The following is a 459762-nucleotide window of genomic DNA, read 5'->3' on the forward strand; positions in this document are numbered from 1 at the left end:
GCAACGGCAACACCTCGCCACGCAAGTAGTTGCGGGCGAAGTCGGTGTCACGGTTGGAAGGGTCTTCGACCCACTTCAGCCGCCAGGCTTGGGCGTACGCGGCCAACTGTGCTCGCGAGATCGCCAGCAATGGGCGGACCAAGGCGCCCTGCCCCAACCGCCGCTTGTCGGGCATGGCGGCCAACCCGCGCAAACCGGCGCCACGCAACAGGCGAAACAGCAGGGTTTCAGCCTGATCCTCGCGGTGCTGGCCGGTGAACAGCAGCTCTCCCGGGCCCAGCACCTGAGCCAATGCCGAGTAGCGGGCGTTACGTGCAGCCTGCTCAAGGCTGGCACCCGGCTCGACCTGAACGCGGATCACGGTAAGCTCGACACCCAAGTCGTTGCAGACACGCTGGCAGTGCTCCGGCCAGTCATTGGCGACAGGTTGCAAACCGTGGTGGACATGGATGGCGCGCAGTGGTGGAGCGCAGTGACTGCGGGCGTAATCGGCCAACAGGTGCAGAAGGACTGTGGAGTCGAGGCCGCCAGAGAAGGCGACGTGCCAGGCGGGGGCGTTCAGCCAGGGGGTGAGGTTGATCATGTAGGCCTCACACGGTTTGAAATCGCCGGGGCCACTACAGGCCTTGATCGCCGGCAAACCGACGATCAAGGCTTCCAGAGCCCCGGGTCTATCAGAGACCGTAGCTCATCAGACGCTCATAACGGCGCGCCAGCAGCGCGTCGTTGTCGAGCTTGCCGAGCATGTCCAGCTGCTGGATCAGGTCGGCACGGATGCTTTCGGACATCTTCACCGGGTCACGGTGGGCGCCGCCCAGCGGTTCCTCGATGACCTTGTCGACGATGTTCAGGCTCTTCAGGCGTTCTGCGGTGACACCCATGGCCTCGGCCGCGTCGGCTGCGCGGTCGGCGGTCTTCCACAGAATCGAGGCGCAACCTTCCGGCGAGATGACCGAGTAGGTGGAGTACTGCAGCATGTTCAGCTGGTCGCACACACCGATGGCCAACGCGCCACCGGAACCGCCCTCACCAATCACCGTGGCGATGATCGGGGTTTTCAGGCGCGCCATGACACGCAGGTTCCAGGCGATGGCTTCGCTCTGGTTGCGCTCTTCGGCGTCGATACCTGGGTAGGCACCCGGGGTGTCGATGAAGGTGAGAATCGGCATCTTGAAGCGTTCGGCCATCTCCATCAGGCGGCAGGCCTTGCGGTAGCCTTCCGGACGCGGCATACCGAAATTGCGGCGCACCTTCTCGCGCACTTCGCGGCCTTTCTGGTGACCGATGACCATCACCGGCTTGCCATCCAGACGTGCGGTACCACCGACGATGGCAGCGTCATCGGCGAAGTGGCGGTCACCGTGCAGCTCTTCGAACTCGGTGAAGATGTGCTCGAGGTAGTCCAGGGTATAAGGACGACGCGGGTGACGGGCCAGACGGGCGATCTGCCAGCTGGTCAGGTTGCCGAAAATGCTTTCGGTCAGGGTGTTGCTCTTGTCTTGCAGACGGGCAATTTCATCGCTGATGTTCAGCGAATTGTCGTTACCCACCAGGCGCAACCCTTCGATCTTGGCTTGCAGGTCGGCAATCGGCTGTTCGAAATCGAGGAAGTTCGGGTTCATAGTCATCCGTCTTGGGTCTACGGCCAGGCGGCCGGCCGGTTGATCCGTTTGGCGCCCTACCTTAAGGGATCAGGCGCATTCAGGTCGAGATTAAATTAGGTCGGTTCAACGATATTGCAGGAAGACGTTCTCACGCCCGAACTGGTCACGCAGCGCTTGAATCAAGCCATCGGCCGGGTCGATCGCCCACTCGTCGGCGAACTGCAGCATAGCCTTGGCATCGCTGCCGGTGTACTCGAGGGTAATGGGGCAACCACCGCGATGGCGGGTGATCAGTTCACCCAGCCACTTCAGCCGGTCGCCCTTGAGCGCGTCATGGGCCACCTTCAGGCGCAGGCTTTCGGCCAGTTTGGTGCGTGCGTCCTCCATGGTCATCACTTGCTTGACCCGCAAACGCAGGCCACCGGAGAAGTCGTCGTTGCTGACTTCTCCTTCCACCACCACCATGGCATCGGCCTGCAGCAACGACTGGGCCGCCATGAAGGCGTCGGCGAACAACGAGGCCTCGATACGCCCTGAACGGTCATCCAGGGTCACGAAGCCCATCTTGTCGCCCTTCTTGTTCTTCATCACCCGCAAAGCAACGATCATGCCGGCGATGGTCTGGGGCTCGCGCGACGGCTTGAGGTCGATGATGCGTTGACGGGCAAAGCGACGAATTTCGCTTTCGTACTCATCGATCGGATGGCCTGTCAGGTACAGGCCGAGGGTGTCCTTCTCGCCCTTTAGGCGTTCCTTGAGCGTCAGCTCACGCACCTTGCGGTGATTGGCGTAGACGTCGGAGTCTTCCTCGACGAACAACCCGCCGAACAGGTCGACGTGACCGCTGTCGGCGGTACGGGCCGTTTGCTCGGCAGACTTGATGGCTTCCTCCAGCGCGGCCAGCAAGGTCGCGCGGTTGCGATCGATGTTGGCCTGGTAGGCCTTGATCTCGTCGTGGAAGTACGGACCGAGGCGATCGAGCGCACCACTGCGGATCAGCGCATCCAGGGTCCGCTTGTTGACACGCTTGAGGTCGACGCGTTCACAGAAATCGAACAAGTCCCTGAAGGGACCGCCCTGGGCGCGCGCCTCGACGATGGCCTCCACCGGCCCCTCGCCCACGCCTTTGATCGCCCCCAGGCCGTAGACGATGCGACCGTCATCGTTCACGGTGAACTTGAAGTCGGAGTTGTTCACGTCCGGCGCATCGAGGCGCAGCTTCATGCTGCGCACTTCCTCGATCAGCACCACCACCTTGTCGGTGTTGTGCATATCCGCCGACAGGACCGCAGCCATGAACGGCGCAGGATAATGCGTCTTGAGCCAAGCGGTCTGGTAGGACACCAGGCCGTAGGCGGCGGAGTGGGATTTGTTGAAGCCGTAACCTGCGAACTTCTCTACAAGGTCAAAGATGTTACCCGCAAGATCAGCATCGATACCGTTATTGGCACAACCTTCGATGAAGCCGCCGCGCTGCTTGGCCATTTCTTCGGGCTTTTTCTTACCCATGGCTCGACGCAGCATGTCCGCACCACCGAGGGTGTAGCCCGCCATGACCTGAGCGATCTGCATCACCTGTTCCTGGTACAGGATGATGCCGTATGTCGGCGCCAGTACCGGCTGCAGGCCCTCGTACTGGTAGTCCGGGTGCGGGTAGGCCAGCTCGGCGCGACCGTGCTTGCGGTTGATGAAGTCATCCACCATGCCCGATTGCAGCGGGCCCGGTCGGAACAGGGCCACCAGTGCGATCAAATCTTCCAGGCAGTCGGGCTTGAGCTTCTTGATCAGCTCCTTCATGCCACGGGATTCGAGCTGGAAAACCGCCGTGGTTTCGGCCTTCTGCAACAGCTCGTAGGTCTTGCGGTCATCCAGAGGGATGAAGTCGATGTTGACGTCCGGCAGGTTCTTCTTGGCCTGCTCGCGGTTGATGGTCTCCATTGCCCATTTGATGATGGTCAGGGTACGCAGGCCGAGGAAGTCGAACTTCACCAGGCCGGCAGCTTCGACGTCGTCCTTGTCGAACTGGGTAACCAGGCCGCCGCCTTCTTCATCACAGGCGATCGGCGAAAAATCAGTGAGTTTGGTGGGCGCGATAACCACACCACCGGCGTGCTTACCAGTGCCGCGGGTGACCCCCTCCAGCTTCAGGGCCATGTCCCAGATCTCACGGGCATCCTCGTCGCCCTTGAGGAAGTCACGCAGGATTTCTTCCTGCTCGTAGGCCTTCTCCAGCGTCATGCCCACTTCGAACGGGATCATCTTCGACAAGCGATCCGCCAGACCGTAGGACTTGCCCTGGACCCGCGCCACGTCGCGCACCACCGCCTTGGCCGCCATGGTACCGAAGGTGATGATCTGGCTCACCGCGTTGCGCCCATAGGCTTCGGCCACATAGTCGATCACCCGGTCACGGCCATCCATGCAGAAGTCGACGTCGAAGTCGGGCATGGAAATACGTTCAGGGTTGAGGAAACGCTCGAACAGCAGGTCGTAGGCCAGCGGGTCGAGGTCGGTAATCTTCAGTACATAGGCCACCAGCGAGCCAGCACCCGAACCCCGGCCCGGGCCGACCGGCACGCCATTGTTCTTGGCCCACTTGATGAAGTCCATAACGATCAGGAAGTAACCGGGGAAGCCCATCTGGATGATGATATCCAGCTCGAATTTCAGGCGGTCCAGGTAAACCTGACGCTTCTCTTCATAGTTGGGCGTGGTCTCTTTCGGCCAGAGCACCGCCAGGCGCTCTTCCAGGCCTTCATGGGAGACGTGGCGCAGGTAGTCGTCGATGCCCATGCCGTTGGGGGTCGGGAAGTCCGGCAAGAAGTACTTGCCCAGCTGTACCTGGATATTGCAACGCTTGGCGATCTCGACGGTGTTGGCGACGGCATCCGGCAGGTCGCTGAACAGCTCGACCATTTCCTCTGCGCTCTTGAGGTACTGCTGGTCGCTGTAATTGCGGGGACGACGTGGGTCATCCAGGGTCCAGCCCTCGCCGATGCAGACGCGGGTCTCGTGGGCGTCGAAGTCGGACTGCTTGATGAAACGCACGTCGTTGGTCGCCACCAGCGGCGCCCCGAGCTTGTCGGCCAGGGCCACGGCGGCATGCACGTACTCCTCGTCACCTGCGCGGTTGGTGCGCTGCACTTCGACGTAGAAACGCTCGGGGAACATGCCCATCCAGTCGCGCAGCAGGGCCTCGGCTTCTTCATTCCGACCAGCCATCAGGGCCATACCGATGTCGCCCTCCTTGCCAGCGGACAGGGCGATCACGCCCTCACTGGCCGGGGCGATCCAGTCGCGCTGGAGAATCACCAGGCCGTTACGTTGGCCTTCGGTCCAACCCCGCGAGATCAACTCCGTCAGGTTGCGGTAACCCTTGGGGTTCATGGCCAGGAAGCAGATGCGCGACAGCGGCGCCTCGGGATCGGCTCCGGCCAGCCACAGGTCGGCGCCGCAGATCGGCTTGATCCCGGCGCCCATGGCAGTCTTGTAGAACTTGACCAGCGAGCACATGTTGCTCTGGTCAGTGATCGCCACCGCGGGCATGTTCATCCCGGCCAGCGCCTTGGCCAGCGGCTTGATCCGCACCAGGCCGTCGACCAGCGAGAATTCGGAGTGTACGCGCAGGTGAACGAAGGGAACCGACATGGATGATCCTGTAGCAGAGCTTGACGACAAGGGCGGGATTGTAACGTAAATGAGAGGGAAACGATTGGGGCCGCTGTGCGGCCCCAATGTGTTAGATCAGTGAGTCAGTGAGGCCTTCACGGGCTTCCCAGGCCGCGCGAACCGGCGCGAAGGAACGCCGGTGGATGGGCGTAGGCCCAAGGCGCGCAAGTGCCTCCAGGTGCACCGGCGTCGGATAGCCCTTGTGCCCGCCAATTCCGTAACCGGGATAGATCAGCTCGAAAGCGCTCATCTCGCGATCGCGCGTGACCTTGGCCAGGATCGACGCCGCGGCGATGGCCGGCACCTGGCTATCGCCCTTCACTACCGGCGCGGCGGGCACGGCCAGCCTGGGGCAACGGTTGCCATCGATCAGCGCGAGCTTGGGCGTGACGCTCAAGCCTTCGACCGCACGCTGCATGGCGAGCATGGTGGCCTGAAGAATGTTCAACCGGTCGATTTCTTCGACTTCGGCACGGGCAATACAGAAACTCAGGGCTTTTTCGCAGATCTCATCGAACAGCGCTTCGCGCTTGGCCTCGGTAAGCTTCTTGGAATCGTTCAGACCCAGAATCGGGCGTTGCGGGTCGAGAATCACCGCAGCGGTGACGACCGCGCCACACAGCGGCCCACGTCCCACTTCGTCGACACCCGCCACCAAGTCTTCGACCAGGTTGAAATCCAATCCAATCTGCATGTCAGCGGTCCTTGAGCAAAGCCAGCACCGCGTCGGCGGCCTGGTTGGAAGCGTCGCGGCGCAGGGTGCGGTGAATCTCGTCGAAACCTTCGGTCTGTCGGCTGCCATCGGCGACCAACGGCACCAAGGCCTGGGCCAGGGCTTCACACGTCGCGGCATCCTGCAGGAGTTCCGGCACCAGTTCGCGCTGGGCCAGCAGGTTGGGCAACGATACGTAGGGGCTCTTCACCAGGCGCTTGAGGATCCAGAAGGTCAAAGGCGCCAGGCGGTAGGCCACAACCATGGGCCGCTTGTACAGAAGTGCTTCAAGGGTGGCTGTGCCCGACGCGATCAGCACCGCATCGCAGGCCGCCAGCGCCACATGCGACTGGCCGTCCAGCAGCATCAGCGGCAGGTCACGGCCCTCCAGCATCTGTTCGATCTGGGCACGGCGCGCGGGATTGGCGCACGGCAGGACGAAACGCACCCCCGGGATGCGGTCGCGTAGAAGCTGGGCAGTATCGAGGAACAATGCCCCCAAGCGCCCCACTTCGCCTCCACGGCTCCCCGGCATCAAGGCGACCAGCGGACCATCGGCCAGGCCGAGGGAAGCGCGCGCGGCCTGTCGATCGGCCTCGAGCGGGATGGTATCTGCCAACGGATGACCGACGAAACGCACCGGCACGCCCTGCTCTTCGTAGAACCGCGCCTCAAAGGGCAGCAGGGTCAGCATCAGGTCGCAGCCTTCGCGGATCTTCAGCACACGCTTCTGCCGCCAGGCCCAGACCGAAGGGCTGACGTAGTGCACGGTCTTGATACCCGCCTGACGCAGCTTCAACTCGATGTTGAGCGTGAAGTCAGGCGCGTCGATACCGATGAATACGTCGGGCTTCTGCGCAATCAGGGTCTGGATCAGTTCCTTGCGCCGCTTGAGCAGCTCGCGCAGGCGGCCAAGCACCTCGACCAACCCCATGACCGCCAGGCGTTCCATGGGGAAGTAAGACTGCAGGCCTTCGGCCTCCATCAGCGGACCGCCGACACCGATGAAGCGGACGTCAGGATGGCGCGCCTTGAGCGCGCGCATCAGGCCAGAACCGAGAATGTCGCCGCTGGCCTCACCCGCGACCAACGCTACACAGAGCTGCGCCATGTCAGCGAGTGATGCCGCGAGCGGAGTTCAGGATCGACTGGCGGAACAGCTCGACCTCAGGGTGTTGCCCCGCCAGTTCTTCCAGTTCCTTGACCGCTTCTTCAACGGTAAGGCCCTGGCGGTAAACGACCTTGTAGGCACGGCGCAGGGCGTGGATGACCTCGTCACTGAAGCCGCGCCGACGCATGCCCTCGAAGTTCATGCTGCGGGCTTCGGCGGGGCTGCCGAACACCGTGACGAAGGCAGGGACGTCCTTGCCAATCGCCGTACCCATGCCGGAAAACGCGTGCGCCCCGATGTGGCAGTACTGATGCACCAAGGTGTAGCCCGACAGGATCGCCCAGTCGCCCACATGCACATGGCCAGCCAACGCGGTGTTGTTGACCAGGATGCAATGGTTGCCGATGACGCTGTCGTGACCAATGTGGGCATAGGCCATGATCAGGTTGTGGTCGCCGAGCGTGGTTTCCGAACGGTCCTGCACGGTACCGCGGTGGATGGTCACGCCTTCACGGATCACGTTGTGATCACCGATCACCAGTCGCGTCGGCTCGCCCTTGTACTTGAGGTCCGGGGTGTCTTCGCCGATCGAGGAAAACTGGTAGATACGGTTGTGCTTGCCGATACGGGTTGGTCCTTTGACCACCACGTGCGGACCAATGACAGTACCCTCCCCGATTTCGACATCGGGGCCTACGATCGACCAAGGGCCGACTTCGACACCGTCGGCCAACTTGGCCGACGGGTCGATGATCGCCCGAGGATCAATCGAACTCATAGGGAACGTTCCGCGCAGGTGATCTCTGCCGAGCAGACCGGCTTGCCGTCGACCAGCGCACGGCATTCGAACTTCCAGATCATGCTCTTGCGGCTGAGGAACTTGGCCTCCAGCACCAGTTGATCACCCGGCAATACCGGCTGACGGAAACGCAATTTGTCGGAACCGACGAAATAGTACAGCGTGCCATCGGCCGGCTTGGCGTCGAGCATCTTGAAACCGAGAATGCCGGCCGCCTGGGCCATGGCCTCGATGATCAAAACGCCCGGCATGATGGGGTGCGCCGGGAAATGGCCATTGAAAAACGGCTCGTTGATGCTGACATTCTTGTAGGCACGAATGCTCTGGGCCTCGAAGTCCAAATCCGTCACTCGGTCCACCAGCAGGAACGGGTAACGGTGAGGCAGGTATTCGCGAATCTCGTTGATGTCCATCATTTCGGGGGGAAGCCTGTAATAAGAATAGGGAGCGCAGGTGCTGACCACACGCTCCTTTTGCAAATCCAAAGAGGAGCCAGCTAGCGACTGTTCACGCTCGCTCAGGAAATGGTATCAGCCTTCTGATGCCGGCTGATCACCTGAGGTCACGGTATCGACACGTTTTTCCAACTGCTGGAGACGCTTGGACATGTCGTCCAGCTGGCGAATACGCGCCGCACTCTTGCGCCAGTCAGCCAACGGCTGCATGGCCGTGCCGGAAGAATAGGCGCCCGGTTCAGTGATCGAACGGGTGACCATGGTCATTCCAGACACGAATACGTTGTCGCAGACATCGATATGGCCAACCATGCCGACGCCACCGGCGATGGTGCAGTGCTTGCCAATACGCGTGCTGCCGGAAATCCCGACACAGGCCGCCATGGCCGTGTGTTCGCCGATCTGCACGTTGTGGGCGATCTGGATCTGATTGTCGAGCTTGACGCCATCGGCGATGCGCGTATCGGACAGCGCACCACGGTCGACCGCGGTATTGACGCCAATTTCCACGTCATCACCAATGGTGACGCCGCCAATCTGGGCAATCTTGCGCCAGACACCCTTCTCGTTGGCAAAGCCGAAGCCTTCACCTCCGATCACCGCGCCTGACTGAATGACCACACGCTTGCCAATGGTCACATCGTGGTACAGGGTGACGCGCGGCGCCAACCAGCCGCCCTCGCCCACCACGCTGCGCGCACCAATCACACAGTGCGCACCGATGCTCACATTGGCACCAATACGCGCACCGCTCTCGATGACCACGAATGGCCCGATGCTGGCACTGGCATCCACCTGGGCATCCTCTGCCACCACGGCGCTGGGATGAATACCCGCCTCAGCCTTGGGCTTGGGATCGAACAGGTGGGAAATGCGCGCGTAGGCAAGGTACGGGTCGGCCACGATCAGGGCGTTACCGGCAAAGCCTTCGGCGTCCGCGGCCTTCAGCAATACCGCCGCTGCCTGGCTGTTATCCAGGTATTTGCGGTACTGCGGATTGGCAAGGAAGCTCAATTGACCAGGTCCGGCCTCCTGCAAGGTGGCCAGTCCGGTAATTTGCAGCGCCTCGGGCCCCTTGAGGGTCGCCCCGAGCGCTTCGGCCAACTGGCCGAGCGTCATGGTCACGGTCATATCAACGGGCTTGGTTCATGCGCTCGATGACTTGGCGGGTGATGTCGTACTGAGGTTTGACATCGATGACCGCACCGCGCTCCAGAACCAGGTCGTAACCGCCCTTCTTGATCACTTCCTCGACGGCACCATCGAGCTTCGGCTTGAGCTGCTTGAGCATGTCGCGGTCAGCAACGGCCTTGGCTTCGTTCAGTTCTTTGGACTGGAACTGGAAGTCACGGGCTTTCTGCTTGAATTCGAGCTCCAGGCGCTCACGCTCCTGCTGCTGCATTTTGTCGCCGCCTTTGATCAGGCGGTCCTGGATACCTTTGGCGCTGCTTTCCAGGGACTTGAGCTTGGTCAGTTGCGGGCCGAACTTCTTCTCGGCATCAACCGCGTACTTCTTGGCGGCATCGGATTCGAGCAGGGCCATCTGATAGTTCAGCACGGCAACCTTCATTTCGGCGAAAGCCGGGGTGGCGACCAGCGCCGCGGCCACTACGGCCAGTTGAGTCAACTTACGCACGATGCACTCCTGGATAAACCGTTGTCGTTAAGCAAGGGCCGACCTTAGAAGGTCTGGCCCAGAGAGAATTGGAACACCTGGGTATCGGCGTCGTCCGGCTTCTTGACCGGCATTGCCAGGCTGAAGCTCAACGGGCCCAGGGCAGTGATCCAGGTGACACCCAGGCCGACCGAGCTGGCCATGCCGGAGAAGCCAACCTTCTCGCAGTCAGGCTTGCTGCCGCAGTTGGTATCGAACACGTTACCCACGTCCCAGAACACGGAGGTGCGCAGCGAACGCTGGTCCTTCACGAATGGCAGCGGGAACAGCAACTCGACACCACCCTGGACCAACACGTTGCCACCGAACGGCAGCGGGTCCTGGTCCGGGTCTTTCACGGTGCCCGGGTTGGTACCGTCGCTCGGGGTACTGCGCGGACCCAGGCTGCTGTCCTTGAAGCCACGTACGGAGTTGAAACCACCCGCGTAGTAGTTTTCATAGAATGGCAGGCCGGAAGTACCACCGAAACCATCACCATAGCCCAATTCAGTGTGCAGGCGCAGGGTGTAGTCGTTGGTGATCGGCTTGAACAGCTGGCCGCGGTAGTCGAGCTTGTAGAACGACAGGTCGCTGCCAGGAACAGTCGTCTCGAAGGTCAGGCTCTGGGAGTGACCACGGGTCGCCAGCACGCCTTTGTTCAGGGTCGACTCGGACCAACCGACCGAGGCCTTGAAGTTCAGGAAGTTGTCGCCTTCCTGCTCGAGGAAATCGAAGATCTCGTCGACGGTGTAACGGCCAGTCTTGATCTTGTCCTGCTGCACGGTCAGGCCGTAGGTCAGGCGCGAAGTTTCGCTGATCGGGTAGCCGAGGCTGACACCGGCACCCAGGCTGTCGACCGCATAGCTGGCCACGTCGACGTCGAGGTCATCGTAGTCGGTGCTGCGATAGAAGGCGTTGTAGCCCAGGCTGACGCCGTCGGCAGTGAAGTAGGGGTCCACGAAGCCGAAGTTGTAGCGGGTCTGGTATTCCGAACGGGTCAGGCCGATGGACACCTTGTTACCGGTACCCAGGAAGTTGGTCTGGCTGATCGAGCCTCCCAGGATCAGGCCGGCGCTCTGGGCAAAACCGACGCTGGCGGTGATCGAGCCGGAGGCCTGTTCCTCGACGCTGTAGTTGACGTCGACCTGGTCATCGGTGCCTGGCACCGGTGGGGTCTCGACGTTGACTTCCTTGAAGAAGCCCAGACGTTCCAGGCGGGTCTTGGACTGGTCGATCAGGTAGGTCGACGCCCAGCCACCTTCCATTTGGCGCATCTCGCGACGCAGCACTTCGTCTTCGGTCTTGGTGTTGCCGCGGTAGTTGATGCGGTTGACGTAGGCACGCTTGCCCGGGTCGACCACGAACATGATGTCCACGGTGTGGTCTTCGTCGTGCGGCTGAGGCACGCCGTTGACGTTGGCGAAAGTGTAGCCCTCGTTACCCAGGCGGCGGGTGATCAGGTCGGAGGTGGTGGTCATGACCTTGCGCGAGAACACCTGGCCCGGCTGCACCAGCAGCAGCGACTTGACCTGGTCTTCCGGCACCTTCAGGTCACCCGACAGCTTCACGTCACGGACGGTGTACTTCTCGCCCTCGTTGACGTTGACCGTGATGTAGACGTGCTTCTTGTCCGGGGTGATGGACACCTGGGTGGAGGCGATGTCCATGTTGATGTAGCCGCGGTCCAGGTAGTAGGAACGCAGGCGTTCCAAGTCACCGGAGAGCTTCTCGCGGGCATACTTGTCGTCGTTCTTGAAGAACGACAGCCAGTTGGTGGTCTTGAGCTCGAACAGCTGCGCCAGCTCTTCATCGTCGAACACGGTGTTGCCGACGATGTTGATGTGCTGGATGGCCGCCACGGTGCCTTCGTTGATCTTGATCTTCAACGCCACACGGTTGCGCGGCTGCGGCACCACCTCGGCGTCGACCTCGGCCGAGTAGCGGCCCTGGGCCACGTACTGGCGCTGCAGTTCGTTACGCACGCCTTCGAGGGTGGCTCGCTGGAAGATCTCGCCTTCGGCCAGGCCCGACTGCTTCAGGCCCTTCATCAGGTCTTCGGTGCTGATCGCCTTGTTGCCTTCGATCTCGATGCTCGACACCGAGGGGCGCTCGACCACGTTGATGATCAGGACATTGCCGTCGCGGTTCAGCTGGATGTCCTGGAAGAAACCGGTCTTGAACAGCGAGCGGGTGGATTCCACCAGGCGTCGGTCATCGGCCTGATCGCCCACGTTCAGGGGCAAGGCGCCAAAGACGCTGCCGGCGGACACCCGCTGCAGGCCGTTGACACGAATATCGGAGATGGTGAAGGACTCGGCGTGAACTTCAGCGATCATCAGTGCGGAGAGGACCGCAGTTAGCAGCAGACGTTTCATGAAGTCCTTTTATTCCAACTGGCAATAAACCACCCGCCGTATGAAAACGGCAGGTTCGCAATTGAGCGAATCTTTTATAGTCGACCCAGATCGTTGATCAGGGCGAGCAACATCACCCCAATGACCAAACTGATACCGATCTGGACCCCCCAACCTTGCACCCGATCCGACAGCGGACGACCGCGCGCCCACTCGACCAGGTAAAACAGCAAATGCCCCCCATCCAGTACCGGGATGGGCAGCAGGTTAAGAACCCCCAGGCTTATGCTCAGGTAGGCCAGGAAATTCAGGAAATCCCCCACGCCGGACTGGGCCGAAGCGCCCGCCACTTTAGCAATGGTTATCGGTCCGCTCAAGTTTTTTACCGAGAGCTCCCCGAACAGCATTTTCTTTAGCGATTCGAGGGTTAGCACACTCATGTTCCAGGTGCGCGACAAGCCCTCGCCCACTGCCTCGAGCGGGCCATAGCTGACTTCGCGCAGCATGCTGGCGGGCCATTCGGCGCCCTTGACTCCTGCCCCCAGGTAGCCGCCGGAGGCTTTGCCTTCGCCGCGCCGGGCCAGCGTCACCGGGACGTCCAGCGGCGCGCCATCACGCTCCACACGCAGCACCACCCTGGCTTCGGGGCGTGCGCGCACGGTGTCGACCACGTGCTGCCAGTCGCTCACCGTCACGCCATCGACGGCCAACAATTTGTCACCACTTTTGAGCCCGGCCGCTGCGGCCGGCCCCTTTGGATCGATTTCAGCCAGAACCGGCGAAATGGCCGGACGCCATGGACGCAAGCCCAGGGACTGGATCGGGTCCGGCTCGTCGGCGCCCTTGAGCCAACCCGCGAGCGTGATCTGGTACTGACGCTCGACCGTGGCTCCTTCGTCGCGCACGCCGACTTGCAGGGTGCCGCTCTCGCCCAGGCGCCGAACCAGCTGCAGGTTGACTGCCGACCAGCCACTGGTCGGTTTTCCGTCGATGGATACGATTTCCTGACCAGCGACCAAGCCCGCCGAAGCCGCCAGGCTACCGGACTCGACCGCACCGATGACCGGACGGATCTGCTGGGTGCCGAGCATGGCCAGCAGCCAGAAGAAGAAAATGGCCAGCAGGAAGTTGGCGATCGGCCCCGCCGCCACGATGGCAATACGCTGACGGACGGATTTGCGATTGAACGACTGCTCGATCAGCGCTGGCGGCACTTCACCCTCGCGTTCGTCGAGCATCTTGACGTAGCCGCCCAGCGGGATCGCCGCCACCACGAACTCGGTGCCATGGCGGTCATGCCAGCGAATCAACGGTGTGCCGAACCCCACGGAGAAGCGCAGCACCTTGACGCCACAGCGTCGGGCCACCCAGAAGTGGCCGAACTCGTGGAAAGTGACCAATACACCCAAGGCCACCAGGGTGCCGATAATCATGTAGAGCGCAGTCATATCCATCTCCGAATGACGTTCAGCGGAACCTGGAGCAAGGCCTGCATCAGCGGCCGTGGCGCCTCAACCACTCACGGGACAGTTCCCGGGCGCGCTGGTCGGCAGCGAACACCGCATCCAGCGACGGCAGCGAGACCACTGGCTCCTGGTCAAGCACCTGTTCGATCATACTCGCGATTTCTGGAAAGCGGATGCGCCGCTGGAGAAATGCCTCGACCGCCACTTCGTTGGCCGCATTGAGCACGGCAGGCGCACTGTTGCCCGCCTCGGCAGCCTGCCGCGCCAGGCGCAAGCAAGGGAAGCGTTGTTCGTCGGGCGCCTGGAAATCCAGACGAGCGATGGCGAACAAGTCCAGCGGGGCTACCCCGGAGTCGATCCGCTCGGGCCAGGCCAGGGCGTTTGCTATGGGCGTGCGCATGTCTGGATTGCCCAGCTGGGCCAGCACCGAACCGTCGACATAATCCACCAACGAGTGGATCACGCTCTGCGGGTGAACCACCACTTCGACCTTGGCCGGCGCTGCATCGAACAACCAGCATGCTTCGATCAGCTCCAGGCCCTTGTTCATCATGCTGGCCGAGTCCACGGAAATCTTGCGCCCCATGGACCAGTTAGGGTGGGCACAGGCCTGCTCCGGCGTGACATTGGCCAGGGCCGCCTGGGGCGTCTCGCGGAATGGGCCGCCCGACGCCGTCAGGAGGATGCGCCGCACCCCGACCTGAACCAGCCCACGACCGTAGTCGCCGGGCAGGCACTGGAAAATGGCATTGTGTTCACTGTCGATGGGCAACAGCACAGCGCCACTGCGCCGCACCGCATCCATGAACAGTGCGCCGGACATCACCAAGGCTTCCTTGTTGGCCAGCAACACCTTCTTGCCTGCCTCGACGGCAGCCAAGGTCGGACGCAACCCAGCGGCGCCGACGATAGCGGCCATCACCGCATCGACTTCCTGCGCCGCCGCGACCTGACACAGCCCCGCCTCGCCCTCGAGCACTTCGGTGGCACAGCGCGCGGCAGCCAGGCCCTCGCGCAGACGCGCAGCACTTTCTGCATCCGGCACCACTGCATAGACCGGATCATGGCGAACGCACAGTGCCAGCAACTCGTCGATACGCGAATAACCGCTGAGCGCGAACACCCGATAGCGCTCGGGATGGCGAGCGATCACATCCAGCGTGCTAAGGCCAATGGACCCGGTAGCGCCGAGTACGGTAATGCGTTGCAGCGTACTCACATCACACCCCATTCAGCCGCCCACAGCAGCACCGCGAAGATCGGGATCGCCGCCGTCAGGCTGTCGATGCGATCGAGCACGCCGCCGTGACCTGGCAGCAGGTTGCTGCTGTCCTTGATGCCCGAGCGGCGCTTGAACATGCTCTCGGTCAGGTCACCCACTACCGAGGACATGACCACTACCGCAGCGCCCAGCAGCCCCAGGACGATCTGGCCGAAGCTCCAGTCCCGGCTGATACCCACCACCAGGGTGATGAGCAGGCACAGGGCCAGACCGCCATAGACGCCTTCCCAGCTCTTGCCTGGGCTGACCTGCGCAGCCAGCTTGCGCTTGCCGAAAGCACGCCCGGAGAAATAAGCCCCGATATCGGCCGCCCAGACCAGCACCATGACCGACAGGATCAACCAGTTGCCCAACGGCCAATGCTTGAGCAAGACCAGCCCTTGCCAGGCCGGCAGCAGCACCAGCAAGCCGATCAGCAATCGGCAGGCGGCGCTGGCCCAAAGCTCGCTGCTGCGTGGGTAGGTGAGCACCAGCCAGGTGGCCAGCCCCCACCAGATCACCGCCGCACCCAGCACCCAGGGCGCAAGGTCGGGCATCAGGTAGAGCAGCATCAGCGCCCCGGCAACCACGGCGGCGTAGGCAATACGCAGCGGCTGGGCCATCAGCCCGGCCAGGCGCGCCCACTCCCAGGCACCAAGGGTGACCACGAAGCCGATGAACAGGGCGAAATCCCCGCCGTTGAGCAGGAAAAAGCCGCCCAGCGCGACCGGCAGCAGGATCAGCGCAGTAATGATGCGTTGTTTAAGCATTAAGCACGAGCTCCAGCCTCGACCTGCTCGCTGGTCTTACCGAAGCGGCGCTGGCGCGAAGCGAAATCGGCCAACGCGTTGCGCATGGCCTCGTGTTTGAAGTCCGGCCAATAGAGGTCGGAGAAATACAGCTCGGCATAAGCCAGCTGCCAAAGCAGGAAGTTGCTGATGCGGTGCTCGCCGCCGGTGCGAATGCACAGGTCGGGCAAAGGCAGCTCCCCCGTCGCCAGGCAAGTCTGCAACAAGTCAGGCGTGATGTCCTCCGGACGCAGGTGGCCGGCCTGGACTTCACGGGCCAGGCGCTGGGCGGCCTGGGCGATATCCCATTGACCGCCATAATTGGCGGCGATCTGCAGGATGAAGCGGTTGTTGCCCGCAGTCAGCGCCTCGGCTTCACGCATGGCCGCCTGCAGCTCAGGATGGAAACGCGAGCGATCACCGATGATGCGCAAGCTGATGTTGTTCTCGTTCAGCCGCTTGGCCTCACGACGCAGGGCCGAGAAGAACAACTCCATCAGCGCCCCTACCTCATCGGCCGGACGCTGCCAGTTCTCGCTGGAGAACGCGAACAGGGTCAGCACCTCGACCCCGGACTGCGCGCACACTTCGATGACCGCACGAACGGCGTCGACGCCCGCCTTGTGCCCGGCAACGCCGGGCAACAGACGCTTCTTCGCCCAGCGATTGTTGCCATCCATGATGATCGCGACGTGACGCGGCACCGAAGACAGTGCCGCCAGCTTGGTCTTTTCCATTAAAAAACCTCGGCCTTAGACGGCCATAAGGTCCTTTTCCTTGGCTTTGAACGCAGCGTCGATTTCGGCGACGAACTTGTCGGTCAGCTTCTGGATCTCGTCCGCAGCGCGGCGTTCTTCGTCTTCGCTGATTTCCTTGTCCTTGGTCAGCTTCTTCAGGTCGGCGAGTGCGTCACGACGAACGTTACGTACCGCCACCTTGGCATCTTCGGCGACGCCGCTGGCCTGCTTGGTGTAACCCTTGCGGGTTTCCTCGGTCAGGGCAGGCATCGGAACACGGATGGTGGTGCCGGCGCTGGAGGGGTTCAGGCCCAGGTCGGAGGTCAGGATCGCCTTCTCGATGGCGGCGCTGAGGTTCTTGTCGTGGGCGACGATCTTCAGGGTACGGGCGTCTTCGACGGTGATCGCGGCCACCTGGTTCAGCGGCATCTCGCTGCCCCACGCAGGGACCTTGACGCTGTCCAGAATGCTTGGGTGGGCGCGACCGGTGCGGATCGCCGCCAGGTTGCGACCCAGGGCCTCGATGGACTTGGTCATGCGCTCCTGAGCGTCTTTCTTGATGTCGTTGATCATGCTTCGCCTTCCTCGATCAAAGTACCTTCAGCGCCACCCACCACGATATTCAGCAGGGCGCCAGGCTTGTTCATGTTGAATACCCGCAATGGCATCTTGTGGTCGCGGCACAGGCAGATTGCGGTCAGATCCATAACGCCGAGCTTGCGATCCAGAACCTCGTCGTAGGTCAGGTGATCGAACTTCTCGGCATGCGGATCCTTGAATGGATCGGCAGTGTACACACCATCGACCTTGGTCGCCTTCAGCACAACGTCGGCATCGATTTCGATGGCGCGCAGGCAGGCTGCGGAGTCGGTGGTGAAGAACGGATTGCCGGTACCGGCGGAGAAAATTACCACATCCCCGGAGTTGAGGTGGCGAATAGCTTTGCGACGATCGTAATGATCGGTGACACCGACCATGGAAATGGCCGACATGACCAGGGCCGGGATGTTCGAACGCTCCAAGGCGTCGCGCATGGCCAGGGCGTTCATCACGGTGGCCAGCATACCCATGTGGTCACCGGTGACGCGATCCATGCCGGCTGCACTGAGCGCGGCGCCGCGGAACAGGTTACCACCGCCGATCACCAGGCCAACCTGGACGCCGATACCGACCAATTGGCCGACTTCCAGGGCCATGCGATCCAGCACCTTCGGGTCGATCCCGAAGTCTTCCGAGCCCATCAGGGCCTCGCCGCTAAGTTTGAGCAAAATGCGTTTATAGCGAGGTTGGCGACCACTCACCTGCTGAGCCATTGCGAGTCTCTCCTGCGGCGTACTGTAGAAAATTCCGTGCGGGCTGTTTGCAGCCTGCTAACTGTAGCGTGGCACCGTTTTGGTGCCAGCAGAGACCGGTTCGATAAACCCGTCTCCGTTTTGACAAAGAGGCTGCGCGCGTGAGCGGGCAGCCTCTTTGGGGCGACAGACGAGTCTGTCTTACTGCTTGGCGGCAGCGACCTGAGCGGCAACTTCTTCAGCGAAGTTGTCGACTGGCTTCTCGATGCCTTCGCCGACTTTGAAGTAGGTGAAGGAAACGATTTCAGCACCGGCTTTCTTGGCCAGCTCGCCAACTTTGACTTCTGGGTTCATGACGAAAGCTTGCTCGACCAGCGAAGCTTCGGCCAGGAACTTCGAGATACGACCCTTGATCATGTTCTCGACGATGTTTTCTGGCTTGCCAGCGATCTTGTCAGCGTTCAGCTGCAGGAAGACGCCCTTCTCACGCTCGATGGCTTCAGGGGAAACTTCCGAAGGCAGCAGGAACTCTGGGTTCGAAGCTGCGACGTGCATGGCGATGTTCTTGGCCAGTTCAACGTCACCGCCTTTCAGAACAACGGCTGCGCCGATCTTGTTACCGTGCAGGTAAGCACCGACAACGTCACCTTCAACGCGCACCAGGCGACGGATGTTGACGTTTTCGCCGCACTTGGCAACCAGGGCTTCACGAGCTGATTCGCGCGAAGCGATCAGCGGAGCGGCGTCGGTCAGCTTCTGAGCGAAAGCTTCTTCGATGCTTTCAGCAACGAAGGCCTTGAAGTCATCTTGCAGGGCCAGGAAGTCGGTCTGCGAGTTCACTTCCAGCAGGACAGCGGCCTTGCCGTCGGTCTTGACGGCGATGGCGCCTTCGGCGGCAACGTTGCCAGCCTTCTTGGCGGCCTTGATGGCGCCCGAGGCACGCATGTCGTCAATGGCTTTCTCGATGTCGCCGCCGGCCTTTTCCAGGGCCTTTTTGCAATCCATCATGCCTTCGCCGGTACGCTCGCGCAGTTCTTTGACCAGCGCTGCAGTAATTGCTGCCATTTCAAAATCCTCTTGGAAAGTTTTTCAACCATTCCACCCGCTTGTGACGGGCGTTCAATTCTGCAAATCCACTGCTTTTATCGTCAGCGACCCATGATGCGGGGCCGTTGCTGACAGCAGGATTTCAAGGTGGCAAAAAGGGGGCCAAGCCCCCTTTTTGCGTGCCAAGTCAGACGCTAAGCGTCAATTACTCAGCAGCAGGTGCAGCCGCTTCTTCAGCGTAGACTTCGGTGCCGCCAGCAACGTTGTTGCGGCCGCGGATGACGGCGTCAGCCATCGAAGTCATGTACAGCTCGATGGCGCGAATGGCGTCGTCGTTACCTGGGATGACGAAATCAACACCTTCCGGGCTGCTGTTGGTATCGACAACGCCGATGACCGGGATGCCCAGCTTGTTGGCTTCGGTGATAGCAATGCGCTCGTGCTCAACGTCGATCACGAACAGGGCATCAGGCAGGCCGCCCATGTCCTTGATACCGCCCAGGCTGCGATCCAGCTTTTCCAGATCACGGGTGCGCATCAGGGCTTCTTTCTTGGTCAGCTTGGCGAAGGTGCCATCTTCGGCCTGGGTTTCCAGGTCGCGCAGACGCTTGATCGAAGCACGGATGGTTTTGTAGTTGGTCAGCATGCCGCCCAACCAACGGTGGTCAACGTATGGCGAACCGCAACGAGCAGCTTGCTCGGCGACGATCTTGCCGGCGGAACGCTTGGTGCCGACGAACAGGATCTTGTTCTTGCCCTGGGCCAGGCGCTCTACGAACGACAGAGCGTCGTTGAACATCGGCAGGGTTTTTTCCAGGTTGATGATGTGAATCTTGTTACGCGCGCCGAAAATGAACTTGCCCATTTTCGGGTTCCAGTAACGGGTCTGGTGGCCGAAGTGCACACCGGCCTTCAGCATATCGCGCATATTGACTTGGGACATGATAGTTCCTTGATAAGTCGGGTTGGGCCTCCACGTATCCCAATGACCAACCCGCGATTCCGAAGAGTCGGGGCACCCAGGCCATCGTGTCGACACGTGTGTGGGGTTTAGTACTCTCGGGGTCGTCCCCGAAAGCGGCGCATTTTATACCACAGACCGCAGGCGAACGGAACCCGAATAAGGTCTCGTCCGTCAGCGTTTTTTGCAGCACCCTGGCTTTCAGGCCAGAATGCCCTCTATAGACAGCAGGACGACCGCCTTTATCCCGACCGATTGCCGCCCTGCTCTGGTAGAATCCGGCCTTTCCCGTTTGTTCGCGCCATCGATGGCGCCGTAGAGAGCCTGCAATGACCGTCACCATCAAGACCGCAGAAGACATCGAGAAGATGCGCATCGCCGGCCGCCTGGCCGCCGAAGTGCTCGAAATGATCGAAGAGCACGTCAAGCCCGGTGTCACCACCGAGGAGCTGGACCGCCTGTGCCACGACTACATCGTCAACGTCCAGCAGGCCATCCCGGCCCCGCTCAACTACAAGGGCTACCCCAAGTCGATCTGCACCTCGATCAACCACGTCGTCTGCCATGGCATTCCCAACGACAAGCCGCTCAAGGACGGTGACACCATCAACATCGACGTGACCGTCATCAAGGATGGCTACCACGGCGATACCAGCCGCATGTTCCACGTCGGCACCGTCGCCCCCTGGGCCGAGCGCCTGTCCAAGGTGACGCAAGAGTGCATGTACAAGGCCATCGAGCTGGTCAAGCCGGGCTGCCGCCTGGGTGACATCGGCGAGGTCATCCAGAAGCACGCCGAGAAGAACGGCTTTTCGGTGGTGCGCGAGTTCTGCGGCCACGGCATCGGCAAGGTGTTCCACGAAGAGCCGCAGATCCTGCACTACGGCAAGGCCGGCACCGGCATGGAGCTCAAGGAAGGCATGACCTTCACCATCGAGCCGATGATCAACCAGGGCAAGGCCGACACCAAGGTATTGGGCGACGGCTGGACCGCCATCACCAAGGACCGCAAGCTCTCGGCCCAGTGGGAACACACCCTGGTGGTCACCGCCACCGGCTACGAGATCTTCACCCTGCGCAAGGACGATACCATCCCGCGCACCTCGGCTTGAGCCCACACTAGGCAAACACTCAGACAGGAACGCGACGCGATGCCCCAGGTGGATCCCGAGCTGTTCGACCGCGGCCAGTTCCAAGCGGAACTGGCCCTCAAGGCGAGCCCTATCGCCGCCTTCAAGAAAGCCATCCGCCAGGCGGGCGAGGTGCTTGACCGGCGTTTTCGCAGCGGCCGCGAAATCCGCCGACTGATCGAGGATCGCGCCTGGCTCGTCGACAACATCCTGCAACAAGCCTGGAACCAGTTCGATTGGGGCGACCAAAGCGGGATCGCCCTGGTTGCAGTGGGTGGGTATGGACGCGGTGAACTGCACCCCTATTCGGACATCGACCTGCTGATTCTGCTGGGTGCCGCCGAACACGAACAGTACCGCGACGCCATCGAGCGCTTCCTCACCCTGTTGTGGGACATCGGCCTGGAAGTTGGCCAGAGCGTTCGTACCGTCGACGAATGCGCAGAACAAGCCCGCGCCGACCTGACGGTAATCACCAACCTGATGGAAAGCCGCACCATTGCCGGCCCGGAGAGCCTGCGTCAGCGCATGCTGGACGTCACCAGCACCGCACACATGTGGCCGAGCAAGGAGTTCTTCCTGGCCAAGCGCGCCGAACTCAAGGCCCGCCACCACAAGTACAACGACACCGAGTACAACCTCGAACCCAATGTCAAAGGTTCTCCCGGCGGCCTGCGCGACATCCAGACCGTGCTGTGGGTGGCTCGACGCCAGTACGGCACGCTGAACCTGCATGCCCTGGCCGGCGAAGGCTTCCTGCTGGAAAGCGAGAACGAGCTGCTGGCGTCCTCCCAGGACTTCCTGTGGAGGGTGCGCTACGCCCTGCACATGCTGGCCGGTCGCGCCGAGGACCGCCTGCTGTTCGACCACCAGCGCAGCATCGCCGCGCTACTGGGCTACAGCGACGAGAACCCCAAGCGGGCCATCGAGCAGTTCATGCAGCAGTACTACCGCGTGGTCATGAGCATCAGCCAGTTGTGCGACCTGATCATCCAGCATTTCGAGGAAGTGATCCTCGCCGATGACGACAGCGGCGCCACGCAACCTCTGAATGCGCGCTTCCGCCTGCACGACGGCTATATCGAAGCGGTCAATGCGAACGTGTTCAAACGCACGCCCTTCGCCATGCTGGAAATCTTCGTGCTGATGGCCCAGCACCCGGAAATCAAGGGTGTACGCGCCGACACCGTGCGCCTGCTGCGCGAGCACCGTCACCTGATCGACGAAACGTTCCGCCACGACATCCGCAACACCAGCCTGTTCATCGAACTGTTCAAGTGCGAAATCGGCATCCACCGCAACCTGCGGCGCATGAACCGCTACGGCATTCTTGGCCGCTATCTGCCGGAGTTCGGCCTGATCGTGGGGCAGATGCAGCATGACCTGTTCCATATCTATACGGTCGATGCCCACACGCTCAACCTCATCAAGCACCTGCGCAAGCTGCAGTACACGCCAGTGTCCGAAAAATTCCCGCTGGCCAGCAAGCTCATGGGACGACTGCCCAAGCCCGAACTCATCTACCTGGCCGGCCTTTACCATGACATCGGTAAAGGCCGCCAGGGCGACCACTCCGAACTGGGCGCGGTGGACGCCAAGGCCTTCTGCGAGCGCCACCAACTCCCAGCCTGGGATAGCCGCCTGATCGCCTGGCTGGTGCTGAACCACCTGGTGATGTCCACCACCGCCCAGCGCAAGGACCTGTCCGACCCGCAGGTGATCAATGACTTCGCCCTGCATGTCGGCGATGAAACCCGCCTGGACTACCTCTACGTGCTGACCGTGGCCGACATCAACGCCACCAACCCCAGCCTGTGGAACTCTTGGCGCGCCAGCCTGCTGCGCCAGCTCTACACCGAGACCAAGCGTGCCCTGCGCAGGGGCCTGGAAAACCCGCTGGATCGCGAAGAACAGATTCGCCAGACCCAGACCGCAGCACTGGACATCCTGGTGCGCGAAGGCACCGACCCGGACGATGTCGAGCAGCTCTGGTCGCAGCTGGGCGATGACTATTTCTTGCGCCATACCGCCGCCGACGTGGCCTGGCACAGTGATGCGATCCTGCAGCAGCCGGCGGACGGCGGGCCACTGGTGTTGATCAAGGAAACCACCCAGCGCGAGTTCGAGGGCGGGACGCAGATCTTCATCTATGCCCCTGACCAACACGACTTCTTCGCCGTGACCGTGGCGGCCATGTCCCAGCTCAACCTGAACATCCACGATGCCCGGATCATCACCTCGAGCAGCCAGTTCACCCTCGACACCTACATCGTGCTCGACAACGACGGCGGGTCGATCGGCGACAACCCGCAGCGGGTCAAGCAGATCCGCGATGGCCTGACCGAAGCGCTGCGCAACCCCGAGGACTACCCGACCATCATCCAGCGCCGGGTGCCGCGCCAGCTCAAGCACTTCACCTTCGCGCCGCAGGTAACCATCCACAACGATGCGCAGCGCCCGGTGACCATCCTGGAAATCACCGCTCCCGACCGCCCCGGCCTGCTGGCGCGGATCGGACGGATCTTCCTGGAGTTCGACCTGTCGCTGCAGAACGCCAAGATCGCCACCCTCGGCGAACGGGTCGAGGACGTGTTCTTCATCACCGACGCCGACAACCAGCCGCTGTCCGACCCACAACTGTGCAGCCGCCTGCAGGAAGCGATCGTCCAGCAGTTGCAGGCTGGCCAGGCCAGCGATGCCAGCCCCACCCGCGTGACCTTTTAACGATTGACGAGACCTTGCGCCGATGAATCATGCCTTGACCCAGCTGCAGCCCTACCCGTTCGAGAAACTCCGTGCCCTGCTGGGCAGCGTGAAACCGGCCGCGGACAAACGCGCCATCGCCCTGTCCATTGGCGAGCCGAAGCACGAGTCGCCGGCCTTCGTCGCCAAGGCCATGGCCGACAACCTCGACAAACTGGCGGTGTACCCGAGCACCATCGGCCTGCCGGCATTGCGCCAGGCCATCGGCCAGTGGTGCGAGCGCCGCTTTGGCGTGCCAACCGGCTGGCTGGACGCCGACCGCCACATCCTGCCGGTGAACGGCACCCGTGAGGCACTGTTCGCCTTCACCCAGGCCGTGGTCAACCGCGCCGACGATGGCCTGGTGGTCAGCCCCAACCCGTTCTACCAGATCTACGAAGGCGCGGCCCTGCTGGCCGGGGCCACGCCGCACTACTTGCCCTGCCTGGAAGCCAACGGATTCAACCCCGACTTCGACGCAGTGCCGGTCGAGGTCTGGAAGCGCTGCCAAATCCTCTTCCTGTGCTCCCCGGGCAACCCGACAGGTGCCCTGGTACCAATGGACACCCTGAAGAAACTGATCGCCCTGGCCGACGAGCATGACTTCGTGATTGCCGCCGACGAGTGCTACAGCGAGCTGTACTTCGACGAGGACGCCCCGCCACCTGGCCTGCTGACCGCTTGCGCCGAGCTTGGCCGTTGCGACTTCAAGCGCTGCGTGGTGTTCCACAGCCTGTCCAAGCGCTCCAACCTGCCAGGACTGCGCTCGGGCTTCGTGGCCGGTGACGCCTCGATCATCAAGCCGTTTTTGCTGTACCGCACCTACCACGGCTGCGCGATGCCGGTTCAGACCCAGCTGGCCAGCATCGCAGCCTGGCAGGACGAAGCCCATGTGCGCGACAACCGCGACCAGTACCGCGCCAAGTACGACGCCGTGCTGGACATCCTGCAACCGGTGCTGGACGTGCAGCGCCCGGATGGCAGTTTCTACCTGTGGGCCAAGGTCCCGGGCAGCGACGCCGACTTCACCCGCGACCTGTTCGAGGCCCAGCATGTGACCGTGGTACCAGGCTCATACCTTTCGCGTGAAGTTAACGGCGTGAATCCAGGGGCTGGTCGAGTGCGCATGGCCCTGGTTGCGCCGCTGGCCGAGTGTATCGAAGCGGCGGAGCGGATTCGCCAGTTCCTGCAAAGCCGCTGAAGACGACGGGCCGCCACGCGGCCCTCCGACAGACAGATCCGCTACTTGACCTGCCCCAGGTTGGCTTCACTCAGATCCAGCTCGCCCAGCACTTGGCGCACGACCTCATCGCCCACCAAGTGCTGGCGGTGCAGGTTGTACAGCTCAAGACGCTGGGCCCGCAGCGCACGCAAGCGCAGTCGCCGCTCCAGCAAGTCCATCTGCTCGGCCAGTGCCCGCGCTTCGGCGGTGTCGTTGTAGCTTTCCAGCTCGTCCCGGTATTCGGCCATCAACCGCGCCTTCAGCTCGGTGGCCAAGGTCGCCTGCGCCGCATCCTGGGGTGCGCTTGCATCGATCACTTCTTCTGCCTCCAAGGCATGAATGGCCGCCTCCGCGGTGCGCCGCCAGGCTTCCTGCACTTCCTGGTGCAAACGCTCATCCGGACTTCTGGTAACGCCCCGCAGCAGGAACGGCAAGGCGACGCACGCGCTGATCAACGACAACAGGATCACCCCCGCGGCGATGAAAATCAGCAGATCACGCTCGGGAAACGCCTTGCCCGCCCCTATCAGCAGCGGGATCGACATCACACCGGCCAGCGTCACGGCACCGCGCACGCCGCCCAGAGTCAACAGCCAGCAAGAGCGCGCGGTGGGCATCAGCACCAGGTCCGGTTTACCGCGCCAGCGCCGCACCACACCGATCGCTCGCCAGATGCTCTGTACCCACACGAAACGCAGCAGTATCAACGCAGCGAAGATCGCCAGCACATCGAGACAGCGCCAGGCCAGGGTCGGCCAGACAGTGGTCTCATGGCTGACCACCGCCTTGATGATGTCCGGCAACTGCAGGCCCAGCAGCAGGAAGATCAGGCCATTGAAGGCGAACTCCAGCAACGACCAGACACTGCGGTTCAACAGCCGTGTGCTGGTCTGGCGGGGCAGCAGGTCGAGCCAGCTCTGCATCATGCCGGCAGCCACGGCGGAAAGAATGCCAGAAACGCCCAGGCGCTCGGCCAATACGTAGGCCGCGAACGGCAGCAGCAGCATGAACACGACATGGGTGGCCGGGTCGTCCCAGCCCCGGGCGATCATCCACGCACGCAGGCGGCCGATCAGCCAACTAAGCGCGACCCCCACCGCCAAGCCACCGATGGCAACGAGGACGAAACTCATGCCCGCGTCGGCAAGCGAGAATGCCCCTGTGATCGCCGCTGCCAGGGCGAACTTGAAGGTCACCAGGCCCGAGGCATCGTTCAACAGCGCCTCGCCCTGCAGCATGTGCATGAGCGGGGTTGGCAGGCGGTCCTGGGTGATGGCCGACACAGCCACGGCGTCGGTGGGCGAAAGCACGGCTGCCAACGCGAACGCTACCGGCAGCGGGATAGTAGGCAACAGCCAGTGGATGAAATATCCGGCGCCGACCACGGTGAACAGCACCAGGCCCACCGCCAGGGCCACCACTGGTCCGCGAATACGCCACAGCTCACGCTTGGGAATGCGCCAGCCATCGGCGAACAGCAACGGTGGCAGGAACAGGAACAGAAACAGTTCTGGGTCCAGGGCCACATGCAGGCCCAGGGTCGGCCATGCCAGCAAGGCGCCAGCGGCGATCTGCACCAATGGCAGCGGTAGCGGAATGACTCGCCCGACCAGTTTCGACACGCTTACCAGCGTCAGCAGGATGAGGACGGTGTAGGCGGACTGCATCCGTGAAAGCTTCCTTTGTGAACCAAAAACGACATCAGGGCGAAACATCGCCATTGAAACAATATGTTAGCGGGGATAGGTAAATCGAGACCGCTGCACGATAGTCGCAGGTGGCAAATGTATATGTAACATGATGATACTGGGGTCATGGCTGGCAGGTGTGCGCCTTAAGATCTTGGCGCCCAAGAGATAGAGCGCCCGAAATTTCAAGGCAGGCACCTGGCAATCTCCGAGGTGCTGCAGGACACAAGGCATGCACACCCGTGGCGCTCAAAGAATCGTTCCCGCATAATCCCGCGACTGACATTCGGAAAACGGAGAGATTGGGGGCACCTTTGAACCCCAATGTACGCGATGACTTACACGCTCTACGGCATCAAAGCCTGTGACACCATGAAAAAAGCCCGCACATGGCTCGAAGAACACGCCATCGGCTACGAATTCCACGACTACAAGACTCAAGGCATCGACCGCGACAGCCTGAACCGCTGGTGCGATGAACACGGCTGGGAAGTCATCCTCAACCGTGCCGGCACCACCTTCCGCAAGCTCGACGACGCCAGCAAGGCCGATCTCGACCAGGCCAAGGCCGTGGAGCTGATGCTGGCCCAGCCGTCGATGATCAAGCGCCCGGTGCTCGACCTCGGCGCACGCACGCTGGTTGGCTTCAAGCCTGACCTGTACGGCGCTGCGCTGGCCTGAGCCCATCCCCTATTTCGCACGAGGTAATCACATGTCCAATAACCTGTTCAGCCTGGCCTTCGGTGTCGGCTCCCAGAACCGCCAGGGCGCCTGGCTCGAAGTCTTCTACGCACAACCCCTGCTCAACCCGAGTGCCGAGCTGGTCGCCGCCGTTGCGCCGATCCTCGGTTACCAAGGTGGCAACCAGGCCATCGCCTTCAGCAACGCCCAGGCCGCGCAACTGGCCGAAGCCCTCAAAGGCGTCGATGCCGCCCAGGCCGCCCTGCTGACCCGCCTGGCCGAAAGCCACAAGCCACTGGTCGCCACCCTGCTGGCCGAAGACGCCGCACTGACCTCGACCCCAGAGGCCTACCTGAAGCTGCACCTGCTGTCGCACCGTCTGGTCAAGCCGCACGGCGTAAGCCTGGCCGGCATCTTCCCGCTGCTGCCGAACGTCGCCTGGACCAACCAGGGCGCCGTTGACCTGGCCGAGCTGGCTGAGCTGCAACTGGAAGCACGCCTGAAGGGCGAGCTGCTGGAAGTGTTCTCGGTGGACAAGTTCCCGAAGATGACCGACTACGTGGTTCCGGCTGGCGTGCGTATCGCCGATACCGCCCGTGTACGTCTGGGCGCCTACATCGGCGAAGGCACCACCATCATGCACGAAGGCTTCGTCAACTTTAACGCCGGCACCGAAGGCCCGGGCATGATCGAAGGCCGCGTCTCGGCTGGTGTGTTCGTCGGCAAGGGCTCGGACCTGGGTGGCGGCTGCTCGACCATGGGTACCCTGTCCGGTGGCGGCAACATCGTCATCAAGGTCGGCGAAGGCTGCCTGATCGGCGCCAACGCCGGCATCGGTATCCCGCTGGGCGATCGCAACACCGTGGAAGCCGGTCTGTACATCACTGCCGGCACCAAGGTGAACCTGCTCGACGAAAACAACGAGCTGGTCAAAGTGGTCAAGGCCCGCGACCTGGCCGGTCAGACCGACCTGCTGTTCCGCCGCAACTCGCTGAACGGCGCCGTCGAGTGCAAGACCCACAAGTCGGCCATCGAGCTGAATGAGGCGCTGCACGCCCATAACTGAGAACCCTGCACGGTTTGAAGTGATAAGATCGGGTCTGGCGTAATGCCAGACCCGATTTTCATTCCAGGCCTTGCGAACATGTTCCAGCCCTCCCCCTGGCGTGCCGATTTCCCCGCCATCGCCGCCCTGCAACGGCAGCACCAGACCTACCTGGACAGCGCCGCCACCACCCAGAAACCCCAGGCGCTGCTCGATGCCCTGAGCCATTACTACGGTCATGGTGCAGCCAATGTGCATCGCGCCCAGCACCTTCCCGGCGCCCTGGCGACCCAAGCGTTCGAAACCAGCCGGGACAAGGTCGCCGCCTGGCTCAACGCCGCCGATGCCCAGCAGATCGTGTTCACTCACGGAGCCACTTCGGCACTGAACCTGTTGGCCTATGGGCTTGAGCACCGTTTCGAGGCCGGTGACGAAATCGCTGTCAGCGCCCTGGAACACCACGCCAACCTGTTGCCGTGGCAACAACTGGCGCGACGGCGCAATCTGCGCCTGGTGGTGTTGCCGCTGGACGCACACGGACGCATCGACCTTGACCCGGCCCTGCAACTGATCGGGCCGCGCACCCGGGTCCTGGCGGTCAGCCAGTTGTCCAACGTACTGGGTACCTGGCAGCCGCTACCTGCCTTGCTCGCCCACGCCCGTGCCCAAGGCGCGATCACGGTGGTCGACGGCGCCCAAGGGGTGGTCCATGGCCGCCACGACGTGCAGCAACTGGGCTGCGACTTCTACGTGTTCTCCAGTCACAAGCTATACGGGCCGGACGGCGTTGGCGTGCTCTACGGCCGGCGCCAGGCCCTTGACCTGCTGCATCACTGGCAATTCGGTGGCGAGATGGTGCAAATGGCCGATTATCAGAGCGCCAGTTTCCGGCCAGCGCCGCTGGGGTTCGAGGCAGGAACACCGCCCATTGCCGGCGTGATTGGCTTGGGCGCAACCCTTGATTACCTCGCCAGCCTCGACGTCCATGCCGTCGAGAACCACGAAGCGAGCCTGCACCAGCACCTGCTGCGAGGCCTGGCGGACCGCGACGGTATTCGTGTACTCGGCACACCTCAGGCGGCCTTGGCCAGTTTCGTCATCGAAGGCGTGCACAACGCCGATATCGCCCATCTGCTGACCGAGCAAGGCATCGCCGTGCGCGCCGGCCATCATTGCGCAATGCCGCTGCTCAAGGGTTTGGGGCTGGAGGGGGCGATTCGGGTGTCGTTGGGGATCTACAACGACAGCGACGACCTGCAACGGTTCTTCGCTGCGCTGGACCAAGGCCTGGAGTTGCTGCGATGAACTTGTCAGAGCAGGCGCGCCAGGCGCGGGAGAGCTTCGAACAAGCGCGCGGCTGGGAGCAGCGGGCACGACTGCTGATGCAGTGGGGCGAACGGCTGGAACCGCTGGAGGACACGCAGAAGACCGAGAGCAATCGGGTGCATGGCTGTGAGAGCCTGGTGTGGCTGGTGGCCACTCAGGTCGACGGCCAATGGCAGTTCAAGGCGGCCAGCGATGCGCGCTTATTGCGCGGGTTGCTGGCGCTGCTGCTGGTTCGGGTGCAAGGCTTGGCCACCAGCGAACTGAGCAGGCTGGATCTGCAAGGCTGGTTCACCCAACTGGGCCTTGAGCGCCAATTGTCGCCGTCGCGCAGCAACGGGCTGCATGCGGTGTTGCAGCGGATGGCGCAGTTGACGCTGGATCAGCGCTGAAGCGATCGCGCAAGCTGGCCTTTACGGGGTCGGCTTGCGGCTACTGGGCCTTGACCCGCTCCGAAGGCCGCCGCGCGCCTGCCACCAGCTTCTCTATTGCCTTGCTCGCCGCCACCATGCCGAACGTCGCGGTCACCATCATCACCGCGCCGAAGCCCCCGGCGCAATCCAGGCGCACGCCTTCACCGACGAAGCTCTTCTGCAGGCACACGCTGCCGTCGCCCTTCGAATAGCGCAGTTGCTCGCTGGAAAACACGCACGGTACGCCATAGTTGCGGCTCACGTTGCGCGAGAAGTTGTAGTCGCGGCGCAGGGTCGAGCGTACCCGTGACGCCAGTGGGTCATTGAAGGTCTTGTTGAGGTCGCCGACCTGGATCTGGGTCGGATCGATCTGCCCACCGGCGCCCCCGGTGGTGACGATGGCAATCTTCCGCCGCCGGCACCAGGCGATCAGCGCGGCCTTGGCCATCACACTGTCGATGCAGTCGATGACGCAGTCCATCTGCTCGGTGATGTATTCGGCCATGGTATCGCGGGTGACGAAGTCGGCCACCGCATGCACCGTGCAGGCAGGGTTGATCGCCCGCAGGCGCTCAGCCATGACGTCGACCTTGGGCCGCCCCACCTGCCCCTCCAGCGCATGCGCCTGACGGTTGGTGTTGCTGACGCACACATCGTCGAGGTCGAACAGGGTGATTTCGCCCACGCCACTGCGGGCCAGGGCCTCGGCCGCCCACGAGCCAACCCCGCCGATGCCGACGACCGCCACATGGGCCTGGCTCAGTCGTTGCAGGCCTTCGTCGCCGTACAGCCGGGCTACGCCGGCAAAGCGTGGATCTTCTGTGCTCATGTTGGTACCCCGAAAAAACCGGCGCGCATTATAGGCCAAGAGCGCTTGTGGCCTCCATCGTTAGGAAAGTACCTACCAACCCTGCTTTAATGTCCTATCCCTTCGACAGAATTGAACGAACATGTCTTCACGCAAATTCGGCCTCAATCTGGTGGTGGTGCTGGCCATTGCCGCGCTGTTCACCGGGTTCTGGGCGCTTATCAACCGACCGGTCACCGCACCAGCCTGGCCGGAACAGATCTCTGGTTTGTCGTACTCGCCCTTCCGTCTTGGCGAGAGTCCGCAAAAGGGCCAATACCCCAGCGACGATGAGATACGCCAGGACCTGGAGCAGATGAGCAAGCTGACCGACAGCATCCGCATCTACACCGTCGAGGGCACCCAGGCCGACATTCCCCGCCTGGCCGAAGAACTTGGCCTGCGCGTGACCTTGGGAATCTGGATCAGCCCGGACCTTGAGCGTAACGAACGCGAAATCGCCACGGCCATCGAACTGGCCAACAAATCCCGCAGCGTGGTGCGGGTGGTCGTCGGCAACGAGGCGCTGTTCCGCGAAGAGGTCACGCCCGAGGCGCTCATCCAGTACCTGGACCGCGTGCGCGCCGCGGTGAAGGTGCCGGTCACCACCAGTGAACAATGGCACATCTGGAAGGAACACCCCGAGCTCGCCAAGCATGTCGACCTGATTGCCGCACACATCCTGCCCTACTGGGAATTCGTGCCGATGAAGGACTCGGTCGAGTTCGTGCTCGACCGCGCCCGTGAGCTCAAGCAGCAGTTCCCGCGCAAGCCATTGCTGCTGTCGGAGGTGGGCTGGCCGAGCAACGGTCGCATGCGCGGCGGTGCCGACGCCACTCAGGCTGACCAGGCCATCTACCTGCGCACACTGGTCAATACCCTGAACCGGCGAGGCTACAACTACTTCGTCATCGAAGCCTACGACCAACCCTGGAAGGCCAGCGACGAAGGATCCGTGGGTGCTTACTGGGGCGTATTCAATGCCGAGCGACAGCAGAAGTTCAACTTCGACGGGCCGGTGGTGGCGATCCCGCAATGGCGGGCTCTGGCGGTGGCCTCGGTGGTGCTGGCGATGATCGCGCTCACCGTACTGCTGATCGATGGCTCGGCCCTGCGCCAGCGCGGGCGCACCTTCCTGACCTTCATCACCTTCCTGTGCGGGTCGGTGCTGGTGTGGATCGCCTACGACTACAGCCAGCAGTACAGCACCTGGTTCAGCCTGACCGTGGGCGTGTTGCTGGCGCTCGGCGCACTGGGGGTATTCATCGTCCTGTTGACCGAAGCCCACGAGCTGGCCGAAGCCGTGTGGATTCACAAACGGCGTCGCGAGTTTCTGCCAGTACAGGCCGATACCGCCTATCGGCCGAAGGTGTCGGTGCATGTGCCGTGCTACAACGAGCCACCGGACATGGTCAAGCAGACCCTCGATGCCCTCGCGGCGCTCGATTACCCGGATTACGAAGTGCTGGTGATCGACAACAACACCAAGGACCCTGCCGTGTGGGAGCCCCTCAAGGCCCACTGCGAGAAACTGGGCGAGCGCTTCAAGTTCTTCCACGTCGCCCCGCTGGCCGGCTTCAAGGGTGGCGCGCTCAACTACCTGATTCCGCACACGGCCAAGGACGCCGAAGTGATCGCGGTCATCGATTCGGACTACTGCGTGGACCGCAACTGGCTCAAGCACATGGTGCCGCACTTCGCCGACCCGAAGATCGCCGTGGTGCAGTCGCCCCAGGACTACCGCGACCAGCACGAGAGTGCCTTCAAGAAACTGTGCTACAGCGAGTACAAGGGCTTTTTCCACATTGGCATGGTCACCCGCAACGACCGTGACGCGATTATCCAGCACGGCACCATGACCATGACCCGGCGCAGTGTGCTGGAGGAGCTGGGTTGGGCCGAATGGTGCATCTGCGAGGATGCCGAACTGGGCCTGCGCGTGTTCGAGAAGGGCCTGTCCGCGGCGTACGCCCACAACAGTTACGGCAAAGGGCTGATGCCCGACACCTTCATCGACTTCAAGAAGCAGCGTTTCCGCTGGGCCTACGGCGCCATCCAGATCATCAAGCACCACGCCGGCGCTTTGTTGCGCGGCAAGGGCAGCGAATTGACCCGTGGCCAGCGCTACCACTTCCTGGCCGGGTGGCTGCCGTGGATCGCAGACGGCATGAACATCTTCTTCACGGTCGGCGCGCTGCTGTGGTCGGCGGCGATGATCATCGTGCCGCACCGGGTCGACCCGCCGCTGATGATTTTCGCCATTCCGCCGCTGGCGCTGTTCTTCTTCAAGGTCGGCAAGATCATCTTCCTCTATCGCCGGGCGGTCGGGGTCAACCTCAAGGACGCATTCGCCGCGGCCCTGGCAGGGCTGGCACTGTCGCATACCATCGCCAAGGCAGTGCTGTACGGTTTTTTCACCAGCAGCATGCCGTTCTTCCGCACACCGAAGAATGCTGACAGCCATGGACTGATGGTGGCGATTTCCGAGGCGCGGGAAGAGCTGTTCATCATGTTGCTGCTGTGGGGCGCGGCGGCCGGGATCTACCTGGTGCAAGGGCTGCCGAGTTCGGACATGCGCTTCTGGGTGGCGATGTTGCTGGTGCAGTCGCTGCCGTATCTGGCGGCGCTGGTGATGGCATTCCTTTCGTCGCTGCCCAAGCCTGCGGACAAGCTGGCAGAGCCACAGGAGGCCTGAGCTTGCGGGGCCGCACTGCGGCCCCAATGCCCCGTGCCGACACACCTTGTTTGATATAAGATAACGCCCCTCGTTTTCTCGCCTTGCCTTGCCCCGGAGTCCCCCATGACGGCCCCAGCCGAGCTCTCGCCTACCCTTCAACTGGCCTGCGACCTGATCCGTCGCCCCTCGGTCACCCCCGTCGACGCTGACTGCCAGGCGCAGATGATGAATCGTCTGGGCGCCGTCGGCTTCCAGCTCGAGCCGATGCGCATCGAGGACGTCGACAACTTCTGGGCCACCCACGGTACCCAGGACGGTCCGGTGCTGTGCTTCGCCGGCCACACCGATGTGGTCCCCACCGGCCCGGTACAGCAATGGCAGCATGAGCCCTTCGAGGCCCTGATCGATGCCGATGGCATGCTCTGCGGACGCGGCGCCGCCGACATGAAAGGCAGCCTGGCCTCCATGGTGGTGGCCAGCGAGCGCTTCGTGCGCGACTACCCCGACCACCGTGGCAAGGTCGCCTTCCTGATCACCAGCGACGAAGAAGGCCCGGCCCATCACGGCACCAAGGCCGTTGTGGAGCGCCTGAAGGCGCGCAACGAGCGCCTGGACTGGTGCATCGTCGGCGAACCGTCGAGCACCACCCTGCTCGGCGACGTGGTCAAGAATGGCCGTCGTGGCTCGCTCGGCGCCAAGCTGACCGTGCGCGGTAAGCAGGGCCATGTGGCCTACCCACACCTGGCACGCAACCCGATCCACCTGGCGGCACCTGCCCTGGCGGAACTGGCCGCCGAGCATTGGGACGAGGGCAACGCATTCTTCCCACCTACCAGCTTCCAGATTTCCAACCTCAACTCCGGCACTGGCGCCACCAACGTCGTGCCGGGCGAGCTGACCGCCCTGTTCAACTTCCGCTTCTCCACCGAATCGACCGTCGAAGGCCTGCAAGCGCGGGTCTCGGCCATCCTCGACAAGCACGAGCTGGACTGGACGATCGACTGGGCGTTGTCTGGCCTGCCCTTCCTCACCGAGCCAGGCGACCTGCTCGATGCCGTGTCGGCCAGCATCAAAGACGTTACCGGCCGCGAAACCCAGCCGTCCACCAGCGGCGGCACCTCGGACGGTCGCTTCATCGCCACCATGGGTACCCAGGTGGTCGAACTGGGCCCGGTGAATGCCACCATCCACCAGGTGGACGAGCGGATCCTGGCCAGCGACCTCGACCTGCTGACCGAGATCTACTACCAGACCCTCGTCCGGTTGCTCGCCTGATGCTTGCCTGCCCTCTCTGCCAGGCGGCCCTGACGCGGCTCGACAATGGCGTCGTGTGCCCTGCGGGGCACCGTTTCGATCGCGCGCGCCAGGGTTACCTCAACCTGCTGCCGGTGCAGCACAAGAACAGCCGCGACCCCGGCGACAACCAGGCCATGGTCGAGGCGCGCCGCGACTTCCTCGAAGCCGGGCACTACGCCCCGGTGGCCCGGCGCCTGGCCGAGCTGGCCGCCGAGCGCCAACCCGGTGCCTGGCTGGACATCGGCTGCGGCGAAGGCTATTACACCGCGCAGATCGCCCAGGCACTGCCATCGGCCGACGGCTATGCCCTGGACATCTCCCGCGAGGCCGTCAAGCGCGCCTGCCGCCGTGAGCCGTCGGTCACCTGGATGGTCGCCAGCATGGCCCGTGTGCCGCTGGCGGACGCCAGCTGCCAGTTCATCGCCAGCGTGTTCAGCCCGCTGGAGTGGGCCGAGGCCAAGCGCCTGCTAGGCCCAGGCGGCGGCCTGATGCGGGTCGGTCCAACCAGCGGTCACCTGATGGAGCTGCGGGAAGTGCTCTACGATGAAGTACGCCCTTACGCCGACGACAAGCATCTGGCCCTGGTACCGGAAGGCATGGTTCACGCCCATAACGAGGTCCTTGAATTCCGCCTGAGCCTGGTCGAACCCAAGGCCCGCGCCGACCTGCTGGCCATGACCCCGCATGGCTGGCGTGCCAGCGCCGAAAGACGAGCGCGGGTGATCGAACAGCCCGAGCCGTTCGAGGTGACGGTTTCCATGCGATATGACTATTTCGTGCGCCAAGACTGAGCACATCCGGAGCCCCCATGCGCCAACCTGATATCGAGATCTACCTCAAGGACGCCGACGTCGACCACCAGCGAATTGCCCAATGGCTCGCCGAGGCGATCGGCTCTTGCAGTGAGTGGCAACAGAAAGGCCAGACCTTCAAATGCAAGGCCGGTAACATTCCAGTCACTTGGTTACCCAAGGCTGTAGGGAAATGGAACAGCCTTTACCTGGAAAGCGACCAGACGCCATGGGAGGATGACGTCGCCTGCGCCCGCGCCGCATTCGCCGCGCTGGGCGTGGAAGTGCGCTGTGCGCCAGGTGGCTGGGTCGAGGAAGACGGTGAAGAAGATGCCGACCGCTGGGTCCGCATCAGCGCCGACGGTGAAGAAGAAATCACCTGGCGTACCTGAGCGTTTACCTAGTAGGAGCCGACTGGCCGACGACGCAGACGCCGAAGCACCCGATCCCAGCTTCGTGGGTGATCGCCGGCTAGCCGACTCCTACAACCCGGGGCTCAGAGCCCGACTACGTCCTCGGCCTGCAGGCCTTTCTGGCCCTGCACGCAGGCGTATTCCACCCGCTGACCTTCGACCAGGGTACGATGCCCCTCACCGCGGATCGCCCGATAGTGGACGAAGACATCCGCACCACCTTCGCGCTGAATGAAGCCATAGCCCTTGGCATCGTTGAACCACTTTACATTCCCAGTCTCACGAGACGACATCTGAACTACTCCGGATTTTTATTGTGAAGATCGCCTTGTAGGCACAGGGTCACGGACCTGTGCCGACGCCGCTTGCCGAAATATCCTGCAAGTGGCAGGCCGAGTATATGACACAGAACAAAAAAATTTCATGACTGCCCTGCCAATTACCGTATTTTGCTGAACTTGCGCATATACGGCAGACTAACTGGCTGGAAATTCATTGAAATTCACACCCAAGGCTCACACCCCATGACCCGTTCTCCCCTGCGCCGCCTGATCTTCGGTGCCCTGCGCCGCGTGCTTTACCTGTGGGTGCGCTCCGAGACCATCAACCAGTCGTCCTTGACCCTCAAGCTCGACCGCAGTCGCCCGGTGTTCTACGCCCTGCCTTCGCCATCGCTCACCGACCTGGCCGTGGTCGACCGCGAATGCACCAAAGCAGGGCTGCCACGCCCGGTACTGCCCGTGGCCGTGGGCACCCTGCACGAACCTGCCGCCTTCTTCTACCTCACGCCCGACCCGGACTGGCTGGGGCGCCACGACAAGCGTGGCGCCCCACCGACACTGGAGCGCCTGGTGGCGGCCGTGAGCCAACATGCCGAGGAGGATGCCCAGATCATCCCGGTCAGCGTCTTCTGGGGGCAGACGCCTGCCAGCGAATCCAGCCCCTGGAAATTGCTGTTCGCCGACAGTTGGGCTGTCACCGGCCGCCTGCGCCGACTGCTGACCATCCTCATTCTGGGCCGCAAGACCCGTGTGCAGTTCTCCGCCCCCATTCACCTGCGCGAACTGGTACAGCACAACAAAGGGCACGAGCGAACCGTGCGCATGGCCCAACGCTTGATGCGCGTGCACTTTCGCAACCTCAAGACCGCGGTCATCGGCCCCGATCTGTCGCACCGACGCAACCTGGTCAAAGGCCTGGTTCACGACCCCCTGGTGCGCCAGGCGATCACTGACGAAGCCGAACGACAGAATATCCCGTATGCCAAGGCCGAGGCCCAGGCGCTGCGCTATGGCAATGAGATCGCCTCGGACTACACCTACACCGCCATCCGCTTCCTGGAAGTGGTGCTCAGCTGGTTCTGGAACAAGATCTACGACGGCATCAAGGTCAACCATATCGAGCAGGTGCAGGGCATCGCCCCCGGCCACGAGGTGATCTACGTCCCTTGCCACCGCAGCCATATCGACTACCTGCTGCTGTCCTACCTGTTGTTCCGCAACGGCCTGACGCCGCCTCACATCGCCGCCGGGATCAACCTCAACATGCCGGTCATCGGCGGCTTGCTGCGCCGTGGCGGGGCGTTCTTCATGCGCCGCACCTTCAAGGGCAACCCGCTGTACACGGCGGTTTTCAACGAGTACCTGCACACCCTGTTCACCAAGGGCTTCCCGGTGGAGTACTTCGTCGAGGGTGGCAGGTCGCGCACCGGTCGGATGCTGCAGCCACGCACGGGGATGCTGGCCATCACCCTGCGCAGCTTCCTGCGCTCGTCGCGTACGCCAATCGTTTTCGTGCCGGTGTACATCGGTTACGAGCGCGTGCTCGAAGGCCGCACCTACCTGGGCGAGCTGAGGGGGGCGAGCAAGAAGAAAGAGTCGATCTTCGACATCTTCAAGGTCCTGGGGGCGCTGAAGCAGCGCTTTGGTCAGGTCTACGTCAACTTCGGCGAGCCGATCCGCCTGGCAGGCTTCCTCGACCAGCAGCAACCCGGCTGGCGCGACCAGCAGCTGGCCCCACAATTTCGCCCAACCTGGCTCAACGAAGCCACCACACGCCTGGGTGAGACCGTGGCCCGGCACCTGAACGAGGCGGCGGCGGTCAACCCGGTCAACCTGGTGGCGCTGGCGCTGCTGTCCACCAGCCGCCTCGCCTTGGACGAACGGGCGCTGAGCCGTGTCCTCGACCTGTACCTGGCCCTGCTGCGTCAGGTGCCCTACTCGCCTCATACCACGTTGCCCGAGGGCGATGGCTTGGCACTGATCGAACACGTCAGGCGCATGGACCTGCTGTCCGAGCAGAAGGATGCCCTGGGCCGAATCCTCTACCTGGATGAAGCCAACGCGGTACTGATGACCTATTACCGCAACAACGTCCTGCACATCTTCGCCCTGCCAGCACTGCTGGCGAGCTTCTTCCTCAGCAGCTCGCGCATGAGCCGCGAGCTGCTTGGTCAGTACGTGCATGCGCTGTATCCGTACCTGCAGGCCGAACTGTTCCTGCGCTGGACGCCAGAGCAACTGGATGAGGTGATCGACCAATGGCTTGCAGCGCTGGTGGCACAGGGCCTGCTGCGCCAGGAGAACGACCTGTACATGCGCCCGGCACCGAGCTCGCGTCAATTCGTCCTGCTGACCCTGCTCGCCCGAACCATCACCCAGACCCTGCAGCGCTTCTACATGGCCACCTCGCTGCTGCTCAACAGCGGGCAGAACACCCTGAGTGCTGAAGAACTGGAAGACCTCAGCGTGATGATGGCCCAGCGACTGTCGATCCTGCATGGCCTGAACGCCCCGGAGTTCTTCGACAAGACCCTGTTCCGCCATTTCATCCAGACGCTGGTCGAGCAGAATGTGCTGCGCCCCGATGGCAACGGCAAGCTGGGCTACCACGACAAACTGGGCGAGCTAGCCGAGGGCGTGGCCAAGCGAGTGCTGTCGGCGGAGTTGCGCTTGTCGATACGGCAGGTGGCCCTGCACCGTGACGATCCCTTGGAAACTTCGCAGCCCTGAAGGCTTCGCGGGGAGTGAAAATCCGCTACAGTCCCTGGGGTTGGCCACAAGCCAGCTCCAAGGACACCGGAGATTCCATGAAAAAACTCTTTATGCTGTGTTGCGCATCCCTGCTCGCAGCCTGCTCCAGCCACACCCCGTCCAACCAGGCCAGCCTGGAGGGCGAAGTCTTCTACTTGCAGCGCATGGCCCTGCCACCGACAGCCACCTTGAGCGTGAGCCTGCAGGACGTTTCTTTGATGGACGCGCCAGCGGTCACCCTGGCCAGCCAGGCCGGGCCGGTCAAAGGCAACGTGCCGCTGCCGTTCCGTCTCAGCTATGACCCGGCCCACGTCAAGCCCGGCCACCGTTACGCGGTCAGCGCCCGCATCGAACTGAACGGCAAACTGTTGTTCATCAACACCGAACACCACGGCGTTAAACTCGATGGCAGTGACCAGCAGCCGGTACGCATCAAGGTCGATCCGGTTCGCTGAGCCTGTACATTTTCGTTGATAAGGAAATACTCATGATTCGCGCCTCCCTGCGCTTCACTACCCTGTGCGCCGGCCTGCTGCTGTCGGCCAGCGCCCTGGCCCTGTCGCTCGGCGACCTGAGCCAGAAAGACGCCACTGGCGGTCTGAAAGATGCCCTGACCCAGGGCGCCCAACTCGCCGTCAAGCAACTGAGCACCCCAGGCGGGTTCAGCAACAACCCGGATGTGCGCATCGAACTGCCGGGCAACCTGGGCAAGGCTGCCAAGGCGATGAAAATGTTCGGCAAGGGTGAACAGGTCGAAGCCCTGGAAAACAGCATGAACAAAGCCGCTGAAGCTGCCGTGCCGCAAGCCCAGGCGATTCTGGTCGATGCGGTGAAGAACATGAGCGTGACGGACGCCAAGGGCATCCTCAGCGGGGGTGACGATTCGGCGACCCAGTACCTGAACAAGAGCAGCCGCGAACAGATTCGCGCCAAGTTCCTGCCGATCGTCAAGCAGGCGACCGACAAGGTTGGCCTGGCCCAGCAGTACAACAACTTCGCCGGCCAAGCCGTGGCGTTGGGCGTGGTCGATGCCAAGAGCGCAAGCATCGAGAACTACGTGACCGAGAAGGCACTGGATGGCCTGTTCGAAATGATTGGCAAGCAAGAGCAGAGCATTCGCCAGAACCCGGCCGAGGCCGCTACCAGCCTGGCCAAGAAGGTGTTCGGCGCCCTCTGAGGCCTGATCGCGCAAGTCGGCCCCTACAACCGCGTGCGTAGGTGCCGGCTTGCCGGCGAAAGGAGGGCAACGCCCTCCTCACGCTCCTCAGCCCTTCTTCACCCTGAACCAAGCCGCATACAACGCCGGCAGGAACAGCAGCGTCAAAACGGTCGCAACGATCAACCCCCCCATGATCGCCACCGCCATCGGTCCGTAGAACACGCTGCGCGACAGCGGAATCATTGCCAGTACCGCCGCCAACGCAGTCAGCACGATGGGCCGGAACCGTCGTACCGTGGCCTCGATGATCGCTTGCCAACGCTCCATACCCGCCGCGATGTCCTGTTCGATCTGGTCCACCAGGATTACCGAGTTGCGCATGATCATCCCTGCCAGGGCAATGGTGCCGAGCATGGCGACGAAGCCAAACGGCTGGCGGAACACCAACAGGAACAAGGTCACGCCAATCAGCCCCAACGGCGCGGTGAGGAATACCATCACCGTGCGCGAGAAGCTGCGTAACTGGATCATCAGCAAGCTCAACACCACCACGATGAACAACGGCATGCCGGCGTTCACCGACTTCTGACCGCGCTCGGAGTCCTCCACCGTACCGCCAACCTCCAGCAAATAGCCGTCCGGCAGCTTGGCCCTGATGTCTTTCAAGGTCGGCTCGATCTGCCGCACCAGCGTTGCCGGTTGTTCGTTGTCGTAGATGTCCGCACGCACGGTGACGGTCGGCAGGCGGTTGCGGTGCCAGATGATGCCTTCCTCGAAACCATACTCCAGGGTCGCGACCTGCGAGAGCGCAACGCTCTGGCCGTTGTCGGTGGGTAACGCCAGGCTGCCGAGGTTGCCCAACTGGCTGCGTTCCTGCGGGGTACCGCGCAGCAGGATCTCGATCAGCTCGTTGTCTTCGCGGTACTGGCTCACCGAAGTGCCGGTGAGCGAGCTCTGCAGGAAGCTCGACAGATGCGAGGTGCTCACGCCCAGGGCTCGCGCACGATCCTGATCGATTTCCAGGAACACCGCCTTGCTCGGCTCCTCCCAGTCCAGGTGCACGTTCACCACATGAGGGTTCTCACGCACTTTTTCGGCCACCTCGCGGGCCAGGGCGCGGGCCTTCTCGATGTGCTCGCCGGTGACCCTGAACTGCACCGGATAGCCCACGGGCGGACCATTTTCCAGGCGCGTGACACGGGCGCGCAGGTCGGGGAACTGCTGGTCCATGGTGGCGATCAGCCAACTGCGCAGGCGCTCGCGGTCCTCCATCGACTTGGCCAGCACCACGAACTGGGCAAAGCTGGCGGCGGGCAACTGCTGGTCCAGTGGCAGGTAGAAGCGTGGCGAGCCGGTGCCCACGTATGCCACGTAGTTGTCGATGCCGTCCTGCTGCCTGAGCAGCGCTTCCAGTTGCTTGACCCGCTCGGCGGTATTGCTCAACGACGCGCCTTCGGCCAGCTTCAGGTCGACCATGAGCTCGGGACGACCCGAGGCTGGGAAGAACTGCTGGGGAACGAAGCGGAACAGCAGGATGCTGCCGACGAAAGCGGCGATGGTCAGCAGGATCACCGTCTTGCGACGCCGCACGCACCACTCCACCACGCGCCGTACCCGTTGGTAGAAAGGTGTGGCGTAGGGGTCTGGCGCGTGGCCGTCCTTGCCGTGCCGTGCGGCATGCAGTTTGGCCAGGTCTGGCAGCAGCCGTTCACCCAGGTAGGGCACGAACACCACGGCCGCCACCCATGAGGTCAGCAGGGCAATGGTCACCACCTGGAAGATCGAACGGGTATATTCGCCGGTGCTGGAGGCCGCCGTGGCAATCGGCAGGAAACCTGCAGCGGTGATCAGGGTCCCGGTGAGCATCGGGAATGCCGTGCTGCTCCAGGCGTAACTGGCCGCCTTGAGCCGGTCATAGCCCTGCTCCATCTTGATCGCCATCATCTCCACGGCAATGATGGCGTCATCGACCAGCAGGCCCAGGGCCAGCACCAGTGCGCCGAGCGAGATCTTGTGCAGGCCGATGCCGAAGTAGTGCATCGCGGCGAAGGTCATTGCCAACACCAGTGGAATGGCCAGGGCCACCACCAGGCCGGTGCGCAGGCCCAGGGAGAAGAAACTTACCAGCAGCACGATGGCCAGGGCTTCCACCAGCACCTGCACGAACTCGCCGACCCCAGCCTTTACCGCCGCCGGTTGGTCCGAAACCTTGCGCAGCTCCATGCCGGCCGGCAGGCCTCGAGCCAGGCGCTCGAATTCGCCCTCAAGCGCCTTGCCCAACACCAGGATATCGCCCCCGTCCTTCATCGATACCGCCAGGCCAATGGCATCCTCGCCCATGAAGCGCATGCGCGGCGCGGGCGGGTCGTTGAAGCCACGGTGCACATCGGCGACATCACCGATACGGAAGGTGCGATCCCCCACTCGAATAGGGAACTGACGAATCTGGTCGACACTGTCGAAACGCCCGCTCACCCGCAGTTGCAAGCGCTCGCTAGGGGTTTCGAAGAAGCCAGCCGTGCTGACCGCGTTCTGCTCGCGCAGAGCTTGCTGCACGGCCTCCAGCGGCACACCGAGGGTCGCCAGCTTGAGGTTGGACAGTTCGATCCAGATTTTCTCGTCCTGCAGGCCGATCAACTCGACCTTGCCCACATCCTTCACCCGCTGCAGCTGGATCTGGATACGGTCGGCGTAATCCTTGAGCACGGCGTAATCAAAGCCTTTGCCGGTGAGCGCGTAGATATTGCCGAAGGTCGTGCCGAATTCATCGTTGAAGAACGGCCCTTGAATTTCGGGCGGCAAGGTGTGGCGGATGTCCGCGACTTTCTTGCGGATCTGGTACCACAGCTCGGGGATGTCCTTGGAGTGCAACGCGTCACGGGCCATGAAGGTCACCTGGGACTCGCCAGGGCGGGAGAACGAGACGATCCGCTCGTACTCACCGGTTTCCATGAGCTTTTTCTCGATGCGCTCGGTGACCTGCCGCGATACTTCCTCGGCCGTGGCGCCGGGCCAGAGGGTGCGGATGACCATGGCCTTGAAGGTGAACGGTGGGTCCTCGCTCTGCCCCAGCTTGGTGTAGGACATGGCACCAATGGCGGCCAACAATATCATCAGGAACAGCACGATCTGGCGGTTACGCAGCGCCCATGCGGAAAGGTTGAAACCCATCGGGACTTACTCCTTGGCCGTCAGGTTCACCACACGGTTGGTGCGATCCACAGGCCGCACCTCCTGCCCTTCGCGCAGCACATGGCCGCCGGCGGCGACCACCCAGTCGCCAGGGTTGAGGCCTTCGAGCACTGGCACAGTGTCACTGCCATAAGCCCCAAGACGCACGGCAGCCCGTTCCAGTCGGCTGTCCTGGGTAACCCGCCAGACATAGGCCTGGCCGTTCTCTGCCGTCACTGCCGAGAGGGGCACCGACAACGGGATCAGACCGTCGTGGGCGATGAACACCCGGGCACTCTGACCCAGCTCGGCCGGTGTTTGCGAGGAGGCGAACGCAATACGTGCCGCGAAGGTACGCGAGCGCGGATCGGCGGCGGGTGACAACTCACGAATGCGTCCTTCGAACCGTTGATTGGGGTGCGACCACAGCTCGATGCTCACGCTTTGCCCCACGCTGAAGCGGGCAAACTGTTGCTCCGGCAGGCCGATGGCCACTTCACGCTCACCGTCGGCGGCGAGGGTGAACACCGTCTGGCCGGCTGCTACCACCTGGCCAACCTCAACTTGGCGTTTGGCGATCACTCCTGCCTGTGGCGCGCGCAGTACCGCGTACTCGGCCTGGTTACCCGCCACCTCGAACTGGGCCTTGGCCTGCTTGAGCCGCGCCAGACCAGCCCGATAGAGGTTTTCGGCATTGTCGTACTGGGAATGGCTGACCATCTGCCGGTCCAGCAGCTTCTGGTAACGATCACGTTCGGCTCGGACCAGCGACAGGTTGGCCTCGGCTGCCGCCAACTGGGCACGGTTGGCTTCCAGTTGCAGGCGCACGTCCTGTGGGTCGAGTTCGGCCAGCGGCTGGTCGGCCTTGACCCGCTGCCCTTCCTCGACCAAACGTTTGCTGACCTTGCCGCCGATACGAAACGCCAGCTCGGGCTCCAGGCGTGCACGCACTTCGCCGGGGAAGCTGTCGGCAGCGGCTTGCGCGGGTTGCGGTTGCACCACCAGAGCCGGACGAGGCGCGGCTGGTGAAGCGGCTTCCTGGCCACACGCCGCCAACAACAACGCGGCGACGGCGGGCAAGGCGAGGGACAAGGCATGACGCAACATGATGAATCCTTTCGCGAAGTGCACATCGAATATTTATACTGACGAGTATATTAAATCAGGCCACCCGCGCCGGGAAGCGGGTGCTGGAAAGAAAATCAACATTAACGATTGGTCTGACCTTGCAGCCGGATGCCGTCCGAACCGGTAAGATGGTCGACTTTTCCACCAGATGCGGACTCCAATGCCCAACGACGCAACCATTGGCCCGGGCCGGCCGAAGGACCTGGCCAAGCGCGAGGCCATCCTCGAAGCGGCCAAGTCGCTGTTCCTCAGCCTTGGCTATGCCAACACCAGCATGGATGCGGTCGCTGCGGCGGCAGGTGTTTCAAAACTCACGGTCTACAGCCACTTCCAGGACAAGCAGACGCTGTTCTGCTCTGCGGTAATGGCCACCTGCCAGATCCAACTGCCCGACCTGCTGTTCGAGTACCCTGAAGGTGTGCCCGTGGAAGAGGTGCTACTGAACATTGCCCGTGGCTTCCAGGCACTGATCAGCAGTGACGAAGCGGTCAAGCTCAGCCGCCTGATCATGGCCCAGGGCAGCCTGGACCCGAGTTTCGGCGAGTATTTCTACGAAGCCGGCCCCAAGCGTGTGCTGGCGGGGATGGAAGCGCTGCTGCGCGGCGCGCATGAGCGCGGGCTGCTGCGCATCGACAGCCCGCTGCGGGCGGCGGAGCACTTCTTCTGCCTGGTGAAAGGCGCACCGGATTATCGGCTGCTGCTGGGGTGTGCGGGGCCGCTGGAAGGTGAAGAGGCCGAGGCTCACGTGCGGGAGGTGGTGGGGGTGTTCTTGCGGGCGTTCCACCCCTGAAACATCAGCCATCTGGCATGCGCCCCCGTAGGAGTGGCCTTATGTCGCGATAGGGCCGCAAAGCGGCCCCGACAATACTTGCGACACCGCTGAAATCCCGGGGCTGCCTTGCAGCCCTATCGCGACACAAGGCCGCTCCGACACAGACCACGCTCGCCAATAAGCCTGAGCCTGTTCAACCAATACGTCTACCTAGCATTTTTGCCAGTAGTCAGCCAAGTACTCTCCCGGCAAGCTCGTATCTAATCCACGACTATGAGCGCGCCCACCATGCCAACGCCAGCACTGAAACTATTTTACAAAGGCAACAGACTCGCAACTTTGTCTTGCGGCAATGCGCATCACACAATCATCAGCGACAACAGTCAAAATCTATGCGAAACCTTCAGTCAAGCATCTAAAGCACGGCTACTTGCGATCGACTTATCCAATTCAACTGTTGCCGTTCAATCGGAAACCACAGGCCCGGTTTCCTACACCCCATTTGGTCATGACAATCTCCCTTTTGATAGCCCCCTATTATCCCGATTCAACGGCGTTTATTGGATCCCAGAGCTGAGAGGCTATTTACTAGGTAATGGCCAACGTCTACTGAGCACTTACTTTATGCGCTTCCTCAGCGCTGACGTCTTGTCACCGTTTGGGAGGGGAGGACTTAACACGTACAGCTACTGCGGAAACGACCCAATCAATAACTCAGATCCTTCGGGGCATTTTTTCCTCAAAACCTGGAGAATGAGACGAGCAGGGATACTTCCGAAACAACTTCATAAAAAATTAGACTACATGCAAGAAAGCCGAAACAACTTAGAACTTCCAAAAAACAAGACAAACAGCCTCAGCGAACGCCAGTATCAGGCAGCCAGAAAAATGGCAGAACGCGAGCTTGCAAATAGCGAAGCCATGATGAATGAACTTAACGCCAAACAGGCCCAGCAACGGAAATTTCTCGACGGCACACCCAACCTAAGTAAAGACGACAAAATAGCACTGGATGCAATGCTATACAAAACAGCACAGCCAGTTATAGAAAAACTTAACAAAGCCTTCTCGATCAACAAGTTACTCTCAGATGTAAGACACTTCAATCTATTCAATTACCATGGAAAAACACGCTATTACTTGCCCGGAGATCACAGACAATATTAGAAGCCCTAATTAAAAGTCCAGCACCGCCTGCAAGCATCAACCCTACCGGAGAAACGGTAGGGTTTCAGCCTTTCAGGCCTTCAACGCCTTCTTCGGATAAATATCATACCGGCTCGACTTGCCCTCAAGGCTATGGCTCGGCTTCGGCCCCTCGATGATTGGCGCCTTGCGCGGTCGCTTCACCACCACCCGGTGGCTGGCCAGCGCAAGGGCCGCTTCCAACAATGCCGGCGCATCCAGATCGTCACCCACCAACGGCCGGAACACGCGCATTTCCTTCTTCACCAGCGCGCTCTTGTCCCGGTGCGGGAACATCGGGTCGAGGTAGATTACTTGTGGCGGCTCGCCCTCCCAGGCGCGCATGTGCTCGATGGCATTACCGGTCAGCAAGCGCATGCGCCCGACAATCGGCCCCACTTCTTCATCCGCGCGAGCCCGTGCCAGGCCATCCTCCAGCAATGCGGCAATCAGCGGCTGGCGCTCAATCAGCGTCATCTGGCAACCCAGGCTGGCCAGCACGAACGCATCCTTGCCCAGGCCCGCCGTGCAGTCGAGCACCTGCGGGCGCACCCCCTGGGCAATGCCCACGGCCTTGGCGATCATTTGCCCGTTGCCACCGCCGAACAGGCGCCGGTGCGCGGCCTGGCCTTCCACGAAATCCACCCGCACCGGCCCTGGCGCCTGCGCGCCCAACTGCTGGATCTGCAAGCCATCGGCGCCCACCTGCACGGCAAAGCCTGCGCCATCGTCAGACAGCGGCAGCCCCAGGCGCTCGGCCCACGCCACGGCCTGCTCCGCATATTCAACCGACATCGCTTCGACCCTGATCCCCGCACCTTGCTCTTGCATCGTCCACACCTAAAAAATCAAACCAAGCCCTTAATGAATCGGCACCTTCGGCCGATACAGGCAATATCCCGCTATTCTGCCAGAGCACAACGCGCGCGACTGCCATGTCAGATACTCTTCCCATCGGCTTGACCTACCTGTCGCCTGTCGGCAACTACGGTCGGCAGAATACCCAGGCACTCGGAGGCGTCAGCCACCTGTGGCAGGACTTCTTCGCCCGCGCGATGGCCGAGCAGCAGGCCGAAGAGCCCGACAGCGTCAGCCAGGCGTTGGTGCAGTACGACAAAGACAGCGGTGAGCCGATTGGCGGGGCCAAGGCCCTGGCGCTGATCGAAACCCAGCGCGCCTGCCCGGTGCAGGACACCATCGTCGCGCCGCCCGAGCCGCTGTTCCTGCCCAAGGCGGAGCTCGAGGCCCATTTGCTGGAGCCGGCTCCGGAGCCTTTCAGCGTCGCCGAAATGATCCAGCAGCAGCGCCAGCTCGACGTCAGCAACAACTGGCTGCGCCCTATCGTCATGAGCCAGGGCCATCCTCTCCCAGCGCCAGGCCCTGCGCCCTCGCCGCGCCCGCTGCACCTGCCGATCGCCGAATTCGAGATGGACCTGCTCGACCCTGCGCCTACGCCGTACGACGATGCGACCATGGCCCAGCAGCAGAACGACCTGGAATTCGATATCCACTGGGCGCGCCCGGTGGTGCTGAACAACGTTCGCGCCCAGGCCTGAAATCAACGGCAGATCTGCCAGCGCCCCATATCGAGATGAAAGTGGTTGTGGTGGGCAGCGTTGTAGTCTGGCCCGAGCACCGTGTTGAAACTGTCACACGCCGCTTGTCGCACCAGACCCAGGAACGCCCTCTTCTGCCCGCCCGCCTGCCAGTCTCGCGCCAGCAGGATGCGCTGGCCGTCCTGTAGGCGAAAACCGCTGATATCCAGGGCATTGGCCGTCGCATGCTGGCTCAGGCGGCCCTGTTCGCGGTTGTAGACATTGCGGCAAGCGAAGCTGCCAAGGTGCTCCACTCGAACCACCGACTGGCCGAACACCCGCTGCGCAGCCGGTTGCAGCCCATGGCGCTCGAACAGCGCGTAAGCCACCGCCAACGGGCAGCTGGCAAGGAAACTACTGCTCAGGTGGGCTTGCCCTTGCTCGATGCGCCACACGTTCTGTAGCGGGCATTTGGCCGACGCCGGGCTGTCGGCTTGCGCCCGGTAGCGCAAGCCAGAGATCTCCAGCGCTTGGCGGCATAAGCGGGGGTCGTTGCGCAGGCGTGACAACTTATAGGCTGTCAGCAGGTTCGGCGGTTGACGCACATCCAGCGCAGCCCAGGGGTTCCAGGCATCAGGCAGGCGCCAGCCGTACTGCCAGGCGAGGCCCGCCGCCAACAGCAGCAAGCCGCACAGCAGCCCCAATGCGCGCATGGCGCCTCAGCGGCGGAACAGGTCGTTGAGCTGGGCGAACGACAAGGCCTGCTCGCCGTAGCTGAAAGTGCCTTGCTCGCGAATCTCCAGCGCTGCGCGCTGCAATGCGCCCAGCGCCGCGCGGGCCAGTGACGAGCCAACGCTGATGCGACGCACGCCCAAGTCCTGCAGCTGATTGACGCTCAGCGGCACACCCGCCAGCCCCATCAGCACATTGACTGGCTTCGGCGCCACCGCCTGTACCACGGCACGCACTTCATCGACAGTGCGCAGTCCCGGCGCATAGAGCACATCGGCTCCCGCCTCGGCAAAGGCCTGCAGGCGCCGGACGGTGTCATCCAGATCCAGGCGCCCGTGCAGCAGGTTTTCCGCCCGGGCGCACAGGGTGAAGGGGAATGGCAGGCTGCGGGCAGCCTGCACCGCGGCGCGCACCCGCGCCACAGCCAGCTCGAAGTCGTAGATCGGCGCATCGGCATGGCCAGTGGCATCCTCGATCGAACCACCGACCAAACCTGTTTCGGCGGCACGCAGGATAGTCTGGGCACACTGCTCGGGCAGATCGCCGAAGCCGTTTTCCAAGTCGGCGGCCACCGGCAAAGGCGTCGCATCGACGATCACACCGGCGTTGTCCAGCGTCTCATCCAGGCTCAAGGCGCCTTCGGCATCCGGTCGCCCCAGGCTGAAGGCCAGGCCCGCACTGGTAGTGGCCAATGCCTCGAAGCCAAGGCTGGCCAGCAGCTTGGCGGATCCAGCATCCCACGGGTTAGGGATGACGAAGGCGCCGTCACGCTCGTGCAGTGCCTTGAAGGCCTCGGCTCGTAGGGTCTGTACATCCATGGTCATAACCTCCGGGGTCGGCGAGTGATCAGAGTAGCCCCAGTTGTTCGACCTCGGGGGCGCGCGGCAATTCCGGCAAGGCGGGCAGGCCGGGCAGGCGCGCCATCAGCCGTTGGTGAAACCGTTGCGCCAGCGCCGCGGCCAAGCGATTGTCGGAGGTGTGCAGGAACACATAAGGCATGCGCCCTTGCTCGATCCACACCGCGACCTTGTCCACCCAAGGGGTAAGGAACGTTTCGTTGGCCTCAAGCTGGGGATGGCCGATGAAACGCACCTGCGGGTGCTGGCTGAAGGCAGCAGGGCGTGGCGGCACCTTGGGCTTTTTCGACTGCGCGTGCAGTACGGCAGGGTCCCGGGAGTTGCAGCTGAACAGCGCACGGGGATCGAGGCAGATGCGCTCGACACTACGTTCGTGCAACAGCCGGTTGAGCAGCCGTTCCTCCTCGCCCTTGGCGAAGAACGCCAGGTTGCGCACCTCGACAGCTACCGGTACGCCAATCTCGTCGAGGAAATAGCACAGCTCGCCCAACCGCGCGGGGCTGAACTGGGCTGGTAACTGCAGCCAGTACGGCGATACGCGCTGGCCCAGCGGAGCCATCAGGCGGGTGAAATCCAAGGCAGGCTCGAGCTGGTCACGCAGGTCACCCTCGTGGCTGATATCCCTGGGAAACTTGGCGGTGAAACGAAAGTGCTCAGGCATGACCTGCGCCCAGCGGGCAAGGGTGCTGGGCGCAGGGCGAGCATAGAACGTGGTGTTGCCTTCGACGGCGTTGAACACTTGGCTGTAGTAGCCAAGCATTTCAGCGCTGCTGGCATCGGCGGGATACAGGTAGTCGCGCCAGGCGTTTTCGCTCCAGGACGGACAACCGAGAAAATAAGGCAGGGGTGAGGGCGTCATCCCTCAAATGTACAGGTCGAGCCCAAGTACTTCCATGTCCCAATCGGTAAAACCGGCGGTGCTGAGGTAACTGGCCAGCGCAGTGGCGGTTCGGCGGTCTCGGGCACGGGGGAAGATCAGGTCTTGTTGACGGGCGGGCAAGCCGCCATTGCGTCGAGGTGCGGCCGCCTGCTCGTCAACGGCCTCCTCGATCACTTCGGCATCGTCGACAGATTCATCGCGTACCGGAGCCTTGCGCGGTGCACGCTTGATCGGATAGGACTGCGATGAGAAACCGTCGATACGCATGGAGTGAGCACTCAGGACCAGTGATGGCAATTTAGCAGCATCAGGGATCCATCGCTAATGCTCGAGTGATAACTGGACCACAGTTCGCACAAAAGGTTTATCGACAACCGCGATAACCGACGAACGACCGTCAACGTGCCTTTGGCGTAGCCACATTATCGCGCAAGTAGACCGGTTGCGCCTGCTCGGCGGCGATGGCCTCGCCACGCGCCCAGGCGTAACCGGCAAGGCTGAGAATATCCAATGCATGGGGCAATGCGCCTGCGTCGCTGGCGCTGACCGGTACGGCCAGGCGCTCGGCGTAGCCCCACCCGGTACCTGCGCCGAACCATTCGCCACGGCTCCCCTCAGGCAAGCTCACGCGCTCTGGCGGCAGTACCGCTTCCTGGCCAACCAGGCGCATTTCGCCGGCCTCGGCCTGGTAGCAACCCCAGTACACTTCGTCCATGCGCGCATCGATGGCGGCTGCCACTTGCTGCACACGGCGCTCGCGCAGAGCGCCCTGGGCCAATGCGGCCAGGTTGGAGACCGGCAATACCGGGCGCTCCAGGGCGAATGCAAGGCCCTGCACGACGCCAATGGCGATGCGCACACCGGTGAAGGCACCTGGACCGCGACCGAAGGCGATGGCATCCAGAGCATTGAGCGCAACGCCTGACTCAGCCAGCAACTGCTTGATCATCGGCAGCAGTTTCTGCGCGTGCATGCGGGGGATGACTTCATAGTGGCTGGTGACCTTGCCGTCATGCAGCAATGCAACGGAACAGGCTTCGGTGGCGGTATCCAGGGCCAGCAAGGTGGTCATCGAACAGGTTTCCAGGCAACGGGGAAAAAGAGCGGCAGTATAAACGACAACGGCCCGCAAGCGGGCCGTCGTGACGCACGGTGATGGATCAGCTCAGGGCTGCCAGCACCTTGGCGGTGATCGACTCGACCGAACCAACGCCTTCGATGTGGCTGTACTTCGGCTTGCCGTTGTGGGCGGCCGACAGCTTCTGGTAGAAGTCCACCAGCGGCTTGGTCTGGCTGTGGTAGACCGACAGGCGGTGACGCACGGTTTCTTCCTTGTCGTCGTCGCGCTGGATCAGGTCTTCGCCAGTGACGTCGTCTTTGCCTTCCACTTTCGGCGGGTTGTACTGAATGTGGTAGGTGCGGCCCGAAGCCAGGTGCACGCGGCGACCGGCCATGCGGCCAACGATTTCTTCGTCGTCCACGGCGATTTCAACCACGGCGTCGATATCGACACCGGCGGCAACCATGGCTTCAGCCTGCGGGATGGTGCGCGGGAAACCGTCGAACAGGCAGCCCTTGGCGCAATCAGGCTGGGCGATGCGCTCCTTGACCAGGCTGATGATCAGCTCGTCGGAGACCAGCTGGCCGGCATCCATGACTTTCTTGAGCTCCAGGCCCAGCGGGGTACCGGCCTTGACGGCGGCACGCAGCATGTCACCGGTGGAGATCTGTGGAATACCGAACTTCTCGGTGATGAACTTTGCCTGAGTACCTTTACCGGCCCCGGGAGCTCCCAGCAGAATTACGCGCATCTTGTGCTCCTCATATTTTTCTATGCAATTCAATGGATTCGGCGACCAGGGCCAAGTCCGGAAAATCGGGTATTGACCAGAAATCGGTCAAAAGGCTGCTCAAGATACACAGCGCCCGGCAGCCAGACAAGCGTCCCAAAGTTTCAGGATTGCGCCATGTACGACCTGCCCAAGAGGCGGTTGCGCTCGGCGCAACCACCCTCCTCACCCGGCCATGCCCCCTTGGCGTAACCCGGGCATGACGGCCGCTTGCAGACCTCAACCGGTGTTGCGCAAGCCCGCGGCGATACCCGCCACAGTCACTAGCAAGGCCTGCTCCAACGGGCTGTCCAGAGCGGCTTCACGGCTGCGCGATCGGGCCAGCAACTCCGCCTGAAGGCGGTGCAGCGGGTCCAGGTAGGTATTGCGCAGGCTGATGAATTCCAGGGTCTCGGGGCTGTGTGCCAGTAGCACCGGTTGCCCGGTCAAACCCAGTACGACCCGGCATGACTGCGACAATAGGTCGCGCAGGTGCGCACCTAAAGGAAGCAGGTGCGGTTGCACTAGACGTTCGTCGTAGGCCTCGGCAATTTGCGCGTCGGCCTTGGCCAACACCATCTCCAGCATGTCGATACGGGTGCGGAAGAACGGCCATTGCTCGCGCATCTGCGCCAGCAGCGGGCCCTGGCCACGGCTCAAGGCATTGGTCAGCGCGGTCTCCCACCCCAGCCAGGCAGGCAGCATCAGGCGGGTCTGGGTCCAACCGAAGATCCACGGAATGGCGCGCAAGCTCTCTATACCGCCGGCGCGGCGCTTGGCCGGGCGACTGCCCAGCGGCAGGCGCCCCAGCTCCTGCTCTGGCGTCGACTGACGGAAATATTCGACGAAATCGGGGTTCTCTCGCACCACCCCGCGATAAGCCTTGAGGCCATCGGCCGCCAACTGGTCCATCACCTCGCGCCATGCCGGCTCAGGGGGCGGAGGCGGCAACAAGGTGGCCTCCAGCACGGCGGCCAGGTAAAGGTTGAGGTTCTGCTCGGCGATGCCTGGCAAACCGAACTTGAAACGGATCATCTCGCCTTGTTCAGTGGTGCGGAACCGCCCCGCCACCGAGCCTGGCGGCTGCGACAGAATCGCCGCGTGGGCCGGGCCACCGCCACGGCCTACGGTGCCACCGCGGCCATGGAACAACAACAGTTCCACCTGATGCTCTTGGCAGATACGCACCAGGTTCTCCTGAGCGCGATACTGAGCCCAGGCCGCTGCGGTAGTGCCCGCGTCCTTGGCCGAGTCGGAATAGCCGATCATCACTTCCTGCGGGCCGCGCAGGCTGGCGCGATAGCCCGGCAGGCCCAGCAGCCGCTCCATCACCGGGCCGGCGTTATCCAGGTCGGCGAGGGTCTCGAACAGCGGCACCACACGCATCGGTCGGGTCAGGCCAGCTTCCTTGAGCAGCAATTGCACGGCCAGCACATCCGAGGCGGCTCCCGCCATGGAGATGACATAGGAACCCAAGGAAGCTGCGGGCGCCGCCGCGACTTCCCGACACGTGGCCAATACCTCGGCGGTGTCGGCCTGGGGCTTGAAATGCGCCGGCAGCAGCGGCCGGCGGTTTTTCAGTTCGGTCTGGAGGAACTCGATCCGCCGGTCTTCATCCCACTCGGCGTAACTGCCCAGACCCAGGTAGTCGGTGATTTCCGACAGCGCATCGCGATGCCGGGCAGCATCCTGGCGCACGTCCAGGCGGCCGAGGAACAGGCCGAAGGTCACTGCCCGACGCAGGCTGTCGAGCAGCGGACCGTCGGCGATCACACCCATGCCGCACGCATGCAGGGACTGGTAGCACAGTTCCAGCGGTGCGATCAGGTCGCGGTTGTCCACCAGCACTTCGGCAGGCATCGGCTGCGGGCTGGCCAGCGAGGCCTGGGCCCAGGCTCGGGTCGCCCGCAGGCGGTCGCGCAACTGCTTGAGCAAGGCCCGGTATGGCTCGGCGCTGTCGCCGACCTGTTCACGCAGTGCAGCGCTGGCCTGCTGCATGGAAAGTTCGGCGGCCAAGGTATCGATGTCGCGCAGGAACAGGTCGGCGGCCATCCAGCGAGCCAGTAGCAAGACTTCCCGGGTAACGCTGGCCGTGACGTTGGGGTTGCCATCCCGGTCGCCGCCCATCCAGGACGCGAAACGGATCGGCGCCGCCTCCAGTGGCAAGTGCAAGCCCGTGGCCTCGAACAGCGCTTTATCGACTTTGCGCAAGTGGTTGGGAATGGCCTGCCACAGGGAGTGTTCGATCACCGCGAAGCCCCATTTGGCTTCATCCACCGGCGTAGGCCGGCTGCGGCGTATTTCTTCGGTGTGCCAGGCCTCAGCGATCAACCTGCGCAAGCGCTCGCGTACCTGTTGACGCTCAGCCGGGATAAGGTCCCGATGGTCCTGGGCGGCCAATTGCCCGGCGATGGCATCGTACTTCTGAATCAGCGTACGCCTGGCAACCTCGGTCGGGTGAGCGGTGAGCACCAGTTGGATATCCAGCTTGGCCAGTTGCCGGGCCAGCGCATCGTTGCTGTGCCCTGCCTGCTTGAGGCGCGCCAGCAGTTCTGGCAATACGCGCGACTCGAACGGCTCTGGCTGGTCAGCGTCACGGCGTCGAATCAGTTGATATTGCTCGGCCATGTTGGCCAGGTTGAGGAACTGGTTGAACGCTCGGGCGACAGGCAGCAGGTCTTCGTCGGCCAAGTCCGCCAGGGTCGAGCTCAACTTCTCCCCAGCGCTGCGGCGATCGGCCTTGGCGCTGTGGCGGATGTCCTCGATCTTCTGCAAGAACGCTTCGCCGTGCTGCTGACGAATGGTCTCGCCAAGCAGCTCACCCAACAGATGGACATCTTCACGCAAGCGCACATCGATATCAGTCATTGGCCCTCTCTTTGGCGCGGCTCGCCCGCGCGCTCGCCCAGGTAACAGCACAGGCACCAAGAGTGCCCACAGCCGAGCTGCCATGGCAAGCCGCGATCGGGCAAAGCAAACTAAAGTTAGAGCAAAGCGTCCGATGCAATGCCGTCCTTCAAGGCATAGAAAGAGGTGATCATGAAAATCCGTGAACTCGTCCAGCACTGGGAACAGAATGCAGCAGGCGCCCTGAGCCCAACGCCCCACATACTGCACTTGGACCTTGAGTCCGAAGCGCGTCTGGCTGCGCTGATCGACATGTACCCCAAACGCTCGGCCGAGGAACTGCTCGGCGAGCTGGTCGCCGCCGCACTCGAGGAGCTGGAGGCCAGCCTCCCCTATGTGAAGGGCCAGCGGGTCATTTCCACCGACGAACAAGGCGACCCGCTGTACGAAGACGTAGGCCCGACCCCACGCTTCCTCGCACTGTCCCGCCATCATCTTCACGCACTCAGCGACTTGGCCAAAAACGGCAAGAACTGACCTTCCGGGCCCTGGCCTCTCCCTGCCCTCCTCTCTCGCCGGCAAGCCGGCTCCTGCAGTTGCATTGCCTCGCCTGCAGGAGCGGGCCAGGTGATTTTTTCTGAACTATTCGAAAAACGCCCAAGTCACAGCCATTAGCCACCACGCTAAAACCCTGCACACTTGCGGTTGTGCACTGTGAGGCGCCAGCACGCGGTCGTGTCAGGGAACAAGCGATGGACTGCTACGGACAACGTCGTAAACAGGAGTGATCCAATGGAACTGACTATGAAGCGCCGCACCTGCTCCCCCTCATCCACCCCTGTGCGTGGAATCAAGCTGGCCGCGCTAGCCCTTGGCGGTAGCCTGATCCTGGCCGGATGCGCCGGTAAACCGCCCACCGAGCAGTACGCCGTCACCCAGTCCGCGGTGAATTCGGCGGTCAGCGCCGGGGGCACCGAGTTCGCCGCAGTTGAAATGAAAGCCGCCCAGGACAAATTCAAGCAGGCGGAAATTGCCATGCACGACAAAAAGTACGACGAGGCCAAGCGCCTGGCCGAGCAGGCCGAGTGGGACGCTCGCGTGGCCGAACGCAAGGCCCAGGCCGCCAAGGCCCAGAAAGCCGTACAGGATGCCCGCCAGGGCGCTCAGGACGTGCGTGAGGAAGGCCTGCGCAGTGCTCAATGAGCCTGCCTACGCCAATCCCAGCCTTCGCAACTGATCAAAGGAAGAACACTATGCGCAATGCCATCATGATTCCCACCCTGCTGGCCCTGAGCGTCGGCCTCGCCGCGTGCGCCCACGACCCGAACCCGAACCTGGAGTCGGCCCGCACCAACTTCTCCTCTTTGCAAAGCGACCCTCAGTCGAGCAAAGTGGCGGCCCTGGAAACCAAGGACGCCCAGGACTGGCTGAACAAGGCCGACAAGGCGTTCATGGAGCGTGAAGACAGCAAGAAGGTCGACCAGTTGGCCTACCTGACCAACCAGCGTGTGGAGGTGGCCAAACAGACCATCGCCTTGCGCTCGGCCGAAAACGAGCTGAAGAATGCCGCCGCGCAACGTGCCCAGGCCAAGCTCGATGCCCGTGACGCGCAGATCGCCAAGCTCCAGGAAAGCCTCAACGCCAAGCAAACCGACCGTGGCACGTTGGTGACCTTCGGCGACGTGCTGTTCGACTTCAACAAGGCTGAGCTCAAGAGCAGTGCCTACCCGAACGTCACCAAACTGGCCCAGTTCCTTCAGGAGAATCCGGAGCGCAAGGTGATCGTCGAGGGTTACACCGACAGCGTCGGTTCGGCCAGCTACAACCAGAGCCTGTCGGAACGGCGCGCCAATGCCGTGCGCATGGCACTGGTGCGCGCTGGCGTCGATCCGGCGCGCATCGTTGCCCAAGGGTATGGCAAGGAGTACCCGGTTGCGGACAACGCCAGCAACTCCGGGCGTGCACAGAACCGTCGGGTAGAGGTCACCATCTCCAACGACAACCAGCCGGTGGCGCCGCGGGCGGTGAGCCAGGTGCAGTAAGCTTCAATGACGTGATCGCGGGGGCCGCTTTGCGGCCCTTTCGCGACGCAAGGCTCCCACATCGCCTGCACAATCATTCGCTTGCGGCGACTGCCCTGTTTCGCGACAGCTTGCGCAGCAGCTTGACCCTTGAACCGCTCCTTTCACTGCGCTTGCTGCGGCGTCTCCTCGCCCATGCAGCGTACCGCCCGCTTGCGGTTGTCCACCAACACGCCGGTCAGGCCTTTCTGCTGCGTATCGAACAGCACCAGCACCCCATCGACGCACTGGGCCACTTGAGGTGCCGGGTCCAGGGAAACCTTGTAGTCCTCCCCTGGAACGGTCTTGAGCATGGTGTAGTCCTGCAACAACAACGCGTCCTCGGGCTTGGCGAAATGCAGGTAACCGTAATACCAGAGGGCCCCCACCGTCACGATGATGCTGCCGACGCCGGTCAGGATCAGCGGGATGGCGTTGCGTTCTTCACTCATTGCTTGTTCTTCTCGTCAGGGTAATTGGGTATTTCGGCCAGCCGCCGCAGACCGTTGAAACGGCTGGGGTCGTCGAGGAAACGCAGCATCACCTGGCGCCAGACCGGGTCGGCGAAGGTCTGCACATGGCCACCACGGGTCAACTGCAAGACCCGCGGTGGCGGCGCGTGCTGGTACAGGCGAATACCATTGTCCATCGGCACCAGGTTGTCATCGATACTGTGGAAGAACAGCTTCGGCGGTCTGCTCAGTTGCTCGACCGAGCGAATCGCACTGTCGCCGTCCGGCACTAGCCAGGACAGTGGCACCTGCAGCGGCCAGGTCATCCATGAAGTGCTCAAGGCGTAGCGGCCGACGGCGCGATAACTGGCCGGCACGCCGTCGAACACCAGCGCGCTGAAGCGCTGCTGCTGCTCGGGGTGGGCCGCCAGGTAATGGATCGCCATCGCTCCGCCGAGGCTCTGGCCCAGCAATACCAATGGCTTGTTCTTCACCTCGGGAGCCTGGTCCAGCCACGCCATCGCGGCAGCGATGTCCAGGTAGACCTCCGGCAACGACGGCTTGCCTTCGGATAAGCCGTAACCGCGATAGTCAATCATCAGTACCTGGTAGCCCTGCTCCGGCAGCCAGTAGCTGCCACCCAGGTGTCCCGGCAGGTTGCCACCATTGCCGTGCAGGTGCAGCACCGTGCCCTTGAGCTGGACACCGGCCTTGGCCGGCAGCCACCAACCGTGCAGACGGACACCATCCGAGGTCATCAGACTGACATCGCGGTAGTCGAGCTTGGCTCGCGCCGGTGTGAACGCCTGCCCTGGTTCAGGGTAGAACAGCAGGCTGCTGCAGCCACCCAGCCCCAGCAGCACGCTCAGGGCCAGCAGGCGCCAGCATTCAGAGAATGTTCGCGTAGTCGGCTTCAATACGGTCCAGGCTCAGGTGGTTGAGGAAGTTGGAGAAGCACATCCAGGCCGACAGCGCACTCAGGTCCCGGAACTGCTCCGGCAGGTATTTGGGGGGCTCCACCAGGCCTTCTTCGACCAGTTGGCGCAGGGTGCGCATGTCTTCCAGGGTGGTCTTGCCGCAGAACAGCAGTGGAATCTGCTCCAGCTTGCCCTTCTTCACGGCCAACTGAATGTAGTTGTAAACCATGATGAAGCCCTTGAGGTAGGACAAGTCCTTGGTGAATGGCAAGCCATTGGGCACCGAACCGCGGAATACCCGGCTGGCATTGCTGTAGCACTGCGCCATTTCGAAACCTTGCTCGCGGAAGAACGCGAAGACCTGCAAGAAGTCCGCCCCCTCCTCGACCATATGGATGGCCCGGGTGCGGTTGGTCAGCTTGCGCAACCGGCTGGGGTAGGACGCGAAGGCGATCACCTCCATGAGGATGGCCAACCCCTCCTGGGTCACCGTCGACGAGGGCGGGCCCTTGGCCAGGAAGGTGCAGATCGGCTGGTTGAGACCGTTCAGCGTGGTGCCCACATGCACCAGTCCCTCGTGAACTTCCAGCGCGCGCACATCGCGGCTGTTGAACATGGCGTCGGCGCGGACCTTGATGTAGTCGGCTCCCGCCGCGGCATCGGCGACGATACCGTCGGACTCGAATACGCGAATGGTTTCCTCTGCCTCGCCGAACACCTTGTTCAGGCGGTGCTGGAGGATGTCCACGGCCTCCTTGGCGGTAAGGTTCTTCGGTTCGTCCTTGAGGTCGCCACGGCCGTCGATGTTGTTCAGGTAGTCCGAGAGCATCAGGCCCAGATCGGCCAAGGTTGGGTCACCCGCGTGGAAGGCGTCGGAAGCGGCGCCGTAGAGCTCCTGCGAGATCAGACCGAAATCCTCGGTGCCACGCGCTTCGAGCATGCGCACCACCATGCGGTACTCCTTGCACATGCGCCGCATGATCTGCCCAACCGGGTTGAATTGGCCCAACTGGCGGGTGATATCTCGCTCGATGCTCTGGAACTCGGCCTTGACCGCGCTGGAATCGAACGACAGAGGGCGGGACTGGTAATAGGCACGGTCGACGGCCGGCGGCTCCTTGCCCTTGGCCTTGAGAAAGCCTTGGCGGATGCTGTCGTCCCACTTCACCGCGTCCAGGACCCGGATCGGGGTCTGTGCCGCGACGATGCGGTCGGACAGGGCGCGGATGGTTTGCTGGTATTCGTCCACCGGGGACTCCTTATTGGAACTGAGTGCCAAGCCTTTGCATTGCCTGTACCGGCCTCTTCGCGGCTAAATCCACCACAGGTACTGCAATCCCTGTAGGAGTGGCTTTAGCCGCGAAGCAGCCAACACGGTTATTTGCCGGCCCGCTGGAACCGCGCCACCTCGACGAAAAGGTCGGAGTTGGCCGGGTCGTCCAGGTAGGCCAATACCCGCGCCGACGGGCTGTCGATCAATATGCCCTCACCATTGTCCTCAGGCACCTCGGTGCTGCGCCCACTCAGCTCCTTCTTCTCGACCGCCTGCTGCACCTGCTCGACGTCCAGGTTGTAAAGCACCAGCTCCTTGCCATCGACGATGTCGAAACCGCCGATCAGGAAATTGCCGCCCAGGCGCTTGGGAACCCCGGCCGACAGGTACCAGCGGTTGCCGTGGCGCGACACAGTGAACACATATTCTTCGGGTTTCTTGCCCTTCGCAGTGGCAACCGCCTTGTAGGCATCGGCACCACTGCGGCTGATCACCAGCTTCAGCGGCTCGCCCCACGCGTCCTTGCTGCTCCATTTGCCGAGCAAGGCCTTGGGCGCCGCCTGGTTGCTCGGCAGCGGCTCATGGAAGGTCACCAGACAACCGCCCAGCAGCAGGAATGACAACGTCAACAACACCACACGCCAGGCTTTCATCAAGTTCTCCTTGAAAGTTCGGTCTCAGCTCAGCCCGATGCCAACACCAGGTGCAAGTATCGGGTAAGCATAGCGAGCATCTGCCCATCGGCCTGCGTGTCAGCGTCCTTGAGCAGGCCCTGATATTCCATCTGCTCGATTATCGCCGTCAACATATGGGCGTCCTGTTCCGGTTGCCGCGAGCCGACCACTTGCAGCAGCTGGCGGGTGCCATGCAGCAGGATCTGCTCGTGGGCACAGACCAGCTCGGCCAGACGCGGGCACAGCAATGCCTCCTGACGGAAGGCCTGCTCGGCCATGAGGAAGTCTCGGCGGTTGAGCAACTGGCGCGACACATAGTCGGCGGTCATGCGCGCCACCTCGTCGGCCAGCCGTGCCCGCGACTCCAGGCTGCCATCACCCTGCGCCACCAACTGGCGCAGCAGCACTTCAGTATTGGCCCACAACTTGGCCATATAGGCGGCACTTCGCTCGACGTACTGGGCGAAGGTATCGGTGAGCAGGTCCTCGATATCCTTGAAGTAATAGGTGGTAGCCGATAGCGGCACACCCGCCTCGGCGGCTACCGCCCGGTGGCGCACACCACGGACACCATCACGCACGACGATCCGCATGGCGGCGTCGAGGATCAGCTGGCGGCGTTGCTCGCTGCCTTGGCGGGCAGTCTTGCGGCCTTGGTATTGCACGCTTTCGGCGACGGCGGTGGCGATGCCGGCGGCGCCCTGGTGAGGCATTGCGGGTGTCACGGGGGGTACCTCATGAACAGTGTTTCGTCAGTGCCGGACGCTTCGCGGCTGCGGATGCGAAGCGGCCGGCACCACCAATACGGATGTACAGGCAAGAAAAAGCCGCCTCGAAAGGCGGCTCGTTCAATTGACTCAGGCCTGCGGACGCATGTGCGGGAACAGGATCACGTCACGGATAGACGGCGAGTTGGTCAGCAACATCACCAGGCGGTCGATACCGATACCTTCGCCCGCGGTCGGCGGCATGCCGTATTCGAGGGCGCGGACGAAGTCGGCATCGTAGTGCATGGCTTCGTCGTCACCGGCATCCTTCTCGGCCACCTGGGCCAGGAAGCGTTCGGCCTGGTCTTCGGCATCATTGAGCTCGGAGTAGGCATTGGCGATTTCGCGGCCACCGATGAACAGCTCGAAGCGGTCGGTAACCGCCGGGTTCTGGTCGTTGCGACGGGCCAGCGGCGAGACCTCGAACGGGTACTCGGTGATGAAGTGGGGCTGCTCCAGCTTGTGCTCGACCAGCTCTTCGAAAATCATCACCTGCAGTTTGCCCAGGCCTTCGTGGCCCAGCACCTTGGCACCGGCCTTCTTGGCGATTTCACGGGCGCGGTCGACGTCCTGCAGGTCGGCAGCGGTGAGTTCCGGGTTGTACTTGAGGATCGAGTCGAACACCGACAGGCGGGCGAACGGCTCGCCAAAGTGGAATACCTTGTCGCCGTACGGCACATCGGTGGAACCCAGGACCAGCTGCGCCAGCTCGCGGAACAGTTCCTCGGTGAGGTCCATGTTGTCGCGGTAGTCGGCGTAGGCCTGGTAGAACTCGAGCATGGTGAACTCGGGGTTGTGACGAGTCGACACACCTTCGTTACGGAAGTTGCGGTTGATCTCGAAGACTTTCTCGAAGCCACCGACCACCAGGCGCTTGAGGTACAGCTCGGGCGCGATACGCAGGAACATGGCCATGTCCAGCGCGTTGTGGTGGGTTTCGAACGGCTTGGCCGCAGCGCCGCCCGGAATGGTCTGCAGCATCGGCGTTTCGACTTCGAGGAAGTCGCGCTCGATGAGGAACTTGCGGATATGCGAGATCACCTGCGAACGAACGCGGAAGGTGTGGCGGGTTTCTTCGTTGACCATCAGGTCGACGTAGCGCTGGCGGTAGCGCTGCTCGGTGTCGGTCAAGCCGTGGTGCTTGTCCGGCAGCGGGCGCAGCGACTTGGTCAGCAGGCGCACATCGGTCATTTCCACGTACAGGTCGCCCTTGCCAGAACGGGCCAGGGTGCCTTCGGCGCTGATGATGTCGCCCAGGTCCCAGGTCTTGACCGCCGCCAGGGTTTCTTCCGGCAGGGTCTTGCGGTTGACGTAGACCTGGATGCGGCCAGTCATGTCCTGGATGACCATGAACGAGCCACGGTTGAGCATGATGCGGCCTGCCACCTTGACCGGAATCGCTGCAGCTTCCAGCTCTTCCTTGGTCTTGTCCGCGTACTGTTTCTGCAGGTCGTTGCAGTAGCTGTCGCGGCGGAAGTCGTTGGGGAAGGCATTGCCTTTGGCGCGCTCGGCGGCAAGTTTTTCCTTGCGCAGCGCGATCAGGGCGTTTTCTTCCTGTTGCAGGTCTTGCGGTTGGGTGTTGAGGTCGCTCATGTCGTCATTCTTTCCATCAGGTGTTCGTTGCCCCTGTCGGGCAGGGCACGCGATACGGGCCGATGGCCTCGTATCGCGGCGGTGGTATGCGGTTTACAGGCCCTGCTTGAGGCTTGCTTCCAGGTACTGGTCGAGGTCGCCGTCCAGGACCTTCTGGCAGTCGCTACGCTCGACGCCGGTACGCAGGTCCTTGATGCGCGAGTCATCCAGCACGTAGGAGCGGATCTGGTGGCCCCAGCCGATGTCCGACTTGCTGTCTTCCAGCGCCTGCGAAGCGGCATTGCGCTTCTGCATTTCCAGCTCGTACAGCTTGGCCCGCAGCATTTTCATGGCGGTGTCCTTGTTGGCGTGCTGGGAGCGTTCGTTCTGGCAGGCCACCACGGTGTTGGTCGGCACGTGAGTGATACGCACCGCCGAGTCGGTGGTGTTGACGTGCTGACCACCGGCACCGGAGGAGCGGTAGGTGTCGATACGCAGGTCGGCCGGGTTGATTTCGATCTCGACCTTGTCGTCGATCTCGGGCGAGACGAATACCGCCGAGAACGAGGTGTGGCGACGGGCACCGGAGTCGAACGGGCTCTTGCGCACCAGGCGGTGCACGCCGATCTCGGTACGCAGCCAGCCAAAGGCGTACTCGCCCTTGATGTGCACCGTAGCGCCCTTGATGCCGGCGACCTCACCTTCGGAAAGCTCGATGATGGTGGCATCGAAACCACGCTTGTCGGCCCAGCGCAGGTACATGCGCAGCAGGATGTTGGCCCAGTCCTGCGCCTCGGTGCCGCCAGAGCCGGCCTGGATGTCCAGGTAGGCGTTGTTCATGTCCATCTCGCCGCTGAACATGCGACGGAACTCAAGCTGGGCCAGGATTTCTTCCAGGCCTTGCAGCTCGGTCACGACGTCGCTGACGGCGCCTTCGTCATTTTCTTCGACGGCCATGTCCAGCAGGTCCTTGCAGTCGGTCAAGCCGTTGGACATCTTGTCCAGGGTCTCGACGACCTGCGCCAGCATGGCACGCTCACGGCCCAGCGCCTGGGCGTACTCAGGCTTGTTCCAGACGTTGGGGTCTTCCAGCTCGCGGTTGACTTCGATCAGGCGGTCATGCTTGTGATCGTAGTCAAAGATACCCCCGAATGGACTGGGAACGCTCGGTGAGGTCCTTGATGGTGTTCAGAATCGGTTGGATTTCCATGGGCGGGCAGCTCTCGTGCGAATTCGGTGAAAAGCCCGCGAGTATAACCCAGTCTGGAGCCTGGCGGCAGACCCGCCGGGCGGTAGAAAATGGTGTCGGCCCAGGGGACGTAAAGCGCTTGCACGGTCTTATCGCCAGCAAGCCCGGTGCGACCACGGCAGGCACCCGCTTGCCGGCGATGCGGCCCTGTCAGGCGATACCAACCTGATTGCGACCGCTGTTCTTGGCCAGGTACAACCCCTTGTCCGCCGCCGAGATCAATTGCCGGCAATGACTGCCGATACTCGGCGTCTGCGTTGCCAGGCCAATGCTCACGGTCAGCACCGAGTCGGCGTGGGGGGCACTGTGCGGGATATTCAGCCCGAGGATGGTCTGGCGTAGCTTCTCCGCCACCAGCCGGGCGCCTCCCGGCGACGTGTTGGGCAACACCAGGGCAAACTCTTCGCCACCATAGCGCGCCGGCAGGTCGGAGGGACGCGAGCAGCAGTCCCGGATGGCATCGGCGACCTGACGCAGGGTCTCATCGCCTGCCAAATGGCCAAAGCTGTCGTTGTAGGCCTTGAAGTAGTCGACGTCGATCATCAGCAGCGACAGTTGCTGCTGTTCACGCATGGCCCGACGCCACTCCAGTTCCAGGTACTCATCGAAGTGACGGCGGTTGGACAAGCCGGTAAGGCCGTCGGAGTTCATCAGCCGCTGCAGCATCAGGTTGGTGTCGAGCAGTTGCTGTTGGCTCACGCGCAAGGCGCGGTAGGCTTCGTCTCGTTGCAACAGGGTCAGGTATGAACGCGAGTGGTAGCGAATACGTGCTACCAGCTCGATGGTATCCGGCAGCTTGACCAGGTAATCGTTGGCTCCAGCAGCGAACGCCGCGCTCTTGACCAGCGGGTCTTCCTTGGTCGACAGCACGATGATCGGGATGTCCTGGGTCGCTGCATTGCTACGGTATTCGCGCACCAGGGTCAGCCCGTCCAGGCCAGGCATGATCAGGTCCTGAAGAATCACCGTAGGCTTGATGAGCACTGCCTGGGCCACGGCCTGGTGCGGATCGGCACAGAAGTGGAAGTCGATGTTCTCTTCGTGGGCCAGGCCACGACGCACCGCCTCGCCGATCATGGCCTGGTCGTCGACCAACAGGACCATTGCCGAGTTTTCGTTGGTGGTCGTGAAACCGTCGATCGGTAGATCATTCATCCGTAATCATCCAGTCACTGCCGGCCAGGCGGCGTGATGCAATACATATCGTCATTTTGCAAAGATTTCCATCAGTCGCCCGGCGATTCGCTCCAGCGGGCGTATTTCCACCGCAGCATCAATGGCCGCAGCAGCCTTGGGCATGCCATACACCGCGCTGCTGGACTGATCCTGCGCGATGGTCAAAAAGCCTTGCTGGCGCATCAGTTTCAGGCCATGGGCACCGTCGCGGCCCATGCCGGTGAGCAGCACGCCTACCGCGTCACCGCTCCAGAAACGTGCAACGCTCTCGAAGAACACATCGATCGAAGGCCGATAGATTTCGTTGACCGGTTCGGCAGTGTAGGCCAACTGGCCATTTTGCAGCAGACGTATGTGGTGGTTGGTTCCCGCCAGCAGCACCTGCCCAGGTTGCGGCGGCTCGCCTTCACGGGCCAGGCGCACAGGGAGTCCACTGGCGGTGCTGAGCCACTCGGCCATGCCGGCCGCAAACACCTGGTCGACGTGCTGGACCAGCACGATGGCGGCGGGAAACTCTGGCGGCAGGCCCTTGAGCAGCACTTCGAGCGCTGCTGGCCCTCCGGCCGAAGAGCCGATGGCCACCAGTCCGCGGCGCTGTGATGCCGATCGCAGCGGGGCCGATACCGACTTCGCCGCACTGGTGCGTTGCTGGCCGATCAACCAGCCGATATTGAGGATCTTGCGCAGCAGCGGTGCCGCCGCCTCGCGGGCATCTCCCGCCCCCAGGGCCGGGGTATCGACCACATCCAGCGCACCATGGCCCATGGCCTCGAACACCCGGTGCACGTTCTGCTTGCGGTCGACGGTGACGATCACGATGGCGCATGGGGTCTCGGCCATGATCCGCCGTGTGGCCTCGACACCGTCCATCACCGGCATGATCAGGTCCATCAGGATCAGGTCCGGCAGTTCCTCGCTGCAACGGCGCACGGCTTCGGCGCCGTCGCCGGCCACCCAGATCACCTGGTGTGCAGGCTCGAAGGCCAGGGCCCGGCGCAGGGCCTCAACGGCAAGTGGCATGTCGTTAACGATGGCGATCTTCATCCTTGAGCACCCCCAATCAGCTCCACCACGGCATCCAGCAACGCATCGTCATGGAAGCTGGCTTTAGCCAAATAGTAGTCGGCGCCAGCATCCAGGCCACGCCTGCGATCTTCTTCACGATCCTTGTACGACACCACCATCACGGGCAAGGTTTGCAGGCGTTGGTCACGGCGCACCAGGGTGACGAGTTCGATACCGTCCATGCGCGGCATGTCGATATCGGTGATCAGCAGGTCGAAGTCCTCGCCACGCAGCGCGTTCCAGCCGTCCATGCCATCGACCGCCACGGCTACCTCGTAGCCGCGCGTGCTCAGCAACTTGCGTTGCAGCTCGCGCACCGTCAGCGAATCGTCGACCACCAGGATGCGTTTGCGATCCGCACCACGCGCGCCGTGGGCGCTGCGTTCGATGCGCTCCAGGCGGCCGGTGCTGAGCAGCTTCTCGACCGAGCGCAGCAGGTCTTCGACGTCGACGATTAGCACCACTGAGCCATCATCGAGCAGCGCACCGGCGGATATGTCCTGGATCTTGCCCAGCCGCGGGTCGAGCGGCATCACCACCAGCACGCGCTCGCCAATCAAACGCTCCACGGCCACGCCATAAAGCTGTTCGCGCTCGCGGATCACCACCACCCGCAGGCTGCTTTCATCGCCCTGCCCCGCTGGACGGTTGAGCAACTGGGTGGCGGCGACCAGGCCTACATGGCGGCCTTCGTGCCAGAAGTGCTGGCGGCCCTCGACCTGCACGATCTCCTCGGCAGCCACCTCCAGGGTGCGCTCGATGTGAGCCAACGGGAAGGCATATGCCTCACCGCCTACCTCGACCACCAGGCTGCGCACCACCGACAGCGTCAGCGGCACTTCCAGTTGAAAACGACAGCCTTGCCCGGCCACCTGGGTCAGTTCGATGGCACCGCGCAGGTCGCGCACCATGTGCTGCACCGCATCCAGGCCGACACCACGCCCGGACACCTCGGTCACCTTGTCGCGCAGGCTGAAGCCCGGCAGGAAGAGGAAGGTCAGCAACTCCGCCTCGCTCATTCGCGACAGCGTTTCGGCAGGCGACAATCCGCGCTCGGCGATGCTGCGGCGCAGTCGCTCCAGGTCGATACCGGCACCGTCGTCACTGAGCTCAAGCATCAACTGACCCGCCTGGTGGGAAGCGCGCAAGCGGATCACGCCCTCGGCCGGCTTGCCCGCCAGCACCCGCCGCTCGGGCAGCTCGATGCCATGGTCGACCGCATTGCGCAGCAGGTGAGTCAGTGGCGCCTCGAGCTTTTCCAGCACGTCGCGATCGACCTGGGTCTTCTCGCCCTCGATCTGCAGGCGCACCTGTTTGCCCAGCGAGCGACCAAGGTCGCGCACCATGCGGCTCTGGCCGGTCAGGACATCGGCGAACGGCCGCATACGGCAGGCCAGGGCGGTGTCGTACAACAATTGGGCGCGCTGGCTGGCCTGCCAGCCGAACTCGTCGAGGTCGGCGGCCTGCTGCTGCAGGATCTCCTGGGTTTCCGCCAGCAGGCGCTGGGTCTGAGCCAGGGCTTCGAGCACTTCCAGACGCTGACCGCTGCCTTCGAGCTGGGTTTTCAGGCCATCGAGCGCGCGCATGCCTTGGCCATGCATGCGTTTGAGACGCTGCAAGGTGGCCAGGTACGGCTTGAGTCGCTGGGTCTCGACCAGTGACTTGCTGGAAAGATCGAGCAGGCTGTTGAGGCGGTCGGCGGTCACGCGTAATACCCGCTCACTGCCCTCGCTGCCTCGCTTGCCCGCCTTGCGCGGCGTCGGTTCGAGGTCAGCCTCTGGCTCTGCCGGGACAGGCCCGATCACTGGCGGTTGCACGGGCCTCTCAGGTTCTGGAACCTCGACTGCGAAGGGCGCGGCGGCTGTGGCGGGATCCAGCAGGCTCGCCATCTGCGCCAGGAAAGCTGGGACAGCCGCCTCACCGGCCGGGTCTCCCGGCGTGGCGATGTGCATCAGCAAGTCGGTGCCGCGCAACAGGGCGTCGATATGCTCGGCGCGCAGCAACAACCGCCCTTCCTGGGCTGCCACGAGGCAGTCCTCCATGACGTGGGCGACGCTGACGCCGGCATCGATGCCAACGATTCGCGCGGCGCCTTTCAGCGAATGGGCCGCACGCATGCAGGCTTCCAACTGGTCAGCCTGGTTCGGATTGCGCTCCAGGGCCATCAACCCAACGCTGAGCACCTGGGTCTGGGCCTCGGCTTCGAGGCTGAACAGTTCGAGCAGCGAGGCGTCACGCAATTGTTCTGGGGTCATGACAGGCTCCGCTGCACGGCAGACAATAATTGGTGATCGTCCAGCACGCGCACGCTGCGTCCACGCCACTGCAACACGCCTGCGGTGAACGGTGCGCCTTCGTGTTCGCCATCCAGCAAGGCTGGGTCGAGCCGGTGAATACCGTCGATTTCATCCACCGCCATCACCACCGGCCCACCTAAGGCAGCCAGGATCAACAACCGTGGCATGGCCCGAACGCCGCGGGCGTCGCCTTGCACGGCCTCCACCTCGAGCAAGTCGGCCAGCGACAGGCAGGGCACCAAGGCACCGCGCACATTGGCCACGCCCTGCAGCACTCGCGAACGTTGATGAGGCAGCGAATGCACGGGCTGAACCGGGGCGATTTCAGCAAGACTGGCGGTGGCCAGCGCCATCCACTCCTCGCCCAGCCGGAACAGCAGCATCGAGCGGCCCACACACGCTTCCACCGGCACGGCCGCTTGCACCACGTCGTCCTGCAACAGCGCGTAGCGGTCCAGCAAGCGCGTGGCGGCCGCTGCGTAGATTTCACAATTGCGGCAGTGTATGTGCCGATCCAGCAGCGGACACTGCTTGTCACCGTGCACGCCGATGCGGTTCCAGCAGTCATCTATGCGATCGTCATCGTGAGCGATCAATTCCATCGCGCTATCGACCTTCATCGTTCAGACTCCCGCCCTACACGCGCCGCACGCTCCTGCAGACGTCGCGCGCCCGCCTCATCCCCTTGGGCTGCCAATAAGGCCGCCAGTTGCACCAGGGCCTCTGGATGCTGGGGGTCGAGGTAGAGTGCCTTGCGATAGTGGGTCAGCGCCTGCGAGGCGTCACCGTCGGTGTCGCTCAGCAACCCCAACCAGTAATACACCTGCGCCTTAGGGGCGAATTGCCGCAGGTAGCGCTGGCAGCTGGCCCGGGCCTGTGCGCTGTCACCGGCATTGGCCTGGCGCGCGATGCTGGCCAACAGCTCGCTCTCGCTCTCTCGCGGCTCAGGCGAAGGCTGCGCCGGTGGGAAGGTACGTAACGGGCGAGGCTTGGCCGTCGACATCGGTGCCGGCGGCGGCAGCGGCGAACGTGGCGTGAATGGCGGGGGCATCGCACGCCGGGGCCGAACCTCAGGCGTTGGCGCATGGCTGTCCTGGCGAACATAGGCGAACGACTGGGCAATACCCAATGGGCGCATGCCCAAGCGTGCCAGCAGACTGCCCTCGGCGGGGCCGATGAACAAAACCCCCTGGGCATGGATCAGGCGTTTGAGCATCTCGAACACCCGCTGCTGGGTCGCCACATCGAAGTAGATGAGCAAGTTGCGGCAGAACACGAAGTCGTAAAGGCCATCACGGCTCGACAGCGCCGGGTCGAGCACATTGCCTACCTGCAGGCTCACTTGTGAGCACACCCTTTGATCCAGCTGGTGGCCATCCTCGATCTCACGGAAATGCCGCTCACGAAACGCCAGTTCACTGCCCCGGAACGAGTTGCGTCCGTAGATGGCTTGCTGGGCCTTGGTCACCGAATTGGGGCTGATGTCGATGCCGTCGATGTGAAACGAAGCGGGACTCAAGCCTGCATCGAGCAATGCCATGGCCGCCGAATACGGCTCCTCGCCGGTCGAACAGGGCAGGCTGAGCAGGCGTAGGGGGCGCTCGCCGGCGAGCTCTGCCAGGCGCCTCTGGGCCAACCTGACCAGGGCGGTGAACGACTCCGGGTAGCGGAAAAACCAGGTTTCCGGAACGATCACAGCCTCGATGAGCGCTTGCTGTTCGTCGGTCGATTGCTGCAGACGCAACCAGTAATCGTCCAGATCGGCCGCGTCCAGGGCCATGCACCGCTGACGCAGGGCGCGCTCGATCATGGCCTCGCCCACCGACTCCACATCAAGGCCGATGCGTTCCTGCAAAAATCGGAAATATCGATGCAGGTTCATGTCGGCACCTGCAGGGGCTGGGTCGGGAACAACAGCATCCGCACGCTATCGGTCAACAGGTCGTCCACCTCGATGCGTTGCAACATGCCCTCGGCATCCTGAAGCACAGGCCCCAGGTAACGCGCATCAGGGTTATCCAGGCCATAAGGTTGGAAGGCTTCGGGGTGGCAGCGCAGGGTGTCGGTGGCTTGCTCGAGCACCAGGCCGAGCTGCTGGTCTTGGCGGTAGCGTACCAACACCAGTCGGGTGCTGGTGCGCTGCACGGCGGGCCTACCGAAACTCAGGGCCGAAAGGTCGATCACCGGCACCATCACGCCTCGATGGGCAAGGACGCCTGCGACCCACGTCGGCGCCTGGGCGATCGGCTTCAGCGGGCGACGCGGCAACACTTCGATGACTTCCCGGACATCCAGGGCGAAGCGCTGCTCGCCTATACGAAACTGCAGGTACAGCACGCCCTTGGCATCGGCCGCCACTACCGTGTGGGGATGAAGGTCACTCATCGCCGTCAGACTTTGAAGCGCGACACACCGCCGCGCAGCCCCGCAGCCACCTGGCTCAGTTCGTCGATGGCGAAACTGGCCTGGCGCAAGGATTCCACCGTCTGGGTGCTGGCATCACTGAGCTGGGCCAGCGCCTGGTTGATCTGCTCGGCACCGGTGGCCTGGGCCTGCATGCCTTCGTTAACCATCAACACGCGCGGCGCCAATGCTTGTACCTGGTGGATGATCTGGCTGAGCTGCTCGCCCACCTGCTGCACCTCGAACATGCCGCGGCGCACTTCCTCGGAGAACTTGTCCATACCCATGACGCCAGCCGACACCGCTGACTGGATTTCCCGCACCATCTGCTCGATGTCGTAGGTAGCCACGGCGGTCTGGTCGGCCAACCGGCGCACCTCGGTGGCAACCACAGAGAAGCCTCGGCCGTACTCACCGGCTTTTTCCGCCTCAATGGCGGCATTGAGCGACAGCAGGTTGGTCTGGTCGGCCACCTTGACGATGGTCACCACGACCTGGGTGATGTTGCTGGCTTTCTCGTTGAGGATCGCCAGCTTGGCATTGACCAGGTCGGCAGCGCCCATCACCTGGTGCATGGTCTCTTCCATTCGCGCCAGGCCCTGCTGACCGGAACCGGCGAGGCTGGAAGCCTGATCGGCAGCGCTGGTAACCTCGGTCATGGTGCGGACCAGATCGCGAGAGGTGGCGGCGATCTCACGCGATGTAGCGCCAATTTCGGTGGTGGTGGCGGCGGTTTCGGTGGCGGTGGCCTGCTGCTGCTTGGAGGTGGCGGCGATCTCGGTCACCGAGGTGGTGACCTGCACCGATGAGCGCTGCGCCTGGGCGACCAGGTTGGCGAGGGCCTCGGCCATCTCGTTGAAGCCACTTTCGATGGCGCCGAACTCATCCTTGCGGTCCAGGCTCAAGCGCATGCTCAGGTCACCCGAGCGCAGTTTGTCGAGGGCATGGACGATACGCTGCATCGGTGCGGTAATGGCCCGCATCAGCAGCAAACCACAGATGCCTGCCGCGACGATCGCCAGCAGCAGTGAGACCAACATGCTGCCCTTGGCGGTGCTTACCGCGCTGACGATTTCCTGGGTGGCTGTACCGGCGGACTCACGATTGTGTTCGATGACGGTGTTCAGATGCTTGCGGCCTTCCAGCCAGGCGGGGGTAAGCACCTCGACGATCAGTCGCTCGGCTTCGGCGTAATTGCGCTGACGGTACGCCTCAAGCACCTGGTTTACAGTCTTGAGGTAGTTTTCTTCCATCTGGATGAAGGTGTCGAACCGGGCCTGATCGTCGGCGCCCTGGATGGTGCCTTGGTAGTTGGCCATCTGTTGCTTGAGCCGATCCTCGAAGCTCTTGAACAACTCCATGTCGGCCGCAGTGATTTCACGCCGCTTGGACAGGCCTACCAATTGTTGGCTGGTGACGTAACTGTCGACCCACGCACTGCGAATCATCGAACTGTAGTAAAGCCCGGGGATGCTGTCGGTCCCCACCGCCTCCTCGGCACTTTCGATCGCCACCAGCCGCGAGTAGGCGGCCACGATCATCAGCAGCATGATGGCGATGATCACGGCGAAACTTGCCAGGATCCGTTGGCGCAAGGTCCAGTTCTTCACATTCAGCCCTCAGGAATTCACAACGAGCGGGAAAAATCGCCGAAGTATAGCCCAGGCTTCCTCTGCAATTGCGGCTGAAATTCGTTGTTTCAGGCATCCTTGCCCGACAATATGGCGTTTTGCCTGATCATGGCGTCGACGCCAACCTGACCTGGGTCTCCAGCTCCTGCCGCAGGGCTGGGTCCAGGCGCAACTGGCGGGCCAGTTCATCCAGGTAGGCACGCTCCATGAAGTTTTCCTGATCGACCATCATCACGCTGGCCAGGTACATCTCAGCGGCCATTTCCGGCGTCTGCGCGGCACGGGCGACTTCCGCCGGGTCCAGTGGCTTGTTCAGCTCGGCGTGCAACCAGTGCTGCAGCTCCTGGTCGCTGTCCAGGCGGGTGAACTCACCCTCGATCAAGGCACGCTCGCGATCATCGATGTGGCCGTCGGACTTGGCCGCTGCCACCAACGCCTGCAGCACCGCCTGGCTGTGCTGCTCGGCTTGGGACGCAGGCAGGCGGTCGAGGGTCTGAGGCTCTGCGCCCGCCCCCAGGCCCTGGCGTGCCTGCCAGTTGCCGTAGGCCTTGTAGGCCAGCACACCGAGCGCCGCCAGGCCACCGTAGGTCAGAACCTTGCCGCCATACTTGCGCGCCTTCTTGTTGCCCAGCAGCAGCCCCATCGCCCCGGCAGCCAAGGCGCCGCCGCCGGCGCCGGAAAGCAGGCCGCCCAGGCCACCGGCACCTGCCGCAGGCTTGCCCGCGCCGCCTGCGGTGGTTTGCTTGTTCAGCAGTTCCTGGCCAGATTTGAGCAATTGGTCGAGCAGGCCTCGGGTGTTCATGTGCACGTCTCCACGGCGCGTAAAGTCACGGCCAGAGTAAGGCTTACCGCCATGAACACCACCTGTGGATTTGCTTCCAGATGTTGCGTTGCCGGCACAAAACCCAACTAGACTCGACTTCGCCGACAACCTGCACAACCGCACTACGCTTATAACAATGGCTTCACAGCTTTCTTGATGACTGCCCCGACCAAGATCTCCAAGAAGAGGGAACACCATGTCAGTGCACAAGACCGCATTGCTCGGCGCCGTGAGCGGCGCGCTAGTGGCCAGCGCCAGCTTGCAGGCCGCCGATTTGCCCAAGGCCCTGGGCGCCGGCGAAGGACGACTGGATATCGTCGCCTGGCCGGGCTACATCGAGCGTGGGGAAAGCGACAAGGCCTATGACTGGGTCACAGGCTTCGAAAAGGAAACCGGCTGCAAGGTCAGCGTCAAGACCGCCGCGACTTCCGACGAAATGGTCAGCCTGATGACCAAGGGCGGCTACGACCTGGTCACCGCTTCGGGCGACGCTTCGCTCCGCCTGATCGCTGGCAAGCGGGTGCAGCCCATCAATACCGCGCTGATTCCCAACTGGAAGCACATTGACCCGCGCCTGCAGAACGGTGACTGGTACGTGGTCGACAAGCAGGTTTACGGCACCCCGTACCAGTGGGGGCCGAACGTGCTGCTGTACAACACCAACGTATTCAAGCAACCGCCCACCAGTTGGAGCGTGGTGTTCGCCCCGCAAGACCTGCCCGATGGCAAGCCCAACAAAGGCCGGGTGCAAGCCTATGACGGGCCGATCTACATCGCCGATGCCGCGCTGTACCTGAAGTCGGCCAAGCCTGAGCTGGGCATCAAGGACCCCTACGAGCTCACCGAAACGCAGTACAAGGCCGTGCTCGAGCTGCTGCGTCAGCAACAGCCGCTGGTCCATCGCTACTGGCATGACGCAACCGTGCAGATGAGCGATGTGAAGAACGAAGGCGTGGTCGCCTCCAGTTCCTGGGGCTACATGGTCAACGGCCTGAAAGCCGAAAACCAGCCGGTGGCCTCGACCATACCGAAGGAGGGTGCAACGGGCTGGGCCGATACCACCATGCTGCACAGCGAGGCCAAGCACCCCAACTGCGCCTACAAGTGGATGGACTGGTCGTTGCAGCCGAAGGTGCAAGGTGATGTGGCGGCCTGGTTCGGCTCGTTGCCGGCCGTTCCGGCGGCCTGTACCGCCAGCGAGCTGCTGGGTGCCGAAGGGTGCAAGACCAACGGCTTCGACAACTTCGACAAGATTGCCTTCTGGAAAACCCCACAGGCCCAAGGAGGCAAGTTCGTACCGTACAGCCGCTGGACCCAGGATTACATTGCGATCATGGGCGGACGCTGAAGCCGGTTGAAACCCGACCTGGCTTCCTCACGGGCAAGCCGCTCCTACAGAGTACCGCGCAGTAGCTGTGGGGGCGGGTTAGCCCGCGAAGGGGCCAGAGCAGGAATAAGAACGTTTCCTGGAGCCCACACATGCCCCTAGCCGTCCAGTTCACCCAGGTTTCCCGCACCTTCGGCGAGGTCAAGGCTGTCGACCAGGTCAGCATCGACATCGAAGACGGCGAGTTCTTCTCCATGCTCGGGCCCTCAGGCTCGGGCAAGACCACCTGCCTGCGCCTGATAGCGGGCTTCGAACATCCCAGCAGCGGCTCGATCCGTATTCACGGCGTCGAAGCCACGGGCGTGCCGCCCTACCAGCGCGACGTCAACACCGTGTTCCAGGACTACGCACTGTTTCCGCACATGAACGTGCGCGACAACATCGCCTATGGCCTCAAGGTAAAAGGCGTGGCCAAGGCCGAGCGCCATGCCCGCGCCGACGAGGCTTTGGCGATGGTCGCCCTTTCTGGCTATGGCGAGCGCAAACCGGCGCAGCTTTCTGGTGGCCAGCGTCAGCGTGTGGCCCTGGCCCGCGCACTGGTCAATCGCCCGCGGGTCCTGCTGCTGGACGAACCCCTCGGCGCCCTGGACCTGAAGTTGCGCGAACAGATGCAAGGCGAGCTCAAGAAGCTGCAGCGCCAGCTGGGCATCACCTTCGTTTTCGTTACCCACGACCAGACCGAGGCGCTGTCGATGTCCGACCGCGTGGCGGTGTTCAACCGGGGTCGCATCGAACAAGTCGACACCCCACGCAACCTGTACATGAAACCGGCTACCACCTTCGTCGCCGAGTTCGTCGGCACGTCCAACGTCCTGCGGGGCGAACTGGCGAAGCAGCTCAATGGCAGCGCCACGCCGTTCTCCATTCGTCCGGAGCACATCCGCCTCGGTGACGCGGCCACTACGGGAACCGAGGTCCAGGTCAGTGGCTTGCTGCGCGACATCCAGTACCAGGGCAGCGCCACCCGCTACGAAGTCCAGCTCGACAGTGGCCAGTTGTTGGCGGTGAGTCATGCCAACGATCGCTGGCAGGACCAGGCTCAGCCCTGGCAACCGGGACAGCGAGTGCAGGCGCGCTGGCCACGCGAGGCCATGACGGCCCTGCGCGAAACCCTCCTCGACTCACCTGAACGAGCCCTGCCGAAATGAACCCGGCCGCGGCGTCCCCAGGCCTGCTGCGCAGGTTTTCCAACCTGCTGTACCGACGGCCAAACCTGTACCTGGCGCTGCTGCTGATCCCGCCACTCACCTGGTTCGGCGCGATTTACCTGGGTTCGCTGCTGAACCTGCTCTGGCAAGGTTTCTATACCTTCGACGACTTCACCATGGCGGTAACCCCGGACCTGACCCTGGGCAACTTCGCCGCCCTGTTCAATCCGTCGAACTTCGACATCATCCTGCGCACCTTGAGCATGGCCGTGGCGGTATCGCTGGCCAGCGCCGTGCTGGCCTTCCCTATCGCCTACTACATGGCGCGCTACACCACCGGCAGGACCAAGGCGTTTTTCTACATCGCGGTGATGATGCCGATGTGGGCCAGCTACATCGTCAAGACCTACGCCTGGACCCTGCTGCTGGCCAAGGGCGGCGTCGCCCAGTGGTTCGTCCAGCAGTTGCACCTCGAAGGCCTCTTGCAACTGGTGTTGGCGGTGCCGGGAGTGGGTGGCAGCACCTTGTCCACCTCGCACCTGGGGCGCTTTTTGGTGTTCGTTTACATCTGGCTGCCGTTCATGATCCTGCCCATTCAGGCGGCCCTGGAACGCTTGCCGCCATCGCTCCTGCAGGCCTCGGCCGACCTTGGGGCTACGCCGGGGCAAACCTTCGTGCAGGTTGTTCTGCCGCTTTCCATACCCGGTATCGCCGCAGGCTCGATCTTTACCTTCAGCCTCACCCTCGGCGATTTCATCGTCCCGCAGCTGATCGGCCCGCCCGGGTACTTCATCGGCAGCATGGTCTACGCCCAGCAAGGGGCGATCGGCAACATGCCCATGGCGGCCGCCTTTACTCTGGTGCCCATCGTGCTGATCGCAGTCTACCTAGCCATCGTCAAACGCCTGGGAGCCTTCGATGCACTCTGAAAGTGCTTCGCTGGGGCTGCGCCTGGCTGCGTGGGGCGGGCTGCTTTTCCTGCATTTTCCGATCGTGATCATCATCCTCTACGCCTTCAACACAGAGGACGCAGCCTTTAGCTTCCCACCCCAGGGATTCACCCTGAACTGGTTCACCGTAGCCTTCGCGCGCCCGGACGTGCTCGAGGCCATCATGCTGTCGGTGAAAGTCGCCAGCCTCGCCACGCTGATAGCCCTGGTACTGGGCACCCTGGCCTCGGCGGCGCTATATCGACGCAGCTTCTTTGGCAAGGAGAGCATCTCGCTGATGCTGATCCTACCCATCGCCTTGCCCGGCATCATCACCGGCATTGCCTTGCTGTCAGCCTTCAAGACCTTGGGCATCGAGCCTGGTGTGCTCACCATCGTGGTCGGCCACGCGACCTTTTGCGTGGTGATCGTCTACAACAACGTCATCGCCCGCCTGCGGCGCACCTCCCAGAGCCTGATCGAGGCCTCGATGGACCTGGGTGCCGACGGCTGGCAGACCTTCCGCTACATCATCCTGCCCAACCTGGGCTCGGCCCTGCTGGCCGGTGGCATGCTGGCGTTCGCCTTGTCGTTCGACGAGATCATCGTCACCACCTTCACCGCAGGCCATGAACGCACGCTGCCGATCTGGCTGCTCAATCAGTTGAGCCGTCCCCGCGATGTGCCGGTCACCAATGTCGTCGCTCTACTGGTGATGCTGGTGACCATGTTGCCGATCCTCGGCGCCTATTACCTGACCCGCGGCGGCGAAAGCGTTGCGGGCGGCGGCAAATGACCCTGGAGGTGTCTTCCATGCAAACCCAAATGCTCATCAATGGCCGCCTGGTGACCGGCGAGGGGCCAACCTGGACCGTGCTCAACCCGGCCCTGGGCAGTGCCCTGGCGCAAATCAACGAAGCCACCGAGGCACAGGTCGACCAGGCCGTGTGCGCAGCGGACCAGGCGTTCGACAGCTGGTCCCAATCCAGCCCCAAGGACCGCTCCCTTGCCCTGCTGGCGCTGGCCGACACCCTTGAAAATCACGGCGAGGAACTGGCCCGGCTAGAGTCGCAGAACTGCGGCAAGCCTTTCACGGCGGCGCTGAACGACGAGATCCCGGCCATCGCCGATGTGTTCCGCTACTTCGCCGGTGCTGCGCGCTGCCTGGGCGGCTCTGCGGCTGGCGAATACTTGCCCGGGCACACCTCGATGATTCGCCGTGACCCACTGGGCGTGGTTGCCTCGATCGCCCCCTGGAACTACCCGCTGATGATGCTGGCCTGGAAGATCGCGCCAGCGTTGGCGGCGGGCAATACCGTGGTGATCAAGCCCTCGGAGCTGACCCCGCTGACCGCGCTGCGCCTGGGTGAACTGGCGCAGAGCCTGCTGCCGCCGGGGGTACTCAACATCCTCTTCGGCCGCGGCCAGACGGTCGGCAACCCGCTGGTCACCCACCCCAAGGTGCGCATGGTGTCACTGACCGGCTCCATCCCCACCGGTGCGCACATCATCGGCGCCACCGCCGACAGCGTGAAGCGCATGCACATGGAACTGGGCGGCAAGGCGCCGGTGCTGGTGTTCGACGATGCCGACCTGGATGCAGCCATCGATGGCATCCGCACCTTCGGCTTCTACAACGCCGGCCAGGACTGCACCGCCGCCTGTCGCCTGTATGTGCAGGATGGCATCTACGAGCAATTCGTCGAACGACTGGGCAAGGCGGTGGCCAGCCTCAAACCCGGCCTGCAGGACGCTGAAGATACCGAGCTTGGCCCGTTGATCAGCGCCCAGCACCGCGACAAGGTCGCAGGCCTAGTGCAACGCGCCGTCGCCCAGCCGCATATCCGCCTGGTCACCGGGGGCAAGGCCTTGCCGGGTGATGGTTTCTTCTTCGAGCCGACCGTGCTGGCCGATGCCCTTCAGGATGACGAGATCGTGCGCCATGAAGTGTTCGGTCCGGTGGTTTCGGTTACCCGTTTCACTGACGAAACCCAAGCGCTGGCATGGGCCAACGACTCGGAGTACGGCCTGGCCTCATCGGTATGGACCCGCGACACGGGCCGGGCACACCGTTTGGCCGCCCGTTTGCAGTATGGCTGCACTTGGGTCAACACCCATTTCATGCTGGTCAGCGAAATGCCCCATGGCGGCCAGAAGCATTCAGGGTATGGCAAGGACCTGTCGATGTACGGGCTGGAGGACTACACCTGTGTGCGGCATGTGATGATCAAACATTGAGGTTGCCGGCTGGGGTATTCCTTTAGAGGTCTAGCGCCAATAATAAGATCGAGCGCACCGCGGGCTGCGCTCGCTCCTACGATCGTTCCGGGCCAATTAATCTGTGGGATTTGTGCGCGAACGTCTTGGCGCATGACGCGATATCGCATCGTACCCACAAGGCGTTCGCGTGCGCCTGTAGGAGCGAGCGCAGCTCGCGATGCGCCGCCCGCGCGGCGCTCGATTTCAGCCCCACCCCACCGCTGTCGCCATACGCCCTAATCCCGCAAATCCGATTCGTGAATTGGGTTGGCTCGGCTGGTTGCCCTTTGATACTGCGCCGGCCAGGTGGCCTTGTTGCCGCCCAGGTCATCATCGGCATGCAGCGGCCAGTAAGGATCGCGAAGGAGTTCCCGGGCCAGGAAGATCACGTCGGCCTGGCCAGTGCGCAGAATGTGCTCGGCCTGGGCCGGTTCGGTGATCATACCGACGGTGCCCGTGGCAATCTCCGCCTCCTTGCGCACGCGCTCAGCGAAGCGCGTCTGATAGCCGGGGCCGGTAGGAATCTCGGCGTTGACCGAGGTGCCACCGGAGGAAACATCGATCAGGTCGACACCCAGCACCCGCAAGCGGCGCGCCAGTTCGACGGTTTCATCCGGGTTCCAGCCATCCTCGACCCAGTCGGTTGCCGAGACGCGCACGAACAGCGGCAGTTCTGCCGGCCAGACCCTGCGAACGGCCTCCACCACCTGGAGGGTCAGGCGGATGCGGTTCTCGAAGCAGCTTCCGTACTCGTCACGGCGCTGGTTACTCAATGGTGAGAGGAACTGATGCAGGAGATACCCATGGGCCGCGTGGACTTCGACGACCTTGAAGCCCGCTTTCAGCGCTCGCTCGGTCGAGGCGACGAAGGCATCGATCACGCTCTGAATCTCGTCCTTGCTCAACTCGCGCGGTGGCGTGTGCTGCGGGTCGAAGGCGATCTTCGAGGGGCCCACCGGCTGCCAGCCACCGTCTTCGATCTTCACACTGCCCTGCTTGCCCAACCAGGGCCGATACGTACTGGCCTTGCGCCCAGCGTGGGCCAGCTGGATGCCCGGCACGGCGCCCTGGGCGGTAATGAAACGGGTAATGCGCTGCAAGGGCGCAATCTGATCGTCGTTCCACAGGCCGAGGTCTTCGGCAGTGATCCGACCATCGGCGGTCACCGCGACGGCCTCGCTGATGACCAAGCCGGCGCCACCCACGGCTCGGCTCCCCAGGTGAACGAGATGCCAATCGTTGGCCAGGCCATCGATCGCAGAATACTGGCACATCGGCGAGACCGCGATGCGGTTGGGCAGCGTCAACTGACGCAGGGTGTAAGGCTCGAGCAGCAGGCTCATGAGGGCACCTCCCAAGGACTCCAATGGTGATCCAGTCCGGACACTCAAGTGCACATCCCTGGCCCGGTGCCGGTCATTAATCAGACTAGACCAGATTGGAGGGCAACAGATTTTCGGTGGCTATGAAACCGAGCGCCGCCCGCGCGGCGCATCGCGAGCAAGGCTCGCTCCTACCGCTGCTTCGGGCCAGTCATGCCTGCACGATTTGCGCGCGATCGCCTTGGTGCACGGCCCAATGACCGCACGCGTCTGCAGGAGCGAGCCTTGCTCGCGATGCGCCGCGCGAGCGGCGCTCGATTCACACCCCCAAACCCTCCAGACAGGCGCGTGGATGCCGTCATGCAGATCTGCCGTCTGAAGGAGCGCTCAGCGCGGCTCCATGTGGGCGATCATCAACTGCACGCTTTCATTACCGCGAAACTCGTTCACATCCAGCTTGTAGGCCAATTCCACCCAACGCACGGTGGGGTTTGGCCAGACCTCGCGGTCGATCCCGAAGGCAATGCCATCCAACTTCACGGCACCACATTCGCTCTTGAGCACCACCTTCAGGTGCCGCTCGCCGACCACCCGTTGCTCGACCAGTTGGAACACGCCATGGAACAGCGGTTCGGGGAAGTGCTGCCCCCAAGGGCCGGCGTTGCGCAGGGCCTTGGCCAGGTCGAGGTGGAACTCTTCGACCGCAAGGGTGCCATCGGACAACAGGCGGCCGGTCAGGTCCTCCTCGCGCAACTGGCGACGGACTTCCTCGTCGAACGCCTCGGCGAATGCCGGGAAGTTGGCCTCCGGCAAGGAAAGCCCGGCGGCCATGGCATGTCCACCAAACTTGCTGATCAGCTGCGGATGCCGGGCTGCCACGGCATCCAACGCATCGCGAATATGAAAGCCCGGCACAGAGCGCGCCGAGCCCTTGAGCATGCCCTCCCCCGCATCGGCAAACGCGATGGTAGGACGGTGGTAGCGCTCTTTCAGGCGCGAAGCAAGAATCCCGATCACCCCCTGGTGCCAGTCGGCGTCGAACAGGCACAGGCCATAGGGCATGGACTCGACCGGCAGGTCCTTGAGCTGGGCCAGGGCTTCGCGTTGCATGCCCTGCTCGATGGACTTGCGGTCCTGGTTCAGGTCATCCAGCTGCTGGGCCATGTCCATCGCCAGGGCGGCGTCCTCGCACAGCAGGCATTCGATACCCAGGCTCATGTCATCCAGTCGCCCGGCCGCGTTCAGCCGTGGGCCGAGAATGAAGCCGAGGTCGGTCGAGGTGATACGCCGATGATCACGCCGCGCCACTTCCAGGATGGCCTTGAGGCCAGGACGAGCGCGGCCTGCACGGATGCGTTCGAGGCCCTGGTGCACCAGGATGCGGTTGTTGGCATCCAGGGGCACCACGTCCGCCACACTGCCAAGGGACACCAGGTCGAGCAACTCGCCGATATTCGGTTGGGCTTGGGTCTGGTAGCGCCCCAGGCTGCGTAGGCGCGCACGTAAGGCCATCAGTACGTAGAAGATGACCCCGACGCCGGCCAGCGCCTTGCTTGGGAACTCACAGCCCGGCTGGTTGGGGTTGACGATGGCGTCGGCATCCGGCAATTGCTCGCCCGGCAGGTGGTGGTCGGTCACCAGCACCTTGAGCCCCGCGGCCTTTGCAGCAGCCACACCGTCCACGCTGGAGATCCCGTTGTCGACCGTGACCAGCAATTGCGGCTGGCGTTGCAACGCGACCTGGACAATCTCCGGGGTCAGGCCGTAGCCGTACTCGAAACGATTGGGCACCAGGTAGTCGACATGGGCCGCACCCAGCAAGCGCAGGCCGAGCACGCCCACCGTACTGGCCGTCGCACCGTCGGCATCGAAGTCGCCGACGATGAGGATTCGCTGGCGCTGGTCGATCGCCTCCACCAACAGGTCGACCGCCGCCTCGATCCCCTTGAGTTGCTGGTACGGCAATAGGCGCCCCAGGCTTTTGTCCAGCTCAGCCTCGGATTGCACGCCACGGGCGGCGTACAAGCGCGTCAACAACGGGGGTAGGTTACCCAGAAATGGCAGGGTCGGCGGCAGTGGGCGAGGTTCGATACGCATAATGGCTTCGGCAGTCAGGGTCTATGAAGGTCAGCCACGCTCACCGAGCAGCCATTGCAACTGCACTTCGTGCTGGCCACGGTCGTCGGTGACGAAGACCGTCCCTTCGCTGATCATCACGTCCCACTTGATGGTGCGGGGCATGTCGGTGGCCAGGGTTTCCAGCACCTCTTGCGGCACAGCGGCAATGCTGAGGTTCTTCAGGCCCTTGACCGCACCCACCACCTTGCCTTCCCAAACCCGCAGGCTGCCGTAGGCCAGCAGGCTGGTGCGCTCGGTGCGGCGCGAGCACCAGGTCAGGCGCTCGGCGTCCGGCTGGCCGACTTCGATCCAGTGCAGGATGCGATCATCCAGGCTTTTTTCCCACAGCGCCGCTTCATCCACATCGGACAGTCCACGACCGAACGACAGGTTTTCGTTGTACCAGAGGGCATAAGCCAGCAAACGCACGGCCATTCGCTCTTCGGTTTCCGAAGGGTGACGGGCAATGGTCTGCCTGACGTTTTCGTACACGCCACGGTCAAGATCGGTCAGATTCAGTTCGAATTTGTAGGTGGTGGACGGCTGGGCCATGGTCGACGGGCTTCTTGCGCAAAGAAAAGTGGCACAGTCTAACCGATACGCGACGTCGTTGCCGCGCAGCAGTTTCTGCCGCCAGCGACCTATGATAAAACCACCGCTCTGCCCAGTCGCCACGGATGCCACATGCCTACGCCCAGCAAACCCCTCGCAGGTCTGAAAGTCATCGAACTCGGCACCCTCATCGCCGGCCCGTTCGCCTCGCGCATCTGCGCCGAATTCGGCGCCGAGGTGATCAAGGTCGAGTCCCCCGACGGCGGCGACCCACTGCGCAAGTGGCGTAAACTCTACGAAGGCACCTCGCTGTGGTGGTTCGTCCAGGCCCGCAACAAGCAGTCGCTGACCCTTAACCTCAAACACCCGGAAGGCCGCGAAGTCCTCAAGCGGCTATTGGCCGAAGCCGACATTCTCATCGAGAACTTCCGTCCAGGGGTGCTGGAAAAACTTGGCCTGGGCTGGGATGTGCTGCAGGCTCTGAATCCGAAACTGGTGATGGTGCGCCTGTCCGGCTTCGGCCAGACCGGCCCGATGAAAGATCAGCCCGGTTTCGGTGCGGTTGGCGAGTCGATGGGCGGGCTGCGTTACATCACCGGTTTCGAAGACCGCCCGCCGGTGCGCACCGGGATTTCCATCGGTGACTCGATCGCCGCCCTGTGGGGCGTGATCGGGGCATTGATGGCTCTGCGCCATCGGGAAGTCAATGGCGGCCAGGGCCAGGTCGTCGACGTGGCGTTGTACGAGGCGATTTTCGCCATGATGGAAAGCATGGTCCCGGAGTTCGATGTGTTCGGTTTTATCCGCGAACGCACCGGCAACATCATGCCAGGCATCACCCCCTCCTCCATCCACACCACCGCCGACGGCAAGCATGTGCAGATCGGCGCCAACGGTGATGCGATCTTCAAACGCTTCATGCACGCCGTCGGCCGCGACGACCTGGCCAACGACCCAAGCCTGGCCACCAATGATGGCCGCGACCTGCGGCGCGACGAGCTATATGGGGTGATCGACCGCTGGGCCAACAGCCTGACGCTGGAGCAAGTCATGCAGGTACTCACCAGCGCCGAGGTACCGGCAAGCCGGATCTACTCGGCCGAGGACATGTTCAACGATCCACAGTACCTGGCGCGCGAAATGTTCCTCCAGGCTCGCCTGCCTGACGGCAAGCCGTTCAAGATGCCTGGCATCGTGCCAAAGCTGTCGGAAACACCCGGTTCTGCCGAGTGGGTTGGCCCAGCACTGGGAGAACATACCGACGCCGTGCTTGAGCGCTTGGGATATGACGCTGCCGCCATCGCCAACCTGCGCCAGAGTGGCGCAGTCTGATACTGCCGCGCCCGCCCATGCCAGCACCTGGCCTGCTACGTCGGCTGACCGGCCTGCTTGGCCTGCTGGCTACCCTGGCCACTGGGCCGGCGCTGGCCAAGGAACGCGTGCTGTGGCTGGTGCGAGACCTGCCGCCGTTCACCATTTTCGAAGGGACAGAGAAAGGCCAGGGTGTCATCGACCAACTGCTGCCGCTGTTGATCTCGCAGATGCCGGAGTATGAACATGACATCGTGCGGGTTAACCGCGCCCGCGGGATTCAGATGCTCCAGGACCCGCGCAGCCTCACGTGCGACCCGACACTACTGTGGACGCCAGAGCGGGAAAAGTTCGTGCATTTCTCCATTCCATCCCTGGGCGTGCTGAGCGGTGGGCTGCTGGTCCGCAAGCAAGACCGCGACGTGGTCGAACCATTTTTGGATGACCAGCAGGTGGATCTCAAGCGCTTGCTCACCGACACACGGCTTAAACTAGGCATTGTCGCCGAGCGCAGCTACAGCGCCCAGATCGACGCGATACTGCGTCAGTTGCCCGACGAAGCCTTCAGCCGCCATTACGGCAACGAGGCTACCGCCAGTCTTCTGCAGATGCAGCAGAAAGGGCGACTGAAGCTGATGCTGGGGTATCGGCACGAGGTCAACTACCTGACAGGGCAACAAGGGGGCTCGGCGGATGACTACCTCTTCTACCCTATCTTGGGTGTGAACCGCTTCCAGTTCCTTCACGTAGGCTGCTCGGACACACCGATGGGGCGCCAAGTGGTCGAGCATATCGACCAGTTGCTACCGGCGCTTCGTCAGGACACGCTGCCGCTCTATTACTCGCACTGGCTCGATCCCGAGCAACGTGAGAGTTATCTGGAACAGAGCCGCCACTTTTTCCACACCCCATGAAAAAGAAACCCCGGAGCGCTGGGGAAGACGCCCGGGGTCAATCGAAAGCCCTCATGGGCTTCCCGTGACAGCCCCGCCATCACCGGAGCGAAGTTCTGGCTGGCTGCCCTACTGTGTCTGATACCCCCTTCATGCAAAGGTTCCCTGGCTTGCAGGCCGTTGCTGCAGTGCCGCTATCACACAGGGCTGCAAGCGACCCTCTGCGATCTGCAGGTCGCGGTGCAGGCCATCCACCAAGTCGATCAACAAGCGTTGTTCCTGCAACTGGCGCACACTGACGGTGCGCCTGAGCGTCAGGCTACCAAGACTGTCGTACACGCTCAGCAAGCGATTACCGCTGGCCTGCGCTTCACCGAGTTGGGTTTTATAAGGGGAAAGTGCGTCATTGAGCAGCTTGCAGATTCTTTCCATCCGGATCACTCGCTGGGTGGTGGGACATGAAGGAACTGACCTTCGAATACGGTGCAAAGTTCGCCATGAAGCATTCGCTTCAATGAGCATGCGTAGGTGAGATGACAGTTTGAATACGCTGCAAAGCCTGTTGCCAGCGCGGCATTGGCAGCGGCCAAGGCAGCTCGGCCAACACCCAAAGACCGCGCCGCCGGGCTTCGTTGGCGAGGTTCAGGCAGCCCTCGTTCGCCTGGCCGACGAACAGCAAAGCGCGCAAGCAGCGCTTGTTTGCGATCTGCTCCAGCAGGGCCATGCCGCTCTCAGGCGCAATGGCATGGTCGAGGACCAGCACATCGGCGACCTGCTCGCATGCCAGGCACGCATACAGGTCATCGAGCGTTGGAATGACGCGCACATTGAAAACGCCCACGGCATTACAGGCCTGATGCAGGAGGATCTGGTGAGAGGGGCGTGGCTGGTGGAGCAAGACGTGGGGCTGATGCATGAACCGCTCCTGATGGGAGGACCGGTCACTCTAGGCGGGGCACCAAACGCCTTATATAGGAGATATCTGAAAGGGGTTTCGGAAAATTCGTCAGCGATAAGTGCGCGCCGCAACCTATCGCCAGCAAGCAGGCGCCTGCAGTACGTCGCAGGCGCCTGTTTGTCAGGTTGCCGGGATTACAGCGGCTTGCCGCGGTTGCCGTGCTGGCTGACGAAGGCCTGGACCGCCTTGAGGTCGTTGGCCAGTACCGTGCAACGTTCCTCACGGCTGAACAGGTCGCTCAGGTGAGCCGGCAGTTCCAGCGCCTTGCCAACGCCCGCCTTTTCCACCGCTTCCGGGAACTTGACCGGGTGCGCGGTACCCAGCACCACCATCGGGGTGTCGAGACTGCGACGGCACTCACGGGCGGCCTTGACGCCAATGGCGGTGTGCGGATCGAGCACCTCACCCGTAGTGGCGAACACCTCGGCGATGGTCTGGCAGGTCTGCTCGTCGTTCACTGCCAGCGAATCGAACAGCTTGCGCGCTTCGGTCCAGCGGTCTTGCTCGACGCTGAAACCACCCCCTTGCTTGAAGTTCGCCATCAACTCGGCGATCGCTGCTCCGTTGCGACCGTGCAGGTCGAAAAGCAGGCGCTCGAAGTTGGAAGAAACCATGATGTCCATCGACGGCGACAGGGTCGCGTGCAGGGTTTCCTTGACGTACTGGTTGCCGCTCATGAAGCGGTGCAGGATGTCGTTACGGTTGGTGGCCACCACCAGCTGGCTGATCGGCAAGCCCATGTTGCGGGCCAGGTAGCCTGCGAAGATATCGCCGAAGTTGCCGGTCGGTACCGAGAATGCCACCGAGCGAGCCGGGCCACCCAGCTGCAGTGCTGCGTGGAAGTAGTAGACGATCTGGGCCATGATGCGCGCCCAGTTGATCGAGTTGACCGCGACCAGACGGGTGCCTTTGAGGAACGACTGGTCGGCGAAGCTGGCCTTGACCATCTCCTGGCAGTCGTCGAAGTTGCCTTCGATGGCGATGTTGTGGATGTTGTCGCCGAAGATGGTGGTCATCTGACGACGCTGGACTTCCGAAACACGCTGGTGCGGGTGCAGGATGAAGATGTCGACGTTGTCGCAGCGACGGCAGCCTTCGATAGCGGCGGAGCCGGTGTCACCACTGGTGGCGCCGATGATCACCACACGCTCGCCGCGCTTGGCCAGTACGTGGTCCAGCAGACGACCGAGCAATTGCAGGGCGAAATCCTTGAACGCCAGGGTCGGGCCGTGGAACAGCTCCATCACCCACTCATTGGTGTTGAGCTGACGCAGCGGCGCTACCGCGGCGTGGGCGAACTCGCCGTAGGTTTCCTCGAGGATCTTCTTGAAATCGGCATCGGCGATGCTGCCGTCGACGAACGGACGCATCACGCGGAATGCCAATTCGTGGTACGGCAGGCCAGACCAGGAGGCGATTTCTTCCTGGGTGAAGCGCGGCAGGTTTTCCGGTACGTACAGGCCGCCATCGCTGGCAAGGCCCGCCAGCAGGACGTCTTCGAAGTTCAGGGCCGGTGCCTGGCCGCGGGTGCTGATATAGCGCATGGGTACAAACCTTCGGTGCTGGGGCCCGGGCCGCGCTGGCGGCCCGACGGCAGTATTTGTTAGTTGAGCTGTTCGACGCGGATGCGCACGACCTTGCCGACCACGTCCTGCAAGGCCTCCAGGGCGACGATGGCGTCGTTGATGCGCTGCTCGACCACACCGTGGGTCAGCAGAATCATCGGTACCAGGCCGTCCTGCTCCTCGGCTTCCTTCTGCATGATCGACTCAATGTTGATGCCGCGTTCGGAAAGAATGCTGGCAACCTGGGCCAGTACGCCCGGGTGGTCCTTGGCCTGGATACGCAGGTAGTAGGCGCTTTCACAGGCTTCGATCGGCAGGATCGGGTGAGCCGACAGCGAGTCTGGCTGGAAGGCCAGGTGCGGCACGCGGTTCTCCGGGTCGGAAGTCATCGCGCGGACCACGTCGACCAGGTCGGCCACCACCGACGATGCGGTCGGTTCCATGCCGGCGCCAGCGCCGTAGTACAGGGTCGACCCTGCAGCGTCGCCGTTGACCATCACGGCGTTCATCACACCGTTGACGTTGGCGATCAGCCGGTCTGCCGGAATCAGCGTCGGGTGCACGCGCAGTTCGATGCCCGCTGGCGTGCTGCGAGCAACGCCCAGGTGCTTGATGCGATAACCAAGGGCCTCTGCGTAGTTCACATCAGCGGTGGTCAGCTGGGTGATGCCCTCGGTATAGGCCTTGTCGAACTGCAGCGGGATACCGAAGGCAATGGACGCCAGAATGGTCAGTTTGTGCGCAGCATCGATGCCTTCGACGTCGAAGGTCGGGTCGGCTTCGGCATAGCCCAGCGCCTGGGCTTCGGCCAGCACGTCGGGGAAGGCACGGCCCTTCTCGCGCATCTCGGTGAGGATGAAGTTGCCGGTGCCGTTGATGATGCCGGCCAGCCAGTTGATACGGTTGGCCGAGAGGCCTTCGCGAATGGCCTTGATCACCGGGATGCCGCCGGCCACCGCCGCTTCGAAGGCAACGATGACGCCTTTCTCGCGGGCCTTGGCGAAGATTTCGTTGCCATGCACGGCAATCAGCGCCTTGTTGGCGGTGACCACGTGCTTGCCATTCTCGATGGCCTTGAGCACCAGGTCGCGGGCAACGGTGTAGCCACCGATCAGCTCGATGACGATGTCGATCTCCGGGTTGCTCGCAACGTCGAACACATCAGCGGTAATGGGGGTACCGGTAATCTGGCAGTTCGGGTTCTGCGAGCGCATGGCGATCTGTGCCACTTCAATACCGCGCCCGGCACGGCGGGCAATCTCCTCGGCGTTGCGCTGAAGTACATTGAAGGTTCCGCCACCGACGGTCCCCAACCCACAGATGCCTACTTTGACCGGTTTCACTGTGAACTCCCCATTGAACGGCCGGCACCTGCGCCGACCGTGAAACATGCCGTCACCCCATGACGACGGCGTACTGAATGAATTACTTGGCGGCCTGCTGCTGGCCGGCCAGGGCCAGCTTGGCCACTTGCGGCGCGGGCTGGTAGCCCGGAATCACCTGGCCGTTTTCCAGGACGATCGCCGGTGTGCCATTGACACCGATCGACTGCCCCAGCTGGAACTGCTTGCTGACCGGGTTGGTGCACTTGGCGGCCTTGATTTCCTTGCCATCGATCATCTTGTCCAGGGCCGCGCGGCGATCACTGGAGCACCACACCGCCTGCAACTGTTCATCGCCCGGCGAGCCGAGGCCCTGACGCGGGAAGGCGACATAGCGCACTTCGATACCGCGACGGTTCAGCTCAGGCACTTCGGCGTGAAGCTTGTGGCAATACGGGCAGGTGGTGTCGGTGAACACGGTGATGTGCGACTTGGTTTCGCCCTTGGCAGGATAAACCACCATCTCGGCGGCTGGAATGCCGTTGATGAGCTTGGCGATACCAAGGCGTTCGGCCTTTTCGGTCAGGTTGACCGGCTTGCCATCCTGGATCTGGAACAGGTAGCCCTGCATGACGAACTGGCCGTCGGCACTGGCATACAGCACGCGACCACCCTGCAGTTTGACCTCGTACAGGCCACTGACCGGGCTGCTGGCCACGCTTTCCACTGGAACTTCCAGCTCGAGGTTCTGCAACGACTTGCGAATAGCCTGCTCCGCGCCGCTATTGGCATCGGTGGCCGCGGCGACGGCAAAGGTACTGGCCAGCGCCAGGGCGGCGGCGGCGAACATCTGGGTCAAGCGCATGGGAACTCCTGAAGGCGAACCGGGGCCGGGGGACGTTGTACGCGCAAAAACGCGGCAACCAAGCGGCCCTTGGTGCTAAACCGCTCAAGCCTACCACATCAGACGGGTGCTGAATGGGTCTACGGGTACCGGTCGGCGGAACATGAAAATGATTCATCCACGGGGGTGATGCTGGGCGTGCAGTTGCTGCAGGCGCGCCTTGGCAACATGGGTGTAGATCTGCGTGGTCGACAGGTCACTGTGGCCCAGCAGCATCTGCACGACACGTAAGTCGGCGCCATGGTTCAGCAGATGCGTGGCGAAGGCGTGGCGCAAAGTGTGGGGCGAAAGAGGTTTGTCGATGCCGGCAACCCGGGCATGGTGCTTGATGCGGTGCCAGAACGTCTGCCGGGTCATCTGCTCGCCGCGCAAGCTGGGAAACAGCACGTCGCTGGGGCGGCCATTGAGCAGTTCGCTGCGGCCTTGACGCAGGTAACGCTCCAGCCAGACCACCGCCTCCTCGCCCATGGGCACCAGACGCTCCTTGCTGCCTTTGCCCATTACCCGCAGAACACCCTGGCGCAGATTGACCTGATCGAGCGTCAGGCTGACCAGTTCGGTTACCCGCAAGCCACAGGCATACAGCACTTCGAGCATGGCCCGGTCGCGCTCACCGATGGCTTCGCCAAGGTCCGGCGCAAGGAGCAGTGCCTCGACGTCGGCCTCGGACAACGATTTGGGCAACGGACGACCTAACTGGGGCATCTCTACCAGCAGGGTCGGGTCGACCCCCACCCGCCTTTCTCGCAGCAGATAACGAAAGAAGCCACGCAGCCCAGACAAAAATCGCGCGGTGGAACGCGGCTTGTAGCCTTGGTCGAACCGCCATGCCAAATGATCGAGGATCAGGTCGCGGCCGGCGTCGGGCAGACTTACGCCACGCTCCTGCAGCCAGCCGTTGAACAAGGCCAGGTCACTGCGATAGGAAACGCGGGTGTTGTCGGACAGGCCTTTTTCAAGCCACAGAGCGTCGAGGAATTGGTCGATCAGTGGGTGGTCTAGAGCGGGCATGAAAACTCGGTGGCGAAGAACGAAATGACGCTTAGTCTTTCATAACAACGCAGGCATAGGGAGCCCGCATGAGCGAACAGCAAATCCTTCTGAGCTTCGGTGGCATCGGAGCGGCCGCCCTCGCCTGCCAATGGCTGGCCTGGCGCCTGAAATTGCCGGCCATTCTCTTTCTTCTGTTGTGCGGCATTCTCGCAGGCCCGGTGTTGGGCTGGCTCGACCCGCAGGCATTGTTCGGATCGTTGCTGATGCCGCTGGTCTCGCTGGCGGTGGCCCTGATTCTGTTCGAGGGCAGCCTGACCTTGCACCTGTCACAGTGGCGAGAGATCGGCAGCGTGGTGCACCGGTTGGTGACGCTCGGCGCGCTGACCACATGGGCAGTGATCGCTGTCGCGACCCATTGGCTGCTGGGTTTCGACTGGCCTCTGGCGATTCTGTTCGGGGCCCTGACCCTGGTCACCGGCCCCACGGTCATCGTGCCCATGCTCAGGGTCGTACGGCCTAACACCACCATCGCCAACATCCTGCGCTGGGAAGGTATCGTCATCGACCCGATTGGTGCACTGCTGGCAGTGGTGGTGTACAGCTTCATCATTGCCAGCGCAGAGGGTAACGGTCTGAGCCAGAGCCTGGTGACCTTCGCCGGGGTGATCTTCTGCGGTTGTGCACTCGGCGCCGCCGGAGGCTGGCTGTTGGGCCAGATCATGCGCGCCCAGTGGCTGCCGGAATACCTGCACAACCTGGCATCGCTGGCGGCCGTGCTGGGCATCTTCATTGCCGCCAACCAGATCGTTCACGAGTCGGGGCTGCTGGCAGTGACGGTGATGGGCATGTGGCTGGCCAACATGCCGGGCGTGGATGTCCGGCAGATCCTGCACTTCAAGGAAAACCTCAGCGTACTGCTGATTTCCGGACTGTTCATTCTGCTGGCTGCGCGCCTGGACCTGCATGCGCTACTGGCCCTCGGCCCTGCCGTATGGGCCCTGCTGCTGGTCATACAATTGCTGGCACGCCCGTTGAACGTGCTCGTCTCCACCCTGGGCTCACCACTGAACTGGCGCGAACGCGCACTCCTGGCCTGGATTGCCCCGCGAGGCATCGTCGCCGCAGCGGTTTCGGCGATTTTTGCCATCCGCCTGCACGAAGCCGGGCACCAGGATGCCTTGCTGCTGGTACCGCTGACATTCGCTGTGATCATCGGCACGGTGGTGCTGCAAAGCGCCACAGCCAGGCCCCTGGCGCGCCTGCTCAAGGTTGCCGAGCCGGCACCGAGCGGCTTCCTCATCGTCGGCGCCAACGAGCCGGCGCGCGCCATCGGCAAAGCCCTGCAACAGTTGGGTTGCCGGGTACTGCTGACCGATTCGAGTTGGGAGAACATCCGTGCTGCACGCATGGACGGGCTGCCCACCTATTTCGGCAACCCGGCCTCGCAACATGCCGACGCGCACCTGGACCTGGTCGGTCTCGGCCATCTCCTTGGCCTGTCGCCGGCTGGCGAGATCAACACCCTGGCCTGTGCGCGCTTTCGCCATGATTTCGGCCATAGCCGCCTGTTCGTGCTCGCCAGCGGACTGGAAAAACAGCGAAGCGACAAACATCGGGCCGCCGAGGAGCATCGCGGGCATTTACTGGGTGCGAGCCCAATGACCTACCTGCAACTGGCCAACCGCCTGCATCAGGGCGCAGAGCTCTACAGCACCCACCTTACCCAAGGATTCGACTGGGAAGACTATCAGGCGCTGCATGGGGAGCGTGCGCACCTGCTGTTCGCCCGTGACGACCATGGTTGGGTCCATGTGGCCAGCCCGGACAACTCGCTCGCGCCGCAACCAGGGTGGACCTTGGTGGCGTTGATCGAGCCTGCTCCGGCCCAATGAACTCAGGCCTCTGGCAACACTGGCACCGGACGTTTGTCCTCATCGATGGCGACGAAGCTGAACACGCCATGGATTGCGCGCTCACGGCCATCGAGGTACATGTTCTCGACGAATACATCGACCTGCACCTGCAGGCTGGTATTGCCGACCTTGATCACCGTCCCGACCAGCTCGACGATCGAGCCAGCTGGAATCGGGTGCTTGAAATCGATCCGATCAGTGGAAACGGTCACCAACGGCAAGCGACAGAAACGCGTGGCGGCAATGAACGACACTTCGTCCATCCAGGCCAGCGCAGTGCCGCCGAACAGGGTGTTGTGGTGGTTGGTGGTATTGGGGAAAACGGCTTTGGTCACGCGGGTCACCGACAGTTCGGTGCGGCGCAGGATTTCCTGGTCTCGGGTCGTCATGGCTGATACATCGCAAGGGTTTCAAAACGCAAAAAAGCAGCCCGAAGGCTGCTTTTTTGTTCTCGCTGGGTGGCCTTGGCCACCCGGAAAACTGCACTCAGGACAGTTTTTCTTTGATGCGAGCGGCTTTGCCGGACAGGTCGCGCAGGTAGTACAGCTTGGCTTTACGCACGTCACCACGACGTTTCACGGCCAGGCTGTCGATCTGTGGGCTGTAGGTCTGGAAGGTACGCTCTACGCCAACGCCGCTGGAGATCTTGCGCACGGTGAAGGCGCTGTTCAGACCGCGGTTACGCTTGGCGATAACGACGCCTTCGAACGCCTGCAGACGGGAACGCTCACCTTCCTTCACTTTAACCTGGACGACAATGGTGTCGCCTGGTGCGAAGGTTGGGATTTCCTTGTTCATCTGCTCGGCTTCGAGCTGCTGAATGATCTTGTTGGTCATGCTGTGCTCCTAAGATGGATAACTCGATCCACCATCGATACGTTAACTATCGTCCCGCTCGCGGAGATATTCCTCGAGCAGCTTCTTCTCTTCTCCAGAAAGCGAGCGACTTTCCAGAAGATCGGCGCGTCGTTCGAAGGTCCTACCAAGGGACTGCTTCATCCGCCAACGCCGGATATGTGCATGGTTGCCACTTAGCAACACGTCGGGAACACGCTGATCCGCATACACCTCAGGTCGGGTGTAGTGCGGGCAATCGAGCAGACCGTCGGTGAAGGAGTCTTCCTCCGCCGAGTCCACATGCCCTAAAGCTCCGGGCAGCAGTCGTGTAACCGCATCGATCAGTACCATGGCCGGCAGCTCGCCACCGGAAAGCACATAGTCACCAATCGACCACTCCTCATCGACATGAGCCTCGATAAAACGCTCGTCAATGCCTTCATAACGACCGGCGATCAGGATCAACGATTCCTGTTCGGCCAGGCCTTTGACCGCTTGCTGAGTCAGCTTGCGGCCTTGCGGCGAAAGGTAGATCACCTTTGCCGATGCTCCGGTCGCTTGCCTGGCGCTAACCAAGGCGTCTTCCAGAGGCTTGATTTTCATCACCATGCCCGGACCACCGCCAAACGGCCGATCATCCACCGTGTGGTGACGATCTGTGGTGTAGTCCCGCGGGTTCCAGCAAGTCACCTGAAGCAACCCCTGTTTCACCGCGCGGCTGGTAATGCCGTACTCCGTGATGGCCGAAAACATCTCGGGGAACAACGTGATGACGTCTACGCGAAGGTTACCCATCGATTAGAAGTCCGCGTCCCACTCGACCCGCATCACGCCTGCTTCGAGGTCGACGTTGAGCACGCATTGCGCCGTATAGGGCAACAAACGCTCGCGATCATCCAGGCTGCCTGCGCAGGGCTTGACCACCATTACATCGTTCGCACCGGTCTCCAACAGGTGATCGACCTTGCCGAACAGCTGTTCGTCCTGGTTGATGACCTTCAGACCCACCAACTGGTACCAGTAGTACTCGTCAGCAGCCAGGTTGGGCAAAAGGCTCCGCGGAATGCAGATTTCGTAACCGCTCAGAAGACGGGCTTCATCGCGATCATCGAGGCCTTTCAGTTTCACGACCAGGCCCTTTTGGGAGCCACGACCGTTGACCAGTTCGACCTGCTTTACAGTGCCTTCGTGCCGAAGCGTCCAGCGCCGATAATCCAACAGGTTTTCAATCGGATCGGTAAAGGAGTACACCTTCACCTCGCCGCGAACGCCGTGAACCGAAAAAATCTTGCCAACGACGATGAGGTCGTCAGCCTTTTCTGGCGTCGCGTTCATATTACTTAGGCAGCGGCCTTGGCAGCGTCCTTCAGCAGCTGAGCAACACGCTCAGACGGCTGCGCGCCCTGGCTCAGCCAGTAGTTGACGCGTTCCTGGTTGACCGACAGCTTGACTTCAGCGCCCGAAGCGATCGGGTTGAAGAAGCCAACGCGCTCAACGAAACGGCCGTCACGGGCGTTACGCGAGTTGGTCACGGTCAGGTGGTAGAAAGGGCGCTTCTTGGAGCCGCCACGGGCAAGACGGATGGTTACCATGTGAACATCGTTCCTATAGTCGGTGCTGCAAATCTGAATGCCAAATGGGCACACGGGTGCCCAAAAGGCCGCATATTCTCAGGGAATACACGGACATTTGCAAATGCCTTTTTCGGCAAGGCCTCACCTCACCGTCCAGATCTGCCGGTTGAGCCGCGAATTTCACGGCCATTATCCCGCCGCAGCGGGGTTCTGGACGCCTGCCTTGTCAAAGGCGAGCGTCCGAATAGGTTTTACAGTTTCGGCATGCCGCCGCCTGGCAGCATTCCACCAAGGCCGCGCATCATCTTGGCCATGCCGCCCTTGGCGGAGAATTTCTTCATCATCTTCTGCATTTGCTTGTGCTGCTTGATCAGCCGGCCGACATCCTGCACCTGAGTGCCGGAACCCAGCGCGATACGGCGCTTGCGCGAGCCGCTGATCAGCTCCGGATCACGGCGCTCGGCCGGCGTCATGGAGTTGATGATCGCTTCCATCTGCTTGAACTGCTTCTCGGCCGCGCCCTGGGCGTTGCCCATCTGCGCCATGTTGACACCACCGATGCTCGGCAGCTTGTCCATGAGGCCGCCCAGGCCGCCCATGTTCTTCATCTGCTGCAGCTGGTCGCGGAAGTCTTCAAGGTCGAAGCCTTTGCCCTTCTTGAGCTTCTTGGCCAGCTTGTCGGCCTTGGCCTTGTCGATGTTCTGCTCGGCCTGCTCGATCAGGCTGAGCACATCGCCCATGCCGAGGATGCGCGAAGCGACGCGGTCTGGGTGGAATGGCTCGAGGGCCTCGGTCTTCTCGCCCATGCCGATGAACTTGATCGGCTTGCCGGTGATGGCACGGACCGACAGTGCGGCACCGCCACGGGCATCACCGTCGACCTTGGTCAGCACCACGCCAGTCAGCGGCAGGGCTTCGCCAAAGGCCTTGGCGGTATTGGCCGCGTCCTGACCGGTCATGGCATCGACCACGAACAGGGTCTCGATCGGCTTGACCGCAGCGTGCAGCGCCTTGATCTCGTCCATCATGTCGGCGTCGATGTGCAGACGGCCGGCGGTGTCGACGATGACTACGTCGATGAACTTGAGCTTGGCCTCGCGGATCGCCGCTTCGGCGATGGCGACCGGCTTCTGGCTGATGTCGGACGGGAAGAAGGTCACGCCGATGTCGTTGGCCAGGGTCTCCAGCTGCTTGATCGCCGCCGGGCGGTAAACGTCGGCCGAGACCACCATCACGCTCTTTTTCTTGCGTTCCTTGAGGAAGCGCGCCAGCTTGCCGGCGGTGGTGGTCTTACCCGCACCCTGCAGACCGGCCATCAGCACCACGGCAGGTGGCGCGGCATTGAGCGCGAGGTCTTCGTTGGCCGCGCCCATCAGGCTTTCCAGCTCGGCCTGGACGATCTTGACGAACGCCTGGCCTGGGGTCAGGCTGCGCGACACCTCGGTGCCGACCGCACGCTCCTTGACGCTGTTGACGAAATCCTTGACCACCGGCAGGGCAACGTCGGCCTCGAGAAGGGCCATGCGCACTTCGCGCAACGTGTCCTTGATGTTGTCTTCGGTCAGCTTGGCCTTGCCGGTAACATGGCGCAGCGTCTGTGACAGGCGGTCGGTCAGGTTTTCGAACATGGTGATCCTTTCAGGCCCAGTAAAAGCCGAGGTTTGTCAGGCGTCCTGGGGGGGAAACGCACACACCCCGGACACAGCAAGGCGGCGATTATAGCGAAGTGCGGCGGCGGCGCACACCTTGGCGCTGACCCTCTGGATATTCGGTGCTGCAGCCGATCCTTTCGCGGGCAAACCTGCACCCACAGGACAGATGTGCCAGCGAAACGGCCGACCGGGTCGGCCCAGTCTTCCTTGCGCAACGCGTTCTATGCCAAACTCCGTCTCTTTAAGGCTCGCCAACCAGGACTTATGTTCTCCTCACCCAGCCTCATCCCCAACCTGATCGCCGCCGGCCTTTATATAGCAGCGACCATTTATCAGAGCTTGCACCTGGCGCAGGGCCGCAAAGCCGACAAGCGGCTGCTCGGTTTGCTCGGTGCTCTCGCCGTGGCTGCCCAGGGCGGCGCCCTGTACTTCCAACTGATCACACCGTTGGGCTTGAGCCTCGACTTCTTCAGCGCCGCCAGCCTGATCGCCGTGGCCGTGATTGCCCTGACCCTGCTGGCGTGCCTGCGCATTCCGGTAGAGAACCTGCTGGTGTTGCTGTTCCCGCTAGGCGCAGTCACCGCATTGCTGGCCCAGTTCGCCCCTCCCGGCACCGTGCCGTTGATCGACGAGGAACCGGGCATCCTGGCGCATATCCTGCTGTCGATCCTGGCCTACGGCCTTTTCACCATCGCGGTGTTCCAGTCCTTGCTGCTCCTGCTGCAGGACCGCCAGCTCAAGCACAAGCATCCGTCCGGGCTGATCCGCAACTTCCCGCCACTGCAAACCATGGAAAGCCTGCTGTTCGGCTTCCTCTGGGCAGGCTGGGGGCTGCTGTCGCTGTCGCTGATCTCGGGCTGGCTGTTCCTCGAGAACCTGTTTGCCCAACACCTGGTGCACAAGACCTTGCTGGCCTGCGTCGCCTGGGTGGTGTTCAGCGTGCTGCTGTGGGGCCGTACCCGCCTGGGCTGGCGTGGCCACAAGGCGATCCGCTGGACCCTGGCCGGTTTCTGCCTGCTGATGCTGGCCTACTTCGGCAGCAAGCTGGTTCGCGAATTCATCCTGCACATCTGACGACTGCCCATGGACTCCCTGCCGTACGCCCCGCTACTCGGCACCTTGGCACTGGCGCTACTGTGGTCGGCGCTGTTCACCGCCGTGGAGACCGCCCGCGTGCTGCTCAACGGCACGCTGCGCCAGGGCGATGATGGCCATTCCGCCCTGCCGGGCCAAGCCCTGGTGCTGTGCGCCAGCCTGGGCAAGTTGCTGGTGCTGGGCTTGGCGTGCCTGATGGGCCAACGCTACAACGGCGAGCACGGTTTCTGGTTGGCCGGCCTGGCAGCGTCCGCGGCACTGCTGGTGTTCGCCGAATTCCTGCCCCGGCGGCTCGCCAGACGCAACCCACAAGCCTTTGCCACCCTCGGTACCAGCCTGCTCAAGCTCCCGCTCACCTTGCTGCAGCCGCTCGCCTTGCTGCTCGATGGTTGCGCCAAACTCATCCTGCGCCCATTCCGTGTGCAACCCACCGCCGTGGCCCTCCACCCTCAGGAAAGCCAGGACTTCGATGAGGACGAACTGCCGGAAACATCCCACGGCTTGCTCGATGGCCTGCAATCGCTGGACAAGATCACTGTCAACGACATTCTGGTGCCGCGCAACGAGGTGGACGGCATCAACCTCGACGACCCGATCGAACGCATCATCGAACAACTGATCGTCAGCCGTCACACCCGCCTGCCGGTCTACCACAGCGATATCAACCAGGTTGAGGCCATCCTCAACACCAAGCTGATCAGCCACCTGCTACCCAAGGCCGAACTGACCCTGGAGAAACTGCACAGCGCCTGCTACGAGCCGTACTTCGTTCCAGAAAGCACGCCGCTGCAGCTGCAATTGCTGAACTTCCACAAGCAGCAACGACGCCTGGGCGTGGTGGTGGACGAGTATGGTGAAGTGCTGGGCATCGTCACCCTCGAAGACATTCTCGAAGAGATCGTCGGCGAATTCGAGGACGAACACAGCCTGGACAACCCCCACGTACACCCCCAGGCCGATGGTCGGTTCGTCATCGAAGGCGCGGCCTCGTTGCGAGAAATCAACCGCAGCCTGGGCTGGCACCTACCCTGCGACGGCGGCCCGAAGACCCTCAACGGGCTGGTGACCGAAGCCCTGGAAAGCATCCCGGAAAGCGCCGTTTGCCTGAAGATCGGCCGCTATCGCCTGGAGATCCTCGAAACAGAGGACAATTGCGCCAGCAAGGTACTGGTGTGGACCGTGACCCGATAGCTATACTCGGGTCACGCTTACCCAGCCCCGCCGTCACGCCTGCTACCCGCACCCGGCGCCATACGGCCAGTCCGCTTCACTGACACGCCCCGCGGTCCTGCTTCAACACCCCGAACAGTGCCCGCTCCCGCCCCTATCCCCCTTGGGCTGCCGTCAGTCGAGCGATCACAACAATACGCTTCCGGCGTCCGCGAGACCGTGCCTGCCTGTCGTTTCGAGTGCGCGCGATCGTGGGCCAAGCCCATGGAGCAAGACCAGACTGTTAGGGACCTACTTAATGACAACCAGCAGCACTTACGCCGAAGCGCCAGCCGCCCCGGTCAATTCCCCGGCTCGGGTCGCCACCGCCAGTTTCATTGGCACCGCCATCGAGTTCTACGATTTCTATGTCTACGCCACCGCCGCCGCGCTGGTGATCGGCCCGGTGTTCTTCCCGTCCGGCTCCGGCACCGCACAGATGCTGGCGGCGTTTCTGACCTTCGGTATCGCGTTCCTCGCCCGCCCGCTGGGTTCGGCACTGTTCGGCCACTTCGGTGACCGCATCGGACGCAAGTCGACCCTGGTGGCCTCGCTGCTGCTGATGGGCGTGTCCACGACACTGATTGGCGTACTGCCGGGCTATGACAGCATCGGCGTCTGGGCCCCGATCCTGCTGTGCCTGCTGCGCTTTGGCCAGGGCCTTGGCCTGGGCGGGGAATGGGGTGGCGCAGCACTGCTGGCCACCGAGAACGCACCAGAGGGCAAACGCGCTTGGTTCGGCATGTTCCCGCAACTGGGCCCCTCGATCGGTTTTCTCGCGGCCAATGGCTTGTTCCTGACACTGGCGCTGGTGCTCAGCGACGAGCAATTCCGTGACTGGGGTTGGCGCATCCCCTTCCTGCTTAGCGCTGCACTGGTGCTGGTCGGCCTGTATGTACGCCTGAAACTGGAGGAAAGCCCAGTGTTCGCCAAGGCCGTCGCCCGTCATGAGCGGGTCAAGATGCCAGTGGTGGATCTGTTCGCCAGGTACTGGTTGCCAACCCTGCTGGGCGCCGCGGCCATGGTGGTGTGCTATGCGCTGTTCTACATCTCCACGGTGTTCTCGCTCAGCTACGGCGTTTCGACCCTGGGCTACAGCCGCGAGAGCTTCCTTGGCATGCTGTGCTTCGCCGTGGTCTTCATGGCCCTGGCCACGCCGCTGTCGGCCTGGCTCAGCGACCGTTACGGGCGCAAACCGGTACTGATCGTCGGCGGCCTGCTGGCGGTGGCGTCGGGCTTTGCCATGGAACCGCTGCTGACCTCGGGCTCGACCACCGGCGTGGCGTTGTTCCTGGCCATCGAGCTGTTCCTGATGGGCGTGACGTTCGCCCCGATGGGCGCATTGCTGCCAGAGCTGTTCCCGACTCACGTGCGTTACACCGGCGCGTCGGCGGCGTACAACCTGGGCGGTATCGTTGGCGCCTCGGCGGCACCGTTCTTCGCCCAGAAACTGGTGAGCATGGGCGGGTTGAGCTGGGTGGGTGGGTACGTGTCGGTGGCGGCGGTGATCAGCTTGATTGCCGTGCTGTGCCTGAAAGAGACACGCGATACTGCGCTTTGAACATCACGGCCTTCACAGCCTGATCGCCGGCAAGCCAGCGCCTACACGTCAAGGCTGTACCTGTAGGAGCCGGCTTGCTGACGATGGGCCGCAAAGCGGCCCCTTCAGGATCAGAACTCGACCTGAACCGCCTGCGCAGCGCGGGTCGCCTTGGCACGGGCCGCTTCGATCGACTCGTCACGCGCCAGGCATACGCCCATGCGGCGCTGGCCGTTGATTTCCGGCTTGCCGAACAGGCGGATCGCGGTGTCTGGCTCGCTCAGCGCGGCGCCTAGGTTGGCGAAGCTGGTCTGCTGCGACTTCCCTTCAGGCAGGATCACCGCCGAGGCCGACGGGCCAAACTGACGCACCACCGGAATCGGCAGGCCCAGGATGGCGCGGGCATGCAGGGCGAACTGCGAAAGGTCCTGGGAAATCAGGGTCACCAGGCCAGTGTCGTGCGGGCGTGGCGACACTTCGCTGAACCACACCTGGTCGCCTTTGACGAACAGCTCAACGCCGAACAGGCCGCGGCCGCCCAGTGCATCGGTGACGGCCTTGGCCACACGCTGCGACTCGGCCAGCGCCTTCGGGCTCATCACCTGAGGCTGCCAGGATTCCTGGTAGTCACCCTTCTCCTGACGATGCCCCACCGGTTCGAGGTAAGTGGTGCCACCGACGTGGCGCACGGTCAGCAGGGTGATTTCGTAATCAAAGTCGATGAAGCCTTCAATAATGACCCGGCCCTTGCCGGCACGTCCGCCTTCCTGGGCGTAATCCCAGGCCTTCTGCAGGTCGGCATCGCTACGCAGCAGGCTTTGGCCCTTGCCCGACGAGCTCATGACCGGCTTGACCACGCAAGGGTAGCCCAAGTCGGCGACGGCCTTGGCGTAGTCTTCAAAGGTATCGGCGAAATGGTAGGGCGAGGTCGGCAGGTCGAGCTCTTCGGCGGCCAGGCGGCGGATGCCTTCACGGTTCATGGTCAGCTGCGTGGCGCGGGCGGTGGGCACCACATTGAAACCTTCGTTTTCCAGCTCGACCAGGGTCGCGGTGGCGATGGCTTCGATCTCCGGAACGATGTAGTGCGGCTTCTCGGCCTCGATCACCGCACGCAGGGCAACGCCGTCGAGCATGTTGACCACGTGGCTGCGGTGCGCCACCTGCATGGCCGGTGCATTGGCATAACGGTCCACGGCGATCACTTCGACGCCCAGGCGCTGCAGCTCGATCACCACTTCCTTGCCCAACTCGCCGCAGCCGCAGAGCAGTACTCGGGTCGCGGTGGGCGACAATGGGGTTCCGATACAGGTCATTTCAGGTCCTCGAAGGCGTCCGGGGCCGCGCCAGGCTGTGCGCTGCCCGCTGAAAAAAGGACCGCTATTCTACACCATCAACCAGCCACGGCGGCCCGTCGGGCACGAAATGCCATGGCCAGCCACACCGCGGTGACTCCAGCAAACTTGGAAGCCATCGCGGTACCGATGACCACTGGGGTCATTGCCCCGATCATGCCGAAGAAGATGAAGGTATCGACCGGGATGCTCAGCGCCGAGCTCAACCACAGTCGATCACGCAGCGGCCTGCGAGTGATGCTGAACACCAGCCAGTCGATCAGTTCGGAGACGAAGAACGCGGTGGCGCTGGCCAACGCGATGGCCGGTTCCGACGTGACGTACGACAGCACCAGCGCCACCAGCATGGCAACCAGGGCGCCGTGGCCGAAACGGGTCTGCACCATGTCGCGCAGGATGAATACCAGCCCACCCCAGGCGGACCAGATAACGTCCAGGTGCGGTGCACTGGAGAAGGCGTAGTTGATCAGCACTACGCTGCTGATGTAGGCGATGAGATAGAACATGGTGGGGGAGATCTTAGGGCAAGCCTGACAGATTAGCGCCGCCTTCTTCGCGGGTAAACCCGCTGCCACAGGCACGCCGCCCCTTCAAAGGCAACACCCCCATCACTGCCCCATGATCAGGCCAGAAGCCACCGCCCGCTCATGGCAAAGCTTCAACACCGCCCGGCGCTCGTCATTGCTCATGCGCCCCCAACGGCCAATTTCCGCCACGGTGCGCTGGCAGCCGGTGCAGATATCCTGTTCATCCAACGCACAGATGCTCACGCACGGCGAGGCAACCGGGCGCTCGGTCGCTACCACTTCACTCATCGTCGATCACCAGCTCCCGCGCATAACGCTCGGCATTGTGTACATAGTGGGCAGCGCTGGCTTCAAGCATGCGCTTCTGCTGCTCGGTGAGCTCACGTACCACCTTGCCCGGCGAGCCCATCACCAACGAACCGTCGGGAATTTCCTTGCCTTCGGGTATCAGCGCATTGGCGCCGATGATGCAATGCTTGCCGATGCGTGCCCCATTGAGAATCACCGCATTGATACCGACCAGGCTGTAATCGCCGACCGTGCAGCCGTGCAGCATCGCGTTGTGCCCGACAGTCACACCCTTGCCCAGGCTCAACGGAATGCCCTTGTCAGTGTGCATCACGGTGCCGTCCTGGACATTGCTGTCCTCGCCAATGTCGATCAACTCGTTATCGCCCCGAAGCACCGCGCCAAACCATACGCTGGCACGGGCCTGCAGACGCACTTTGCCGATCAGCGTGGCATTAGGCGCAGCCCAGCTGGTGGGATGACTCTCGACCCGCAGGTCGCCGAGGCGGTATTTCATGTTGGCTCCTCATGGCTCAAGGCAGATGGCGGGTGTATCCCGCTCAGTTTTCGATGTAGCGCTCGGGGGGCTCATGCAAGCTGATACCGGCATCGAACAACAGGTTGACCAGCTCGACGATCATGATCGCGGACAATCCCCAGATCTTGTACTCGCCGTAGCGGTAGCTGGGCACGTACCAGCTTCGGCCCTGGTAATCGATGCGATGGGTATGGTCGCGAGGGTCCTGGCGGAAGAAAGCCAGCGGCACGGTGAATACTGCCGCGATCTCGGCATCATTGGCGCGGTATTCGACGTAATCCGGGATCAAACCGACGAATGGCGTTACTTTCAGGCCATGCAACGAGATCAGCGGACTGAGCGGTCCAATCACCTCGACCAGCCCAGGCGGCAGGCCGATTTCTTCTTCGGCCTCACGCAACGCGGTGAACACCAGGTCAGGGTCATCCGGGTCGCGACGCCCGCCAGGGAAGGCGACTTCGCCACCGTGGGTCGACAACCCCTTGGCACGCAAGGTCAGGACCAGCTCGGGTTCTTCGCTACGGGTAATGGGCAAAAGCACCGCCGCTTCTGGGAACCGTCGGTCGGTTTCCAATGATGCAGGTTCATGGTTGCTCATTCGGCGAAGAAGCTCGTCCAGCATTGCGCACTCTCGTTTCCAAGGCCTTCGAGCATGATGCACCAAAGCCGCGAAGCACCCAAGCCCCGTGAGCTTGCGAGCACCCCGCCTGGCGCGCCAAGATAGGTCGATCACAAGGGAAGAACAGCATGAAATTCTGCAGCGCGTGCGGCCAACCGGTCATTCAGCGGGTACCCGATGGCGACAGCCGCCAGCGGTATGTCTGCGAACATTGCCAGACCATTCATTACCAGAACCCCAACATCGTCGCCGGTGTACTGCCTACCTGGGGTAGCCAGGTGCTACTATGCCGGCGCGCCATTGAACCGCGCCGTGGCTTCTGGACCTTGCCCGGCGGCTTCATGGAGAACGGCGAGACCCTCGACCAGGCCGCCCGTCGCGAAACCGTCGAGGAAGCCTGTGCCCAGGTCGGTTCGATGAGTCTCTACCAATTGTTCGACCTGCCGCACATCAACCAGGTGCATGTGTTCTTCCGCGCCGAACTGCTCGACCTCGACTTCGATGTGGGCATAGAGAGCCTTGAAGTGCGACTGTTCGAAGAAGACGAGATCCCGTGGGACGAGCTGGCTTTCCGCACCGTCACTCGCACACTAGAATGCTATTATCGCGACCGCATCGGGCAGGCCTTCCCCGTTGGCCATGAATACCTGCCACCGATGAACGTCACGTCTACCACTTAAGTTTTCAGGGATACCGCTTCATGCGCTGGTTGTTCGCCCTTTTCTGCCTTTGCATTACGTCGGTGACCCAGGCGGCCTACACCGAGGTCATCATCCGCAAGCCGCAACCGCCCGCGCAGGCGCCTTCGCCCTCCCAGACCGCCATGCAACCGCTGATCGACAAGGTGCTGGTGATCAAGTCCGAGCGCCGCCTACAGCTGATCAGCCGTGGCGAACCGCTCAAGACCTACCGCATTTCGCTGGGCAAGCAGCCCAAGGGCCCCAAGGAACGCGAAGGGGACAAGAAGACCCCCGAGGGGCTGTACTGGCTCGACTGGCGCAAGCAAAGCGACCGCTTCAACCTGGCCATGCACATCTCCTACCCCAACATCAGCGACGCCGCCCGCGCCACCCGCGAGGGCATCAGTGCCGGCAGCATGATCATGATCCATGGCACGCCGATCAACGACGAGTACCCGGAGTGGTACTTCCACACCCTGGACTGGACCGATGGCTGCATCGCCATGCGCAACAACGACATGCGCGAAGTCTGGGACCTGGTCAAGGACGGAACACTGATCGAGATTCGCCCCTAAGGTCCTACATTTCAATTTGAGCTGTAGGAAGCTTCGCACGGTATTTCCACTCCGTGCCTACGCCCGCCTAGGCACGGGATCGCATCCAGGCCCTGCGCTGCATTTTTAGAATCCCCGCATACCGGTACCTGAACGGTACTGACCTTGCGGGGTTGTTCGATGCAGTACCCATCACGCCACTTTCTCATCCTCATCTTTGCCTGGCTGATCGCCGGCGCACTGACCATGGCCCAGGCCCTGGCCGACGACCCCGCCAGCCAGCAACTGCGCGATCAGCAGCGCGCGTTGCGACAGCTGGAACACCAGCAACGTCTGCAACGCTGGCAACGCCCCTGGACGCCTGACAGCACCGAAGTCACCTCCCCCGACCAGCCGAGTGACGGCCACTGCTGGAAAACCTCCGGCGTACGGCTGGCCGGCAGCCAGCTACTGGCGCCGCAACTGCTGGAAACCACGGTACGACCACTGGTCCCCGCATGCATGGGCATCGCCAGCATCAACCGGTTGCTCAAAGCCATCACCCAGCTCTATGTCCAGGCCGGCTACCCCACCAGTCGCGCTTACCTGCAACAAGCCCCCCACGATGGCGAACCGCTCGCCATCGTCGTCATCGAAGGCTTCGTCGAGTCCATCGAATTCGCCGGGGCCGAACTGCCACTGTCGCTGCGCGGCGCATTTCCAGACGTCCTGGGGCGCCCCCTGTACCTTCCCGATCTGGAACAAGGGCTGGACCAACTCAACCGCTTGCGTGCCTACGAACTGGGTATCGACCTATTGCCTGGTCAGATTCCCGGTGGGACCCGCGTACACGTCGTGCCGCACAAAGTGGCTTCACGCTGGCATCTGGACAGCCACTTCGACAACCGCGGCAGCGCGCTCACCGGCCGCCACCGCCTGAGCCTAAGCCTTGGCCTGGACAGCCCGCTGGGCCTGAATGACGACCTGCGCCTGTCACGGGTCTCGACCGTCGTCGATGCGCCGGGCCAGAGCCAGGGCATCAACCTGCACTACAGCATTCCCTACGGTCCATGGACCTTCGCCCTCAACGCCAGCGAACTGCGCTATGGCGCGCCCATTCCCCATAGTCCGCACACCACCAGTGGTCGCAGCAGCTATCAAGGGCTGAACCTCGAGCGCACGCTCTGGCGCGACCAGCGCGGCATGCTCAGTGTCAGCGGCCGACTGAACCGCAAGCAGCTGATCAACCGGAGCAACAACGCGGTACTGGCCTTCCAGAGCCCCACCCTCACGACGCTCGAAGCGGGCGTCAACCTGCTCTGGCTCGACCATGGTTTGTGGAACGCCTACCTGGGCATGAGCCAAGGCGTGGACTGGTTCGGCGCGGACCGATCGGCTCTGCGCGCCGATGCGCCTCGCCCGGATTTTCGCAAGTACAGCGCCAGCCTGTTCCATTTGCGCCAAGGCCCCGCGCACCGGCCATGGCGCTGGCACAGCGAGCTGGCCCTGCAATGGAGCGACGACGTGCTACCCGCCGTCGAACAACGCCTGCTCAGCGATGACTCGGCCGTGCGCGGATTCCGCCAGGCCACCCACGCCGGCGCCAATGCGGCCCTGTGGCGCAACACCCTGAGCCAGGTGCTGCCAATGGACTGGACCGGGCCGGTGCAGGTGCGCCCCTACCTCGGCCTGGACCTTGGCTGGGTGCAGCTTGCCGGGGATTCCCCCAGGCACCGCCTGGCGGGAGCAGCGGTGGGCATGGAACTGAGCCTGCCCAGCAGCCGCCTGCGCCTGGACTACCAACATGCCCTGTATGCCAGCGATTTGCCCCGTTCCTCCGGTCTGGAGCGCGGCTTCTGGGTGCTGGAGTGGTCCCTGAACATCTGATTCACCCACAAAAAGAGAACGAGAACATGCAAACACTCTCGCCGTTGAAATCCCCCCGTCCCGATACCTTGCGCTGGGCCATTTTCCTCGCCGTGCTGAGCCCCGGCACCGCTATGGCCCAAGGTGGCCTGCAAGCGGCACCAGGCCCAGGCGGCACACCCGTGATCAACAGCGGCCACGGCGTACCGGTCATCGACATCGTCGCCCCCAACGCCAATGGCCTGTCGCACAACCAGTTTCTCGACTACAACGTGGGTAGACCCGGTTTAGTGCTCAACAACGCCTTGCAAGCCGGCCAGTCGCAGCTGGCCGGTGCCCTGGCCGCCAATCCGCAGTTCCAGGGGCAGGCAGCCTCCACCATTCTCAACGAGGTCGTCAGCCGCAACGCATCGTTGATCGAAGGGCCGCAGGAAATCTTCGGCCGCCCGGCCGATTACATTCTGGCCAACCCCAACGGCATCACCCTCAACGGCGGCAGTTTCATCAACACCACCCGTGCAGGCTTCGTGGTCGGCACGCCCGAGATGCAAGCCGAGCAACTCCAGTACCTCGACACGCTCAGTGCCAGCGGCAGCTTGCAGGTGCTCGAAGGTGGGCAGAGCAACAGCGAAGGCGCGCTCGACCTGATCGCACCCCGCCTGAACAGCACGGGGCTGCTGCAGGCCAAGCAGGATCTGAACATCACCGTAGGCCGCCATCGGATCGACCACGGCAGTGGCCAGATCGTCGAGCACCTGCCTGCGCTGCCCTCGACCATCGACGCCAGCCTGTTCGGCGCCATGCGTGCCGGACGCATTCGTGTGGTGAGTACCGCCGAGGGCGCTGGAGTGCGCATGGGGGCGATGGAGGTCGAAGGCCGCGAGGGTATCGACATCCGCTCCGCTGGCGGGTTGCAGGTGAAGGGCGATGCCGAAAATCATGCCAAGCTGCGCAGCGAACAAGGCGCGCTGACGCTCAGCGCTGCCGACGACCTGAGCCTGAGCGCCGTCGACGGCCACGCCAGGCGCGTCGAGCTCAAGGCCGACAAGAAGCTGACCCTGGATGCCGAAACCCGGGAAACCATCGAGCGAAATCGCGACAAGTGGAACAAGAAGTTCCTGTTCGTCACCCGGGAAACCTACAACCGTGAGCGCACCACCACCAACAAGGCGCAGCACGGCACAACCCTGCACGGTCGCGACGGCATGGCCTTGCAGTCCGGGGACGACATGCAAATGGTGGCGGCCAACCTCAGCACCCCCAGCGACCTTGAGCTGAACAGTGGCGGCAATCTGAACATCGAAGCCGGTATCGACAGCCTGCGTATCCAGGAAAAGGTGCGCCATCGCAAGGACCTGTGGCGCGGAGACCGTGACTCGGACCTACTCGCCGAGAAGGCCAATGCCAGCGCCCTCGATGCCGGACGCATGACGGTCAAGGTTGCCGATACCCTCTGGGTCAACGGCAGCACCCTGCACAGCGGCGGCGACCAGACCATCAAGGCAAGGACCGTCGAGGTGCGGACCACAGCCTTGAAAGAACACGGCACCCAGCGCAATTACCGGGGCGATCTGGTATCCGGCACCTTCTTCGGCGACCGCAAAGGCAAGGACAGCCAAGGCCAGACCGTGGTCGGCAGCAGCATCACCAGCGACGGCGCCATGCAGGTGGTCGCCGATCAAGTCAGCCTCAAGGGCAGCCGTGTCATGGCCGAGGGCGATGCCGTGCTCTACAGCGAAAAAGGCCACCTGGCCATCGAAGCCGATCAGGGCAGCAGCACGTCCACCCAGCGCGATAGCAGCAGCAAGTTGTTCGATCTGCTCGGCAACAAGCACGAGAGCAAAACGCAAAGAGCCCAGGTGTTGATCAGTGACGTGTCGTCCACCACCAACCTGCGCCTGGCCAGCGCCGACGCATTGCGTGTGCGGGGCGCCAGGGTGGAGGCCGGCAAGCACCTGCAAGTCGAAGCAAAGGGCGACCTGCTGGTCGACAGTGCACAGTCCCGGGACCTCATCCAAACCTCGTCCCAGCAGCGCAGCTTCAGCGCCGATGCCAGGCAAACCCATGCGGCCCAGGACGGCAAGCCTGAATCGCGCCAGTACGCGGCCAGCGTGGGCTATGAAGTCGCCACGACGACCGGTGAACGCGTCGAGACCCGCCAGGTTGCCAGCGAACTCAAGGGCGCCTCGGTAACCCTCGACAGCGGCGCTCATCTGCAGGTCAATGGTTCGAAGGTTCAGGCCAGCGCGGGTGACCTAGGCCTGCACGGCAAACAGTTGACCCTGGGCGTCACACGCAACGACACGCAAGAAACCACCCGTACTCAGCAGAGCGGTGGCGGCCTGACCGTGACCGGCGGCATCGACCGGCTCGGCAGTGCGTTCGATGGCCACCACGACACCCACACGGTCACCGCGCTCGACAGCAAAGTGCAACGCAGCGAACTCCAGGCCAGCGGCGACGTGAAGATCGACACGGGCGAACTGGCCAACGAAGCGGCACGCGTCGAGGCCGGTAAAACCCTGCAGGTCGTCGCCACGCACATCGACAACCGCGCCCCGGAAAACATCGAACAGCGTGAGGAAGTCACCGACAACTGGCGTGGCAGCCTGGGGGCCAGCGTGGAGTACCGTGATCTCACCCGCCCGATCGAGCGCCTGATACTGGGCGAGGAGGCTCAGCGCTTCCAGCAAGCTTCGCCCGAAGATGCCATGGCAGCGCCCAGCGTGGGTGCCGACCTGACGCTGGAGCACATCAAGCGCCTGGAAAACCAGCGCCGTGGCTATGCCCAGGTCAGCGAGTTGTCCGGCAGCGCGGTGACCAGCAAGGCTGACATCATCGAAGACCAAGGCACCGCGTGGCGAGCCAACGCCGGCGCCTTGCAGATCGACGCCGACCGGCATCACCTGCGGGCAGCCGAAAACACTCAGCAGACCACTGTGCAGCGGCTGGCCTATGGCGGCGACCTGCGCGTGGACAGCACCACCGGCAGCGACCTGAACATGCGTGCCTCTGGCAAAGGCGGTTCACTGGACAAGCTGGAAGTCGCCAACACAGCGGTGCCCGGCAGCCTCTATGGCCAACAAGGCATCCAGGTACAGTTGGGTAGCGACGGCCGCTACGAAGGCACACGCTTCGATGGCGGTGACGGCCATGTCCTCGTTCGCAGTGGCGGCGACCTGGCCCTGACCCAGGCGACCAACCACAGCAAACAGTCGTCGCGCCAGCTTGATGGCAACGCCTGGGCCAAGGGCGGCAACCGCCCGGACAGCACCGGAGGCGAGACCCGCGGCTACCTCGACCACGTCCAGAAAAACAGCGAGCAAACCAAGGCACAGGTCGCACAGGTCGATGCCAAAGGCGAAGTACGCCTGAGCAGCGCGGGCGACCTGTTGCTCGAAGGCACCCGCATCGGCGACCGCACCGCCAAGGTAGGCGATACCTATCTGGACAGCGGCGGCCGTTTGCAGGTCAAGGCCGCCAGCGATACCCAACAGGCCAGTGGCGCCAACCTGGGCGGCGGCATGGAACTGGCGGCCAAGACGGGCGCTACACAGAGCGGCGCCCTCGGTGGCCACTTCAGCAACGGCAGGGTGGACGAGAACGCCAGCCAGGCGGTCGATGCGCAGATCGCCAGCGGCGGAAAACTGAGCGTGACCAGCCGCGCCCGCGACAACCTCGCTGCGCACTTGCAAGGGCTGCAGGTTTCCGCCGAACAGATTGCGCTGAACGCAAGCAACGGCGGCCTGCGGATCGAAGCGTCGAAGGATATCGAGCGCCGCAACAACCTGGACATCACTGCAGGTGCCGGTTTCAGCATGGCCACGGGCGCGACCGATACCCGCGGCCTGCATGGCCGCGTCAAGGTCGACCTGGACAAGCGCGACAACCAGACCTGGAACGCCAATACCCTGCGCGCCGGGCACATCAGCCTGGCAAGCCTCGGCGACACACAGCTGGAAGGCACCAGCCTGGAAGCCGAGCGCATCACCGGCGATGTCGGCGGTGACCTGAAGCTGGCCAGTCTCAAGGACCGCGTCGATACCCTGACAATCAATGCCGATGCGCGATTGAGCCAGGAAAAGAACCCGCAGGGCTACGTCAATGCCGCCAGTTCGCTGGCCGGGCCATTGGGAGGGAACGTCGCGAAGAAAGCCGGCCCGGCCTTGAGCAAGGCGGAACCCGGCTTCTCGCCAACCTTCAGTCTCGACCTCACCCACGCGCAGCGTGACAGCGTCGCTCACCCGACAGCGCTCAAAGGCAGCGAAGGTATCGACCTGAACGTCGCAGGCGAAGCGCAGTTGATGGGCGCGCGGTTGCAGTCGGCCAAAGGCGATGTCGCACTGCGTGCCCAAGCCGTAACCCGTGAAACCCTGAGCGGCAGCGATTATCGCCGTGACGTGTCGATCGACGCCTCCAACTCGCCAGTCGACCTGGGTACCGCCGTGGCCCAGCTGACCAAAGGCAAGGGGGCGGCCGATGGCGAGAATGCGCTCGACCTGGGCTTGCTGCGCACCAGCGGCTACAACCGCAACCAGGCGTGGGCATCGAGCGTACAGGGCAAGCGTGATTGACTGGACCGGGCGGGTGGGGCGTCGTCGCCCTGCCCGCCTACCACCTCAAGCGACGCTGACCTGAAGTCGCCTGTGCCTCCATCCATTGCGCGCCACGCAGCACGGGCGTCAAGGCGGCATCGGGCTGCATCTGGAATCGGACCTGCGCCGTTCGCTGCATCAGGTCGGCATCCAGGTTCACCTGGTGCTGCCCCTGCAGCGCCAGGTGTCCCAGCAGATGCCAGCCCGCCCGGCAATCCAGCTCGATCGAGCCTTGCCCCAACGCCAATGACCAGGGTGCGCTCACCGCCACATCCACTGCCTGCAGGCGCCCAGCCGAACCCTGGCAGTTCAGCCCCGAGCCTTGCGCCGTCAGCGTGCCTTGCCATTGCCCCGCCAGGCGATAGTCCGCCTGCGCAGTCGCTTGCGCACCTGTCGCCTGCACCTGCAAGCGCCAGCGCCATGGCCAACCTTCGGCACGTAACTGCCAGGCCTGGCCTTGGTAACCCAGCTCGCCGATTGCTACCAGACGCCATGGTTGCAAGGTCCATCGCAACGGACCGACCGCCCCCCAATGTTGCGCCTGTCCGTGCCACAGCGTTCCGCTGACGCCGCCAAGCGCGGCCCCCGAGGCGCGCGCCACCCAACTGGCGGGTAATTCCACCAGCACGGTCAGCCCGAACACCAGTGCCATCCACAACAATCCGCGTCGGCTCATGGCTGCACCAACAGGTCGAACCGCAAGCGCCCGGCGTCCTGCTCCAGCCCCCACTGCAGCGGCTGCACGCCCTCTGCCTGGAGAGTCTGCAACCAGCCCTGAAGATGCTGCGCATCTGCGACCTGGCCGCGCACCTGCCAGCGCTCGCCTTGCGGCTCGACCTGGCTGATGTCGATGCGCGCCACCAGGGCCGACTGATGCAAACGCTCAAGGCTCAACGCCGGCCCTCCAGGCAAACGGCCAGCCGTTTGCGCCAGTTCGCGCCATTGCCCCAGCTCACGCCAAAGGCTCAGCCCTTCACGGGTAACCAGCACCGCCACCAGCAGCCCGATCAGGCACCCTGCGAGCACGCCCCGCTTGCGCTGCAACCCGTACAGGTTCATACCGCATCCCCCAGGTCGAAGGTCACTTGCCACTGCAGCGCCGGCGTCCCGCCTTGAACCTCGACTCGCGCACCGGCCGTCTCGGCCATTTCACGCCAGGGCGGCGCAACGCCATCACCCTCCAGGCGCAGGTACCAACGCTGGCCGTCGAAGCGCAGCGCTTGCAGCCGCCACTGGGGGTGCTCACGCAGCCAACCCTGCAGACATGCTTGCAGCTCGTCGAGCTGGCGTAAGCGCAGCTGCTGCTGTACCTGGCCTTCCCGCAGGCGCTTGAGCGCCTGGGCAGCCTGGCGAGGGCTGGCATGCTCGCCGGCAACCGCCGCCACCTCGGCACGCCAGACCTGGGCTTGGTGCCACTGCTGGGTCAGGCACACCCCGCCCCACGTACACGCTAACAGCAGGCAGGCGACCAGCAGACCGCGCTGTTGCCGCGACACGCCAGGCAACTTGCATGCCCCACCGCGCTGCTCGAACACACGAGGCAATTGCGCCAGCGACGCCAAGGGCGTCGGCCATGGGCCTTCCATGAATTGTCTGCGCAGGCTTGACCAAGGGTGTTCTGGCAGCTCGCCCAGTCCATCGGGCCAGGCCAGCCACAGCTCGTTCGCCTCGGCCGTCATGCCCTTGAACAGCGTCAGGCCCGACGATCTTCGCCACTGCCAGGCAGCACCTGGTTCAGGCATCGGCATCAACTGGAACTCGGCCCAACAGTGCTCGGCCTGCAGCCCCCACTCGGCACACTGCTCGCGCCAGCCCGCCAGGGCCTGGCGCGCCACCACCAACAACTGCAGTTGCCCGGGTGGGGCGCAGAGGCGCGCGCACACGACATCCTCCGGGTGCTCAAGCAAGCGATCTTCCAGAAGCATCGGCCACTCCTCGCGCTTGAGCCGCGGCGGTGCCGCCACTTGGAACTGGCTGCAATGCTGCGCGGGGATGATCAGCACAACCTGAACATCCTCCTGCACCGGCGGCTTACCTACCCCTTCTGTTGTCGCGCCCCTCGTGTCGATCAGCATCCAGTCCCAGACGATGCCCGGCCGCAGCAACAAGCGGGGCCGATTCGCTGTCCGTCGACGCCACTCAAGCATCATGACCGCCCCCAAGGGAGAACGAAGGTGCAGACATAGGGTGCTCCATCACGCTGCAGTTCCAAGCGCACGCCGCGACCTGGGTGCGCCGGTTGATCGGAAGGCCAGGCCAGCCAACGGCCACCCTGGTGGTAAAGAATGTTCATCGCGCTGACCCGCTCCAGTTGCTCACGCAATACCCAATGGGGCGCGCCAGCGGCGTACAGGTCGGCAGAGCTTTCCAGTAACACGCGCTGTTGGCGGACATCGAAACGCAGACGCTGGCGCTGAAGCCGTGAACCCCCTTCGGCTTCTGGTATGGCGGCAGCAGCCACCCACAGCAGTTGCTGGCGGTCGGGCTGCCAATCGAGCCACCGGCTGGCCAGTGGCAGACGTTGTTCATGGACACGGCGCAGCACCGGGCTGTCGAAACGCCGCTCCAGGGCCAGGCAAAAGTCCAGCACACTGGTTTCCTGGGTCGTCGACTGCAGCCGTTCGCGCACCTTCAGCCAGCCATTGACCAGCGCCGAAAGCATGACGCCCAGTAGCGCGGTCAGGGCCAGTGCGACCAACAGTTCGATCAGGGTCAGGCCCGCCTGGCGCCGCTTCATTGGGTCACTCCCATGGTCGCTTTCATAGCCTGATCTCCGCCAAGCCAGCGCCTACAGAACAGCTGATCGCGGGCATCAGGGGCGCTCCAGAAATACGCTGAACTGGCCCAGCGCAAGGCGCTGGTCGCGGTCGGCGTAAAGCTGCAACTCACCCCGGCGCAAGTCGCGCACACCGGTGCCACGCAACTGCAATTGCCAATGACAGGCTTGCCCGCCCTGGCTCAGCACGCCGCCAACCTGGTTAGCGGTCGGCCAAAACTGCTCGACGGTGAAGCGCGCTTGCAGCTCCCGGGCGCAGAGCAGTCCCAGGCGGTGGTGTTGCACGCTATCCTGAACGGCCAGGCGCTGGCGCAAGACCTGGCTGGTGATGACCGCCAGCACGGCGGCAATCGCCAGGGCGACGGTGACTTCCAGCAAGGTGAAGCCCTGTTGCCTGTGCTTCATGGCGCCGCCGCTACCCGCAAACGGCCATCGCGGCTCCAGTCCCAGCGCTGGCTGCCCTCGGCCCAATGCCAGCGCACACTGCCCGGCTGCGCCCAGCCTTGGGCCGTGAACAGCACGCGAGGTTGCGCGCTGGCCGGCCAGTCAGGGCGCAAGCCCTTGGGCCAAGGGTCGAAGGTGACCGGTTCGACGACCCAACGTGCCCCCTCCCTGCGGACGAACTGTGGATGCTGGCCGGTCCAGCGCAACCCGCGCAGTTGTCCGGTGTGGCGTGCCAACGCAGCCTGTGCGCGGGTCTCGACGGCCAGGCGCTGCAACGCCTGGTCGACATTCGCCCCACCGCTCTCGAGTGAGGCGACGGCAAGCCCGGTCATCAACCCGGCGATGGCCAGTACCACCAGCAGCTCAAGCAAGCTGAAACCGCGCTGGTCCGTCATGGGCTACAGCTCCCAGTTGCCCAGGTCGGCATCCTGCCCTTCACCGCCGGCCATGCCGTCGGCCCCCAGCGAATACACATCGACCCGACCATGCTCGCCCGGCATGCGGTACTGGTAAGGCGTGCCCCAAGGGTCCTGCGGTAAGCGACGCACGTAACCATCGCTGCGCCAGGCCCGTGGCAGCGGCTCCTGCGCAGGCTTTTTCACCAGAGCGGCCAAGCCCTGCTCGTTGCTGGGAAAGCGCAGGTTGTCCAGGCGATACATGTCCAGGGCCTGTTCCAGGGTGGCCAGGTCGGCCATGACCTTCTGGCGCATGGCCTTGTCCTGGTTGCCCAGTACGCTGGGCGCGACCACGGCGATCAACAGGCCGATGATGAAGATCACCACCATGATTTCCATCAGGGTGAAACCGCTCTGGCGGGTGCGTCGTTGCTGCATGTCGGTACTCCTTGTGTTCACAGTTGCAGGCCCTGGTTCAGTTGCATGATCGGCAGCAGGACCGCCAGCACGATGAACAGCACCACCGCGCCCATCACCAGGATCATCAGGGGTTCGAAAAGCGCCATGGCCGTATCCACCTGGCGGGCGAAGCCCCGCTCCTGGTCGTCGGCCACGCGTTCGAGCATGTCGGACAGGGTGCCGCTGGCTTCGCCGCTGCCCACCATGTTCACCAGCAGCGGCGGGAATTGCTGACTGGCGTCCAGGGCGCGATGCAGGCTGGTGCCGCCCTGCACTTGCAGGCGCACCTGCTCCATGGCCAGGCGGATACGCCGGTTGCCGACGGTTTCGGTGGCCACCTGCAAGGCTTCGAGCAATGCCACGCCACTGCCGCTGAGAATCGCCAGGCTGCGCGCCAGCCGCGCGCTTTCCAGCACCTGCAGCAGGGTGCCGATGCGCGGGAGGCGCAGCAGCAGCTCATCGCGGCGCAGGCACCAGTACGGCTTGCGCAGCAGCCAGCCAGAGAGGCCCGTGAGCAGCAGTGCCAATGCCAGCAACCAGGGACCGGCCTGCACCAAGCCCTGGCTCAGCCCGATCAACAGCGAGGTGATCAGGGGCAGGCCTTGCCCGGCATGGGCGAACTGCTCGGTGAGTTTGGGCACCACGAACGTCATGAGCCCGACCACCACCGCCAGCGACACGCCCATCAGCACGACGGGGTAGATCAGCGCGGTGCGCGCCTTGTGCTGTTGCCTTTGGACTTGCTCCAGATGATCTGCCAGACGTGTGAGCACCTGGGCCAGGCGCCCGGAACGCTCGCCGGCCTCGACCAGCGCACAATAGAGCCCAGAGAATGGCGCCCCTTGACGGGCAAGGCTGCGAGCCAACCCCAGGCCCTCGGCCAGCGAGCCTCGCAAGGCCACCAGCACGCTGTGCAACTGCGGTTCGCGCAGTTGGCGCTCAAGCGTGGCCAGGGCATCGACCAACGGGATACCAGCGCCTGTGAGCGTGGCCAGTTGACGGGTCAGCTCACACAACTGCGCACGGCTCAGCCGCTGTCGACGAGACGTGCGCCCCCCGCCCTTGGCACCGGACAATCGACGGGCGAACAGCCCTTGCTCGCGCAGTAGCTGGCGGGCATGGCGCTCACTGTCGGCTTGCAGGCTAGCCGTGTGGGTTTTGCCGGTTAGATCGACGGCATGATAGCGGTAGGTCGGCATGGCTCAGCCCTGCACCACGCGCAGCACTTCGGCCAGGCTAGTCTGGCCGCTTGCCAGGCAATCGCTGGCCATGGCCAGCAGGCTCTGGCGTCGTGGGGCGAGGTAATCGTGCATGGCGACTTCACTGGCACCGTCATACAGCAAGCCGATCAGGCCTGCATCCAGTTCGACGAACTCGTACAGGCCAATGCGTCCGACATAGCCGCTACCCTGGCAATCCGCACAGCCTACCGGGTGGTAGCTGTTGCCCAGCGTCGCCAGTTCCGGCCACATCTCGCGTTCGGCCACTTGCAGAGGATGCGCCACCGCACAATGGCATAGCCGGCGCACCAGGCGCTGGGCCAGCACGCCACGCAGGCATGAAGCGATCAGGAACGGCTCGATGCCCATGTCGCGCAAGCGCGTCACGGCACCTACCGCACTGTTGGTGTGCAGGGTCGACAGCACCAAGTGGCCGGTGAGGCTGGCCTGAACGGCGATCTGCGCGGTTTCCTGGTCGCGGATTTCCCCCAGCATGATCACGTCCGGATCCTGACGCAGGATGGCCCGAAGGCCATTGGCGAAGGTCAGCCCGGCTCGTGGGTTGATAGCGGTCTGGCCGATGCCGGTAATGGCGTACTCCACCGGGTCCTCGACGGTAAGGATATTGCGGCTGCCATCGTTGAGGCCATTGAGGCTGGCATACAGGGTGGTGGTCTTGCCTGAACCGGTCGGCCCGGTGGACAGCACGATGCCATTGGGCCGCGCCAGACAGGCGCGCAGGCCTTGCAGCACGGCGGCCGGCATACCCAGGTTGTCCAGCGCCAGCAGGCTGGCCTGCTTGTCGAGTACACGCATCACCACCCGCTCGCCATGGATGCCAGGCAGGGTCGAGACACGCACATCCACTTCACGCCCGGCAGCGCGCAAGGTGATGCGCCCGTCCTGCGGCTGGCGCTTCTCGGCGATGTCCAGGCGCGCCATGACCTTGATCCGCGATACCAGCATCGCTGACAGCGCCCGAGGTGGGCGCAGCACCTCGCGCAAGTGGCCATCGACCCGCAGGCGCACCACCAGGCTCTGCTCGAAGGTTTCGATGTGGATGTCCGAAGCGCGCAGGCGCAAGGCCTGGCCGAACAGCCCGTTGATCAGGCGAATGACCGGGGCTTCGTCGTCACTTTCGAGCAAGTCCTCGATGCGCGGCATGTCGCTGATCAGGCTGTCCAGGTCGACCTGCTCGCCTATGCCTTCTATCAATGCTTCGTTGGCCCCTTCGCCCGCCTGGTACAGCTGGCCAAGGCGCGCATCGAAAGCATCTGGCGCCAGGTATTGGAGTGCACTGGGCTGGCCGTGGACGCGCAGCAGTTCCTGCAACTGGCAGCTGTCGGCCCCGTGGCGCAGCCAGAGTTGCCAGCCACTTTCGGCAGGCGCGATGGCGAGCCCCGCGTGACGCGCCAGGCGGTAGGGCAGCATCACCAGTCACCGCCTTCGAGGCGTGCCCGGCTGGCGGGGAACGCCTGCATCAACGGCGTAGCGCTCTGAGCGCCGGCAAGGCCGGGCAGGTTCAGCGGCGTGGTCTGCTGCAAGGTGCGGTATTTGTCTTCGCTCAAGCCAGCCAGGCTGGGGCCGTCGCGCAGGATGCGCGGGCGGATGAACACCATCAGGTTCTGCTTGGTGTTCTTGCTGGCATCGGAGCGGAACAACCGGCCAAGGCCCGGGATGTCCCCCAGAAATGGCACGCGTTGGTCACTGGTGCTCAGCTCATCGCTGATCAGGCCGCCCAGGATCACCAGGCCGTTGTCCTCGACCATCACCTTGGTCTTGATCTCACGCTTGTTGGTGATCACATCGCTGGCGGTGGTGGAGTCGGCGATGGACGAAACCTCCTGGACGATATCCAGGCGCACGCTGTTGTCGATGTTGATCTGCGGTTTGATCCGCAGCTTCACCCCGACTTCCTTGCGCTCGATGGTCTGGTAGGGGTTGGCGTTGTTCTGGGTGACGGAGCCGGTGACGAACGGCACTTCCTGACCGACCAGGATCGACGCTTCGGCGTTGTCCAGGGTCAGCAGGGTCGGTGTAGACAGCAGGTTGAAGCCGCTCTTGCCTTTGAGGGCGTTGATCAGCATGGCGAAATTGAAGCCACCGCCGATATGGCCGATGCCCGCCGTGGCCCCCGTGGTGGCCGACAGCAGATCGCCAAGTGCCTCGTTGTCGCCACTGGCCGCCGCGCCGGCAATGTTGGCAATGTTCACCCCGTTGCTGCCGAAGTTGACGATACCGGCGCCGAACTTTTCATCCGCGAACAGCCATTGCACACCCAGTTCCTGGGCGCGGCTGTCGGAAACCTCGGCGATGATCGCCTCGACGACCACCTGGGCGCGACGGATGTCCAACTGCTCGACGATCGTGCGATAGGCCGCCAACGCGCTGTCGGGCCCCACCATCACCACCGCGTTGGTACCTTCTTCGTACTCCAGGCGGATGCCCAGGTCGTTGGCCGGTGCCAAGCGCTTGTCCTTGCCCTCCTCTTCGCCTTCGCCGGGCACCGCGCCGTCCTGACTCAGCCCGCGCAACACCTTCACCACCTCGCCGGCGTTGGCATGGCGCAGGTAGATCACCTGGGTATTGCTGCTGTGCTGGTTGTCACTGGGGCGGTCGAGCTGCTTGAGCAGGGCACGCACACGGTCTGTGCTGCCGCGTACCAGAAGCGCATTGCTGCGAGGGTCGGCGACCACTTGGGTACTGTCGCCACCCTGCTCCCGGGCCAACAGACGAGTCAGCAACGGCGCGGTGTCGGTAGCGCTGGCATGCTGCAGGGGCATGACCTGCAACGGTTCGTCGCTGACCTGGTCGAGCTGACGTAGCAGGCTGTCGATGCGTTCTAGATTGCTGCGCCAGTCCGTGACCACCAGCAGGTTAGCCGCCGGATAAGGCGTAATGACCCCGACCCGAGGGTCGATCAGCGGCTTGAGGATGCCGAGCATCTGCTCGCTGGCGGCGTTGCGTACATTGAATACCCGCGTGGCCACACCATCGCTGCCTTCACCTGGTTGGCCGGCGGACTCCACCGGCACCGGCTCCAGGCGCGCAGCCTGGTCGGGTACGATCTTCACACTGCCATTGGGCAGGTCGACGGCGGCGTACCCCTGTGCGCGCAACTGCGCCAGGAAGATATCGTAGATGGCATCGGCATCGTGACGGTCGACGGTGCGGACCGTGACCTTGCCCTTGACCCGTGGATCGACGATGAAGGTAGTGCCGGTGATACGCGACACGCTGTCGATGAACTCGCCCAATTCGGTATCGACGAAATTCACCTCATACCGCGGTGTGCCATCCTCCTCGAACACCTCGGGTTCCTCGGCCCACGCAAGCGTCAGCGCCAGGCTCATCGTCGCGGCAACGCAGTATCTAACGAGCATCTTTCATCCTTGCCGCTTGAAGCCGGCCACGGCGGGGCGTGGCGGCCAGGGCAGGCGTTCACGCCGCCCCTGGTTGTCGAAAATCAGGCCATCGGCGTCGATGTCCTGCAACACGATCCCCGGCGCCAGGCGCTGGCCTCGCCCGAGCGTGCGCACCTGCTGGCCGAAGCGCAGCACCACCACACTGGCGGACAGTGGCTGGGCCTTGAGGCCACCGAGGTACTGCAGCGGCAGACGCGTGATGGCGATGGCACCGTCGTTGCCTGACGCCGACCAGTGACCGACCATCAGCCCAGGCAGCGGTGTGTCGCCGGCGGCAGGCGGGCTGGCCGGTTGCGGCGAGCGCCCCAGTTGCAGCAGGCATTGGGCGGCGAGCCAGGCGGCCAGCGTCAGGCAACTGCCGGTCACTAGCCTGGCGCCCAGGCTCACGAGGCCACCTGCCGTGGGTGCCAGCCGGGGTGTCCCTGCACATAACGCACTTCAGGCAACTGAAGCGGCGCCAGCTGCCAGCCTGTCGGCTGGTCCGCCAGCCAGGCCTCGACCCGCTGCCACAGTGGTTCGCCGGCCTGGGCGTCGAACTGCAAGCCGAAGGTGCGACACACCCCCTGGACCGGATCCAGGCCGGTGATGCGCTTGCCCTGCGGGCTGTAGCTGACGCGCCATGGCTGGCCCTGCCAGCGCGGCAGGTCCTGGCTGTTGTCCAGCAGCAATGGGTCGCCGAACAGTTGCTCGGCGGCGTTTTCCAGCACGTGTTCGACCTGGCGCGCTGGCGCTTCGACCACCGGGGCCGGATAGCTGCCGGTGAGGCTGATCAGATGCTCACGGGTGATGGCATCGCCCATTGCCACGGGGTAGTCGTAGCGCAGACCGGGCAACAGCACTGGCATGCTGCCGTCATCCGCCAAGGCCTGGTGCAGCAGTTGGTCCCAACTGCCAGCGCGGGTATCGCGGCGCCATAGCGCTTGCGGCGCGCGGGCCAACGGTTGGTCAAGCCAGGCCGCATGACCTGCGCGCTGCTGGCGCAACTGGCCTTGCAACTGGCCTGCGCGCCGTTGCGCCGCGGGTGAAAGCTGGTACGCGAACGCAGGGAAAAAATGCGCATCGAACTGCCATTGTCCAGCTACCTGCTGGCAACGCAGCCGAAATGCCCCACTGCCACGACAACCGGCGAAGAGCACCGGCACCTGGCGACCGCTGGCCTGGGTCACCGGCACGGGTGCGGGCCACAGGTCCTGACCTCGGGCGCACAACACGACGTCAACTTCCTTGACACGCTCGGCCAGCCACAAACCCGGCCCGGTACCGACATCGGCCAGGGCCACCACCAGGTCGGCCTCGCGTCGGGCCTGTTCGAAGGCCGGGCTCAGCGAGTGGTACCACTGCTTCAATGAGGCTTTCTGGTCCTGGGCGTAGGGGTCGGTGACGCCTACCACGGCGATGCGTACACCGCCGCGTTCGAACAGGTGCAGCGCCTCCAGCCCCAAGGCCTGGCGTTGCTCGCCAGCAAGCCCGGCGCCGAGGGTAACGGAGGAAGACTGACGATACAGGCCGGCGCAACGCTGCGGCCAGAGCACGCGCTCATCGCTGCTGACCCGCACCTCACTGCCCAGCAGTTGACTGCCTTGCAGGCCGCTCTCGCCCTGGGTCAGGTAGGCCAGGCCACTGCCATTCCAGCCCTGGCCGTTTTCCAGGGTCAGGCTATTCCCCGAACCGGCTTGCGCGCGCAACTGCTCAAGCAAGGCGCCCAGCACCGCGTAGCCTCCCAACTGAGCGGCTGACGCCTGGCTGGCATCGAGCAGTGGTGCAAGTTGCGGGTGAGCGACGCTGGCACTGGCGCCAGTCATCCAGGGTGCGCGGCCCAGATGGCTGACTGGCCCCAACCGCGTGGCCGGCACCACGGCCGGGCCCGGCTGGCGTGCATCGAGGGTATCGGCTATGTACAACAAATCGAGGCTGGCGTCCTCGCGACGCGAGCCGGGCAGTGCGGAACAGGCGCCGAGTAGCGGTGCCAGTGCACCGATCCCCATCCAGCTGATTACTTCACGCCTGTGCATGCTGCCTGCCGTCCCTATCCACGTTCCTGTTGGGCCCTGGATGTTGCGGCGTTCGCGTGACAGTTTAATGGCAGAAATCCGACAGCAATTCCAAATTGATCTTTGTGAACGCTCGGTAAGAACGGGTAGTTTTAAAAACCCCTTAACATTTCTGCCAATCAATCATCACACTTGCGCTCTAAAGTCGCGCTTTCCTCCAACTCAGCCAATTTAAGGACACCCTGATGAGTCGAGAAAGCGGCGATAACCTGGATCGCAACCTGAGCGGTAACCTGCCGATGGCCAGCGTCATGGATGCTTACCTGAGCCGTCGCAGCGTGATGCGCGGCAGCCTCGGCGCGGCCATTGCCATGATCGCCGGGGCCGGCCTGACGGGCTGCTTCGACAGTGGTGGCGGCTCGGACGACGATGCAGCCTCCAAGCCTCCGGTTACCGACCCGCAGCCGCCCGCACTGGCACTGGGCTTCCAGTCCATTCCAGGTTCGCGCACCGACGCCTGCGTCGTCGCCGCCGGTTACAGCGCCTACGTGCTAGCCCCCTGGGGCACGCCGCTCAACAGCAATGGCAATCCGTGGAAGTCCGACGGCAGCAACACCTCGACCGACCAGGCCAACGCCATGGGCATGCACCATGACGGCATGCACTTCTTCCCCATCAACGGCAGCTCCGAAGATGGCCTGCTGGCGATCAACTTCGAATACATCGACACCGCCGCCCTGCACCCCGCCGGCCCGACCACCGATGGCAGCGGCAACCGCCCAGTGGAAGAGGTGCGCAAGGAGATCAACGCCCACGGCGCTGGCGTGGTGCGCCTGCAGAAAGTCAGTGGCCGCTGGCAGGTGGTCGACAACGACCCGCTCAACCGCCGCTTCACCACCGCCTCGCAAATGGACATCGCAGGCCCCCTGCGCGGCACCGACCATGTGAAGACCAAGTTCTCGCCGGACGGCACCCAGTGCCGAGGCACCAACAACAATTGCGGCAACGGCTACACCCCATGGGGCACCTACCTCACCTGTGAAGAGAACTGGCCCGGCATCTTCGTCAACAAGGGCACTCGCCCGGCCGACCAGGCGCGCATCGGCGTGGGTACGTCCAACGGACAGTACAAATGGGAAACCGCAGCGGGCGACGCCAGCGAGGTGGACGATGAGTTCGCCCGCTTCGACGTCACCGTCAAAGGCGCCAGCGCCACCGACGACTACCGCAACGAAGCCAGCACCTACGGCTACATCGTCGAGATCGACCCGTACGACAGCTCCACCCAGGCCACCAAGCGCACGGCCCTGGGACGCTTGCGCCATGAAGGGTGCTGCCCTGGCCTGCCGGTGGCCGGCAAGCCGCTGGTCTGGTACATGGGTGACGACTCCAACAACGAATACGTGTACAAGTTCGTGTCCGATGCCGTGTGGTATGCCGCCGACGCCACCCCGGCCAATCGCCTGGCCACCGGTGCCAAGTACATGGACCAGGGCAAGCTCTACGTGGCGCGCTTCAATGCCGACGGCACCGGCGTCTGGCTGCTGCTCGACGTCACCACCGCCACCACGGGCGGCAGCACCCTGGGGGCGCTGTATGGCGACCTGCCGGGCATCCTCCTCAACACCCGTGGCGCGGGCGATGCCGTGGGCGCCACGCCGATGGACCGCCCGGAGTGGACCACGGTCAACCCGCTCAATGGCGATGTCTACCTGACCCTGACCAACAACAGCGCGCGCACCGCCGACAAGGTCGACGCGGCCAACCCGCGCGGCCCGAACCGCCATGGCCATATCATCCGCTGGCACGACAGCGACGATCATTTGAGCTTCACCTGGGACATCTTCGTGTTCGGCGCCAACGCCGCAGGTACCGCTGACATCAACCGCTCGGGCCTGACCGAACTCAACCAGTTCGCAAGCCCCGACGGCATGAGCTTCGATAGCCGTGGCGTGCTGTGGTTCGAGACCGACAATGGTGAGTCGACCGTGACCGACTACACCAACGACCAATTGCTGGCGGTGATCCCCACCAACCTGGTCGATGCCAGCGGCAAGCAGGTCCCAGTCAATGCCCAGAACCAGGTGGACCTGCGCCGCTTCTTCGTCGGTCCGAATGGTTGCGAAGTGACGGGGATCGCCTTCACTCCGGACAACAAGACAATGTTCGTGAACATTCAGCACCCCGAGAACTGGCCGTACACCGACAGGGCTACCGATGCCACGCCAGCAGGCAGCACGGTGCGGCCACGCGCCTCGACGGTGGTGATCCAGCGCGATGATGGCGGGGAAATCGGCACCGCCTGACGTACTCGGCGGCGGGGTCGGCACTGAGGCCGGCCCCATGGCTCACCAGGCCATCGGCGCGCGACTCCGCACTCGCACCTGCTGCGCCGGTACCCGCGCATGCCACTGCACCACTCCCAGCGCCTCCAGCTGAAACTCGCTGCGCATCACCCGCCCCTGCTCCTCGAACGACAACTGCAACAGGAAATGCCCGCTGTTGAGCAGCAAGCCTTCACTGAGTGTCTCGAAGGTCTGGTCATCCACCGCGCCAAGCGCCTGGCGCAACGCTGCGGCATCCGCATAGCCGGACGTTGGTCGGCCACTGACGATGCGACTTAGCAGCGAGCGCGGGTAATGTCCCTCGTACAGCGCATCGAGCAACGGCAGATGCTCCAACCCCAAGGCATTGGCGTTGAGGCGCCAGCCCGTGGTCTGTGGCAAGGCGCAGAGCATCGGCAATTGGCCCTGACGTGAAGCATCGGGCTCCAGCAACAGGTTCAACTCGCTGGTGTCGAGCATGGGTTGGTTCGCTGCCAGGCGTGGCGGTTGCTGGCGCAGGTACTGGGCACTCTCGGCGCCCTGCAGGCGGGCGTCACTGTCGCTGTCGAGCCAGTCGGCCAAGGCATCGACCAGGCGTTCGGCCGCCATGTCGTCCCCCAGCAGGAAGCGCAACTGGCGCTCGGCCCGTTCGCCGTCTGCCCCAAGCAGCGCGTTGACGTTGAAACAGGTGTGCTGGTCGCTGACGCGCAGTTGCGCCTTGCCGGCGCCGAAATCATACGTCAGTGGTTGTCCGCGCAATGCCTGCCAGAACAGCGGGCTTTGACGCCAGGCTGGGTCGCGCAATGCCTGTTCGGCATAGGCCAACCCCGCCTGCTCCATGGCTCGCACCTGCACACGCTGATGCAACAGGCGAACCTCGTCGACCTGGCGTCGGCCATCCTCCACCATCCAGGCCATGCCTGCAGCGAGCATCGCCAGCACCACCATCACCATCAGCAGCGCTGCCCCCCGCTGTCGCCTGCCACCCATCCCTCACCGCCTTGCTGGTCACTGAAAGCGCCAGTCAACACCCAGGGTGTTGCAGTCAGATGGCAATCAAGGGGCGGTCATGTTCATGTCATCTGCACCGGGCAGGATTACCTTTCCTTTTCATGACCTTACAGGAGTGGTCGCACATGGGTGGCATTGGAATCTGGCAACTGGTCATCGTTCTGCTGATCGTGTTTCTGTTGTTCGGCACCAAACGCCTCAAAGGCCTGGGCAGCGACGTCGGCGAGGCGATCCAGGGCTTTCGCAAATCCATGGGCGGCGATGGGGATGCCAACGCCAACCCGCAGCCGCCACAGCCCGCGCCGCTGACGACTCAGCAAGCACAGTCGGATCGACAGGCCTGATGTTCGAGGTTGGTTTCAGCGAACTGCTGCTGGTAGGTGTCATCGCCTTGCTGGTACTGGGCCCGGAACGTTTGCCGGTGGCGGCACGTACCCTGGGGCGTGGCCTCGGCCAGGCACGCCGGGCCATGAACGCACTGCGCACGCAGATGGAGCGCGAGATCGACATGCCGAACCTGGACAGCGCACCGTTGCAACGTCTTGAGCAGGATATACGCCGAGGCATCAGCCTCAACACGGCGCCGGCCAACGATGCAGACACCGCCAGCCTACCGAAGGAGAATGCTTCATGAGCGTTGCCATGGACCCGGCAACGGGGATGCCGCTGACCGAACATCTGCGCGAACTGCGCAAGCGCCTGGTGCGCTGCCTGCTGGTGATCGCCGTGGTATTCGCCGGCCTGTTTCCCTTCGCCCAAACTCTCTACACGCTGATCTCCGAGCCGCTGCGGCGCTTTCTACCCGAAGGCGCGAGCATGATCGCCACCAGCGTGACCTCACCGTTCCTGACGCCGTTCAAGCTGACGGCCCTGTGCGCGCTGTTCGTCGCCATGCCGCTGCTGCTGCACCAGGCCTGGGGCTTTTTGGCCCCTGGCCTGTACCGCCGCGAACGGCGAATTGCCCTGCCGCTGCTGGTGTCGAGCATCGTGCTGTTCTATGCCGGCATGGCGTTCGCGTTCTTCTTGGTGTTTCCGATGATGTTCGGCTTTTTTGCCAGCGTGACACCTGAAGGCGTGGCGATGATGACCGACATCAGTCAGTACCTGGACTTCATCATGGCGTTGTTCCTGGCGTTCGGTTTGGCGTTCGAGATTCCGGTGGCGACGTTCATCGTGATCTGGACGGGGCTGGCCGATGTGGCCAGGTTACGGCGCAGCCGACCCTACGTGATCGTCGGCTGTTTTGTGGTGGGGATGATTCTGACGCCGCCTGACGTGTTTTCGCAGACGATGTTGGCGGTACCGATGTGGGTGCTGTTCGAACTGGGGCTGGTGGCGAGCACGCTGGTCGGCGCGCACCCGCCCCCTGGAATGCAGGCCGATGCGACCGGTGAGGAAAACCTCTCCCTCAGGTAAGGCTGCTCGGTTCATCCGGGTAATCCAGGCCACCAGACTGGGCGTTCCATTCTGTACGGAAAGACGCCCATGCCCATTGAAACCAACGTCAACAGCCCAACCCTGGAAAGCACCTATGAGCTGGGCCGACTCGATGCCTTGGCCTGGCACACCGACAAAGCGCTCTTCGTCACGCTGCTGATGTCAGTGTTTGGTACCGACCTGCCAGTCGCTACCTATTTGAAACTGCGGGCAGCCTTGCATGAGGGCAACATCGCCAACCCGAGCTATCGGATCGATGCCCAGGAAAGCACCCTTGCCCGCTATGACGGCGCCAGCCGTACGATTGTCGTAGCGATTTCCGCGATCGCGCAGGCACGCGACGAAGCCTTCATGAGTGTCAATCTGTTCAACGCCATGACCAGGGCGTTCGGCGAATACCTGCGCAGCGTGATACGCCGAGACATCGACGAACGTGCACAGGAACGCTCACCTGAGTCCCAGGCCGAGACAGCGCACGACGTCGGCACCGATTACGCCGCCATGATGTTCTTCTACGGTGCCAGCGCAACCGACCACACCGTGTACGCCAACTACGCGGGTGAAGACTTGCGCCTGACGATGCCTACCCTGGAGCCGCTCCCTCAAACCGCAGCGTTCGTCGCAGGTAACGGCCACGACAAGGCTGGCTCTTTCGGTCACGAGGCCTTGGAAAGGGGCTTGGCATCCGTGGGGTTCACTGACGAAGAACGTCGGAGCATCTACTTCGGCAACTGGTTGCGCGATCACTCACAGTTGCTGGACCCCAAAATCGTGCGTAAACCGGACGAACCGAAGAACTTTCCGTCAACATTGTCGCGAGCCGCGCTGACCAAGCTGGTCGACTTGTTGGCACTCAAGGAATTTCACGACCTGCAGGACACCCCAGCCGGCCGCCGCGCCTACACCGTGGATGAGGAAAAGCTTGGGGTATACCGGCCTTCCGAGCATATCGACAATCCGCTGAACCCGGCCAGCGACAGCATCGACCCTCAGGCCATCGATCCGGACTTCGAGCCGTTGGTAAAGGCTGACGACCCACTGCTGCGGGTCCATCCGGCGCGCTCCATTTCGAACTACGTCGACCATGCCGCCCGCTACATGTACAACAAGCTGATCGACGCCATGAACGCGGGTAACACGATCGAGGGCCGACGCTATTTCGGCGAAGCGCTGCATGTGCTCGAAGACTATTTCTCTCACTCCAACTTCGTCGAACTGTGCCTGCGCAAAAAGGGCCATGAGGTTCTGCCCTGGACCACGGAAACAGACTGCAAGCATGGCTTGCCGATCGTCACGGGCATGTTTGGTGGTCTGGACGTGATCGCCAGCATCGCCGAGCCGCTGGGCCAGATCTTTTTCGAGACGAAAGCGCTCGATTTCAAACGCACCAAACCGGGGGACCGCAGTGACGCAGAGCAGGCCCTGCTGATCCTGCTGGCCGAACATCCTACCGATGTGCCGCTCTCCTGGCTGAAAACCTACCTGGAATTGCGCGACAAGGCAGCGGCGGCGCCCTTGTTCGGCTTATTCGAAGCCGGACGGTGGATCACTCAACTGCCGCTGACGCTGCTGCAAAATGCAATCAACTCCACGATGCAGGGCATGCTGAACTGGGTTGCGGACAGCGTCGACGAATACCAGACGTTGTCCGGGCATAACCCCAATGAGAAGCCTGGCTTGCACCCGACACATTCACAACTGGCCAAGGATCACGACACCCACCCGTTTCATGAACTGGCAGCCTATCTGGCCACTTACGCGGTAGAGCAGGTGGGCCGCTCGATGTATGAATTCTGGCAGGGCAACACCGAGCGAGACCCGGCTAGCGTGGCCATGAATTTCATTCTGCACCCTGATGCCGACAATTGGCATGAGGACATCGTGGCGGCATGGGAGGCGAAAGACCCGGATGGATCGCGGAACAAGATTCAAGCGGGCAGCCGCCTGGAAGACCTGGTGCAACTGCAGGCGCAACTCGAGAGAGAGGAAAAGGACAGGGTGAGAGTGCTGGGAGAGCAGTACCGCAACGCACCCAACACCGTCTCGGAAATTATCAGCAGCGCTTTCCCGTTCGGTTAAGCGCTCAAAACTGTTCGAGCCGCCAGACCTCGTAGGCTGGCGTCTCGTAAGGGTGACTCTGCTTGAGCGCGGCGACGACCTGAGCGATCAGGTCGTCGTCCACGACCAGCTCCACCTTCCACTCCTCCACCACTTCGACCTGGCCGGTTTGCCCCAGGAACGGCTGGCTACCGTCCAATGGGCGGAACTGGCCCTGGCCAAGTGTTTGCCAGGCGCAGTGGTCGTAGTCGCCAATGCGTCCGCCACCCTCGGCGAACACGGCGGCCTTGACCACTTCGAGGTGGCTGGCGGGGACGAAGAAGGCGAGCTTGTACACCCTTAGTTCACCCAAACGCGCGCATTGCGGAACATGCGCATCAGGGGTGCGTCTTCCTGCCACTCATCCGGGCGCCAGGAGTTCTGCACAGCACGGAACACGCGCTCCGGGTGCGGCATCATGATGGTCACACGGCCATCGCGGCTGGTGAGGCCGGTGATACCACGCGGCGAGCCGTTCGGGTTGGCCGGATAGGCTTCGGTGACCTTGCCATGGTTGTCGACGTAGCGCAGTGCCACGCAACCGGACACATCGGCTTCGAGCAGTGCCTCTTCGCTGGCGAACTCGGCATGGCCTTCACCGTGGGCGATGGCGATTGGCATGCGCGAACCGGCCATGCCCTGCAGGAAGATCGAGTTGGACTTCTGCACCTCGACCATGGCCACGCGCGCCTCGAACTGCTCCGAGCGGTTGCGCACGAAGTGCGGCCAGTATTCGGTGCCCGGAATCAGCTCGTGCAGGTTGGACATCATCTGGCAACCGTTGCACACGCCCAGGGCGAAGCTGTCGGTACGCTCGAAGAAGGCCTGGAAGGCATCGCGGGCACGGGCGTTGAACAGTGCCGATTTGGCCCAGCCCTCACCGGCACCCAACACGTCACCGTAGGAGAAGCCACCACAGGCCACCAGGCCTTTGAAATCGGCGAAATCGACACGGCCGGCGAGGATGTCGCTCATGTGCACGTCGATGGCGGCAAAGCCTGCGCGATCGAACGCGGCAGCCATCTCGACCTGGCCGTTGACGCCCTGCTCACGCAGGATCGCCACTTGTGGACGTACGCCTTTCTTGATGTACGGCGCGGCGATGTCGTCATTGACGTCATAGCCCAGCTTGGCCGACAGGCCTGGGTTGTCTTCTTCGAGCAGCAGGTCGAATTCCTGATCGGCACCGTCGGCGTTGTCGCGCAGGCGCTGGATCTGGTAACTGGTCTCGGCCCACTGGCGCTGCAGCATGCGGCGCTCGTCGTCGAACAGCACTTCGCCATTGAGGCTGATGGAGACGTCACCGTTGTTGACCGGCTTGCCGATCACCGACACACAGCCTTCGCCCAGGCCGGCGGCGCTGAATTGGGCCAGCACGTCCGGAGTGGCATCCTGGCGAACCTGGATCACCGCGCCCAACTCTTCGTTGAAGAGGATGGCCGGTACGTCCTTGCGGTTGTCGGTCAGCGTGTCGAGCTGCAGGTCGAGACCGCAGTGGCCGGCAAAGGCCATTTCCAGCACGGTGGTCAGCAGGCCGCCGTCGGAACGGTCGTGGTAAGCCAGCAGGTGACCATCGGCGTTCAGGCCCTGGATCACGGCGAAGAAGGCCTTGAGGTCTTCGGCGTCGTCGACGTCCGGTGCCTGGGCACCGATCTGGCCGTAGGTCTGGGCCAGGATCGAGGCGCCCATGCGGTTCTTGCCGCGGCCCAGGTCGACCAGGATCAGGTCGGTCTCGCCCTTGTCCATGCGCAGTTGCGGGGTCAGGGTCTTGCGCACGTCGGTAACCGGGGCGAAGCCGCTGACGATCAGCGACATCGGCGCGGTGACGCTCTTCTCGACGCCGTCATCGCTCCACTTGGTCTTCATCGACATGGAGTCCTTGCCGACCGGAATGGTCAGGCCCAGCTCCGGGCAGAGCTCCATGCCGACAGCCTTGACGGTGTCGTACAGGCGAGCGTCTTCACCCGGGTGACCGGCGGCGGACATCCAGTTGGCCGACAGCTTGATGTCGGAAAGCTTGGCGATTGGCGCCGCTGCCAGGTTGGTCAGGGTCTCGCCGATCGCCATGCGGCCGGAGGCTGGGGCGTCCAGCAGAGCCAGCGGGGTACGCTCGCCCATGGCCATGGCCTCACCGGTGTAGACATCGAAGCTGGTGGCGGTGACGGCGCAGTCGGCCACTGGCACCTGCCACGGGCCGACCATCTGGTCGCGTGCCACCAGGCCGGTGATGGTGCGGTCGCCAATGGTGATCAGGAAGCTCTTGCTGGCAACCGCCGGGTGATGCAGGACACGTTCGACGGCCTGGTCCAGGTCCAGCTCGCTCGGGTCGAAATCATCGCCCAGCTCGGCTTCGCGGGTGACCGAACGGTGCATGCGCGGCGGCTTGCCCAACAGCACGTCCAGCGGCATGTCCACCGGCGTGTTGCCGAAATGGCTGTCGGTGACGGTCAGGTGCTGCTCTTCGGTGGCTTCACCCACTACCGCGAACGGGCAGCGCTCGCGTTCGCAGATGGCTTGGAAGCGCTCGAAGTCTTCGGCGCTGACAGCCAGCACGTAGCGTTCCTGCGACTCGTTGCTCCAGATTTCGTGCGGGGCCATGCCCGGCTCGTCGTTGGGCACGTTGCGCAGCTCGAAGCGACCACCGCGGCCACCGTCGTTGACCAGTTCGGGGAAGGCGTTGGAGATACCACCTGCACCCACGTCGTGGATGAAGGCGATGGGGTTCTTGTCGCCCAGCTGCCAGCAGCGGTCGATGACCTCCTGGCAACGGCGCTCCATTTCCGGGTTTTCGCGCTGTACCGAGGCGAAGTCCAGGTCAGCGGAGCTGGCACCGGTAGCGACCGACGAGGCAGCGCCGCCGCCCAGGCCGATCAGCATGGCCGGGCCACCGAGCACGATCAGCTTGGCACCGACGGTGATCTCGCCCTTCTGCACGTGGTCTTCACGGATGTTGCCCATGCCGCCTGCGAGCATGATCGGCTTGTGGTAGCCGCGGACTTCTTCACCACGCGGGGTGTTGATGGCCTGCTCGAAGGTACGGAAATAGCCAGTCAGGGCCGGGCGACCGAATTCGTTGTTGAACGCAGCGCCGCCCAGCGGGCCTTCGACCATGATGTCGAGGGCGTCGACGATGCGGCCTGGCTTGCCGTATGGCTTTTCCCATGGCTGTTCGAAGCCCGGGATGCGCAGGTTGGAAACGGTGAAGCCGGTCAGGCCAGCCTTGGGTTTGGCGCCGCGACCGGTAGCACCTTCGTCGCGGATTTCGCCACCGGAGCCGGTGGAGGCGCCGGAGAACGGGGCGATGGCGGTCGGGTGGTTGTGGGTCTCGACCTTCATCAGGATGTGCACCGGCTCCTGTACCGCACCGTACTGGCGGGTCTCAGGGTTCGGGAAGAAGCGACCGGCGACGTTACCGACGATTACCGAGGCGTTGTCCTTGTACGCGGACAGCACGCCTTCGCTGTGCATCTGGTAGGTGTTCTTGATCATGCCGAACAGGCTCTTTTCCTGAGCCTGGCCGTCGATGTCCCAACTGGCGTTGAAGATCTTGTGGCGGCAGTGCTCGGAGTTGGCCTGGGCGAACATCATCAGTTCGATGTCGTTCGGGTTGCGCTTGAGGCCCTGGAAGGCGTTGACCAAGTAGTCGATTTCGTCTTCGGCCAGGGCCAGGCCCAGGTCGACGTTGGCCTGGGCCAGGGCCGCGCGGCCGCCAGCCAGGATGTCGACCGAGGTCATTGGCTTGGGCTGGGCGTGACTGAACAGGTCGGCTGCCTGTTCCAGCTGACCCAGGACGCGCTGGGTCATGCGGTCGTGCAGCTCGGCGGCGATGACTTCGGCGTCGGCGTCGCTCAGGTTGCCCGCGACGTAGTAGGCGATGCCACGCTCCAGGCGCTGGATCGACTGCAGGCCGCAGTTATGGGCGATGTCACTGGCCTTGCTGGCCCAGGGCGAAATGGTGCCCAGACGCGGGACGACCAGGAACAGGCGGCCGCTTGGCTCCTGTACCGGGACGCTCGGGCCGTACTTGAGCAGACGGCCCAGCACCTGCTGCTGGTCGGCGGTCAGCTCGCCGTCGACGTCGGCGAAATGGGCGAATTCGGCATACAAACCAGTAACAGCGGGGACTTTCTGGCTCAGTTGCTCGAGTAATTTACCGTGGCGAAAGGCAGAAAGGGCAGGAGCGCCGCGCAGGATCAACATCGTCGGGACAGCCTCAGGAAGGGGTGTGCTTAGAGGCCGTGCATTCTAGCCTAATTCGATAACTTTCGGCACCCGCTCTACGCCACGGCTGCCGGGCGGTGGAACCGGACTTTCGGGTCAGAAATTTAGAGTGATTGGATTGAGAGGCGCAGGGCCTGGGGGATCGAACGCCGCCTGCACGGCGCATCGCGAGCAAGGCTCGCTCCTACGCTTGTTTCGAGCCAGTAATGCCAGTGACGAACGCGCGCGAATCCCACAGGCATAACTGCAGGAGCGAGCCTTGCTCGCGATGCGCCGTGCAGGCGGCGCTCGATCTCCCATCCCCACTCCCCCTAAAGCCGGCCACCTTAGGCACAGGCGCAGCACATAACCCGCTACCAGACAAGCTAACCGTTGTCGAGATATGGCGGGGCCGGTCCTTTGCGTATACTGCAACCTATGTTCGCCCACACTGCTTTGCGCCAGCGCTGCGCCAGATGGCTCATCGCAACCGGACTCTTTCTGATGCTCGGTGCCTGTGTTGAAAAACCCAGCACCCTGGAGCGCGTGAAGGAGGATGGTGTGCTGCGCGTGATTACCCGCAACAGCCCGGCCACCTACTTCCAGGATCGTAACGGCGAAACCGGCTTCGAATACGAGCTGGTCAAGCATTTCGCCGATGATCTCGGCGTGAAGCTGGAGATCGAGACCGCCGACAACCTCGACGAACTGTTCGACCAATTGAACAAACCCTCCGGTCCGGTGCTCGCAGCGGCGGGCCTTGTCAGCAGTGAACGGCGCCAGACCCAGGCCCGGTTCTCCCACCCCTATCTGGAAGTGACCCCACAGGTCATCTACCGCAACGGCCGCCCACGCCCCACCGACCCCAAGGGGCTGGTCGGCAAGAAAATCATGGTGCTCAAGGGCAGCAGCCACGCCGACCAGCTGGCCGCGCTAAAAAAACAGTACCCGTCCCTGCAATATGAAGAGTCGGACGCCGTCGAGGTGGTCGACCTGCTGCGCATGGTGGATGAAGGCCAGATCGACCTGACTCTGGTCGATTCCAATGAGCTGGCCATGAACCAGGTCTATTTCCCCAACGTGCGGGTGGCCTTCGACCTGGGCGATACCCGCGACCAGCGCTGGGCGGTGGCTCCGGGTGACGACAACAGCCTGCTCAACGAGGTCAACGAGTTCCTCGACAAGGCGCAGAAGAATGGCACCTTGCAGCGCCTGAAAGATCGCTACTACGGCCATGTCGACGTACTGGGCTATGTCGGTGCATACACCTTCGCCCAGCATCTGCAACAACGCCTGCCCAAGTACGAGAAACATTTCAAAAGCTACGCCAAGGTCGAGAAGGTCGATTGGCGCCTCCTGGCCGCCATTGGCTACCAGGAATCGATGTGGCAGCCGGAAGTCACCTCCAAGACCGGCGTACGCGGCCTGATGATGCTGACCCAGCGCACCGCCCAGGCCATGGGCGTATCCAACCGGCTGGATCCGAAGCAAAGCATCCAGGGCGGTGCCAAGTACTTCATGAAAATCAAGGCAGAGCTCGATGACAGTATTCAGGAGCCGGACCGCACTTGGTTCGCCCTGGCAGCATACAACGTCGGCACTGGCCATCTGGAAGATGCCCGCACCCTGGCCAAGCGCGAGAAGCTGAACCCGAACAAGTGGTTGGACGTGAAGAAAATGCTGCCGCGCCTGTCGCAGAAGCAGTGGTACCGGCAGACCAAGTACGGCTATGCCCGCGGTGGCGAACCGGTGCATTTCGTGGCCAACATTCGTCGTTACTACGACATCCTCACCTGGGTGACCCAGCCGCAGCTCGAGGGCCAGGTGGCCGAGGGCAGCCTGCATGTGCCCGGGGTCAACAAGGACAAACCAGCGGATCAATCGCCGCCGATGTGAACCTTCACGGCCTGACCGCCGGCAAACCGGCTCCTACAGGCTGTGCACAGCCCCTGGGCAGCGCTAGGCTGAGTGAAAAGTCTTGGGATGAAGCTCAGGCAAGGCGAAAACAGCCGAGGAAGCGGCGTTTACGGGTTGTGAATGAGCCTACCGAGGCTGTTTTCAACGCAGCATCACCGCGTATCAAGGCTTTTCGTACAGGGCCTAGGCCTTGGCCCGGCGAGCCTTGAAAAACTCACTCAGGAGCTGCCCACACTCTTCGGCCAGCACCCCGCCTTCGAACATCACCCGGTGGTTGAGAAACCCCTGGCTGAAGAACTGTCCCTGGCTCTGCACGATACCCGCCTTGGGCTCCAGCGCGCCATACACCACCCGCGCCACCCGCGAATGCACGATCAGCCCCGCGCACATGCTGCAAGGTTCGAGCGTCACGTACAGGGTGCTGCCAGGCAGGCGATAATTGCAGGCTGACTTGGCTGCCGCCCGAATAGCCACCATTTCGGCGTGGGCACTGGGGTCGCTGTCGATGATCGGCCGGTTGAAGCCCTGGCCGATCACCTGCCCATGCTGCACCAGCACCGCGCCCACCGGCACCTCGCCCATCGACGCGCCCTCGGCAGCCAGGGCCAGTGCCAGGCGCATGAATTCCTGATCGCGGCTGCGATCGATGATCTGCGCACGCATCAGACCACCGCAATCGCGGCCATCAGGCCGGTTTCCATGTGGTCGATGACATGGCAATGGAACATCCATGTGCCTGGGTTATCGGCCACCAGCGCGACTTGTGCCCGCTCGTTCTTGCCCAGCAGGTAGGTGTCGGTGAACCAAGGCTCGACGATGTCGCGGCGGTTGGAAGCGATTACCTTGAAACTCATGCCGTGCAGGTGAATCGGGTGCTGGTACTGGGTCATGTTCTTCAACTCGAAGATGTAGCTCTTGCCCTTCTGCAGCGTAGCGATGGGGCGGTCGGCGCAGGTCTTGTCGGTAATGTCCCAGGCCTGGCCGTTGATCTGCCACAGGCTAGGCGGCTTGCCGTTCTCGGTGTTGACCGACACTTTACCAACCCATTCGAAATTGAAGTTCAGCTTCTGGGCATTCTCCAGGTCCGGTTCGGCGATCGGGTTGGCCGGCAAAGCCGGCGGCCAATCGCTGGGCGCATCAGTGCTGGCCACGGAGCGCAGGGTGCCCAGGCGCACGAAGCCATCGCGCAGGGAAATCTCCTCTCCCACCTCTGGAATGCGGATGGCCAGGCAAATACGCATGCCAGGGCCAAGCCAGTATTCGTCTTCCAGCGGGCGCGGCGTGACGGGATTACCGTCCAAGGCATAGATCTTCGCCTCGCAGTTGCCCTTGAGGTTGAGCCGGTAGGTCCAGGTGTTGTCCAGGTTCAGCAGGCGCACGCGCACCACTTGGCCGGCAGGCAGTTCGGTGACCGAGTCCGGCTGGCCATTGATGGTGATCAGCCGCCCAGCCGTGCCGTTGCGCGCCGCCTCGCGTGGAATGCTGAAGGGCAGCCAGGCGCCCTGCTCGTCCACGTGCCAGTTCTTCAGGCTCAGCGTGCGCTCGTGGCGGAATCCGGTGGGCTCGCGCTCCTCGACGATCAATGGTCCGACCAGGCCACGCCCCAGCTCCTCGGAACTGCTGACATGAGGGTGATACCAGTAGCTGCCGGCGTCCGGCACACGGAATTTATAGTCGAAATACTCGCCTGGTTTGACCGGCAACTGTGAGACGTATGGCACACCGTCCATTTCCAGCGGCAGACGGATACCATGCCAGTGGATGGTGGTTTCCACCGGCAAGTGGTTGATGAAGCGCACCCGCAGCCAGGTGCCCTGTCGCACCCGCAATTCGGTGCCTGGGGCCGACGGACCGAAAGCCCAGGCCTCGGTCTTGAAGCCAGGCACCAGCTCCACATCCAAGGGGGCGGCGATCAACTCGTAGTCGTGCCCGGCGTTCTCGTCTTCGACCTTGCCCAGCCAGTACCGCGCCGCCCCTCCGGCGCCCAGGCCTACCACAACCAGGCCTGTCAGGCCTTTGAGCATTTGTCGACGGGTGAAGGACATCGGTGCGGGTACCTCGTGTTCGGCGCAATCAGTCTGCCAGCAGCCGCTGGCGATGAAGGGCGAATACGATACACCTGCAAATGGGAAATATTAAGTGAAGGATTGTATCGCTGGTTTCGAGCCTCTTCGGGCGGTGGAATCGAGTTGGAGGCGGGTTTGCACCCGCTGTCCTCTCACGCTACCGTACAGCATTGCGTGCAAGTATCGGGCTTTGGTGGTCAATGCAACCTTACCCCGCCGTGCCGCCTCTATCGGCTTGCTGTTCGCCAGGCCAGCACCTTGCCTCGGGCTTCCTACAGATCCGCAGTCGCGACACCCTTGCCCCTGGCTAACACGTGCCGTCGCCGGGTGTGCAGAGGACTTTCACCTCCAAGTCACCCGCTTGGCCACCACTACCAAGCGGGTTGCACTGATGCGCAACGCGCCGAGCCTGGCGCATTAACGACAAGGGCGCCTTGCGGCGCCCCTGTGGCTCAACTCATTCCCACTCGATGGTGGCTGGCGGCTTGCTCGACACGTCGTAGGTAACGCGCGAGATACCGTCGATTTCGTTGATGATACGGCCGCTGACGGTCTCCAGCAGCTCGTATGGCAGGTGCGCCCAACGAGCGGTCATGAAGTCCACGGTCTCGACGGCACGCAGGGCCACGACCCAGGCGTAGCGACGACCGTCGCCAACGACACCCACCGACTTGACCGGCTGGAACACCACGAACGCCTGGCTGGTCTTGTGGTACCAGTCTGCCTTGCGCAGTTCTTCGATGAAGATGTGGTCGGCGCGACGCAGCAGGTCGGCGTATTCCTTCTTCACTTCACCCAGGATACGCACGCCCAGGCCTGGGCCCGGGAACGGGTGGCGGTAGACCATGTCGTACGGCAGGCCCAGCTCCAGGCCGATCTTGCGCACTTCGTCCTTGAACAGTTCACGCAGTGGCTCGACCAGCTTGAGGTTCATTTCCTCCGGCAGGCCACCGACGTTGTGGTGCGACTTGATCACGTGAGCCTTGCCGCTCTTGGCGCCAGCCGACTCGATCACGTCCGGGTAGATGGTGCCTTGGGCGAGGAACTGAATGTTCTCCAGCTTGCTGGCTTCGGCATCGAACACGTCGATGAAGGTGCGGCCGATGATCTTGCGCTTCTTCTCTGGGTCGGCTTCGCCGGCCAGATTGTCGAGGAACTGTTTTTCAGCGTCGGCGCGGATGACCTTGACGCCCATGTTTTCCTTGAACATGGCCATGACCTGGTCGCCTTCGTGCAAGCGCAACAGACCGTTGTCGACGAACACGCAGGTCAGCTGGTCGCCGATGGCGCGGTGCAGCAGCGCGGCGACCACGGAGGAATCGACGCCGCCGGACAGACCCAGCAGGACGTTGGCCGAACCGACTTGCTCGCGAACCTGGGCAATGGCGTCTTCGACGATGTTGGACGGGGTCCACAGGGCTTCACAGCCGCAGATGTCCTGAACGAAACGGGACAGGATGCGACCGCCTTGCTTGGTGTGGGTCACTTCCGGGTGGAACTGCACGCCGTAGTAGCCCAGGGCATCGTCGTACATGCCGGCGATCGGGCAGCTCGGGGTGCTGGCCAGCACGTGGAAGTTGCCCGGCATCTGGGTAACCTTGTCGCCGTGGCTCATCCACACGTCCAGGCCCAGTACACCGTCGTCATCGACGTGGTCTTCGATGCCATCGAGCAGGCGGCTCTTGCCTACTACATCAACGCGGGCATAGCCGAACTCACGCAGGTCGGAACCTTCGACCTTGCCGCCCATCTGCTCGGCCATGGTTTGCATGCCATAGCAGATACCCAGCACCGGGACCTTCAGGTCGAATACCGCTTGTGGAGCGCGGGGGCTGTTGGCTTCGTGGACCGACTCGGGGCCGCCGGCGAGGATGATGCCGCGCGGGTTGAATTCGCGGATCGCTTCATCGGCCATGTCGAACGGATGCAGCTCGCAGTACACGCCGATTTCGCGCACGCGGCGGGCGATCAGCTGGGTGTACTGGGAACCGAAATCGAGGATCAGGATGCGGTGAGCGTGAATGTCGAGGGCCATGACTCAATCTCGTCAGTGGAAATCGGAAACGACGCGGGGCTGTCATGACAGCCCCGCTTTCTGTTGTAGCTGGAAGCCTCAACCTACGCGGTAGTTAGGGGCTTCTTTGGTGATCTGCACGTCATGCACGTGGGACTCGGCCATGCCGGCACCGGTGATGCGCACGAACTCCGGCTTGGTACGCATCTCTTCGATGGTCGCGCTGCCGGTGTAGCCCATGGACGAACGCAGGCCGCCCATCAGCTGGTGGATGATCGCAGCCAGGGCGCCTTTGTAAGGGACGCGGCCTTCGATGCCTTCCGGAACCAGCTTCTCGGCACCGGCCGAAGAGTCCTGGAAGTAACGGTCCGAGGAGCCTTGCGCCTGTGCCATCGCACCCAGCGAGCCCATGCCGCGGTAAGCCTTGTAGGAACGGCCCTGGAACAGCTCGACTTCACCCGGTGCTTCTTCGGTACCGGCGAACATCGAACCCATCATCACGCACGAGGCGCCAGCAACGATGGCCTTGGACAGGTCACCGGAGAAGCGAATGCCACCGTCGGCGATCAGCGGGACACCCGTGCCTTCCAGTGCAGCGGCAACGTTGGCGATGGCGCTGATCTGCGGCACGCCGACACCGGCGACGATACGGGTGGTGCAGATGGAACCTGGGCCGATACCGACTTTGACCGCGTCGGCGCCGGCTTCAGCCAGGGCCTTGGCAGCAGCGCCGGTGGCGATGTTGCCGCCGATCACCTGCACGTGCGGGTAGTTTTCCTTGACCCAGCGAACGCGGTCGATGACACCCTTGGAGTGACCGTGGGCAGTGTCGACGACGACGACGTCAACGCCAGCGGCAACCAGGGCGGCAACGCGCTCGCCGGTGTCCTTGCCGGTACCGACGGCGGCGCCAACGCGCAGACGACCCTGGTCGTCCTTGCTGGCCAGCGGGTAGGCCTTGGCCTTTTCGATGTCCTTGACGGTCATCATGCCCTTGAGGTTGAACTTGTCGTCGACGATCAGGACTTTTTCCAGACGGTGCTTGTGCAGCAACTCGCGGACTTCGTTCTTGTCGGCGCCTTCGCGAACGGTGACCAGACGCTCTTTTGGCGTCATCACGTCGCGGACCTTGGCGTCCAGACGGCTTTCGAAGCGCACGTCACGGGAGGTCACGATACCGACCAGGTCACCGTTCGCCAGCACCGGAACGCCGGAGATGTTGTTCAGGCGGGTCAGGTCGAACAGGTCGCGCACGGTGGCGTCGGCGTCGATGGTGATCGGGTCCTTGACCACGCCAGCCTCGAACTTCTTGACCTTGCGGACTTCGCCGGCCTGCTGTTCGATGGTCATGTTCTTGTGGATGATGCCGATGCCGCCTTCCTGGGCCATGGCGATGGCCAGGCGCGCTTCGGTCACGGTATCCATGGCAGCGGAAACCAGCGGAATGTTCAGCTCGATGCCACGGGTCAAACGGGTCTTGAGACTGACTTCATTGGGCAGTACCTCGGAATAACCAGGTACAAGGAGGATATCGTCGAAGGTCAGGGCTTCTTGGCTGATACGCAGCATCGCGGGGGCTCCCGGGCGGGAAAAATGGAAGCGCGCCATTATACTCATCCACGGCGCGCCGCTCAATGCAAAAAAGGGGCCTTCGGTCAGGCGCGTGGCACTTTTACCTGTACCACCGCCACCGGCTGGTCGAGCCAGTCGGCGAAGCTGTCAAGGAAGGCTTGGGTGAATCCGGCCTCGCCCCAGTTGTTGAAGATGAATCCCAGGTTGGAAAAGGCACATGGCTGGAGGAAGAGAAAGCCATTGATGTCATCTTCGAAACCACACAGCGGGCAGGTGAAGTTATCGCTGACGCCGGGCATCCACTCCTCCAGGCTTTCGAACAGCGGCTCGCCCACTTCGCGGCGGCACTCCGGACAGCCGGCCTCTTCGAGAAAACCTTCGGTCGGGGTATAGATGCAGCGCTTGAGCACCACTTCCAGCCCGTTGACCTGCTCGCCGAAAGGCAGTTTCTCGGGATGCAGCGCGACCTTGCGCGCGCCTTCGGACAGGGCATGGCCCATGCGGTTGCCGGTTCGACCACAGGTGGTCAGGTGCTCCTCGACGATCTTCTCGCGCACCAGCCAGCGCAGGATGGCCCTGGCACGGGCTTCGTGCACGGGCACGGTGGAAAGTTTCGGAACGATGATGCTTTGGGTGTTCATCAAGCAAGCGAGCCTACGGACTGCGGTAATGAGGCAATTCTAACGCTCACGCACTCAGGTAGCGACCGATCAGGGCCAGGCCGCTGGCCAGGACCAGCCAGGTGACCAGGCGCACGAAGGCTTCGCGGGACAGCTTCGTGGTCAGCCGGCGCCCGGACCACAGGCCTATGAACATCACCGGCAGCAGGGAGACTGCCAGCAGTAGCAGGCTCGCATCGGCATAGACACCGGCGATCAGGAACAGCGACAAGCGCACCACCGTGCTGCAACTGATCAGCGCGCTCTGGGTTGCCCTGACCTGCTCTTTCGCGTCCAGCCGTGCGCTCAGGTAAATGGCATACAGGAAACCACCACTGCCGAACAACGCCCCGAACAGGCCGCCGACCGTTCCCATCGGCACCGCCCACCAGCCGGCCAGCCTGGCCGGTCGCACCTTCACAGCCAGGCCATAGATCGCGTAGGCGGTGACGAACAGCCCCATCAGTAACAGCAGCAGGTCGGACTTGAGCCCCAGCAGGAACACCACGCCCAACGTGCAGCCCACCGCCATGCATGGCAGCAGGCGCAGCAGCTCATCGCGCACCACATCACGGCGTGACGGCAGCAGGTTGCCGAATGCGGCGACGAAGTCGAGCAACACCAACAGCGGGATGATGCGGGACAGCGGCATGAAGTGGATCAGCACCGGGCCGGCCACCAATGCCGTGCCGAAGCCAGCGATACCGAAGACGATGTAGGCAACGCCAATGGCGAGGAGAATGGGTAGCCAGTCGAGAGGGCTAAGTGACAGCTGGGTCAGCATCTTGCTTGATTCCTGTGGAGTCCTTGGTGTGTCCGTCACCGGATTGCGCCGAGGCGGACAGGGGCATGCCTTTAGGGTTATAGCGCGTGGGTAATCGAGCGCCGCCCGCGCGGCGCATCGCGAGCAAGGCTCGCTCCTACCGTTGTTTCGGGCCAATAATGCCTGTCGAAGGCGCGCGCGACCGCCCGGTATCTCGCAGGAAAAACAAGCGTAGGCGGCGCTCGATCGCGACAGCATCATAATTCTCCCGCCATGCACTTGGCGCCCCCCACCCTCCCCCTTATCATGCCCACCATGATCAAAGACCCCTTCGAACGACTCGGCCTGGACCGCGAGGTCCTCACCGTCAGCCAGCTCAACGGCCGCGCCCGGGTGCTGCTGGAAGATGTATTCCGCAGTGTCTGGGTGGAAGGCGAAATTTCCAACCTCGCCCGCCCGGCCTCCGGCCACATGTACTTCACCCTCAAGGACAGCGGGGCGCAGGTGCGCTGCGCGCTGTTCCGGCAGAATGCCGCGCGCGTGCGCCAGGCCCTGCGCGATGGCCTGGCGGTACGCGTACGCGGCAAGGTCTCGCTGTTCGAAGGGCGTGGCGACTATCAGCTGATTCTCGACACCGTCGAGCCCGCTGGCGACGGCGCCTTGCGCCTGGCATTCGAGGCCTTGAAGGAAAAGCTCGGCGCCGAAGGCCTGTTCAGCGCCGAACGCAAGAAGCCGCTGCCGGCCCATCCGCAACGCATCGGCATCATCACCTCGCCCACCGGCGCGGTGATCCGCGACATCATCAGTGTGTTCCGCCGCCGCGCACCACAGGTCGAGCTGAACCTGATCCCCACTGCGGTGCAAGGACGTGAAGCCATCGGCCAGATCGTCCGGGCCCTGCGACTGGCCGATAGCCGTGGCTTCGATGCATTGATCCTGGCCCGTGGCGGCGGCTCGCTGGAGGACCTCTGGTGCTTCAACGAAGAAGCCGTGGCCCGCGCGGTGGCCGCCTGTGCCACGCCAATCGTCAGTGCGGTAGGCCATGAAACCGATGTATCGATCAGTGATTTCGTCGCCGACGTGCGGGCTCCGACACCTTCGGCGGCCGCTGAACTGCTGGCCCCGGACAACAGTGGCCTGCAACAGCGCCTGGACGGTTTGCAGCGGCGCTTGCTGCTGCGCATGCAAAACCGCCTGACCCATGACCGTCTGCGCCTGGAGTCCCTGACCCGTCGCCTGCGCCACCCTGGCGAACGCCTGCGCCAGCAAGCCCAGCGCCTGGACGACCTGGACATGCGCCTGCGCCGAGCGTTCATGCTAGACCTGAACCAGCGCCGCGAACGCCTGGCACGCCTGGACACCCGCCTGGCCGCGCAGCATCCGGGCCGCGCCCTGAAACTGCTGGGCCAGCGCCTGGACAGCCTCGCCGAACGCCTGCCAAGGGCCATGCGCGAAGTGCTCAAGGACCGCCGTCAGCGCTTCCAGGCGCAACTGCAGACGTTGCAGGTGGTCAGCCCACTGGCGACCCTGGCCCGCGGTTACAGCATCCTGCTCGACGAACGCGGCAAGGCCATCCGCAGTGCCGATCAGACCTACAACGGCCAGCGCCTGACCGCCCGCCTCAACGAGGGCGAACTGCAGGTGCGGGTCGAAGACAACCACCTGACCCCGGTCACCCTCCCCCTACTGGACTGACTCATGCCTCGCCTGATCGCGCCCCTGCTCGCCCTTTCCCTGCTGCTGCTTGCCGGCGGCGCCCAGGCCAGCTACATCACCCGCACCTTGAACAAGCCGGTGCCCGGTGGCGTCGCAGTCATCGACCTGGGCCCCTCGGCAACCGCACCCAGCGCACGTTTCGATGGCAAACCGGTGCTGGTGGTCAAGGAACAGGACAACTGGCTGGCCATCGTCGGCATTCCGCTGACCCAGAAGCCGGGCACCGCCGTCCTCAACCAGGGCGGTCGCAACCTGCGCTTCACCGTCGGCAGCAAGAAGTACCCCGAGCAGCACATCACCCTGAAGAACAAGCGCCAGGTCAACCCCAACCCCGCCGACCTGAAACGCATCGACCGCGAACTGGCCGAACAGATCAACGCCTACCGCAGCTTCAGCCCGGCCCTGCCGAGCAACCTGATCCTCGACAAGCCGGTCAACGGCCCGCTGTCGAGCAAGTTCGGCGTGCGTCGTTTCTTCAATGGCGAAGAACGCAACCCGCACGCAGGCCTGGACTTCGCGGTACCTGCCGGCACGCCGATCAAGACGCCCGCCAACGGCAAGGTGATTCTGGTGGGCGACTACTTCTTCAACGGCCGCACCGTTTTCGTCGACCACGGCCAAGGCTTCATTAGCATGTTCTGCCACCTGTCGAAGATCGACGTACAACCAGGCCAGACGCTGCGCAGAGGTGATGTGATCGGGCGAGTAGGTTCGACCGGGCGGGCTACCGGGCCACATATGCACTGGAATGTCAGCCTGAACGATGCCCGGGTGGATCCGGCGATTTTCATCGGTGCGTTCCAGCCCTGATATCGACGGCGCTTTTTTCGCGGGTAATCCCGCTCCCACGGGGGTATCACACCTGTAGGAGCGGGTTTACCCGCGAACGGGGCCGCCTAATTGAACCCCTCTTCACCTTGTTGCGCCATTGAAAAATACCGCGCAAGAAATCCAAATACACAGACAAATATCAGCGATAAAATCTCGTCACTGCGCTTTTTTTAAGCATTCCTCTCAATTTTTTCTGAACACTTGCCATCCCCCACCCCACTGGTTAGGGTTGAAGGCATGAAAACCTTCAGCACCCTCATTCTGCTCCGACAACATCGCAGCCTCTGCCTGGTCAGCGCCCGACTACCAGGTTGAATCGCGTCGCCTCGCCTCTTCATCTCGTTATCGCTCGGCAGGCCCGATCTCGGCCGCACACAAAAGGATTGCTTCCATGACCATGCTCAAAGACCCTTCGAAGAAATACCGCGCCTTCCCGACTATCGACCTGCCCGACCGTACCTGGCCGTCGAAAACCATCACCCAGGCGCCGATCTGGTGCAGCTCCGACCTGCGTGATGGCAACCAGTCGCTGATCGAGCCGATGGACTCGGAGAAGAAACTGCGCTTCTGGAAGACCCTGGTGCAGGTTGGCGTGAAAGAAATCGAGGCATCGTTCCCGTCCGCTTCGCAAACCGATTTCGACTTCGTGCGCATGCTGATCGAAGAAGGCCACATTCCCGACGACACCACCATCCAGGTGTTGACCCAGGCCCGCGAAGACCTGATCGCCCGCACCTTCGAGTCGCTGCGCGGCGCGAAAAAGGCCATCGTCCACCTGTACAACGCCACCAGCCCGTCGTTCCGCCGCATTGTCTTCAACCAGGACAAGCAAGGCGTGAAGGACATCGCGGTGAACGCAGCCAAGCTGTTCGTCAAATATGCCGCCCAGCAGCCGGAAACCCAGTGGACCTTCCAATACTCGCCTGAAACGTTCAGCGCGACCGAGCTGGAGTTCGCCAAGGAAGTCTGCGACGCAGTCATCGACGTGTGGAACCCGACCCCTGAGCACAAGATCATCCTCAACCTGCCGGCCACCGTGGAAGTTGCCACGCCGAACATCTACGCCGACCAGATCGAGTGGTTCTGCCGCAACATCAACCGCCGTGACAGCGTGATCATCAGCTTGCACTGCCATAATGACCGCGGCACCGGCATCGCCGCCACCGAGCTGGGCCTGATGGCCGGTGCCGACCGCGCCGAAGGCTGCCTGTTCGGCAACGGCGAGCGTACCGGCAACGTCGACCTGGTGACCCTGGCGTTGAACCTCTACACCCAGGGCATCGACCCTGGGCTGGACTTCTCCGACATCGACGGCGTGCGCAAGGTGGTCGAAGAGTGCAACCAGCTGCCGGTACACCCACGCCACCCGTACGTTGGCGACCTGGTCCACACCGCATTCTCCGGCTCGCATCAGGACGCCATCCGCAAGGGCTTCGCCAAGCAGAAGGAAGGCGAGCTGTGGGAAGTGCCGTACCTGCCGATCGACCCGGCCGACATCGGCCGCAGCTACGAGGCGGTGATCCGCGTCAACAGCCAGTCGGGCAAAGGTGGCATCACCTACCTGCTCGAGCAGGAATACGGCATCAGCCTGCCACGCCGCATGCAGATCGAATTCAGCCAGGTGGTTCAAGGAGAAACCGACCGTCTGGGCCTGGAGATGACCGCCCAGCAGATCTACAGCCTGCTGCACAAGGAATACCTCCAGGCCAACAGCCCTTATGCGCTGGTCAGCCATCGTCTGCAGGAAGAGAACGGCCACAGCGCCGTGGAAGTGGAAGTCGCCGGTGAAGGCGAGACCACCCTGCACTGGCGCGGCAAGGGCAATGGCGCCCTGGAAGCCCTGGTAGCCGGCCTGCCGGTTGCAGTGGAAATCATGGACTACAACGAGCACGCCATCGGCGCGGGCACCAACGCCAAGGCGGCGGCCTACATCGAGCTGCGCGTGGCCGGTGGCCGTCCGGTGCACGGCGTGGGTATCGATGAGAACATCACCACCGCCAGCTTCAAGGCCCTGTTCAGCGCGCTGAACCGCTCGCTGAGCCAGCAGGAAGCCAAGGCCGCCTGAGCCTTACCCTGATGGACAAGAAAGCCCGCATCATTGGATGCGGGTTTTTTTTGCGTTCGCCACAGCATTTTTAGCGTCGATGCAATCGAGCGCCGCCCGCGCGGCGCATCGCGAGCTGCGCTCGCTCCTACGTTTGTCTCGGGCCAGTAACGCCTGTGAAAGGCGCTCGCGATGTGCCGCGCGGGCGGCGCTGGATCTCACAGGCGCCACCCAACCCACGCCAGGCAAAAAAAAGGGGCGCCGACCAAGCGCCCCATAAGCCGTAAAGCACACAACAAATTCAGTTGGCATCCAACAGCGCAATCGCCTCGGCACTGCATGCCTCGATCCGCGCCCAGTCGCCATTCTTGATCCAGCTGCTGTCGAGCATCCACGTACCGCCCACGCACATCACGTTGGGCAGGGCCATGTAGTTACGCACGTTGGCCGGGTTCACGCCGCCAGTCGGGCAGAAACGAATATCGCCGAACGGGCCAGCAAAGGCCTTGATTGCCGCCACGCCACCGCTGATTTCCGCCGGGAACAGCTTGAAGCGGCGGTAACCCAGGGCATAGCCCATCATGATTTCAGACGGTGTGCTGATACCTGGCAGCAGCGGGATCTCACTGTCCACGCCCGCTTCGAGAATGTCCTGGGTGATGCCAGGGGTAACGACGAACTGCGCACCTGCAGCTTCGACGGCAGCGAACATGCTGCGATCGAGCACGGTACCGGCGCCGACGCACAACTCCGGGCGCTGCTCACGCAGCACTTGGATGGCCTTCAGACCGTGCTGCGAGCGCAGGGTCACTTCCAGGGTACGGATGCCGCCAGCGGCCAGAGCGTCGGCCAGAGGCAGGATGTCTTCCTCACGGGCGATGGTGATCACCGGCAGGATGCGCGCCGCTTTGCAGATGGCATCGATCCGTGCAGCTTTCTCGGCCATCGAGAGCTTGGGCTGTGGGCGTTCGAGGGTGGTCATGACAGTGGATCCTTGGCTCATGGGCACCAGTAGATGTCCAGGGGGTCGTGAAGAAAAGCGCGAATCGGCATTTCGGAAAGGTCGTTGCCCGCCAGGGCGGCGCGCAGGGTAGCGAGTTTGCCCTCGCCTTGCACGGACAGCGCGATGAATGCGGCGCTGGCGAGCAGTGAACGGGTCATGGTCAGGCGTTGGCGCGGCACGCTCGGCGCCAGCATCGGCAGGATGCGGCGCGGGCTTGAAAGGTTCAGGCCTTCGCGCAACAACGGGCTACCTGGGAACAGCGAAGCGGTATGGCCATCATCGCCCATGCCCAGCACCAGCACGTCGATGGGTGGCAGTTCGGCCATCAGCTGGTCAGCCAGCTCGGACGCAGCTTCGAGGTTGACCGCACTCTGGTACAGGCCGACAAAACGCGCCTTGGCCGCAGGCCCCTTGAGCAGGTGCCGGGCCAACAGGCCCGCATTGCTGTCGGCATGTTCCACCGGCACCCAACGCTCATCGGCCAGGCTCACCGTCACCTTCGACCAATCCAGCGATTGCACCGCCAGTTGCTCGAGGAAGGGTACCGGGCTGCGCCCCCCCGACAGCACCACGCAGGCGTGGCCCTTGACGGCGATGGCAGCGCGCAAGCGGTCGGCGACATCCTCGGCCAGGGTGGTCGCCAGGGCCTTGGCGTCGGCTAATTGATGGGCCTTGATCGCCGCCGGCAGATTCAGTTCAGATATCGCCATACCATGCCCTCCCATCGCGGGTAATCAATGCAATCGAGCTCATCGGCCCCCAGGACCCCGCCGCGTATGGTTTGGGCGCGTCCCCGGCGTTGCGCCAGCCTGCGATCAGCTGGTCACACCACTTCCAGGCGTACTCGATCTCGTCCTTGCGCACGAACAGGTTCTGGTTGCCGCGCATCACTTCGAGCAACAAGCGCTCATAGGCATCCGGGATTCGTGTACTGCGCCAGGTGTCGGAAAAATTCAGCTGCAGAGGGCCACTGCGCAGTTGCATGCCCTTGTCCAGGCCCTGCTCCTTGGTCATTACCCGCAGGGAAATGCCTTCATCCGGTTGCAGGCGAATGATCAGCTTGTTACCGATCTGCAAACGCTGTTCCGGAGCGAAGATGTAATGCGGCGTCTCCTTGAAGTGGATGACGATCTGCGAGAGCTTCTGCGGCATGCGCTTGCCGGTACGCAGGTAGAACGGCACGCCCGACCAGCGCCAGTTGCGGATGTCGGCACGCAGAGCGACGAAGGTCTCGGTATCGCTCTGGGCGTTGGCGTTATCCTCTTCAAGGTACCCTGGCACCGGTTTACCGTCGCTGTAGCCGGCAATGTACTGGCCACGCACCACGGCAGTGCTCAGACGCTCGCCGGTGATCGGTGCCAGTGCCTTGAGCACCTTGACCTTCTCATCGCGGATGCTGTCGGCAGACAGGTCGCTGGGCGGGTCCATGGCGATCAGGCACAGCAGCTGCAGCAGGTGGTTCTGGATCATGTCACGCAGCTGGCCGGCCTTGTCGAAGTAACCCCAACGGCCTTCGATGCCAACCTTCTCGGCCACGGTGATTTCCACGTGGGAGATGGAATTCTGGTTCCACTGGGTTTCGAACAGGCTGTTGGCAAAACGCAGGGCAATCAGGTTCTGCACCGTCTCTTTGCCCAGGTAATGGTCGATGCGGTAGACCCGGCTTTCGGGGAAGAACCTGGCCACGGCGTCATTGACCCGGCGCGACGACTCCAGGTCATGGCCGATGGGCTTTTCCAGCACCACGCGGGTACGTGCGGCGAGCCCAACCTTGTCGAGGTTCTCGCAGATCGCCCCGTAAACCGCCGCCGCGGTGGCGAAATAGGCGATCAACGGCAGCTCGTCCGGCAGTTGCTCGGCCAGGGCCTGGTAGCCCTCAGGCTGCAGGAAGTCCAGGTGCTGATAGCTCAGGCGCCCAAGGAAACGCCCAAGCGCGGCCGGCTCGATGTCGGCCTCCGTCACGTGCCGACGCAGATGGGCTTCGATGGTACCCAGATGCTCCTGCGCACTCCCAGGCTCACGGGCCAGCGCCAGCAAGCGGGTATCCGGGTGCAGCAGGTTGGCACGGTCTAGTTGGTAAAGCGCAGGAAACAGCTTGCGCAATGCCAGGTCGCCCAGGGCGCCAAACAAGGCAAATGTGCAAGGTTCGACACTGATCGCAGCCATGATGTTGGTTCTTTCCTAAAGTTGGTCTAGGAATACCGCTTTCACATACGGTTTTCAAGGGATAATGTAGTAAAAAACACAACATTATCGGTAAGCGTAACAGACAAGTGGTGCGCCAACCGCACCGACAGTACGATAGACGACCGTGCAAAAAGCCTGCTGCCCAGGCAGCCGGCTGTCTTCCCGACCCAAGGACATACCATGGACCGCGTGCGAAACCTCCTGGAGCAGATCCAGGGACGCCTCGACGAGCTGAACAAGGCCGAACGCAAAGTCGCCGAAGTCATCCTGCTCAACCCGCAACAAGCCACCCGCTTCAGCATTGCCGCGCTGGCCCAAGCGGCCAAGGTCAGCGAGCCGACCGTCAACCGCTTCTGCCGCTCGTTCGGCGTCAGCGGCTACCCCGAGCTCAAGCTGCAACTGGCGCAGAGCCTGGCCAGTGGCGCAGCCTATGTCAGCCGCGCCGTGGAGGCCGACGACGATCCGGCGGCCTACACGCAGAAGATCTTCGGCAGCGCCATCGCCTCCCTGGACAGCGCCTGCCAGCAGCTCGACCCGCAGCAGGTCAGCCGCGCCGTGGACATGATGATCCAGGCCCGGCAGATCCACTTCTTCGGCCTCGGCGCCTCAGCCCCGGTGGCGCTTGATGCGCAACACAAGTTCTTCCGCTTCAACCTCGCCGTGTCGGCCCATGCCGACGTGCTGATGCAACGCATGCTGGCCTCGGTTGCCCACACCGGCGACCTGTTCGTGATCATTTCCTACACCGGGCGCACCCGCGAACTGGTCGAGGTGGCACGCCTGGCGCGGGAAAACGGCGCTTCGGTGCTGGGCCTGACCGCCGCAGGCTCCCCGCTGGCCAACGCCTGCAGCCTGAGCCTGCACATCCCGCTGCCCGAGGACACCGACATCTACATGCCGATGACCTCGCGGATCATCCAGCTGACAGTGCTCGACGTCCTGGCCACCGGCATGACCCTGCGCCGTGGCGTGGACTTCCAGCCGCACCTGCGCAAGATCAAGGAAAGCCTGAACGCCAGCCGCTACCCCATCGAGGACGACGAACTCAGCTGAGCCGGTGCGCCTGCAGACGCAGGTGGGCGCGTTGCCCCGGCGCCAGGCTCAGGCCCTCGCCGCTGCCGCTGGCAGCCTCGACACAGACGAACCCCTGGCATTCTCGCCCGCTCACACCCATTAGCGGCCGGTTGCCGGGGTGCCAGACCACCGTGTCGTCGCTGTCGCCAGTGTCGATGCACAATTCACGCTGCCAGGCCGGGTCCTGCAACTGCACACGAGGGGTACCCGGAAACACCTTCTGGCAACCGCCCTTGAGCTTGAGCGCGCCGTCTTCGCGGCAAACCTGACGGTTCAGGCGGTCGTAGCCCTCGATGTCTTCAAGCCCAGACAGCGCTATCTCGGACACGTCGCTAATACGCCAGTAAGCCAGCAGCGCATGACTCAGCTGGCAGGGTTCGCTGTCCTGATGCTCGGTGCTCAGGCTCAGTTCCATGCGACTGCCCAGCTTGGCATGCAAGTCGACCTGCCAGTCGCACAGGTCAAGACGCCACTTGAGCGTAACCCCCTCTTCGTCCTCTCGGCTGTCTACCAGCTTCCAGTCGAGCAGGCGCGCCCAACCATGGGCAGGCCACAGGTCCTCACTGGGGTGACGGCCGTACCAAGGCCAACACACCGGCACACCACCGCGGATGGCCCCCACTTGCGGCCACTGTTCGGCACACCACAGCCATGGCCGCTCGCCAGCCGGCTGGAAATGCAACAGCTGCGCCCCCTGGCGACTGAACACCGCCTGGCAGCGGGGGTGATCGATGATCAGCACATCGCGCTGCTGGTAACGCTCCCACTCGAAGGTCGGCCTGGGCCGTTGCGAGGAAAAGAAGCGATGTAGCGGATGTTCAGGCATGGTTCCAAGCTCTTGTTGTTTGAGATAGCGCTGTCTTTCCGTATCCCCAACATCCACTGCAAGCCAGTGGATGCCGGGTAACGGGATTGGATTGGCGTAAATTTACAACAAGTACCCTCAGAATGACGACTGAATCTTCAAGCCAGCGACCAGCGCGTTGTCCACCTCGTCGACACCGCCCGGGCTCTTGATGTACTGAAGGTTGGGGCGCACCGTCAGCCAATTGGTCACATGGAAACCGTAGTAGAGCTCGGCGTTGTATTCGGTGCGCTGCAGCGGCACGAAGCCGGGGTTGTCGTAATCACTGATACCGCTCTGGGCATTGAGCAGCTCGGCGCGTTTTTTCACATCATCGTTGACATGGATACGGGCGACGCCGAAGCCGATGTCATCCTTGGGCCGGGCATCGAAGGCGCCTTTGTAGACCATCCCGACCTGCTGGTAGTTGTCGACCACGTTGGTGGCCTTGTCGTGAACCGTGAAGTTGGCGAACAGGCTCAGACCACGGTTGACATCGCCACCATGGGCGGTGACCTGCTGCTGCGCCACCACCCACCAACCGTGCTTGCTGGAATGCGACTTGAAGGCCTCGCCGGTCAGCGCCTGCGGGTTGCCGTTGACGTCGTCGTACACGTCGTCCGCCTTGGCCGTGCTGTAGTAGTAACCCAGGCGGTACTCGCCCGGCAGCCCATTGACCTGGGGCGACCAGACCATCTCTACCGGCAGGATCGCGCCCTTGGTACCACTGCCGCTGAGTTTGAAGCCATTGCCGGTTTCCAGGTTGGAAGGGTTCTGCTCGAAGGCCCCCACCTGCACGAAGAATTCCGGAGTGATGTTGTACTTGACCCGCAGCGCCCACTGGCTGACTGGCCAGTTGTACCAGATGCCGCCCACCCAGTTGCCCACCTGCGAGCCACAGAACGCCAGGTTCTGGAAGTCGCACGGGAAGCTGTTGAAGTCCTCCCCCTCGCCAAAGCGGCCGAATTTCACATCCAGGGCACCGTCGAAGTACTTCTGCTTGATCCACATCTGGGTCAGCCGCCAGGTCTGGCCGCGCCCCCAGACTTCCTGCACCGAACTGAACTGTCCGGCACGCGGGTCGCTGATCCGGTCGTTGGACAGGTTACGACCGCTACGCTCGGTGATCGCCAGCTTGAACTCGGTGTCGTTCCAGCCAAAGATCTTTTCCAGGTCCAGGTGCGCACCGAGGGCGAACTGGTCGCTGTAACGGGCCGTCTTGTCGTCGTTGTAGCCTCCGTTGAGGTTGCCAGCCACCTCACCGACGTAATCGAGGGTGAAGTCGTAACCCTTTTCCAGCAGTTCGGTACGCGTGCCACCCCAGTCGCCGGTCATCCACTTCGACTCGCTGGAAAATGCCTCGGCAGCTTGCGCCCCGCCGCTGCCGAGCATGGCCAATGGCGCCAGCAAGGCCAGCGAGCCTAATGTCTTGATGCGATTGCGCTGTTCCATCCTTTTGCGTCCTCTTTGTTCTTATTTGATGGTGTAGACGTTTCAACGTCCCTTGAAGCGGGCCACGTTGTCCTTTACTGCAGCGCTGCTGGCGGCAGGGTCCAGGCGCTCGCCGGTGGCGGCGTCGAACAGCAGCACCCTGGCCGGGTCGAACTGCAGGTTGAGGTTGTCACCGACCCGGCACGCCACATCCGGCGCCAGTCGGCAGCAGACCTTGGTCTGGTTGAGGGTGACGAACACCAGCAGGTCCGGCCCGGTGGGCTCGGTAACTTCGACCTCGGCGCGAATCCCTGGCAAGCCATTGCCCTCGCCGGCTCCCAGCGAGATCTGCTCCGGGCGGATACCAAGGATGATCTCGCGCCCATCGAGCATATCGCTGGCCGCCCCCAGCGGCAGCTCGCACCGTGCCTGGCCACTGTCGAGCAAGGCCAGCAGGCGGCCCTCCTGCTTCGTCAGACGCACAGGGATGAAATTCATTGGCGGCGAACCGATGAAACTGGCCACGAACTGGTTGGCGGGGTCGTTATAGATCTGCTGTGGCGTGCCGAACTGTTGAATGATGCCGTCCTTCATCACCGCTACCTTGTCGCCCAGGGTCATGGCCTCGATCTGGTCGTGGGTCACGTACACCGTGGTGGTGCGCAGGCGTTGGTGCATGAGTTTCATCTCGGTGCGCATCTCTACCCGCAGCTTGGCATCGAGGTTCGATAACGGCTCGTCGAACAGGTAGATCTTCGGCCGCCGCGCCAGGGCCCGGCCCATGGCTACCCGCTGCTGCTGACCGCCGGACAGCTGGGCCGGCTTGCGGGCGAGCAAGTGCTCGATCTGCAGCAACTTGGACACCCGCGCCACCTCCTCATCGATGGCGGCCTGCGGCATCTTGCGAATCTTCAGGCCGAACTCGATGTTCTCGCGCACGCTCATGGTCGGATACAGGGCATAGGACTGGAACACCATGGCGATATCGCGATCCTTCGGACTCATGCCGCTGACATCCTGGTCGTCGATCAGGATCGCGCCCCCGGTGATCTGCTCAAGACCCGCGATGCAGTTCATCAAGGTCGATTTGCCACAGCCCGAAGGGCCCACCAGGATCAGGAACTCACCGTCCTTGATCGACAGCTGAATGTCCTTGAGGGTGTCCGGCAAACCGCTGCCGTAGGTCTTGTTGACGTTGCGAAGTTCAAGCGTTGCCATGACTTACCCCTTGACGGCGCCGGCGGTCAGCCCGCGGACGAAATACTTGCCTGCCACCACATAGACCAGCAGGGTTGGCAGGCCGGCGATCATCGCCGCCGCCATGTCGACGTTGTATTCCTTGGCCCCGGTGCTGGTGTTGACCAGGTTGTTCAGGGCCACGGTGATCGGTTGCGAATCGCCACTGGAGAACACCACCCCGAACAGGAAGTCGTTCCAGATCTGAGTGAACTGCCAGATCAGGCAGACCATGATGATCGGCGTCGACATCGGCAGGATGATGCGGCGGAAGATGGTGAAGAACCCCGCGCCATCAAGACGCGCCGCCTTGACCAGCGCATCCGGGACGCTTACGTAGAAGTTGCGGAAGAACAACGTGGTGAAGGCCAGGCCATACACCACGTGCACCAGCACCAAGCCACTGGTGGTACTGGCCAGGCCGAGCTTGCCGAGGGTGAACGAAGCTGGCAGCAAGACGGTCTGGAACGGCAGGAAGCAGCCGAACAGCAACAACCCGAAGAACAGCTGCGAACCACGGAAGCGCCACATCGACAGCACGTAACCGTTCAGCGCACCGATGGCCGTGGAGATCACCACGGCCGGGACGGTGATCAGGATCGAGTTCCAGAAGTAACCGCTTACCGTGCTCCAGGCCTTGACCCAGCCGATGCCGGTGAACACCGCCGGCCAGCTCAACAGGTTGCCGCTGCCGATGTCTTCCGGGGTCTTGAAACTGGTCAGCACCATCACCACCAGTGGTACCAGGTACAGCAGCACGGCCATCAGCAGCACTGCATGGATGGCGAGACGACCAAGGCTCATCGCCGGTTTGTCCAAAGGGCTATGCATGGCGCTTGCTCCTGAGCTCGGAGTACAGGTACGGCACCAGGATCGCGAGAATCGCCCCGAGCATCAGGATGGCGCTGGCCGACCCCATGCCCATCTGACCGCGACTGAAGGTGAAGGAATACATGAACATGGCCGGCAAGTCGGAGGAGTAACCCGGCCCGCCCGCAGTCATCGCCGCCACCAGGTCAAAGCTCTTGATGGCGATGTGCGAGAGGATCATCAACGCGCTGAAGAACACCGGGCGCAGGCTTGGCAGCACCACGGTCCAGTAGATGCGCGGCAGACTGGCCCCGTCGATCTGGGCGGCACGGATGATCGACTGGTCGACACCCCGAAGCCCGGCAAGAAACATCGCCATGATGAACCCCGAAGCCTGCCAGACAGCGGCGATGACCAGGCAGTACACCACCCGATCGGGGTCGATCAGCCAATCCAGGCGAAAACCCTCCCATCCCCAGTCACGCAGCAGCTTGTCCAACCCCATGCCAGGGTTGAGCAACCACTTCCAGGCGGTGCCGGTGACGATCATCGACAGCGCCATCGGGTACAGGTAGATGGTGCGGATGAAGCCCTCGCGACGGATGCGCTGATCGAGCAGCACCGCCAGCAGGACGCCAATGGCCAGGGTGATGGCGATGAACAGCCCGCCGAACACCAGCAGGTTCTTGCTGGCTACCCACCAGCGGTCGTTGTCGAACAGACGGGCGTATTGCGCCAGGCCTGCCCATTTGTACGTCGGCAGGAAGGTGGACGTGGTGAACGAGAGGACGAAGGTCCACAGGATATAGCCATAGAAGCCCACCAGGACGATGAACATGCTCGGCGCCAGCACCAGTTTCGGTAGCCAGCGCTGTAGAGCGTCCAGGGGCGAGGCCCGCAGTCGGGCGGTTGTCGTAGTCATGATTGAAACCCCGATTCAGGAATGGGACGTCCTGGTGTAGGAGTGACCTGTGGAAGCGGGCCTATCTGCGAACAAAGGCCAAGCCCTTGACCTGCAATCGCGGTGTACGCTTCGCGGGTGAGCCCGCTCCCACAGGGACCGTGCCGGATCTACGGCTGTGACATCGGCTACTGGGCAGCCTGGATCGCCGCTGCCAGCTTCTTCGCCGCATCGGCCGGGTCGGCCTTGGGGTCGTTGATGTAGTTGGTCACCACATCGAAGAACGCGCCCTGCACGGCCAGGGTCGTGGCCATGTTGTGCGCCATGCTCGGTTGCAGACCGCCGTTGCCAGCATCGGCAAGGAAGTCCTTGGCAGAGGCCTGGGCGCAGGCATCGAAGCCGTACTGCCCCATCTGCGCGAGCATGTCGTTGCGTACCGGAATCGACCCCTTGTTGGTGCTGAAGAGTTTCTGGAAGTCCTTGCCGAGCACGATCCGGGCAATATCCTGCTGGCCTGCTGCGGTGCCCTCATCCTTCTGCTTGAACACCACCAACGAGTCGATGTTGTACAGGAAGGCCTTTTCGGTACCGGGGAATGGCACGCACTGGTAGTCCTTGCCGGCGGTTTTCTTCGCCAGGGTCCACTCGCTCTTGGCCCAGTCGCCCATGATCTGCATGCCTGCCTTGCCGTTGATGACCTTGGCCGCTTCGAGGTTCCAGTCCTGGCCCTTGCCGTCAGGGTCCATGTAGGTGGCGAGTTTCTTCAGCTCGGTCAGGGTCTTGACCATTCCAGGCCCGGTCAGGGCGTCCTTGTCGAGTTCGACCAGTGCCTTCTTGTAGCCGTCGACGCCCATGACCGAGAGCGCCACGCTCTCGAACACGGTGCTGTCCTGCCAGGGTTGGCCGCCATGGGCGAGCGCAATGAAGCCAGCAGCCTTGAGCTTGTCGGCAGCGGCGTAGAATTCCTCGAGCGTTGCCGGTGCCTTGTCGATGCCGGCTTTCTTGAACACCTCAGGGTTGATCCACAGCCAGTTGGTGCGGTGAATATTCACCGGCACCGCCACGTAGTCACCGTCGTACTTCACGGTGGCAGCGACTTTCTTGTCGAGCAGGGTGTCCCATTTTTCCTGCTCGGCGACAGGCTTGAGCACATCGGCGTCGAGCAGACCGGTGGCGGCCCAATCCTGGATGTCGGGGCCCTTGATCTGGGCCACGGCGGGCGGGTTGCCGGCCACTGCGCGACTCTTGAGCACGGTCATGGCCGTGGCACCACCACCGCCTGCGACGGCGCCATCCTTCCAGGTGAAGCCATCTTTCTCGACCTGGGCCTTGAGCACATCGGCTGCGGCTTTTTCTCCACCCGACGTCCACCAGTGCACCACCTCGACATTGCCTTTGGAATCGGCAGCAAGGGCGCTTAATGGGAGGAGCGAAGCGAGGGAGATCGCGGCAGCGAGGCGGAGCGTGGAATACATGAGAGCACCTTTTCTTGTTGTTATGCCGGGCAAGACTGTCGCTTGCATGGCATGAGTCTAATCAGCGCACGGACCACGCCAGGTAACGAAGCGATGTGCGAATGTCATCGTTTGGTTACATTCACTGTCCACTGCGCGCACAACCGCCTAGGAGCACCCGTGGAGGGCCGCCACCGACCGCCCAGTCAATCGGCCCCACGCGGCAGGTACAACGTCACCCTCAACCCACCCTCGCGCAGGTTGAGCAGACTCACCTCTCCCCCATGGCTATGGGCGATGTTGCGCGCAATCCCCAGGCCCAATCCGTACCCTTGCTGCTGCCCGGCCAAGCGGAAGTGGGGCTCGAACACCTGCTCCAGGCGCTGCTCCGGCACCCCGGGGCCCTGGTCATCCACTTGCAGGACAAACCCCTCGGCACTGTCGAGGATGCGCAAATGCGCCCGCTCGCCGTACTTGATGGCATTGTCGATCAGGTTGCCGATACACCGGCGCAAGGCAAGCGGCTTGCCCGGATACGCCGCCAGGGCGCGCCCCTCGAGCGTGATCCTGCCATCGCCCAGGTATGGCTCGGCAAGGATTTCCAACACCTGGTTGAGGTCGATCGGCTCGATGTTCTCGTGAATGTCGGTGTCCTTCACGCATTGCAACGCACCCTTGACCAGCAACTCCAGCTCATCCAGGTCCTGGCTGAACTTGGCTTGCAGGCGCTCGTCCTCCAACAGTTCGACCCGCAGACGCAAGCGAGTGATGGGCGTTCGCAGGTCATGGGAAATGGCGCTGAACAGCTGGGAGCGCTCCGTGAGGTAGCGGCTGATGCGCTCGCGCATGTTGTTGAAGGCGCGGCCCACTTCGGCCACCTCGCTGCCACCACCTTCGACCACGGGCGCCACATCGGCCCCCAGCGACATCTCCCGCGCCGCCCGGGCCAGACGCTTGAGCGGCCAGCTCTGCCAGTGCACCAACAGACCGATGAACAGCAACAGCAATGCAGTGGTCAGCACGATGAAACCGATCTGCTGGCGTGGCAGGCGCTCGGCCTCCAGGCTGGTATAGGGCTCGGGCAGCAGCGACGCGATGTACAGCCACTCGCCCTCGCCCAGACGGATCTGCGTCACCAGCACAGGCGGGTTGAGCGGTTCCAGGGTCAGCGAATAGTGCGCCCAGGAGCGCGGCAGCTCGTCGAGCTTCAGGCCGCTATTGAAGATACGCAGGTCATCGGGGCTGACGAACTCGACGGAGATCTCCATCTGCGGCCCGAGCCGTTCGTGCAGCACTTGCTGAAACACCTCGATCACTGCCTGCTTACGCGGCGTGATGGGCAGCACCGGCATCTCCAGTGGCTTGTCGTTGAGCGAGACGAAGAAGCGCGTGCCACCCATGCTGCGCAACTGGTCCAGGACCATCGGCCGGAAAGCCACCGGCAACGAGCGGAAATAGCTGACACTGGCACTCATGGAATGGGCAAGGCTGGCGGCGCTGGCACGCAGCCCCTGCAACTGGCTGGCCCGCAACTGAGCCACCCAGATCACGCTCGACAGGCCCTGGGCGACCAGCACCACCAACAGGGTCAGCAGCAGCATGCGCCCCAGCAACGAGCGAGGCAGCAGGCGCCAGCGCCGCTCAGGACGTGCAGTGGACATTGGCGGCCAGCAGGTAACCACTGCCGCGCACAGTACGGATCAACCGCGGCGGCTTGTCGGTATCACGCAAGCGTTGACGCAGGCGGCTCACGCCCATGTCGACGATGCGATCCAGGGGCATCGGCTCGCGGCCACGGGTGGCGTTGCCAATGGTGTCGCGGTCGAGAATCTGCTGGGGGTGATCGAGAAACAGCTTGAGCAAGGCGAAGTCGGCGCCGGACAGGGTCACTTCCTCGCCATCGCGGTGGAACAGGCGGTGACTGACCGTGTCCAGACGCCAGTCGTCGAAGGCCAGCACCACCCCGTTGGGCGTGGCCTGGCCAAACTCGGCACGACGCAATAGCGCCTTGACGCGCGCCTGAAGTTCACGGGGGCTGAACGGCTTGCCCAGGTAATCGTCGGCCCCCAGTTCCAGGCCGATCACCCGGTCGGCTTCGTCGGAGCTGGCGGTGAGCATGATGATCGGCACCCGCGATTGACGAGGGTGCTGGCGAATCCAGCGGCACAGGCTGAAACCGTCTTCGTCGGGCAGCATGACATCCAGGATCACCAGGTCGCAGGGGGTGTTTTCCAGTGCCCGGCGAAATCCCTGACCATCGGCTTCGGCATGCACCTGGAAACCGGCACGGCTCAAGTAGGTTTGCAACAGTTCACGGATCTCCTGGTCATCGTCGACCATGAGGATCGATTTTCCGGCAGTGCTCAAGGTATCCCGCCCTCTCGTTGTCGCAGGTCTTGGTCGCCTGCTGCATGGGCCGCTTCGCGCCCCAATCGCCGGCAAGCCGGCTCCTCTCTGCCAATCGGGGGCGCAACAGCGCCCCTTTTCTGGAAACTCAGTGATCCAGCGCCTGCCCTAACGCCACCCCGGCGCCCAGCAAGCCGGAAAACTCAGCCGTCACCAACCACACCGGGACGCCAGCGAAGTAACCGCTCATGCAGCCCTTGTCAGCGAAGCTCGTGGCAAAACCGCTGCTCAGGAACAACTCGGCAAAACGCGGAATCACACCGCCGACAATATAGACTCCGCCCCGCGCGCCCAAGGTAAGAACATTGTTACCGGCCACCCGTCCGAGGAACCGGCAGAACTGCTCGATCACCTCCAGCGCCCGTGGCTCACCGGCCAGCGCGGCGTCGGTGACCTCGGCAGGGGTCTTGTGTCGCGGGGCTTGGCCATCCAGCGCGCAAATGGCTTGATACAAGCGCACCAGCCCCCCCCCACTGAGCACGGTCTCGGCGCTCACATGGCCAATCTGGCTGTGGATCTGCTGATGGATAGCCGCTTCACGGGCATTGCCCACCGGCAGGTCAACATGCCCGCCCTCGCCCGGCAAAGCCAGCCAACGCTGATCCTCCAGGCGCAACAAGCTACCGACTCCCAGACCCGTTCCCGGGCCGATGACCAGCGCGGGTCGCGAGAGGTCTGGCGTCCCTGGACAAACCTCGCGGAACTCGCCTTCACGCAGGCGGGTCATCCCCAGGGCCATGGCGGAAAAGTCATTGAGCAGCAGCAACCGTTCGACCTGCAACGTCTGGCAGAAGGCGCTACGGCTCAGGCGCCAGTGGTTGTTGGTGAAGCGAAACTCGTCGCCACTCACAGGCCCTGCCACTGCCAGGCACACGGCCTCAAGGCCGCCGCGGGCGATACCCTGCTCGGCCAGGTAAGCCTCGATGGCCTGTTCGGGGCTGGTGTAGTCCGCTGTCGCCAGTACCTTCACGGCCTTGAGCTGGTTGTCGCGCCACAGGGCAAAACGTGCATTGGTGCCACCGATGTCGCCGACCAGCAATGCCTTCATTTGAGGTTCTCCAGAGCCGAGGTAAAGGCGCTTGCCCCCTTCTCGGCCGGGCTGAACGCCATACGCATGAAGCCGAACAGCTCGCGCCCGCAGCCCAGGTCGTTGCCCTGGGGCGCTGGCGGCAGATCGCGGCTGGCCAGTTCCTCATTGGAAACCATCACCCGCAGCGTGCCTTCGACACCATCGACGCGCACGATATCACCATCGCGCACCCGTGCCAGCGGGCCACCGTCAAAGGCTTCGGGACAAACGTGGATCGCTGCCGGGATCTTGCCCGAAGCACCGGACATGCGCCCGTCGGTCACCAGTGCCACCTTGTAGCCGCGGTCTTGCAGCACCCCGAGGAACGGCGTCAGCTTGTGCAGCTCTGGCATGCCATTGCAACGTGGCCCCTGGAAGCGCACCACGGCAACGAAATCGCGCTCCAGCTCGCCGGCCTTGAAGGCATCGGCCAGGGATTGCTGGTCGTGGAACACCCGGGCCGGAGCCTCGACGACCTGATGTTCAGCCGCCACGGCAGACACCTTCATCACACCACGGCCGAGGTTGCCCTCCATCACCCGCAGGCCACCTTCGGCCGAAAACGGCCGCGCCACCGGACGCAGGATGCTTTCGTCCAGGCTTTGAGTCGGGCCTTCGCGCCATACCAACTTGCCATCCTCCAGGAACGGCTCCTGCGTATAACGGCGCAGGCCGTGGCCAGCCACGGTGTTGACGTCCTCGTGCAGCAGCCCGGCATCGAGCAGCTCGCGGATCAGGAACGACATGCCGCCCGCCGCCTGGAAGTGGTTGATGTCAGCCTTGCCGTTCGGATAGACGTGAGACAAGGTCGGCACCACCTCGGACAGGTCGGCCATGTCCTGCCACGTCAGCTGAATGCCCGCCGCCTGGGCAATGGCAGGAATGTGCAGGGTGTGATTGGTGGAGCCACCGGTGGCATGCAAGGCGACGATGGAATTGACCAGCGCTTTCTCATCGACGATTTCGCCCAAGGGCATGAAGTTGCCGCTGGCCTTGGTCATCCGGGTGACCTGCTGGGCGGCCTCGGCAGTCAGCGCCTCGCGCAGTGGGGTGTAAGGGTTTACGAACGAGGCTCCCGGCAGGTGCAGGCCCATCACTTCCATGACCAGCTGGTTGGTGTTGGCGGTGCCGTAGAAGGTGCAGGTCCCGGGGCTGTGGTAGGACTTCATTTCCGATTCCAGCAGCTGCTCGCGGGTGGCCTTGCCCTCGGCGTAACGCTGGCGCACATCGGCCTTCTCCTTGTTGGAGATACCCGAGGGCATGGGGCCACCTGGCACGAAGATGGTCGGCAGATGCCCGAAGCGCAGTGCCCCCATCATCAATCCGGGCACGATCTTGTCGCAGATACCCAGCATCAATGCGGCGTCGAACATGTTGTGCGACAGGGCGACCGCTGTGGACATGGCGATCACTTCGCGGCTGGCAATGGCCAACTCCATGCCCGGCTCACCCTGGGTCACGCCATCGCACATGGCAGGTACGCCACCTGCGAACTGGCCGACCGAGCCGACCTCACGAAGGGCTCGCTTGATCTGGTCGGGGAAGTGCAGATAGGGCTGATGCGCCGAGAGCATGTCGTTGTAGGCCGAGACGATGGCGACGTTGGCCGCGTTCATCATTCGCAGGCTTTGCTTGTCCTGAGCGCCGCAACCGGCCACACCGTGGGCGAAGTTAGCGCACTGCAGGCTGGCACGCATGGGTCCGTCGGTCGCCGCCCCTCGAATCAGCTGCAAGTAGCGTTCACGGGTGGCACGGCTGCGCTCGACCAGCCGTTGGGTAACCTCAAGGATGCGCGGATGCATGTACTGGACTCCAGACTAACGGTAAGGGCGGTTTACCGGGGCATTTCCCCTTCAAACGATTGCCACCTAGGCTCATGGAAACAGGGCCTGACGCATCGACAAAGGGGCTTTCCCAACCACTCGTTGTATATTTAAACAAAATACTGCCATCAAAAAGGCTTGTTTTCTATCTACCAGTGAATAATCTTGTAATTCCAACAACAAAACCGTTTCAGTGAAGCTCCTTTTTGCCACAAGCTTCACTCGGACTGCCAGAGGTAATGCCATGACCCTTCGTATCGCGATCAATGGATTCGGCCGCATCGGGCGCAATGTCCTGCGCGCACTGTATACCCAAGGCTACCGCCAGGACTTGCAGGTCGTCGCCATCAACGACCTGGGTGACAGCGCGATGAACGCCCATCTGCTCAAATACGACAGCGTGCATGGCACCTTCGACGCCATCGTCGAGGCAGACCATGAGAGCATCACGGTCAACGGCGACCGCATCGCCGTCAGTGCCATCCGCAACCCGGCCGAACTGCCCTGGAAAGCCGAAGCGATCGACGTGGTATTCGAATGCACCGGCCTGTTCACCGAACGGGCCAAGGCGGCTGCCCACCTGGCCGCGGGAGCCGGCAAGGTGATTGTCTCGGCACCGGCCAAGGGCGCCGATGCCACCGTGGTCTATGGCGTCAACCACGACATCCTGCGCGCCTCGCACCAGATCATCTCCAATGCCTCGTGCACCACCAACTGCCTGGCGCCGATCGCCCAGGTGCTGCACCGTGAGTTCGGCATCGAGCAAGGGCTGATGACCACCATCCACGCCTACACCAATGACCAGGTGCTGACCGATGTGTACCACAGCGACCCGTACCGGGCACGCTCGGCCACCCAGTCGATGATTCCGAGCAAGACCGGCGCGGCCGAAGCGGTCGGCCTGGTACTCCCGGAACTGGCCGGCAAGCTCACCGGCATGGCCGTGCGAGTGCCGGTGATCAACGTGTCGCTGGTCGACCTCACCGTCAACCTCAAGCGCGAGGTCAGCAGCGACGAGGTCAACCAACTGTTCCTGGAGGCGAGCCGGCATTCCAAGGTGCTGGGCTACAACGCCCTGCCGCTGGTGTCGTGCGACTTCAACCATAACCCGCTGTCGTCGATCTTCGACGCCAACCACACCCGCGCCAACGGACGCATGCTCAAGGTACTGGCCTGGTACGACAACGAGTGGGGGTTCTCCAACCGCATGCTGGATAACTGCCTGGCTTTGTGCAGCGCGCGCTGATCCCTCGGCCGTGTCGCCGGCAAGCCTGCTCCCAGTGGGAGCAGGCAGGCTTGTCTCGCGAGAGGCCTCTACAGCAACTCATTTAACTGCACTGCCGACAATCTTTACCTTTTACTAACACTTTCGGGCTTGACCCTGCGAGCGGATGATAAGCATTATCATTAACTTTTCATCGGCCAGGTCCCACCGTGAGTCAGTCCCGGTTCAACTCCGTCTTCCTCGTTCAGCGCCTTAGCTTGCTGCGCACCCTGCAGCGCATGGTGGGCAACCCCAGCACCGCCGAGGACTTGCTGCAGGAAACCTACCTGCGGGTTTCCCGTGCTCTGAGCGAGCGTCCCATCGAACACCTGGAACCGTTCGTTTTCCAGACCGCGCGCAACCTGGCACTGGACCACCTGCGCACGCGCCGGATGCAGTCGCGTACCCTGGTCGATGACGTGCCCGAAGAGGTCTTGCACAACGTCGCCGCACCGACCAGCAGCAGCGAAGACGCCGCCCACGCCGAACAGATACTCAAACGCCTGAGCGTGAGCCTTGGCCAGCTTACCCCTCGCCAGCAACGCATCTTCATTCTCAGCCGCCTGCAGGGCGCCAGCTACCTGGAAATCGCCGAGCAACTGAACGTCTCGGCCAGCACGGTACAGAAGGAACTGAAGCTGATCATGGCCATCTGCATGGGTGTGGCCGACCGCCTCAAGTAAGCCGACCGCCCGCCTGATTGGCACGGCCAGGCCCTTGCCATGCCTGACCCAAGCCTTGATCATTCGTGGAAAATCATTTCAAGGATTACCCGTGACCGACAGCCCCGTCACTCACTCGTCACCTGCCGGGCCCGACGCCCGTGCCCGTGCCATGGACGAGGCGCTGGACTGGCTCATCCGCCTGCAATGCGCTGACCAAGACGATACCCGTGCCTTCGAGGCATGGCTGAGCGCCGCGCCGGAAAACGCCGAGGCCTATGTCGAAGCAGAGGCGCTGTGGAATGGTGCCGCTTTGCGCAAGGCGGCGCTGCAACTGAACCAGGAGCAGCGCCGCTCCTTGCATGGGCGCCTGCGACGTCACTGGAAACCCTTGGCCACCGCTGCCGTCCTGATGGTGGGTCTGTTCGCCTTCGGCAACCTGCCGATACGCCTGCAAGCCGATCATCTGACCGTGGTTGGCGAACGTCAGCGGCTGGCATTGGACGGTGGCGCCAAGGTGCTGCTCAACACCCATTCAGCCTTGGCAAGCGACCAGCGCGACGGCCGGTCGATCGCGCGGCTGCTACAAGGCGAGGCTTACTTCCAGGTACCCGGCGGCGCCCAACTGCCGCTGGAAGTGCAGGCAGGCCCACTACGCGCCCAGGTGCGGGACACCGATTTCGCCGTACGCTACCTCGATGGCGAAGCCCAGGTGCGCGTCCAGCGTGGCGATGTGGACTTGCTGGCTGCCAGCGACCAGCGTATCCGCCTCAATGCTGGCGACAGCATCAGTGTCGGCCCCAAGGGGTTCGGCCAGCGCCAACGTCCAGACATGGACAAGGACCTGGCCTGGGTCGACGGCCGCCTGGTGTTCGAAAACTGCCCACTGAGCCAGGTGCTGGCGGAGGTCCGGCGCTACTACCCCGGTTGGATCATCAACCGCAACAGCCAGCTGGACGATGTAGCCGTCACTGGCAACTACCGCCTCGATCAGCCATTGGAAACCTTGCGTGCCCTGGCTCATATCACGTCGGCCCAGTTGCATGAGTACCCGGCCCTGGTCATTCTCAACTAGAAATCCTGCCCTGGCCCCATCGCCGCAATCCGTCGCCAAGCCGAATCACCGACGGCCAGATTATTTTTACGCGATCGCAGCACCCCGCCCGTCACGTTATAGCCAATGCAACTGATTCTTGTTTAAAAACAAGAACAGACATCACCTATAACAGTTCGCGCGTCAGGGAGCGCTTTCGATGTCCACAGCCCCAGCTCGTCCGTCCACCCTTCCCCGCCGTACCGGGCAATTGTCCCTACTGACCCTGGCCCTGCTTGCCAGCGGCGCCTGCTGCTTGCCGGCGCTGGCCGCCGAGCCGACCCAAGCCAGTAGCCCGCGCATGGGCGACTACCGCTTCGACATTGCCCAGCAACCGCTGGTGGCGGCGATCAATGCGTTCAGCCAGGTCACCGGGTGGCAGGTCGGGTTCAGCGCGCCGCTGGCCGAGGGGATCGCCTCCCCAGGCGTGCAAGGCTCTCTGCCGCCAGATGCTGCGCTCAAGCAGTTGTTGCATGGCACCGGCCTGGGCTTTCGCAAGATCGGCAACGGCAACGTGGTGCTCGAGCGCCAGTCGGCCGGTAAGGCCATCGCCCTGCAGCAGTTGACCGTCAGCGCCACCCGCAGCGCCCAGGAAGTCAGCCAGGTGCCCAGCACCGTGACCGTGCAGAACCGTGAACAGCTGGACCGCCAAAACGTCAACAACATCCAGGACCTGGTGCGCTACGAGCCAGGTGTTTCGGTGGCTGGCACCGGCCAGCGCAGTGGCCTGAACGGCTACAACATCCGCGGCATCGACGGTGAACGCATCCTCACCCAGGTCGATGGCGTGTCCATTCCCGACAGTTTCTTCTATGGCCCCTACGCTCAGACCCAGCGCAATTATGTAGACCCAGAGATCGTCAAGCGGGTGGAGATTCTGCGTGGCCCAGCCTCAGTGCTGTACGGCAGCAACGCCATCGGTGGCGCGGTAAGCTACTTCACCCTCGACCCGGACGACATCATCAAGCCCGGCAAGGACGCCGGTGTGCGCCTGAAGACCGGCTACAGCTCGGCCGACGACAGCTGGCTGACCTCCGCCACGGTGGCCGGTCGCCAGGGCGATTTCGACGCTCTGCTGCACCTGAGCCAGCGCAATGGCCACGAGACCGAGTCCTACGGCAGCCACGGCGGCACCGGCCTGGACCGCACCGAAGCCAACCCGCAGGATGCGCGTACCACCAACGTGCTGGCCAAACTGGGCTGGGACTATGCCGACGATGCACGCCTGGGCTTCACCTACGAGCGTTACAAGGATGACCGCGACCAGAGTATCCTCAGCGCCGTGGGCGGACCGTTCATTCCGGGCTTCGGCGGCATGAACGCCTATCGCATGCGTCAGGGTAACGACACCATCACCCGGGAACGCTTCGGCATCGATCACCAGTTCGGTCTCGACAGCCTGGTCGCCGACCATGTGAAGTGGAGCCTGAACTACCAGATCGCCAAGACCGACCAGCGCACCGACGAACTGTACGCGGCATCGGGCCGTGAAGTTATGCGCGAACGCCAGACCACTTACAAGGACCGCCAGTGGGTGTTCGATGCGCAGCTGGACAAGGCCTTCAGCCTCGGCCAGACCGACCACGTGCTGACATACGGCACCACCGTGAAACACGAAAAGGTCACCGGCTCGCGCAGCGGCACCGGCACCTGCCTCAACATCGGAGGCTCCTGCACCTTCGTCGGCCAGGACAGTTCGCGTGACGGCCAGGTGTTGGTCAGCGATTTCCCGGACCCAACCGTCAACACCTACAGCCTGTTCGCCCAGGATGAGATCCGCTGGAACAACTGGACGTTCATGCCCGGCGCTCGCTATGACTACACCCGCATGGAGCCCAAGTTCACCGAAGCGTACCTGCGCGGCCTGCAAGGCTCCGGCACCTCGGCACCTACCGATAGCGACGACTCGGACAAGAAGTGGCACCGCGTGTCGCCCAAGTTCGGCATCACCTATGCCTTCAATGACAACTACACCTGGTACGGCCAATACGCCGAAGGCTTCCGCACACCGACCGCCAAGTCCATGTATGGCCGCTTCGAAAACCAGACCCTGGGCTACAGCGTCAAGGGCAACCCTGGGCTTGAGCCGGAAAAAAGCAAGAGCTACGAGACCGGCCTGCGCGGCAACTTCGATGCCGGTCACTTCGATGTGGCGGTGTTCTACAACAAGTACCGCGACTTCATCGATGAGGACGCCGTGCAAAGCGCCAACCTGGAGCAGACCTTCCAGGCCAACAACATCAGGCATGCCACCATCAAGGGCGCCGAATTCAAGGGCCGCTTGAACCTGGAGCACTTCGGCGCGCCGCAGGGCCTGTACACCCAGACGTCGATCGCCTATGCCTATGGTCGCAACGACGACACCGGCCAACCGCTGAATACCGTCAACCCGCTGACCGGTGTGTTCGGACTGGGTTACGAGCAGCCGAATTTCGGCGGCCTGCTGAGCTGGACGCTGGTCAAGCGCAAGACTCGCGTGGACGACACCGCCTTCTATGCTCCGGACGGTTCGAGCACGAAATTCCGCACACCAGGCTACGGTGTCCTGGACCTGACCGGCTTCTACAAAGTGACCGACGACGTCACCCTCAACGCCGGCTTGTATAACCTCACCGACAAGAAGTACTGGCAGTGGGATTCGGTACGCAGCTACGACGGCCAGGGCGAAGCGGCGGTGACCCAGCCGGCCAACCTCGATCGCCTCACCATGCCGGGGCGTAACTTCGCCATCAATGTGGTCTGGGACATCTGATCACCCGTTTTGGTTACCCTATCGCACGGCACCTGCAAGAACCCGCTTGCCGGCGATAGGGCCATCACTGACAAAAACGTTTACGCTCCAATGCACGCTGCTTCGTTATGTCATTAGAAGCCCAAATTTCCCAAGGATTGCCCATGACCACCGAACGCCCAGCCCTGCGCTCCAAGCGACTGAACCAAGTAACCCAGGCCCCCCACTCCGATCTGGACGCCCTGGTCCAATCCCACGCACCGTTCGATACCCGCGAAAGCTTCGCCCGCTTCGTCGCTGCCCAGTACCTGTTCCAGTCCGAACTGCAGGCGCTGTACAACGATCCGAAACTGATCGCCATCGTCCCGGACCTCGCCGCGCGTTGCCGCGCCGAGCAGGCCAGGCTGGACCTCGCTGACCTCGATACGCCGGTGCCAGCGCCAGCGCCCGGCGCACTGCGAAACCCCAGCCTGGGTGAAGCCATGGGCTGGATCTTCGTCTCCGAAGGCTCCAAACTGGGCGCCGCGTTTCTGATCAAGCGCGCCGTGGCGCTGGGGTTGTCCGACCATTTCGGCGCACGTCACCTGGGTGAGCCGGTCGGCGGTCGCGCCGAAGGCTGGAAGCAATTCACGCGTATACTCGATGGCCTGGAGCTGTCGGCCGAGGAAGATGCTGCTGTCGAACGCGGTGCTGTCGCGGCATTCGAACGCTTCACCGAACTGCTTAAGCACGCCTACGCCGCCGATGCTGCGCTGGCCTGATACGCTCTACCCGGCCACCCTTGCGGTGGCCAACCGTTTTTCGCAGTGAGACCATGACACGACCTGCCCGCTCGAAACTGTCCCGCTTGCTCTACGCCACCCTGGCTTATGTCAGCCTGGGCATCGGCCTGGTCGCGATCGTCATTCCCGGTCTGCCAACCACCGAATTCATTCTCCTGGCCGCCTGGGCCGCCACCCGCAGTTCCCCGCGCCTCTCGGCCTGGCTGGAGAATCATGGGGTGTTCGGGCCGATTCTGCGCAACTGGCGCAATGGCAAGGTGATCCAGCGTCGCGCCAAGATCAGCGCCACCTTCAGCATGCTGGTGTGTGCGGCCTTGATGCTGATTTTTCTCGAACACCGCTGGCCGGTGTTCCTGGCCATTACCGGCATGACGCTCGGCAACCTGTGGATCTGGTCACGCCCCGAGCGAGCAGCAGCGCTCGACACTGAAGCATCACAGGCTCAGCAACCCTGAATACAGGGCATACGCCGCCAACCCCGCCCCCACCAGCACGGCAGTGAAAATCAGCTTTTCCCAGGTGGTGAACAAGACCTCCCCCTGCTCTCGCTTGGCGCGGGCGAACAGGATCACCCCCGGGGCATACAGCAGCGCCGACAGCAGCAAATACTTGAGCCCACCGGCATACAGCAGCCAGATCGCATAGAGCAGCGCCACCATCGCCACCAGCAGGTCCTTGCGCCGCACTGCGCCCTGGCCGGAATAGGTTTCACCACGCAGCGCCAGCAACACCGCATAAGCCGCCGACCACAGGTACGGCACCAGGATCATGGACGATGCCAGGTAGATCAGGCTGGTATACGTACCGGCCGAGAACAGGGTAATCAGCAGGAAGCCCTGGATCATGCAGTTGGTCAGCCAAAGCGCGTTTGCGGGCACGTGGTTGGCGTTTTCCTTCGCCAGGAATCGCGGCATGGTCTTGTCCCGCGCCGTGGCGTAGAGAATCTCGGCGCACAACAAGGCCCAGGACAACAAGGCCCCAAGCAGCGAGATCGCCAGGCCGATACTGATCAGCAATGCCCCCCACGGCCCGACGATATGCTCGAGAACCGATGCCAGCGACGGGTTCTGTAGGCCGGCGAGTTCTGGTTGGGTCATTACCCCCAGAGACAGCACGTTCACCAACACCAACAGCGCCAGTACGCCGAGAAAGCCGATCACCGTGGCCTTGCCGACATCCGAACGGCGCTGCGCACGACCGGAGTACACGCTGGCGCCTTCGATACCGATGAACACGAACACCGTCACCAGCATCATGTTGCGCACCTGGTTCAGCACGTTGCCGAACTGCGGGTTGCTCAAGCCCCAGATATCGCGGGTAAAGATGTCGGCGCGAAAAGCGAAGGCGGCGATCACGATGAAGATCAGCAACGGCACCACCTTGGCCACCGTGGTCACCTGGTTGATGAATGCCGCTTCCTTGATGCCACGCAGTACCAGGAAGTGCACCGCCCACAGCAACAGCGAGGCGCAACCGATGGCCACCGGCGTGTTGCCCTCGCCGAACACGGGGAAATAGAAGCCCAGGGTGCTGAACAGCAGGACGAAGTAGCCGACGTTGCCCAGCCAGGCACTGATCCAGTAACCCCAGGCCGAGGAGAAACCCATGTACTCGCCAAAGCCCGCCTTGGCGTAGGCGTACACCCCAGAGTCAAGCTCCGGCTTGCGGTTGGCCAGCGTCTGGAACACGAAGGCCAACGCCAGCATGCCCACGGCAGTGATGGCCCAACCGATGAGCACGGCACCGACATCGGCGCGGGCCGCCATGTTCTGCGGCAGCGAGAAGATGCCGCCACCAATCATCGAACCGACCACCAACGCGATCAATGCGCCAAGGCGCAGCTTTTGTCCCGGTTCGCTCATGGGCCTCCTTCTTGTGCGCTGTCATTCATTTGAAACAGCTACACACTCATATAACAAAGCCGGTTTATATGAGCGCAAGCCATTAAAGCTATAGCACTCAGAACTGCGTTGTCTATGCCAAGCCTGCGGAAAAAACCGCCATTGAGAGGTCGCCAGAAAAGAAAGTGATAGCACTCGAAATTATCGTGAAAAATTTGCGAAAGCGGCAAAAGCGGCTAGTTTCAGACTTCGCAGGCTGAACAGAGCGTTTGCTCTAGAAAGACATGGAGGTGCCAGCGCACGAGGCCTGCAGCAGAGCTGTCGGCACGCTCCAGGAGCTACGTGAAGGAATTTTCCCACTTCACGTCGTCATCAGCTGACCCACGTCAGCTAATGATCCAGGCGTCAGATTTACTCTGACGTCAACTTTCTCCTGGTAGGAGTTGTTAAATGTCTGATTCGTCCGGAAAACTAAAACTTGGTGCGTTAGTTGCACTTGTCGTCGGCTCGATGATTGGCGGCGGCATCTTCTCGCTGCCGCAAAACATGGCGGCCAGCGCCGGTGTCGGTGCCGTGTTGATCGGCTGGGCCATCACCGCCGTGGGGATGCTGACCCTGGCCTTCGTGTTCCAGACCCTGGCCAACCGCAAGCCTGACCTGGATGGCGGGGTGTACGCCTACGCCAAGGCGGGCTTTGGCGACTACATGGGCTTCTCCTCGGCCTGGGGTTACTGGATCAGTGCCTGGCTGGGCAACGTCGGCTACTTCGTCCTGCTGTTCAGTACCTTGGGGTACTTCTTCCCGATCTTCGGCGAAGGCAATACGCCTGCCGCCATCGTCGGCGCGTCGGTCCTGCTCTGGGCAGTACACTTCCTGGTACTGCGCGGCATCAAGGAAGCGGCGTTCATCAACCTGGTGACCACGGTGGCCAAGGTCGTGCCGCTGGTGCTGTTCGCCCTGATCTGCCTGTTCGCCTTCAGGCTCGATATCTTCACCGCCGACATCTGGGCCCTGGGCACGCCAGAGCTTGGCAGCGTGATGAATCAGGTGCGCAACATGATGCTGGTCACCGTCTGGGTGTTCATCGGCATCGAAGGCGCAAGCATCTTCTCGTCTCGTGCGGAAAAACGCTCGGACGTCGGCAAGGCCACTGTCATCGGTTTCATCACGGTGCTGCTGTTCCTGGTGTTGGTCAATGTGCTGTCGCTGGGCGTGATGACCCAACCAGAGCTGGCCAAGCTGCAAAACCCATCGATGGCTGCGGTGCTCGAGCATGTGGTCGGCCACTGGGGTGCCGTGCTGATCAGCGTCGGGCTGGTCATCTCCTTGCTCGGTGCCCTGCTGTCGTGGGTACTGCTGTGCGCCGAAATCATGTTCGCCGCCGCCAAAGACCACACCATGCCGGAGTTCCTGCGCCGCGAGAACGCCAAGCAGGTGCCGGCCAATGCCCTGTGGCTGACCAACGCCATGGTGCAGATCTTCCTGGTAATCACGCTGTTCTCGAGCAGTACCTACCTGTCGCTGATCTACCTCGCCACCTCGATGATCCTGGTGCCTTACCTGTGGTCGGCGGCCTATGCCTTCCTGCTGGCCCTGCGTAGCGAAACCTATGAACAGGCCCTGGCCGAACGCAAGAAAGACCTGATCATCGGCGCCATCGCGCTGCTGTATGCCATCTGGCTGCTGTATGCCGGCGGTGTGAAATACCTGCTGCTCTCGGCGCTGCTGTATGCCCCGGGCGTGATCCTGTTCGCCAAGGCCAAGCGTGAAGTTGGCCGACCTGTCTTCACCAACGTGGAAAAGCTGATCTTCGCCGCCGTGGTCATCGGTGCTCTGGTGGCAGCCTATGGCCTGTACGACGGCTTCCTGACGCTTTGATCCACGTCTTCGTTCAATTGGAGGAATGAAACCATGTCCGCTGAAAAACAGAAGTACGGTGTCCACTCCGAAGCCGGCAAACTGCGCAAAGTGATGGTGTGCTCGCCCGGCCTGGCGCACCAGCGTCTGACGCCAAGCAACTGTGACGAGCTGCTGTTCGATGACGTGATCTGGGTCGAACAGGCCAAGCGTGACCATTTCGACTTCGTCACCAAGATGCGCGAGCGCGGTGTGGATGTACTGGAAATGCACAACCTGCTGACCGACACCGTGCAGCAGCCAGAGGCCCTCAAGTGGATCCTCGACCGCAAGATCACTCCAGACACTGTCGGTGTGGGGCTGACCAACGAAGTACGCCACTGGCTCGAAGGGCTTGAACCTCGGCGCCTGGCGGAGTACCTGATCGGCGGCGTGGCCGGCCAGGACCTGCCGGATACCGAAGGTGCCGAAGTGGTCAAGATGTACAACGAATACCTGGGCCACTCCAGCTTCATCCTGCCGCCACTGCCCAACACCCAGTTCACCCGCGACACCACTTGCTGGATCTACGGCGGCGTGACGCTGAACCCGATGTACTGGCCGGCGCGACGCCAGGAAACCCTGCTGACCACCGCCATCTACAAATTCCACAAGGCGTTCACCGGTGCCGACTTCCAGGTCTGGTACGGCGATCCGGACAAGGACCATGGCCAGTCTACCCTCGAAGGCGGTGACGTGATGCCGATTGGTAAGGGCATCGTGCTGATCGGCATGGGCGAGCGCACTTCGCGCCAGGCCATCGGCCAGCTGGCACAGAGCCTGTTCGCCAAGGGCGCAGTCAAGGAAGTGATCGTCGCCGGCCTGCCGAAATCCCGCGCCGCCATGCACCTGGACACCGTCTTCAGCTTCTGCGACCGCGACCTGGTCACAGTCTTCCCGGAAGTGGTGAAAGAGATCGTGCCGTTCATCATCCGCCCGGACGAAAGCAAGCCATACGGCATGGACGTGCGTCGCGAGAACAAGTCGTTCATCGAGGTGGTCGGCGAGCACCTGGGCGTCAAGCTGCGTGTGGTCGAGACCGGCGGCAACAGCTTCGCCGCCGAGCGCGAGCAGTGGGATGACGGCAACAACGTGGTGGCGATCGAGCCCGGCGTGGTCATCGGCTACGACCGCAACACCTACACCAACACCCTGCTGCGCAAGGCCGGGATCGAGGTCATCACCATCAGCGCCGGCGAACTGGGCCGTGGCCGCGGCGGTGGCCACTGCATGACCTGCCCGATCGTACGCGACCCCATCGACTACTAACGTCCATCACGCCCGGCCATCCCCACAAGGTGGTGGCCGGAACATCACCGAACTCAAGGAGAAACTGTCATGGCGTTCAATATCCACAACCGCAACCTGCTCAGCCTGGAACACCACACCACCCGCGAGCTGAAGTACCTGCTGGACCTGTCCCGCGACCTCAAGCGCGCCAAGTACACCGGCACCGAGCAGCAGCACTTGAAGGGCAACAATATCGCCCTGATCTTCGAAAAGACCTCGACCCGTACCCGCTGCGCCTTCGAAGTCGCCGCCTACGACCAGGGCGCCAACGTCACCTACATCGACCCCAATTCGTCGCAGATCGGCCACAAGGAAAGCATGAAGGACACCGCCCGCGTGCTTGGGCGCATGTATGACGCCATCGAGTACCGGGGCTTCAAGCAGGAGATCGTCGAAGAACTGGCCAAGTTCGCGGGCGTTCCGGTCTTCAACGGCCTGACCGACGAATACCACCCGACCCAGATGATCGCCGACGTGCTGACCATGCGCGAGCACAGCGACAAACCGCTGCACGACATCAGCTACGCCTACCTGGGCGATGCCCGCAACAACATGGGCAACTCGCTGCTGCTGATCGGTGCCAAGCTCGGCATGGACGTACGCATCGCGGCGCCCAAGGCCCTGTGGCCCCACGACGACTTGGTCGAACGCTGCCACAAGTACGCCGAAGAAAGCGGTGCTCGCATCACCCTCACCGAAGACCCGAAAGCCGCGGTCAAGGGCGTGGACTTCGTGCACACCGACGTCTGGGTGTCGATGGGTGAACCTGTCGAAGCCTGGGGCGAGCGTATCAAGCAGTTGCTGCCCTACCAGGTGAACAAGGAACTGATGAAGTCCACCGGCAACCCACGGACCAAGTTCATGCACTGCCTGCCGGCGTTCCACAACTCCGAGACCAAGGTTGGCAAGCAGATCGCCGAACAGTACCCACACCTGGCCAACGGTATCGAAGTGACCGAGGACGTGTTCGAGTCGCCAGCATGCATCGCCTTCGAACAGGCAGAAAACCGCATGCACACCATCAAGGCGATTCTGGTGTCGACCCTGGCTGATCTCTAACCGCAATCCCTGTGGGCGCTGGTTCACCCGCGAAAGCGTCAGTCCCGGATTCGCCACGGATGCTGCTCACGCATTCACGGGTAAACCGGTGCCCACAGGGGGCGGTGTCCAGCCCCTGAGCTTCACTCACCTCTTTACATGAAAGGACATTCCCCATGCGTATCGTTGTTGCATTGGGCGGCAACGCCCTGCTACGCCGCGGCGAGCCCATGACCGCTGACAACCAGCGCGCCAATATCCGTACCGCCACCGAACAGATCGCCAAGATTCACCCCGGCAACGAATTGGTCATTGCCCATGGCAACGGCCCGCAAGTCGGCCTGCTGTCACTCCAGGGGCTGGCCTACAAACCCGATGAAGCCTACCCACTGGATGTGCTGGGCGCCGAAACCGAAGGCATGATCGGCTACATGATCGAACAGGAACTGGGCAACCTGCTGGCCTTCGAAGTGCCTTTCGCCACCCTGCTCACCCAGGTGGAAGTCGACGCCAACGACCCGGCCTTCAAGGACCCGACCAAGTTCATCGGCCCGGTCTACAGCAAGGAAGAAGCCGAACGCCTGGCCAAGGAAAAGGGCTGGGTGGTAAAGGCCGACGGCGACAAGTACCGCCGTGTGGTGGCCAGCCCGAAACCCAAGCGCATTTTCGAGATTCGTCCGATCAAGTGGCTGCTGGAAAAGAACAGCATCGTGATCTGCGCCGGCGGTGGCGGCATCCCCACCATGTACGATGAAAATCGCAAGCTCAAAGGCATCGAAGCTGTCATCGACAAGGACCTGTGCTCGTCGCTGCTGGCCGAACAGTTGGATGCCGACCTTCTGATAATCGCCACGGATGTGGATGCGGCGTACATTGACTGGGGCAAGCCGACGCAGAAAGCCATTGCCCAGGCGCATCCCGACGAACTCGAACGCCTGGGCTTCGCTGCCGGCTCGATGGGACCGAAAGTCCAGGCCGCCTGTGATTTCGCCCGTCATACCGGCAAAGTGGCAGTGATCAGCTCGCTGGAGAACATCGAAGACATCGTCAAAGGCACCGCCGGCACGCGGGTGAGCACTGCCACGCCGGGAATCAGCTACCGTTGATGGCAGTCGGCGGGTGCTACGGTGCCCGCCGTTATCAACCTTCCAGAGGATTTCGCCATGGCTCAGTTCAAGCCAGGTCATGTACATATCGAGCGCGACGCACTGAACAAGAATGACCACAGCTACGACCTCAACATCGAGTACGAAGCATCGCAAGACCCACGGGAAGGCCGGGGCATCCAGTTCCGCATGCATGGCAGCATCGAGGGCAAGGATGTCGATGAAAAGTTCTTCCTGGCCAAAGACCAAGTGCTGCCCAGCTTTCTCATGGTACTGAGCCGTAAAGCGCAGGCACACCTTCCCCCACCGAAGAAATTCGAGACGCTCTCTTCGCCCCACAAGATCTACGACGCGATGTTCGAAGACATTCGCATCAAGCTGGACGTGAAATCGGGCGACCCGATCAAGCCAGAACACCTGGAATGACCGCAAGCCGCGCAGGAGCCCGCTTACCGGCGACGCCGCCGGTACAGCCAATGCACGACAGCCAATCCCACAGGTGCTCCGCCGCTTCAGATAATGCGGAATACCTGTGGCAGCTGGCCCGTCGTGGCGATTGGGCTTAATCCCCCTCCCAAGGCATACTACCGCCCTCCACGGCCACAAGCTCTGCCCCCCATGCGCATCCACGTCAGCTTCATCGACCGCGTCGGCATCACCCAGGAAGTCCTGGCCCTGCTCGGTGCCCGCAACCTCAACCTGGACGCCGTGGAGATGGTCCCGCCGAACGTCTACATCGACGCGCCGACCCTCAGCCCTGCTGTACTGGAAGAGCTGCACGACGCGCTGTTCGAAGTCCGTGGCGTGCAGTCGGTGGAGGTCGTCGACATCCTCCCCGGCCAACGCCGCCACCTGCAACTCGATGCCCTGCTGGCGGCAATGAGCGACCCGGTGCTGGCTGTCGACAGCGCCGGCAAGGTGTTGCTGGCCAACCCCGCCCTGATCGCCCTGTGCGGGCGCGAATCGGCTGGCCGCTCAGTGGGGGAGCTGTTCGGGGATCCGGGGCTGCTTCAGGCCCTGCTGGACAATAACTTCCACTTGCCGATGCGCGAAATGCAGCTCAACGGCCAGAGCCTGCTGCTGGACGCCACGCCGATCACCAATGCCGGCGGCCTGTTGACCCTGTACCCACCCACCCGCATGGGTGAGCGGCTTTCGGCCCTGCACCACGACCATGCCGAAGGCTTCGATGCTCTGCTCGGCGAGTCCCCGGTGATCCGCACCCTCAAGGCCCGAGCCTTGCGCGTGGCAACCCTGGACGCACCGTTGCTGATCCACGGTGAGACCGGTACCGGCAAGGAACTGGTGGCCCGCGCCTGTCACGCGATCAGCAGTCGCCATGCGGCGCCCTTCCTGGCCCTGAACTGCGCTGCGCTACCCGAGAGCCTGGCCGAAAGCGAACTGTTCGGTTACGCCCCGGGCGCCTTCACCGGGGCCCAGCGCGGCGGCAAACCGGGGCTGATGGAACTGGCCAACCAAGGCACGGTGTTCCTCGATGAAATTGGCGAGATGTCACCCTACCTACAGGCCAAGCTGCTACGGTTTCTCAGCGATGGCAGCTTCCGCCGGGTCGGCGGTGACCGCGAGGTGAAGGTCGATGTACGCATCATCAGCGCTACTCACCGCGACCTGGAACGCATGGTGGCCGAAGGCAGCTTCCGCGAAGACTTGTTCTACCGGCTGAACGTGCTGAACCTGCAGGTGCCTCCCCTGCGCGAACGTGGCCAGGACATCCTGATGCTCGCCCACTTCTTCATGCAGCAGGCCTGCACCCAGATCCAGCGCCCGCCATGCCGCCTGGCGCCCGCCACCCATTCGGCGCTGCTGGCCAACCCTTGGCCAGGCAACGTGCGCCAACTACAGAACGTGATCTTTCGCGCCGCCGCCATTTGCGAGGGTAACCTGGTAGACATTGGCGATCTGGACATCGCCGGTACCTCGGTGGCGCGGGGGCAGGATGGCGACGTGGCCAGCCTTGAGCAGGCGGTGGGAGATTTCGAGCGCGAACTGTTGCAGCGCTTGTACGCAAGCTACCCCTCCACCCGGCAACTGGCAGGGCGACTACAAACCTCGCATACCGCAATTGCCCAGCGCTTGCGCAAGTACGGCATACCCAGCAAAGCCTGAACCTGGCCTGGGCGTTGCGACTCTTCCGTATCGAAATCAATACACCGTATCGAAACCAATACACCCTCCTGCAAATGCCACTACGCAAGGGTTTGATCCGCCAACCCTTTTGCTACCCGCGCCTTCTGTAGCGTTTTCATTCCACCGAAATGTCAGAAACATTTCTGTAATCACGCAAGTCTTTGATTTAAATGAGTTTTTAAATACTGGCCGCATATTTGCTAAGGGAATTCCAACCCCAAGAGCGCGGAGCCACCGCGCCCAACGCCCTGCTTCCCGAGGAATTCCCATGAGCGAGTTGCGTTTCACCGAAGATCACGAATGGCTGCGCGTCGAAGCCGATGGCAGCGTCACCGTGGGCATCACTGCCTACGCTCAGAACGCCCTTGGCGATGTGGTCTACGTGCAACTGCCGGAGCTGCAGTCGTACGACAAAGGCGCCGAAGCGTCCACCGTCGAATCGGTCAAGGCTGCCAGCGGCGTGTACATGCCCCTGAGCGGTGAAGTGGTCGCCGTCAACGAAGGCCTCAACGACAGCCCCGAGCGGGTCAACGAAGATCCGCTGGGCGAGGGCTGGTTCTTCCGCTTCGTCCCCGCCGACATGAGCGAAGTGGCTGCCCTGCTCGACCAGGACGCCTACGACCGTCTGATCAAAGCCAACGACGACGCCTGAGGAACCGACCATGACCATCAACCTCGGCACCGCCAACGAATTCATCGCCCGTCACATCGGCCCCCGCGCCGCCGACGAGCAAGCCATGCTCGCCAGCCTTGGCTTCGACTCGCTGGAAGCGATGACCGCCGCCGTCATCCCCGACAGCATCAAGGGCACCAGCGTGCTGGGCAGCGAAGACGGCCAGAGTGAAGCCGACGCCCTCGCCGCACTGAAAGCCATCGCCGGCAAGAACCAGCTGTTCAAGAGCTATATCGGCCAGGGTTACTACAACACCCACACGCCGGCACCGATCCTGCGCAACCTGCTGGAGAACCCGGCCTGGTACACCGCCTACACCCCTTACCAGCCAGAAATCTCCCAGGGCCGCCTGGAAGCGCTGCTGAACTTCCAGACCCTGATCAGCGACCTCACCGGCCTGCCGATCGCCAACGCCTCCCTGCTCGACGAAGCCACCGCCGCTGCCGAGGCCATGACCTTCTGCAAACGCCTGTCGAAGAACAAGGCCAGCCATGCCTTCTTCGCCTCCCGCCATTGCCACCCGCAAACCCTGGACGTGCTGCGCACCCGTGCCGAGCCACTGGGCATCGAGATCGTGGTTGGCGACGAACGTGAACTGACCGATGTCAGTGCCTTCTTCGGCGCCCTACTGCAGTACCCGGCCAGCAACGGTGAAGTGTTCGACTACCGGGAACTGGTCCAGCGCTTGCACGCCGCCAACGCGCTGGTTGCCGTTGCTGCCGACCTGCTGGCCCTGACCCTGCTGACCCCGCCTGGCGAGTTCGACGCCGACGTCGCCATCGGCAGCGCCCAGCGCTTCGGTGTGCCGCTGGGCTTCGGTGGCCCGCACGCGGCCTACTTCGCCACCCGTGACGCGTTCAAACGTGACATGCCGGGCCGCCTGGTGGGCGTATCGATCGACCGCTTCGGCAAGACTGCCCTGCGCCTGGCCATGCAAACCCGCGAGCAGCACATCCGCCGCGAGAAGGCCACCAGCAACATCTGCACCGCTCAGGTACTGCTGGCCAACATCGCCAGCATGTACGCCGTTTACCACGGTCCGGAAGGCCTCAAGCGCATCGCCGAGCGCACCCATGCGCTGACCGCGATCCTGGCTGCCGGCCTGAAGAGCCTGGGCATCGAGGTGCTGGGCGAGACCGCCTTCGACACCCTGACCCTGGCCACCGGTGCTGCCACTGCCAACCTGCATGAAAAAGCCCGCGCCCAGCGCATCAACCTGCGCCAGATCGACGCCGGCCACCTGGGCCTGTCCCTTGACGAAACCAGCACCCAGGCTGACGTCGAAGCCCTCTGGCAACTGCTGGCTGGCGACAAGGTCCAGCCTGACTTCGCCGCCCTCGCCGCCAGCACCGGCTCGCGCCTGCCGGCTGCGCTGCAGCGTCAATCGGCGATTCTTCAACACCCGGTGTTCAATCGCTACCACAGCGAAACCGAATTGATGCGCTACCTGCGTCGCCTGGCCGACAAAGACCTGGCGCTGGACCGCAGCATGATCCCGCTGGGCTCGTGCACCATGAAGCTCAATGCCGCCAGTGAAATGATCCCGGTCACCTGGGCCGAGTTCGGCAACCTGCACCCGTTCGCCCCCGCCGAGCAAAGCCAGGGCTACCTGCAGATGACCACCGAGCTGGAAGCCATGCTGTGCGCCGCCACTGGCTACGACGCCGTGTCGCTGCAACCTAACGCCGGTTCCCAGGGCGAGTACGCAGGCCTGCTGGCCATCCGCGCCTATCACCGCAGCCGTGGCGAAGGCCACCGCGACATCTGCCTGATCCCTTCGTCGGCCCACGGTACCAACCCTGCGACCGCCCACATGGCCGGCATGCGCGTGGTGGTCACCGCCTGCGATGCCCGCGGTAACGTCGATGTCGAAGACCTTCGCGCCAAGGCCATCGAGCACCGCGAGCGCCTCGCCGCGATCATGATCACCTACCCGTCGACCCACGGCGTGTTCGAGGAAGCGATTGGCGAAATCTGCGCGATCATCCACGACAACGGCGGCCAGGTGTACATCGACGGTGCCAACATGAACGCCATGGTCGGCCTGTGCGCCCCAGGTAAGTTCGGCGGCGACGTTTCGCACCTGAACCTGCACAAGACCTTCTGCATTCCCCACGGCGGTGGCGGCCCGGGCGTCGGCCCGATCGGCGTCAAGTCGCACCTGGCACCGTTCCTGCCAGGCCATGCCGCGCTCGAGAACACCGAAGGGGCGGTATGCGCCGCGCCGTTCGGCAGCGCCAGCATCCTGCCGATCACCTGGATGTACATCCGCATGATGGGCGGTGCCGGTCTCAAGCGTGCTTCGCAGATGGCCATTCTCAATGCCAACTACATCGCCCGCCGCCTGGAAGAGCACTATCCTGTTCTGTACACCGGCGGCAATGGCCTGGTCGCCCACGAGTGCATCCTCGACTTGCGCCCGCTCAAGGACACCAGTGGCATCAGTGTCGACGACGTGGCCAAGCGCCTGATCGACTTCGGCTTCCACGCGCCGACCATGTCCTTCCCGGTGGCTGGCACGCTGATGATCGAACCGACCGAAAGTGAATCCAAGGAAGAACTGGATCGCTTCTGTGATGCGATGATCCAGATCCGCGAGGAAATCCGCGCGGTGGAAAACGGCAGCCTGGACAAGGACGACAACCCGCTGAAGAACGCCCCGCACACGGCGGCTGAGCTGGTGGGCGAGTGGGCTCACGGCTATAGCCGCGAGCAAGCGGTCTACCCGCTGCCGAGCCTGGTGGAGGCCAAGTACTGGCCGCCCGTAGGCCGGGTCGACAACGTGTTCGGCGACCGTAACCTGGTCTGCGCGTGCCCGTCGATCGAGAGCTACCAGGACGCCTGAGGCGGCCTGTGGCACTCAGGGGTCGCGTCGCGGCCCCATCGCGACACAAGGCCGCTCCGACAAAGAGCGGGGAGCGGCCTTGTGTCGCGGTCGGGCGGCACACCAGTCGCACAATCTTCAGGAGGAACCACCATGTCATTGAGCGTCTTCGACCTGTTCAAGATCGGCATAGGCCCCTCCAGCTCCCACACGGTCGGCCCGATGCGCGCCGCCGCGCGCTTTGCCGAAGGGCTGCGCCGCGACGACCTGTTGAGCCACACTGTCAGCGTCAAGGCCGAGTTGTATGGCTCGCTAGGCGCCACCGGCAAGGGCCACGGCAGTGACAAAGCGGTATTGCTCGGCCTTGAAGGCGAGCACCCCGATACCGTCGATACCGAATCCATCCCCGCCCGCCTGCAAGCGATCCGCGACAGCGGTCAACTGCGCCTGCTGGGCGAGCACGACATCGCGTTCATCGAAAAACAGCACCTTGCGATGATCCGTAAACCGTTGGCATATCACCCCAACGGCATGATCTTCCGCGCCTTCGATGCAGCCGGATTGCAAATCCGCAGCAGGGAGTACTACTCGGTGGGCGGCGGTTTCGTCGTCGATGAGGACGCGGCAGGCCACGACCGCATCGTCGAGGACCGCACGGTCCTCACCTACCCTTTCAAGACCGCCAAGGCGCTGCTCGGTCATTGCGTCGCACAGCAGATGCCGGTGAGCCAGGTCATGCTCGCCAACGAGTCCGCCTGGCGCCCGGAAGCCGAGACCCGTGCGGGGCTGCTGCGCATCTGGCAAGTGATGCAGGACTGCGTCGCGGCCGGCTGCCGCCATGAGGGCATCCTGCCCGGCGGGCTGAAGGTCAAGCGCCGGGCCCCGGCGCTGTACCGTCAACTGAGCAGCAACCCGGAAGCCAGCCTGCGCGATGCGCTGTCGGTGCTCGACTGGGTCAACCTCTATGCCCTGGCGGTGAACGAAGAAAACGCCTACGGCGGGCGAGTGGTCACTGCGCCGACCAACGGCGCAGCAGGCATCGTCCCAGCGGTGCTGCATTACTACATGCGCTTCATCCCCGGTGCCAGCGAGGACGGCGTGGTGCGCTTCCTGCTCACCGCCGCTGCCATCGGCATCCTCTACAAGGAGAACGCCTCGATCTCGGGCGCCGAGGTTGGCTGCCAGGGCGAGGTCGGGGTCGCCTGCTCGATGGCGGCCGGTGCCTTGTGCGAGGTGATGGGCGGCACCCCGCAGCAAGTGGAGAACGCCGCCGAGATTGGCATGGAACACAACCTGGGTCTGACCTGCGATCCCATTGGCGGTCTGGTCCAGGTGCCTTGCATCGAACGCAACGCCATGGGCTCGGTGAAGGCCATCAACGCGGTGCGCATGGCTTTACGCGGAGACGGGCAGCACTACGTGTCACTCGACAAGGTCATCCGCACCATGCGCCAGACCGGCGCCGACATGAAAAGCAAGTACAAGGAGACCGCCCGAGGCGGTCTGGCCGTCAACATCATCGAATGTTGACCCGACAAACAACTAAGGAGTCATCGATGTCCGAAACACTGCTCAAGACCCCGCTGCACGCTCTGCACCTCGAATTGGGCGCGCGCATGGTGCCGTTCGCCGGCTATGACATGCCAGTGCAGTACCCACTGGGCGTGCTCAAGGAGCACCTGCACACCCGCGAGCAGGCCGGCCTGTTCGATGTTTCGCACATGGGCCAGATCATCCTGCGCGGCAGCGATGCGGCCAAAGCCCTGGAAACCCTGGTGCCCGTGGACATCGTCGACCTGCCAGTAGGCATGCAGCGCTATGCCATGTTCACCAACGCCCAAGGTGGCATCCTCGATGACCTGATGGTCGCCAACCTGGGCAACGATGTGCTGTTCCTGGTGGTCAACGCTGCCTGCAAGGACCAGGACCTGGCTCACCTGCAAGCGCACATCGGTAACCGCTGCGAGGTGCAACCGCTGTTCGAGGAACGTGCCCTGCTGGCCCTGCAAGGCCCGGCCGCCGTCGAGGTGCTGAAACGCCTGGCGCCGGAAGTGGCCGACATGACCTTCATGCAGTTGCGCTCGGTCAAGCTGCTGGGTGAAGACTGCTACGTCAGCCGCTCGGGCTATACCGGTGAAGACGGTTATGAAATCTCGGTGCCAGTCAACGCTGCCGAAGCCTTGGCCCGCCGCCTGCTGACCGAGCCGCAGGTGCAGCCTATCGGCCTGGGTGCGCGGGACTCGCTGCGCCTGGAAGCCGGGCTGTGCCTGTACGGCCACGACATGGACACCGAGACCACGCCGGTCGAAGCCAGCCTGCTATGGGCCATCTCCAAGGTCCGCCGCGCCGACGGTGCACGCGCAGGTGGTTTCCCCGGTGCCGAACGGGTTTATGCCCAACAGCAGCAAGGCGTGGCACGCAAGCGGGTCGGCTTGCTTCCCCAGGAACGCACTCCGGTACGTGAAGGGGCGGAGATTGTCGACGCCAACGGCAAGACTGTCGGCAAGGTATGCAGCGGCGGCTTTGGTCCGACACTCGGTGCACCGGTGGCCATGGGTTATGTCGATAACGAACACAGCGCTATCGATACGCCTCTGTTTGCCGTTGTCCGCGGCAAGCAGGTTGCCCTGAAAGTCAGCAAAATGCCTTTTGTTCCGCAACGTTACTATCGCGGTTGAAAGCCCTGGGGAGAGGTTCGACATATTCGTTTTCGAACCTGTCCAATAACTTTTGAACATGGCGCCAGGCCAGGCGCCATGCCGTTTCCGACAATTTGGTCGGTTATCGGCAAATCGCTGATTTCCTACAGTGCGAAGGGCTTGTTTTTCTCTCGGGAGTTGGCGTAGAGTCACAGCACTGTGTTTGCATGGGTCGCAACAGTTCGTGACCTGGGCCAGTAGCCGCAATTTGCTACAACCCGTTCGACGTCTCTTACTTTCCTGCAACCCAGCCCAGTACTCTTTCACCCCGAATTATGTGAAAGAAACTGTCATTAAAAATTTAAGCTTCATAGGAAATAAGACAATGGCTGAGCGTCAGAACGGTACCGTCAAGTGGTTCAATGACGAGAAAGGTTACGGCTTCATCACCCCAGAAAGCGGTCCGGATCTGTTCGTACACTTCCGCGCTATCGAAGGCAACGGCTTCAAGAGCCTGAAAGAAGGCCAAAAGGTCACCTTCGAAGCCGTGCAAGGCCAGAAAGGCATGCAGGCTGACAAGGTTCAGGTCGCCGGCTAAGCCGAACCCGACTTCGAAGAAAAGCCCCTGCCAAGTGCAGGGGCTTTTTTTTGCCCGTAGAATACCGGCTTCGCCATTCGGAGCTGCAACGCATGTCCAAGCCTCTGCTCACACCCCAGGGAGATTTCCCACCCGCAGGCCTCGGCCGGCGCCTGGCGGCGATGTTCTATGACTTTCTGTTGTGTACGGCCCTGCTGATCGTCACCGCAGGCGCCTACAAGATGATCCAGATGAGCATCATCGGTGAAGCCCGCATGCGTGAACTGACCGATGCCGGCGCACTGGATGGAGACCCGCTGCTGTCGACGATTCTGCTGTTCGCGCTGTTCGGCTTCTTCGCCAAGTTCTGGACCCATGGCGGGCAAACCCTGGGCATGCAGGTGTGGGGCGTGCGGGTACAGAACGCCGATGGCAGCGCCATTAGCCTGTGGCAGGCGCTGTTGCGCTTCGTGGTGTCGATCGCTTCGTGGCTGTGTCTGGGGATGGGGTTCTTCTGGGCGCTGATCGACAAGCGCAAGCGCGGCTGGCATGACATCTATTCCGAGACACAGTTGGTGCGGGTGCCGAAGCAGAAGAATTGATCGGTAGCGTTCGGGTGTAGGCCGTGAAGGATAGGGTGTCCGATAGGTCGAGCGCCGCCCGCGCGGCGCATCGCGAGCAAGGCTCGCTCCTACGGTTATTTCGGGCCAGCTACACCTGTGGGATTTGCGCGCGACCGCTTTGGTGCAAGGCACAGTATCGCGGGCGTCTGTAGGAGCGAGCCTTGCTCGCGATGCGCCGCGCGGGCGGCGCTCGATCCGGCACACACCGCAACACTCACGGCATGCACCACTGACCTCAACCAGCTCTGCGCAACAGCCACAAACCGGCCACCGCACAGATACCGGCGGGGATCACCACCGCCAGCAGCGGCGGGAAGCCGAACACCTGGCTCGAAGGGCCAAGCAGGTCCTGGCCAATGCGGAACACGAAGCCCACCAGCACACCGGTAAATACCCGCTGTCCCAGGGTCACAGAGCGCAGTGGGCCGAAGATGAAGGAAATCGCCATCAGCACCAGCGCCGCGGTCACCGCCGGCTGCAGCACCTTGGTCCAAAACGCCAGCCAGTAACGCGCGTTGTTCAGGCCCTGGTCGGACAGGTAATGGATGTAGTCCCACAGCCCGGTGATCGACAGCGATTCAGGCGCCAGCACCACGGTGTTGAGCAGTTGCGGCGTGACCGAGACATCCCAACGCTCCTGCGGCGCCTTCACCACTTCAGTGTGGTCGCCACGGAAATACGTGGTGCTGACGTCGCTGAGCACCCAGTGATCCTGGTTGTATTGCGCACGGCGGGCGAAGCTCGACGTGATGATCTTGCGCTCGTTGTCGAAGCGGTAACGGGTCACGCCCAGCAGCAGGCCGTTGGGCTGCACGGCGTTGATGTGCACGAACTCGTCACTCTGACGGTGCCACATGCCGCGCTTGGAACTTTGTGCCTCTCCCCCGCCTTGGGCCAGGGAACGGTCGGCCTGGGCCTTGTTTTCGGTGACCGGCGCCACGTACTCGCCAATCAGGAGGCCCACCAGCATCAGCACCAGCATCGGCTTCATCACCGCCCAGACGATACGGCCGATGGAAACGCCAGCGGCGCGCATGATGGTCAGCTCACTACTGCTGGCCAGGCTGCCCAGGCCGACCAGGCAGCCGATCAGCGCGGCCATCGGCAGCATTTCGTACAGACGACGCGGTGCGGTCAGCAGGACGAAGTTACCTGCCTCCATCACCGTGTAGGTGTCGCTCAGGTCGCCCATCTCGTCGATGAAGGCAAACAGCGAGGCCAGGCCGAGGATGATCCCCAGCACCGCCAGAATGGCCAGCAGCACGCTCTGGCCGATATAGCGATCGAGCTTAGCCATGGGCCACCTCCGCACGACGGGCAGCGCGCTTGAGGCGCAGCGGTTCCCAATACATCAGGCCCAGGCCGATGAGCAGGAACAGTCCATGCACCCACCAGATACCCAGGCCAATCGGCAACTTGCCCTTCTCAAGGGCGCCACGTACGGAAATCAGCATCGTCAGGTAGGCCATGTACAGAAGAATCGCCGGCAGCAGCTTGAGGAAGCGGCCCTGGCGTGGGTTGACCTTGGCCAGCGGCACTGCCAGCACGGTCACGATGAACACCAGGATCGGCAGCGACAGACGCCATTGCAGCTCGGCGCGCTCACGCAGGCCTTTCTGACCGATCAGTTGGGAGGTCGGGATCGCTTCGCGCTCGGTCACTTCCTCGCTGACTTCAGGCTTGGGTAGCAATACGCCGTAGGTGTCGTACTTGATGGCACGGTAGTCAGCCTGGCCAGGGTTGCCGTCATAGCGATAGCCATTTTCCAGGATCAGGTAGCGGTTGCCGTCGGCCTGCACTTCCTGGTGACCTTTCTCGGCGACCAGCACCGAAGGAGCGCGGTCCTTGGTCTTGTCCTGGTTGAAGCGTTTCTCGGAGATGAACACGCCACCCAAGTTGATGCGGTCGTCCGAAAGCTGCTCGGTGTAGGTCACCCGCGAGCCATCACGCAAGGTCTGGAAACGCCCCGGCACCAGGGTGTCGAATTCGGTCAGCGCGTCCTGCTGGCTGATGATTTGCTGCACCTGGGCAACGCCCAGCGGCGCAAGGCTCAGGCTCAGCCACGCGACCAGCAATGCCACCAGCGCCGCCGGGGCCATGGTCAGGCCCAGCAGGCGCTGCTGGCTCATGCCGGTGGCCGACAGCACGGTCATCTCGCTTTCCAGGTATAACCGGCCATAGGCCAGCAGGATGCCGAGGAACAGGCCCAGTGGGAGAATCAGCTGCAGGAAACCCGGCAGGCGGAAACCCATGATCAGGAACAGTACACTCGGGTCGAGCACGCCTTGGGCGGCCTGGGCCAGGTACTTGATGAAGCGCCCGCTCATGATGATCACCAGCAGCACAGCGCTGACGGCGCTCAAGGTCACCAGGACCTCGCGGGACAGATAACGAAAGACGATCAAACCAGACACTCCTGGGTTGTCAGGGGCGGACTGCCAAACAATGGCGCCAGACTATGACGTAGTACAGCCAGACCAATGCTGGTTCGCCAAAGGCGAACCTCCATAAAAGTGCGCGCATTATCCTGTGATTGACCGCGCCTGTCACTTGGCCGCGCATGAAGCCGCACGTCGGGGTTGTCAGCACGCTTGTCGCAGGCTCAAACTGGCAGCTTTTCCACTGGCACGCGACCACGCGGCCAAGCCTGCCCGGCGCACGCGAACATTCAGCGCCTACGGTAAAGATCATTCGGGGACCCTGACATGGAACTGGTTGTAAAAAGCGTAGCTGCTGCATCTGTGAAAACCGCAACGCTGGTCGTACCAGTAGGCGAAGGTCGTAAGCTCGGCGCTGTCGCCAAGGCCGTCGACCAAGCCTCCGACGGCGCCATTGCTGCCCTGCTCAAGCGTGGCGACCTGGCCGGCAAGCCTGGCCAGACCCTGCTCCTGAACAGCCTGCCAGGGCTCAAGGCCGAACGCGTGCTGCTGGTTGGCAGCGGCAAGGAAGAAGCCCTTGGCGATCGCGCCTGGCGCAAGCTGGTAGCCAGCGTGGCCGGCGTGTTGAAAAACCTGGGCGGCGGAGATGCCGTACTGGCCCTGGACGACATCGCTGTCAGCAACCGCGACGCTCACTACGGCAAGTACCGCCTGCTGGCCGAAACCCTGCTCGACGGCGAGTACGTGTTCGATCGCTTCAAGAGCCAGAAGGCTGAGCCGCGGGCCCTGAAGAAAGTCACCCTGCTGACCGACAAGGCCGGCCAGACCGAAGCCGAGCGCGCCGTAAAGCACGCCAGCGCCATCGCCACCGGCATGGCCTTCACCCGCGACCTGGGCAACTTGCCGCCGAACGTCTGCCATCCAAGCTACCTGGCGGACCAAGCCAAGGAGCTGGGCAAGGCACACAAGTCGCTGAAAGTCGAAGTGCTGGACGAGAAGAAGATCAAGGACCTGGGCATGGGCGCCTTCTATGCCGTGGGCCAGGGCAGCGACCAGCCTCCACGGCTGATCGTGATGAACTACCAGGGCGGCAAGAAAAGCGAGAAACCCTTCGTGCTGGTCGGCAAGGGCATCACCTTCGACACCGGCGGCATCAGCCTCAAGCCTGGCGCCGGCATGGATGAAATGAAGTTCGACATGTGCGGTTCGGCAAGTGTGTTCGGCACCCTGCGCGCAGTGCTGGAACTGCAACTGCCGATCAACCTGGTGTGCCTGCTGGCCTGTGCCGAGAACATGCCTAGCGGCGGCGCGACTCGCCCGGGCGACATCGTCACCACCATGAGCGGCCAGACCGTGGAAATCCTCAACACCGACGCCGAAGGCCGCCTGGTGCTGTGCGACACCCTGACCTACGCCGAGCGCTTCAAGCCTCAGGCCGTGATCGATATCGCCACCCTGACCGGCGCCTGCATCGTCGCCCTGGGCAGCCACACCTCGGGACTGATGGGCAACAACGACGAGCTGATCGATCAATTGCTCGACGCCGGCAAGCGCGCCGACGACCGCGCCTGGCAGCTGCCACTGTTCGATGAATACCAGGAACAACTGGACAGCCCGTTCGCCGACATGGGCAACATCGGCGGCCCAAAAGCCGGCACCATCACCGCAGGGTGCTTCCTGTCGCGCTTCGCCAAGGCCTACAACTGGGCGCACCTGGACATCGCCGGCACCGCCTGGATCAGCGGCGGCAAGGACAAAGGCGCCACGGGTCGCCCGGTTCCATTGCTGACGCAGTACCTGCTGGACCGCGCCGGCGCCTGAAACCGTGAAACCGGTGGCGCCCAGTGCGCCACCGGCCGGTAGACCAAACCATGAGCAAAGTCGATTTCTACATCCTGCCCACCGACGCCTTGTCGGCACGCTTGGATTTCGCCTGCAAGCTGTGCGAGAAGGCCTGGCGGCTCGGCCATCGCGTCTACCTGCATTGCCAGGACGCCGAACAACGCGACGAGCTGGACCTGCGCCTGTGGCGTTTCAAGGGCGAGGCTTTCGTGCCTCACGACCGGGCCGAAGCGCATGCCGATGCCCAAGTGGCCTTGGGCCTGGCTGACGATGCAGGCGACCACCGCGACCTGCTGATCAACCTCGGCGCCTCGGTGCCAGGGTTCGTCGACCAGTTCGAACGGGTTGCCGAGATCGTCGTCGAGGAGCCTGGCATCCGCCAGTCAGCGCGCGAACGATTCCGTTTCTACCGCGAACGGGGCTATGCTCTGCAAGACCACCGCTTACAGCGACTTTGACGACGATGGACAAGCCTTCCGCCCCACCCGATTCCGCCCATCTGCTCGACGACCTGGAGTCGATTCGCCAGCTGCTGGGAGATGCCAATCTGCAACCGCCTCTGCTGACCGAGACGGTGGAACAGATTCCGCTGTTGCTTGATGTACCGGCAGGCAACCCGCCGGTCGAACCCGAGCCTGTGCCTGCAGCCACCGCGGATGACCCGCAGACCCGCCGCCAGGACACGCTGCTGCACCTGGAAAGCGAGTTGCGCGCAGCCGCGCAACAGATCATGCAGGACGTGATCAACGACTTTACCCCGCATATCGAGACCGAAATCAAGCGCCGGCTGGATGCGCGCATGGAACGCCTGATCAAGCGCTCCGAGTAAGGTCCACGTCTCGCGGCGCCCCTTCGCGGGTAAGCCCTCTCCCACCGGCAGGCGCCTGCGCGGTCCCGATGGGAGCGGGTTTACCTGCGAAGCAGGCATCGCCGCGCCAACAGATGACAGAGGCGTGTCGCTTGCGGCCCCCACCTTGGTTATACTTCCCGGCTTTCCCGAATAAATGCCATAGGGTCCCGCCGCGCATGGATAAGACCTACCAGCCGCACGCCATCGAAACTTCCTGGTACAACACCTGGGAGTCCGAGAACTATTTCGCCCCGCAAGGTGCAGGCGAGTCCTACACCATCATGATCCCGCCGCCGAACGTGACGGGCAGCCTGCACATGGGCCACGGCTTCAACAACGCGATCATGGACGCCCTGATCCGTTTCCGCCGTATGCAAGGCCGCAACACCCTGTGGCAGCCAGGTACCGACCACGCCGGTATCGCCACCCAGATGCTGGTCGAGCGCCAGCTCGAGGCCAAGGGCCAGAACCGTCATGACCTGGGCCGTGAAGCCTTCCTCGAGAAAGTCTGGGAATGGAAAGAGCAGTCCGGCGGCAACATCAGCCGTCAGATCCGCCGCCTGGGCTCGTCCGTGGACTGGAGCCGCGAGCGCTTCACCATGGATGACGGCCTGTCCGAAGCGGTCAAGGAAGCCTTCGTACGCCTGCACGAAGACGGCCTGATCTATCGCGGCAAGCGCCTGGTCAACTGGGACACCAAGCTGCACACCGCCATCTCCGACCTGGAAGTCGAAAACCACGACGAGAAAGGCCACCTGTGGAACCTGCGCTACCCGCTGGCCGACGGCGCCAAAACCGCTGAAGGCAAGGACCACCTGGTCGTTGCCACCACCCGTCCGGAAACCCTGCTGGGCGACGTGGCGGTTGCCGTCAACCCGAACGACGAGCGCTATCAGGCGCTGATCGGCAAGTTCGTCGAACTGCCGTTGGTCGGTCGTCGCATTCCGATCATCGCCGACGACTACTGCGACCCGGAATTCGGCACCGGCTGCGTGAAGATCACCCCGGCCCACGACTTCAACGACTACGAAGTCGGCAAGCGCCACAACCTGCCGCTGCTCAACATCTTCGACAAGAACGCCATGGTGCTGGCAAGCGCCCAGGCCTTCAACCTCGACGGCTCCGTCAACGAGCAGATCGACACCCGCCTGCCTGCCCAGTACGCCAACCTGGACCGTTTCGTCGCGCGTAAGCAGATCGTCGCCGACCTGGACGCCCAAGGCCTGCTGGTGAGCATCGATGACCATGCCCTGAAAGTGCCGAAAGGCGACCGTTCGGGCACCGTCATCGAGCCATGGCTGACCGACCAGTGGTACGTTTCCACCAAGCCGCTGGCAGAACCTGCCATCGCCGCGGTCGAAGATGGCCGTATCCAGTTCGTGCCCAAGCAGTACGAGAACATGTACTTCTCGTGGATGCGCGATATCCAGGACTGGTGCATCAGCCGCCAGCTGTGGTGGGGCCACCGCATCCCAGCCTGGTACGACGAGACTGGCCAGGTCTACGTCGGCCGCAACGAAGAAGAAGTCCGTGCCAAGCACAACCTCGGCGCCGACGTGGTGCTGCGCCAGGACGACGACGTGCTCGACACCTGGTTCAGCTCGGGCCTGTGGACCTTCTCCACCCTGGGCTGGCCGGAGCAGACCGAGTTCCTGAAGACCTTCCACTCCACGGACGTGCTGGTCACCGGCTTCGACATCATCTTCTTCTGGGTTGCGCGCATGATCATGCTGACCATGCACCTGATCAAGAACGAAGACGGCACCCCGCAGGTACCGTTCAAGACCGTCTACGTGCACGGTTTAGTGCGTGACGGCCAGGGCCAGAAGATGTCCAAGTCCAAGGGCAACGTACTGGACCCGCTGGACATCGTCGACGGCATCACCCTCGACGCCCTGCTGGAAAAACGCACCAGCGGCATGATGCAACCCAAGCTGGCCGAGAAAATCGCCAAGCAGACCAAGGCCGAGTTCCCGGAAGGCATCGCCAGCTACGGTACCGACGCCCTGCGTTTCACCTTCTGCTCGCTGGCTTCCACCGGTCGTGACATCAAGTTCGACATGGGCCGCGTCGAGGGCTACCGCAACTTCTGCAACAAAATCTGGAACGCCGCCCGCTACGTGCTGGACAAAGGCGAGGACTGCGGCCAGAACGGCGAAGCCGTCGAGCTGTCGCTGGCCGACCGCTGGATCATCTCGCAGCTGCAGCGCACCGAAGCCGAAGTGACTCGCCAACTCGAGCAGTTCCGTTTCGACCTGGCCAGCCAAGCCCTGTACGAGTTCATCTGGAACCAGTACTGCGACTGGTACCTGGAGCTGTCCAAGCCCGTGCTGTGGGACGAGAACGCCCCGGTCGAGCGTGCCCGTGGCACTCGCCGTACTCTGGTTCGCGTGCTGGAAGTGGCCCTGCGCCTGGCCCACCCGTTCATGCCGTTCATCACCGAAGAGATCTGGCAGCGCATCGCGCCGCTGGCAGGCATCCAAGGCAAGACCATCATGCTGCAACCCTGGCCGGTGGCGAACGAAGAACGCATCGACGTCGCCGCCGAAGGCGATATCGAGTGGCTGCAACAGCTGATGGTCGGCCTGCGCAACATCCGCGCCGAGATGAACATCGGTCCTGGCAAGCCGCTGCCGCTGTTCCTCAAGAACGCCAATGCCGACGATCAACGTCGCCTGCAGGAAAACGAAGCACTGCTGAAGAAGCTGGCCAAGGTCGAGTCGTTCACCGTTCTCGGTGAGCAGGACGAAGCCCCGCTGTCGGCCACCGCGCTGGTGGGTGACCTGCAGGTGCTGGTACCGATGGCCGGCCTGATCGACAAGGACGCCGAACTGGCTCGCCTGAACAAGGAGATCCAGCGTCTACAAGGCGAAGTGGCCCGTGTGGGTGGCAAGCTGTCCAATGCCGCCTTCGTCGACAAGGCACCGCCTGCAGTGATCGAGAAGGAGCGCGCCAAGCTGGCCGAGTCCGAGCAGGCCCTGGCCAACTTCACCGAGCAGCATGCGCGGATTGCAGCGCTGTAACCTGACATTGCTGATCTGACCGGCGAGGGCTTCGCCCTCGTTCGCGGCCAAGGCCGCTCCCACAGGAATGAGGCTGCCTTGAAGTAGCACCACTATCCTGTGGGAGCGGCCTTGGCCGTGAATGGGCCGCACAGCGGCCCTCTGGCCAGCGCAAGCAACACCGGACCCGAGCATGACCCCGAACAAACCCACCCTGCACCCGCGCAACCGCCACCAGGGCCGCTATGACTTCCCCAGCCTGATCAAGGCCCACCCTGACCTGGCCCGTTTCACCATCACCAACCCCTACGGCAAACCCAGCATCGACTTCGCCAACCCCGAAGCCGTGCGGGTGTTTAACCGCGCCCTGCTCAAGGCACAGTACGGCATCCAGCACTGGGATATCCCTGCCGACTACCTGTGCCCGCCGATTCCAGGCCGCGCCGACTACATCCACGTCGCCGCCGACCTGCTGGCCGAGGATAATGCCGGCGACATCCCCAAGGGCGCCCAGGTGCGCGCACTGGACATCGGCGTCGGCGCCAACTGCATCTACCCCCTGCTGGGCCACAGCGACTATCGCTGGCGCTTCCTGGGTTCGGACATCGACCCCGTGGCCCTGGCCTCGGCCAAGGCCATCGTCCAGGCCAATGGCCTGAGCAAGGCAATCGCCCTGCGTCAGCAGGCCAACCGCAAGCGCATCCTCAGCGGCCTGCTGCAAGAGGACGAACGCTTCGACCTGACCCTGTGCAACCCACCTTTTCACGCTTCACGCGACGAAGCCACCCGTGGCAGCCAGCGCAAATGGAAGAACCTGGGCAAGCAGGATCCCCAGCGTAGGTTGCCTGTGCTGAACTTCGGCGGACAGAACAACGAGCTATGGTGCGAGGGCGGCGAGATCCGCTTCGTCACCCAGCTGGTCGAGGAAAGCGCGCAATACGCCGAGCGAGTGCTGTGGTTCACCAGCCTGGTGTCCAAGGCCAGCAACCTGCCTGGCATCGAGGCCGCCCTGAAGAAGGTCGGAACCAAGGCCGTGCGTATCGTCGAGATGGGCCAGGGACAGAAGCAGAGCCGCATGGTCGCCTGGAGCTTCCAGGATGACGCAGCGCGCCAGGCCTGGCATGCGCGGCGTAAATCGCAGGCATGAAAAAACCGCGCCCGGACAAGCCGGGCGCGGTTTCATCAAGACATCGACAATTACTTGTTGATGGCGTCGGTCAGGGCTTTGGCCGGAACGAACTTGACGACTTTCTTGGCAGCGATTTCGATGGCAGCGCCAGTCGAAGGGTTGCGGCCAGTGCGGGCAGGACGCTCGGAGACTTTCAGCTTGCCGATGCCTGGCAGGGTGATCTCAGCGCCGTTTTCCAGTTGGTCAGCAACGATCTGGCCCAGTTGCTCCAGAGCGTTTTTAGCGGTGGCTTTTGGCGCGGCGATCGATTCGGCGATGTCGGCAATCAGTTGGTCTTTGGTCAATGCCATGATGGTGTTCCTTCCCTAAAAAATTCAGAGGTTATGCAGCGTGCTACGTCGTTATCGGGCCAGCCCCTGAATACTGGAGGGCCGCGCCAATCGCGTATGTAGATTCGAAAATCGGCGTTTGGTTCGACACGACGCCAGCAACTGCCAGCAATGCGCCACTTCAGGGGGCGCAAGACCGCGCAAAGCTACCACAGGAATGGATAAATATCCGCTGCCAACTTTGATTTTGTGCTGGTTTTTCGGGGGTTTAGCCCGAAAACGCACAAAATTGAACAAAAAACGAACAACAGGCATTTACGCCAACATCTGGCCACTGCATCACCGGTTCACTCAGGTAAACTTGGCGACTTTGCAGCGCGGCCATGCACCGCCCAACCCCATTCGAGAATTCCATGCCAATCCGTCATTGCATCGTTCACCTGATCGACAAGAAGCCCGATGGCAGCCCCGCCGTGCTCCATGCACGTGATAGCGAGCTTGGCGCATCGGACGCCATCGAAAACCTGCTGGCCGACCTCAACGACAGCTACAACGCCAAGCAAGGCAAAGCCTGGGGCTTCTTCCACGGCGAGTCCGGCGCCTATCCGCTCAGCGGCTGGTTGAAGCAGTACCTCGATGGCGAGAAAGACTTCACCGCCTTCAGCCGGGTGGCAGTCGAACACCTGCAAAAACTGATGGAAGAATCCAACCTCTCCACTGGAGGGCACATCCTCTTCGCCCACTACCAGCAAGGCATGACCGAGTACCTGGCCATCGCCCTGCTGCACCACAGTGAAGGCGTGGCGGTGAACGCCGAGCTGGATGTCACCCCTTCACGCCACCTGGACCTGGGCCAACTGCACCTTGCCGCCCGCATCAACCTGTCCGAGTGGAAGAACAACCAGAATTCCAAACAGTACATCTCGTTCATCAAGGGCAAGAATGGGAAGAAGGTTTCGGATTACTTCCGTGATTTCATCGGCTGCCAGGAAGGGGTCGACGGCCCAGGGGAAACCCGCACCCTGCTCAAGGCATTCAGCGATTTCGTCGAGAGCGAAGACCTGCCTGAGGAATCCGCACGCGAGAAGACCCAGACGCTGGTCGAGTACGCCACCACGCAAACCAAGCTCGGCGAACCTGTCACACTGGAAGAGCTGTCCAGCCTGATCGACGAGGACCGCCCCAAGGCGTTCTACGATCACATTCGCAACAAGGACTACGGGCTCTCGCCGGAGATTCCGGCCGATAAGCGCACCCTCAATCAGTTCCGCCGCTTCACGGGTCGCGCCGAGGGGCTGTCGATCAGCTTCGAGGCGCATTTGCTGGGAGACAAGGTGGAGTATGACGAGGCGGCCGGAACCTTGATCATCAAGGGCCTGCCAACGCAGCTGGTCGATCAGCTCAAGCGACGCAAGGACTGACAGGGCCGGGCCAGTCAAGGGCCCCAACTTCTCAGGCGATACCGGCGCCATAGGAGGCTACCAACGCCTCCTTCGCCGACTTGCGCAGTTTCTTCACCAGCCGCTCCTGGCGCAGCGCCTCGCCTTTGTCCGGCCACTGTTCGACGTAGACCAGCGCCTGGGCCGGGCTGGTCTTGAAATAGCGGGCGCCCTGCCCCTTCTGATGCGCGATGAACCGCCGCTGCGGGTCATCACTGATGCCGCAGTACAAAGAGCCATTGGCGGCGCGTACCAGGTAGACGTACCAGGGTTTGCCGGTGGTGTTTTCGACGACTTCGCTCACGAGGCTTCGCACTGAGGATAAAGCCGACAGCTTACCCGCTCAGCGCGCTTGCTGGAACGCACGCAGCCCTTTGAACGCTTGTTGACGTACCTTGTTCTGTAGCATGGGTGACCAGCCCAGCAGCACACCTGGCAGACCCAACGCCTGACGCGACCAGCGCCACAGGTCGAAGCTGTCGTCATGCTGGCAGATCAGCCCATCACGAATCACGAAGCGGGCCTGGATATCGTTGATCACGACGCGCCCGGTCTGACTGAACAGGTAGGTAGCCACCCAGTGCGCGCAGCCGCTGTCATGGTTGGCCTGGACCTGGTCGAAGGTCAGCGAAAAGTCTTTGGCGCGGGTGGTGAGCATGCGCCACATGTCACCTGCGTCGTCGCCACGCAGCATGCCGAACACCGGGTCGCTGAAGACGATATCGTCGCTGTAGCACGCCACCATGGCCTCGGCGTCCAGGCGCTGGAAGGCCTGGTAGAAGCGGTTGATCAGGTCACGGTTGGCGTCGCTCATGGGCTCAGGTCCATCTTGGAGGGGGCGAAGGCTGCACGATAATCCGCCAGCGCCTGCAACGCCATGCCCATTTGCGCCATGAATACCCATCGCCAGCAACCACCGCTGCCAGCGCCAACTTGCCGGCCACAGGCGCAGTGCAGCCGCCCACCTCACACTTTTTCGCAGGTTACCTGCACATGCTCAGCCCGACCCGCCCCAAGCCCGAACACGAGGGCACCGATACCCAGAACGGCGAAGATCCAACCCACAGCCGCCCAGCCTCCCGTCAAGTCATGGACCACCCCCACGGCGAAAGGCCCCATGGAGGCCAGCGTGTAGCCGACCCCCTGGGCCATGCTGGACAGGTTGGCAGCTACGTGCGCATCCCCAGAGCGCAGTACGATCAAGGTCAGTGCCAGGGCGAAGGTGCCGCCCTGGCCCAGCCCCAACACCACCGCCCACCCCCAGAGGCCGGAAAGCGGCGCATACAGGCAACCGAACAAGCCGGCCAGGGTGAGCAGCATGACAATCAAGATCGCCAGGCGCTGGTCTTTGCCCCTGGTCGCCAGCCAAGGTGCACTGAGCGAACTGACCAGCTGCAGGATCACCGAACCGGACAACACCAACCCCGCCTCTGTCGGGCTCAAGCCGCGCCCGATCAGAATCGACGGCAACCAGCCGAAGACGATATACGCCAACGACGACTGCAACCCCATGTACAGCGTGACCTGCCAGGCCAGCGGATCACGCCACAGCCCACGCACGCGATAGGCGACCTTGTGCAGGCCATGTCCTTGGCGCGCCTGGGGCAACCACACCAGCATCGCCAACAATGCCGGCACCAACCAGAACCCGAGCCCCATTGCCCAGCTACCGTCGAAGCGCGTGGCCAAAGGTACCGTGGCACCCGCCGCCATCGCAGCACCGAGGCATAGCGCCATGGTATAGACACCGGTCAGCGTGCCGGCATGCCGCGGGAAGTCTCGCTTGACGATGCCCGGTAGCAGAACACCGATGATGCCGATGCTCGCACCGGCCATCAGGCTGCCCAGGAAGACACCCGCAACCCCCAGGGTGCTGCGCACCAGAATGCCCAGGGCCAGGGTGAACAGGATACCGAGAATCACGCGCTCGCCACCAAAACGACGCGCCAGAATCGGTGCCAGGGGTGCGAACAGGCCAAGACAGAGGACTGGCAACGTGGTCAGCAGCCCGGCCTCGGAGCCCGTCAAGCCCAGGCCTGCAGAGACCTGCCCCAGCACAGGCGCCATGCTCGACAACGCGGGACGCAGGTTCAGCGCCACCAGTACCAGCCCGAGCAACAGCAGCCACGGGCGCGCCAGCGCCACCGGTTGCTGTTGTACTTGCGCGTCGTTGGCTTCAGCGTCGATCAGCAGTTCATCGAACTCCCGCTCGCCGTCGGAAGTATTTCGGGTCATTGGTTCGGCCATGGCCTTCTCGATATCAGGATTCAATGAGGGTTCGGCTCAGGCGCTTGGCCCGCTCAGGATCACGCTGCTCGACGGCCTGGAGAATCTCTCCGTGCAGATCGAAGGTCACCTGGGAGCGCGGCACCGTGCTCATGTTGCGTTGCAGCGCAGCCGCCACCACACCGGAGAAATAGCGATACAGCTCGCTCAGCGACGGGTTGTGCGCGGCATCCACCAGCCGCTGGTGAAACACCAGGTCGCAGTTCACATAGGCATCGATGTCGCCGTGAAAGTGCTTACCGCTGTCTTCCAATGCCTCACGCAGCCCCTGCACATCCGCTTCGGTACGGCGCAAGGCTGCCAGGCCGATGGCTTCGGTCTCCAGGATGTGCCGCGTTTCGCGGGCTTGTTCAGGCGTGCAGCGCGACATGGCCAGCACGGCCTGCAATGGGTCCTGGGCCGTGCGCAGGTAGCTGCCATCGCCCTGGCGGATTTCCACCAGGCCACTGAATGCCAGGACGCGCATGGCTTCACGCACGGTGTTGCGGCTGATGCCCAGCTCCAGGGCGAGCTCGGGCTCGGTCGGCAAGCGCTGGCCGACCTGCCAGTCACCCTGGAGGATCCGCTCACGCATGCGCTCGACCGCCAGCTCGACCAGCGAGCGCTTGGACAATTCACTGCTCATGTTACTCAACCAATCATCCGATGAATTTTCGAAAGCTTAAAGCAAGGCGCCAGCAACAGCAAACCACCTGGCATTTTTGCCAGTTGTGGTCAGCCCGCGTTGTTGCAACGCTTGGCGCGTTGCGCTGGAGGACATGTACCGATGCCGTTTCACCGATGGCCCCTGCTTCTGTGCCTGCTTTTGGCCGGCTGCGACCTGTCGCCAAAGGCCGCTCAACCCAAGACGCTGATCGTTGGCCTGGACGGTGTCCAGTTGCAGCGTTACGAGCAACTGGGAGAAGACACCAACCTCAAGCGGCGTCTGCACTACGGCAAGGCGTATAGCGGAGGCATCACTGGCCGTGCGAGCGAGCAGGCAACCCTCAGCGGCCCAGGGTGGATGACACTGCTGACCGGCGTCTGGGCGAGCAAGCACGGCGTGGTGTCCAACGAGCCGTCACTGAGGCTCGACCCGGCCTACCCAAGCCTGTTCCGACGGCTCAGACAGGCCCTGCCCCACGCCTACCTTTCCAGCATTGTGAACTGGTCGCCCATCAACACCGCGTTCCTGCTGGAAGATGCCCAGGGCAACGATGTGCGCGAAAGCGGGTTGACCGACGAGCAAGTTATCGAGCGTACCCTGGCAATCCTCGACAGCACTCCGGCGGATTTCACTTTCATCCAGCTGGATGAGCCTGACCAGGTCGGTCACGACCACGGCTTCGGCGCCCGCTACCAGCAAGCCCTGCAGAATGCGGACAGCCGTCTGGGCCGCCTGCTGGACAAACTGGACGAGCGACGCCACAAGCATCCGCTGGAAGATTGGCTGGTGGTCGTCAGCACCGACCATGGCCGGGACTATTGGGGCACGGGTCACGGCGGCGTGAGCGAGCAGGAAAAGACTGTGTTCATCGCCAGCAACAAACCGCTGAACGTAGAACTGACCGAGCCCAGCACTGCGCAAGACCACCCCGGGCCGAACAATCTGTACAGCTTTGCCGCTCAAACGTCGGTGGTGCCCACGGTGCTGCGGCACATGGGGCTCGACGTGCTACCCGACTGGAAACTCGATGGCACGCCGTTGCTGGGCGACACGGGAGTGCGCAAGGCAAGGGTAAGGGAAAGTGAGTCCAAGCTGCTGTGGAACAGTTCATCACAGCAGATGGTTGTCATCTACCGCAATGGCCAATTGGCCGCTCACGTACAGGCGAGCGTTCAGCAATGGATCGACCCGCAAGGCATGCGCCAGGCCAACGACTACGTCCTGGTGCTGGATGGAATACCGGTGGCTGTGCGCAACAAGCCGACCATTGCCCCTTGAAAGCAAACGCCGGCAAGCCGGCTCCCACAGAAACCGTACCGACCTTGGAGATCAGCACAGTGCCTGCGGGAGCTGGCTTGCCGGCGAGTGGACTACCGGCTCAATTCAGCGCATCGAGCAACGCCTGGTTCATTTCCGGCGTGCCGATGGTGATGCGCAGGAACTGGGCAATGCGCGCCTGCTTGAAATGACGCACGATCACGCCCTGCTCACGCAGCCGCGCCGCCAACTGCGCCGCATCCTGCTGCGGGTGGCGGGCGAAGATGAAGTTGGCGGCCGACGGCAGCACTTCGAAGCCCTTGGCCGTAAGTTGTTCGACCAGTGCCTGGCGGCTGTCGATCACCTTGCGGCAGGTTTCCTCGAAGTAAGCCCGGTCCTCGAAGGCCGCAGCCGCGCCAACGATGGCCATGCGGTCGAGGGGATAGGAGTTGAAACTGTTCTTGATCCGCTCCAAGGCCTCGATCAGGTCCGGGTGCCCCACAGCCAGGCCCACGCGCAAACCGGCCAACGAGCGCGACTTCGACAGGGTCTGGGTCACCAGCAGGTTGTCGTAGCGGTCCACCAGCTTGATCGCGGTTTCGCCACCGAAATCGATGTAGGCCTCATCGACCACGACCACCGAATCACGGTTGGCCTGCAGCAGTTGCTCGACCTGCTCAAGCGGCATCAGGCAGCCGGTCGGCGCATTGGGGTTGGGGAAGATGATGCCGGCATTGGGCTTGGCATAGTCCGCGACGCGAATCTGGAACTGCTCATTCAGCGGCACCTGTTCGAACGCGATGCCGTACAGGCCGCAGTACACGGGGTAGAAGCTGTAGCTGACATCCGGGAACAGCAACGGCGCGCCGTGCTGGAACAGGCCGTGGAAAATGTGCGCCAGCACCTCGTCCGAGCCGTTGCCGACGAACACCTGCTGCGGCGTCACGGCGTAGTAATCGGCGACCGCCTGCTTGAGCCGGTCACTGTTCGGATCCGGGTACAGACGCAAGTTGTCGCTGAGTTCACCGCGCATGGCTTCCAGTGCCTTGGGCGACGGACCGTAGGGGTTCTCGTTGGTGTTCAGCTTGACCAGTCTGGCCAGCTTAGGCTGCTCGCCCGGGACGTAAGGCACCAGGTCCTTGACGAAGGGGCTCCAGAATCGACTCATGCTCAGTTCCCCTTGTCTTGGGTCAGGATACGGTATTCAGCGCTGCGGGCGTGGGCGGTCAGCGACTCGCCACGGGCCAGGACCGAGGCGGTTCGCCCCAGCTCGGATGCGCCCTGCTCGGAGCAGAAGATGATCGACGAACGCTTCTGGAAGTCATAAACGCCCAGCGGCGAGGAAAAGCGGGCGGTGCCGGAGGTGGGCAACACGTGGTTGGGGCCGGCGCAGTAATCGCCCAGCGCTTCGCTGGTGTGACGACCCATGAAGATCGCGCCAGCGTGGCGGATCTGTGGCAGCCATGCCTGGGGGTCGGCGACCGACAGTTCCAGGTGCTCTGGGGCGATGCGGTTGGCCACTTCGATGGCCTGCTGCATGTCGCGCACCTGGACCAAGGCACCGCGGCCATTGATCGACTTCTCGATGATCTCGGCGCGCTCCATGGTCGGCATCAGCTTGTCGATGCTGGCGGCAACACGATCGAGGAAGGCGGCATCCGGGCTGACCAGGATGGCCTGGGCGTCTTCGTCGTGCTCGGCCTGGGAGAACAGGTCCATGGCGATCCAGTCCGGGTCGGTCTGGCCGTCGCACACCACGAGAATCTCCGACGGGCCGGCGATCATGTCGATGCCCACCTGGCCGAACACATGACGCTTGGCGGTGGCCACGTAGATGTTGCCCGGACCGACGATCTTGTCCACCTGCGGCACGCTTTCGGTGCCATAGGCCAGGGCCGCGACCGCCTGGGCCCCCCCGACGGTGAAGACCCGGTCGACACCCGCGATGCACGCGGCTGCCAGGACCAGCTCATTGACCTCGCCACGCGGGGTCGGTACCACCATCACCACCTCGCCCACGCCTGCGACCTTGGCCGGGATGGCGTTCATCAGCACCGAGGATGGATAGGACGCCTTGCCTCCGGGTACATACAGGCCGGCGCGGTCCAGCGGGGTCACTTTCTGGCCAAGCACCGTGCCATCGGCCTCCGTGTACTGCCAGGAGTCCTGTTTCTGCCGTTCATGGTAAAGGCGCACGCGGCTGGCGGCCTTCTCCAGGGCTTCGCGCTGGGCGGGAGTAATGCGGGTCAACGCCAGTTCGAGGCGTTCACGGCCGAGAATCAGGTCGTCGATGCGCTTGGCATCCACACCATCGAAGCGCTGGGTGAACTCCACCAGCGCCGCATCGCCGCGTTCGCGCACGGCCTTGATGATGTCGAGCACACGCTGGTTGACCGCATCATCGGACACGCTTTCCCAGCTCAGCAGATGATCCAGATGTCGGGCGAAATCCGGATCAGCAGCGTTGAGACGGGCAATTGCAGTGGACACGGTCATGGCGAGGGCCTCGATTGTTAGCGAATGCTCAGGCGCCCTAGGCTACCAGTCCATCCGCGCGGGCACCCGAGAAAAATGGCTATGACGCGGATAGACGGGCGCGACAGCGGAGGTCGCGCGCAGAAGTCAGCCGCGGTGTCGCGATTCGACGGCTTGGCGCAGGGTGTCGATCAAGCTCTGGATGCGGGCGTGCTGCATCTTCATGGAGGCTTTGTTGACGACCAGGCGCGAGCTGATCGTGGCGATCAGTTCCTGAGGCTCCAGGCCGTTGGCCCGCAGGGTGTTACCGGTGTCGACCACGTCGATGATCTTGTCGGCCAGGTTGATCAGCGGTGCCAGCTCCATGGAGCCGTACAGCTTGATGATGTCGACCTGACGGCCCTGTTCGGCGTAGTAACGCTTGGCTACGTTGACGAACTTGGTGGCCACACGCAGGCGCCCCTTGGGCTCCGGCGCACCGACGACACCCGCGGTCATCAGCTTGCAGCGGGCAATCTGCAGGTCCAGCGGCTCGTACAGGCCCTGGCCGCCGTACTCCATCAGCACGTCCTTGCCGGCCACGCCCAGGTCGGCGGCGCCATGCTCGACATAGGTCGGCACGTCGGTGGCACGCACGATCAGCAGGCGCACATCGTCCTGCGTGGTGGGAATGATCAGCTTGCGGCTCTTGTCCGGATTCTCGGTCGGCACGATACCGGCCTCGGCCAGCAACGGCAGGGTATCGTCGAGAATACGGCCTTTGGAAAGCGCGATGGTCAGCATTGGAACGTCGGTCCTTAAGCGGCTACTGCCGGCCGGGCGTGTTTCGCCCGACCGCATTCAATTCGAATGGCGCGTCCCTGCGCCAGCGGGCGACTAGCCCGGTACGCGGCGGATTTTCGCGCCGAGCATCTGCAGTTTTTCTTCGATGCACTCGTAACCACGGTCGATGTGGTAGATGCGGTCGATCAGGGTATCGCCTTCGGCGACCAGCGCCGACAGCACCAGGCTGGCCGATGCACGCAGGTCGGTGGCCATGACCGGGGCGCCCTTGAGTACAGGTACACCGGTGACGATGGCGGTGTTGCCTTCGACCTGGATCTGCGCGCCCATGCGGTGCATTTCGTACACGTGCATGAAGCGGTTCTCGAAGATCGTCTCGATCACGGCGCCGGTGCCCTCGGCAATGGCATTGAGCGAGATGAACTGCGCCTGCATGTCGGTCGGGAACGCTGGGTACGGCGCGGTACGCAGGTTCACGGCTTTCGGCCGCTTGCCGTGCATGTCCAGCTCGATCCAGTCTTCACCGGTGGTGATGTCGGCGCCGGCTTCCTTGAGCTTTTCCAGCACCGCTTCAAGGATGGTCGGATCGGTGTCCTTGACCTTGACGCGACCACCGGTCACGGCAGCAGCGACCAGGTAGGTACCGGTTTCGATACGGTCGGGCATGACGCGGTAGTTGGCCGAACCCAGGCGCTCGACGCCATCGATGGTGATGGTATCGGTACCGGCGCCCTGGATCTTGCCGCCCATGGCATTGATGAAGTTGGCCAGGTCGACCACCTCAGGCTCACGCGCGGCGTTCTGCAGCACGCTGCGGCCCTTGGCCAGGGCAGCGGCCATCATGATGTTTTCGGTACCGGTCACGCTGACGGTATCGAAGAAGAAGTGTGCGCCACGCAGGCCGCCTTCTGGCGCCTTGGCCTTGATATAGCCGCCTTCGACTTCGATTTTCGCGCCCATGGCCTCCAGGCCACGGATGTGCAGGTCCACCGGACGCGAACCGATGGCGCAACCGCCCGGCAGGGCGACTTCGGCCTCACCGAAGCGGGCGACCATCGGGCCAAGCACGAGGATCGACGCCCGCATGGTCTTGACCAGCTCGTAGGGCGCTACCAGGGTCTTGATGGTGCGTGGATCGATCTCGACCGACAGCTTTTCGTCGATCACAGGCTCGATGCCCATGCGACCGAACAGCTCGATCATGGTGGTGATGTCGTGCAGGTGTGGCAGGTTGCCCACGGTCACCGGGCCATCGGCCAGCAGGGTGGCCGACAGAATCGGCAGGGCCGCGTTCTTCGCGCCCGAAATGCGGATCTCGCCGTCGAGACGAGCGCCGCCAGTAATAATCAGTTTGTCCATTGGAATCTCGCCGCCAAGTTGGCTCAGGTGCGCTCAGCCCAGGCTGCGCTGCTGAAAAATTTCATGGTTACCGCATGGATGCTGCCATTGGCGATCCAGGGATTCAGGTGAGCATAGATCGCCTGCTGACGCTTGACCGGGCTCAGGCCAGCCAACTCATCGCTGATCACGTTCAACTGGAAGTTGCAGCCTTCGCCTTCAACTTCGACCCGGGATCCCGGCAATTTCTCTTCAAGGAAGCTTTTAACTTCTACGGCCTGCATGCTCAACCTCAATCGGCGCCCGATGCGCGCGGGTCGGCCATCATACAAAAAAGCCCCTCGCCTGCGAAGCCCATAAAGGGCATGTGCTGACCGAGGGGCCCACCTTCACCGACGAGCGTTCAGCTCGCCAGCACCTCATCCAGATCGTAGACGCCGGCAATTTCGCGCATGTCGTCGGGCATGCCGCGCACTTCCCAGCGTTTGCCGCCGGCCTGGGCATCGCGCATGAAGCCCAGCAGCAGCGACAGACCGACACTGGAAGACTTGCTGACCGCCGTGCAATCCAACACCACGTGCGTTTCGCGACATGCCGCGATCAGCGCCTGGCCCTGCTTGCGCAAAGCCGGGCCGCTGCGGTAATCCAGCACCCCAGCCAGGCGCAGAACGCCAGGCTCGGCCATGCTCACGCCGGTCTCGCTCATTTCACTTCCTTGTCAGGAGAGTTGTCGGCGGCCTCCTTGGCCTTGGCCACTTCACCGGCCCAGCCATTGATGGTCTTGTCCAGGTCGTTGCCGTTGCGCTGCATGGCGTCGGCGAACTGGTCGCGGAACAGCTTGCCGATGTTGATGCCGTTGACGATAACGTTACGTACTTTCCACTCGCCGCCAAGGTTCTCCAGGGTGTACTGCACGGGGTACACGGCACCGTTGTTGCCGGTGACCTTCATGCCGACGCTGGCGCGCTTGCCATCATCAGGCTTGGCCGGGTCGACGGTGATGCCTTGGTTGTTGTACTCAAGCAGTGCATTGCCATAGAACTGCATCAGGCTGCGCTTGAAGTTCTCCTGGAAGCGCTGCATTTGCTCCGGCGTGGCCTTGCGCGAATACTTGACGGTCATGATGCTTTTGGAGATGCCGTCAGCGTCCACCACCGGGCCCAGGATGCGGTTGAGCGCATCGTAGAAGGCATTCGGGTTGGTCTTGTACTGTTCTTTGTTGGCCTTGAGGTCGCTCAATAGCTCGGTGGTAGTGCCTTGAACCACGTCACGCGGCGACTGCGCAGCGAAGGTCAGCAGGGGGAAGGCCGCCAGCAGGACCAGCAGGCCACGTCGCAGAATCGAAATCATGGAAACTCCTTAATTAGCCGGTTGCGCTTCTTTCGGTTCCTTGCCAACGGAGTTGAGCAGGAACTTGCCAATCAGATCTTCGAGCACCAGTGCGGACTGGGTGTCATGGATGGTGGCGCCATCCTTGAGCACGTCTTCCTCACCGCCCACGCTGATGCCGATGTACTTCTCGCCAAGCAGACCAGCGGTCAGGATCGACGCAGTGGAGTCGACAGGCAGGTTGTCGACATTCTTGTCCAGCTGCAGCGTCACCCGACCGGTGTAGGAATCACGGTCCAGGTCGATGGCGGTGACCTTGCCGATGGTTACCCCGGCCATGGTCACCTTAGCTCTGACAGTCAAACCGGCGATATTGTCGAAGTAGGCATAAACTTTATAGGTATCGCTGCTCGGGCTGGCCGACAACCCGCTGACACGCAGGGCCAGCAGCAGCAGCGCCAGGATCCCGGCCAGAAGGAACAGGCCGACACCGATTTCCAGGGTGCGGTTTTGCATCAGAAATCTCCAAACATCAAGGCGGTCAGAATAAAGTCCAGACCCAGGACAGCCAGCGAGGCATAGACCACGGTCTTGGTGGTGGCACGGCTGATCCCTTCTGAGGTGGGCTCACAGTCGTACCCCTGGAATACGGCGATCCAGGTGACGACGAAGGCGAACACCAGGCTCTTGATCAGCCCGTTGAGCACGTCGTCGGTAAAGGAAACACTGTTCTGCATGTTGGCCCAGAACGAGCCCTCGTAGACACCCAGCCAGTCGACGGCGACCCAGGACCCACCCCAGATACCGACCACGCTGAAGATCAACGCCAGCATCGGCAACGAGATGAAGCCGGCCCACAGGCGCGGCGCGACGATGTACTTGAGCGGGTCGACACCGATCATTTCCAGGCTCGACAGTTGCTCGGTGGACTTCATGTTGCCGATTTCGGCGGTCAGCGCCGAGCCTGCGCGACCGGCGAACAGCAGCGCAGTCACCACCGGGCCGAGCTCACGCAGCAAGGTCAGCGCGACCATCTGCCCCACCGCCTGCTCGGAACCGTACTTGGTCAGGATGCTGTAGCCCTGCAGCGCCAGCACCATGCCGATGAACACACCGGAAACGACGATGATCGCCAGCGACAGCACGCCGACCAAATACAACTGCTTGGTCAGCAGCTGGAAGCCGCCACCGATACCCCCACGCCCTACCAGTGCGTGGAACAGGAACAGGCAGGAACGCCCCAGCACCGCCAGCACGTCGATCGCCGAGCGACCGAACAGACGGATACGTTCGAGTAAGGATTTTCTGCGCATCAACGCGCCCCCAGCAGATCGGCGCGGTAGTCAGGCGCGGGAAAGTGGAATGGCACCGGACCGTCCGGGTCACCCTTCATGAACTGGCGGATGCGTGGATTGTCGGAGCCCATCAGTTCGTCCGGAGTGCCCTGCCCCAGTACCTGCCCATCACCGACCACATAGATGTAGTCAGCGATGCTGGCGGTTTCGGCCAGATCGTGGGAAACGACGATGCTGGTGATACCCAGCGCATCGTTGAGCAGGCGGATCAGCCGCACCAATACGCCCATGGCGATTGGGTCCTGGCCGACGAAGGGCTCGTCGTACATCAGGATCTGCGGATCCAGCGCAATCGCGCGGGCCAGCGCCACGCGGCGCTTCATGCCACCCGACAGTTCGTCCGGCATCAGGTCGATGGCGCCGCGCAGGCCGACGGCCTGAAGCTTCATCAACACGATGTCACGAATCATTTCGTCGGACAGCTGGGTATGCACACGCAGCGGGAATGCGACATTCTCGAACACGTCGAGGTCGGTGAACAAGGCGCCGCTCTGGAACAGCACCCCCATTTGCTTGCGCGCATCGAACAGGTCGCTTCGGGACAGCGTAGGCAGGTTCTGCCCGGCCACCCAGACTTCTCCACTGGAAGGACGCAACTGCGCGCCCATCAGGCGCAGCAATGTGGTCTTGCCGCAACCCGATGGCCCCATGATGCCGGTGACCTTGCCGCGCGGAATGCGTATGTCGACATTGCTGAAAATGCTGCGCGAACCGCGCTTGAAGGTGACGCCCTTCAACTCGACCGCGTAGGCGCTATCCACACTCATCTAGACTCCTTGCTAGTGCAACCTCGTCCTAATGGACGCCGGCCTCCTTCTTGAAGGCACAAGCGCCCCTGGCGGGCCGAATAGCGGGAAACTATATCACCGCTGACAGGGCTGCCCCAAGGCCATGCCTTGACTCGTTCAGCCCAGGGACAGACTTTCATGACATTCGATAGGACGATGGAAAGGATGAGGGTTTCTTCCATTGCGGCTATAATCGCCGCCTTTTCATCAGGCATTGCTTTCCGAACATGAGCCAATCCAGCGAGCTGATCCAATCCGCCCAGCGCACCCTGCGCCTTGAACTCGAAGCCGTCCAGAGCCTGATGGCCCGCATCGACGCCAATTTCGTCAAGGCTTGCGAACTGATCCTGGCGAGCAAGGGCCGGGTCGTCGTGGTCGGCATGGGCAAGTCGGGGCACATCGGCAACAAGATCGCCGCCACCTTGGCCAGCACCGGCACGCCGGCATTTTTCGTGCACCCTGCCGAAGCCAGCCATGGCGACATGGGCATGATCACCCGCGACGATGTCATTCTCGCCCTGTCCAACTCCGGCAGCACCGCCGAAATCATTACCCTGCTGCCGTTGATCAAGCGCCTGGGCATCCAGATGATCAGCCTCACCGGTAACCCGGACTCGCCCCTGGCGCAGGCCGCCGAGGTCAACCTCGACGCCAGCGTCGCCCAGGAAGCCTGCCCGCTGAACCTGGCGCCCACATCCTCGACCACCGCCGCACTGGTGCTGGGCGATGCCTTGGCCATCGCGCTGCTCGAAGCCCGCGGTTTCACCGCCGAGGATTTCGCCTTCTCGCACCCCGGTGGCGCCTTGGGCCGTCGCCTGCTGCTGAAAGTCGAGAACGTGATGCACTCGGGCGATGACCTGCCGAAGGTCCAGCGTGGCACCCTGCTCAAGGACGCGCTGCTGGAAATGTCGCGCAAAGGCCTGGGCATGACCGTGATCCTCGAGCCGGATGGCAAGCTGGCCGGGATCTTCACCGACGGCGACCTGCGCCGCAGCCTGGATCGCAACATCGACGTGCACACCACCCTGATCGACCAGGTGATGACCGTGCATGGCAAGACCGCTCGCGCCGAAATGCTGGCCGCCGAAGCCCTGAAAATCATGGAAGACCACAAGATCAGTGCATTGGTGGTAGTCGACCAGAACGACCGCCCGACCGGCGCCCTGAACATGCACGACCTGCTGCGCGCCGGGGTCATGTAAGGAGAGCATGGACATGAACCAAGACCTCATGCAACGCGGCAAGGCCATCAAGCTGGCCGTCTTCGACGTCGACGGCGTCCTCACCGACGGCCGCCTGTACTTCCTCGAAGACGGCAGTGAGTTCAAGACCTTCAACACCCTCGATGGCCAGGGCATCAAGATGCTCATGGCCACGGGCGTGACCACGGCCATCATCAGCGGACGCAAGACGCCAGTGGTCGAGCGTCGGGCCAGGAACCTGGGCATCCCGCATCTGTACCAAGGCCGGGAAGACAAACTGGTGGTGCTCGACGGCCTGCTCGCCGAACTGGGCCTAAGCTATGAACAGGTCGCCTACCTGGGCGACGACCTGCCCGACCTCCCCGTGATTCGCCGGGTGGGCCTGGGCATGGCGGTGGCCAGCGCCGCACCGTTCGTTCGCCAGCACGCCCATGGCGTGACCCAGGCACGCGGCGGCGAAGGCGCCGCCCGCGAGTTCTGTGAACTGATCATGCAGGCCCAGGGCACCCTGGACGCTGCCAACGCAAATTACCTGTAGAGCCGCCCATGTTCAGCAAGAAAGCCCGCACCATCGCGCTGCTCGCGGTCATTGCCGCCCTGCTGGTGGCAATCAGCTACTGGAACGTCAGCCCGGAGAGTTTCCTCGACAAGCCTGCGGCCCAGGTGGACGAGAGCGCGATCGACTACTATGCGATCAATGCCCATAGCCTGCAGTTTCTGCCCGACGGCAAGCTGCAGTACGAAATGACCGCCGACAAGGTCGAGCACCTGACCGCCAGCGAAGTCACCCTGGTGACCAAGCCTGACCTGCACCTGTACCGCGGCACCGAGTTCCCCTGGCACGTGCAGAGTGCGCGCGCCGAGGTCAACCCGGATGGCACCGAGGTCGAACTGATCGACCAGGTTCGCGTTGCCCGTACCGACGAGAAGCAGCGCGAAACCATCATTACCAGCTCACGCATGACCGTGTTCCCGCAGAAGCAATATGCGCAGACCGAGCAAGCCGTTAGAATCGACGGCGCCGGTGGCACAACTACGGGCAAAGGAATGAAAGCGTATTTGAAAGAAGGCAGGATGGACCTGCTCTCTAACGTAAGAGGACAGTATGAGGCTCGTTAAAACCCTCCCCCTTTTGCTCAGCCTGAGCGCAGCACTGGGAAGCGCGAGCGCCTTCGCCCTGCCGAACGACCGTGACCAGCCGATCCGCATCCAGGCCGACAACGCTCACCTGGACGACAAGCAAGGCGTGGCGACCTACACCGGCGATGTGATCATCACCCAAGGTTCGATGATGATCAAAGGCAACACCGTGACCATCACTCGCGCCCAGTCGGGCGACATCGACGTGGTGACTTCGGTTGGCAACCTGGCCTACTTCGAGCAGCAGCAGAGCGCCGCCAAGCCCGACAAGATGAAAGGCTGGGCCGTGACCATTCAGTACCAGGCGCAGAAAGACATGGTGATCCTCACCGACCGCGCCAAGGTCGAGAACGAAGGCAACACCACCGAAGGCGAGAAGATCGTCTACAACACCAAGACCCAGGTTGCGACCGCGGGCCGAGGTGGCAACGTGACTGCACCGCGTCAGCGTATCGACATGGTGATCCAGCCGAAGAAGAAGGCCGAGTAAATGGCAACCCTCAAAGCCCAGCACCTGGCCAAGAGCTACAAGGGGCGGCAAGTCGTACGCGACGTCAGCCTGTCGATCGACAGCGGCCAGATCGTCGGCCTGCTCGGCCCCAACGGCGCCGGCAAGACCACGTGCTTCTACATGATCGTAGGCCTGGTCCAGGCCGACCAGGGCCGCGTGCTCATCGACAACCTCGATGTCAGCCACCAGCCGATGCACGGTCGCGCCCGCGCCGGTATCGGTTACCTGCCCCAGGAGGCCTCGATCTTCCGCAAGCTGTCGGTGGCCGACAACATCATGGCGATTCTCGAGACCCGCAAGGACCTGGACCGCGATGGCCGTCGCAAGGAGCTGGAAAGCCTGCTGCAGGAATTCCACATCAGCCACATCCGCGACAACCTCGGCATGAGCCTGTCCGGCGGCGAGCGTCGCCGCGTGGAAATCGCCCGGGCCCTGGCGACCGCGCCGAAGTTCATCCTGCTGGACGAACCTTTCGCCGGTGTCGACCCGATTTCCGTAGGCGACATCAAGCAGATCATCCACCACCTCAAGGCCAAGGGCATCGGTGTACTGATCACCGACCACAACGTCCGCGAGACCCTGGACATCTGCGAAACCGCGTACATCGTCAACGATGGTCGACTGATCGCCGAGGGCGATGCCGAGACCATCCTGGCCAACGATCTGGTCAAGGAAGTTTACCTGGGTCACGAGTTCCGACTCTGACCCCGGCGCGCCTGGAGCACTGGCAATCCCGCCTCATCGAGGCTTAAGTTGTTACAGCGCTCTAGGCAAACGCTACAATTTAAGGCATAAAACTTGCTTGATTTGGCGCTCCGGCGCCCTCGTGTAGTGGATGGCGCATGCGCGCCGGCGAACAAGGTATTTAGCCCCAGCCATGAAACCATCGCTCGTCCTAAAAATGGGCCAGCAACTGACGATGACACCGCAGTTGCAACAGGCCATCCGCCTGCTTCAGCTCTCTACCCTGGACCTCCAGCAGGAAATCCAGGAAGCGCTGGAGTCCAATCCGATGCTCGAACGTCAGGAAGACGGCGACGACTTCGACAACAGCGACCCGATGGCGGACAACGCCGAGAACAAACCGGTCGCCGAAGTTCAGGACAACAGTTTCCAGGAAAGCGCACCAAGCGCCGAGAACCTGGAAGACGGTGAGTGGAACGAGCGCATTCCCAACGAGCTTCCCGTCGACACCGCGTGGGAAGATATCTACCAGACCAGTGCCAGCAGCCTGCCCAGCAACGATGATGACGAGTGGGACTTCACCACCCGCACCTCCGCGGGCGAGAGCCTGCAGAGCCACCTGCTGTGGCAACTGAACCTGGCGCCGATGTCCGACACCGACCGCCTGATCGCCGTGACCCTGATCGACAGCATCAACGACCAGGGCTACCTCGAGGATACCCTCGAAGAAATCTGCGAGGGCTTCGACCCCGAGCTGGACATCGAGCTGGACGAGGTCGAAGCCGTCCTGCACCGCATCCAGCAATTCGAGCCTGCCGGGGTGGGCGCTCGCAATCTTGGCGAGTGCCTGCTGCTGCAACTGCGCCAACTGCCCGCCAGCACGCCGTGGATGAGCGAAGCCAAGCGCCTGGTGGTCGATTTCATCGACCTGCTCGGCAGCCGCGACTACAGCCAGCTGATGCGCCGCATGAAGCTCAAGGAAGACGAACTGCGCCAGGTCATCGAACTGGTACAGAGCCTCAACCCACGACCGGGCTCGCAGATCGAATCCAGTGAGCCGGAGTATGTGGTCCCCGACGTGATCGTGCGCAAGGACAACGACCGCTGGCTGGTCGAGCTGAACCAGGAGGCGATCCCACGGCTGCGGGTCAATCCGCAGTATGCCGGTTTCGTCCGCCGTGCCGACACCAGCGCCGACAACACCTTCATGCGCAATCAGCTGCAAGAGGCGCGTTGGTTCATCAAGAGCCTGCAAAGCCGCAATGAGACCCTGATGAAGGTCGCCACCCAGATCGTCGAACACCAGCGCGGTTTCCTCGACCACGGCGACGAAGCGATGAAGCCGTTGGTCCTGCACGACATCGCCGAAGCGGTGGGCATGCACGAGTCGACCATTTCCCGGGTAACCACCCAGAAATACATGCACACGCCGCGCGGCATCTACGAACTGAAATACTTTTTCTCCAGCCATGTGAGCACCTCCGAAGGCGGAGAATGCTCGTCTACGGCGATCCGCGCGATCATCAAGAAACTGGTTGCGGCGGAAAATCAGAAAAAGCCATTGAGTGACAGCAAGATCGCTGGTTTACTGGAGGCACAAGGCATTCAGGTAGCCCGTCGCACCGTCGCCAAGTACCGCGAGTCCCTCGGCATCGCGCCGTCGAGCGAGCGCAAGCGACTGATGTAGCCCCTGAATGTGCCACAGCGTTTGCGGGGCAGGTGCAATACCTGCCTCTTTATGCACGGGCAACAAAGGAGAAGCTGTATGCAAGTCAACATCAGTGGACACCATGTAGAAGTCACCTCCCCTCTGCGCGAATACGTAGAGCAAAAGCTTAAGCGCGTGGAGGGTCACTTCGACAAGATCACCAACGTGCAGGTCATCCTGAAAGTCGAGAAGCTGCAACAGAAGGTCGAAGCGACCCTGCAGATTCCTGGTGGCGAAGTGGTCGCAAACGCGGAACACGAAGACATGTATGCAGCGATCGACGCCATGGCCGACAAGCTCGACCGCCAACTGAAAAAACACAAGGAAAAACAGCAAAGCCTGCTGCAAGGTGCAGCCGCCCGCTGATCCCCCTCATCCATGATCCGACTTGAAACCATCCTGACCCCCGGCCGTTCCCTCGTGAACGTGCCGGGAGGCAGTAAAAAGCGCGCCCTCGAGAAGGTCGCCACACTGATTGCCGAACAAGTTCCAGAACTGGAGATGCAAGACGTCTTCGAAAAACTGGTCGGTCGTGAAAAGCTCGGCTCGACCGGTTTCGGCAACGGTATTGCCATCCCCCACTGCCGACTCGAAGGCTGCACGGCACCTGTCAGCGCACTGCTGCATCTGGATGCCCCTATCGACTACGACGCCATTGATGGCGCACCGGTAGACCTGCTGTTCGTCCTGCTGGTCCCCGAAGCGGCCACCGATGCCCACCTTGAACTGCTGCGCCAGATCGCCAGCATGCTCGATCGCAAGGAGGTCCGCGATCGCCTGCGTGCCGCCGACAGCAGCGAGGCCCTGTTCCAGGTAGTCCTGGACGTACAGAACGAGCACTGAACATGCGCCTGATCATCGTCAGCGGCCGCTCCGGTTCGGGCAAGAGTACCGCCCTTGATGTGCTGGAAGACAACGGCTACTACTGCATCGACAACCTCCCCGCCGGGCTGCTGCCGCAGTTGGCGGAGAACGCGCTGATCAACACCGAGTTGCAGCAGCCCAAGGTTGCTGTCTCCATCGATGCCCGCAACCTGCCCAGCCACCTGACGCGGTTTCCCGAGTTGCTCGAAGAAGCTCGTGGCAGGCACATCCAGTGCGATGTCCTGTTTCTGGACGCTGATGAAGAAACGCTGCTCAAACGCTTCTCGGAGACCCGGCGACGCCATCCGCTGACCAATGCCAACCGTTCGCTGGCCGAGGCGATCCGTGTCGAAAGCGAGCTGCTAGGGCCGATTTCCGATCTGGCCGACCTCAAGATCGACACCACCAACCTCAACCTGTACCAACTACGCGACTCGATCAAGCTGCGCCTGCTCAACCAGCCTGAACCTGGAACGGCATTCCTGGTCGAATCGTTCGGTTTCAAGCGCGGCATGCCGGTCGACGCCGACCTGGTGTTCGATGTGCGCTGCCTGCCTAATCCTTACTGGAAGCCAGAGCTGCGCGAACATTCCGGCCTCGATCAACCGGTTATCGACTACCTGGCTGCCCAGCCGGATGTCGAAGAGATGTTCAACGATATCTCCAGCTACCTGCTCAAGTGGTTACCCCGCTTCGCCGCCAGCAACCGCGCCTACGTCACCATTGCCATTGGTTGCACCGGTGGCCACCACCGCTCTGTGTACCTGACCGAACGTCTCGGCCAGTTGCTGCAGCAATCTTTGAAAAACGTCCAGGTCCGCCACCGCGACCTATAGCCCACAGGATCCGCACCACGATGCCCGCCCGCGAAATAACCATCATCAACAAGCTGGGTCTGCATGCCCGGGCGGCAGCCAAGTTCGTCGGCGTGGCCGGTCGATTCCCCTGCCAGGTCAGGGTCGGCCGAGCTCCGGACAAGATGGTGGACGGCAAGAGCATCATGGCCGTGATGATGCTGGCGGCGGGCAAAGGCACCCAGGTGCATCTGCTCACCGAGGGCGAGCAGGATGATGAAGCCATGGAAGCGCTGGTAGCGCTGATCAACAACTATTTCGACGAAGGCGAGTAATCGCCGGGGCTCGACACAGTGTCTCCGCGATTGTGAGATCGAGCGCCTGCGCGACGCCTCGCGAGCAAAGCTCGCTCCTACCCCGATCGCGAGGGTCTGTAGGAGCGAGCCTTGCTCGCTATACGCCGCACAGGCGCAAGATCAGATACCACCGGCAGTCAGTTTTTCAGGATCCAGCAGCGCTTCGAGCTGATCACGCGACAAGTCGGTGTGCTCCAGCGCCACGTCGATGATCGGGCGACCCTGCTTGTACGCGGTCTTGGCGATCTCGGCGGCCTTGAGGTAGCCAATGATCGGGTTCAGTGCGGTCACCAGGATCGGATTGCGCGCCAAGGCCTCCTTGAGCTTGCCTTCATTGACCTTGAAGCTGGCAATGGCCTTGTCGGCCAGCAGGCGGCTGGCATTGGCCATCAGCTCGATGCTCTCCAGCAGGTTGCGGGCAATCACCGGCAACATGACGTTCAGCTCGAAGTTGCCCGACTGACCGGCCACGGCGATGGTCGCGTCGTTGCCGATCACCTGCGCGGCAACCATGGCGGTGGCTTCTGGAATCACCGGGTTGACCTTGCCCGGCATGATCGACGACCCAGGCTGCAGTGCTTGCAGCTCGATCTCCCCCAGACCGGCCAACGGTCCGGAGTTCATCCAGCGCAGGTCATTGGCGATTTTCATCAACGCAACGGCGGTGGTCTTGAGCTGGCCTGAAAGCGCTACTGCGGTGTCCTGCGAGCCGATCAGCGCGAACAGGTTCTGCCCAGGCGTGAACGGAACCTGGCTCAGGTCACTCAAGTGGTGGGCGAAGCAGGCCGCGAACCGTGGGTGGGCGTTGATTCCGGTACCGACGGCCGTGCCCCCCTGGGCCAGGGCCTGCAAGCTGGGCAACGTCGCCTCGATATGGCCCCGCGCGCCGCTGATCTGAGCCGCCCAGCCATCGAGCACCTGGCTCATGCGCACCGGCATGGCATCCATAAGGTGGGTACGACCGGTCTTGACGAACTGATGGACTTGCAGCGACTTCGCTTCGATCACCTGCACCAAATGGTCCAGCGCAGGCAGCAGTTGGCCATGCAAGGCCAAGGCGGCACTGACATGGAGGGTGGTCGGGATGATGTCGTTGCTGCTCTGGCCGCAATTGACGTGATCGTTGGCATTGACCGGCGCTCCGAGCACACGGCTGGCCAAGGTGGCGATCACCTCGTTGGCGTTCATATTGGAGCTGGTACCCGAGCCGGTCTGGTAGACATCTACCGGGAAGTGCTGGATGAAGTCACCGGCCAACAACTGCTCGACTGCCGTGACGATGGCCTGGCCCTGCGCGACGCTCAGTTGCTCGAGCTCGATATTGGCCTTGGCCGCCGCAGCCTTTGCCAGCAGCAATGCACGGATGAACTGGGCGGACATGCGCTGACCGCTGATCGGGAAATTGTCGACCGCGCGTTGGGTCTGGGCACCGTACAGGGCCTGGGCCGGCACCTGGAGTTCGCCCATGCTGTCACGCTCGATACGGGTATCACTCATCTTCAAATCCTTGCATCAGTTCATCGGGAGAAATCGAAGGCAGCAGCACGCAGTTCGCCAATTGTAGGGCGTAGGGCTGCCAGCGTTGGTTCTGTTCGCGGCGATCGAGGTTGCGCAGGTCCAACAGCGGGCGCCAGGCCTGGTCCAGGCACAGGCAGCGCCAATGCCAGGGCAGCATGCGATCACAGGCGGTATCCCGCAGGAGACGGAAGGAGGTCAACGCCACCGTCCAGGCCGACGTTTCGGTACAGCACACCAGATAACGGCCTTCGGCCAGGTAGTGCTCTATCAGGCGCGGCTCGTCGGGCTCGAGGGCGCAACGGATGCGTCGGCTGAGCCAACGCCAGTTTTCCAGGTAGGGCAGTTCGCGCAGGACGGGTTTCATGAACATCATCGCCGAGTTACTGGATAATGATATTCATTATTAATTGATAAGCAATGTCACTTCAAGCAGGGAATGACTAAACAAGAAACCCGGCATAGGGCCGGGTTACTGTGCCGCTTGCACAGCCTGTTCACGGATCAACCCGCGAACAGGCCGATGCAGGTGAAAGATCAGCTACCTGCCACAGTCATCCGCTCGATCAACACCGACCCTGTATGAATGTTGCTGCGGGTTTCGAGATCGCTGCCAATCGCGACAATCTGCTGGAACATGTCCTTCATGTTGCCGGCAATGGTTACTTCCTGCACCGCGTGCTGGATCTCGCCATTCTCGACCCAGAAACCGGCTGCGCCGCGGGAATAATCGCCAGTCACCATGTTCAGCCCATGGCCCATCAGCTCGGTGACCAGCAGGCCACGGCCCATGCGGCGGATCAACGCGGCCTGGTCCTCGACACCATGGGTCACGTACAGGTTATGCACGCCTCCAGCGTTGGCCGTGCTCGGCAGGCCCAGTTTGCGACCAGAATAGGTGCCCAGCAGGTACGACACCAGCTCGCCTTTTTCGACGAACGGCTTGGCATAGGTGGCCAGGCCATCGCCGTCGAACGCGGCACTGCCCAAGGCCCGGGGAATGTGCGGACGCTCGTCGAGGGTCAGCCAGGTAGGGAACAGGCGCTGCCCCAAGGCACCGTCGAGGAACGATGACTTGCGGTACAGGTTGCCCCCGGAAATGGCCGAAAGGAAGCTGCCGAACAGGCCACCGGCCAGCTCCGCAGAAAACAGTACCGGCACCTCGCACGTGGGTACCGGTCGCGCACCAAGGCGGCTGGCGGCTCGCTTGGCCGCACGCTGGCCGATACTACGTGGGTCGGCCAGCAGGTTGCCCTGGCGATTCACGTCGTACCAGTAGTCCCGCTGCATCTGACCGTCACCCTCGGCAATCATCACGCAGCTCAGACTGTGCCGAGTGGACGCGTAACCACCGATGAAACCATGGCTGTTGCCGTACACGCGGCAGCCTTGGTGCGTGTTGAGGGTAGTGCCATCGGCATTGAGAATGCGGGGATCGGCCTCGAATGCCGCGGCTTCGCAGGTCAACGCCATCTCAATGGCTTGCTCCGGCTCGATGTCCCAGTCATGGTAGAGGTCCAGGTCCGGGATCTCACGCGCCATCAGCGCCGCGTCGGCCAGGCCCGCGCACTCGTCCTCGGAGGTGTGCCTGGCGATTGCCAAGGCGGCTGCCACTGTCTCGCGGATCGCATCCTGGCCGCTTGCCGAGGTACTGGCCGAGCCTTTGCGCTGGCCGACATAAAGGGTGATACCGAAGCCTTGGTCGCGGTTGAACTCGACCGTCTCCACCTCACGCTGGCGCACGCTGGTGGACAACCCCTGCTCCAGCGATACGGCCACCTCGCAGGCACTGGCACCCTGCCGCTTGGCCTCGGCGATGATCGCTTCGACCTGCTCCTGCAATGCCGGCAGGTTCTTGGGGCCTACGCTCTGGACTGCACTCATGGTTATCTCCACTCAAATTCTGCGTTCGGCAAGGGTCATTCTACGACCGGGCCGGACAAGCGGCCCCCGACTGGTTATCATGGCGGCGATTTCTAGCGGACTGCCACCATGGTTGATTCATACGACGACGCCTTCGACGGCGAAAAAAGCAAAACCCAGATCAAGCGCGAGCTGCATGCATTGGTCGAACTCGGCGAGCGCCTAACCACGCTCAAGGCCGATACACTGGCGCGCCTGCCGTTGACCGACGAGTTGCGCAAGGCCCTGGCCGAAGCCAGCAAGCACACGGCGCACGGCGCACGTAAACGCCACATGTCGTTCGTCGGCAAGCTGATGCGCGTGCAGGACCTGGACGCCATCCACGCCTTGCTCGAACAGATCGACAGCTCGACCCGCCAGTACAACGAGCGATTCCACAACCTTGAGCGCTGGCGCGATCGTTTGATCGACGGTAACGACGAAGACCTCGAGCGCTTCGTCAACGAATACCCCGATACCGACCGTCAGCAACTGCGCTCGCTGATCCGTCATGCCCAGCACGAAAAGGCGCGGAACAAGCCGCCGGCCGCTGCACGCAAGGTGTTCAAGTACATCCGCGACCTCGACGAGATCCAGCGCGGCCTGCGTTGAGTCCGACGCACCGCTCCCAGGGCATCTACTGTGCGAGCCCATGGGAGCGGCCTTGCAGCGCGAAAGGACCGCGATGCGGTCCCACGATCCTTCACGCGCCCGTACCACCTACGGTAATCGCATCCAGCTTCAAGGTCGGCTGGCCAACCCCCACCGGAACCGACTGCCCATCCTTGCCACAGGTGCCCACACCGCTATCCAGGGCCAGGTCGTTACCTACCATCGACACTCGGCTCATCGCCTCAGGGCCGTTGCCAATCAGGGTTGCGCCTTTGACCGGTGCGGTGATCTTGCCGTCTTCGATCAGGTAAGCCTCGCTGGTCGAGAACACGAACTTGCCGCTGGTGATGTCCACCTGCCCACCGCCGAGGTTGGCGCAATAGATGCCCTTTTTCACCGACGCGATGATCTCCTGCGGGTCGCTCTCGCCAGCACGCATGTAAGTGTTGGTCATGCGCGGCATCGGCAGGTGCGCATAGGATTCCCGGCGCCCGTTGCCGGTCACCGCCATGCCCATCAGGCGCGCGTTGAGCTTGTCTTGCATATAGCCCTTGAGCACACCGTTCTCGATCAGCGTGGTGCATTCGGTTGGCGTGCCTTCGTCATCCACGCTCAGAGACCCCCGGCGACCTTCAAGGGTGCCATCGTCGACGATGGTGCACAGGCTCGACGCGACTTTCTCGCCGAGACGACCGCTGAAGGCCGAACTGCCCTTGCGGTTGAAGTCGCCTTCCAGGCCATGGCCGACCGCTTCATGCAACAGCACGCCAGACCAACCGGAACCCAGTACCACCGGCAAGGTGCCCGCCGGGGCGGGAATCGCCTCCAGGTTCACCAGCGCCTGGCGCAATGCCTCGCGGGCATAGCCCATGACCCGCTCCTCGGTGAAGAAGCGATAGTCGGTACGCCCACCACCGCCCTGCCCGCCGCGTTCGCGACGGCCGTTCTGCTCGACGATGACACTGACGTTGAAGCGCACCAGCGGACGCACGTCAGCCGCCAGGCTACCGTCCGCTGCGGCGATCAGAATCCGCTCCCAGACGCCGGCCATGCTCACGCTGACCTGCTGGATACGCGGGTCCAGGGCGCGGGTGGCGGCGTCGACACGCTTGAGCAGGTCGACCTTTTCTGCGCGCGTCAGCACATCCAACGGATTGTCCGGTGAATACAGTGCCGGCACAGCCTGGCTGCGGAAGGCCTGTACCTTGCCGTGCTGCCCGGCGCGGGAAATCGAACGGGCGGCACGGGCCGCCGAGTTCAGGGCTTCAAGGTTGATCGCATTGCTGTAGGCAAAGCCGGTTTTCTCACCGGACTGGGCGCGCACGCCCACCCCTTGGTCGAGGTTGAAGCTGCCTTCCTTGACGATGCCGTCCTCCAGTGCCCAGGTTTCCGAAATCTGACCTTGGAAATACAGGTCGGCGGCGTCGATACCGGGGCCTGCCAACTCGCCAAGGACAGACTGCAGGCTGTCCAGGCTCAGGCCGCCCGGTGCCAGGAGCTGCTCGCTGACGGTGGATAACATCTGGCTCATAGTCACTCCGAGGTGTGCGCAGGCCGCAAGGCGTCCTGCGAGAAAAAGCGCCGGTGCAACGCAACCGGCATGCGCGCCCGAATGGACGCTTGTTCATCAATATCGCGCTCGGCCAGCAGGACTGCCTCGCCTCGCGCCTGTTCGGCGACGATCCTCCCCCAAGGGTCGACGATCGCCGCCTGGCCATGGGTTTCCCGTGGCCCTGGATGGATGCCGCCCTGTGCGGCGGCCAGCACGTAGCACTGGGTCTCGATGGCCCGTGCACGAATCAGCACTTCCCAATGGGCTGCCCCGGTGACTGCGGTGAAGGCAGCCGGCGCCGTGATCAGCTCCGCGCCGGCAGCGCGTAAAGCGCTGTACAGCTCGGGAAAGCGCAAGTCATAGCATACGCTCAGCCCCACACGGCCGACCGGGGTATCGGCCACCACCACCCGAGCCCCGTGCGCATAGTCGTCAGACTCGCGGTAACGGCCTCGGTTGTCGGCCACGTCGACATCGAACAGGTGTAGCTTGTCGTAACGCGCCACCACCTCACCCTGCTCATCGACCAACAGCGAGCAGGCATGCGCCTTGGCATCGGGTTGACCGGCGGGAGGCAACGGCAAGGTACCGGCGACTATCCATAACTTGAGGTCGCGGGCGGTACGTTTCAACCATGGCAGGATCGGCCCGTCACCCAGAGCCTCCGCCCGTCCGATGGCCGCCGCATCCTTGCGCCCCATGGCCGCGAAGTTTTCCGGCAGGACAGCGAGCCTGGCGCCACCGAAGGCTGCCTGCTCAAGCAGTGCGCCAGCACGTTGCAGGTTGGCCAGTACATCGTCCTGGCTGACCATCTGGATCACCGCTGCCTTCATGGGCACTCCCGACGCTATTTGTTGAAGGGTTTCACAAATGTGATTCTAGGCTCTTTCCACGGCCCCTCGACGCGGTAGTGCACGCTGGCAAAACGCGACACGCGGTCACCGATCAACCGATCGACCAGGAACAACGCCCCGCCAACCGCTGGCGCACCGACAATCAGGGCGGCCAAGGGCAGGTTGTTGGTCACTGGCAACGTCACTTGCAAGTTGGCATCGACACGGTCACGAACCATGTCCAGCGTACCGTCGAGCTCGAAGTTGCTCGACGGCCCGGTCACCGTGATCGGCTCGCGAGTTACATAGACACCATCACTTGCCACCAACAAGCCTTTGACCCGGTCATAGGCCAAGCCTTTGTCGAACAGATCGGAGAAGTCCAGGCGCAAGCGACGGCCGATGGAGTTGAAGTTGAGCAGGCCGAACACGCGCAGGGCCTGGGCACTGCCTTCCACCTCGACGAACTGGCCGGTGCGCAATGCCGCGTCCATGCTCCCCGAGAAACGCTTGAGGCCAACCCAGGCCGGTGAGCCAGGCCAACGGCCATCGACATCCAGGCGGAAATCGCGGCTGGTGACCGTAGGCGCGAAGCCCCAGGCCTTGAGGACATCAGCCAGGTTCTTGCCATCGAGGCGACCTTTGTACCAGCTGCTGCTGGCCCCCGGCAGGCCTTCCCAGCCACCACTGCCATCAATGCGCAGCCCTTTGAAATCGAGGTCGATATCACTGGCCGACACCCCACGGGCGGTCGGGCGCAGCTTGACCGCCGCATTGCCGTAGAAGTCATCACCCCGGTAGAGCTTGTCGATGGTCAGGTCCAGCGCCGGGACCTTGCGAGGGTCGAAGGTGGCCAAGGGGTCGGGTCCATCTTCGGCCTGGACCTGAGCCGGGTCGGCCGCGGGCAGACGTAAGGTCTGCAGGCGGACGGTCATGGGCGCGGCCTTGGCATCCGGAACCCTTGCGTTACCGATGACTTCCTTGCTGTCCAGACGCAGATCCCATGCTGGGCCGCCGCGAGCCAGGCGAACCACGGCCTGGTTCAAGTCCATGCCGAACGCCTTGAGCTGGCCGATGCTCAGGTCGACGCTCTGCAGGTTCTGCCGGGCATTGCCGCTCGGGTCATCGCCAGCCAGTCGGTTCATCTGTTCCTGCCAGGGCGCCAGGTCCAGGGACTCCAGGCGTCCGCGCACACGCAAACCCGGGCTGGCCGGTACCTGCGCGTCGCCCGTGCCGAGCAGCAACTCACCGCGCCCTTGGGTCAGCTTGTCGGCAGGCGCGGCGTAGGCAAAACGCGCAAGGTCCGCGTAGCCTGCATCGAAGCGACGCTCTGCGCCTTGCAGGCCCATGCTGAAACGGCTGTCACGGGTTTCGGACGCGGCCTTGCCGAACGGTGCCGGCAGGTCTATCGCCAGCCCTTTGAGCGACGAGTTGACACTCAGGCTGTTGTCGCGGCTGCCCAGATTGACCTGCAGTCGGTAAGGCACATCACCCGAAGCAGGCAGCGCCTGCTTGAACTGCAACCAGTCAGTCAGGGACTTGAGCGCCACCTGGCCAGTGGCATTGATCCGGGTCTGCATCTGCCCTGGCTTGCCTTCGGCGACGATCTGCGCGGACACCGGTTTGCCGAATGCTTGCAGGCTGATGTCCTTGCCGCTCAGGCCCTTGTCCAGGTCAAAACTGAAGTCGCCCTTCAATTGGCTCAGGTCAAGGCTCGGCGGTGCCACCTTGAGTTGCGCATCGGCGGTAGCGAAGTCCACCTGCACGTTGGGCCGATCACCGCGGACCAAGGGGATGTCGAGCTTGACCTTGCCCTTGAGCGGCCCCTCTCCTTCCCAGCCGGCGAATATCTCACCTGTGCCGATCGGCGCTTCCTTGAGGATCTTCAAGCCATCGCCAAGGCTGCCGTCGAAATTGCCATCCAGGTACAGATGGCTATGCTGGTCGCCGTCGACATGGGGAATATCGACACTGACGTCGCTCACCTTCGTATCGAGCAATGTACCCTGACTGGCCTTGATGCGAATGCCGCTGTCCTCTATCAGCACATCCCCGGCGACCTGCTGCACCTGCGGCCAACCCGGCTGGAAGTCCAGCGCCGCATCGCGGACCTTGAAGAACAGGCTGATGCTTCGCGCCTCGGGCGCTGCCCCATGGTTGAGCGACCCTTGGTACTGGAAATAACCTTCGTCCACGGTCCCCTTGACGATGGCGGTGCGCAGCCACTCGTCCAGGGCCGGACTAAGCACTTCGGGCAGGTACTTCGCGGTATAGCGGCCGTCGCCTTCGGTCAGGCCGACACGCAGGTCCATGTAGTCTTCGCGCCCTTCCTCGAACAGCAGTCGAATGAGGAAATCGCCGGCAATCTTGCCCTCCTCGCCCAACACCTTGAGGTAGGGAGCGATGAGGGTGAAGCCCTCCTTGTCGAGGCTCCAGGTAAGGCGGGCATTGGCCTTCTGGTAGTGCCAGGGTTTGGCGAAGATCGGATACAGATGCAGCATGAATGCATCGGTATCCAGTCGCAGTTCACCGTGCCCCAAGTTACCGCTGATACTGCCGCTGACGTTTCCGGCGGCAGGAGCACCGTGGTACGCGTCGAAACCTACCTTTTCAAGATTGGCGGCGAACTGCAGCCGCTCGTCGCCCTCGACCTTTGGCCGGATATCGAGGCGTACGTTGCGCAGTGCGCCGGTGACCTTCAGCGCGTCGACCACGGTCATCAGTTTTTCAGGCAGTGGCGCCAGGGCATCGACCAGCGGGGTGAGCGGAGTCAGGTCGAGCCGATCGGCCTGCACCTGCCAGCTCTCCTGTGCGGGCTCTTCGCCATCGCGATGACGCACTTGCAGATGCGACTCCCATCGCGTCTTGCCAATGCTGGCAGCCAACGAATCGACCACCACATCGAAGCCCTGCTCCTGGCGCTGGAACCAGGCAGTCAGCGCCAGGTTATCCAACGTGGCAGATTTGCGCCCGGCATAGGCACCCGTGAGCTTGGGTGCATTGAGCCGTACAACTGCCTGTTGCAACTGACCCTGGCTCCAGTCGATCCACAATTCGCCACCCGAGCGCAGGGTGTGTGCTTGCCACTGGCCCAGCAGGCGCGGCGGCAACCAACGCGCCCAATCACTCTGCGGCAGGCTCAGGTAAGCCTGGACCTGCCCGTCACGCCATTGGTTGGCCGAAGCCCGGCTGCGCAGGTTCACCGCCAAGGGCTGGCCATCCGGGAGGGTCGCGCGCAGGTCCAGAGCCTGACGCGAAGCACCGGCCTTCAGGCCAAGACTCACATAGGTCAGGGTCAGCGGGTCACGTTGCCAGGGGTGCAGGGTAACCTGGCTGTCGAACACATCGATGCGCCCCAGCTGGCGCATGCGCTGGAGAATCTCGGCAGGATCGATTGCGGCGTCGTCTTTTTTCGGCAGACCTTCCAGCGCCCAGCTGCCCTGGGCGTCCTCACGCAGGATCAACTGCAAGCCACCCAGCTGAATACGCGCCAGCTGCACTTCACGGCTGGTCAGGCTGGCCCAGAGGTCAGGCACCAGCTTGACCTCATCCAGGCGCAATGCCGCCGAGCCTTCGCCCACTTGTAGATCGCGCACGCGCAATACAGGTGCCAGGCCGCTCCAACGCCCCTCGAGCGCACCGATGTGCACCGGCAGGCCCAAGGTTTGCTCCGCCTTGGCTTCTACATCGGCGCGGTATTCGGCAACCAGCGGTACCAGTTGCCGCCCCGCGCTCACGTACAGTGCCACCAGCACCGCAAGCAGAGCACACAAGCCCAGCCCCCAGCGGGTCAAGGCGACAAGAACGCGGGTCAGACGTCCCATGGCCATGGCCCTCCAAGTCGTTTATCCATGATGGCCCCTGGCAGCGGTTTTGCCAGCTCGACCTGCATGGGGTGGGGTTCGAAACGCGTCAGAGCAGCACCACGTCGTATTGCTCCTGCGAATACATCGACTCGACCTGGAAGCGAATGGTTCGACCAATGAACGCTTCCAGCTCGGCCACGTTGCCGGATTCTTCATCGAGCAGACGGTCGACCACCTTCTGGTTGGCCAGCACACGGTAACCTTCGGCCTGGTAGGCACGGGCCTCACGCAGGATTTCACGGAAAATTTCGTAACAGATCGTCTCTGGGGTTTTCAGCTTGCCCCGCCCCTGGCAGGCGATGCAGGGCTCGCACAGCACCTGCTCAAGGCTTTCCCGCGTGCGCTTGCGGGTCATCTGCACCAGTCCCAGCTCGGTGATGCCGATGATGTTGGTCTTGGCATGGTCGCGCTCGAGCTGTTTTTCCAGGGTACGCAGTACCTGGCGCTGGTGCTCTTCATCCTCCATGTCGATGAAGTCGATGATGATGATCCCGCCGATATTGCGCAGGCGCAGTTGCCGGGCAATGGCGGTTGCCGCTTCGAGATTGGTCTTGAAGATGGTCTCTTCGAGGTTGCGATGACCGACGAAGGCGCCAGTGTTGACGTCGATGGTGGTCATCGCCTCGGCCGGGTCGACCACCAGGTAACCACCGGACTTGAGCGGCACCTTGCGCTCCAGCGCTCGCTGGATCTCATCCTCGACGCCATACAGGTCGAAGATCGGTCGCTCGCCCGGGTAGTGCTCAAGGCGGTCGGCAATCTCTGGCATGAGTTCGGCGACGAACTGCGTGGTTTTTTGGAACGTTTCCCGCGAGTCGATACGGATTTTCTCGATCTTCGGGTTGACCAGGTCGCGCAAGGTACGCAGGGCCAGGCCCAGGTCTTCGTAGATGACCGTTGGCGCACCGCAAGTCTGTATCTGGCTGCCGATCTGCTCCCACAGCCGGCGCAGGTAACGGATGTCCTGGAGTATTTCCTCGGCGCGCGCGCCTTCGGCGGCTGTGCGCAGGATGAAGCCCCCGGCGTCCTTGATGTTCTCGCTTGCCATGCAGTCGCTGACCACCTGCTTGAGGCGGTCACGCTCGGCTTCGTCCTCGATCTTCAGGGAGATACCGACGTGACTGCTGCGGGGCATGTACACCAGGTAGCGCGAGGGAATAGACAACTGGGTCGTCAGGCGCGCGCCCTTGGTGCCGATGGGGTCTTTGGTCACCTGCACCACCAACGCCTGCCCTTCATGCACCAGGGCGGTGATGCTCTCGACCGCCGAACCTTCGCGCTGAGAAATTTCAGAAGCATGGATGAACGCGGCCCGTTCCAGGCCGATGTCGACGAACGCCGCCTGCATGCCTGGCAGCACGCGCACTACCTTGCCTTTGTAGATATTGCCAACGATGCCTCGGCGCTGCGTGCGCTCAACGTGCACTTCCTGCAGCACGCCGTTCTCCACCACTGCCACACGTGATTCCATCGGGGTGATGTTGATCAGGATCTCTTCACTCATGGCAGGCTCTCGTCAAAGGTCTTGGCTAATGATGGATGTCGTACGCAGGGCTGGCTACTGTGGGTGTGTTACCTCTGGCAAAAGCCCTGGCACCTGCCAACTGGCAATGCCGAATTGCGCAAGCAGATCGGAAGTCTCGGCGAGCGGCAGGCCAACGACCGAGGAGTAACTGCCGACCAAGGCGGTGACGAACACCGCGCCCAGTCCCTGTATGGCATACCCACCGGCCTTGTCCAGGGGTTCGCCGCTGGCCCAGTAGCGTTCGGCCTCATCACCGGTAATCGGGCGAAAACGCACGCTGCTCGAAACGCACAGACTGAGGCAGCGCTGGCCATCGCTCACGGCGATGCCAGTCAGGACCTGGTGTTCGCGCCCCGACAGGTCGGCCAGCATGGCCAAGGCATGTTCGCGGTTTTCCGGTTTGCCGAGAATACGACCATCGAGCACCACCGCAGTGTCTGCGCCAAGGGTTACAGCCGGGCCGTCGACTCTGGCGAAACCGGCCTTGGCCTTGGCCTGGGCCAGGCGCTCGACATAGGCCTCGGCGCTTTCGTGAGGGAGTGGGGTTTCATCGACAGGTGCGCTGACCGTGGTGAACGGCACGCCGATCTGGGTCAGCAGTTCACGACGGCGTGGCGAGCCCGAGGCAAGGTAAAGCGGAGTCATGCGGACATCTCCCTGTCAGTCGCGGCATCGCCGTCAGTTTATGTGCAATCGGCGGCGCAAGTCGCGCAGGGCGAAGCTGACCCAAGGCCATAGCAAGGCACTGATCACCGCCGACCACACCAACGCCAGGGTCGGCAGGCGGTTGCCGGTGAGCGCGCTGAGCCATAGCTGGATCAATTGGGCGATACCGAAGATCACCAGAATCACAAGGCTCTGCTGCCACATGGGGAACATGCGCAGGCGTTGCTGCAGGGACAATACCAGGAAGGTGATCAGGGTCAGGATGAGGGCGTTTTGCCCCAGCAAGGTACCATAGAGCACATCCTCGGCCAGGCCGAGCAGGAAAGCCGTGGTCATGCCGACCTTGTTCGGCACCATGAGGGTCCAGAACGACACCAGCAGTGCCAGCCACATGGGCCGGAACACTTCCAGGAACTGAGGCATCGGCGAGACGCTCAGCAGCAGACCGATGACGAATGTCAGCCAGATCACCCACCCGTTGTTACGGCGCGAAGCTGCCATCATGGTCTCCGGTGTTGAGCCGGCGCGGCAGGCGCGGCGGCTGGGGTAGCGGGCGCGGCCGTCGGGGTCGGCGCTGGCGTGGCCGGTACGGCGGGAGCAGTGCCGGCAGGGGCGGCGCCGTTGGCCGGGGCAGCGTGATCGGCGGGTGCAGCTGGCTGGCCACTGGCCGGGGCGCCCTTGCGGTCGGCTTCTTCCTGGGCGATGGCGGCGTCGGTGGCACGCTGCTCCGGGCTGCGTCGATCGCTGAACACCAGCAGCATATAGCGGCTGCGGTTAAGGGCGGCGGTTGGAATCGCGCGCACGATGGCGAACGGCTGGCCCGAGTCATGGATCACTTCGTTGACCGTGGCCACCGGGTAGCCGGCCGGGAAGCGCTGCCCCATACCGGAACTGACCAGCAAGTCGCCTTCCTTGATGTCGGCAGTGTCTGCCACGTGGCGCAACTCCAGGCGCTCGGGGTTACCCGTGCCGCTGGCGATGGCGCGCAGGCCGTTGCGGTTGACCTGCACCGGAATGCTATGGGTGGTGTCGGTCAGCAGCAGCACCCGTGAGGTGTAGGGCATCAGTTCGACCACCTGGCCCATCAGGCCACGGGCATCGAGTACCGGCTGGCCAAGAAACACACCATCACGCTCGCCCTTGTTGATCAGGATGCGATGGGTGAACGGGTTGGGGTCGACACCGATCAGCTCGGCCACCTCGACCTTTTCATTGACCAGGGCCGAGGAGTTCAGCAGCTCACGCAGGCGCACGTTCTGCTCGGTGAGGGCCGCCAGCTTTTGCAGGCGCCCCTGCAACAGCAGGGCCTCGGTCTTGAGCTTTTCGTTTTCCGCGATCAGTTCGGTGCGGCTGCCGAACTGGCCGGCCACGCCTTGCCACAGGCGCTGCGGCAGGTCAGTGACCCAGTAGGATTCCATCAGCACCAGGCCCATCTGGCTGCGGACTGGCTTGAGCACGTCGAAACGTGCGTCGACCACCATCAGCGCGACGGACAGCACTACGAGTACCAGTAGGCGAACGCCCAACGAGGGGCCCTTGGAGAAAAGCGGTTTAATGGGCCGTTCCTCGTGGACGACTCAGGAGGTCATTGGACATGGGACAACGCACCAGCCTGGTTGCGGGTTGACGGAAACGACGCCCGGATGGACGCCTGCCCAGCGCATACAGGTAGCACTGCTCGTGCTACCTGTAAACCGGGCGCTCAGAAGCAGCGGGTGGGAATCACTCGCTGGAGAGCAGGTCCATCGCGTGCTTGTCCATCATCTCCAGGGCGCGACCGCCGCCACGGGCAACGCAGGTCAGCGGGTCCTCGGCGACGATCACCGGCAAGCCGGTTTCCTGTGCCAGCAGCTTGTCGAGGTCACGCAGCAGTGCGCCACCACCAGTCAGCACCAGGCCGCGCTCGGCGATGTCGGAAGCCAGCTCGGGCGGCGACTGCTCCAGGGCGCTCTTGACGGCCTGGACGATGGTCGCCAGCGACTCTTGCAGGGCCTCGAGCACTTCGTTGGAGTTCAGGGTGAAGGCACGCGGTACGCCTTCGGCCAGGTTGCGGCCACGGACGTCGACTTCACGCACTTCGCCACCCGGGTAGGCGGTACCGATTTCCTGCTTGATGCGCTCGGCGGTGGACTCACCGATCAGGCTGCCGTAGTTGCGGCGCACATAGGTGACGATGGCTTCGTCGAAGCGGTCGCCGCCCACACGCACGGACTCGGCATAGACCACGCCGTTCAGCGAGATCAGCGCGATTTCGGTGGTACCGCCACCGATATCGACGACCATCGAACCACGGGCTTCCTCGACCGGCAGGCCGGCACCGATGGCGGCAGCCATCGGCTCTTCGATCAGGAACACCTCACGTGCACCGGCACCCAGGGCCGACTCGCGAATGGCGCGGCGCTCTACCTGGGTCGACTTGCACGGCACGCAGATCAGCACGCGTGGGCTGGGCTGCAGGAAGCTGTTCTCGTGAACCTTGTTGATGAAGTACTGCAACATTTTTTCACAAACGCTGAAGTCGGCGATGACGCCGTCCTTCATCGGACGAATGGCAGCAATGTTGCCAGGCGTACGGCCCAGCATGCGTTTGGCTTCGGTACCGACGGCGACGACGCTTTTCTGGTTGCCGTGGGTACGGATGGCAACAACCGAGGGCTCATTCAGGACGATACCGCGCTCACGCACGTAAATAAGGGTGTTGGCAGTACCCAGGTCGATGGAGAGATCGCTGGAAAACATGCCACGCAGTTTCTTGAACATGGGAAAGTGACCCTGGGGAAAGCGTGGGTAAAAAAGTGCGGCAAACTCTAACAATGGCAGGGATTTTGGGCAAGGAGCCAATATGTTAAATTGGCAGTTTTTCCGAGCAAGCCAGCAGATGATCGCGGCCGTATGACCGCCAAAATGCCGACATGTTCCTCACCACGGACCTCATTCCGTTCTTAGTTTTTCTGGAGATCCCCATGGCGCTTCAACGCTGCGACGTGGAAAAGATCGCCCATCTGGCCCGTCTGGGGCTGAATGAAGGCGAACTGCCACGCATTACCGATGCCTTGAACAGTATTCTCGGGCTGGTCGACCAGATGCAAGCGGTCGATACCAGCGGCATCGAACCCTTGGCCCACCCACTGGAAGCCAGCCAACGCCTGCGCCCTGACCAAGTCACCGAGCGCAATCAGCGCGACGCCTATCAGGCCATCGCACCGGCGACCGAAAGCGGTCTGTACCTGGTTCCAAAAGTCATCGAGTAAGGGAAAGAGCCTGCCATGCATCAATTGACCCTGGCCGAGATCGCCCGCGGACTCGCCGACAAGTCGTTTTCCTCCGAAGAGCTGACCGGCGCCCTGTTGGCGCGCATCAAGCAGCTCGACCCGCAGATCAACAGCTTCATCAGCGTCACCGAGGACCTGGCCCTGACCCAGGCCCGTGCTGCCGACGCCCGTCGCGCCGCCGGCGAGAACGGCGCCCTGCTCGGCGCACCGATCGCCCACAAGGACCTGTTCTGCACCAACGGCATCCGCACCAGCTGCGGCTCGAAGATGCTCGACAACTTCAAGGCGCCCTACGACGCCACCGTGGTCGCCAAACTGGCCGAAGCCGGCATGGTCACCCTGGGCAAGACCAACATGGACGAATTCGCCATGGGCTCGGCCAACGAGTCCAGCCACTACGGCCCGGTGAAAAATCCATGGAACCTTGAACACGTTCCCGGCGGCTCGTCCGGCGGTTCCGCCGCAGCGGTGGCCGCACGCCTGCTGCCGGCCACTACCGGCACCGACACCGGCGGCTCGATCCGTCAGCCAGCGGCGCTGACCAACCTCACCGGCCTGAAACCGACCTATGGCCGTGTTTCGCGCTGGGGCATGATCGCCTACGCCTCGAGCCTCGACCAGGGCGGCCCACTGGCCCGCACCGCCGAGGACTGCGCTCTGCTGCTGCAAGGCATGGCCGGCTTCGACGCCAAGGACTCCACCAGCATCGAAGAGCCGGTGCCGGACTACAGCGCCAACCTGAACGCCTCGCTGCAAGGTCTGCGCATCGGCCTGCCGAAGGAATACTTCGGTGCCGGCCTCGACCCGCGCATCGCCGACCTGGTCCAGGCCAGCGTCAAGGAGCTGGAAAAGCTCGGCGCGGTGGTCAAGGAAATCAGCCTGCCGAACATGCAGCACGCCATCCCGGCGTACTACGTGATCGCGCCGGCCGAAGCCTCCTCCAACCTGTCGCGTTTCGATGGCGTGCGCTTCGGCTACCGCTGCGAGAACCCGAAAGACCTGACCGACCTGTACAAGCGTTCCCGTGGCGAAGGCTTCGGCGCCGAAGTCCAGCGCCGCATCATGGTCGGCACCTACGCCCTATCGGCCGGCTACTACGACGCCTACTACGTCAAGGCGCAGCAGATCCGTCGCCTGATCAAGAATGACTTCATGGCCGCGTTCAACGACGTCGACCTGATCCTCGGCCCGACCACGCCGAACCCGGCCTGGAAGCTCGGCGCCAAGAGCAACGACCCGGTCGCCGCCTACCTTGAGGACGTCTACACCATCACCGCCAACCTGGCGGGCCTGCCGGGCTTGTCGATGCCGGCCGGTTTCGTCGATGGCCTGCCGGTCGGCGTACAACTGCTGGCTCCCTATTTCCAGGAAGGCCGCCTGCTCAACGTCGCGCACCGCTACCAGCAAGTCACCGACTGGCACACCCGCGCCCCCAACGGCTTCTGAGGAACTGACACATGCAATGGGAAGTTGTGATCGGGCTGGAGATTCATACCCAGCTGGCCACCCAGTCGAAGATTTTCTCCGGCAGCGCCACCACCTTCGGTTCCGAGCCGAACACCCAGGCCAGCCTGGTTGACCTGGGGATGCCCGGCGTACTGCCGGTGCTCAACCAGGAAGCCGTGCGCATGGCCTGCATGTTCGGCCTGGCGATCGACGCCGAGATCGGCAAGCGCAACGTGTTCGCGCGCAAGAACTACTTCTACCCCGACCTGCCCAAGGGTTATCAGATCAGCCAGATGGACCTGCCGATCGTCGGCAAGGGGCACCTGGACATCGCCCTGGAAGACGGCACCATCAAGCGTATCGGCATTACCCGTGCGCACCTGGAAGAAGACGCCGGCAAGAGCCTGCACGAAGATTTCAGCGGCTCCACCGGCATCGACCTGAACCGCGCCGGCACACCGCTGCTGGAAATCGTCTCCGAGCCAGACATGCGCAGCGCCAAGGAAGCCGTCGCCTACGTCAAGGCGATCCATGCTCTGGTGCGCTACTTGGGCATCTGCGACGGCAACATGGCCGAAGGTTCGCTGCGCTGCGACTGCAACGTGTCGGTGCGCCCGAAAGGTCAGACCGAGTTCGGCACCCGCTGCGAGATCAAGAACGTCAACTCGTTCCGCTTCATCGAACGCGCGATCAACAGCGAGATCCAGCGCCAGATCGACCTGATCGAGGACGGCGGCAAGGTGGTCCAGGAAACTCGCCTGTACGACCCGAACAAGGACGAGACCCGCTCCATGCGCAGCAAGGAGGAAGCCAACGACTACCGTTACTTCCCCGACCCAGACCTGCTGCCAGTGGTCATCGAGGACAGTTTCCTGGAAACCGTTCGCGCCGGCCTGCCGGAACTGCCACAGCAAAAGGTCGAGCGCTTCCAGAGCCAATACGGCCTGTCTGCGTACGATGCCAACGTGCTGGCCTCCAGCCGTGAGCAAGCCGACTACTTCGAAGAAGTGGCACGCGTTGGTGGCGATGCCAAGCTGGCCGCCAACTGGGTCATGGTCGAGCTGGGCAGCCTGCTGAACAAGCTTGGCGTGGAAATCGACCAGTCCCCGGTCAGCGCCGCGCAACTGGGTGGCATGCTGCTGCGTATTCGCGACAACACCATCAGCGGCAAGATCGCCAAGACTGTGTTCGAAGCGATGGCCGCCGGTGAAGGCGATGCCGATGCCATCATCGAGAGCAAAGGCCTCAAGCAGGTCACCGACACCGGCGCTATCGACAAGATGCTCGACGAGATGCTGGCAGCCAATGCCGAGCAGGTCGAACAGTACCGCGCCGCCGACGAGGCCAAGCGCGGCAAGATGTTCGGCTTCTTCGTCGGCCAGGCGATGAAGGCGTCCAAGGGCAAGGCCAACCCTGGGCAAGTGAACCAATTGCTCAAAGCCAAGCTCGAAGGGTGATTGTTTTCCCCCTGTAGCCTGCGAGGGCCTGGCCCTCGTTCGCAGGTAAACCCGCTCCCACAGGACCGCGCCACGCTCAAGGGCAGCGCGCCCCTGGGGAGCGGCCCCACCGGCGAATGCAGCACCGGAGCATCCGACTTGCTAAAACGATCCCTCGGCACCCTCGCTCTCTTCTCCGTCCTGGCCGGCTGCGCCAGCCACGACATTGACCCCAGCGGTTACGATAAGACCGGCACCGCCTCCTATTACGGCGCTCGCCACCACGGCAAGCGCACCGCCAGCGGCGAACCTTTCAACCAGCATGGCCTCACCGCCGCCCACCGTAGCCTGCCCTTCGGCAGCCGCGTTCTGGTCACCAACCTGGCCAACCAACGCAGTGTGGTTGTGCGAATCAACGACCGTGGCCCGCACACGCGCGGCCGCCTGATCGACCTTTCACGTGCCGCCGCAGAAAAAATCGGCATGCTCCGTAGCGGAACGGCGCGAGTCCGGGTACAAGGTCTGAGCGACTGACTCGACTGGAGCCTCGACCATTTTCGACCTGGCCACCCTCCCCACCTTCAGCCTGCTGCAACTGGGCCTGGCCCTGCTATTGCTGATCGGCGGTGCCGAACTGATGGTGCGCGCCGCCCTGCGCCTGGCCCAACGCCTGCATGTGCGGCCGCTGATCATCGGCTTGAGCCTGGTGGCTTTCGGCAGCACCGCACCGCAACTGACGGTGAGCCTGCAAGCTGCCTATCAGGGCGCCCCGGACGTCGCCGTGGGCAGCGTGATCGGCAGCAACATTTTCAACGTGCTGGTCATTCTTGGCCTGGCGGCACTGATCATCCCCTTGCGGGTATCACGCCAACTGGTGCGCCTGGACATTCCGCTGATGATCGCCGCCAGCGCCTTGGTCTACGCGCTTGCAGCCAATGGTTACCTAGGCCGCCTGGAAGGGGGCCTGTTGCTCTTCGGCCTGGCGGGCTACCTGGCCATGCTCTGGCACCAGTCCCGCCACTATGCCCGCACCTACCCCGCGCCCAGCGTGGCCACGATCAGCACCCGGCGCTTCTGGTTTACCGTGACGCTGCAGATCCTATTGGGCCTGGGCCTACTGAGCCTGGCCGGCCACTTGATGCTGGAAGCTGCCGTCGAAGTCGCCACCGACCTGGGACTGTCCGAACGCATCATCGGGCTCACCGTGGTGGCCGTGTGCACCTCCCTGCCAGAACTGGCCACCGCAATGATCGCCGCCTTGCGCGGCGAACGGGAAATCGCCGTGGGCACGGTCGTCGGCAGCAATCTGTTCAACCTGCTCGCGGTGCTCGGCCTGACCGCGACGATTGCCCCCGAGCCGCTTTCGATCTCGCCCAACGCCCTGGCCTTCGACCTGCCCGTGATGCTGGGCGTCGCAGCCCTGAGTCTGCCGGTGTTCTATTCCGGCTACCGGATCACCCGCGCCGAGGGCCTGGTGTTCCTGTGCCTGTACCTGGCCTATGGCCTGCACGTGGTGGCGTTCACCACAGGCATGCCACTGGCCGGCCGCCTGGAACGGCTGATGCTGTTCTATGTCTTGCCGGTGCTGGGCGTGGTGCTGCTGTACACCACGTTGCGCGCCTGGCGTCGCCAACACTAAGGAAAACAACATGGCCGAACACAACACCGGCGAACAGATTCGCCGCCAGGTGATGGGGGATGCATTCGTCGACCGCGCCCTGAACAACGCCACCGACTTTACCCAACCGCTGCAGGACTTCGTCAACCAACACGCCTGGGGCAGTGTCTGGGCTCGCGACGGGTTGCCGTTGAAGACCCGCAGCCTGATCACCCTGGCGACCCTGACGGCACTCAAGTGCCCGCAAGAGCTCAAGGGGCATGTGCGCGGGGCCTTGAACAATGGCTGTACGGTGGAGGAGATCCGCGAGGCGTTGCTGCATTGCGCAGTGTATGCCGGAGTACCCGCGGCGATCGATGCCTTCAGGGCAGCCCAGGAAGTAATCGACACCCACCAGGGTTGAACGATGTATCGCCGTCACGCCGGCTCCCAACGTGCAGGAGCCGACGTGCCGGCGATAACGCCAGACCGTCTTACTTGGCTTGGCGCGCCTTCTTCATCTTGAAGGCCACCCACAACACAGCGATCCACGCCGGAATCAACAACACCGAGATACGAATCGGCGGGGTCAGGTACATCACCACCAGAATCAGCACGATGAACGCCAGGCACAGGTAGTTGGTCACCGGGTGACCCCAGCTGCGGTAGAACGGGTTGATACCCGCCGCCAGCTTGGCTTTACGGAACTTCAGGTGGGTAATGCTGATGCTGGCCCAGTTGATCACCAAGGCCGACACCGCCAGGGCCATCAACAGACCGAAGGCTTCACCTGGCATCAGGTAGTTGATCAGCACGCACATGCCGGTGGCGAACGCCGACACACCCAGCGCCGTCAGCGGCACGCCACGACGGCTGACCTTGAGCAACTGCCGCGGCGCATCACCCTGGCTGGCCAGGCCGAACAGCATGCGGCTGTTGGCGTACACACAGCTGTTGTAGACCGACAGTGCAGCCGTCAGCACCACGATATTGAGGATGGTCGCGACCAGATCGCTGTCCAGCTCGTGGAAGATCATCACGAACGGGCTGCCGCCCTGCACGACCTTCTGCCACGGGTACAGCGACAGCAACACTGCCAGTGCACCGATGTAGAAAATCAGGATGCGGTACACCACCTGGTTGGTCGCCTTGGGGATGCTCTGGCGTGGGTTGTCTGCTTCGGCGGCGGTAATACCCACCAGCTCCAGGCCACCGAAGGAGAACATGATCACCGCCAAGGCCATGATCAAGCCAGTCACGCCGTTGGGGAAGAAACCACCGTACTGCCACAGGTTGGCCACGCTGGCGTCCGGCCCGCCGTGGCCACTGCTCAACAGCCAGGCACCAAAGCCGATCATGCTGACGATGGCTACCACCTTGACCAGCGCGAACCAGAACTCCAGCTCACCATAGACCTTAACCTGGGTCAGGTTGATGGCGTTGATCGCCACGAAGAAGATCGCCGCCGTGGCCCAGGTGGGAAAATCCGGCCACCAGTACTGCACGTAGATGCCCACGGCCGTCAGCTCGGCCATGCCTACCAGCACGTACACCACCCAGTAGTTCCAGCCCGATACGAAACCTGCGAACTCGCTCCAGTACTGGTGGGCGAAATGGCTGAAGCTGCCGGCGACCGGCTCTTCGACCACCATCTCGCCGAGCTGGCGCATGATGAAGAAGGCCATGAGGCCGGCAATGGCGTAGCCCAGCAGCACGGACGGGCCGGCCAGCTGGATGGTTTGGGCAATGCCCAGGAACAGCCCGGTGCCGATGGCCCCGCCCAGCGCGATCAACTGGATATGGCGATTCTTCAGCCCGCGCTGTAACCGCTCGGGCGTGCTCTGGTCTTGCATGAAGTGTCCTTTAGTCAGGAGGCCGTGTTGTTGGAGTTGTTTGCAGTCAAGGATCTAGATCCATCCGCCCCACTGCAAGATGAAAATGCCAATGTTGGTGGTAATCGCCGCCATTAGTGTGGTGATCACGATGATAGAAGCCGCCAGCTCATGATTGCCGTTGGCCGCCCGGGCCATGACATAACTGGCCGCAGCGGTCGGGCTGCCGATGTACAGGAACAGGATGCCCAGCTCGGCCCCACGGAACCCGCACAACCAGGCACCCAGGGTGCCGATCAACGGCAGCCAGAGCATCTTCACCAGGCTGGCGTCGATCGCCAGCCTGCCGCTGTCACGCAGGGCCGCCAGCGACAGGGTACCGCCGATACAGATGAGCGCCAGCGGCAGGGTCATCTGCGCCAGGTAATCACCCGAAGTCAAAAGCCAGTTAGGCAGCGGTACTTGCCCGTACGCCATGGGAGTGGCCACCAGCACGCTGATGATCAACGGGTTGCTGAAGATGCTCTTGCAAATGCTCCAGGGGTCGGACTTCAGGTCGGGGCTGTACACCGCCAGCACCACCGCCGACAGCGAGTTGTACATGAGGATGACCAGCCCCGCGAGCACCGCCCCCAGCGAGATGCCGTAGTCACCGTAGAGACTGGCCGCCAGGGCCAGGCCAATGACCCCGTTGTTGCCACGAAATGCCCCTTGGGTATAGATGCCCCGGTCGGCCAGCGGGCTACGCCAGATCGCCATGCCCCAGGCCAAGGCGAAACCGACCAGCGTGGCGACGATGAAATAGAGGATGACTCCAGGTTTGACTGCCGAAGCCAGGTCGGCGTGGTAGATACCCAGGAACAGCAACGCCGGCATGCAGACGTTGAACACCAACTGCGAGGCGACGCGATTGAAGTTGTCGTCGATCAGGTGAATGCGTTTGAGCAACACGCCCATGAACAACATGGCGAACACCGGGGCCGTGATGTTCAGCGTCTGGATAAGAAGGGCGAGCATGCGCAAGCGATCCTGATGGGAGTTGCCGTTAGGTGGCTAATGATACGCCAACGCGTCAGGAAATGCGGGGATCGTGGAGGACTATCGCGGACGTTTCTGCCTTTGCTGGCCTCCTCGCGGGCAAACCCGCTTCACAGGGATGTGCACCCCGTGGGCGTGGGTTTACCCGCGAAAGGGCCGGTGCAGGCAGCAGGAGGTCAACGGCGGACCGGGCGCTTCTGCAATTTGCGCTGCAAGGTCCGGCGGTGCATGCCCAGCGCCCGCGCAGTGGCGGAGATATTGCCTTCGTGTTCGTTGAGCACGCGCTGAATGTGTTCCCACTGCAAGCGGTCGACCGACATCGGGTTTTCCGGCACCAAGGTATCGAGGTCGGTATGTTCCGAGAGCAGCGCCGCCAGCACATCGTCCGCGTCGGCTGGCTTGCACAGGTAGTTGCAGGCACCGCGCTTGACCGCCTCGACCGCCGTGGCAATGCTCGAGTAACCGGTCAGGATCACCACACGCATTTCCGGGTCCAGCTCCAGAAGCTTGGGCAGCAGCACCAGACCGGAATCGCCTTCCATCTTCAGGTCCAACGTGGCGTAGTCCGGCAAGTCCTGCTGGGCCAGAATCAGCCCTTCTTCAGCGGAACTGGCCGTGCTGACACGGAACCCCCGACGGCTCATGGCACGGGCCATGACCCGAGTGAAGGTGGCATCGTCATCCACCAGCAACAGGTGGGGCAATTCTTCGCCTTCGACCTGGTTTTCTTCGCTCATCTTTCATCTCCTCGCTTGCCATAGGGCAGGCGCAGTTCGGTCAGGGTGCCACCCTGTTCATGACTATAGAGTTTCACCGAACCGCCCGCACGGGTCACGCTGGCCTTGCTCAAGAACAGGCCCAGGCCGAAGCCTTTGCCCTTGGTGGTGATAAAGGGTTTGCCGATGGCCTCGGCAATGGCCGGCGGCACGCCCGGGCCATGGTCACGGATGCTGATGACGATGTCCTGGGCGTCCCAGTCCAAGCGCACTTCCAAGTCATCCGGACAGGCATCGGCGGCATTGTTCAACAGGTTCAGCAGGGCCTGGGTCAAATCCGGCGGCGGGGTCAGGCGAGGCACCTGGCCGTCTCGCAGGCGCTGGAACCGGTAGCTGGCTTCCGGGCGCATCAGGTGCCAGCGGTTGAGCGCCTCGTCGAGCCAGGCGGTAACGTCCTGCTCGACCACCGCCATGCGTCGGTTGGCCTCGGCTGCCCGCACCAGTTGCTGCAGGGTTTCCTTGCACAGTTTGACCTGGTCCTGAAGGATCTGCAGATCTTCCTGCAGCATCGGGTCCGAATGGTCCTGGCGCATTTCATTGAGCAGGACGCTCATGGTCGCCAGCGGCGTGCCCAACTCATGGGCCGCGCCTGCCGCCTGGGTGGCCACGGCCAGCAACTGCTCGTCGCGCAGGCTTTCTTCCCGCCGCTCGGAACGCAGTTGCTCCTGGCGACGCAGCTCTTCGGCCATGCGGGCGGCGAAGAAGGTGATCACCGCTGCCGCCAGCGCGATGCTCAGCCACATGCCGTACACCTGCATCTTGTCCCGCGCCATCGGCAACCCTTCGAGCGGGTAGAACTGCACCAGCAACAGGCTGTAGGCCGTCAGCGCGATGCCAGAGAGAATCAGCGAGTAGAGCCATGGCAGGGTCACTGCGGCAATCGCCAACGGCACCAGGTAATACGACACGAACGGGTTGGTCGAGCCGCCCGAGTAATAAAGCAACGCACTGTGAATCAGCAGGTCACAGGCCAGTTGCAAGGCGTATTCCAGCTCGGTGACTGGCAGCGACAGGCGCAGGCGCAACGCGGTGAACGCGCACAGGATGGATGAGAGTGCCAACGTCGCCGCCAGCGAGAACCAGGGCAGCGGCAGCAGTTCGGTCCAGTAGGCGACGCCCACCGAGCCGGCCTGGGCAGCCAGGACCAGCACGCGAATGACGGTCAGGCGCCAGAGGTTCTGACGGGTAGCGGATAGCGGTTGTACGGCGGCGAGCATGAGCTCTCCTGATGAGTGCTCCAGGAAAATCGGCTGGAGTATACCGAAGCCAGGCGCTTCGCTGCAGCGATGCGGCAAAGCGCCACACTTTGTCACAGGTTCATGATGGCACTTTTGAACCCACTACACTGTTCCCGGTCTGATGGGCCATGCGTGGAAAGGAACGCCCAAGCCCACGCCTTTTATTGCCAAGGAGTCCTACATGCAAATTTCCCGTCGCGGCGCCGCCCTGGTCATGTCTTGCGGCCTGCTCGCCAGCTTGCCTGCACTGGCCGCCGATGAGCCACGCTACAACCAGGTGTCGCTGCGCGCCGAAGTCAGCAAGGAAGTCCCACGCGACTTGATGGTGGTGACCCTTTACAGCGAAGCGCAGAACACCGACCCAGGCAAGCTGGCCAAGCAGATCACCGAAACCCTGAACACGTCCATCCAGCAGGCCCGTCAGGTCAAGGACGTGAAGATCAGCCAGGGCAGCCGCAACAGCTACCCGGTATACGACAGCAAAGGCCAGAAGATCACCGGCTGGCGCGAACGTGCCGAGCTGCGCCTTGAGAGCGCCGACTTCCCGGCCTTGTCGCAGCTGACCGCCGACTTGCTGCAGAACATGAAAATGGGCGGCATGGACTTCTCCATCGCCGCAGCCACCCGCAAGGCCAGCGAGGATGCCCTGCTCAAGGACGCCGTCGAGGCCTTCAAGGCACGCGCCCAACTGGCCACCGAGGCCCTGGGTGGCAAGGGCTACAAGGTGGTCAGCCTGAACCTCAACAGTAGCGGCTACCCACGCCCGTACCTGCGTAGCGCGCCCATGGCGATGAAAGCCATGGGTGCCGACGAAGCGGCCCCGGCGCCGGACATCGAGGCCGGCACCAGTGAAGTCAGCATGAACGCCGATGGCCTGATCGAAGTGCAAATGCCCTGACCCATCCCTTGAGGGGCGCCATGCGCCCCTCTCGCGGCACAAAGCCGCACACGCAGCGCTCTAACTTAGTAATTTCAGACATTTCCTACGCACGAAAACGGTGCGTCCTACGTATCATCCCGCCTCGAAATAATCAGCAAAATGCCATCTTTCGGCCTGCGCAAACGTTCAACTTGCGTGAAAGTTACATGAATGCGACATCCATGTACGGTCGTACTACTTTTCTGGCGCCAACTATCCTCCTGACTGTTGCATTGGGAATACCCCCTGCATAAGTATCCGCAGGTCGGCTCACGAGGCCACCTCAACTGAAAAAAATGACAACAATGAGGCCACCATGCTCAAACACGCAGTCATTCCGTTCCTGGTCGGCGCAGGCTTGCTAGCCGGCGCCCCCTTCGCCCAAGCCGCATCCAACCTGGTGTTCTGCTCCGAGGGCAGTCCAGCCGGCTTCGACCCTGGGCAGTACACCACGGGAACCGACTTCGACGCCTCGGCTGAAACCGTGTTCAACCGCCTGACCCAGTTCGAACGCGGCGGTACCGCGGTCATCCCGGGGCTCGCGACCAAGTGGGAAGTGTCTGACGACGGCAAGACCTATACCTTCCATCTGCGTGAAGGGGTCAAGTTCCACACCACCGACTACTTCAAGCCAACCCGGGCGTTCAACGCCGACGACGTGCTGTTCACCTTCAACCGCATGCTCGACAAGAACCACCCCTTCCGTAAAGCCTACCCCACCGAATTCCCCTACTTCACCGACATGGGCATGGACAAGAACATCGCCAAGGTGGAGAAACTCGACGATCACACCGTGCGTTTCACCCTCAATGAGGTCGATGCCGCGTTCATTCAGAACCTGGCCATGAGCTTCGCCTCCATTCAGTCGGCCGAGTACGCCGACCAGTTGCTCAAGCAAGGCAAGGCCGCCGACATCAACCAGAAGCCCATCGGCACGGGCCCGTTCGTGTTCAGCAAGTACCAGAAGGACGCGCAGATCCGATTCAAGGGCAACAAGGACTACTGGAAGCCTGAGGACGTGAAGATCGACAACTTGATCTTCGCCATCACCACCGATGCCTCGGTGCGCATGCAGAAACTGAAGAAGAACGAGTGTCAGGTCACCCTGTTCCCGCGCCCGGCGGACATCGAGCCGCTCAAAGAGGACAAGAACCTGCAGATGCCACAGCAGGCCGGTTTCAACCTGGGCTATATCGCCTACAACGTGATGGACAAGGTCAAGGGCAGCAACGAACCCAACCCGCTGTCCCAGCTCAAGGTCCGCGAAGCGCTGGATATGGCCGTAGACAAGAAGAAGATCATCGAATCGGTCTACCAGGGCGCCGGCCAGCTTGCCGTCAACGCCATGCCGCCGACCCAGTGGTCCTACGACGACAGCATCAAGGACGCCGCCTACGACCCGGAGAAAGCCAAGCAACTGCTCAAGGAAGCGGGTATCAAGGAAGGCACCGAGATCACCCTGTGGGCGATGCCGGTTCAACGTCCCTACAACCCCAACGCCAAGTTGATGGCCGAAATGCTGCAGTCCGACTGGGGCAAGATTGGTATCAAGGCCAAGATCGTCAGCTACGAATGGGGTGAGTACATCAAGCGTTCCAAGGGCGGCGAGCAGGGTGCGATGCTGATTGGCTGGAGCGGCGACAACGGTGACCCGGACAACTGGCTCGGTACCCTCTACGGTTGCGATGCCATTGACGGCAACAACTTCTCCAAGTGGTGCTACAAGCCCTATGACGACCTGATCAAGCAGGCCAAGGCCACCTCCGACCAGGGCAAACGCACCGAGCTGTACCAGAAGGCGCAACACATCCTCAAGGAACAGGTACCCATCACACCTATCGCGCACTCCACCGTGTATCAGCCAATGAGCGCCAAGGTGAAGGACTTCAAGATCAGTCCGTTCGCGTTGAACTCGTTCTACGGCGTCAGCGTAGACAAGTAGCACCGCAACCTTCGCCCCTTCCCCTACATGCAGCCCACCCCGACGCTACCCGCGTCGGGTTTGGGTCCCTGTTGCCGCAATTCGTACCCCGAGGCGGCGAGAACAGCTGGAAAAGGAATTGCCATGCGCCACGTTACCCGTCTTTCGACCCTGCTTGCCCTCAGCCTGCTGGCCCAGGCCTCTGCCCTCCAGGCCAAGAGCCTGGTGTTCTGCTCGGAGGGCAGTCCGGCAGGGTTCGACACAGCCCAGTACACCAGCGCCACCGACAATGACGCCGCCGAGCCGATCTACAACCGACTGGTCGAGTTCGAGCGCGGCGGCACAGCGGTACAACCCGCCCTGGCTACCCGATGGGAAGTATCCGATGACGGCCTGCGCTACACCTTCCACCTGCGCGAAGGGGTCAAGTTCCACGCCAACAAGGTTTTCACCCCAAGCCGCGACTTCAATGCCGAGGATGTGCTGTTCACTTTCAACCGCATGCTCGACAAGCAGCACCCGTTCCGTAAGGCCTACCCCACTGAGTTCCCCTACTTCGTCAGCATGGGCCTGGACAAGAACATCGCCCGTGTCGAGAAAACCGACCCGCACACCGTGGTGTTCACCCTCAACCGCGTCGATGCCGCGTTCATCCAGAACCTGGCCATGAGCTTCGCCTCGATACTGTCCGCCGAGTACGCCCAACAACTGCTGGCCAGCGGCCGCCCCAGCGACATCAACCAGCAACCGATCGGCACTGGCCCCTTCGTATTCCAGCGCTACCAGAAAGACGCGCAGATCCGCTTCAAGGGCAACAAAGACTACTGGGCAGCGAATGAGGTCAAGATCGACAACCTGGTGTTCTCGATCAACGTCGACCCTTCGGTGCGCATTCAGAAGCTGCGCCGCAATGAATGCCAGGTCACCCTGCACCCGCGCCCGGCAGACCTGCCAGCGCTCAGGGGAGACGACCGGTTGCAGGTGCTCCGGCAACCTGGCTTCAACCTCGGCTACATCGCCTACAACACCCAACATCCACCGTTCGACCGGCTGGAAGTCCGCCAGGCCATGGACATGGCGGTGAACAAACAGGCGATTCTCCAGGCGGTGTATCAGGACTCCGGCCAACAGGCGGTCAACGCCATGCCGCCCACTCAATGGTCCTATGACCAAACCATCAAGGATGCCCCGTTCGACCCGGCCAAAGCCAAGGCCCTGCTGCAACAGGCCGGTGTCAAGGAAGGCACCGAAGTCACCCTGTGGGCCATGCCGGTGCAACGCCCCTACAACCCCAACGCCAAGCTCATGGCCGAGATGCTGCAGGCCGACTGGAGCAAGCTCGGCTTCAAGGTGCGCATCGTCAGCTACGAGTGGGGCGAGTACCTCAAGCGCATGAAGAGCGGTGAACACGATATCGCCCTGATCGGCTGGACCGGTGACAACGGCGACCCGGACAACTGGCTGGGCACCCTCTACAACTGTGATGCCATCGGCAGCAACAACTACTCGCTGTGGTGCGACCCGCAGTACGACAGCCTGGTGAAGAAAGCCAAGCAAGTCACCGACCGCGCCGAACGCACGGCGCTTTACCAACAGGCCCAGCAGCGCCTCAAGCAGCAGGTGCCGATCACGCCGGTGGCGCATTCCACCGTCAACCAGCCGATCAGCGCCAAGGTCGCCGACTTTCGGGTCAGCCCGTTTGGCCGCAACGACTTCTCGGGTGTGAGCATCGACTGACCTGCAACCGATACCGGTCCTATCGCCGGCAAGCCAGCGCCTGCACGGGCTGTGGCTGCTGGAGCCGGCTTGCCGGCGAGAAGGCCGGTACAGACGAAGAACATGCCCGGCGATCCCGTGGCAACCCTGGCAACACCGCAGCAAACACCCCAGCCCACGAGGCCTGGTGAGAACTAAAAGAAAAGAAAGGGAGCTTTACTTTGAAACGTTTCACGATAACCGCGCTGGCCTTATCCATCGGCACCTTCTGCGCCATGGCACAGGCCGAAACCCAGAGCCAGGACTACGTTCCGTTCAGCCTGAAAAGCACCAGCGAGCAGGACGATGCCAAAGGCTTCATCGACGGCCAGAGCCTATCCGGCAGCACCCGTAACTGGTACGCCCGCGAGCGCGCCACCCGCGCTCCGCTGTGGAAGTATTACAAGAGCGATGGCACCCGCCACGACACCCACAGCCGGGACAACTGGCTGCAAGGCACCATCCTCAACTACAGCTCGGGCTTCACCCAGGGCACCGTGGGCTTCGCCGTGGAAGCGGCCGGCTACAACGCCATCGCCCTGGAACAGGGCCGCGCGGCAGTCGCCGGCCCCAACAACCGTACCCTGACCCACAGCGATGGCGACCCCATCGGCCAGTGGAGCAAGATGGGCCTGGCCAACGTCAAGGCACGCGTGTCCAACACCACCCTCACCGTGGGCCGCCAATCCGTCGACACACCGATGATCGCCTTCATCGGTAACCGTGCCCTGCCATCGAGCTTCCAGGGTGCATTCCTGCACAGCGCCGAGTTCGACAACCTTTCGTTCGATCTCGGCACCTTCGACCGGGTCTCCCCGCGTACCGAGCAGAGCCTGAGCAAATTCCGCAGCGAGTACAGCGCCACCGGTGTCGAAACCGACCGTGCCAGCACCGCCGGGGTCAACTACCAGCCGCTCAAGAGCCTGACTACCAGCCTGTACGCCACCAAGGTCGATGATTTCTGGAACCAGTACTACTTCGGTGCCAACCACGTGCTGGGCGACAGCGCGGTGCTTAGCCTGACCACCGGCCTGAACTACTACAAGACCGTGGACGAAGGCAGCAAGAAGATGGGTGACATCGACAACGACACCTACAGCCTGTCGCTTGGCCTGACTCACCAGGCCCACACCCTCGCCGCCTCGTGGCAGCAGGTGAACGGCAACGAGTACTTCGACTACCTGCACGAGACCAACGGCATCTACCTGGCCAACTCGCTGCTGTCGGACTTCAACGGCCCGAACGAGAAATCCCTGCAGATTTCCTACGTACTGAACATGGCGCCCTACGGCGTGCCTGGCCTGAAGTTCAACCTGTACAACGCCCGAGGCTGGGGCATCGACGGTACTCACTACCGCGGCACCGCCTACGACGTGAATGGACTGGATGGCGAGACCCATTACGAGTGGGGGATCGGCACCAGCTACGCGGTACAGAGCGGGCCACTGAAAGACACCAGCATCCGCGCCACCTACACCGCGCACCGGGCCAGCAAGGCCCAGGGTGATGGCAGCCTGGACGAACTGCGTATCGTCACCACCATTCCGTTCAACATTCTGTAACCGCTGACGCCACGGCCCGCTCCACCTCGGGCCGTGGCGGCTACGCTGGAAACAATGCAAGCAGGGAGTTTCCATGAAATCGTTACCGCTCCGCGCTGCCCTCGCAGCGGTCATCCTGGGCAGTGCCACGCACCTGGCGGCCAAGCCGCTGGTGGTATGCACCGAAGCCAGCCCGGAAGGCTTCGACATCGTCCAGTACACCACGGCGGTCACCGCCGACGCCGCGGCCGAGACCGTATTCAACCGTCTGGTCGACTTCAAGCCCGGCACCACTGATATCCAGCCCGCCCTGGCCGAGCGTTGGGACGTCTCGCCAGACGGCCTGACCTATACCTTCCACCTGCGCGAAGGCGTCAAGTTCCACACCACCGACTACTTCACGCCTACCCGCGATTTCAACGCCGACGACGTGCTGTGGAGCCTGAACCGCCAGCTCGACCCGAACCACCCGTGGCACGCCAAGAGCAGCGTCGGCTACCCATACTTCGAAAGCATGGCCTTCAAGGAACTGCTCAAGTCGGTGGAAAAGACCGACGATCGCACCGTGGTGATCACACTCACTCGACCGGAGGCACCGTTCCTGCGTGACATGGCCATGGCCTTCACCTCGATCTACTCCGCCGAATACGGCGACCAGTTGCTCAAGGCGGGAAAGACCGGCGACCTCAACAGCAAGCCCATCGGCACCGGTCCCTTCGTCTTCCAGCGCTACAACAAGGACGCCCAGGTCCGCTACAAAGCCAACCCGGACTATTTCCGCGGCAAGCCACCGGCCGACTCGCTGATCTTCGCCATCGCCACCGACAGCAACGTGCGCCTGCAGAAACTGCGCGCCAACGAATGCCAGGTGGCGTTGTACCCCAAGCCAGACGATGTGCCGTCGATCAAGGCGGACCCCAAGCTGAAGGTCGACGAGATCGAAGCACTGGTCACCGGTTACATCTCGATGAATACCGAGCACAAGTACCTGAGCGATGTGCGCGTGCGCAAAGCCATCAACATGGCCTTCGACCGCCAGACCCATGTTGACCAGCTATTCGGCAAGGGCAACGCACTGGTCGGCGTGAACCCCTACCCACCGACCATGATCGGCTACAACACCGACAACAAGAACCCGCCTCGCGACTTGGCCAAGGCCCGCGAGTTGCTCAAGCAAGCGGGTGTACCCGAAGGCACCGTGATCACCCTGTTCACCCGCAATGGCGGCGGCCCGACCAACCCCAACCCACGGCTGTCCGCCGAGATGCTGCAGGCCGACCTCAAGCAGATCGGCCTCAAGCTGGATATCCGCGTGATGGAATGGGCCGAGATGCTGCGCAGGGCGAAGAACGGTGAAGCCGACCTGGTGTCCACCGGGTGGGCCGGCGACAACGGCGACCCGGACAACTTCCTCAGTCCCCTGCTCAGCTGCGATGCCGCCAAAAGCGGCGAGAACTACGCGCGCTGGTGCAACCCCAGATTCCAGGAGCTGATCACCCGCGCCCGCGAAGTGATCGACAACGACCAACGCGCAAGGCTCTATGCCGAGGCTTTGAAGGTGTACGATGACGATCAACCCTGGATCAGCATGGCCCATCCGAAGATGTTCACCGCCATGCGTGACAACGTGGAGGGTTACGTGATCAACCCTCTGACCAACAACAACTTCGCCACCACCAAGGTGAAGTAGAACAACAACGACCGCCGGGACCCCACACGGGCACCGGCGGCACTGCCCTGACCGGCTGATGAGGTACCTCCGACAATGTTGAGTTTTATTGCCCGGCGTCTAGGCCTGCTGATTCCGACCTTCTTCGGTATCACCTTGCTGACCTTCGCGCTCATACGCCTGATCCCCGGCGACCCGGTGGAAGTCATGATGGGCGAGCGCAGGGTCGACCCTGAAATGCACGCCCAGGCCATGGAACGCCTGGGCCTGAACAAGCCCCTGCCGGTCCAGTACCTGGACTACGTCGGCAAACTCGCCCAGGGAGACCTGGGCGAGTCGCTGCGCACCCGCGAAAGTGTCTGGACCGAGTTTCTCACTCTGTTCCCGGCCACCCTCGAACTGGCCTTCGCCGCCCTGGTGTTCGCCGGAGTCGTCGGCCTGCTGGCCGGGGTGATCGCCGCGCTCAAGCGCGGTTCGCTGTTCGACCACGGGGTGATGGGCATTTCCCTGGCCGGCTATTCCATGCCGATCTTCTGGTGGGGCCTGATCCTGATCATGTTCTTCTCCGTGAGCCTGGGCTGGACCCCTGTGTCGGGGCGCATCGACCTGCTCTATGACATCGAGCCGAAGACCGGCTTCATGCTCATCGACACATTGCTCAGCGACGAAGAAGGCGCCTTCAAGGATGCCGTGATGCACCTGATCCTGCCAGCCATCGTGCTGGGCACCATCCCGCTGGCGGTGATCGCCCGCATGACCCGCTCGTCGATGCTCGAAGTGCTGCGCGAGGACTACATCCGTACCGCCCGCGCCAAAGGCCTGTCACCGGCCCGCGTGGTCTTCGTGCACGGTCTGCGTAACGCGTTGATCCCTGTCCTGACGGTGTTCGGCCTGCAGGTCGGCACCTTGCTGGCCGGTGCGGTGCTCACCGAAACCATCTTCTCCTGGCCGGGCATCGGCAAGTGGCTGATCGAAGCCATCGGCGCCCGTGACTACCCCGTGGTCCAGAATGGCATCCTGTTGATTGCCTGCCTGGTGATTCTGGTCAACTTCGTCGTGGACATCCTCTACGGCCTGGCCAACCCACGCATCCGTCATCAGCGCTGAGGTCTTCGCCATGACTAGCCCGATTCCAAAATCCGTCACGCCGGCCAGCCCGGTGGACCAAAGCCTGCTCTACCCGTCACCGTACAAAGAGTTCTGGCAGGCCTTTTCACGCAACAAAGGTGCAGTGCTGGGCCTGGCCTTCATGTGCCTGGTGGTGTTTTGCGCTGTGTTCGCCCCATGGGTCGCGCCGCACGACCCCAGCGAGCAGTACCGCGACTTCCTGCTGACCCCTCCGGTGTGGCTCGAAGGCGGTACCTGGCAGTTCATCCTCGGCACCGACGAACTGGGCCGCGACTTGCTCTCGCGGTTGATCCAGGGCGCTCGGCTGTCGCTGCTGATCGGCCTGTCGTCGGTGGTGATGTCGCTGATCCCCGGTATCCTGCTCGGCCTGCTGGCCGGGTTCTTCCCGCAGATCCTCGGCCCTTCGATCATGCGCCTGATGGACGTGATGCTGGCCCTGCCCTCGCTGCTGCTGGCCGTGGCCATCGTCGCCATCCTCGGCCCAGGCCTGATCAACACGGTGATCGCCATCGCCATCGTGTCACTGCCGTCCTACGTGCGCCTGACCCGCGCGGCGGTAATGGGCGAGTTGAACCGCGACTACGTCACCGCCGCGCGCCTGGCCGGTGCCGGCCTGCCGCGCTTGATGTTCGTCACCGTGCTACCCAACTGCATGGCGCCGCTGATCGTGCAGGCGACCCTGAGTTTCTCCTCGGCGATTCTCGACGCCGCGGCCCTGGGCTTCCTCGGCTTGGGCGTGCAACCGCCCACCCCGGAATGGGGCACCATGCTGGCTTCGGCACGTGACTACATCGAGCGCGCCTGGTGGGTGGTGAGCCTGCCCGGCCTGACCATTCTGCTCAGTGTGCTGGCAATCAACCTGATGGGCGACGGCCTGCGCGATGCGCTGGACCCGAAACTCAAGAACGCCGCCTGAGGAGAACGCCATGTCACTGTTGCAGATCAACAACCTGAACGTGCGCTTCGGCGACACCAATGCAGTACCCGTGGTGGACGGCCTGGACCTGGCGGTAGATGCCGGCGAGATCCTGGCCATCGTCGGCGAGTCCGGCTCGGGCAAGTCGGTGACCATGATGGCCCTGATGGGCCTGATCGACGCCCCCGGGCGTATCACTGCCGACGCCCTCACCTTCGACGGCACCGACATGCTCAAGCTCAGCGGCCGCCAGCGGCGCAAGGTGGTGGGCAAGGACATCGCCATGGTCTTCCAGGACCCGATGACCGCGCTCAACCCCAGCTACACCGTGGGCTACCAGATCGAGGAGGTGCTGCGCCAACACCTGGGCCTCAAGGGCAAGGCCGCTCGCCAGCGTGCCCTGGAATTGCTCAAGAAGGTCGAGATTCCGGCTGCCGAAAGCCGCCTGGACGCCTACCCGCACCAGTTGTCCGGCGGCATGAGCCAACGGGTGGCGATCGCCATGGCGATCGCCGGCGAGCCCAAGCTGCTGATCGCCGACGAGCCGACCACCGCCCTGGACGTGACCATCCAGGCGCAGATCATGGAACTGCTGGTCAACTTGCAGAAAGAGCGCAACATGGCGCTCATCCTGATCACCCACGACCTGGCCGTGGTGGCCGAAACCGCCAAGCGCGTGTGCGTGATGTACGCCGGGCAAGCCGTGGAAGTGGGCCAGGTACCAGAGCTGTTCGACGTACCCGCCCACCCTTACAGCGAAGCCCTGTTGGCGGCCATCCCCGAGCACAGTCTCGGTGCCGAACGCCTGTCCACGCTACCCGGCATCGTACCCGGTCGTTACGACCGCCCAGCCGGCTGCCTGCTGTCGCCGCGCTGCCCGTACGTGCAGGAAAACTGCCGGCGCCAGCGCCCACCCCTTGATCCCCAGGCGCATAGCCTGGTGCGTTGCTTCTATCCGCTGAACCAGGAGGTGGCGTGATGGCCGTCGTTCTTTCCGCTCGGGAGCTGACCCGGCATTACGAAGTATCGCGTGGTCTGTTCAAAGGCCATGCCCTGGTACGCGCCCTCAATGGCGTGTCGTTCGAGCTAGAGGCTGGCAAGACCCTGGCCGTGGTCGGCGAATCCGGCTGTGGCAAGTCGACCCTGGCCCGCGCCCTGACACTCATCGAAGAGCCCTCCTCCGGTTCGCTGCAAATCGCCGGCACCGAGGTCAAGGGCGCCAGCAAGGCTGAACGCAAGCAGCTGCGCCGCGATGTGCAGATGGTCTTCCAGAGCCCTTACGCGTCGCTCAACCCCCGGCAGAAAATCGGCGATCAACTGGCAGAACCGCTGTTGATCAACACCTCGCTGAGCAAGGCCGAGCGGCGCGAAAAAGTGCAGAAGATGATGGAACAGGTAGGCCTGCGTCCCGAGCATTACCAGCGCTACCCACACATGTTCTCCGGCGGCCAGCGCCAGCGGATTGCGTTGGCCCGGGCGATGATGCTGCAACCGAAGGTGCTGGTGGCGGACGAGCCAACCTCAGCGCTGGACGTGTCGATCCAGGCCCAGGTCCTTAACCTGTTCATGGACCTGCAAAGGGAGTTCAACACCGCCTACGTGTTCATTTCGCATAACCTGGCAGTAGTGCGCCATGTAGCGGATCAGGTGCTGGTGATGTACCTGGGCCGGCCGGCAGAGATGGGGCCGAAGGAGGATATCTACGAAAAGCCGCTGCATCCCTACACCCAGGCGTTGCTGTCGGCGACTCCGGCGATCCACCCGGACCCGCTGAAGCCGAAGATCCGCATTGCCGGCGAACTGCCCAACCCGCTGAACCCGCCAGAGGGCTGCGCGTTCCACAAGCGCTGCCCCTACGCGACCGAGCGGTGTGCCAACGAGGTACCGGCCTTCAGGCAGGTGGCCTCCCGGCAGGTGGCTTGCCATTATGCGGAGCAGTTTCTCTAGGCCCAGATAGCGCCCCTCGCCGGCAAGCCGGCTCCTACAGGCGCTGTAGGGGCCGGATTGTCGGCAATGGCCGTCTCAATGCATGAAGAACCAGATCAGAATGATCACTGGAATCGGCACCCCAATCATCCACAGCAGTATCGAGCGCATGGCTTTTCTCCTGTTCGGCGGTGAACAAACCGGTGCACGCGCCATGCCAGCGCCCGCGAAAACCCATAGCTATCCGAATCAACGGCTTACGCTGCCTGCCGCTTGATAGAACCGTGCAATATGCCGGACCCACGCCCTTGCACCTGGGTGTTCTGCAATGCACTATCCATTCATGACCGCCCTCACCCTCCCCGACGGCCCAGACCAGACCCCACGCACGGCTGACACGGTGCTGCGCTATCACCTGTGCTGGAAGCACCGCGACCTGGATGGCGTCATCGCGCTCTACCACCCTGACATCCAGTACCACGACTTTTTCCAGAATCGCGTGCTCGGCTACCACGAGCTGCGCGACTACGTGCGCGCCTGCCTGCCCCATGAGGCTGGCGAAGACATCGTCCATAGCGACCGCATCCGCGTGGACGGCTGCACCGCGTTCATCCAGTACCAGGTGACGGTCCAGGGCGGCGACGGCCTGGTGGCGTTCCAGTCCAGCGAGGCAATTACCGTCAAGGACGACCTGATCTGGCGAGTCAACGAATATGCCACCCTCGTGCGCCAGAATGGCCACAGCCCTGCCAGCGGCGGTTTGCGTCCTGCCACCAGCCGCTTGGGCCTGTCACCACGCCAACTGTCGACCATGGCTCAGGACCTTGAGCACTATTTCCAGCGCCAACGCCCCTACCTTGACCCGGAGCTGAATCTGCAACAGGTCGCCGACGCCAGCGGCTACAGCCGCAACCAGATCTCCTACCTGCTCAACCAGGTGCTCGGGCAGAGCTTCTATCGCTACGTCAACCAGGCCCGCCTGCAACACTTGATGGCGATCCTTGACCACGGCAGCGCCGACACGCCGATAGACGACCTGGCCTTCAATGCCGGCTTCAACTCACTTTCGGCGTTCTACAAAGCGTTTCGCGAACACACCGGCCTGACGCCCAAGGCGTACCTGAAGCAAAATTCCCTGCGTGCACGCACGTAAGACAGCCATCGTCGAACGCTACTAGGATCGCCCACAGACATTGATGGATGTGGAGCCGAACCCGATGCAACCCCTGCGCACGCTCAGCCTGTGGATGGACCAGCTCGACGAGCCACTGTGCGCGCGCCCCGCTCTGCGCGAAGACCTGGACGTCGATGTGTGCATCATCGGTGCGGGCTATACCGGCCTGTGGACCGCCTACTACCTCAAGCGGCAGGCGCCGCAACTGAGCATTGCTGTAATCGAAGCCAACATCGCCGGCTTCGGTGCCTCGGGGCGCAATGGCGGCTGGCTGATGGGCAACCTGCTGGGCGAGGACCGGTTGCTCGCCACGCTGTCACCGCAAACGCGCCGCGCCAGCATCGACCTGCTGCACGGCATTCCCGATGAAGTGCAAAGCGTGCTGCAACGCGAGGCCATCGACTGCGATTACCGTAAAGGTGGCGTCCTGTATTGCGCTGCGCGCTACCCCGAGCAGGAGCGCAACCTGCGCGCCTACCTTGATGACCTGTATCGCCAGGGCATGACCGAGGACGACTATCGCTGGCTGCGCCCCGAGCAGTTGGATGCCCAACTGCGGGTCAGCAATGCCTATGGCGCCATCTACAGTCCGCACACCGCGACGATCCAGCCGGCCAAGCTGGTGCGCGGCCTGGCCCGTGCAGTGGAAGCGCTGGGCGTGCCGATCTACGAGAACACCCCGGCCATCGACTGGCAGCCCGGTGCAGTTCGCTCGCCCCTGGCGCATATTCGCTGCCACTGGGTAGTGCCTGCCGTGGAGGGTTACGCCGCCAGCCTGCCCCCGCTGGGCAAGCACCAACTGCCGGTACAGAGCCTGCTGGTGGCTACCGAGCCTCTGCCGGAATCGACCTGGGAACGGATCGGCCTGTCCCAGGGCCAAGCCTTCAGCGAGAGCAGCCGCCAGGTCACCTACGGCCAACGCACCGCCGACAACCGCCTGGTGTTCGGCGCCCGCGGCGGCTATCGCTTCGGCGGCCGTCTGCGCGAGAACTTCAACCTGAACGATCAAGAGATCGAGCTGCGTCGCTACCTGTTCAGCGAGCTGTTCCCGCAGCTGGGACACGTACGGATCACCCATTCGTGGGGCGGCAACCTGGGCATGGCCCGGCGCTTCCGCCCGCACATGCTCTGCGACCGCCAGCGCGGTATCGCCCTTTCCGGTGGCTATGGCGGTGAAGGCGTCGGGGCCACCAACCTGGGCGGCCGCACGCTGGCGGCGCTGATTCTCAACCAGCACAACGAACTGACCGCACAGCCCTGGGTGCTGGACAACCGGCCCGTGTCGAGCCTGGCCAGCTGGCCGCCCGAGCCGTGCCGCTGGCTGGGCTACAACGCGATCATCCAAAGCTTCGTCCACGAGGACCGGACCCTCGCCAACCCCGCCAGCGCGCCCTGGAGGCGGCGCCTGGCCAGCTCGCTTGCGGACTTCATGGAAGGCTTCATGCACTGATTACCTTCACCCTACACAGGATCCACCGGTCATGAGCATCACCCAGTTCAAACACACCGAAAGCGCCGTGCTCGACACCTCCAGCCCGGTTGCGGTGCCACTTGGCGAACCCGTAGCAGTGACCTCGGTCACCTGCGTCGAGCGCAGCGATGGTGTCGAAACCGGCATCTGGGAGTGCACACCCGGCCGCTGGCGACGGCAGATCGTGCAACAGGAGTTCTGCCATTTCATCAAAGGCCGCTGCACCTTCACCCCCGATGGTGGCGAGCCCCTGTCCATAGAAGCCGGAGATGCCCTGATGCTACCGGCCAACAGCACAGGTACCTGGGACATCCAGGAAACCGTGCGAAAAACCTACGTCCTGATTTTCTGATCCGCTGATCGCCTGCCTTCGATAACAACAGACAAAGCAAGGTACTCCAGACATGCGCACACTCCTCGTCGCCCCCCTGATGCTGGCCGCCAGCGTGGTCAGCGCCGCTGACACGGTGAAGATCTACAACTGGTCCAGCTACGTGGCCCCTGACACGCTCAAGAACTTCCAGCAAGCTACGGGCATCGTTCCAACCTACGATGTCTACGACAGCAACGAGACCCTCGACGGCAAGCTAATGACGGGTAACTCCGGCTACGACGTGGTGTTTCCCTCCAACCACTTCATGGCCCGGCAGATCCAGGGCAAGGCCCTGAAGAAGCTGGACAAGTCGCAGTTGCCCAACTGGCACAACCTCAACCCGGTGCTGCTCAAGGCGCTGGAGGTGAACGATCCCGGCAACCAGTACGGCTTCCCGTACCTGTGGGGCAGTACCGGCATTGGCTACAACATCGACAAGGTCAAGGCAGTGCTTGGCGACAATGCGCCCGTGGACTCCTGGGACCTGATCTTCAAGCCCGAAAACATCAGCAAGCTCAAGCGTTGCGGCGTCGCGGTGCTGGACAACGGCCCCGAGCTGCTTCCGATCGCCTTGCACTACCTCGGCCTGCCGCACCACAGTCAGGACCCAAAGGACTACGACAAGGCCAAGGCGCTGTTGATGAAGGTGCGCCCGTACATCAGTTACTTCCACTCCTCGAAGTACACCGGCGACCTGGCCAATGGCGATATCTGCGTGGTGGTGGGTTTCTCGGGGGATGTACTGCAAGCGAAGAACCGCGCCGAGGAGGCGAAGAACGGAGTGAAGGTGGGCTACTCGATTCCCAAGGAAGGCGCGCCGATGTGGTTCGACATGGTCGCCATGCCAGCCGATGCACCCGATGAGAAAGCCGGGTATGCCTACATGAACTACCTGTTGCAGCCGGAAGTGATGGCCAATATCAGCAACCATGTGCAGTACGCCAACGGCAACCTCAAGGCAGACGGGTTGGTAGAGCCGGCGATGAAGGGTAATACGATGATTTACCCGAGCGAGGACGTGATGGGCAAGCTCTATGCGCTAGAGGCGATGCCAGCCAAGATCGACCGCATTCGGACGCGGATCTGGACCAGCATCAAGGCCGGTAACTGAGCCCCTGTGCAGTTTTCACTGGCCTCAATGCCGGCAAGCCGGCTCCCACCGACTGTTGCACAGCCCTATGGACTGGCGCTGTACCTGTGGGAGCCGGCTTGCCGGTGATAGGGCCAGATCAGACACCACACGGTGCTGATCCTACCCCGAGGATCAGTGGTGTTCGCGGGTAGCGCGGAACTTGATGTCCGGCCAGCGCTCTTCCATCAACGACAGGTTGACCCGGGTCGGTGCCAGGTAGGTCAGGTGGCCGCCACCGTCGATGGCCAGGTTCTCCATGGCCTTGTTCTGGAATTCCTCGAGCTTCTTCTTGTCGTCGCAGCTGATCCAGCGCGCCGACCAGACAGTGATGGGCTCGTAGGCGCACTCGACCTTGTACTCTTCCTTCAGGCGGCTGGCGACCACGTCGAACTGCAGCACACCCACGGCGCCGAGAATGATGTCGTTGCTGCGCTCGGGGAAGAACACCTGGGTCGCGCCCTCTTCGGCCAACTGCTGCAGGCCCTGGCGCAATTGCTTGGACTTGAGCGGGTCCTTCAGGCGCACGCGACGGAACAGTTCCGGCGCAAAGTGCGGAATACCCGTAAAGCCCAATGCCTCGCCTTCGGTGAAGGTGTCACCGATCTGGATGGTGCCGTGGTTGTGCAGGCCGATGATGTCGCCGGCATAGGCCTCTTCCAGTTGCTCACGCTCGGAGGAGAAGAAGGTCAGCGCATCGCCTACGCGCAGGTCCTTGTTGATACGCACGTGGCGCATCTTCATGCCCTTCTCGTACTTGCCCGAGCAAATGCGCATGAAGGCGATACGGTCGCGGTGTTTCGGGTCCATGTTCGCCTGGATCTTGAACACGAAACCGGTGAACTTCTCTTCAACTGGCTCGACGGTCCGCTCGTGGGCCACACGACCCAAGGGTCGCGGCGCCCAGTCGACGACAGCGTCGAGCACATGGTCGACCCCAAAGTTGCCCAGCGCGGTACCGAAGAACACTGGGGTCAGCTGACCGTTGATGAATTCTTCCTGGTTGAACTCGTGGCAGGCGCCCTGCACCAGCTCCAACTGCTCGACGAACGACTCGTACTGGTCGCCCAGGTGGGCACGGGCCTCGTCGGAATCCAGCTTCTGGATGATCTTCGCTTCGGTACGCTCGTGGCCATGGCCCGGGGTGTACACCACGATGTAGTCGCCGGTCAGGTGGTAGACGCCCTTGAAGTCCCGGTAGCAACCGATCGGCCAGGTGATTGGCGCAGCCTTGATCTTCAGGACGGCTTCGATCTCGTCGAGCAGTTCGATCGGGTCGCGGATGTCACGGTCGAGTTTGTTGATGAAGCTGACGATCGGTGTGTCACGCAGGCGGCAGACGTCCATCAGGGCGATGGTACGTGGCTCGACGCCCTTACCGCCGTCGAGCACCATCAGCGCCGAGTCCACCGCGGTCAGGGTGCGGTAGGTATCTTCCGAGAAGTCTTCGTGGCCGGGGGTGTCGAGCAGGTTGATCATGTGCTCGCGGTATGGGAACTGCATCACCGAGGTGGTGATGGAGATACCGCGCTGCTTCTCCATTTCCATCCAGTCGGAGGTGGCGTGGCGGTCGGACTTGCGCGACTTCACGGTGCCCGCAACGGAAATCGCCTTGCCCATCAGCAAGAGCTTCTCGGTGATGGTGGTCTTACCGGCGTCGGGGTGGGAAATGATTGCGAAAGTGCGGCGCTTCGCGACTTCGGCGGCCTGGTTGGTCATGGGAAATCGCCTGACTGGAGATCAAAAAAAGGGCCGAGATTATACCCGAATCCATAGCCATACCCAAACAGTGGCCGCCGAAACCGACCTCAATGGTCGTCGAGCAGTTCTTCGCCGATGTGCGTGATCTGAAGCTGCAGGTCAAGCGCGTGGCCGTCGCCCGCCCGGGCATAAGCGAACCAATGCCCGCCAACGTCCTCCCGACCTGTGGCACCCAACTCGAGGTTGGTGGTTCGTGTCCAGATCCGCACGGGTAGCGACTCACCCGCTCGCGGCGCCTGATCCAAGCTGCTGAAGCCCCCGTCTTGGTTCTGCGCCATCAGTTTCCAAAGGCGGTCGTCGCTGACCGGGGTGTCGTACAGGCAGCCGTAGCCGTTGCCATTACGGTCCAGGTGGCGGGTCCTTGCGTTGAAATCACGCCCCGTGCGACGGCTCCAGGATTGAATGTCGTAGTAACGACGCCCCCTGGCTTCATCCACCATGCAGCGGAACCAGAAGTAATGAGGCTCACCGACCGTCAGCGAGGTCAGGATCAGCCAATCGTCTGCGACGCGGGCTACCTGCACGCCCTTCTCCACCACTTTTGCGCAATCCAGATAGCCCTCCAAGCCCGCAGTGGTGGAGGTGACATGGGCGATAAAGGAGCGATCGTAGTCATGTTCAAGCATATGAAACTACCTCAAGTGTTTTTTTCCAGGGTCGCAAGGAGGGCGCTTCCAACCTCCTGCGAGCCCCGTATTCAGCGGCCTTGGCGTTTCGATAGGCAGGAGGAAACAATCAACCTGAAAAAATCCGCGCTGGCCAAATGCCGGCTCAGATGGGAACCTTTGGCCCCCTGGAGACGTCCACAATCCTGTTACCCCCTCGGCAACGTCCATTGGGTCAGGGCTGGTTTCACCGGCATTTCGAGCCTGACGGGGCTTGGCTAAATGGCGTGTCGCGTCCGCGTCGAGACCGCACGCTGCTACTCGCGACCACACTGCCTGCCGCCAGGAATGGCCGGCCGCCACGGGAGTGTGTTCGCCGACTACACAAGGAGTCCGCCTGTGGCTGCACGCTACGGAAAAGGGCTGTTGGGATGGGCCACCGTGCTCGTCATCCTGGCCCTGCTGGTCCATTGGATCGGCATCGACACGATCGCGCGTTATCGCGACGATCTTGGGTTCTACCTGCAAGCGCACCTGGTATTGGTGCTGGCTTCGATGGCGGCGGCGCTGGCCGTGGGCATCCCTGCCGGCATTGCCTTGAGTCGACCGCACCGGGTCGACAAAGCCGAGCGCTTCATGCAGTTCTTCAACGTTGGCAACACCATTCCCCCCCTGGCCGTCCTGGCCATCGCGCTCAGTGTCCTGGGCATCGGCGCAGGTCCTGCGATCTTCGCGCTGTTCCTCGCCTCTCTCCTGCCCATCGTGCGCAATACCTACGAGGGTCTGAAGAACGTCCCCGCCTCGCTCAAGGAAGCCGCCACCGGCATTGGCATGACCCCGCGCCAGCAACTGTGGCAGGTGGAACTGCCCAATGCCGTGCCGATCATCGTCGGCGGTGTGCGCGTAGCCCTGGCCCTGAACGTTGGAACGGCGCCGCTGGCGTTCCTGATCGGTGCCAACAGTCTGGGCAGCCTGATCTTCCCCGGCATCGCCTTGAACAACCAGCCACAACTGCTATTGGGCGCTGCCTGCACGGCACTGCTGGCATTGGCGTTGGACGCGGCGGTGAGTTTCGCCAGCAGACGCTGGCTGGAACCTGGCCTGGCCCGATAACGAGAGGGAACCCATGAAAAAGACAATCGCCTTGTTGCTGGGCGCGGCCCTGCTGTTCGCAGGATTTGCCCAGGCAGCGGACAAACCGCTGATTCGTATCGGTGCTCGCGTATTCACCGAACAGACCGTGCTGGCCGAGATCACCGCCCAGTATCTGCGCGCCCATGGCTATCAGGTGCGTGTCACCGGCGGGCTAGGCAGCAGCCTGGCACGCCAGGCTCAGGAAACCGGCCAACTCGACCTGATGTGGGAATACACCGGTGTCTCGCTGGTGTCGTACAACCATATCGACGAGCGCATGCCCAGTGCCGAAGCCACCTACGCCAAGGTCAAAGAACTGGATGCCGGGAAGGGCCTGATCTGGCTGACACCCTCCAAGTTCAGCAACACCTACGCCCTGGCCTTGCCACGCAAGGTTGCCGAAGCGTACCCGCAAGTGACCAGCATCTCGGCACTCAACGATGTGCTGCGCGCGCAGCCCGATGGCAACCTTCTGGTGGCCCTGGATACCGAGTTCGCCAACCGCCCGGATGGCCTGGTCGGCCTCAAGGAAATGTACGACCTGCAAGTGGGCAGGGCGAACATTCGGCAAATGGACGCGGGCCTGGTCTACACCGCCCTGCGCAACAACCAAGTATTCGCCGGCTTGGTCTACACCACCGATGGCCGCCTGAGCGCATTCGACCTGAAGCTTCTCGAAGACGACAAGCATTACTTCCCCGACTACACAGCCGCACCGGTGGTTCGCAAAGCGGTGCTCGACGCCAACCCGGAACTGGCCAGCCTGCTCAAGCCACTGGCCGAACAGCTTGACGACGAAACCATGCGCCAGCTCAACGCCAAGGTCGATGTCGAGCACCAGAACCCGAGTGCCGTCGCCGCAGCCTTCCTGCAGGCGCATCCACTTAAGGAGGTGCAGCCATGAGCCTGCTCGATACGTTCGCCCACCTCGACTGGGCCCTGGTCCTGCAACTGACCTGGCAGCACATCATGCTGGTCAGTGTCGCCGTGGGCCTTGCGATCATCGTCGGCGTGCCGCTGGGCGTCCTGATGACCCGCTTCCCGGCTGTTGCCGGCCCGCTGCAGGCAAGCGCTACGGTCATGCTGACAATCCCTTCGATCGCCCTGTTCGGCTTGTTGCTGCCGTTCTACTCCAAATTCGGCCAAGGGCTTGGGCCGATGCCTGCGATCACCGCGGTGTTCCTCTATTCACTGCTGCCGATCCTGCGCAACACCTACCTGGCACTGACCAACGTCGAACCTGGTATCCGCGAGGCCGCGCGTGGCATCGGCATGACCTTCGGCCAGCGCCTGCGCATGGTCGAGCTGCCCATTGCAGTGCCGGTGATCCTCGCCGGTGTACGCACCGCCGTGGTCATGAACATCGGTGTCATGACCATTGCCGCCACCATCGGTGCCGGCGGCCTTGGGGTGTTGATCCTCACCTCCATCAGTCGTAGCGACATGTCGATGCTGCTGGTCGGCGCCGTGCTGGTCAGCCTGCTGGCGATCATCGCTGACCTGCTCCTGCAAACCCTGCAACGTGCCCTGACTCCAGAAGGACTGCGCTCATGATCGAACTCAAGAACCTCAGCAAGACCTTCAACGTGAACGGCAAGGACGTCAAAGCCGTCGACTCGGTCAGCCTCACCGTCAACGAAGGCGAGATCTGCGTGTTTCTTGGCCCTTCCGGCTGCGGCAAGAGCACCACGCTGAAGATGATCAACCGCCTGATCACCCCGACCTCCGGCCAGGTGTTCATCAATGGCGAAGACACCAGCGGGCTGGACGAAGTGACCTTGCGTCGGCGTATCGGCTATGTGATCCAGCAGATTGGCCTGTTCCCCAACATGACCATCGAGGAAAACATCACCGTGGTCCCGCGCCTGCTCGGCTGGGACAAGCAAAAGTGCCACGAGCGCGCCCGCGAGCTGATGCACATGATCAAGCTCGAACCCAAGCAGTACCTGCAGCGCTACCCACGTGAGCTTTCCGGTGGCCAGCAGCAGCGTATCGGCGTGATCCGCGCCCTGGCCGCCGAGGCGCCCGTGCTGTTGATGGATGAGCCGTTCGGCGCGGTCGACCCAATCAACCGCGAAATGATCCAGAACGAGTTCTTCGAGATGCAGCGAGCACTGAACAAGACCGTGATCATGGTCAGTCACGACATCGACGAAGCCATCAAGCTGGGCGACAAGATCGCCATCTTCCGTGCCGGCAAGCTGTTGCAGCTGGATCACCCGGATACCTTGCTGGCCCATCCGGTGGATGATTTCGTCAGCAATTTCGTCGGCCAGGACAGCACCTTGAAACGCCTGTTGCTGGTGCGCGCCGAAGATGCGGCGGACAACGCGCCGTCGGTGAGTCCGCAGACATCGGTGAGCGATGCGCTGGAGCTGCTCGACGAGCATGACCGTCGCTATGTGGTGGTCACCGATGCAGCGAACAAGGCGCTGGGGTACGTACGTCGGCGCGACATGCACCGCCAGCAAGGAACCTGTGCGGACTTCCTGCGCCCGTTCAACGCCACGGCGTCGCATGATGAGAACCTGCGCATCCTGTTGTCACGGATGTACGAGTTCAATCGGGCGTGGTTACCGGTGCTGGATGCCGAGCAGGTGTTCCTCGGCGAGGTGACGCAGGAGTCGATTGCGGCCTATTTGAGTTCGGGCAGGTCGCGCGGGGCGAAGACCAGCATCGTATCGCCTGCCGAGGCCGTGGCATCCTGATCTGAATTGCTGTGCGAACCCGCCCCACAGGGACAGCACCGTCACTGTGGGCGCGGGTTCACCGGCAAAGCAGCCGACGCGGTATCAGAACCCTACACTGGCCTGCACATAGAAGGTACGCGGCTCACCCACATAAATGCCGGCGTTGTTATCGCTGGAGCGGGTGTAGTACTGCTTGTCGAAGAGGTTCTTCACCCCTGCCGCCAGCTTCAGGTTGGCCATTTGCGGCCCGAAGTCATATCCACCACGGGCATGCCAGGTCACGTAACCGGGAATGTCACCGTACTGCCCGTCAGCACTTGGCTCGGTGATGTAGTCGCCGTTGAAGCTACCATCGGCGTTGATCCCGGTACCCGGCGCGCGCTGCTTGGACTGGGCATAGGCATCCAGATTCCAGGTCCAACGATCGACCTCGTAGCGCAGGCCGGCAGTGGCCACCTGGCGCGAATAGAATGGCAGGTCGCGGCCCTTGAAGCCGGGAATCTCCCCCTCGTAGGTCGCGCGGGTGTAGGTGAAGCCCGCATTGGCCGACAGCCCTTGCAGGCGCGGGTCCAGACCGGCCAGGTCATAGCGAACCGACGCTTCGATACCTTGGTGCTTGGTGGCGCCGAGGTTGGTCCACCCCACATCGTTGCTGATGTACTGCAGCTCATCGTCGAAGTCGATGTAGAACGCGGTCAGCTCCCCGGCGAAAGCACCATTGTCATAGCGCGTACCGATCTCGTAGGTCTTGGCCTTCTCCGGCTCCAGGCCGTTGGCGGTGCTATTGCCCGTGCCGCCCTGACCCAGCTGGAAGTACTGCAGGCTGCCGAACGACGTCTCGTAGTTGGCGAACAGTTTCCAGGCATCGGAAAGGTGGTACATCACGCTCAGCGCTGGCAGTGGCTCATTGCTGGTAATGCTGCGGTTCTTCTCCGGCACCGGCTTGCCATTGGCACCAAGCACCGGGCGATCACGCCAGTCGGTGTTGATGTGTTCGAAACGGATACCCGGCGTGATGGTCCAGTTGCCGACGTCGATCTTGTCGTCGATGTAGTAGGCGCTGGCCTCGGTGCCACCGCTACGGTCCTGGAACACATGGCCATCGGAGCCTGGGATCGGCGTAGGCACATTGTCGACCAGCCCCAGACGCGTGGACTGCTCGCGCATGGCCTCTTTCAGGTAGCGGTAGCCCACGCTGACTTCCTGGGTGGTGGGCCCGGCGAAGAAGATCCGGGACACACGCGGTTCGATGGCGAAGGTGTGATAATTGCGCGGGTAGGAAGACAAGGTCTTCATGTCGCGCGAGGCAATCGAGCTGCCACGGAAACTGTCGGTGTAGTACGTCAACACCTCGAATTGAGTGGCATCGTCGAGCTGGCGCAGCCATTTGAACGAAACGTCCTTGCGACGGCCGGCGAAGTAGTCGTAGTCGCGCACCGACTGGAACGGGTTCTGATCGTACTGGGCCTGGGTCAGGCCTCCGGGCATGTCGGCACGGCCATCGTAGTAGTGAAAGTTCAGCCAGAACTCATCGCTGTCGGTTGGCGCCCAGTGGGTCTTGAGAATGACGTCGTCGATGTCGTTGCCGTTGTTGCTTTCCCGATAGCCGTTGCCGTTGACACCGGTGTACAGCAGCGCGACGCCCATGCCGTTGTCCGCAGTGCCGCCAACGAACGCCGACTCGGTGTGTTTCCAGCCGCCATGCTGCGAGGTCTCAAGCGTGGTGGACAACTGCGCCGAAGCCTTCTCGGGGATCGCCCGGGTCACGAAGTTGATCACCCCACCGACGTTCTGCGGCCCATAACGCACAGAGCCTGCGCCACGGACCACGTCGATGCTGTCGAGGTTGCCCGAGGAGATAGGCGCCATGGACAGCTGTGGCTGGCCGTAGGGCGCGAAGGCCGCTGGAATGCCGTCGATGAGCACGGTCGAACGCGGCGACAGGCGCGAGGTCAGGCCACGCACGCCAACGTTGAGCGAAAGGTCGCTGCCGCCGGTGCCGTTGGAGTCCTGCACCTGAACCCCCGGAATGCCCCGCAGCACGTCACGCACGTTCATCGCGCCTTTCTCCACCATCGCCTCGCGGCGCACCACCGTCCGTGCGCCGGGGTGGTTCTGTACCACAGCCTGCTCGGCATCGCCCAACCAGTCACCCACAACCTTCACATCGGTCGGTGCCAGCTCCAGGCTGCCGGAGGTCAAGCTGCCAGCGGCCTGGGCCGGTTTCACCACCACAGTGCCCTGGGACATCTCATAGGTCAGGCCGCTGCCTTGCAGCAGTTGCTGCAGCGCCTGTTCCGGCGCCAGTTGGCCCGATACCGCCGGGGCCTGCTTGCCGGCTACCAGCTCAGGGCTGAAGAACAGCTGCAGGTTGGTTTGCTGGCCCAGTTGGCTCAAGGCAGACGCTAACGGTTGGGCCTGGATCTGAATTGCGGCAGCGGCCTGCTCGGCATGGCTGTCGAAGGCCACGGCACTGACCGCAAGGGCCAGCGCCAGCGCGCGGAAACGAGGGAATGGCTTGTTGTTGTTCACGTCTTCGAAGCATCCTGAAAGTCGGGATAAACGCCAACCGCATGCAAATGTAAATGCTTGGCAGTTGCAGCTGGCGGGGAAGACGAACGACGGGGAAAAAACCTGAATTTATTTTGCGACTATTTCGCGTGAACCGTCTTGGTGGGTCCTGATGGCCACCGGCAGGATACTTGGCAAAGCGCGCAACAGTGCGTCGGTATCGTCGGTGCTGAAAGTGCTGGACAAGCGCAGCCCGGCGACCTTGCCAGGTGCGACTCGCAGCGGTTGAGCCCGGTAACGCTTCACTTCCGCCACCACTTCCTCCAGGGTGGCGTTCTCGAACACCAGTTTGCCCTGGCGCCAGGCGGTCAACGCAGCCGCATTGATCGCGTAGGGCTCGGCCACCTTGCCCTGCGCATCGATGGAAGCGCCCTGCCCGGGGCTCAACTGCGCCAGCGATGCATCGCGGCCCTGCACACGCACCGAGCCCTGCTCGACCGCCACACGGGTCAGCGACGGGTCCAGGCGTACATCAAAACGGGTACCGGTCACGGTAACGCTGCCCTGGGCGGTGTCGACGACGAATGGCCGGCTGCTGTCGTGGGCAACCGTGAACATTGCCTCGCCGGCTTCGAGCACGATGTGCCTGCGACCCGTGCTGTATGCCACTTGCAGCCGCGTCGCGCTGTTGAGCGCAAGTAGCGAACCATCTGGCAGTTCGACCTGACGGCGCTCACCGAAGGCTGTCTGCAAGGTGTCCTGATGGTTCAGCCGCTGGTACTGCCAACCGCTCCAGCCCAGGCCCAGCGCGGCGACGGCAACACCGGCAGCCAGCGCCTGGCGCAGCACGCCCCGCCGCGGCAAATGGCGCACCGGCTCCGGTTCACATAATGCCTGCAGTCGCTGTGGGGGGATGCGCTCGGCTGCGCACCAAAGCAGCGCCAACGCGTCATATTCTGCACGGTGGCTGGGATGTGCTTCGAGCCAATCGTGCAACCGAGCCTGCAACGCACTGTCGCGCGGCGCATCGTGGACGCGAGCGAACCATTCGGCTGCCTGCTCGCGGACGGTACCGGCACCGTGCTGTTTCATCGCAAAGGTCTCCTGACTCATCGGGTGGACACATCCAGGTGCTCACGCAGATGCCGGAGCGTGCGGATCATATACTTTTCGACCATGTTCTTGGTCAAACCCATGCGCTCGGCGATTTCCGCCTGGGTCAGGCCTTCGAGCTTCTGCCAGATGAATACCCGCCGACAGTTCAGGGGCAATTCGGCCAGGGCGCGCTCGACGCTGTCGGCCAGTTCCAGGGCATGTACATAGGCTTCAGGGTCGTCGCTGGCGGTGGCACCTTCCTCGAAGGTTTCCTGCTCCAGTTGCTGACGCCGGTCTTCGCGGCGAAAACCGTCCACGGCAATGTTGCGGGCAGTTTGATGAAGATAAGCGCGAGGCTGATCGACCTGCTCACGCGTGTTCTCAAGAACCCGCACAAAGGCATCGTGGGTGAGATCCTCGGCCTGCTGACGACTGCGCAACTTGCGCGTCCAGGTGCCGATCAGCTCGTGGTAGTGGTCGAGGAAGCCTTTGTGTCCGGACACGGTCTGGGTCGTCAGGGAGGCGGATAAGGGTGCGAATAGTAATGTTTCTCATCAAACTCAGCAAATCCGCCAGTCGGTAACAAAAAATTTATGGGTGATGTCATGTACGGGAGTGCTTGAGAATGTGGCCATAAATATGAACACCTCTGGCCCCTTCGCGGGTAAACCCGCGCCGACCTAAATTGTGAAAACCCTGTAGGAGCGGGCTTACCCGCGAAGGGGCCTACACGCTCCATTCCACAATTTTTTACGCTTGAAACAGTGCCGGGAACATCAGGCGGTCATGCGAGTCGGTTATTCAACGGGTAGGGCGTCGATCCACGACGATCGCACCCGGATTGCCTGTTGATTCTGCATTCTTCACGCCCTAAAGTGCGCGCCGAACGTCCATGCTGGAAACGATCCATCCGGCTCAAGTACTGAGTAGGCGAACCAAAGTGGGGATACGGAGGACGTTCAGTTTGCAGCCACTTAATCTTTCAGTTTGCCCATGGAGTCCCTGAGCATGTCGATCCAGGTCGAAGACTATTTCGCGCGTGAAACCTTCCAGAAGATGAAGGCGTTCGCCGACAAGCAGGAAACCCCGTTCGTACTCATCGACACCCAGATGATCAGCCAGGCCTACGACGACCTGCGCGCCGGTTTCGAATTCGCCAAGGTCTACTACGCGGTCAAGGCCAACCCGGCGGTCGAGATCATCGATCTTTTGAAAGAGAAAGGTTCGAGCTTCGACATCGCCTCGATCTACGAACTGGACAAAGTGATGGGCCGCGGTGTCAGCGCCGACCGCATCAGCTACGGCAATACCATCAAGAAGTCCAAGGACATCCGCTACTTCTACGAGAAGGGTGTGCGCCTGTACGCCACCGACTCGGAAGCCGACCTGCGCAACATCGCAAAGGCCGCACCGGGTTCGAAGGTCTACGTGCGGATCCTCACCGAAGGCTCCACCACTGCCGACTGGCCGCTGTCCCGTAAGTTCGGCTGCCAGACCGACATGGCCATGGACCTGCTGATCCTCGCCCGCGACCTGGGCCTGGTGCCCTACGGTATCTCCTTCCACGTTGGTTCGCAGCAGCGCGACATCAGCGTCTGGGACGCTGCTATCGCCAAGGTCAAAGTGATCTTCGAGCGCCTGAAGGAAGAAGACGGCATCGAACTGAAACTGATCAACATGGGTGGCGGCTTCCCGGCCAATTACATCACCCGTACCAACAGTCTCGAAACCTACGCCGAAGAAATCATTCGCTTCCTGAAGGAAGACTTCGGTGATGACCTGCCGGAAATCATCCTCGAGCCGGGCCGTTCGCTGATCGCCAACGCCGGTATCCTGGTCAGTGAAGTGGTCCTGGTTGCGCGCAAGTCGCGCACCGCCGTCGAGCGCTGGATCTACACCGATGTGGGCAAGTTCTCCGGCCTGATCGAAACCATGGACGAGTCCATCAAGTTCCCAATCTGGACCGAGAAGAAGGGCGAAACCGAAGAAGTCGTGATCGCAGGCCCGACCTGCGACAGCGCCGACATCATGTACGAGCACTACAAGTACGGCCTGCCGCTGAACCTGGCGATCGGCGACCGTCTGTACTGGCTGTCGACCGGGGCCTACACCACCAGCTACAGCGCAGTGGAATTCAACGGCTTCCCACCGCTGAAGGCTTACTACCTGTAAACCAGAACGGGGCCGCAAGGCCCCGTTTTCGCAGGCGCACCACGTGGTGGTTCATCGACGCCTATACAGTGAAACATTGCTGAAATTGGGGACATTGACGTCCCGTACAGCCATCTCGAACGTCAGCACGTTAGGTTTGCCAACCCCCACGTAGTGGTCATCCCAAGGCTTTCGATTGGCCACGCTGACCATTGCCAAGCCTGGCGCAGCCAACGTCACGCCTTGATAGACCTGGATCTGCGGCTGTTCGATCTTCGTGCCGTCGACCCGCACCCGCCAACTCACCGGCTCATCGCTTTTGGCGTAGTAACCAATGTAGCTTTGCCCACTCAGGTCCCAGATGTCGTAATGCGCATAGCCTTCGCCCGATTCGACGGCGCGTACCTGATAGCCGTGTCGATCTCCTTCGAAATACCCGAACCAAAAGCGTTGCGGGCTTTTGACCTCGCTACTGGAACTGACGGTCAACCACTGGCAGCGCCGCTCCCGAGGCGTCCCCTCCATCGAGTCCAGCCACCCTTCGTAGCCTGGGGTGACTGAGGTGAAGGTGGCAATAAACGAACGGTCCTGAACGTACTTCATGCTTAACCTCGCGATTGAATCGAGAGGCGCGACTTTCAGCCTGCTCGCTCAATCAACGAAGTCGGTCAGACTTCCTCGCGCAGCTGTATTTCCAGGGCATAGCCGTCTGCTACAGCCGCCATTGAAGGGCCTGCCGAGCGCAAGGTGTTCAGGCTGCTACGCAAGAACGGCACGTTACCTTGGGCGCGGGCAAGTTCGATCCATCTCAGTGCTTCCTGGTTTTCACCTCGTTCGAACAGCACCAATGCCAAGCTGAACATGCCCCGGAAATCCCCCGCCTCGGCTGAACGCCGATACCAGCGCACCGCCCGAACAGGGCTGGGCGCAGTGGCAATACCGTGTTCCAGATAACGGCCAAGCAGGTTCATCGACTTGGCATGGCCAAGGTGCGCGGCCTTCTCGTAACAGGCCAGAGCCTGGGCCTGGTTGACCGCTACTCCGCGCCCGGTGGCCAGCAGGTTACCCAGGTTGTAAAGCCCCCAGTCGAGCCCGGCATCGGCAGCGTGCGCATAATGGATGGCAGCCTTGACAAGGTTCACCTCGCCGCCCCAGCCATGTTCCAGGCAGCGTCCAAGCATGTTGTGCGCCATGGCATTGCCCGCCTGCGCAGCGATGCCGAACCAACGTCGAGCCAACAGGGCATCCTGTTCGATGCCTCGCCCGTCGAGCAGTATCTGCCCCAGTAACAACTGGGCCTGGACCACGCCCTGCCCCGCTGCCGCGAGAATCGCCTGGGCGGCCTTGCCAGGGCTGTCTTCGAGCATGGCCTGCAAGCCCGCGACATCCACCACGTCCTCACGACGCAATTGGTAGGACACGGTTCAGACCTCGGCCCAGCGGCGCAACAAGTTGTGGTAGGTGCCGGTCAGTTGCAGCAAGGCAGGATGCTCCGGCACATCGGTGGTCAATTGCTGGATGGCATTGTCCATCTCGTACAGCAATGTACGTTGCCCGTCGTCGCGCACCAGACTCTGGGTCCAGAAAAATGCCGCATAGCGTGCGCCACGGGTCACCGGGTTGACCTTGTGCAAGCTGGTGCCGGGGTACAGCACCAGGTCACCGGCCGCCAGCTTGACCTGCTGCACGCCGTAGGTGTCCTGGATGACCAACTCACCGCCGTCGTAGCTGTCGGGGTCGCTGAGGAACAGGGTCGATGACAGATCGGTACGCACTCGCTCGGGGCTGCCCTTGGGCTGGCGCAGTGCATTGTCGATATGGAAACCGAAGTTGCCCCCTTCGCGGTAACAGTTGATCAGGGGCGGGAAGACCTTGTGCGGCAACGCCGCCGACATGAAACGCGGGTTCTTCCACAAGCGGTCGATCAATGCGCAACCCAATTCCTTGGCCAGTGGGTGCCCTTCGGGCAACTGCAGGTTGTGCTTGGCCTTGGCCGACTGATACCCCGCCGTGATCTTGCCATCAGCCCAGTCGGCCTGCTCAAGGGCCTCGCGGATGCGAGTGAGCTCGTCGGCGTCGAACAGGCCGGGAATGTGAAGCAGCATGGCAACGCACCATCAGGAAGTGTAAAGGCTCAATGATATTGATTACCTTTTACGCTGTACAAGCCCCGTCCGCCGCTTAAGACGTTTCAGCGCGTGCAAACCGTAAAGACAAATTGTAAAGAATGTAAATTCATAGCGAATGGTAACGACTCTCAATTGTGAGTCACAATTGCTTACATTAAGATCCGCAGCCTTAACACCTTGGGGAAGGTTCTTTGCAATGCGTCACTACGTGCCATCTACCGTAAGTTCACCGCGCCTTATCGTTTCGGCCATCGGCGTCGCCCTCAGCGCGTCCTCTGCCTATGCCGCCGAGCCCTCCGCCAGTAACGCCATCACCCTCGATGCCACCAGCATCGAGGGCAAGGTTGAACAGGCCAGCACCGATTACAAAGTCGAAAAGGCCTCCTCGCAGAAGTACACCGCTCCCCTGGTGGACACGCCCCGTTCAGTCACCGTGATTCCACAGCAAGTGATCAAGGACACCAATGCCCTGAACCTGCAGGATGCTCTGCGGACCGTGCCAGGCATTACCTTCGGTGCCGGCGAGGGCGGCAATCCCCAGGGCGATCGCCCGTTCATTCGCGGTTTCGATGCCCAAGGCGACACCTACCTCGACGGCGTACGAGACACCGGCGCACAAACCCGCGAGATCTTCGCCGTGGAGTCGGTGGAAGTTGCCAAAGGCCCGAACTCGGCGATCGGTGGCCGCGGAGCTGCCGGCGGCACCATCAACCTGGTAAGCAAGCGGGCGCACTTGGGCAACTCGCTCGACGCCGCGTGGACCTGGGGCAGCGACCAGACCCAGCGCTACACCCTCGATGGCAACTACCAGTTCAGCGATACCGTTGCCGGCCGCCTGAACCTGATGACTCACGAAAGCAACGTAGCCGGGCGCGACAAGGTCAACTACGACCGCTGGGGTATCGCACCGTCCTTGGCCTTTGGCCTGGGCACGCCGACCCGCGTCAACCTTGACTACTACCACCTGGAAAGCGACGACCTGCCAGACTCGGGTATCCCGTACACGATCCCGACCGGCGGTAGCGGCGACCGCACCTCGGCCCACCCAAGCAAGCCGAATGACGGTGGCGACAGCGACAACTTCTACGGCTTGACCAATCGCGATTTCCGCAAAAGCCGTGTCGACATTGCCACCTTCGCCATCGAGCACGACCTGACAGACGCGCTGACCATCAAGAACACCCTGCGTCATGGCAACAGCATGCAGGACTACATCCTGACTCAGCCCGACGATAGCCAGGGCAACGTCAATAACGGCGAAGTCTGGCGTCGGGCCAATACCCGCGTCGGCAATACCACGACCACCACCAACCAGACGGACCTGTTCGGCGAGTTCTATGTGGCGGGCTTCAAGAACAACTTCTCGACGGGTATCGAACTCAGCCGCGAAGAATCGAAACGGTCTTCCTACAATGTCGCCACACTGGATGGCACCACCAAGGTCAACAACAAGAACGTGTGCAATGGCATCGGTGCCCCGTACAACTGCACCTCGCTGGGCAACCCGACGCCGGACGATCCGTGGAATGGAGCGATCTCACGCAACTACGCGGGTACCGACACCAAGAGCGACACCCGCGCCATCTACGTGTTCGACACACTTGAGCTGACACCTCAGTGGCTGCTGAACATGGGCCTGCGCTACGACCACTTCGACACCCAGTACCGTGGCTACGACGCCTCGGGTGCGACCGTGGTGAACAAGAATGGCATCGCATCCAAGGGCAGTGACACCAGTGAGTTCTTCACAGGCCAACTGGGCCTGGTCTGGAAGCCAGCCGACAACGGCAGCATCTATGTCTCCTACGCCACTTCCGCGACGCCGCCAGGTGCCTTGCTTGGCGAAGGTATGGAAGGCAACCCGCTGGGCAATACCACCGACCGCTCCGGCAACCTGCTGAGCAGCGACATGGAGCCGGAAGAGACCACCAACTACGAAATCGGCACCAAGTGGGACCTGCTGAACGAGCGCCTGTCGCTCACCGCCGCCCTGTTCCGCACCGAGAAGGAAAATGCTCGCGTTCAGGTGGACACCACCTCGTACGAGAACGTTGGCGAAACTCGCGTACAGGGCATCGAGCTGTCGGCCAGCGGCAAGATCACCGAGAAATGGCAGGTGTTCGCCGGCTACACCTACATGCAGGCCCGGCAGATCGACGGCGGCCCCCTGGGCAAGGCCAATGATGGCAACCAGCTCCCTAACACACCTAACAACAGTGCCAGCCTGTGGACCACCTACGCGATCACGCCGAAGCTGACGGTCGGTGGCGGTGCCTTCTACGTCGACGACGTCTACGGCAGCGTGGCGAACACCACCATGGTCGACAGCTATGTCCGCTACGACGCCATGGCCGCCTACAAGCTGACCAAGAACGTGGACCTGCAGTTGAACGTGCAAAACCTGACCAACGAGGTGTACTACGACAAGGCGTTCTCCACCCATTTCGCCAACCAGGCCGCAGGCCGCACCGCATTGCTGACCACCAGCGTTCATTTCTGATGACGGGATTGGGGTAAAGCCGGCCCCTGCAGGAGCCGGCTTGCCGGCGATAGGGCCCACACTGGCACTAAACAATCCCCGACCCGGCCCCGTTCATTTCAGTGAGCGGGGTTTTTGCGTATCAAGGCATAATCCACGCCGCCCGGCCCCGCGCGGCCCCAAATGGTGATCGATGTGTTGAAGAAGTCGCTGTTCCAATTGCACTGGTTCTTTGGCATCACCGCTGGCCTGGTGCTGGCCCTGATGGGCATCACCGGCGCGGTGTATTCGTTCCAGGAAGAACTGCTGCGGCTGTTCAATGCCGATGTCCTGCGGGTCGAGGTGCGCCAGGAAGGCGTGCTGCCGCCAGCAGAGCTGGTCCGACGGGCCGAGGCTGCACAAGGCGACAAGGTCTCGATGCTGTGGGTCGATACCCGCGAAGGCAATGCCGCGCGCCTCTTCTTCACCCCTGCCCCCGGCGAGCGCCGTGGCGAACTGCGCTATGCCGACCCCTACACGGGAGAGCTCAAGGGTGAAGTCGCCGGGCAAGGCTTCTTCAACCTGATGCTGCAGTTGCACCGTTTCCTGGCCATGGGCGAGACCGGCAGGCAAATCACCGGCGCCTGCACCCTCATGCTGGTGCTCTTCTGTTTGTCCGGGCTGTACTTGCGCTGGCCGCGCAAGGCGCTGAACTGGCGGGTCTGGCTTACGTTCGACTGGGCCAAGAAGGGCCGCGCGTTCAACTGGGACCTGCACGCGGTGGCTGGGACCTGGTGCCTGCTGTTCTACCTTCTTTTCGCCCTCACCGGCTTGTTCTGGTCCTACGACTGGTACCGCGAGGGGCTGAACAAGTGGCTGGCCGACACGCCGGCCGGTGGTGAGCAGCACAAACGTGGTGCACGCCATGGCCTGCAGAAAGCCGACAAGGACACACCGCCGCTGGTGGTCGACTACGACGCGATCTGGAGCAACCTCAAGGCATCCGCAGGCCCAGGCCTTGCCAGCTACAACCTGCGCTTGCCGCCGGCTGGCGACCGGCCAGCCACACTCTTCTACCTGCTGGACAACGCCCCTCACGAGCGCGCCTTCAACACCGTCACCCTGGACCCGGCCAGCGGCCAGTTCAAGCGCGTGGAGCGCTACGATGACAAGTCGTTCAAGGCCCAGCTGCTGCAGAGCGTCTACGCGCTGCACGTGGGCAGTTATTTCGGCCTGACCGGGCGAATCATCGTCACGATCGCGAGCCTGACCATGCCACTGTTCTTCGTCACCGGCTGGCTGCTGTACCTCGATCGTCGCCGCAAGAAACGTCAGGTTCGTGCCGCACGGGGCACCGTCGTCACTACCGCGGACAAAGCCGATAACTGGTTGATCGGCTTCGCCAGCCAAAGCGGCTTTGCCGAACAGCTGGCCTGGCAAAGTGCTGGGCAGTTGCAGGCTGCCGGATTGCCCGTTCAGGTCCGCCCACTGGCCGACCTGCAAGAGAACGACCTGCGCCAGGCGCGTCGCGCGCTGTTCGTGGTCAGTACCTTCGGCGATGGCGAAGCGCCTGACAGTGCGCGCGCGTTCGAACGCAAAGTGCTCGGCCAGCCATGGGCATTGAACAACCTCACCTATGCCCTGCTGGCCTTGGGTGACCGACAGTACCCACACTTCTGTGGTTTTGCCCGGCGCCTGCAGGCCTGGCTCGGCGAGCGCGGTGCCAGCAGCGCCTTCAGCCCGGTGGAGGTGGACAACGCCGACCAGGCGGCACTGCAACAATGGCAGCACGCGCTTGCCAGGCTGACCGGCGCCAAGCCAGTCGCTGCCTGGCAAGCGCCAGACTTCGAAAACTGGAGCCTGACCCGCCGCGAGCTACTCAACCCCGGCAGCCTGGGACAACCGGTCTTCCTGCTGGGGCTGCGCCCTGAACACCCGGCGAATTGGCAAGCCGGCGACCTGGTCGAGGTGCTTCCACTCAATGGCCAACGTCGGATCGGTGAATTCCTCGATGGGCTGGGCCTGGACCCCAATACCCGCGTGCAATTGGACGGTCTGAGCGAGACCCTGGGCCAAGCCCTGGCCAGTCGCCAATTGCCCACCCACCGCAGCCACCTGCTCGGCCTGCATGCCCAAGCCTTGGTCGATGCGCTGGTACCGATCGGTAGCCGCGAATACTCCATCGCCTCGATTGCCAGCGACGGCGAGCTCGAGCTGATCGTACGCCAGGAACGTCATGGCGACGGCACCCTCGGCCTGGGTTCGGGCTGGCTGACCAAGTACCTGCCGGTCAATGGCACCGTCAGCTTGCGCCTGCGCCGCAACAGTGGGTTCCACCTGCCAGAAGCGCCGGCCCCCATGATTCTGATCGGCAACGGCACCGGCCTGGCGGGCCTGCGCAGCTTGCTCAAGGCACGCATCAGCGCGGGCGAGCAGCGCAACTGGCTGCTGTTCGGCGAGCGCAACCGTGCCCACGACCTGCTTTGTGGTGTCGAGCTACAGCAGTGGCTCGACGTGGGCGATCTGAAACGACTGGACGTGGCCTTCTCGCGGGATCAGGCCGAGAAGGTCTATGTACAGGATGTCCTGCTGCAACAGGCCGATGAGTTCAGACGCTGGATCGACGACGGCGCCTGTGTATATGTCTGCGGCAGCCTGCGAGGAATGGCCACCGGGGTCGATACCGCGCTCAACGCCATCCTCGGCGAAGCGACTGTGCAGCAATTGATCGAGGATGGGCGGTATCGGCGGGATGTGTACTGAGCGGAAATCGATGTAACCGGCACCGGCCTCTTCGCGGGTTTAGCCGCGAGAAGGCCGGCCCAACTGTCAATGCAACTCGAAGGTATCGGCATCCAGGTTCGCCGGGAACTTGGCCCGGTAGGCCGCCAGCTCCGCTGCACTCAACACCGCAGTAAACACCCCATCCGCCTCCCCGGCGCTCAGCAGACTCTCGCCCTGGAAGTCCAGCACCTGGCTGTCACCCGAATAGGCGAAGCCCTTGCCGTCGGTACCTACCCGGTTCACTGCGGCCACATAGCACAGGTTCTCGATACCACGCGCCGGCAACAGGCGGTTCCAATGCAGGCGACGGGCCGCCGGCCAGTTAGCGGTATACAGCAACAGGTCGGTGTCCTGGGCGTCACGGCTCCACACCGGGAAACGCAGGTCGTAGCAAATCAGGGGTCGCACCCGCCAGCCCTTGAGCTCGAACTGCACCTGGCGCTCACCCGGGGTGAAGTGCTTGTGCTCGCCGGCCATGCGGAACAGGTGGCGCTTGTCGTAATGCAGGATTTCACCATCCGGGCGCGCCCACAGCAGGCGATTGCGGTGGCTGCCGTCCGCGGCCTGGATGATCAGGCTGCCGGTGATGACTGCGTCGTGTTTCTTCGCCTGGGCCTTGAGCCATTTGTAGGTGGGGCCGTTCTCAGGCTCGGCCAGGGTTTCCGAGGCCATGGAAAACCCGGTGGTGAACATCTCGGGCAGGATCACCAGATCCACATCGCCCACCTGCGCCAGCAGCTCATCGAAGTGCGCGTAGTTGGCTTCGCGGTCGTGCCAGGCCAGGGTGGTCTGCACCAAGGCGACTTTCAGGTTAGGCAGTGCACTCAGATCGCGCATAGTTTTTCCGCTGCCTGACGCAGCGTCTCCTCTCGTTTGGCAAAGCACAGGCGAACCAGGCGTTGCTCGGGGATGGGTTGCTGGTAGAACACCGACACCGGAATGGTCGCCACGCCATGTTCGCGGGTCAGCCACAAGGCCATGTCGACGTCGTTCAGGTCCGGGCGGATCTGCGAGTAGTCCACCAGTTGGAAATAAGTGCCCGCCGTGCGGACAAAGGTGAAACGCGAGTCTTGCAGCAAGTCGCAGAACAGGTCGCGCTTGGCCTGGTAGAAGCCAGGCAACGCGTCGACATGCCCGGGGTCTTCGGCCATGAAATCGGCCAGGGCACATTGCAACGGCGTCACACCACAGAAGTTGACGTACTGATGCACCTTGCGCAGCTCTGCGCTCAGGGCTGGCGGGGCAACGACATAACCGGTCTTCCAGCCAGTGACGTGGTAAGTCTTGCCGAACGAGCTGACCACGAACGCGCGGCTGTAGAGTTCGGCATGGGCCAGCACGCTGGCGTGGCGCACACCGTCATACACCAAGTGTTCGTAGACCTCATCGCTGACCAGGTAGATATCGCGCCCGGCGATCAGACTGGCCAGCTGGTCGAGATCTTCACGGGTAATCAGCGCGCCGCTGGGGTTGTGCGGAGCATTGAGAATGACCATGCGCGTACGCGGGCTCAGGGCGTCGCTGAACCTCTGCCAGTCGATGCGAAAATCGCCATCGCTCAACTGAACATGCACGCACCGGCCACCGGCCAGGGCCACAGAAGGCGCGTAGCTGTCGTAGCACGGATCGAAGACGATGACCTCGTCGCCCGCTTGGATAACGGCCTGGATGGCACAGAAGATCGCCTCGGTGGCACCTGGGGTGATGGTCACTTCATGGTCGACATCGACTTTTGCACCGTACAGGCGCTCGATCTTGGCGGCGACCTCCTGGCGCAGGGCTGGCAGACCGGTCATCGGCGCATACTGGTTGTGCCCTAAAGCCACATGGCGGCCAACCGCGTCCAGCAGCGCCTGGGGGCCGTTGAAGTCGGGGAAACCCTGCGAAAGGTTCAACGCGCCGGTCTGTACGGCCAGCTGGGACATGGTGGTAAAGATGGTCGTGCCAACATTCGGCAGTTTGCTGCGGATCATGAAGCCCTCTTTCCTGGGGGTATCCGGCACGGGGTTGGAGTCCGAGCATAGCGGATCGAGCGGTCAGGAAAAAGGATGAAACAATGAGGGTATTGCGCTGGGTCAAAGGGCCAAATCGCCGGCAAGCCGGCTCCTGACCTTGGCGGTAGGAGCCTGCTTGCGGGCGACCACGCCCGCGGGAAATCAGCGCTTCTTGTCGCGGCGCTTCTTCTCGGCCTTCTTGTGGTGCGACATCAGGCGGCGCTTCTTGTTGACCTGGCGGTCGGTGAGGGTGTTCTTCTTGCCCTCGAACGGGTTCTCACTCCCTTTGTACTCGATGCGAATCGGCGTACCGACCAGCTTGAGCACACGGCGGTAAGTGTTTTCCAGGTAACGCGAGTACGACTTCGGAATCTTGTCGGTCTGGTTGCCGTGGATCACGATCAACGGCGGGTTGGCACCACCGAGGTGGGCATAGCGCAGCTTGATGCGGCGGCCATTGACCAGCGGCGGCTGGTGCTCGCTGACCGCATCCTCGAGGATCTGGGTCAGTCGGCTGGTCGGCCAGCGGGTAACCGCCGACTTGAACGCAGCCTGAACCGACTTGTACAAGTGGCCCACACCGGTGCCGTGCAGCGCCGAAATGAAGTGGATGTCGGCGAAGTCGACGAAGAACAGCCGGCGCTCCAGCTCGGTCTTCACATAATCGCGTTCACCCGGCTCCATGCCATCCCACTTGTTCAGGGCGATGACGATGGCGCGGCCGGCTTCCAGGGCGAAGCCCAGCAGGTTCAGGTCGTGGTCCACCACGCCTTCGCGGGCGTCCATGACGAAGATCACCACGTTGGCGTCCTTGATCGCCTGCAGCGTCTTGACCACCGAGAACTTCTCGACTTCCTCGTGGATCTTGCCGCGCTTGCGCACCCCGGCGGTGTCGATGAAGGTGTACTTCTCGTCATCACGCTCGAACGGGATGTAGATACTGTCGCGGGTGGTGCCCGGCTGGTCGTACACCACCACGCGCTCTTCACCGAGCATGCGGTTGACCAGCGTCGATTTACCGACGTTGGGGCGACCGATGATGGCGATCTTGATGCCATCTTTCTCGCTCGGCCCCGGAATACGCACAGCTTCCTCGCCTTCGGCGACGTCGGCATCCAGCGCTTCCTCGACCTGGTCGCGTGGGAGATGGCCGAGGACGGCCTCCATCAGCGCATTGATACCACGGCCCTGCGAGCCGGCCACTGGAATGGCGTTGCCCATGCCCAACGGCGAGAACTCGGCGCGAGCGACATCGGCGTCGATGTTGTCGATCTTGTTGGCGACCAGGATCGCTTCCTTGTTCCGCTTGCGCAGGTGCTCGGCGATCATCTGGTCGGCGGCGGTCATGCCGGCGCGGGCATCGACCAGGAACAGCACGTAGTCGGCTTCCTCGATGGCCATCAGCGACTGCTCGGCCATCTTCTCGTCCATGCCGACTTCGTCGCCGGTGATACCGCCGGTGTCGATCAGGATGTACGAACGACCCTGCCAGGTGGCATCGCCATACTGGCGGTCACGGGTCAGGCCCGACAGGTCACCGACGATGGCATCGCGGGTTTTGGTCAGGCGGTTGAACATGGTGGACTTGCCGACGTTCGGCCGTCCCACCAGGGCGATTACGGGAACCATGCGGCTCTCCACTCTTGAATTCTTGAAAATGCAAAGGCCGCTGCAAGGCAGCGGCCGGAGTTCGGGCGGCGTTTCCTACGCCGCAACTCAAGACCTGTAGCGGTCTTGAGCATAGCTTCAGCGGATGGTCAGTGCCTCGAGCTTGCCGCTGTTGCCAAAGACGTAGATGGTGTCGCCGACCACCAGGGGTCGGGCGCGCAGGCCATCGCTGTCGATTCGCTCGCGACCGACGAAACGGCCGTCGACCTGGCTGAGCAGGTGCAGGTAACCCTCGAAATCACCTACCGCCACGTAGCTGGAGAACACTTCCGGGGCCGACAACTGGCGGCGGGCCATGGAGTCATTGGTCCACAGCGCGCTGGAAGAACGCTCGTCGACACTCTCGACGGTGCCCGACGCTTCGCTGACGTAGACGTTGCCAAAGCCTTGGGCGACACCTACGTAGCTGGACGCATCGCGCTGCCACAGCACGCGACCGCTTTCCAGGTCCAGGCCCGCGACACGGCCCTGGTAGGTGCTGACGTACAGGGTACCACCGGACAGCAGCAGGCCGCCGTCGATGTCTACCACGCGGTCCAGCTCCGAACGGCCCTGTGGAATGGCCACGCGGCTTTCCCAGACAGGCACGCCGTTGCTGATGTCCACCGCAATGACTTTGCCAGTGGACAGGCCAGCAACGGCCAGACGGTTGGTCACGATCGGCGCGCCGGTGCCACGCAGGGTCAGCACCGCCGGAGTGCTTTCATAGATCCAGCGACGGTCGCCGGTCGCGGCATCGAGGCCGATCAGACGGTCGTCCTGGGTCTGGACCACCACCACGTCACCATTGTTCGCTGGCGGTGCCAGCACTTCACTGGTAACGCGCGAGCGCCAGCGCTCCTCACCGGTGCTGGAATCCAGCGCGATGACTTCGCCCTTGAGCGTGCCGAGCATGACCAGGCCGTAGCCTACGCCTACAGCGCCGGAAACCGGCAACTCCAAATCCTTCTTCCACACCACGTCACCGGTGACGCGGTCGAGGGCGAAGACTTCGCCATTGACATCGGATGCGTAGATGCGGTCATTCTCGATGGCCGGCACCAGGGTGTTGTACGTCTCGCCCTGGCCGTCACCGATCGAACGGCTCCACTGCTTCTTCAGCACCACTTCCTCGGTGAACTTGGTCAGCTCGGCCGGAGGCAGTTCCTTCTTGCTATTGCTGCTGCAACCTGCGGCCAATACGGCCAGGGTCAGCACTGCTGCTTGTTTCCAACCGATCACGTCAGGCGTCCCCTTTGGCCAGGTCATCCAGCTTCAATTGCAGGCCACCGACCGCGGCGTCATCGGACAGCGCGGCCTTGGCTTTTTCGTAGGCGCCGTGAGCATCGTCGGCACGACCCAGCTGCACCAGCAGGTCGCCCTTCAACTCTTCGCGGCTGGCCAGGAACGCCTTGTCGGCGTCGCCATCGAGCAGCTTGAGCGCCTCCTCGGCCTTGTCCTGGGCAGCGAGCACACGCGCCAGACGCTGGCGAGCGATTTCACCCAGGGTAGCGTCGGCAGGTTTGTCCATCACGCTCTTGAGCTCGGCGGCGGCGTCGTCGAGCTTACCGCTCTCGACCGCCACCTTGGCCACGAACAGGCTGCCGTATTGGGCGTAGGCGGTACCACCGAACTCGCTCTTGAGCTTGCCAGACAATTCCGCCACCTTGGTGGCGTCAGGCTGGCCACTCGGCGTCAGACTGGTTTCCAGCAGGGCCTGGTACAGCGCCGAGGCACCTTGCGACTGATTGTTCTGGTACTTGTGCCAGGTATTCCAGCCCAACACCACCACACCGGCCAGCAGGGCACCGGTCAGCAGCGGCTTGCCGTTGCGGTTCCACCAGTCCTTGGCTGCGGCCAGGCCTTCATCATCGGTACTCGACACCCCAATACTCCTTTTCAGCAATTCGGCTGTTTGACTGCTTCACGCTTGCGCGATGGCAGCTTCCAGGTGCTCGGCCAGAGCATCCCAGGCAATGTTCTGTTGTTCACCCTGGCCACGCAGGGGCTTGAAACCAATGGTGCGCTGCGCGAGCTCGTCGTCGCCAAGAATCAGCGCAAACAGCGCACCGCTCTTGTCGGCTTTCTTGAACTGGCTCTTGAAACTGCCCCCCCCGGCGTTGACCGCCAGGCGCAGGCCCGGAAGACGGTCACGCAGGCCTTCGGATAGCTTCAGTCCGGCCAGTTCGGCCTGGTCGCCGAAAGCGCACAGGTAGACGTCGATCTGGCGGCTGATGGACTCTGGCACCTTGCCCAGGGTCTCCAGCAGCAGGATCAGACGCTCGATACCCATGGCGAAACCAACGCCCGGGGTCGGCTTGCCGCCCATCTGTTCGACCAGGCCGTCGTAGCGGCCACCGGCGCACACAGTGCCCTGGGCGCCGAGCTTGTCGGTGACCCACTCGAACACGGTCTTGCTGTAGTAGTCCAGGCCACGCACCAGCTTGGTGTTGATTACGAACGGAATGCCAGCGGCATCCAGACGGGCCTTGAGGCCCTCGAAGTGCACACGGGACTCCTCGTCCAGGTACGCTTCCAGTTTTGGCGCATCGACCAGCACCGCCTGGGTGTTCTGGTCCTTGCTGTCGAGAATGCGCAGCGGGTTGCTCTTCAGGCGGCGCTGGCTGTCTTCGTCCAGCTGGTCCAGACGCGCGGACAGGAACTCGACCAGGGCATCGCGGTAACGTGCGCGCGCTTCGCTGGTGCCCAGGCTGTTGAGCTCCAGCTTGACGGCATCCTGAATGCCCAGCAGGCCCCAAAGACGCCAGGTGAGCATGATCAGCTCGGCGTCGATGTCCGGACCGTCCAGGTTGAACACTTCCACGCCAATCTGGTGGAACTGGCGGTAGCGGCCCTTCTGCGGGCGCTCGTGACGGAACATCTGGCCGATGTACCACAGCTTCTGGACCTGGCCGTTGCCGGTGATGCCATGTTCCAGTACGGCTCGCACGCAAGCGGCTGTGCCTTCGGGGCGCAGGGTGAGCGAATCGCCGTTGCGGTCCTCGAAGGTGTACATCTCTTTTTCGACGATGTCGGTGACTTCACCGATGGAGCGCTTGAACAGCTCGGTGAACTCGACGATCGGCGTACGGATCTGGCTGTACCCGTAGGTGTCCAGCAGACCAGCCACGGTACCCTCGAAGTAACGCCACAGTGGCGACTGCTCGGGCAGGATGTCGTTCATGCCACGAATGGCTTGCAGCGATTTGCTCACGGGGAATCCTTACGAATCTGTGTATCAGCCGCGGGCGATCAGCGCCGCGTCGGCCTCGACCTTCTCGGCCGCTTTCTGGCGGATGAGTTTTTCCAGCTCATCGACCAGGTTGTCATTGGTCAGCTTCTGCGCGGGCTTGCCGTCGATGTAGACCAGGTTCGGAGTACCACCGGTCAACCCCACATGGGACTCCTTGGCCTCACCTGGGCCGTTGACCACGCAGCCGATCACCGCGACGTCCAGCGGTACCAGCAGGTCTTCCAGGCGCCCTTCCAGCTCGTTCATGGTCTTGACCACATCGAAGTTTTGCCGCGAACAGCTCGGACACGCGATGAAGTTGATGCCACGGGAACGCAGGTGCAGCGACTTGAGGATGTCGTAACCGACCTTCACTTCCTCGACCGGATCGGCGGCCAGGGAGATACGGATGGTATCGCCGATACCTTCGGCCAGCAGCATACCGATGCCGACGGCGGATTTCACCGTTCCCGAACGCAGGCCACCGGCTTCGGTGATACCCAGGTGCAGCGGCTGGATGATCTGTTTGGCCAGCAGGCGGTAGGCTTCGACGGCCATGAACACGTCGGAGGCCTTGACGCTGACCTTGAAGTCCTGGAAGTCCAAGCGGTCGAGATGCTCGACATGGCGCAGGGCCGACTCGACCAGTGCAGCTGGGGTCGGTTCGCCGTATTTCTTCTGCAGGTCCTTTTCCAGCGAGCCGGCGTTGACGCCGATACGGATCGGGATGCCACGGTCGCGAGCGGCATCCACCACCGCGCGCACTCGGTCTTCACGACCGATGTTGCCCGGGTTGATGCGCAGACAGTCGACACCCAGCTCGGCCACGCGCAGGGCGATCTTGTAGTCGAAGTGGATATCGGCGACCAGCGGCACGCTGACCTGCTGCTTGATGCGACCGAACGCCTCGGCGGCGTCCATGTCAGGGACCGAGACGCGCACGATGTCGACGCCAGCATCGACCAGACGCTGGATCTGCGCCACGGTGGCAGCGACATCATTGGTGTCGGTGTTGGTCATGCTCTGTACCGCGATGGGGGCATCCCCCCCTACTGGCACATTGCCGACCCAGATTTTGCGGGATTCGCGACGTTTGATCGGAGATTCGCCGTGCATGACTTACTGTCCCAACTTCAGGCGAGCGGTCTCGCCACTGGTGAACGGGGCAACATCGACGGCCTGACCGTTGTAGCTGACCTGAGCGCCACGGGCAAAGCCCAGGCGTACCGCGAACGGCGGCTTACCGGTCAGTTCCAGGCTGTCACCCTTGCGCTTGATGGCGCTGAACAGCACCTTGCCGTTGCCATCTGTAACTTGCGTCCAGCAATCGGCGGTGAATTGGATCGCTACCTTGGCACTCCCGGCCGCTACTTCGGCTGGGGTGGCCACGGGGGTTGCCGGCGCACTGGCGACAGGTGCCGCTGGCGTGGCAGGTACGACTGGAGCGACCGGTGCAGGCACTACGGCCGTGGCCGGCGCTTGCTGGACCGGGGCTGCTGCGGGTGCGGGCGCGACAACCGGCGCCTGGGCGGACGGCGCAGTCGCAGCGACAGCAGGGTTGGCTGGCTCGCTGGCGGCCTGCGCAGGCTCCTCGGCGGCGGGCTGCTCCAGTGGCAGTGGCGCACTCTCAGCTTGCTCGCCAGCGGTAACCGCCTGGTCTTCAGGTTCGTCCAGCGGGTGGATCTGCGTGGTGCCGTCGGCGCTCTCGACCTCGACGTGCTCCAGCGCGATCTTGGCCAGGTCCTTGCCACGCAGGCTGCCCTGGTCCTGCCACCACAGGAAGCTGCCGCCGACGACGGCCAGCAACAACAGCAGGCTGACCCCGCGCAAGATGTTATGCGACAGGCGCACCGGTTCTTCGATGCGCCCCAACGAGTGCACTTCACTGCCCTTGGCGTGGGTACCAGTGAACTGATCGAAGGCTTCGACCAGCGGGGCCTGATCCATGTCCATCAGCTTGGCGTAGGCACGGATGTAGCCACGGGCGAAGGTATGCCCCGGCAGCTTGTCGAAGGCACCGGTTTCCAAATGGTTCAGCGACGTGACCGTGAGGTTGAGCTTGCGGGCGACCTCGGCTTGCGACCATTCCCGGTTCTCGCGGGCCTGGCGCAAGAGTTCACCGGGGTTTTGGCGAGACGCTGCTGCTACTTCGGGATGCGCGGCTTTCATCGTTGCTCCGACAGGTATTGCTGATATTCCGGCGTACCGGGATAAAGTCGTTGTAATTGCTCGCCCAGCTCAGCCAGTGCGTTGCGTTCGTCGAACGCGCGGGCAAGGCGACTGCCCAGCAGCAGGCTGCGGGCGTCGTGGCCACTCAACTGGCTGAAACGATCGTAGTAGTCCCGGGCCGGCACATAATGCCTGTTTTCGTAAGACAACTCAGCCATTTCCAACAACGCCCTGGGTTGTCGCGGGTTGAGTTGCAGGGCCTTGCCCAAATACGCATGGGCCTGGTCGCGACGGTCGAGCCTGAGGGCTGTGAGGCCGAGGTTTTCGTACACGCGCGAACGCTCAGGATACAGGCTATCGGCACTGGCCAGGCGAAACATCTGCTCGGCCTCGTCGAACCGCTGCTGAGCATATAGGAAACTGCCGTAATTGTTGCGAATTCGCGTGTCGCCGTCACGCGCATTCAAGGCCTTGCGAAAATGCGCTTCGGCCAGGGCGGGCTCGCCCTGCGCTTGGAACACCAGTGCCAGCGCGGCGTGGGCGTCGGCATCGTTGGCATTCAGGGCCAAGGCCTTGCTCAACGGCACCTTGGCCTGTTCGGCAAAGCCTTGTTGCAAATATCCGAGTCCGAGCTGCACGTAAGCCTTGCCAGCCTCGGCACGCCCTTGGCGATTGGCCAAGGGGTCGCTCGCGCCGCCCGACACACAGCCGGCCAGCAGCACAAGTGTCAGCATCGATAGCGCGGCGCGCAGGTTCATGGCCGGGCCCGCAATCAGTGGCGCACGGCGCTGTCTTGCAACTCGTTGTCGGCAGACAACTGGCGGACGGCGATGTAGCGCTCGCTACGACGGGTGCGGTCATTGACCTGCCCGACCAACTGACCGCAAGCCGCGTCGATGTCGTCGCCCCGGGTAGTGCGGGTGGTGACGTTGAAGCCGCCGTGGTGCAACAGGTCCTGGAAGCGACGGATGGCGTTATTGCTGGGTCGCTCGTAACCCGAGTGCGGGAACGGGTTGAACGGAATCAGGTTGATCTTGCACGGCACGTCACGCAGCAGCTCGATCATCTGCGCGGCATGCTCAGGTTGGTCGTTGACGTCCTTGAGCAAGGTGTACTCGACGGTCAGCACGCGCTTGCCACCCAGGGTGGCCATATAGCCCATGCACGACTCCAGCAGCACCTTGAGCGGGTACTTCTTGTTGATCGGCACCAGCTGATTGCGCAGCTCGTCATTTGGCGCGTGCAGCGACAGCGCCAGCGACACGTCGATGTGCTTGGCCAGCTCGTCGATCATCGGCACCACGCCCGAGGTGGACAAGGTGACACGACGCTTGGAAATGCCATAGCCCAGATCATCCATCATGATCTTCATGGCGGCGATGACATTGTCGAAATTCAGCAGAGGCTCGCCCATGCCCATCATGACCACGTTGGTGATGGCGCGGTCGATCTTGGCAGGAACGGTCCCGAAGGATTTGTTGGCAAGCCACACTTGGCCGATGACTTCGGCGGCGGTGAGGTTGCTGTTGAAGCCTTGCTTGCCGGTGGAGCAGAAACTGCAGTCCAGGGCACAGCCGGCTTGCGACGACACGCAGAGCGTACCGCGATCGTCGGTAGGGATGTAGACGGTCTCGACGCAGCTGCCGGAGGCAACGCGGACCACCCACTTGCGGGTACCGTCGGCGGAAATGTCTTCACTGACCACTTCCGGCGCCCGAATCTCGGCAACGGCCTCGAGCTTTTCGCGCAAGGCCTTGCCGACATTGGTCATGGCGGCGAAATCGTCGACGCCAAAGTGGTGAATCCATTTCATGACCTGACCGGCACGAAAACGCTTCTCCCCGATCGACTCGAAGAATTTTTCCATTTCCTGGAGGGTCAGGCCCAACAGGTTGATCTTGCCAGTCATGTCACTCATGGAATCACCCAAGACCTGCTTCGCTTAGCGAATGCGGTCGCACAGCTCGGTAGCGGAGAAGAAGTAAGCGATTTCGCGGGCAGCCGAAGCTTCCGAGTCGGAACCGTGAACGGCGTTCTCGTCGATGGAAACGGCGAAGTCAGCGCGGATGGTGCCGGCAGCAGCTTCTTTCGGGTTGGTAGCGCCCATCAGCTCACGGTTGGCCAGAACGGCGTTTTCGCCTTCCAGAACCTGAACGATGACCGGGCCCGAAGTCATGAAGGCAACCAGATCAGCGAAGAAGCCGCGCTCTTTGTGCTCGGCGTAGAAGCCTTCGGCTTCGGCTTTGGACAGTTGCTTCATTTTCGAAGCGACGACGCGCAGGCCGGCTTTCTCGAAACGAGTGGTGATCTCGCCGATGACGTTCTTGGCGACGGCGTCAGGCTTGATGATGGAGAAAGTACGTTGAACAGCCATGGAAAACTCCAGAAAAATGAGTGTTGCGAAAAATTAAACCCGCGAATTATACGCGGGTTCCAGGGGATTGCCTAACCTGCAGCACACGCTCAGTCGGCTTCTTCGATCCAGGCCGCCTGGATGGCCTCGAGCACTTTCTCACCGCCGCGTGACGGATCGTCGCTGAACTCTGGCAATGCCAGCACCCAACGGTGCAGATCGACGAAATTCACATAACGAGGATCGACGTCCGGCTTGCTTTCCGCAAGCTGGATGGCGATCTCAAGTACATCAATCCATTTCAGACTCATGCGCAAAACCTCAATGCGGTGCTTCGGCGGCGTGGTTGAGCGAGTATTTTGGAATCTCGATGGTGAGGTCTTCCTCACCGACGATCACCTGGCAGGCCAGGCGCGACTGCGCCTCCAGACCCCAGGCCTTGTCCAGCATATCCTCTTCCAGCTCGTCGGCCTCTTCAAGCGAGTCGAAGCCTTCACGCACGATGCAATGACAGGTGGTGCAGGCACACACGCCGCCGCACGCACTTTCCATCTCGATGTGGTGCTCATGGGCCAGTTCCAGGATATTGGTCCCGGGCTCCACCTCCACTACCAACCCCTCCGGGCAGAACTTCTCGTGCGGCAGGAAAATCACCTGTGGCATCGGTTACTCCTCGATCTCATTCAGGTTGCGCCCGGCCAGTGCGGCTTTGACCGTCGAATCAAGGCGACGGGCGGCAAAAGCATCGGTCACCTGCGACAGACGCTTGGTCTGCTGCTCGATGGCCGCGCCATCGGTGCCGCTAAGCAAATCACGCAATTCTTGCATCTGATGCTCGATAGCCACGCGCTCGTCACTGCTGAGCAAACGATCGCCATCGGCGTCGAGGGCGCCCTGCACCGCTTCAAGCAGGCGCTCGCCGTCGACCTGGTGCTCGCGCAACTGTCGGGCCTGCTTGTCGGAACCGGCGTGCTCGAAGGAATCCTTGAGCATGCGTGCGATCTCGCCATCGGTCAGGCCGTAGGACGGTTTGACCTGGATGCTGGCTTCGACGCCCGAGCCGAGTTCGCGGGCGGCGACGCTCAGCAGGCCATCGGCGTCGACCTGGAAGGTGACGCGGATCTTCGCCGCACCGGCGACCATGGCCGGGATTCCACGCAGCTCGAAGCGCGCCAGGGAGCGACAGTCGCTGATCAACTCGCGCTCGCCCTGCAGGACGTGGATCATCATCGCCGACTGGCCATCTTTGTAGGTGGTGAATTCCTGGGCGCGAGCCACCGGGATGGTGGTATTGCGCGGAATCACCTTTTCCATCAGCCCGCCCATGGTCTCAAGCCCAAGGGACAGCGGGATGACGTCCAGCAACAGCAGTTCGCCACCCTCGCGACGATTACCGGCCAGGGTATCGGCCTGGATGGCAGCACCGATGGCCACCACCTGGTCAGGGTCGATAGAGGTCAGCGGCGTACGGCCGAACAGTGCACCGACGGCGTCGCGCACGCGCGGAACGCGGGTGGAACCGCCTACCATGACCACGGCACCGACCTCGTCGAGCTCAACGCCACTATCACGCACGGCGCGGCGGCAAGCCTTGAGACTGCGGGCGACCAGTGGCTCGATCATGGCTTCGAATGCAGCGCGGCTCAGCTCGCCTTGCCAGGCGCCGTGGCTGACACTGACCACGTCGGCATCGGTCAGGGCCTCCTTGGCAGCGCAGGCGCTTTGCAGCAGCTGACGCTGGGTGGCCGGGTCGAGGTCGGCGGACAGGCCGGCCTGCTCGATGATCCAGCCTGCAATGGCATGGTCGAAGTCATCGCCGCCCAGGGCGGTATCGCCACCGGTCGCCAGCACCTCGAAAACACCTGCGGTCAGGCGAAGTATGGAGATATCGAAGGTACCGCCACCCAAGTCATAGATGGCCACCAGGCCTTCGGCTTTCTGGTCCAGGCCGTAGGCCACCGCCGCGGCAGTGGGCTCGTTGAGCAGGCGCAGCACGTTCAGGCCGGCCAGCTTGGCGGCGTCCTTGGTGGCTTGGCGCTGGGCATCGTCGAAGTAGGCCGGCACGGTGATCACCGCCCCTACCAGCTCGCCACCCAGGGTGGCTTCCGCTCGCTCGCGCAGCACCTTGAGGATGTCGGCGGAGACTTCCACCGGGCTCTTCGGCCCCTGGACCGTGTCGATGAACGGCATGTGCGACTCGCCGCCGACGAAGCGGTACGGCAGCTGCTCGCCCAGTTGCTTGACGTCGGCCAGGCCGCGCCCCATCAGGCGCTTGACCGACAGCACGGTGTTCAGTGGATCGCTGGAGGCCGCCTCGCGCGCTGCCAGGCCGACTTCGCTACGGCCATCGAGGTAGCGCACGGCGGAAGGCAGGATGACATTACCCTGCGCATCGGGCAGAGGCTCGCTGCGACCGCTGCGCACGGCAGCGACCAGAGAATTGGTGGTACCCAGGTCGATACCCACCGCCAGGCGACGCTGGTGAGGTTGCGGGCTTTGACCGGGTTCGGCGATCTGCAGTAGGGCCATGCTTATCTGAATACCTTAGGCGTCATCACGGGAGACACCGGGTTAATCGTCGAGGCGCTCTTCCAGTTGGCGCACTTCTTGGGCGAGCTTGTCGAGGAACTGCATGCGGCGCATCAGGCGTTCAGCCTTGTCGCGCTCGGCAGGCACATCCCAGCAGGCGGCGAAATCCTCGTTCAGCGTGTCCTGGGCAGCCTTGAGGCGCTTCTTGAACACGGCGACACCGTCGAGGTCGGCTTCGTCCTGCAGCTCTTCGAGTTCTTCGCGCCACTGCATCTGCTGCAACAGGAAGTCGGGGTCATGGACCGTGACCTCCTGGGGCACTTCGTGACCACTGATGGCCAGCAGGTAGCGGGCTCGACGTGGCGCACTGCGCAGGGTCTGGTAGGCGTCGTTGAGGGTTGCGGACTTCTCCAGCGCCACCCGCTGCTCCCGCTCGGAAGCGTCGGCGAAGCGGTCCGGATGCACCTCACGGGCCAGCTCGCGGTAGCGAGTGGCCAACTTGTCGAGGTCCAGGCGGAAGCAGGGCTGGAGGTCAAACAGCGCGAAATGACAAGGAGTACCCACGGCCAGCCTCAGACGTTGAAGCTTTCGCCGCAGCCACACTCACCGCGCACGTTGGGGTTGTTGAACTTGAAGCCTTCGTTCAACCCTTCCTTGACGAAGTCCAGCTCGGTGCCGTCGAGGTAGACCAGGCTCTTGGGATCGATGATCACCTTGACGCCGTGGTTCTCGAACACCTGGTCTTCGTCAGCCAACTCGTCGACGAACTCCAGCACATAGGCCAGACCCGAGCAGCCGGTGGTGCGCACGCCCAGGCGGATGCCCTCGCCCTTGCCGCGCCCTTCGAGGGAACGCCGCACGTGGTTGGCGGCGGCTTCTGTCATGCTGATAGCCATCGGAACTCCTTACTAACCGTGCAACAGGCGGCTTAGATCAAGCCTTTCTTCTGCTTGTAATCGCGAACGGCGGCCTTGATGGCGTCTTCGGCGAGTACCGAGCAGTGGATCTTGACCGGCGGCAACGCCAGTTCTTCTGCCAGCTGGGTGTTCTTGATGGTTTCGGCTTCGTCCAGGGTCTTGCCCTTCATCCACTCGGTGGCCAGGGAGCTGGAAGCGATGGCCGAACCGCAGCCGTAAGTCTTGAACTTGGCATCTTCGATGATGCCTTGCTCGTTGACCTTGATCTGCAGACGCATCACGTCACCGCACGCGGGAGCGCCGACCATGCCAGTCCCGACATCCGGGTCCTCGGCGTTCATCTTGCCGACGTTGCGTGGGTTTTCGTAGTGGTCGATGACCTTTTCACTGTATGCCATGGTGCAATTCCTTCCTCATCAGGGAGCCGCTCTTGCCGGCGACTGCTTAGTGGGCGGCCCACTCGATCTTGGAGATGTCAACGCCGTCTTTGTACATGTCCCACAGCGGCGACAGCTCACGCAGTTTGTTTACCGCTTCACAGACTTTCTGCGCGGCGTAGTCGACTTCTTCTTCAGTGGTGAAACGACCGAAGGAGAAGCGGATCGAGCTGTGCGCCAGCTCGTCGTTGCGGCCCAGGGCGCGCAGGACGTAGGACGGTTCGAGCGAAGCGGAGGTGCAGGCCGAACCGGACGAAACGGCGATGTCCTTCAGCGACATCAGCAGCGACTCGCCTTCGACGTAGTTGAAGCTCAGGTTCAGGTTGTGCGGCACGCGAGCGGTGCGGCTGCCGTTGACGTACAGCTCTTCGAGGTCGGAGACCTGGCTGAAGAAGCGGTCGCTCAGGGCCTTGATGCGCGCATTCTCGGTGGCCATTTCCTGCTTGGCGATGGCGAAGGCTTCGCCCATGCCGACGATCTGGTGGGTCGGCAGGGTACCCGAACGCATGCCGCGCTCATGACCACCGCCGTGAATGATGGCTTCCAGGCGCACGCGCGGCTTGCGGCTGACGTACAGTGCGCCAATACCCTTGGGCCCGTAGACCTTGTGGGCCGAGAAGGACATCAGGTCGACCTTCAGCTTCTGCAGGTCGATTTCGACCTTGCCTGCCGACTGGGCAGCATCGACGTGGAACAGCACGCCGCGAGAGCGGGTCAGTTCGCCGATCGCGGCGATGTCGTTGATCGAACCAACTTCGTTGTTGACGTGCATCAGCGAGACCAGAATGGTGTCGTCGCGCAGGGCCGCCTCGACCATGGCCGGGGTGACGATACCGTCTTCGCCCGGCTCCAGGTAGGTGACCTCGAAGCCTTCACGCTCGAGCTGGCGAGCGGTATCCAGGACCGCCTTGTGCTCGATCTTGGAGGTGATGATGTGCTTGCCCTTGGTCTGATAGAAGTGCGCAACGCCCTTCAACGCCAAGTTGTCGGACTCGGTGGCACCACTGGTCCAGACGATCTCGCGCGGGTCGGCGTTGATCAGCTCGGCAACCTGGCGACGGCCGTTCTCAACCGCTTCCTCGGCTTTCCAGCCAAAGACGTGGGAGCGCGACGCCGGGTTACCGAAGTTCCCGTCGACCAGCAGGCACTCGGCCATTTTCTGGGCAACGCGTGGGTCGACCGGCGTGGTCGCGGAGTAATCGAGGTAGATCGGCAACTTCATTGGGTATCTCCTATCAGGCGGTTGGCGTCGCTCGTCGCTGTCGGGTCAATCAGGTCAGTCGACGGCGGACGTCTCAATCTTGTCCAGCTGGGCGGAACGGCCTACGACACGGCGCAGGTCCTGGCGCTGGGCGACTTCCTGCACCTCTCGGCGCATGACGAGGTCGGCCAGGCTGATGCCACTGAGGAATTCGTGGATCTGCTGGCTGAGGTCACACCACAAGTGGTGGGTCAGGCAGGTGTCGCCGGCATGGCAATCCCCCAGGCCCTGGCAACGGGTGGCATCGACCGATTCGTTGACCGCGTCGATGACCTGGGCCACCTGGATGGTTTCCATGCCCCGCGACAGCTGGTAGCCGCCGCCTGGGCCGCGCACGCTGGAAACCAGACTGCTGCGGCGCAGCTTGGCGAACAGCTGTTCCAGATAAGAGAGGGAAATGCCCTGGCGCTCGGAAATGTCGGCCAAAGACACCGGCCCATGCTGCGCGTGCAACGCCAGGTCAAGCATGGCGGTCACGGCGTATCGGCCTTTGGTAGTCAGTCGCATGGCTAATGGGTACCACGGGAGTTACAGGATGTGAGCGAGTATGCGATTCCCGAGCATTTAAGTCAACTATTAGACCTACTGCTTTAGTCGGGTTTGCATGCGGGAGGCGGGCGCGATTGTAGCAGCAATGGGGCGTGAGCACACGCCCCATGTATCAGTATGCCTTCAGCCTGGCGCGATCAATGCGGCTGAGTGTCGCGCTGGGCCGGCTGCACGATCTCGGCGAAGTCGTCATCGGGCAGGGCCGGCAACTTCGTGGCACAGTAGTCGCTGCCCATCTTGGTCAAGGCACCGCACATGCCTTCCAGGCGGTCGTCGACCGCCTGCAGGTGGTCGAGCATCTGACCGATGGCGCGGGCCACCGGGTCCGGCATGTCGCCACTGACGCCATAGGCATCGAAGCCGATCTTTTCGGCCATGGCCTTGCGCTTGGCCTCGACTTCGTTGTCGTCGGACTTGACGATGATACGCCCCGGAATACCCACGGCGGTCGCACCGGCCGGCACCGCCTTGGTCACCACCGCATTGGAGCCGATCTTGGCCCCTGCCCCGACAGTGAACGGTCCCAACACCTTGGCGCCAGCCCCCACCACGACACCGTTCTCCAGCGTCGGGTGGCGCTTGCCTTTGTTCCAGCTGGTGCCACCCAGCGTCACGCCCTGGTACAGCGTCACATCATCCCCGATCTCGGCGGTTTCGCCGATCACGATACCCATGCCATGGTCGATGAAAAAGCGCCGACCGATGGTCGCCCCCGGGTGGATCTCGATCCCGGTCATCCAGCGGCCGAAATTCGAAACCAGGCGAGCCAGCCACTTGAAATCGCGCTTCCAAAGGGCATGCCCGAGCCGATGCAGCCAGATGGCGTGCATGCCCGGGTAGCAGGTGAGCACCTCGAAGGCATTGCGCGCCGCAGGGTCACGGTGGAAAACGCTTTGGATATCTTCACGCAGACGCTCGAACATCTGTCAGTCCTTCCGCTTATGCGGCTCGCCCCGTGCGACCTTCTGGGTCTCGGTGAGGATGCCGCGCAAAATGCTCATTTCCGAACGATTGACCGCGCTGCGCCCATACAGCCGACGCAAGCGTGGCATCAGGTGCTTGGGCTTCTCAGGGTCAAGGAAGCCGATGTCCACCAGGGTTTTCTCCAGGTGTTCATAGAACAGCTCCATCTCGTCCATGGTCGCCAGCTCGTTGCTGCGCAGCGAGTTGGCTTCGAACTTCTCGACTTTCGAGGGCGCACCCTCTGCCGCCAGCCAGGCCATGCGCACTTCATAGGAGAGCACCTGGACGGCGGCAGCAAGGTTCAGCGAGCTGAAGTCGGGGTTCGACGGAATGTGCACGTGGAAGTGACATCGCTGCAGTTCTTCGTTGGTCAGGCCGGCGTGCTCGCGCCCGAACACCAGGGCGATCTCTTCGCCACCGCGGGCATGCTCCACCGCCTTGGCCCCGCACTCGCGGGGATCGATCAACGGCCACGGGATGCTGCGCTCACGGGCACTGGTGCCCATGACCAGGCTGCAGCCGACCAACGCCTGCTCGAGGCTGTCGACCACCTGGGCATTGTCCAGCACATCGTCGGCGCCGGAGGCGCGGGCGGTGGCATCGACCGCCGGGAACTCTTTTGGCTGCACCAGCACCAGACGCGACAAGCCCATGTTTTTCATGGCACGCGCAGCGCCGCCGATGTTGCCGGGGTGGCTGGTATTGACCAGAACAACACGAATATTTTGCAGCAAGGTGTTGTGCTCTCAGATGCAGGTTTGGGGGGTAACGATCTTACAGAACCGACCAGCGTAACGCCATGAAAGCAAATGTGACACTTCTGCCGCCAAAGTTTTCTGCTAGAATGATCGGCTTTCTTCTTTAACATCTCCAGGTGACCCTCCCATGCAGCCTATGCTGAATATCGCCCTGCGCGCCGCTCGCAGCGCCAGTGAACTGATTTTCCGCTCCATCGAACGCCTGGACAGCATCAAAGTCGATGAGAAAGAGGCCAAGGACTACGTCTCCGAGGTCGATCGCGCCGCCGAGCAAACCATCGTCAATGCCCTGCGCAAGGCCTACCCGAACCACTCCATCCAGGGTGAAGAGACCGGCTTGCACGCGGGTACCGGCGAAGAAGGCAAGGACTACCTGTGGATCATCGATCCACTGGACGGCACCACCAACTTCCTGCGCGGCATCCCTCACTTCGCCGTGAGCATTGCCTGCAAATACCGTGGTCGCCTGGAGCATGCCGTAATCGTCGACCCTGTGCGCCAGGAAGAATTCACCGCCAGCCGTGGCCGTGGCGCCCAACTCAATGGCCGCCGCCTGCGCGTCAGCTCGCGCACCAGCCTGGAAGGCGCCCTGCTGGGTACCGGCTTCCCGTTCCGTGACAACCAGATGGCCGACATGGACAACTACCTGGGGATGTTCCGCGCGCTGACCGGCCAGACCGCCGGCATCCGCCGCGCTGGCTCCGCCAGCCTGGACCTCGCCTATGTAGCCGCCGGCCGCTTCGACGCCTTCTGGGAGTCGGGCCTGTCCGAGTGGGACATGGCAGCAGGCGTACTGCTGATCCAGGAAGCAGGCGGCCTGGTAAGCGACTTCAACGGTGGCCACGACTTCCTCGACAAAGGCCACATCGTTGCCGGCAACATCAAGTGCTTCAAGGCGGTACTGACAGCCATCCAGCCGCACCTGCCAGAGCACATGAAGCGTTAAGCGCGCATTGCACGCACGAAAAAGCACCCCGAGGGGTGCTTTTTTTGTGCCTGTAGCAGCGGCGCTGACTAGGTGAACCGCGCCGACCTGAGCCCCTCTTACTGCTGGGCGTCGCTCAGGATCAGCTGGCCATTCTTGTCCACCGGAATGGTCGAGCCAGGTTCGTGATCCATTTTCACCCGACCCACTTTGTCACCGATGGAATAGGTCACGTTGTACCCGACCACCTTCTCACTGACGTCATGCACCGTGCTGCAGCGCGTCTGGGTGGTGGTGTAGGTGTCGCGCTCCTGCATACCTTCCTGCACCTTGTTACCGGCATAGCCACCACCGACCGCACCGGCCACGGTGGCGATCTTCTTGCCGGTACCACCCCCGATCTGGTTACCCAGCAGGCCACCGGCAATGGCACCGACTACGGTACCGGCGATCTGATGCTGGTCCTTGACCGGAGCCTGACGGGTTACCGCCACGTCCTTGCAGACCTCTCGCGGCGTTTTCACCTGCTGCTTGATCGGCTGAACGTCGGTGACTTGAGCATACTCGGGGCCTTTGTTCACCAAGCTGTAGGTCGCCACAGCACCTCCGGCGGTAACACCGACAGCACCCAGAACTGCACCCACCAGCATTGATTTGTTCACGTGAACCTCCTGATCGTACCCGCGGGACTCACCCGCCTTCTCCCTGCCTTGGAACGAAAAAAAAGGCGCGAGTTCAACACTCGCGCCTTTTGAGGTGCCGGATGGCGAAAGATCGATCGTTAAGGACGGTCGTCCACACCCTCGGTCTTGGCAGGCGGAATCAGGTCTTCACTGCTCAGATTCAGCCAGATCAGCACCACGTTGGCGATGTAGATCGACGAATAGGTACCGGCCATGACACCGATGAACAACGCCAGCGAGAAGCCAAAGAGATTGTCGCCACCGAAGAACAGCAGGGCCGCGATCGCCAGCAAGGTCGATACCGACGTGGCGATGGTGCGCAACAGGGTCTGGGTAGTCGAGACGTTGATGTTCTCGATCAGCGAGGCCTTGCGCATCACCCGGAAGTTCTCACGCACCCGGTCGAACACGACGATGGTGTCGTTCAGCGAGTAACCAATGATCGCCAGCACGGCCGCCAGCACCGTCAGGTCGAAGGTGATCTGGAAGAACGACAGGATGCCCAGGGTCACCACGACGTCGTGGATAAGCGAAACGATGGCACCGACCGCGAACTTCCATTGGAAGCGGAAGGCCAGGTAGATCAGGATGCCGCCCAAGGCCAGCAGCATGCCCAGGCCGCCCTGGTCGCGCAGCTCTTCACCCACCTGCGGGCCGACGAACTCGACGCGCTTGACGGTCGCCGGGTTGTCGCCGCCAGCCTTCTGCAAGGCGGCAGCCACCTTGTTGCCCAGCTGCGGGTCATCGCCCGGCATACGCACCAAAAGATCGGTGGTGGCGCCGAAGCTCTGCACCACGGCTTCGTGGAAGCCCGAATCGACCAGCTCTGCCCGGACGGCCTTGAGGTCGGCGGGGCGCTCGTAGGTCAGCTCGATCAGCGTACCGCCAGTGAAGTCCAGGCCGAAGTTGAGACCCTTCTGCCACCAGCTGAACAGTGCCAGTACGGTGAGGAGCACAGTGATGGCGAACGCGACATTGCGCACGCCCATGAAGTTGATGGTTTTCATCGCAGCTCCCTCAAACCCACAGCTTCTTGATGTCACGCCCGCCGCAGGTCAGGTTGACCATGGCGCGGGTCACCATGACGGCGGTGAACATCGAGGTGAAAATCCCGAGGGACATGGTGACCGCGAAGCCCTTGACCGGGCCAGTGCCCATGGCGAACAGGATGCCACCCACCAGCAGGCTGGTCAGGTTGGCGTCGATGATCGCGGTATAGGCGCGGTTGAAACCTTCGTGAATGGCACGCTGCACCGACATGCCGGCATTCAGCTCCTCACGAATACGCGAGAAGATCAGCACGTTGGCGTCCACCGCCATACCCATGGTCAACACGATACCGGCGATACCAGGCAGGGTCAGGGTCGCGCCCAGCAGCGACATCAGGGCCAACAGCAGCACCATGTTGCCCGCCAGGGCGATGGTGGCGATCACACCGAAAGCGCGATAGATGGCGATGATGAACAGCGAGACGAACAGCATGCCCCACAGGGACGCATCGATACCCTTGGTGATGTTGTCGGCACCCAGGCTCGGGCCAATGGTACGTTCTTCAGCGAAGTACATCGGCGCGGCCAGACCACCGGCACGCAGCAGCAGCGCCAGCTCGGAAGATTCGCCCTGGCCATTGAGGCCGGTGATGCGGAACTGGCTGCCCAGAGGCGACTGGATGGTCGCCAGGCTGATGATCTTCTTCTCTTCCTTGAAGGTCTGGACCGCGACGTCCTTCTCAACGCCGTCGACCATCTGCTTCTCGTAGCGAGTGACCGGCTTCTGCTCGATGAAGATCACCGCCATGCTGCGCCCGACATTGGAGCGCGTAGCACGGCTCATCAGTTCACCACCATGGCCATCAAGGCGAATGTTCACCTGTGGACGGCCATGCTCGTCGAAGCTGGCCTGGGCATCGGTCACCTGGTCACCGGTGATGATCAGACCCCGCTCGACTGCAGCGGAACGACCGCCTTCGCGGAACTCGAAGACCTCGGTAGTGGCCTTGGAGGCACCGGGTTCGGCACCGAAGCGGAACTCGAGGTTGGCGGTTTTACCCAGGATACGCTTGGCCTCGGCAGTGTCCTGCACGCCTGGCAGCTCGACCACGATACGGTTGGCGCCCTGACGCTGTACCAGCGGCTCGGCCACGCCCAGCTCGTTGACGCGGTTGCGCACGGTGGTGAGGTTCTGCTTGATCGAGTATTCGCGGATCTCGGCGACTTTCGCCTGGGTCAGCGCCAGACGCAGCACCGCGACATCGTTGCGCTCGGTGGTGGTCAGGTCGAAATCATTGAAATTCTTGCGGATCAGGACACGTGCCTGCTCGCGGGTAGCATCGTCAGCGAAGCCCAGCATGATCCCGCCATCCTGCTGCGGCAGGCTGCGGTAGCGGATGCGCTCTTTGCGCAGCAAGGTCTTCACCTCGCCTTCGTAGACCTTCATGCGGGCCGTCATGGCCTTGTCCATGTCCACTTCCAGCAGGAAGTGCACACCACCGGACAGGTCCAGGCCGAGCTTCATGGGGCTTGCACCCAGGTTGCGCAGCCACTGCGGGGTGGTTTGCGCCAGGTTCAGGGCCACGACGTACTCATCGCCCAGTACCTTGCGTACCACATCCTTGGCTGGAAGCTGGTCTTCCTGGTTGGTCAGACGCACCAGACCACTGCCCTTTTCGCCCAGGCTCGCGCCCTTGACGGCGATGCCGGCATCGGCCAGCGCCTTGGTAGCGCGGTCCAGGTCGGCCTGGCTCACGTGCAGCGCGGAACTGGCGCCGCTGATCTGCACCGCCGGATCATCCGGGTAGAGGTTGGGAGCGGAATAAATAAAGCCGATCGCCAGTACCAGCACGATCAGTGCGTATTTCCACAGAGGGTATTTGTTCAGCATCACGCCGCCCGTTCAAGACGCGGGGCGCGTTGCGCGCCCCGACTGGTAAGAAAAAACGGTAACTCAGATAGCCTTGAGCGTACCTTTTGGCAGGGTCGCAGCCACGGCGCCCTTCTGGAACTTCAGCTCGACGTTGTCGGAAACTTCCAGAACCACGAAATCATCGGAAACCTTGACGATCTTGCCAGCGATACCGCCGTTGGTGACAACTTCGTCACCTTTCTGCAAGTTGCTCAGCAGGTTCTTCTGCTCCTTGGCACGCTTGGCCTGAGGACGCCAGATCATCAGGTAGAAGATGACCAGGAAGCCAACCAGGAAAATCCACTCGAAGCCAGTACCGGCGGGGCCGGCGGCAGGTGCAGCAGCATCCGCGTAAGCGGCGGGAATCAAGAAGCTCATTGGGCACTCCAGTTGCTAAGTTTTAATAATAAGAGCGAACAGTCAGTCCAAAGGCGGCACAGGCAGCCCGCGTTTGGCATAAAAGGCGTCGACAAAGGCGGCCAATTTACCCTGTTGAATAGCCTCGCGTAAACCGGCCATCAAGCGCTGGTAATGGCGCAAGTTGTGGATGGTATTCAGCATGCTGCTCAACATTTCGCCGCACTTGTCCAAGTGATGGAGATAGGCACGGGAGAAGTTGGTGCAGGTGTAGCAATCACAGGTCGGGTCCAGCGGCGAATCATCGTGGCGATGGAACGCATTGCGGATCTTGATCACCCCTGTATCGACGAACAGATGGCCGTTACGCGCGTTGCGCGTCGGCATCACGCAGTCGAACATGTCGACGCCGCGGCGCACACCCTCAACGAGATCTTCCGGTTTGCCTACCCCCATAAGGTAACGAGGTTTGTCAGCAGGCATCTGCGCCGGCAGGTAATCCAGCACCTTGATCATTTCGTGCTTCGGTTCGCCCACCGACAGGCCGCCAATGGCAAGGCCGTCGAAGTCGATGTTGACCAACGCTTCCAGCGAGCGCATGCGCAGGTCCTGGTACATGCCACCTTGGACGATGCCGAACAGTGCCGCTGTGTTGTCACCATGGGCGTTCTTTGATCGCTGGGCCCAGCGCAGCGACAGCTCCATGGAGGTGCGCGCCACGTCGTGCTCGGCCGGATACGGCGTGCACTCGTCGAAGATCATGACGATGTCCGAACCCAGGTCGCGCTGGACCTGCATGGACTCTTCAGGGCCCATGAACACCTTGGAGCCGTCCACCGGCGAGGCGAAGGTCACGCCCTCTTCCTTGATCTTGCGCATGGCACCCAGGCTGAATACCTGGAAACCACCGGAGTCGGTGAGGATAGGGCCTTTCCACTGCATGAAATCGTGCAAGCCGTTGTGCTTCTTGATCACCTCGGTACCTGGACGCAGCCACAGGTGGAAGGTATTGCCGAGGATGATCTCGGCGCCGATGGCCTCGATGTCACGCGGCAGCATGCCCTTGACCGTGCCATAGGTACCCACCGGCATGAACGCCGGGGTTTCCACCGTGCCACGTGGGAAGGTCAGACGGCCACGACGGGCCTTGCCGTCGGTGGCCAGCAGTTCGAAGGACATTCGACAGGTGCGACTCATGCTTGATCCTCTGGGCCGCGTGGCGCCGGATTGCGGGTGATGAACATGGCATCACCGTAACTGAAGAAGCGGTACCCCTGCTCGACCGCCGCCGCGTAGGCGGCCATGGTTTCGGGGTAACCGGCGAAGGCCGAGACCAGCATCAGCAGCGTGGACTCCGGCAGGTGGAAATTGGTGACCAGGGCGTCGACCACATGGAAGGGACGGCCTGGGTAGATGAAGATATCGGTGTCGCCGCTGAAAGCCTTGAGCACACCATCGCGGGCCGCGCTTTCCAGCGAACGTACGCTGGTAGTACCGACCGCCACCACTCGGCCACCGCGCGCACGGCAGGCATCGATGGCATCGACCACCTCCTGGCTCACCTCAAGCCACTCTTTGTGCATGTGGTGGTCTTCGATCTTGTCGACCCGCACTGGCTGGAAGGTGCCCGCCCCCACGTGCAGGGTGACGAAGGCCCGTTCCACGCCTTTGGCGGCGATTTTTTCCAACAACGCTTCGTCGAAGTGCAGCCCGGCAGTGGGTGCCGCTACCGCGCCCGCACGCTCGGCATACACAGTCTGGTAGCGTTCACGGTCGGCGCCTTCGTCCGGGCGGTCGATGTAGGGCGGCAACGGCATGTGCCCTACCCGCTCAAGCAACGGCAGCACCTCTTCGGTGAAGCGCAGTTCGAACAGCGTTTCGTGGCGCGCGACCATCTCGGCCTCGCCACCACCGTCGATGAGGATCAGCGAGCCGGCCTTTGGCGCCTTGCTGGAGCGCACATGGGCCAGAACCCGGTGGCTGTCGAGCACCCGTTCTACCAGCACCTCCAGCTTGCCGCCGGAAGCCTTCTGGCCAAACAGCCGCGCCGGGATCACCCGGGTATTGTTGAATACCATGAGGTCGCCAGGGCGCAGGTAGTCGAGCAGATCGGGGAACTGCTTGTGCGCCAGCGCCCCGCTAGGTCCATCGAGGACCAGCAGACGGCTACCATGGCGCTCGGCCAGCGGATGACGAGCGATCAGGGAATCGGGGAGTTCGAAAGAAAAATCGGCGACGCGCATGATGGTGTTCGGTTCGACAGGGCCGCAAAGTTTAGCCCAATGTGTGAAAATTGACTATGAAACACGATTGACCGACCCAAGACACCTCTCTATACTGCGCGCCACACGCCCTGATGGCGGAATTGGTAGACGCGGCGGATTCAAAATCCGTTTTCGAAAGGAGTGGGAGTTCGAGTCTCCCTCGGGGCACCAAATCCGAAGAAAACCGACCTTATGGTCGGTTTTTTTGTGCCTGTAACCAGGCTCCTGCCCTGTACCCTTGCTACCGCACCAAACCTGCCAATGACACGCCATTAATTGGCGCCACGCCAACGACTGTGCCGCCTGCAGCCATGCCTGGATTCTATTGGCCAGCAGCCAAGCCTCTACTTAGGATGTTATTCGTCGGATATACGCAGAAAGCATTGATCGAATGATGTCATCTGGCCATAGTTGCGCTCCCGTTTTTCCACCTCTGTGTGTGCCATGAAAAAAACCGCGCCCTGCCTGGCTGCAATGATGCTGCTCAGTGGGTGCAATGGAATGCCAACCTCCTACGTCTCAGATCCCGTCTACGACCAGGCTTTCGTGGTCACCTCAGGTGCTCCGCTGCCGATGCTGCTGATGGCCTCGGCCATTCAGTGGAATGAAGACTATGCGGTAACCGCCAAACACACGCCCTTCCTGCGCAACGTGGTCCACGAAGGCCTCGGCGACGTGGTGTTCTTCAAGCACAAGGCGGCGCAGGTTCCCACCTGGCGCCAGTATGTGCCGGGCGAGTCGGTCACGGCGGTAGGTTTCAACAGCTTCATGGTCCCCGTTCAGGGCACCGGTCATGCCCTGCCATCGCTGGTACGCCTGGAAGGTACGCCAGGCAGTGTGTTTTATTCGGTACACGACGGGCCGATGGTCAAGGGCATGTCTGGCGGCCCGGTGTTTGCTGGAGACGGCAAGGTGGTGGGTATCAGCGTCGCGTTCATCCCCACGAAGCAGATCGACGCGCAGAGCCGGCCGGACCTGGCCGGGCGTGAGCGCGTCAGTGTGTTCATGTCCTACAGCGAAATTGCCAAGGAATGGCGACGTTTCCAGTACCTGCAGGCGCGCAAGGCCAATCCTCGCGCGACGCCGCCAGCCATCAAAGGCTATGTGGCAACCGCCAACCCAGGAGGCTAAAGCGTTCAGGGGCAGCTTGTCCGATCGGCGCCACCGATGGAAGATGACGGACCATGAGCAATCATCAGTAAGGAACGCTGCCCCATGCTCCTGACACATCGCCCCGCGCAAACCGCCGATATACCCGTCATCTGCTGTTTCCCCCAAGGTCCGGACGAACTGTTCTACATGTTCCCCAAGGCCAGCTACCCGCTGACACCTGCTCAGTTGAGCGACGCCATCGCCCAGCGCAGTGGCTCGACGGTGGTCGAGGGCGAGGGCGTGGTTCTGGGCTTCGCCAACTTCTACAAGGCAGAAAGGGGCGGGGTTTGCGCATTGGGCAATGTCGTCGTGGCGCCGGCGGCGCGTGGCCGAGGGGTGGCGCGCTATCTGGTGCAACGCATGGTCGATCTGGCCCGCGAACAATTCGCGGCGCGGGAGGTGTGGGTGTCGTGCTTCAACCACAACACCGCGGGCCTGCTGCTTTATCCATCGCTTGGTTTCGCGCCCTTCGCAATCGAAGAACGGCACACCCCGGATGGCAAGCGGGTGGCGCTGGTGCAAATGAAGCAAGTGATAGGTTGACCCTTCACCTTTGCCAGGCTCTGCGTGAAAAGTCTTGAGACGAAGGTCAGGCTGTTTTCAACGCAGCCTCACCGAGTAGCAAGACTTTTCATACAGCGCCTAAAACCCTTGGTCCCGTTACAGCGAACCTTCCCTTCTCCTCGACGTCCGAACCTGCATCGCCCACGTTTCGAGGTAGCGCGTGTGAAGAACCTCATCGCCCGCCAGTACCGCCTGGTGGTGAAGACTTTCGGTTACATCGGTTGGTCGCTGTTCTGGCTGCTGATCTGGGATGTGCTGGTCACCATCGACTTCATGCTGTTCTTCAACAGCAAGTTCACCCTGCCACTGATCCCGCTGACCCTGCTGGGTTCGGCGCTGGTGGTGCTGGTGAGTTTTCGCAACAGCAGTGCCTATAACCGCTGGTGGGAGGCCAGGACACTCTGGGGCGCGTTGGTGAACAGCTCTCGCAGCTTTGCCCGGCAGACGCTGACTTTGATCGACGACCCCACGGAGGGCCTGAACCCGGCCAAGGCAACCCTGCTGCGCAGGCACATCGCCTACGTCAACTGCCTGGCGGCACACTTGAAGGGCGAGGCCTGCCCGGATGAACTGATGGCGTTCATCCCCTTGGACGAGTTCGAGCGGCGCAACCGTTCCAACAATTTCGCCAACGATATTCTCAGCGGTTCGGCAACCCTGTTGGCCAGGGAATACCAGGCTGGCCGCCTGGACAGCATCCGTCTGGCGCGGCTGGAGTCCACCCTGGTGGACCTCTCCAATGCCCAGGGCGGCATGGAACGAATCGCCAACACGCCCCTGCCCTACCCCTATGTGTATTTCCCACGGCTGTTCATCACCTTGTTCTGCCTGATCGTGCCAATCGGGCTGGTGGAATCGCTGGGGTGGTTCACGCCCCTGGCGTCGACGGTAGTGGGGTTCATGTTGCTGGCCATCGAGCGTATCGGCACCGACTTGCAGAGCCCGTTCAAGTTCAGCGAGCACCAAATCCAGATGGACACCATCTGCGAAACGATCGAGCGGAACCTGGAATCGATGCAGCGCGAGGCGCAGCGCGGGGAACGGGTGTAGGCGCCGGCTTGCCAGCGGGGGGGGCCGCAAAGCGGCCGGTCCCTCTATCAGGCGCGCACGAACCGCTGGCGCAACAGATCACTCAACGCATCGACCAGCAGCACCAGCACCAGCATGGCAATGATCACCGTACTGGCCTGCGCTTCCTGGAACAGGCTCAAGGTGGTGTAAAGCATCTGCCCCAATCCCCCCGCGCCGACGAAACCCAGCACGCTGGCCATGCGGATGTTGTTTTCCCAGCGGTACAAACTGTAGGCCAGCAGCTGAGGCCAGAGGTTGGGCAACGTCCCGAAACAGAACGCAGCCAGCTGGCTACCACCTTGCAAACGAATGGCCGCCGCCGGTTCCGGTGACGCATTCTCCAACGCTTCGGCGAACAGACGCCCCAATACCCCGGCGGTATGCAGTGCCAGCGCCAGGGTACCGGCATTCGGCCCAAGCCCGGCAGCCAGCACCGTCAACGCAGCCCATACCAGTTCAGGTATGGCCCGCAGGGCGTTCAGCAGCAGGCGCGCGGCAGCCTGTAGCAGCCAGCCGAAACGCCCTGCCGCAGGCAATGCCAGCAGCATCCCCAAGCCCATTGCGAGCAGGGTGCCCATCCCGGACATGGCCAGGGTTTCCAGGGCACCACGCCCCACTGCGCGCAGGTGCTCGCCAGTCAGGTCAGGCCGCAGGAACCGCCCGGCATACTCACCCATCTGCCCCAGGCCACCGTTGCCGACCACCGCATGAAGATCCAGCTCAAGGTATGCGAAAGACGCCACCACCGCCGCGATGATGACAGCGACCACCAGCAGGTTGATCACCCGGTTCATGCCAACCTCCCCCGCAGGAAGCGGCTGAGTTGGTCGGCCAGAAATACCAGCACCAGAAACGCCAGCAGCATGCTTGCCACTTCAGCACCGGCGAACATGCGCATCGAGAGGTCTATCTGCTGGCCAAGCCCACCGGCGCCGACGAAGCCCATCACCACCGAAGCGCGCACCGCGCACTCCCAGCGGTATACGGTGTAGGACACGACCTCGGCTCCAGCCGTGGGCAGAATGCCGTAGAAGAATGCGGTCAGTCGGCCACTGCCGGCCTGCAGCAACGCATGGGCCGGGCGCTGGTCGACCGACTCGAAGATCTCTGCGTAGACCTTGCCGAGCATACCGCTGTAGGTAATGGCGATGGCCAGTACCCCGGCTGTCGGCCCCAGCCCCACGGCGCGCACGAACAGGAGCGCCCAGACGATCTCCGGCACACTGCGCAGGAAGATCAGCAGGCCGCGCACGGGCATGCGCAGCAACCGCGACCACAGCCCTGCCCTACCGCCCCTGGAGGCTGCGCGCAACGACAGGGCGCGGCTGGCCATCAGGCTGGCCGGCACCGCCAGCAGCAGCGCCAGGGCCATACCGGCAGTGGCCACGGCCAGGGTCTGCAACGTCGACTGATACAACAGCGCCAGGAACTCGTGGTCATGGGCTGGCGGCCAGAACGCGCGGGTGAAACTGGCGATCTGCTGCCGGTTCTCTGCCTGCAGCAACACACCAGGATCGAGCTCGCTCAACTGCAAACCGGGCCACAACAGGGCCACGGCAATCAGGCTCAGCAATAAGCGCGGCAGCAGCGCCGGGTCGCGGACATCGGATTTCAGCATCGTGGAATCTGTACCGTCAACGTCGGGCTGGTCGTGGGGGGCGACGCCAGTTGCTCGTTGGCATACAGCGCATCCAGGCGTGCTTCGCTGACCGCCGCCGCGGGGCAATCGAACGCCACCTGGCCATCACGGATGCCTACCACCCGAGGGAAATGCGCCAGAGCCAGGTCCACGGCATGCAGGCTCGCCACCAGGGTCACGCCATTGGTCATGGCGTGGCGGTTGAGCAAGGCCAGGCTGTGATCGGCCAACACGGGGTCCATGGCCGACACCGGCTCGTCGGTCAGCAACAGTTCAGGCTGCTGGTAAAGCGCCCGGGCGATGCCGACCCGCTGCAACTGGCCGCCAGACAACTGCCCGCACTGCACGAACAGTTTATCGGCCAGCCCCAGCTCGGCCAGCGCCTGACGCGCCCCCGGCACGTCGCTTGGGTAAAGCAGGTTGAGCAAGCCACGCAGGGTGCCCCACCGTCCGAGTCGGCCGGCCAGCACCGCCGTTACCACTCGCTGGCGCGGCGGCAAGGGCGGTGCCTGATGCACCAGCCCCACCCTCGTGCGCAAACGCTGACGAGCCCCTGCGGACAGGCTCCAGGGTTGTTCGCCAAACACCTCCAGGCGGCCGGCACTGGGCTCGATGGCCGTCGCCATCAGGTGCAACAGGCTGGATTTGCCAGCCCCTGAAGGACCGATGATCGCAACCCGTTCACCCTGCTCGATCCGCAGGTTGACGGCATTCAAGGCACGAACCTGGCCGTGTCGCAGGTCGACGTTGTGAAGATGGATAGTCACTTGAGCAGGCCGGCCTCACGTGCCGCTTGCTCGGTGCCTGCATAGTTCTCAGGCTGGGTCTCGATGAAGCGGCTGGCGGCCTGCAGGTCGAGGATCGCCTTGTGCTCCGGGTTGGCCGGGTCGAGGTCGAGGAAGGCCTTCTTGATCTTTTCCTTCAGCTGCGGATCCATGTTGCCGCGCACGGTCCAGTTGTAGTCGTAATAGGCCGGGGTAGTGGCGAACACCTTGACCTTGCTGGTGTCGACCTTGCCGGCATCGACCAGCTTCTGCCATACGCTGGCATTGAGCACGCCACCATCGACCTTGCCGGCCTGAACCCAGGCAACCGTCGCGTCGTGCGCACCGGAGTAGGCCACGCGGCTGAAGTAGCTCTCCGGCTTGATGTTGTCTTCCTTGAGCATGAAGTAACGCGGCATCAAGCTACCGGAAGTGGACGAGATCGAACCGAAGGCGAAGGACTTGCCCTTCAGGTCGGCCAGGCTCTTGACGTCCGGATTGGCAGTGATGAACTTCGAGGTGAATTGCGCGTCCTGTTCACGTTGTACCAATGGCGTAGCTTTGGGGTCCTTCAGGTGCACCTGGACGAAGGTGAAGCCTCCCAGCCAGGCCAGGTCCAAGCGGTCGGACGCCAGCGATTCGACCACTGCCGGGTAATCGGCCACCGGCACGAACTTCACGTCCATGCCCAGCTGCTTGGACAGATATTCCCCCAGCGGCTTGAACTTGCGTAGCAGTTCGGTTGGCGCTTCGTCTGGGATGGCACTGACTCGCAGGGTATCGGCAGCCTGGGCGATGACGGCGCAGCAAGACAGCGCAAGTCCGGCTGCAAGGGCCAGAGGGCGTTTGAGCATTGGGGTTCTCCGGTTCAATAGCGGGGAAAGGGCCGGCATCCGCGCCGACCGTGGCAAGTATAAGAGTCCATGGCGCAAAGACCAGCTTTGCTACAATCGCGCAACATCATTGAGCGCACGAGGTGCATATGAGCGAGCCGATTCGCCTGACCCAATACAGCCACGGTGCCGGCTGTGGCTGCAAGATCTCTCCCAAGGTGCTGGACGTGATCCTCGCCGAAAGCGGTGCACAGGCCCTCGACCCGAAGCTCTGGGTGGGCAATGCCTCCCGCGACGATGCCGCCGTCTACGCACTGGACGATGAACGTGGCGTGGTCTCGACCACCGACTTCTTCATGCCCATCGTCGATGACCCGTACGATTTCGGCCGCATCGCCGCCACCAATGCGATCAGCGACATCTACGCCATGGGCGGCGACCCCTTGATGGCCATCGCCATTCTTGGCTGGCCGGTCAACGTACTGCCGCCGGAAGTGGCTCGCGAGGTGATCCGTGGCGGGCGCGCCGTGTGCGCCGAAGCAGGCATTCCATTGGCAGGTGGCCACTCCATCGACGCCCCGGAACCGATCTTCGGCCTGGCCGTCACCGGCGTGGTCAGCAAGCATCACCTCAAGCGCAACGACACCGCTACCGTGGGCTGCCGTCTGTACCTGACCAAACCCTTGGGCATCGGCATCCTCACCACCGCCGAGAAGAAAGCCAAGCTGCGCGAACAGGACCACGGCCTGGCCCGTGACTGGATGTGCACCCTCAACACCCCCGGCAGCCGCTTTGGCAAGCTTGACGGCGTCAAGGCCATGACCGACGTGACCGGTTTCGGCCTGCTCGGCCATTTGGTGGAACTGGCCGAAGGCAGTGGCCTGACCGCGCACCTGAACTACACAGCCGTACCGCGTCTGCCCAGTGTCGACCACTACCTGGCCGAGGGCTGCATCCCAGGAGGCACCCTGCGTAACTTCGACAGCTATGGCCACAAGATCGGCGCCTTGAGCGACGAGCAGAAGCACCTGCTGTGCGACCCGCAGACCAGCGGCGGCCTGTTGGTAGCCGTTACTCCAGAGGGTGAAGCGGAGTTTCTCGACGTAGCTGCAGCGCTTGGCCTGAAGCTCGCGCCGATCGGCGCGCTGGTCGAGCGACAGAGCCACGCGGTCGAGGTGATCTGATGCGCCCCGACTGCACCGATTTTCGCCAGCTGTTCCTCGACGACGCGCCCATGATGGACATGCGCGCGCCCATCGAGTTTGCCAAGGGGGCCTTCCCGGGCTCCGTCAACCTGCCGCTGATGACCGATCAGGAACGGCAGAAGGTTGGCACCTGCTACAAGCAACAAGGCCAGGCCGCCGCCATCACCCTGGGCCACCAACTGGTCAGCGGCACTACCAAGCGCGAGCGCCTGCATGCCTGGGCCAGCTTTGCCAAGGCCCACCCCGACGGATACCTGTACTGCGCCCGCGGCGGCCTCCGCTCGCTGATCGTCCAGCAGTGGCTGCGTGACGAGGCCGGCATTGACTACCCACGCATCAAGGGTGGCTACAAAGCCATGCGCACGTTCCTGCTGGAAACCACCCTGCAGGCGGTGGCGCAATGCGATTTCGTGCTGGTGGGCGGCCTGACCGGCACCGGCAAGACCGATGTCTTGCACCAGCTGAGCAACGTGCTCGACCTGGAAGGCCATGCCAACCATCGCGGATCCAGTTTCGGCAAGCGTGCCACCGCACAGCCTTCGCAGATCGACTTCGAGAACCGCCTGGCCATCGACGTACTGAAGAAGCGCGCTCGCGGCATCGACCAGTTCGTGCTCGAGGATGAAGGCCGTATTGTCGGCAGTTGCTCGGTGCCGCTGGAGTTGTACCAGGGCATGCAGCAATATCCGATGGTGTGGTTGGAGGACAGCTTCGAGAACCGCGTGGAGCGCATCTTGCGCGATTACGTGGTCAACCTGAGCGCCGAATTCATCGCACTGCACGGCGAGGAGCTTGGTCAACGACTGTTCGCCGAGCGCATGCTGCAAAGCATGAGCAATATCCACAAGCGCCTGGGCGGCGAGCGTTTCCAGCGCTTGTCCGAGATCATGCGCCAGGCGCTGGACGAACAGCAGCGCTGCGGCGCGGTGGACCTGCACCGGGGTTGGATCGAGGGCTTGCTCAACGAGTACTACGACCCGATGTACGCCTACCAGCGCGAGGCCAAGGCCGAACGCATCGAGTTTGCCGGCGATGCACGCGAGGTGCGTGAGTACCTGAAGGCGCGCAAGCGATAAAGGATGGCTGCGCGACTTGCGCACTGACACCATCGCCGGCAAGCCGGCTCCGGCGAGGACTGCGCCAGGAGTCGACTTGCCGGCGAGCGTGACGGAGCCCCCACATCACTGCCCAGGGCTGAGCACCCGATCCAGCTCCCCCGCCCGCTCCCGAGTCATGTCCAGCATGCACATTCCACCTTCAAGCAGAGCCATGGTCCCGCCACTGGCCTGCACATGGAACTGGCAGTTGCCGTCGCGATAAGCGATCCACTGGCGCTGCACCTCCCGCAGACGCTTCTGCTGACCGGCATCGAGCTTGGCCATCAGCCGCTTGTAGACCCGGTTCAACCGCTGGTCCTGCAGCGCGGTCTCCTGTTGAATGCATGCACTCATTGCCGCCGTACTGGCCGCCTTGTCCATGCACTGGCCATAGCCCTGCGAGTTTTCCTCGGCCCATGCCTGCGGCAGCAAACCGGCCACTGCGAGGCCTATCAAAAAATGTCTGATCATCATCGTCCCTCCTGGCGAGCATCAGAATGCCCGCGGCTGCTCCGGCGGCATCAGCACCTTGCCAGGCTCGAAGCGCAACGATGGCATCTGCGTGGCGGCATAAAAGGTCACCCCAAGCGCCGCAATCAATGCCACATCCAGCCAGTTCCAACCTGGCACATCGTCACGGCTGCGGGCCTTCCAACACTGCCAGGCCTGGCCGGCACAGAACACGACGATTGCCGCCAGCCACAGGTAGAAGCCCGCACCAAAGCCGGTTCGCTCATGGAACTCATAGCTGATGTTATCGGGCAGGCGTTCAATGCCGAAGCTGCTGGCGGCGAGGTACAGCGCCCCCAAACCCAGCCCCAGGGCCAGCCGTCGGAAGCGCCGATGGCTCAGGAATGCCAATGCCAGCAGCGGATTGGCGAACCACTGGAACAACCCGAAGGGCACGCCCCAGGGCCCGTAAAGCAGCATCTGCAGTGCTGGCATGTGCCGATCAGCGCCCATCAGGGCGCCATCGAACGCCAGGCAGAGCAGGTACAAGGCGAGACTCAAGGTGAGGTAGAAAGCTGGCAAACGGCGGCTCCGTGCTCAATCGTCGAGATTGCCGACCATACAGCACCGGGCGGTCAGACGACAGGCGGCTCAAGTAACAGACCGTATATCCCCGAGTCGGACAGCTCGCCCGCCACGCACCAGCGTGCTCGCAGCGTGCCTTCCAATACGAATCCCTGGCGTTCCAGGGTACGGGCCGAACCGCTGTTGCGCGGGTCGATTTCCGCTTCAAGGCGGCGCATGTGCAAGGTGTGGGCGAGGTAATCGATGAAGCAGGTCAGCGCTTCATCCATGTAACCCCTGCCCTGCACGGCGCTGGCCAGGCAATAGCCGATTTCGCCACGGCGGGAGACGTCATCGATATTGAACAGCTGCACCATGCCGATCAGTTCGCCGTTGTCACGGCGATACATGCCCAGCTTGAGCTGGTCGCCATTGGCGTACGCTTCGCGGTCGGCGGCCAGTGCGCTCTGGGCTTCGGCAAGGTCTTGCCAGGGTGCGTGGTGCCAGTAACGCATGACCTCGGGGTCGGCCATGATCTTCAGCCATTGTGCAGCGTCGGCGTGGCGCATCGGGCGCAACTGCAGGCGCGGGCTGTCGAGGCAGAGGTCACTGGGGAAACTGCGGGGTGGGGTCACGCCGGATCTCCTGTCCATGGCTGGGGAGATGACAGTTTAACGTCATGTGGGGTGGGTGGGGGTATGGCTTGGGTTTGGAGTGGGCGGCGGGTGCATGTCTGGCGTTTGCGGTGGTGCTGAAACCGAGCGCCGCCCGCGCGGCGCATCGCGAGCAAGGCTCGCTCCTACGTCTGTTTCGGGCCAGTAACGCCAGTGACAGGCGCGCGCGACCGCCTTGTTTGTACGGCACGGTATCGCGCTATGCAGCCAGGCGTTCGCGTGCAAATCCCGCAGGACTCATTGGCCCGAAACAGACGTAGGAGCGAGCCTTGCTCGCGATGCGCCGCGCGGGCGGCGCTCGATCTCAAGAACGCTGCAGCTCTATCGGCGAACACGCCTCAAGCCCAGCACCACCGGCAGCTCATCGAAGGCGTGGTCGAGCCGGATGCCGGGCTGGATGACGTACAGGTCGCGACACGGCCAGACCGAAGTCTGCACGCGCACCGCCCCCTGCCCTACTGAAGCATTCGGTTTCAGATTCAGAACCTTCTTACAGCTGACGCTTCAGGCCACCTCGGCCCCATCATCCGGCCAATGCGGCTCGTTGGCCTCTGGTGGCGTCAACGGAGGCAGGCCATAGAACGCCCGCGCATCGTCGCAACTTGGATTATGCACCCCACCCTCCCAAGACGCCTCGAACTCGCGGCATGGGCTGGAACGGTTGGCGTAGATGGTGCACGCGACTTCCTTGCCAATCTCGCCCTGCAGGCTGACGCAGCGGCAAGGCTTGGCGTCGGTGCCGATCATGGCAACACGCGTCGGGTTGATTTGCACCACCAGGTCATCCGGCACAAGGCCGCCGGCAGACTGGCATTCGCCCCAGAAAAAGGACACACGGAAATACCCGCAGCAGGCGCCGCAGTCAAGGCAAGGGTTGTATTCGGACATGATGGCACGGAGGGAAGGTTGTTGTTATCGGGGTTGGCCCGCGCGCCATTTGTAATCGAAGCCAGGTCGGCTGAGAAGAGGGGTAATGCAAAAATAGTTTGCCGTTGATCCGGCAATGGCAGGGGCCGCTTCACAGCCCCTGCCCGTGTGCTATTTACGGGCCAGGCCGTCAGCTCGGAACATCTGGCGAATGCCGCGAATCGCCTGGCGAATCCGGTCCTGGTTCTCGATCAGGGCAAAGCGCACATGGTCATCGCCATAGTCCCCGAAGCCAATCCCCGGCGACACACAAACCTTGGCCTCGGCCAGCAGCTTCTTGGAAAACTCCAGCGAACCCAGGTGTGCGTACTGCTCCGGGATCTTCGCCCAGACATACATCGACGCCTTGGGGTTCTCGACCATCCAGCCCAGCTCGTGCAGCCCCTTGACCAGCAGGTTGCGCCGCTGGCGGTACTGCTCGGCGATATCACGCACGCATTGCTGGTCGCCCTCAAGTGCAGCAATCGCGGCCACCTGCAGCGGGGTGAAGGTACCGTAGTCGTGGTAGCTCTTGATCCGCGCCAGGGCGCTGACCAGCTCCGGGTTGCCGACCATGAAACCGATACGCCAGCCGGCCATGTTGTAGCTCTTGGACAGGGTGAAGAACTCCACCGCAATGTCCTTGGCCCCCGGAACCTGCATGATCGACGGCGCTTTCCAGCCATCGTAGACGATGTCGGCGTAGGCCAGATCGTGCACTACCAGCACGTCGTACTGCTTGGCCAACGCCACCACGCGTTCGAAGAAGTCCAGCTCCACGCATTGCGCGGTAGGGTTGGAGGGAAACCCAAGGATCATCATCTTCGGTTTGGGAATCGACTCGCGAATCGCTCGCTCGAGCTCGTTGAAAAAGTCCACACCCGGCACCAGCGGCACAGAACGCACCTGCGCGCCGGCGATGACCGCGCCATAGATGTGAATCGGGTAGCTCGGGTTGGGCACCAGCACCGTGTCGCCATGGTCGAGGGTGCCAAGCATCAGGTGCGCCAGGCCTTCTTTCGAACCGATGGTGACGATGGCTTCGCTTTCCGGGTCGATGTCGACCTCGTAGCGATCCTTGTACCAGTTGGAGATCGCACGACGCAGGCGCGGAATACCGCGCGAGGTGGAATAGCCATGGGTGTCTTCTCGCTGTGCGACCTGAACCAGCTTCTCGACGATGTGCGGCGGCGTGGCCCCGTCGGGGTTGCCCATGCTCAGGTCGATGATGTCCTCGCCACGGCGACGGGCCGCCATCTTGAGCTCGGCAGTGATGTTGAAGACGTAAGGGGGGAGACGATCGATGCGCGCGAAGCGGCGCGGCGAACCTGGATTGGCCATGGTTTCCTCTGAGAACGTAAGCGCCCGGAACCGTCCGAGCGACGCTGGCCGCTGCGGCGGCCTGAATCAGAAGATAATGCCGATACAGGTTATCTGTAAATGATAATTTCCTGTTTTGTTAGACCTTTTCAGACGATTTTATTGAATATTTCAAGTTTATGGTTTGACGAGCAGCCCTTTCGCCGACCAACCCGCTCCTACAGGATCAACCACATGCCTCGGAACGAGCTCACCGGCGAACGGGGCTGCACAGGAAGACGCCCATGAAAAACCCCGGCACATGGCCGGGGTCTTCGTGAAACAGGCGTCTGAATCAGCGTGCGTAGGTCATCAGTACGTCCGCAGCGGTCTGGCTGTCCACCGACATCATCACGCTAAGCGCAGTGACGGTGAGGATGGAGAAACCGAATACCTTGCGAGCCCACTTGTTGTCGTCCTCGGCCTTGTAGCCACCCCATGCCATATAGAGCCAGTACAGGCCCATGGCTGCTGCCACGGCCAGGTAGCCGAGGCCGGCGTAACCGCCGAGGGTAAGCATCAGGGTTGCGAGCACGAAGGCCAGCACGTACAGCACGATCTGCTTCTTCGCCGCCAGGATACCGCGAGCCACCGGCAAGACCGGAATGTTGGCAGCGCTGTAGTCCTTGAAGCGGAAGATGGCGATCGCGAAGCTGTGTGGCATCTGCCACAGGCTGAACATCACCAGCAGGGTCACTGCAGCCAGGTCGAAGTTGTTGCTCACGGCGCAGTAGCCGATCACCGGAGGCATGGCACCCGAAAGGCTGCCGACCAAGGTGCCGTGCACCGATTTGCGCTTCAGCCACAGGCTGTAGAAACCGACGTAGACGATGAAACCGATCAGCGCACAGAACGCCGACAGCGGGTTGGCCTGTACATACAGCAAGCTGAAGCCCGCCACCCCAAGCAGGGTGGCATAGGCCAGCGCGAGGGGCAGCGGCATGCCGCCCTGAACCATGACACGGTTCTTGGTGCGTTCCATCTTCTGGTCGATGTCGCGGTCGATGCAGTTATTGAACACGCAACCGGACGCCACCACCAGAGAAGTCCCTACCACCACCGCCAGGAACAGGGCGAAATCCACATGGCCCTTCGCGGCAAGGAAGAAACCGCCTGCCACGGAAAGCACGTTACCGAAAATGATCCCCGGTTTGGTGATTTGGATAAAGTGCTTCACGGACATGCAGTCTTACCTCACTTGGCCATCATTTCGATGTGGATGTTGAACATGATCCACAGCGACAGGCCGACCAGCAGTGCAATAACCAGAGTGGTGAACAGGAACGTCGACACGTTGGAACGCTGCTCTTTCGAGCGGTCCATGTGCAGGAAGTACACGAGGTGCACTACTACCTGGATGACGGCCATGGCCACAACAACCAGAACGGTCAGGTTCTTCGGCAGGCTTGGGAACATCACCAGGCCGAACGGAATCGCAGTCAGGATGATCGACAGCACGAAGCCGATCATGTAGGACTTGACGCTACCGTGGTTACCTTCGTGATGAGTGTCGTGTGCGTTAGCCATTACAGAACCCCCAGCAGGTAGACGACGGTGAATACGCAGATCCAGACCACGTCCAGGAAGTGCCAGAACAGGCTCAGGCAGCTCATGCGGGTCTTGGCGGTCGGCGTGATGCCCTTGGTGCTGATCTGATACATCAGAACAGCCATCCAGATCAGGCCGGCGGTTACGTGCAGACCGTGGGTACCTACCAGCGCGAAGAACGCCGACAGGAAACCGCTGCGGTTCGGGCCGTAGCCTTCGTTGATCAGGTGATGGAACTCATAGATTTCCATCGCGATGAAGCCAGCACCGAACAGGAAGGTGATGGCCAACCAGCCCAGCACGCCGCCCTTGTTGCCTTTGAACATCTGCAGCATGGCGAAGCCGAAGGTGATCGACGACAGCAGCAGGAAGGCGGTTTCAACAGCTACGAAATCGAGCTGGAAGATGTCATGACCCGACGGGCCGCCGGCAAAACTGCCGGACAGCACCGCGTAGGTGGCGAAGAGCGACGCAAACAGGATGCAGTCGGTCATCAGGTACAGCCAGAAACCGAGGACGGTCATCTGGCCCGAGTCGTGGTGGTGGTCGTCATGCCCATGGTCGTGACCATGAGCAGCACCGTGCATTACTTGACTGGACATTGATTACACCCGCTCAAACGATTCGACACGTGCGCCGGCAGGCAGAGCACCTGCTTTGGCCAGCGCTTTCATGCGCTCGCCTTCGATGCGCGCCACTTCTTCGGCCGGAACCATGTAGCCCTGGTCGTCACGCGCAGCGTGGCGAACGAAGACAGCGATGGTTGCAACCAGGCTCGCGCCAACCAGCCACCAGATGTGCCAGATGAAGGCGAAGCCGAAGACGGTCAGGAACAGGCCCATGAACAAACCGGTAGAGGTGTTGCTCGGCATGTGGATCGCTTCGTACTTGGCCGGAGCCTTGTAGGCGACACCGGCTTCCTTGGCTTCGTGCCAGGCATCCAGGCCAACCTTCTCAGGCATGTGGGCGAAGTTGTAGAACGGAGGTGGCGACGAAGTCGACCATTCCAGGGTACGACCGCCCCACGGGTCGCCGGTCACGTCCAGGTTCTGGTTGCGGTCGCGGACCGAAACGTAGAGTTGGATCAGCTGGCAAGCGATACCGAACAGGATCAGCACGGCGCCGACGACGGCAACGTACAGGTAGGGTTCCCACAGTGGGTTGTCGGAGTGGTTCAGACGACGGGTCATACCCATGAAGCCCAAGGCATAAAGAGGCATGAACGCTACGTAGAAGCCCGAGATCCAGAACCAGAAGGCAGCTTTGCCCCACTTCTCGTTCAGGGTGAAACCGAAGGCTTTCGGGAACCAGTAGGCGAAGCCGGCGATATAGCCGAATACCGCACCACCGATGATCACGTTGTGGAAGTGAGCGATTACGAACAGGCTGTTGTGCAGCACGAAGTCAGCACCCGGAACAGCCAGCAGAACGCCAGTCATGCCACCGATGGAGAAGGTGATCATGAAGCCCAGGGTCCACATGATCGGCGCGGTGAAGCGCAGACGGCCCTGGTAGATGGTGAACAGCCAGTTGAACAGTTTCACACCGGTCGGAATGGAGATCAGCATCGTCGCCAGACCGAAGAAGGTGTTGACGCTGGCGCCTGCACCCATGGTGAAGAAGTGGTGCAGCCATACAGCGAAGCCCAGAACGGCGATGGCGCCCGATGCGTAGATCATCGAGTGGTGGCCGAACAGACGCTTGCCAGCGAAGGTCGAGGTCACTTCCGAGAACACACCGAAGGCCGGCAGGATCAGGATGTAAACCTCAGGGTGACCCCACGCCCAGAACAGGTTGACGTACATCATCGGGTTCCCACCAAGCTCGTTGGTGAAGATGTGGAAGTCCAGATAACGGTCAACAGTCAGCAGCGCGAGTGCAGCGGTCAGGATCGGGAACGAAGCCACGATCAGCACGTTGGCCCAGGTGCAGGTCCAGGTGAAGATCGGCATGTCCATCAGCTTCATGCCAGGGGCGCGCATCTTCATCACGGTGACGAGGAAGTTCACGCCTGTCAGTGTCGTACCCAAGCCTGAGAGCTGTAGCGCCCAGATGTAGTAGTCGACACCCACCCCAGGGCTGTACTGAATGCCCGCGAGCGGCGGATAGGCAACCCAGCCGGTCTTGGCGAATTCACCAACGCCCAGCGAAATGTTGACCAACAGCACGCCTGCCAGCAGCAGGTAGAAGCTCAGGGAGTTCAGGAACGGGAAGGCAACGTCACGTGCACCGATTTGCAGAGGAACGGCAAGGTTCATCAGGCCGGTGAAGAACGGCATCGCCATGAAGATGATCATGATCACACCGTGAGCGGTGAAGATCTGGTCATAGTGTTCAGGCGGCAGGTAGCCTTCGGAGCCACCGGTGGCGGCGGCCAGCTGGGTACGCATCATGATGGCGTCGGCGAAGCCGCGCAGCAGCATGACCATCGCGACGATGATGTACATCACCCCGATTTTCTTGTGGTCGACCGTGGTCAGCCACTCAGTCCACAAGTAGGTCCACTTGCGGAAGTAGGTGATAGCACCGACCAAAGCGATACCACCGAGCGCGATAATGGCGAGTGTCACCATGACTATCGGCTCGTGATAGGGTATCGCCTCCAGGCTTAATTTACCGAACATCTCTTACTCCTCTGCACCGGCAGCTGGTTGCATACTCGATTCCACACCCTTGGTAGTGGCCAGATCTTTGCTGCCTGCTTCTTCGTGGCTCGGACGACCGCGGTTCATGCCTTCGTACTTGTCGACGATGATCTGGAACTGGTCAGGCGAGGCCTCGCTGTACAGCGCGACTGGGTTGTTTTCGCTTGGTTTGGCCAAGGCTTCGTATTCGGCCTTGTCCAGCTTCTTCGGCGACTGCTTGACCTCGGCGACCCACTTGTCGAAGTCTTCCTGGGAGGTTGCAGTGGCCTTGAATTTCATGCCGGTGAAGCCAGCGCCGCTGTAGTTGGCGCTGATACCGTCGAACTCGCCGTTTTCGTTGGCGATCAGGTGCAGCTTGGTGGTCATGCCGGCCATGGCGTAGATCTGGCCGCCCAGGCCCGGGATGAAGAACGAGTTCATCACGGCGTCGGAGGTGACGCGGAAGTTGACCGGGGTGTTAGCCGGGAAGACGATCTTGTTGACCGTGGCGATACCTTGCTCCGGGTAGATGAACAGCCATTTCCAGTCCAGCGCGACCACGTCGATCTGCACCGGCTTCACATCGGAATCCAGTGGACGGTACGGGTCCAGCTTGTGGGTGGAGTGGTAGGTGAACCAGCCCAGGGCGATGATGATCAGGATCGGGATGATCCACACCGCGGCCTCGATCTTGGTCGAGTGCGACCAGTCAGGGGTGTAGGTGGCGGCCTTGTTGGAAGCGCGGTACTTCCAGGCGAAAACCACGGTCATGATGATGACCGGAATCACCACCAGCAGCATCAGGCCGGTAGCGATAAGGATGAGGTTCTTTTGCTCAATGCCGACCTGACCTTTCGGGTCGAGCAGGGTCCAGTTGCACCCACTGAGTAAAAGCATGCCTAAAAAGGGCAATATGCCAAACAGTCTGGGGTAACGCTTTTTACTCATCTCACGACCTCTAGATCAGCTTGCTTCAATGCAATTTGTGTTTTGGTAGCCAACACTTCGTCCTGCCAAGTGCGGCATTTCGCGCCCGTACTCGCTCCTGCCCGGGGTCCGACTGCAGGAACCTTGGCGTCAAGCGGGTTAGCGGTGCTTATGGTTTCGTAGGCAACAGGCCTGTACTTCAGACCAAGTCCGTTTGGTGCGGGAAAACGCGGAGGGGGGTCCGCCCGGTATCGCCGTTGGGCGAAACTTGACGAAGTCAGCAAAAAGGAGCGCTGCGGCTTCCTTCAATCCTGCGACTCGCAAGCAGTGCCGAACGGAAATTGGGGGCGATTGTAGATAGGTCGCTTACCCTTGACTATGACTTATTGAGCAACAGTCTTTTACAGAATCCGCAACAATGACCCTGAAAAAATCAACTTCGCGACAGTTTGTCGCACCCCGCTTGATAGCCCTGGAACCCGCATTCTGCAAGGCTTTGAGATTGACCTGGATCAAGCGGGAGGTGACTTTTCGCTCTTCTCACGCGGCGTAAAAGACCACGTGGAAATCGGGACTTTTGTCTAAGCCCCACGTCGGTTGCGGTAGATCCCCAGCGGTACCAGAACGGTGGTAAGGACGAATGCAACCAGCGCCCATTGCGCCAGCGACAAACCGAGGATCGGCGGGTACGGCGTGCTACAGAAGCCGTCGACCTGAAACGCCAGCGGCCACAGCTTGGCCAACGGCAGGTCATCGACGATCGGCTGCAGGGTATCGATGCCGCAACTGACCATCGGGTTGGCGAGTATATACACATGGTTGCCCGCCGCAACGATTCCGCCAATCGCGCTGAGCACCACCAATGCCTCGAAGAAGGTCAGGCTGCGACGTCCCGGCATGGCTGCGGCGATGAACGCGAACACGGCAATCAACAGCAATGCGTAGCGCTGCAGGATGCACAACGGGCAAGGCGCCTCACCGAGCACCACTTGCATGTAGAGCGCGCCGCCAATCAGGGAGAGGCAGATCACCCCCAGCAGCACCAGAAAGCGCCGTTCCCGATTAAGGCGCGATGTTTGTTCGTTCATTGCCGATTCCTTCGATGGAGAGTGGCAGCGTGTGATTCGCCTGCCTTGCGCAAGTCTACACGCCGGTTTGACCTTTGAGCATGTCGAGGACGAGGCATGGCAGCGCTGCACTATCCAGAGATGGCTGAGACCTGTTGCTGCGGCGTCGGTTCAACGTCGGCCAGCAAAAAAGCTACCCAGGTGCCGCGCAGGGACAAGCCCCTCGACACCCGGGAGTGAAGGATACAGTGATTAAAGGAGGATTAAAGGTGAAAGATGGTCAATGCTGATTCATCATTCCTTCTATATAGGCAACCACCTGAGGGAGCGACTCTGCGTCGCGAGGCCGCTCCCACCGGGTCACCGTGGTACCTCTGTGATCAGGCCTGCAGGGTCAGCACATCACTGCAGCGCGGCCGCCGGCCCGAAGAACTCGTAGCGGCTCTGCTGCTCCGGAACGCCCAGCCCCTTCAGGTAGCCTTTGACCGCCGCCATGAAGCCCTTGGGCCCGAGGAAGTAGGCATCCACGTCACGCTCGACCGGCATCCATTCGGCCAGCAGATCCTCGCTCAGCAGGCCAACCGCATGGGCGTCGTTGCTGCCATCCGCTTCGGCATAGCAATAGAAGTGCTGCAACTGAGGGTGACGTTCGGCCAACGCGCTGATCCAGTCGCGGAAGGCATGCACAGCGCCATTGCGCGCACAGTGAATGAAATGCACTGGACGCTTGGTCTCAAGCGCCGCCTCCAGCATCGCCAGGGTCGGGGTGATACCCACACCTCCACTGATCAATACCAAGGGCTTGTCGCTGGCGGTCAGCGTGAAGTCGCCCGATGGTGGGAACAGCTGCAGGGTATCGCCGACGACAAGCTGGTCGTGAAGGTAGTTAGATACCTTGCCACCGGCCTCGCGCTTGACGCTGATCCGGTACTCCTTGCCGTCGCACAGCGCCGACAGCGAATAGTTGCGGCGCTGCTCGACCCCGTCGATGAACAGCTGCAGGCCAATGTATTGGCCCGGCTCGGCCTTGAGCACCGGCTTGCCATCCATCGGAGCAAAGTAGAACGAAACGATTTCGCTGCTCTCTTGCGCGCGGCGGACCAGGCGGAACTCACGGGCGCCACGCCAGCCACCGGCGGCCTCTTCCTTCTGTTTGTACAAGTGCTCTTCCGCGCCGATCAGGATATCGGCCAGCTGGCCGTAGGCAGCGCCCCAGGCCGCGATCACTTCGGGGGTGGCGATTTCCTTGCCCAACACTTCCTCGATGGCCCGCAGCAGGCAGCTGCCGACGATCGGGTAATGCTCCGGGAGAATCTGCAGGGCGACGTGCTTGTTGATGATCTGGCCAACCAGGCCGCCCAGCTGTTCAAGCTGGTCGATATGGCGGGCATACATCAGCACACCGTTGGCCAGCGCGCGAGGCTGGTCACCGCTGGCCTGGTGAGCCTGGTTGAACAGGGGACGCACTTCGGGGTATTCGCTGAGCATCATCTTGTAGAAATGAGTGGTCAGCGCTTCACCACCGCTTTCGAGCAGCGGGACAGTGGCCTTGATAATTGCACGTTGTTCGGCATTGAGCATTGCGACGACTCCTAAGCCTGTGGCTTCGAATGGTTGCACTGGCTATTTCAGCATTCGTGCCAACTCGAAAGGCCCATGAAATCAATGCCTTGACACCGATCATGTCAAAACGACCCACCCCAGCGTATAGTCATTACGACCAATAGGAGTCAATATGACTGCAAAGCCTCTGCTCACCGCCCTCCTCCCGCTGGTCAGCGACCTGTCCCGCGACCTGCCCGACCAGGAGCGTTACCGCCGCCTGTTACAGGCCATGCGCGGCCTGCTGCCGTGTGACGCCGCCGCCCTGCTCCGCCTGGATGGAGAATGGCTGGTGCCACTGGCAGTGGACGGACTGTCGCCAGATACCCTCGGCCGGCGTTTCAAGGTCAGTGAGCATCCACGCTTCCAGATCCTGTTGAGCCGCCCCGAGCCTACGCGCTTCGCCAGCGACTCCGCGTTGCCCGACCCTTATGACGGCCTGGTGCATGCCCCGGACGCCAACCTTGAAGTCCATGACTGCATGGGCTGCCCGCTGATGGTCGATGAACGTCCCTGGGGCCTGGTCACCCTCGACGCGCTGACCCCCGGCCAGTTCCAAAGTCTTGAACTGGAAGCCCTGCAGGCCTTCGCCAGCCTGGCAGCGGCTACCGTGACCGTGGCCGAGCGCATCGAACACCTGGCCCTGCGCGCCGAGGACGAACACCACCGTGCCGAAATCTACCGTCAGGCCAGCGGCCAGCATCAGGAACTGATAGGCCAGAGCAAGGCACACAAACGCTTGGTGGAGGAGATCCGCCTGGTCGGCGGCAGCGACCTGACCGTGCTGATCACCGGTGAGACCGGGGTGGGCAAGGAGTTGGTGGCCCAGGCCCTGCACCAGGCCAGCAAACGCGCCGACCAGCCAATGATCAGCCTCAACTGCGCAGCCCTGCCAGACACCCTGGTGGAAAGCGAGCTGTTTGGCCATGTGCGCGGCGCCTTTACTGGCGCCCATGGCGAACGACGCGGCAAGTTCGAACTGGCCAACGGCGGCACGCTGTTCCTCGATGAAGTCGGCGAGCTGCCATTGACCGTGCAGGCCAAGCTACTTCGGGTGCTGCAAAGCGGTCAGTTGCAACGCTTGGGGTCGGACCGTGAACATCAGGTCGATGTGCGCCTGATCGCCGCGACCAACCGCGACCTGGCCGCGGAAGTGCGCAACGGCAACTTCCGCGCCGACTTCTATCACCGCTTGAGCGTCTACCCCCTGCAGGTGCCACCGCTGCGCCAGCGAGGCCGCGACGTGCTGTTGCTGGCCGGCTACTTCCTCGAACAGAACCGCTCACGCCTTGGCCTCAATAGTTTGCGCCTGTCCAGCGACGCGCAGGCCGCACTGCTGGGTTACGACTGGCCTGGCAATGTCCGCGAACTGGAACACCTGATCGGCCGCTCGGCGCTCAAGGCACTGGGCCAACACGCCGACAGACCACGGATTCTGACCCTGGAAGCCCGCGACCTGGACCTGCGCGCGGTCGCGTCTTCCAATGAGGCTCAATCCGCCCTGCCACAGCAGGAAGCGCCCTTACCTGAAGGCGGCCTGCGTGACGCGGTGGACGCCTATCAACGCCAGGTGATTGAAGCCTGCCTCCAACGTCATGACCACAACTGGGCTGCCGCTTCCCGTGAACTGGGCCTGGACCGCGCCAACCTCAACCGACTGGCGCGCCGGCTAGGGCTTCGCTGAGGCCCGTGCACCAAAGCATTAGTCGGTAAAGCTATCTAGCCGATTGCCAGTTGGCTGCTTAACTGCATAAGGAATCGGTACCTCGGCCTTTGAGTGGCCAGTACTGTTGAAGGCATGCCGCGCCCGCTCGGCCCTGGGCCAATGGACGTCGACCATGTCGCCGTACAACTGCAGGGAGCACTCATGGACAGTATTGTCGTTGCCGATAAGCAAACTTCAGTCGCTACCCAGAATGCCTGGGGCAATATCAGCCTGAAAAGCCCCGCGGTCGTGCAAATGCCGATTTCGCCCAACCAGGTGGCCACCGTCACCCAACGCGGGCAGAACCTGATCGTTACGCTCAAGTCCGGCGAAAAAATAACGATCGGTAATTTCTTCGCCGTCGACCAGGCGGGCGTTGCCAGCGACATGGTCTTCGTCGGCGAAGATGGCACCCTGTGGTACGCCAACTACGATGCCGAAGCGTTCACAGGCTTCACGTTCGAAGAGGTGAGTTCGCTCGACCAGGTGGTGGCGGGTATCGGCGTCGCCGGCAGTGCGACGCCAACCTGGGCGATCGCGGGCCTGAGTCTGCTGGGCGTCGGAGGCGCAGCCGCGGCAGTCGACAACGGGAGCAGTGGCGGCGGTGGCGGCGGATCGGCACCGTCCGACACAACGCCTCCGGCTACCCCCATCGACCTGCTGGTTTCCCCGGATGGCCTGCGCCTGACCGGCCGGGGCGAAGCCGGCACAACGGTCAACGTCCGCGATGCGGCCGGTAATCTGATCGGCAGCGGCACAGTGGGGGCCGATGGACGCTTCGAAATCAGCCTCGACCCGCCGCAGATCAACAGCGAAAACCTTCAAGTCATCCTGACCGACGCCGCAGGCAACGCCTCCCCGGCAGGCACCGTCGTCGCGCCGGACGCGACCGCTCCGCTGGCGCCGACCAACCTGGCGATCGACGAACAAGGCACCACCCTCAGCGGCCGTGCCGAGCCGGGCGCCACGGTTCAGGTACGCGGCCCTGGCGGCACGCTGCTGGGCAGCGTCGTGGCAGGTGCCGACGGTCAGTTCAGCATCACCCTGCAACCCCCTCAAACCGACGGCCAGGCCCTGACTGTCACCGCCCAGGACGCTGCTGGCAATACCTCGCCCGCGGCAAGCATCACCGCGCCGGACGACGTCGGCACGCCCCCGGACACCACCCCGCCCGACGCCCCGGTCAACCTGGTGATCGCAGCGGGTGGCCAACAACTGAGCGGTCGCGGTGAAGCGGGAACCAGGGTCGAGGTGCGCAATGCCGACGGCACCTTGATCGGCAGTGGTGTGGTGGGCAATGACGGCAATTTCACCATTCCTCTCTCTCCAGCCCAGGCCAACGGTGAAGCACTGAACGTCGTGCTCATCGACAACGCCGGCAACACATCGTCGCCCAGCCCGATCACCGCACCGGACACCACCCCACCCAGTCCTGCCACCAACCTGGCACTGAGCGCCGATGGGGTTACCCTCACCGGGCGCGGCGAAATCGGCACCACGGTACAGGTTCGCAATGCCCAGGGCGTGCTGCTCGGTTCTGCCGTGGTTGGGCCTAATGGCCAGTTCACGGTGACTTTGACCCCTGCGCAGACCGACGGCCAGATACTGGACGTGACGCTGCGCGATGCCACAGGCAACACGACGACCACCCCGCTCACCGCTCCGGACCTGGACGGCCCGGCACAACCCTCCGGGCTGGCACTCGATGTCGCCGGCACCCACCTCACCGGGCAAGGGCAACCCGGCTCGATCATCACCGTGCGCGCGGCCAATGGCACCGTGCTAGGCACTACCACGGTCGGCACCGACGGGCGCTTCGAGGTCACCCTCTCGACACCGCAGCGCAACGGTGAAAGCCTGACCGTGGACGCCACCGACAGCCTCGGCAACAGTGCCGGTGCCGTCAACTTCACCGCACCGGACACCTCACCTCCATTGCCGATCACCACCCCCAGCATCGACAGCACCGGTACAACCGTCACAGGCAGCGGGGAACCTGGGGCCACCGTGACCGTTCGCGCCCCCGATGGCAGCGTGCTCGGCACCGGCCAGGTCGCCAGCAATGGCAGCTTCACGGTCACCCTCAACACACCGCAGACCAACGGCCAGGCGCTCTCCGTCGAGCAGCGTGACCCTACCGGCAATGTGTCGACCTCGACCGACCTCACCGCCCCTGACAACCAGGACCCCACCCCACCGGCAGACCTGTCTTTGTCCGGCGATGGCAGCACCCTGTCCGGCACGGGCGAGCCTGGCGCGCAGGTCACGGTCAAAGATGGGTCTGGCGGGGTCTTGGGCACGGCAGTGGTACAGGCCGACGGCAGCTTCCAAGTCATCCTCGACCCGCCGCAGCTCAATGGCCAGACGTTGTCAGTGAGTCAGGCCGATGCCGCCGGCAACGGCTCGACAGACACCCCGTTCGTAGCCAACGACCTTGAAGCGCCCACGCCTGCCCAAAACCTGGCACTGGATGCCAGTGGTACCTTGCTCACCGGGCAAGGCGAGCCTGGCACCACGGTGGTGGTGCGCAATGCCAACGGCCAAATACTGGGTAGCGACCAGGTCAATGCCAACGGCAGCTTCACCGTCACCCTCAGCCCGCCACAAACCAATGGTGAAACGGTGTCGGTGGTGCTGATCGACACCGCGAACCACAGCTCTCCGTCAGCCAGCTACACCGCCGACGACAGCAGTGCGCCAACGTCACCGACAGGGCTGCTGGTCGGCCCGGGCGGCACCTACCTGCAGGGCACTGGCGAGGTAGGTGCGACGGTGGAGGTGCGCAACGCTCAAAACGTGTTGCTGGGCAGCGTGGTGGTTCCGCCAGGCGGCGCCTTCACGGTTGCGCTTTCACCGGCACAGCTCGACGGGCAGTCACTCAACGTGACCTTGACCGACGGCAGTGGTAACACCTCCATGGCCACACCGGTCACCGCCCCCGACCTCACGCCACCGGCCGCCCCCAGCGACCTCGCAGTTGTCCTGAACGGCACGGCGCTCACGGGTAACGCCCCAGGTGCGACCTCGATCACGGTACTGGACCCCAACGGCAACCTCCTTGCCAGCGGGACAGTCCAGTCCGACGGCAGCTTCAGCGTGCCCCTGTCGACTGCACAGCAGAACGGCGAAACCCTCACCGTCATCGTGGCCGATGCCGCAGGCAACAGCGCCGCCCCGGCAGCGGTGACCGCCCCGGACACCACGCCCCCCAGCGCAGCGACCAACGTCTCCCTGAGCCCGGATGGCACCCTCGTTGCCGGCAATGCCGAGCCAGGCACCGTTGTCATTGTCCGGGACGGCAGTACGCCCTTGGGCAGCGCGACCGTGGGCCCTGACGGTACCTTCCAGGTCGTGCTCGATCGCCCGCTCACCAACGGTGAAGTGGTCGACCTGGTGGTGCGCGACGGCGCCGGACAGGAAGCGAGCAGCCTCTTGAACGGACCCGACGGCAGTGAAGTCGCCAGCCCCACCAACCTGGCGCTCAGCGCCGATGGCTTCGTCCTCACCGGCCAAGGCACCGTCGGCACCCTGATCACGGTGACCTCCAACGGCAATGTACTGGGCACCGCCACCGTCGGCAGCGATGGCACCTTCCATGTGTTCCTCAACGCCGCCCAACTCAACGGACAAACCCTGCAGGCCTACGCCCAGGCGACGGTGGGCGGCACGGCGTCGGTACCCGCCGTGATCGTGGCGGCCGACAGCACCGCACCGGATGCGCCGACCCAGGTCGACCTGAACCCGGCCGGGACCGTTCTCACGGGTCGTGGCGAGGTCGGTGCCACCGTCAAAGTGTTCGATGCTCAAGGCACGCAAGTAGGCAGCGCAGTCGTTGCGAGCAACGGTCTGTTCAGCGTCACCTTGGTGCCTGCGCAGACCAATGCCCAACAGCTGACCATCACCCAGACGGATACCGGCGGCAACACTTCACTGCCCGCGACGCTCCAGGCGCCCGACCTGCAAGCACCACTGGCCGCCAACCAACTCAGCCTCAACAGCGCCGCCACCGTGGTCAGCGGCCAGGGCGAAGCCGGCGCGACTGTCACCGTGCGCGACGCCAATGGCACTGTCCTCGCCACCGGCACGGTCAACCAGAGCGGCGTGTTCCAGGTCACCCTGCCCAGTGCGCAGACCACCGGCAGTGCCCTGCAGGTCACCCTTACCGATGCCGCCGGCAACGTGTCCGCCCCCGCCAGCCTGGCAACGCCGGACCGCACGCCACCGAATGCCGTCGCCGACGTCGTACTCAGTGCCGACGGTCGGCACCTGACGGGCAGTGGCGAGATCGGAGCCATTGTCCAGGTGCGCAATGCCGCGGGTACCATGCTAGGCACCGCTACCGTAGGCGCCGATGGACGCTTCACGGTGGCCTTCAGCACACCTCAGGCCGATGGCAGCACCCTTGGCGTGACCCAGGCAGACAGCGCCGGCAATACCTCCCCGGCAGTGAGCGTCAACACCCCGGACCTCACGCCGCCTGCCGCACTGACCAATGTAATCTTGAACAACAACGGACTGACCCTGACCGGTCTTGGGGAAGCGGGCACCACGGTCACCGTTCGCGGTCCGGATGGCACCGTCATCGGTACCGGCCTGGTGGCCGCAAATGGCAGCTTTACCCTGACGCTCGATAGCGCGCAGCTCAATGCCCAGCATCTGAGCGTGACCCAGACCGACGCAGGCAACAACACCTCCGCCGTCGTTACGGTGATCGCGCCCGACCACACCTCACCCGCCGCCCCCAGCGGTCTGTCGCTGGCCGCCAGCGGGCTGCAGTTGAGCGGCATTGCCGAGGCAGGCAGTACGGTCACGGTACGCGATGCCTCAGGCAATGTCCTAGGCACGGCCATCGCCAACAGCAACGGAACCTTCCAGGTCACCCTCGACAGCCCACAGACCAATGGCCAGACATTGCAGGTGAGTGCAACCGATGCCGCAGGCAATGTGTCGCCCACCACTCCCTATACCGCCGCGGACACCACCCCGCCAGCGCCAGTGTCGCAACTGGCGGTGTCTGCCGATGGCAGCACCCTGACGGGGATCGGCGAGGCCAATGCCTCGGTGACCGTTCGCGCACCAGATGGGTCGATTCTGGGTACGACCACTGTGGGTGTCGATGGTCGGTTCAGCGTGACGCTGTCGCCCGCCGCTGTCGCTGGCCAGGACCTTGGCGTGGTGCAGACCGATGCCGCACAGAACGCCTCGCCCGCACAGACCGTCACCGCTCCGGGCAATCTTGCCCCGGACATTCCCGATGACCTGGTGCTATCGGCCAATGGCCTGACGGTAACCGGCACCGGCACGCCCGGTAGCGCCGTGAACGTCTATGGTCCCCATGGCGTGCTGCTGGGCTCCGGCCTGGTGGCTGTCGACGGCACTTTCACCGTCGGCCTCAGCAGTGCTCAGGCCAACGGCGAAGTGCTGCAAGTGGTTGCCGTGGGTAGCGATGGCAACACATCCTTGCCTGCCACCCTGGTGGCACCCGACACCACCGCGCCGCAACCGCTGACCAACCTGGCCATTTCCAGCAACGGGCTGGTGCTGAGCGGGCGTGGCGAGCCTGGCGCCACCGTCAAAGTACTGGGCGACGGTGGGGTCGAGCTCGGCCAGGGTGTGGTCGATGCCTCAGGCCAGTTCAGCATTAACCTCAGCCCTGCGCAGCTCAACGGCCAGCACCTCAGTGCCAGCCAGACCGATGCGGCGGGCAACGAGTCCAACAGCGTCAGCCTCACCGCCCCCGACCTGGTCGCCCCCGCCGCGCCGCAACAACTGGCCTTCGCCGGCGGCGGCACCCTGCTCAACGGTACTGGCGAGGCCGGCACCAGCGTCAAGGTGCTGGCTGCCGACGGCAGTGTGCTGGGCACTGCGGTGGTTCGTGGCGACGGCACCTTCCAGGTCAACCTGACACCCGCCCAGGCCAATGGCCAGACCGTGCAGGTGATACTCACCGATGCCGCCGGCAACCAATCCGATGCCACGTCCCTTACCGCGGCGGACACAACGCCCCCCGCGGCGCCAAGCGAACTCGCCATCGCCAGCGACGGCGCCACCCTCACCGGCCGTGGTGAAGCGGGTGCACGGGTGTCGGTGAAAGATGCCAACGGCAACGAGATCGGCAGCGCCGTGGTCGATGCCAGCGGCGCCTTCACCATCACCCTCAACCCGCCGCTGGGCAATGCCGAGCTGCTCAGCGTCAGCCAGAGCGACGCCGCCGGTAACGCCTCGCCTGCAACCTCGCTGCAAACGCCGGACTTCACTCCACCTGACGCCCTTACCCAGGTGGTCATCAATGCCGATGGCAGCCTGGTCAGCGGCCGTGGCGAAGCAGGTGCAACTGTCACCGTGACCAATGCCGCCGGGGAGGTGCTCGGCACCACCGTCGTACTTGCCGATGGCAGCTTCCAGGTCGCACTGACACCGGCGCAGATCAACCAACAGGCGCTGTCGGTGCAGCAGGCCGACCCGCCCGGCAACATCAGCGTCCCAGTGGTCGTCACCGCCCCCGACCTGACACCACCCGCGACGCCTGACGCACTACGCCTGAACGCTGCGGGTGACCAGCTCAGCGGCAATGGCGAAGCTGGCACCACAGTGCGGGTGTATCAAGGCAACACCCTGATCGGCGAGGCCACGGTGGACGCCGACGGCACCTTCGTGGTCGACCTGACGCCCGCACAGCTCAATGGCCAGCAATTGCAGGTCACCCTGGAAGATACCAGCGGCAACGTTTCGCCGATCGGCACCCTCACCGTGGCCGATGTCACCCCGCCCGCCAGTGTCCTGGCGACACTCAACGGCAGCGGCACCCAGCTGACCGGCACAGGTGAAGACGGCGCCAACATCACCGTGGTCAACGACCAGGGCGATGTCGTCGGCCAAGGAGTGATCGATGCCGACGGCACCTTCGTGCTGGATCTGAGCCCCCCTCAGATCGACGGCCAGGTGCTGACCATCATCGCCCAGGACGCCACCGGCAACTCGTCGTCGCCATTCCAGGTCACCGCACCGGACCTGACACCGCCCGCACAACCGACCGGCCTGAGCCTGACCGCCAATGGCTTGCAGCTCAGCGGCAGCGCCGAACCGGGCAGCACCATCACTGTGCGCGGGCCGGACAACACGGTGCTGGGTGAAATCGAAGTTCCCGTCAATGGCGTGTTCACCGTCACGCTTTCACCCGCTCAGACCAACGGCCAACTGCTGTCGGTGGTGGCCACCGATGACGCCGGCAACACCTCGCCGACTGCCTCCTACCAAGCTGCCGACACCACGGCGCCAGACCTTGTCACCAACTTGAGCATCAGCCCCGGTTACGATGTGCTCAGCGGACGCGGTGAGCCCGGCGCAACCGTGACCGTCACGCTGAACGGCAACCCTCTCGGCAGCGCAGTGGTGGCCGCCAACGGTACTTTCCAAGTCACCTTGCAACCGGCGCCAGGCCCGGACGAGGAACTGCGAATCACCCAGCGTGACGCAGCCCAGAACACATCGGGCGAAGCCAGCTACGATACGCCGCTGGTGCCGGCACCTGCCGCCCCCACCAACGTGGATCTGGCCGCAGATGGCCTGATCTTGAGCGGCAACGCCGAGATCGGCACCACCATCGAGGTGCGTGACGCGTCAGGGACACTCATAGGCACTGGCCTGACAGGCGCTGGTGGCACCTTCACCCTGACGTTGGACAGCGCCCAGCTCAATGGCGAAACGCTGTCGGTCACCGCTGTGTCCGCATTGGGGGGAAGCTCGATACCCGCCATCGTGCAAGCGGAGGACAGCACGGCCCCGGCCAACCCCATCGTCACCGCACTTTCAACCAATGGCCTGGTGCTCAGCGGTACGGGTGAAGCAGGCGCAACCGTGACGGTCCGCGATGCAGGAGGGGCCATCATCGGTACCGGCCAGGTGAATGCCGGAGGGGCCTTCTCCATCACCTTGTCGAGCCCACAGCTCAACGGCCAGGTGCTGGGGGTGACTCAAACCGACGCGGCGCTGAATCCATCCGGCAGCACCAGCTTCACAGCACCTGATTCACAGGCACCAGCGCCTGTGAGCAACCTGGCGATCAATGCCGGCGGCACCGTGCTTACCGGTACCGGCGAACCCGGGGCGACTGTCACCGTGCAAGGCCCCGGCGGTGTCGCACTGGGCAATGCCACGGTCGGCAGCAACGGCCAGTTCAGTATCACCCTCACCACGGCGCAGAACGACGGACAGCAACTGACCGTGCGCCAGGCCGACGCGGCAGGCAACACCTCCAGCAGCGCCAGCATCAACGCGCCCGACACCACGCCGCCCACTGCCCCGGTCGCCAGCATCAACAGCAACGGTACGGTGGTTTCAGGCACTGGACAGGCCGGTACCACAGTTACCGTGCGCAACAGCGCCGGGACGATTCTCGGCACCGCGACCGTCGGCACCAACGGCCTGTTCGTGGTCAGCCTGGCCGCAGCACAGGTGGACAACCAGGCGTTGACCGTCACCCTCACTGACGCGGCGGGCAACACCTCCCAGGGTACCGCGCTGACCGCACCGGACCTCACACCGCCAGCGGCGGCCAGCAACCTGGTCATCAGCGCCGACGGCAGCGTGCTGACCGGTAATGGCGAACCTGGCGCCACGGTCACGGTGCGCAACGCCAGCGGCACCGTGCTGCAGACCGACACCGTGCAGCCCAATGGCAGCTTCACCGTCACCCTGAGCCCTGCACAGGACAACGGCCAGGTGCTGTCGGTGACGCTAACCGACCCGCGCAACAACGTCTCGGGCAATACCAACATCACGGCACCGGACGTGGACGCCAACGCCCCGGTGGTGGCCAGTGACAACCTGGCGACCGCCACCGTCAACCTGGCACCGGTGGTGTCCACGCAAACCTATCAGGACAGTTTCTCGACCCTGCTGGCGGGCTTCTCCAAGACCTATACCTGGACGGTCGCTGCCGGCACCACGGTGGATCCTACCCTGACCCTCAACACCAGTAGCGCCCTCGCCTTGCTGGACAACGCCACCTTCACCTTGCAAGTGAAAAACGCCAGTGGCGCCTGGGTGACGCTAGCCACCGGCAACACCCAAGGTTTGCTCGACCTGATCCTGCTGCCGCTGGGTCAGGGTGTTCGGGTCGACATCGGCGACTTGCTGGCCGGTGAATACCGGTTGACGGTGAGCAGTGGCGGCATCGGCCTGCTGACCACGGTTACCACACAACTGGACATCGAAACCACCAGCCAGACCCAGTTCACCGGAACCGGAACGCCTACCTCCGGCAACGTCATCAGTGACCCGGGCACCGATGGCGCCACCGACCTGCTCGGGCCGGACAGCGGTGCAGTCCTGCAAGTGCTGAAGAACGGCAGCTATGTCGCTGCTGGCAGCGCCACCGAGGTGCAGGGCCTGTACGGCACCCTGGTGATCCGTGCCGATGGCAGCTACACCTACACCCCGAACGGCAGCCCATCCAGCGTCGGCAAGGTCGATATCTTTAGCTACCAGCTGGTTCACGCCAATGGCCTGGTGGATGGCGCCACGCTCTACGTGCGCATCGACAGCCCGCAGGCCACCGAGATCTGGAGCAACACCAACTACGGCGCTCCCGCCACGGTTGTGGATGCGGTCAATGACATCGACAGCACTGGCATCAGTCTGGTCAATCGCGAATCCACCAGTTCCACCACCTTCACACCGCTGAGCCTGCCGGTGATCGGCACACGGCAGGCAACCTACAGCACCACCGTAGCCACCGATACCACGGCCGACCTTCAGGTCGTGCTCAACTCGACCAACCTGCTGGGGCTGCTCAACGGCACGACCATCGACCTACTCAAGCTCAACCCAGCAACGGGCCTTTACGCAGTGGTTCAGTCGGTGAACGGCAGTTCGCTGGTCAGCCTGCTGGGGGGCGGCTCCGCCTACACCTTCCAGGACCAGACCGCAGGCTCTTACCAGATACGCGTGACCGCCAGCGGCATCGGCCTGGCCAGCTCCCTCACCACCACGCTCAACACCACGACGACCCATCTCACCGAATTCGTGGTCAGCGGCTATACCCCGGTCACCGGTAACCTGCTTACCGACACCGCAGGGGGTGGAGCCGATAACCTCGGCTCGTCCCTGACCGTGCTCAGCGTCCTGGTGGCCGCCAACACCTATGCGATCCCGGGCTACAACGGCGTCAGCGTGACAGGCACCTATGGCACCTTGCTGGTGCAGGCCGACGGCAGTTACACCTACACCCTCAAGGCGGGCTTGACCTCGGCCATCATTGGCCAGCACGACACCTTCACCTATGAATTGACCCACCCCAACGGCACCACCGATACCGCCACCTTGACCATCAACCTGGACAGCGCCGCCAGTTTCAGTGCCACGAGCGCGCTGCTGGCCGACACCAGCGACGATGGCGTTGCGCTGGCCAGCGTTGCAGCCGCATCCAGCGACGTGATCGCCGGTACCGACGGCAACGACCACCTCGATGGCAGTCAGGGCGGGGCCATCAGCCTGCAGGGGGGAGCCGGCGACGACACCCTGGTGATCGTCGACCAGGACTTCACCAGCGTAGAGGGTGGGGCCGGCACCGACACCCTGCTGTGGGCCGGGGGCGATGCCAGCATCGACCTGGGCAACCTGGCCGAGCGCGTACACGACATCGAGGTCATCGACCTCAATGACACCAGCGCCGTCACCCTCACCCTCAACCTGGCGGACGTCGTGGCCGTCACGGAGACCGGCAAAGACACCTTGGTGATCAAGGGTGATGACAAGGACACGGTGCACCTGACGGACACCTGGACGCTTGCTGGTACCCAGACCGCCGATGGCATCGACTATAACCAATATACGGCCCAGGAGGATCCCAGCCACCACCTGTGGGTGCAAAGCGGCATCCACGTCGTCTGAGCCTGCAGCAAACCGCCGGGTTACCGCCCGGCGCCAAGGATGACCAGCAGTAAGGGAATGATGTGAAGCGAAGCAGTACGCTGTCACCGCTGTTAACAGGCGCCTTTGGGCTCCTGGCCCTGTGTATCACTCCAGCAGCCTGGTCGGCCGACGATATCGACCCGCAGCTGCGCAGCATCGGGCCGTCGCGTCTGCGCGACGCCCCCGAAGCCATACCTGCTCGCCCGCCTTCCGGGCAGGCCGAAGCCGACGGCGACCGCCTGGGCATGGCTGAAGCCGTGCTGCTCGCGGCGCAGTGGCACCCGAGCATCGCCGAGGCCGTCGGTAACCTGTACAAGCAAGGCGAAGGCATCAACGTGGCCCGCGCCGGTTACTACCCGCAGGTCACCGGGGGTATACGCGCAGGGTATGACACCGGGTATGGCAACGACCGGGGCAGCCAGGCGCTGAACCTGTCGCTGAAACAGATGCTCTACGACTTCGGCAAGGTCGACAGTGCAGTGAACGCGGCAAAAGCCGCGGCAGCACGGGCACAAGCCAATATCTTGCTGGTGGTGGACGAACTGGCCCGCGACACCGCCTACGCCTGGATCGAAACCCGTCGCTACGAGCAGTTGATGGCCATTGCCCGCGATCAGATCCGTGGCATCGGCGCCATTGTCGGCCTGGCACGCCAACGCAGCGACATGGGCGCGAGCACCCGGTCCGACGTGGTCCAGGCCGAGTCCCGGGAAGAAGGAGCACGCGCGACCTTGGAGGAGTACCAGTCGCAATACCAACGCTGGCGCTCGACACTTGCCGCGCTGCTCGGGCGCATGTCCCCGCCGGCGCTTGCCGAAGCGCCTCCGGCCGAACTGAACCAGGCCTGCAAACGGCCAGAGCAGGGCGACGACCGCCTGCCCGCCGTGCTCATGGCGCTAGCCCTGCGCGCGCAGTCCCAGGCCGAGCTGGCGCAAGCCAAGGCCGAGGCCTATCCGACCCTGTCGCTGCAACCGCAGGTCAACCATTACCTGGACAACGAGTACGACCGCGACAACTCCCGCCTCGACCGCACGCAGGCCGGGATCTACCTGAACCTTGAGGTGCCGATCTACCAGGGCGGGGCCATCAGCGCCCGCACCCGAGCTGCCGGCCATGCCCTGACTGCGGCCGATTCGGCGGAAGATGCTGCCCGCCTGCAGGCCCGTCGCGGGCTGGCCGAAGCCAAGGCGCAGACCTCTGGATTGGGGCGGCGACTCAGCTCGCTCGAAGCACGCCAGACCAGCATTCAGGAAGCCCGCGAGCTGTACGGTCGCCAGTACCTGGACCTGGGTACACGGCCCTTGCTCGACCTGCTCAATGCCGAGCAGGAGATCTACCAGTCACGCTTCGACCTCGCTGGCACACGCGCCGACCTGCTGCGCCTGGATGTTGATTGCCTGTACAACAGTGGCGCCCTGCGCACAGCCTTCGGGCTGGAAGGGCGCAACCTGCAAGGGGTGCAGATCGAGCCATGAATGAAACCATCAACCTTGCCCAGCCCGCGCAGGCCACCGTCCAGACCGGGCATCCGGACCTGGGGCCGTGGCTCGAAGCCATGCTGCAGGTGGCGCACCACTACCGTCTTGATGTCTCACCCCAGCGCATACACCTGGCCGCTGTGGAAGATGCCCGGCCGCTGGACGAAATCCTACGTCACATGGCCCGCCAGGCGGGGCTTACCCTGCGCTTCACCCATTTCGATGGCAAAGGCCTACGGCAATGGCGCACGCCCTTGGTGCTGGAGCTGGACGACGGCCAGCTGGCCGTGGTCGAGTCGGTGACCCAGGACGACGAACTGGCGGTGGTCTTCGCCGGCGACCAGGGCCTGGCCTCGCGGGTATCGCAGGGCACGCTGGACGGGCGGATATCCCGTGTCGCATTGCTCCGCCCCGCTCGCCCCCTGCGCGACGTTCGCACCGACGACTACACCGCGCCTTACGACCGCCACTGGTTCGCCCGCATCGTGCTGCGCGACCTGCGCCCCTATGGCCAGGTCATGGTCGCCTCATTGGTAGCCAACGTGCTGGCCTTGGCTGGCGTATTGTTTTCCATGCAGGTGTACGACCGGGTGATCCCTGCCGAGTCATTGCCGACGCTGTACGTGCTGTTCGCGGGGGTGGTGCTGGCGCTGGTGTTCGACCTGAGCATGCGCTTGCTCAGGCTCAAGGTGACCGACCTGCTGGGCAAGCGCGCCGACCTGCGGGTCAGCGACCTGGTTTATGGCCATGCCCTGCGCCTGCGCAACTCGGCGCGGCCCAAGTCCACCGGCTCGTTCATCTCGCAGTTGCGCGAGCTCGAGCAGATTCGCGACCTGATCACCTCCAGCACCGCCTCGGTGCTGGCCGACCTGCCCTTCTTCCTGCTGTTCCTGTTGGTGTTCTGGCTGATCGGCGGGGTCCTGGTGCTGATTCCCCTCGTCGCGCTGCTGGCCATGCTGCTGCCTGGCCTGCTGGCGCAGCGGCGCCTGGCCGCATTGGCCAATGCCTCGATGCGCGAGTCGGCGCTGCGCAACGCCATGCTGGTGGAAAGCATCCAGGGCCTGGACGAGATCAAGGCCCTGCAGGCAGAGGCGCGCTTCGAACGCCAGTGGAATCAGTACAACACCGCTTGTGCCCACAGCAACCTGCGCCTGCGCACCTTGACCAACGGCCTGGTGACCTGGACCCAGAATGTCCAGGGTGCAGTGTTCGCCGTGGTCATCGTCATCGGCGCCCCCATGGTGATCGCGGGCGACCTTACCACTGGTAGCCTGGTGGCGGCTTCGATGCTGTCATCGCGCATGATGGCGCCACTGGCCCAGTTGACCCATGTATTGACCCGCTGGCAGCAGGCCAAGGTGGCCCTCAAGGGCCTGGACAATCTCATGCAGTCGCCGGTGGACCATGCCGAAGGCGAGGCGCGCGTCCACCTGCCGGCACTGCGTGGGGAATACCGGGTGCGCCAGGCGATCTTCCGCTACAGCCCCGAGGCGGCACCGGCGCTGACCATCGGCCAGCTGGACATCCAGCCCGGCGAACGCATCGCCCTGCTGGGGCGCAACGGTTCAGGGAAATCCACCTTGCTCCAGGCCTTGGGCGGCGCCATGGACCTGATGCAAGGCGAGCTCAACCTCGACGGTATTGCTCTGGCCCACCTGGATCCAGCCGACCTGCGCCGCGACGTAGGCTTGCTGCCCCAGTACTCGCGGCTATTTCATGGCACCCTGCGGGAAAACCTCACCCTGGGCGCGGGACAAGCCAGTGACCAGGAACTGGTGGCCGCGCTGTCCGCCACCGGCGCGCTGGACTTCGTCCGCCGACTGCCCAAGGGCATGGACCATTTGATCCTTGAGGGCGGCCAAGGGCTGTCCGGTGGCCAGCGCCAGGCCCTGGTGCTGTCTCGTCTGCTGGTACGCCAGCCACAGGTGCTGCTGCTCGACGAACCCACCGCCTCGCTGGACGACATCAGCGAACGCCACCTGCTCGATAGCCTCGACCGCTTCTGCCAGGGCCGTACCCTGGTGATCGCCACCCACCGCCTGAACGTGCTGCAGCGGGTCGATCGGATCATCGTGCTCGACGGCGGTCGCATCGTCATCGACGACAAACGCGACGCCGCCCTGGCCAAGCTCAAAGGAGGCCAGGCATGAGCAGCCATGAACTTCCCTCGTCCTACCTGGATGGCGAGGACGACCGCGCCGTGCTGCGCGCCGGTCGCCTGATCACCCTGTGCGCGCTGATGCTGGCGGGCTTTCTGGGGTGGGCGGCGTGGTTCGAGGTGGTGGAAGTGTCCACCGGCACTGGCAAGGTGATTCCCAGCTCACGGGAGCAGGTGATCCAGTCCTTCGAAGGGGGCATCGTCACCACCATGAATGTGGCCGAGGGCGACCTGGTCGAGCGCGGCCAGGTGCTTGCCCAGTTGGACCCGACCAAGACCGCCTCCAGCGTGGGCGAAAGCGAGGCCAAGTACCGCGCGGCCACCGCCAGCGTCGCCCGGTTGCGAGCCGAGGTGACCGGCAAGCCGCTAGCCTTTCCCGACAGCCTGCGAGCGTCCCCCGACCTGATCGACGCCGAGACCGCGCTGTACCAAACCCGCCGCCAGGGCCTGGAGCAGACCCTGGCCGGCATCGAGGACTCTTTGCGGCTGGTACGCAGCGAACTGCAGATCACCGAGAACCTGGCGAAGATGGGCGCTTCGAGCCGGGTCGAAGTGATCCGCCTGAACCGTCAACGCTCGGAACTGGAACTCAAGGCCAACGAAGCACGCTCCGACTACCTGGTACGCGCCCGTGAGGAGCTGGCCAAGGCCAGCGCCGAGGCCGACAGCCTGGCCGAGGTGATCCGTGGGCGCAGCGACTCGCTGACGCGCCTGACCCTGCGTTCCCCAGTGCGGGGCATCGTCAAGGACATCGAGGTCAACACCTTGGGGGGCGTGGTACAGCCGGGCGGCCAAGTGATGAAGATCGTGCCGATGGACGAGCGGCTGCTGATCGAAACCCGCATCGCCCCCAGGGACATCGCATTCATCCACCCCGAGCAGGCCGCCAAGGTCAAGATCAGTGCCTACGATTACTCGGTGTACGGCGGCCTGGACGGCAAGGTGGTGGGGATTTCGCCCGACACCTTGCAGGATGAAGTGAAACCGGAGATCTACTACTACCGAGTGTTCATCCGCACCGAACAGGACAGCCTGCAGAACAAGGCCGGCAAGCGCTTCGCGATCGTGCCGGGGATGATCGCCACGGTGGATATCCGTACGGGCGAGAAGACCATCCTCGATTACCTGATCAAGCCACTGAACAGGGCGCGTGAGGCGTTGCGGGAGCGTTAAGGTCTGTCGATGTTTTTTTGGAAGGAGTGAGATCGAGCGTCGCGCGGTCCGCGCTCGATTCACCGCAGAAAATCCAGAATCGTACACCCCCACCCTCCCCCAACCTAAAGCCAGGCGATAACACGCCGATAACCCGGCATCCCCTCTCTGAACGAAGGTCACCATGGCCACGCAAAACGCCCGCGCGGACGCGTTGTCCCTGCTGCTGTTCACCCTGCGCAGCGGCAAGCTGATGGCAATCAACCTGCTCAAGGTCAGCGAAATCATCCCCTGCCCGCCCCTGACTCGGTTGCCTGAATCGCACCCCCACGTCAAAGGTGTGGCCACCCTGCGCGGCAACTCGCTGTCGGTGATCGACCTGTCCCGTGCCATCGGCGAGCGGCCGTTGGCCGACCCGGACGGCGGCTGCCTGATCGTCACCGAGATCAGCCGCTCGCGCCAGGGCCTTCATGTACAGGCGGTCAGCCGCATCGTTCATTGCCTGAGCACCGATATCAAGCCGCCGCCCTATGGCTCGGGCAATCGCTCGTTCATCACCGGCGTGACCCGGGTCGACAACACGTTGGTACAGGTGTTGGACATCGAGAAAGTCATCCACGGCATCGCCCCGCCCGAACCTGAGGCACGCCCGGGCGAGGTGAGCGAGCAAGATGCCAGTCTGCTGGCCGCGGCCAATATCCTAGTGGTGGACGACAGCCAGGTAGCGCTGCAGCAATCGGTGCATACCCTGCGCAACCTCGGCATCGAGTGCCACACGGCCCGCAGCGCCAAGGACGCCATCAATGTCCTGCTGGAACTGCAAGGCACCGCCCAGGAAATCAACATCATCGTCTCCGACATCGAGATGTCCGAGATGGACGGCTACGCCTTTACCCGGACCCTGCGCGAAACCCCGGACTTCCAGCACCTGTACATCCTCCTGCACACCTCGCTGGACAGTGCCATGAGCAGTGAAAAGGCCAGGCTGGCCGGAGCCAATGCCATCCTCACCAAGTTCTCCTCGCCAGAGCTTACCGATTGTCTGGTGGTGGCGGCGCGGGCGGTGGCGCACACCGAGCACTGATATATTCAGCGACAATCTCCCCGGCTTGCCGCCGGGGACGTGTAAGGCATAATCACGCCCCTCGGATGTTTCTTGCCGGTATTGCGTATGAAGTTTTTCAGCTCGCTCCTTATCTCCTGCACCCTGTTCAGCGGTGCAGCCCAGGCCTCCAGCAGCCAGGCCTGGAACGAACAGCGCCAGCAGATGCTCAAGGCTTGTCTGGCCGCCAGCCAGTTCAAGGATGCCCACGCCCGCGGCAAGCCTGCGGAGTTCGATGATCAGGTCGGTTTCAGCGCCCTGCTGATCGAAGGTGTCTATCCGCAGAAACACATGCAGCAACGCACAGGCACCGAGTTGTGCCTGTACGACCGCCAGCATCAACGAGCCTTCGTCAGCGAATGGAGCCCGGGAGCTCAGTGAACGACCGTCTGCGTTTTGCCTGTACTGGCTGTGGCAAGTGCTGCACCGGCCACCATGTCCCCCTGACACTGGATGAAACCCGCCAGTGGGCAGCGTCCGGCGGCCAGGTCATCATCTTGATCGAAGGCTTCGTGGCCGACGGCCCTGGCATGCCCATCGAGCAGCGCGAGCACGTGCTGCGCCGCTCCCTGGCGGTGCCCTGCGGCAGCGGCGAGGCACGGGTATCGGTGACCTTCGCGGCGTTCAACCCAGGCCGCTGCCGGAATCTGGACGATAACGACCTGTGCACCATTTATGAGTCGCGCCCGCTGGTGTGCCGCATTTACCCGGTGGAGATCAACCCGCACATCCCCCTGCGCCCCGAAAGCAAGGACTGTCCGCCCGAAGCATGGGAACAGGGGCCCACGCTGATTCATGGCACGCTACCGGTCGACCCGCAACTGGTGGCACTGGTGGAGGCTTCACGCCAGGCCGACCGCGACGACATCGCCGCCAAGGTTGCCCTGTGCCAGGCGCTGGGCATCACCACCAGTGCACTCAAGGGCCGTGGTTTCACGGCTTACTTGCCGAACATGGACGCCTTCGCCACAGCCCTTCGACAGGAATTTCCTGCTGTGCAGACCGCCTGGACCCTCCATGTACCTGATGCCGAACTGGCGGTCGCCCTAGGCGACCTGGGTCTGCAAACCACCGCTGAAACATCGGACTATTACGCCTACATCGGATTCTGATTCAGCGCTTGCCCTGCATGGGTAAACAATCCGTTTACCCACCCCGCCCGATGTCATCCCCTTCCTACACCTCGTGTCGCCCTGCGTCCTACATACCCAGGAAGCGTTTTCCCGTAACGTTCTAATCCATCACAACGGCTTCAGATATTGCGCCCGACACGGCCAACTCGACTTAGCAGTCAACTGCGCAAGAAGTTGCGCACTCAAATGTGAATAAGCCTGTGCATACATTCCTGTAGGCCTTAAGAAATATGGCGTACAGGCAACTGCGCAACTTTTTGCACACCACTGCGCAAGAAGTTGCGCACTTTTCTGGTATTTCGTTGCACAAAAGCCCCTCATTGAAACGACTTAACCTTTAGAGCCCGCGATATATAAGGACTCGCCTGGAATTGGCACGTTTTCTGTATTAACCAGACATGGGAAAGCGGAAATTTCCCAGTCGATATCGACTTATCCACAGCAAGGAGAGCAGCACCATGGCAACACCCGCGTACATGTCCGTCACCGGCGAAAAACAAGGCCTGATCACCGCTGGCGCGTTCACCGCCGATTCGGTGGGCAACACCTACCAGGAAGGCCACGAAGACCAGGTGATGGTCCAGGGCTTCGACCACCAGGTGATCATCCCCCGTGATCCGCAGTCCGGCCAACCGACCGGCCAGCGCGTGCACAAGCCGGTGAAGATCACCAAGGTCTTCGACAAGGCCTCGCCACTGCTGCTGGCGGCCCTGACCTCCGGTGAGCGCATGACCAAGGTCGAGATCAAGTGGTACCGCACCTCGGCGGCCGGCACCCAGGAGCACTACTACACCACCGTCCTGGAAGACGCGATCATCGTCGACATGAAGGACTACATGCACAACTGCCAGGACCCGGCCAACGCCCACTTCACCCACCTGGAAGACGTGTACTTCACCTACCGCAAGATCACCTGGACCCACGAGGTCTCCGGGACTTCCGGTTCCGACGACTGGCGCGTTCCGGTCGCAGGCTAAACCTGGATCACACCGCTGCCTGCCGCGTTCGCGCGGCGGGCTGCGGTCGTTTTCACTACGTTTTCCTAAAGGAGGACAGGGATGTTTGCCGCCGCGAACCAGACCCATTTCAGCTTGCACATCGACGGCCTGGAGCACGATTTCCAGGTCCTCGCCTTCAACGGCACGGAAGCCATCAGCCACCCCTATGCCATTGACCTCGAGCTGGTGAGCGAACGCCCTTCGCTGGACCTGGAACGCCTGCTGCACAAACCCGCTTTCCTCCAGCTCGGCGATGCCGGCCGTGGCCTGCACGGCCTGATCTATCGCGCCGCCCAGGGCGAGTCGGGCAAGCGCCTGACCCGCTACCAGGTCACCCTGCGCCCGCAGCTGGCGTACCTGGACCACCGCATCAACCAGCGCATGTTCCAGCACAAGACCGTGCCGCAGATCATCGCCCTGGTCCTGGAGGAGCATGGCATCCTCGCCAATGCCTACCAGTTCCAGTTGGGCGCGCAGTACCCGCAACGCGAATACTGCGTGCAGTACGACGAGTCCAACCTGCACTTCATCCAGCGCTTGTGCGAAGACGAAGGCATCCACTATCACTTTCGTCACCGCGCCGACGGCCACCTGCTGGTGTTCGGCGACGACCAGACGGTGTTTCCCAAACTGGCCCCGGTCAGCTTCCAGCACGACGCCGGGCTGGTCGCCGACACGCCGATGATCAAGGGCTTCGCCCTGCGCCTGGAAACCCGCACCAGCAGCGTCACGCGCCGCGACTACGACTTCAAGAAGCCGCTGATCCAGCTCGAAGGCGAGGCCGTCAGCCACGCCGAGCCGGACCTTGAAGACTACGACTACCCCGGCCGCTTCCTCGACCGCGCCCGTGGCAAGCACCTGGCCACCCGCGCCCTGGAGCGCCACCGCAGCGACTTCCGCCTGGCCGAGGGCCGCAGTGACCAACCGCTGCTGGCCAGCGGGCACTTCCTGGCCCTGGCCAGCCACCCCAACGCGGCCTGGAACGACCTCTGGCTGCTGCTCGCCGTGCACCACCAAGGCCGCCAGCCGCAGGTGCTGGAAGAAGTCATCACCAGCGACATCGACGCGAAGTACGACGGTTTCCAGCAGGGTTACCGCAACACCTTCACCGCCACGCCGTGGGACGCCCCGTACCGCCCGCCGCTGCGCCACCCCAAGCCCCGGGTGCTGGGCAACCAGCGCGCCGTGGTCAGCGGCCCGGCCGGCGAAGAGATCTACTGCGACGAATACGGCCGCATCAAGGTGCAGTTCTTCTGGGACCGCGAAGGCCAGGCCGACGACAAGTCCAGCGTGTGGCTGCGCGTCGCCTCCGGCTGGGCCGGCCAGGGCATCGCCGGCCTGCAGTTGCCCCGCGTGGGCATGGAAGTGCTGGTCAGCTTCCTTGAAGGCGACCCCGACCAGCCGCTGGTGACCGGCTGCCTGTACCACGGCGTGAACATGCCGCACTACAAGCTGCCCGACCTCAAGACCCTGGCCACGATCAAGAGCAAGGAATACAAGGGCAGCCGCGGCAACGAACTGCGCATCGACGACACCACCGGTGAAATCAGCATCGCCCTGCGCAGCGACCACGGCGCCAGTGCGCTGAACCTCGGCTACCTGACCCACCCCCGGCCGAGCGGCGGCGCCCCGCGCGGTGAAGGTTTCGAGTTGCGCACCGACCGCCACGGCGCCGTGCGCGCCGCTGGTGGCCTGCTGATCACCACCGAGCCCCGGCCGAACGAAGCCAGGCACCACAAGGACCTGCCCGAGACGGCCGAGCGCCTGGCCACCGCCAGCGAGCAGCAGGACAGCCTGGCTGAACTGGCCAAGCAGATGCAGGCACAGGAGCCAGGCGATCAGGACGAGGTGGCCAAGCGACTGCACGAGCAGCATCAGGGCATTCTCGGCAGCGGCCCCGGCGACCTCAGCAAGAACGAGTTCGCCGAATTCACCCAGCCGCACCTGGTGCTCGCCAGCCCTGCTGGCATCGCCCTGACCACCCCCGGCCCGAACCACATCACCAGCGGCAGCCACCTGGCCCTGAGCAGCACCGGGCATACCAGCCTGTCGATCGGCAAACGCCTGCTGGCCAGTGCCAGCCAGGGCATGCGCCTGTTCGTGCAGAGCCTGGGCTGGAAGGTGGTCAGCGCCTCCGGCGATATCGACATGCGAGCCCTTAAGGACAGCATCAACCTGCTGGCCAAGCTGGATATCACCGCCAATGCCGACCGCATCATCCTCAAGGCCAAGACCGAGCTGGTGGTGCAAGGCGGCGGCAGCGCAACGACCTACAACGCCAGTGGCATCACCCACGTCACCAGCGGCAACTACACCGCCCACGCGGCGCAGTTCGCCCACATTGGCGCGGCGAGCATGGCCGGCACCTTCCCCGAACCACCGAAGCCAGGCAAGGGCGCACTGGAGCTGTTCAACCTGTACGCCAATGCCAAAGGCATCAAGGCCGGGGATTACGAAGTCACCGATGCCCTGGGCAAGGTGTTCAAGGGCAGCCTCGACGGGCAGGGTTTCAACGCCGTGTCCGGCGCCGCGCCGGGGCCGGCCTGGGTCAAGTTCGGCGACGACACCAACGCACCCTGGACCCCCTCCAGCTATGTCGGCGTGATCAACTGGCCGCTGCAGCTGCCGGACGCGCCCAGCATGCCAACCCTCGTGGAATACCTAGCAGACAACGTGCCCTTGGCCGCGGATGGCGAGGGCGGGCTGTTTGCCAAGGCCAAGCAACTGACCAGCAGCGGCATGAGCCTGCTCAAGAGCGGCCAGGACGCTCTGCAAAGCACGCAACAGGTGCAAGGCGCGCTCGCCAACCGGCCCTCTCTTCCAGCACTGCCCGAGTTCAAGGCCCTGAGCCCGAGCGCCGTTACCGACCTTCTGCCTGGTGAACTGATTTCATGACCGATATCCCCGAAAAACAACGCCCGGCCCAGGCAGCGGTCGTTCCCCTGGACCAGATCGGCGTCGAGGACGTCAGCCGTGGTGCCGCCGTGTTCGACGCCTGGCTACGCGACATCAGCCATGGCTACGTCAACCTCGAACGGCTCAAGGACGCCGCCGAGATGTTGCCGGTCATTGGCAACATCATGGCCCTGGTCGATGCCGTGGGCGACATCGTCAACCTGGCGACTGCCGACCAACCGGACCCATGGGACTGGCTCAGCCTGGGCGTCAACCTGATCGGCGTGGTGCCAGCGCCACCCACCATGGCCTATGCCCGCAAAAGCCTGCGGCCGATGCTGGTGCTTGCCCGCCAGGAAGCCAAGCAGGTGCTCGGCGACTCGCTGATCGAGATTCTGGTCGGCCACCTCAACGCCACGATCATTGGCGAGCTGGACACGTTCCTGGGCGATGCCGAAGCCCACCTCACCGAGGTGATGACCGAAGCGGCCAAGACCGGTGAGAAGCTGGTCAACAACACCGCTGATGCCATTGACGCGATCATCCTTGGCAAGCTCGACAGCCAGGGCGACTTGAAAACGGCTGCCACGCAGTTGCAGAAAGTCAGCGAGACCATGACGTCAGACCCGCAGGTCTCCCTCGAAAACGCCTTCGGAGCCCTGAGCAATGCCTACTCGGCAATGAGCAAGGGCGCGGCCAACATGGTCATGGGTAATGTCGTGCCCACCCGTGTGCAGCAGGCAGTGCTCGGCTACACCGCGCAGTTCCGCAGCCTGGGCGCGCAGATGAGCAAGCAGATGCTCAACCTCACCAGTCTGGCCAACCCCAACTCCATCGCCAGCATGCGCCTGATCCTGCACAAGAGCAGCACGATCTGGCACGCGCGCAACCCCAAGGCAGTGGCCGGCAACGTCAAGGAAGGCAGCACCTCACAAGCCAGGCATCAGAAAGGTGATGGCCTGCTCGAAGCCACGGCCAACCAGGGCCCGGCCAAGGGTGCCGCCAACGACAAGAAGAACGTCGTCTGCACCAGCACCTGCAACCGCATCAACTTCGCCGTGGGCAGCGAGTCGTTGCACCACACCGACTTCAGCCTGTCCGGCCCGTTCCCGGTCACGTGGACTCGCACCTACAACTCACGCCTCGACAAGCTGGACAACGGCATCCTCGGCGCCCGCTGGATCACCGAGTTCACCACCTGCATCGACGTGGTCGACAAAGGCCTGCTGTTCCACGACATGGACGGGCGCAGCCATGCCTTCGCGCTGCCGAAAAAGGGCAAGCCGCAGTATGACGTAGTCGAGTACTTCACCTGGGTGCGCACCGGTGAACAGCAACTGGTGCTGCTGCGCGGCCTGGGCCGCCGGGAAACCTATGCCCGTCACGGTGACCGCTTCTACCTGACCCATATCCAGCTGCGCAGTGGCGCGGGGGCGATGCTGCATTACGAGCATCGTCACCACGACCAGCCGGTGCTGTCGGACATCAACACCTATTTCGACAACGACCCGAACAAGGTCCACCTGCAACTGGGCACCCTGCTCGACGATCACGGCCACATTCAAGGCTTGTGGCAGGTGGTCGACGGCAAGCCGCTGCGTCAGCTGTGCGGGTATCACTACGATGGCCAGGGCGACCTGATCGGCGCCCAGGATGAAAACGGCGCCGCCTGGCACTACCGCTACCGCCATCACCTGATCACCCGTTACACCGATCGCACCGCGCGCGGCTTCAACCTGGAGTGGGACGGCAGCGGCCCCCATGCCAAGGCCATTCGCGAGTGGGCCGACGATGGCAGCTTCGAAACCCGACTGGCATGGGACACGCGCATCCGCCTGACCTACGTCACCGACGCCCAGGGTCAGGAAACCTGGCATTACTACGATGCCCAAGGCTACACCTACCGGATCAAGCACCCGGACGGCAACTCCGAATGGCTGTTCCGCGACGCACGCAAGAACGTCATCCGCCACGTCCATGCCGACGGCAGCCAGGACCGTTACGCCTACGATGAGCGCAGCAATCTGCTGCAGCACATCCGCCCCGATCACAGCGTCGAGCACTATGCCTACGACGACCACGACCAACTGATCAAGATTCGCGATGCCGAAGGCGGGCTGTGGCTGCGCGATTACGACGCGCGCGGCAACCTGGTCGAGACCACCGATCCGCTGGGCAACAAGACCGAGTTTGCCTATACCCCGGCGGGCTTGGTCAAGGCGATCAAGGACGCCAACGGCAACGAAAAGACACTCGCCTACAACGACGCAGGGCAATTGCTGGCGTACACCGACTGCTCAGGCAAGACCAGTGTTTGGGCCTACAACGCCTTCGGCCAGTTGATCGAGTTCGCCGATGCACTAGGCAACAAAACCGCCTATGAGTACAAGACCGGTCAGTTGGCCAAGGTCTCCCACCCTGACAACACCGAAGAGCGTTTCGACTACGACGCCGAAGGTCGCTTGCTGGCTCACTCCGATGGCCTTGATCGTTGCACCACCTGGTCCTACACCGCCGCCGGCCTGCTGGCTGAGCGCATCGACGCCAACGAGCACACCCTGCGCTACCGCTGGGACAAGCTCGGACGCCTGATCGGCCTGGAGAACGAAAACGAAAGCAAGGCGACGTTCTTCTACGATCCAGTAGGTCGTTTGCTCCAGGAAACCGGATTCGATGGTCTGGTGACCCGCTACCAATACGACCCGTATTCCGGTCGCCTGGCCTCCACCCAGGTCGGCCAACGCCGCCTCGACCTGCGCTTCGACCGCATGAACCGGCTGGTCGAACGCACCGCACGCCTGGGCGATCAGAGCCAGACCGAAACCTTCGCCTACGACGGCAACGGCAAGCTGATACAGGCCATCAACGCGGCCAGCAAGCTGCAGTGGTTCCACGACGCAGCCGGTAACCTGACCCGCGAGCACCAGCACTATCTGGCCACCGGCACGCCGATGGTCGCCGTGTGGCAGCACGAATACGACGCCCTCAACCAGCGCACCAGCACCCTCCGCCCGGACGGCCACAAAGTCAGCTGGCTCACCTACGGCAGCGGCCACCTGCTGGGCATGACCCTCGACCACCACGAAATGCTCGCCTACGAGCGCGACGACCTGCACCGTGAAGTGGTTCGGCATCAGGGCAACCAGCTGATGCAGACTCAGGCCTGGGACCCGGTCGGGCGTTTGCAGGAGCAGTGGCTCGGCAGCCACGACAGCCAATCCACGCTGCTCAAGCGCCAGTACCGCTACGACGCCGCCGGCCAGTTGACCAACATCCACGATACCCGTCGCGGCCCGCTGGAGTACCACTACGACCCGGTCGGTCGATTATTAAAAGCCACCAGCCGCCTCGGCGTCGAGACCTTCGCCTTCGACCCCGCCGGCAACCTGCTGGACCAGAAGACCCAGGAACTCAACCGCCCGCTGGAAGCCGACCCACGTCGCAACAAGCTGATGGACAACCTGCTGCGCGAGTACGCCGGCACCCACTACAAGTACGACGAACGCGGCAACTTGGTGCACCGCTTACAAAACGGCGCGCACGCCCACTTCACCTGGGACCTGTTCGACCGGTTGGCCAGCTACAGCGACGACAAGCTCAAGGTCGACTTCGCCTACGACGCCTTGGGTCGACGTCTGTACAAGAACTCGGTCGCACATTACTGGGATAGGCCGGAAGCGGGTACCGGCTGGAACCAGATGCAGCGAGCCAAGCGCCAACGTGAACTGGGTTGCGGATTCACCCTGTTCGGCTGGGACGGCGACACCCTGGCCTGGGAAAGCTCACCGCCAAGGGACGATGGCGATACCGGGCGTACCGTGCATTATCTGTATGAACCGGGCAGCTTCGTGCCGGTGGCCCAGGCCCTGCGCAAGCGCCCGATCGTGCTCCACAGGCAGCCGGATTGGCGTCAGCGGGAGTACGACTTCGAACAGGATCCGTTGTGGCAAACGACGATGCCGCCGCAGGCGTTCGATGCGATTGCCTGGTACCACTGCGATCACCTCGGCACGCCGATGGAGCTGACCGATCCGCACGGCAACGTTGCCTGGGCGGGGCAGTACAAGGCGTGGGGTGAGGTGCGGGAGGAGCGTTCGGAGTGGGCCAGGCAGCATGGACTGGGTAACCCGATCCGCTTCCAAGGGCAGTACCACGATCACGAGACGGGGCTGCACTACAACCGCTATCGGTACTATGATCAAAAAGCGGGGCATTTTATCACTCAGGATCCTATTAGCTATGTCGGCGGCTTAAATCTCTTTTTATATGCACCTAACCCAACTGGCTGGATTGACCCCCGAGGTCTAGCACGACATGACTCCAATGGAAAATATTGTCAAGAGCTCAAGCAAAAAATCGCGAACATCAAGTTATCAGTGGAAAAAAGATGGCACGAACTTGAAACTGACGAAATGCAACTTCCTGAGTATATTGGGCCTGGCGAACGCTTATATCAGACTAAGCGAGGCCACAGGAAGCTGATAAACAAAGAGGACAACAACCTTCGTAGATTAGAGCTGGAGCATGAGTTAAGCTGCTCGGCAAAATACGATACAAAAAAAATTTGCAAGTGCCCATAAAATGGCAAACAAGACTATGAACATGTTTTCCGAACTGTTATCAGCCTTACAAAAAGCTGACGGCAAAAAAATTAGAAAAGAAGTTGCCCAGCTTGCGGACAGGTACGAACAATTGTTATTCGAAATCGACGGAACCAGCGACGAATCTGTTGATTTTATGCTATCAATCTTTTCCGATGAGCGTTTGTTTAACAAACCAGGAATGGATATCTTCGTATTGAAGGCAGGAACCGAATTTTTCTGCATGACCGATGAGCAAAAGAGCAAGATATACAATGCATTACTTAACGCCTACCATAAATGTAGTAACTTAGACTATTGTTGGGCGACTGGTGATTTGATTGCTCGAAATTTCAATAGGAAATGTGCACTGCATTTTTTTTCTCAAACGTTCGTTTGCGCCACTAAAAATGGCAAGGAAGGTATAGCTCTCGGACTGGACGTTATTGCACGGCAAGAGGGGCGAAACCAGCAGGTGAAGGAAATTATCGCCCGGATTTTACGCTCTGGCTGAAAAGTGAGCGTCAACTAGGCTCTGCACGAGAAGAGATTTCGCAAGCACCGCATGGAACAAGCCAGCTAAACGACTGCTCAATTGCTTGGACAAACACGACCCCGCCGGCAACCTGTTGGACCAGGAATGCGGCAACCTGGTGCACCGCTTACAAAACGGCGCGCACGCCCACTTCACCTGGGACCTGTTCGACCGGTTGGCCAGCTACAGCGACGACAAGCTCAAGGTCGACTTCGCCTACGACGCCCTGGGTCGACGTCTGTACAAGAACTCGGTCGCGCATTACTGGGATAGGCCGGAAGCGGGTACCGGCTGGAACCAGATGCAACGGGCCAAGCGCCAACGTGAACTGGGTTGCGGATTCACCCTGTTCGGCTGGGACGGCGACACCCTGGCCTGGGAAAGCTCACCGCCAAGGGACGATGGCGATACCGGGCGTACGGTGCATTACCTGTATGAACCGGGCAGTTTCGTGCCGGTGGCCCAGGCCCTGCGCAAGCGCCCGATCGTGCTCCACAGGCAGCCGGATTGGCGTCAGCGGGAGTACGACTTCGATCAGGATCCGTTGTGGCAAACGACGATGCCGCCGCAGGCGTTCGATGCGATTGCCTGGTACCACTGTGACCACCTCGGCACGCCGATGGAGCTGACCGATCAGCACGGCAACGTTGCCTGGGCGGGGCAGTACAAGGCGTGGGGCGAGGTGCGGGAGGAGCGTTCGGAGTGGGCCAAGCAGGTCGGGATGAGTAACCCGATTCGCTTTCAGGGGCAGTATCACGATCATCAAACTGGGCTGCATTACAATCGACATAGATACTATGATCCCGATGTAGGGCGGTTTGTCAGCAAGGATCCGCTAAGCTACGGCGGAGGAGTAAATATTTTCCTTTACGTGGCTAACCCTACCGGAATGATTGACCCGCTGGGGCTTTGCAGTTCGAAGCTCAACAATGCATTAGGAGGGATTGCGGGCGACCACCTTCAAGCTCACCATATCGTTCCTGAACAGATTTGGAAAAACCACACATCATTCTTTGTCTCTATAGGCCTCGGCGGGGATGTGGACAAGAAACAGAATGGAGTTCTAATGCCGGATAGGGAGGGCAAAGCAAAACAAATGGGGCGCATGCTCTATCATTGCGGAAGCCATGCTAAGTACAGTGCGGGGGTTGATTTCGAGGTGTCTAGAATCTCGGCCGCTCATTCTGCGGGAATGATTAATAATTCTACTGCGCGGGATAAAATTGCGGCGCTACAAAATAGGAACAGGATGTTGCTACAAGCTCCCGGTGTTCCTGGTATTGCACCTAAACGCTTAGAATAAGGGGTAAAAATGAAATTCTACATGATGAGCCAGAAAAAAGACTCTGGTTGTCCTTTGGGGCTTCTTGATGCCACCTTGTACGACACGATTTATGAAAATTGGGGGGAGGTGGAATATGGCGCCTTCCCTTGGTACGCTAATTCAGCGAGGCACCACCCTCATGAAAAAATGCCTGAAGGCATGGTCCTAGTGGGAGCCGGGAAAAAGTACTGTTTTGGTGCGCGCCGACTAATTAACGATCTATACGCAATTAGTGATAGTTTTTATAATGCGTGTGAAAAGTCCGGGGTGGTTTTTCAGGATGTTGTTCGCGTTAGCTTTAAGGTAGGAGGAGGTAGAAGGGAAAACCCCGGTGCTTATCATGTGGCTGTTTTTAAGTCATACGCAATTGAAGAGGTTATAAAAGGTTCTTTAGGTTTGGTGCGCGACGAGTACAATATGGTGGAGTCATTTGGCAAGTTGGAGTTGAATGATGTTGGGAATGCTGTATTTAAGATATCTGGCCTTTCTCCTTATATAAATACTTTATTTTGCAGTGAAGAATTTAAAAATAAAGCCGAAGAGGTAAAAGTCTTGGGCGTCGATTTTTACCCCATTGAAGAGTGGGGGTCGGAGAAGATATATCCTTTGTAATTAAGTTTGCCTTGTTTTTAGGTCAGGATTGTAGGGCGCTCGGTGGGTACAGCTCGGTGGGGCGTCTGCTCAAAGTCATCAGCCGCCCCTACTTGGAAATTTTCGCCTTCGATTCAAATAGCAACCTTCGGGATCTGAGTCGATGGCAAGCCGCTTCGTCAGTTGTGCACTTACCATTACGACGGCCAGGGCGACCTGATCGGCGCCCGTGACGAAGATGGCGCCGCCTGCACAGTCGGTACCGCAATCATCGGATCACGCGGTCCAATGATCGCGTTGAGGGCGGCTTCATCTTGGAATGGGATGGCAGTGGTCCCCGTTCCAAGGCCAGCGCCGAATCGAGCTGCGTTTTGACCGCATGGGCCGCGTGGCCGCGCTCACCGCCCACCTGGCCGAGCAGAACCAGACCGAGACCTTCGCCTTCGACGCCACCGGCATCCATTACAAGTACGACGAACGCGGCAACCTGGTGCACCGCTTACAGAACGGCGCGCACGCCCACTTCACCTGGGACCTGTTCGACCGGTTGGCCAGCTACAGCGACGACAAGCTCAAGGTCGATTACAGCTACGACGCCCTGGGTCGGCGCTTGCACAAACATTCGGTGGCGCACTACTGGGATCGGCCGGAAGCGGGTACTGGCTGGAACGAGATGCAGCGCGTTAAACGCCAGCGCGAACTGAACTGTGGTTTCACCCTGTTCGGCTGGGACGGCGACACCCTGGCCTGGGAAAGCTCACCGCCAAGGGACGATGGCGATACCGGGCGCACGGTGCACTACCTGTATGAACCGGGCAGCTTCGTGCCGGTGGCCCAGGCCCTGCGCAAGCGCCCGATCGTGCTGCACAGGCAGCCGGATTGGCGTCAGCGCGAGTACGACTTCGATCAGGATCCGTTGTGGCAGACGACGATGCCACCGCAGGCGTTCGATGCGATTGCCTGGTACCACTGCGATCACCTCGGCACGCCGATGGAGCTGACCGATCCGCACGGCAACGTTGCGTGGGCGGGGCAGTACAAGGCGTGGGGTGAGGTGCGGGAGGAGCGTTCGGAGTGGGCCAAGCAGCATAGTCTGGGTAACCCGATCCGCTTCCAGGGGCAGTACCACGATCATGAGACAGGGCTGCATTACAACCGGTATCGCTACTATGATCCGAGTTCTGCGCGATTCATTGCTCAAGATCCTATCGGACTACTTGGTGACCATAATCTATATCGTTACACCGTAAACCCCACCGGCTGGGTCGACCCATATGGCCTAGCTCCAGAAGCTTTAGTAAGGTACAAGCCTAGAGATACAGTGGCCCCAGCCCAGGTGGCAGAAGTACTGCGATTAACCGAGCGTGGGGGAAGAACGTATTCTCGTGGCGATTGGCGGTGGGTCTAGAGATTGGAGCGCACAAGAAAGAGAGACTATTATGGGCGTTCGGAATAATGCTCAGTTGTCGTCGATAATGTCCGAGGCTGGATACACTGGGCATCACATTAATAGCGTAGAAGGTAATGGAAAATTAGGCGAGGATTGGAAAGGTGACCCGAGAAATATCGTATTTCTTCAGAATGGTAATCATCCGTCCGGTTTGGATGAACATTTGAATTCGCCCCAGGGGCATCGGGGGAACTACTCAAATCCTGGCAGTGGACGCTTGATTGATCGAATTAAAAGTGCCGAAAAATGCTCCTGTAGAGTTTGGTTGGGAGGTTGAGGGATGAGTGATTTAAAAAAAGCAATGAATGCTTTAAAAGAGGTTCACGCAAAATGCAGGGCGCCTGGTGAATTTATCAGCAAGAGAAGAAGTGGTGTCGAGTGGCCTGCAGAACTGCCGTCATCAGCAGAAGTTGCTTTGTTTTATAGTGAGAGCGAGCCTTTAGAGGTGAAATTCGAAACGGGTCTTACACCCTTAATTCTCTTTTCAGTCGAAAAACTACTTGGTGCGCAAGTAGGGTATCGCTGGGTTGGTCATGCAGGGCGAGTGACTAGAAATACAGCATGGCCAAGCAGTAACTTAGTAATCATGGATGACAGCGGAGGTGGAAAACCAATCATAGCTGCCTGTGGCGAAGTTAATACACCTGTTTTTGCCAGCTATGACGCTGTTGCTCCGTTTAAAATTGCTTCGTCGCTTGCCGACTTCCTGATGGCACTTGCAAATATGATTGATGTCATCTATCACGAATTCAATATATTTGATGTATTTGACGACGATGGGATGGTGGAACAATTCATGAGGCGCATGCAGGAGGACGTTGAACCGGTTCTGGGTATGGAGAATTTTGAACGTTTTATTGACTACTTTTATGGATAGTGAACGAGTCCCTTGAAAGTGGGGTGATTACTATTGGAAATATTGGCGATGAACATGATCTGGAAATTCCAGCGGGTGTTTACAAATTGATCTATGAACTCGGGCAAAAAAAGGCAACCATGGTGTCGCCTCAAAATGACGCTCAGACGCTGAAGGGGATTGTTGAAAAGGCAAGATTGCAACTAAGAATTACTTGACCTCGAGTTCACCCAGCCGCGCTCTTTACTCGTAGCCACGCCGACATCGCCCTGACCACCTTGGGCATGCGCTCTCTCGTGCAGGGCCTGGATTGGCGGTTGGTGGCGGGTGCCGGTGACATCCGCGTCACCCGGCAGAAGCTGCGGCGCAACCCCCGGGCCAACTTGGGCGCGGTGTTCCTGGAAATCCTCGAAGGCCACCTGCAGGCCAACCTTGGCGGCGAGCTGGAGCACTACGTCGACGGCGCCCTCGAGCAATTGCCTGCCATGCTCGAAGCCGCCGGCCAGACCGCCAGCCAACTGTTCGGTGGGCTGGCCGGGCTGCTCAAGGACGCCGCTAGCGGCAACCTCGACGCCGAGGTCAATCATGCCCGGGCCCGCCAGCAACTGGCCCAGGTGGCGCTGTACGACTCCATGTTTGAAGTCGACGCCTGGACCCTGGCCGCCGCGCCCCTCGCGCCAACGGATGGTCAAGTGGCGTTGGATAACTCGACCCAGGTAAAAGCTACATCTGCACGACGTGTAGGCGTTGACTCAAAAAATATGGAGCTAGTCGTTTTGGATAGAACTGAGGTGCATGTAAATGGGGGCGCCCAATCCCCCTACTGACAACGCCGCCAAAACTCATCCGCCAACCGCCGCAAGTCCTGCGCCAAATACGCCACATCACTGGCACGTGAGTGGCTATGCTGCCCCACCTCCACCGTCGCTTCACTGGCCAGACGAATACTGACGATATTGCGGTTTATGCTCTCGCTGACCTGGCTTTGTTGCTCCACCGCCGCGGCAATCTGCAAGCTCATCTCGTTGATCTGGTTGACCCGGGCGCTGATGCCATCCAGGGCGCTGCTGGCCAGTTGAGCCTGCTCGACGCTGTGTCCGGCATGCTCGCTGCTTTGCTGCATCACTTCTACCGCGGCGCGGGTGCCGTCCTGGAGGGCACCGATCATGCGCTGGATTTCATGGGTCGACTGCGCGGTGCGCTTGGCGAGGTTGCGTACTTCATCGGCCACAACGGCAAATCCCCGACCTTGCTCGCCGGCTCGGGCCGCCTCTATCGCCGCGTTCAATGCCAGCAAATTGGTCTGTTCGGCAATACCGCGGATGACATCGAGCACACCCGATATCTCGCTGCTGTGGGTTTCCAGCCGGTGAATCACCTGACTGGCCTCGGCCAACGCGCCGGCCAGACCCTGGATGGCGTTGCGGTTACGGTCCACCAACCGATGCCCGGCCTGGGTCTCGCCCTCGGCCTCATCCGCCGCCACCGCTGCCAACTGCGCGCTGCTCGCCACCTGGGCAACACTGGCGCTCATCTGGTGGATCGCCGTGGCTACCTGGTCGGCTTCGCCTTGCTGCTCGAGGCTATGGCTATGACTGGTGTGCAAGGCGTCGACCAAGGCGCCGGAATGGGCCGCCAGGCGTGTCGAGGTGTCGCCGATACGCCCCACCACCGCGCCCAGTTGGGCCTTGAGCATGCGCATGGCGAAAGCTACCTGGCCGATGTCATCACGTCGGCCGGTGTACAACTGCTGGCTCAAGGGGTTGTCGGCTATGGCCAGGGCCTGTGCGCGCAGGCGTTCGAACGGGCGTAGCAAGACGACGATCACCAGGCCGCTCAAGCCTGCAGCCAGCCCCAACTCCAGCAGTGCGGGCAAGCCGCCTATACCCAGGCCCCAATGGCCCAGCGCGGCCACCGACGCCAATACCGTGCCGACGCTGAGCATCAGCCGGCTGCGTAACCCCAGCACCGGTATGCGCTGGCGCCAACCGCCATGGCCCTGGCGCAACTGCGCATAGCAACGCTCAGCCGCCGCGACCAGCTCGGGGCTGGGCTTGGTCCGTACCGATTGGTACTCGATGGTCTGGCCGCCACTGCTGATCGGCGACACGAATGCACTGACCCAGTAATGATCGCCATTCTTGCAACGGTTCTTCACCAGCCCCATCCACGAACGCCCGCCCTTGAGCGTCTGCCACATCTGCTCGAAAGCCTGGGGCGGCATGTCCGGGTGGCGGACGATGTGGTGGGCATTGCCCAGCAACTCATCATGGGAGAACCCGCTGACCTTCACGAAATCCTGGTTCGCATAGGTGATACGGCTGTCCAGGTCAGTGGTGGAAAGAATGTTGGCATCGCCGGGGTAATCCACTTCGCGACCGGTAACAGGCAAATTGCACTTCATCGGAGGCACTCGTTGTTGTAGTTGGGAAGATCGGCAGGGCATTCGACTCTAGGGGTAAAAACCGGCGTTGAATTGATCCAGCGCAGGATATTGGCAATTGGCCACCAACGAGCCGAAACTGTCGGCGCTGTCAGCCAGGCGTCACGCTGCCGACCCGGTCAGGGGGCTATAAGCTTCACTACGGACACGTGTTTCCCACCCCTCTTGGCCAAGGTGCTTGCCCCATGCGACGCCCGTCCCGCTCTCTTTTTCTCGCCGCTGTGGCGCTCCTGGCGCTGGCTGCGCTGGGCCTGTGGTTCGGCCAGCGCGAGCAAGCGCCCGGGCCACGTGCGCAGGCGGCGATTCCGGTACGGGTGGTCAGCGTCGTTCAGCAGGACGTGCCGCGTTATGCCAGTGCCATCGGCTCGGTGCTGTCGCTGCACAGCGTGGAAGTGCGGCCCCAGGTGGAGGGGGTATTGACCCAGGTGCTGGTCAAGGAGGGGCAATGGGTGAAGCAAGGCGACTTGCTGGCCACCCTCGATGACCGGGCGATTCGCGCCAGCCTGGACCAGGCCCGCGCCCTGCTCGGCCAGAGCCAGGCGCAGATCCAAGTGGCCGGCGTCGATCTCAAGCGCTACCGCCTGTTGAGCGCCGATGACGGCGTTTCGAAACAGACGCTCGATCAGCAACAGGCGCTGGTCAACCAGTTACAGGCTACGGTCAAGGGCAACCAGGCGGCCATCGCCAACGCCCAGGTGCAGCTGTCGTACACCCAGATCCGCTCACCGGTGACCGGTCGAGTCGGTATTCGCAACATCGACCCTGGCAACCTGGTGCGTACCAGCGACACCCAAGGCCTGTTCAGCGTCACCCAGATCGACCCGATCGCCGTCGAATTCTCCCTACCGCAGCACATGCTGCCGACCCTGCAACGCCTGCTCAAGGCCCCCGCCCCTGCTCTGGTCCAGGCCTACATGGACGCCGACGGCGAACGCAACCTGCTGGGCGAAGGCCACCTGGCCCTGATCGACAACCAGATTTCCGCCACCACCGGCACGGTGCGGGTCAAGGCCGAGTTCGACAATAAGGATGGCCGCCTGTGGCCCGGACAACTGGTCACCATTCGCCTGCGTACCGCCGTGGACGAAAACGCCCTGGTGGTGCCGCCTCCGGTGGTGCAACGTGGCGTCGATGGGCACTTTGTCTACCGCCTGGACGGCGACAAGGTCACCAGCGTGCCGGTCAAGCTGATATACCAGGACAGCGAGCTGAACGTCATTGCCGGGGTCAAGCCCGGTGAGCGCCTGGTACTCGATGGCCAGTCACGGCTTAAGCCGGGGTCGCGGGTCGAGGTCACCCCTGACGCCCCTGCCGCGTCGGCAATGGCCGACCGCAGGAGTCAGCCATGAATACGCGCAATGGCGTTTCGGCCTGGTGCATCGACCACCCGATCGCCACCCTGCTGCTGACATTCGCCCTGGTGCTGCTGGGCGCCATCGCCTTCCCGCGCTTGCCGGTGGCACCGTTGCCGGAAGCGGACTTCCCGACCATCCAGGTCACCGCCCAGTTACCCGGCGCCAGCCCGGAAACCATGGCATCGTCGGTGGCGACGCCGCTGGAGGTGCAGTTCAGCGCCATTCCGGGCATGACCCAGATGACCAGCAGCAGCGCCCTGGGTTCGACCAACCTGATCTTGCAGTTCACCCTCGACAAAAACATCGATACCGCTGCCCAGGAAGTGCAGGCGGCGATCAACACCGCCACCGCACGCCTGCCCCAGGACCTGCCCAACCCGCCGACCTGGCGCAAGGTCAACCCAGCCGACAGCCCCGTTCTGGTGCTGACCGTAAGCTCCTCGCAGATGCCAGGCAATGACCTGAGTGACTATGCCGAAACCCTGCTGGCCCGCCAGTTGAGCCAGATCGAAGGCGTCGGTCTGATCAACATCACCGGGCAGTTGCGCCCGGCAATACGGGTCCAGGCGCAGCCGGAGAAACTCGCAGCCATCGGCCTGACCCTCGCCGACCTGCGCCAGGCCATCCAGCAAACCAGCCTGAACCTGGCCAAGGGCGCGTTGTACGGCGAGCACAGCGTGTCGACCCTCGCCGCCAACGACCAGCTGTTCCACCCGCAGGACTACGCCAAGCTGATCGTCTCCTACCGCGACGGCGCGCCGGTGTATCTGCAGGATGTGGCGAAAGTGATCCATGGCGCCGAAAACGCCTACGTCAAAGCCTGGTCCGGCGCGCAACCAGGGCTGAACCTGGTGGTGTTCCGCCAGCCCGGTGCCAATATCGTCGACACTGTCGACCGGGTGCTGGAAGCGCTGCCAAGGCTGCAGGAGATGCTGCCTGCGTCGGTCGAGGTCTCGGTGCTGCAGGACCGGACACAGACCATCCGCGCCTCGCTGCACGAGGTGGAGCTGACCCTGTTGATCGCCGTGGTGTTGGTGATCGGGGTGATGGCGTTGTTCCTGCGGCAATGGTCGGCGACGCTTGTGGTGTCCAGTGTGCTATGGGTGTCGCTGATCGCCAGTTGCGCATTGATGTATGTGTTCGGTTTCAGCCTGAACAACCTGACCCTGGTGGCCATCGTCATTGCCGTCGGCTTCGTGGTGGACGATGCCATCGTCGTGGTGGAGAACATCCACCGCCACCTTGAAGCGGGCGACGACAGTCGCACCGCCGCGCTCAAAGGTGCCGGGGAAATCGGCTTCACCGTGATCTCGATCAGTTTCTCGCTGATCGCTGCGTTCATTCCGCTGCTGTTCATGGGCGGTGTGGTCGGCCGGTTGTTCAAGGAGTTCGCCCTTACCGCGACGGCCACCATCCTGATCTCGGTGGTGGTGTCGCTGACGCTGGCGCCCACGTTGTGCGCGCTGTTCATGCGCCGCCCGCCTCGCGAGCAACACGGCGGCCTTGGCGAGCGCCTGGTGCGCCGGTATGCGCGTGCCCTGGACCATGCCCTGGCCCACCAGCGCCTGACCCTGGGTGTGTTCGGCATCACCCTGGCGTTGGCAGTGGCCGGATACGTGGCAATCCCCAAAGGTTTCTTCCCACTGCAGGACACCGGTTTCATCCTCGGCACCACCGAGGCGGCGGCGGATGTGTCGTACCCGGCCATGATCGAGAAGCACCAGGCACTGGCCAGGATCATCGAAGCCGACCCAGCCGTGCGCGCGTTCTCCCATTCCGTCGGCGTGACCGGCAGCAACCAGACCATCGCCAACGGCCGATTCTGGATCGCCCTGAAACCCCGTGGCGAACGTGACGTTTCCGCCAGCGAGCTGATCGACAGGCTGCGGCCAAAGCTGGCCCAGGTGCCTGGCATCGTCCTGTACATGCGCGCCGGGCAAGACATCAACCTCAGCTCCGGCCCTTCCCGCACCCAGTACCAGTACGTGCTCAAGAGCAATGATGGCATGGCCTTGAACCTATGGACCCAGCGCCTGACCGACCGCCTGCGGGAAAACCCGGCACTGCGCGACCTGTCCAACGATCTGCAATTGGGCGCCAGCGTCACCCGCATCGACATCGACCGCCAGGCCGCGGCGCGCTTTGGCCTGACCACCACCGACGTCGACCAGGCGCTGTACGATGCCTTCGGCCAGCGGCAGATCAGTGAATTCCAGACCGAGACCAACCAGTACAAGGTGATTCTCGAACTCGACGCCCGCCAACGAGGCAAGGCCGAAAGCCTGAACTACTTCTACCTGCGCTCGCCGCTGACCCACGAAATGGTCCCCCTGTCGGCGCTGGCCCATGTCGCCCCGCCCAGCACCGGGCCGCTGTCGATCAGCCACGATGGCCTGTTCCCGGCCGCCAACCTGTCGTTCAACCTGGCGCCAGGCGTGGCCCTGGGCGATGCCGTGCAGATCCTTGAGCGCACCCAGCGCGAACTCGGCATGCCCGACTCGATCAGCGGCAACTTCCAGGGTGCGGCCCAAGCCTTCCAGAGCTCGCTGTCGAGCCAGCCGTGGCTGATTCTGGCAGCACTGGTGGCGGTGTACATCATCCTGGGCGTGCTCTACGAGAGCCTGGTCCACCCCCTGACCATCATTTCCACCCTGCCATCGGCGGGCCTGGGCGCGCTGATCCTGTTATGGGCCATGGGGCAGGACTTCAGCATCATGGGACTGATCGGCGTGGTGCTGCTGATCGGCATCGTCAAGAAGAACGGCATCCTGCTGATCGACTTCGCGCTGGACGCCCAGCGCACGCAGGGCATCACGCCCGAGCAGGCGATCCACCAGGCCTGCCTGACGCGCTTTCGGCCGATCCTCATGACCACCCTCGCCGCCCTGCTCGGTGCCGTACCGCTGATGTTCGGCTTCGGTACCGGCGCCGAGCTGCGCCAGCCCTTGGGCATCGCCGTGGTCGGCGGGCTGTTGGTGAGCCAGGCCCTGACGCTGTTCACCACCCCGGTCATATACTTGGCCCTGGAACGCTTGTTCCATCGCCGCCGGGCCATCCAGGCGGCTGCGCCCAGTGCCACTTGAGACAAGACCATGCGTGTGCTGATCATCGAAGACGAAGAAAAAACCGCCGACTACCTGTATCGCGGCCTGAGCGAACAGGGCTTCACCGTGGACCTCGCACGCGACGGCATCGACGGCCTGCACCTGGCCCTGGAAGGCGACTACGCGGTGATCGTGCTCGACGTGATGCTGCCTGGCCTGGATGGCTATGGCGTGCTGCGTGCACTGCGGGCGCGCAAGCAGACGCCGGTGATCATGCTGACCGCTCGCGAACGGGTCGAGGACCGTATCCATGGCTTGCGCGAAGGTGCCGACGATTATCTGGGCAAACCGTTCTCGTTTCTGGAACTGGTCGCTCGCCTGCAAGCCCTCACCCGCCGCAGCAGCAGCCATGAACCTTTGCAGGTCCAGGTCGGCGACCTGTGGATCGACCTGATGGCGCGCAAGGCCAGCCGTGCCGGCCAGCGCCTGGACCTCACCGCCAAGGAGTTCTCGCTGCTCAGCGTACTGGCCCGGCGGCAGGGCGAGATCCTGTCCAAGACCGCCATTGCCGAACTGGTCTGGGACATCAATTTCGACAGCGACGCCAATGTGGTCGAGGTGGCGATAAAACGCCTGCGCGCCAAACTCGACGGCCCGTTCGACAACAAGCTGCTGCACACCATACGAGGCATGGGCTATGTCCTGGAAAACCGTGCCGGCTAACTCCATCGCCCTGCGATTGTCGGCGCTGTTCATCCTGGTGGCGATGGGCGTGTTCCTGTTGATTGGCTCGGCGTTGTACCGCCAGGTCGATCGCAGCCTCGACCTGCTGCCCGCTGCCGAGCTCGATGCGCGTTTCAGCGTGCTTGAGTCGACCCTCAACCGCTATGGCACCCCTGAGCACTGGGCCAAGATCACCAACAAGCTCAACCTGCTCAGCGAAGAAGACCGGCGCATCCGCTTCTGGGTGGTCAGCCAAACCCCGGCATTCGAGTATGGCCAGCCGGACGCGCTTATCCGCACATTCGCCGAAGGGCCGCAGGGTATGCGCGAGCTGCGCCTGCCCGATCGGCCCTACCCCTACAAAGTGCTGGTCAGCGAACTCCCACCTTTGGCGGGCCGCCCCGCGTTGCGCTTTCTGATCGGCATCGATACCGAAACCTTCTGGCAGGCCCAGCACAGCTTGTTGGTGGCCATCGTTGGTCTTGCCGTGCTCGGTGTGCTGTTGGCCTCGCTGCTGGGCTACTGGGTGGCGCGCATTGGCCTGCGTCCGCTTCTGGCCCTCTCCAACGAAGCCCAGGCGCTGGCGCCGCCACGTCTGGACGGACGCCTGCAAACCCACGACCTGGCGCCTGAGCTGGCGCAATTCGCAGGCGCCTTCAATGCCGCGCTCGACCGGGTCAGCCAGGCGTATTCGCGGCTCGAGGCCTTCAACGCCGACGTCGCCCATGAATTGCGCTCGCCACTGACCAACCTGATCGGCCAGACCCAGGTCGCCCTGACCCGTGGTCGCAGCGCCGAGCACTACTTCGAAGTGCTGCAATCGAACCTCGAAGAGCTGGAGCGACTGCGCAGCATCATCAACGACATGCTGTTCCTGGCCAGCGCCGACCAGGGCAGCAAGGCCACGGCCCTGACCCAGGCCTCGCTGGCCGAAGAGGTGGCGACCACCTTGGACTACCTGGACTACATCCTTGAAGACGCGCAGGTCCGCGTCACCGTCAGCGGCGACGCCCAGGCGCCCATCGAGAAAGCCCAATTGCGCCGGGCACTGATCAACCTGATCAACAATGCCGTGCAGCATACCGCGCCCAAGCAGGTGATCCAGGTGCACATCGCTGCCGACGCCGAACAGGTCAGCATCGCCGTGAGCAACCCCGGCCCCGCCATCGAGGGTACCCACCTGCCGCTGCTGTTCGAGCGCTTCTACCGGGTGGACGCGGCGCGCAGCAACAGTGGCGGCGGCAACCACGGCCTGGGGCTGGCCATCGTCAAGGCCATTGCCCTGATGCATGGCGGCGATGTTTTCGTGCGCAGCGAAGCCGGCGCCAACACCTTCGGCATTCGCCTTCCAAGCGCTCAACTACGCGGGTTTGAGGCAAAAATCTAAGCCAGTTCAGCGGCGATCATTACTTTTTGTGCAACAGTGCTTATCGTACCCGATACTGTTTCCCGGGCATTGAAAGGACTAACTTTAGTCCTGTCTCAATCAGCACTTGCCAAGCAAGAAGGTAGTTTCAAAATGTCCAACAGTATGGGTATTGCCAGCGTCTTCATCCTGTCTTCCCTGTTGTTGTCGCCCCTGGCCATGGCCGAAGAATCCCAGGCTTTCGTCGCCCGTAACGCACAACTGGCCGCAGCTCAGCAAGAAGCTCGCGAAGCCGTGGCACACAAGGCAGACACTCTGAAAGACGCCAAGCAGACAGCTTCCAAAGCTTCTGTCGACGCCAATGCCGACAGCTGAGTTGTCGCTGTCACCGTTTCCGATTTCCCTTGGCTACGCCATGGGCACCTCCCGTGCCGGTATGTTAGCCTTTTAAAGCCGCTGATTGCTCAGCGGCTTTTTTTATGTGCTTTAACCATCAGCGCGGCCGAAGCGTCACTAATAAGAAAGTTGCACATTCAAAAATAAAAACTGCCCCACCGATAGACCAAAGGAGCTCATACCGGTGCTTACCGCGTATCGTCTTACCCCGTTATTCGTTGCATTGGCCGCAACGATTCCCTTCGCCGCCCAGGCCGATGAAGACAAAGCTGAAGGCTTCATCGAGGGTTCTTCGCTGAACCTGCATTTCCGCAATGCCTACTTCAACCGCGATAACCACCTCCCCGGCGTGCGTGACACCCGTGAGTGGGGCCAGGGCGCGGTTGCCCGGTTCGAGTCCGGCTACACGCCGGGTGTCGTCGGCTTCGGCCTCGACGCCCATGCCATGCTGGGCCTGAAACTCGATGGCGGTGGCGGCCATGCCGGCACCAGCATCCTGCCTACGCACTTCAAGAACGAAGACGAACTGGGTGCCGCGCCGCACTCGTTCTCGACCGCAGGTGCAGCCGTCAAGCTCAAGGCTTTCGACACCGAGCTCAAGGCCGGTGACCTGTTCCTTACCAATCCGGTGATCGCTGGCGGTGAAACCCGCATGCTGCCGCAGACGTTCCGCGGCGTGCATCTGACCAACAACAGCATCGATGGCCTGATGCTCGAAGCCGGTCAGGCCAGTTTCACCAAGCCGTACAACCAGAGCGGACACCGCCGCATCGACACCTACTACGGCAAGCTGGGTGACAACGAGAGCAAGCACCTGAACTGGGCAGGCGCGTCCTGGACGGGCACCGAGAACATCACCGCCAACCTGTATGCCGCAGAGCTGAAGGACATCTGGAACCAGTACTACGCCGACTTCGACTACACCTACGTAGTCAACGACCTGGTCAGCCTGAACCCAGGCGTGCACTTCTACCACACCCAGGACACCGGCCAGGCGCTGCTGGGCAAGATCGACAACAACACCTACAGCGTGCACTTCACCGTCAACGCCGGGTTCCACAGCGTCACCGCCGCTTACCAGCGGGTCAACGGCAACACGCCGTTCGACTACATCAACCTGGGTGACAGCATCTACCTGGACAACTCGCGTATGTACTCGGACTTCAACGCCCCCAACGAGAAGTCCTGGAAGCTGCAGTACAACTACGACTTCGCAGGCCTGGGTGTACCGGGCCTGACGTCGTCACTGTCGTACTCGCGCGGTGAAGCGGACCTGACCAAGGCTGACAAGGACCTGACCCACTACGACTACTACCGCGCGGACGGCAAGAACGCCATGCACTGGGAACGTGACCTGGACGTGAAGTATGTGTTCCAGGAGGGCAACCTGAAGGATCTGTCGGTACTGCTGCGCTATGCCACCCACCGTGGCAGCCAGGGCTATGCGTCCATCGACAGCAACAGTGACAACGATGAACTGCGGGTGATCGTCGATTACCCGGTGAACATCTTCTGACGCATTGATCGCCAGCCAGCCGACGACTACCGGGTTGCAAACGCTCAGTAGGAGCCGGTTGGCCGGCGATTTGGGCTGAAAAACAGCCCCCACAGGTAATTCCGTCGGACAAATCTTGTCCGACAATCCTCGCTTCCCTAGAATACTGCCGCCGCATAACGGCCCCTGCCTCAGCAGTAGCGAGCATGCCCACCCGATCTCCGCGTATCGCACTCTACAGGTCGCACCCCGAACTGATCCTGAACCTGGCCAGTTGCCTTGCCGTGCTCGCTATCGTGGCCATCGTCAGCTACCTGCTGGCACGCGAAAGGGACAGCGTCGAGCTGTCGGCCATTCGCTCGTCCAACAACATCGTCCAGCTCATCGAAAGCGATATCCTGCGCAACGTCGAGCTCTACGATCAGTCCTTGCAAGGCCTGATCTGGGCCGTAAGCCGAAAGGAATTGCCGGACATACCCACCAGCTTGCGCCAGCGTCTGCTGTTCAATGGCGCCTTCGTCGACCACAAGCGCGGCGATCTGCTTTGGCTCGACAAGCAAGGCAACGTAGTGGGCGATTCCACCAGCACCGTCCCACGCACGGCCAACTTGGCCAACACCAGCATTTTTCAGGCCCACCTGCATAACCCCAATCTGGGGTTGCTGGTCGGCCCGCCCTTTAAGTCCAAACTCAGCGACCTGGATTGGTGCATCAGCTTCAGCCGACGTATTTCAGGGCCTGACGACGCGTTCGTTGGGGTAGCTGCCGGCGCACTGCGCCTGTCGTACTTCAGCGAGCTGTTCCGGCGACTGGATATCGGCGACGACAGTAGCATCAACCTGATCAACACCGACGGACAACTGCTGGCACGACAACCGACGCGCCCCCAGGACCCGATGATCGGGGCCAACGTCAACGACAGCCCCAACTTCAAGCGCATCCTCAGTGAGCACCGGGGCAGCTTCACCGCCCGCTCCAGCTTCACTGGCGCACCCCGTATCTACACCTTCGCACGTGTTGCCGACCTGCCATTGATCGTGCTGGTAGTGCACTCGGCCGACGAGGTGTTCCAGTCCTGGCGACGCACCGCGATTCTGGTCAGCGGTGCCACCGGTGTGCTGTGCATCGGTATCCTCTGGCTGAGCCTGTTGCTGGGCCGAGAGCTGCGCCGCCGCCAGGAAGCCGAACAAGGCCTGGCGACACTGGCCGCCACCGACAGCCTGACCGGACTGGCCAACCGCCGCCGCCTCGACCAGGTACTGCGTCAGGAATGGGCTCGTGCCCAGCGAAATCGACAGCCATTGGCGGTGCTGATGGTGGATGTGGATCACTTCAAGGCCTTCAACCAACGTCACGGCCATGCCGGCGGGGACCATGCGCTACGGGAAGTGGCCAAGACCATCGAACAGTGCATCCGGCGCCCGGCAGACCTTGCGGCACGCTATGGCGGGGAGGAGTTCCAGGTGGTGCTGCCGGAGACCGACCTGGCCGGCGCCAAGCTTCTTGCCGAACGCATCCGTTCGAGCGTGCAAGCACTGGCACCTTTTGCCGACGATGCCCATTCGGTGACGGTGAGCATTGGCATCGGCCTGTACCTGCCGGGCACCCAGCACGATCTGGCAAGCGTGCTGGGTGCGGCAGATGAGGCGCTCTACCGGGCCAAGGCCAATGGCCGTAACCGGGTCGAGGCGCCTGCGGTTTAGGAACGTGCGCGAACAGCGTCGCGCAGTGCCTTCACCTGGTCGTGGTTGCGCTGCACACCCTCGAGTTGCTTCTCGACGATCATGTAGGTCTGGTCGTTGGCGCCCCGGCCCAGTTTGACCAGTTTTTCGCGGGCTTCCTTATAGGCCTTCAAGGCGTGGTCTTCACCGCGCTCGACTTCGTTGAGCACCGCTTCTTCATCCTTGCCGGTGACCATCGACTTGAGGTTGACCCAGCCACGGTGCAGGTCGCCGCTGATGCTGGTGGAAGTTTCCGGATCGCCACCCAGGCGGCGCACATCACTCTGCAACTCTGCGGCGGCCGAGGCGCATTCGCCTGCGCGCTGCACGAAGAAGGCTTTGAGCTCAGGGTTCTTCACGTCTTCGGCCGACGTCTTGAATCCTTTCTCGCCATCCTTGCTGTACTCGATCAGGTCGTTGAGCACGTTGATAACGTCTTTGTTCGGGTTGCTCATGGCATGAACTCCTTGGCAGGTGGAAGTCCCTAGGAACAGAGCAGCGTTCATGCCAAGCGCCAACGAATCGTTAAAACGTTGTAAATCAATAAGTTATCTAATGAGGCAAACGAACTGGAAGCGGCGTTCTGCATGATTGCCGCTTGGGCACCCGTGCAGATTGCAGTATGGTCTGCGCTTTTACTCAGCCAGATGCCCCCATGAAACCGGAAACCCTCGAACTACTGGTCACCCGTACCATGCCCTTCGGCAAATACCAGGGCCGGATCATCGCCGACCTGCCTGGGGATTATTTGGCCTGGTTCGCTCGCAAGGGGTTTCCCACTGGAGAGCTGGGCGGGTTGCTGGCATTGATGCACGAGATCGACCACAACGGGTTGATGGACCTGCTGGTGCCGTTGCGTCAGAAGCACCGGCGATAAGGCCCCCGCAGCGTCGATGCTGCGGGATTCTGGATTGTCTTGCGCGGCCTCATCGCCGGCAAGCCGGCTCCTGCAGGGCATACCTAGCCTTTGGCAGGCGCTACCGCCAGTTCCACGCGCTCGCTCTTCTTGATCACGGCATACACCACCGCTGTCAGCAGGCTGCCCGCCACGATCGCCAGCAGGTAGAGCAGCGCGTGGTTGATCGCATTAGGGATCAGCAGCACGAACAACCCACCATGCGGTGCCATCAGCTTGCACCCGAAATACATCGACAAGGCACCGGTCAACGCACCGCCTGCGATACTCGCCGGAATCACCCGCAAGGGGTCTTTGGCAGCGAATGGGATGGCCCCTTCGGAAATGAAGCAAAGCCCTAGTACCAGCGCAGCCTTGCCGGCCTCACGCTCGCTCTGGGCGAACTTGCGCCGGGCGAGGAAGCTGGCGATGCCCAGTCCAATCGGCGGCACCATGCCGGCGGCCATGGTCGCGGCCATCGGTGCATAGCTGGACGAAGCCAGCAGCCCCACCGAGAAGGCGTAGGCCGCCTTGTTGATCGGGCCGCCAAGGTCCACGCACATCATGCCGCCCAGCAACAACCCGAGAAGAATCGCATTGGTGGTGCCCATACTGTCGAGGAAGCGGGTCAGGCCTTCGAGCATGGCCGCCACCGGCTGGCCAACCACATAGATCATCACCAGCCCAGTGAACAGGCTGGCCAGCAACGGAATGATCAGAATCGGCTTGAGGGCATCGAGACTGCTGGGCAGACGCGCCCAGCGGGCAATGGCCTTGGCGCTGTAGCCGGCGAGAAAACCGGCGACGATGCCGCCAATGAACCCAGCCCCCAGGGTGCTGGCCAGCAGGCCACCGATCATGCCGGGGGCCAGCCCCGGGCGGTCGGCAATCGACCAGGCGATATAGCCGGCCAGCAAAGGCACCATCAGCTTGAACGCGGCCTCACCCCCGATCTGCATCAACGCAGCCGGCAAAGTGCCTGGTTCCTTATAGGCTTCGATACCGAAGACGAACGACAACGCGATCAACAAGCCGCCAGCCACCACCATCGGCAGCATGAACGACACCCCGGTCAGCAGGTGCTTGTAGATACCCGTTTTCTCGGCTTTGCCGGCAGTCGGCGCACCTGCGACATCGGCGGCGCCCTCCAGCTTGCCTTCGGCCAGGGCCTTGTCCAGCGTGGCACGGGCCTGCTTGAGGGCGGTGCCGGTGCCACAACGATAGATGCGCTTGCCGGCGAAGCGTGCCGTCGGCACCTCGATGTCGGCCGCCAGCAACACCACATCGGCTTCGGCGATGGCTTCGGCGGACAGCGGGTTGCGCGCGCCCACCGAACCCTGGGTCTCGACGGTCAGCTGGTAACCCAACTGCTGGGCAGCCTGTTGCAAGGCTTCGGCCGCCATGAAGGTATGCGCTACCCCAGTCGGGCAGGCCGTGATCGCCACGATGCGCGGCGCAACGGCAGTTGCCGATGTGGGGCTGGTGGCAGACGCCCTCAGCACTTGCGCATTGGCCGCGGCTTCATCGAGGAACCCCTCACGGTCGGCCAACGCCTGGGATGGGGTGCTCTGGTACAGGCGCTTGCCGACGAAACGAGCCAGATCGACCGGGCCCGTGCTGATCACCAGCACACAGTCGGCGTCGGCGATCTGTGCAGGCGTCAGTTGTCGCTCGGGATGTTCGCTGTCCTGTACTTCGACACTGGTGCTCCAGCCCCGGCGCTGAGCCGCCGCGGCCAGCAGGCGAGCACTGAGCACGCTCGACACCTGCCCGTTGGGGCAAGCGGTGACAATGGCAATGTTCATCGGCAACCCTCTTGTTGTTCTGTCAGTTGCACACCCGCTTCCAGGCGAGCCAGCTGCTCGCGATCACGAATGCCGAAGCCGACCTGGGTGACGGCCTGGGCAGCAATCGCGGTGGCCCGGCGCAAGGTATCGGTCGGCGCTTCGCTCTGCAGCAAGCCATGCACCATGCCGGCTACCAGGGAATCGCCCGCCCCCACCGTGCTGGCGACCCGCACTTTCGGCGGTCGAGCCTGCACCGTGAGGTTATCGGCGAACCAACGGACCCCTTCCGCCCCATCGGAAACCACCACATGCTCGACGCCATCGGCCAGCAGGCGCAGGGCCGCCGCGCGCTGCTGCGCTGCACTGTCCACGGTCAGGCCAAGCACTTCGCCCAACTCCTCGGTGTTGGGCTTGACCAGCCACGGCGCGCTGCGCAGCCCGGCGCGCAGGGCTTCGCCGCTGCTGTCGAGCGCGACTTTCAGGCCCAGGCCCTTGAGGCGCACGAGCAATTGGTTGAACCACTCAGGGCTCACTCCACGCGGCAGGCTGCCTGCGACCACCACGGCATCCTGTCCGGGGGCCACCTGCTCCAACACACGCAGCAGGGCCTCCTGAGCCGCTTCGTCGACTTCAGGCCCCTGCCCGTTGATATCGGTCACGCGGCCGTCGGCCTCGACCAGCTTAATGTTGCTACGGGTTTCGCCTGGAACGCGTACGAAGCAGTCGGTAAAACCGCGCCTCTCGATCAGGGCTTCGAAGGCCTGGAGGTTGTCGCGGCCAAGGAAGCCGCCGACCGTGACGCTGTGCCCCAGGTCAGCCAGCACCTGGGCAACGTTCAGGCCTTTACCGGCGGCATGACTCTGCTGGGCCTGGCTGCGGTTCACGTGGCCGGGACGCAGGGCATCGAGGCTGACTGTGATGTCCAGCGCCGGGTTCAGGGTCAGGGTGAGGATCTTGGCCATTCAGTAACGCTCCACCAGCGCGCGAACCGCCGCGGCGCTGTCTTGTTGCAGGGCCTCGCGCGCCAGGGCGCGGGCCGTCTGGTGATCGGCCTGGCGAACCAGGGCTTTGACTTCTGCAATGCTGCGGGCCGCGACGCTGAGCTCGTCGACGTCCAGGCCGAGCAGCACGGCGACTGCCTGCGGGTCCGCGGCCAGCTCGCCGCACACGCCCACCCACTTGCCCTCGGCATGGGCGGCGCGCACGGTCATGTCGATCAGGCTCAACACCGCCGGGTGCAGGCCATCTGCCTGGGCCGATAGGCTCGGATGGCCACGGTCGATGGCCAGGGTGTACTGGGTCAGGTCGTTGGTGCCGATGCTGAAGAAATCCACCTCACGGGCCAGCTGTGCGGCCAACAAGGCCGCCGAAGGCACCTCGACCATGATTCCGACCTGCAGGTCTGCCACCGGGATTTCCTCACGCAGACGTTCGACCATGGCCCGGGCTTCGCGCCATTCGTGAATCTGGCCGACCATCGGGAACATGATCCGCAGCGGCCGTTGATCGGCCGCACGCAGCAGGGCGCGCAGCTGCTCTTCCATGACCTGCGGCCGTTGCAGGGTCAGACGCACGCCGCGCACACCGAGGAAGGGGTTCTCCTCCGCGGCGATGGGCCAGTAAGGCAGCGGTTTGTCGCCTCCCACATCGAGAGTCCGCACCACCAGTGGCCGACCCTGCAGGCCGTCGAGCACGCGGCGGTACTCGGCCTCCTGGGTGGCGACGTCGGGTGCTTGGGGGTGGGCCATGAAAATCAGTTCGGTACGCAGCAGGCCGACACCTTCGGCGCCTTGATCCACCACCTTGTCGATAGCCGTGCTTTCACCGATATTGGCGAACACTTCGACGGCATGGCCGTCGCGGGTCACCGCCGGCTCATGACGACTGGCCCAGGCCGCCTGCAAACGCTGCTCGCGCAGGTCGCGTTCGGCCAGGGCACGTTGCAGCTCGTCAGCGCCAGGCGCGACGCTGACCAAACCACGCTGGCCGTCCAGCAGCAGCGCGGTGCCAGGCGCCAGCAGCAGAATCGACTCGCCCACGCCCACCACCGCCGGAATGCCCAAGGCACGGGCGACAATCGCGCTATGAGCGGTGGCCCCACCGTGCGCAGTGACGATACCGGCGACCCGGGCCGGGTCCAGCCGGGCGACATCGGATGGGCCAACTTCGGCCATCACCAGCACGTAGGGTTGCTCCGGGGCCTCCTGGGTCTGCACGCCGCACAGCTGGGCCAATACCCGCCGACCGATATCGCGCAGGTCGGCCGCGCGCTCAGCGAGCAGGGCATCGTGCAGCGCTTCCTGCTGGCGCGCAGCCGCTTCGATGACCGCCATCCATGCAGCCGCGGCGCTTTCGCCCTGAGCCAGACGCAGTTCGACATCGTCGGTCAGCGCGGGGTCGGCGAGCATTTCCTGGTGGGTGACGAAGATCTCGCCAATGGCCTTTTCGCTACGTTGTACCAAGGCCTGGAGTTCAGCATTCACCGCCTCCAACGCTTGGCGCAGCTTCATCCGCTCCTGGGCGGGCGATTCGCCGCGCAGGGGGTAATCGATGTCACGCTCGACACACAGGTGCGCAGGGCCAGCGGCAATGCCTGGGGCAGCACCGACGCCCTGGATATGGCTACCGGCCAGCGGAGGCTGAAGCGCGTCGGCCTCTACCATAGGCTCCGGCACCACACATTTGGGCAGAGGCTCCACCTCTTCGCCAAGGCCTTGCTCGATGGCGGCCAGCAATACCGGCAGCGCATCGGCGGCGATGCCAGGCTCGGCGATCAGTTCGAGCGCCTGGCCTCGCCGCGCCCCTAGGCTCAGCAGCTTGCTCAGGCTCTTGACCGATACTGCTGGCTGCGCGCTGTCCAGCAGACGCACCCTGATTTCCCCCTCGAAGCCCTTTGCAAGCTGCGCCAGCGCTTTGGCCGGGCGGGCGTGCAGACCATGGGGGTTGGCCAGCACCACCCGTACGCTCGGCCAGTCGGCCGGCACCTCGCCGCCCAGCACCTCGAGCACGGCACGGCTGCTGGTGGCCTGGTAGAGCATCTGTCCACGGCCCTCGATCAACACTTCGCACAGGCGTTCGAGCAAGGCCTGATGGGCGGCGCCAAGGCTGGCCAGGCAGAACAGACCATTGAGCGGTTGCTCACGGTAGCGCAGTGGCTGCTGGGGCGTGATGAAGGCCAGACCGGGCTGCAACACCTGACGCTCGCTGTGCAGCCACCACAACCCTTCGCCCAAGGGCAAGGGCTCAGCCTGTTGCAGCGCGGCGGCAAAGCCATTGTCGACACACCCGGCGCGTTGCAGCAGGCGCGAGCCACGCCAGGCCAGTTCGTCGAAGTCTTCGGCAGCAAGGTTCAGGCTGACCAGTTGGGCGTCCAGCGCCAATGCCTGGGGAGCACCCTGCAGCAACTTGAGCAGCGCTTCGGCAGAACTGGCCCGACGCAGGGCCTCGGCCAGGTCGGTTTCGCCCAACGCGCGGGTCAGCAGTTGCAGCAGGCGCAGGTGCTCGTCGGAGCGGGCCGCGATGCCGATGGCGAGGTAAACCCTCTGCCCATCGCCCCAGTCCACGCCTTCGGGAAACTGCAGCAGGCGCACGCCGGTGGCGAACACCAGGTCGCGGGTCTGCGGTGTGCCGTGGGGAATGGCAATGCCCTGGCCAAGGAAGGTCGACCCCTGCGCCTCGCGGGCCTGAAGCCCCTCCAGATACCCTTCGGCGACCAGGCCGTCAGCGACCAACCGATCCGCCAACAGGCGCAAGGCCTGGGCCTTGTCGGCGGCCTTCTGGCCCATGGCTATCTGCTCTTTGGCGAGCTCGAGCATGACCTTCTCCTTTTGCAGTTCCCAGGTGGGTACTGAGGTATTGTTGTGAAATTCACGAAAACGACCAGTGCTACAGTCGGACGCAGGCAACGACCCCGGCAGAAAATTTGCCTGCTGAAACGATTAATCTGACCAGGCGGCCACGTTACTCGATAATCTGCCGAGGAAAAAGCCCCATCCTGTCGGACAATTGCGACAATGGTCGTCTGCGCGCGGTGCCTGTCCTGGGTCAAACTACCCGGTCTGGCTTCGCGGTCAGCCCCGGTAATAACAAGGAAAACTCGGTGAAACTCAGCGATATCGCCCGTCTGGCCGGTGTGTCCGTGACCACTGCCAGTTACGTCATCAACGGCAAGGCCGAACAGCAGCGCATCAGTAACGCCACGGTCGAGCGGGTACGTGCGGTGGTCGAGGCTCACGGCTTCACCCCCAACCCCCAGGCTGCCGGCTTGCGCAGCCGCCATACCCGCACGCTTGGCTTCATTCTCCCGGATCTGGAAAACCCCAGCTATGCCCGCATTGCCAAGCAGCTGGAGCAAGGCGCCCGCGCCCGTGGCTACCAGCTGTTGATCGCCAGCAGCGACGACCAGCCTGACAGCGAACGTCAGTTGCAGCAGCTGTTCCGCGCCCGCCGCTGCGACGCCCTGTTCGTCGCCAGTTGCCTGGAGCCGCACGACGAAAGCTACCGAGAGCTGCTGGACAAAGGCCTGCCGGTAATCGCCATCGACCGGCGCCTGGATCCAGCCTATTTCTGCTCGGTGATCAGTGACGATCGCGATGCCAGCCGACAGTTGGCCCAAAGCCTGTTGGCCACGCACCCACGCAGCATCGCCCTGATCGGTGCACGCCCCGAACTGTCGGTCAGCCAGGCCCGTGCCGGCGGTTTCGATGAAGCCCTGCAAGGCTTCGGCGGTGATGTACGCCGTTACCAGGGCGAAGCCTTCAGCCGGGAATGCGGGCAGCGCCTGATGCAGCAACTGACCGACGAACTGGGCGGCCTGCCCGATGCGCTGGTAACCACCTCCTACGTGCTGCTGCAAGGCGTGTTCGACGCGCTGCAAGCGCGCCCTGCCAATTCGCGCCAACTGCAGTTGGGCACCTTCGGCGACAACCAGTTGCTCGACTTCCTGCCGCTGCCGGTCAATGCCATGGCCCAGCAACACGCACTGATCGCCGCCACAGCCCTGGAGCTGGCCCTGGCCGCCATCGAGGACAAGCGCTACGAGCCTGGCGTACATGCCATAGGCCGCACCTTCAAGCAACGCATCGCGGCTGCCTGACCATGCGCCTGATCGACACCCACACCCACCTGGACTTCCCCGATTTCGACCCTGACCGCCGGCGCCTGCTGGACGATGCGGCAGCGCGCGGGGTCGAGCGGATGGTGGTGCTGGGCGTGTATCAGGCCAACTTCCAGCGGGTATGGGACCTGGTCTGTGGTGACCGACGCTTGTTCGCAGCCCTGGGCCTGCACCCGGTCTACCTCGACCAGCACCGTCCCGAGCACCTGACGCAATTGCGCGACTGGCTGGAACGCCTGCGTGGCGATCCACGGTTGTGCGCAGTCGGCGAGTTCGGCCTGGACTACTACCTGCCGGCGCTGGACAAGGCGCAGCAACAGGCGCTGTTCGAGGCGCAGTTGCAGATGGCCTGCGACTTCGAACTGCCGGCCCTGCTGCACGTGCGCCGCAGCCACGCGCAGGTGATCGCCACGCTCAAGCGCTACAAGCCGGCGCGGGCAGGCATCATCCATGCGTTCGCGGGCAGCTACGAGGAGGCCCGCGAATACATCAAGCTGGGCTTCAAGCTGGGGTTGGGCGGCGCCGGCACCTGGCCGCAGGCGTTGAGGCTGCGCAAGACCTTGCCGAGGCTGCCGCTGGAGTGTGTGGTGCTGGAAACCGACTCACCCGACATGGCGCCGGTGATGTTCCCAGGGCTGCGTAACAGCCCGGAGCACTTGCCGGAGATCGCCGCGGCCTTGGCGGAGTTGATTGGCATCGATGTACAGCGGTTGGCCGAGGTCAGCACGCACAATGCGAGTGAATTGTTTGGCTGGTAGTGGCCGGCAATGCCCTATCGCCGGCAAGCCGGCGCCCACAGGCATTGCCCTCGACCCAAGCGAGGGCGGTCCCGCAGGACCGACCTAGACCCGAAAAGCTCCGATCAAACGCTTCAACTCGATTACCTGTGCCGACAGCGCCCGGCTGGCATCTTCGGTCTGGCAGGCTCCCTGGGTGGTGTCCTGCGCCGCCCGGTTGATCGCCACGATATTCTGGTCGATGTCATGGGCCACCGCTGTCTGTTGCTCGACGGCAGCTGCGATTTGCTGGTTCTGCTCGACGATCCCGCCAACCGCGCCGAGGATATTGCCCAACGCCTGCTGTACCTGGCGTGCCTCATCCACCGTGCCCGACGCCATTTGGTGACTGCTGCCCATCGCCTGGACTGCAGCGGCCACGCCGGCTTGCAGGCGCTGGATCATCAGCGCGATTTCTTCGGTGGAGTCCTGGGTGCGTCGGGCCAGCGTGCGCACTTCGTCGGCGACCACGGCAAAGCCCCGGCCCTGCTCGCCGGCGCGGGCCGCCTCGATGGCGGCGTTGAGTGCCAGCAAGTTGGTCTGCTCGGCAATGCTGCGGATCACCTCCAGCACTCGGCCAATCGCCTGGCTGTCGCCGGCCAGTTGGTTGATCGCCGATACCGTCTCGTCGATTTCCGCCGCCAGACGGTCGATGCTGCCTTGCTGGTGCTCCACCAGGCCTCGGCCATTGGCACTCTCACGGTTGACCTGCTGCGCCCCCTCGGCTGCCAGCGCCGCACTGCGCGCCACTTCCAGGGCGGTCGCGCTCATCTGGTTCATCGCCGTGGCCACCTGTTCGATCTGCTCACGCTGACCACTGACCGCCAGGTTGCTGCGAGCCGACACAGCCAGCACCTGCTCGGCCTGCTCCTCGACCGTAGCCACGGTGCGCCCCACCTGGTCGATCAACCCCCGGATGCGCTTGACGGTTTCGTTGAAGCCCTGGCCCAGCTCGCCCAGTTCATCGCGGCTATGGGCCTGGAAGCTGACCGTCATGTCACCGTCCGCGACCTTGTCCATGGCACTGCCCAACTTGCGCAAGGTGGCCTTGGTCGAGACGAAGAAACCACCATAGAGATAGAGAATCAGCGCAAAGACGCCCGCCAGCACGCCGACCAGGCCCACCATACGTAGGCGCTGCTCGCTCAGGCGCGCCTGCAGTTGCCCTTGCAACTGGGCAAGAATGGCATCGTTGAGCTGGTAGGTCTGGCCGATCAGGTCGCTGACTTGTTGATAGAACGTCGCCCAAGGCGCATCCAGGGTCTCGGCCACCACCACCTGCTCCTCGAACAATGCCGCCGCCTGCTTGACCGTGGCCTGGCTAGCCTGCGCGGCCCCTGCCAAGCCTGCCTTCACGGCCTGGTCCCCGGCCAGTGCATCGTCCAGGCGAATGGCATAGTCGGCGGCCAGGCGCTCCAGACGTTGCAGCAGGTCTTCGAACCGAGCGCTGCCGGCAGAGTCGATGAAGCCCCGGCCCAACGCCACGGCACCCATGGCCCTGCCTTCGCCCAGGGTCTGGGTGACCTGGGCCGTAGCAGTGCCTACCAGCTCGCTCAGCTGACGGACCGACGCCTGGTCGTCCTGGCCCAAGCCGGACTGGTTGACCTGCAATTTGCCAAACACTTGGGCAAGGCCCAGCAGCTTGTCGAACAACGCGACCTTGTTCTGCAGCGAGGACTCCACCCGGGCCTGGGCAAAGGCTGCCGACAGCTCCTCGCGCTTGGCCTCCAGCAGTGGGTCATGGCCTTGCAAGGCAAGCAATTGCGCCTGGACCCTGTCCTGCAGCGCAGCGATGCGTGACTCGATGTCTCCAGCCTGACCCGACTGGCCAAGTACCGCGTTGATCTGCAACAGGTTGCCCAGTGATTCCAGATCGCCTCGCAGCGCCAGGCTGCCAGCCAGGGGTGAAATACCCTCGAGTTCGACGCGAGTGGACTGGAATTGCTGGTAGGCATCACGGACCAGATAAAAGCTGGTCACCAGCATGGGCAGGAAGAACAGGACACTGATGAGGCTGAATTTCTGGCCGAAGCTCAGCCGATTCATCAATGCGATGGCCGGATAGAGCAAACGCTTCACAGGTCACCTCCATGGATTCTTATTGTTCTGCGAGATAGCACCAGGCCACTGGTATAACGCAGATCGAATCGGAGGTTTGTAAAGTAAGGTTAACCGATGGCGGCAGGGCCGCAGTGCAAGCCGGCCCCTCCAGGCTCAAACCAGCACGGTCCACAGCGCGAAGCACGCGTACCACAACACGGCGGTGCGCAACAGCAGCTCCCAGAGGCTGTCCAGACGGCCAAGCCCACGCTGACTGTCTTCCTCATCGGGAATGTCGTCGGCAACTCGACCCACCCGGGTCACCAGGTGCGCGGCACTGATGTGCCAGTTCAACAGTTCGTGCAGCATCACACGCATCACGGCAACGAAATTGCCCACCAAGGCGAAGCTCACGGCGATGATCCGCACCGGCAGCCAATCCATGACATGTCGCAGTCGCTCGGCGCTGGCCTTCAATGCGGGCTGACCGCTGTGCGCGATGCTCAGCGACAACAAGCGGTAGGCCAGCGCGGCAGCGGGGCCGAGCACGAAATACCAGAAGATCACTGCGAAGAAGCTTTGATAGGCCTGCCACAGCAAATACCCCTGAACCTGCACCAGCAAGGCCCGAGGCTCCTCGGCAACCAGGCCCAGGTCCCGCTCGGCCACATGCAACGCGGCCTGCTCGTCGCCCCGGCGCCAGGCGTCACGAAACGGCCCCAGCGCAGCCTTGGCATCTCCCCGGCCCAGACTGTAGATCAGCACCAACAGGTGCACCGGCATGGCCAGCAGGCCATAGGCCACAGGCTCCAGCACATGCAGTAGCAGGGTCAGCAGGATGACCGGTGCCAGCACCAGAATGGCCAGCGTCCACCAGGGATGGACCTTGCCGCTGCGCTCCAGGCGCACCAGCTCTCCCAGGAAAAAGCCATCGCGCTGCAGTCGATGACGCAAGGCCGAAAACTTCTCGACCCAGAGCACCAGCACCAACACCAGAAAACTCATGCGTTGTCCTCGTTTTCCTTGACAGCTTTTCGGTAGCGGGGCCAGTCGAATGCCGGCCCTGGATCGGTCTTGCGTACTGGCGCGATGTCGCTGTGACCCTGGATCCGTGCCAGGTCGATGGCCGGCCAGGCGCGGCGTATCTGTCGCGTCAGTTGCTCCAATGCAGCGTACTGGGCATCGGTGTACGGTAGGTCGTCAGTGCCTTCGAGCTCGATGCCGATGGAGAAGTCGTTGCAGCCTTCACGCCCATCGAACGACGACACACCCGCATGCCAGGCGCGATCGAGCAGTGACACGAACTGGGTAACGGCGCCATCGCGCTCGATGAACAGGTGCGCCGATACCGTCAGGTGGCAGATGCCTTCGAAATAAGGGTGCGCCTTGGGATCGAGCTGGTTCTGGAAGAATGCCTGGACATTGCCCGTGCCAAAGCAGGCAGGCGGCAAGCTGATGTTGTGGATAACCAGCAGGGAAATCGACTCACCTGCAGGGCGCGCGTTGAAGTTCGGCGAGGGGCAATGGGTGACGCCGTCGAACCAGCCTGTCGCACGGTTCAGTTGCATGGGGAGTTCCTGAATAGCAGGGGTTACCCGCGCAGTATGCCCTGCCACCGACACCGGGTGCATGTAAATCATTGTGACGATTGGCCAGCGGGCCGTTTCAGTGGGCGTGTTGCTGCCGCAAGCGGTCCAGGACAGTCTCGAGCGCCCGCTCGAACAGCTGGCCGTCGTCCAGCAGGCGGGCTTCTCCATGGCGCAGGGCTTGTGCCAGGCCCGCCGTGCTCCACTCGCGCGCTTTCATTCCGGTGCGGTTGGCGAACACCAGGCGGTCAGTGCCGTCGATGCGCGCCACCAGCTTGCAGCGCAGCGGCTCCTCGTCATCGAACACCTCGACCCAGCTGCCGATACGCAGGCGCTGGACCTGCTGCATGTGCATGGCCAGGCCATCGGACTGACGCAAGGGCGCACAGGCCGGTTCTTCGGCAATCGCCAAGACGATGTCGTCGCCGACCAGCACCTCTGCCAAGGCCGGATCGTCGTCGACTGTAGACGGCTCTCCCCCGGCGCAAGCACGCAGGTGCAACCGCTCCAGGGCAAGGAAGAATTCGCGAGTGGCGGCCGAATCCTGCGCCACGCCCGCCAGGCCGTCGCGCAGGGCCTTGAGCAGCCCCGGCACCTGCTGCAACAGGCGCTCACAAGCCCGCGGCCCGTGGTGGGGGGCAATACTGGCCAGCAATGCGTCCAAGGTTGCCAAAGCGTTGACCCAGGCCAGGGACGCCTCGCCTTGCTTGAGCCATGCCAGCATCATCACCTGGCTCCATGACTGCACCAGCATCTGCACCACCACCTGCGGCCATACATGCCCGCGCAAGCGCTGATTGAGCGCCTGCTGCACCTGCTGTCGGGCCTGCAAGGCACGCGCACGGCCTTCCTCGGCATCGCGGGTGCGCTGCTCAAGCAGTTCGTTGCGTCGCCGTTCGTCCTGGTTGAACGTCACGAAGTCTTCCAGCAGTTCGGCAAACAGACCCACGTCGTCGGTGAAATCGTTCAGCAGCCGCTGGACGATGCGCTCCACACGCAGATGCAGGCTGTCGCGCAGGCCCTGCGCATGGGCATCCCAGCCGAACGAGGCAGCGGCCAATTCGTTGAGCAAGCGCCGCACGGGATGGCTGGGCCGGCTGAACACGCCCTTGTCGAGCAGCGCGACCTTCAGCACCGGTATATGCAAACGGCCCAGCAATGCGCGCAGGGATGGCGGCAAGTTGTCGTCAGCCAGGATGAAGTCGAACAGCAGTCCGACGAGGTTGATCATGTCTTCGTCGGCCGTGGCGATACGCCTGCGGGTACCGCTGCGAACACTGACACGCAACAACAGCTGCTCGAGCTGCTGGCCAAGGACGAAGTCCTCAGGCTCGTAGGTGGCCGGTACGTACTGTTGAAGGTGCGACAGCAGGCGCAACAGGTCGGCGGTGCTGATCGGATGGGCAGTCGCCACCGCTTGCAAGCGCGGCGCGAACCGCCCGCGCTCGGGTGCCAGCAGGCCTTGCAACGAATCGAAGAACGCCTGACCGGCCGCATTCTGGCCGGTAACATCCTCGCGGACCTCGGCTGCCAACGCACGCCGGGATGCCCGTTGCCGATCTTCTGCCCGGCGGCGCGGCGCAGGCTGCAGGTCGGGCAGCACGCCTGCCGCGGCGAGCAACTGGTTCGCCTCGCCATATAGCACGTCGATGTCACGCAGAACGTAGCGTTCGAACAACTTCAACAGCACCAGCTTGACCCGCAGCCCGACCCCCAGGCTGCGCCCGGCGTCGAGGAAGTAGCCGCACAGCGCGCCAGGCTCCAGCGGGTTGTGCCAGTCGTCCAGCGCATGGCCAAGCAAAGTCTGGAACCGAAGGTTCAGTTGCCCCAACGCAAGGCCATCGCGCGACAGCACCCGCGCGATCATGCCATCGACCGCGGCGGCCCGCTCCAGCTGCGCCTGCCCGCGCGGGCTGTCAGGCTGACTGAGGCCAGCCAAGGGGTCGACCCGGCCCAGGCGCGCGAAGGCATCGTGGTAGATATCGAGAAAACCGCGCTCGATGCTCTTGCGCTTGAGCCGCAAGTCGCGCATCGCTTCGAAGTACAGGTTCTGGTCGAAACGCTCAGCGGCCTTGTCCGCCATTTCGAAAAGGGTGTCGTCGGCATTGTCGAACAAGTCCTGCAGGGCCTGGCGCAACTGCAAGGCAGCTTTGTCGCGTACCTGCAGCAGCAACATGGGGAGGCAAGGCAAAGGCGTACGCACGCCACGATCGATGGCCGCCGCCAAGGGCACCACCTTGCCTTCTTTTTGCATCCCTGACTCCTTGCTGGGTGTTTTCAAGTCTTAGCGCGAAAATCGTCAAAGCTATGACGCCAAATATTGGTCGATATTATCGGTAAAAAAGCGGGCCTCTGCCAGCATCCATTGCATCGCAGGGTAAAGACCATGGGTTGAAGCGAATGCTCGGCGCACCTGACCAAAGGTCACCTGCAAGGCGGCTGTACACACCGTCCCCCTGCCCTATAATCGCCGGCACCTAGCTTGTGGAGCCGAACATGCCGAACCTACGCCTCGCCGACCTGACTGCCGAAATCGAAGCCAATGTGCGCCGTGCGCTGCTGGAGGACATCGGCAGTGGCGACATCACCGCACAGCTGATCCCGGCCGAGCGCCTGGCCAAGGCCACCATCATTACCCGCGAAGACTGCGTGATCGCCGGCACTGCCTGGGTCGATGCGGTGTTCCGCCAGCTCGATCCGCGGGTGGCCGTGCACTGGCAGGTTGCCGATGGCGAGCGGGCCAAGGCCAACCAGGCCTTGTTCCACCTCGAAGGCCCGGCACGCTCGCTGCTGAGTGGCGAGCGCTCGGCGCTGAACTTCCTGCAGATGCTGTCGGGTGTCGCTACCCGCGCGCAGGCGCTGGCCGACAGGGTGAGCGATACCCAGGTACGCCTGCTCGACACCCGCAAGACTTTGCCCGGCCTGCGCCTGGCGCAGAAATATGCGGTCACCTGTGGTGGCTGCTACAACCACCGCATCGGTCTGTACGACGCCTTCCTGATCAAGGAAAACCACATCGCCGCCAGTGGTGGCGTCGCCGAAGCCGTGGCGGCGGCGCATCGCATCGCTCCGGGCAAGCCGGTGGAGATCGAAGTGGAAAGCCTGGACGAGCTGCGTCAGGCACTTGATGCCGGGGCCGATATCATCATGCTCGACGAACTGACCCTGGACGAGATGCGTGAAGCGGTGCGGATCACGGCGGGCAAGGCGAAGCTCGAAGCCAGCGGCGGGGTGAACGAGAGCACGCTGCGGGTGATTGCCGAGACGGGCGTGGACTACATCTCGATTGGTGCGATGACCAAGGATGTGAAGGCGGTCGACCTGTCGATGCGGTTGAGCCTGTAAAAAGTCCAGATACGAAAAGGGGCTGCCTAGCAGCCCCCTTCCGGTTCGGTCGTGAAACGCCCTGCGATCAGTGCGAGGCGTTTGCCAGGCCATCCAGGTAGCGCTCGACGTCCAGCGCTGCCATGCAGCCTGCGCCGGCCGAGGTGATGGCCTGACGGTAAACGTGGTCTGCCACATCGCCGGCCGCGAACACGCCCTCGACATTGGTGGCGGTGGCGTTGCCGTCACGGCCGCCGTTGACCACCAGGTAGCCGTCCTTGAGGGTCAGCTGGCCTTCGAACAGCGAAGTGTTCGGGGTGTGGCCAATAGCGATGAACACGCCGTCGACCTTGATTTCGTCGCTGCTGCCATCGTTGTTCTTCAGGCGCGCACCGGTGACGCCCATGTTGTCGCCCAGCACTTCATCCAGCGTGGCGTTGAGCTTGAGCTCGATCTTGCCTTCGGCGACACGGGCGTTGAGCTTGTCGACCAGGATCTTCTCGGCGCGGAAGGTATCGCGGCGATGCACCAGGGTGACCTTGCTGGCGATGTTGGCCAGGTACAGCGCCTCTTCCACGGCAGTGTTGCCACCGCCCACCACCGCTACCGGCTTGTTGCGGTAGAAGAACCCGTCGCAGGTAGCGCAGGCAGAAACGCCTTTGCCCATGAAGGCTTCTTCCGACGGCAGGCCCAGGTAACGAGCGCTGGCGCCGGTGGCGATGATCAGTGCGTCGCAGGTGTACTTGCCGCTGTCACCTTGCAGGGTGTAGGGCTTGTTGGCCAGGTCGACGGCATTGATGTGGTCGAAGACGATTTCGGTCTCGAAACGCTCGGCGTGCTCCTGCATGCGCTGCATCAGGGCTGGGCCGGTCAGGCCGTGGGGGTCGCCCGGCCAGTTGTCGACTTCGGTGGTGGTGGTCAGCTGGCCACCGGCCTGCATGCCAGTGATCAGCAGGGGCTTGAGGTTGGCGCGGGCGGCATAGACCGCGGCGCTGTAACCGGCAGGGCCGGAACCGAGAATGATGACGCGCGAATGACGTACTTCGGACATGTCGAACTCCTGTCGAGCCGGCCGCACAGGGCCGGTATCGGTGTACCAGCTGCGCAGCTGAAATTAAAAGGACCTACGCAACACTTGGGGAAGTGCTACATCGCGCAGGCCCGAAACCTGAAAAGTTGAGCGCACTGTAGCGAGGTCGCAGAGATTAAGGAAATATCCTTCGACAATCCACCTCATAGGCATCCTCTATACCCCAATTTCGACGAAGGAAAACACCTGGCGCTTTTGTTACAGCCGGTTTCCCAACCACCGTCCGCCTTTCGTCGGCGCCGCAAACTCGGTAAGGTCAGCGCGTTTTCCCTCTGTGCGGAGTGTCCCGATGCAAGCCCCTGTCCTTTCCGGTCCCCAGTACCTTCGCGAAGGGTTGAAACTGGTGCTGAGCCCGAACCTTCGGTTGTTCGTGCTGCTGCCCCTGGCGGTCAACCTGCTGCTGTTCGGCGGGCTGATCTACTTCGCAGGCCATCAGTTCAGCCTCTGGGTCGACGCCCTGATGCCGACCCTGCCTGAGTGGCTGAGTTTTCTGACATACATTCTATGGCCACTGTTCGTCGCCCTCGTGGTGTTGATGGTGTTCTTCACCTTCACCATGCTGGCCAACGTGATCGCCGCGCCGTTCAACGGTTTTCTCGCCGAGAAAGTCGAAGTGGTGGTCCGCGGCCAAGACACCTTCCCGCCGTTCAGTTGGGGCGAGCTGGTGGCGATGGTGCCGCGAACCCTTGGCCGCGAAATGCGCAAGCTGGGCTACTTCCTGCCACGGGCCATCGGTCTGTTCATCCTGTCGCTGATCCCGGTGGTCAACGTGATAGCGGCGCCTCTGTGGCTGATCTTCGGTGTGTGGATGATGGCCATCCAGTACATCGACTACCCGGCGGACAACAACAAGATGAGTTGGCAGGACATGCTCGCCTGGCTACGTAGCAAGCGCTGGCAGTCGCTGGGCTTTGGCGGCATCACTTACCTGGCGCTGATGGTGCCGCTGGTGAACGTGCTGATGATGCCGGCGGCGGTGGCGGGGGCTACGTTGTTCTGGGTGCGCGAGCGTCATTGAGCTCAAGGCGCCGCAAAGCGGCGCATCGCCGGCAAGCAGGCTCCTGCAAACCGCACGGGAGCCGAGCGCCTGACTCAGTGGCTGAGCTGGCTGGAGAACTGCCCCACCGCATCCACCACTTTCTTCGCCCCTTCCTGAATCTCGACGATCACCCCACCGGTATCGGCCGCCAGCGCCAGCCCCTGCTCTGCCTGGCGCTTGCTGGTGTCAATGATCTCTACCGCGGCCTGGGCAAGCTGCTCGTTCTGCTGCACGACCCTGGCGATCTCCTCGGTGGCGGTACTGGTGCGCGAGGCCAACTGACGCACTTCGTCGGCTACCACGGCAAAGCCTCGGCCCTGCTCGCCTGCGCGGGCTGCCTCGATGGCGGCGTTGAGGGCCAGCAGGTTGGTCTGGCCAGCGATGTCGCTGATGGTCTTGATGATCGAACCGATCACCCGCGACTGGGTGTCCAGCGCCTTGATCCCTTCGGCAGCCTCCTGCATGGACGTTTCCAGGCCCCGCATCACGCTTACCGACTGGGTCACCACGTCAGTGGCCTTGCGCGCGCTGGAGTCCGTCTCCAGCGACGTGTTGTAGGCAATATCGGCCGCCTGGGCCACCGCCAGTTCCTGATTGACCTGGTCGGTGATCACCGTGGCGAACTTCACGACTTTGTACAACACATCCTGGGCGTCGAAGATCGGGTTGTAGGAAGCTTCCAGCCAGACCACCCGACCGTGGGCATCGACACGCTTGAACCGGTCGGCCACGTATTCGCCACGACGCAGTTTTTCCCAGAATGCCTGGTACGCCGTAGAGTTCGCTTCTTCCGGCTCGCAGAAAATACGGTGGTGCTTGCCACGCACTTGCTCAAGGCTATAGCCCACCGACTGCAGGAAGCGGTCGTTGGCCGTTAACACATAGCCATCGAGGTTGAACTCGATCACGGCAGTGGAACGCATCAGCGCGTTGATCAGGCTCTCGTGCTCGCGCGACGTTTCGATGGTGCGGGTCAGGTCGCTGGAGTGCATGGTGAAATGCTTGATCCGCCCATCGCTGCCCTTGACCGGCTGCAGGATCGAACGCAGCCAGGCCTCCTGGCCGTTGCCACGCAGCAGCCGGAAAGCGCCGTTGAGGTGTTCGCCACGGGTGATGGCGTTCTTCATCCGCTCATAGAAATCAAGCTTCTTCACGTGCGCGGGGACGATCTCTTCGATATTGCGTCCTATCAACTGCTCGCTGCGGTACAGCATCTCGCTTTCGAAGTTGCTGTTGACCGCGTCGATGCGTCCCTGGGGGTCGAGCTGGAGCACGAGCATCTCGCTGTCGAGGCTGCACTTGACCTGCTCGATGGACAACAGGTCCTCGCGCAACTGCTGGATTTCTTTCTTGAGCTTTCTGTTGAACATCACCGCTCTCCCGGAGCGCGACCCATGATGGAATGCATCTGCATCGGCTATAGGTCCACGGTTCTTGAGCACTTTGCAACGAAATATTCACAGCGCCGGCGTCGCCGGAAATCAGGCGTCATCCGTGCGTCACTTCATCGTCACATGAGCGCAATGAAGCAGGCGGAAACTTTTTGTCATGAATATGCCAGCCCTTCGCATCGCCCTTGTCAGTGAAACCTTCCCACCCGAGATCAACGGTGTGGCCAATACCCTTGGCCACTTGAGCGAAGGGCTTCGGCAACGCGGCCATCAGGTGGAAATAGTACGGCCACGCCAGGCCGGTGATGGTCGTGACGAAAGTGACCAGGACCTGCTGCTGTGTCGAGGCTGGGCCCTGCCCGGCTACCCTGGGCTGCAATGGGGCGAAGTATCGATGCATACCCTGTGGCGCCGCTGGCGCAAACTGCGCCCGGACGTGCTGTACATCGCCACCGAAGGGCCGCTGGGGCTCAGCGCCTTGCGCGCAGCGCGGCGCCTGGGCATCGCGGTCGTCAGCGGCTTTCATACCAACTTCCCGCAGTACTCCGGCCAGTACGGGCTGGGCTTGTTGGCACGGCTGCTGACCCATTACCTGCGCTGGTTCCACCGGCGCACCGCCGCCACACTGGTACCCAGTGCCAGCCAGCAGCTTGAACTCGAGCGCCGGGGGTTCGAACGCCTGGCATTGATGGCCCGGGGCGTCGATGCCTGCCTGTTCAACCCGGCGCGACGCAGCCAGGCGCTGCGCGACAGTTGGGGGCTGGGGCCCCATGACATTGCCGTCCTGCATGTCGGGCGACTGGCCGCGGAAAAGAATCTCGGCCTGCTGCGGCCCTGCCTGCAAACCTTGCAGAACACTTATCCACAGCTGCGCCTGCGCCTGGTGGTGGTGGGTGACGGCCCACAGCGAGCAACCCTCGAGCAGCAACTGCCGGAGGCCGTCTTCTGCGGCGCGCAACGAGGCGAATCCCTGGCCGAACACTATGCCAGTGGCGACCTGTTCCTGTTTCCGAGCCTGACCGAGACCTTTGGCAATGTCGTGCTCGAAGCGCTGGCTTCCGGCCTGGCGGTGGTTGCTTATGACGAGGCCGCCGCCGCCCAGCACATTCGCCATGGTCACAGCGGCGCCCTGGCCATGCCAGGAGACCAGGCCGCCTTCATCGACGCTGCCTGCTGGTTGCTGGAAGAGCACGAAACCCTGCGCCGTGTGCGCCTGAACGCTCGCCAGCATGCCAGCCGTCAGGGCTGGCCGGCGATTGTCGAGCAGTTCGAGGCGCACCTGCAAAGCGCCTGCAACCAGGCGCTAGCGACAGCCCCTGCGCTGACGATCAAGCCAGGGTCGACAATGCCTCGCGGCTAAAGGGCAGTACCTCCGTCTCACGCCCCTCGCGGACCTTGAGTGCCCACTCGGCATCCACCAGCAGCGCCCTACCCACTGCCACCAGGTCGAACTCTTCATCGCCGAGGCGACGCAACAGCCCTTCGAGGCTGGCCGGCTTGGCCACTTTGTCGGTGTCGACCATGAACTGCAAAAACTCCCCCTCCAACCCGACGCTGCCCACGGTGATGGTGGGCTTGCCGGTGAGCTTGCGGGTCCAACCCGCCAGGTTCAGTTCAGAGCCTTCGAACTCAGGCTCCCAGAAACGTCGAGTTGAACAGTGGAAGATATCCACACCGGCTTCGGACAACGGCTTGAGGAAAGCGCCCAAGGCCTCCGGGGTGTCTACCAGTCGTGCACTGTAGTCCTGCTGCTTCCACTGCGAGAAACGCAAGATGATCGGAAAGTCCGGGCCGACCGCGGAGCGTACTGCCTGGATCAGCTCGATGGCGAACCGCGAACGGGCGGCCAGGTCGCCGCCGTATTCATCCTCGCGCTGGTTGCTGGAGGCCCAGAAGAACTGGTCAATGAGGTAGCCATGGGCACCGTGAATCTCCACCCCATCCATGCCAATGGCCTGGGCATCGCTGGCGGCCTGGGCGAAAGCGCTGATTACCTCACGGATATCGTCATGGGTCATTCCATGCACCAGCACCTGGCCGTCTTTTACCTTCTCGCTCGGCCCGTAGCCCGGCACACTGGCATCTGGCTCGGTACCCAGGCGGCGTACCGCGCCCACGTGCCAGAGCTGCGGCACAATGCGCCCGCCTTCGGCGTGAACCGCATCGACCACCTGTTTCCAACCCGCCAGGGCATCCGCGCCGTAGAAACGTGGAACGTTGGGGTAGCCATTGGCCGCCCGGTGACCCACTGTGGTGCCCTCGGTGATGATCAACCCCACACCTGCGGCCGCGCGGCGGCGGTAGTAATCGACGACGCCATCGTGAGGAACGCCACCCGGGCAGAAGGTCCGGGTCATGGGGGCCATGACGACGCGGGTCGGCAACTGCAGGGCGCCGAAGGTAAAGGGTTGGAACAGCGGGTTGGTTGACATGGGCGCGCGTCCGTCTGGTGAGGAATTGCGCCTGAGGTTAGGGGGAGAGGAAGGCCTGGCCCAGTATTATTGATCTGGGTGATTCTGGGGTATCGCCGGCGAACCGGCTCCCACAGGACCTGCGCGGTCCTCTGTCGGAGCCGGCCTGCCGTCGATGAAGACTTCAACCCAGCGCTTTCTCGATGGCCTGCACCACGGACGGATCATCCGGCGCGGTACGCGGTGCGAACCGGGCCAGCACACGCCCGTCCTTGCCCACCAGAAACTTTTCGAAGTTCCAGGTGATATCCCCCGGGAACTCGGCGCCCTCGCCCGCCAGCAGGCGATACAACGAGTGACGTTGCGGCCCGTTTACTTCGAGTTTGCTTCCCAAAGGGAAGCTCACGCCGTAATTCAGGCTGCAGAACGCCTGAATCTCCTTTTCGCTGCCCGGTTCCTGGCCGGCAAACTGGTTGCATGGCAGGCCAAGCACGTTGAAACCTTTGTCCTTGTAGTCCTGGTAAAGATTCTCCAGGGCTTTGTACTGCGGCGTCAGACCACACTTGGAGGCAACATTGACCACCAGCACCACCTGGCCCTTGAACGGGGCCAGGGGCAGGTCCTCGCCGTTCAACGCCTTCAACGTCAGGTCGTGAAATGCACTCATGATAAATCCCCTCTGAGGTTCCTGATTGCCGCTGGGGCGAAACCCGCCCACTAAAAAGGCGCTCGTTCAAGCCGTCCACCTTCCGTTGGGAAGGCTGGTCGGCTTGCCCGAGCGCCTGGCGACTTTCTGAGCTTAGCGCAGAAAATCAGTGGTGATGGCCACCTTCACCATGGATGTGACGGTGAGCGATCTCTTCCTCGCTGGCGTCACGCACGTCGACGACCTTGACCTTGAAGTTCAGGCGCTGGCCAGCCAGAGGGTGGTTGCCGTCGACAGTGACGTCATCGCCGTCGATGTCGCGGATGGTGACGATCTGCATCTGGCCGTCCGGCGCCGAAGCGTGGAACTGCATGCCGACTTCCAGCTCGTCGACGCCTTCGAACATGCTGCGGTTCAGGGTGCTGACCAGCTCGGCCAGGTATTCGCCGTAGGCTTCTTCCGGCTCGATGGCAACGGCCAGCTCGTCACCGGACTCTTTGCCTTCCAGGGCTTTTTCCAGGCCCGGGATGATGTTGGCGGCACCGTGCAGGTACACCAGCGGCGCGCCGCCGACGGAGCTGTCGATGACCTCACCGGCGTCGTTGGTCAGGGTATATTCGATGGAGACAGCCTTGTTGGCGGCGATCAGCATGGGGGCACGACCTTTTGCAAAAGTATGTAGAGGACACCAGTGTAACCAAGGCACCGTCCGAATGCGAACGCACCGCGGACCAGGAGCGGCCCATCAGTCGGATCACCGGCTTTCACCAGGACGAAGAAGGCCACTGGGTGGTCGAGCTTTCCTGCGGCCATACCCAACATCTGCGCCACCAACCCCCTTGGCAGGCTCGCCCGTGGGTGCTCGACGCCGGACAACGGCGACAGCACATCGGACAGGCTTTCGCCTGCGGCTGGTGCGCACAGGGGGCCGATAGCGCTACCCTTGGCCGTTGATTCCTTGCACCGCTTATTTCGAGAAGCACGCATGCAGACATTTTTCATTGCGCCGACCGACTTTGGTGTCGGCCTGACCTCCATCAGCCTGGGCCTGGTGCGCACCCTGGAGCGCGCCGGGCTGAAGGTGGGTTTCTTCAAGCCCATTGCCCAGCCTCATCCGGGCGATACCGGCCCCGAGCGCTCCAGCGAGCTGGTGGCCCGCACCCACGGCATCAAGCCGCCTGTTCCGCTGAGCCTGGCCCATGTGGAACGCATGCTCGGCGACGGCCAGCTGGACGAACTGCTGGAAGAGATCATCCGGCTTTACCAACAAGCTTGCGTCGGCAATGACGTGGTGGTGGTCGAAGGCATGGTGCCAACCCGGCATGCCAGCTATGCGGCGCGGGTCAACCTGCACCTGGCCAAGAGCCTGGACGCCGAAGTGATCCTGGTTTCGGCGCCGGAAAACGAAGTGCTCAGCGAGCTCTCCGGCCGCGTCGAGTTGCAAGCCCAGCTGTTCGGTGGCCCACGCGACCCGAAAGTGCTCGGGGTGATCCTCAACAAAGTGCGAACCGATGAGAGCATGGCCGAGTTCGCCACGCGCCTTCGCGAGCATTCGCCCCTGCTGCGCGGCGATGACTTCCGACTGCTCGGCTGCATTCCCTACCAGCCCGAGCTCAATGCCCCGCGCACCCGCGACGTGGCCGAGCTGCTGGGTGCGCAAGTGCTCAACGCCGGCGACTACGAGCAGCGGCGCATGAACAAGATCATCATCTGCGCCCGCACAGTGGCCAATACCGTCCCCTTGCTGACGCCGGGCACCCTGGTGGTCACGCCAGGCGACCGTGACGACATCATCCTCGCAGTGAGCCTGGCGGCGATCAACGGCGTCCCCCTGGCCGGGCTGTTGCTGACCAGCGACAGCAAGCCAGACACCCGCATCCTTGGCCTGTGCCGTGGCGCCCTGCAGGCTGGCCTGCCGATCCTGTCGGTCAGCACCGGCTCGTACGACACCGCCAACCAGCTCAACTCGTTGAACCGCGAGATACCGGTGGATGACCGCGAGCGCGCCGAATTCATCACCGACTTCGTGGCCAGCCACCTCGACGCCGCTTGGCTGCACCAGCGTTGCGGTACCCCGCGCGAGCTGCGCCTGTCACCCGCGGTGTTCCGCTACCAGTTGATCCAACGCGCCCAACAAGCCAACAAGCGCATCGTGCTGCCCGAAGGTGCCGAGCCGTTGCTGGTGCAGGCGGCTGCCATCTGCCAGGCGCGCGGCATCGCCCGCTGCGTGCTGCTGGCCAAACCCGAGGACGTCGAGGCGGTAGCCCGCGCGCAGGGCATCAGCCTACCGGCGGACCTGGAAATTCTCGACCCGGAACAGATCCGCGGGCGCTATGTCGAACCGATGGTCGACCTGCGCAAGAGCAAGAACCTCAATGCGCCCATGGCCGAGCAGCAACTGGAGGACCCGGTCGTGATCGGCACCATGATGCTGGCACTGGATGAGGTCGACGGCCTGGTTTCTGGCTTGGTGCACTCCACCGCCAACACGATCCGCCCTGCCCTGCAACTGATCAAGACCGCCCCGGGCGCCAGCCTGGTGTCCTCGGTGTACTTCATGCTGTTCCCCGACCAGGTGCTGGTGTACGGCGATTGCGTGATGAACCCGCACCCCAGCGCCAGCGAACTGGCCGAAATTGCCCGGCAGAGCGCCGAATCCGCGCAGGCGTTCGGCATCGCGCCACGAGTTGCGATGATCAGCTATTCGAGCGATTCGGCGAGCGATGATGAAGTGGAAAAAGTGCGAGAAGCGACACGCCTGGCACAGAGCGTCGAACGTAACCTGCTGATTGACGGCCCGCTGCAGTACGACGCGGCAGCCAACCCCGAGATCGCCCGTCAGCTGGCACCGCAAAGCCCAGTGGCCGGGCGTGCCACGGTATTCGTATTCCCCGACCTGAATACCGGCAATACCACCCACAAAGCGGTGCAGCGCAGCACCGACGGGGTCAGCCTGGGACCTATGCTGCAGGGGTTGCGCAAGCCGGTGAACGACTTGCCGCGTGGAGCACAGGTGGACGATATCGTGCACACCATTGCCTTGACGGCGATTCAGGCCAGCGTGGTGCGCTAGAGAGAAGGGGCTGCATGGCAGCCCCGGATCAAGGCCGCTGCGACAGTGGTTGAAGACACTGCGCAGCAGCCCCTATCTCAATCAAGGGTACTGCTGAACCTGACCCTGCTGGTCATACTGCTGGCCAGGAATCGGCTTCAGGTTGACCTCGACACGGCGGTTCTGCGCCCGGCCATTGGCATCGGCATTGCTGGCGATCGGTTGGTCCGGGCCCATACCGCGCACCGTGACGCGCGAGGCATCGACACCTTGGGAGGTCAGGTAGCTGCTGACTGCCTGGGCACGGCGCTGGGACAGGTCCATGTTGTGCTGGCGGCTGCCGGTGCTGTCGGTGAAGCCAACCACTTCGATGGTGTTCTGGTTGAACTGCTTGAACGAACTGGCCAGGTTGTTCAGCGGTGTGTAGAAGCTAGGGGCAATGTTCGCCGAATCGGTAGCGAAGGTAATGTTGCCTGGCATGATCAGCTTGATCTGGTCACCCTGACGCTGAACCTCGACGCCGGTGTTTGCCATTTGCGCGCGCAGCGCGGCTTCCTGCTTGTCGGCGTAGTAGCCATAGCCTGCGGCAGCGGCACCGACGGCGGCTGCACCGATCAACGCACCCTTGCCACGGTTGTTGTGGTCGATGGCGGCACCGGCGATAGCACCGGCCAGCGCGCCCAAGCCACCGTACTTGGCGGTTTTGCTCATCCCGGTGGAGCCCTGCGCCTGACCCTGGCTGTCATAGGGGTTCTGGTTGGCACAGCCGGCCATCAGGGCCGCGGCGGTAGCGACGATAATCAGACGACGCATGGTGAACATGGACAAGCTCCTACTGAAATTCATGTGTACGGCAGAGCGCGAATGGATCTTCGCCAGCCTTGGATGGGTAATTTACGGAAAAATTCCATGAAAGGCTTTTCATGATGGCTCACGCCCGCACGAAAGGGTTCTCGCGCATTTCGTCGCCCAGGCGTGTGTCAGGGCCGTGGCCAGTCACCACGATGGCCTCTTCGTCCAGGCGATACAACCGTTCCTTGATAGAGCGCACGATGGCCCGCTGATCGCCACCCCACAAATCGGTGCGGCCAATTCCACGGCGGAACAGGGTGTCACCGGCTACCAGCAGCTTGGCCTCGGCGAACCAGAAGCTCATCGAACCCGGCGTGTGTCCCGGGGTGTGCAACGCCACGCCACAACCGCAGGCCAGTTCCTCGTCGTCCCCAAGCCAGCGGTCTGGCGAAGGCACCGGCGTGTAGGGCACCCCGAACATCTGGCACTGCATTTCCAGGTTGTCCCACAGCGGCTGGTCATCCTTGTGCAGATGCAGGGTGGCGCCAGTCAACTCCTTGAGCTTGCCTGAGGCAAGGAAATGGTCGAAGTGCGCGTGGGTGTGAATGATGCTCACCAAGGTCAGGCCATGGGCCTGCAGGCGGGCGAGAATCTTGTCCGGGTCACCCCCAGGATCGACCACGATGGCTTTTTTGCTGACAGGGTCGCCGATCAGCGTGCAGTTGCACTGCAGGGGGCCGACGGGGAACGTTTCGCGGATGAGGGTGGTTTGCGGGGGCATCTGGCTACCGGGCATGTCCGAGTATGTTTTGGGCGATTCAGACGAGAGCCTACCATCAGTTCTGTAGTGAGGCGCAGATCGAGCGCCGCCCGCGCAGCGAATCGCGAGCAAGGCTCGCTCCTACGTTTGTTTCGGGCCAGTCATGGCTACGGGATTTGCGCGCGACCGCTTTGGTGCACGGCGCGAAACCGAGTCTTACGAACAAGGCGGTCGCGCGTGTCTGCCACTGGTGTTACTGGCCAAAAAAACGTAGGAGCGAGCCTTGCTCGCGATGCGCCGCGCGGGCGGCGTTCGCATTCATAGGCGCTAAAAATACATGCGTACGCCAATACCCTCAACGCAATTCACCACCAGCCTCAAGGCAAATACAACCGGAACAACCCACCGCCAAGCGCCCCGCCATTGGCAATCTCGATCCGTCCGCGTACGCCATTGCGTTCATGCAGTGCCGCAATCCTGGCCGCGAAGTAAAGACCAAGCCCGGTGCTGCCACTCTGCGGGTCGATCCCTTGCACATAGTCCAACTGCCGTTCGAGCATGCGTGGAGGGTAACCCGCGCCATCGTCGTTGACGCTTATCACCAACTGCTCACCGTCTTCCTCGATGCTGATCAGCAGCGCATGGCCGGCATAACGGATGGCGTTGGTGAGCACATTGGCCACCACCGTGGCGACCAGTTCGCGGTCGAAAAAACCCAGCGGGTTGTCGCTGTCGATACGCCAGGTAGCGAGGATATCGCGGTGCTTGAGCACCTCCTCGTGAGCGGCGAGCTGGGCCTCGATGAAGTCGTCCAGCTCGTGGTAGTCCGGGCATACCGGCAACTGGTTGACGCCCAGTTTGTAAAGGCCCAGCAGCTGCACCAGCATGCCGTTGAGATGACGAAACTCATGTTCCATGACCCCTTGCTCGGACCCGCCGCGCAGCTCCTCGGGCAAGCGCGCCAGCCACTGGTCGTGTGCCTGGATCAACGCTGACAGCGAGTTCTTCACGTCATGCACGGTGGAGGCGATCACCGTGGAGAAATCCAGCCCCTGGTTGTCCTGGTTCATGCGCCGAATATCCGAACGTGCAATTTGCGATAGCGGTCGTAGCGGCTATCGCTGGCGGGGATGCCGGCCACGCTGTTCAGGCAACTGCGGCACTCTTGCATGATGTCGGGCGATGGCGTTTCACCCCCGATGCGCAACAACGCCTGGGCCGTGTTCAGCGCGATACTGATGTTCTTCGGTTGCAGCCCCAACGCCTTGCGGAACATCTCCAGCGCCTCGTTCAACTGCCCGCCCTGGTAACTGCGCACACCCTGACGGTTGAGGTCGACAGCCTCGGTGACAGCGCCAAGCACCGCCGGGTCGTCAGTCAGCTTGGCGACGCTTTGCATGACCTTGGGGTCGTCGCCATAGGTTTCCACGCAACCTTTGAGAATGGCGCCGCCCGCTGCCTCCTGGCCAAGCGCTTGCAACTGCTTGGCCACGGTAAGGGCAGCCTCGACCGAGAAGAACTGCTCCATCTTGTCCAGACGCTGCATGGCTTGCTCAGTCAACTTGGCGGCGGTTTCGGCATCACCTGCCTGCTGCAGGCTGGCGGCCTTCATCAAGCGGGCGCGAACCTGCAGACCCTGGTCCTCGACGTTCTCCTTGGCCACCTCGCTGAGCACGGTATTGATCTCGACGCGAGTACGCGCATCGAGGCCAAAACCCGCGTTCTTGTTCATCAATGCCTGAACCAGGCCAAGGTTGCTTTCGGCATCTTTGTAGCGCGAGCTCTGCCCCTGGTTCACCGCATGCCGATAAGCCTTGGAGGCACTTTCGAAATCTTCGTTGCTCAACGCCAGCTTGCCCAGGGCCGCCTGACGCCTTACCGCGAGGGGCGACAGGCGCACGGCTTCTTCCAGCATGTGCTGGGCACGCTTGGTTTCGCCTTGGGCGACCAGCACCTCGGCCATGCCGTCGTACAGCGCCGGCATGATCGGGAAGGCTTTGAGCGCCTGTTCATACACGCCCTGGGCCTGGGCATGCTGACCACGCTTGTGCAGCAGGCTGCCCAGCGCCGAGTACGCCCACGGCTGCGGTCGGCTGGCGAGAATGGCCTTGAGGAACTTGTCCAGCTCGTCGAAGCGGCCGAGATCGCGCAAGGCATCGGCCCGATAGCGCAGGCACAGCGGGGCGAAGCGCGGGTCCTGCTTGCACAGCTCGGCGCACGCGGCCAGCACTTCGGCCGGACGACCGCGGTCCAGGGCCTGGAGTATCGGCTTGAGCAGGGTCTTGCGCTGCACCAGCTTTTCCAGGCGCTGAGCCAGGCCAACGCGGTTGAACGGCTTGGTCAGGTAGGCATCGGGCTCATGTTCGATCGCGCTGAGCACGATGGCTTGGCTGCTTTCGGCCGTCACCATGATGAAGACGCACTCGTGGCTGATCAGCTTGTCGAGGATCAGGTCCTCCAGCACCTGCTGGCCGTTCTTCTTGCCGTCGCCCAGGTGGAAGTCCTGGAGGATAAAGTCGTAGCGCTTCTGCCCGCACATGCGGATGGCCTGCTCGCCACTGTCGGCGGTGTCCACATCACGCACGCCCAGTTCGCGCAGCATGGAACGGGTCGACGTGCGAAAGTCGGTGAAGTCGTCGACGATCAGAAAGCTTTTTTGCCCGTACTGCAGCATCAACACGACCTGTCTTGGGATAATTGGAAAATGGCGCGTGGCGATGCATACCGCCGATTTTTTTATCGGCAGCACTTCAGGAAAGATGAGCCCGGAGAACGCGACGCCCAATTAATGGCACTGAGCCATCATTTTACAAGGCGACAGCCTGCAGAACCAGCTTCAGGCCAGCAGGCCAAGGGACTTGGCCTTGGCCACGGCCTGGGTGCGCCGCTCTACCCCCAGCTTGCTGTTGATATGACTGGCGTGGGTCTTGACGGTGTGCAAGGAAATGAACAACCGCTCGCTGATCTGCTGGTTGGAACAACCTTGGGCGATCAGCTCCAGTACGGCGAGCTCCCGGCTGCTGAGGGCTTCAGCATTGCCAGCGCTGGCCAGCGGCAGTTCGGGTAGACGCGCAAGCAATTGGGCCTGGGCATAACCGCCTGCATTCACCAGCAACTGTTCGCGCAGCCAAAGCGGATGCGCCTCGATCAAGCGCTGGAAGGGCTGCAGAATGCCACCTTGAGCCGCCGTCAGCGCCTTGGGCAACAGGGCCGAGGCCTGCGCCTCCAGCCCCTGCTCCAGCAGCAGGGCCATCCACTGGCACAGCGCAAACACCGTCAGCATCATCCCGCCGCTGGCCTGGCCTCGCTCGACCAGGCTCGAAAGGCGCCGCACCGCCTCTTCGCTGCGCGATTGGATACGCTCGAGCAGCGCCTGCTGCAGCTCGATGTGCAGTGGCAGCAAGGGGTGGAATTCCGGGGGCGCCGCCGCATGCTCGCCACCGTAGGTCTGGCCCAGCCGCAGCAACCAGGACTCGGCAAGGTCGGTGCGCCCCTGGGCCAGCCACAATTCACATTTCACCAAGGTGATCATGGCCAGGTAGTAGATCGGCGGCACGTCCCAGATGTGCATCAACCGCTCTGCCTCGGCCAGCTCGGCGAACGCTTCGGCAAACTGGCCTTCGCGGCCATCGAGCGAGGCGATCACGCAGTGCCCGATCAGTACGCTGATATCACGACAGGCGCGCGCTTCGCCGAGCCCCGCCCGCAAACGCGCCCGGCCCTGCGCCGGCTGCAGGTTCGAAGCGAGCAGATATCCTTCATACAGCGTCAACCGCGCGCGCACGGCATAGAGCCGCTGGCCCGACAGCCCTTGCAGACGCTGCAACCCCTGGCGAACTTCATCCAGAGCCCGCAACACTTCGCCACGGGCATGCAGGACACGGGCACGGTCGTAATGAGCAAGCGCCTCGAACAACGGGTTACCGACCCGCTGGGCCAGCTCCAGCGCCTCGCGGTTCCAGCCCCTGGCACGCCAGAAGTCGGAATCGGCGATGGCCAGGTTGGAGAGCGTCGAAAGGCATACCAGGCGCTGGCCATAGCGTTTGTTCGGCAGACTCTGCAACGCCTCGCCGCAGTAAGTCAACGTGCGCTCACGGTCACCACGCCCCCGGGCGATCACACCGCTCAGCGCCAGCCACTGGGCCAGCATGGACTTTTGCGCAGTGGCCGATGGCGCAGGCAGGAAGCGGCTCAGATACCCCGCCAGTTCCTCCGCGGCATCCAGCTGACAGGCCAGCCCCAACGCCCAACTGTACAGCACGATCAGCCGCGGCGTGCTGATCAGCAGGCTGTCCGGCAAGTCCATCTTCCAACGCAGCAACATGCCGACATTCTGTTCGGCCAGCAGTTGTTCTTCCGACAGGCTCTGCACCAGATCGGCAGCCACATCCAGGTGGCCGGCGCGCAGGGCTTGCTCCACCGCTTCATCCAGCAGGCCTTGGGCCTCGAACCAACGACAGGCACGCAAGTGCAGTTGCGCCAGCGGTTCACTGGCCTGGCGACTGCGCAGCAGGTCCGAGAACAGGTGGTGGTAGCGGAACCAGTGGCCGTGCTCGTCCAAAGGCACCAGGAACACCTGGTGAGCCTGCAGGTAACGCAGGATCGTGGCGCTGTCTTGACGCTCGCGCAGGGCATCGCACAGCGAAGCGCAGAATCGCTCCTGGCAGGCGGTGTCGTACAGGAACGTCTGCACATCGGCCGGCAGGATGTCGATCACTTCTTCCAAGAGGTAGTCGCGGATCAGCCCCTCGCCGCCATGCAGGGCCTGGGGTAAGGCATGTTCATCGCCGGACTCGCTGGCCGCCAACTGCCAGAAGCGCAGCCCGGCCACCCAGCCATCGCTGCGCTGGATCAGGTTGTCCAGGGCCTGGCCACGCAGCCCAATGGGTTGCCGGCCAATGACCGCCAGCGATTCATCAGGCGTAAGTCGTAAGTCCTGCTCGTTCAGTTCTACCAGTTGCCGCGACAGGCGCAGGCGCGCCAGGTGCCAGTCTGGTCGTTGACGGCTGGTGATCAGCAACACCAGCCCATTGGGCAAATGATTGAGGAAAAACTGCAAGCACCGGTCGAGTACCGGCCCCTGCGCCAGGTGATAGTCATCCAGCACCAGCAACAACGGGGTGTCGGGTTGCAGGTACAGCGCCAATTCGTCGAGCAGGCCGTCGATCCACTCCTCGAACGCGAACGGCTGATGGCGCTGGCGCATTTTCAGCAGCCCCATGGCCTGGCCACCCAGCGCCGGACAGAACTGCTGGAGGCCTTCGAGCAACCGTTCGAGGAAACGCCCAGGATCAGCATCGCGGCGGCTCAACCCGAGCCAGAGGCTACGCCAGTGATCGGGCAGTGCCTGGCTGAACTCGACGGCCAGGGAGCTCTTGCCGAACCCGGCCGGGGCATTGACCAACAACAAGCGCCCCGCCAACCCTGCATGCAGGCGCTGGCACAAGCGTGGGCGCGGTACATGGCCCTCCGGCAGCGGTGGCCGGAAGAAACGCCCGTCCAGCAGGCCCAAAGCCTGGCTGGCGAATCCATTCATACGGGACAGATCTGTCATGGCCGGCTCGTTCTAGTTGGAAGACTTCGGCAGTACGGATTGCTGCGAGACTAGCGGGTAACTCGGCGTATTTGAAGATGATGGACGCTACAGGCACAAAAAAGACTACGACAAAAAGCAACAGCACCGATGGACAAAGGCTGGAGCGGGGGTTTGCCAGGGTATTCAGCACAATGATGGGGTGCTTATCGCTGGCCAGCCGATGCCCATGTGCAGCGCGACGACCTTGCGGGCGGCGGGGCCTGTGGCAAAAACAGAAACGCCCCGGCAAGCCGGGGCGTTCTGGGAGATAGCAAGGTGTTTTCAGGTTGGGGTTCAGCGTACCCCTGTCTGGCGCAGCGCAGCAGGCTGGAAGTCGGCCTTGCTGGCACTGAAGCCGAAGTCGTAGGCACGTTTTTCCTCGTTCTTCATGCCCAACGCCAGGTAACGGCCCGACTGCAGGTCGTAGATGGCTTCCAGGGTGTACCACGGCACCTGCACGTTGTAGTAGTCCTGGGAGTGGGCTTCGGAGACGCGCCACAGCTGGCCACGGCCGTCGTACTGGTCGATCACCGCCGCCTGCCAGGTGTCTTCGTCGATGTAGAAATCACGCTTGGCGTAGATGTGGCGCTGGCCAGGCTTGAGGGTCGCAACCACATGCCACACTCGGCGCAGCTCGTAACGCGCCAGGTCCTGGTTGATGTGACCGGCCTTGAGGATGTCGGCGTACTTGAGCTTCGGGTCATCGAGCTTGTAGGCGTTGGAGGCGATGAACATCTCCTTCTTGCCTTCGAGCTTCCAGTCGTAGCGGTCGGGTGCGCCGTTGTACATGTCCAGGTTGTCCGAGGTGCGCAGACCGTCGGCCGCGGTACCCGGGCCGTCGTAGGACACTTGCGGTGCCTGGCGAACACGACGCTGGCCGGCGTTGTAGATCCAGGCCTTGCGTGGCTCCTTCACCTGGTCCAGGGTTTCGTGCACCAGCAGTACGGTCCCCGCCAGGCGCGCCGGCGCGGTCACTTCCTGCTTGAAGTAGAACAGGATGTTGCCGGGGTTGTTCGGGTCGTAGTCCTTCATCTTGTCACGGAAGACGAACTGGTCCGCGAAGTACACCAGGCTGTAAGAGCCGTTCTGCTGCGGTGTAGCCTGGGTTACCAGACGGCTCACGCTGCCGCCGCGATAGCGAGTGATGTGGTTCCAGACCACTTCCAGGCCACTTTTCGGAATTGGGAATGGCACAGCGGTCTTGAAGTTGTTCAGACCATTGCCACCTTCGACCAGGGTGGTCTTGGTAGCGTTTTCCTTGATGGCGGCGAACACCTCATCAGGCACGGTGGCCCCGCGGTGGGTCGGGTAGACCGGGATCTTATAGGTGTCGGGGTAGCGCTTGAACATCGCTACCTGGCCGGGAGACAGCTTGTCCTTGTACTGGTCGACGTTCTGCGCGGTGATGGTGAACTTGGGCTTTTCGCTGCCGTACGGGTCCGACAGGAAGCCTTTGCTGTCGACACTGCCGGCAGTCTTGGACAGCGGCTGCCAGGCCGTGATCGAGCCGTCGGCGTTTCCGGCCTTCTCGGCGCCCATTGGGGTCAGGGTACTGCCCAGCTTGGCCGCTTCGTCGGCGGAAACCGCAGCCATGACGCTGGTCGCCAGCAGGGACAGGCCCAGTACCCCGGCTTTCAGCAGACTTTTGGTTGTTTTCATTGTCTGTCTCGTCCTGATTAGAAGTTCATGCCGAAGCTGAGGGCGACGAAGTCGCGATCATCCACGGTGGTGTACTTGCCGTCGAAGAAGTTGGTGTACGACAGGCTGGCGGTGTAGGTGTTCTGGTACTCGGCGTCCAGGCCGAGGCTGACTGCCTTGCGGCCTTCCTCGAAGTTGCCGCCTGGGCCTGGCGAGTAACCGTCGACGTCGTGGGACCACGCCACGCTGGGGCGCAGGTTCACGCCAGCGAAGACGTTGTTGTAGTCCCAGATGGCCCGCACGCGATAACCCCAGGAGTCGGACGTGGTGAAGCCATCGTTTTCACAGTAACGCGACAGGTTGTTCTGCGGACCACCGGCCAGCGTGCTGCCGTTGAGCGCCTGGCAGGTACCATTGGGCAGCGGACCCGGACCGTACACCGGGTCACGCCCGTAGCGCGCCTTGGAGGTGCTTTCCAGGCCACCGACGTGGGTCCAGCCAACCTCGCCCACCATGGTCAGGCGCTCCGCGCCCATGACCTGGTCGAAGAAGTGGGTGAAGGTGGTTTGCAGCTGGGTGATTTCCTTGCGGCGATAGCCTGGCTGGTCGGTGTCGGCCTTCCCTTCCAGGACCGAGGCATTGGGGTTGAGCGGGGTCAGGCCCGAGTAGAGGATATCGGTGGTGTTCAACTGCACCGGTGCGTTCGGCCGGTAGCTGATCTCGCCGCTCCACGCCGTGCCGGTGGGCAAGGTGGTGGAGAAGCTCAGGCCGTACAGGCGGATGTCCTCCGGATACTCCACGTAGTAGCTGGAGTTGCCCGCCACATACAGCGGCATCAGCGCCTGGAGCAGCGCCGGGTTGGTCGCGGCAGCGGCCGGAACGCCCGCAGCGATCAGTGCCCCGGCCAGGTTGCCTGGCTGGTAGAAGCCGGCAGCCGCGCCACGGCCGCTGAAGATCGGCGCACGGCTGTGGTAGTTCATGAAGTAACCACCGAACTCGGTGTTCAGCGGCTCGTACATATAGCGCAGGGCCACACCGAACTGGCCGCTGTCACGGGCGTCACGGTCGGCGTCACGCTTCACGATCACACCCTCGTCAGGCGAGCCCCAGGTCACGCCTTGCCCGGCCAGCGCATTCATGGCCGGGCCGGCGAATGGGCCGATCTGAGCGCCAAGGCGGCTCGCCACGGCATCCTGGGTGGCCAGCACCGCCAGGTTGTTGTTGCAACCATCGGCAATCACGTCGGGCTGGGAGAAGAAGGTGCCGCAGTTGTCGACGACGGTCTGGTCCCACTCCAGTTGGTAGAAGCCTTCCATGGTCAAGTTGTCGGTGACGCTTTGCGACAGGTAGAACATGTTGACCGGGATCAGGCCTTCCTTGATTTCCGCGCCAGGCCGGCGGAACGCCGAGACATCGATTGGGTTGATGGCGTTGATGCCGCCGCCGATGAAGGTACTTTCGCCCCAGCTCACGACCTGCTTGCCGAAACGAACGGTACCCGGCAAGTCACCCAGGCTGTAGTTGTGATAGATGAATGCGTCGAGGATTTCCCCGCCTGCGGACTTTGCACCTTCCTTGCGGTTGGAGTCACTGATGTCCTTGAACTCGCGGTGCTCGTCCTTCAGTTCGAAGTCGTACCAGTACTTGCCACGCACGAATACGCCCGTGTCGCCGTACTTGAGTTCGAGATCGTGAATACCCTTGAAGATCTTCGAGAAGGTCTCGCCCTTCTTGAAGTTCAGGTGGCCATCGTCGGAGGTCTGCGACAGCCCCCGGCCGCCATTGTTGACCCCGATGAGGTTCTTGTTAGGGTTGGCGGTCGACCAGCTGGCGCCAATGGAGAGCGACGAGTCGAACTGGCCTTCGATTTCTCCGATGTTGAAACTGACCGCGAAAGCTGGACTTGCGAGCGTAGAAGCGAGGCTGACGGCCAGGGGCAGCTTGGCCCGGCGCCAGAACAGGTTTGCAGATTTCATCGACGCTACTCCATGTACTTTTTTGTTATGGCAGTGAGTCCTTTCAGAAACGGCCCGTGCGACCGGTATGCAGGCGTTTACCTGCGGCGACACGTGTTGCGCATGTCGCCCTCCCCCATTCCTGAAAAATCCCCTGGCCTCGACTATAGCCAGCAGGCACAGGTGCTTGATCCCTCTAAAGTGTGATTTGCGTTCCGTGCCTGCAACGCGACCCGTGACAGTGATCACGGCGCGCCAGCAGAGCGAAGCATGGCGCATTTTCGCCGTTTGGCAAGGCGCTGCCTCTCTAGCATGCGGGTCGCGACCGTTTGGAGGCGACCCGCGACAGTGTTACAGGGTCGACAGGAACGCACTGTTACTGGCTTGCCACTGAACGATGTCCTGGCGGATACGCTTCTTGTCGAGCTTGCCGACACTGGTCTTGGGAATTTCAGTAACAACGGCGATCTGGCTTGGAATGGCCCACTTGTTGATATGCCCTTCTTCGACGAACGGCTTGAGATGATCCTTGAGTCCCTTGGCATCGATTGCCTGCCCGTCGCGTACCACCAGCAAGGCAAATGGACGCTCGCCCCACTGCGGGTCGGCAACCCCCACTACCGCCACCTCGCGTACCGCCGGATGACGGCTGATCAGGTCCTCGAGGTCCAGCGACGAAATCCACTCGCCGCCAGTCTTGATCACGTCCTTGATGCGGTCGCGGATGTCGATGTAGCCCATGCCATCGAGGGTCGCCACATCACCGGTATGCAGCCAACCGCCCGCCCACAGCTCCTGGCTTTTTTCCGGTTCTTTGAAGTAGCCCATGGTCAGCCACGGCGCGCGCAGCACCAGCTCGCCCTGGGTCTCACCGTCGGCGGGGAGGAAATTGCCGTTGCCATCGACGATAGCGGCCTCCACCAACGGCACCGGCACACCGGCCTTGATCCGGTAGGTGACCCGTTCGTCCTCGCTGCCAGCCTGCAATTCGTCGTTCAGGTGCGCGGCGGAGATCAGCGGGCAGGTTTCGGACATGCCGTAGGCGGCCGTGAGCTGGATGCCACGGGCCAGGGCAGCGTCGTACAGGGAACGGTTGAGCGCGCTGCCGCCAATGATGATTTTCCAACCGCCGAAGTCCTCGCCTTGCGACGACGGACAGTTGAGCAGCATCTGCAAAATGGTCGGTACGCAGTGGGAGAAGGTGACTTTTTCCTCGCGCCACAACTTGACCAGCATGTCCGGTTCGTAACGCCCTGGGTACACCTGCTTCATGCCAAGCATGGTAGCGGCGTAGGGAATACCCCAGGCATGCACATGGAACATCGGTGTGATAGGCATGTACACGTCATTGCTGCCCAGCAGCCGCACGCTGTCGATGCTACCGGTGACCGAGGCTTCGGCCAGGGTGTGCAGCACCAGTTGCCGATGGGTGAAGTAAACCCCTTTGGGGTTACCCGTGGTGCCGGTGGTGTAGAACGTGGTGGCTACCGAGTGCTCGTCGAAGTCAGGGAAGTCGTAATGCGGGCTGGCGGCGGCCAGCAACTGTTCGTATTCGCCCACCAGGTTGGGCAAGTCGGCGGTTTTGTCCGGGCCGTCGGTCAGCAGCAGCGTCTTGTCGACTGTGGTCAGTTGCCCCGCGATAGCTTGGTAGAGGCCGACGAAGTCACTGTTGACCAGCACGAAGCGGTCTTCGGCATGGTTCATGGTGTAGAGGATCTGTTCGGGCGACAGGCGTACGTTGATGGTGTGCACCACTGCCCCGATCATCGGGATGGCGAACATGCATTCCAGGTAGCGGTGGCTGTCCCAGTCCATCACCGCGACAGTGTCGCCGGCCTTGACCCCGGCTTCGCTCAACACGTTCGCCAGCCGGGCGATCCGCTCGTTGAGTTGTGGATACGTCAGCCGCACCTGGTCGCGATAGACGATTTCACGCGTCTTTTCGTAGCGGCTGCCCGACATCAGCAGGCGTTTGATCAGGAGCGGGAAGGCATAGGCGCCCTCGGCGGGCTTGATGATGCGAGTCTGCAGCATGGGTATCCCTTTTCTTGAAAGCGTGTCGGACAACTCTGATACCAACTCTAGTTGGCCAATGTGACGGCTAAATCAGCCAAAGGAATGATTTGGCTCAACCAAGGTATGAGTGGCATTGTTCGGGTGTTGGCCCTTCTCAACCCTCCACCGGAGCTTCCTGATGCCAAGCCCGCGTCGCGCCGTGTTTCTCGACCACCTGTCCCTGGACCTCGGTGACCTCGACCTGTCGCCGTTGCAAAGCCAGTTCGACGAATTCCAGCTGTTCGATTCGACCCGCCCTGACCAGGTAGCCGAACGCTTGCACGGTGCCATCGCAGTCATCAGCAACAAGGTCGTGCTCGACGCCGCGGCCATGGCCGCCAACCCGCAGCTCAGGCTGATCCTGGTGGCCGCGACCGGCACCAACAACGTCGACCTGGCGGCGGCCAGGGCCCAGGGCATTACCGTGTGCAACTGCCAAGGCTACGGCACCCCTTCGGTGGCCCAGCACACCCTTGCCCTGCTGCTGGCCCTGGCCACGCGCCTGTGTGACTACAACCAGGCAGTAGCCGATGGCCGCTGGGCCAAGGCCAGCCAGTTCTGCCTGCTGGACTTCCCGATCGTTGAGCTTGAAGGCAAGACCCTCGGCCTGCTCGGTCACGGTGAACTGGGCGGTGCGGTGGCGCGCCTGGCCGAAGCTTTCGGCATGCGCGTGCTGAGCGGGCAGATCCCCGGTCGCCCGGCGCGGGACGACCGCCTGCCGCTGGACGAGCTGCTCCCGCAAGTCGATGCCCTGACCTTGCATTGCCCGCTGAACGAGCACACCCGGCACATGATCGGCGCCGATCAGCTGGCCCTGCTCAAACCCGGCGCGTTGGTGGTCAATACCGCACGCGGCGGCCTGATCGATGAACAGGCCCTGGCCGACGCCCTGCGCAGCGGTCACCTGGGCGGCGCTGCTACCGACGTGCTGAGCGTCGAGCCACCGGTCAACGGCAACCCGTTGCTGGCCACCGACATTCCCCGCCTGGTCATCACTCCGCACAGCGCCTGGGGCGCGGTGGAGTCACGCCAGCGCATCGTTGGCCAGCTCAGCGAAAACGCCCAGGCCTTTTTCGCCGGCCAGCCACGGCGCGTGGTCAGCTGAGCCGCACGCCGGCCTCTGCTACACTGCGCCACTTTTTTCAGGAGGCGTCGTCCATGGACCCGCGCAGTGAAGTATTGCTCCGCCAGGCGGACCTGTTCCAGGGGCCGCTGCTGATCGCCGGTGCGCCCGCCGACGACTTGCTCGGCCAGTTGCCCAGTGCCCATGGCTGGACCTGGCATGCGGGCGACCAGTCCGTGCTCGACAGCCGCTTCCCGGGGCGCAGCCATTACGCGGTGGAAGCGCCTGAGGTGGCATTCGAGGCGGCGGTGCTGTTCCTGCCCAAGTCCCGCGAGCTGGCCGCCTACTTGCTCAACGCCCTGGCTTCGCGCCTGAAAGGACGCGCGCTGTACCTGGTGGGCGAGAAGCGAGGCGGCATCGAAGGCGCGGCCAAACAGTTACAGGCCTTCGGCAAGCCCCGCAAGCTCGACAGCGCCCGTCATTGCCAGCTGTGGCAAGTGACGGTGGAAAACGCCCCCGAGGCCAAACCGCTGGAAACCCTTGCCGAGCGCTTCGAACTGGACCTGGAGGATGGCCCCCTGCAGGTGGTCAGCCTGCCGGGTGTGTTCAGCCATGGCCGACTCGACCGTGGCACCGCCCTGTTACTCAAGCACTTGGACGACCTGCCTGTGGGCCATGTGCTGGACTTCGGCTGTGGCGCCGGTGTGCTGGGGGCCACGGTCAAGCGACGCTACCCGCAAAGCAGCGTGACCTTGCTTGACGTCGATGCCTTCGCAGTGGCCGCCAGTCGCCTGACCCTGGCCGCCAACGGCCTGGAAGGTGAAGTGATCAGCGGTGACGGGATCGACGCAGCGCCCCGCGACCTGAGCTTGATCCTGAGCAACCCACCGTTCCACACCGGCGTCCATACCAATTACCAGGCATCGGAAAACCTGTTGAAAAAATCAGGCGAACACCTGCGAAAAGGCGGCGAAATCCGCCTTGTGGCCAACAGTTTCCTGCGCTATCAGCCGCTGATCGAAGCGGCCTTGGGCCAGTGTCACACGCTCGCCGAGGCGGATGGGTTCCGGATCTACAAAGCGACCCGCTGATAAAAACAGGGCTTGCCGAAACCGTTTCGACTAGGCAGAATCCGCACCGTCCTAGGGGAGTAGTCTCCCGCGAGCGCCCTGCTCGCCCGGTACGCGTCAACACACTTGGCCCACAGGCCATGGCGCGTGCGACCCATGATCTGCGCAGACAGGTCCAGGGTTTGACAAGACCTATGACACGCACACCTTACCCGGGGCGGGGAGGTCGTACGTGTCATAGCCGTGTCGACCCGCCCCCGTAGGAAACCTGATGCTGGAATCTTTGCTCGTACCCACCGCAATCGTTGCCCTGGCCGAAATCGGCGACAAGACGCAACTGCTCGCACTCATCCTCGCTGCACGCTTTCGCAAGCCCTGGCCAATCATCGCCGGCATCATTGCAGCCACGCTGGCCAACCATGCCGCTGCCGGCGCGGTAGGCGCCTGGGTCAGCGGGTTCTTCAGCGAGACGACGCTGCACTGGATTCTGGCCGCGAGCTTTGCCGCCACGGCGCTGTGGACCCTGGTACCGGACAAGATGGATGACGACGAGAATCCGGCCCGCCGTTTCGGGCCGTTCCTGACCACGCTGATCGCCTTCTTCCTCGCCGAAATCGGTGACAAGACACAGGTAGCCACCGTAATGCTGGCCGCTCAATATCCGCACCTGATCATGGTCATCATCGGCACCACCCTGGGCATGCTGATTGCCAACGTGCCGGTGGTACTGGCGGGTAACTTCGCGGCGGAGAAACTGCCGTTGGCGCTGATTCGTCGCCTGGCAGCTGCTGCGTTCTTCGTGCTGGCGATCGTCGCCGTCTACTCGGCGATGAAGGCCAGTGGCTGGGTGGGGTAAGGCAGTGCCCTGGGGCCGCGTTGCGGCCCCAGGCAACCTTACTTCTTGGCAGCTTCGTACAGCGGCATCACCTTCGGAATGGCCGCCTGCAACGAAGCGATCCGACTGCTGGACGCCGGGTGGGTGCTCATGAACTCGGGCGGTGCGCCTTCGGACGCCTTGCTCATCTTGTTCCACAGGGTGATCGCGGCATTCGGGTCGTAGCCGGCACGTGCCGAAAGCTCCAGGCCAATCAGGTCGGCCTCGTTCTCGTTGGCACGGCTGTTGGGCAACGTCATGGCGTAGTTCACCACGGTGTCGGCCAAGGCCATGCCGCTCTGGCCGAGGCCGAACAGCGCGCCAGCACCCTGGCGGGCCATCTCGACCCCATAGGCCTTGGACATCGCTTCGCGGCTGTGCTCGCGCAGGGCGTGGGCGATTTCGTGGCCGACGACCGCGGCAATCTCGGCGTCGGTGAGCTTGAGCTTATCGATCAGGCCGGTGTAGACGATGATCTTACCGCCTGGGCCGCAGTTGGCGTTGAGCTCATCGCTCTTGATGACATTGACTTCCCATTTCCACTGCGCGGCATCCGGGCGGAAGATCGGCGCCTGGGCAATCAGACGGTCTGCGATGGCGCGAACCCGCTTGGCATCGCTGCTGGACTTGTCCAGCACACCCTTGCTCGAAGCCTCACCCAACGTTTGCTGGTAAGACTGCGCGTACATCTGATTGACCTCATCGGTCGAAAGCATACTGAACATGTACTGCTGGCGCTCGACACCGACGGCACCGCCGCTGGTGGTGTTCACCGCCTGGCAGCCAGCCAGCAGGATGCCAGCACTCAACAGGCTGACAACGAATGACTTACGCATGAAAACACTCCCTTTTTACATGCGGCGTATCCTAGGACGAGTCCCCTGCCCCTTGCCATAGCCGCAGGTAAGATTTATGCCGGGGTCAGACACTCGGGCGCATCCAGCTTCGGGTCGTTGACGAAATTGGCCAACGCCCGCTCGCGCAGGGTAACGGTCGGCAAAGCCAGCAACTCGTGCAACCGCAGCACCGGCGTTTCCGGATCCAGCCACGCCGCCTGCGCTGCCTCGTCGAGAATCAGCGGCCGGCGCTGGTTCATCGCTGCCTGGGTCACCACCGCGCAACTGAGCCACACCTGGTCCTGCACTGGATACGCCTCCCAGATCGCGGCGAAGTACAGCGAAGAACCTTCTGCCGGCGTCAGCCAATACGGGCGCTTGCGCACCGAACCGCGCCACTCGTAGAAACCATTGGCAGGCATCAGGCACCGGCGCTGACGAAAGGCCTCACGGAACATCGGCTGTTCGGCGAGGGTTTCGGCGCGGGCATGGGCAGGCGTGCGGGAAAGGTCGGTAAGCCAGGCTGGGGTCAGCCCCCAGCGTGCCTTGTCCAGTTGCTGCCGACCGTCGAGCTGTCGCTGGATCAGCACCGAGTGGCCGGGGGAGATATTCCATTGCGCCGGCTGGCCGGCAGGGAAGCCCGGCAGGCTGGCAAGCGCCTGGGGCCAGCGAAACAGGGCATAACGTCCACACATGGGCGAATTCTGAACCTAGCAGATCAAGGTACCGGGAAAACTCTCCGGTTCGTCGCCGGCAAGCGGCTGGGCATCATTGTACGCTTCGATCAGATGCCGTGCGTAACCGGCCTGCTCATCCGGCACGGCAATGCCGAGCAGGCCGTATACCGGCAACTCGCCTACACCACCCACGAGGTCGCGCCCAATCAGGTGCACCTCGATGCCTTCGCTGGTCAGCATGCCCAACAGCATCTGCGCCTCCAGCAGGTTTTCCGGATCGTAGATTCTCTGCATCAGGCATCATCCTCGCGTCTGACGTCGAGCATCCATTCGTCACCGTGCACCTGCAGAATGAACACGACAGGCTGGCAACACACCTGGCAATCCTCGGTGTAGACCTGATCGCCACCGGACAGGTCGACTGTGGTTTCCACCCGTTCACCACAATAAGGACAATCGTAGAAGTCGGTTTCCAGCATCGCGGCCTCCGCAGTGACTTATGCGTATAATTGCCGGTCTGTTTACAGGGCCTGTGAGTGTCCGAGCCGTTTTTCGGACCCCATCCCTACTTTATTACCCTAGCCGTTTCCAACAAGAGAGCATGATGGGCGAATTCGATGCCATCCGACCGTACGACGACGCTGAGGTCCCTGCCGTTCTGGCACGCCTGCTCAGCGACCCGGCATTCCTCGATATCCTCACCCACTTCCGCTTCCCGCGTGCAGCGGGCCCGCTCGGCTGGCTGCTCAAGCCGCTGATCGCCCGCCGCCTGCGCAAGGAGTTCGCGGGCGTCACGTGCGTCGCGACCTTGCAGGACAAGGTCGAGTACTACGTCGACCACACCATCGAACGCGCCACCGACGGCGTGACCTATTCCGGCGTAGAGCAACTCAAGTCCGGTGCGGCCTACCTGTTCCTGGCCAACCACCGCGACATCGTCATGGACCCGGCCTTCGTCAACTACGCGGTGTACCATGCCGGCCTGCCGACCCCGCGCATCGCCATTGGCGACAACCTGCTGCAAAAGCCCTTCGTCAGCGACATGATGCGCCTGAACAAGAGCTTCATCGTGCACCGTTCGCTGACCGGTCGCCGCGAAAAGCTGGCCGCCTACCAACTGCTCTCGGCCTATATCAACCACTCGATTCGTAATGACTGCGTATCGATCTGGATCGCCCAGGCCGAAGGCCGCGCCAAGGACGGTGACGATCGCACCGATTCGGCGATCCTCAAGATGTTCCACATGAGCCGCAAGGACGAGCCGTTCGGCGCAGTGATCCAGGGCCTGAACCTGATTCCGGTCTCGATCAGCTACGAGTACGACCCGTGCGACCAGGCCAAGGCGCGCGAGCTGTACATCCGCGCCACCACCGGCACCTACAAGAAGGCGCCTGGCGAAGATGACAACAGCATCGCCAAGGGCATCACTGGCTACAAAGGCCGGGTGCACATCAACTTCGCCCCGCCAGTGACCGAGTATTACGAAGACACCAAGCAGTTGGCGCAGGAAATCGACCGGCAGATCCTCGGCGGCTACCGGTTGTTCCCGGTGCACTACCTGGCCTACGCGATGTGGGCAGAGAAGGATGAAGCGCTGCACGTGCCGAGCGCCGAGACCCTGTTCCCGGCAGACGAACTGGCCCGAGCCAAGGAAGAATGGCAGCGCCGGCTGGAGGCATGCCCTGAAGAGCAGCGACCGTACCTGATATTGCAGTATGCGACGCCAGTACGTAACCAGTATCAGGTCAAGCAGCAGGCGCCCGTGGCCTGATCGGCCGAACCCCATCGCCGGCGTGCCGGCGATGGCTCAGATCCAGGTGCTGAACCAGGACAGCAGCAGTGCCATGGCCAGGCAGGAAAAGCCCAGGATGTAGTAGTAGCGCGGCACGCGCAGGTCGAAAGCCTCCACCACGCCTTCGTCCATCGCCAGGCTTTCGCGGGTTACGGCTTCGCGCCGCCGGGCGCTGTGCAGCAACAATCCGCCCGGGCACGTCATCAACAGTGCCAGCAGATTGATCAGCTTGGTCGGGTGGGCAACCAGGAAGCCCCAGAGCACTTGCAACGACATCACGCAACCTCGGTTAGAACGACAGCGAAGGCCGGCATTCTACCCAACTCCGCTTGCACCGCCCGGCCCAGGCGACAAAGTGTCATGCGATTTCATGTCGAGGCCGTTTGAAACGTGTCGACCCCATCCCCGGCGAGCCGGCGATGGGGCCGATCGAGCCGAAGGTTACTCGCCCAGGACCTGGCCGATGGTCGGGTCCTTGAACAGGCGCGTGAGGGCATCGCTCAGCACGTCACCGACCAGCTTGGTGTTGGTTTCCTGATTCGGCGCCATGCCGAAACGCTGGTCCAGCGATGCACCGTAGCGGCCGCTGTAGCGACGGTTGGCATTGGACACGTCGGCACGGAAGGTGGCACCGATGGTAGCCTCCGTCACATACAGGTTGTCCTTGGGCGACTGGTATTTCAGCTCGGCCAGGGTCACGGTCAGTTGCGGTGCGTTGTAGGCGTTGGGGGTCGGGGTGAAGCCAAGCAGGCGCACGGCTGCTTCTGCCTGGGCTTGCAGCTTGGGCACGATGTCGTTGCCACTGACGCTGATGGTGCTGGTTTCAGGGTACATGCCACCGCGAGTACCCAGCGATTGCGAAGCCCGCCCATCGACGACCTTGACCACCACGGGCTGGCCATGACCGACCGGCGCGAGCTGGGCAGTGAGTTTGGGTTGCGGGCTGAGTTGTTGCGGGCTGTGGGCACAACCGACCAGGCTGAGGCTGGCCACGGCAATCAAACCGAACAACAGACGTTGCAACATGCGCGTTTCTCCAGAAAATGCGGCAAAGGCCCCCAGTATACTCAGCCAGGCCCTGACCAGTCATCGGCCTGCCCCGTCGTAAAGCCACTCTGGCACCCGACCAAAGCCGGGATTTGCACCCGCGCAAGCCCCCGATGGCACCCACGCACCGCATTTCCCAGACAAACGCTGCAATAAAAACTACGAATTACGACCTTTCTGCCCGCGACATCGTTATAATCTCCCCCCGATTATAAGGACGTCTCCTGATCGGGCCCCGCATTCGCCGATTGACCCCGGCACCTTCAACGCTTCGCCCACAGAGAGCCTTCCACTCAGGTCTTGCATCGGCTGTCGTGCCTGCTTTTCCGGCCCTTCGCACTGCATGAACCTGTGGGTTGCCATCGCGCAGTCCCCTTTTGAGGTTCACGTCTCCAAAAGAGCGTGAAAAAACGGTTTTTCACAACTTCACGAGAGTGTGGCGAGCAAATGAACAGTCTGGCATGTGTAAAAGCGGCAGATGTGTCCCGAACAGCCCTGAACAGGCGGCTAACGCGTTCATCCCGGATGGATGTCTGAGGTCGTTCCATAACGCACGCACGACACCTTGACCATTAGTCGAATTGCCGCACCTGTGGCAAGCGGCGTTCAATAGCCGAACCCGAAGACTGATTGGCGGTGTCCGCGGAAGTTGCAAGAACTGCGAAAAGTCGGACATGGCGATCCTGGCGACCCTGGGGTCCTATGCTGTCAATTAGGTAGCTGTAGATTGTGGAGACGCGTTAAATGGCGCAGAACGAATCGGTTGATGTGGTACTGGTAGGCGCGGGCATCATGAGTGCCACCTTGGCCGTACTGCTCAAGGAGCTTGACCCGACCCTGAAGCTTGAGGTCGTCGAGGCGATGGACTCCGGAGCCGCGGAAAGCTCCAACCCCTGGAACAACGCAGGTACCGGCCATGCCGGGCTGTGCGAGCTGAACTACACGCCCCAGGCCGCCGATGGCAGCATCGACATCAAGAAGGCCGTGCACATCAACACCCAGTTCGAGGTTTCGCGCCAGTTCTGGGCCTACCTGAGCAAAAAAGGCAGCTTCGGCTCGCCGCGCGCCTTCATCAACCCGGTGCCGCACCTGAGCTACGTCGAAGGTGACAAGGGTATCTCCTTCCTCAAGAAGCGCTTCGAGCTGCTCAAGCAGCACCATGCCTTCGCCGAGATGGAGTACACCGAAGACAAGGAAGTGATGAAAGAGTGGATGCCGCTGATGATGCCGGGCCGTCCGGCCGACCAGCGCATCGCCGCCACTCGCGTGCTCAAGGGCACCGACGTCAACTTCGGCGCCCTGACCAACAAGCTGCTCAAGCTGCTGAGCACCAGCCAGGACGCCCAGGTCAAGTACAGCAAGAAAGTCGTCGGCCTGCGCCGTAACGGCAGCGGCTGGACCGTCAGCATCAAGGACGTCAACAGCGGCGGCAGCCGTGAAGTGGACGCCCGTTTCGTCTTCCTCGGCGCCGGTGGCGCGGCCCTGCCGCTGCTGCAAATGTCCGGCATTCCGGAAAGCAAAGGTTTCGGCGGTTTCCCGGTGAGCGGCCAGTGGTTGCGCTGCGACAACCCGGAAATCGTCAAGCAACACCAGGCCAAGGTCTACAGCCAGGCCGCGGTTGGCGCGCCGCCCATGTCGGTACCGCACCTGGATACCCGTGTGGTAGATGGCAAGAAATCGCTGCTGTTCGGGCCGTACGCCGGCTTCACCACCAAGTTCCTCAAGCACGGCTCGCTCATGGACCTGCCGCTGTCTGTACGCATGGGCAACATCGGCCCGATGCTGGCGGTCGCGCGCGACAACATGGACCTGACCAAGTACCTGGTCAGCGAAGTGATGCAGTCGATGGAGCAACGCCTGGAATCCCTGCGTCGCTTCTACCCGCAGGCCAAAGCGGAGGACTGGCGCCTGGAAGTGGCCGGTCAGCGCGTGCAGATCATCAAGAAGGACCCGAAGAAAGGCGGCATCCTGCAGTTCGGTACCGAGCTGGTCTCGGCCCAGGACGGCAGCCTCGCAGCCTTGCTGGGTGCATCGCCAGGTGCTTCGGTGACCGTGTCGATCATGCTCGAACTGATCGAGCGCTGCTTCCCCGAGCAGGCCAAGGGCGCCTGGGCTGCCAAGCTCAAGGAGATCTTCCCGGCTCGCGAGAAGACCCTGGCCAACGATGCCGCGCTGTACCACAAGATCAGTGCCGACAACGATGCGGCCCTGGATCTGGTCGAAAGCAGCCCGGCCAAGCACTACGCCTGATCTGGCTGAAACGAAAAAACGCCCCTCGGGGCGTTTTTTTGTGTCTGCTCGCTGTGCCGCCTATACCGCCCTGCCCCTGTAGGAGCCGGCTCGCCGGTGATAGGGCCGGTTCAGGCGGCCGATCAGCCGCGGGCTTTATCGATGATCTCGATGTACTCCGGCGCATTGCGCTGGTCGGCGATCAACTCGACGAAGGTCTTGCCGTGCTCGTCCTTGCCGTCCAAGTCATGGCCGGCCTCGACGAAGAAACCGACAAAGCGCTCGAAATCGTCGACACGCAGACCACGATAGGCCTTGACCAGCTTGTGCAGCGACGGCGAGGTCACGCCATCGGCCGGCTCGAACTGAAGGAACGTCTTGACGTAGTCATCGCTGATCTCGTCACCAATCACCTGCTTCTTGTCTTTGCGCATTGCCGGCTCCAACTGGACCATCACGGGATTTCGAAGGCCGGCAGTTTACCCCCCTCAGGCGACAGGCCTCAACGCGTACGTACAGTGCCGGTGTGCAGGTCGGCCCAGACATGGCCGTTGGCGTAGGTCAGAAATTGCACGTAGACAGTTTCGTTACGCAGCAGGTCCATGACCACGCGATAATCGCTGACCGGGTAATTCAGGCTCAGCGTGCGGGTCTTTTCGTCGTACACCGGCTTCTTCAAACTCTTGCCGGCCTCACCGTCGAAGGTCAGCAGCACCTGGCCGATGGTCGCGCCCTTGCTCAGCGGCTTGCCCTTGAGGCGCATCTGCAGCGAGGCGGTGATCGGGATCGGTTGCTGGTCGGACTGACGTTGGGCTCCCACCACCACCGAGTAGTCGGTCACTTGCAGCAACTGCTGACCGGTCGGCGCTTCCTGGCGCAATGACAAGTCATCGGGTGGGAGAAACTGGCTGTGCAACGGTGCGGCGCAAAGCGGCAGGCTTACGACCAGCAACAGGGAAAGAATCGCACGCATGTGAGGCTCCTTGGCATGAAGGAGCACTCTAGCACGCCGGGTTTTGGCTGTACGGCCCTATTGCCGCGGATCGGCACCAGCACACGCCGGCGTCCTGGCTGGGCAGCACGCCTCAATCGAATTGCGCGATCATCCAGGCCAGGTATTGCGCCACGCCCTCGTCGCCTTCACGCGGCGCCCAGTGGGCATGCTCGCCTTCAGCCAAGGCCCGGTACGGCCCAGCCTTGCACTCGAACAGAATGCTGTCAGGCTCCAGTACGACCAGCCCGTGATAAAGCCCAGGCACAAGATCCACGCCCAGGCAGTCGCCACCGGCCTGCAGCACGCGCTTGTCGCATACCTGGCCGTCTTCATTGAAAATCAGCAGGCCCAGGCGCCCCTTGAGCACCAGCAGGGTTTCAGCCTTGTCGGCGCTCAGGTGCCGGTGCGGCGCGATGTAGGTGGAGGGCTGCAAGCCGACCGCCACCCGGTGGCACGGCTCATCCATTTCATGAAAGGTGTGATGATGCCGCTGGCGCGGCACCTCGGCGGCTGTGCTGGCCAGCCTGGCGAACAGCGTTTGGTCGATGAACTCAGGCCGGCGCATGCTTACAACCCCTTGACCGCGAAGATGCCGTTGGCGTTGCGCCAGTAGCCCTTGTAGTCCATACCATAGCCGAAGATGTAGCGATCGACGCATGGCAGGCCGACATAGTTGGCCTTGAGGTCCGGGCTGGCCTTGCGGTCGTGGTCCTTGTCGATCAGCACGGCAGTGTGTACCGAACGGGCGCCGGCATGCTTGCAGAAGTCGATGATGGCGCTGAGGGTGTGGCCTTCGTCGAGAATGTCATCGACGATCAACACGTCGCGGTCGATGAACGACACTTCCGGCTTGGCCTTCCAGAACAGCTCGCCACCGCTGGTTTGATTGCGGTAGCGGGTAGCGTGCAGGTAAGAGGCTTCGAGTGGGAACTGCAGGTGGGTCAGCAGCTTGCCGGCGAAGATCAGGCCACCGTTCATCACGCAGAAAACCACCGGGTTCTTGTCGTGCAGGTCCTTGCAGATCTGCTCGCCGACTTTGGCGATGGCCGCTTCGACCTCAGCTTCGTTGTACAGGCAGTCTGCTTCGCGCATGACTTGACGGATGTGCTCGAGATCAGCGGACATGGCGCTCTCCAGGGGGTGCATTTTGGAAAAGCGGGCAAAGGTACGCATCCGCTCGTCCCGAATCAAGCATTTATGGACTAACGTCCAGAATGACTGCACGACAGCACAGGCTGAATAGATTAATCTAGCGCGGTTTTTTTGCCCGCCTTTCGGAGCCCCCCTATGCCCACTCGTGAGATCCGCCATCCGCTGATCCGCCATAAGCTCGGCCTGATGCGCCGTGCCGATATCAGCACCAAGAATTTTCGCGAACTCGCCCAGGAAGTCGGCGCGCTTCTGACCTACGAAGCCACCCAGGACCTGCCGCTCGAAACCTACGAAATCGACGGTTGGTGTGGCAAGGTCCAAGTGGAAAAAATCGCCGGCAAGAAGATCACCGTGGTGCCAATCCTGCGGGCCGGTATCGGCATGCTCGACGGCGTGCTCAGCCTGATTCCGGGCGCCAAGGTCAGCGCCGTGGGCGTTGCGCGCAACGAAGAAACCCTCGAAGCGCACACTTACCTGGAAAAGCTCGCCCCGGACATCAACCAGCGCCTGGCCCTGATCATCGACCCGATGCTGGCCACCGGCGGCTCGATGGTCGCCACCATCGACCTGCTGAAGAAGGCCGGCTGCAAGGAAATCCGCGCCATGGTCCTGGTCGCCGCCCCAGAGGGCATCGAGGTGGTGGAAAAAGCCCACCCGGACGTCCAGATCTACACCGCGTCGATCGACCAGCACCTGAACGAGCACGGTTACATCGTTCCAGGCCTGGGCGACGCTGGCGACAAGATCTTCGGCACCAAGCAGAAGGACGCCTGACCATGCAGGACGGCTTCAACGACCCGCTCTGGCGCCAGGTCGTTTCGGGCGCGCAGATGCTCTTCGTGGCATTCGGCGCGCTGGTGCTGATGCCACTGATCACCGGCCTCGATCCGAACGTCGCGCTGTTCACCGCAGGCATCGGCACCTTGCTGTTCCAGTTGGTCACCGGTCGGCAAGTGCCGGTATTCCTGGCGTCGAGCTTTGCCTTCATCACCCCGATCATTCTCGCCAAGGGCCAGTTCGGCCTAGCCGAGACCATGGGCGGCGTGATGGCCGCAGGCTTCGTGTACACCTTCATGGGCCTGATGGTGAAGATCAAGGGCACCGGTTTCATCGACCGCATGCTGCCGCCTGTGGTCATCGGCCCGGTGATCATCTCCATTGGCCTGGCCATGGCCCCGATCGCCGCGAACATGGCCATGGGCAAGGCCGGTGACGGCAGTGTGCTGCTGCCGTACAAGACCGCCATGCTGATCTCCATGCCGGCACTGCTGACCACCCTGATCGTCGCCGTGTTCGGCAAGGGTATCTTCCGCCTGGTGCCGATCATCGCCGGTGTACTGGTGGGCTTCGCCCTGTCGTTCGCCTTCGGCGTGGTCGATACCGCCAAGATCGCCGCCGCGCCATGGCTGGAGCTGCCCAACTTCACCGCGCCCGCGTTCAACTGGCAGGCCATCCTGTTCATCGTGCCCGTGGCGTTGGCCCCGGCCATCGAACACATCGGCGGCGTGATCGCCGTCGGTAGCGTGACCGGTCGCGACTACCTGAAGAAGCCAGGTCTGCACCGCACCTTGCTGGGCGATGGCCTGGCGACCACCGCGGCCGGCCTGTTCGGTGGCCCGCCCAATACCACCTACGCCGAAGTGACTGGCGCGGTGATGCTGACCAAGAACTACAACCCGAAGATCATGACCTGGGCGGCGATCTTCGCCATCAGCCTGGCCTTCATCGGCAAGTTCGGCGCATTGCTGCAGAGCATTCCGGTTCCGGTGATGGGCGGCATTCTCTGCCTGTTGTTCGGCTCGATCGCGGCGGTAGGCATGAACACCATGATCCGCCACAAGATCGACCTGGCCGAGGCGCGCAACCTGGTGATCGTGTCGGTAACGCTGGTGTTCGGTATCGGCGGCGTGTTGATCGGCAGCGGCGACGGCCCGGACGACTGGGGCCTCAAGGGCATTGCCCTGTGCGCCATCGTGGCCATTGCGCTGAACCTGATTCTGCCGGGCAACGACAGCTGGAAGCACAAGAAACTGGACGACCAGTTGCCCTGAGTGACTGAGCCCCCATCGCCGGCAAGCCGGCTCCTACGGGAGCCGGTTCACGGCTGAGAGAGGGGGGCGCAAACGCCTTATACCTTCTCGCACATTCCCGCCAGCACCCTCACCCACTCCGGGTGGTCATTCAGGCAAGGCACCAGCACCAACTCCCCGCCCCCCGCCTCGACAAACTGCTCACTCCCCCGCTGGCCAATTTCCTCCAGCGTTTCAATGCAGTCGGCCACGAATGCCGGGCACATCACCAACAGCTTCCTCACACCGGCCTTGCCCAGTTCGTCCAGACGCGTTTCGGTGTAGGGCTCGATCCATTTGGCCCGCCCCAGGCGAGACTGGAACGACACTGACCATTTGCCATCCGGGAGGCCCATCCTGGCTGCAAACGCCTTGGCCGTGGCCAGGCACTGCCCGCGATAGCACACCGCGCGCATTTCGGCGCTGGCGTCCTTGCAGCAATCGGCGGCCTGGAAATCGTGCTGGCCGGTCGGATCGAGCTTTTTCAAATGGCGCTCTGGCAGGCCATGGAAACTCAGCAACAGGTGATCGTAGTCCTGCTGCAGATAAGGCTTGGCACTGGCCACCAGGGCGTCGATGTACTCGGGGTGATCGTAGAACGGTTGCAGCACACGCATCTGCAAGGGCAATTGCTTATCGGCAATCGTCTGGTTCGCCAGCGTCACCACGGTGGTGACCGTGCTGTCGGCAAACTGGGGATACAGTGGCGCCAGGGTAACCTTGCGCACCCCCTGTGCGGCCAATCGCGCCAGCACATCGGGCAATGCCGGCTCGCCGTAGCGCATGGCAATTTCAACGGGGCCGTGGGGCCAGTGCTCGACCATCGCCGCCTGCAAGCGTCGGGTCAGCATCACCAGAGGCGAACCCTCGTCCCACCAGATCGAGGCATAGGCATGGGCCGACTGCTCCGGGCGCTTGATCAGGATCAGCGATACCAGCAGACGCCGCACCGGCCACGGCAGGTCGATCACATAAGGGTCCATCAGGAACTGGTTGAGGTAACGGCGTACATCGGCCACCGAGGTGCTGGCGGGTGAACCCAGGTTGACCAGTAGCAGGGCGTGATCGGTCATGCAGCGTCCTATGTCAGAGGCGGCTGGACAGGCTGTCCAGCGCCGATTGCAGATCGTTGAAACGGAACGTGAAGCCCGCCGCCAGCAAGCGCGCTGGGCGGGCCCGTTGGCCGCCGAGCAGCAGGATCGACAACTCGCCCAGGCCTGCCTTCAGCAGCAGCCTGGGTACCGGCAGCACTGCTGGCCGGTGCAGGGTCCGGCCCAGACGCCTGGCGAACTCGCGGTTGCGCACAGGTTCAGGGGCGCAGGCATTATAAGGACCGCTAGCGTCCTTATGCTTCAACAGAAAATCAATCAAGGCGATTTCATCGTCTATGTGGACCCAGGGCATCCACTGCCGGCCATCGCCCAAAGGCCCGCCCAGGCCGAGTTTGAACGGCAGGCGCAGGCGCGACAAAAAGCCGCCATCGGCAGCCAGTACCAAGCCGGTTCGCACCAGCACCACACGTATGCCCAAGGCTTGGGCGCGCGATGCGGTTTCTTCCCAGGCGATGCACAGCTGGCTGGCGAAATCCTCACGCACAGGCGGCGAGGACTCGGTCAGCTCACGCTCACCGCCATCTCCGTACCACCCCACGGCGGACCCTGAAACCAGCACCTCGGGACGTTGTGCCCTGGCCTCGAGCCAGGCCAGCAATTGTTCGGTCAGGGTGACCCGGCTGGCCCAGAGCACGCTGCGCCGGCCCGCCGTCCAAGGTCGGTCCGCAATGGGCGCGCCGGCCAGATTGACCACCGCATCAAGCACTTCGTCGGCGGCCAGGTCTTCCAGCCGGGCTATCCCACGCACCCCACTGCCACACAACCTGGGCACTTGTTCGGGGCGGCGGCTCCAGACCGTGAGACGATGACCCTGGCTTGACCAGAGTTGGCACAGGTGCTGGCCAATCAAGCCGGTACCGCCTGTCAGCAATATATGCATGGCTGTGTCCTCGTGGAGTGCCGCTGTGGTCTATTTTTAAGATCAAGGCACTTTCCTGACCAGATGTTTGACCCAACGCTCTCGTTAAACATAGGCCACCCTGTTCCATGAAGCAGCATAACCTTATACAAAAATTATGCATTGTACAGGTTTGCCTGACAGCGTAGTCTGCGTAACAGCACGGTTCGAAGAGGCCATCATGACAGTACCAATCGCTATCATCGGTGCCGGCATAGCCGGCCTGTCCGCCGCCCAGGCCTTGCAGAAGGCCGGGCAGGCCGTCCATTTGTTCGACAAGGGCCATGGCAGTGGCGGTCGCATGGCCAGCAAACGCAGTGAGGCCGGTGCGCTCGATCTGGGCGCCCAGTACTTCACTGCCCGCGATCGACGCTTCGTCGAGCAGGTGCAACAGTGGGTCGCCAACGGCTGGGCCGCGCAATGGAAGCCGCAGTTGTACAACTACCGCGACGGCGAACTGACCCCCTCCCCCGACGAGCAGACCCGCTGGGTCGGCGTGCCTCGCATGAGCGCGATCACCCGTGGGCTACTCAAGGATGTGACAGTCAACTTCGGCTGCCGCATCGCCGAGGTCTTCCGTGGCAAACAGTTCTGGCACCTGCAGGACACCGAAGGCTGCAGCCATGGTCCCTACAGCCGCGTGGTCATCGCAGTGCCGGCGCCTCAGGCCACTCCGCTGCTTGCCGCTACGCCCAAGCTCGCCGCCGTCGCGGCAGGGGTGACGATGGAGCCGACCTGGGCCATTGCCCTGGGCTTCCAGACACCCTTGGACACCCCGATGCAAGGCTGCTTCGTCCAGGACAACCCGCTCGACTGGCTGGCCCGTAATCGCAGCAAGCCAGGACGGGACGGGCATCTCGATACTTGGGTCCTGCACGCCACCTCCACCTGGAGCAGACACCACATCGACCTGCACAAGGACGAAGTGATCGAACAACTGTTGGGAGAGTTCGCCGAATTGATCGGTTGCGTGGTGCCACCTCCGACGTTCTCCCTCGCCCACCGCTGGCTGTACGCGCGCCCAGCGGGCAATCACGAATGGGGCGCCCTGGCCGATGCCGACCAAGGCCTGTATGCCTGTGGCGATTGGTGCCTGTCCGGACGGGTCGAAGGTGCCTGGCTCAGTGGCCAGGAGGCCGCACGCCGCCTTCTGGAACACCTTGAGTAAGCGAGCGCTAAACCTATACAAAAAAACCAGGTTGCATAAATTTCTGGTTGTGCTGGAATAGCCTTGTACACACATTTATTTCTGTACAGGTCTCCGGAGACAACCATGCTCGAGCCTTCTGCCCACCGTAAGCCTCGAATCGGCATCAGCGCCTGCCTTACCGGGCACAACGTGCGTTACAACGGCGGGCACAAGGCGTCCGAATTGTGCCTCGGCCAGCTCGAACAGCACTTCGAATGGATGCCGGTGTGCCCTGAAGTGGCCATCGGCCTTGGCACTCCCCGAGACGCCATCCGTCTGGTGGGCGACCCCGAAAAGCCTGAAGTGGTCGGCACACGCAACCCCGGTACCGACCTGTCAGGGCCGCTGCGTGCCTACGGCGAGCAGATGGCCACTCAACTGCACGATATCTGCGGCTACATCTTCATGCAGAAGTCCCCCTCGTGCGGGCTGGAACGGGTCAAGGTCTATCAGGAGGCCGGGCACCCAGCGCGCAAAGGCGGGCGTGGCGCGTTCGCGGCGGCTTTCTGCGAACGGCGCCCAGACCTGCCGGTGGAGGAGGAAGGCCGCCTGCACGACCCGGTGCTGCGGGAAAACTTCATCAGCCGCGTCTACGCCTACGCCGATTGGCAACACCTGCTGGCCGAGGGCCTGAGCCGTGGTGCACTGATCCGCTTTCACTCGCGCTACAAGTACCTGCTGATGGCCAACAATCCCCAGGCCTATCGCGAGCTCGGCCGCCTGCTTGGCAACATGCGCAAGGACGACGACCCGTTGGTGATAGGGCCGCGTTACTTCAGCCTGCTCATGCAGGCCCTGCGTCGCTGTGCCAGCCGCGGCACCCATGGCAACGTCCTGCAGCACCTCACCGGCTACCTCAAGGACTCACTCAGTTCGCAGGACAAGGCCGAGTTGCAAACCATCATCGGCCAGTACCAGCAGGGCGTGATACCGCTGGTGGTACCCCTGACCCTGCTCAAGCACCATTTGCGCAAGCACCCGGATCCTTACTTGCTACAGCAGGCCTACCTGCAACCTCACCCCGAGGACCTGGGGCTGCGCAATGCCGTCTGAACTGCTACCCATCGGCGAGCTGGCTCGCCGCACCGGCGTAAACCCAGTCACCCTCCGGGCGTGGGAACGGCGCTATGGTCTGCTCAAGCCGCAGCGCACCAGCAAAGGCCACCGGCTGTATCCGCTGGACCAGCTGGCGCGCGTCGAGGCCATTCTTGCCTGGTTGGAACGCGGTGCATCGGTCGGCCAAGTACGCGAGCTGCTCGACCAGCCTGCCAACAGCGCGCCCCAGGGCGACTGGCAGGCCCGTCAGGAACACTTGATCGAGGCCGTCGCCAGCCTCTCGCAACGCGCACTCGACCAGCAACTGAACCAGGTGATGGCCCTCTACCCTGCCATCACCCTGTGCGAGCAGTTGCTGCTGCCCTTGCTCGACAGCCTCGCACAGCGCTGGCGCAGCTACTTCAACGCCCGCCTTGAGCAGGTGTTCTTCCACACCTGGCTGCGCAGCAAACTGGGCGCTCGGGTCTATCACGACAACCAGTTGCTGTCCGGCCCGCCAGTGCTGCTCGCCGAAGACAGCGAACGGCCTTTCGACATCAGCTTGTGGCTGTATGCCTGGCTCCTCAGCAGCAACGGCATCGCCGTGGAGGTGCTCGAATACCCCGTCAGCGGGCCAGAGTTGCAACGCGCCGTCGCCGCCCTGCGGCCCCGCGCACTGTTGCTGCACCTGGGCCCACGCGTCGACCTGAAAGCCCTGCACCGGACCCTGGCCGAAGTGGACGGGATGAAGTTGCTGGGCGGCTTGACCGTTGCCCTGCATACCCCACCGTTGCAGGCGCTGGATCTTGACCAGCTGTTTCTGTTCGATACCCCACAGGCGGCCCTGCGTTTGCTCCAACGCCAGGGCCGTCTGCCTGAAGAGTTGACCCTGCCATGCAATTGATCTGGCTGCGCACCGACCTGCGCGTTACCGACAACACTGCCTTGAGCGCCGCCTGTGAGCGCGGCCCCACCGTGGCCATCTGGCTGGCCAGTCCCGGCCAATGGCAGGACCACGACGATGCCCCCTGCAAGGTCGACTTCTGGCTGCGCAACCTGCGCACGCTGCGTCAGTCGCTGAAGGCCCTGAACATCCCGCTGCTGATCCGCACGGTCGAACGCTGGGACCAGGCCCCCGAGACCCTGCTCGCGGTCTGCAAGCAACTGCAGGTAGAAGCCGTGCACTGGAACGAGGAGTACGGCATCCACGAACACCGTCGCGACGAAGCAACGCGTCGCCTGCTGGAGCAATCCGGCATACAGGCGCACAGCTACCTCGACCAGTTGCTGTTGCGCCCCGGCACCGTCCTGACGCGCAGCGGCCAGTACTTCCAGGTGTTCGGCCAATTCAAGAAGGCCTGCTTCGAGCGGCTGCATCTGGGCCTGCCGGCACTGGCTGGCCGGGTGCAATGCCAGGCCCCGCTGAACATTCCGAGCGACCCGGTCCCGGAGCGGATCGAAGGTTTCGATACGCCAACCGATACCCTGCGAACGCTCTGGCCTGCGGGCGAGGATGAAGCACAGAAGCGGCTCCAGCGCTTTCTCGATGAAACCATCGAGAACTACCAGCACCTGCGCGACCTGCCAGCTGAGCCGGGCACCAGTCAACTGTCTGCCTATCTGGCCGCTGGCGTGATCTCGCCCCGCCAGTGCCTGCACGCTGCACTGGCCCACAACCGAGGCGAATTGGACAGTGGCAGCGCAGGTATACAGACCTGGATCAACGAGTTGCTGTGGCGGGAGTTCTATAAACACATCCTCAATGGTTATCCACAGGTCTCCCGACACCGTGCCTTCCGCGACCAGACCGAAGCCCTGCCATGGCGCGACGCCCCTGCCGACTTCAACGCCTGGAAGGAAGGCCGTACCGGTTTCCCGATCATCGATGCCGCCATGCGCCAACTGCTGGAAACCGGTTGGATGCACAACCGTCTGCGCATGATCGTCGCCATGTTCCTGAGCAAGAACCTACTGATCGACTGGCGCCTGGGCGAGCGGCACTTCATGCGCCACCTGATCGATGGCGACCTCGCCGCCAACAATGGGGGCTGGCAATGGAGCGCCTCCACCGGCACCGACTCGGTGCCGTACTTCCGTATCTTCAACCCGGTCTCCCAGTCGCAGCGCTTCGACCCCCAAGGGCGCTTCATCCGCCACTGGCTACCGGAATTGTCGGACCTGGGCGACGAAAGGGTTCATGAGCCGATGAAGGCGGCCGATCTTTTTGCTAATAAATCCTATCACCATCCAATCGTCGATCTCACAAGCAGTCGCCAGCGCGCCCTGGAAGCTTTCAAAGGCCTTCCGCGCAGGCAGGATCAGAGGGCAGCACATTGAACAACACACTGGATTTCTGGGTAACAGGCGCCAGTAATGGACTAGGGCTGGCCTTGGTGGAGCAGTTGCTGGAAGGCGGGCACCGCGTCGCCGCCAGTGGCAGGGACAGCGAAGCGCTGGATGGATTGGCAAAGCGGTACCCCCAACAGTTGCTGCGCGTACCAGGGCAATTGCCGCTGCTCGAGCAGGCTCAGGCAGCCGCGGCGTCGATCCTGCGCAACTGGGGGGGGCTGGACTGCCTGATCCTCAATGCCGGAACGTGCGACTACCTGGCCGATGACCTCCCTGAGGCCGAGCTGTTCGAAGCCATCGTCAGCACCAACCTGCACGCCAGCGAGCACTGCCTCACCAGCGCCCTGACCTTGCTGGTCAAGCGCGATGCGCCACAAGTAATGGCGTTGCTCAGCCGTTATTCCGCCCTTCAGTTGTACTCGCCGACACGCGTGCCCAGCGGCGCCAACAGCACCGCGCAGTGGCTGCGCGAACAGCGTCAAGAGCTGCAGATCCTTGGAGTCGGGTTGACGCTGGTGGCGCCGCAGGCCATGCAAAGCCCGGCATCATCGGCCCAGGCCATACCTGAGCAGTGGACGCCGGAGCGTACGGCCGATGAACTGATACGTCGGCTGCCTCAGCGTGAGCCTGAACTGGTGCTCGAAGCCCTGACGCTGAGCAACCTGTGGCCCTTGCCACGCTGAGGACACACGCCAGCATGGCCCCGCGGCGGGGCCGTGCTTACAGCGGCATGCGGTAATGCAAGCTGTAGCTTTCTACACCATCGTTGGGCTGCCTGATGCCCGCGTTGGAATAGTGAATGGCCCGGATACCCAACTCATGGCCACCGGCAAAGCGCAGGCCCACGCCGATGCGATCTTCGAACTGGAAGGACGAGCCAAGTTCGTTGCTTTCCAGCTCGGTGCTGGAGAACAACGCAACGCCAATACCGGCCTCGATGTAAGGCTTGACCGACTCCCCGGCGAACTCGTACACGAAGACAGGCGCAAACGACAGGCTGTGGTTGCTGGCGGTTTCGTCACCGTCCCAATAGCTGTAGGCCCCATCCCAGTAGCCCGTCAGCCTGCCCACGCGGGTTTGCCACCAACTGGCGTCCCAGTTCGATTGCAGCCCCAGGCGATAGACCTGTGTGGAGTCACCGGTCTGGCCCACCGAAAACGAAACATCGGCGGCCTGCGCCGTTACCACATGCCCCAGAATCCAGGCGGCAGCCGCCGCCACGCCAAGCCGTTTCTTCATGGGAAACTTCCTTCTTCCTGATGTGTTATGACTGTTCGCCTTGTGCCAGGCAAATAGTAGAAATCGGCGATAGCACGATAGTTCAGCTTTATTCCGCGCTGTGGTTACAACGGGAAGCGTTGCACACGATCGGACTCATGCCATAGCAAAGGCAGGATATCGCTCAGGGCTTGCGGGTCGGCACTGCTCCAGAAGCGTGCCGCCTGCGCCGGCCCGTCGGCCAGCAGATCGCGAGCGGCCAGCAAACGGTGCAACTGTCGCGCAACCGCGGCGCCAGTGTCGATGATCGCAACGTCCGCCGGCACCATTTCAGCCAGCAGCGGGCGTAGGAAGGGATAATGGGTGCACCCCAGAATCAGCGTATCGCAGCCCGCGTCCAACAGCGGCTGTACGTAGCCCAGCAGCAACTGGCGCAGCTGCGCACTGCCAAGGTCGCCGGTTTCGATCCGCTCGACCAGTCCCGGGCACGGCTGGGTGACAACCTGCACGTCATTGGCAAAGCGGTCCAGCAAGGCGGCGAACTTGGCACTTTGCAGCGTGCCGGTGGTGGCCAGAACACCGACCACCCCGGAGCGAGTCGCCGCCGCAGCCGGTTTTACCGCAGGCTCCATGCCCACCAGCGGCCAATCCGGGTAGCGCTCACGCAGGTCGGCCACCGCCGCCACCGTGGCGGTATTGCACGCCAGGACCATGGCCTTGGCCCCTTGTGCGTGGAAGAACTCGGCAATGTGCCTGCAGCGTTCACGGATGTACTCCGCCGATTTCTCACCGTAGGGCACATGGCCGCAATCGGCCACGTACAACAGCGACTCGCCAGGCAGCAGGCGCTGGATTTCGGCGAGCACCGACAATCCGCCGACCCCCGAATCCATCACGCCGACCGGCGCCGAGCGTTCAGCCATGCCGGTTACCACACACGGCACAAGCCGGGTCGCGCTTGACCCGCAGCTCGCGCATGCGCGTGCCCAGTGCGTCGATCAACAGCAAGCGCCCCACCAGCGGCTCGCCGAAACCAGCCAGCAGTTTCATCGCCTCAAGGGCCTGCAAGCTGCCCACCAGCCCGACCAGCGGCCCGATGACGCCGGCCTCGCTGCAGGTCAGCTCGGCCTCGCTGCCATGGCCATACAGGCAGTGGTAGCAAGGGCTGTTGTCGCGGCGCGGGTCGAACACCGAAAGCTGCCCTTCCAGGCGAATGGCCGCACCGCTGACCAACGGCTTGCAGGCGGCCACACAGGCCGCGTTGACGGCTTCGCGGGTGGCGAAGTTGTCCGAGCAGTCCAGCACCAGGTCAACCGCCGCCACCGCCGCAGCCAGGGAGTCCTCGTCCAGTGCATGGCGATGGGCAACCAGGTTCACTTCGGGGTTGATCGCCTGCAGACGCTGGATCGCCGAGTCCACCTTGCTCATGCCGACGCTGGTGCTGTCGTGGATCACCTGCCGTTGCAGGTTGGTCAGGTCTACGGTGTCGAAGTCCGCCAGGTGCAGTTCGCCCACGCCTGCCGCCGCCAGGTACAGTGCGACCGGCGAGCCGAGGCCGCCGAGGCCGACGATCAGCGCCTTGCTGCGCTTGAGCCGCAGTTGGCCATCGATATCGACTTGGGCCAGCAGCACCTGCCGGCTATAACGCAACAGTTCCTGGTCACTCAACATGGCAGACGTCCCATTGTGATGCGTTCGTGGCCGCCCAGGTCCTTGCGGCTGGCGACCTCGGTAAAGCCCCGGGCAGTCAGCAACGCCTGCACCGAAGTCGCTTGATCATAACCGTGCTCGAGCAACAGCCAACCACCCGGCAGCAAGTGCTCCGGCGCCTGGTCGACGATTATCCGCAGATCATCCAGGCCATCGGGCCCCGCCACCAGGGCGCTGCTCGGTTCGAAGCGCACGTCGCCCTCCGCCAGGTGCGGGTCCTCGGCGGCGATGTAGGGCGGGTTGCTCAGGATGAGGTCGAAGCGTTGCCCCGCCAGGCTGTCGAACCAATGGCTGGCCATCACCTTCACGTTATCGAGACCCAGGCGCTGGCGATTGCGCTCGGCAAGGGCCACTGCCTCGTCGACACGGTCCACCGCCGTCACCTGCCAGGCCGGGCAGTCGCTGGCCAGCGCCAGGGCGATGGCACCGGTACCGGTACCCAGGTCGAGCACCCTGGCTGGCGAGGCTGGCTGCAGCTGGAGGGCTGTTTCTACCAGCAGCTCGGTATCGGGACGCGGAATCAGGGTGTGTGGCGCGACCTCCAGGTCGATCTTCCAGAAGCCCTGCTGCCCGAGGATATAGGCCACCGGTTCTCCGGCGCGACGGCGCTCGAGGTAACTGGCGAAGACGTCCGCCGCCTCGCTGCTGACGATCCGCTCGGGCCAGGTGTGCAGGTAGCTGCGCGACTTACCGATGGCCGCGGCCAGCAACAGTTCGGCATCCAGTCGCTCAGTGGGCGAATCCGGCAGCTGCGCGTTGCGCAGCAAGCTGGCGATGATGGTCATTATTCCCCCAGGGCAGCCAATTGATCGGCCTGGTACTCGGCCAGCAACGGCTCGATCACGGCCTCCACGCCACCGGCGAGGATGTCGTCGAGGGAATAGAGAGTCAGGTTGATACGGTGATCGGTCACCCGGCCCTGTGGATAATTGTAGGTACGGATACGCTCGGAGCGGTCACCCGAGCCGACCAACAGCTTGCGCTCGCTGGCGATGGCGTTTTGGGCGGCACTGGTCTGCATGTCATTGAGCTTGGCTGACAACCAGGACATGGCCCGCGCACGGTTCTTGTGCTGCGAACGCTCCTCCTGGCACTCGACCACGATACCGGTCGGCAAGTGGGTGATGCGGATTGCCGAGTCGGTCTTGTTGACGTGCTGGCCGCCAGCACCCGAAGCACGGTAGGTGTCGACCCGCAAGTCAGCGGGGTTGATCTCGATGGCCACTTGCTCGTCGGGCTCAGGCAACACCGCCACCGTGCATGCGGAGGTATGGATGCGGCCCTGGGACTCGGTTTCCGGCACTCGCTGCACGCGGTGCGCGCCAGACTCGAACTTCAGCTTGCCGTAGACATTGTCGCCTTCGACACGCGCGATGATCTCTTTATAGCCGCCATGCTCGCCCTCGTTCTCCGAGAGGATCTCAAGGCGCCAGCCGCGCCGCTCGGCATAGCGTGAATACATGCGGAACAGGTCACCGGAAAAGATCGCCGCCTCATCACCGCCGGTACCTGCGCGAATCTCCAGGAACACGTTGCGACCGTCGTTGGGGTCCTTGGGCAGCAGCATGCGCTGCAGTTGCGACTCCAGGCCCACCAGTTGCTCCTTGGCCTCCCGCACCTCCTCCACCGCCATTTCGCGTAGGTCGGGGTCGGCATCCTTGAGCAGGGCCTGGGCGCCTTCGAGGTCGTCCTGAACCTTGCGCCACTCTTTATAGGCAGCGATCACCGGCTCGACTTCGGCGTATTCACGGGAATAGGCGCGGAATCGGGTCTGGTCGGAAATGACTTCGGCGTCACCGAGCAGGGCGGTGAGTTCCTCGAAGCGGTCCTGGAGCGTGTCCAGTTTGTTCAGCAGCGACGCTTTCATTGCGGGGTTTTGTCCGTCGAGCCCTCGTTGAGGGCAAAGAGTTCCTGGGCCATGGCCAGCGCATCGAGGCGGCCCTCGGCCGAGAGCTTTTTCAGTTGCACGCTGGGCGCATGCAGGAGTTTGTTGGTCAGCCCCCGGGCCAGTTGGGCCAGTACATCTTCGGGGTTGCCGCCGTTGGCCAGCAGTCGCTGGGCCTTTTGCAGTTCTTCGTCGCGCAGGCGCTCGCTTTGCTGGCGATAGGCACGCAGCACATCAACCGCCGCCAGCTCGCGCAGGCGCGCCATGAAGTCCTCGGCGCCCACCGAGACCAGCTCTTCGGCAGCCTGCGCCGCACCCTGGCGGCTCTTGAGGTTTTCGGCGACCACTTCGTGCAGGTCATCGACCGTGTACAAGTACACGTCATCGAGCTCACCGACTTCAGGCTCGATGTCTCGCGGCACGGCGATATCGACCATGAAGATCGGCTTGTGCCGACGTTGTTTCAGCGCGCTTTCCACCGCGCCTTTGCCGAGGATCGGCAACTGACTGGCAGTGGAGCTGATGACGATGTCGCTGTTGGCCAGTTCCTGCGGAATGTCCGCCAGCAGCACGGCATGGGCACCGAACTGTTCGGCCAGGATACTGGCCCGCTCCAGGGTCCGGTTGGCAACCACGATCCGGCGCACGCCTTGCTCGTGGAGGTGACGGGCGACCAGGGTAATGGTCTCGCCCGCACCGATCAGCAGGGCCTGGCTGCGGCCCAGGTCGCTGAAGATCTGCCGCGCCAGGCTGACGGCGGCGAAGGCAACCGACACCGGGTTCTCGCCGATCGCGGTATCGGTCCGTACCTGCTTGGCGGCGCTGAAGGTCGCCTGGAACAAGCGCCCGAGCAGCGGTCCGATGGTGCCGGCCTCGCGGGCCACGGCGTAGGCCGACTTCATCTGGCCGAGGATCTGCGGCTCGCCGAGCACCAGCGAGTCCAGTCCGGAGGCCACCCGCATCATATGCTTCACGGCATCGTGCTCTTCATGGATGTAGGCGCTGGCGCGCAGCTCATCCAGGCTCAGCCGGTGATAGTCGGCCAGCCACTTCAGGACGGCATCGGCGGACAGGTGGTCCTGCTCTATATAGAGCTCGCTACGGTTGCAGGTCGACAGAATCGCCGCTTCGCGGCTGGCGGTCAGTCGACAGAGCTGCTGCAGGGCGTCTACCAGCTGCTCTGGGGTAAACGCCACGCGCTCGCGTACGTCTACCGAGGCAGTCTTATGGTTGATACCAAGTGCAAGAAAGGCCATGCAAGGTCGCTGGTTGTGACGAGAAGCCGATAATTGTCCTCTTTCACAGGTTTTAGAACAACCACCGTTCGCTATTGTCCCAACAATCCCAGGCTATCCCTGTAAACCACGACCTTCGCCGGTGGGTTTGCCCCCGCGCTTGTGTCATCATGCTCCGACCGCCGGTTAGTCCTTCTAAGCCTCATTTATGAACAGACCCTACGCATTGCTGCTTGCCTTCGCCCTGCTCCAGGGCTGCCAGAACCTGGCCCCGCAACAAGCCGAACCGCCCGTCGCCGAGGCGGGCAAAGCCGCGGCCGACAAGCCCGTGGTGTATGGGTCATTCAAACAGGACACGCTCTACAGCCTGTTGGTCGCGGAGCTGGCCGGCCAGCGCAATCGCTTCGACATCGCCCTGGCCAACTACACCGACCAGGCGCAGAAGACCCAGGACCCAGGCGTGTCCGAGCGTGCCTACCGCATCGCCGAATACCTCGGTGCCGACGAGCCGGCCCTGGACAACGCGCTCATCTGGGCCCGCAACGACCCGCAGAACCTCGACGCCCAGCGCGCCGCTGCCGTCCAGTTGGCAGGCGCCGGCCGCTATGACGAATCCATGGCCTACATGGAAAAGGTGCTTCAGGGCCAGGGTGACACCCACTTCGACTTCCTCGCCCTGTCGGCCGCCGAAACCGATCAAGGTACCCGCGACGGCCTGTTGCAGAGTTTCGAACGGCTGCTGGTCAAATACCCGGACAACAGCCAGTTGGTCTTCGGCAAGGCCCTGCTGCTGAACCAGGACGGCAAGCCCCAGCAAGCCCTCGACCTGCTGGAGGAACACCCGCCACAAAACGGCGAAGTGGCGCCGATCCTGCTGCGCGCCCGCCTGCTCCAGGCCCTCGACCGCGGCCCCGAGGCGCTGCCGCTGCTGCGCGGCGCCATCCGCGACAACCCGGACGACAAGCGCCTGCGCCTGACGTACGCCCGGACCTTGGTCGAGCAGGACCGCATCGCCGACGCCAAGGGTGAATTCCTCGGCCTGGTCCAGCAGTACCCGGAAGATGACGAGCTGCGTTACTCCCTGGCACTGGTTTGCATGGAGAACAAGGACTGGGATGAAGCCGAAAGCTACCTGCAGGAGCTGATCGAGCGCGACAGCAACGTCGATGCCGCCCACCTCAACCTGGGCCGCATCCGCGAGGAACGCAACGACCCCGAGGGTGCCTTGCGCGAATACGCCCTGGTCGGCACTGGCCCCGATTACCTGCCAGCGCAACTTCGCCAGGCCGACATCCTGATCGCCAACGGTCGCGGCACCGAGGCCTCGCGCCTGCTCGCCGAGGCCCGCGAAGCCCAGCCGGACCTCGCGGTCCAGCTGTTCCTGGTCGAGTCGGAGAGCTACAGCAACAACAACAAGGACGCCCAGGCCAACCAGGTGCTGCAGCAAGCCATCAAGCGCTTCCCGGACGACCTTAATCTCCTTTACACCCGCGCCATGCTGGCCGAAAAGCGCGACGACCTGACGCAAATGGAACAAGACCTGCGCGCCATCATCGCCCGCCAGCCGGAAAACGCCATGGCGCTGAACGCGCTCGGCTATACCCTGGCCGATCGAACCACCCGCTACACCGAAGCCAAGGCGCTGATCGACAAGGCCCACCAGCTCACCCCGGACGACCCGGCGGTGCTCGACAGCCTGGGCTGGGTCGCCTACCGCCTGGGCAACCTCGACGAAGCCGAGCGCTACCTGCGCCAGGCCTTCGAGCGCTTCCCCGACCATGAAGTCGCCGCCCACCTGGGCGAAGTGCTGTGGGCCAACGGCAAGCGTCGTGAGGCCCGCCAGGTCTGGGCCAAGGCCTTCGAGGCCCAACCCGACAGCCCTATCCTGCGCAAGACCGTCTTGCGCCTGACCGGATCCGAGACTCTTTAACGCCATGTTCCTGCGCCATTGCATTACCTTTTCCCTGATCGCCCTGCTTGCCGGCTGCGCCGGCTTCGGATCCCGCGAAGCCCTGCATGGCCAAGGCAACCCACAACAGTGGCGAGCCCACAAAGAACAGCTGAGCACCCTGGACGGCTGGCAGATCAACGGCAAGGTCGGTATTCGCGCCCCCCGCGACTCCGGCAGCGGCACCTTGTTCTGGCTGCAGCGCCAGGATTACTACGACATCCGTCTGGCCGGGCCGCTTGGCCGTGGCGCCGCACGCCTGACCGGCCGCCCTGGCGGCGTGGTGCTGGAAGTCGCCAACCAGGGCCGCTTCGAGGCCAACAGCCCCGAAGCCCTGCTCGAAGAACAACTGGGCTGGCAATTGCCCGTTTCGCACCTGGTGTGGTGGGTGCGCGGACTGCCGGCCCCGGACAGCAAGAGCCAGCTCACCCTGGATGACGACAGCCGCCTGGCCAGCCTGAACCAGGATGGCTGGCAGGTGCAGTACCTGAGCTACACCCAGCAGAACGGCTACTGGCTGCCCGAGCGCATGAAACTGCATGGCGAAAACCTGGACGTGACCCTGGTGGTCAAGGACTGGCAGCCACGCCAGCTGGGGCACTGAAACCATGCAAAAGCTCACCCTGCCCGCGCCGGCCAAGCTCAACCTGTGGCTGCATATCATCGGTCGTCGCCCGGACGGCTACCACGAACTGGAAACCGTGTTCCAGTTCCTCGAACACGCTGACGAGCTGAGCTTCGCCCTGCGTGACGACGGCCAGGTCCGCCTGCACACCGAGATCGACTCGGTGCCACATGACAGCAACCTGATCGTGCGCGCCGCCCGTAAACTGCAGGAGCAGTCTGGCACCCACCTGGGCGCCGACATCTGGTTGACCAAGGTTTTACCCATGGGCGGTGGAATCGGTGGCGGCAGTTCCGATGCCGCGACCACCCTGCTGGCCCTGGACCACTTGTGGCAGCTGGGCTGGGATGAAGACCGACTGGCGAGCCTGGGCCTGTCCCTGGGCGCCGATGTACCCGTATTCGTTCGCGGTCATGCAGCTTTCGCCCAAGGTGTCGGCGAGCAGCTGACCCCGGTCGACCCCGAAGAGCCCTGGTACGTCGTACTGGTGCCGCAAGTCTCTGTCAGTACTGTAGAAATTTTTTCGCATCCACAGTTGACACGTGATTCCCTCCCCCTTAAGATGCGCCCCGTTCCCGAGGGAAACAGTCGAAATGACTGCCAACCGGTGGTAGAGCAGAGTTACCCAGAAGTTCGCAATGCGTTGAATTCATTGGGTAAATTCACTGAAGCTCGACTGACCGGCACTGGAAGTTGTGTGTTTGGGGCCTTCCCAAGCAAAGCCGAAGCTGATAAAGTTCTGGCCCTTCTTTCAGAGACCCAAACAGGGTTTGTGGCGAAAGGAAGCAATGTTTCGATGTTGCATCGCAAGCTGCAAAGTCTGATCAAGAAGTCGAGTGCCTAGCGCTCGCAGCAACAGATACAGGGGCGTCGCCAAGCGGTAAGGCAGCAGGTTTTGATCCTGCCATGCGTTGGTTCGAATCCAGCCGCCCCTGCCATTTTCCTTATACTCATCCAGGTTACCCTCAGCCTTCAGGTACTGCGCGTGTCCAAGATGATGGTCTTTACGGGGAATGCCAACCCCGATCTGGCTCGGCGTGTCGTACGTCAGCTGCACATTCCACTGGGTGATGTTTCTGTCGGCAAATTCTCCGACGGCGAAATCAGTGCTGAGATCAATGAAAACGTTCGCGGTAAGGACGTCTTCATCATCCAGCCAACCTGTGCCCCAACCAATGACAACCTGATGGAACTGGTCGTGATGGCTGATGCCTTCCGCCGCTCCTCAGCGTCGCGAATCACCGCCGTGATTCCTTACTTCGGATACGCCCGCCAGGACCGCCGTCCGCGTTCGGCACGTGTAGCCATCAGCGCCAAAGTCGTCGCTGACATGCTCACTGTCGTGGGTATCGACCGTGTTCTCACCGTCGACCTGCACGCTGACCAGATCCAGGGTTTCTTCGATATCCCCGTCGACAACATCTACGGCTCGCCCGTACTGGTCGACGACATCGAAGACCAGCGTTTCGAGAACCTGATGATCGTTTCCCCGGACATCGGTGGTGTCGTGCGCGCACGTGCCGTCGCCAAGTCCCTGGGTGTCGATCTGGGTATCATCGACAAGCGCCGCGAGAAGGCTAACCACTCCGAGGTCATGCACATCATCGGCGACGTCGAAGGGCGCACCTGCATCCTGGTAGACGATATGGTCGACACCGCCGGCACTCTGTGCCACGCGGCCAAGGCCCTGAAAGAACACGGCGCTGCCAAGGTTTACGCCTACTGCACGCACCCTGTCCTGTCGGGCCGCGCGATCGAGAACATCGAGAAGTCGGTACTGGACGAGCTGGTGGTGACCAACACCGTTCCGCTGTCCGCCGCTGCTCAAGCCTGTGACCGTATCCGCCAGTTGGATATCGCACCGGTTGTCGCTGAAGCGGTACGCCGCATCAGCAACGAAGAATCGATCAGTGCGATGTTCCGCTAAGCGGAACACCTGCTGACGAAAAGCGCCCCGCCCCAACACCTGTTGTTGGGGCGGGGCTTTTTTGCCATCCCCGTTGGCGCTGGTCGCAAACGCCCTCGGGAGGCTATTTTGGAGATACAAAATGACTGACTTCATCCTGAACGCCCAAGCGCGTACTGACCTGGGGAAAGGTGCGAGCCGCCGCCTGCGTCACTCCGCCAACATCCCTGCCGTTGTCTACGGTGGCGATAAAGAAGCCCAATCCCTGACCATCCTGGCCAAGGAAATCACCAAGCTGTTCGAAAACGAAGCTGCCTTCAGCCACGTTATCGAACTGAACGTCGACGGCGCCAAGCAGAACGTCGTGGTCAAGGCCATGCAGCGCCACCCGGCCAAAGGCTTCATCATGCACGCCGACTTCGTTCGCGTCGTTGCAGGCCAGAAGCTGACCGCCAAAGTGCCGGTTCACTTCATCAACGAAGAAGCCCCGGTCAAGAAAGGCGGCGAAATCTCCCACGTAGTGGCCGAGGTTGAAGTTTCCTGCGAAGCCAAGGACCTGCCTGAGTTCATCGAAGTCGACCTGGCCAAGGCTGAAATCGGCACCATCATCCACCTGTCGGACCTGAAAGCTCCGAAAGGCGTAGAGTTCGTCGCTCTGGCCCACGGTGATGACAAAGCTGTTGCCAACGTTCACGCTCCGCGCGTTGCTCCAGAAGCTGAAGGCGCTGCCGAGTAATCCACTCGCGCGCCGGTGTTGACCGGGTTACAGTGCCCCGCGCCCTGTAACCCACCAACTCCAAGGAAGAGCCCCTGACGTGACCGCCATCCAGTTGATCGTTGGCCTGGGTAACCCCGGCCCCGAATACGAACAGACCCGGCATAACGCAGGGGCTCTTTTCGTTGAACGCCTTGCCAGCGCCCAGCGCGTGTCGCTGACCGCTGACAAAAAATATTTCGGCCTGACGGCTAAGTTCAGCCATCAGGGTCACGACGTTCGTCTGCTGATCCCCACCACCTACATGAACCGCAGCGGCCAGTCCGTGGCGGCATTGGCCAATTTCTTCCGCATCAAGCCGGAGGCCATTCTGGTGGCGCATGACGAACTCGACCTGCCTCCGGGCGTTGCCAAGCTCAAGCGCGGCGGCGGCCATGGAGGGCACAACGGCCTGCGCGACATCATCGCGCAGCTCGGCAACCAGAACGACTTCCACCGCCTGCGGCTTGGCATCGGCCACCCGGGCGACGCCAAACTGGTCTCCAACTTCGTCCTGGGCCGCGCGCCGCGCGCCGAGCAGGAGAAGCTCGACGCCAGCATCGATTTTGCCCTCGGCGTGATGCCGGACGTGCTCGCTGGCGACTTCGCCAAGGCGATGCGCGAACTGCACAGCCAGAAGGCCTGATTTCCTAGAGAGGGGAACACCCATGGGTTTCAATTGCGGCATCGTCGGCCTGCCCAACGTCGGCAAGTCCACCCTGTTCAACGCCCTGACCAAGTCCGGCATCGCGGCGGAGAACTTCCCTTTCTGCACCATCGAGCCGAACAGCGGCATCGTGCCGATGCCTGATGGGCGCCTGAACGCGCTGGCGGAAATCGTCAAGCCGAACCGCATCCTGCCGACCACCATGGAATTCGTCGACATCGCCGGCCTGGTGGCGGGCGCATCCAAAGGTGAAGGCCTGGGCAACAAGTTCCTGGCCAACATCCGCGAAACCGACGCAATCGCCCACGTGGTGCGCTGCTTCGAAGACGAGAACGTGATTCACGTCTCCAACAGCGTCGACCCCAAGCGCGACATCGAGATCATTGACCTCGAACTGATCTTCGCCGACCTCGACAGCTGCGAAAAGCAACTGCAGAAGGTTGCCCGTAACGCCAAAGGTGGCGACAAGGAAGCCCTGGCACAGAAGGCCATCCTTGAGCAGCTCATTCCGCACTTCACCGAAGGCAAGCCTGCGCGCAGCCTGATGAAGAACATGAGCGCCGAAGACAAGGCCGTGATCCGTGGCTTCCACCTGCTGACCAGCAAGCCAGTCATGTACATCGCCAACGTTGCCGAAGACGGCTTCGAAAACAACCCGCACCTGGACGTGGTCAAGGCCATCGCCGAGGAAGAAGGCGCGGTCGTGGTGCCGGTGTGCAACAAGATCGAGGCGGAAATCGCCGAGCTGGATGAAGGCGAAGAGAAGGACATGTTCCTCGAGGCCCTAGGCCTGGAAGAGCCTGGCCTAAACCGCGTGATCCGTGCCGGTTACCAGTTGCTGAACCTGCAGACCTACTTCACCGCCGGCGTGCAGGAAGTACGTGCCTGGACCGTACGCGTCGGCGCTACCGCGCCTCAGGCCGCTGGCGTGATCCACACCGACTTCGAAAAAGGCTTCATCCGCGCTGAAGTTGTCGCCTACGACGACTTCATCCAATTCAAGGGTGAAAGCGGCGCCAAGGAAGCCGGTAAATGGCGTCTGGAAGGCAAGGACTACATCGTCAAGGACGGTGACGTGATGCACTTCCGCTTCAACGTCTGAGACCAGGCCAGTCGCGATACGAAAACCCCTTGGGCAGCAATGCCCAAGGGGTTTTCTTTTGCCCGCTGGGCAGCCGTGAGCCCTTCCTGGCCCCGGTAAGCCAATTCCCAAGCTGATGTGACCTCAAGCAGCGGGTTGCAAGTTCGCAAATGTCTTGCATCCTTGAGGTTGATGGGGGCGCGCTAGTGCTGTAGAGCCCCCCACTTCCCGGAGCCTGCACCATGGAAAAATCGCCTCGCGCCTCCCGCTTCGACTGGCAACGCTGGCTCCCCGGTCTGGCCACCCTGCTCCACTACCAACCCACCTGGCTCCCCAGGGACCTCGCCGCGGGCCTGGTCCTGACCACCATGCTGGTCCCCGTGGGGATCGCCTACGCCGAAGCCTCCGGGGTACCGGGCATCTACGGCCTGTATGCCACCATCGTCCCGCTGTTGGCGTACGCCCTGTTCGGCCCCAGCCGCATTCTGGTGCTCGGCCCGGACTCGGCACTGGCGGCCCCCATCCTCGCCGTGGTGGTGCAATACGCCGCCAGCGACCCACAACGGGCTATCGCCATCGCCAGCATGATGGCCCTGGTGGCCGGTGCGTTCTGCATGGTCGCCGGCCTGCTGCGGCTGGGCTTCATCACCGAACTGCTGTCCAAACCAATCCGCTATGGCTATATGAACGGCATTGCCCTAACGGTGTTGATCAGCCAGCTACCCAAGCTGTTCGGCCTTTCGTTCGACAGCCAGGGCCCTTTGCGCGATCTCTGGCAACTGGCCCAGGCCTTGTTCGCCGGCCAAGGCCATTGGCCAAGCTTCGCGGTGGGTGGCGCCAGCCTGGCGTTGATCGTGTTGCTCAAACCCTACAAACGTCTCCCCGGCATCCTCATCGCGGTGGTGCTGGCCACCGTGGCCGTGAGCGTGCTGAACCTGGACCAGCAGGGCGTGAAGGTGCTCGGCGAGCTGCCCCAGGGCCTGCCCAGTTTCACCTTTCCATGGCTGAGCGACATTGACCTGGTGGAGGTGCTACTGGGCGGCATCGCCGTGGCACTGGTGTCCTTCGCTGACACCAGCGTGCTGTCGCGCACCTACGCCGCTCGCTTGAAGGCTCCGGTGAACCCGAACCAGGAAATGTTCGGCCTGGGCGTGGCCAATCTGGCGTCCGGGTTGTTCCAGGGCATCCCCATCAGCAGCAGCTCGTCACGCACCCCAGTCGCCGAAGCTGCTGGCTCCAAGACCCAACTGACCGGCATCATCGGCGCGCTGGCAGTCACGCTCCTGTTGCTGGTGGCGCCCAACCTGATGCGCTATCTGCCCAACAGCGCCCTGGCGGCAGTGGTGATCGCCGCCGCGCTGGGGCTGTTCGAGTTCGCCGACCTCAAGCGCATCTTCCGTATGCAGCAATGGGAGTTCTGGTTGTCGTTCACCTGCTTCGTCGGCGTGGCGGTGTTCGGCGCCATTCCTGGCATCGGCATCGCGGTGGTGATCTCGGTGATCGAATTTCTCTGGGACGGCTGGCGTCCGCATTTCGCCGTGCTGGGCCGTGTGAATGGCACCCGCGGTTACCACGACATCGAGCGCCACCCGCACGCACGACGGATTCCGGGGCTGGTGCTGCTGCGTTGGGATGCTCCGCTGTTCTTCGCCAATGCCGAGCAGTTCCATAACACCGTAATGGCAGCGATCGACGAGTCGCCGACCCCGGTACAACGCCTGGTGGTGGCCGCCGAGCCTGTGACCAGCATCGACATCACCTCCGCTGACATGCTCGCCGAACTGGACCGCATCCTTGAATCCCGTGGCGTTGAGCTGCAATTTGCCGAGATGAAAGACCCGGTCAAGGACAAGATGAAGCGCTTCGAGCTGTTCCATTGCATTGGTGCGCAGGCCTTTCATCCCACGGTAGGCGCCGCCGTGGATGCCTACCTGAAGGATACCGGCGTCGACTGGCAGCCCTAGGGTCTACATGAAACGTCTTGAGACGAACGTCAGGCCCCGAGGCTGTTTTCAACGCAGCATCACCGAGTATCAAAGCTTTTCATACAAAGCCTGGCGGATGACATCACGGCGTGACGACCTGCCTGGCACGACGCCTGTCGATCCAGATCAGCATCGCGCTGGCATACAACGACACCGCGACGAACAGTGCCATGCGCACGGCAAACGCACGGTACACATCCTGCCCGGCTGCACTGTCCTGCACCGATTGCCCCAGAAGGATCAGGAACGTCGTCAGGCAACTGATCCAAAAAGCCGGCGTCTGCTGCGTCATCACTGCCTGGTAGAGCCTGCGCGCCTGCCAAAGACAGAACAGCAGCCCCCACAAGAAGAACATCCACAGGTGCACGAACAGGCCAAGCGCACCCCACAGCAGGATCGCCAGCGCCCCGGCCAGCAGGGTCGAACCGATCAATTCGCGGCTGGCATGCCGCGCGTGGGTCTCGCCGGCCTGTTGCCCCAAGCTCACCGATTTCATGATCAGCGGCATGAACGTGTCCGGTGCGATCAATGCCAACAGAAACGCTGGCATCACGATCAGGGTGGCACGCAAGGCCACCCACCCAACCTCATTGTCATTCAGCCGTGCCGGGGGGGATGGGACGGGAGCATCGGCAGGTTCGGGGAACAACAGATGCGCCAGGGCACAGCCCAGGGTTGCCAGGAGCATGCCCTTGGCCATGGCCTCGACCACCGACAGCGCCAGGGTGAAGTCACTTGTGCCCGCCGCGGCGATCATGGTCAGGCCGATGACCAGCAGGTTCGCCAGCAAGCCGTTGCCCCCCAGCAGGGCATAGCGCAGTACCAGGTATACGCCGGTGCCAACCACCAGCACCCCGCTGACCGGGGCATGGCGCAGCAACGGAATCAGCAACAGGCCACTGCCGCAACTGAGCAGCACCAGCAGTGCCAGCAACGGCGCGGCGCGCAACGGCAGAGGTTGGCTGCGCATCGCCAGCAGCAGCACGGCGAACACAGGCGCCAGAATCGGCACCGGCAGGCCAAGGCCGAAACTGACCGCCAGGCACAACGCCGTGCCCCACGCCAAGCGCAGGGCGCGCAAGCGACGCAGCTCAATAGGCATAGGACATCCAGCTCATCAGCCACATGAACACCCTGGCCAACAGGTTCAGCGGGTTGCCTTCGCGAGGCAGCGCCATGACTTCGGCCTGACCGCCTACCCGCAGGCCGGCAGCGCTTTGCAGCTGATCGCGTTCCAGCTCGACGATTACCGGAAAGCGTTGCGCCGAACGCAACCACTCACGGCTGTTCTGCACCGTCGGTAAGCTGCCCGGCGGGGTACTCTGACCAACGCTCACGCCACGGCCAATACTGCGCACACGCCCGCGCAGCACCTTGCCCGGTAGTGCATCGAGCACCACCAGTACCGGCGTACCGGACTGCAGGTAGCCAAGGTTGTTCTCGGTCATGTCGGCACTTATCCACAGGTCATGGATGGCGATCAGGGTCATCATCGGGCTGCCTGCCGCGACGTAGTGGCCCACATCGGTACGCAGGTCGGTGATCAGGCCATTGGCCTCGGCCCGTACTACGGTGCGCGCCAGGTCCAGACGGGCCTTTTGCACATTGGCCGCGGCACTGCGCAACTGGGCGTTGTCCGCTTCAGCCCCACCCTGCTGTTCACGGGCCCGCTCGACTTCCGCGCGGGCTGCGGCGACCTGGCTGATGGCCTGGTCGCGGGTCGCCTGGGCCCCTTCCAGACGCCGCACCGACACCGTGCCGGGGTCCTCGTCGATCAGCCGCTTCAACCGTTCGGCATCTTGCCGCGCCTTGCGCTCGTTGGCCTGGGCGGCCACCAGCGCGGCCTGGGCCGAGTCGATGCCAGCAGTATGGGCGCCGATCTGCCGGCGCATGGTGTCCAGGTCCGCTTCGGCCCGTGCCAACGCGATGCGGTACTGCTCGGGGTCCAGTTCGAACAGCACATCGCCCCTGCGCACTTCCTGGTTGTTGCCCACCGCCACCCGCCTGATCTGGCCTGCCACTTCGGCACTGACCGGTACCACGTAGGCCTGCAAGCGGGCCTGCTGGGTGTAAGGCGTGAAGCGGTCGGCCAGCAGGTACCAGACCAGGCTGACGACAATCAGCAGCAGCACCCAGCGCATGCCCCGGTCCGGTGCTGCTGGTGTCGGCGGTGTACCCTGGGCGTCGCTCATCTTCGCGTACCTGTTTCCTGATGTTCAGGGGCTGGCCCATCGAGCAGCGTTCCCCAGTCGGTGCGTTGTTGCATCTGCTGGCGGGTCGCCGGCGGGATCGGCTCACCAACCTGCTCCCAGCCTCCACCTAGCGCCTTGTACAGGCTCACCAGGCTGCTGACGGCGTTGCCTCGGCTGACCAGGTAGCCGTCCTGCTGCTGCAACAGCAGCTGCTGGGCATCGAGCACCCGCTGAAAATCGGCGAAGCCCTCACGGTACTGCGAGCTGGCCAAGCTCAACGAACGTTGCGCGGCCTGCGACGCCTGCTGGCGAATACCGGCGCTTTCCAGCGAGCGCACCAGGCCGCTGGCGGCATCGTCCGCCTCGCGTGCAGCGTCGCGCACATTCTGGTGATACCGCTCGATCAACTGCTGCAAACGCGCATCCTCCACCCGCACGGCGTTCTTGCGCCGGCCATAGTCGAACGGGTTCCAGATCAGGCTCGGTCCGGCTGCGAGGTCGAACGTATCGGGCACGTGATTGGCCGTGACGAAGCTCCAGCCAATGCTGCCCAGCAAGCTCAACGACGGATAAAGATCAGCCTCGGCCACGCCCACCAGGGCCGACTGCGCCGCCACCGCCTGCTCGGCGGCGCGGATATCCGGGCGGCGTTGCAGCAGGTTGGCGGGCACGTCCTGCAGAACCGCCCGATCCGGCAGAGGCAACTGGCCATGGCGCGCTTCGAGCTCCGGCAACGGACCAGGCGGCCGGCCGATCAGCGAACACAGCACATTTCGCAAGGCATTCACCTGGTTCTGGAACTCGGGAATGGTCGCCTGGGTGGCCAGGTACTGCGTGCGCGCCTGCTGCCAGTCCAGCTCGTCGTTTTCGCCATGGCGGAACAACCGCTCGGTGATTTCCAGGCTGCGGGCCTGGCGCCTGGCGTTTTCTTGGGCGATGGCCAGGCGCGCCTCGGCGGTGCGCAAGCCGAAATAGGTGTCGGCCACCTGCGCGCGCAGCAGCACCATGGCGTCGGCATAGTTGGCCTGGGAGGCGAAGTAGGCGGCATCGGCCGACTCGATGGCGCGGCTGAATCGTCCCCAGAAATCCACCTCCCAGGCAATGTCGAAACCCAGGCTGGACTGCCAGAACACCGAGTCACGAGCGGTCGGGGTGCCGGACTGGTCCTGCTTGAGGTACAGGCTTTGCGCACGTAACTGCTGCAACTGGGGATAGCGTCCGGTCTGCACAATGGCCAGTTGCGCACGTGCCTCGACGATGCGCAGGCCTGCCACCCGCAGGTTGGTATTCTGAGCGTCAGCCTCGGCAATCAGCGCATCCAGCGTCGGGTCGGCGAACACCGCCCACCACCGGCTCAGATCAGGTGTCGGTGCGGTACGCCCCGCCTGTTCCAGCAGGGGTGTGCTCCAGCCTTGCAACCACCGGTCCTGGGGCGCCGCGAAATCCGGGCCGACCTGGCTACAGCCGGTGAGCACCAGCAACAGGATCAGGCCATGGCAGCGCTTGGGCATGACAGGCCTGGCTCATGCTGCTGGCGGCACAGGTTGCTCCGGCACCTGCAACGCCACCCACTGCCAGAAAAGCACATAGGCAACGCCGAGGATGACTGGGCCTATGAACAAACCGATGATGCCCTTGACCACCATGCCGCCCAAGGCTCCGATCAACACCACCGGCATCGGCACGTCCACCCCGCGCCCCAGCAGCAGCGGTTTGAGCACGTTGTCGGCAAGCCCCGCGACGAAGGTGTAGACGGCAAAGACAATGGTCGCAGCGGTGAAACCCTCGACATTGAATACGTAGATGATCACCGGAACGGTCACCAGGGTCGCTGGCGCCTGGGCGATCCCCAGCATCAACACAACGATCGCCAACATGCCCGCCCCCGGCACGCCCTTGACCACGAAACCGACGCCAATCAGCAGCATCTGGATAAAGGCGATGCCAATCACGCCCTGGGCGACCGCCCGTATCGTCGCGGTGCACAGTTTGGCCAACGGCTTGCCGCGCTCTTCGCCGGATACCCGCATGGCGATGCGCTGTGCTGCAATCTCGCCACGCTCGCCGAAGGCCATGATCACACCCGAGATGATCACGGCACCGATGAACAACAGGAACGCCCCGCCCGCACTCGCCGCGGCGCCCAGCATGCTCAGCCCTACGCCTTTGAGATGTGGCATCAGGTTGTTCATCACCGGGGCCAGGCTTTCGGAAGCCGACTGCCAGAAGGCATACAGCCGAGGGCCGATGAGGGGCCAGCCTGCCACTGATTCCGGTGGCGCAGGCACACTCCAACCGCCCTCCTTGAGCAGCGCCACCAGGCTATGAACGGACTCGCCAATGGAAACCACCACCAGATAGATCGGGACCAACAACACCACCAGCACGAGCAAGACCACGAGCGTTGCGACATACCCGTTTTTCAGACCGATACGGCGCTTGATCCGGCTATAAAGCGGATACAAGGTGACCGCCAGGATCACCGCCCAGAGCATTAGCTCCAGAAACGGCTCGAACACCTGAAAGGCAAAGATCACCAGGGCCGCCACCAGCCCGGCCTTGATCAGCACGTCGAGCAGCCCTCGCGACAGGGCGCTGTCCAGCTTGAAACCCGACTGCATGGTTCACCTCCTGGCCGCATTCAGCGGATGAACGATCAGTGCGCCCCATGGCGCGTGTCTGTGCTGCGAAGCTTCAGGGCGCTCAGCGAGCACCTGGAAAATCACCCTTGCCGTGCTGCTGATCCAGCAGCCTGCGTGCCTCTTGCCGTTGGTATCGCTGAACCCAGGCCGACGCCTGCTCTTCGCTGTACCCCAACGCGATAAGGGCCCGGCGCGCCATCTCCAGGCTGGAATGGAAGGTCTCGCGCACTGGATCGACGCCCATGGCAAGCAGCCGCAGCGCCTCCTGGCTGTCACGCGCAGCGGCGATCACTGGAGTCTGTGGATAAAGATGCGCCAGCACATCGGCAGCCTTGAGGTTGGCCTGCGGGTCGTCGGTAGCGACGATCACCAGCTTGGCCTGGTCGACCCTGGCCGCCCGCAGGATCTCCGAGCGAGACGGGTCGCCAAAGAACACCAGTGGGCCATCCGGCTCGCTGCTGCGGCTTACTGACTCGATCGAAGTGTCCAGCGCCACCAGGCGCACGCCCTCGCCATGCAGCATGCGCACGATGGCACCGCCCATGCGCCCGAGGCCGGCCACCACTACCTGGGGTGTTTCGTCGACTTCCGGCAGGGCCGCAGCGGCTGCGGCCACCGTCGCGTCATCGCGCAACTGGCGGGCCAGGGCCATCATCACCAGCGGCACCACGGCCATCGACAGGGTGATGGCGAGCACCAGCAGGTCGTGTACCTGCTGCTCCAGCACTCGATGCTCCAACGCCAGCTTGAACACCACGAAGGCGAACTCACCGCCCGAGGCCAGCACCACCGCCAGGCACAGTGCCTGGGCCCGCTCCAGGCCGCCCGCGGTGCGTCCAAGCATGAACAGCAGCGGTAACTTGACCCCCACCAGCAACACGGTGAGCCCCAACACTTGCACCGGCATGCTCAGCAGCAGGCGCAAGTCGGCGGTCATCCCCACGCCGACGAAGAACAGCCCCAACAGCAGCCCCTTGAGTGGCTCGACCTGGGACTCTAACTCATGGCGAAACGGCGAATCGGCCATCACCACACCCGCGAGGAAAGCGCCCAAGGCCATGGAAACCCCGACATGCTCCATTACCCAGGCGGTGCCCAGCACCACCAGCAATGCCGTAGCGGTCGACAGTTCATGCAGCCCCGAGCCGACGGTCCAGCGGAATACCGGTTGCAGCAGGTAGCGACCCGTCACGATCACCAAACCAACGCCCAATGCCACCGCCAACAATGGCCAACTACCCTCCTCCGGCGGACTGATACCGGTACCAAGCAGGGGTACCACGGCGATCAGCGGAATGGCCGCGATGTCCTGGAACAACAGGATACTCACAGCCAGTCGCCCTTGCGGCTTACCCAGTTCCCGGCGCTCTGCCAGCACCTGCAAACCGAAGGCGGTGGACGACAGCGCCAGGCCCAGGCCCAGCACAATCGCCGCCGCCCTCGGCTGGCCGAACACCAGGTACGCCAGCAACCCCAGCACCACGGCGGTCAGCGCCACCTGCAGCGAGCCGACGCCGAACAGCGACCGGCGCATGGTCCACAGGCGGCGCGGCGAAAGCTCCAGGCCAATCACGAACAACAGCATCACCACGCCCATTTCGGAGAGGCGGGAAACGTTCTCGGGATGGTTGATCAAGCCCAACATGGATGGGCCGATGAGGATACCGGCCAGCAGATAGCCCGGTACCGCCCCCAGTTTCAGACGCTGCGCCAGTGGCACCAACAGCACCACGGCCAGCAAGAAGACCACTGTCGCCTGTAGCAGACTGCCGTCGTGTGGCATGGCCGCTTATCCCCTGGCTTTGTCGGAAGCGAACTCCGACTGTCGATACGGACCCTCTTGCCAACGCCGACTGCCAACTGACGGGCTGTTTCACACGTGTCAAAACCGTTCCGGCACCACCTTGAAGGGGTAGTCCACGGACTTGTACTTGCCGATCTTGCCGCGCTTGGGCAGCTTGACGATCTCTTCGCGGGTCACGTCCTTGTACTCGATGCGCGACAGCAGGTGGCTGATGATATTGAGCCGCGCGCGCCGCTTGTCATTGGAGTGCGCCATGAACCAGGGCGCCCAGGATGAGTCCGAGGCGGCGAACATTTCGTCACGGGCATGGGTGTAGTCGTCCCAACGTGAATAGGACTTCAGGTCCATCGGCGACAGCTTCCACAGTTTGCGCCCATCGTTGATGCGGTCCTGCAGCCGTCGGGTCTGCTCCTCTGCACTGACTTCAAGCCAGTACTTGATCAGAATGATCCCAGACTCGACCATCATCTTCTCGAACAGCGGCACCACGGTGAGGAACTTGTTGGCTTGCTCCTCGGTGCAGAACCCCATCACCCGCTCGACCCCGGCGCGGTTGTACCAGCTGCGGTCGAAGATCACCACCTCGCCAGCGGCAGGCAGGTGGCCCAGGTAGCGTTGCACGTACATCTGGGTCTTTTCCCGCTCGGTGGGTGCCGGTAACGCAACCACCCGAAAGACTCGTGGACTGACCCGCTCGGTGATGGCCTTGATGGTCCCGCCCTTGCCCGCGCCATCACGGCCTTCGAAAACGATGCATACCTTAAGGCCCTTGGCCACGACCCATTCCTGAAGCTTGACCAGTTCGACGTGCAGGGACTTGAGCGCTTTCTCATAGTCCTTGCCGCTGAGCTTTTCGTCGGATGACTGGGTGGCTTTCTTTTTGGCCGACTTGGACATGGCCTGCTCCCGGAGGCGAATGATGACTGAGTATGGTCGATTAATGGGGGTTTGCTGGATGGCTCGCGGGGCTCGCTGCTGCCCCGCAAGCGTCGCACCGCTGCTTTACTTGGCCAGCTTGTTGTAACTGGTCATCAGGTTGCGGTAGTCGGGGATGTGGTTGGAGAACAGCGTCCCCAGCCCTTCGATGTCGTTGCGCCAGTCGCGGTGCAACTCGCAGGCCACGCCGAACCAGGTCATCAGCTGTGCCCCGGCCGCTTCCATGCGGCGCCAGGCCGAGTCGCGGGTGAGTTCGTTGAAAGTGCCGGAGGCGTCGGTGACGACGAACACCTCGAAGCCTTCTTCCAGTGCCGACAGCGCCGGGAAGGCCACGCACACCTCGGTGACCACGCCGGCGATGATCAGTTGTTTCTTGCCGGTCGCTTTCACCGCCTTGACGAAGTCTTCGTTGTCCCAGGCGTTGATGTTGCCGGGACGGGCGATGTACGGGGCGTCGGGGAACTGCGCCTTGAGCTCGGGCACCAGCGGGCCATTGGGGCCGGTTTCGAAACTGGTGGTGAGGATGGTGGGCAGCTTGAAGTACTTGGCCAGGTCCGACAGGGCCAGCACGTTGTTCTTGAAACGGTCGGGGTCGATATCCCGTACCAGCGAGAGCAGGCCGGCCTGGTGGTCGACCAGCAGTACCGCGGCATCGTTCTTGTCCAGGCGCTTGTATTGGAACGTCATGGCGCAACTCCTTGCTTCTGTGCGTGGGTAATTCAGCGTAGGCAAGGATGCGCAGACAGGATGACCGCCAGTCGGCAAGGGCTGCGCAGCGCGCTGGTTTCGGCAATACGCCACGGATGGGCATCCTCCCCTGGTCACTTCACAAATTCCTGAACTAATTATTTCCTGCCAGCGATTTTTCCCGTCAGCGCCCCCCACCAGAATCGCTTCACCACAATCACAAAAACCGTGAGGCCACTCCCGTGGACCAGACACTCCATGTACGGCAGGCCGCTGCCGACCTCGTCGAAGCCTTCGCCAGCAACGATACCGCCCGCTACTTCGCCTGCTTCAGCGAAGACGCCACCTTCCTGTTCCATACCTTGCCGCAGCCGCTGCTTTCTCGTCGCGCCTACGAAGACCTCTGGGCGCAATGGCAAGCCGAAGGGTTCGCCGTGCTGGCGTGCCGGTCGAGCAATGTGCATGTGAGCCTGCAAGGCGATGTGGCGGTGTTCATGCACGATGTCGCCACGCATATCCGCATGGCCGATCAAGAGCACCAACTGGCCGAGCGCGAAACCATCGTGTTCCGTCGCCAGGGCGAACGCTGGCTGGCGTGCCACGAGCACTTGTCGGTCGTCACCGCCGCCTGACCTACACCTTTTACGCGGCCTTGCCGCTCTGCCATCGCACCCACAAGAGGGTCCGCGCACCGCGCCGACCTACAACAACCGCGCTGGAGCATCATCATGAGCCACTCGACCGGTATCGAGACCAATGGCGTCGAACAGATCCCCGACGATCAACGCGACGCTTCCCCACTGGACCTGTTCCGCCTGATCTTCGGCGGCGCCAACACATTCGCCACGGCGGTACTGGGCAGCTTCCCGGTGCTGTTCGGGCTGTCGTTTCAGGCCGGGGACTGGGCCATTGTGCTGGGCGTCGGTGTCGGTTCGCTGATCCTTGCGCCAATGGGCCTGTTCGGTGCACTCAACGGCACCAACAACGCAGTGTCCTCGGGCGCGCACTTCGGCGTGCATGGACGAATCGTCGGGTCGTTCCTCTCACTGCTCACGGCAGTGGCGTTCTTCTCGCTGTCGGTCTGGAGTTCGGGCGACGCCCTGGTAGGTGGTGCCAAGCGCCTGGCCGGGCTGCCGGAAACCGACCTCACCCTGGGCCTGGCCTACGGTCTGTTCGCCGTGCTGGTGCTGGTAGTGTGCATCTTCGGCTTCCGCTTCATGCTGTGGGTCAACAAGATTGCCGTGTGGGCGTCGAGCCTGCTGTTCCTGCTGGGCATCTTCGCCTTTGCCGGGCCTTTCGACGCGGACTTTGCCGGTAGCGTGAACCTCGGCCAGCCTGGCTTCTGGGCAGCGTTCGTCGGTGCAGCGATCCTGGCCATGAGCAACCCGGTGTCGTTCGGCGCCTTCCTTGGCGACTGGTCGCGCTACATCCCGCGGGAAACGCCAAAGGCACGCATCATGCTGGCGGTCATCGCCGCCCAGGTCGCAACGCTGATCCCGTTCCTGTTCGGCCTGTGCACCGCCACCCTGGTGGCCAGCCAGGCGCCCGACTACATCGCCGCCAACAACTACGTCGGCGGCCTGCTGGCGATTTCGCCTAGCTGGTTCTTCCTGCCGGTATGCCTGATCGCGGTGATCGGCGGCATGTCGACCGGCACCACCGCGCTGTACGGCACCGGCCTGGACATGTCCAGCGTGTTCCCACGCCTGCTCAGCCGCGCCGGGGCGACCCTGCTGATCGGCGTAGCCGCGATCGCCTTCATCTTCATCGGTCGCTTCACCTTCAACCTGGTGCAGAGCGTGTCGACCTTCGCCGTGCTGATCATCACCTGTACCAGCCCTTGGATGGTGATCATGATCCTTGGCCTGATCACCCGCCGTGGCTTCTACCACGCCGACGACCTGCAAGTGTTCACCCGCGGCCAGCGCGGCGGTCACTACTGGTTCCTGCACGGCTGGAACTGGCGAGGCATGGGCGCATGGATCCCGAGTGCGGCGGTGGGCCTGTGCTTCGTAAACCTGCCTGGGCAATTCGTCGGCCCGCTGGGCGACCTGGCTGGCGGCATCGACCTGAGCTTGCCGGTGACCCTCGGGCTGGCCGGAGTGCTGTACCTCATTCTGCTCAACGTGTTCCCTGAACCTGCAGGCGTGTATGGCCCCAATGGCCCTCGCTGGGTGCCCAGCAAACGCACCCCGCACCTGCCCGTAACCACTGCCGAAATGGCCTGACCGGAGTCCGACCATGACCCATTCCCACTACATCGCTGGCCGCTGGGTCGAAGGCCAGGGCAGCGATTGCATCACCGTCAACGACCCGTCGCTCGGCCAGCCGTTCGCCGAGCTGAGGGCCGCCAGCGTGGCCCAGGTCGACCAGGCGGTCGCCGCCGCCCGCCAGGCACTGACCACCTGGAAAGCCGTCAGCGCCGCCGCACGCGCGGCGTTCCTGCGCGGCTTTGCCGAGCAGCTTGGGCAACGCCGTGAAGAGCTGATCGGCTTGCAGATGCGCAATAACGGCAAGCCACGCCACGAGGCCGAAATTGACCTGGACGACGCCGTGGCCACCTTTGCCTACTACGCCGACCTCGCCGAACAGCTGCCGGCAAAGAACCGCGACGTGCCACTGGCCGCGCCCGGCTTCACCGCCCGCACGCGGCTGGAGCCGGTGGGCGTGGTGGGCCTGATCGTACCGTGGAACTTCCCATTGGTGACCAGCGCCTGGAAGCTCGCCCCAGCCCTAGCGGCCGGCTGCACCGTGGTGCTCAAGCCATCGGAAGTGACCCCGCTTATCGAACAGGCCTACGGCCAGATCGCCGACACCCTGGGCCTGCCTGCAGGGGTGCTGAACATCGTCAACGGCAAGGCTGAAACCGGCGCTGCCCTGAGCGGCCACAACGGCCTGGACAAACTGTCGTTCACCGGCAGCAACAGTGTTGGCAGCCAGGTGATGCGCAGCGCTTCGGCCCAGTGCCGGCCGGTGACGCTGGAGCTGGGTGGTAAATCGGCCATCGTGGTGTTCGATGATTGCGATGTCGACCAGGCGGTCGATTGGATCGTCGCGGGTATCACCTGGAATGCCGGGCAGATGTGCTCTGCCACCTCACGACTGCTGGTGCAGGACGGCATCGCCGATGCATTGCTGCCGCGCCTGCAGCAAGCCTTGGACAAGCTGCGGGTTGGCAATCCGCTGATTGAGGAAGTGGACATGGGGCCGCTGACTAGCCAGGCGCAATGGCTGAAAGTGGCCAGTTACTTCGCCACGGCGCGTGAAGAGGGCTTGCAGTGCCTGGCCGGTGGCAAGGCGCTGGACCGTGACGGTTGGTTCGTCAGCCCCACGCTGTATGCCGAGGTACCGAAGGACAGCCGCCTGTGGACGGAAGAAATCTTCGGGCCGGTGCTCTGTGCTCGTCGCTTCTCGACCGAAGCGCAGGCGATTGCCGAAGCCAATGACAGCCGCTTTGGCCTGGTCGCTACCGTCTGCTCCGCCGACCTTGAGCGCGCCGAGCGTGTGGCCGATGCGCTGGAGGTCGGGCACGTGTGGATCAACTCGGTGCAGGCGGTGTTCGTCGAAACGTCGTGGGGCGGGACCAAGGGCAGCGGCATCGGGCGCGAGCTCGGGCCTTGGGGGTTGTCGGGGTATCTGTCGGTCAAGCATGTGACGCGCTGCTTGGGTTAAGGGCAATACGGGGGCTAGCCAGACCAGCTTGGGTGCCTGGGAGACCGAGCGCCGCCTGCGCGGCGCATCGCGAGCAAGGCTCGCTCCTACGAGTCGCGCGCGTCTTTCACTGCCGTTACTGGCCCGAAACAAACGTAGGCGCGGGCGGCGCTCGATTTGCGCCCCCCTACAAAACCCAAGCCAGCCCCAAGAGCAGCCCCACACCTCATGCCTGTTCGTCAGCCGGACCCCACGTCGCCACTGACCGCGATCACCACGCCGCAGGCCGGCGCACCCAGAATCGACAGCGCGCCACCCGTGCGACGCATCGCGAGCAAGGCTCGCTCCTACGAGTCGCGCGCGCCCGTCACTGCCGTTACTGGCCCGAAACAAACGTAGGAGCGAGCCTTGCTCGCGATGCGCCGCGCGGGCGGCGCTCGATTTGCGCCCCCCACAAATCCCAAGCCAGCCCCAAGAGCAGCCCCACACCTCATGCCTGTTCGTCAGCCGGACGCGCCCCCTCCTGCACCAGCACCATACTCTGCGGCGAAGACAGGGAAATCCCTTCGTCACGCAAGCGGCCCAGGATGGTGAACAGCAGATCACTGCGCGTCCCCGACACCTGGCGCGGCCCCGCTACATAGCCACTGACCGCGATCACCATGCCGCTGGCCGTGAGATCCTTGAAGGTCACCGAACTGGCCGGCGCATCCAGAATCGACTCGTGCTCGCGATACGCCGCCAGCAACAACTCACGCACCCGATTGGCATCGGTCTCCAACGGCAGGGTCAGGCTGATGCCGACCACACCCAGGGCATTGCCCATGGTGACGTTACGCACGTTCTGCGAAATGAACTGCGAGTTGGGCACGATCACCGTCGAACGGTCAGACATCTGGATTTCGGTGGCGCGCACGTTGATACGGCGAATATCACCCTCGACCCCAGCCAAGCTGACCCAATCACCCACCTTGACCGGACGCTCGGTGAGTAGAATCAGGCCAGATATGAAGTTCTGCACGATCTGCTGCAAGCCGAAACCGATACCAACCGACAGGGCACTGACTACCCAGGTCAGGCTGGTCAGGTTGATGCGCAAGGTCGACATCACCAGCATGGCCAGGAACAGGAAGCCCAGGTAACCGACCAGGGTCACCAGGGACGCGCGCATGCCGGCATCCATGTCGGTCTCCGGCAGCAGGCGCTCGCTCAGCCAACGCTTGACCACGCGGATACCAAACAGGCCGCCGAAGAACATCACCAAGGCCAGCAGGATGTCTTGCGGCACGATGTTCAGGTTGCCCAGCACCTTGCCGCCCGTGCCATCCCAGTCGCCCAAGCTCAACAGCAGCTCGCCCGGGCTGGTGCCCGATGGCATCAGCGCCAGCAACAACGCCAGGAACAACAGCGCGGTGCGACCGATACCGGCCAGGATAGTGCTGGCCTGGGCCTGGTGACGCGGCGCAAGGCCCAGCGCCGAGGCCAGGGCCAGGCCGCCAGGCTGGCGTGGCGACAGCAAGGTTTCGCAGAGGTCTCCCAGGAATGTGGTCAGCAGGTAGGCGCAGGTGGCGACCACGCTGATCCACAGCAACTTGGCCGTGAGGAAATAGGCCAAGGTCAGGTAGCCGGCGAGCAGCGCCAACAGAATCAGCCCCACCCACACCACGATCACGAAGGGTATCAACCCGGCCAAGCCGGTCGGGCGCTCCAGATCATGCTTGCGCAGGGTACGACGGTAGCGCAGCAGCGCTGCCGAGAAGATCAGCGCCACCACCAGCGCGGTCAGGCCGTTGGTGGCGACGGTCAGCGCCAGACTGGAGCCGATCACGCTGTTGATGCGCTCCTGGGTCAGCATCACCATCAGCGCCAGGGCCAGCAGCTTGGGGAACCAACCCAGGGCACTGGCGACTTCGTCGTGAATCGGCGGCAAGCGCCAGGACGGGCGCTGCAGCATCAACATGGCGCGGCCCAGTCCCGAAATGAAGGCGCTGAACACGACCAGGGCGAGAATATGATTGGTCAGGCTGGCCAGGTCCGCGCCCAGCTCGGCGCTGCTCTCAAGGCCCCAACGCAGCAGCGAGACGGAGCCTGCGATGGTGCCGAGGGTGGCCAGGCTCACACTCAAGGCCAACGCACTACGCCGCAGACGCCCTTCCGGCAACCAGCGGACCATGGCATCGGCAAGCAGACGTTCGAGTACGCGACGGACCAGCGTCCAGACCAGAATCGCAGCCACCAGACTGGTGATGAACAGCCAGCGATGCTCGGCGCTGAAGGCACTGGCCACCGCATCGGCCGCTTCGCTGCGCAGGTCGCGAAGGCGCAGTACGTCCTCTTCGGTGGGGCGGATCAGCGTTTGCCAGAAAGCCGGGCTCAGTGGGCTGGCAGCGCGACTGGTGACCTGCGAGTTGAACTGGCTGCGGCGCAGGTTGACGATCTGCGTGGACAGGTCACGGGCCGACTGGGTCAGCTTGGTGGCTTGCTCCTGCTCGGCGAGCACTGCCTTGTGCTCGGCTTCGAGCTGCTTGCGCTGCTGGGCAAGGCTCTGGGGTTCATCGGGTTGCGCGGGGCCGATGACCTTGAGCTGGTCGTCGAGTTTCTGCACATCGGTGGCCCGCTGAGAGCTCAGGACATCGGCTTGACGCTGGACCTGAATGGCCGCTTGGCGCAGCTGCGACAGCAAGTCATCGTTGGCGTTGCTGGTCACGCCCTGGCGAATGAAGTCGAGCCGTTCGTTCAATTGGTCAAGGCTGGCGTCTTCAGCCAACACCGGCAATTCACCGCCCGCCAGGTTCGAAACCGGCGTAGCCGGTGCCGACCAGGCTGGGGTGGCCAGCGCCAGCATCAGGGCGATTACGCCCAGGCAATAACGGGCAAGGCTTACACGCCTCATCGAAAATTCCTCTTCACAACGCGATTTGGCGGGGGATTCTACGCTGCTCCAGGCAATCAGGAGAGTGCCGTTTCTCGCGTCAACAACTGGACCTTGCGCTCCACTCCCCAGCGGTAGCCGCTGACATCACCGTCGCGGCGCACTACCCGATGGCACGGAATGGCCACCGCAATGCGGTTGGCGGCGCAGGCCTGCGCCACGGCGCGCATTGCCTTGGGCGCGCCAATGCGCTCGGCGATGTCGGTGTAGCTGACCCGGCTGCCCGCCGGAACTTCGCGCAGGGCCTGCCAGACCCGCTCCTGGAAGGCCGTGCCCTGGACGTCCAGGGGCAATGCCAGGCCGATGGAAGGGGCTTCGACGAACCCCACCACTTCAGCGACCAGTCGTTCGAATTCGCTGTCGCCGCCGATCAGGCTGGCCTTGGGGAACTGGTCCTGGAGCTCATGCAACAGCGCTTCGGGGTCGTCACCCAGCAAAATCGCGCAAATACCCTTCTCGCTTTGCGCCACCAGAATCGCCCCCAGTGAACATTCACCCAGCGCGAAGCGAATCGTCGCGCCAGCGCCGCCAGCCTTGTAGGCCTTGGGCAGCATGCCCAGGCGCTGCCCGGCGGTTTCGTAAAAGCGGCTGTTGGAGTTGTAGCCGGCCTCGTAGATGGCCTCGGTCACCGAGCGTTGCTCATCGCCCAGTTGCTCGCGCAAGGCGCGGGCACGAAATGCGGCGGCATAGGCCTTGGGAGTAAGGCCGGTCTCGGCCTTGAACAGGCGATGCAGGTGAAAAGGGCTGACGGCCAGTTGCGCGGCAAGCTGATCGAGGTTGGCGGCACTGTCGCCAGCTTCGATCAGGCGACAGGCCCGGGCGATCAGCTGGGTGCGCCGAGCCGCTGCAGCGTCATGGTCGACGCCGCAGCGGCGACAAGGTCGGTAGCCGGCCGCTTGAGCCGCTGCGGCATCGTCGAAGAACACGACATTCTCACGCTTGGCCATGCGCGATTTGCAACCAGGGCGGCAGTACACTTGGGTGGTGCGCACGGCATAGACGAAATCGTCGGCGGCTGCGCTGTCGCGGCTTTGAACGGCTTGCCAGCGTTGGGCATCGGTGATGTAAAGGCTCATGATTTCCTCTGTCTGTTCTTGCCTGCCGCTGGCTTTCAAGCCCGCCACAGGTACCACGCAGCTACCGTCCGATAGGGGCTCCAGGCGCCGCCGAGCGAGCGCAGCTGTGCGGGCGTCGGTGCCTTGCCCCAGCCTTTGAGCCGGCGGTAACCCTCGCGCACGCCGAAGTCGTCCACCGGCAAAATATCCGAGCGCTCCAGGCAGTAGATCAGCAACATTTCAACGGTCCAGCGCCCTACCCCACGCAAGGCGACCAGACGCTCGATCAACGCATCGTCGGTCAGGCTCAATGCTTCCTGCCGGTCAGGAATCACGCCGTCCATCCTGGCCTGTGCGATGCCATGGATGGTCGCCAGTTTGCTGGCAGAAAAACCGCATGCACGCATCGCCTCCGGCGTGGTCGCCAACAGTTGGCTCGGTTCCGGAAACGCCACATCGGGAAACAACGCCAGCAACCGCGCCAGAATCGCCTCAGCGGCGCGGGCATGCAGTTGCTGGTAGGCGATGGCCCGCACCAAGGCTTCATATGGCTCGCGTTCCGGTGTGGCCTGGTGCAAGCACGGGCCGGTGGCGGCAATGTGGCGTGCCCAGTCAGGGTCGAGCGATGCCAGGTAGTCGGTGGCCTCACTAAAGGCTTCGGGTGAAAGGTCGGCCAGAATCATTGGGGGCTCCAGAGGTCCGCTGCGGGTCCAGCTTAGTTCAACCGTCGATCAGGAAAACGCCGGATCTTGCGCGGCTAATTCCGGGACTGCCATTGCCCTGCGCCCAGATCCCCGCATAGAATTGAGAACCATTAACAGTCGCACCTCTTTCACGAGACCGGGCCTTCGTCACGATGCAGATGAACGACACGCTCAAGCCTACCGAGGTCGCGCTGCTCTATCAGTCGCACCATGCCTGGCTTCGCGGTTGGTTGCGCAGCCGGGTCGGTTGCCACGAACACGCCGCCGACCTGGCTCAGGACACCTTCGTGCGCCTGCTGCGTGCGCGCCAGGTTTCACCGCTCAAAGAACCCCGCGCCTACCTCAGCAGTATCGCCCGGGGCCTGATGATCGACCAGTTCCGACGCCGGGCATTGGAACGGGCCTACCTGGAAAGCCTGGCCACCCTGCCAGAGGCGGAAATACCCAGCGAAGAGCACCGGCTGGTCATCCTCGACACCCTCGAACGCCTCGACCGCGCTCTGCAGCAGCTCAAGCCCAGGGCGCGCCAGGCCTTCCTGTTGGCCCAGCTCGATGGCCTGAGCATTGCCCAGATCGCCCTGCGCCTGGACGTATCGCGTGCCACCGTCGAACGCGACCTGGCCAAGGCCCTGGGCGTTTGCTATCGGTTACGCTATGCCGACCTCTGACAGC

Annotated in this window: 405 protein-coding genes, 2 tRNA genes, 4 pseudogenes and 1 riboswitch (2 of these 412 only partly in view); of the genes and pseudogenes, 175 read left to right on the forward strand and 236 right to left on the reverse strand. The window is 62.9% G+C overall.

The features are described 5' to 3' along the window. From tilS to rpsB, 18 genes are all read right to left on the reverse strand, one after another. Positions 1 to 583, reverse strand: the 5' portion of a protein-coding gene (tilS, locus tag P3R38_RS19120; RefSeq protein ID WP_277686509.1) for a tRNA lysidine(34) synthetase TilS. The gene continues 701 nt to the left of window position 1, outside the view; only the first 583 of its 1284 coding nucleotides appear in the window; the start codon lies at positions 581 to 583; its stop codon lies beyond the left edge, outside the window. A 91-nt stretch (positions 584 to 674) separates the two neighbouring features. Beyond that, a complete protein-coding gene (accA, locus tag P3R38_RS19125; RefSeq protein WP_023381960.1) occupies positions 675 to 1622 on the reverse strand; it encodes an acetyl-CoA carboxylase carboxyl transferase subunit alpha in 948 nt (315 codons plus the stop codon). A gap of 105 nt (positions 1623 to 1727) precedes the next feature. Further along, positions 1728 to 5252, reverse strand: a complete 3525-nt coding sequence (dnaE, locus tag P3R38_RS19130) for a DNA polymerase III subunit alpha (protein ID WP_023381961.1) — start codon at positions 5250 to 5252, stop codon at positions 1728 to 1730. A gap of 91 nt (positions 5253 to 5343) precedes the next feature. Beyond that, on the reverse strand, positions 5344 to 5967 hold the full coding sequence (gene rnhB / locus P3R38_RS19135; protein ID WP_023381962.1) for a ribonuclease HII: 624 nt from the start codon (positions 5965 to 5967) through the stop codon (positions 5344 to 5346). Between the two features lies 1 nt (position 5968). Beyond that, the gene (lpxB, locus tag P3R38_RS19140) at positions 5969 to 7096 is read right to left on the reverse strand and encodes a lipid-A-disaccharide synthase (protein ID WP_023381963.1); all 1128 of its coding nucleotides are present in this window, start codon (positions 7094 to 7096) and stop codon (positions 5969 to 5971) included. 1 nt (position 7097) lies between these two features. Beyond that, entirely contained in the window at positions 7098 to 7874 is a 777-nt protein-coding gene (gene lpxA / locus P3R38_RS19145) for an acyl-ACP--UDP-N-acetylglucosamine O-acyltransferase (RefSeq protein WP_023381964.1), read from the reverse strand. Continuing rightward, the gene (gene fabZ, locus P3R38_RS19150) at positions 7871 to 8311 is read right to left on the reverse strand and encodes a 3-hydroxyacyl-ACP dehydratase FabZ (RefSeq protein ID WP_003252314.1); all 441 of its coding nucleotides are present in this window, start codon (positions 8309 to 8311) and stop codon (positions 7871 to 7873) included. The genes lpxA and fabZ overlap by 4 nt, the downstream gene beginning before the upstream one ends. Before the next feature lie 114 nt (positions 8312 to 8425). After that, positions 8426 to 9481, reverse strand: coding sequence for a UDP-3-O-(3-hydroxymyristoyl)glucosamine N-acyltransferase (lpxD, locus tag P3R38_RS19155; protein ID WP_023381965.1), 1056 nt, complete (start codon positions 9479 to 9481; stop codon positions 8426 to 8428). Position 9482: 1 nt separating this feature from the next. Then, on the reverse strand, positions 9483 to 9986 hold the full coding sequence (locus P3R38_RS19160; protein ID WP_015269197.1) for an OmpH family outer membrane protein: 504 nt from the start codon (positions 9984 to 9986) through the stop codon (positions 9483 to 9485). Positions 9987 to 10030: 44 nt separating this feature from the next. After that, on the reverse strand, positions 10031 to 12379 hold the full coding sequence (bamA, locus tag P3R38_RS19165) for an outer membrane protein assembly factor BamA (protein WP_023381966.1): 2349 nt from the start codon (positions 12377 to 12379) through the stop codon (positions 10031 to 10033). A gap of 74 nt (positions 12380 to 12453) precedes the next feature. After that, a complete protein-coding gene (gene rseP / locus P3R38_RS19170; RefSeq protein WP_023381967.1) occupies positions 12454 to 13806 on the reverse strand; it encodes an RIP metalloprotease RseP in 1353 nt (450 codons plus the stop codon). Positions 13807 to 13852: 46 nt separating this feature from the next. Further along, positions 13853 to 15043, reverse strand: a complete 1191-nt coding sequence (gene ispC / locus P3R38_RS19175) for a 1-deoxy-D-xylulose-5-phosphate reductoisomerase (RefSeq protein ID WP_023381968.1) — start codon at positions 15041 to 15043, stop codon at positions 13853 to 13855. Next, complete coding sequence (locus P3R38_RS19180; RefSeq protein WP_023381969.1) at positions 15040 to 15855, reverse strand: phosphatidate cytidylyltransferase; 816 nt, start codon at positions 15853 to 15855, stop codon at positions 15040 to 15042. Before P3R38_RS19180 ends, ispC begins: the two co-directional genes overlap by 4 nt. After that, positions 15855 to 16610 (reverse strand): polyprenyl diphosphate synthase, encoded by a 756-nt coding sequence (uppS, locus tag P3R38_RS19185; RefSeq protein ID WP_023381970.1) that lies wholly within the window; start codon positions 16608 to 16610, stop codon positions 15855 to 15857. Before uppS ends, P3R38_RS19180 begins: the two co-directional genes overlap by 1 nt. Before the next feature lie 15 nt (positions 16611 to 16625). Then, positions 16626 to 17183: a ribosome recycling factor gene (frr, locus tag P3R38_RS19190; RefSeq protein WP_023381971.1), complete on the reverse strand. Its 558-nt coding sequence runs from the start codon at positions 17181 to 17183 to the stop codon at positions 16626 to 16628. Continuing rightward, entirely contained in the window at positions 17180 to 17923 is a 744-nt protein-coding gene (gene pyrH / locus P3R38_RS19195; RefSeq protein WP_023381972.1) for a UMP kinase, read from the reverse strand. The genes frr and pyrH overlap by 4 nt, the downstream gene beginning before the upstream one ends. 180 nt (positions 17924 to 18103) lie before the next feature. Next, the gene (gene tsf, locus P3R38_RS19200) at positions 18104 to 18967 is read right to left on the reverse strand and encodes a translation elongation factor Ts (RefSeq protein WP_023381973.1); all 864 of its coding nucleotides are present in this window, start codon (positions 18965 to 18967) and stop codon (positions 18104 to 18106) included. A gap of 187 nt (positions 18968 to 19154) precedes the next feature. Then, complete coding sequence (rpsB, locus tag P3R38_RS19205; protein WP_023381974.1) at positions 19155 to 19892, reverse strand: 30S ribosomal protein S2; 738 nt, start codon at positions 19890 to 19892, stop codon at positions 19155 to 19157. Between the two features lie 347 nt (positions 19893 to 20239). Here rpsB and map point away from each other — a divergent pair, with 347 nt between their 5' ends. Genes map through dapC form a run of 3 tightly spaced genes read left to right on the forward strand, consistent with a single transcriptional unit; the run spans position 20240 to position 24983 of the window. Further along, entirely contained in the window at positions 20240 to 21022 is a 783-nt protein-coding gene (map, locus tag P3R38_RS19210) for a type I methionyl aminopeptidase (RefSeq protein WP_023381975.1), read from the forward strand. Positions 21023 to 21061: 39 nt separating this feature from the next. After that, entirely contained in the window at positions 21062 to 23764 is a 2703-nt protein-coding gene (locus tag P3R38_RS19215; RefSeq protein WP_023381976.1) for a [protein-PII] uridylyltransferase, read from the forward strand. A 22-nt stretch (positions 23765 to 23786) separates the two neighbouring features. Then, positions 23787 to 24983, forward strand: a complete 1197-nt coding sequence (gene dapC, locus P3R38_RS19220; RefSeq protein ID WP_277686510.1) for a succinyldiaminopimelate transaminase — start codon at positions 23787 to 23789, stop codon at positions 24981 to 24983. Between the two features lie 41 nt (positions 24984 to 25024). Here dapC and P3R38_RS19225 read toward each other — a convergent pair whose 3' ends face one another. Then, a complete protein-coding gene (locus P3R38_RS19225) occupies positions 25025 to 26671 on the reverse strand; it encodes a Na+/H+ antiporter (protein WP_277686511.1) in 1647 nt (548 codons plus the stop codon). 354 nt (positions 26672 to 27025) lie between these two features. Here P3R38_RS19225 and P3R38_RS19230 point away from each other — a divergent pair, with 354 nt between their 5' ends. From P3R38_RS19230 to P3R38_RS19245, 4 genes are all read left to right on the forward strand, one after another. Further along, positions 27026 to 27373, forward strand: a complete 348-nt coding sequence (locus tag P3R38_RS19230) for an ArsC family reductase (protein ID WP_023381979.1) — start codon at positions 27026 to 27028, stop codon at positions 27371 to 27373. Between the two features lie 31 nt (positions 27374 to 27404). Further along, positions 27405 to 28439: a 2,3,4,5-tetrahydropyridine-2,6-dicarboxylate N-succinyltransferase gene (gene dapD / locus P3R38_RS19235; protein ID WP_023381980.1), complete on the forward strand. Its 1035-nt coding sequence runs from the start codon at positions 27405 to 27407 to the stop codon at positions 28437 to 28439. Between the two features lie 78 nt (positions 28440 to 28517). After that, positions 28518 to 29723, forward strand: coding sequence for a cysteine desulfurase (locus P3R38_RS19240; protein WP_023381981.1), 1206 nt, complete (start codon positions 28518 to 28520; stop codon positions 29721 to 29723). Continuing rightward, the gene (locus tag P3R38_RS19245) at positions 29720 to 30133 is read left to right on the forward strand and encodes a SufE family protein (protein WP_027906530.1); all 414 of its coding nucleotides are present in this window, start codon (positions 29720 to 29722) and stop codon (positions 30131 to 30133) included. Before P3R38_RS19240 ends, P3R38_RS19245 begins: the two co-directional genes overlap by 4 nt. A gap of 40 nt (positions 30134 to 30173) precedes the next feature. On the opposite strand, the gene tcdA is transcribed toward P3R38_RS19245, so the two are convergent. Continuing rightward, the gene (tcdA, locus tag P3R38_RS19250; protein ID WP_277686512.1) at positions 30174 to 30983 is read right to left on the reverse strand and encodes a tRNA cyclic N6-threonylcarbamoyladenosine(37) synthase TcdA; all 810 of its coding nucleotides are present in this window, start codon (positions 30981 to 30983) and stop codon (positions 30174 to 30176) included. A gap of 121 nt (positions 30984 to 31104) precedes the next feature. On the opposite strand from tcdA, the gene P3R38_RS19255 reads away from it, so the two are divergent. From P3R38_RS19255 to P3R38_RS19270, 4 genes are all read left to right on the forward strand, one after another. Then, positions 31105 to 33696: a glycosyltransferase gene (locus tag P3R38_RS19255; RefSeq protein WP_023381984.1), complete on the forward strand. Its 2592-nt coding sequence runs from the start codon at positions 31105 to 31107 to the stop codon at positions 33694 to 33696. A 105-nt stretch (positions 33697 to 33801) separates the two neighbouring features. After that, entirely contained in the window at positions 33802 to 34953 is a 1152-nt protein-coding gene (gene dapE, locus P3R38_RS19260; protein ID WP_023381985.1) for a succinyl-diaminopimelate desuccinylase, read from the forward strand. Then, the gene (locus tag P3R38_RS19265; protein ID WP_023381986.1) at positions 34953 to 35765 is read left to right on the forward strand and encodes a putative RNA methyltransferase; all 813 of its coding nucleotides are present in this window, start codon (positions 34953 to 34955) and stop codon (positions 35763 to 35765) included. Before dapE ends, P3R38_RS19265 begins: the two co-directional genes overlap by 1 nt. Positions 35766 to 35782: 17 nt before the next feature. After that, positions 35783 to 36157 carry a hypothetical protein gene (locus P3R38_RS19270; RefSeq protein WP_027906533.1) on the forward strand — a complete coding sequence of 125 codons (375 nt, stop codon included), beginning with the start codon at positions 35783 to 35785 and terminating at the stop codon, positions 36155 to 36157. Between the two features lie 104 nt (positions 36158 to 36261). On the opposite strand, the gene P3R38_RS19275 is transcribed toward P3R38_RS19270, so the two are convergent. After that, positions 36262 to 36471 (reverse strand): cold-shock protein, encoded by a 210-nt coding sequence (locus P3R38_RS19275; protein WP_003252255.1) that lies wholly within the window; start codon positions 36469 to 36471, stop codon positions 36262 to 36264. A gap of 231 nt (positions 36472 to 36702) precedes the next feature. On the opposite strand from P3R38_RS19275, the gene plsB reads away from it, so the two are divergent. From plsB to P3R38_RS19290, 3 genes are all read left to right on the forward strand, one after another. Further along, positions 36703 to 39189 (forward strand): glycerol-3-phosphate 1-O-acyltransferase PlsB, encoded by a 2487-nt coding sequence (plsB, locus tag P3R38_RS19280; RefSeq protein WP_023381988.1) that lies wholly within the window; start codon positions 36703 to 36705, stop codon positions 39187 to 39189. Between the two features lie 77 nt (positions 39190 to 39266). Further along, entirely contained in the window at positions 39267 to 39665 is a 399-nt protein-coding gene (locus P3R38_RS19285) for a YbaY family lipoprotein (protein WP_023381989.1), read from the forward strand. Between the two features lie 32 nt (positions 39666 to 39697). Beyond that, positions 39698 to 40387, forward strand: a complete 690-nt coding sequence (locus P3R38_RS19290; protein ID WP_023381990.1) for a DUF4197 domain-containing protein — start codon at positions 39698 to 39700, stop codon at positions 40385 to 40387. Between the two features lie 87 nt (positions 40388 to 40474). On the opposite strand, the gene P3R38_RS19295 is transcribed toward P3R38_RS19290, so the two are convergent. After that, entirely contained in the window at positions 40475 to 43540 is a 3066-nt protein-coding gene (locus P3R38_RS19295) for an efflux RND transporter permease subunit (RefSeq protein WP_023381991.1), read from the reverse strand. A gap of 6 nt (positions 43541 to 43546) precedes the next feature. Beyond that, the gene (locus tag P3R38_RS19300) at positions 43547 to 44647 is read right to left on the reverse strand and encodes an efflux RND transporter periplasmic adaptor subunit (RefSeq protein WP_023381992.1); all 1101 of its coding nucleotides are present in this window, start codon (positions 44645 to 44647) and stop codon (positions 43547 to 43549) included. A gap of 169 nt (positions 44648 to 44816) precedes the next feature. Between P3R38_RS19300 and P3R38_RS19305 the strand changes: the two genes are divergently transcribed. Together P3R38_RS19305 and P3R38_RS19310 are read left to right on the forward strand one after the other, a co-directional pair. Beyond that, positions 44817 to 45458 (forward strand): TetR/AcrR family transcriptional regulator, encoded by a 642-nt coding sequence (locus P3R38_RS19305; RefSeq protein ID WP_277686513.1) that lies wholly within the window; start codon positions 44817 to 44819, stop codon positions 45456 to 45458. A gap of 270 nt (positions 45459 to 45728) precedes the next feature. Further along, on the forward strand, positions 45729 to 46607 hold the full coding sequence (locus tag P3R38_RS19310) for an RHS repeat-associated core domain-containing protein (protein WP_277686514.1): 879 nt from the start codon (positions 45729 to 45731) through the stop codon (positions 46605 to 46607). Between the two features lie 72 nt (positions 46608 to 46679). Here the strand turns inward: P3R38_RS19310 and P3R38_RS19315 are convergent, their stop codons facing one another. Beyond that, positions 46680 to 47456 (reverse strand): class I SAM-dependent methyltransferase, encoded by a 777-nt coding sequence (locus P3R38_RS19315; protein WP_027906535.1) that lies wholly within the window; start codon positions 47454 to 47456, stop codon positions 46680 to 46682. 104 nt (positions 47457 to 47560) lie between these two features. On the opposite strand from P3R38_RS19315, the gene P3R38_RS19320 reads away from it, so the two are divergent. Beyond that, complete coding sequence (locus P3R38_RS19320) at positions 47561 to 48181, forward strand: energy transducer TonB (RefSeq protein ID WP_104881348.1); 621 nt, start codon at positions 47561 to 47563, stop codon at positions 48179 to 48181. Positions 48182 to 48183: 2 nt separating this feature from the next. On the opposite strand, the gene P3R38_RS19325 is transcribed toward P3R38_RS19320, so the two are convergent. The 7 genes from P3R38_RS19325 to ppc form a co-directional block, all read right to left on the reverse strand. Beyond that, positions 48184 to 48873, reverse strand: coding sequence for an extensin family protein (locus P3R38_RS19325; RefSeq protein WP_023381996.1), 690 nt, complete (start codon positions 48871 to 48873; stop codon positions 48184 to 48186). 6 nt (positions 48874 to 48879) lie between these two features. Next, a complete protein-coding gene (locus P3R38_RS19330) occupies positions 48880 to 49710 on the reverse strand; it encodes an isocitrate lyase/phosphoenolpyruvate mutase family protein (protein ID WP_023381997.1) in 831 nt (276 codons plus the stop codon). A 28-nt stretch (positions 49711 to 49738) separates the two neighbouring features. Continuing rightward, entirely contained in the window at positions 49739 to 50608 is an 870-nt protein-coding gene (locus P3R38_RS19335) for a DUF72 domain-containing protein (protein ID WP_027906537.1), read from the reverse strand. Between the two features lie 3 nt (positions 50609 to 50611). After that, the gene (locus P3R38_RS19340; RefSeq protein ID WP_023381999.1) at positions 50612 to 50896 is read right to left on the reverse strand and encodes a hypothetical protein; all 285 of its coding nucleotides are present in this window, start codon (positions 50894 to 50896) and stop codon (positions 50612 to 50614) included. 130 nt (positions 50897 to 51026) lie between these two features. Then, positions 51027 to 51701, reverse strand: a complete 675-nt coding sequence (gene tsaB / locus P3R38_RS19345; RefSeq protein WP_027906538.1) for a tRNA (adenosine(37)-N6)-threonylcarbamoyltransferase complex dimerization subunit type 1 TsaB — start codon at positions 51699 to 51701, stop codon at positions 51027 to 51029. Between the two features lie 88 nt (positions 51702 to 51789). Continuing rightward, positions 51790 to 52440, reverse strand: coding sequence for an adenylate kinase (gene adk, locus P3R38_RS19350; protein WP_023382001.1), 651 nt, complete (start codon positions 52438 to 52440; stop codon positions 51790 to 51792). A 258-nt stretch (positions 52441 to 52698) separates the two neighbouring features. Further along, positions 52699 to 55326, reverse strand: a complete 2628-nt coding sequence (gene ppc / locus P3R38_RS19355) for a phosphoenolpyruvate carboxylase (RefSeq protein ID WP_023382002.1) — start codon at positions 55324 to 55326, stop codon at positions 52699 to 52701. 171 nt (positions 55327 to 55497) lie between these two features. On the opposite strand from ppc, the gene P3R38_RS19360 reads away from it, so the two are divergent. The 3 genes from P3R38_RS19360 to P3R38_RS19370 all read left to right on the forward strand — a co-directional run bounded on the left by P3R38_RS19360 (position 55498) and on the right by P3R38_RS19370 (position 57347). Then, a complete protein-coding gene (locus P3R38_RS19360; RefSeq protein ID WP_277686515.1) occupies positions 55498 to 55842 on the forward strand; it encodes a pilin assembly protein in 345 nt (114 codons plus the stop codon). Positions 55843 to 56097: 255 nt separating this feature from the next. Further along, the gene (locus P3R38_RS19365; RefSeq protein WP_023382004.1) at positions 56098 to 56508 is read left to right on the forward strand and encodes a DUF4398 domain-containing protein; all 411 of its coding nucleotides are present in this window, start codon (positions 56098 to 56100) and stop codon (positions 56506 to 56508) included. 50 nt (positions 56509 to 56558) lie between these two features. Then, the gene (locus tag P3R38_RS19370; RefSeq protein ID WP_023382005.1) at positions 56559 to 57347 is read left to right on the forward strand and encodes an OmpA family protein; all 789 of its coding nucleotides are present in this window, start codon (positions 56559 to 56561) and stop codon (positions 57345 to 57347) included. A gap of 143 nt (positions 57348 to 57490) precedes the next feature. Here P3R38_RS19370 and P3R38_RS19375 read toward each other — a convergent pair whose 3' ends face one another. The 15 genes from P3R38_RS19375 to P3R38_RS19445 all read right to left on the reverse strand — a co-directional run bounded on the left by P3R38_RS19375 (position 57491) and on the right by P3R38_RS19445 (position 73643). After that, complete coding sequence (locus P3R38_RS19375; RefSeq protein ID WP_023382006.1) at positions 57491 to 57817, reverse strand: hypothetical protein; 327 nt, start codon at positions 57815 to 57817, stop codon at positions 57491 to 57493. Continuing rightward, positions 57814 to 58734, reverse strand: a complete 921-nt coding sequence (locus tag P3R38_RS19380; protein WP_027906539.1) for an alpha/beta hydrolase — start codon at positions 58732 to 58734, stop codon at positions 57814 to 57816. The genes P3R38_RS19375 and P3R38_RS19380 overlap by 4 nt, the downstream gene beginning before the upstream one ends. Then, positions 58706 to 59983: a flavohemoglobin expression-modulating QEGLA motif protein gene (locus P3R38_RS19385; RefSeq protein ID WP_023382008.1), complete on the reverse strand. Its 1278-nt coding sequence runs from the start codon at positions 59981 to 59983 to the stop codon at positions 58706 to 58708. Before P3R38_RS19385 ends, P3R38_RS19380 begins: the two co-directional genes overlap by 29 nt. Positions 59984 to 60111: 128 nt before the next feature. Continuing rightward, positions 60112 to 60660: a hypothetical protein gene (locus P3R38_RS19390; RefSeq protein WP_023382009.1), complete on the reverse strand. Its 549-nt coding sequence runs from the start codon at positions 60658 to 60660 to the stop codon at positions 60112 to 60114. Between the two features lie 29 nt (positions 60661 to 60689). Continuing rightward, on the reverse strand, positions 60690 to 61394 hold the full coding sequence (locus P3R38_RS19395; RefSeq protein ID WP_023382010.1) for a TetR family transcriptional regulator: 705 nt from the start codon (positions 61392 to 61394) through the stop codon (positions 60690 to 60692). Between the two features lie 144 nt (positions 61395 to 61538). Next, positions 61539 to 63041, reverse strand: coding sequence for a lysine--tRNA ligase (lysS, locus tag P3R38_RS19400; protein ID WP_023382011.1), 1503 nt, complete (start codon positions 63039 to 63041; stop codon positions 61539 to 61541). Between the two features lie 93 nt (positions 63042 to 63134). Then, positions 63135 to 64230, reverse strand: a protein-coding gene (gene prfB, locus P3R38_RS19405; RefSeq protein ID WP_104881346.1) for a peptide chain release factor 2 whose coding sequence is annotated in 2 segments (ribosomal slippage) — positions 63135 to 64157 and positions 64159 to 64230 — 1095 coding nt in all. Because the reading frame shifts where the segments join, the coding sequence is not laid out codon by codon here. 189 nt (positions 64231 to 64419) lie between these two features. After that, the gene (locus P3R38_RS19410; protein ID WP_023382013.1) at positions 64420 to 65424 is read right to left on the reverse strand and encodes a PleD family two-component system response regulator; all 1005 of its coding nucleotides are present in this window, start codon (positions 65422 to 65424) and stop codon (positions 64420 to 64422) included. Between the two features lie 51 nt (positions 65425 to 65475). Then, the gene (locus tag P3R38_RS19415) at positions 65476 to 66489 is read right to left on the reverse strand and encodes a chemotaxis response regulator protein-glutamate methylesterase (RefSeq protein WP_023382014.1); all 1014 of its coding nucleotides are present in this window, start codon (positions 66487 to 66489) and stop codon (positions 65476 to 65478) included. Beyond that, on the reverse strand, positions 66486 to 68765 hold the full coding sequence (locus P3R38_RS19420) for a hybrid sensor histidine kinase/response regulator (RefSeq protein WP_277686516.1): 2280 nt from the start codon (positions 68763 to 68765) through the stop codon (positions 66486 to 66488). Before P3R38_RS19420 ends, P3R38_RS19415 begins: the two co-directional genes overlap by 4 nt. Then, complete coding sequence (locus P3R38_RS19425; RefSeq protein WP_023382016.1) at positions 68762 to 69427, reverse strand: chemotaxis protein CheW; 666 nt, start codon at positions 69425 to 69427, stop codon at positions 68762 to 68764. The genes P3R38_RS19420 and P3R38_RS19425 overlap by 4 nt, the downstream gene beginning before the upstream one ends. After that, complete coding sequence (locus P3R38_RS19430) at positions 69424 to 70689, reverse strand: CheR family methyltransferase (protein WP_277686517.1); 1266 nt, start codon at positions 70687 to 70689, stop codon at positions 69424 to 69426. The genes P3R38_RS19425 and P3R38_RS19430 overlap by 4 nt, the downstream gene beginning before the upstream one ends. Continuing rightward, positions 70686 to 71192, reverse strand: a complete 507-nt coding sequence (locus P3R38_RS19435; protein WP_104881343.1) for a chemotaxis protein CheW — start codon at positions 71190 to 71192, stop codon at positions 70686 to 70688. The genes P3R38_RS19430 and P3R38_RS19435 overlap by 4 nt, the downstream gene beginning before the upstream one ends. Positions 71193 to 71197: 5 nt before the next feature. Continuing rightward, positions 71198 to 72820 (reverse strand): methyl-accepting chemotaxis protein, encoded by a 1623-nt coding sequence (locus P3R38_RS19440; RefSeq protein ID WP_023382019.1) that lies wholly within the window; start codon positions 72818 to 72820, stop codon positions 71198 to 71200. Between the two features lie 127 nt (positions 72821 to 72947). Then, positions 72948 to 73643 carry a tellurite resistance TerB family protein gene (locus tag P3R38_RS19445; protein ID WP_104883369.1) on the reverse strand — a complete coding sequence of 232 codons (696 nt, stop codon included), beginning with the start codon at positions 73641 to 73643 and terminating at the stop codon, positions 72948 to 72950. 217 nt (positions 73644 to 73860) lie between these two features. Here P3R38_RS19445 and ydcS point away from each other — a divergent pair, with 217 nt between their 5' ends. The 5 genes from ydcS to P3R38_RS19470 all read left to right on the forward strand — a co-directional run bounded on the left by ydcS (position 73861) and on the right by P3R38_RS19470 (position 79366). Next, the gene (gene ydcS / locus P3R38_RS19450) at positions 73861 to 75012 is read left to right on the forward strand and encodes a putative ABC transporter substrate-binding protein YdcS (protein WP_027906546.1); all 1152 of its coding nucleotides are present in this window, start codon (positions 73861 to 73863) and stop codon (positions 75010 to 75012) included. Between the two features lie 131 nt (positions 75013 to 75143). Then, positions 75144 to 76199: an ABC transporter ATP-binding protein gene (locus P3R38_RS19455; protein WP_104883368.1), complete on the forward strand. Its 1056-nt coding sequence runs from the start codon at positions 75144 to 75146 to the stop codon at positions 76197 to 76199. Further along, entirely contained in the window at positions 76196 to 77128 is a 933-nt protein-coding gene (locus P3R38_RS19460) for an ABC transporter permease (protein ID WP_023382023.1), read from the forward strand. The genes P3R38_RS19455 and P3R38_RS19460 overlap by 4 nt, the downstream gene beginning before the upstream one ends. After that, entirely contained in the window at positions 77118 to 77924 is an 807-nt protein-coding gene (locus P3R38_RS19465) for an ABC transporter permease (protein WP_023382024.1), read from the forward strand. Before P3R38_RS19460 ends, P3R38_RS19465 begins: the two co-directional genes overlap by 11 nt. A 17-nt stretch (positions 77925 to 77941) precedes the next feature. Further along, a complete protein-coding gene (locus P3R38_RS19470) occupies positions 77942 to 79366 on the forward strand; it encodes a gamma-aminobutyraldehyde dehydrogenase (RefSeq protein ID WP_023382025.1) in 1425 nt (474 codons plus the stop codon). A gap of 257 nt (positions 79367 to 79623) precedes the next feature. On the opposite strand, the gene P3R38_RS19475 is transcribed toward P3R38_RS19470, so the two are convergent. From P3R38_RS19475 to P3R38_RS19485, 3 genes are all read right to left on the reverse strand, one after another. Continuing rightward, positions 79624 to 80730, reverse strand: a complete 1107-nt coding sequence (locus tag P3R38_RS19475) for an NADH:flavin oxidoreductase/NADH oxidase (protein WP_277686518.1) — start codon at positions 80728 to 80730, stop codon at positions 79624 to 79626. A 366-nt stretch (positions 80731 to 81096) separates the two neighbouring features. Continuing rightward, entirely contained in the window at positions 81097 to 82806 is a 1710-nt protein-coding gene (gene recJ, locus P3R38_RS19480) for a single-stranded-DNA-specific exonuclease RecJ (RefSeq protein WP_023382027.1), read from the reverse strand. 30 nt (positions 82807 to 82836) lie between these two features. Next, the gene (locus P3R38_RS19485; protein ID WP_023382028.1) at positions 82837 to 83379 is read right to left on the reverse strand and encodes a YaeQ family protein; all 543 of its coding nucleotides are present in this window, start codon (positions 83377 to 83379) and stop codon (positions 82837 to 82839) included. Positions 83380 to 83511: 132 nt separating this feature from the next. On the opposite strand from P3R38_RS19485, the gene P3R38_RS19490 reads away from it, so the two are divergent. Next, positions 83512 to 84711: a CaiB/BaiF CoA-transferase family protein gene (locus tag P3R38_RS19490; protein WP_023382029.1), complete on the forward strand. Its 1200-nt coding sequence runs from the start codon at positions 83512 to 83514 to the stop codon at positions 84709 to 84711. 17 nt (positions 84712 to 84728) lie between these two features. Beyond that, on the forward strand, positions 84729 to 85604 hold the full coding sequence (locus P3R38_RS19495) for a TIGR02285 family protein (protein ID WP_023382030.1): 876 nt from the start codon (positions 84729 to 84731) through the stop codon (positions 85602 to 85604). A 129-nt stretch (positions 85605 to 85733) separates the two neighbouring features. On the opposite strand, the gene P3R38_RS19500 is transcribed toward P3R38_RS19495, so the two are convergent. From P3R38_RS19500 to xerD, 6 genes are all read right to left on the reverse strand, one after another. Beyond that, positions 85734 to 86015: a DUF3509 domain-containing protein gene (locus P3R38_RS19500; protein WP_027906549.1), complete on the reverse strand. Its 282-nt coding sequence runs from the start codon at positions 86013 to 86015 to the stop codon at positions 85734 to 85736. Positions 86016 to 86094: 79 nt separating this feature from the next. Beyond that, positions 86095 to 86499, reverse strand: coding sequence for a hypothetical protein (locus tag P3R38_RS19505; RefSeq protein ID WP_027906550.1), 405 nt, complete (start codon positions 86497 to 86499; stop codon positions 86095 to 86097). A 176-nt stretch (positions 86500 to 86675) separates the two neighbouring features. After that, positions 86676 to 88085, reverse strand: a complete 1410-nt coding sequence (gene thrC / locus P3R38_RS19510) for a threonine synthase (protein ID WP_277686519.1) — start codon at positions 88083 to 88085, stop codon at positions 86676 to 86678. A 59-nt stretch (positions 88086 to 88144) separates the two neighbouring features. After that, complete coding sequence (locus tag P3R38_RS19515; RefSeq protein ID WP_023382034.1) at positions 88145 to 89449, reverse strand: homoserine dehydrogenase; 1305 nt, start codon at positions 89447 to 89449, stop codon at positions 88145 to 88147. Between the two features lie 82 nt (positions 89450 to 89531). Continuing rightward, positions 89532 to 90293, reverse strand: a complete 762-nt coding sequence (locus P3R38_RS19520) for a thioredoxin fold domain-containing protein (protein WP_023382035.1) — start codon at positions 90291 to 90293, stop codon at positions 89532 to 89534. A 153-nt stretch (positions 90294 to 90446) separates the two neighbouring features. Beyond that, a complete protein-coding gene (gene xerD / locus P3R38_RS19525; protein ID WP_023382036.1) occupies positions 90447 to 91343 on the reverse strand; it encodes a site-specific tyrosine recombinase XerD in 897 nt (298 codons plus the stop codon). A 68-nt stretch (positions 91344 to 91411) separates the two neighbouring features. Here xerD and P3R38_RS19530 point away from each other — a divergent pair, with 68 nt between their 5' ends. After that, the gene (locus tag P3R38_RS19530; RefSeq protein ID WP_104883362.1) at positions 91412 to 93217 is read left to right on the forward strand and encodes a sodium:proton antiporter; all 1806 of its coding nucleotides are present in this window, start codon (positions 91412 to 91414) and stop codon (positions 93215 to 93217) included. Positions 93218 to 93219: 2 nt separating this feature from the next. On the opposite strand, the gene P3R38_RS19535 is transcribed toward P3R38_RS19530, so the two are convergent. The 6 genes from P3R38_RS19535 to ffh form a co-directional block, all read right to left on the reverse strand. Next, positions 93220 to 93627, reverse strand: a complete 408-nt coding sequence (locus P3R38_RS19535) for an acyl-CoA thioesterase (protein WP_023382038.1) — start codon at positions 93625 to 93627, stop codon at positions 93220 to 93222. 97 nt (positions 93628 to 93724) lie between these two features. Next, positions 93725 to 94075 carry a 50S ribosomal protein L19 gene (gene rplS / locus P3R38_RS19540; protein ID WP_023382039.1) on the reverse strand — a complete coding sequence of 117 codons (351 nt, stop codon included), beginning with the start codon at positions 94073 to 94075 and terminating at the stop codon, positions 93725 to 93727. A 42-nt stretch (positions 94076 to 94117) separates the two neighbouring features. Continuing rightward, positions 94118 to 94870 carry a tRNA (guanosine(37)-N1)-methyltransferase TrmD gene (gene trmD / locus P3R38_RS19545; RefSeq protein WP_008094486.1) on the reverse strand — a complete coding sequence of 251 codons (753 nt, stop codon included), beginning with the start codon at positions 94868 to 94870 and terminating at the stop codon, positions 94118 to 94120. A 3-nt stretch (positions 94871 to 94873) separates the two neighbouring features. Then, a complete protein-coding gene (rimM, locus tag P3R38_RS19550) occupies positions 94874 to 95410 on the reverse strand; it encodes a ribosome maturation factor RimM (RefSeq protein WP_023382040.1) in 537 nt (178 codons plus the stop codon). 5 nt (positions 95411 to 95415) lie between these two features. After that, complete coding sequence (rpsP, locus tag P3R38_RS19555; protein ID WP_023382041.1) at positions 95416 to 95667, reverse strand: 30S ribosomal protein S16; 252 nt, start codon at positions 95665 to 95667, stop codon at positions 95416 to 95418. A 233-nt stretch (positions 95668 to 95900) separates the two neighbouring features. Further along, positions 95901 to 97277 carry a signal recognition particle protein gene (gene ffh, locus P3R38_RS19560; protein WP_023382042.1) on the reverse strand — a complete coding sequence of 459 codons (1377 nt, stop codon included), beginning with the start codon at positions 97275 to 97277 and terminating at the stop codon, positions 95901 to 95903. Between the two features lie 288 nt (positions 97278 to 97565). Between ffh and ccsA the strand changes: the two genes are divergently transcribed. The 3 genes from ccsA to P3R38_RS19575 all read left to right on the forward strand — a co-directional run bounded on the left by ccsA (position 97566) and on the right by P3R38_RS19575 (position 101166). Further along, complete coding sequence (ccsA, locus tag P3R38_RS19565) at positions 97566 to 98375, forward strand: cytochrome c biogenesis protein CcsA (protein ID WP_023382043.1); 810 nt, start codon at positions 97566 to 97568, stop codon at positions 98373 to 98375. Positions 98376 to 98384: 9 nt separating this feature from the next. Continuing rightward, on the forward strand, positions 98385 to 99587 hold the full coding sequence (locus P3R38_RS19570; protein WP_023382044.1) for a transporter associated domain-containing protein: 1203 nt from the start codon (positions 98385 to 98387) through the stop codon (positions 99585 to 99587). A gap of 277 nt (positions 99588 to 99864) precedes the next feature. Further along, the gene (locus P3R38_RS19575) at positions 99865 to 101166 is read left to right on the forward strand and encodes an MFS transporter (protein WP_023382045.1); all 1302 of its coding nucleotides are present in this window, start codon (positions 99865 to 99867) and stop codon (positions 101164 to 101166) included. 110 nt (positions 101167 to 101276) lie between these two features. Here the strand turns inward: P3R38_RS19575 and purT are convergent, their stop codons facing one another. The 5 genes from purT to P3R38_RS19600 all read right to left on the reverse strand — a co-directional run bounded on the left by purT (position 101277) and on the right by P3R38_RS19600 (position 104472). Beyond that, on the reverse strand, positions 101277 to 102458 hold the full coding sequence (gene purT / locus P3R38_RS19580; protein WP_104881337.1) for a formate-dependent phosphoribosylglycinamide formyltransferase: 1182 nt from the start codon (positions 102456 to 102458) through the stop codon (positions 101277 to 101279). Between the two features lie 77 nt (positions 102459 to 102535). Beyond that, the gene (locus P3R38_RS19585) at positions 102536 to 103003 is read right to left on the reverse strand and encodes a VUT family protein (RefSeq protein WP_023382047.1); all 468 of its coding nucleotides are present in this window, start codon (positions 103001 to 103003) and stop codon (positions 102536 to 102538) included. Between the two features lie 102 nt (positions 103004 to 103105). Next, entirely contained in the window at positions 103106 to 103312 is a 207-nt protein-coding gene (locus tag P3R38_RS19590; RefSeq protein WP_023382048.1) for a DUF1289 domain-containing protein, read from the reverse strand. Beyond that, positions 103305 to 103829: a gamma carbonic anhydrase family protein gene (locus tag P3R38_RS19595; RefSeq protein WP_023382049.1), complete on the reverse strand. Its 525-nt coding sequence runs from the start codon at positions 103827 to 103829 to the stop codon at positions 103305 to 103307. Before P3R38_RS19595 ends, P3R38_RS19590 begins: the two co-directional genes overlap by 8 nt. Before the next feature lie 43 nt (positions 103830 to 103872). After that, on the reverse strand, positions 103873 to 104472 hold the full coding sequence (locus P3R38_RS19600) for a CoA pyrophosphatase (protein WP_023382050.1): 600 nt from the start codon (positions 104470 to 104472) through the stop codon (positions 103873 to 103875). Positions 104473 to 104597: 125 nt separating this feature from the next. On the opposite strand from P3R38_RS19600, the gene P3R38_RS19605 reads away from it, so the two are divergent. The 4 genes from P3R38_RS19605 (at position 104598) to P3R38_RS19620 (ending at position 112122) form a co-directional block, all read left to right on the forward strand. Next, positions 104598 to 105149: an NUDIX hydrolase gene (locus P3R38_RS19605; protein WP_027906552.1), complete on the forward strand. Its 552-nt coding sequence runs from the start codon at positions 104598 to 104600 to the stop codon at positions 105147 to 105149. Positions 105150 to 105169: 20 nt separating this feature from the next. Continuing rightward, positions 105170 to 105724 (forward strand): L,D-transpeptidase family protein, encoded by a 555-nt coding sequence (locus P3R38_RS19610; RefSeq protein ID WP_023382052.1) that lies wholly within the window; start codon positions 105170 to 105172, stop codon positions 105722 to 105724. A gap of 159 nt (positions 105725 to 105883) precedes the next feature. Continuing rightward, on the forward strand, positions 105884 to 107569 hold the full coding sequence (locus P3R38_RS19615) for a ShlB/FhaC/HecB family hemolysin secretion/activation protein (protein ID WP_104881336.1): 1686 nt from the start codon (positions 105884 to 105886) through the stop codon (positions 107567 to 107569). 26 nt (positions 107570 to 107595) lie between these two features. Then, a complete protein-coding gene (locus P3R38_RS19620; protein ID WP_277686520.1) occupies positions 107596 to 112122 on the forward strand; it encodes a hemagglutinin repeat-containing protein in 4527 nt (1508 codons plus the stop codon). Between the two features lie 37 nt (positions 112123 to 112159). Here the strand turns inward: P3R38_RS19620 and gspN are convergent, their stop codons facing one another. The 12 genes from gspN to P3R38_RS19680 form a co-directional block, all read right to left on the reverse strand. Further along, positions 112160 to 112819, reverse strand: coding sequence for a type II secretion system protein N (gene gspN, locus P3R38_RS19625; protein WP_027906555.1), 660 nt, complete (start codon positions 112817 to 112819; stop codon positions 112160 to 112162). Continuing rightward, the gene (gspM, locus tag P3R38_RS19630) at positions 112816 to 113202 is read right to left on the reverse strand and encodes a type II secretion system protein GspM (protein ID WP_027906556.1); all 387 of its coding nucleotides are present in this window, start codon (positions 113200 to 113202) and stop codon (positions 112816 to 112818) included. Before gspM ends, gspN begins: the two co-directional genes overlap by 4 nt. Beyond that, a complete protein-coding gene (locus P3R38_RS19635; protein WP_277686521.1) occupies positions 113199 to 114293 on the reverse strand; it encodes a GspL/Epsl periplasmic domain-containing protein in 1095 nt (364 codons plus the stop codon). Before P3R38_RS19635 ends, gspM begins: the two co-directional genes overlap by 4 nt. Further along, entirely contained in the window at positions 114290 to 114880 is a 591-nt protein-coding gene (locus tag P3R38_RS19640) for a prepilin-type N-terminal cleavage/methylation domain-containing protein (RefSeq protein WP_027906558.1), read from the reverse strand. The genes P3R38_RS19635 and P3R38_RS19640 overlap by 4 nt, the downstream gene beginning before the upstream one ends. Positions 114881 to 114955: 75 nt before the next feature. Continuing rightward, the gene (locus P3R38_RS19645; RefSeq protein WP_277686522.1) at positions 114956 to 115324 is read right to left on the reverse strand and encodes a type II secretion system protein GspI; all 369 of its coding nucleotides are present in this window, start codon (positions 115322 to 115324) and stop codon (positions 114956 to 114958) included. Further along, positions 115321 to 115758, reverse strand: a complete 438-nt coding sequence (gene gspH / locus P3R38_RS19650; protein WP_023382060.1) for a type II secretion system minor pseudopilin GspH — start codon at positions 115756 to 115758, stop codon at positions 115321 to 115323. The genes P3R38_RS19645 and gspH overlap by 4 nt, the downstream gene beginning before the upstream one ends. A gap of 3 nt (positions 115759 to 115761) precedes the next feature. Further along, a complete protein-coding gene (gene gspG / locus P3R38_RS19655; protein WP_023382061.1) occupies positions 115762 to 116196 on the reverse strand; it encodes a type II secretion system major pseudopilin GspG in 435 nt (144 codons plus the stop codon). Between the two features lie 17 nt (positions 116197 to 116213). After that, positions 116214 to 117416, reverse strand: a complete 1203-nt coding sequence (gene gspF, locus P3R38_RS19660; protein ID WP_104883356.1) for a type II secretion system inner membrane protein GspF — start codon at positions 117414 to 117416, stop codon at positions 116214 to 116216. 3 nt (positions 117417 to 117419) lie between these two features. Beyond that, on the reverse strand, positions 117420 to 118868 hold the full coding sequence (locus P3R38_RS19665; protein ID WP_027906559.1) for an ATPase, T2SS/T4P/T4SS family: 1449 nt from the start codon (positions 118866 to 118868) through the stop codon (positions 117420 to 117422). After that, positions 118868 to 120820 carry a type II secretion system secretin GspD gene (gspD, locus tag P3R38_RS19670; RefSeq protein WP_027906560.1) on the reverse strand — a complete coding sequence of 651 codons (1953 nt, stop codon included), beginning with the start codon at positions 120818 to 120820 and terminating at the stop codon, positions 118868 to 118870. Before gspD ends, P3R38_RS19665 begins: the two co-directional genes overlap by 1 nt. A 3-nt stretch (positions 120821 to 120823) precedes the next feature. Further along, on the reverse strand, positions 120824 to 121249 hold the full coding sequence (locus P3R38_RS19675) for a pilus assembly protein PilZ (RefSeq protein ID WP_186598461.1): 426 nt from the start codon (positions 121247 to 121249) through the stop codon (positions 120824 to 120826). Continuing rightward, a complete protein-coding gene (locus P3R38_RS19680) occupies positions 121246 to 122874 on the reverse strand; it encodes a lipoprotein UxpA (RefSeq protein ID WP_104883354.1) in 1629 nt (542 codons plus the stop codon). Before P3R38_RS19680 ends, P3R38_RS19675 begins: the two co-directional genes overlap by 4 nt. A gap of 224 nt (positions 122875 to 123098) precedes the next feature. Between P3R38_RS19680 and P3R38_RS19685 the strand changes: the two genes are divergently transcribed. Further along, entirely contained in the window at positions 123099 to 125159 is a 2061-nt protein-coding gene (locus P3R38_RS19685; protein WP_277686523.1) for a PhoX family phosphatase, read from the forward strand. Positions 125160 to 125201: 42 nt separating this feature from the next. On the opposite strand, the gene gspK is transcribed toward P3R38_RS19685, so the two are convergent. Continuing rightward, entirely contained in the window at positions 125202 to 126167 is a 966-nt protein-coding gene (gene gspK, locus P3R38_RS19690; RefSeq protein ID WP_023382068.1) for a type II secretion system minor pseudopilin GspK, read from the reverse strand. A 146-nt stretch (positions 126168 to 126313) separates the two neighbouring features. Between gspK and tatA the strand changes: the two genes are divergently transcribed. The 4 genes from tatA to P3R38_RS19710 all read left to right on the forward strand — a co-directional run bounded on the left by tatA (position 126314) and on the right by P3R38_RS19710 (position 129704). Continuing rightward, positions 126314 to 126532: a twin-arginine translocase TatA/TatE family subunit gene (gene tatA, locus P3R38_RS19695; protein ID WP_023382069.1), complete on the forward strand. Its 219-nt coding sequence runs from the start codon at positions 126314 to 126316 to the stop codon at positions 126530 to 126532. Beyond that, positions 126532 to 126822 carry a Sec-independent protein translocase protein TatB gene (gene tatB / locus P3R38_RS19700; RefSeq protein WP_104881328.1) on the forward strand — a complete coding sequence of 97 codons (291 nt, stop codon included), beginning with the start codon at positions 126532 to 126534 and terminating at the stop codon, positions 126820 to 126822. Before tatA ends, tatB begins: the two co-directional genes overlap by 1 nt. Next, complete coding sequence (gene tatC / locus P3R38_RS19705; protein WP_023382071.1) at positions 126819 to 127604, forward strand: twin-arginine translocase subunit TatC; 786 nt, start codon at positions 126819 to 126821, stop codon at positions 127602 to 127604. Before tatB ends, tatC begins: the two co-directional genes overlap by 4 nt. A 69-nt stretch (positions 127605 to 127673) precedes the next feature. Then, a complete protein-coding gene (locus P3R38_RS19710; protein ID WP_277686524.1) occupies positions 127674 to 129704 on the forward strand; it encodes an HET-C-related protein in 2031 nt (676 codons plus the stop codon). Positions 129705 to 129708: 4 nt separating this feature from the next. On the opposite strand, the gene P3R38_RS19715 is transcribed toward P3R38_RS19710, so the two are convergent. Together P3R38_RS19715 and purL are read right to left on the reverse strand one after the other, a co-directional pair. Then, positions 129709 to 130020 carry a hypothetical protein gene (locus P3R38_RS19715; protein WP_023382073.1) on the reverse strand — a complete coding sequence of 104 codons (312 nt, stop codon included), beginning with the start codon at positions 130018 to 130020 and terminating at the stop codon, positions 129709 to 129711. A 2-nt stretch (positions 130021 to 130022) separates the two neighbouring features. After that, the gene (purL, locus tag P3R38_RS19720) at positions 130023 to 133922 is read right to left on the reverse strand and encodes a phosphoribosylformylglycinamidine synthase (RefSeq protein WP_023382074.1); all 3900 of its coding nucleotides are present in this window, start codon (positions 133920 to 133922) and stop codon (positions 130023 to 130025) included. 438 nt (positions 133923 to 134360) lie between these two features. Here purL and mltF point away from each other — a divergent pair, with 438 nt between their 5' ends. Then, positions 134361 to 135818 carry a membrane-bound lytic murein transglycosylase MltF gene (gene mltF / locus P3R38_RS19725; protein WP_023382075.1) on the forward strand — a complete coding sequence of 486 codons (1458 nt, stop codon included), beginning with the start codon at positions 134361 to 134363 and terminating at the stop codon, positions 135816 to 135818. A 204-nt stretch (positions 135819 to 136022) separates the two neighbouring features. Here the strand turns inward: mltF and tadA are convergent, their stop codons facing one another. The 6 genes from tadA to P3R38_RS19755 all read right to left on the reverse strand — a co-directional run bounded on the left by tadA (position 136023) and on the right by P3R38_RS19755 (position 142934). Beyond that, entirely contained in the window at positions 136023 to 136502 is a 480-nt protein-coding gene (gene tadA / locus P3R38_RS19730; protein ID WP_104881326.1) for a tRNA adenosine(34) deaminase TadA, read from the reverse strand. Then, on the reverse strand, positions 136502 to 137884 hold the full coding sequence (locus P3R38_RS19735) for a multicopper oxidase family protein (protein ID WP_023382077.1): 1383 nt from the start codon (positions 137882 to 137884) through the stop codon (positions 136502 to 136504). Before P3R38_RS19735 ends, tadA begins: the two co-directional genes overlap by 1 nt. Positions 137885 to 138362: 478 nt before the next feature. Further along, positions 138363 to 139940, reverse strand: coding sequence for a glutamine-hydrolyzing GMP synthase (guaA, locus tag P3R38_RS19740; RefSeq protein ID WP_023382078.1), 1578 nt, complete (start codon positions 139938 to 139940; stop codon positions 138363 to 138365). A gap of 78 nt (positions 139941 to 140018) precedes the next feature. Further along, entirely contained in the window at positions 140019 to 141488 is a 1470-nt protein-coding gene (guaB, locus tag P3R38_RS19745; RefSeq protein WP_023382079.1) for an IMP dehydrogenase, read from the reverse strand. A gap of 86 nt (positions 141489 to 141574) precedes the next feature. After that, positions 141575 to 142132 (reverse strand): hypothetical protein, encoded by a 558-nt coding sequence (locus P3R38_RS19750; protein ID WP_023382080.1) that lies wholly within the window; start codon positions 142130 to 142132, stop codon positions 141575 to 141577. Positions 142133 to 142178: 46 nt separating this feature from the next. Then, positions 142179 to 142934, reverse strand: coding sequence for a sulfite exporter TauE/SafE family protein (locus P3R38_RS19755; protein ID WP_277686525.1), 756 nt, complete (start codon positions 142932 to 142934; stop codon positions 142179 to 142181). Between the two features lie 294 nt (positions 142935 to 143228). Between P3R38_RS19755 and xseA the strand changes: the two genes are divergently transcribed. The 3 genes from xseA (at position 143229) to leuA (ending at position 147525) form a co-directional block, all read left to right on the forward strand. Continuing rightward, on the forward strand, positions 143229 to 144608 hold the full coding sequence (gene xseA / locus P3R38_RS19760) for an exodeoxyribonuclease VII large subunit (RefSeq protein ID WP_104882340.1): 1380 nt from the start codon (positions 143229 to 143231) through the stop codon (positions 144606 to 144608). 3 nt (positions 144609 to 144611) lie between these two features. Next, positions 144612 to 145439 (forward strand): M23 family metallopeptidase, encoded by an 828-nt coding sequence (locus P3R38_RS19765; RefSeq protein ID WP_027906566.1) that lies wholly within the window; start codon positions 144612 to 144614, stop codon positions 145437 to 145439. A 412-nt stretch (positions 145440 to 145851) separates the two neighbouring features. After that, a complete protein-coding gene (gene leuA / locus P3R38_RS19770; protein WP_023382084.1) occupies positions 145852 to 147525 on the forward strand; it encodes a 2-isopropylmalate synthase in 1674 nt (557 codons plus the stop codon). Positions 147526 to 147805: 280 nt separating this feature from the next. Here leuA and P3R38_RS19775 read toward each other — a convergent pair whose 3' ends face one another. Genes P3R38_RS19775 through zwf form a run of 3 tightly spaced genes read right to left on the reverse strand, consistent with a single transcriptional unit; the run spans position 147806 to position 150673 of the window. Beyond that, positions 147806 to 148486, reverse strand: coding sequence for a bifunctional 4-hydroxy-2-oxoglutarate aldolase/2-dehydro-3-deoxy-phosphogluconate aldolase (locus P3R38_RS19775; protein ID WP_023382085.1), 681 nt, complete (start codon positions 148484 to 148486; stop codon positions 147806 to 147808). Between the two features lie 17 nt (positions 148487 to 148503). Beyond that, the gene (gene pgl / locus P3R38_RS19780; protein ID WP_023382086.1) at positions 148504 to 149217 is read right to left on the reverse strand and encodes a 6-phosphogluconolactonase; all 714 of its coding nucleotides are present in this window, start codon (positions 149215 to 149217) and stop codon (positions 148504 to 148506) included. Continuing rightward, positions 149204 to 150673, reverse strand: a complete 1470-nt coding sequence (zwf, locus tag P3R38_RS19785; RefSeq protein ID WP_027906570.1) for a glucose-6-phosphate dehydrogenase — start codon at positions 150671 to 150673, stop codon at positions 149204 to 149206. Before zwf ends, pgl begins: the two co-directional genes overlap by 14 nt. A 210-nt stretch (positions 150674 to 150883) precedes the next feature. Here zwf and hexR point away from each other — a divergent pair, with 210 nt between their 5' ends. Continuing rightward, positions 150884 to 151747 carry a DNA-binding transcriptional regulator HexR gene (hexR, locus tag P3R38_RS19790; protein WP_177325267.1) on the forward strand — a complete coding sequence of 288 codons (864 nt, stop codon included), beginning with the start codon at positions 150884 to 150886 and terminating at the stop codon, positions 151745 to 151747. Here the strand turns inward: hexR and P3R38_RS19795 are convergent. The 11 genes from P3R38_RS19795 to P3R38_RS19845 all read right to left on the reverse strand — a co-directional run bounded on the left by P3R38_RS19795 (position 151740) and on the right by P3R38_RS19845 (position 163988). Next, positions 151740 to 152594, reverse strand: coding sequence for a D-hexose-6-phosphate mutarotase (locus tag P3R38_RS19795; RefSeq protein WP_104881323.1), 855 nt, complete (start codon positions 152592 to 152594; stop codon positions 151740 to 151742). The genes hexR and P3R38_RS19795 overlap by 8 nt on opposite strands. 117 nt (positions 152595 to 152711) lie before the next feature. After that, positions 152712 to 154004, reverse strand: coding sequence for a carbohydrate porin (locus P3R38_RS19800; RefSeq protein ID WP_238346420.1), 1293 nt, complete (start codon positions 154002 to 154004; stop codon positions 152712 to 152714). A gap of 102 nt (positions 154005 to 154106) precedes the next feature. Then, a complete protein-coding gene (gene ugpC / locus P3R38_RS19805) occupies positions 154107 to 155261 on the reverse strand; it encodes a sn-glycerol-3-phosphate ABC transporter ATP-binding protein UgpC (protein WP_277686526.1) in 1155 nt (384 codons plus the stop codon). 3 nt (positions 155262 to 155264) lie between these two features. After that, on the reverse strand, positions 155265 to 156110 hold the full coding sequence (locus P3R38_RS19810) for a carbohydrate ABC transporter permease (protein ID WP_023382093.1): 846 nt from the start codon (positions 156108 to 156110) through the stop codon (positions 155265 to 155267). Further along, entirely contained in the window at positions 156103 to 157011 is a 909-nt protein-coding gene (locus tag P3R38_RS19815) for a sugar ABC transporter permease (RefSeq protein ID WP_023382094.1), read from the reverse strand. The genes P3R38_RS19810 and P3R38_RS19815 overlap by 8 nt, the downstream gene beginning before the upstream one ends. Before the next feature lie 167 nt (positions 157012 to 157178). Then, entirely contained in the window at positions 157179 to 158465 is a 1287-nt protein-coding gene (locus P3R38_RS19820) for an ABC transporter substrate-binding protein (protein WP_023382095.1), read from the reverse strand. Positions 158466 to 158650: 185 nt separating this feature from the next. Beyond that, entirely contained in the window at positions 158651 to 160105 is a 1455-nt protein-coding gene (locus P3R38_RS19825) for an ATP-binding protein (RefSeq protein WP_023382096.1), read from the reverse strand. Continuing rightward, the gene (locus P3R38_RS19830) at positions 160086 to 160811 is read right to left on the reverse strand and encodes a response regulator transcription factor (RefSeq protein ID WP_023382097.1); all 726 of its coding nucleotides are present in this window, start codon (positions 160809 to 160811) and stop codon (positions 160086 to 160088) included. Before P3R38_RS19830 ends, P3R38_RS19825 begins: the two co-directional genes overlap by 20 nt. 127 nt (positions 160812 to 160938) lie before the next feature. Then, a complete protein-coding gene (locus P3R38_RS19835) occupies positions 160939 to 161898 on the reverse strand; it encodes a glucokinase (protein WP_023382098.1) in 960 nt (319 codons plus the stop codon). After that, on the reverse strand, positions 161895 to 163721 hold the full coding sequence (gene edd, locus P3R38_RS19840) for a phosphogluconate dehydratase (RefSeq protein WP_023382099.1): 1827 nt from the start codon (positions 163719 to 163721) through the stop codon (positions 161895 to 161897). The genes P3R38_RS19835 and edd overlap by 4 nt, the downstream gene beginning before the upstream one ends. 72 nt (positions 163722 to 163793) lie before the next feature. Beyond that, positions 163794 to 163988: a hypothetical protein gene (locus P3R38_RS19845; RefSeq protein WP_277686527.1), complete on the reverse strand. Its 195-nt coding sequence runs from the start codon at positions 163986 to 163988 to the stop codon at positions 163794 to 163796. Here P3R38_RS19845 and gap point away from each other — a divergent pair. The 6 genes from gap to P3R38_RS19875 all read left to right on the forward strand — a co-directional run bounded on the left by gap (position 163987) and on the right by P3R38_RS19875 (position 170729). Beyond that, the gene (gap, locus tag P3R38_RS19850; RefSeq protein ID WP_023382100.1) at positions 163987 to 164988 is read left to right on the forward strand and encodes a type I glyceraldehyde-3-phosphate dehydrogenase; all 1002 of its coding nucleotides are present in this window, start codon (positions 163987 to 163989) and stop codon (positions 164986 to 164988) included. The genes P3R38_RS19845 and gap overlap by 2 nt on opposite strands. A 188-nt stretch (positions 164989 to 165176) precedes the next feature. Beyond that, positions 165177 to 165689 carry a sigma-70 family RNA polymerase sigma factor gene (locus P3R38_RS19855; RefSeq protein ID WP_023382101.1) on the forward strand — a complete coding sequence of 171 codons (513 nt, stop codon included), beginning with the start codon at positions 165177 to 165179 and terminating at the stop codon, positions 165687 to 165689. A 91-nt stretch (positions 165690 to 165780) separates the two neighbouring features. Beyond that, complete coding sequence (locus P3R38_RS19860) at positions 165781 to 166743, forward strand: FecR domain-containing protein (protein ID WP_104883349.1); 963 nt, start codon at positions 165781 to 165783, stop codon at positions 166741 to 166743. Between the two features lie 178 nt (positions 166744 to 166921). Further along, the gene (locus P3R38_RS19865; protein ID WP_277686528.1) at positions 166922 to 169513 is read left to right on the forward strand and encodes a TonB-dependent receptor; all 2592 of its coding nucleotides are present in this window, start codon (positions 166922 to 166924) and stop codon (positions 169511 to 169513) included. 143 nt (positions 169514 to 169656) lie between these two features. Beyond that, positions 169657 to 170253 carry a biliverdin-producing heme oxygenase gene (locus tag P3R38_RS19870; protein WP_023382104.1) on the forward strand — a complete coding sequence of 199 codons (597 nt, stop codon included), beginning with the start codon at positions 169657 to 169659 and terminating at the stop codon, positions 170251 to 170253. Between the two features lie 53 nt (positions 170254 to 170306). Continuing rightward, positions 170307 to 170729 (forward strand): YbaN family protein, encoded by a 423-nt coding sequence (locus tag P3R38_RS19875; RefSeq protein ID WP_023382105.1) that lies wholly within the window; start codon positions 170307 to 170309, stop codon positions 170727 to 170729. Here the strand turns inward: P3R38_RS19875 and arcD (P3R38_RS19880) are convergent. Continuing rightward, the gene (arcD, locus tag P3R38_RS19880; protein WP_277686529.1) at positions 170709 to 172136 is read right to left on the reverse strand and encodes an arginine-ornithine antiporter; all 1428 of its coding nucleotides are present in this window, start codon (positions 172134 to 172136) and stop codon (positions 170709 to 170711) included. The genes P3R38_RS19875 and arcD (P3R38_RS19880) overlap by 21 nt on opposite strands. Positions 172137 to 172565: 429 nt before the next feature. On the opposite strand from arcD (P3R38_RS19880), the gene arcD (P3R38_RS19885) reads away from it, so the two are divergent. The 12 genes from arcD (P3R38_RS19885) to P3R38_RS19940 all read left to right on the forward strand — a co-directional run bounded on the left by arcD (P3R38_RS19885) (position 172566) and on the right by P3R38_RS19940 (position 186908). Continuing rightward, on the forward strand, positions 172566 to 173993 hold the full coding sequence (gene arcD / locus P3R38_RS19885) for an arginine-ornithine antiporter (RefSeq protein WP_023382107.1): 1428 nt from the start codon (positions 172566 to 172568) through the stop codon (positions 173991 to 173993). A gap of 33 nt (positions 173994 to 174026) precedes the next feature. Then, the gene (arcA, locus tag P3R38_RS19890; protein WP_277686530.1) at positions 174027 to 175280 is read left to right on the forward strand and encodes an arginine deiminase; all 1254 of its coding nucleotides are present in this window, start codon (positions 174027 to 174029) and stop codon (positions 175278 to 175280) included. Between the two features lie 69 nt (positions 175281 to 175349). Continuing rightward, positions 175350 to 176360 (forward strand): ornithine carbamoyltransferase, encoded by a 1011-nt coding sequence (locus tag P3R38_RS19895; protein WP_023382109.1) that lies wholly within the window; start codon positions 175350 to 175352, stop codon positions 176358 to 176360. A gap of 155 nt (positions 176361 to 176515) precedes the next feature. Then, positions 176516 to 177445, forward strand: coding sequence for a carbamate kinase (gene arcC / locus P3R38_RS19900; protein WP_023382110.1), 930 nt, complete (start codon positions 176516 to 176518; stop codon positions 177443 to 177445). Between the two features lie 57 nt (positions 177446 to 177502). Next, positions 177503 to 177871: a DUF5064 family protein gene (locus P3R38_RS19905; RefSeq protein ID WP_023382111.1), complete on the forward strand. Its 369-nt coding sequence runs from the start codon at positions 177503 to 177505 to the stop codon at positions 177869 to 177871. Positions 177872 to 178063: 192 nt separating this feature from the next. Next, the gene (locus P3R38_RS19910) at positions 178064 to 179572 is read left to right on the forward strand and encodes a sigma-54-dependent transcriptional regulator (protein ID WP_023382112.1); all 1509 of its coding nucleotides are present in this window, start codon (positions 178064 to 178066) and stop codon (positions 179570 to 179572) included. Between the two features lie 289 nt (positions 179573 to 179861). After that, positions 179862 to 180245, forward strand: coding sequence for a glycine cleavage system protein GcvH (gene gcvH / locus P3R38_RS19915; protein ID WP_023382113.1), 384 nt, complete (start codon positions 179862 to 179864; stop codon positions 180243 to 180245). 10 nt (positions 180246 to 180255) lie between these two features. After that, a complete protein-coding gene (gene gcvP, locus P3R38_RS19920; RefSeq protein ID WP_027906578.1) occupies positions 180256 to 183111 on the forward strand; it encodes an aminomethyl-transferring glycine dehydrogenase in 2856 nt (951 codons plus the stop codon). 132 nt (positions 183112 to 183243) lie between these two features. Next, positions 183244 to 184620 (forward strand): L-serine ammonia-lyase, encoded by a 1377-nt coding sequence (locus P3R38_RS19925; RefSeq protein ID WP_023382115.1) that lies wholly within the window; start codon positions 183244 to 183246, stop codon positions 184618 to 184620. Positions 184621 to 184646: 26 nt separating this feature from the next. Next, on the forward strand, positions 184647 to 185768 hold the full coding sequence (gcvT, locus tag P3R38_RS19930; RefSeq protein WP_104881318.1) for a glycine cleavage system aminomethyltransferase GcvT: 1122 nt from the start codon (positions 184647 to 184649) through the stop codon (positions 185766 to 185768). Positions 185769 to 186114: 346 nt separating this feature from the next. Continuing rightward, positions 186115 to 186327: a cold-shock protein gene (locus P3R38_RS19935; protein WP_003257941.1), complete on the forward strand. Its 213-nt coding sequence runs from the start codon at positions 186115 to 186117 to the stop codon at positions 186325 to 186327. Between the two features lie 92 nt (positions 186328 to 186419). Continuing rightward, positions 186420 to 186908, forward strand: coding sequence for an RDD family protein (locus P3R38_RS19940; RefSeq protein WP_023382117.1), 489 nt, complete (start codon positions 186420 to 186422; stop codon positions 186906 to 186908). Between the two features lie 256 nt (positions 186909 to 187164). Here P3R38_RS19940 and lptG read toward each other — a convergent pair whose 3' ends face one another. Then, on the reverse strand, positions 187165 to 188226 hold the full coding sequence (gene lptG, locus P3R38_RS19945) for an LPS export ABC transporter permease LptG (protein ID WP_277686531.1): 1062 nt from the start codon (positions 188224 to 188226) through the stop codon (positions 187165 to 187167). Next, a complete protein-coding gene (gene lptF / locus P3R38_RS19950) occupies positions 188219 to 189334 on the reverse strand; it encodes an LPS export ABC transporter permease LptF (RefSeq protein WP_023382119.1) in 1116 nt (371 codons plus the stop codon). Before lptF ends, lptG begins: the two co-directional genes overlap by 8 nt. A 300-nt stretch (positions 189335 to 189634) precedes the next feature. Here lptF and P3R38_RS19955 point away from each other — a divergent pair, with 300 nt between their 5' ends. The 5 genes from P3R38_RS19955 to rlmF all read left to right on the forward strand — a co-directional run bounded on the left by P3R38_RS19955 (position 189635) and on the right by rlmF (position 196148). After that, the gene (locus P3R38_RS19955) at positions 189635 to 191128 is read left to right on the forward strand and encodes a leucyl aminopeptidase (RefSeq protein ID WP_277686532.1); all 1494 of its coding nucleotides are present in this window, start codon (positions 189635 to 189637) and stop codon (positions 191126 to 191128) included. 50 nt (positions 191129 to 191178) lie between these two features. Then, a complete protein-coding gene (locus tag P3R38_RS19960) occupies positions 191179 to 191607 on the forward strand; it encodes a DNA polymerase III subunit chi (RefSeq protein WP_023382121.1) in 429 nt (142 codons plus the stop codon). A gap of 5 nt (positions 191608 to 191612) precedes the next feature. Further along, complete coding sequence (locus P3R38_RS19965; protein WP_277686533.1) at positions 191613 to 191978, forward strand: DNA polymerase III subunit chi; 366 nt, start codon at positions 191613 to 191615, stop codon at positions 191976 to 191978. A gap of 197 nt (positions 191979 to 192175) precedes the next feature. After that, entirely contained in the window at positions 192176 to 195022 is a 2847-nt protein-coding gene (locus P3R38_RS19970; RefSeq protein WP_023382123.1) for a valine--tRNA ligase, read from the forward strand. Between the two features lie 172 nt (positions 195023 to 195194). Continuing rightward, complete coding sequence (rlmF, locus tag P3R38_RS19975; RefSeq protein ID WP_023382124.1) at positions 195195 to 196148, forward strand: 23S rRNA (adenine(1618)-N(6))-methyltransferase RlmF; 954 nt, start codon at positions 195195 to 195197, stop codon at positions 196146 to 196148. A 50-nt stretch (positions 196149 to 196198) separates the two neighbouring features. On the opposite strand, the gene P3R38_RS19980 is transcribed toward rlmF, so the two are convergent. Continuing rightward, entirely contained in the window at positions 196199 to 196480 is a 282-nt protein-coding gene (locus P3R38_RS19980) for an HU family DNA-binding protein (protein ID WP_023382125.1), read from the reverse strand. Between the two features lie 392 nt (positions 196481 to 196872). On the opposite strand from P3R38_RS19980, the gene yejK reads away from it, so the two are divergent. After that, positions 196873 to 197880, forward strand: coding sequence for a nucleoid-associated protein YejK (gene yejK / locus P3R38_RS19985; RefSeq protein ID WP_023382126.1), 1008 nt, complete (start codon positions 196873 to 196875; stop codon positions 197878 to 197880). Between the two features lie 31 nt (positions 197881 to 197911). Here yejK and P3R38_RS19990 read toward each other — a convergent pair whose 3' ends face one another. The 4 genes from P3R38_RS19990 to P3R38_RS20005 form a co-directional block, all read right to left on the reverse strand. Next, positions 197912 to 198202, reverse strand: a complete 291-nt coding sequence (locus P3R38_RS19990; RefSeq protein WP_023382127.1) for a GIY-YIG nuclease family protein — start codon at positions 198200 to 198202, stop codon at positions 197912 to 197914. Positions 198203 to 198241: 39 nt separating this feature from the next. Then, positions 198242 to 198712 carry a nuclear transport factor 2 family protein gene (locus tag P3R38_RS19995; RefSeq protein ID WP_023382128.1) on the reverse strand — a complete coding sequence of 157 codons (471 nt, stop codon included), beginning with the start codon at positions 198710 to 198712 and terminating at the stop codon, positions 198242 to 198244. 152 nt (positions 198713 to 198864) lie between these two features. Beyond that, a complete protein-coding gene (locus P3R38_RS20000; RefSeq protein ID WP_277686535.1) occupies positions 198865 to 200145 on the reverse strand; it encodes a CynX/NimT family MFS transporter in 1281 nt (426 codons plus the stop codon). A gap of 13 nt (positions 200146 to 200158) precedes the next feature. Then, entirely contained in the window at positions 200159 to 200809 is a 651-nt protein-coding gene (locus tag P3R38_RS20005) for a FadR/GntR family transcriptional regulator (RefSeq protein ID WP_023382130.1), read from the reverse strand. A 141-nt stretch (positions 200810 to 200950) separates the two neighbouring features. On the opposite strand from P3R38_RS20005, the gene P3R38_RS20010 reads away from it, so the two are divergent. Next, positions 200951 to 202108, forward strand: coding sequence for an alkaline phosphatase family protein (locus tag P3R38_RS20010; RefSeq protein ID WP_277686537.1), 1158 nt, complete (start codon positions 200951 to 200953; stop codon positions 202106 to 202108). Positions 202109 to 202208: 100 nt separating this feature from the next. Here the strand turns inward: P3R38_RS20010 and hisC are convergent, their stop codons facing one another. From hisC to P3R38_RS20060, 10 genes are all read right to left on the reverse strand, one after another. Then, positions 202209 to 203255 carry a histidinol-phosphate transaminase gene (gene hisC / locus P3R38_RS20015; protein ID WP_277686538.1) on the reverse strand — a complete coding sequence of 349 codons (1047 nt, stop codon included), beginning with the start codon at positions 203253 to 203255 and terminating at the stop codon, positions 202209 to 202211. 2 nt (positions 203256 to 203257) lie between these two features. After that, positions 203258 to 204583 (reverse strand): histidinol dehydrogenase, encoded by a 1326-nt coding sequence (gene hisD / locus P3R38_RS20020; protein ID WP_023382133.1) that lies wholly within the window; start codon positions 204581 to 204583, stop codon positions 203258 to 203260. 126 nt (positions 204584 to 204709) lie between these two features. Continuing rightward, positions 204710 to 205345: an ATP phosphoribosyltransferase gene (hisG, locus tag P3R38_RS20025; protein WP_023382134.1), complete on the reverse strand. Its 636-nt coding sequence runs from the start codon at positions 205343 to 205345 to the stop codon at positions 204710 to 204712. 93 nt (positions 205346 to 205438) lie between these two features. Next, the gene (murA, locus tag P3R38_RS20030; RefSeq protein ID WP_023382135.1) at positions 205439 to 206704 is read right to left on the reverse strand and encodes a UDP-N-acetylglucosamine 1-carboxyvinyltransferase; all 1266 of its coding nucleotides are present in this window, start codon (positions 206702 to 206704) and stop codon (positions 205439 to 205441) included. A 23-nt stretch (positions 206705 to 206727) separates the two neighbouring features. Next, complete coding sequence (locus P3R38_RS20035; RefSeq protein WP_003255121.1) at positions 206728 to 206967, reverse strand: BolA family protein; 240 nt, start codon at positions 206965 to 206967, stop codon at positions 206728 to 206730. A gap of 119 nt (positions 206968 to 207086) precedes the next feature. Next, positions 207087 to 207389 carry an STAS domain-containing protein gene (locus tag P3R38_RS20040; protein ID WP_023382138.1) on the reverse strand — a complete coding sequence of 101 codons (303 nt, stop codon included), beginning with the start codon at positions 207387 to 207389 and terminating at the stop codon, positions 207087 to 207089. Then, a complete protein-coding gene (locus P3R38_RS20045; RefSeq protein WP_023382139.1) occupies positions 207386 to 208033 on the reverse strand; it encodes an ABC transporter substrate-binding protein in 648 nt (215 codons plus the stop codon). The genes P3R38_RS20040 and P3R38_RS20045 overlap by 4 nt, the downstream gene beginning before the upstream one ends. Positions 208034 to 208042: 9 nt before the next feature. Continuing rightward, on the reverse strand, positions 208043 to 208528 hold the full coding sequence (gene mlaD / locus P3R38_RS20050; protein ID WP_023382140.1) for an outer membrane lipid asymmetry maintenance protein MlaD: 486 nt from the start codon (positions 208526 to 208528) through the stop codon (positions 208043 to 208045). After that, on the reverse strand, positions 208528 to 209325 hold the full coding sequence (gene mlaE, locus P3R38_RS20055) for a lipid asymmetry maintenance ABC transporter permease subunit MlaE (protein ID WP_277686541.1): 798 nt from the start codon (positions 209323 to 209325) through the stop codon (positions 208528 to 208530). The genes mlaD and mlaE overlap by 1 nt, the downstream gene beginning before the upstream one ends. Beyond that, positions 209325 to 210134 (reverse strand): ATP-binding cassette domain-containing protein, encoded by an 810-nt coding sequence (locus P3R38_RS20060; protein WP_012270662.1) that lies wholly within the window; start codon positions 210132 to 210134, stop codon positions 209325 to 209327. Before P3R38_RS20060 ends, mlaE begins: the two co-directional genes overlap by 1 nt. A 248-nt stretch (positions 210135 to 210382) precedes the next feature. On the opposite strand from P3R38_RS20060, the gene P3R38_RS20065 reads away from it, so the two are divergent. The 10 genes from P3R38_RS20065 (at position 210383) to P3R38_RS20110 (ending at position 217393) form a co-directional block, all read left to right on the forward strand. Next, positions 210383 to 211357 (forward strand): KpsF/GutQ family sugar-phosphate isomerase, encoded by a 975-nt coding sequence (locus tag P3R38_RS20065; RefSeq protein WP_023382142.1) that lies wholly within the window; start codon positions 210383 to 210385, stop codon positions 211355 to 211357. Between the two features lie 13 nt (positions 211358 to 211370). Then, on the forward strand, positions 211371 to 211895 hold the full coding sequence (locus P3R38_RS20070; protein ID WP_023382143.1) for an HAD family hydrolase: 525 nt from the start codon (positions 211371 to 211373) through the stop codon (positions 211893 to 211895). Between the two features lie 8 nt (positions 211896 to 211903). Continuing rightward, a complete protein-coding gene (gene lptC, locus P3R38_RS20075; RefSeq protein ID WP_277686542.1) occupies positions 211904 to 212476 on the forward strand; it encodes an LPS export ABC transporter periplasmic protein LptC in 573 nt (190 codons plus the stop codon). Next, positions 212463 to 212987, forward strand: a complete 525-nt coding sequence (lptA, locus tag P3R38_RS20080) for a lipopolysaccharide transport periplasmic protein LptA (protein ID WP_023382145.1) — start codon at positions 212463 to 212465, stop codon at positions 212985 to 212987. Before lptC ends, lptA begins: the two co-directional genes overlap by 14 nt. Next, complete coding sequence (gene lptB / locus P3R38_RS20085) at positions 212988 to 213713, forward strand: LPS export ABC transporter ATP-binding protein (protein ID WP_003257916.1); 726 nt, start codon at positions 212988 to 212990, stop codon at positions 213711 to 213713. A gap of 172 nt (positions 213714 to 213885) precedes the next feature. Beyond that, positions 213886 to 215379: an RNA polymerase factor sigma-54 gene (locus P3R38_RS20090; RefSeq protein WP_023382146.1), complete on the forward strand. Its 1494-nt coding sequence runs from the start codon at positions 213886 to 213888 to the stop codon at positions 215377 to 215379. 78 nt (positions 215380 to 215457) lie between these two features. Next, positions 215458 to 215766 (forward strand): ribosome-associated translation inhibitor RaiA, encoded by a 309-nt coding sequence (gene raiA, locus P3R38_RS20095; protein WP_023382147.1) that lies wholly within the window; start codon positions 215458 to 215460, stop codon positions 215764 to 215766. A 12-nt stretch (positions 215767 to 215778) separates the two neighbouring features. After that, positions 215779 to 216243 (forward strand): PTS IIA-like nitrogen regulatory protein PtsN, encoded by a 465-nt coding sequence (ptsN, locus tag P3R38_RS20100; protein WP_023382148.1) that lies wholly within the window; start codon positions 215779 to 215781, stop codon positions 216241 to 216243. Positions 216244 to 216245: 2 nt separating this feature from the next. Continuing rightward, the gene (rapZ, locus tag P3R38_RS20105) at positions 216246 to 217100 is read left to right on the forward strand and encodes an RNase adapter RapZ (RefSeq protein ID WP_023382149.1); all 855 of its coding nucleotides are present in this window, start codon (positions 216246 to 216248) and stop codon (positions 217098 to 217100) included. Between the two features lie 20 nt (positions 217101 to 217120). Then, positions 217121 to 217393: an HPr family phosphocarrier protein gene (locus P3R38_RS20110; RefSeq protein ID WP_023382150.1), complete on the forward strand. Its 273-nt coding sequence runs from the start codon at positions 217121 to 217123 to the stop codon at positions 217391 to 217393. A 141-nt stretch (positions 217394 to 217534) separates the two neighbouring features. On the opposite strand, the gene P3R38_RS20115 is transcribed toward P3R38_RS20110, so the two are convergent. The 3 genes from P3R38_RS20115 to pmbA form a co-directional block, all read right to left on the reverse strand. Further along, positions 217535 to 218911 carry a class II fumarate hydratase gene (locus tag P3R38_RS20115; RefSeq protein WP_277686543.1) on the reverse strand — a complete coding sequence of 459 codons (1377 nt, stop codon included), beginning with the start codon at positions 218909 to 218911 and terminating at the stop codon, positions 217535 to 217537. After that, a complete protein-coding gene (locus tag P3R38_RS20120) occupies positions 218904 to 219305 on the reverse strand; it encodes a hypothetical protein (protein ID WP_027906584.1) in 402 nt (133 codons plus the stop codon). The genes P3R38_RS20115 and P3R38_RS20120 overlap by 8 nt, the downstream gene beginning before the upstream one ends. A 161-nt stretch (positions 219306 to 219466) precedes the next feature. Continuing rightward, entirely contained in the window at positions 219467 to 220813 is a 1347-nt protein-coding gene (gene pmbA, locus P3R38_RS20125) for a metalloprotease PmbA (RefSeq protein ID WP_023382153.1), read from the reverse strand. 108 nt (positions 220814 to 220921) lie between these two features. Here pmbA and yjgA point away from each other — a divergent pair, with 108 nt between their 5' ends. Further along, a complete protein-coding gene (gene yjgA, locus P3R38_RS20130) occupies positions 220922 to 221443 on the forward strand; it encodes a ribosome biogenesis factor YjgA (protein ID WP_023382154.1) in 522 nt (173 codons plus the stop codon). Positions 221444 to 221534: 91 nt separating this feature from the next. Here the strand turns inward: yjgA and tldD are convergent, their stop codons facing one another. The 8 genes from tldD to mreB all read right to left on the reverse strand — a co-directional run bounded on the left by tldD (position 221535) and on the right by mreB (position 232645). Beyond that, entirely contained in the window at positions 221535 to 222974 is a 1440-nt protein-coding gene (tldD, locus tag P3R38_RS20135) for a metalloprotease TldD (protein WP_277686544.1), read from the reverse strand. Positions 222975 to 222976: 2 nt separating this feature from the next. Next, positions 222977 to 223828, reverse strand: a complete 852-nt coding sequence (locus P3R38_RS20140) for a carbon-nitrogen hydrolase family protein (RefSeq protein ID WP_027906587.1) — start codon at positions 223826 to 223828, stop codon at positions 222977 to 222979. Between the two features lie 14 nt (positions 223829 to 223842). After that, positions 223843 to 227658, reverse strand: a complete 3816-nt coding sequence (locus tag P3R38_RS20145; protein WP_202675596.1) for a YhdP family protein — start codon at positions 227656 to 227658, stop codon at positions 223843 to 223845. An 82-nt stretch (positions 227659 to 227740) separates the two neighbouring features. Continuing rightward, the gene (rng, locus tag P3R38_RS20150; protein WP_023382158.1) at positions 227741 to 229198 is read right to left on the reverse strand and encodes a ribonuclease G; all 1458 of its coding nucleotides are present in this window, start codon (positions 229196 to 229198) and stop codon (positions 227741 to 227743) included. 54 nt (positions 229199 to 229252) lie between these two features. Further along, the gene (locus P3R38_RS20155) at positions 229253 to 229864 is read right to left on the reverse strand and encodes a Maf family protein (protein WP_023382159.1); all 612 of its coding nucleotides are present in this window, start codon (positions 229862 to 229864) and stop codon (positions 229253 to 229255) included. A 33-nt stretch (positions 229865 to 229897) separates the two neighbouring features. Then, positions 229898 to 230386, reverse strand: coding sequence for a rod shape-determining protein MreD (gene mreD, locus P3R38_RS20160; protein ID WP_023382160.1), 489 nt, complete (start codon positions 230384 to 230386; stop codon positions 229898 to 229900). Further along, on the reverse strand, positions 230386 to 231411 hold the full coding sequence (mreC, locus tag P3R38_RS20165) for a rod shape-determining protein MreC (RefSeq protein WP_238546530.1): 1026 nt from the start codon (positions 231409 to 231411) through the stop codon (positions 230386 to 230388). Before mreC ends, mreD begins: the two co-directional genes overlap by 1 nt. A gap of 196 nt (positions 231412 to 231607) precedes the next feature. Next, on the reverse strand, positions 231608 to 232645 hold the full coding sequence (mreB, locus tag P3R38_RS20170) for a rod shape-determining protein MreB (protein ID WP_003255163.1): 1038 nt from the start codon (positions 232643 to 232645) through the stop codon (positions 231608 to 231610). A gap of 203 nt (positions 232646 to 232848) precedes the next feature. On the opposite strand from mreB, the gene gatC reads away from it, so the two are divergent. The 6 genes from gatC (at position 232849) to P3R38_RS20200 (ending at position 238060) form a co-directional block, all read left to right on the forward strand. Then, on the forward strand, positions 232849 to 233136 hold the full coding sequence (gene gatC, locus P3R38_RS20175) for an Asp-tRNA(Asn)/Glu-tRNA(Gln) amidotransferase subunit GatC (protein WP_023382162.1): 288 nt from the start codon (positions 232849 to 232851) through the stop codon (positions 233134 to 233136). A gap of 15 nt (positions 233137 to 233151) precedes the next feature. Beyond that, positions 233152 to 234603 carry an Asp-tRNA(Asn)/Glu-tRNA(Gln) amidotransferase subunit GatA gene (gene gatA, locus P3R38_RS20180; RefSeq protein ID WP_023382163.1) on the forward strand — a complete coding sequence of 484 codons (1452 nt, stop codon included), beginning with the start codon at positions 233152 to 233154 and terminating at the stop codon, positions 234601 to 234603. Positions 234604 to 234614: 11 nt separating this feature from the next. Further along, positions 234615 to 236060 carry an Asp-tRNA(Asn)/Glu-tRNA(Gln) amidotransferase subunit GatB gene (gatB, locus tag P3R38_RS20185; protein ID WP_023382164.1) on the forward strand — a complete coding sequence of 482 codons (1446 nt, stop codon included), beginning with the start codon at positions 234615 to 234617 and terminating at the stop codon, positions 236058 to 236060. A gap of 138 nt (positions 236061 to 236198) precedes the next feature. Further along, on the forward strand, positions 236199 to 236573 hold the full coding sequence (locus P3R38_RS20190) for a septal ring lytic transglycosylase RlpA family protein (RefSeq protein WP_023382165.1): 375 nt from the start codon (positions 236199 to 236201) through the stop codon (positions 236571 to 236573). A gap of 61 nt (positions 236574 to 236634) precedes the next feature. Continuing rightward, positions 236635 to 237678 (forward strand): calcium/sodium antiporter, encoded by a 1044-nt coding sequence (locus tag P3R38_RS20195; RefSeq protein WP_027906590.1) that lies wholly within the window; start codon positions 236635 to 236637, stop codon positions 237676 to 237678. Positions 237679 to 237688: 10 nt separating this feature from the next. After that, positions 237689 to 238060 (forward strand): carboxymuconolactone decarboxylase family protein, encoded by a 372-nt coding sequence (locus P3R38_RS20200; protein ID WP_023382167.1) that lies wholly within the window; start codon positions 237689 to 237691, stop codon positions 238058 to 238060. A gap of 70 nt (positions 238061 to 238130) precedes the next feature. Here the strand turns inward: P3R38_RS20200 and P3R38_RS20205 are convergent, their stop codons facing one another. The 4 genes from P3R38_RS20205 to P3R38_RS20220 all read right to left on the reverse strand — a co-directional run bounded on the left by P3R38_RS20205 (position 238131) and on the right by P3R38_RS20220 (position 242499). Continuing rightward, a complete protein-coding gene (locus P3R38_RS20205) occupies positions 238131 to 239489 on the reverse strand; it encodes an amino acid permease (protein ID WP_023382168.1) in 1359 nt (452 codons plus the stop codon). Positions 239490 to 239543: 54 nt separating this feature from the next. Continuing rightward, the gene (locus P3R38_RS20210; protein WP_023382169.1) at positions 239544 to 240485 is read right to left on the reverse strand and encodes an AEC family transporter; all 942 of its coding nucleotides are present in this window, start codon (positions 240483 to 240485) and stop codon (positions 239544 to 239546) included. A 197-nt stretch (positions 240486 to 240682) separates the two neighbouring features. Then, entirely contained in the window at positions 240683 to 241243 is a 561-nt protein-coding gene (locus P3R38_RS20215) for a response regulator transcription factor (protein ID WP_016391130.1), read from the reverse strand. Beyond that, entirely contained in the window at positions 241240 to 242499 is a 1260-nt protein-coding gene (locus P3R38_RS20220) for an ATP-binding protein (RefSeq protein ID WP_023382170.1), read from the reverse strand. The genes P3R38_RS20215 and P3R38_RS20220 overlap by 4 nt, the downstream gene beginning before the upstream one ends. Before the next feature lie 202 nt (positions 242500 to 242701). Between P3R38_RS20220 and P3R38_RS20225 the strand changes: the two genes are divergently transcribed. The 14 genes from P3R38_RS20225 to P3R38_RS20290 all read left to right on the forward strand — a co-directional run bounded on the left by P3R38_RS20225 (position 242702) and on the right by P3R38_RS20290 (position 258424). Next, entirely contained in the window at positions 242702 to 243418 is a 717-nt protein-coding gene (locus P3R38_RS20225) for an SIMPL domain-containing protein (protein WP_023382171.1), read from the forward strand. Between the two features lie 337 nt (positions 243419 to 243755). After that, a complete protein-coding gene (locus P3R38_RS20230) occupies positions 243756 to 245381 on the forward strand; it encodes an ABC transporter substrate-binding protein (RefSeq protein WP_023382172.1) in 1626 nt (541 codons plus the stop codon). Between the two features lie 123 nt (positions 245382 to 245504). Continuing rightward, a complete protein-coding gene (locus P3R38_RS20235; RefSeq protein WP_277686545.1) occupies positions 245505 to 247097 on the forward strand; it encodes an ABC transporter substrate-binding protein in 1593 nt (530 codons plus the stop codon). A gap of 200 nt (positions 247098 to 247297) precedes the next feature. Next, entirely contained in the window at positions 247298 to 248677 is a 1380-nt protein-coding gene (locus P3R38_RS20240; RefSeq protein ID WP_023382174.1) for an OprD family porin, read from the forward strand. 73 nt (positions 248678 to 248750) lie between these two features. Next, positions 248751 to 250346, forward strand: coding sequence for an ABC transporter substrate-binding protein (locus P3R38_RS20245; RefSeq protein WP_023382175.1), 1596 nt, complete (start codon positions 248751 to 248753; stop codon positions 250344 to 250346). Positions 250347 to 250421: 75 nt separating this feature from the next. Further along, complete coding sequence (locus P3R38_RS20250; protein ID WP_023382176.1) at positions 250422 to 251432, forward strand: ABC transporter permease subunit; 1011 nt, start codon at positions 250422 to 250424, stop codon at positions 251430 to 251432. 10 nt (positions 251433 to 251442) lie between these two features. Continuing rightward, on the forward strand, positions 251443 to 252369 hold the full coding sequence (locus P3R38_RS20255; RefSeq protein ID WP_023382177.1) for an ABC transporter permease subunit: 927 nt from the start codon (positions 251443 to 251445) through the stop codon (positions 252367 to 252369). Positions 252370 to 252379: 10 nt separating this feature from the next. Continuing rightward, positions 252380 to 253348 (forward strand): ABC transporter ATP-binding protein, encoded by a 969-nt coding sequence (locus P3R38_RS20260; RefSeq protein WP_023382178.1) that lies wholly within the window; start codon positions 252380 to 252382, stop codon positions 253346 to 253348. Beyond that, complete coding sequence (locus P3R38_RS20265; RefSeq protein ID WP_023382179.1) at positions 253348 to 254316, forward strand: peptide ABC transporter ATP-binding protein; 969 nt, start codon at positions 253348 to 253350, stop codon at positions 254314 to 254316. The genes P3R38_RS20260 and P3R38_RS20265 overlap by 1 nt, the downstream gene beginning before the upstream one ends. Before the next feature lie 82 nt (positions 254317 to 254398). After that, positions 254399 to 254572: a hypothetical protein gene (locus P3R38_RS20270; RefSeq protein WP_162144434.1), complete on the forward strand. Its 174-nt coding sequence runs from the start codon at positions 254399 to 254401 to the stop codon at positions 254570 to 254572. Between the two features lie 51 nt (positions 254573 to 254623). After that, positions 254624 to 255448 (forward strand): nuclear transport factor 2 family protein, encoded by an 825-nt coding sequence (locus P3R38_RS20275; protein ID WP_177429835.1) that lies wholly within the window; start codon positions 254624 to 254626, stop codon positions 255446 to 255448. A gap of 64 nt (positions 255449 to 255512) precedes the next feature. Continuing rightward, complete coding sequence (locus tag P3R38_RS20280) at positions 255513 to 256919, forward strand: FAD-dependent oxidoreductase (RefSeq protein WP_027906594.1); 1407 nt, start codon at positions 255513 to 255515, stop codon at positions 256917 to 256919. A 31-nt stretch (positions 256920 to 256950) separates the two neighbouring features. Next, positions 256951 to 257292 (forward strand): cupin domain-containing protein, encoded by a 342-nt coding sequence (locus P3R38_RS20285; RefSeq protein WP_023382182.1) that lies wholly within the window; start codon positions 256951 to 256953, stop codon positions 257290 to 257292. A gap of 52 nt (positions 257293 to 257344) precedes the next feature. Further along, the gene (locus P3R38_RS20290; RefSeq protein WP_023382183.1) at positions 257345 to 258424 is read left to right on the forward strand and encodes a polyamine ABC transporter substrate-binding protein; all 1080 of its coding nucleotides are present in this window, start codon (positions 257345 to 257347) and stop codon (positions 258422 to 258424) included. 153 nt (positions 258425 to 258577) lie between these two features. On the opposite strand, the gene P3R38_RS20295 is transcribed toward P3R38_RS20290, so the two are convergent. Then, a complete protein-coding gene (locus tag P3R38_RS20295) occupies positions 258578 to 260161 on the reverse strand; it encodes a peptide chain release factor 3 (RefSeq protein WP_023382184.1) in 1584 nt (527 codons plus the stop codon). An 89-nt stretch (positions 260162 to 260250) separates the two neighbouring features. Continuing rightward, a complete protein-coding gene (locus tag P3R38_RS20300; RefSeq protein WP_041925543.1) occupies positions 260251 to 260829 on the reverse strand; it encodes a hypothetical protein in 579 nt (192 codons plus the stop codon). A gap of 378 nt (positions 260830 to 261207) precedes the next feature. On the opposite strand from P3R38_RS20300, the gene P3R38_RS20305 reads away from it, so the two are divergent. From P3R38_RS20305 to P3R38_RS20320, 4 genes are read left to right on the forward strand one after another with little or no spacing between them, the layout of a single operon-like run. Then, positions 261208 to 261921 carry an ABC transporter permease gene (locus P3R38_RS20305; protein ID WP_023382185.1) on the forward strand — a complete coding sequence of 238 codons (714 nt, stop codon included), beginning with the start codon at positions 261208 to 261210 and terminating at the stop codon, positions 261919 to 261921. Positions 261922 to 261934: 13 nt separating this feature from the next. After that, positions 261935 to 262846, forward strand: coding sequence for a glycine betaine ABC transporter substrate-binding protein (locus P3R38_RS20310; protein WP_023382186.1), 912 nt, complete (start codon positions 261935 to 261937; stop codon positions 262844 to 262846). After that, the gene (locus tag P3R38_RS20315) at positions 262843 to 263496 is read left to right on the forward strand and encodes an ABC transporter permease (RefSeq protein ID WP_023382187.1); all 654 of its coding nucleotides are present in this window, start codon (positions 262843 to 262845) and stop codon (positions 263494 to 263496) included. The genes P3R38_RS20310 and P3R38_RS20315 overlap by 4 nt, the downstream gene beginning before the upstream one ends. Continuing rightward, positions 263493 to 264650, forward strand: coding sequence for an ABC transporter ATP-binding protein (locus P3R38_RS20320; RefSeq protein ID WP_023382188.1), 1158 nt, complete (start codon positions 263493 to 263495; stop codon positions 264648 to 264650). The genes P3R38_RS20315 and P3R38_RS20320 overlap by 4 nt, the downstream gene beginning before the upstream one ends. Before the next feature lie 84 nt (positions 264651 to 264734). On the opposite strand, the gene P3R38_RS20325 is transcribed toward P3R38_RS20320, so the two are convergent. The 3 genes from P3R38_RS20325 to P3R38_RS20335 all read right to left on the reverse strand — a co-directional run bounded on the left by P3R38_RS20325 (position 264735) and on the right by P3R38_RS20335 (position 268741). Beyond that, positions 264735 to 267164: a TonB-dependent siderophore receptor gene (locus P3R38_RS20325; protein WP_104883340.1), complete on the reverse strand. Its 2430-nt coding sequence runs from the start codon at positions 267162 to 267164 to the stop codon at positions 264735 to 264737. Positions 267165 to 267272: 108 nt separating this feature from the next. Next, complete coding sequence (locus P3R38_RS20330) at positions 267273 to 268235, reverse strand: FecR family protein (RefSeq protein ID WP_277686547.1); 963 nt, start codon at positions 268233 to 268235, stop codon at positions 267273 to 267275. A 17-nt stretch (positions 268236 to 268252) separates the two neighbouring features. After that, positions 268253 to 268741, reverse strand: a complete 489-nt coding sequence (locus P3R38_RS20335; protein ID WP_027906599.1) for a sigma-70 family RNA polymerase sigma factor — start codon at positions 268739 to 268741, stop codon at positions 268253 to 268255. 505 nt (positions 268742 to 269246) lie between these two features. Between P3R38_RS20335 and P3R38_RS20340 the strand changes: the two genes are divergently transcribed. Further along, a complete protein-coding gene (locus P3R38_RS20340; protein ID WP_023382192.1) occupies positions 269247 to 270410 on the forward strand; it encodes a type III PLP-dependent enzyme in 1164 nt (387 codons plus the stop codon). 51 nt (positions 270411 to 270461) lie between these two features. On the opposite strand, the gene P3R38_RS20345 is transcribed toward P3R38_RS20340, so the two are convergent. The 3 genes from P3R38_RS20345 to P3R38_RS20355 form a co-directional block, all read right to left on the reverse strand. Next, a complete protein-coding gene (locus P3R38_RS20345) occupies positions 270462 to 270992 on the reverse strand; it encodes a hypothetical protein (RefSeq protein WP_277686549.1) in 531 nt (176 codons plus the stop codon). A 65-nt stretch (positions 270993 to 271057) separates the two neighbouring features. Beyond that, positions 271058 to 271810 carry a tetratricopeptide repeat protein gene (locus P3R38_RS20350; RefSeq protein ID WP_104881279.1) on the reverse strand — a complete coding sequence of 251 codons (753 nt, stop codon included), beginning with the start codon at positions 271808 to 271810 and terminating at the stop codon, positions 271058 to 271060. A 3-nt stretch (positions 271811 to 271813) separates the two neighbouring features. Continuing rightward, the gene (locus tag P3R38_RS20355) at positions 271814 to 272494 is read right to left on the reverse strand and encodes a Fe2+-dependent dioxygenase (protein ID WP_023382195.1); all 681 of its coding nucleotides are present in this window, start codon (positions 272492 to 272494) and stop codon (positions 271814 to 271816) included. A 220-nt stretch (positions 272495 to 272714) separates the two neighbouring features. Here P3R38_RS20355 and P3R38_RS20360 point away from each other — a divergent pair, with 220 nt between their 5' ends. Together P3R38_RS20360 and P3R38_RS20365 are read left to right on the forward strand one after the other, a co-directional pair. Then, a complete protein-coding gene (locus P3R38_RS20360) occupies positions 272715 to 275018 on the forward strand; it encodes a TonB-dependent siderophore receptor (RefSeq protein WP_027906601.1) in 2304 nt (767 codons plus the stop codon). A 174-nt stretch (positions 275019 to 275192) separates the two neighbouring features. Continuing rightward, positions 275193 to 277739 carry a sulfite reductase flavoprotein subunit alpha gene (locus tag P3R38_RS20365; RefSeq protein ID WP_277686550.1) on the forward strand — a complete coding sequence of 849 codons (2547 nt, stop codon included), beginning with the start codon at positions 275193 to 275195 and terminating at the stop codon, positions 277737 to 277739. A 66-nt stretch (positions 277740 to 277805) separates the two neighbouring features. Here P3R38_RS20365 and P3R38_RS20370 read toward each other — a convergent pair whose 3' ends face one another. The 21 genes from P3R38_RS20370 to trmJ form a co-directional block, all read right to left on the reverse strand. Continuing rightward, complete coding sequence (locus P3R38_RS20370) at positions 277806 to 278597, reverse strand: amidohydrolase (RefSeq protein ID WP_023382198.1); 792 nt, start codon at positions 278595 to 278597, stop codon at positions 277806 to 277808. Continuing rightward, on the reverse strand, positions 278585 to 279733 hold the full coding sequence (locus tag P3R38_RS20375) for a pyridoxal phosphate-dependent aminotransferase (RefSeq protein WP_023382199.1): 1149 nt from the start codon (positions 279731 to 279733) through the stop codon (positions 278585 to 278587). Before P3R38_RS20375 ends, P3R38_RS20370 begins: the two co-directional genes overlap by 13 nt. Positions 279734 to 279916: 183 nt before the next feature. Further along, positions 279917 to 281383, reverse strand: coding sequence for a ribosome biogenesis GTPase Der (gene der / locus P3R38_RS20380; protein ID WP_023382200.1), 1467 nt, complete (start codon positions 281381 to 281383; stop codon positions 279917 to 279919). Positions 281384 to 281500: 117 nt separating this feature from the next. Then, the gene (gene bamB, locus P3R38_RS20385; RefSeq protein WP_277687233.1) at positions 281501 to 282643 is read right to left on the reverse strand and encodes an outer membrane protein assembly factor BamB; all 1143 of its coding nucleotides are present in this window, start codon (positions 282641 to 282643) and stop codon (positions 281501 to 281503) included. 1 nt (position 282644) lies between these two features. After that, entirely contained in the window at positions 282645 to 283286 is a 642-nt protein-coding gene (locus P3R38_RS20390; RefSeq protein ID WP_027906603.1) for a tetratricopeptide repeat protein, read from the reverse strand. A 39-nt stretch (positions 283287 to 283325) separates the two neighbouring features. Continuing rightward, entirely contained in the window at positions 283326 to 284615 is a 1290-nt protein-coding gene (gene hisS / locus P3R38_RS20395; protein WP_023382203.1) for a histidine--tRNA ligase, read from the reverse strand. Positions 284616 to 284639: 24 nt separating this feature from the next. Then, positions 284640 to 285749: a flavodoxin-dependent (E)-4-hydroxy-3-methylbut-2-enyl-diphosphate synthase gene (gene ispG / locus P3R38_RS20400; protein ID WP_023382204.1), complete on the reverse strand. Its 1110-nt coding sequence runs from the start codon at positions 285747 to 285749 to the stop codon at positions 284640 to 284642. Between the two features lie 3 nt (positions 285750 to 285752). After that, positions 285753 to 286802 (reverse strand): RodZ family helix-turn-helix domain-containing protein, encoded by a 1050-nt coding sequence (locus P3R38_RS20405; RefSeq protein WP_023382205.1) that lies wholly within the window; start codon positions 286800 to 286802, stop codon positions 285753 to 285755. Continuing rightward, complete coding sequence (gene pilW, locus P3R38_RS20410; RefSeq protein ID WP_023382206.1) at positions 286799 to 287560, reverse strand: type IV pilus biogenesis/stability protein PilW; 762 nt, start codon at positions 287558 to 287560, stop codon at positions 286799 to 286801. The genes P3R38_RS20405 and pilW overlap by 4 nt, the downstream gene beginning before the upstream one ends. 14 nt (positions 287561 to 287574) lie before the next feature. Then, on the reverse strand, positions 287575 to 288720 hold the full coding sequence (gene rlmN / locus P3R38_RS20415) for a 23S rRNA (adenine(2503)-C(2))-methyltransferase RlmN (RefSeq protein WP_027906606.1): 1146 nt from the start codon (positions 288718 to 288720) through the stop codon (positions 287575 to 287577). 24 nt (positions 288721 to 288744) lie between these two features. Then, entirely contained in the window at positions 288745 to 289176 is a 432-nt protein-coding gene (gene ndk / locus P3R38_RS20420; protein WP_023382208.1) for a nucleoside-diphosphate kinase, read from the reverse strand. A gap of 89 nt (positions 289177 to 289265) precedes the next feature. Further along, on the reverse strand, positions 289266 to 289466 hold the full coding sequence (gene iscX, locus P3R38_RS20425; protein ID WP_023382209.1) for a Fe-S cluster assembly protein IscX: 201 nt from the start codon (positions 289464 to 289466) through the stop codon (positions 289266 to 289268). Positions 289467 to 289476: 10 nt separating this feature from the next. Further along, positions 289477 to 289818 (reverse strand): ISC system 2Fe-2S type ferredoxin, encoded by a 342-nt coding sequence (gene fdx, locus P3R38_RS20430; RefSeq protein WP_023382210.1) that lies wholly within the window; start codon positions 289816 to 289818, stop codon positions 289477 to 289479. Positions 289819 to 289821: 3 nt separating this feature from the next. After that, positions 289822 to 291684, reverse strand: coding sequence for a Fe-S protein assembly chaperone HscA (gene hscA / locus P3R38_RS20435; protein ID WP_023382212.1), 1863 nt, complete (start codon positions 291682 to 291684; stop codon positions 289822 to 289824). 42 nt (positions 291685 to 291726) lie between these two features. After that, a complete protein-coding gene (gene hscB / locus P3R38_RS20440) occupies positions 291727 to 292248 on the reverse strand; it encodes a co-chaperone HscB (protein ID WP_023382213.1) in 522 nt (173 codons plus the stop codon). A gap of 8 nt (positions 292249 to 292256) precedes the next feature. After that, positions 292257 to 292580 (reverse strand): iron-sulfur cluster assembly protein IscA, encoded by a 324-nt coding sequence (gene iscA, locus P3R38_RS20445; RefSeq protein WP_003257854.1) that lies wholly within the window; start codon positions 292578 to 292580, stop codon positions 292257 to 292259. 32 nt (positions 292581 to 292612) lie between these two features. Then, positions 292613 to 292999, reverse strand: a complete 387-nt coding sequence (gene iscU, locus P3R38_RS20450) for a Fe-S cluster assembly scaffold IscU (RefSeq protein ID WP_007929523.1) — start codon at positions 292997 to 292999, stop codon at positions 292613 to 292615. A 46-nt stretch (positions 293000 to 293045) separates the two neighbouring features. Next, positions 293046 to 294260, reverse strand: a complete 1215-nt coding sequence (locus tag P3R38_RS20455) for an IscS subfamily cysteine desulfurase (protein ID WP_023382214.1) — start codon at positions 294258 to 294260, stop codon at positions 293046 to 293048. A 54-nt stretch (positions 294261 to 294314) separates the two neighbouring features. Next, the gene (iscR, locus tag P3R38_RS20460; protein WP_023382215.1) at positions 294315 to 294806 is read right to left on the reverse strand and encodes a Fe-S cluster assembly transcriptional regulator IscR; all 492 of its coding nucleotides are present in this window, start codon (positions 294804 to 294806) and stop codon (positions 294315 to 294317) included. A gap of 179 nt (positions 294807 to 294985) precedes the next feature. After that, on the reverse strand, positions 294986 to 295771 hold the full coding sequence (cysE, locus tag P3R38_RS20465) for a serine O-acetyltransferase (RefSeq protein WP_023382216.1): 786 nt from the start codon (positions 295769 to 295771) through the stop codon (positions 294986 to 294988). 3 nt (positions 295772 to 295774) lie between these two features. Beyond that, positions 295775 to 296545, reverse strand: coding sequence for a tRNA (cytosine(32)/uridine(32)-2'-O)-methyltransferase TrmJ (gene trmJ / locus P3R38_RS20470; RefSeq protein ID WP_023382217.1), 771 nt, complete (start codon positions 296543 to 296545; stop codon positions 295775 to 295777). 151 nt (positions 296546 to 296696) lie between these two features. On the opposite strand from trmJ, the gene suhB reads away from it, so the two are divergent. Next, positions 296697 to 297515: an inositol-phosphate phosphatase gene (gene suhB / locus P3R38_RS20475; RefSeq protein WP_023382218.1), complete on the forward strand. Its 819-nt coding sequence runs from the start codon at positions 296697 to 296699 to the stop codon at positions 297513 to 297515. 98 nt (positions 297516 to 297613) lie between these two features. On the opposite strand, the gene P3R38_RS20480 is transcribed toward suhB, so the two are convergent. From P3R38_RS20480 to queA, 6 genes are all read right to left on the reverse strand, one after another. Then, positions 297614 to 298156: a glycine zipper 2TM domain-containing protein gene (locus P3R38_RS20480; protein WP_023382219.1), complete on the reverse strand. Its 543-nt coding sequence runs from the start codon at positions 298154 to 298156 to the stop codon at positions 297614 to 297616. Between the two features lie 119 nt (positions 298157 to 298275). Further along, positions 298276 to 299184 carry a protein translocase subunit SecF gene (gene secF, locus P3R38_RS20485; RefSeq protein ID WP_023382220.1) on the reverse strand — a complete coding sequence of 303 codons (909 nt, stop codon included), beginning with the start codon at positions 299182 to 299184 and terminating at the stop codon, positions 298276 to 298278. A 10-nt stretch (positions 299185 to 299194) separates the two neighbouring features. Beyond that, entirely contained in the window at positions 299195 to 301057 is a 1863-nt protein-coding gene (gene secD, locus P3R38_RS20490; protein ID WP_023382221.1) for a protein translocase subunit SecD, read from the reverse strand. Between the two features lie 63 nt (positions 301058 to 301120). Beyond that, positions 301121 to 301456: a preprotein translocase subunit YajC gene (yajC, locus tag P3R38_RS20495; RefSeq protein ID WP_023382222.1), complete on the reverse strand. Its 336-nt coding sequence runs from the start codon at positions 301454 to 301456 to the stop codon at positions 301121 to 301123. 42 nt (positions 301457 to 301498) lie between these two features. Then, positions 301499 to 302614, reverse strand: a complete 1116-nt coding sequence (tgt, locus tag P3R38_RS20500; RefSeq protein WP_162144435.1) for a tRNA guanosine(34) transglycosylase Tgt — start codon at positions 302612 to 302614, stop codon at positions 301499 to 301501. Between the two features lie 14 nt (positions 302615 to 302628). After that, the gene (gene queA / locus P3R38_RS20505) at positions 302629 to 303678 is read right to left on the reverse strand and encodes a tRNA preQ1(34) S-adenosylmethionine ribosyltransferase-isomerase QueA (protein WP_023382224.1); all 1050 of its coding nucleotides are present in this window, start codon (positions 303676 to 303678) and stop codon (positions 302629 to 302631) included. 107 nt (positions 303679 to 303785) lie between these two features. On the opposite strand from queA, the gene P3R38_RS20510 reads away from it, so the two are divergent. The 4 genes from P3R38_RS20510 to P3R38_RS20525 all read left to right on the forward strand — a co-directional run bounded on the left by P3R38_RS20510 (position 303786) and on the right by P3R38_RS20525 (position 306465). Then, positions 303786 to 303870, forward strand: a tRNA-Leu gene (locus P3R38_RS20510). Positions 303871 to 304176: 306 nt separating this feature from the next. Continuing rightward, a complete protein-coding gene (locus P3R38_RS20515) occupies positions 304177 to 304830 on the forward strand; it encodes a trypsin-like peptidase domain-containing protein (RefSeq protein WP_027906609.1) in 654 nt (217 codons plus the stop codon). A gap of 84 nt (positions 304831 to 304914) precedes the next feature. Then, positions 304915 to 305394: a GNAT family N-acetyltransferase gene (locus P3R38_RS20520; RefSeq protein WP_023382242.1), complete on the forward strand. Its 480-nt coding sequence runs from the start codon at positions 304915 to 304917 to the stop codon at positions 305392 to 305394. Positions 305395 to 305577: 183 nt separating this feature from the next. Beyond that, a complete protein-coding gene (locus P3R38_RS20525; protein ID WP_023382244.1) occupies positions 305578 to 306465 on the forward strand; it encodes a bestrophin family ion channel in 888 nt (295 codons plus the stop codon). Positions 306466 to 306512: 47 nt separating this feature from the next. On the opposite strand, the gene phnE is transcribed toward P3R38_RS20525, so the two are convergent. The 4 genes from phnE to P3R38_RS20545 are packed head-to-tail and all read right to left on the reverse strand — an operon-like array spanning position 306513 to position 309743. Beyond that, positions 306513 to 307280, reverse strand: coding sequence for a phosphonate ABC transporter, permease protein PhnE (gene phnE, locus P3R38_RS20530; protein ID WP_023382245.1), 768 nt, complete (start codon positions 307278 to 307280; stop codon positions 306513 to 306515). Then, positions 307277 to 308104 carry an ABC transporter permease gene (locus P3R38_RS20535; RefSeq protein ID WP_027906611.1) on the reverse strand — a complete coding sequence of 276 codons (828 nt, stop codon included), beginning with the start codon at positions 308102 to 308104 and terminating at the stop codon, positions 307277 to 307279. The genes phnE and P3R38_RS20535 overlap by 4 nt, the downstream gene beginning before the upstream one ends. Continuing rightward, the gene (locus tag P3R38_RS20540) at positions 308098 to 308892 is read right to left on the reverse strand and encodes a phosphonate ABC transporter ATP-binding protein (RefSeq protein ID WP_023382247.1); all 795 of its coding nucleotides are present in this window, start codon (positions 308890 to 308892) and stop codon (positions 308098 to 308100) included. Before P3R38_RS20540 ends, P3R38_RS20535 begins: the two co-directional genes overlap by 7 nt. After that, the gene (locus P3R38_RS20545) at positions 308889 to 309743 is read right to left on the reverse strand and encodes a putative selenate ABC transporter substrate-binding protein (RefSeq protein ID WP_023382248.1); all 855 of its coding nucleotides are present in this window, start codon (positions 309741 to 309743) and stop codon (positions 308889 to 308891) included. The genes P3R38_RS20540 and P3R38_RS20545 overlap by 4 nt, the downstream gene beginning before the upstream one ends. A gap of 128 nt (positions 309744 to 309871) precedes the next feature. Here P3R38_RS20545 and selD point away from each other — a divergent pair, with 128 nt between their 5' ends. Both selD and mnmH read left to right on the forward strand, forming a co-directional pair. Continuing rightward, positions 309872 to 310906 carry a selenide, water dikinase SelD gene (gene selD, locus P3R38_RS20550; protein WP_023382249.1) on the forward strand — a complete coding sequence of 345 codons (1035 nt, stop codon included), beginning with the start codon at positions 309872 to 309874 and terminating at the stop codon, positions 310904 to 310906. Continuing rightward, the gene (gene mnmH / locus P3R38_RS20555) at positions 310906 to 312003 is read left to right on the forward strand and encodes a tRNA 2-selenouridine(34) synthase MnmH (RefSeq protein ID WP_023382250.1); all 1098 of its coding nucleotides are present in this window, start codon (positions 310906 to 310908) and stop codon (positions 312001 to 312003) included. Before selD ends, mnmH begins: the two co-directional genes overlap by 1 nt. Positions 312004 to 312108: 105 nt before the next feature. On the opposite strand, the gene P3R38_RS20560 is transcribed toward mnmH, so the two are convergent. The 12 genes from P3R38_RS20560 to hmpA all read right to left on the reverse strand — a co-directional run bounded on the left by P3R38_RS20560 (position 312109) and on the right by hmpA (position 323724). Next, the gene (locus tag P3R38_RS20560) at positions 312109 to 312495 is read right to left on the reverse strand and encodes a lysozyme inhibitor LprI family protein (RefSeq protein WP_023382251.1); all 387 of its coding nucleotides are present in this window, start codon (positions 312493 to 312495) and stop codon (positions 312109 to 312111) included. Positions 312496 to 312516: 21 nt separating this feature from the next. Continuing rightward, positions 312517 to 313056, reverse strand: coding sequence for a hypothetical protein (locus P3R38_RS20565; RefSeq protein WP_023382252.1), 540 nt, complete (start codon positions 313054 to 313056; stop codon positions 312517 to 312519). 53 nt (positions 313057 to 313109) lie between these two features. Then, positions 313110 to 313673: a GNAT family N-acetyltransferase gene (locus P3R38_RS20570; protein ID WP_023382253.1), complete on the reverse strand. Its 564-nt coding sequence runs from the start codon at positions 313671 to 313673 to the stop codon at positions 313110 to 313112. 543 nt (positions 313674 to 314216) lie between these two features. Next, positions 314217 to 314600 carry a YkgJ family cysteine cluster protein gene (locus tag P3R38_RS20575; RefSeq protein ID WP_023382254.1) on the reverse strand — a complete coding sequence of 128 codons (384 nt, stop codon included), beginning with the start codon at positions 314598 to 314600 and terminating at the stop codon, positions 314217 to 314219. A 150-nt stretch (positions 314601 to 314750) separates the two neighbouring features. After that, complete coding sequence (gene alaC / locus P3R38_RS20580; RefSeq protein WP_023382255.1) at positions 314751 to 315959, reverse strand: alanine transaminase; 1209 nt, start codon at positions 315957 to 315959, stop codon at positions 314751 to 314753. 313 nt (positions 315960 to 316272) lie between these two features. Further along, on the reverse strand, positions 316273 to 317160 hold the full coding sequence (cyoE, locus tag P3R38_RS20585) for a heme o synthase (protein ID WP_023382256.1): 888 nt from the start codon (positions 317158 to 317160) through the stop codon (positions 316273 to 316275). Positions 317161 to 317171: 11 nt separating this feature from the next. Continuing rightward, positions 317172 to 317504 carry a cytochrome o ubiquinol oxidase subunit IV gene (gene cyoD / locus P3R38_RS20590; protein ID WP_023382257.1) on the reverse strand — a complete coding sequence of 111 codons (333 nt, stop codon included), beginning with the start codon at positions 317502 to 317504 and terminating at the stop codon, positions 317172 to 317174. Further along, positions 317504 to 318127: a cytochrome o ubiquinol oxidase subunit III gene (cyoC, locus tag P3R38_RS20595; protein WP_027906615.1), complete on the reverse strand. Its 624-nt coding sequence runs from the start codon at positions 318125 to 318127 to the stop codon at positions 317504 to 317506. The genes cyoD and cyoC overlap by 1 nt, the downstream gene beginning before the upstream one ends. Positions 318128 to 318130: 3 nt before the next feature. Continuing rightward, a complete protein-coding gene (gene cyoB / locus P3R38_RS20600) occupies positions 318131 to 320149 on the reverse strand; it encodes a cytochrome o ubiquinol oxidase subunit I (protein ID WP_023382259.1) in 2019 nt (672 codons plus the stop codon). Positions 320150 to 320152: 3 nt separating this feature from the next. Further along, a complete protein-coding gene (cyoA, locus tag P3R38_RS20605; protein WP_023382260.1) occupies positions 320153 to 321097 on the reverse strand; it encodes a ubiquinol oxidase subunit II in 945 nt (314 codons plus the stop codon). Between the two features lie 560 nt (positions 321098 to 321657). Next, positions 321658 to 322164, reverse strand: a complete 507-nt coding sequence (locus P3R38_RS20610) for a disulfide bond formation protein B (protein ID WP_023382261.1) — start codon at positions 322162 to 322164, stop codon at positions 321658 to 321660. 381 nt (positions 322165 to 322545) lie between these two features. After that, the gene (gene hmpA, locus P3R38_RS20615; RefSeq protein WP_277686552.1) at positions 322546 to 323724 is read right to left on the reverse strand and encodes an NO-inducible flavohemoprotein; all 1179 of its coding nucleotides are present in this window, start codon (positions 323722 to 323724) and stop codon (positions 322546 to 322548) included. 154 nt (positions 323725 to 323878) lie between these two features. Here hmpA and norR point away from each other — a divergent pair, with 154 nt between their 5' ends. From norR to P3R38_RS20710, 19 genes and pseudogenes are all read left to right on the forward strand, one after another. Then, positions 323879 to 325429, forward strand: a complete 1551-nt coding sequence (gene norR / locus P3R38_RS20620; RefSeq protein WP_023382263.1) for a nitric oxide reductase transcriptional regulator NorR — start codon at positions 323879 to 323881, stop codon at positions 325427 to 325429. Between the two features lie 174 nt (positions 325430 to 325603). After that, positions 325604 to 336343, forward strand: a pseudogene (locus tag P3R38_RS20625) (BapA/Bap/LapF family large adhesin); the annotation flags it as partial. Positions 336344 to 336405: 62 nt separating this feature from the next. Beyond that, the gene (locus P3R38_RS20630; protein ID WP_023382264.1) at positions 336406 to 337839 is read left to right on the forward strand and encodes a TolC family outer membrane protein; all 1434 of its coding nucleotides are present in this window, start codon (positions 336406 to 336408) and stop codon (positions 337837 to 337839) included. Next, positions 337836 to 339992, forward strand: a complete 2157-nt coding sequence (locus tag P3R38_RS20635; protein ID WP_023382265.1) for a type I secretion system permease/ATPase — start codon at positions 337836 to 337838, stop codon at positions 339990 to 339992. The genes P3R38_RS20630 and P3R38_RS20635 overlap by 4 nt, the downstream gene beginning before the upstream one ends. After that, positions 339989 to 341173: an HlyD family type I secretion periplasmic adaptor subunit gene (locus P3R38_RS20640; protein ID WP_023382266.1), complete on the forward strand. Its 1185-nt coding sequence runs from the start codon at positions 339989 to 339991 to the stop codon at positions 341171 to 341173. Before P3R38_RS20635 ends, P3R38_RS20640 begins: the two co-directional genes overlap by 4 nt. 163 nt (positions 341174 to 341336) lie before the next feature. Then, a complete protein-coding gene (locus tag P3R38_RS20645; RefSeq protein WP_277686553.1) occupies positions 341337 to 342236 on the forward strand; it encodes a chemotaxis protein in 900 nt (299 codons plus the stop codon). Positions 342237 to 342323: 87 nt separating this feature from the next. Continuing rightward, positions 342324 to 342635, forward strand: coding sequence for a hypothetical protein (locus P3R38_RS20650; protein WP_023382268.1), 312 nt, complete (start codon positions 342324 to 342326; stop codon positions 342633 to 342635). Continuing rightward, the gene (locus P3R38_RS20655; RefSeq protein ID WP_023382269.1) at positions 342632 to 343366 is read left to right on the forward strand and encodes a YkgJ family cysteine cluster protein; all 735 of its coding nucleotides are present in this window, start codon (positions 342632 to 342634) and stop codon (positions 343364 to 343366) included. Before P3R38_RS20650 ends, P3R38_RS20655 begins: the two co-directional genes overlap by 4 nt. Positions 343367 to 343845: 479 nt before the next feature. Next, positions 343846 to 344364, forward strand: a complete 519-nt coding sequence (locus P3R38_RS20660; RefSeq protein WP_023381485.1) for an Hcp family type VI secretion system effector — start codon at positions 343846 to 343848, stop codon at positions 344362 to 344364. 81 nt (positions 344365 to 344445) lie between these two features. Then, a complete protein-coding gene (gene tssI / locus P3R38_RS20665; RefSeq protein WP_277686555.1) occupies positions 344446 to 347280 on the forward strand; it encodes a type VI secretion system tip protein TssI/VgrG in 2835 nt (944 codons plus the stop codon). After that, on the forward strand, positions 347277 to 351860 hold the full coding sequence (locus P3R38_RS20670; RefSeq protein WP_277686556.1) for an RHS repeat-associated core domain-containing protein: 4584 nt from the start codon (positions 347277 to 347279) through the stop codon (positions 351858 to 351860). The genes tssI and P3R38_RS20670 overlap by 4 nt, the downstream gene beginning before the upstream one ends. Before the next feature lie 22 nt (positions 351861 to 351882). Beyond that, complete coding sequence (locus P3R38_RS20675) at positions 351883 to 352374, forward strand: hypothetical protein (protein WP_148299932.1); 492 nt, start codon at positions 351883 to 351885, stop codon at positions 352372 to 352374. 130 nt (positions 352375 to 352504) lie between these two features. Next, a pseudogene (locus P3R38_RS20680) lies at positions 352505 to 353305 on the forward strand (RHS repeat-associated core domain-containing protein); the annotation flags it as partial. 99 nt (positions 353306 to 353404) lie between these two features. Continuing rightward, a pseudogene (locus P3R38_RS20685) lies at positions 353405 to 353698 on the forward strand (AHH domain-containing protein); the annotation flags it as partial. Positions 353699 to 353707: 9 nt separating this feature from the next. Next, a complete protein-coding gene (locus P3R38_RS20690) occupies positions 353708 to 354331 on the forward strand; it encodes a hypothetical protein (RefSeq protein WP_158664895.1) in 624 nt (207 codons plus the stop codon). Between the two features lie 298 nt (positions 354332 to 354629). Next, a complete protein-coding gene (locus tag P3R38_RS20695; RefSeq protein WP_347176207.1) occupies positions 354630 to 355718 on the forward strand; it encodes an RHS repeat-associated core domain-containing protein in 1089 nt (362 codons plus the stop codon). A 322-nt stretch (positions 355719 to 356040) separates the two neighbouring features. After that, positions 356041 to 356637: a hypothetical protein gene (locus P3R38_RS20700; protein WP_277686557.1), complete on the forward strand. Its 597-nt coding sequence runs from the start codon at positions 356041 to 356043 to the stop codon at positions 356635 to 356637. Positions 356638 to 356660: 23 nt separating this feature from the next. After that, on the forward strand, positions 356661 to 356834 hold the full coding sequence (locus P3R38_RS20705) for a hypothetical protein (protein ID WP_158664894.1): 174 nt from the start codon (positions 356661 to 356663) through the stop codon (positions 356832 to 356834). A 66-nt stretch (positions 356835 to 356900) separates the two neighbouring features. Beyond that, on the forward strand, positions 356901 to 357443 hold the full coding sequence (locus P3R38_RS20710) for a hypothetical protein (RefSeq protein ID WP_148299934.1): 543 nt from the start codon (positions 356901 to 356903) through the stop codon (positions 357441 to 357443). Here the strand turns inward: P3R38_RS20710 and P3R38_RS20715 are convergent. Next, positions 357437 to 359020 (reverse strand): PAS domain-containing methyl-accepting chemotaxis protein, encoded by a 1584-nt coding sequence (locus tag P3R38_RS20715; RefSeq protein WP_277686559.1) that lies wholly within the window; start codon positions 359018 to 359020, stop codon positions 357437 to 357439. The genes P3R38_RS20710 and P3R38_RS20715 overlap by 7 nt on opposite strands. Positions 359021 to 359244: 224 nt before the next feature. Between P3R38_RS20715 and P3R38_RS20720 the strand changes: the two genes are divergently transcribed. From P3R38_RS20720 to P3R38_RS20750, 7 genes are all read left to right on the forward strand, one after another. After that, positions 359245 to 360408, forward strand: a complete 1164-nt coding sequence (locus P3R38_RS20720; protein ID WP_027907447.1) for an efflux RND transporter periplasmic adaptor subunit — start codon at positions 359245 to 359247, stop codon at positions 360406 to 360408. After that, positions 360405 to 363497, forward strand: a complete 3093-nt coding sequence (locus P3R38_RS20725) for a multidrug efflux RND transporter permease subunit (RefSeq protein WP_277686561.1) — start codon at positions 360405 to 360407, stop codon at positions 363495 to 363497. Before P3R38_RS20720 ends, P3R38_RS20725 begins: the two co-directional genes overlap by 4 nt. 9 nt (positions 363498 to 363506) lie before the next feature. Next, positions 363507 to 364181, forward strand: a complete 675-nt coding sequence (locus P3R38_RS20730) for a heavy metal response regulator transcription factor (protein ID WP_023382289.1) — start codon at positions 363507 to 363509, stop codon at positions 364179 to 364181. Continuing rightward, positions 364156 to 365568, forward strand: a complete 1413-nt coding sequence (locus P3R38_RS20735; RefSeq protein WP_104881264.1) for a heavy metal sensor histidine kinase — start codon at positions 364156 to 364158, stop codon at positions 365566 to 365568. The genes P3R38_RS20730 and P3R38_RS20735 overlap by 26 nt, the downstream gene beginning before the upstream one ends. A 132-nt stretch (positions 365569 to 365700) precedes the next feature. Continuing rightward, on the forward strand, positions 365701 to 365922 hold the full coding sequence (locus P3R38_RS20740) for a hypothetical protein (RefSeq protein ID WP_023382293.1): 222 nt from the start codon (positions 365701 to 365703) through the stop codon (positions 365920 to 365922). Positions 365923 to 366127: 205 nt separating this feature from the next. Beyond that, positions 366128 to 367459, forward strand: a complete 1332-nt coding sequence (locus P3R38_RS20745; protein ID WP_023382294.1) for an OprD family porin — start codon at positions 366128 to 366130, stop codon at positions 367457 to 367459. Positions 367460 to 367644: 185 nt separating this feature from the next. Then, the gene (locus P3R38_RS20750) at positions 367645 to 369141 is read left to right on the forward strand and encodes a sensor domain-containing diguanylate cyclase (RefSeq protein WP_186617338.1); all 1497 of its coding nucleotides are present in this window, start codon (positions 367645 to 367647) and stop codon (positions 369139 to 369141) included. On the opposite strand, the gene P3R38_RS20755 is transcribed toward P3R38_RS20750, so the two are convergent. Continuing rightward, on the reverse strand, positions 369138 to 369614 hold the full coding sequence (locus P3R38_RS20755) for a PA2169 family four-helix-bundle protein (protein ID WP_104881262.1): 477 nt from the start codon (positions 369612 to 369614) through the stop codon (positions 369138 to 369140). The genes P3R38_RS20750 and P3R38_RS20755 overlap by 4 nt on opposite strands. A 200-nt stretch (positions 369615 to 369814) precedes the next feature. On the opposite strand from P3R38_RS20755, the gene P3R38_RS20760 reads away from it, so the two are divergent. After that, positions 369815 to 370036: a DUF3820 family protein gene (locus P3R38_RS20760; protein ID WP_023382297.1), complete on the forward strand. Its 222-nt coding sequence runs from the start codon at positions 369815 to 369817 to the stop codon at positions 370034 to 370036. An 83-nt stretch (positions 370037 to 370119) separates the two neighbouring features. Here P3R38_RS20760 and P3R38_RS20765 read toward each other — a convergent pair whose 3' ends face one another. Genes P3R38_RS20765 through ptsP form a run of 3 tightly spaced genes read right to left on the reverse strand, consistent with a single transcriptional unit; the run spans position 370120 to position 375656 of the window. After that, positions 370120 to 371859, reverse strand: coding sequence for a PTS fructose-like transporter subunit IIB (locus P3R38_RS20765; RefSeq protein ID WP_023382298.1), 1740 nt, complete (start codon positions 371857 to 371859; stop codon positions 370120 to 370122). Beyond that, positions 371856 to 372803 (reverse strand): 1-phosphofructokinase, encoded by a 948-nt coding sequence (pfkB, locus tag P3R38_RS20770; RefSeq protein ID WP_023382299.1) that lies wholly within the window; start codon positions 372801 to 372803, stop codon positions 371856 to 371858. Before pfkB ends, P3R38_RS20765 begins: the two co-directional genes overlap by 4 nt. After that, positions 372804 to 375656: a phosphoenolpyruvate--protein phosphotransferase gene (gene ptsP / locus P3R38_RS20775; RefSeq protein ID WP_277686562.1), complete on the reverse strand. Its 2853-nt coding sequence runs from the start codon at positions 375654 to 375656 to the stop codon at positions 372804 to 372806. A 284-nt stretch (positions 375657 to 375940) separates the two neighbouring features. Here ptsP and cra point away from each other — a divergent pair, with 284 nt between their 5' ends. Together cra and P3R38_RS20785 are read left to right on the forward strand one after the other, a co-directional pair. Next, positions 375941 to 376936: a catabolite repressor/activator gene (gene cra / locus P3R38_RS20780; RefSeq protein WP_023382301.1), complete on the forward strand. Its 996-nt coding sequence runs from the start codon at positions 375941 to 375943 to the stop codon at positions 376934 to 376936. 2 nt (positions 376937 to 376938) lie between these two features. Next, positions 376939 to 377715 carry a TatD family hydrolase gene (locus P3R38_RS20785; RefSeq protein WP_023382302.1) on the forward strand — a complete coding sequence of 259 codons (777 nt, stop codon included), beginning with the start codon at positions 376939 to 376941 and terminating at the stop codon, positions 377713 to 377715. A gap of 84 nt (positions 377716 to 377799) precedes the next feature. Here the strand turns inward: P3R38_RS20785 and P3R38_RS20790 are convergent, their stop codons facing one another. From P3R38_RS20790 to P3R38_RS20805, 4 genes are all read right to left on the reverse strand, one after another. Then, positions 377800 to 379812, reverse strand: a complete 2013-nt coding sequence (locus P3R38_RS20790) for a methyl-accepting chemotaxis protein (RefSeq protein ID WP_027907449.1) — start codon at positions 379810 to 379812, stop codon at positions 377800 to 377802. A 135-nt stretch (positions 379813 to 379947) separates the two neighbouring features. After that, positions 379948 to 380778, reverse strand: coding sequence for a regulatory signaling modulator protein AmpE (gene ampE / locus P3R38_RS20795; protein ID WP_104883318.1), 831 nt, complete (start codon positions 380776 to 380778; stop codon positions 379948 to 379950). Then, positions 380775 to 381341: a 1,6-anhydro-N-acetylmuramyl-L-alanine amidase AmpD gene (gene ampD, locus P3R38_RS20800; protein ID WP_202675624.1), complete on the reverse strand. Its 567-nt coding sequence runs from the start codon at positions 381339 to 381341 to the stop codon at positions 380775 to 380777. Before ampD ends, ampE begins: the two co-directional genes overlap by 4 nt. Positions 381342 to 381438: 97 nt before the next feature. Continuing rightward, complete coding sequence (locus P3R38_RS20805; protein ID WP_027907451.1) at positions 381439 to 383613, reverse strand: DUF1631 domain-containing protein; 2175 nt, start codon at positions 383611 to 383613, stop codon at positions 381439 to 381441. 242 nt (positions 383614 to 383855) lie between these two features. On the opposite strand from P3R38_RS20805, the gene nadC reads away from it, so the two are divergent. Continuing rightward, a complete protein-coding gene (gene nadC / locus P3R38_RS20810; RefSeq protein WP_027907452.1) occupies positions 383856 to 384704 on the forward strand; it encodes a carboxylating nicotinate-nucleotide diphosphorylase in 849 nt (282 codons plus the stop codon). 67 nt (positions 384705 to 384771) lie between these two features. Here nadC and trxB read toward each other — a convergent pair whose 3' ends face one another. Next, positions 384772 to 385734: a thioredoxin-disulfide reductase gene (gene trxB, locus P3R38_RS20815; protein WP_023382308.1), complete on the reverse strand. Its 963-nt coding sequence runs from the start codon at positions 385732 to 385734 to the stop codon at positions 384772 to 384774. A gap of 328 nt (positions 385735 to 386062) precedes the next feature. Here trxB and cysZ point away from each other — a divergent pair, with 328 nt between their 5' ends. Beyond that, positions 386063 to 386791 (forward strand): sulfate transporter CysZ, encoded by a 729-nt coding sequence (cysZ, locus tag P3R38_RS20820; RefSeq protein ID WP_023382309.1) that lies wholly within the window; start codon positions 386063 to 386065, stop codon positions 386789 to 386791. A 74-nt stretch (positions 386792 to 386865) separates the two neighbouring features. Here cysZ and P3R38_RS20825 read toward each other — a convergent pair whose 3' ends face one another. Then, the gene (locus tag P3R38_RS20825) at positions 386866 to 388182 is read right to left on the reverse strand and encodes a PAS domain-containing methyl-accepting chemotaxis protein (RefSeq protein WP_023382310.1); all 1317 of its coding nucleotides are present in this window, start codon (positions 388180 to 388182) and stop codon (positions 386866 to 386868) included. Between the two features lie 178 nt (positions 388183 to 388360). Here P3R38_RS20825 and P3R38_RS20830 point away from each other — a divergent pair, with 178 nt between their 5' ends. Further along, positions 388361 to 389563, forward strand: coding sequence for a glycosyltransferase family 1 protein (locus P3R38_RS20830; RefSeq protein ID WP_027907453.1), 1203 nt, complete (start codon positions 388361 to 388363; stop codon positions 389561 to 389563). On the opposite strand, the gene P3R38_RS20835 is transcribed toward P3R38_RS20830, so the two are convergent. From P3R38_RS20835 to P3R38_RS20845, 3 genes are all read right to left on the reverse strand, one after another. Next, positions 389532 to 390635, reverse strand: coding sequence for an NADH:flavin oxidoreductase (locus tag P3R38_RS20835; RefSeq protein WP_277686563.1), 1104 nt, complete (start codon positions 390633 to 390635; stop codon positions 389532 to 389534). The genes P3R38_RS20830 and P3R38_RS20835 overlap by 32 nt on opposite strands. Before the next feature lie 163 nt (positions 390636 to 390798). Beyond that, entirely contained in the window at positions 390799 to 391281 is a 483-nt protein-coding gene (locus P3R38_RS20840; RefSeq protein ID WP_023382313.1) for a glutathione peroxidase, read from the reverse strand. A 145-nt stretch (positions 391282 to 391426) separates the two neighbouring features. Beyond that, positions 391427 to 391912: a peptidylprolyl isomerase gene (locus P3R38_RS20845; RefSeq protein WP_023382314.1), complete on the reverse strand. Its 486-nt coding sequence runs from the start codon at positions 391910 to 391912 to the stop codon at positions 391427 to 391429. Between the two features lie 14 nt (positions 391913 to 391926). On the opposite strand from P3R38_RS20845, the gene P3R38_RS20850 reads away from it, so the two are divergent. Further along, entirely contained in the window at positions 391927 to 392214 is a 288-nt protein-coding gene (locus tag P3R38_RS20850) for a DUF3565 domain-containing protein (protein ID WP_023382315.1), read from the forward strand. Between the two features lie 31 nt (positions 392215 to 392245). Further along, positions 392246 to 394333 (forward strand): phosphate acetyltransferase, encoded by a 2088-nt coding sequence (pta, locus tag P3R38_RS20855; RefSeq protein ID WP_023382316.1) that lies wholly within the window; start codon positions 392246 to 392248, stop codon positions 394331 to 394333. 81 nt (positions 394334 to 394414) lie between these two features. On the opposite strand, the gene P3R38_RS20860 is transcribed toward pta, so the two are convergent. From P3R38_RS20860 to P3R38_RS20895, 8 genes are all read right to left on the reverse strand, one after another. Next, a complete protein-coding gene (locus tag P3R38_RS20860) occupies positions 394415 to 395134 on the reverse strand; it encodes an OmpA family protein (protein ID WP_023382317.1) in 720 nt (239 codons plus the stop codon). Between the two features lie 109 nt (positions 395135 to 395243). Further along, the gene (locus tag P3R38_RS20865) at positions 395244 to 395885 is read right to left on the reverse strand and encodes an MBL fold metallo-hydrolase (RefSeq protein ID WP_041925550.1); all 642 of its coding nucleotides are present in this window, start codon (positions 395883 to 395885) and stop codon (positions 395244 to 395246) included. Positions 395886 to 396241: 356 nt separating this feature from the next. Next, positions 396242 to 396934, reverse strand: coding sequence for a HAMP domain-containing sensor histidine kinase (locus P3R38_RS20870; RefSeq protein ID WP_023382319.1), 693 nt, complete (start codon positions 396932 to 396934; stop codon positions 396242 to 396244). Further along, complete coding sequence (locus P3R38_RS20875) at positions 396931 to 398538, reverse strand: tetratricopeptide repeat-containing response regulator (protein WP_023382320.1); 1608 nt, start codon at positions 398536 to 398538, stop codon at positions 396931 to 396933. Before P3R38_RS20875 ends, P3R38_RS20870 begins: the two co-directional genes overlap by 4 nt. Before the next feature lie 162 nt (positions 398539 to 398700). Continuing rightward, the gene (locus P3R38_RS20880; RefSeq protein ID WP_023382321.1) at positions 398701 to 401418 is read right to left on the reverse strand and encodes a LuxR C-terminal-related transcriptional regulator; all 2718 of its coding nucleotides are present in this window, start codon (positions 401416 to 401418) and stop codon (positions 398701 to 398703) included. 315 nt (positions 401419 to 401733) lie between these two features. After that, positions 401734 to 403098, reverse strand: a complete 1365-nt coding sequence (locus P3R38_RS20885) for a DUF1329 domain-containing protein (RefSeq protein ID WP_027907455.1) — start codon at positions 403096 to 403098, stop codon at positions 401734 to 401736. Between the two features lie 17 nt (positions 403099 to 403115). Beyond that, positions 403116 to 405053, reverse strand: a complete 1938-nt coding sequence (locus P3R38_RS20890) for a DUF1302 domain-containing protein (protein ID WP_023382323.1) — start codon at positions 405051 to 405053, stop codon at positions 403116 to 403118. A gap of 330 nt (positions 405054 to 405383) precedes the next feature. Beyond that, positions 405384 to 407066 (reverse strand): fatty acid--CoA ligase, encoded by a 1683-nt coding sequence (locus P3R38_RS20895; protein WP_023382324.1) that lies wholly within the window; start codon positions 407064 to 407066, stop codon positions 405384 to 405386. Positions 407067 to 407226: 160 nt separating this feature from the next. On the opposite strand from P3R38_RS20895, the gene P3R38_RS20900 reads away from it, so the two are divergent. The 3 genes from P3R38_RS20900 (at position 407227) to P3R38_RS20910 (ending at position 410076) form a co-directional block, all read left to right on the forward strand. Beyond that, complete coding sequence (locus P3R38_RS20900) at positions 407227 to 408192, forward strand: 2-hydroxyacid dehydrogenase (RefSeq protein ID WP_023382325.1); 966 nt, start codon at positions 407227 to 407229, stop codon at positions 408190 to 408192. 53 nt (positions 408193 to 408245) lie between these two features. After that, positions 408246 to 409241 (forward strand): class I SAM-dependent methyltransferase, encoded by a 996-nt coding sequence (locus tag P3R38_RS20905; RefSeq protein ID WP_277686566.1) that lies wholly within the window; start codon positions 408246 to 408248, stop codon positions 409239 to 409241. 42 nt (positions 409242 to 409283) lie between these two features. After that, positions 409284 to 409403, forward strand: a riboswitch (yybP-ykoY riboswitch). 91 nt (positions 409404 to 409494) lie between these two features. Further along, a complete protein-coding gene (locus P3R38_RS20910) occupies positions 409495 to 410076 on the forward strand; it encodes a TMEM165/GDT1 family protein (RefSeq protein ID WP_177325268.1) in 582 nt (193 codons plus the stop codon). A gap of 38 nt (positions 410077 to 410114) precedes the next feature. Here P3R38_RS20910 and P3R38_RS20915 read toward each other — a convergent pair whose 3' ends face one another. From P3R38_RS20915 to P3R38_RS20930, 4 genes are all read right to left on the reverse strand, one after another. Then, on the reverse strand, positions 410115 to 410930 hold the full coding sequence (locus P3R38_RS20915; protein ID WP_023382328.1) for a M48 family metallopeptidase: 816 nt from the start codon (positions 410928 to 410930) through the stop codon (positions 410115 to 410117). A 74-nt stretch (positions 410931 to 411004) separates the two neighbouring features. Beyond that, positions 411005 to 411625 carry an SOS response-associated peptidase gene (locus P3R38_RS20920; RefSeq protein ID WP_277686567.1) on the reverse strand — a complete coding sequence of 207 codons (621 nt, stop codon included), beginning with the start codon at positions 411623 to 411625 and terminating at the stop codon, positions 411005 to 411007. A gap of 15 nt (positions 411626 to 411640) precedes the next feature. Beyond that, on the reverse strand, positions 411641 to 411901 hold the full coding sequence (locus P3R38_RS20925) for a DUF2007 domain-containing protein (RefSeq protein WP_023382330.1): 261 nt from the start codon (positions 411899 to 411901) through the stop codon (positions 411641 to 411643). Then, a complete protein-coding gene (locus tag P3R38_RS20930) occupies positions 411901 to 412086 on the reverse strand; it encodes a CPXCG motif-containing cysteine-rich protein (RefSeq protein ID WP_023382331.1) in 186 nt (61 codons plus the stop codon). Before P3R38_RS20930 ends, P3R38_RS20925 begins: the two co-directional genes overlap by 1 nt. Before the next feature lie 122 nt (positions 412087 to 412208). Between P3R38_RS20930 and P3R38_RS20935 the strand changes: the two genes are divergently transcribed. Continuing rightward, the gene (locus tag P3R38_RS20935) at positions 412209 to 413378 is read left to right on the forward strand and encodes a 1-acyl-sn-glycerol-3-phosphate acyltransferase (protein WP_277686568.1); all 1170 of its coding nucleotides are present in this window, start codon (positions 412209 to 412211) and stop codon (positions 413376 to 413378) included. 36 nt (positions 413379 to 413414) lie between these two features. Here P3R38_RS20935 and P3R38_RS20940 read toward each other — a convergent pair whose 3' ends face one another. Together P3R38_RS20940 and P3R38_RS20945 are read right to left on the reverse strand one after the other, a co-directional pair. Then, positions 413415 to 413675 (reverse strand): hypothetical protein, encoded by a 261-nt coding sequence (locus P3R38_RS20940; protein ID WP_023382333.1) that lies wholly within the window; start codon positions 413673 to 413675, stop codon positions 413415 to 413417. 165 nt (positions 413676 to 413840) lie between these two features. Continuing rightward, positions 413841 to 414425 carry a YajG family lipoprotein gene (locus P3R38_RS20945; protein ID WP_023382334.1) on the reverse strand — a complete coding sequence of 195 codons (585 nt, stop codon included), beginning with the start codon at positions 414423 to 414425 and terminating at the stop codon, positions 413841 to 413843. Between the two features lie 765 nt (positions 414426 to 415190). On the opposite strand from P3R38_RS20945, the gene mqo reads away from it, so the two are divergent. Continuing rightward, on the forward strand, positions 415191 to 416696 hold the full coding sequence (gene mqo / locus P3R38_RS20950; protein ID WP_023382335.1) for a malate dehydrogenase (quinone): 1506 nt from the start codon (positions 415191 to 415193) through the stop codon (positions 416694 to 416696). Positions 416697 to 416818: 122 nt separating this feature from the next. On the opposite strand, the gene P3R38_RS20955 is transcribed toward mqo, so the two are convergent. The 4 genes from P3R38_RS20955 to P3R38_RS20970 all read right to left on the reverse strand — a co-directional run bounded on the left by P3R38_RS20955 (position 416819) and on the right by P3R38_RS20970 (position 418794). Further along, positions 416819 to 417109: a PA4642 family protein gene (locus P3R38_RS20955; RefSeq protein ID WP_023382336.1), complete on the reverse strand. Its 291-nt coding sequence runs from the start codon at positions 417107 to 417109 to the stop codon at positions 416819 to 416821. 68 nt (positions 417110 to 417177) lie between these two features. After that, on the reverse strand, positions 417178 to 417648 hold the full coding sequence (locus tag P3R38_RS20960; RefSeq protein WP_023382337.1) for a hypothetical protein: 471 nt from the start codon (positions 417646 to 417648) through the stop codon (positions 417178 to 417180). Between the two features lie 112 nt (positions 417649 to 417760). Further along, complete coding sequence (locus P3R38_RS20965) at positions 417761 to 418234, reverse strand: WbuC family cupin fold metalloprotein (RefSeq protein WP_023382338.1); 474 nt, start codon at positions 418232 to 418234, stop codon at positions 417761 to 417763. Positions 418235 to 418236: 2 nt separating this feature from the next. After that, positions 418237 to 418794: a hypoxanthine-guanine phosphoribosyltransferase gene (locus P3R38_RS20970; RefSeq protein WP_023382339.1), complete on the reverse strand. Its 558-nt coding sequence runs from the start codon at positions 418792 to 418794 to the stop codon at positions 418237 to 418239. A 162-nt stretch (positions 418795 to 418956) separates the two neighbouring features. Here P3R38_RS20970 and upp point away from each other — a divergent pair, with 162 nt between their 5' ends. Together upp and P3R38_RS20980 are read left to right on the forward strand one after the other, a co-directional pair. Continuing rightward, positions 418957 to 419595 (forward strand): uracil phosphoribosyltransferase, encoded by a 639-nt coding sequence (gene upp / locus P3R38_RS20975; RefSeq protein WP_023382340.1) that lies wholly within the window; start codon positions 418957 to 418959, stop codon positions 419593 to 419595. A gap of 2 nt (positions 419596 to 419597) precedes the next feature. Then, positions 419598 to 420872, forward strand: a complete 1275-nt coding sequence (locus P3R38_RS20980; protein ID WP_023382341.1) for a uracil-xanthine permease family protein — start codon at positions 419598 to 419600, stop codon at positions 420870 to 420872. Between the two features lie 77 nt (positions 420873 to 420949). On the opposite strand, the gene hemH is transcribed toward P3R38_RS20980, so the two are convergent. Together hemH and P3R38_RS20990 are read right to left on the reverse strand one after the other, a co-directional pair. Further along, a complete protein-coding gene (gene hemH, locus P3R38_RS20985; RefSeq protein WP_277686569.1) occupies positions 420950 to 421963 on the reverse strand; it encodes a ferrochelatase in 1014 nt (337 codons plus the stop codon). A 13-nt stretch (positions 421964 to 421976) separates the two neighbouring features. Further along, positions 421977 to 422882 (reverse strand): TIGR01777 family oxidoreductase, encoded by a 906-nt coding sequence (locus P3R38_RS20990; RefSeq protein WP_023382343.1) that lies wholly within the window; start codon positions 422880 to 422882, stop codon positions 421977 to 421979. Between the two features lie 199 nt (positions 422883 to 423081). Between P3R38_RS20990 and P3R38_RS20995 the strand changes: the two genes are divergently transcribed. From P3R38_RS20995 to P3R38_RS21015, 5 genes are all read left to right on the forward strand, one after another. Beyond that, positions 423082 to 424068 (forward strand): NAD(P)/FAD-dependent oxidoreductase, encoded by a 987-nt coding sequence (locus tag P3R38_RS20995; protein ID WP_023382345.1) that lies wholly within the window; start codon positions 423082 to 423084, stop codon positions 424066 to 424068. Positions 424069 to 424173: 105 nt separating this feature from the next. Beyond that, entirely contained in the window at positions 424174 to 425142 is a 969-nt protein-coding gene (locus P3R38_RS21000) for a DUF523 and DUF1722 domain-containing protein (RefSeq protein ID WP_277686570.1), read from the forward strand. Further along, a complete protein-coding gene (locus P3R38_RS21005) occupies positions 425132 to 426028 on the forward strand; it encodes a MerR family transcriptional regulator (RefSeq protein ID WP_023382347.1) in 897 nt (298 codons plus the stop codon). Before P3R38_RS21000 ends, P3R38_RS21005 begins: the two co-directional genes overlap by 11 nt. Beyond that, positions 426019 to 427461 carry a deoxyribodipyrimidine photo-lyase gene (gene phrB, locus P3R38_RS21010; RefSeq protein WP_023382348.1) on the forward strand — a complete coding sequence of 481 codons (1443 nt, stop codon included), beginning with the start codon at positions 426019 to 426021 and terminating at the stop codon, positions 427459 to 427461. The genes P3R38_RS21005 and phrB overlap by 10 nt, the downstream gene beginning before the upstream one ends. Further along, positions 427458 to 428156, forward strand: a complete 699-nt coding sequence (locus P3R38_RS21015) for an SDR family oxidoreductase (protein ID WP_023382349.1) — start codon at positions 427458 to 427460, stop codon at positions 428154 to 428156. The genes phrB and P3R38_RS21015 overlap by 4 nt, the downstream gene beginning before the upstream one ends. A 37-nt stretch (positions 428157 to 428193) precedes the next feature. Here P3R38_RS21015 and P3R38_RS21020 read toward each other — a convergent pair whose 3' ends face one another. The 6 genes from P3R38_RS21020 to hemA all read right to left on the reverse strand — a co-directional run bounded on the left by P3R38_RS21020 (position 428194) and on the right by hemA (position 433542). Next, positions 428194 to 428712, reverse strand: a complete 519-nt coding sequence (locus tag P3R38_RS21020) for an acyloxyacyl hydrolase (protein ID WP_023382350.1) — start codon at positions 428710 to 428712, stop codon at positions 428194 to 428196. A gap of 104 nt (positions 428713 to 428816) precedes the next feature. Next, complete coding sequence (gene murI / locus P3R38_RS21025; protein ID WP_023382351.1) at positions 428817 to 429614, reverse strand: glutamate racemase; 798 nt, start codon at positions 429612 to 429614, stop codon at positions 428817 to 428819. Then, on the reverse strand, positions 429607 to 430362 hold the full coding sequence (locus tag P3R38_RS21030) for a molybdopterin-synthase adenylyltransferase MoeB (protein WP_023382352.1): 756 nt from the start codon (positions 430360 to 430362) through the stop codon (positions 429607 to 429609). Before P3R38_RS21030 ends, murI begins: the two co-directional genes overlap by 8 nt. Then, entirely contained in the window at positions 430356 to 431186 is an 831-nt protein-coding gene (gene prmC, locus P3R38_RS21035; protein ID WP_027907460.1) for a peptide chain release factor N(5)-glutamine methyltransferase, read from the reverse strand. The genes P3R38_RS21030 and prmC overlap by 7 nt, the downstream gene beginning before the upstream one ends. Beyond that, entirely contained in the window at positions 431186 to 432268 is a 1083-nt protein-coding gene (gene prfA, locus P3R38_RS21040; RefSeq protein WP_023382354.1) for a peptide chain release factor 1, read from the reverse strand. The genes prmC and prfA overlap by 1 nt, the downstream gene beginning before the upstream one ends. Then, positions 432265 to 433542, reverse strand: a complete 1278-nt coding sequence (gene hemA / locus P3R38_RS21045; protein WP_023382355.1) for a glutamyl-tRNA reductase — start codon at positions 433540 to 433542, stop codon at positions 432265 to 432267. Before hemA ends, prfA begins: the two co-directional genes overlap by 4 nt. Before the next feature lie 187 nt (positions 433543 to 433729). On the opposite strand from hemA, the gene P3R38_RS21050 reads away from it, so the two are divergent. From P3R38_RS21050 to sulP, 9 genes are all read left to right on the forward strand, one after another. Then, the gene (locus P3R38_RS21050) at positions 433730 to 435451 is read left to right on the forward strand and encodes a tetratricopeptide repeat protein (RefSeq protein WP_023382356.1); all 1722 of its coding nucleotides are present in this window, start codon (positions 433730 to 433732) and stop codon (positions 435449 to 435451) included. Between the two features lie 4 nt (positions 435452 to 435455). Then, positions 435456 to 436073, forward strand: a complete 618-nt coding sequence (gene lolB / locus P3R38_RS21055; protein ID WP_023382357.1) for a lipoprotein insertase outer membrane protein LolB — start codon at positions 435456 to 435458, stop codon at positions 436071 to 436073. Positions 436074 to 436077: 4 nt separating this feature from the next. After that, positions 436078 to 436938 carry a 4-(cytidine 5'-diphospho)-2-C-methyl-D-erythritol kinase gene (ispE, locus tag P3R38_RS21060; RefSeq protein ID WP_202675631.1) on the forward strand — a complete coding sequence of 287 codons (861 nt, stop codon included), beginning with the start codon at positions 436078 to 436080 and terminating at the stop codon, positions 436936 to 436938. A gap of 19 nt (positions 436939 to 436957) precedes the next feature. Continuing rightward, positions 436958 to 437032, forward strand: a tRNA-Gln gene (locus tag P3R38_RS21065). Between the two features lie 47 nt (positions 437033 to 437079). Then, a complete protein-coding gene (locus P3R38_RS21070) occupies positions 437080 to 438021 on the forward strand; it encodes a ribose-phosphate pyrophosphokinase (RefSeq protein WP_016391678.1) in 942 nt (313 codons plus the stop codon). A 121-nt stretch (positions 438022 to 438142) separates the two neighbouring features. Further along, positions 438143 to 438736: a 50S ribosomal protein L25/general stress protein Ctc gene (locus tag P3R38_RS21075; protein WP_023382359.1), complete on the forward strand. Its 594-nt coding sequence runs from the start codon at positions 438143 to 438145 to the stop codon at positions 438734 to 438736. Between the two features lie 79 nt (positions 438737 to 438815). Then, the gene (gene pth, locus P3R38_RS21080; RefSeq protein WP_023382360.1) at positions 438816 to 439400 is read left to right on the forward strand and encodes an aminoacyl-tRNA hydrolase; all 585 of its coding nucleotides are present in this window, start codon (positions 438816 to 438818) and stop codon (positions 439398 to 439400) included. Positions 439401 to 439422: 22 nt separating this feature from the next. Further along, positions 439423 to 440523 carry a redox-regulated ATPase YchF gene (ychF, locus tag P3R38_RS21085; RefSeq protein WP_277686572.1) on the forward strand — a complete coding sequence of 367 codons (1101 nt, stop codon included), beginning with the start codon at positions 439423 to 439425 and terminating at the stop codon, positions 440521 to 440523. Positions 440524 to 440744: 221 nt separating this feature from the next. After that, the gene (gene sulP, locus P3R38_RS21090; protein ID WP_277686573.1) at positions 440745 to 442466 is read left to right on the forward strand and encodes a sulfate permease; all 1722 of its coding nucleotides are present in this window, start codon (positions 440745 to 440747) and stop codon (positions 442464 to 442466) included. Positions 442467 to 442569: 103 nt separating this feature from the next. Here the strand turns inward: sulP and P3R38_RS21095 are convergent, their stop codons facing one another. The 8 genes and pseudogenes from P3R38_RS21095 to ycaC all read right to left on the reverse strand — a co-directional run bounded on the left by P3R38_RS21095 (position 442570) and on the right by ycaC (position 450748). Next, positions 442570 to 443589, reverse strand: a complete 1020-nt coding sequence (locus P3R38_RS21095) for a DUF2955 domain-containing protein (RefSeq protein ID WP_023382363.1) — start codon at positions 443587 to 443589, stop codon at positions 442570 to 442572. Further along, entirely contained in the window at positions 443579 to 444679 is a 1101-nt protein-coding gene (locus tag P3R38_RS21100) for an HlyD family secretion protein (RefSeq protein WP_027907463.1), read from the reverse strand. The genes P3R38_RS21095 and P3R38_RS21100 overlap by 11 nt, the downstream gene beginning before the upstream one ends. Further along, positions 444676 to 446190: an efflux transporter outer membrane subunit gene (locus tag P3R38_RS21105; protein WP_027907464.1), complete on the reverse strand. Its 1515-nt coding sequence runs from the start codon at positions 446188 to 446190 to the stop codon at positions 444676 to 444678. The genes P3R38_RS21100 and P3R38_RS21105 overlap by 4 nt, the downstream gene beginning before the upstream one ends. 12 nt (positions 446191 to 446202) lie before the next feature. Further along, positions 446203 to 447300: an AI-2E family transporter gene (locus P3R38_RS21110; RefSeq protein WP_023382366.1), complete on the reverse strand. Its 1098-nt coding sequence runs from the start codon at positions 447298 to 447300 to the stop codon at positions 446203 to 446205. An 82-nt stretch (positions 447301 to 447382) separates the two neighbouring features. After that, positions 447383 to 447865, reverse strand: coding sequence for an NAD-binding protein (locus P3R38_RS25135; RefSeq protein ID WP_347176216.1), 483 nt, complete (start codon positions 447863 to 447865; stop codon positions 447383 to 447385). Positions 447866 to 447925: 60 nt separating this feature from the next. Beyond that, positions 447926 to 449104 (reverse strand): annotated as a pseudogene (locus tag P3R38_RS21115) (monovalent cation:proton antiporter-2 (CPA2) family protein); the annotation flags it as partial. Between the two features lie 99 nt (positions 449105 to 449203). After that, positions 449204 to 450022, reverse strand: a complete 819-nt coding sequence (ppk2, locus tag P3R38_RS21120; protein WP_023382368.1) for a polyphosphate kinase 2 — start codon at positions 450020 to 450022, stop codon at positions 449204 to 449206. A 105-nt stretch (positions 450023 to 450127) separates the two neighbouring features. Beyond that, positions 450128 to 450748 (reverse strand): isochorismate family cysteine hydrolase YcaC, encoded by a 621-nt coding sequence (ycaC, locus tag P3R38_RS21125; RefSeq protein ID WP_023382369.1) that lies wholly within the window; start codon positions 450746 to 450748, stop codon positions 450128 to 450130. A gap of 242 nt (positions 450749 to 450990) precedes the next feature. Between ycaC and P3R38_RS21130 the strand changes: the two genes are divergently transcribed. The 3 genes from P3R38_RS21130 (at position 450991) to P3R38_RS21140 (ending at position 454420) form a co-directional block, all read left to right on the forward strand. Then, positions 450991 to 451380, forward strand: coding sequence for a nuclear transport factor 2 family protein (locus P3R38_RS21130; protein WP_277686574.1), 390 nt, complete (start codon positions 450991 to 450993; stop codon positions 451378 to 451380). 96 nt (positions 451381 to 451476) lie between these two features. Beyond that, positions 451477 to 452976, forward strand: a complete 1500-nt coding sequence (locus P3R38_RS21135; protein ID WP_277686575.1) for a cytosine permease — start codon at positions 451477 to 451479, stop codon at positions 452974 to 452976. 13 nt (positions 452977 to 452989) lie between these two features. Next, a complete protein-coding gene (locus P3R38_RS21140) occupies positions 452990 to 454420 on the forward strand; it encodes an aldehyde dehydrogenase family protein (protein ID WP_023382372.1) in 1431 nt (476 codons plus the stop codon). A gap of 469 nt (positions 454421 to 454889) precedes the next feature. Here the strand turns inward: P3R38_RS21140 and P3R38_RS21145 are convergent, their stop codons facing one another. From P3R38_RS21145 to P3R38_RS21155, 3 genes are read right to left on the reverse strand one after another with little or no spacing between them, the layout of a single operon-like run. Further along, on the reverse strand, positions 454890 to 457292 hold the full coding sequence (locus tag P3R38_RS21145) for a DUF3772 domain-containing protein (protein WP_277686576.1): 2403 nt from the start codon (positions 457290 to 457292) through the stop codon (positions 454890 to 454892). 56 nt (positions 457293 to 457348) lie between these two features. After that, positions 457349 to 458407 (reverse strand): bifunctional DNA-binding transcriptional regulator/O6-methylguanine-DNA methyltransferase Ada, encoded by a 1059-nt coding sequence (gene ada, locus P3R38_RS21150; protein WP_023382374.1) that lies wholly within the window; start codon positions 458405 to 458407, stop codon positions 457349 to 457351. A gap of 35 nt (positions 458408 to 458442) precedes the next feature. After that, positions 458443 to 459069 (reverse strand): DNA-3-methyladenine glycosylase, encoded by a 627-nt coding sequence (locus tag P3R38_RS21155; protein ID WP_277686577.1) that lies wholly within the window; start codon positions 459067 to 459069, stop codon positions 458443 to 458445. 173 nt (positions 459070 to 459242) lie between these two features. Here P3R38_RS21155 and P3R38_RS21160 point away from each other — a divergent pair, with 173 nt between their 5' ends. Both P3R38_RS21160 and P3R38_RS21165 read left to right on the forward strand, forming a co-directional pair. Continuing rightward, positions 459243 to 459758 carry a sigma-70 family RNA polymerase sigma factor gene (locus P3R38_RS21160; RefSeq protein WP_023382376.1) on the forward strand — a complete coding sequence of 172 codons (516 nt, stop codon included), beginning with the start codon at positions 459243 to 459245 and terminating at the stop codon, positions 459756 to 459758. Then, a protein-coding gene (locus P3R38_RS21165; protein ID WP_277686578.1) for a DUF4880 domain-containing protein crosses the window boundary here: on the forward strand, positions 459745 to 459762 show its beginning. It continues 939 nt past the right edge of the window; only the first 18 of its 957 coding nucleotides appear in the window; the start codon lies at positions 459745 to 459747; the stop codon falls past the right edge of the window. Before P3R38_RS21160 ends, P3R38_RS21165 begins: the two co-directional genes overlap by 14 nt.

This window comes from Pseudomonas sp. NyZ480 (genome assembly GCF_029537255.1).
In the GTDB taxonomy this organism is placed as follows: Bacteria; Pseudomonadota; Gammaproteobacteria; order Pseudomonadales; family Pseudomonadaceae; genus Aquipseudomonas; species Aquipseudomonas taiwanensis.

Excerpts from the sequence above, each read along its gene's own strand:
- accA (WP_023381960.1), bottom strand. The coding sequence starts at position 1,622 with ATGAACCCGAACTTCCTCGATTTCGAACAGCCGATTGCCGACCTGCAA.
- dnaE (WP_023381961.1), bottom strand. The coding sequence starts at position 5,252 with ATGTCGGTTCCCTTCGTTCACCTGCGCGTACACTCCGAATTCTCGCTG.
- rnhB (WP_023381962.1), bottom strand. The coding sequence starts at position 5,967 with ATGCAGATTGGATTGGATTTCAACCTGGTCGAAGACTTGGTGGCGGGT.
- lpxB (WP_023381963.1), bottom strand. The coding sequence starts at position 7,096 with ATGGCGCAGCTCTGTGTAGCGTTGGTCGCGGGTGAGGCCAGCGGCGAC.
- lpxA (WP_023381964.1), bottom strand. The coding sequence starts at position 7,874 with ATGAGTTCGATTGATCCTCGGGCGATCATCGACCCGTCGGCCAAGTTG.
- fabZ (WP_003252314.1), bottom strand. The coding sequence starts at position 8,311 with ATGATGGACATCAACGAGATTCGCGAATACCTGCCTCACCGTTACCCG.
- lpxD (WP_023381965.1), bottom strand. The coding sequence starts at position 9,481 with ATGACCGTGACCATGACGCTCGGCCAGTTGGCCGAAGCGCTCGGGGCG.
- bamA (WP_023381966.1), bottom strand. The coding sequence starts at position 12,379 with ATGAAACGTCTGCTGCTAACTGCGGTCCTCTCCGCACTGATGATCGCT.
- rseP (WP_023381967.1), bottom strand. The coding sequence starts at position 13,806 with ATGACTGCGCTCTACATGATTATCGGCACCCTGGTGGCCTTGGGTGTA.
- P3R38_RS19180 (WP_023381969.1), bottom strand. The coding sequence starts at position 15,855 with ATGCTTAAACAACGCATCATTACTGCGCTGATCCTGCTGCCGGTCGCG.
- uppS (WP_023381970.1), bottom strand. The coding sequence starts at position 16,610 with ATGGAAAAGACCAAGCTGGCGGCACTGTCTTCGGTGCCGCGTCACGTC.
- frr (WP_023381971.1), bottom strand. The coding sequence starts at position 17,183 with ATGATCAACGACATCAAGAAAGACGCTCAGGAGCGCATGACCAAGTCC.
- pyrH (WP_023381972.1), bottom strand. The coding sequence starts at position 17,923 with ATGGCTCAGCAGGTGAGTGGTCGCCAACCTCGCTATAAACGCATTTTG.
- tsf (WP_023381973.1), bottom strand. The coding sequence starts at position 18,967 with ATGGCAGCAATTACTGCAGCGCTGGTCAAAGAACTGCGCGAGCGTACC.
- rpsB (WP_023381974.1), bottom strand. The coding sequence starts at position 19,892 with ATGTCCCAAGTCAATATGCGCGATATGCTGAAGGCCGGTGTGCACTTC.
- map (WP_023381975.1), top strand. The coding sequence starts at position 20,240 with ATGACCGTCACCATCAAGACCGCAGAAGACATCGAGAAGATGCGCATC.
- P3R38_RS19215 (WP_023381976.1), top strand. The coding sequence starts at position 21,062 with ATGCCCCAGGTGGATCCCGAGCTGTTCGACCGCGGCCAGTTCCAAGCG.
- dapC (WP_277686510.1), top strand. The coding sequence starts at position 23,787 with ATGAATCATGCCTTGACCCAGCTGCAGCCCTACCCGTTCGAGAAACTC.
- P3R38_RS19225 (WP_277686511.1), bottom strand. The coding sequence starts at position 26,671 with ATGCAGTCCGCCTACACCGTCCTCATCCTGCTGACGCTGGTAAGCGTG.
- P3R38_RS19230 (WP_023381979.1), top strand. The coding sequence starts at position 27,026 with ATGACTTACACGCTCTACGGCATCAAAGCCTGTGACACCATGAAAAAA.
- dapD (WP_023381980.1), top strand. The coding sequence starts at position 27,405 with ATGTCCAATAACCTGTTCAGCCTGGCCTTCGGTGTCGGCTCCCAGAAC.
- P3R38_RS19240 (WP_023381981.1), top strand. The coding sequence starts at position 28,518 with ATGTTCCAGCCCTCCCCCTGGCGTGCCGATTTCCCCGCCATCGCCGCC.
- P3R38_RS19245 (WP_027906530.1), top strand. The coding sequence starts at position 29,720 with ATGAACTTGTCAGAGCAGGCGCGCCAGGCGCGGGAGAGCTTCGAACAA.
- tcdA (WP_277686512.1), bottom strand. The coding sequence starts at position 30,983 with ATGAGCACAGAAGATCCACGCTTTGCCGGCGTAGCCCGGCTGTACGGC.
- P3R38_RS19255 (WP_023381984.1), top strand. The coding sequence starts at position 31,105 with ATGTCTTCACGCAAATTCGGCCTCAATCTGGTGGTGGTGCTGGCCATT.
- dapE (WP_023381985.1), top strand. The coding sequence starts at position 33,802 with ATGACGGCCCCAGCCGAGCTCTCGCCTACCCTTCAACTGGCCTGCGAC.
- P3R38_RS19265 (WP_023381986.1), top strand. The coding sequence starts at position 34,953 with ATGCTTGCCTGCCCTCTCTGCCAGGCGGCCCTGACGCGGCTCGACAAT.
- P3R38_RS19270 (WP_027906533.1), top strand. The coding sequence starts at position 35,783 with ATGCGCCAACCTGATATCGAGATCTACCTCAAGGACGCCGACGTCGAC.
- P3R38_RS19275 (WP_003252255.1), bottom strand. The coding sequence starts at position 36,471 with ATGTCGTCTCGTGAGACTGGGAATGTAAAGTGGTTCAACGATGCCAAG.
- plsB (WP_023381988.1), top strand. The coding sequence starts at position 36,703 with ATGACCCGTTCTCCCCTGCGCCGCCTGATCTTCGGTGCCCTGCGCCGC.
- P3R38_RS19285 (WP_023381989.1), top strand. The coding sequence starts at position 39,267 with ATGAAAAAACTCTTTATGCTGTGTTGCGCATCCCTGCTCGCAGCCTGC.
- P3R38_RS19290 (WP_023381990.1), top strand. The coding sequence starts at position 39,698 with ATGATTCGCGCCTCCCTGCGCTTCACTACCCTGTGCGCCGGCCTGCTG.
- P3R38_RS19295 (WP_023381991.1), bottom strand. The coding sequence starts at position 43,540 with ATGGGTTTCAACCTTTCCGCATGGGCGCTGCGTAACCGCCAGATCGTG.
- P3R38_RS19300 (WP_023381992.1), bottom strand. The coding sequence starts at position 44,647 with ATGTTGCGTCATGCCTTGTCCCTCGCCTTGCCCGCCGTCGCCGCGTTG.
- P3R38_RS19305 (WP_277686513.1), top strand. The coding sequence starts at position 44,817 with ATGCGGACTCCAATGCCCAACGACGCAACCATTGGCCCGGGCCGGCCG.
- P3R38_RS19310 (WP_277686514.1), top strand. The coding sequence starts at position 45,729 with ATGCCAACGCCAGCACTGAAACTATTTTACAAAGGCAACAGACTCGCA.
- P3R38_RS19315 (WP_027906535.1), bottom strand. The coding sequence starts at position 47,456 with ATGCAAGAGCAAGGTGCGGGGATCAGGGTCGAAGCGATGTCGGTTGAA.
- P3R38_RS19320 (WP_104881348.1), top strand. The coding sequence starts at position 47,561 with ATGTCAGATACTCTTCCCATCGGCTTGACCTACCTGTCGCCTGTCGGC.
- P3R38_RS19325 (WP_023381996.1), bottom strand. The coding sequence starts at position 48,873 with ATGCGCGCATTGGGGCTGCTGTGCGGCTTGCTGCTGTTGGCGGCGGGC.
- P3R38_RS19330 (WP_023381997.1), bottom strand. The coding sequence starts at position 49,710 with ATGGATGTACAGACCCTACGAGCCGAGGCCTTCAAGGCACTGCACGAG.
- P3R38_RS19335 (WP_027906537.1), bottom strand. The coding sequence starts at position 50,608 with ATGACGCCCTCACCCCTGCCTTATTTTCTCGGTTGTCCGTCCTGGAGC.
- P3R38_RS19340 (WP_023381999.1), bottom strand. The coding sequence starts at position 50,896 with ATGCGTATCGACGGTTTCTCATCGCAGTCCTATCCGATCAAGCGTGCA.
- tsaB (WP_027906538.1), bottom strand. The coding sequence starts at position 51,701 with ATGACCACCTTGCTGGCCCTGGATACCGCCACCGAAGCCTGTTCCGTT.
- adk (WP_023382001.1), bottom strand. The coding sequence starts at position 52,440 with ATGCGCGTAATTCTGCTGGGAGCTCCCGGGGCCGGTAAAGGTACTCAG.
- ppc (WP_023382002.1), bottom strand. The coding sequence starts at position 55,326 with ATGACTGATATCGATGTGCGCTTGCGTGAAGATGTCCATCTGTTGGGT.
- P3R38_RS19360 (WP_277686515.1), top strand. The coding sequence starts at position 55,498 with ATGAAAATCCGTGAACTCGTCCAGCACTGGGAACAGAATGCAGCAGGC.
- P3R38_RS19365 (WP_023382004.1), top strand. The coding sequence starts at position 56,098 with ATGGAACTGACTATGAAGCGCCGCACCTGCTCCCCCTCATCCACCCCT.
- P3R38_RS19370 (WP_023382005.1), top strand. The coding sequence starts at position 56,559 with ATGCGCAATGCCATCATGATTCCCACCCTGCTGGCCCTGAGCGTCGGC.
- P3R38_RS19375 (WP_023382006.1), bottom strand. The coding sequence starts at position 57,817 with ATGAGTGAAGAACGCAACGCCATCCCGCTGATCCTGACCGGCGTCGGC.
- P3R38_RS19390 (WP_023382009.1), bottom strand. The coding sequence starts at position 60,660 with ATGAAAGCCTGGCGTGTGGTGTTGTTGACGTTGTCATTCCTGCTGCTG.
- P3R38_RS19395 (WP_023382010.1), bottom strand. The coding sequence starts at position 61,394 with ATGCCTCACCAGGGCGCCGCCGGCATCGCCACCGCCGTCGCCGAAAGC.
- lysS (WP_023382011.1), bottom strand. The coding sequence starts at position 63,041 with ATGAGCGACCTCAACACCCAACCGCAAGACCTGCAACAGGAAGAAAAC.
- P3R38_RS19410 (WP_023382013.1), bottom strand. The coding sequence starts at position 65,424 with ATGAATGATCTACCGATCGACGGTTTCACGACCACCAACGAAAACTCG.
- P3R38_RS19415 (WP_023382014.1), bottom strand. The coding sequence starts at position 66,489 with ATGAAGATCGCCATCGTTAACGACATGCCACTTGCCGTTGAGGCCCTG.
- P3R38_RS19420 (WP_277686516.1), bottom strand. The coding sequence starts at position 68,765 with ATGACCCCAGAACAATTGCGTGACGCCTCGCTGCTCGAACTGTTCAGC.
- P3R38_RS19425 (WP_023382016.1), bottom strand. The coding sequence starts at position 69,427 with ATGAAGGTCGATAGCGCGATGGAATTGATCGCTCACGATGACGATCGC.
- P3R38_RS19430 (WP_277686517.1), bottom strand. The coding sequence starts at position 70,689 with ATGAACCTGCATCGATATTTCCGATTTTTGCAGGAACGCATCGGCCTT.
- P3R38_RS19435 (WP_104881343.1), bottom strand. The coding sequence starts at position 71,192 with ATGAGTGACCTTCATCCCCACACGGTAGTGGCGGCCGATGCCAAGGGC.
- P3R38_RS19445 (WP_104883369.1), bottom strand. The coding sequence starts at position 73,643 with ATGAACACCCGAGGCCTGCTCGACCAATTGCTCAAATCTGGCCAGGAA.
- ydcS (WP_027906546.1), top strand. The coding sequence starts at position 73,861 with ATGTCAGTGCACAAGACCGCATTGCTCGGCGCCGTGAGCGGCGCGCTA.
- P3R38_RS19455 (WP_104883368.1), top strand. The coding sequence starts at position 75,144 with ATGCCCCTAGCCGTCCAGTTCACCCAGGTTTCCCGCACCTTCGGCGAG.
- P3R38_RS19460 (WP_023382023.1), top strand. The coding sequence starts at position 76,196 with ATGAACCCGGCCGCGGCGTCCCCAGGCCTGCTGCGCAGGTTTTCCAAC.
- P3R38_RS19465 (WP_023382024.1), top strand. The coding sequence starts at position 77,118 with ATGCACTCTGAAAGTGCTTCGCTGGGGCTGCGCCTGGCTGCGTGGGGC.
- P3R38_RS19470 (WP_023382025.1), top strand. The coding sequence starts at position 77,942 with ATGCAAACCCAAATGCTCATCAATGGCCGCCTGGTGACCGGCGAGGGG.
- P3R38_RS19475 (WP_277686518.1), bottom strand. The coding sequence starts at position 80,730 with ATGAGCCTGCTGCTCGAGCCTTACACCCTGCGTCAGTTGACGCTGCCC.
- recJ (WP_023382027.1), bottom strand. The coding sequence starts at position 82,806 with ATGCGTATCGAACCTCGCCCACTGCCGCCGACCCTGCCATTTCTGGGT.
- P3R38_RS19485 (WP_023382028.1), bottom strand. The coding sequence starts at position 83,379 with ATGGCCCAGCCGTCCACCACCTACAAATTCGAACTGAATCTGACCGAT.
- P3R38_RS19490 (WP_023382029.1), top strand. The coding sequence starts at position 83,512 with ATGCCTACGCCCAGCAAACCCCTCGCAGGTCTGAAAGTCATCGAACTC.
- P3R38_RS19495 (WP_023382030.1), top strand. The coding sequence starts at position 84,729 with ATGCCAGCACCTGGCCTGCTACGTCGGCTGACCGGCCTGCTTGGCCTG.
- P3R38_RS19500 (WP_027906549.1), bottom strand. The coding sequence starts at position 86,015 with ATGGAAAGAATCTGCAAGCTGCTCAATGACGCACTTTCCCCTTATAAA.
- P3R38_RS19505 (WP_027906550.1), bottom strand. The coding sequence starts at position 86,499 with ATGCATCAGCCCCACGTCTTGCTCCACCAGCCACGCCCCTCTCACCAG.
- thrC (WP_277686519.1), bottom strand. The coding sequence starts at position 88,085 with ATGCGCTATATCAGCACCCGCGGCCAGGCACCGGCCCTGAACTTCGAA.
- P3R38_RS19520 (WP_023382035.1), bottom strand. The coding sequence starts at position 90,293 with ATGCGCTTGACCCAGATGTTCGCCGCCGCCGCCCTGGCGCTGGCCAGT.
- xerD (WP_023382036.1), bottom strand. The coding sequence starts at position 91,343 with ATGCCCGCTCTAGACCACCCACTGATCGACCAATTCCTCGACGCTCTG.
- P3R38_RS19530 (WP_104883362.1), top strand. The coding sequence starts at position 91,412 with ATGAGCGAACAGCAAATCCTTCTGAGCTTCGGTGGCATCGGAGCGGCC.
- P3R38_RS19535 (WP_023382038.1), bottom strand. The coding sequence starts at position 93,627 with ATGACGACCCGAGACCAGGAAATCCTGCGCCGCACCGAACTGTCGGTG.
- rplS (WP_023382039.1), bottom strand. The coding sequence starts at position 94,075 with ATGACCAACAAGATCATTCAGCAGCTCGAAGCCGAGCAGATGAACAAG.
- trmD (WP_008094486.1), bottom strand. The coding sequence starts at position 94,870 with ATGGGTAACCTTCGCGTAGACGTCATCACGTTGTTCCCCGAGATGTTT.
- rimM (WP_023382040.1), bottom strand. The coding sequence starts at position 95,410 with ATGAACGCGACGCCAGAAAAGGCTGACGACCTCATCGTCGTTGGCAAG.
- rpsP (WP_023382041.1), bottom strand. The coding sequence starts at position 95,667 with ATGGTAACCATCCGTCTTGCCCGTGGCGGCTCCAAGAAGCGCCCTTTC.
- ffh (WP_023382042.1), bottom strand. The coding sequence starts at position 97,277 with ATGTTCGAAAACCTGACCGACCGCCTGTCACAGACGCTGCGCCATGTT.
- ccsA (WP_023382043.1), top strand. The coding sequence starts at position 97,566 with ATGTTCTCCTCACCCAGCCTCATCCCCAACCTGATCGCCGCCGGCCTT.
- P3R38_RS19570 (WP_023382044.1), top strand. The coding sequence starts at position 98,385 with ATGGACTCCCTGCCGTACGCCCCGCTACTCGGCACCTTGGCACTGGCG.
- P3R38_RS19575 (WP_023382045.1), top strand. The coding sequence starts at position 99,865 with ATGACAACCAGCAGCACTTACGCCGAAGCGCCAGCCGCCCCGGTCAAT.
- purT (WP_104881337.1), bottom strand. The coding sequence starts at position 102,458 with ATGACCTGTATCGGAACCCCATTGTCGCCCACCGCGACCCGAGTACTG.
- P3R38_RS19585 (WP_023382047.1), bottom strand. The coding sequence starts at position 103,003 with ATGTTCTATCTCATCGCCTACATCAGCAGCGTAGTGCTGATCAACTAC.
- P3R38_RS19590 (WP_023382048.1), bottom strand. The coding sequence starts at position 103,312 with ATGAGTGAAGTGGTAGCGACCGAGCGCCCGGTTGCCTCGCCGTGCGTG.
- P3R38_RS19595 (WP_023382049.1), bottom strand. The coding sequence starts at position 103,829 with ATGAAATACCGCCTCGGCGACCTGCGGGTCGAGAGTCATCCCACCAGC.
- P3R38_RS19600 (WP_023382050.1), bottom strand. The coding sequence starts at position 104,472 with ATGCTGGACGAGCTTCTTCGCCGAATGAGCAACCATGAACCTGCATCA.
- P3R38_RS19605 (WP_027906552.1), top strand. The coding sequence starts at position 104,598 with ATGAAATTCTGCAGCGCGTGCGGCCAACCGGTCATTCAGCGGGTACCC.
- P3R38_RS19610 (WP_023382052.1), top strand. The coding sequence starts at position 105,170 with ATGCGCTGGTTGTTCGCCCTTTTCTGCCTTTGCATTACGTCGGTGACC.
- P3R38_RS19615 (WP_104881336.1), top strand. The coding sequence starts at position 105,884 with ATGCAGTACCCATCACGCCACTTTCTCATCCTCATCTTTGCCTGGCTG.
- P3R38_RS19620 (WP_277686520.1), top strand. The coding sequence starts at position 107,596 with ATGCAAACACTCTCGCCGTTGAAATCCCCCCGTCCCGATACCTTGCGC.
- gspN (WP_027906555.1), bottom strand. The coding sequence starts at position 112,819 with ATGAGCCGACGCGGATTGTTGTGGATGGCACTGGTGTTCGGGCTGACC.
- gspM (WP_027906556.1), bottom strand. The coding sequence starts at position 113,202 with ATGAACCTGTACGGGTTGCAGCGCAAGCGGGGCGTGCTCGCAGGGTGC.
- P3R38_RS19635 (WP_277686521.1), bottom strand. The coding sequence starts at position 114,293 with ATGATGCTTGAGTGGCGTCGACGGACAGCGAATCGGCCCCGCTTGTTG.
- P3R38_RS19640 (WP_027906558.1), bottom strand. The coding sequence starts at position 114,880 with ATGAAGCGGCGCCAGGCGGGCCTGACCCTGATCGAACTGTTGGTCGCA.
- P3R38_RS19645 (WP_277686522.1), bottom strand. The coding sequence starts at position 115,324 with ATGAAGCACAGGCAACAGGGCTTCACCTTGCTGGAAGTCACCGTCGCC.
- gspH (WP_023382060.1), bottom strand. The coding sequence starts at position 115,758 with ATGACGGACCAGCGCGGTTTCAGCTTGCTTGAGCTGCTGGTGGTACTG.
- gspG (WP_023382061.1), bottom strand. The coding sequence starts at position 116,196 with ATGCAGCAACGACGCACCCGCCAGAGCGGTTTCACCCTGATGGAAATC.
- gspF (WP_104883356.1), bottom strand. The coding sequence starts at position 117,416 with ATGCCGACCTACCGCTATCATGCCGTCGATCTAACCGGCAAAACCCAC.
- P3R38_RS19665 (WP_027906559.1), bottom strand. The coding sequence starts at position 118,868 with ATGCTGCCCTACCGCCTGGCGCGTCACGCGGGGCTCGCCATCGCGCCT.
- gspD (WP_027906560.1), bottom strand. The coding sequence starts at position 120,820 with ATGCTCGTTAGATACTGCGTTGCCGCGACGATGAGCCTGGCGCTGACG.
- P3R38_RS19680 (WP_104883354.1), bottom strand. The coding sequence starts at position 122,874 with ATGCACAGGCGTGAAGTAATCAGCTGGATGGGGATCGGTGCACTGGCA.
- P3R38_RS19685 (WP_277686523.1), top strand. The coding sequence starts at position 123,099 with ATGAGTCGAGAAAGCGGCGATAACCTGGATCGCAACCTGAGCGGTAAC.
- gspK (WP_023382068.1), bottom strand. The coding sequence starts at position 126,167 with ATGGGTGGCAGGCGACAGCGGGGGGCAGCGCTGCTGATGGTGATGGTG.
- tatA (WP_023382069.1), top strand. The coding sequence starts at position 126,314 with ATGGGTGGCATTGGAATCTGGCAACTGGTCATCGTTCTGCTGATCGTG.
- tatB (WP_104881328.1), top strand. The coding sequence starts at position 126,532 with ATGTTCGAGGTTGGTTTCAGCGAACTGCTGCTGGTAGGTGTCATCGCC.
- tatC (WP_023382071.1), top strand. The coding sequence starts at position 126,819 with ATGAGCGTTGCCATGGACCCGGCAACGGGGATGCCGCTGACCGAACAT.
- P3R38_RS19710 (WP_277686524.1), top strand. The coding sequence starts at position 127,674 with ATGCCCATTGAAACCAACGTCAACAGCCCAACCCTGGAAAGCACCTAT.
- purL (WP_023382074.1), bottom strand. The coding sequence starts at position 133,922 with ATGTTGATCCTGCGCGGCGCTCCTGCCCTTTCTGCCTTTCGCCACGGT.
- mltF (WP_023382075.1), top strand. The coding sequence starts at position 134,361 with ATGTTCGCCCACACTGCTTTGCGCCAGCGCTGCGCCAGATGGCTCATC.
- tadA (WP_104881326.1), bottom strand. The coding sequence starts at position 136,502 with ATGCGTGCGCAGATCATCGATCGCAGCCGCGATCAGGAATTCATGCGC.
- P3R38_RS19735 (WP_023382077.1), bottom strand. The coding sequence starts at position 137,884 with ATGTCCTTCACCCGTCGACAAATGCTCAAAGGCCTGACAGGCCTGGTT.
- guaA (WP_023382078.1), bottom strand. The coding sequence starts at position 139,940 with ATGGCCCTCGACATTCACGCTCACCGCATCCTGATCCTCGATTTCGGT.
- guaB (WP_023382079.1), bottom strand. The coding sequence starts at position 141,488 with ATGCTGCGTATCAGCCAAGAAGCCCTGACCTTCGACGATATCCTCCTT.
- P3R38_RS19750 (WP_023382080.1), bottom strand. The coding sequence starts at position 142,132 with ATGAACACCCAAAGCATCATCGTTCCGAAACTTTCCACCGTGCCCGTG.
- P3R38_RS19755 (WP_277686525.1), bottom strand. The coding sequence starts at position 142,934 with ATGCTGACCCAGCTGTCACTTAGCCCTCTCGACTGGCTACCCATTCTC.
- xseA (WP_104882340.1), top strand. The coding sequence starts at position 143,229 with ATGATCAAAGACCCCTTCGAACGACTCGGCCTGGACCGCGAGGTCCTC.
- P3R38_RS19765 (WP_027906566.1), top strand. The coding sequence starts at position 144,612 with ATGCCTCGCCTGATCGCGCCCCTGCTCGCCCTTTCCCTGCTGCTGCTT.
- leuA (WP_023382084.1), top strand. The coding sequence starts at position 145,852 with ATGACCATGCTCAAAGACCCTTCGAAGAAATACCGCGCCTTCCCGACT.
- P3R38_RS19775 (WP_023382085.1), bottom strand. The coding sequence starts at position 148,486 with ATGACCACCCTCGAACGCCCACAGCCCAAGCTCTCGATGGCCGAGAAA.
- pgl (WP_023382086.1), bottom strand. The coding sequence starts at position 149,217 with ATGGCGATATCTGAACTGAATCTGCCGGCGGCGATCAAGGCCCATCAA.
- zwf (WP_027906570.1), bottom strand. The coding sequence starts at position 150,673 with ATGGCTGCGATCAGTGTCGAACCTTGCACATTTGCCTTGTTTGGCGCC.
- P3R38_RS19795 (WP_104881323.1), bottom strand. The coding sequence starts at position 152,594 with ATGCCTGAACATCCGCTACATCGCTTCTTTTCCTCGCAACGGCCCAGG.
- P3R38_RS19800 (WP_238346420.1), bottom strand. The coding sequence starts at position 154,004 with ATGCTCGGCAGCGGCGGGGCGCAAGCTGCCGAGGCATTTTCCAGCGAG.
- ugpC (WP_277686526.1), bottom strand. The coding sequence starts at position 155,261 with ATGGCAACGCTTGAACTTCGCAACGTCAACAAGACCTACGGCAGCGGT.
- P3R38_RS19810 (WP_023382093.1), bottom strand. The coding sequence starts at position 156,110 with ATGCATAGCCCTTTGGACAAACCGGCGATGAGCCTTGGTCGTCTCGCC.
- P3R38_RS19815 (WP_023382094.1), bottom strand. The coding sequence starts at position 157,011 with ATGACTACGACAACCGCCCGACTGCGGGCCTCGCCCCTGGACGCTCTA.
- P3R38_RS19820 (WP_023382095.1), bottom strand. The coding sequence starts at position 158,465 with ATGTATTCCACGCTCCGCCTCGCTGCCGCGATCTCCCTCGCTTCGCTC.
- P3R38_RS19825 (WP_023382096.1), bottom strand. The coding sequence starts at position 160,105 with ATGTCCACTGCACGTCCTGAGCGGCGCTGGCGCCTGCTGCCTCGCTCG.
- P3R38_RS19835 (WP_023382098.1), bottom strand. The coding sequence starts at position 161,898 with ATGAAGGCATTGCTGGTCGGCGACATCGGTGGCACCAATGCACGTTTT.
- edd (WP_023382099.1), bottom strand. The coding sequence starts at position 163,721 with ATGCATCCGCGCATCCTTGAGGTTACCCAACGGCTGGTCGAGCGCAGC.
- gap (WP_023382100.1), top strand. The coding sequence starts at position 163,987 with ATGACCCTTCGTATCGCGATCAATGGATTCGGCCGCATCGGGCGCAAT.
- P3R38_RS19845 (WP_277686527.1), bottom strand. The coding sequence starts at position 163,988 with ATGGCATTACCTCTGGCAGTCCGAGTGAAGCTTGTGGCAAAAAGGAGC.
- P3R38_RS19865 (WP_277686528.1), top strand. The coding sequence starts at position 166,922 with ATGTCCACAGCCCCAGCTCGTCCGTCCACCCTTCCCCGCCGTACCGGG.
- P3R38_RS19870 (WP_023382104.1), top strand. The coding sequence starts at position 169,657 with ATGACCACCGAACGCCCAGCCCTGCGCTCCAAGCGACTGAACCAAGTA.
- P3R38_RS19875 (WP_023382105.1), top strand. The coding sequence starts at position 170,307 with ATGACACGACCTGCCCGCTCGAAACTGTCCCGCTTGCTCTACGCCACC.
- arcD (WP_277686529.1), bottom strand. The coding sequence starts at position 172,136 with ATGAGCGAACCGGGACAAAAGCTGCGCCTTGGCGCATTGATCGCGTTG.
- arcD (WP_023382107.1), top strand. The coding sequence starts at position 172,566 with ATGTCTGATTCGTCCGGAAAACTAAAACTTGGTGCGTTAGTTGCACTT.
- arcA (WP_277686530.1), top strand. The coding sequence starts at position 174,027 with ATGTCCGCTGAAAAACAGAAGTACGGTGTCCACTCCGAAGCCGGCAAA.
- P3R38_RS19895 (WP_023382109.1), top strand. The coding sequence starts at position 175,350 with ATGGCGTTCAATATCCACAACCGCAACCTGCTCAGCCTGGAACACCAC.
- arcC (WP_023382110.1), top strand. The coding sequence starts at position 176,516 with ATGCGTATCGTTGTTGCATTGGGCGGCAACGCCCTGCTACGCCGCGGC.
- P3R38_RS19905 (WP_023382111.1), top strand. The coding sequence starts at position 177,503 with ATGGCTCAGTTCAAGCCAGGTCATGTACATATCGAGCGCGACGCACTG.
- P3R38_RS19910 (WP_023382112.1), top strand. The coding sequence starts at position 178,064 with ATGCGCATCCACGTCAGCTTCATCGACCGCGTCGGCATCACCCAGGAA.
- gcvH (WP_023382113.1), top strand. The coding sequence starts at position 179,862 with ATGAGCGAGTTGCGTTTCACCGAAGATCACGAATGGCTGCGCGTCGAA.
- gcvP (WP_027906578.1), top strand. The coding sequence starts at position 180,256 with ATGACCATCAACCTCGGCACCGCCAACGAATTCATCGCCCGTCACATC.
- P3R38_RS19925 (WP_023382115.1), top strand. The coding sequence starts at position 183,244 with ATGTCATTGAGCGTCTTCGACCTGTTCAAGATCGGCATAGGCCCCTCC.
- gcvT (WP_104881318.1), top strand. The coding sequence starts at position 184,647 with ATGTCCGAAACACTGCTCAAGACCCCGCTGCACGCTCTGCACCTCGAA.
- P3R38_RS19935 (WP_003257941.1), top strand. The coding sequence starts at position 186,115 with ATGGCTGAGCGTCAGAACGGTACCGTCAAGTGGTTCAATGACGAGAAA.
- P3R38_RS19940 (WP_023382117.1), top strand. The coding sequence starts at position 186,420 with ATGTCCAAGCCTCTGCTCACACCCCAGGGAGATTTCCCACCCGCAGGC.
- lptG (WP_277686531.1), bottom strand. The coding sequence starts at position 188,226 with ATGGCTAAGCTCGATCGCTATATCGGCCAGAGCGTGCTGCTGGCCATT.
- P3R38_RS19955 (WP_277686532.1), top strand. The coding sequence starts at position 189,635 with ATGGAACTGGTTGTAAAAAGCGTAGCTGCTGCATCTGTGAAAACCGCA.
- P3R38_RS19960 (WP_023382121.1), top strand. The coding sequence starts at position 191,179 with ATGAGCAAAGTCGATTTCTACATCCTGCCCACCGACGCCTTGTCGGCA.
- P3R38_RS19965 (WP_277686533.1), top strand. The coding sequence starts at position 191,613 with ATGGACAAGCCTTCCGCCCCACCCGATTCCGCCCATCTGCTCGACGAC.
- P3R38_RS19970 (WP_023382123.1), top strand. The coding sequence starts at position 192,176 with ATGGATAAGACCTACCAGCCGCACGCCATCGAAACTTCCTGGTACAAC.
- rlmF (WP_023382124.1), top strand. The coding sequence starts at position 195,195 with ATGACCCCGAACAAACCCACCCTGCACCCGCGCAACCGCCACCAGGGC.
- P3R38_RS19980 (WP_023382125.1), bottom strand. The coding sequence starts at position 196,480 with ATGGCATTGACCAAAGACCAACTGATTGCCGACATCGCCGAATCGATC.
- yejK (WP_023382126.1), top strand. The coding sequence starts at position 196,873 with ATGCCAATCCGTCATTGCATCGTTCACCTGATCGACAAGAAGCCCGAT.
- P3R38_RS19995 (WP_023382128.1), bottom strand. The coding sequence starts at position 198,712 with ATGAGCGACGCCAACCGTGACCTGATCAACCGCTTCTACCAGGCCTTC.
- P3R38_RS20000 (WP_277686535.1), bottom strand. The coding sequence starts at position 200,145 with ATGGCCGAACCAATGACCCGAAATACTTCCGACGGCGAGCGGGAGTTC.
- P3R38_RS20005 (WP_023382130.1), bottom strand. The coding sequence starts at position 200,809 with ATGAGCAGTGAATTGTCCAAGCGCTCGCTGGTCGAGCTGGCGGTCGAG.
- P3R38_RS20010 (WP_277686537.1), top strand. The coding sequence starts at position 200,951 with ATGCCGTTTCACCGATGGCCCCTGCTTCTGTGCCTGCTTTTGGCCGGC.
- hisC (WP_277686538.1), bottom strand. The coding sequence starts at position 203,255 with ATGAGTCGATTCTGGAGCCCCTTCGTCAAGGACCTGGTGCCTTACGTC.
- hisD (WP_023382133.1), bottom strand. The coding sequence starts at position 204,583 with ATGACCGTGTCCACTGCAATTGCCCGTCTCAACGCTGCTGATCCGGAT.
- hisG (WP_023382134.1), bottom strand. The coding sequence starts at position 205,345 with ATGCTGACCATCGCGCTTTCCAAAGGCCGTATTCTCGACGATACCCTG.
- murA (WP_023382135.1), bottom strand. The coding sequence starts at position 206,704 with ATGGACAAACTGATTATTACTGGCGGCGCTCGTCTCGACGGCGAGATC.
- P3R38_RS20035 (WP_003255121.1), bottom strand. The coding sequence starts at position 206,967 with ATGCAGGCCGTAGAAGTTAAAAGCTTCCTTGAAGAGAAATTGCCGGGA.
- P3R38_RS20040 (WP_023382138.1), bottom strand. The coding sequence starts at position 207,389 with ATGAGCGAGACCGGCGTGAGCATGGCCGAGCCTGGCGTTCTGCGCCTG.
- P3R38_RS20045 (WP_023382139.1), bottom strand. The coding sequence starts at position 208,033 with ATGATTTCGATTCTGCGACGTGGCCTGCTGGTCCTGCTGGCGGCCTTC.
- mlaD (WP_023382140.1), bottom strand. The coding sequence starts at position 208,528 with ATGCAAAACCGCACCCTGGAAATCGGTGTCGGCCTGTTCCTTCTGGCC.
- mlaE (WP_277686541.1), bottom strand. The coding sequence starts at position 209,325 with ATGCGCAGAAAATCCTTACTCGAACGTATCCGTCTGTTCGGTCGCTCG.
- P3R38_RS20060 (WP_012270662.1), bottom strand. The coding sequence starts at position 210,134 with ATGAGTGTGGATAGCGCCTACGCGGTCGAGTTGAAGGGCGTCACCTTC.
- P3R38_RS20065 (WP_023382142.1), top strand. The coding sequence starts at position 210,383 with ATGAGCCAATCCAGCGAGCTGATCCAATCCGCCCAGCGCACCCTGCGC.
- P3R38_RS20070 (WP_023382143.1), top strand. The coding sequence starts at position 211,371 with ATGAACCAAGACCTCATGCAACGCGGCAAGGCCATCAAGCTGGCCGTC.
- lptC (WP_277686542.1), top strand. The coding sequence starts at position 211,904 with ATGTTCAGCAAGAAAGCCCGCACCATCGCGCTGCTCGCGGTCATTGCC.
- lptA (WP_023382145.1), top strand. The coding sequence starts at position 212,463 with ATGAGGCTCGTTAAAACCCTCCCCCTTTTGCTCAGCCTGAGCGCAGCA.
- lptB (WP_003257916.1), top strand. The coding sequence starts at position 212,988 with ATGGCAACCCTCAAAGCCCAGCACCTGGCCAAGAGCTACAAGGGGCGG.
- P3R38_RS20090 (WP_023382146.1), top strand. The coding sequence starts at position 213,886 with ATGAAACCATCGCTCGTCCTAAAAATGGGCCAGCAACTGACGATGACA.
- raiA (WP_023382147.1), top strand. The coding sequence starts at position 215,458 with ATGCAAGTCAACATCAGTGGACACCATGTAGAAGTCACCTCCCCTCTG.
- ptsN (WP_023382148.1), top strand. The coding sequence starts at position 215,779 with ATGATCCGACTTGAAACCATCCTGACCCCCGGCCGTTCCCTCGTGAAC.
- rapZ (WP_023382149.1), top strand. The coding sequence starts at position 216,246 with ATGCGCCTGATCATCGTCAGCGGCCGCTCCGGTTCGGGCAAGAGTACC.
- P3R38_RS20110 (WP_023382150.1), top strand. The coding sequence starts at position 217,121 with ATGCCCGCCCGCGAAATAACCATCATCAACAAGCTGGGTCTGCATGCC.
- P3R38_RS20115 (WP_277686543.1), bottom strand. The coding sequence starts at position 218,911 with ATGAGTGATACCCGTATCGAGCGTGACAGCATGGGCGAACTCCAGGTG.
- P3R38_RS20120 (WP_027906584.1), bottom strand. The coding sequence starts at position 219,305 with ATGATGTTCATGAAACCCGTCCTGCGCGAACTGCCCTACCTGGAAAAC.
- pmbA (WP_023382153.1), bottom strand. The coding sequence starts at position 220,813 with ATGAGTGCAGTCCAGAGCGTAGGCCCCAAGAACCTGCCGGCATTGCAG.
- yjgA (WP_023382154.1), top strand. The coding sequence starts at position 220,922 with ATGGTTGATTCATACGACGACGCCTTCGACGGCGAAAAAAGCAAAACC.
- tldD (WP_277686544.1), bottom strand. The coding sequence starts at position 222,974 with ATGAGCCAGATGTTATCCACCGTCAGCGAGCAGCTCCTGGCACCGGGC.
- P3R38_RS20140 (WP_027906587.1), bottom strand. The coding sequence starts at position 223,828 with ATGAAGGCAGCGGTGATCCAGATGGTCAGCCAGGACGATGTACTGGCC.
- P3R38_RS20145 (WP_202675596.1), bottom strand. The coding sequence starts at position 227,658 with ATGGCCATGGGACGTCTGACCCGCGTTCTTGTCGCCTTGACCCGCTGG.
- rng (WP_023382158.1), bottom strand. The coding sequence starts at position 229,198 with ATGAGTGAAGAGATCCTGATCAACATCACCCCGATGGAATCACGTGTG.
- P3R38_RS20155 (WP_023382159.1), bottom strand. The coding sequence starts at position 229,864 with ATGACTCCGCTTTACCTTGCCTCGGGCTCGCCACGCCGTCGTGAACTG.
- mreD (WP_023382160.1), bottom strand. The coding sequence starts at position 230,386 with ATGGCAGCTTCGCGCCGTAACAACGGGTGGGTGATCTGGCTGACATTC.
- mreB (WP_003255163.1), bottom strand. The coding sequence starts at position 232,645 with ATGTTCAAGAAACTGCGTGGCATGTTTTCCAGCGATCTCTCCATCGAC.
- gatC (WP_023382162.1), top strand. The coding sequence starts at position 232,849 with ATGGCGCTTCAACGCTGCGACGTGGAAAAGATCGCCCATCTGGCCCGT.
- gatA (WP_023382163.1), top strand. The coding sequence starts at position 233,152 with ATGCATCAATTGACCCTGGCCGAGATCGCCCGCGGACTCGCCGACAAG.
- gatB (WP_023382164.1), top strand. The coding sequence starts at position 234,615 with ATGCAATGGGAAGTTGTGATCGGGCTGGAGATTCATACCCAGCTGGCC.
- P3R38_RS20200 (WP_023382167.1), top strand. The coding sequence starts at position 237,689 with ATGGCCGAACACAACACCGGCGAACAGATTCGCCGCCAGGTGATGGGG.
- P3R38_RS20205 (WP_023382168.1), bottom strand. The coding sequence starts at position 239,489 with ATGCAAGACCAGAGCACGCCCGAGCGGTTACAGCGCGGGCTGAAGAAT.
- P3R38_RS20210 (WP_023382169.1), bottom strand. The coding sequence starts at position 240,485 with ATGCTCGCCCTTCTTATCCAGACGCTGAACATCACGGCCCCGGTGTTC.
- P3R38_RS20215 (WP_016391130.1), bottom strand. The coding sequence starts at position 241,243 with ATGAGCGAAGAAAACCAGGTCGAAGGCGAAGAATTGCCCCACCTGTTG.
- P3R38_RS20220 (WP_023382170.1), bottom strand. The coding sequence starts at position 242,499 with ATGCTCGCCGCCGTACAACCGCTATCCGCTACCCGTCAGAACCTCTGG.
- P3R38_RS20225 (WP_023382171.1), top strand. The coding sequence starts at position 242,702 with ATGCAAATTTCCCGTCGCGGCGCCGCCCTGGTCATGTCTTGCGGCCTG.
- P3R38_RS20230 (WP_023382172.1), top strand. The coding sequence starts at position 243,756 with ATGCTCAAACACGCAGTCATTCCGTTCCTGGTCGGCGCAGGCTTGCTA.
- P3R38_RS20235 (WP_277686545.1), top strand. The coding sequence starts at position 245,505 with ATGCGCCACGTTACCCGTCTTTCGACCCTGCTTGCCCTCAGCCTGCTG.
- P3R38_RS20245 (WP_023382175.1), top strand. The coding sequence starts at position 248,751 with ATGAAATCGTTACCGCTCCGCGCTGCCCTCGCAGCGGTCATCCTGGGC.
- P3R38_RS20250 (WP_023382176.1), top strand. The coding sequence starts at position 250,422 with ATGTTGAGTTTTATTGCCCGGCGTCTAGGCCTGCTGATTCCGACCTTC.
- P3R38_RS20255 (WP_023382177.1), top strand. The coding sequence starts at position 251,443 with ATGACTAGCCCGATTCCAAAATCCGTCACGCCGGCCAGCCCGGTGGAC.
- P3R38_RS20260 (WP_023382178.1), top strand. The coding sequence starts at position 252,380 with ATGTCACTGTTGCAGATCAACAACCTGAACGTGCGCTTCGGCGACACC.
- P3R38_RS20265 (WP_023382179.1), top strand. The coding sequence starts at position 253,348 with ATGGCCGTCGTTCTTTCCGCTCGGGAGCTGACCCGGCATTACGAAGTA.
- P3R38_RS20270 (WP_162144434.1), top strand. The coding sequence starts at position 254,399 with ATGAAGAACCAGATCAGAATGATCACTGGAATCGGCACCCCAATCATC.
- P3R38_RS20275 (WP_177429835.1), top strand. The coding sequence starts at position 254,624 with ATGCACTATCCATTCATGACCGCCCTCACCCTCCCCGACGGCCCAGAC.
- P3R38_RS20280 (WP_027906594.1), top strand. The coding sequence starts at position 255,513 with ATGCAACCCCTGCGCACGCTCAGCCTGTGGATGGACCAGCTCGACGAG.
- P3R38_RS20285 (WP_023382182.1), top strand. The coding sequence starts at position 256,951 with ATGAGCATCACCCAGTTCAAACACACCGAAAGCGCCGTGCTCGACACC.
- P3R38_RS20290 (WP_023382183.1), top strand. The coding sequence starts at position 257,345 with ATGCGCACACTCCTCGTCGCCCCCCTGATGCTGGCCGCCAGCGTGGTC.
- P3R38_RS20295 (WP_023382184.1), bottom strand. The coding sequence starts at position 260,161 with ATGACCAACCAGGCCGCCGAAGTCGCGAAGCGCCGCACTTTCGCAATC.
- P3R38_RS20300 (WP_041925543.1), bottom strand. The coding sequence starts at position 260,829 with ATGCTTGAACATGACTACGATCGCTCCTTTATCGCCCATGTCACCTCC.
- P3R38_RS20310 (WP_023382186.1), top strand. The coding sequence starts at position 261,935 with ATGAAAAAGACAATCGCCTTGTTGCTGGGCGCGGCCCTGCTGTTCGCA.
- P3R38_RS20315 (WP_023382187.1), top strand. The coding sequence starts at position 262,843 with ATGAGCCTGCTCGATACGTTCGCCCACCTCGACTGGGCCCTGGTCCTG.
- P3R38_RS20320 (WP_023382188.1), top strand. The coding sequence starts at position 263,493 with ATGATCGAACTCAAGAACCTCAGCAAGACCTTCAACGTGAACGGCAAG.
- P3R38_RS20330 (WP_277686547.1), bottom strand. The coding sequence starts at position 268,235 with ATGAAACAGCACGGTGCCGGTACCGTCCGCGAGCAGGCAGCCGAATGG.
- P3R38_RS20340 (WP_023382192.1), top strand. The coding sequence starts at position 269,247 with ATGTCGATCCAGGTCGAAGACTATTTCGCGCGTGAAACCTTCCAGAAG.
- P3R38_RS20345 (WP_277686549.1), bottom strand. The coding sequence starts at position 270,992 with ATGAAGTACGTTCAGGACCGTTCGTTTATTGCCACCTTCACCTCAGTC.
- P3R38_RS20355 (WP_023382195.1), bottom strand. The coding sequence starts at position 272,494 with ATGCTGCTTCACATTCCCGGCCTGTTCGACGCCGACGAGCTCACTCGC.
- P3R38_RS20360 (WP_027906601.1), top strand. The coding sequence starts at position 272,715 with ATGCGTCACTACGTGCCATCTACCGTAAGTTCACCGCGCCTTATCGTT.
- P3R38_RS20370 (WP_023382198.1), bottom strand. The coding sequence starts at position 278,597 with ATGCGCGATCTGAGTGCACTGCCTAACCTGAAAGTCGCCTTGGTGCAG.
- P3R38_RS20375 (WP_023382199.1), bottom strand. The coding sequence starts at position 279,733 with ATGATCCGCAGCAAACTGCCGAATGTTGGCACGACCATCTTTACCACC.
- der (WP_023382200.1), bottom strand. The coding sequence starts at position 281,383 with ATGGTTCCCGTAATCGCCCTGGTGGGACGGCCGAACGTCGGCAAGTCC.
- ispG (WP_023382204.1), bottom strand. The coding sequence starts at position 285,749 with ATGCACGGCGAATCTCCGATCAAACGTCGCGAATCCCGCAAAATCTGG.
- P3R38_RS20405 (WP_023382205.1), bottom strand. The coding sequence starts at position 286,802 with ATGAAAGCCGCGCATCCCGAAGTAGCAGCAGCGTCTCGCCAAAACCCC.
- pilW (WP_023382206.1), bottom strand. The coding sequence starts at position 287,560 with ATGAACCTGCGCGCCGCGCTATCGATGCTGACACTTGTGCTGCTGGCC.
- rlmN (WP_027906606.1), bottom strand. The coding sequence starts at position 288,720 with ATGAGTGACATGACTGGCAAGATCAACCTGTTGGGCCTGACCCTCCAG.
- ndk (WP_023382208.1), bottom strand. The coding sequence starts at position 289,176 with ATGGCTGTTCAACGTACTTTCTCCATCATCAAGCCTGACGCCGTCGCC.
- iscX (WP_023382209.1), bottom strand. The coding sequence starts at position 289,466 with ATGAGTCTGAAATGGATTGATGTACTTGAGATCGCCATCCAGCTTGCG.
- fdx (WP_023382210.1), bottom strand. The coding sequence starts at position 289,818 with ATGCCACAGGTGATTTTCCTGCCGCACGAGAAGTTCTGCCCGGAGGGG.
- hscA (WP_023382212.1), bottom strand. The coding sequence starts at position 291,684 with ATGGCCCTACTGCAGATCGCCGAACCCGGTCAAAGCCCGCAACCTCAC.
- iscA (WP_003257854.1), bottom strand. The coding sequence starts at position 292,580 with ATGGCTATCAGCATGACAGAAGCCGCCGCCAACCACGTGCGGCGTTCC.
- iscU (WP_007929523.1), bottom strand. The coding sequence starts at position 292,999 with ATGGCATACAGTGAAAAGGTCATCGACCACTACGAAAACCCACGCAAC.
- P3R38_RS20455 (WP_023382214.1), bottom strand. The coding sequence starts at position 294,260 with ATGAAGTTGCCGATCTACCTCGATTACTCCGCGACCACGCCGGTCGAC.
- iscR (WP_023382215.1), bottom strand. The coding sequence starts at position 294,806 with ATGCGACTGACTACCAAAGGCCGATACGCCGTGACCGCCATGCTTGAC.
- cysE (WP_023382216.1), bottom strand. The coding sequence starts at position 295,771 with ATGTTCGAGCGTCTGCGTGAAGATATCCAAAGCGTTTTCCACCGTGAC.
- suhB (WP_023382218.1), top strand. The coding sequence starts at position 296,697 with ATGCAGCCTATGCTGAATATCGCCCTGCGCGCCGCTCGCAGCGCCAGT.
- secF (WP_023382220.1), bottom strand. The coding sequence starts at position 299,184 with ATGAAAACCATCAACTTCATGGGCGTGCGCAATGTCGCGTTCGCCATC.
- secD (WP_023382221.1), bottom strand. The coding sequence starts at position 301,057 with ATGCTGAACAAATACCCTCTGTGGAAATACGCACTGATCGTGCTGGTA.
- yajC (WP_023382222.1), bottom strand. The coding sequence starts at position 301,456 with ATGAGCTTCTTGATTCCCGCCGCTTACGCGGATGCTGCTGCACCTGCC.
- tgt (WP_162144435.1), bottom strand. The coding sequence starts at position 302,614 with ATGTCCTTCGAACTGCTGGCCACCGACGGCAAGGCCCGTCGTGGCCGT.
- queA (WP_023382224.1), bottom strand. The coding sequence starts at position 303,678 with ATGCGCGTCGCCGATTTTTCTTTCGAACTCCCCGATTCCCTGATCGCT.
- P3R38_RS20515 (WP_027906609.1), top strand. The coding sequence starts at position 304,177 with ATGCTGCTCAGTGGGTGCAATGGAATGCCAACCTCCTACGTCTCAGAT.
- P3R38_RS20520 (WP_023382242.1), top strand. The coding sequence starts at position 304,915 with ATGCTCCTGACACATCGCCCCGCGCAAACCGCCGATATACCCGTCATC.
- phnE (WP_023382245.1), bottom strand. The coding sequence starts at position 307,280 with ATGAACCGGGTGATCAACCTGCTGGTGGTCGCTGTCATCATCGCGGCG.
- P3R38_RS20535 (WP_027906611.1), bottom strand. The coding sequence starts at position 308,104 with ATGCTGAAATCCGATGTCCGCGACCCGGCGCTGCTGCCGCGCTTATTG.
- P3R38_RS20545 (WP_023382248.1), bottom strand. The coding sequence starts at position 309,743 with ATGCTCAAACGCCCTCTGGCCCTTGCAGCCGGACTTGCGCTGTCTTGC.
- selD (WP_023382249.1), top strand. The coding sequence starts at position 309,872 with ATGAGCGAGCCGATTCGCCTGACCCAATACAGCCACGGTGCCGGCTGT.
- mnmH (WP_023382250.1), top strand. The coding sequence starts at position 310,906 with ATGCGCCCCGACTGCACCGATTTTCGCCAGCTGTTCCTCGACGACGCG.
- P3R38_RS20560 (WP_023382251.1), bottom strand. The coding sequence starts at position 312,495 with ATGATCAGACATTTTTTGATAGGCCTCGCAGTGGCCGGTTTGCTGCCG.
- P3R38_RS20575 (WP_023382254.1), bottom strand. The coding sequence starts at position 314,600 with ATGTCCGAATACAACCCTTGCCTTGACTGCGGCGCCTGCTGCGGGTAT.
- alaC (WP_023382255.1), bottom strand. The coding sequence starts at position 315,959 with ATGGCCAATCCAGGTTCGCCGCGCCGCTTCGCGCGCATCGATCGTCTC.
- cyoE (WP_023382256.1), bottom strand. The coding sequence starts at position 317,160 with ATGTCCGTGAAGCACTTTATCCAAATCACCAAACCGGGGATCATTTTC.
- cyoD (WP_023382257.1), bottom strand. The coding sequence starts at position 317,504 with ATGGCTAACGCACACGACACTCATCACGAAGGTAACCACGGTAGCGTC.
- cyoC (WP_027906615.1), bottom strand. The coding sequence starts at position 318,127 with ATGTCCAGTCAAGTAATGCACGGTGCTGCTCATGGTCACGACCATGGG.
- cyoB (WP_023382259.1), bottom strand. The coding sequence starts at position 320,149 with ATGTTCGGTAAATTAAGCCTGGAGGCGATACCCTATCACGAGCCGATA.
- cyoA (WP_023382260.1), bottom strand. The coding sequence starts at position 321,097 with ATGAGTAAAAAGCGTTACCCCAGACTGTTTGGCATATTGCCCTTTTTA.
- P3R38_RS20610 (WP_023382261.1), bottom strand. The coding sequence starts at position 322,164 with ATGAACGAACAAACATCGCGCCTTAATCGGGAACGGCGCTTTCTGGTG.
- hmpA (WP_277686552.1), bottom strand. The coding sequence starts at position 323,724 with ATGCTCAATGCCGAACAACGTGCAATTATCAAGGCCACTGTCCCGCTG.
- norR (WP_023382263.1), top strand. The coding sequence starts at position 323,879 with ATGACTGCAAAGCCTCTGCTCACCGCCCTCCTCCCGCTGGTCAGCGAC.
- P3R38_RS20635 (WP_023382265.1), top strand. The coding sequence starts at position 337,836 with ATGAATGAAACCATCAACCTTGCCCAGCCCGCGCAGGCCACCGTCCAG.
- P3R38_RS20640 (WP_023382266.1), top strand. The coding sequence starts at position 339,989 with ATGAGCAGCCATGAACTTCCCTCGTCCTACCTGGATGGCGAGGACGAC.
- P3R38_RS20645 (WP_277686553.1), top strand. The coding sequence starts at position 341,337 with ATGGCCACGCAAAACGCCCGCGCGGACGCGTTGTCCCTGCTGCTGTTC.
- P3R38_RS20650 (WP_023382268.1), top strand. The coding sequence starts at position 342,324 with ATGAAGTTTTTCAGCTCGCTCCTTATCTCCTGCACCCTGTTCAGCGGT.
- P3R38_RS20660 (WP_023381485.1), top strand. The coding sequence starts at position 343,846 with ATGGCAACACCCGCGTACATGTCCGTCACCGGCGAAAAACAAGGCCTG.
- tssI (WP_277686555.1), top strand. The coding sequence starts at position 344,446 with ATGTTTGCCGCCGCGAACCAGACCCATTTCAGCTTGCACATCGACGGC.
- P3R38_RS20670 (WP_277686556.1), top strand. The coding sequence starts at position 347,277 with ATGACCGATATCCCCGAAAAACAACGCCCGGCCCAGGCAGCGGTCGTT.
- P3R38_RS20675 (WP_148299932.1), top strand. The coding sequence starts at position 351,883 with ATGTTTTCCGAACTGTTATCAGCCTTACAAAAAGCTGACGGCAAAAAA.
- P3R38_RS20690 (WP_158664895.1), top strand. The coding sequence starts at position 353,708 with ATGAAATTCTACATGATGAGCCAGAAAAAAGACTCTGGTTGTCCTTTG.
- P3R38_RS20695 (WP_347176207.1), top strand. The coding sequence starts at position 354,630 with ATGGGATGGCAGTGGTCCCCGTTCCAAGGCCAGCGCCGAATCGAGCTG.
- P3R38_RS20700 (WP_277686557.1), top strand. The coding sequence starts at position 356,041 with ATGAGTGATTTAAAAAAAGCAATGAATGCTTTAAAAGAGGTTCACGCA.
- P3R38_RS20710 (WP_148299934.1), top strand. The coding sequence starts at position 356,901 with ATGCGCTCTCTCGTGCAGGGCCTGGATTGGCGGTTGGTGGCGGGTGCC.
- P3R38_RS20715 (WP_277686559.1), bottom strand. The coding sequence starts at position 359,020 with ATGAAGTGCAATTTGCCTGTTACCGGTCGCGAAGTGGATTACCCCGGC.
- P3R38_RS20720 (WP_027907447.1), top strand. The coding sequence starts at position 359,245 with ATGCGACGCCCGTCCCGCTCTCTTTTTCTCGCCGCTGTGGCGCTCCTG.
- P3R38_RS20725 (WP_277686561.1), top strand. The coding sequence starts at position 360,405 with ATGAATACGCGCAATGGCGTTTCGGCCTGGTGCATCGACCACCCGATC.
- P3R38_RS20730 (WP_023382289.1), top strand. The coding sequence starts at position 363,507 with ATGCGTGTGCTGATCATCGAAGACGAAGAAAAAACCGCCGACTACCTG.
- P3R38_RS20735 (WP_104881264.1), top strand. The coding sequence starts at position 364,156 with ATGTCCTGGAAAACCGTGCCGGCTAACTCCATCGCCCTGCGATTGTCG.
- P3R38_RS20740 (WP_023382293.1), top strand. The coding sequence starts at position 365,701 with ATGTCCAACAGTATGGGTATTGCCAGCGTCTTCATCCTGTCTTCCCTG.
- P3R38_RS20750 (WP_186617338.1), top strand. The coding sequence starts at position 367,645 with ATGCCCACCCGATCTCCGCGTATCGCACTCTACAGGTCGCACCCCGAA.
- P3R38_RS20755 (WP_104881262.1), bottom strand. The coding sequence starts at position 369,614 with ATGAGCAACCCGAACAAAGACGTTATCAACGTGCTCAACGACCTGATC.
- P3R38_RS20760 (WP_023382297.1), top strand. The coding sequence starts at position 369,815 with ATGAAACCGGAAACCCTCGAACTACTGGTCACCCGTACCATGCCCTTC.
- P3R38_RS20765 (WP_023382298.1), bottom strand. The coding sequence starts at position 371,859 with ATGAACATTGCCATTGTCACCGCTTGCCCCAACGGGCAGGTGTCGAGC.
- pfkB (WP_023382299.1), bottom strand. The coding sequence starts at position 372,803 with ATGGCCAAGATCCTCACCCTGACCCTGAACCCGGCGCTGGACATCACA.
- ptsP (WP_277686562.1), bottom strand. The coding sequence starts at position 375,656 with ATGCTCGAGCTCGCCAAAGAGCAGATAGCCATGGGCCAGAAGGCCGCC.
- P3R38_RS20785 (WP_023382302.1), top strand. The coding sequence starts at position 376,939 with ATGCGCCTGATCGACACCCACACCCACCTGGACTTCCCCGATTTCGAC.
- ampE (WP_104883318.1), bottom strand. The coding sequence starts at position 380,778 with ATGAGTTTTCTGGTGTTGGTGCTGGTGCTCTGGGTCGAGAAGTTTTCG.
- ampD (WP_202675624.1), bottom strand. The coding sequence starts at position 381,341 with ATGCAACTGAACCGTGCGACAGGCTGGTTCGACGGCGTCACCCATTGC.
- P3R38_RS20805 (WP_027907451.1), bottom strand. The coding sequence starts at position 383,613 with ATGCAAAAAGAAGGCAAGGTGGTGCCCTTGGCGGCGGCCATCGATCGT.
- nadC (WP_027907452.1), top strand. The coding sequence starts at position 383,856 with ATGCCGAACCTACGCCTCGCCGACCTGACTGCCGAAATCGAAGCCAAT.
- trxB (WP_023382308.1), bottom strand. The coding sequence starts at position 385,734 with ATGTCCGAAGTACGTCATTCGCGCGTCATCATTCTCGGTTCCGGCCCT.
- cysZ (WP_023382309.1), top strand. The coding sequence starts at position 386,063 with ATGCAAGCCCCTGTCCTTTCCGGTCCCCAGTACCTTCGCGAAGGGTTG.
- P3R38_RS20825 (WP_023382310.1), bottom strand. The coding sequence starts at position 388,182 with ATGTTCAACAGAAAGCTCAAGAAAGAAATCCAGCAGTTGCGCGAGGAC.
- P3R38_RS20830 (WP_027907453.1), top strand. The coding sequence starts at position 388,361 with ATGAATATGCCAGCCCTTCGCATCGCCCTTGTCAGTGAAACCTTCCCA.
- P3R38_RS20835 (WP_277686563.1), bottom strand. The coding sequence starts at position 390,635 with ATGTCAACCAACCCGCTGTTCCAACCCTTTACCTTCGGCGCCCTGCAG.
- P3R38_RS20840 (WP_023382313.1), bottom strand. The coding sequence starts at position 391,281 with ATGAGTGCATTTCACGACCTGACGTTGAAGGCGTTGAACGGCGAGGAC.
- P3R38_RS20845 (WP_023382314.1), bottom strand. The coding sequence starts at position 391,912 with ATGCTGATCGCCGCCAACAAGGCTGTCTCCATCGAATATACCCTGACC.
- pta (WP_023382316.1), top strand. The coding sequence starts at position 392,246 with ATGCAGACATTTTTCATTGCGCCGACCGACTTTGGTGTCGGCCTGACC.
- P3R38_RS20860 (WP_023382317.1), bottom strand. The coding sequence starts at position 395,134 with ATGTTCACCATGCGTCGTCTGATTATCGTCGCTACCGCCGCGGCCCTG.
- P3R38_RS20865 (WP_041925550.1), bottom strand. The coding sequence starts at position 395,885 with ATGCCCCCGCAAACCACCCTCATCCGCGAAACGTTCCCCGTCGGCCCC.
- P3R38_RS20870 (WP_023382319.1), bottom strand. The coding sequence starts at position 396,934 with ATGAACCAGGACAACCAGGGGCTGGATTTCTCCACGGTGATCGCCTCC.
- P3R38_RS20875 (WP_023382320.1), bottom strand. The coding sequence starts at position 398,538 with ATGCTGCAGTACGGGCAAAAAAGCTTTCTGATCGTCGACGACTTCACC.
- P3R38_RS20880 (WP_023382321.1), bottom strand. The coding sequence starts at position 401,418 with ATGACAGATCTGTCCCGTATGAATGGATTCGCCAGCCAGGCTTTGGGC.
- P3R38_RS20885 (WP_027907455.1), bottom strand. The coding sequence starts at position 403,098 with ATGAAAACAACCAAAAGTCTGCTGAAAGCCGGGGTACTGGGCCTGTCC.
- P3R38_RS20890 (WP_023382323.1), bottom strand. The coding sequence starts at position 405,053 with ATGAAATCTGCAAACCTGTTCTGGCGCCGGGCCAAGCTGCCCCTGGCC.
- P3R38_RS20895 (WP_023382324.1), bottom strand. The coding sequence starts at position 407,066 with ATGCTGCAGACTCGCATCATCAAGCCCGCCGAGGGCGCCTATGCCTTC.
- P3R38_RS20900 (WP_023382325.1), top strand. The coding sequence starts at position 407,227 with ATGCCAAGCCCGCGTCGCGCCGTGTTTCTCGACCACCTGTCCCTGGAC.
- P3R38_RS20905 (WP_277686566.1), top strand. The coding sequence starts at position 408,246 with ATGGACCCGCGCAGTGAAGTATTGCTCCGCCAGGCGGACCTGTTCCAG.
- P3R38_RS20915 (WP_023382328.1), bottom strand. The coding sequence starts at position 410,930 with ATGCGTAAGTCATTCGTTGTCAGCCTGTTGAGTGCTGGCATCCTGCTG.
- P3R38_RS20920 (WP_277686567.1), bottom strand. The coding sequence starts at position 411,625 with ATGTGTGGACGTTATGCCCTGTTTCGCTGGCCCCAGGCGCTTGCCAGC.
- P3R38_RS20925 (WP_023382330.1), bottom strand. The coding sequence starts at position 411,901 with ATGCAGAGAATCTACGATCCGGAAAACCTGCTGGAGGCGCAGATGCTG.
- P3R38_RS20930 (WP_023382331.1), bottom strand. The coding sequence starts at position 412,086 with ATGCTGGAAACCGACTTCTACGATTGTCCTTATTGTGGTGAACGGGTG.
- P3R38_RS20935 (WP_277686568.1), top strand. The coding sequence starts at position 412,209 with ATGATGGGCGAATTCGATGCCATCCGACCGTACGACGACGCTGAGGTC.
- P3R38_RS20940 (WP_023382333.1), bottom strand. The coding sequence starts at position 413,675 with ATGTCGTTGCAAGTGCTCTGGGGCTTCCTGGTTGCCCACCCGACCAAG.
- P3R38_RS20945 (WP_023382334.1), bottom strand. The coding sequence starts at position 414,425 with ATGTTGCAACGTCTGTTGTTCGGTTTGATTGCCGTGGCCAGCCTCAGC.
- mqo (WP_023382335.1), top strand. The coding sequence starts at position 415,191 with ATGGCGCAGAACGAATCGGTTGATGTGGTACTGGTAGGCGCGGGCATC.
- P3R38_RS20955 (WP_023382336.1), bottom strand. The coding sequence starts at position 417,109 with ATGCGCAAAGACAAGAAGCAGGTGATTGGTGACGAGATCAGCGATGAC.
- P3R38_RS20960 (WP_023382337.1), bottom strand. The coding sequence starts at position 417,648 with ATGCGTGCGATTCTTTCCCTGTTGCTGGTCGTAAGCCTGCCGCTTTGC.
- P3R38_RS20965 (WP_023382338.1), bottom strand. The coding sequence starts at position 418,234 with ATGCGCCGGCCTGAGTTCATCGACCAAACGCTGTTCGCCAGGCTGGCC.
- P3R38_RS20970 (WP_023382339.1), bottom strand. The coding sequence starts at position 418,794 with ATGTCCGCTGATCTCGAGCACATCCGTCAAGTCATGCGCGAAGCAGAC.
- upp (WP_023382340.1), top strand. The coding sequence starts at position 418,957 with ATGCCCACTCGTGAGATCCGCCATCCGCTGATCCGCCATAAGCTCGGC.
- P3R38_RS20980 (WP_023382341.1), top strand. The coding sequence starts at position 419,598 with ATGCAGGACGGCTTCAACGACCCGCTCTGGCGCCAGGTCGTTTCGGGC.
- hemH (WP_277686569.1), bottom strand. The coding sequence starts at position 421,963 with ATGACCGATCACGCCCTGCTACTGGTCAACCTGGGTTCACCCGCCAGC.
- P3R38_RS20990 (WP_023382343.1), bottom strand. The coding sequence starts at position 422,882 with ATGCATATATTGCTGACAGGCGGTACCGGCTTGATTGGCCAGCACCTG.
- P3R38_RS20995 (WP_023382345.1), top strand. The coding sequence starts at position 423,082 with ATGACAGTACCAATCGCTATCATCGGTGCCGGCATAGCCGGCCTGTCC.
- P3R38_RS21000 (WP_277686570.1), top strand. The coding sequence starts at position 424,174 with ATGCTCGAGCCTTCTGCCCACCGTAAGCCTCGAATCGGCATCAGCGCC.
- P3R38_RS21005 (WP_023382347.1), top strand. The coding sequence starts at position 425,132 with ATGCCGTCTGAACTGCTACCCATCGGCGAGCTGGCTCGCCGCACCGGC.
- phrB (WP_023382348.1), top strand. The coding sequence starts at position 426,019 with ATGCAATTGATCTGGCTGCGCACCGACCTGCGCGTTACCGACAACACT.
- P3R38_RS21020 (WP_023382350.1), bottom strand. The coding sequence starts at position 428,712 with ATGAAGAAACGGCTTGGCGTGGCGGCGGCTGCCGCCTGGATTCTGGGG.
- murI (WP_023382351.1), bottom strand. The coding sequence starts at position 429,614 with ATGGCTGAACGCTCGGCGCCGGTCGGCGTGATGGATTCGGGGGTCGGC.
- P3R38_RS21030 (WP_023382352.1), bottom strand. The coding sequence starts at position 430,362 with ATGTTGAGTGACCAGGAACTGTTGCGTTATAGCCGGCAGGTGCTGCTG.
- prmC (WP_027907460.1), bottom strand. The coding sequence starts at position 431,186 with ATGACCATCATCGCCAGCTTGCTGCGCAACGCGCAGCTGCCGGATTCG.
- prfA (WP_023382354.1), bottom strand. The coding sequence starts at position 432,268 with ATGAAAGCGTCGCTGCTGAACAAACTGGACACGCTCCAGGACCGCTTC.
- hemA (WP_023382355.1), bottom strand. The coding sequence starts at position 433,542 with ATGGCCTTTCTTGCACTTGGTATCAACCATAAGACTGCCTCGGTAGAC.
- P3R38_RS21050 (WP_023382356.1), top strand. The coding sequence starts at position 433,730 with ATGAACAGACCCTACGCATTGCTGCTTGCCTTCGCCCTGCTCCAGGGC.
- lolB (WP_023382357.1), top strand. The coding sequence starts at position 435,456 with ATGTTCCTGCGCCATTGCATTACCTTTTCCCTGATCGCCCTGCTTGCC.
- ispE (WP_202675631.1), top strand. The coding sequence starts at position 436,078 with ATGCAAAAGCTCACCCTGCCCGCGCCGGCCAAGCTCAACCTGTGGCTG.
- P3R38_RS21075 (WP_023382359.1), top strand. The coding sequence starts at position 438,143 with ATGACTGACTTCATCCTGAACGCCCAAGCGCGTACTGACCTGGGGAAA.
- ychF (WP_277686572.1), top strand. The coding sequence starts at position 439,423 with ATGGGTTTCAATTGCGGCATCGTCGGCCTGCCCAACGTCGGCAAGTCC.
- sulP (WP_277686573.1), top strand. The coding sequence starts at position 440,745 with ATGGAAAAATCGCCTCGCGCCTCCCGCTTCGACTGGCAACGCTGGCTC.
- P3R38_RS21095 (WP_023382363.1), bottom strand. The coding sequence starts at position 443,589 with ATGCCTATTGAGCTGCGTCGCTTGCGCGCCCTGCGCTTGGCGTGGGGC.
- P3R38_RS21100 (WP_027907463.1), bottom strand. The coding sequence starts at position 444,679 with ATGAGCGACGCCCAGGGTACACCGCCGACACCAGCAGCACCGGACCGG.
- P3R38_RS21105 (WP_027907464.1), bottom strand. The coding sequence starts at position 446,190 with ATGCCCAAGCGCTGCCATGGCCTGATCCTGTTGCTGGTGCTCACCGGC.
- P3R38_RS21110 (WP_023382366.1), bottom strand. The coding sequence starts at position 447,300 with ATGCAGTCGGGTTTCAAGCTGGACAGCGCCCTGTCGCGAGGGCTGCTC.
- P3R38_RS25135 (WP_347176216.1), bottom strand. The coding sequence starts at position 447,865 with ATGGGCGGTGCCATCGTGCGCATGCTGCATGGCGAGGGCGTGCGCCTG.
- ppk2 (WP_023382368.1), bottom strand. The coding sequence starts at position 450,022 with ATGTCCAAGTCGGCCAAAAAGAAAGCCACCCAGTCATCCGACGAAAAG.
- ycaC (WP_023382369.1), bottom strand. The coding sequence starts at position 450,748 with ATGACGTTCCAATACAAGCGCCTGGACAAGAACGATGCCGCGGTACTG.
- P3R38_RS21135 (WP_277686575.1), top strand. The coding sequence starts at position 451,477 with ATGAGCCACTCGACCGGTATCGAGACCAATGGCGTCGAACAGATCCCC.
- P3R38_RS21140 (WP_023382372.1), top strand. The coding sequence starts at position 452,990 with ATGACCCATTCCCACTACATCGCTGGCCGCTGGGTCGAAGGCCAGGGC.
- P3R38_RS21145 (WP_277686576.1), bottom strand. The coding sequence starts at position 457,292 with ATGAGGCGTGTAAGCCTTGCCCGTTATTGCCTGGGCGTAATCGCCCTG.
- ada (WP_023382374.1), bottom strand. The coding sequence starts at position 458,407 with ATGAGCCTTTACATCACCGATGCCCAACGCTGGCAAGCCGTTCAAAGC.
- P3R38_RS21155 (WP_277686577.1), bottom strand. The coding sequence starts at position 459,069 with ATGATTCTGGCCGACCTTTCACCCGAAGCCTTTAGTGAGGCCACCGAC.
- P3R38_RS21160 (WP_023382376.1), top strand. The coding sequence starts at position 459,243 with ATGCAGATGAACGACACGCTCAAGCCTACCGAGGTCGCGCTGCTCTAT.